The organism is Janthinobacterium sp. SUN137 (genome assembly GCF_030587265.1).
GTDB lineage: Bacteria > Pseudomonadota > Gammaproteobacteria > Burkholderiales > Burkholderiaceae_D > Janthinobacterium > Janthinobacterium kumbetense.
Genome location: NZ_JAPWHZ010000002.1, coordinates 912,009 through 1,373,381, shown reverse-complemented (window position 1 = coordinate 1,373,381; position 461,373 = coordinate 912,009). Strand labels below are relative to the sequence as shown.

The window sequence follows — 461,373 nt, the reverse complement described above, 5'->3', positions numbered from 1 at the left end:
TACGCCACTGTGCCGGGCGCCGATGGGCAGCCCGTGCCAGACCTTGCGGCCAGCGGCCGTCCCTATCAGGTGATCAACCAGGCGTATCTTGACAGCAAGCACGGCGACAGCACGGCCTTCATCGACGCGGCGCTGGCGAATACGGCCTTGCGCAACGGCAAACTGGCGGGCCTGGCCACGGCCGCGTATGCCGATGCGCTGCATGTGCGTCCCGGCGTCGATATCGTCAGCAAGACGGCGGACGGCGACCTGGTGGTGCAGGGCGACCTGGATTTGTCGGGCATGCGCTACGCCAGCCTCAATCCCCGCTTCCAGCAGACGACCGTGCGCGGTTCGGGCGAGGTGGGCAGCCTGCTGCTGCGCGCCGGCGGCGATTTGAGCATCTACGGCAGTATCAATGACGGCTTCGCGCCGCCGCCTGCCACCAAGGACGACAGCGGCTGGAAACTGCTGCCGGGGCGCGACTTCAACGGCAGCGACGTCATCGTGCCGGGCAAGGGCGTGACCCTGGCCGACGGCACCATCTTCCCGGGCGGCGTCACGCTCAATTACGACGTGCCCGTCAAGGCCTTCAATGTCCGCGCCAACACGCGTCTGCCCGTGGACGTGGTCCTGAACCAGGTGCTCACCTTGCCGGCCGGCACGGTGCTGGCGGCCGCTGTGCGCGACAGCACCGGCAAGGTCCTCCACGCTGCGGGCACCTTGCTGGCCACGGCACAAACCTTGCCATCCGGCACGCGCCTCGACGCGGGCAGCGTGATTGGGCAGCTGATCAAGGTGCGCGCCATGACCTGGCCGAAAGGCGTCGCCTTGCCCGGCTTGCTGGGCGAGCTCAACGTCGTCACCCTCAGCGGCAAGGTGGTGCTGCCCGTCGGCGCGCTGATCCCGAATGGCACGAACGTCAAGCTGCTGCCGGGCGTGGACGCCATCGAACTGCGCCCGGAAGTGGCGGGCCGCCAGGGCCGGTTGTGGGCCATCGCGCCCATGCTGGCCGACGGCTCGCAGGCGTGGGGCATGCGCCTGGTAGCCGGCGCCGACCTGGACGGGGCCGACACGCGCGCCGTGCAGGCGCATCCCGCGCACGGCACCCTGCGCCTGGCCGACAGCCATTACGGCATGTATGGCGTGTTGATACCGCCGAAGGGCGTGCAGTACTGGACCAAGGAAGCGCAGGAACTGGGCGAGCGCGAAGGCATTCCCGGAATCGTGGCGGGCGAGCCCATCACCGAGGAATTCACCAGCCAGTTCGGCCAGACTGTCGAGGTATTTTGCGCCAACGACCCGAGCCTGTGCGTGCTGAAGGTGGCATACGTGTGGACCAGGGCGGGCGCGGAAGAGTTCGCTGACCCCAGCGTGAAGGCGGGCGACGTGGTCGACCTCGACGGTCTGGGCTGGCCCACCATGTGCGAGGAGAATCCCACCTGGTGCGGCACGTCGCAGCCCACGTTCGACTACAAGGCGTCCAGCCTGCGCTACAGCGTGCTGCGCACGGGCACGGGCGACCTGGACCTGGTCAGCGGCGGCAACTTGCGCATGGACAGCCTGTATGGCGTGTACACGGCCGGCACGTCGTCGGTGGCGACGGCGGCCGGCGACCCGTACAACCTGCCGCGCGCGCGGGGGCTGGACGGCACGGTGCTGTCCAACCCCGACGGCGCGCATGAGCGCCTCGTCGACGGCGGCAGCGACAGCCTCTACCGCGCCTGGTATCCGGACCAGGGCGGCAATCTGCTGCTGCAGGTGGCTGGCGACCTGAGCGGTTCGCTGGTGGGCGCGGCGGCGGCCAGCAACGGGCGTCCCGTCAACAAGGATGGCCTGGGCGGTTCGGTGGCGGTGGGCAACTGGCTGTGGCGCCAGGGCAGCGGTGGCGTGGCCACGGGCGGCCCGGCCCAGCCGACGGCGTGGTGGATCAATTTCGGCACCTATGCTGCCCGCAGCGGCCTGGCCGACACCGTGCTGGGCTTTACGGGCTTCGGCACCCTGGGCGGCGGCAATGTGCGCGCCGACGTGGCGGGCGACGCCGGCATGCTGGCGCGGCAGGTCGGCGCTATCTACGACAGCAACATCAATGTGCGCTCGCAAGGCTTGCTGCTGGCCGTAGGCAGCACCGGCCGCGTGCTCGCCGATGGCAGCCTGCAACTGACGGGCGGCGGCGACCTGGACCTGCGCGTGGGCGGCGCCCTCAATCCCGCCAGCAAGCCCGGTGACGGACACTTGAATGGCGCGCTGGCCGACCTGCGCGGCCATGCCGACGTGGCGGCGGGCCAGCTGGGCACCGTTGCGCTGCAGTACGGCACCTGGGGGACCGACCACGTGCCGCTGGAAACGCGCGCCTTCGACGCCTTCCGCGCCACGCGCGCGACGCCACGGGGCGGCATGACCCTGGTACCGGGCGACGCCACCTTCAGCGTGGCAACCCTGGGCGACCAGGTGCTGCAGGAAGTGGCCGATCCCGGCCGCGTCCTGCAGCTCAATACCTCGTCCTATACCAGCGCGTCGGGCGAGCAGGGCGCCGGCTACAGCTGGTTCAGCCTGTGGACGCCGCGCACGGCGCTCGACCTGCTCTCCGCCGGCGGCAACATGACGCCGCTGACGGCGGGCATCGACACGGCCACCGACCTGGCCATCGTCTACCCGTCCATCGTGCGGGTCGCGGCGCCGCATGGCAGCCTGTACTATGGCAAGGCCATCACGGACTGGAGCTCCGCATCGCTGTATGCCGCGCCTTTGCTGCTGGCGCCGTCGCCCAACGCCCAGCTGCAATGGCTGGCCGGCGACTCCATCTATGCGGGCGGCTATGCCATCAGCCAGTCCGGCGCTGCCGCCGACAGCATGGCGACGCCGTTCAAGCCCGCCTTCGCGGCGTGGAACCTCAGGCCTGGCAGCCTGACGCCCTTGGCCGACAATGTCGCGAGCACGGGCGTGCCATCGTCGACAGTGAACTATCCCCTGTTCGCCTTCGGCCCCGATTCCGCCGCCGGCCCGGCCAACAGCGGCACGCAGGCGGCGCGCATCTATGCCGTCACGGGCGACCTGATGGGCGTGAACAGCGGCCGCATGGTCGCGTTTTACGATGCCCCGCGGGCGGGCGTCACCTGGTACGAGGGGGCGCAGCCGGTGTGGATGAAGGCGGGCCGCGATATCGTCGGCAGCGGCACGGCCCAGCTGGAAGCCGTGGGTGCCAGGGGCGACGGCGACATGATGTTCCGCAATTACAGCAACCTGTTCGTGCACAATAATGCATTTGACGTATCGGTGGTGTCGGCCGGGCGCGACATCCTGAACAGTTCCTTCAACGTGGCCGGTCCCGGCACGCTGGACATCAGCGCCGGGCGCAACATATTGATGCAGGACAAGGGCAGCGTCGTCAGCCTCGGTCCCGTGGTGGCGGGCGACAAGCGTCCGGGCGCCGGCATCGCCATGCAGGCGGGCGTGGGCGCGGCCGGACTCGACTACCTGCGCTTCGTCAAGCCGTATCTCGACCCGGCGAACGTGGCGCAGAAGGGCGTGCCGCTGGCCGACCAGGCCGGCAAGGTAGTGAAAGCGTACGACAGCGAACTGGCGGCGTGGCTGGGCGAACGCTACGGTTTCAAGGGCACGGCCGCCGAGGTTCTGGCCTTTTACCTGGCCCTGCCCGAGCCGCAGCAGCGCGTGTTTGCCCGCAATGTGTATTTCGCGGAACTGAAGGCGGGCGGGCGCGAATACAACGACTGGGACAGCTCGCGCTATGGCAGTTTCCTGCGCAGCCGCAACGCCATCGCGGCCCTGGCGCCGGCCACGGACGCCAATGGCAAGGCGCTTGCCTATGCGGGCGACATCGTCATGTACCGCGGCCTGTACGCGGTGCGCAATGACGGCGAGCAGCGCTGGGATTACTTTCCCCGCAGCGGCTATGTGCACACGAACTTCGGCGGCGACATCCAGCTGCTGACGCCAGGCGGCAAGCAGGTGTTCGGCATCGAAGGCGAGGCGCCGCCGGCGACCTCGGGCGTCATCACCAAGGGCGGCGGCAATATCGAGCTGTTTTCGCACGGCAGCATCCTGCTGGGCCAGAGCCGCATCATGACGACGTTTGGCGGCGATATCCTCGGCTGGTCGTCGGAAGGCGACATCAACGCGGGGCGCGGTTCGAAGTCGACCATCGTCTACACGCCGCCCAAGCGCGTGTATGACAACTGGGGCAACGTGACCCTGTCGTCCGACGTGCCGAGCACGGGCGCCGGCATCGCCACCCTGGCGCCGATCGCGGAAGTGCCGGCCGGCGACGTGGACTTGCTGGCCCCGCTGGGCACCATCGACGCGGGCGAGGCGGGCATCCGCGTCTCGGGCAACGTCAACCTGGCCGCGCTGAAGGTGATGAATGCGGCGAATATCCAGGTCAAGGGCGAAGCGAAGGGCATGCCGACGGCGGCGTCCGTCAACGTGGCGGCCATGACGAACGCCAGCGCGGCCGCTTCCCAGGCCACGGCGGCGGCGCAGGACGTGGTGCAGCGCGAGCGCGCAGCCACCCGTTCCGCGCAGCCATCCGTGTTCACGGTGCGCGTGCTGGGCTTTGGCAGCGAGGCGCCGCCCGACAGCGCGCAAGCGACGCCGCAGGAGGGCGCGCGCATCGAGGCGGCCGACTACAACCCGCGCAGCGCCGTGCGCGTGCTGGGCCTGGGCACCTTGCCGGAATCGGCCACGCGCCAGCTGACGGCGCAAGAGCGCAGCAGGTTGTCGCCATGATGGCCGGCATGGCGAAGGCGGCCGATGCCTTGCCCTTGCGCATGCCGGGCGCTGGCGGGCATGCGGGCATGGCCTGGTACCGGCCAGCCATCCGGCCCCGCCTGCGGGCGGCCAACGATGTAGCCCCGCCGCCATCGTTTCCCGCTCAGGGCGCCCGGCTGCAGGCGGTGCTGGAAGGCAATTACGCGGGACTGCACCGGCGCCTGGCGCGCCACCTGGGCTGCACCGAGCTGGCCAGCGACAGCCTGCACGACGCCTGGCTGCGGCTGGGCGCGCTGGCGGCCGGCGACGGCGCGGCGCTGGCGCACAGCCCCGTCGCCTATGTCTTCCGCGTGGCGTGCAATGCGGCCATGGACAGCCTGCGCCGCAACCGCGCCTGGCTGTATGCGGACGAGGGCGGTGACGATGGCGCCGCCGGCCTGGTCGATTTCCTGGCCGATACGGCGGCCGGGCCGGAACGCCTGGCCGAGCTGCAGGCGGACGTGCGGCGCCTGGCGCAGGCCGTCGACTTGCTGCCGCGGCGCCACCGGCAAGTGCTCGAAGCGCTGCGCGTGGATGAACTGACCCGCCAGGAAGTGGCCGAGCGGCACGACATGTCGCTGCGCAACGTCGATACGGCCCTGCGCCAGGCGCTCGACCATTGCGCGCGCCACACGGGTTACGCGGCGCAGGGGGGCGTCGGCACGACCCGGCGCGGCCTGCGCTTGCGCCAAGGATAGGCGCTCCCCCATGTTTTACGTTCGTTCGCGTACAGACGCGCAGAAATTCCGCTGACAGAGTGGAACTCCGGGCCTGCATGCGCCCACCCAGCCCACTGCCAGGAGGAAGCGCGACATGACCGAGTGTAATCACATCAATGCTGGCAGGCGCGGCGTGCTGATCGCCGGCGCGCTGTCGGCCACGGCGGTGGCCGTGCCCGGCGTGGCGGGAGCGGCGCAAGCGGTGAGCACGTCCGGCCAGGCGCCGCCCGTCCTGATGCAAGTCAGCCTGGACGTCAACGGCCAGCGCCGCAGCCTGGAACTCGACACGCGCACCACCTTGCTCGACGCCTTGCGCGAACACCTGCACCTGACGGGCACCAAGAAGGGCTGCGACCACGGGCAATGCGGCGCCTGCACCGTCCTGCTCGACGGCCAGCGCATCAATGCCTGCCTGACCCTGGCCGTGATGCATGACGGCGCGAAGGTCACCACCATCGAGGGGATGGGCACGCCCGACAAACTGCACCCCATGCAGGCGGCTTTCATCGCGCATGACGGCTATCAATGCGGCTATTGCACTCCGGGGCAGATCTGTTCGGCCGTCGCCGCGCTGGGCGAGATCCGCCAGGGCATCCCCAGCCACGTCAGCACCGACTTGAATGCGGCGCCGCAGGCGACGCCGGAAGAATTGCGCGAACGCATGAGCGGCAATCTCTGCCGCTGCGGCGCGTATTCCAACATCATCGAAGCCATCACGGAAGTGGCGGGGAGGCCGGCATGAGAGTGTTCAGCTACCAGAAGCCCGCCACGCCGGCCGAAGCGGCGGCCGCCGCCGTGAACACGCCGGGCGCCAGGTTCATCGCCGGCGGCACGAATCTGCTCGATCTGATGAAACTCGACATCGAAACGCCCGCGCATTTGATCGACGTCAATGGCCTCGCCCTGGACAAGGTGGAAACTACAAAGGACGGCGGCTTGCGCATCGGCGCCCTCGTGCGCAACACGGCGCTGGCGGCGCACGCCACGGTGCGGCGCGATTATGCCGTGCTGTCACGCGCCTTGCTGGCCGGCGCTTCGGCGCAATTGCGCAACAAGGCAACGACGGCCGGCAATTTGCTGCAGCGTACGCGCTGCCCGTACTTCTATGACACGAACCAGGCCTGCAACAAGCGCGTGCCGGGCAGCGGTTGTTCGGCCATCGCCGGCTTCAGCCGGCCGCTGGCGATTTTGGGCGGCAGCGAAGCCTGCATCGCCACGCATCCCAGCGACATGGCCGTGGCCATGCGCGTGCTCGACGCTTCCATCGACACGGTGCGGGCCGACGGCAGCACGCGCAGCATCCCCATTGCGGACTTTTACCGCTTGCCGGGCAGCACGCCGCAGCTGGAAACCGTGCTGCAGCCGGGCGAGCTGATCACCAGCGTGACCTTGCCCCGGCCCGTCGGCGGCATGCACGTCTACCGCAAGGTGCGCGACCGCGCCTCGTATGCGTTCGCGCTGGTGTCCGTGGCGGCGATTATCTTGCCGGACGGCACGGGCAGGCTGGCCCTGGGCGGCGTCGCGCCGCAGCCGTGGAGAATTGCCGCGGCGGAGCAATCGATGCCCCAAGGCGCCGCCGCCGTGAGCGAACGCCTGCTGGCCGGCGCCCTGCCGACGGCCGACAACGCCTTCAAGGTGACCCTGGCGCAGCGCACGATCGCCGCCGTGATGGCGCACGCATCCGCACAGAAAGGCTAGGGCCATGAAATTTACGACACCGGCGACCACCAATCCCATCGACCAGCTGAAAGTCGTGGGCCGCCCCACGGACCGCATCGACGGCCCCCTGAAAACCACGGGCACGGCGCCGTACGCCTATGAACAAAACAAGGCCGCGCCGCACGCCGCCTACGGCCAGGTCGTAGGCGCGGCCATCGCCAGGGGCCGCATCGCCTCCATCGACAGCAGCGCGGCGCGGCGCGCGCCCGGCGTGCTGGCCGTGGTGACGGCGGAATCGGCTGGGAAATTGGGCAAAGGCAAGATGAACACGGCCAGGCTGCTGGGCGGCCCCGAGGTCGAGCATTACCACCAGGCCATCGCCCTGGTGGTGGCGGAAACCTTCGAACAAGCCCGCTCGGCCGCGCAGTTGCTTGACGTTAAATATGTCGAACAGCCGGGTGTTTTCGACCTGGCCAAGGCGAAGAATACGGCCACCAAGCCGAAGGATGGCCAGCCCGACAGCAAGACGGGCAACTTCGCCGGCGCCTATGCCCAGGCCCCCGTGCGCCTGGACGCCACTTATACGACGCCCGACCAGTCGCACGCCATGATGGAGCCGCACGCTTCGATTGCCGCCTGGGAAGGGGATAAATTGACGGTGTGGACGGCGAACCAGATGGTGGACTGGGGCCGTGGCGACCTGGCCCGCACCCTGGGCGTGCCGAAAGACAAGGTGCGCATCGTCTCGCCCTACATCGGCGGCGGTTTCGGCGGCAAGCTGTTCGTGCGCGCGGAGGCCTTGCTGGCAGCCCTGGGGGCGCGCGCGGCGCAGCGTCCCGTCAAGGTGGCCCTGACGCGGCCCTTGATGTTCAACAACACGACGCACCGGCCCGCCACCATCCAGCGCCTGCGCCTCGGCGCCACGCGCGATGGCAAGATCACGGCCATCGGCCATGAATCGTGGTCGGGCGACTTGAAAGGGGGCCAGCCGGAAACGGCCGTGATGCAGACGCGGCTGCTGTACGCGGGGCCGAACCGCATGACGGCCATGCGCCTGGCCGTGCTCGATTTGCCGGAAGGCAACGCCATGCGCGCGCCAGGCGAGGCGCCGGGGCTGATGGCGCTGGAGGTCGCCATGGACGAAATGGCCGATAAATTGAAAATGGACCCCATCGTCTTTCGCATCCTGAACGACACGAAAGTGGACCCGGAAAAACCAGGCAGGCCGTTTTCTCAGCGCCGCCTGATCGATTGCCTGCGCACGGGCGCCGTGGAATTCGGCTGGAAGGAGAGGTCGACGCAGCCGGGCATGCGGCGCGACGGCCGCTGGCTGGTGGGCATGGGCGTGGCGTCCGCCTTCCGCAACAACCTCGTCATGCCGTCCGCCGCCCGCGTGCGCCTCGACGCCAACGGCATCGTGACCGTGGAAACGGACATGACGGACATCGGCACGGGCAGTTACACCATCATCGCGCAGACGGCGGCGGAAATGCTGGGTGTGACCTTGACGCGGGTCGTCGTGCGCCTGGGCGACTCGGATTTCCCCGTTTCGGCCGGTTCGGGCGGGCAGTGGGGCGGCAACAGTTCCACGGCCGGCGTGTACGCTGCCTGCGTGCGCCTGCGCCAGGCCATCGCCGCCAAGCTGGGTTTCGACGAGAAGGAGGCGCGCTTTTCCGACGGCCAGGTGAGCCAGGGCGAGCGCAGCGTACCGCTCGCAGCCGCCGCCTACCATGGCGACATCGTCGCGGAAGACCGCATGGAATATGGCGACCTCGATAAAAAATTCCAGCAATCGACGTTCGGCGCGCATTTCGTCGAAGTGGGCGTGGACAGCGACACGGGCGAAGTGCGCGTGCGCCGCATGCTGGCCGTGTGCGCGGCCGGCCGCATTTTGAACCCGAAAGCGGCGCGCAGCCAGGTGATCGGCGCCATGACCATGGGCGTGGGCGCGGCCCTGATGGAGGAACTGGTGGTCGACCAGCGGCGCGGCTTTTTCGTCAACCACGACCTGGCCGGCTACGAAGTGCCCGTGCACGCCGACATCCCGCACCAGGACGTCATCTTCCTCGATGAAACGGACCCCATGTCCTCGCCCATGAAAGCCAAGGGCGTGGGCGAACTGGGCATCTGCGGCGTGGCGGCCGCGATCGCGAATGCCGTCTATAACGCGACGGGGGTACGTGTGCGCGACTATCCGCTGACCCTCGACAAGCTGCTGCGGGGGCTGCCCGCCATGACCTAGCCTCTGCCTGGCGTCGCCGCGCGCGTGACAAAGCGTGTATTTTTGGTAATTTTCAAGTGCTATGCTCGGAACGCATCTTGCGGGGCAGGTTTCAGGTCCGCAAGGCCATGCCGCCAGGAGAATGCATGAACAGCTCACCAATGCCGCCGCGGATACTGATCGTCGATGACGAGCTGGCGCATGTGCGCGCGCTGTGCGACACCTTGCGCGGCCAGGCTTACGACACGACGGGGCTCGCCTCGGGCGAGGCGGCGCTGTCCCTGCTGGCCGTCGAATCGTTCGACCTGCTGTTGGTCGACCTGATGATGCCGGGCATGAACGGCATCGCCGTGGTGGAAGCGGCGCGGCAGATCGATCCCGACCTGGCCTGCATCATCATGACGGGCGAAGGCACGATTGCCTCGGCCGTGCAGGCCATGCAGGCGGGTGCGCTCGATTACGTCGTCAAGCCGTTCAAGGTGTCGGGCATCCTGCTGATACTGGCGCGGGCGCTGGAAACGCGCCAGTTGCGCATCGCCAATGCGCGCCTGGAACTGCTGCTGCGCCAGCACACGGCCGAACTCGACGCCATGAACAAGGATTTGCAGCTGGCCCGCGAAGTGGCCGAGCGGGCGAATCAGGAAAAGACCAATTTCCTGTCCAGTATGAGCCACGAGCTGCGCACGCCGCTCAACGCCATCCTGGGCTTTTCGCAGATGCTCACGTCCGATTCGATTCCCTCGACGGCGCAGGAAAGGAAAACCTTTGCCTCGCACATCTTCGGCGCCGGCCGGCATTTGTTGACCTTGATCAACGATATCCTCGACATCGCCAGGATCGAGTCGGGCAATATGTCGCTGTCGATGGAGCCCGTGGACCTGGCCGGCATCTACCACGAATGCTGGCAAATGATGGAACCGCTGGCGCACAAGCGCGGCATCACCCTGACGTTCGTGGAAGCGGTCGGCCTGCATGTGCTGGCCGACCGCACGCGCCTCAAGCAGGTGCTGATCAACCTGCTGTCGAACGCCGTCAAGTACAACCGCGAACAGGGCGAGATCCACGTCGATTGCCAGCCCGTCGATGCGCAGCGGCTGCGCCTGTCCGTGCGCGACACGGGTGCCGGGCTGAGTGCCGCGCAGCTGGAGGCGCTGTTCCAGCCCTTCAACCGCCTGGGACGCGATGCGCGCGACGAGGAGGGCACGGGCCTGGGACTGGTAGTCAGCAAGCGCCTGGCCGAAGCCATGCAGGGCAGGCTCGGCGTGGCCAGCACGCCCGGGCGCGGCAGCACTTTCTGGCTCGATATCGCCAGTTGCCCGGCGCGCCAGCCGCTGCAGGAAAGCCCGCGCCTGCCCGCCATTGCCCGGCCCGCCGAGCCGATAGCGTTGCCGGAGCGCAAGACGCTGCTGTATGTGGAAGACAATCCCCTGAACGTGACCCTGGTGGCGGGCCTGATCCATTTTCGCCCCGATCTCGACCTGCTGTCGGCCGGCGACGGGCAAACGGGCCTGGAGATGGCGCGCCGCCACCTGCCGCAGCTGATACTGATGGATATCGACCTGCCCGACATCAGCGGCACGCAAGTCATGCAGCTGCTGCGCGCCGATGCCCGCACGGCGCATATTCCCGTCATCGCCCTGACGGCCGTGGCGGGGCCCGGCGATGTTCGCCAGGGGCTGGCGGCCGGCTTTTACCGGTATCTCACCAAGCCGGTCGACGTGGTGGCGTTTTCCGAGGCCGTCAACAGCGCGCTGGAGTTGGCCACGGCGCAGTGCAGCGCATGAGCGGCCCGACGCCAGCGCGGCGGACGGTCTGGCTGGCGGCCGCACTGCTGCTGGCGGTGCTGGCCGCCATCGCCCTGTGGCGGCTGTATTTCCGTGCCGCGCCGCCGTCCGGCCCCGTGGAAGAGCTGCGCCTGGCCGTGAACGCGGAATACGTGGGCAGCTGCCCCGTGCTGGCCGCGCACGGGCAGGGCTATTTCGCGCGCGAAGGCATCCACGCGCGGCTGCAATCCTACTCGTCGGGCAAGGCGTCGCTGGAAGCCGTGTTGCAGGGCCAGGCCGACCTGGGCACCGTGTCCGATATTCCCGTGGTGCTGGCGAGCCTGAAGAACCAGTCCGTCGTCATCATCGCCAGCATCTTCGAGGCCGAACGCGACCACGGCATCGTGGGGCGCCTGGACCGCGGCGTGTCCACGCCCGCCAGCCTGAAGGGCAAGCGCATCGGCGTGACCCTGGGCACCTCCGGCCAGTTCGCGCTGGACGCCTTCCTGAACCGCCAGAAGCTGCTGCCAGGCGAAGTCACCCTGCACAACTACGCGCCGGACCAGCTGGCCGCTGCGCTGGCGCGGGGCGAGGTCGATGCGGCGGCCGGCTGGGAACCGTTCCTGACGGCCATGACGCACGCCATCGCGGGCAAGGCGGCCATCTTCTATGGCGAGGACGTGTATGCGGGCCTGTTCAACGTGGCCGGCGCGGGCGATTACGTGCGTGCGCATCCGGCGACGATGCGCAAGGTACTGCGCGCGCTGATCGCCGGCGCGCGCTTTTGCCAGGACGAGCCCGACGCCGCGCGCGCCCTGTTTGCCAGGGCGTCGCCCGGCGAGGCGGCGCGCCTGCAGGCGGCCTGGCACGGTTATCAGTTTGGCGTCGTGCTCGACCAGGGCTTGCTGCTGGCGCTGGAAGACGAGGCGCGCTGGGCCATCAAGAACCGCCTGGGCGAGCGCGGCGACATGCCGAACTTCCTCGACGCCGTCTATCTGGATGGCCTGGAAGCCGTGGCGCCATCGGCCGTGACGGTCATTCATTGAGAGGGCCACCGTGAAAATCGTCACGCGCTTCAAGCTGGCCCAATTGTTTTGCGTGGTGCTGGTGGCCATCATCGTCGCCGTGCTGTTCTCCACCACCATGGCGATGCAGCGCGAACTGGCGAAGAACAAGGCGGCGGCCGATATCCTGCAAGCCGTCACGTCGCTGCGCTACCTGTCGATCGAGTATGCGCTGCACCATGGCGCGCGCACGCGCGCCCAGTGGCAGCTGCGCAGCGAGTCGCTGTCCACGGGGCTGCTGGCCACGCCCGCCTTCAACGGCGACGAAGAGCGCAAGCTGCTGCGCGAATTGCAGGGCGACCTGGCCGGCGTGGGCGGCCTGTTCGAGCTGTTTGTCGCGAATCACCGCGAGCTGGGGCAGGACCCGCAGCGGCGCGAGGTGCTGGGCGAGCTGGAAGCGCGCCTGTCGGGCCAGATCATGGGCAAGGTGCAGGGCATGATTTCGGATGCGATGCGGCTGTCCGAATTGAGCCGGCAAGGCGTGCTGGAGGCGCAGCAGCACGCCAACGTGGCCGTGATGCTGTTTGGCGGCATGATCATCGCGCTGGTGGCCGGCTTGATCTACTTCACCATGACCAGCGTCACGGGACCGCTGGAAAAGTTGCGCCAGGGCACCCTGATCGTCGGCGCCGGCAAACTCGATTTTGCGCTCGGCGTGCACACCAAGAATGAAATCGGCGACCTGGCGCGCGCCTTCGACGGCATGACGGAAAAGCTGCGCCGCACCACCGTCTCGCGCGACGAGCTGGCGCACACGAATGCCGCCCTGGAAACGCAGATCGCCGAACGCCAGCTGGCCGAGCGCAAGGTGCATGAACAGCTCGAGCGCCTGAACCTGCTGCAGCAGATCACGCGCTCGATCGGCGAGCGGCAGGACTTGCGCAGCATCTTCCAGGTGGTGGTGCGCAGCCTGGAAGAGCAGCTGCCCATCGATTTCAGCTGCATCTGCCTGTATGAGCCGTCGCAGCACGCGCTGCAGGTGACGTGCGTGGGCGTGCGCAGCGAGGCGCTGGCGCAGTCCTTCATGATGAGCGAACACGCGCACATTCCCATCGATGAAAATGGCCTGTCGAGCTGCGTGCGCGGCAAGCTCGTGTATGAAGCCGACATCGCCGGGGTGGCGTTTCCGTTTCCGCAGCGGCTGGCGCAAGGGGGGCTGCGCGCCCTCGTCATGGCGCCGCTGCTGGCTGAAAACACGGTCTTCGGCATCCTGATCGTGGCGCGCCGTGCCGCGCACAGCTTCACCAGCGGCGAATGCGAATTCCTCAGCCAGCTGAGCGAGCATGTGGCGCTGGCCGCCAACCAGGCGCAGCTCTATGGCGCGCTGCAGCGCGCGTATGACGATTTGCGCCAGACCCAGCAGTCGGTGATGCAGCAGGAGCGCCTGCGTGCGCTGGGGCAGATGGCCAGCGGCATCGCGCACGATATCAATAACGCCATTTCCCCCGTGGCCCTGTACACCGAGTCCTTGCTGGAGACGGAAACCAATCTCAGTCCGCAGGGCCGGCATTGCCTGGAAGTGATCGAACGGGCCATCGACGACGTGGCCGCCACGGTGGCGCGCATGCGCGAATTCTACCGCCAGCGCGAACCGCAACTGGCGCTGTCGCCCATCAATGTCAACCTGGTGGTGCAGCAGGTGCTGGACTTGACGCGCGCGCGCTGGAGCGACATGCCGCAGCAGCGCGGCATCGTCATCGCCCTGCGCATGGAGCTGACGGACGGGTTGCCCATGCTGCCCGGCAGCGTGGGCGAAATCCGCGAAGCGCTGACGAACCTGGTCTTCAACGCCGTCGACGCCATGCCGGAAGGCGGCACCCTGACCGTGCGCACGGCCTGCATCGGCGCGCCGGGCCAGGCCGGGGTACGGCAGGTGCAGGTCGAAGTGGGCGATACGGGCATCGGCATGGACGAAAATACGCGCCGCCGCTGCCTGGAACCGTTTTTTACCACCAAGGGCGAGCGGGGCACGGGCCTGGGCCTGGCCATGGTGTACGGCATGATGGAGCGCCATGGGGCCGGCATCGACATCGTCACGGCGCCGGGGCAGGGCACGGCGGTGCGCCTGGCGTTTCCCGCCTGCGCGGAAGGCGAGGGGGTCGAAGTGCCCGACACGGCCCACGCTGTGCCGCCGCGCCTGCGCATCCTCGTGGTGGACGACGACCCGATGGTGCTCAAGTCCCTGCGCGACATCCTGGAAATCGACGGCCACGACGTGGTGTCCGCCGATGGCGGCCAGGCCGGCATCGACTGCTTCCTGGCCGCCTGCGACAGGGGCGAGCATTTCGCGGTGGTCATCACGGACCTGGGCATGCCCCACGTGGACGGGCGCAAGGTGGCCAGCGCCGTGCGCCAGCATTCGCCGGCCACGCCCATCATCATGCTCACGGGCTGGGGCCAGCGCCTGGCGGCCGACAGCGACTACCCGGAACACGTCAACTGCGTGCTGGGCAAGCCGCCGCGGCTGAAGGAATTGCGGCGCGCCTTGAACATGGTTATTTCGACGGGGTAGGTGGCGAGCTCGTTCGAGCCAGATCGTCCTTGTTTAATCTGTATCAAGCTTCGCTGCGATCGCCGCACAGCGGCGTGACGACTCACTAGACTTGTATAGATGGATCCGTCATTCCAGCCTTTGCCAAAGGAGTGATGAGTATGTCTGTTGTCTGTCCAAGCGAGTCAAACGTCTTGTCTTTCGTAAGGCGATACTGTGATCATACCGAGCCCCCCGCCAGAAGCAGCACCTGTCCCGACGTATAGCGGCGATTCGCTGAGCAAGAAAATAGCGATCCTCGATCTCGTGACGACCTTGACATATAAACTGGCCGTTGCAGTGGGCGCCATCGTCACGCTGACCTATCTGTTTGACATTCAGTTTTTTCCCAGCAGTTTGACGCCAGGCGAAGTGGTATTCTTTATCTTTGTGGCACTGATGTTCGGTTTTCTGTACTGTATCTTCCTGTTGTTCGGGGCCATGTCCGCAGTGTGGCTGCTCCAGCTGTGCTCCTGGCTGGAAAAGCGGGTTTCCAGGAGGTACGCTGGCTGTGGTCAGGCGACCCTGTTTGTCGTTCCAGCCGGGCTGCGTGGCGTTGGCTATTGCCTGGTATCGCTGTTCTTTTTTTTGCTGTCCTTGCTGTATGCATTCGCCGGTGCTAGACCTTCTTTGTTTTTACTGATATTGATCTTTTTCTGTGCCGGTTTTCTTACCCTCTTTCTAGGCACGGCTGGTACGCAAGCGGGTATCACGGTCGCAGGTGCGCAGCCGAAGCCGCAGCGCAGATTGGCGCAGCTTGCCGCAGTGTTCGTCGCACCGCTGGTACTCGTGCTGTTCTTCGGGCCGTTCATGAAGATGGTGCATATGGCTTTCCAGCTATTGGGTGTGCGTATTCCCGACGTCAGCATCGAAGTGCCCGAGACCGAGCTCGGTGAAATCGAGCGCGTCACGGAAGTCGTCGGCCGCCCCATCCTTGACTGCCGCAGGAGCGCCGGGGGGCGATTGCTGGTACATCATGCCGATGTATTGTGGACCGGCGTTGGCGGCGTGTCGCTTGTCACGTTCAGCGTACGCACGAAGCCGGAGGCCAGTATTTTCAGCCCTGAACCGGTCGTCCTCAAGGTTGCCACCTTGCGTCTGGATGCGGCAACGATGCGCATCATCAAGAGCCGGCCTGTCTTGAATCCCTGTTTCGACCTATCCAACGACTTGCTGTTCAAAACCGGCAGCGAGCAATTATTGCCAACGGTACAACCGCGTCTGCAGGCTCTTGCCTCAGCCATTCTGGCATCGGGTACGCCGCATGACATTATGGTGCGCGGCCACAGTGACGCCCGTCCTTTCGCGGGCAGTATTGCTGGAAAAGCCGTGGATAATCAACGTCTATCGGAGCTGCGCGCAGAGGCGATTGTCAATGTACTCAGAACTGCGCTGGATGGAAAGAATCTGACAATGCGATCGGAAGGGGCGGGTGCGCGGGAGCCGCGCGTGAAATGCCCTGTCGAGGCAAGCACTACCGCATATGAAACGGAACAGTGCAATGCCTTGAACCGCAGGGTGGAGGTGCGCGTGCTGTACGCGCAAACGCAGTAAGGCGAGCGGTGGCAGCGGCGTTTGCAGCCGTTTCCGCAACTCGCCTGGCGTGTTATGCCGTTGGATGCGATATCAGAACCGGTACGTCAACGTCCCCCGCACGCTGCGCGGGACGCCATACGTGCCTTGCGCGTAGGTGTTGATGTTGATGTACTTCTTGTCCAGCGCGTTTTCCACGTTCAGCTGGGCCGTCAGCTGGCGCGACAGCTGGTACGTGGCCATCAGGCTCACCGTGCTGTAGGCTTCCTGCGTCACTCTTTCCTTGCCGTTCGGGCCTTCGTCGTCAAAGTAGAACTTGCTTTGCCAGTTGATGCCGCCGCCCACGGTGAGGTCTGGCTTTACCTTCCAGGTGGTGAACAGGCGCGCCGTCGAGCGCGGAGACAGGGTGTTGATGTCCTGCTGTTCGCGGTCCCTGGCGCGGAAGTGGCTGGCGCTGGCCGTCACGTTCCAGCCCGGTGCCAGGCGGCCTGACAATTCCCCCTCGATGCCGCGGCTGGTGGCGCCGCGCGCCGCATAGTACGCTTGCGTGGTGGTGCCGGGAATCCTGTGTGCGCCGTCCGGCTGGGCCAGCTTATCCTGCTTGATCTCGAAGATGCCGATGGAACCGTTGGCCCGGCCCCCGGCCAGTTCTCCCTTCAAGCCCACTTCCATGCTTTGCCCCGTCAGCGGGTCCAGCCAGGCGCCCGTGCGGTCCTGGTTTTCCTGCGGGCGGAAGATGTCCGTGTAGCTGGCATACGCCGAATAGGTGTCGTTCAGGTCCACCACCACGCCCGCATACGGCACGAACTTGCTCTTGGCGAAGGCAAAGCGGGCGCTGCCGTCAAAGCCGATGCGGTCCTTGTCCCAGCGGCTCAAGCGACCGCCGAGTATCAATTTGGTGTTGTCGGCAAGGTTCAGGCGCGCCGCGCCATACGCGCCATATTGTTTGGTCGTGTATTTTTCCGACAGCACGAGTTCGCCCCAGGCCGGCTGCGGGTAGCTGCCATCCCAGGCGAGGAAATTGCCGATCGGTTCAGGGTCGAGCGCTTCCTTGACGCTGAACTCGGCGTGCTGCACCGTGTAATTGGCCCCGACGATGACTTCATGCTGGCGTCCGCCCAGGGAAAATGGCCCCGACAGCTTCACGTCGGCGCTGCTCTGGTCGCGCGCGCCGATGTAGCGGTTCGGATAGCCGAGCATGCCCAGGCCCGTGATTCTATCGGGCCGTTCGGCCAGGAATACCAGCGGCGTGTCTTCCGTGTGCTTGCTGTACATGGCTTGCGCCTGCGCTTTCCAGCCCTGGCCCAGCGCATGTTCCACGGTGGCGTGCACATTCGTCTGTTCCGTGGCCCAGGCGGCCCAGCGGGGCGCCGTCGTGACGGATCGGTCGAAATTGGTGCGCGTGCCGTCGCTGTACCACAGGGGGAAGCCGCCCCAGTTGCTGCCTTTCGGGTCGTTCTTCTGGTAGCTGGCGCCCAGCATGGCCACGGTGCCGGGCGCCAGGTCCGCCTCGACGGTGGCGTAGACGAGCTGGCGCTGGTTCGAATAGCCATTGGTAAACGACTTGCGGTCCTGCCAGGCGCCGGCCACGCGGCCGCGCACGGAGCCGTCGGCGTTCAACGGCGTGGCCAGGTCGAGCGTGCCCCGGTAATCGCTCCACGAGCCGGCCGCCAGCGACCATTGCCCTTCGAATTGCCTGGCGCTGGCCCGCTTGCGCACCAGGTTGATCGAGGCGGACGGGTAGCCGGCGCCCGTCAGCAAGCCCGTGGCGCCCCGCGTCACTTCCACGCGGTCGTAGATCAGCGAATCCATTTCCGATTCGCCGCCCGAATACTGCACTTTATAGGTGGTGGGCACGCCGTCGTACTGGAAGTTGTCGACGTCGAAGCCGCGCGCGGAAAAGGTGCTGCGTTCCGTGTCGAACTGGTTGACGGCGATGCCGGGCGTATTGCGAAGCACGTCGCGCACGGTCAGCAAGTCCTGGTCGTCCATGCGCTGGCGCGTGATGACGCTGACCGATTGCGGCGTCTCGCGCAAGGACAGCACCAGGCCCGTGGCGCTGGCCGTGGCCGGCGTCGTGTACGAGCCCGTGCCTTCCGTGCTCGTGCTGCGCTCGGCCGTGGCGCGCACGGCGATGCCGGGCAGCGTGGCCGCATCGGCCGCCGAGGGCAGCTTGCGCACGGCGTAGTGGCCACCGCCCTGGTCGACAGCGTATAAGCCGCTGCCATCGAGCAGGCGGGCGAAACCGTCGGCCACCTGGTAGTTGCCGTTCAAGCCGCGGCTGTTCAAGCCCGCATACAGGCTGGCGGCGCCGGAAATGCTGACTCCCGCGTCGGCCGCAAACGCGGACAGGACGGCACCGAGGGGGCCGGCGGCCACCTGGTAGTGGCGCGCGGGCGCCTGTTGCGGTTGCTGCTGGGCGGATGCGGGCGCGCTTAGGGCCAGGCTGCCCAGCAGGGCCAGGGTGATGCTGGTGTGGCGGTAGTGCTTCATTGCTTGTTTCCCTTCGTTCATGTGTTGGTCCTGTGTGGATTGACGGGGCACATGACGGAAAGGGACATTCTTCTCAAAAATTTTTATGCGGGCTCGACAGAAATCCACCAACGGCTGTGGCGCCGCACTCGGATGGGCAGCGACGCTTGCAGCAGGGCCAGCAGGGCGTCCGTGTCGCGCAGCTGGTACACGCCCGACACGCGCAGCCGCGCCACGGCCGGATCGCAGCGCACCACGCCGTGGCGGTAGCGGGCCAGCTGCGCCAGTACCTGCTCCAGCGGCGTGTCGTCCGCGTACAGCAAGCCCTTGAGCCAGGCGGACGCGTGCGGCGCCAGCGGCTGCGGCGCGCCGGCGGCCGTTTCATCGAAACTGGCTTGCCAGCCCGCCTTCACGGTGACGGGCCGGCCTTCGGCTGGCCGCACTTCCACGGCGCCCTGCGAGACGGCCACGTGGGTGCGCGCGCCCAGCAGGCTGTCGTCCTGGCGCACCGTGAAGCGCGTGCCGAGGGCGCGGATGTTGCCGTTGCTGGTGCGCACGATGAAGGGACGCCCGAGGGGATCGGGGCTGGTCGCCACGTGTATCTCTCCGCCGCGCAGCTGCACCAGGCGCAGGGATGCGCCGAAGGCGACATCGGCGGCGCTGGCCGTATTCAGGCTCAATCCGCTGCCGTCGGCCAGGGGGAAATGGCGGATGTCTCCCGTGGCCGTGCGCAGGTCGGCCGTCCAGGCCTGCCATGGCGCCACGCGCAGCATAGCCCAGCCGGCTGGGCCGGCGACGATCAGCACGGCCAGGGTCTTCAGGATGGCGCGGCGCTGCGCGCCGGACGGGCGGTCCAGCACTTGCCTGGACAAGGGCATGGCCAGCGGCGGGGGCAGCATGCCGAAGGTGCGGCACACTTGCTCGGCCCGCTGCCACGCCGTTTCATGGTCGGGGTGGGCGGCGCGCCAGCGGGCCAGCCCCTGTTGCGCGGCAGCGTCGAGTTCTCCGCCTTGCAGGCGCATCATCCAGTGCGCCGCTTCGCGCGCGGCGCGCGCATCGAGGGCCGCGCTCATGTCAGGCCAGCAGCAGGATGCATTGTTCGAACGCCTGCACCATGTAGCGCTTGACGGTGCGCTCGCTCACCTTCAGGCGCGCGGCGATGTCCGCATACGCCATGCCTTCCAGCTGCGACAGCAGGAAGGCCGTGCGCACCTTCGCCCCCAGGCCGTCGAGCATGGCGTCGATCTGGTGCAGGGTTTCCAGGATCAGCAAGCGGTCTTCCGCCGACGGCGTGACGGGGGCGGGCAGCTGCGCCAGGGTGGCCAGCCAGGCCTGCTCCAGCGACTGGCGGCGGTAATGGTCGATCAGCAGGCGGCGCGCCACGGTGGTCAGGTAGGCGCGCGGCTCGCGCAGGGTGACGGCGCGCTCGCCGGGCGTGGCCAGCAGCTTGATGAAGGTATCCTGCGCCAGGTCGGCCGCGTGATCCGTGCAGGACAATTTGCCGCGCAGCCAGCGCAACAGCCACGGATGGTGCTGGCCATACAGCTGACTCAATGACATGGGGCTTTGAGAATCGGCGGCAGGCGATACGGCATACGTCACGGCACACTCCAGGTTGGCGCGGAAGTCCCGTGCCGCTGGCGCATGCAGGCTCTTCTTAAATGCGAATGGTTCTCATTTTACATTGACGTGCCCGAATGTCAATGCGGTAGCCGGATTGGCATGGCAGTCATGCGCTTTCCGCTATACTGGCCCCCCAATATTGTTGCCCCTGGCCGAAAAACACCATGGACCTGAGTACCCACGCCGCCGTCGTCAATTGCGAAGCGTATCGCGACGGCAAGAAGATCGCGCACTTTGATATCGACAAGGTGGGCGACTTCCTCGGCGACCCCGATTGTTTCGTGTGGATCGGCCTGGCCAGCCCCGACGTCACGGCCATGCATGCGCTGCAAGCGGCCTTCGGCCTGCACGAACTGGCTGTCGAGGATGCGCAGGGCGCGCACGAGCGCCCCAAGCTGGAAGAGTACGGCGACACCCTGTTCATGGTGATGCACACGGCCACCCTGGATGGCGAGGCCATCGTCTACGGCGAAACCCACGTCTTTCTCGGTCCCCGCTTCATCATCACGGTGCGCCACGGCGCCTCGGCCGGTTATGCGAAGTTGCGCGAACGCAAGGAAAGCATGCCCGAGAAGCTGGCCAGCGGTCCCGGCTACGTGTTGTATTCCATCATCGATTTCATCGTCGACCAGTACCAGCCGTGCATCGACCATTTGCAGGCCCGCTTCCAGCACCATGAACTGCAGCTGTTCAAGCCCAGTTTGAGCGAGGACAAGCTGCAGGACTTCTACCAGCTCAAGACGGAACTGCTGAAGCTCGACGCGGCCGTCAATCCCCTGCATGACATCTGCACCCAGCTGATCCGTTTCCATGGCGATATCGTGCCCAAGGAAAACCGCATCTATTACCGCGACATTCTCGACCACGTGAAACGGGTCACGCATACGGCGGGGCAGATGCGCGAGCTGGTCAATTCGGCCATGCAGGTGGCGCTGGGACAGATTTCCATCCGCCAGAACGAGGTCGTCAAGCGCCTGGCCGCCTGGGCCGCCATCCTGGCCGTGCCCACCATGGTCTTCAGCCTGTACGGCATGAATTTCGAATTCATGCCGGAACTGAAGTGGCGCGGCAGCTATCCGGCCGTGATCGTCGTCATCATCGCCGGCTGCTGGTGGCTGCACCGGCGCCTGAAGCGCGAAGGCTGGCTGTAGCCGGCAAGCTTACGCTGCGGCCAGCGAGCCCGCCGCCTCCAGTATCAGCGCCGCCACTTCCACGGGGCGCGAGGCCAGCGAGGCGTGGCTGGCGTTCAGGGTGATGACCTTTCTCGCTTGCAGGCGCGCCGCCATGCGCTCCTGGTTGACGGGGGAAATCATGCGGTCGGCGCTGGACACCTGGTACCAGCTGGGCTTATGTTTCCAGGCCGGGTCGCTGACGGTGTCGCCGAAGGTGCTGGCCAGCGGCGCTTTCTGCACCACGCCCAGCACGGCGCCTTCTTCCGCGTCGAGGTCCTGGCAAAAGCTGTCATGGTATTGCTCGGGCTTGACCCACAGATAGCCGTCGCTGTCGCCTTCCAGGCTGGCCGCGCCCAGGGGCGGGTGTTCCTGCGTGATGCTGCCCGGGCTTTCGCCCGCGTCGGGGGCAAAGGCGGCGATGTACACGAGGCCCGCCACATTCGGCGCATTGCCGGCCACGCTGATGACGGCGCCGCCGTAGGAGTGTCCCACCAGCAACACCGGGCCATCGACCTGCGCCACCATCTTGCGTGTGCGCTCGGCGTCGTCGGCCAGCGACGTCAAGGGCAGTTCGACGGCGCGGATGGCCATGTGGCCGTGGCGCCGCAATTCGACGATGACGCGGCTCCAGTGGGCGGCGCCGCCCCAGAAACCGTGGACGAGGACGATGGTGGCTTGCTTGCTCATGCGGAACTCCTTGGGACAAGGGAAACGGAGAAGACCGCGCCGTGTGCGAGGCGGCACTGCGCGGCGGCTGGCTGCACGCCTATTGTAGACCTTCCCAGCGCATGGCCTCGATGGCGTCGACCACCGTGCTCTCGTATTCGATGAAGAAATCGCTGTGGAAGCCGTTGCGCATCACCAGGTGGCTGCTGCCGGGCAGGGCGGCGGCCAGGCGCTCGCCGTCGGCCAGGCGCAGGGGCCGGATAAAGTCGAGTACTTCCTGCGCGGCGGCCCGCGTGGCGGGATCGGCTTGCAGCAGCCATGGAAACAGGTTGCGCAAGGTGCCGGGATCGACGGTGACGACCAGCGCCGGCGCGTGCACGCGGCGGTAGTCGGGCGAAAAATTGTGCGCGGCCACGTCCATGGCCCTGGCGATGGCGGGCGGGGTATTGGGCCGCACCGAACCGTCGGGCAGCACTTCCAGCGCATCGCGCCAGTTCGCTTCCAGCGCGGGCCACCATTGCTTGTTGATGCGCCTGCCATAGGCGATCGAGGCGTCCAGCGATGCCAGGTCGGCCGGGCTGGGCGGCGGTTCATCGTAGGGCGTCGGTGCGGGTTCTTCATAGCCGCCGCTGGCCAGGTAATCGAAGGTCGTGTCCAGGTAGGCGAGGCCCCGCACGCGCCGCGGGTGGCTGCCCGCGAACAGGGTCAGCTCGTTGCCGGCGATGGAATGCCCGGCCAGGATGATGCGCGGCACCTTCAGTGCGTCCAGCACGGCCAGCAGGTCGGCCACCAGGGTGGCGGGAGAGTAGCTGGCGTCGCTGGCGGGCGTTGGCTTGCTCGACGAACCGTAGCCGCGCCGCGTGATGGCCAGCACGCGGTGGCGGCGCGCCAGCGCGGGCGCCAGGCTGTCGAACGCATGCGCATTGGCGCCCAGGCCGGCCAGCAGCACGATCACGTCGTGGCTGTCACCCCGTGCCGATGGCCAGTCGCGCACGTGCAGGCTGACGCCGGGGGCGACGCCGATCTGCCGGTCCGTCACGCCGGATGCGCGCGGCAGCGAACTGCCGCCGCATGCGGCGAGGCCGGCCAGCACCGTCATCCCCGACAGAAAGTGCCTGCGGGCGTGGAAATGCGCGGTGGCGCCGTGTGTCTTGCTCATGCTGTACTCCTGGTGTGGGTGAGGGCATGAGCAGTGTCGCCGCCGCGCATGAAGCGCGGATGAGGGGCGGGTGAAGGAAGGCTGAAGGCCCGCCGGCCGCGCTAGTGCGACACCAGCACCGGCAACGTCGTCTCTTGCAGCACCGTGCGCGTGACGCCGCCCAGCAGCGCTTCGCGCAGGCGCATGTGGCCGTAGCAGCCCATCACGACCAGGTCGCAGCGCCGCTGCGCGGCCATGGCCAGCAGCGCCGTGCCCACGTCCTGGCCCGGCGGCGTGTCGTGCTGCAGCACCTCGACGTTGACGCCATGGCGCGCCAGGTACAGGGCCAGGTCGGCGCCCGGCTGCTCGCCGTGCGCGGCCGGCTGGGCGTGCGAATTGACGACGGCCAGGGTGACTTGCCGCGCCCTTTGCAGCAGCGGCAGCGCATCGGTGATGGCGCGCAGCGCTTCGGCGCTGCCGTTCCAGGCCAGCAGCGGATGCTGCGCGGCGCCCGCCGGCGCGGCGGAGGGCGCGTGCGGCACCATCAGCACGGGCCGGCCGCAATGGAGCATCAGGTATTCGGCCGTGCCGGCGATGACGCGCGACGGCGTATCCTGCGCATCCGTCTGGCCCAGGATCAGCAAGTCGCAATAGCGCGCCTGCAGCAGCAGCGCGCCTTGCGCGTCGTCGTCGACGAAGCGCGTTTCGTAGGCGCCCAGGCCTTCCTCGCGCGCGATGCGCTCGAAGTCGTGCAAGGCTTCGCTGGCCTGGGTGCGCAGCGCCTGCATTTGCGCCGGCGCAAACTGCAGCGCGTTGACGCCGCCGCCATACGCGTAGCGCGAGATGCCGCTCATGGCCGAACCGATCAGGTGCGCCCCTTCGGCGATGGCCAGGCGCACGGCCAGGCGGATGCGCTGGGCGCAGTGGCGGGAATTGTCGACGTGGACCAGCAGGGTGGTGTAGGGCATGGCGTTTCCTCGGTTGTCAGTTGTCAGGTCTGCAGCACGTAGCTGCCCGGCGCGTCGCCCAGATCGGGGCCCATGGCCGGCGGCGCCACTTGCGCGCCCGCTTGCTGCGCCAGCCAGGATTGCCAGGCGGGCCACCAGGAACCGTCATGGTGCGGCACGTCGCGCTGCCAGCTGTCCGCGTCGACATAGGGCGCGTCGTGGCGGTGCGTGGCCAGCTGGTAGCTGCGGCGCGGCTGTCCCGGCGGCGAGACGACGCCCGCGTTGTGGCCGCCCGAGGTGAGCAGGAAGGTGACGTCCGTGTCGGTCAGCAGCTGCAGTTTGTAGACGGAGCGCCACGGCGCCACGTGATCCGTCAGGGTGCCGACGGCAAAGATCGGTGCATCGATGTCGGGCAGGGCGATGTGGCGGCCTGCCGTGCGGTAGCGGCCTTCGGCCAGGTCGTTGTGCAGGAACAGGCGGCGCAGGTATTCCGAATGCATGCGGCAGGGCATGCGCGTGGCGTCCCCGTTCCAGGCCATCAGGTCGCTGTCCTGTTCATCTTGTCCCAGCAGGTAGTGGTTCAAGCGGCGCGACCAGATCAGATCGTTTGAGCGCAGCAACTGGAAGGCGCCCGCCATCTGCTTCGTATCGAGGTAACCCTGCTTCCACATGGCCGCTTCCAGGAAGCTGACCTGGCTGTCGTCGATGAACAGCGACAGTTCGCCCGGCTCCTTGAAGTCCACCTGCGAGGCCAGCATGGTGAGGCTGGCCAGGCGCGCATCGCCGTCGCGCGCCATCGTCGCGGCGGCGATCGCCAGCAGGGTGCCGCCCAGGCAGTAGCCGGCCGCGTGCACCTGCGGCGCGCCCGTGATGCGGGCAACGGCGTCGAGCGCATCCATCACGCCCAGCTGGCGGTAGTCTTCCAGCGACAGCTCGCGGTCTTCTTCCTGCGGGTTTTTCCAGGAAATCATGAACACCGTGTGGCCCTGGCCCACCAAGTAGCGCACCAGCGAATTGTGCGGCGACAGGTCGAGAATATAGAACTTCATGATCCAGGCGGGCACGAACAGCAGCGGCGTGGCATGCACGCTCTCCGTCGCGGGCGCGTACTGTATCAATTCGATCAAGTCATTGCGGTAAACCACCTTGCCCGGCGTGACGGCCACGTTTCCGCCCACCTTGAACGTGGCTTCGCCGGCCGCGCCGGCGCCCATGGCGGCGCGCTGCCAGTCGTCGGCCGCGTGGACCATGCCGCGCGCCAGACTGGCGCCGCCGCTCGCGAGGGTGGCTTGCTGCACCACGGGATTGGTCAGCAGGAAGTTCGACGGCGCCAGCATGTCGAGCCACTGGCGCACGGTGAACGTGACGACATCCTCGTGGTGCGGCGAGACGCCGCGCACGCCCGTGGTGGCGCGGTGCCACCACTGCTGCTGCAGCAAGAAGCCCTGGTAGACGAGATTGTAGGGCCAGCGTTGCCAGGCCGGGTCGTCGAAGCGCCGGTCCTGCGGCAGCGGCGCGATGCACGGCGGCTCGGCGGCGCCGCCGGTCAGGGCCGATTGCCAGGCATATTGCTGCCAGCGGCCGATCTTCTTCCACGCTTCCTGCAGCAGCGTTTGCTGCTTCGACGGCGCCAGCGCCAGGTGGCTGAGCCAGTCGGCATATGCGTTGCCCAGCGCGGCCGGCGAAATGCCGCCCGTGAACTTGCCCAGCCAGGCGTTCAGCAGCAGGTCGAGCGTGGCGCCTTCCGGCGCGCTTTCCGGATAGCCGGGAACCGGCACGCCTTGCCAGGCGCTGCCCAGGCGCTCATGTGCAAACTTTTGCTCCGCATTGCTCGACTGCGTCTTGTTCATCCGGGGCTCCCGTCATTTTTTTACAGGATAGCAAGAGCTTGTTCAAAAAATTATGATCTACATCAAGTTTGGCCGGATGCCCGCGGCCAGCAGCCTGCCACCTGAATGATTGAGTCCGTTTGCCGCATAAACGAAATGCATTCCAACGAATTTACTGATTGCAATGATTAAAATTGAATTTTCCATGCGGCAATACCCGGACTCGATGGCGGCGCCAGTGTCCAGTTCCCCATTTTACACTCTGTCAAGGCGGATTTCTTTGCGCAATCATGCATTATGGCAAACTAAAAAATTGTTTCTTTTTGGATTTATTTATTGTATTTGGTAAATTTATGCAGCAAAATACCATTACAGCCTGACCAGCAGGCGTGCAGGCCGTTCAAGCAGGCGGGACAGGCCGGTAACCGGAATCGAGGAGAGGGACATGCTTACGAACTGGATGACAAGCGGCAGGGCAGATGCCTGCAGGGGCAATACGGCGTTCAGGCGCGGCATGGCGCGCGATACCGCGGGCGCTGTGCGACCGGCCCTGGGCCGCCTGCAGGTGCTCGCCTACCTGGCGCTGCTGTTGGCCGTGCTGCCCGCCGCAAGCTGCGTCGCCATGGGACGCGCCGGCGTGCCGGTGCTGTTCAGCACCGCGTGCGGCGTGGTGTCGTGTGCGGCCGGGGGCGATGTGTTCTAGCGCGTGGCCTGCGCTTCCTCGCAAATCCATGCCATGAATGCCTGCACGCCAGGGCGCGTGGCTGCGTCGGGCCGCGTCACCAGATAGTAGGCAAAGCGCGCGGGCCACGGCAAGTCCAGCACTTGCACCAGGCGCCCGGCGGCGATTTCTTCCTGCGCATACAGCTGCGGCACCAGGGCCAGGCCCTGGCCCGCCTCGGCCGCGCGTATCAACAGAAAATCATCTTCGAAGGCCGAGCCGCGCAGCGCCCGCGCCGCATCCTCGCTGCCGTCCGGCGCGCCATGCGCGGCCAGCCACAGGGGCCAGTCGGCGCGGTCCGTGTCGTGCAGCAGCGGGTAGCGCAGGCAATCGGCCGGCGTGGCGATGGGCGGCTGGCCCGCCATCAGGGCCGGGCTGGCGACGGGCACCAGCACGGGCGCCATCAAACGCGTCACCTGCAAGCCCGGATAGTCGCCCAGTCCGTGGCGCAAGGCCACGTCGACCCGGTCGCGACGCAGGTCGACCAGCGCGGATGTCGCTTCCACGCGCACCTCGATATGGGGATGGCGCTGGTTGAAGCGGCCCAGGCGCGGCACCAGCCAAGCGGCGGCAAAGGTGGCGACCGTGCTGACGGTGAGCGTCTGGCGCGCGCCCATGTCTTCCAGCGCCTGGCTGGCGCCGGCGATCTGCGCGAAGGCGCCCAGCAGGGCGGGGTGGACCCTGGCCCCCGCCTCGGTCAGGCGCAAGCCCTGGCGTTCGCGCGTAAACAGGGGCATGCCGACCCGTTCTTCCAGCAGGCGGATTTGCTGGCTGACGGCGCCGGACGTCACGTGCAGCGCTTCGGCGGCCGCCTTGATGCTGCCGCGCTGGCCCACTTCGACAAAGGCGCGCAGCGCCTGGAGCGGTAAAGGATGTGCCATCGATATAGTTTTTCTAAAGTTAATCGCGAAAAAACATCGTTTCTGTTTCGCTCTTGGAAAACGCATTATAGGGGAGTTCGGCGTTCTTTTGACGTCGAGTAAAACTATATCGATAGGATCTCCATGTTACTTTCACATCGGCAGCTTTGCCTGCTTTTGCTGTGCACCACGCAATTCGTTGCCTTGCTCGATTTTTCCATCACCATGATCCCCTTGCCGCAAATCCAGCACAGCCTGGGCTTCACTCCCGGCGGGCTGCAATGGGTGATCAATGCGTATGGCGTGGCCATCGCCGGCTTCCTGCTGCTGGGCGGGCGCGCGGCCGACCTGTTTGGCCGCCGCCGCGTCTTCATCGCGGGGCTGTTGCTGTTCACGGCCGCCTCCTTGCTGGGCGGCTTTTCGCACAGCCCGGCCATGCTGGTGGCCACGCGCGCGCTGCAGGGCTTCGGCGCCGCCATGTTTTCGCCTGCCGCGTTTTCCCTGCTGCTGGCCGTGTTTCCCGAGCCGGCGCAGCGCAACCGGGCGCTCGGCGCCTGGACGGCCGTGGCGGCCAGCGGCTTTGTCGCGGGACTGATACTGGGCGGCTTCATCACGGACCTGCTGGGCTGGCGCTGGGTGCTGTGGATCAATGTGCCTGTCGGCTTGCTGGTGCTGGCCCTGTCGCCGGCCTTGCCCCAGGGCCGGCCCGATGCCGCCGCGGCTGGCGGCTCGCTCGACGTGTGGGGCGCACTGCTGGTGGCGTCGGGCGCGGCGACGCTGGTGTTTGCCTTTGCCAATAGCGAGCATGTGGGATTGGCGCATCCGCTCACGTTTTCCCTGGTCGCGCTGGCACTGGCCTTGCTGGCGCTGTTCGTCTGGGTGGAGGGGCGCGTGGCCGCGCCGCTGATGCCGCTGGCCGTCTTCCTGCGTCGCTCGACGGGCGGCGCGAATATCGTCTCCCTGCTGGCCAATACGGCCCTCGGCCCCACCTTTGTCGTTGTGGCGCTGGCCATGCAGGAAGTGCTGGGCTTTTCCGCCACGCGCACGGGACTGGGCTTGCTGCCGATGGCCGTCGCCTTTACCCTGGCCAGCGCGTGGGCCGGGCCGGCATTGATCGCCCGCTGCGGCACCAAGCCCGTCATCGTTGGCGGCATGCTGCTGTTCATCGGCGGCCTGGCCATGCTGGGCGCGTCGCTGGCCACGCTGGCGTCGTGGGCCGCATCCATCCTGCCAGGCACCGTGCTGGCCGGCATCGGCTATGGCCTGGCGTTTCCCGCCTGGACCGTGGCCGGCATCGATGGCGTGCCGGAAGCGGACCATGGCCTGGCGGGCGGCATGCTGACGACCACGCAGGAAGTCGGCTCGGCCGTCGGCCTGGCCGTGGGCGTGGCGGTCAGTATCGCCGTGCTGGCCGGCGGCGGCACGGCCGCGCAAGGCTACAGCGGCGCCATCCTCGTTTCCGCTTGCCTGGTGGCGGCGGGCCTGGCCTGCGCCATCGTCATCCTGCCCGGCAAGGCCGCGCGCCAGGAGGCGGCGTCATGATGGAGCTCTATACCGACAGCTCGCCCAACGGTTTCAAGGCCACCATCGCGCTGGCCGAACTGGGCTTGCCCTATCGATTGCGCCATGTGCGCATCGAACAGGGCGAACACCGCTTGCCCGCCTTTCTGGCCCTCAATCCGCACGGGCGCATTCCTGTGCTGGTCGACCACGAGACGGGCATCACCGTGTTCGAGTCGGCCGCCATCCTGCTGTACCTGGCGGAAAAGACGGGGCGCCTGCTGCCGGCGCAGCCACGGCAGCGCTGGGCCGCCATCACCTGGCTGCAATTTCACGCGGCCAGCATGGGGCCGATGCTGGGCCAGCGCGTGCACTTTGAGATCGCGGACGCAGGCGCGAACGTGTCCGCCACGGTGCACTTCCGCCACTTGTGCGACGCCGCGCTGGCCACCATGGACGGCCGCCTGGCGGACCACGCCTACCTGGCCGGCGACGACTATTCCATCGCCGACATCGCCAGCTTCGGCTGGCTGCACATCGCCGACCTGGTCGGCTTCAAGCTCGATGACTGGCCGCACGTGGCCGCCTGGTACGCCCGCGTGGCGGCCCGCCCGGCCGTGCAGCTGGGCATCACGCTTCCCGCGCCCGCCACGGGCGCTTGACCTATATCAAGGAACAATATGACGATCGATACCAGCGGCGCGTCTTCGCACGCGTTTGCCCACCATGCCGGCTACCGCCGCATGTTCGCGCCCGGCGCGCTCACCCTCGGCATTTATCTGCCGCTGCGTTTTTACCAGGGCGACATGCAGGCGCTGGCCGGCCAGGCCGACCTGGTCGCCGCCATGGACCGGCAAGGCTTTGCCGCTGCCTGGGTGCGCGACATTCCCCTGTTCGACCCGCGCTTCGGCGATGCGGGCCAGTTGTTCGACCCGTGGACCTATCTGGCGTATCTGGCGGCGCGCACGGAGTCGCTGGCCCTGGCCACGGGCAGCGCCATTTTCACCCTGCGCCATCCGATCGACCTGGCCAAGGCGGCCGCCAGCATCGACCAGCTGTCGGGCGGACGCCTGGTGCTGGGCACGGCCTCGGGCGACCGGGCCAGCGAATTTCCAGCGTATGGCGTGCCATACGCCACGCGCGGTGCGCGTTATGCGCAGGCCGTGCACATGTTCCGCCAGCTGCTGCGGGCAGGCCCCGCCAGCATCGACGGCCCGCTGGGCAGCCTGGCTGGCCTCGAACTGCTGCCCAAGCCCGTGGCGGGCGCCATTCCCCTCGTCGTCACCAGTTCCTCGGGGCAGCCACTGGAATGGATAGGGCGCCACGCCGATGGCTGGCTGACGTATCCGGAAGCGACGGATACGCCGGAGGGGCCGAGCCGGCTGGCGGACAAGATCCGCGCCTGGCGCGCCTGCATACCGGATGGCGGCTTTCGTCCGCACATGTGCAACGAGTGGCTGGACCTGGTGGACGACCCCGATTATCCGCGCACGCCCGTGCGCAGCGGCTATGTGCTGCGCACGGGGCGCAAGGGCTTGATCGACTTGCTCGGTGAATGGCGCGAAGCGGGCGTCAACCATGCGGCGCTGGGCATCCAGCATGGCCAGCGCCCGGCCGCGGAGGTGCTGCAGGAACTGGCGCAGGAAGTGCTGCCGCATTTTCCCTCGCATGCGGCGCCGGCCGGCGCCGTGCCGCGCTGGTGAAGGCGGCCTAGAACAGCTGGGTAGCCGTATAAATCAGCAAACCGGCCAGGCCGCCCACGACGGTGCCGTTGATGCGGATGAATTGCAGGTCGCGCCCGATGGCCAGTTCGATGCGCTCGCTCATTTCGTCCTTGCTCCACAGGTCCAGGCGGGCGGCGATGAAGGCGCCTACCTCGCCCCGGTAACGGCGCACCAGCGCGCCGCTGCCGGCGACGATGGCGTCGTTCAGCCATGTCCGCGCAGCATGGTCCGCGCCCAGCACCTTGCCCGTGTTCTGCGCCAGGCCGGCAATGGCTTGCGCCAGTACGGGCTGGTCGGCGTGCAGGTCGGCCAGCAGGCGCGCGCGGAGGTGGTTCCAGACGTCGCCCAGCATGGCTTGCACCGTATCGCTGGCGATCAGCTGCAGCTGGTAGCGGCGCACCGTGGCTTGCCACTGCGGGTCGGCCTTCAGGTGCAGCGCGCTGTCGGCGATCCAGCCGGCGATGCGCTGGCGCAGCGGGTGGGCCGGATCGACGCGCACGGCGAGGGCGAATTTCTGCAGCGAGGCGATCATGCGCGGTTCATACGCTTTCACGGCTTTTTTCACCAGCGCGTTCTCGATCTGGAAGGCGCCCAGCACGAAGTCGCCGATGGCGGCATGGTGGTGCTCATCGTCCAGGTAGGCGGCGCTGCGGTCGAGCAGGAAATCCAGCAATTCCTGCGGCTTGCCGTCGGCGATCAGCGCATCGATGCAGTCGGCCGCCACGTCCGACACATTCAATTGGCCCAGGTAGCTGCTGGCCTGCTCGCGCAGCAGACGCCCCAGTTTGTCGTGGTCGGCCATCGCCAGCAGCTGTTTCGCCACGCCGGCGCCGGCCATGCCCAGCTGCCGCGCGTGGGTCTCGTTACCGAGCCAGGCGCCCAGGCGCGCAGCGGGGTCGGCTTGCACGATGCGCTCGGCGATGCCTTGCTCGGTAATGAAATGGTTTTCCACGAAGGCGCCCAGGCTGCGGCCGATGTCCGCCTTGCTGTTCGGGATGATGGCCGTATGCCACAAGGGGATGCCCAGCGGGTGGCGGAACAGGGCGACGACGGCGAACCAGTCGGCGATCGCGCCCACCATGGCCGCTTCGGCAAACGCTTCCACGTAGCCCCAGGCGGGGTGGCCGCCCCGCTGCGAACGGGCCACGGCGAAGACCAGCGCGGCCAGCAGCAGCAAGCCGACGGCCAGCCACTGCATGTTGCGCAGGCGCGCGCGTTTGAGCTGGTCCGTGCTCTGGTCCAGTTGTGCGATGAGGTCGGGGGAACGTTGCATGGATGGCGGCCTGCGGTGGTTGCGAGACCGCCATCTTAACTGGGGCAGCGACAGGATATGTCGCTGCAGGGGACTTTTTACTGCGGCGGGTGCAGCAGCGAACGGCGACGCGCGTAGCCGAAGTAGATGACCAGGCCGATCACCAGCCAGATGGTGAAGGCCACCCAGGTGACCCAGCTGAGGAAGCTCATCAGGCCCACGCACAGGATCACGGCCAGCGCCGGCACGTACGGCACGCCGGGGCAGCGGAAGGCGCGCGGCAGGTCGGGACGCTTCTTGCGCAGCACCACCACGGCAACCGACACCATGGTGAAGGCGGCCAAGGTGCCAATGTTGATCAGCTCAGCCAGGATGTTGAGCGGGATCACGGCGGCGATCAGGCCGAACACGATGCCGACCAGCCAGGTGGCGAAGAACGGCGTGTGGAAGCGCGGGTGCACGGTCGACAGGCGCTTGGGCAGCAAGCCGTCGCGCGACATGGCGAAGATGATGCGCGTCTGGCCAAACGCCATCACGAGGATCACGGTGGTCATGCCGAGGATGGCGCCCAGGTCGACGAAGCCGGCGATCCAGTTTTCGCCCGCATACTGCAGGGCCAGCGAGACGGGATGGTCGACGCCGAGGAATTTTTGATATGGCACGATGCCCGTCATGATGGCCGACACCACCACGTACAGCACGGCGCACACGGCCAGCGAGCCGATGATGCCGATCGGCAGGTCGCGCGACGGTTTCTTGACTTCCTCGGCGGCCGAGGTGACGGCGTCAAAGCCGATGAAGGCGAAGAAGACGAGGGCGGCGGCGCTCAGCATGCCGTGGTAGCCGAACGGCATGTAGGGCTGCCAGTTGGCCGGCTGCACGTGGCGCGCGCCGAAGATGATGAACAGCAGCACCACGCCCACCTTGATGGCGACCATGATGTTGTTCAGGCGCGCCGATTCGCGCACGCCCCAGCCCAGCATGGCCGTCAGGGCCAGCATGATGACGAGGGCCGGCAGGTTGATGAAGGTGGTCACGCCGGGCAGCGCGCCCGGCGCGGCGGTGAGCGCGACGGGCAGGGCGATGCCGAAGCCCGACAGCAGCGACTGGAAGTAGCCGGACCAGCCGACGGAGACGGCGGCGGCGGCCAGGCCGTATTCGAGCAGCAAGTCCCAGCCTATCATCCAGGCGGCCAGCTCGCCCAGGGTGGCGTAGCTGTAGGTGTAGATGGAGCCGGCCACCGGCACGGTGGAGGCGAATTCCGCGTAGCACAGGGCGGCGAAGCAGCAGGCCACGGCCGCCACGACAAACGACAGCGACAGGGCAGGGCCGGCCGTCAGCGCGCCCGTGCCGGTGAGCACGAAAATGCCCGTGCCGACGATGGCGCCGATGCCCATGAGGACAAGGTCGAAGGGCCCCAGCACCTTGGCCAGACCTCCTGGCTTCTTGCTGTGGGCAATCATGTCATCCAAATTCTTGGTTCTAAATAAGCTCACTGTGTCTCCTGGTGGTTTTTGTCATGGCGCCATTGCCGCCTCGTGAGTAGCACGACGCAGCCAGATTCTAGCCCAGGCGGCCAAGATTCCAGAAGGAAAACCGTACTTTGGCGTGCGCGCCAGCCCGGAAGCTTGTCTTGCGGGCAAAAAAACAGCCCCGGAAGCGGCTGGGGCTGGAAAGGAGACTGCTACAAATGGTTACTTTGGCTTACTTTGAAAAGTGCGCCTCGATCTCTTCCAGTGTCTTGCCTTTGGTCTCCGGCAGTAGGAAGGCCGCCGCCAGGAAGTACAGCACGGTGCAGCCGGCGCCGAAGAAGAACAGCGTCGAATAACCGTGCAAGCCCACGGTCGGCAGGAAGATGGCGGCGATCACCGTCGAGACGAACTGGTTGACCAGCAGGGCGATGCTCATGCCGTTCGAACGGATGCGGGTCGGCATCAGTTCGGACAGGGCCAGCCACACGCACACGCCCGGTCCCACGGCAAAGCTGGAAACGAACACGCAGATGGCGATCGCCACCAGCCAGCCGTGCGTGGACGAGGGCACGGGGCCCAGGCTGGCCTTCTCGATGCGCAGCGGCGCCTCGCGCCCGGCGGCCGGGTCGGCGAACGGGTTCAGGTGCAGCTTGCGGAAGAACACGCCGATCACGCTGTCGGCCTGCACGGCGTCCGCGCGGGCGATCGTCACCTGGCGCAGCACGGGATCGTCGCTGCGCAGGCTTTTCACGTTGGTGAACGGGCCGTAGGCGTAGGCGATGGTCAGCTGCTGCGGCGTGCCGTCGGTTGCCGCGCCCAGCGCCGCCAAGGTGGCCGCATCGAGGTGCAAGGCCAGGGCGTCGTCCCGCACCTGGGCCGCGATGGCGGGGCGCACGTCGGCCAGGTGCGCTTCGGCGCCGCGGAACAGCAGGCCGGCCGCCAGCAGCGAGACGACGATGCCGCCCGTGCCCAGCATCAGCAGGAACTTGCGGCCTTTGCGGTCCACCAGCAGCACGGCCACCACCGTCATCACGGCGTTCAGCACCTTCAACAACACGTCCGCCATGTTGGCCGAGGCGCCCGACAGGCCTGCCTGGTTCAAGATATTGACGACGTAGGCGAGGATGGAATTGATGCCCGTCGCCTGGGTGCAGGCGAGGATCAGGCAAGCGAGCAGGAAGGGCAGCACGTAGCGGCGGCTCAGCAGCGGATCCCTGGCCTTGCCGCCGGCCTTGGCCGTATTTTCCGGCGTATCCTGCATCTCGCGCAGTTCGATGTCGGCGTCGGCAGGCAGACGCGTGCGCAGCAGCGACTGGCGCGCCTGCTCTATGCGGCCCCGTTGTGCCAGCCAGCGCGGCGATTCGGCCAGCAGCAGGGCGCCGACGGTAAACACCAGGCCGGGTGTCAGACAGACCCAGAAGATGCTGCGCCAGGCGTGGTCCTTGGCCGCGAAGATGGCGGCGATGCGGCCCGCTTCCGGCAAGGCTTGCGCCGCCTGCGTGGCCGTTTCCACCGTCTGCGCTTGCAGCAGGCCGATCAGGGCGGCGGCCACCAGGCCGATGGTCAGCAGCAGCTGGAACAGGGCCGCGCCCCGTCCGCGCTGCTGCGCGGGCAGGCATTCGGCCAGGTACAGGGGCACGACGACGCCGATCAAGCCGCCGCTGATGCCTTGCAGCAGGCGGCCCAGCAGCAGCGGCATGTAGCCGTCGGCCAGCGCGATCAGCGGGATGCTGGCGCTGAACAGGGCGCCGGCCAGGAACATCACCCAGCGTCGGCCAAGCAGGTCGGCCAGGGCGCCGGCGAACAGCGAGGAGAGGACGGAGCCCAACAGCACGGCGGCGACGATAAAGCTCAGCTGCTGGGCCGTCAGCTTCCAGGCCACCGAGGCCGTCGATTCCAGGTAGGGCAGGGCGCCGGCGATGATGCCGATGTCTATGCCGTACAGCAATCCCCCCATGCCGGCAATAAATAGCAGGTAGCGCATGGCCCACACGGGGGCCTTGTGTGACGTGTCGTGCATGAAAACTCCGGGACGGGGTTGAGGTTGGGGGCTGGGTCTAGAGACTGAATCTAGCGGGTGGAAAGATCGATGGCCGCGCCTTCGACGAAGACGGACACTGGCTGTAATGTGGAATCGAGGACGACGATATCGGCCCAGGCGCCGGGCGCCAGGCGGCCCCGTTCGGATTCGCCCAGGTAGTCGGCCGGGTACAGCGACAAGCGGTTCGAGGCGTCGGCCAGGTCCAGGCCCAGGTCGACGAAATTGCGCAGGGCCTGGTCCATGGTCAGCACGCTGCCGGCCAGCGAACCCGTGGCCAGGCGCACGCAGCCCAGGCATTTGTAGACGCGCTGCGTGCCCAGGCCGTATTCGCCGTCCGGCATGCCGGTGGCCGAGGTGGCGTCCGTCACGCCGTACAGGCGCGGGATGGCGCGCAGGGCCGCGCGCAGGGCGCCCTTGGCCACGTGCTGCAGGTCGGGGATGATTTCCGCGTACTCGGCATGCGCCAGGGCCGCGCCCACCATGCCGGGGTCGTAATGCGTCATGCCCGTCATGCCGTTGTACAGGTGGGTAAAGCCGGAGACGCCGGCTTGCAGCGCCGCGACGCCTTCGTCATACGTGCCGGCGCTGTGGCCGATCTGCACGCGGATGCCCATGGCCGCCAGTTGCGGAATCAATTCCAGATGGCCGGGGATTTCCGGCGCCATGGTCAGCACCTTGATGGGGGCGATGGCGTGGAAGCGCTGCACCAGCGCCAGGCTGGCCTGCACCACGTCGGGCGGCTGCGCGCCCAGGCGGTGCAAATTCAGGAACGGGCCTTCCAGGTGCACGCCCAGCATGCGCGCGCCGTTGGCGGGGCGCTCGGCGATGACGCCGGCCAGGCCTTGCAGGGCGCGCAGGATCGACGGCTCCTTGGCTGTCAGGGTGGTGCCCAGCAGGGCCGTGGTGCCATGGCGCGCGTGTACCTGCGCCACGGTGGCGCCCGCGTCTCCGCCTTCCATGATGTCGACGCCGGCCGCGCCGTGCACGTGCAGGTCGATGAAGCCGGGCAGGATGGTCAGCGCGCTGTCGGCGGCAGGGTCTTCTTGTATCTGGACGATGCGCTGGTCAAAGGTGATGGTGCCCGTGATCCAGCCAGATGGGGTAAGGATTCTGCCGCTCAGCATGTGTTATTCCGCTATAAAAAGTTCGATGCCCAGCTTTTGCAGCCCTTCGCGGTACTCCTGGCTGATGCTGGCATCGGTGATGACGGTATCGACGCGGTCCAGCTGCACGATGCGGTGCAGGCTGACGCGGCCGAACTTGGAGGCGTCCGTGAGGACGATGATTTTCTTCGCCCGTTCCACCATCTTGTGGTTCAGGCTCGCTTCCGCTTCGTGGTGGGTGGTCACGCCGAACTGCAGGTCGAAGCCGTCCACGCCCAGGAACAGCTTGTCGAAGCTGTACGCCTGCAAACAGGTTTCGGCCTGGCTGCCCTGGATCGACAGCGATTGCTTGCGCAGCAAGCCGCCCGTGAGGATCAGGTCCACGCCGGGCGCATCGGCCAGTTCCCACGCGATGTTCAGGCCATTCGTGGCCACCGTCACGCCCGTCGCATCGCGCAGATGGCGCGCCAGCGAGATGGTGGTGGTGCCCGAGTCGATGATGATGTTGTCGCCCGGTTCCACCAGCCGCGCCGCGTAGGCGCCGATGCGCTCCTTCTGCTCGTGGTTGATGGCGTCCTTCTGGCGTATCGTGTGCTCGGGCGGCGGCGTGCGCGTCAGGGTCGCGCCGCCGTGGCTGCGCGTGGCCATGCCTTGCGCTTCCAGCGCATTCAAGTCGCTGCGGATGGTGACCGCGGACACGCCGAGCTTTTCCACCAGATCGGTCACCTGCACCGAGCCCTGCTGGGCAAGCATTTGGAGGATGGATTCACGGCGTTGGCTGGTATTTCGCATGGTGGCGGGCTCAGTAAAAAATGAAAATACCGAGCTTAACAGATTGCCGCTTCGGCAATGACGGCCACTGCCGCATTGCGGTTGCAGGCGCGCGCATATTGCGCCAGCAAGCTGCCGATCTTGTGCTCGATCAAGGCCGGCGCCTGTGCTGGCAAGCTGCCCTGCACCACGGCCAGGTACTGTTCCGGCAAATGCTGGCTCAGCAGCGGCAGCGGAATGGCCACGGCGTCCAGGTTGGCCAGCAGCTTGCCGACGGCGGCCGCCACTTCCGGCTCGCCCCAGTAATAGCGGCAACGGTCGCTCAAGCCGTAGCGGCGCATCAATCGCTGTTCTTCCGGCGTGCCCAGGTAATGCTTGATCCAGTTCTTCGGCTTGGCCACCATCACGTCGTCGAGTACTTGCATCAGTTGCGAGGTGGCGTGCGCCGGCAGCAGTTCTTCCTCGATCTGGCACAGGGCGAACAGCGCCTCGCGCAGGGCGAAGGTGGCGGCCGGGCCCACTTTCAGGATGGCGAAATGGTCGCGCACCATGGCGTGCAGCGCCGTTTCGCGCTGGTAGTCGGTGGAATGGGCTTCGAACACGAGGCCAGGCTGCTCGGCGACAAAGGCCGACAGCTCGGCGGCGGCGTCCGCGTCGTAATGCTGGATGCTGCTCTGGTCGAAATCGACGCCCGGCTGCACCACCATGGCGATCACCCGGCGCCAGGCGCCATGCAGGCCGTTGTCGAGAAACGCGCGGCGGTGCACGTCGAGGGTGCGGCGCGCCGCTTGCGGGCTGGTGACGGCGCCGGCCTGCGCCAGCGACGCTTCGCCGCCGGGAATCGGCACTTCCGTGCCGATCACATAGACGGGCGGCGCGAAGCCGGCGGCCGCCGCCGCTTCCTCGGCGACGATGCACAGGCGCGCGGAACGGGCAGCCACGGTTTCATCGTCGAGCTGCAAGGGGTCATCCACGCAGCGCATGCTGCAATCGAGGTGGATTTTATGGAAACCGGCCGACGCATACGCGGCGATCAGGGTTTCGGCATGGTCCATGGCGGTGGCCGCATCGAGGTGCTGCCAGGCGTTCGGACCCAGATGGTCGCCGCCCAGCACCAGGCGGCTGGCGGGGAAGCCCTGTTCGCGGGCCAGTGCCAGCATGGTGTCGCGGAAAACGGCCGGCGTCATGCCCGTGTAGCCGCCGAACTGGTCGACCTGGTTCGAGGTCGCTTCGACCAGCAGTACCGTGTCGTATTCGCTGGCCACGCGCATGGCGGCGCGCAGCACGCTCGGATGGCTGCAGCAGACGGCGTACAGCCCCACGCGCTCGCCGCGGCGGTGCGCCTTGATCACTTGCTGGATCGGGGACAGGGTAAAAGTCGGGTTTTCCGCTTGCTTCATCATGTTGACGCCTTTGTATGTTGTCGTATCAAAAGGGCCGCGCCGCGCGCGCCGCCGGCGTCGCCAAAGCGGGGCGGCAGGATAGGCGGCACGTGCACGCCGGGGAACAGGTGGCGCTTGACGGCGGCCGGCAGCTTGTCGTACAGGTGCGGCAGCTTGGACAAGCCGCCGCCGAGCACGATGACGTGCGGGTCGTAGGCCAGCACCAGGCCAGCCAGCGCGTGGCCCAGCACGTCGAGGTGCACGGCCACCGTGCGTTCGGCCACGGCGTCGCCCATGTTGGCGCGCGCCACGATGGCCAGCGGTTCGGCGCCGTCGCCGCCGAAATGCGCGTGGAGCTTGCGCATGGCGGGTCCGGAGACATAGCGTTCCAGGCAGCCCGCCTTGCCGCACGGGCAGGGGTATTCGGCCAGGCCATGCTGCGCCAGCAGGGTGGCGGGCAGGCTCCAGTGGCCCCATTCGCCGGCCACGCCGTTAAAGCCGCGCAGCAGCTGGCCGCCCACGCAATAGCCGCCGCCGGCGCCCGTGCCGAGGATGGCGCCGAACATGCTGGCGGCATTGTCGGCCGCGCCGCCCTGCGCTTCCGACAGGGCGAAGCACTGGCAATCGTTGCCGATGGCGACAGGGCGCTGCAAGGCTTGCTGCAGCGTTTGCGCCACCAGGCGGCCGTTCAGGGCCGGCACGTTGGAGCTCAGTTGCCGGCCGCTGGCGCTGTCGATCACGCCGGGCAAGCCGATGCCGACAGGCGCCGTCGTGCCCAGGGCGGCGTCGCCGCGCGCCACCAGGTCGACGATGGCTTGCACGAAGGCGGCAAAATTGTCGCCCGGCGTGGCCACCCGTTCGCGGAACACCTCGGCCAGCGCGCCGTCGCGGTCGGCAAAGGCGACCAGCTCGATCTTGCTGCCGCCGATGTCGATGCCGTGGTAGCCGGCGGTGCGATTAGAATTGGTCATGGCCATAGATGGTGACGCCCTGCACGACACGGTTGACGATGCCGCCGGCGAATGGATTGTCGGGGCGCAGCTGCAGCAGCGCGGACTGGTGCAGCGCATATTGCTGCGCCATCAGCAGCCACAGAGGGGCCAGCCAGGCGTCTGGCCAGGCCGGCGCATCGGCCGCTAAGTTGGCAGATAAGTCGCCGCCGATGCCCACCGTCAGGCAGCGCTGCGCCACGCTGTCGCGCTGCAGTTCTTTCAGCAGGTCGTCTTCATACTGGCGCGCCAGCGGCTTGCTGCTGCGCAGCAGGATCACCAGCGACTCCGTGGTGACGGCCGATTTCGGGCCGTGGCGGAAGCCCAGCGGCGTATTCGCCATCGCCATCACGCGCCCGCCCGTCAATTCCAGGATTTTCAGGGCCGCTTCCTTGGCCAGCGCTTCCAGCGGGCCGCTGCCCAGGTAGACGACGCGCTGTACGGCTTGCGAACCGAGGTCCGCCACGGGCGCCGACCAGTCGCGCAAGGCTTGCTCGCCCAGTTGCGCCAGGGTGTCCAGACGCTGCAAATCCGTGTCCTTGCCCAGCACCGACAGGGCCGCCAGCAGCATGCTGGTAAAGCTGCTGGTCATGGCGAAGCCGCGGTCGCAGCTGCCTTCCGGCATCAGCAGGTTATAGGTGTTGCCGTCGTTGGCGCCCTGGCGCGCCAGCTTGCCGTCGGCGTTGCAGGTGATGTTCAGGAAGCGCGCGCCGGGCACGACTTGGTGCAGCAGTTCCACGGCCGCCAGGCTTTCCGGGCTGTCGCCGCTGCGGGCAAACGAGACGAGCAGGGTGGGCGCATCCGCTTCCAGGTACAGCTCGTGATGCGTCAGCAAAGTTGTGGTGGCGATGGCGCGGATCTGCGCGGGCCAGGCCGCGTTCAGGGTATCGACGACGATCTCGCCCACATAGGCCGAGCTGCCGGCGCCCGTCAGGATGACGCGTTGCTGCGGATTGGACAGCGCGTCGCCCAGGAAGGCGGCCAGGCTTGCTTGCTCGTTGCGCAAAATGCCGGACAGCGCGCGCCAGATGGCTGGCTGGTGGGCGATTTCCTCGGCCGTGTGCAGGCCGCCGATGTCGCGCCAGGTTTGAATGTCACGCTGAAGAAGGGTAGTCATGGAGTGTCAGTAAAGTGTTTGTTGGAGAAAGCATAAATACTAAATTTCGAAAAGTCAAATACGAAAGCAAAACGAAAGTAAATAGTTGTGCAGCTTGCGAAATAACGTCGTCTCATTGGCGTTTTCCACCCCTCTAGTCATGCTGCGGTGCCGCATGAAACCCGGCGCTGCTGCGGTCTGTCGCTGAAATGCCACGATAACGAAAGTATGTTTTGTGACATTTTGGTGAAACGTAAGAATATTGCGCCAGTTTTGGGCATTTTATTAATAAATTGGCGTTAAAACTTTCTTTTTATTGACGATATTTATTTTTCTTCTTAAAGTATTTCCATCACTTCGATTTTCTGAAAGCTAGCCGATGAAACCTCTCCCGCTTCCCCGCCGCCTCCTTGCCGCCTGCGTACTCGCCGCTCTTGCCACCCTGTCTGCGCCTGGCTTGCAGGCCGCGCCTATCGGCAATCTTCAGTCGCTGTCCGCCGTGCACCCGGCCGACGTGGCCAAGGGCGAGGCGCTGGGCTGGGAGGTGCGCAGCGATACGGGCATGCAGCTGCGTATCAGCCTGCCGCAGGCGGACGTGCTGCGCATCCAGGCGGGCGGCAAGGGAGGCTTGACGGGGCCCGGCGACAAGGCCGCGCCCATCGTCGTCGGCCAGCCTGCCGCGCAGGTGGCGTATCAGCTCAGCGAGCAGGCCGACCATATCCTGATCGGCACCGAGGCCCTGAGCCTGCGCATCGACCGCAAACCGCTGCGCTTTACCCTGTTCCGCAAGGGCGATGCGGTGCCCCTGTGGCGCGAAGTGCAGCCGCTGTCGCTCGACGACAAGCAGGGCGTGCAGGTGCTTTCCAGCCTGCCCGGCGAACGATACTTTGGCGGCGGCCAGCAGAATGGCCGCTTCGAATTTAAGGGCAAGCAGGTGCCCGTGTCGTATTCGGGCGGCTGGGAAGAGGGCGACCGGCCGAATCCGGCGCCATTTCTCATGAGTTCACGGGGCTGGGGCATGCTGCGCAATACCTGGTCCGACGGGAACTACGACTTGCGCGACAAGGAGCAGATCTCGCTGCAGCACGCGGAAGGCCGCTATGACGCGTATTTCTTCGTCGGCAAGGACGTGCGCGACGTCGTCGCCCGCTACACTGACTTGACGGGCCGCGCCCGCATGCTGCCCCGCTGGGCGCTGGAATACGGCGACGCCGATTGCTACAACGATGGCGACAACGTGAAAAAGCCCGGTTCCGTGCCGAAGGGCTGGACCGATGGCCCGACCGGCAAGACGCCGGACGTGGTGGAAAGCGTGGCGCGCCAGTACCGCGAACACGACATGCCGGGCGGCTGGATTTTGCCCAACGACGGCTATGGCTGCGGCTACACGAATTTGCCGGAAACGGTGAAGGGACTGGCCGGGTATGGCTTCCGCACGGGCCTGTGGACGGAAAACGGCGTCGACAAGATCGCGTGGGAAGTGGGCCAGGCGGGCAGCCGCGTGCAAAAGCTGGACGTGGCGTGGACGGGCAAGGGCTACCAGTTCGCCATGGATGCGAACAAGTCGGCCTACGACGGCATCCTGAACAACTCCGACAGCCGTCCGTTCCTGTGGACGGTGATGGGCTGGGCCGGCATCCAGCGCTACGCCGTGGCGTGGACGGGCGACCAGAGCGCCAGCTGGGACTACATCCGCTGGCACATCCCGACCCTGGTCGGCTCGGGCCTGTCCGGCCAGGCGTATGCGTCCGGCGACGTGGACGCCATCTTTGGCGGCAGCCCGGAAACCTATCTGCGTGATTTGCAGTGGAAAAGCTTTACGCCCGTCCTGATGGGCATGTCCGGCTGGGCCGCGGCCGAGCGCAAGCATCCGTGGTGGTTTGACGCGCCGTACCGTGACATCAACCGCCGCTACTTGAAGCTCAAGATGCGTTTGACGCCGTATATGTATACGCTGGTGCGCGAAGCGGAGCAATCGGGCGCGCCGCTGGTGCGGGGCCTGATGTGGGACTATCCGCAAGACCCGGCCGCCTACACGGAAGCCTATAAATATCAGTTCCTCCTGGGCCGCGACGTGCTGGTGGCGCCCGTCTACCGCAGCCAGGCCGTCAGCGGCGGCTGGCGCAAGGGCATCCACCTGCCGCAGGGCACGTGGTACGACTACTGGGACGGCCGCCAGGCCACGGCGGACGCGAAAGGGCGCGACCTGGACATGCAGGTCACGCTGGACAAGCTTCCGGTTTTTGTCCGCGCCGGCGCCATCCTGCCCATGTATCCGGAAATGCTGTACGACGGCCAGAAGCCGAAGGATCAGCTCACGCTCGATATCTACCCGCATGGCGACTCCGAATACACCCTGTATGAAGACGACGGCAACACGCGCCAGTACCAGGGCGGCGCCTTCAGCCAGCAAGTGATCCGCATGCGCCAGACGGGCGGCGACGTGCGGGTCGACATCGGCGCTGTCGATGGCCAGTACCAGGGCCAGGAAGCGCGCCGCGGCTATGCGCTGCGCATGCTGGCGGGCCAGGCACCGGCCGCCGTGCGGGCCGGCGAACGGCTGATCGCGGCGTTCGTCGACCACGCTGCCTACGACAAGGCGGCAGAGGGCTGGTATTTCGACGCTGCCGACCGCCAGGGCACCCTGCATGTGAAGGTGGCGGCGCAGGATATCCGCCAGGCCTTGACCTTGCAGGTCGCTGGCGCGCTGGCCGTGGCGAGAGTCGACGCCGATTTCCCGGCCGCACCCGTGCCGGGCCGCGCCTTGCCGGCCGACGCCATGCAGGTGGTGGGACGTCCCTTTGAGGAAAATGGCTATCCGCTGGAAAACGCCTTCGATGGCAAGCCGGAAACCTGGTTCCGCACCGTGCGCAGTCCGTCCGTGAAGAGCGGTCCGCACGAATGGGTGATCGGCTTCACGGAACGGCGCCTGGTCGACGGCATCGAACTGGCGCCGCGCAACGACCAGCACTGGAAGCATGGCCAGGTGCGCGCCTATGAAATCTACATCGGCGACAACAATGGCGAGTGGGGCGCGCCCCTGCAGCGCGGCACCCTGAAACTGGAACAGGGCACGCAGACGATCAGTTTCCCTGCCACGGCGGGGCGCCTGCTGCGCTTCCGCGTGATGAGCACGCAAAATCCGGAAGGCGATGGCGCGGCGTCCACCGACCCGATGGTGACGGCGGCGCAAGGCGCACCGGTGGCGCGCGCGTTCGATGCGGCGCTGGCGACCGACGTGGCGCCCGTCACCCTGTCCGAATTCCGCGTGCTCGAGCACCGCGTGGCCGAAGGCGAGGAGGTGCAGCGCTATCTGTCGGACCTGGCGCTGCCGAAGCATATCGCGAAAGACAGGCCAGCCGGCAAGGCGGCCGAGATGCGCATGAACGGGCTGTGGTTCCGCAAGGGCCTCGGCGTGGGACCAGCCAGCCGCATCGACTTGCAACTGGCGGGCAACTGGAATCTGCTGCGCGCCGACCTGGGCGTGGACGATAGCTGCCGCAGCGCGGGCGGCTTGCAATTCCAGGTCTGGAGCGGTGAGCGGCTGCTGTATGACAGCGGCCTGGTCACGGCTCCCGGGGTGGTCAAACCCGAAATCGACGTGCGCGGCCTGAGCCAGCTCAGTTTGCGCACCCTGGGCGCGCGCGGCGCCCACCCGGCCCGGGTCTGCGGCAACTGGGCCAACGCCGTGTTGACCGGCACGGAAGGCGCGACAGTCAAGCCGCGCTAAGCAACTTCACTTCATCATTTCACCAAAAACGAGCCCCTCTTCGGACCGGGGAGGGGCTCTTGCAACCTGACGAAAACAAATCACTGATAAAAAGGGAGATGGGAATGCACTTGAAAAAACTGATGGCCGCCATGGTGGCGGTAGGATTGGCGTCAACGGCGCTGGCAGCGGAGGAAGAGAAACTGACGCGCGTCGAAGTGACGGGGTCCAGCCTGAAGCGCATCAACGCGGAAACGGCGTCGCCCGTACAGGTGATCAACGCCAAGCAGATCGAAAACATGGGCGCGCTCACCTTGCTGCAAGTGCTCGACAACCTGCCGGCCGCCCGTCCGGCGCAGCAGGATTTCCGCTCGATGTTCACGGGCTCGGATGGCGGTTCGCAGGCGAACCTGCGCGGCCTCGGCGCGCAGGGCACGCTGGTGCTGTTGAATGGCCGCCGCCTGTCGTTCTATGGCGCGCCGGCCGGCTTCCAGACCATGTTCGTCAATATCGACGCCATTCCCGCCGCCGCCATCGAGCGCATGGAAATTTTGACGGACGGCGCGTCGGCCGTGTATGGCTCCGATGCCGTGGCCGGCGTCATCAACGTGATCACCAAGAAGTCGTATCAGGGGCTGGAAGCGCGCGCCAATGGCGAGTTTTCGCCCAGCGTGAAATCCTATGGCGAGCGCCAGGCCAGCGTGCTGTATGGCCTGGGCGACCTGGCCAGCGACGGCTACAACATCTACGGTTCCGTGAACGTCTACCAGCGCGACCGTATCGCGCTGGCCGACACCTGGCGCAAGCGTCCCGCGTATTTTTATGCGAATAATCCCAACTTCATCCCGAACATGCGCGTAGGCGTCGGCAGCGAACCGGGCACGATGAACCCGGGGACCTTCTTTGTCTTCGACAAGGCCAACAACAATGCCCGCACCCAGCGCGCCGCGCCTGGCTGCAACACCAGCATCACGGAAGCGTCGGGCACGCGCTGCGTGTGGAATGCGCTGCCCAACCAGCTCGATATGGGCCCCACGTCGGAGCGGGCCACGGCTTATTTGAGCGGCAGGCTGAAACTGGGCGGCGACCTGGAAGCGTTCGCGGAAGGCGCTTTCACCCACATCAAGATGCGCGGCGAAAACGGTCCGTCCAGCTTCAACAGCGGCAGCACGAACAACTGGTTCGCCCGCAACACCGGCAATACCCTGAACACCTTCGCCACGCCTTTCCTGAGTCCCAACAACGTCTACCTGAAAGGCAAGCTCGATGCCGACATGGTGGCCAAGATGGGCGGTGCGGCCGGCTTGAACTACCTGCTGCAGGATGCGACGGGCCACTTCGGCCAGAAGAACGTCGATGAAAACTACCGCGCGCTCGTCGGCCTGCGCGGCAGCATCGGCGGCGGCTGGGATTTTGAAACGGCGCTCAGCGTGGCGGGCAGCCATTCCACCTTGTTCCAGACGGCGAACATCAACATCAAGGGTTTTGAACAGGCATTCGGCCCGTTCACGAAAGACCCCGTCAGCGGCCGCACGTTCATTTCGGACAATCCCGCCTACAAGTTCGGCGAAATCAGCGAGGCCAATGCGGCGCTGCTGCGCAGCGCCTACCCGACCTTCGCCATCGAATCCTGGACCAAGCTGATGACCTGGGATGCGAAGCTGGAAGGCACCTTGTTCAAGCTGGGCGAGCGCGAAGTGCGCGCCGCCGTGGGCACCAATGTCATGCGCGAGAGTTTTCTCACGCCCGGCAACACGGATGCGGCCAATGGCCTGATCACGCAGCAGGGCGGTTCCTGGTTCGATGGCCGGCGTACCATCGCCGCCGTGTTCGGCGAGGTGGTGGTGCCGCTTTCCGACACCCTGGAAGTGAATGCGGCCGCGCGCCTGGACAAATATCCGCACTTCGCCGCCAACCTGGCGCCCAAGCTGGGCGTGATCTGGCGCGCGCGGCCCGACCTGATGCTGCGCGGGACGTATTCCGAAGGCTTCCGCGCGCCCAACCTGGCCGAATCGGGCACGGGCGGCGTCTTTGCGCAGGTGGGCGGCATCCGCGACACGGTGCGCTGCGATGAAACGAATGCCATGGCGCGCGCGCTGATGAAGTCCAAGGTGGCGACGGATGCGGATCTGGGCAAGAGCCTGCTCAATTCGAATTGCTCGACGACGGTGGGCGGCCTGACGCCGCCGAACCAGAACCTGCGTCCGGAGAAGGCCAAGATTTCCACCGTCGGCCTGGTGCTGCAGCCGGCCAAGGACGTGAGCATCTCCATCGATTACTGGTTCATCAACCGCCGCGATGAAATCGTGCGCCAGGACTTCAACGAGCTGTTTACGGAACTGGTGGACAAGTACGGTCCGACCCTGGCCGGCACGCCCAGCGCCATCCGCAATGACCTGACCGACGCTGACCGTGGCAATGTGGCGGCGGTGGCGGCCATGTGCGCCAATCCCGCCAACGCGGGCGTGTGCGCGGGCGGCGTGCCCGGCTACTCGGTGGGCAACCTGGGCGGCTTGATCAACTCGTATTCGAACCGTGGCCGCACCCTGATGGACGGCGTCGACATCGATGCGCGCACGCGCTTTTCGCTGGGAGACATGGGCAAGCTGAGCACGGGCATTGCGGCCACCATCCGCAAGCGCGACACCCACGACAGCGAAGACGGCAGCGACATCAAGGGCAACACCGTCGGCTACTACGATTCGCCGCGCTACCGCGCCACCGTCAACGCCGACTGGAGCTACCGCAACTTCGTCAGCAGCGTCTTCATCAATTACTCGGGCAAGACGCGCTGGGCGTATGGCCCCTGGGACAAGGACAACACGCCGGAAAACTGCACCGCCGCCTCCGTGGCGCTGCCGGCCGGCCAGTGCAAGGGCGCGCCCTCGTACACGACGGTGAACCTGGCGTTCAGCTGGAAGCCGATCAAGCACCTGGACGTGGGCCTGAACGTGAAAAACGCGTTCAACAAGCAGCCGTACTACGACCCGAACGGCTGGGAAGGCTACAACCATAGCCAGGACCTGTTCGGCCGCCAGTTTGCCTTGTCGGCCAGCTACAAGTTCTTTTAAGGCGTGACACTGCCCCGGTCCGCCAGCCTGCCTGTGGCGGGCCGGGGTTTTGTCACGGAAAAGAAAAGACAATGTTCCGAAATGCACAATACGAAAGATAAGCGTAAGCGAAAGACGTTTTCCCTTCCATCTTTCGTGTTTTCCTCCCCTGGTTCCCGCACGTATAGTCCTCTGTTTGCCACCTTCCTGCAGACGCGTGTATCTGTCACACCACGATAACGAAAGTTATTCGACGCGAAATTGATTAAAGCGAAAGATAAATCGCATTTATTTGCTCAATTTAGCGATAAATTACCGTTTTAACTTTCTTTTTGTTGACGGTGCTTATTTTTCTTTTTAAAGTAATCCCAAGAAAACGAAAATCAGCCGATACGGACTGATTTCCCGAAAGGTGCAGCTGCCTGGCTGCACCGGCCGACGACCACCATAAAAATTGCGCTCCCCCGACTCCGCCCTGGAGCGGGGAGGGCGCGCATAACCCTCGATATAGACGGAGAGACATCATGCATAGCACCCGCCTCAAATTGCGCGACATCAGCCGCGCCGCCGCGATCGTGATTGCACTGGCGGCCGGCGTGCCAGGCCAGGCCTGGGCGCAGTCGAACGCCACGAGTACCATTTTCGGCGAAGTGAGCGCACCGGCCGGCGCCACCGTGGTGCTGGAAAACCTGGCGACGGGCGTGCAGCGCAGCTTGACGCCGGATACGTCGGGCCGCTATGTGGCCAACTCCATGCCGCCAGGCCGCTATGCGGTGCGCGTGCTGCGTGCCGGTTCGGTGGAAGCGTCGCAGGAAGTCGAAGCCCTGATCGGCGCCGGCGCCGAAGCGAACTTCGGCCCGGCCAGCGCGGCTGGCCCCGTGGGCCAGGAGCAGACCGTCGTGGTGAAGGCGTCGCGCAATCCGATCGACGTGTCGAACACCAACAATGGCGTGATCTTCACGGCCAAGGAATTGAAAGCGCTGCCGGTCGGCAACGACGTCGCCTCCATCGTGCAGCTGACGCCGGGCGTGGCGCGCGGCACCAACAGCGTGTATGGCAATGCACCGTCGATCGGCGGCTCGGGCCAGTCCGAAAACGCGTTCTATGTCAACGGCTTCCCCATCACCAACCTCCTGACCCAGGTGGGCGCGTCGGAGCTGCCGTTTGGCGCGATCTCCAACCTGCAGGTGCTGTCGGGCGGCTACGGCTCGGAATTCGGCCGCTCGACGGGCGGCGTGATCAACATTACCACCAAGAGCGGCGGCAACAAGGTCGAATTCGGCGGCAAGGTCTCCATCATCCCCCGCTCGCTGAAGGGCACGACGGAAAACCGGTATTACCCGAACACGGGCGCCAATCCGGACACGGATGGCACCTTGAAGTACTGGAACCGCGATAACGGCAGCACCAGCAAGGTGGTCGGCTTGTACGGCAGCGGACCGCTGATCAAGAACAAGCTGTTCGCCTTCGTGGCGCTGGAACAGACGCGCACGGACGGCGGCGCCGTCGCCGGTGCGCGCGATGACTCGGACAAGGTGCTGCCGAACGGCTGGCGCGAGAGCAAGAGCAAGGTTGACCGCATGATGGCCAAGCTGGACTACAACCTGACGGACGACCATCATTTTGAATATACCAAGCTGTATGACCGCACCACTACGGACAGCCAGAGCTATGGTTTCGATTATGCCACCTTGAAACGCAACAACGTGCCTGGCGGCGGGGGCGAGACCACCATCAACTGCTGCGGCTCATCGGCTGCACCGGGTGCGAATGTCGACATCTTCAAGTACACGGGCTACCTGACGGACAACCTGACGGTGACGGCGATGATGGGACAATCGCGCACCAGCCACCGTCGCACTCCCGAAGGCTATGACCCCAGCCTGGCGCAAACCAAGTCCATCCAATCGACGCAAGTCCCAGGCCTGGTCTACATGAACCCGCAATCGGTCACGGGCACCTTGACCGACCCTTCCTCGGAGGACCGCCAGAAGGCCAAGCGCCTGGACCTGGAATACAAACTGGGCAAGCATTCGCTGCGTGGCGGCATCGACCGCATCGACGTGGAATCGAAAGTGGGCCTGAGCCTGGCCGGCGGCTATCGCTGGAACTACCTGCGGGCGACAGATCCGAATCTGCCGATCAACGGCGCCTTTGAAACGCCGGCCCAGGGCGGCGGCTACGGCAAGGATGGCTATTATGTCAGCAAGGACCTGAACGCCAACCTGGCCCGTCCTACCAGCGTGCAATCGGCGCAGTACATCCAGGATCACTACCAGGTCACGGAACGGGTGCTGCTGGACCTGGGCCTGCGCCGAGAACAGTTCACCAACTACAGCACCGACGGCGTGGCCTTCATTTCGCAGCGCAACATGATCGCCCCCCGCGTGGGCGCCACCTGGGATTATCTGGGCGACGGCACCCTGAAATTCTTCGCCAACGGCGGCCGCTACCACTTGCCCGTGCCATCGAATTTGTCGAGCAACATGGCCAGCCCCTTCCTGGCCACCAGCGAAATGTACACCTACACGGGCGTCGATCCCGTCACGGGCGCGCCGACGGGCCTGCACGCCATCAGCAAGCCGTATTCGGCCAACAACGCGTATGGCCAGAGCCGCGATGCGCGCGAGGTGACGGCCGTGGGCCTGAAGCCGCTGTCGCAGGATGAATTCTCGCTGGGCTTCGAACGCGCCCTGAGCAAGAAGCTGGTGGTGGGCGCCAGCTTCCTGTACCGCAAGCTGAACGACACCAACGACGACGTCTGCGACGAGCGTCCGCTGCAAGCCTGGGCCACGCGCAACGGCGTCGACACGGGCAAATGGAGCGGCTTCCAGTGCGCCATCATCAACCCGGGCCGCGACAACAGCCTGATGGTGGACTTTGACGATGGCAAGGGCCTGCGCCGCGTGGATATTTCGGCGGCGGAGTGGGGCAACCCGCTGCCATCGCGCACCTACCGCGCCTTGAACATGTTCATCGAGCACCCGTACACGAATGGCTGGTACGGCAAGCTGACCTACACTTTGTCCGGCCTGAAGGGCAATATGGAAGGCCAGACGGACAGCATCGGCGGCGGCGACGTGGGCCTGACGGTCAGCGACGACCACAAGGAACTGATGTACAACGCGTATGGCTACCTGCCGGGCGACCATCGCCACGCCTTCAAGGCCTACGGTTTCATGCAGGTCATCCCGGACGTGATGGTGGGCGCCAACCTGTCGCTGACCTCGGGCGCACCGCGCAACTGCATCGGCGCGCTGCCCGATAACCTGAGGTTCGAGAAAGATTACGATGATTCCTACTTCTATTGCAACGGCAAGCCGGCGCCGCGCGGCAGCCAGGGCCGCCTGCCGTGGCAAGCCCAGCTGGACATGAATGTGGCCTATACTCCCAGCGCCGTCAAGGGCCTGAGCCTGAAAGTGGACGTCTTCAATGTGTTCAACAGCCAGACCGTGACCCGCTACACCGAAACGCGCGAAGACCATGGCGCCATCTCCCGCAATTACCTGCAGGTCGATGGACGCACGGCGCCGCGTTCGGTGCGCTTCACGGCTGAATACACCTATTAAACTGCAGCCGGCCCGCTGTATGGCGGGCCGGCGACGAACATTACCAATGGAAGCGAGAAGAGACCAATGACAACACAAATCAATCGACGCAATTTCCTCTCCGCCAGCGCCGCGCTGGCCGGTGGCGCCATGGCCGGCAGCGCACTGCTGCCCGGCGACACGAACGCCGCCCCCGTGGCCGGCCGTGAGAAGGTCCGCCTGGGCGTGATCGGCACGGGCATGCGCGGCCAGGTGCTGCTGGCTGAACTGGTGCGCCGCGACGACGTGGAAGTGGTCGCCCTGTGCGATATCGAGCCGATCATGCTGAAACACGCGCTGGGCCAAGTGGCCAAAGCCGGCAAGCCCCGTCCGCGCACGTATGGCGAAGATCGCGACCAGAAAGCCTACAAGCGCATGCTGGACGCTGGCGGCCTCGATGGCGTGATCATCGCCACGCCGTGGGAATTCCACGCGCCCATGGCGATCGCCGCCATGCAGGCGAAGATACCCGTCGGTTGCGAAGTGGTGGCCGGCATCACCCTGCAAGACCACTGGGATGTCCTGAACACCCAGCTGAAAACGGGTACGCCGTATATGTTGCTGGAAAACGTGTGCTACCGCCGCGACGTGATGGCTGCGCTGCAGATGGTGCGCGCGGGGCTGTTCGGCGAACTGCTGCACCTGCAGGGCGGCTACCAGCACGATTTGCGCGCCGTCAAATTCAACAGCGGCAATCCGGCCAAGCCGTATGGCGGCGGCGTGGAATTCGGCGAAAAAGGCTGGTCGGAAGCCCATTGGCGCACGCAGCACTCGGTCGAGCGCAATGGCGAACTGTATCCGAGCCACGGCATCGGCCCGTGCGCCATGTACACCAACATCAACCGCGGCAACCGTTTTACGCGCATCAACGCCTTCGCCACCAAGGCGCGCGGCTTGCACGACTATATCGTCAAGCAGCCGGGCGGCGCGCAGCATGCGAACGCCAAGGTGAAATTCAAGCTGGGCGACGTGGTCACCACCACCCTGGCGTGCGAAAACGGCGAAACCATCATCCTGCAGCACGATACGAGCCTGCCGCGCCCGTATTCGCTGGGCTTCCGCGTGCAAGGCACGGATGGCCTGTGGATGGACTTGAACAATTCCATCCATATCGAGGGCGTCAGCAAGCCGCACCAGTGGGATGACTTCAAGGCTTACCAGGACAAGTATGAGCACCCGGTATGGCGCAAGTATGCCGCGCAAGCGGAAGGCGCGGGCCACGGCGGCATGGACTTCTTCGTCATCCACGCCTTTGTCGAAGCCCTGAAGGCCAATGCGCCGATGCCGATCGATATCTACGACGCCGTGACGTGGAGCGCCATCACGCCCCTGTCCGAGCAATCGATCGCCGCCAACTTCCAGACCCTGGACTTCCCGGACTTCACGGGCGGGCAGTGGAAATCGCGCAAGCCGATCTTCGCCCTCGACGGCAAGTACTAAGCCCCATTCGCCCGCTACCGCGCCTGCCGCCGTAGCGGGTTTTTTCTGTCCCGATCCGTTTTTCAACCGCGGCGTACGCCGCAGGACTTCTTGCGCCTGTTGCACGCCGTACCACCAGGAGACGTTGATGAAACACAGAAGTTCATTACTCTGCGCAGTTCTTCCCGCCATGCCATTGCTGCTGGCAGCCTGCGGCGGCGCCACTGCCACCGCTACCCCGGACATGGGCGGCACTGCCTTGCTGGCTACGGGCGTGGCCGCAGCGGTCACGCCCGCCACCGTGGAACTCGCCGGCAATGCCTTCATCACCAGCGGAGACAAGGGCGCCGTCATCGACGAGCATGGCCTGGCCGGCTGGAGCAATCCCGATGCCGTCGCCAGCACGTATTTCCGCGTGGACGGGGCGGGCCCCGTCCAGGTGGCGCTCGATGCCAGCCTGGCCGATGGCGGCAACAGCACCATCCGCGTGAAGATCAATGGCGCGCCGTTCGACGTCAAGCTGGCCGGCAAGGCCCGCAAGACCTATGCCGTCGGCACGGTCAATGTGACGGCGGCCGGCTATGTGAAGGTGGACATGCAGGGGTTGACGCGTGCAAAAGCCACGTTCGGCGACGTGGCCGCGCTGAAGGTGACTGCGAACGCGGCGCTTAATTACGCCAGCGACCCGGCCAAACACTACTGGTCGCGGCGCGGGCCGTCCGTGCACATGGGCTACACGGTGCCGGCCAATACCGAGTATTTTTATAACGAGATGACGATACCCGTGGGCCAGGACGCCATCGGTTCCTACTTCATGGCCAACGGCTTCGGCCAGGGCTACATGGGCATCCAGGTGAAGTCGCCCAGCGAGCGCTGGATATTGTTTTCCGTGTGGGACGCCGACAATGGCGCGAAGACCACCCTGGTCAGCAAGGGCGCCGGCGTGGTCGACAACGCGTTCGGCGGCGAAGGCACGGGCGGCCAGACCTATTTGTCGTACAACTGGGCGGCCGGCACCACGTACCGCTTCATCACGCGCGCGCGGCCGGACGGCAAGGGCGGCAGCGATTACTCGGCCTGGTTCTACGCGCCCGAGACGGGCAAATGGCGCTATATCGCCACCTGGAAGCGCCCGGCGATTTCCACGTATTTGACGGGCGTGCATTCCTTCCTCGAGAACTTCATCGATACCCTGGGCTACACGGAGCGCCGCGTCCAGTTCGGCAACCAGTGGGCGAGGAACGTTTCAGGCGCCTGGTCCGAAGTGACGGCAGGGAGGTTCACGGGCGACGCCACGGCCACCAATGGGCAGCGCATGGATTATGCGGGCGGCCTGGAAAACGGCAAGTTCTACCTGCGTAACGGCGGCTTCTTTGCCGACTACGTGAAAACCGGCCAGAATTTCACGCGCCCGGCCACGGGGCAGGCGCCAGCCGTCGATGTAGCGGCCTTGCCGATGCAATAGGCGTTGATCCTTACCCCGGCCGCTTGCCCGCCATCGCTTCGATGCCGCGATAGTAGGTGAGCGGGCGGCCTATCGTCACTCCCATCAATGCCGCCGCCTGGATGATGTCGTTTGTATCGCGCCGGTACACGACCAGCGCATCCATCTGGTCGGTGCCGTTGCCGTCGATCTGGATCAGGTCATAGCCGCCTTCGTCCACGGCGCGCTGCGTCAGTTCCGCGTCCAGCCACTCGAAATAGGGCAGCGCGCTACCGTCGCCTCCCTCGAGCATTGCGTACGGAAAGTCGGGGAATTCGTCGAACATGTCCTGTATCTGTTCGTGCAGCTCATCGAGCTTGTCGCCCGACGCCGTATAGCCAGCCAGGTGCCAGAGGATCGCCACCGCGTAGGCATGCGCATCGCTGTCGATCCACTCGTCGCGTGGCGCGGACGGCGCGTTGGTGATGGCGGTGACGGCCGCGTCGAGTTCCTCGCCTTCCAGGTCACCGCAGGTCAGCTTGGTCAGCAGTTCAGATAACAGCATGTTTGCCTTTCAATGGAGGGACGCCAGGCCAGGATGGCCGGCTGGGTGATGTTGTCAATACTATCATTGCCGCGTGCCGAGGCGCGCCCGGTAGAACTTGCACTGTGCATTGCGCCGGCGGACGTGGTCAGCCTGGCAATTTTGGAAAGAATCGCGTCAAACTGGCATTTGCAGGCCGCTTGCGCCGCAGCACCGCCTAGATATAGAATGCGAATCATTATTATTTGCGACCCAGGGAGCATGCGACGTGTCGGCAGCCCAACCCGGCGTTCACCAGGAGGTGGGCAGCCTGTACCACGATCACCACCGCTGGCTGCAAGGCTGGCTGCGGCACAAGCTGGGCAACGCGTTTGACGCGGCCGACGTGGCGCACGACACCTTCATGCGCCTGCTGAACCGCGACGAGGCCATCGCCGCCCGCGAGCCGCGCGCCTTTTTGACGACGGTGGCGAAGGGCGTGCTGGGCAATCTGTACCGCCGTCGCGACCTGGAAGCGGCCTACCTGGAAACCCTGGCCAACCTGCCCGCGCAGTGCGCGCCCGATCCCGAGGCGCAAGCGATCCTGCTCGAAGCCCTGTTCGACATCGACCGCCGCCTCGATGGCCTGGCGCCCGCCGTGCGCCGCGCTTTTCTGCTGTCGCAGCTCGACGGCATGCCGCAGGCGGCCATCGCGCTGGAACTGAACATCTCGCTGGCCACCGTGCAGCGCCACCTGGTCAAAGCCATGCACCAGTGCTTCTTTTCGCCGTCGGCGCCGTGATGGGCGCCTTGACGCCGGAAGCGGCCAGCCTGCAGGCTGTCGAATGGCTGGTGCGCCTGCAGGCCGGAGACGCCACGCCCGAAGTGGAGCAAGCCTGGCGCGCCTGGCGCGACAGCGACCCGGAAAACGAGCAAGCCTGGCAGCACGTGGAAGGCTGCATGGCGCGCATGCGTGCCTTGCCCGCTCCGCTGGCGCACGGCACGCTGGCCCGCAAGCCGCTGCACGCTCAAGCGAATGCGGCGCGGCGCCAGTCGCTCAAGCTGCTGGCGCTGCTGGCCGTGGGCGGCGGCGCCTGGCTGGCGGGCGGCGACGAACAGGCGGCCTTCTGGCTGGCCGATTACCGCACCGGCACGGGCGAGCTGCGCCACCTCGTGCTGGCAGACGGCACGCGCATCGCGCTCAACACGGCGTCCAGCATCGACGTGCGCTACGATGCGGGCCAGCGCCTGGTGACCTTGTTAAAAGGCGAGATCATGGTCAGTACGGCGCGCGATGCGGCTGGCCGTCCCTTTTTCGTGCGCACGGCGCAAGGCCGCTTGCAGCCTGTGGGCACGCGTTTTGCCGTGCGCGCGGAAGGGGGGCACACACACCTGGGCGTGTTCGCGGGCGCCGTCGATATTCTGCCGGAACAGGCGCCCGCCGCCGTGCGCAGGCTGCAGGCCGGCCAGCAAGTCAGCTTCACGGCGGCGCAGATCGGTAGCGTGCAAACCTTGCCTGCCGGTGCGGATGCGTGGACGGCCGGCATGCTGGTGGCGCACGACATGCCGCTGGCCGATTTTATCGGCGAGCTGGCCCGCTATCGCCAAGGGCGCCTGGCCTGCGATCCGGCCATCGCCCACCTGCGCGTGTCGGGCATCTATCCGCTGGCCGACACGACGCAAGTGCTCGACATGCTGACGCGAACCTTGCCCGTCGACGTGCGCCAGAGCACGCGCTTCTGGGTGAGCGTGGTGCCGCATCGGAAGCACCCGTGATTATTTTCCGAAAAAGTGAGGGGTTTTCGATTTTCGCGTGACATAGCGAGTGAACCCTTCATTCACTTTCAGGAAAACAGTCCGCATGCCCAGCACAACGCCTATTTACGCCTCTTCCATTTCCAGCACATGCCGCCGCAGCGTGGCGGCGCTGGCCGTCAGCCACGCCCTGTGGCTGCTCGCCGCCGGCGGCGCCTCGGCAGCCGCACCCCTTGCGCAGGCAGCCAATGCGGCGCGCATCGAGCTGGCGATACCCGCCGGTACCCTGGAACAGGTGCTGGTGCGCTTCGGCCAGGAGACGGGCACCATGATTTCCTACCAGGCCGCCGCCGTGGCGGGCAAGCGCAGCGCGGGTCTGGCGGGCAGCTACAGCGTGCCGCAAGCGCTGGGCGCCATCGTCGCCGGCTCGGGCTTGCGCGCCGTGCCGCAGGCGAACGGCGGTTATGTGCTCGACGTGGCGGCGGCCGATGGCGGCCAGACCATGCCCGAGATGAAGGTCAGCGCCAGCTTTGATGCGAACGGTGCGACGGAAGGCAGCGGTTCCTATACGACGCAGACCATGCGCTCGGCCACGCGCCTGGGCCTGTCCGTGCGCGAGACGCCGCAAGCCGTCAGCGTGGTCACGCGTCAGCAGATGGATGACCAGAACCTGCAAACGGTGGAAGAGGTGCTGCAAAACGCGGCCGGCGTGGCCATCAACCGCTACGACAGCGACCGCACCTCGTTCTTCGCGCGCGGCTTTTCCATCGCCAGCTATCAATACGATGGCATCCCCACCACGGTCGACAATGCGTTCAGCGTGGGCGACAGCACCCTGGACATGACGGCCTACGACCGGGTCGAGATTGTGCGCGGCGCCACGGGCCTGCTGACGGGCGCGGGTGAACCGTCGGCCACCATCAACCTGGTGCGCAAGCGCGCGTCATCCCGGCAACTGGCCGGGAATGCAGCCCTGAGCCTGGGTTCCTGGAGCAATGCGCGCGCCAGCGCGGACGTCTCCACGCCACTCACCACGGATGGCAAGGTGCGCGGGCGTGTCGTGGCCAGCTACCAGGATAGCGAATCGTATGTGAGTCTGTATCACGCCAAGAAAGCCATGGCGTATGCCACCGTGGAAGCGGACCTGGCGCCCGGCAGCGTGCTGATTGCCGGCTATGAGTACCAGGATAATCGCCCGCGCGGCGGCATGTATGGCGGCTTGCCGCTGTGGTATGCGGATGGCGAACGGGCCACCTTGCCCCGTTCCGCCACCACGGCAACCACCTGGAGCCGCTGGTTCAGCACCAGCCAGACGGCCTTTTTGCGCCTGGAGCAGGACCTGGGCAAGGGCTGGAACCTGACGGCCATGCTGAATCACGGCTGGGGAAATTATTCGGCAGCCGAGCTTTTCGCCAATACCTGGCCGGACAAGGCCACGGGTCAGGGCGTGACGGGCTACACAGGGTTTTACTCGGGCACGCGGCGCCAGGACAGCGTCGACGCCTATGTGCAAGGACCGGTGCAGCTGCTGGGGCGCACGCACGACCTGGCGTTCGGCGTCTCCGGCAGCAACCAGTTCTCCAGCAACCCGGGCATCTCGGGTGGCAGTGTCGATTATGGCAATTTCCATCAATGGGAGGGCGTGACGCCGGAGCCGGACTGGAACGACGCGAATTTCTCGCGCTGGCAGCTGCTCGACACGGTGCAGCAGCGCGGCATCTACGGTACGGCGCGCTTTTCGCTGGCCGACCCCTTGAAACTGATCGTCGGCGCGCGCTACAGCCGCTACAAGGCGGACCACGTCGACGACTGGGGCGGCAGCTATGCGTATGCCAAGCACGCCGTCACGCCGTACGCGGGCCTGGTGTGGGATATCGATGCGCAGCATGCGCTGTACACCAGCTACAGCAAGATCTTCAAGCCGCAGGGTAACCAGGACCGCTTCGGCCGCTATCTCGATCCCGTGCAGGGCAAGAATGTGGAAGCGGGCGTGAAGGGCGAGTATTTCGGCGGCCGATTGAACGCGGCGCTGGCCGTGTTTCGCATCGCGCAAGACGGCCTGGCGCAGGAGGACACGGGGCATTTCGTCGGCAATTCGCTGACGCAGGCGTATTACGCGGCTGCCGGCACCACCAGCAAGGGCGTGGAACTGGACGTCTCGGGCGAGCTGACAAAGGGTTGGAATGTGTCGGCCAGCGTGTCGCACGCGGCGGCCGAGGACAACACGGGCGCGCGCCTGAACAGCTATGTGCCGCAGACGCTGGCGCGCGTGTTTTCCACGTATCAGCTGCCTGGCGACTGGCGCGCGTTATCGGTGGGCGGCGGCGTGAACTGGCAGAGCGGCGCCTACCGCGACGCCACCGGGCCAAAGGGCACGGAGCGCGTGGAGCAGGGTGGTTACGCCGTGGCCAGCCTGATGGCGAAGTACGCGCTGTCGCGCCAGTTGTCCCTGCAGGCGAACGTCAACAACCTGTTCGACAAGCATTACTACAGCCAGCTTGGCATGTATAACCAGGGTTACTGGGGCGCGCCGCGCAACGCCAGCGTCACGTTGCGCTACATGTTCTGATGCATCAGAGCGGCCAGGCCTGCTTGGTGACGGCCACCGCGACGATGTAGGCGAATACCAGCACGGCGAGCGCGAAGGCGGCGCCGCGCACGGCCGGCGTCTTGCCGCGTTTTAGCGCGATGGTGCCCAGCACGATGTAAGCCACCAGCGCGCACAGCTTGGCGGCCAGCCACGGCTGGCTGCCCGGCGACTGGCCGCTCCACACGGCCAGGGTGATGGCGCTGGCCAGCAGGGCCGTGTCGACCAGGTGCGGCAATATCTTCACCCAGCGCTGCTGCAAGGCGGGCGAGGCGCGCAGCATCCACGCGCCGCGCAGGAGGAAAAGAAAGCCGCTGGCGGCGGCGCAACCCATGTGGAAATGCTTGAGGCTCAGATAATCCATGTGTGTGGTGGTGGGCGATGATTGACGATGGCGCCAGCATAGCCGCCTTTGGCGCGCCGCGCCATACGCCGTCGGGATAAGGCCGCCCTAGCGCAGGAATTTGACAAACACGAGTTCAGGATCGTTTTCGTCGAGATGCTCGATCTGGCCGCTGCGCACGAAGCCGGCGCTGGCGAACAGCCGTTGCGCAGCCAGGTTGCTCTCGTTCGTCGAGGTGAACAGCTTGGCCGTATGGCAGGCACTTTCGGCCGTCGTCAGCAGGCACCGCCCCACGCCGTGCCGCTGCTGCCCGGGGGCGACCACCACCAGCGAGACGAAGCCGTAGCCGAAGAAGTCGCCGTGCGTGAGGGCATAGCCGGCCACCTGGCCCGCCCGCATGGCCACCAGACAGTGTCCCTGGCAGACGGCGGCGCGCACGGCATCGCCCCGGCTGGCGTGCGCCTGCGCGTACGCATCGCAGGCCAGCATGGCTGCCACATCGCCAGCCTGGGCCACGCGGGTGATGATGGGGTCTGTTTCGTGCCTGTTCTGCATGCCGCTCCTTTTTCTCCAGGCGCCGAGTGTGCCAAAAATCCCTCCGCTTGTAAAACACCCGCCATCCAGGCTAGGTCCGCGCCGCGCCATCTAGTCACTTTTGCCGATACGGCTATCCAGATTGCCTTTCCAGAATCACCCTGTGACCGATAGTGCCTTTCCCCTCTGCCACGTAAGCTGGTCGGGACGGCTGGCCAGACGGCCAGTGCATTCATGGAGAAACATCGTGGCTACCCTAGATGGCACTAAGAACAACAGTAGTAACAAGGCAGTCGCACCCGGCATGCGGCGCAAGCAGTTTTCCGTGTTGGTCAGCAGCACCTTCGCATTTACCATCTGCTTTGCAGTCTGGATGATGTTTGCCGTACTGGGCATCCCCATCAAGACCAGCCTGGGATTGACTGAAACACAATTCGGCCTGCTGGCCGCCATGCCCGTGCTGACGGGCTCCCTCGTGCGCGTGCCCCTGGGCATCTGGACGGACAAATACGGCGGACGTCGCGTCTTCTTCTGGCTGATGCTGGCCAGCGTGGTGCCGATCTACCTGATCTCCTACGCCACCGCCTACTGGCATTTCCTCGTGCTGGGCATGTTCGTCGGCCTGGCGGGCGGCTCGTTTTCCGTCGGTACGCCCTACGTGGCGCGCTGGTATGAAAAGGAGCGCCGCGGCCTGGCGATGGGCATCTTCGGCGCCGGCAACTCCGGTTCCGCGCTGACCAAGTTCGTCGCGCCCGGCATCGTCGCCGCTTTCGGCTGGCAAATGCTGCCCAAGGTGTATGCGGTCGCCATGCTGGCCACTGCCATCATCTTCTGGTTGTTTTCGTACTCGGACAAATCGCATCTGGCGCCGTCGGGCGAAAGTTTTACCGAGCAGATGAAGGTGCTGAAGGATCCCCGCGTGTGGCGCTACTGCCAGTACTACTCGGTGGTGTTCGGCGGCTACGTGGCGCTGGCGCTGTGGATGACGAAGTACTACGTGGCTGAATACGGCTTCGACCTGAAGCACGCGGCGCTGCTGGCCGCCTGCTTCTCGCTGCCGGGCGGCGTGCTGCGCGCGTTTGGCGGCTGGATCTCCGACAAATACGGTGCGGCGAAAGTCACCTGGGCCGTGATGTGGGTGTGCTGGGTGTGCTTCTTCCTGCTGTCGTATCCGCAAACCCAGATGGTGGTGGAAACCGTCACCGGGCCGCTGGCCTTCCATATCGGCCTGTCGCCGCTGTGGTTCACCGTGCTGCTGTTCATCGTCGGCATCGCCATGGCCGTGGGCAAGGCATCCGTCTTCAAGTTCATCGGCGATGATTTTTCCGACAATATCGGCGCCGTCTCGGGCGTGGTCGGCCTGGCCGGCGGCTTGGGCGGCTTCATCCTGCCCGTGATGTTCGGCGCCCTGGTGGACTTCACCGGCGTGCGTTCGAGCTCCTTCATGCTCTTGTACGGCACCGTCTGCGTTTCCCTCGTCTGGATGTATTTCTCGTTCAAGCCGCTGCGCGCGGCACCTATCCCTCAACCTGCAGGAGCAAAAGCATGAGCCGCTACATGATCAATACGTGGGAGCCGGAAACCCCGAGCTTCTGGCAAAACACGGGCAAGGCCACGGCCGCGCGCAATCTGTGGATCTCGATTCCCGCGCTGCTGCTGGCGTTCGCCGTGTGGATGGTGTGGAGCGTAGTGGTGGTCAACCTGCCCAACATCGGCTTCACCTACAGTAACAACCAGCTGTTCTGGCTGACGGCCTTGCCGGGCCTGTCCGGCGCCACCTTGCGCATCTTTTATTCGTTCATGGTGCCGATCTTCGGCGGGCGCCGCTGGACGGCCATTTCCACCGGGTCCCTGCTGATTCCCGCCATCGGCATCGGCCTGGCCGTGCAGGATGTGAACACGGGCTATCCGACCATGCTGATCCTGGCGCTGCTGTGCGGCTTCGGCGGCGGCAATTTCGCCTCGTCGATGGCCAACATCAGCTTTTTCTATCCGAAGGCGAGCAAGGGCTTCGCGCTGGGCATGAATGCTGGCCTGGGCAACCTGGGTGTGTCGGTGGTGCAGTTCGTCGTGCCGCTGGTGATCACCTTCGCCGTCTTCGGCGCCTGGGGCGGCGATTCGCTCACCTGGGTCAAGAATGGCGTGAGCAAGGACATGTGGCTGCAAAACGCGGGCTTTATCTGGGTGCCGTTCATCGCCTTGAGCACCTTGCTGGCCTGGTTCGGCATGAATGACCTGGCGTCGGCGAAGGCTTCGTTTTCCGAACAGGCGGTGATCTTCAAGCGCAAGCACAATTGGCTCATGTGCTGGCTGTACACGGGTACCTTCGGCTCCTTCATCGGTTATTCGGCCGCCTTTCCGTTGCTGATTAAGATCCAGTTCCCCGACGTGAATCCGCTCGATTACGCCTTCCTCGGTCCCCTGGTCGGTGCGCTGGCGCGCGTGGCCGGTGGCGTGATTTCCGATAAATTGGGCGGCGCCCGCGTCACGTTATGGTCGTTCCTGCTGATGATCGGCGCCGTGCTGGGCGTGCTGTACTTCATGCCGCAAGCCGGCGTGGGTGGAAGTTTCACCGGTTTCTTCTGGATGTTCATGCTGCTGTTCGCCGGCACCGGTATCGGCAATGCGTCGACCTTCCGCATGATCCCCGTGATCTTCTTGACGGAACACCAGCGCGCGGCCGCCGGCAAGGGCAAGGCGGAGCAGGAGCAAGCCATCGTCGACGCCAACAAGGAAGGCGCTGCCGTCCTGGGTTTTACGTCGGCCGTGGCCGCGTATGGCGCCTTCTTCATCCCGAAGAGCTATGGCACCTCGATTTCGCTGACGGGCAGCCCCGACGCGGCCCTGTGGTGCTTCATCGGCTTTTATGTCAGCTGCATCGCCATCACCTGGTGGTGCTACGCCCGTAAAAACGCGCCGATGCCTTGCTAGTTAGCGTCAGAATGCCTGGCAAGTCCTTCTTGCCGGGCGTTGTATTCAGTAAGAGGTAGTCATGGAAGAACTGGAAAAATTCGTCAACGGCTTCAGCCTGTTTCAGCAGCAGTATTTCAGCGAGCCGCAGACTTTGTACGACAGCCTGCGCGACGGGCAGCGGCCCTCGACCTTGCTGATCGGCTGCTGCGATTCGCGGGTCGATCCCATGCTGCTGACGGGCAGCGATCCGGGCGACATGTTCGTCGTGCGCAATATCGCCAACCTGGTGCCGCCGTGCACGCCCGACGCGCCGCCCGGCGTCAGCTCGGCCATCGAGTTCGCCGTCTGCAAGCTGGAAGTGGCCAGGGTCATCGTGCTCGGACATGCGCGCTGCGGCGGCATCCGCGCGCTGCTCGAACCGCAGCCGCGCGCGGAAGGCCAGGAAACGGACTTCGTGGGACAGTGGATGCGCATTGCCGAACCGGTGGCGCAGCGGGTGCGGCGCGAGCTGGCGCACCGCTCGTCGGCGGAACAGCACCATGCGTGCGAACTGGCCAGCATCCTGCAGTCGCTGGACAACCTGCTCACCTACCCATGGCTGAAACGGCGGGTGGAGCAGGGATTATTGAAATTGCATGGATGGTATTTCGACATCGACAGCGGGGCGCTGATGGCGTATTCGGCGCGCCAGCAGCAGTTTTTGCCGCTGGTCTGTCCCATCGAAAGGGCGCGCCACCTTCATGAGCGCCCTTGGCCGGATTCAGCTAAAACGTAACAAATCCCCGCTGCGGTCAAACGCCAGCAGGCTGTCGATGCGGCCTTGCTCGATGGCCGTCACCATGGCGCGCAGGGGCGCTTCGCATTCCTGCGCCGCCGGCGGCTGGCCGTCCTGGCCCGCCAGTCCCGCCACGAAGACCACGTCCCAGTGCGTCTGCATCTGTTTCGACTCCTCCTTCAATGTTTCGAAGCTGTCCAGTTCCTCGGGCAGCTTGTCGGCGCACATCACGGGCGTGAGTGACTTGCCCTGGCCGCCAGGCTGGGCCTGCGCCTGCGTAAAGGTGAACAGCAGGCGTTGCGGCTGTTCCTGGTTGCGGGCGCTGCGCAGCAGGCTGGCGTAATCGGTAATCGACATGGTGCTCTTTCTCTGTGTTGAACGATGACGACAGGTATACCGCAGCGCCGCCTTGCCGCCCATAGGCAATAGTGACTATCCGGGTGACTACGCGCCTATGCATTCCTGGTGCCGGAAACCGACTTCTTGCCAATACCGCCGAGCATGGCGCATCGCTAGACTGTTTGTATCGACGCTTGAGCCATCCTGCTTGCAGCGTTTTTTAAGACCTGGCGCCGCTGCCTGCGGCGCACTGTGGAGGTAGCATGAGTCACTTTCTGGACCGCCTGAAATTTTTTAGCAAGCCCGCCGAGCCGTTTTCAAACGGCCATGGCACCGTGGTCGATGAAGACCGTACCTGGGAAAACGCCTACCGCCAGCGCTGGCAGCACGACAAGATCGTGCGCTCCACGCATGGCGTGAACTGTACCGGCTCGTGCAGCTGGAAGGTGTATGTCAAGAATGGCCTGATCACCTGGGAAACCCAGCAAACCGATTACCCGCGCACGCGGCCCGACCTGCCCAACCACGAACCGCGCGGCTGCCCGCGCGGCGCCAGCTATTCCTGGTACGTGTATTCGGCGCAGCGCGTGAAATATCCGATGGTGCGCGGCCGCCTGATGGAAATGTGGCGCGAAGCGCGCAAGACCATGGACCCCGTCACGGCCTGGGACTGGATCAGCCAGGACCCTGTGCGCTCGCAGCAGTACAAATCCATCCGCGGCCTGGGCGGTTTCGTGCGCGCCACGTGGGACGAATCGAATGAAATCATCGCCGCCGCGAATGCGCTGACGATCAAGAAATACGGCCCGGATCGCGTCGTCGGTTTTTCGCCGATTCCCGCCATGTCCATGGTCAGCTATGCCTCCGGCACGCGCTACCTGTCGCTGATCGGCGGCGTGGCCCTGAGTTTCTACGACTGGTACTGCGACTTGCCGCCGGCCAGCCCGCAAGTGTGGGGCGAGCAGACGGACGTGCCGGAATCGGCCGACTGGTACAACTCGACCTATCTGATGGTATGGGGCTCGAACGTGCCGATGACGCGCACGCCGGACGCCCACTTCTACACGGAAGTGCGCTACAAGGGCACGAAAACCGTGGCCATCTCGCCCGACTACGGCGAAATGGTGAAGTTCGGCGATATCTGGCTGGCGCCGAAGCAGGGCACGGACGCCGCGCTGGCGCTGGCCATGGGCCACGTCATCCTCAAGGAATTCCACTCGGAAGGGCAGAGCGCCTACTTCCGCGACTATGCGCGCCAGTACACGGACTTCCCGATGCTGGTGCTGCTCAAGGAGCATAACGGCACCCTGGTGCCCGACTACTTCCTGCGCGCTTCGCACCTGGACAACAACCTCGACGAAACCAACAATCCGGAATGGAAAACCCTCGTCATCGATGAAACCACGGGTGCGATCACCGCGCCGGCCGGCTCCATCGGCTTCCGCTGGGGCGAATCGGGCAAGTGGAACCTGGAGCAGAAGGCGGGCGGCAGCGGCGCGCCCATCGTGCCAATGCTCTCCATGATCAATGACAGCGACGCCGTCACGGAAGTGGGTTTCGCCTACTTCGGCGGCAAGGATGCGTCCGACATGCTGCTGCGCAAGGTGCCGGTGAAAACCATCCGCCTGGCCGACGGCAGCACGGGTCTGGTGACCACCGTGTTCGACCTGACTCTGGCCAACTACGGCATCGATCGTGGCCTCGGCGGCGAAAACGTGGCCGAAAGCTATGACGACGACGTGCCGTACACCCCCGCATGGCAGGAAAAGCACACTGGCGTGAAGCGCGCCGACGTCATCACCGTGGCGCGCCAGTTCGCGGAAAACGCGGACCAGACGCGCGGCAAGAGCATGGTCATCGTGGGCGCCGGCCTGAATCACTGGTACCACATGGACATGACCTATCGCGGCATCATCAACATGCTGATGATGTGCGGCTGTATCGGCCAGTCGGGCGGCGGCTGGGCCCATTACGTGGGCCAGGAAAAGCTGCGTCCGCAAACGGGCTGGACGCCTTTGGCCTTCGCCCAGGACTGGGTGCGCCCGATGCGCCAGATGAACGGCACCTCGTTCTTCTATGCCCACACGAGCCAATGGCGCCATGAAAAGCTGGAAACGGGCGACATCGCCTCGCCATCGGCAGCCGGCGGCACGGGCGACCTGACCCTGCTCGACTACAACGCCAAGGCCGAGCGCATGGGCTGGCTGCCATCGGCGCCGCAGCTGCAAACCAATCCGCTGGAAGTGGCCAAGGCCGCGAAGGCGGCAGGGCAGGCGCCGGCCGCGTATGCGCTCGACCAGATCAAGGCGGGCCAGCTGCAGTTTTCGTGCGATGACCCGGACAACCCGGCCAACTTCCCGCGCAATATGTTCGTCTGGCGCTCGAATATCCTCGGCAGCTCGGGCAAGGGTCACGAGTACTTCCTGAAATACCTGCTTGGCACGCAGAATGGCTTGCTCAGCGACGAGGACGACTGCCTCACGCCGAAGCAGGTGAAAGTGCGCCCGGCCGCCGAAGGCAAGCTCGATCTGCTGGTGGTGCTGGACTTCCGCATGTCGACCACGTGCCTGTACGGCGACGTGGTGCTGCCGACGGCCACCTGGTATGAAAAGGACGACTTGAACACGTCGGACATGCATCCGTTCATCCACCCCTTGTCGGAAGCCGTGCAGCCCTTGTGGCAATCGAAGTCGGACTGGGAAATCTACAAGGGCATCGCCGAGAAATTTTCGGAAATCGGCGGCGAGCTGCTGGGCACCCAGCAAGACATCATTTTGACGCCGCTGATGCACGACACCCCAGGTGAACTGGGGCAGCCATTCGATCCCAAGGATTGGCGCGCGGGCGAATGCGACGCCATTCCCGGCAAGACCATGCCGAACATGACGGTGGTCGAGCGCAATTACCGCGACGTCTACAAGAAATTCACCTCGATCGGCCCGCTGCTGGAAACCATCGGCAACGGCGGCAAGGGCATTTCCTGGAAAACGGGGCATGAAGTAGAGGTATTGCGCGGCGTGAACCGCACGGTGCTCGACGAGGGCGTGTCGAAGGGCCAGCCGCGCCTCGATACGGCCATCGATGCGGCCGAGATGATTCTGTCGCTGGCGCCGGAAACGAATGGCCACGTGGCCGTGAAAGCCTGGGCCGCGCTGTCCACCATCACGGGACGCGAGCACACCCACCTGGCGCTGCCGCGCGAGCATGACAGCATCCGCTTCCGCGATGTGCAGGCGCAGCCGCGCAAGATCATTTCCTCGCCCACCTGGTCGGGCCTGGAAAGCGAAGAAGTCAGCTACACGGCCGGCTATACCAACGTGCATGAACTGATCCCATGGCGTACCCTGACGGGCCGCCAGCAGTTCTACCAGGATCACCTGTGGATGCGCGATTTTGGCGAGGGGCTGTGCGTGTACAAGCCGGCCATCAACACGAAGACGACGGAAGCGCTGCTGGGCACCAAGCCGAACGGCAACAAGGAACTGGCGCTGAACTTCCTGACGCCGCACCAGAAGTGGGGCATCCACTCCACGTATTCGGACAACTTGCGCATGCTGACCCTGTCGCGCGGCGGTCCCCACGTGTGGCTGTCGGAAACCGACGCGCAGACGGCCGGCATCGTCGACAACGACTGGATCGAAGTCTTCAACGTGAATGGCAGCCTGACGGCGCGCGCCATCGTCAGCCAGCGCATCCCGGCCGGCATGACGATGATGTACCACGCCCAGGAAAAGATCATCAATGTGCCTGGCGCGGAGATGACGGGCAAGCGGGGCGGCATCCATAACTCGGTGACGCGCGCCGTACCCAAACCGACGCACATGATCGGCGGCTACGCACAACTGGCGTACGGTTTCAATTACTACGGCACGGTGGGCTCCAACCGCGATGAATTCGTATTGGTGCGCAAGATGAACAAGGTCGACTGGCTCGAAGGCCCGTTGCAGGAAGAAGGAGCATAGTATGAAAATCAGAGCGCAAATCGGCATGGTGCTGAACCTGGACAAGTGCATTGGCTGCCACACCTGTTCCGTCACCTGCAAGAACGTGTGGACCAGCCGTGACGGCGTCGAGTACGCATGGTTCAACAACGTGGAAACCAAGCCAGGCATCGGCTATCCGAAGCAGTGGGAAAACCAGGACAAGTGGAATGGCGGCTGGCGCCGCACGGACGCGGGCAAGATCGAGCCGCGCCAGGGCAGCCGTCTGAAAATCCTGGCGAATATCTTCGCCAACCCAAACCTGCCCGCCATCGACGAGTATTACGAGCCGTTCACCTACGACTACGAGCACCTGCAAAGCGCGCCGCTGTCGCAGACGCCGCCGACGGCCCGTCCCATCTCCGTGCTGACGGGGAAAAAGATGGAGAAGATCGAGTGGGGCCCGAATTGGGAAGATGACCTGGGCGGGGAATTCGCTCAGCGCAGCAAAGATAAACTGTTCGACAACATGCAGAAGGAGATGTACGGCACGTTCGAAAACACCTTCATGATGTACTTGCCGCGCCTGTGCGAGCATTGCCTCAATCCGACGTGCGTGGCGTCTTGCCCGTCCGGCTCCGTGTACAAGCGCGAAGACGACGGCATCGTGCTGATCGACCAGGACAAGTGCCGCGGCTGGCGCATGTGCATCTCCGGTTGCCCGTACAAGAAGATTTACTACAATTGGTCCTCCGGCAAGGCGGAGAAGTGCACCTTCTGCTTCCCCCGCATCGAAGCGGGCCAGCCGACCGTGTGCTCGGAAACGTGCGTGGGCCGCATCCGCTACCTGGGCGTGCTGCTGTATGACGCCGACAAGATCGAGGCTGCCGCCTCCGTGCCGCAGGAGCAGGACCTGTACCAGGCGCAGCTCGACCTGTTCCTCGATCCGCACGACCCTGCCATCATCGCCGAGGCGCGCCGCCAGGGCATCCCCGACCTGTGGCTGGAAGCTGCCGTCAAGTCGCCCGTCTACAAGATGGCCGTCGAGTGGAAGGTGGCGTTCCCGCTGCATCCGGAATACCGCACCTTGCCGATGGTGTGGTACGTGCCGCCCCTGTCGCCGATCCAGGCGGCCGCCGAATCGGGCAAGCTGGGCGTGAACGGCATGCTGCCGGATACGCAAAGCCTGCGCATTCCCGTGCAGTACCTGGCCAATTTGCTGACGGCCGGCGACCAGCCGCCCATCGTCTCGGCGCTGGACCGCATGCTGGCCATGCGTGCCTACATGCGCAGCAAGACCGTCGAGAAGGTGGAAAACCTCACGGTATTGAAGCAGGTGGGCTTGACCAAGGCGCAGGTGGAGGACATGTACCACATCATGGCCATCGCCAATTACGAAGACCGCTTCGTCATCCCCAGCAGCCATAAGGAAATGGCGGAGGACAGCTTCAACGAGAAGGGTTCGTGCGGTTTCAGCTTCGGCAACGGCTGCTCGGACGGCACCAGCGAACCGACCTTGTTCGGCAAGAAAAAACACGGTTCGGCCATCTTCATGCAGATGCCGAAGTCGCGCAAAACGGCGCCCGGCGCTTAAGGAGCTCATATGGAACACGCTATGCATCACTACCAAGTCCTTTCTCGTCTGCTGCTGTATCCCGAGCCCGAGCTGATCGAACACCTGCCGCAGCTCGATGCCGCGCTGGCGGCCGTGCCGGAGCAGCACGCGCTGCTGCAGCCCTTGCTGGCGCACCTGGAAAGCAGCAGCCTGATCGACCTGCAGCAGCAGTACGTGGCTACGTTCGACCGCAACCCGTCGCACTCGCTGCACCTGTTCGAGCATATCCACGGCGAATCGCGCGACCGGGGCCAGGCCATGGTCGACCTGATGGAGGAATACAAGCGCCACGGCCTGCAAATGGTGGGCGACGACTTGCCCGACTTCGTGCCCCTGTTCCTGGAGTTCCTGGCACAGCTCGACGAGGCGGCTTCGGCGCCGCTGCTGGGCGACGCCGTCCACGTGCTGGCGCACATCGGCCGCAAGCTGACGGCCAACGGCAGCCCGTATGCGCCCATCTTCACCTTGCTAGAACGCCTGAGCCCCGTGGCGGCCGAAATGCTGGCCGAACCGCCGGTGCGCGACATGGATGAAGCGCTGGAAACCTTCGGTCCCGGTGCGGACGGCGTCGAGCCGTTGCTGCGCCAAGGTCAGGGCCAGGTCGCGGGCGGCGTCCATCCCGTGCATTTTCACCCGCAGCCGCGGCGCGCCGCTTGAATCGCGTCCGCATGAGGAGAGTACATCATGAGTAATTACTTGCATCAATTTGTGTATGGCATTTATCCATACATCGCGCTGGCCATCTTTTTCCTGGGTAGCCTGATCCGTTTCGACCGCGAGCAATATACGTGGAAGTCCGATTCCAGCCAGCTGCTGCACCGCGGCAGCCTGCGCCTGGGCAATATTCTGTTCCACATCGGCATCATCGGCCTGCTGTTCGGCCATGCGGCCGGCTTGCTCACCCCCGTCTGGGTGTGGGATACGCTGGGCGTGTCGCACAGCCTGAAGCAGGGCGTGGCCATGGCGGCAGGCGGCGTGATGGGCAGCCTGTGCCTGGCCGGCATCCTGATCCTGCTGGTGCGCCGCTTTTCCAATGAGCGCTTGCGCGCCGTCACCACGGCCGGCGACAAGCTGGTGATGGTGTGGATCCTGCTGACCTTGCTGCTGGGACTGTCGTCGATCTTCGTCTCCGCTTCGCACATGGATGGCCACATGATGGTCTTGCTGATGAACTGGGCGCAGCACATCGTGACTTTCCGCGGCGACGCGGCCAGCTTCATCGTTGATGCGCCGCTGGTGTTCAAGCTGCACCTGTTCATGGGCATGTCGCTGTTCGTCATCTTCCCGTTCACCCGCCTGGTGCACGTGTGGAGCGGCTTCGGCGCCATCGGATACCTGGGCCGCGCCTATCAGTTGGTGCGCCGCCGCTAAGAAAGGAGCTACATCATGGGAATTTCCGTCAATGGCATCGATATCGACGATGCCGACATCGCGCAGGAATTGCCGCATCACGACGGCGCCGGCAATCCGCTGAAACAGGCCGTGCATGAACTGGTGCTGCGCCGGCTGCTGCAAGACGAGGTCGAACGCCTCGGCGTGCAGGGCGGCAGTCTTGACGACCGCATCGAAGCGCTGTTCGCGCAGGAAGTGCGCGTGCCGCCCGCCGACGATGCGGCTTGCCGCACCTTTTATGCGCAGCGCCCGCAGCTGTTTAGCAGCGGGGCGCTGGTCGAGGCGCGCCACATCCTGTTCCAAGTGACGCCGGAGGCGCCTTTGGAACTGCTGCGGGCCACGGCGCAAGCCGTGCTCGACGCCCTGAAGCTGGCACCCGAGCGCTTCGGCGAACTGGCGGCGCAGTATTCGAACTGCCCCTCGGGCGCCCTGGGGGGCAACCTGGGCCAGCTGTCGCCGGGCCAGAGCGTGCCGGAGTTCGACGCGCTGCTGTTCCGCCTGGAAGAGGGTGCGCTGGCCGGCCATTTGCTGGAAACGCGCTTCGGCTACCACATCGTGCAGGTGCTGCGCCGGGTCGAAGGCCAGGTCATCGCCTACGAGGCGGTGCAGGCGCAGATCGCCGACCGCCTGTCGCGGGCCGCGTGGCAGCGCGCCGTGCACCAGTATCTGCACTTGCTGGTGGGGCGCGCGGAGATCGCCGGCGTCGAACTGGAAGGCACAGCCAGTCCGTTAGTGCAATAGACCGGAAGGCGTAGGCCGCTAGGCCTTCTGGGGCACAGCCAGATCGTGCCCCAGCCTTTACAATCAAGGAAGAAACAGGAGTAGCGTCATGGGTAGCGTCAAGTTGCAGGACCGTTTTGGCCGTTCGATCGATTATGTGCGGCTGTCCGTCACCGACCGCTGCGATTTGCGCTGCGGTTATTGCATGCCCAAGGGCTTTCGCGGTTTCGAAGAGCCGAAGGACTGGCTGACGTTCGACGAGATCGAGCGCCTGCTGGGTATTTTCGTTCGCCTCGGCACGCGCCGCGTGCGCCTGACGGGCGGCGAGCCCCTGTTGCGGCGCAACCTGCCGGAGCTGGCGCAGCGGCTGTCCGCACTGCCCGGCTTGCAGGATTTGTCGCTGTCGACCAATGCCACGCAGCTGGGCAAGCATGCCGTGGCCCTGCGTGCGGCCGGCGTGGACCGCATCAATGTCAGCCTGGACTCCCTGGACCGCGCCTGCATGCAGCAGATCACGGGGCGCGACAGCCTGCAGCCGATTCTCGATGGCCTGATGGCGGGCAAGGGGGCCGGTTTCGACCCGATCAAGATCAACATGGTGGCCATGCGCGGCGTCAATGACAGCCAGATCGAGGCCATGGCGGCCTTCTGCATCGAGCAGCAGTTCATCCTGCGCCTGATCGAAGCCATGCCGATGGGCAGCACGGGCCGCAATGCCCGCTACATGCCGCTCGGTCCCGTGCGCGAGCGCCTGGCGGCCCGCTTTGGCCTGGTGCCGCAGGCGATGGAGCTCGGTGGCGGGCCGGCGCGCTACATGGCGACACCCGATGGACGCTCGAGCATCGGCTTCATCACGCCCATGTCGCAGCATTTTTGCGCCACCTGCAACCGCGTGCGCCTGTCCGTCGATGGTACCCTGTACCTGTGCCTGGGCCAGGAAGAGAAATTCGCCTTTGGCCCCATGCTGCGCGACGGGGCCACGGATGCGGAGATCGAAGCGGCGATCCGCGCCGCCATCGAGCTCAAGCCGCAGCAGCACGATTTCAATACGCAGCCGGACAAGATTATCCGTTTTATGGCCCAAACCGGAGGCTGAACGGGGCGGTGCCAAGTAAAGGGTGTATGAAATTTAAAGCGATGTTTTCCTCCTGGCAGAAGCTGTCGACCAAGATCGTCGGCGCGCTGCTGCTCATGCTGGTGCTGGCCCTGAGTGCCATCGGCTGCACTCTGTTCCTGTCGTGGCAGCTCGAAGGCAGTTCGGCCGCCATCAACGAGACAGGCCGGCTGCGCATGCAGACCTACCGCCTGACCCTTTTGCTTGCCAGCGACGCGGGCGAGCAGGCGCGCCAGCAAGTGCTGCTGATCGACGAGACCCTGGCCAAGATCGGCCATGGCGACCCGCAGCGCCCCTTGTTCCTGCCGCCCAGCAGCGCCATCAAATCCGAATTCGAGCGCATCGGCACCGCCTGGCGCGGCGCCTTGCGTCCGGCCGCCCTGGCCGCCGACTCCAGCGCGCGCGCGCGCCAGTTCGAGCATGACGCCGACACCTTCGTGGGCCAGGTCGACCAGCTGGTGCGCCTGATCGAGCACGATAGCGAACAGCGCACCTTCTGGCTGCGCGCCTCGCAACTGATCCTGGTCGGCATGGCCGTCATCGGCACGGTCAGCATGATTTACCTGATGTTCATGCTGATCATCGAACCGGTTACGCGCCTGCGGCTGGGTATGCAGCGCATGAAGGAACGCGATTTCAGCGTGCGCCTGGCCGTCGAGAGCAATGACGAATTCGGCCAGCTGGCCAGTGGCTTCAACCAGATGGCCGACCGCCTGCAGGCGCTGTACGGCAACCTGGAAGAGGGCGTGCGCAGCAAGACGGCCACGCTGGAATACCGCAACCGCGAACTGGCGCTGCTGTACGAAAGCGCCGCCTTCCTGCAGCGCCCGCAGCCGCTGGAAGACATCTGCGGCGGTTTCATGCAGCGCATCGTCGACTATTTCGAGGCCGACGGCTCCACCGTGCGCGTGCTCGACGCCGAGCGGGGCAACCTGCACATGGTGGTGCACCACGGCCTGTCCGAGGAACTGGTGGCGTCCGAGCATTGCCTGAAGGTGGGCGACTGCCTGTGCGGCACGGCCGTCGAGATGAAGGTGGCGAAGGTGCACGACATGCGCCGCATCGACAAGGCGCACGAGCTGCGCTGCCACCGCGAGGGCTTTGCCACCGTCTCCGTCTTCCATATCCACGCGCACGAGCAGCACCTGGGCTTCTTCAACCTGCATTTCCGCCATGCGCGCGTGTTTTCCGCGCGCGAGCTGGCCTTGCTGGAAACGCTGGGCCAGTTGCTGGGCATCGCGCTGGAAAACCTGCGCCTGGCTGCGCGCGAACGCGAAATGGCCATTTCCGAAGAGCGCAACCTGGTGGCGCAGGGGCTGCACGACAGCATCGCGCAAAGCCTCAATTTCCTCAACCTGCAAGTGCAGATGCTCGACGACTCCGTGCGCAACGCCCGCTTCGACGAGGTGGCGGGCATCGTACCGGCCCTGCATGCGGGCGTGAAGGAAAGCTACGAGGACGTGCGCGAACTGCTGGCCAATTTCCGCAGCCGCCTGATGGAAGATGACCTGATCGGCTCCCTGCGCGCCGCGGTGGACAAATTCCGCCGCCAGACGGGTATCGACGCCGAACTGCTGGCCGATGTCGACGGCGCGCCATTCCCCCGCGAGCAGCAATTGCAGTTATTATTCATCGTGCAGGAAGCGCTGTCGAACATCCGCAAGCACGCCCAGGCCAGCCACGTCGAGGTGCGCCTCGCCGACCACCAGGACTTTACCTTGACGATCAGCGACAATGGCGTCGGCTTCGACGCTTGCGCCGTGCTGGAAAAGGGCGACAGCCATGTCGGCATCCACATCATGCGCGAGCGCGCGCAGCGCATCGAGGCCACGTTCGACGTGCACGCCTGTCCTGGCGGCGGCACCACCGTCGAACTGCATTTGTCGCGCGAACAGCGCCGCGCCGCCTAAGTAACCACCTGAAAGTACAAAAAAATGGAGACACCCGATAAACCGATCACCGTCATGCTGGTGGACGACCACGCGCTGTTCCGCAGCGGCATACGCTCGCTGCTGCAGCGGCATACGGACTTTTCCGTCGTGGGCGAGGCGGCCGATGGCGTGGAAGGCATCAAGCGCGCCATCCAGTTGCAGCCCGACGTGGTGCTGCTGGACCTGAACATGGCCGGCATGTCCGGCGTGGAAGCGCTGCAGCTGATGCAGCACGATTGCCCGGACACGGCCATCGTCATGCTGACCGTGTCCGAAGATGCGGAAGACCTGGCGACGGCCCTGCGCGCGGGCGCCTGCGGCTACCTGATCAAGAATATCGACGCCGATTACCTGGTGCGCGCCATCCGCCGCGCCGCTGCCGGGGAAGTCGTCATCGCCGAAGCCATGACGGGCAAGCTGGTGGCGCAGCTGCAGGCGGGCACGCGGCGCGAGGAGCCCGTGTCGGAACTCGACAAGCTCACGCCGCGCGAAAAGGAAATCATCGACTGCCTGTCGCGCGGCGAGAGCAACAAGGGCATCGCCCGCACGCTGGACCTGGCCGAAAGCACGGTCAAGATCCACGTGCAGAACGTGCTGAAAAAACTCAACCTCACCAGCCGCGTGCAGGCGGCCGTGTACGCGGTCGAACACCGCCAGGGCAAGTAGCCTGCGCCGGCGGCTAGTCCTTGCGGGCTAGCCGTCTAATCCTTTTGCCGATGGCGGCAGCTGCGCTTTTAAAGTAGTATATTGAATATATCTTTAAATGCGAGCCCATCATGGCCATCACCCCGATCAGCGAACCATCTCCTTCTCCCTCCGCCCCCGGCGCGGCGCCCTGGCATGCCGGCCACGCCGTCTGGCAACTGGGTTTCCGCCCGTTTTACCTGCTGGCGGCCGTGTTTGCGGCCATTAGCATTCCCCTGTGGCTGGCCAGCTACTTCGGCGTGCTGGCGGGCGGCTTGCACGTGGGGCTGGGCTGGCATATGCATGAAATGGTGTTCGGCTTCGCGCTGGCCGTCGTCGTGGGTTTCCTGTACACGGCGGGGCGCAACTGGACGGGCTTGCCCACGCCGCATGGCGCGCCGCTGATGGCGCTGGCGGCGCTGTGGCTGGCGGGGCGCGTGGCCATGCTGTGCGGGCCCAGCTTGCTGGCGGCGCTGGTCGACTGGCTGTTCCTGCCGCTGGCCGCCTGGCCCCTGTATCGGGTACTGCGCCGCTCGGGCAATACGCGCAACCTGTTCCTCGTCGGCTTGCTGGCCTTGCTGGCGCTGGCCAACGGCCTGTTCCATGCGGCCGTGCTGGGCTGGCTGCCGTTGTCGCTGTTCCTGCCCGTGCAGGTGGCCATCTTCATCATCGTGCTGATCGAATCGGTGATCGGCGCGCGCGTGATCCCCATGTTTACCCGCAATGGCGCGCCTGGCAGCACGCCCGTGGCCAGTCCGCAGCGGGCCTTGATCGCCGTGGCCTGCATGGCTGCGGCCGCGATCGCGTGGCTGGCCGGCGCGCCGGCCTGGCTGACGGCGCCGCTGGCCTTCTGCGCTGCCGGCGTCTCGCTGGCCAACCTGCTGGCCTGGCAGCCGCAGCGCACCCTGGGCGTGCCGCTGCTGTGGATACTGCACCTGTCGTATGCGTGGATAGGCATCGGCTTTGCGCTGCTGGCGGCCGCCAGCCTGGGTCTGCTGCCGGCAAGCGCCGCGTTTCACGCGCTGACGGTGGGCTCGATGGCGGGCCTGATCATCGGCATGATGACGCGCACCACTCTGGGCCACACGGGGCGGCCGTTGAAAGGCGGCAGGGCGGAAGCGGCGATGTACTGGCTGATCCAGCTGGGCGCGCTGGCGCGCCTGCTGGCTGCCGCCGGTCCCGCAACGCTGGCCATGCCGCTGCTGCTGGCAGCGGGCGCGTGCTGGTCGCTGGCCTTTGGCCTGTATGCGTGCGTGTATGCGCCGTACCTGTGGCGCGCCAGGGTGGATGGCCGCGAAGGCTAAGCGTCAGAAAGGGCGCCAGGCCAGCAGTTTCCTGATTTCCGGCGTCCAGTAGGACAGCGATTCGCCCACGACGAATAGCAGCAGGCCCAGCATCAAGGCTCTCAGCAGTAAATCCCTGCACCAGATCATGGCGTCTCCCAAAATTTCATATTGGCAAGTTTATCATTGGCATGCCCGGCCATGTTGCGTTTTTGGTACGGCAGCCTGGTCGGGCGGCGGCGTCCGTGCCGTAAAGGTCGCGACGGCCGCGATGGCGTGCGCCAGCGCCTGCTCCAGTGTGTCGAGCGCGGCGTCCGCATCGTCGCCGGCGTGCAGCAGCTGTTCGGCATGCCGGGCCGCATGCAGGGTGGCGGGCAGGGCCAGGCTGCCCGCCTCGCCGGCCAGCTTGTGCGCCAGCGCGGCCGCGTCGCCGCGCGCATTGGTCGCCAGCAGCGCCCGCATGGCGCCGACCGTGTCGCCGCAGGTGTTGCTAAAACGCAACAGATGCTTGCGGTAGGGCGCTTCATCGAGCCACTGCGCCATCCCTTGCGCCAGGTCGATCGCAGGCGCCGCGCCGGCCGGCGGCTCGGTCATTGCCATTTCGGCCGTGACAGGCTGCAGGGCAGGCAGCCCTTGCGCATGACGCCGGTGCGCGCGCGCCACCAGGGCGATGGTCTGCGGCACGTCAAACGGTTTGCTGATGAAATGGTTCACGCCCGCTTCCAGTGCCGCCGTGCGCTGCGTCTGGAAGGCGCCGGCCGTCAGCGCCACCACGGGCAAGTCCTGGAACTGCGGCAACTGGCGCAGCGCGCGCGTAGCCTGCAAGCCATCCATGACGGGCATCTGCACATCCATCAGCACGATGTCGACGTCGGCGGGGTGGGCCAGCAGCCAGTCCAGCGCCTGCTGGCCGTCGCAGGCGAACGAGGGCACGGCGCCCTGGTCGCACAGGATATGCCTGACCACGTCGCGGTTGATTTCGCTGTCGTCGACCACCAGCACGCGCACGCCGGCCAGCTGGCGCTCTTCCAGCGGAGCCAGACTGGCGTCCAGGCCGGCGTCCCTGGCGCGCTGCTGGCGCGCAGCCATCACCGCGTTGTACAGGCTGGAAGCGGTCACCGGCTCGTTGAGGATGGCATCGGCGGCATAGACCGGGTCGGTGCGCCGCCGTGCCGGCGCCATTGCCGGCGCGCCGCTGGCGGCCAGGATGACGACGGGGCAGTCCTGCGGCGGCAGGTATTCGCGCAGCGCGCGCGCCGTCGCTTCGCCGTCCAGGTCCGGCATGCGCGCGGCCAGCACCACGACGCCGGGCCGCTCGTCCTCGGCGCAGGCCAGCGCATAATCGAGTGCCGCCTGGCCGCCGGACACGGCATGCACGCTCCAGCCCAGGCCGCGCGCCACGGCGTCCACCGCCTCGCGCGTGCCGGCGTTGTCGTCGGCCAGCAAGACATGCAGGCCCTGCATGTCGGGCGAGGACAGGGCGCCGGCGGGCATTAATTGCACCGGCACCGTGAAACTGAATTCGCTGCCCTGGCCCAGGCCGCTTTTCAGCTGCAGGGTGCCGCCCATCAGGTGGACCAGCTGGCGGCAGATGGTCAAGCCCAGTCCCGTGCCGCCGAAGCGGCGCGTGGTGGAACTGTCGGCCTGGGCGAAGGCGGAAAAGATCGCTTCCTGCACCTCGGGGGCGATGCCGATGCCCGTGTCGCGCACGCAAAAGCGCAGCACCGCGGCGTCGCCGTCGCGGCTGTCCAGCGTAGTCAGCAGCTCGACCTTGCCTTGCGGCGTGAACTTGATGGCATTGCTGCCCAGGTTGACCAGCACCTGCTCCAGCCGCAGCGCGTCGCCCAGCATGTGGTCGATACCGTCGGGCAACGGCCCGATCCGCACCTCAATCGGCTTGTCGTGCGCGGCAACGCCCATGCTGGCGGCAATCTTTTCGATCACCTCGGCCAGGCGGAACGGCGCCTGTTCGATGCGCATGTGGCCCGCCTCGATTTTCGAGACGTCCAGCACGTCGTTGATGATGCCCAGCAGGGACTGGCCGGCGGCGCGGATCTTGCGCGTCATCAACAGTCCATCTTCATCCAGGCGGCCCCTTTCCAGCAGCCAGGCCATGCCGAGGATGGCGTTCAGCGGCGAACGGATTTCATGGCTCATGTTGGCGAGGAATTCCGCCTTGCTGCGGTTGGCCGCTTCGGCCCCGTCGCGCGCCAGCAGCATGGCCGCCTCGGCCTGCTTTTGCGCGGAAATATCCTGGGCAAAGATCAAGGTGGCCGGCCCATCCTTGAGCATCACGCGCGTGCTGGTCTTGAGGGTGGGCACGGGCCGGCCCTGCTTGTCGAGGCCGATGGCTTCAAACACCTGTTCGCTGGCCGAATCGGCCTCGATCAGCGCCTCGTTGCTTGCCAGCGCCACTTGCGAGTCGGCCGTGAGCATGGTGCGCCAGGCCAGGCCGCTCAGGTCATCCTCGGGTGCATAGCCATGCAGGTGGCGGTAGCGCGGGTTGGAATACACGAAGCGCCCATGGCGCAGGATGGCGATCGCCACGGGCGCATCTTCGATCAGGGTGCGAAAGCGCGTTTCGCTGTCGGACACGGCTTGCATGGCCTGGCGTTCCCTTTCCTGTTCCACCTGCCAGGCCGCCTGCTGCCGGCGCCGCCGCTGGCTCCAGAACAGCAGGCTGGCCGCGGCCAGCGCCAGCATGGTAAAACCGAGCACGTAGCCCAGCGCCTGGCGCCGCAGGGGAGCCGCGATGGCCGCTTCTTCGCGGCTCAGGCCGATGATCAGGGCGCGGTCCATGTGCAGCGCGGCGGGGGCGATGGTTGCCATCGCCATGACGCGGGGGGAGGCGGACCCGCCGGCGCCGGCAATCTCGACGCCGCTCAGCACGCCCGCCTGAAAGCCGCTGTCGCGAAAGCGCCGCAGGAAGCTGCCGGGCGCGTCCACATTGCCGCCATTGGCGTTCCTTGGGGGATAGTTCAGGAATTGCCGGCCGTCGCCATGCACGACCACGGCCCAGACGTCGGGCGCATACATGGCGGTGCGGAACTTGGCCGTGAAATAGTCGGGGTCGAAGGTGGCCACGACGCCGCCGGCAAAGCGGCCTTGCCGGTCCTGCACCATGCGCGCCGCCGTGATGACCAGGTCCCGCTTGAAGGACAGGAAAGGCGCCGAGATGTACAGCATGCGCGCATCGGGGGCGTCGCGCGCCGTCTGGAAGTAGCCGCGGCGCGAAAAATCCTGGCCGGCCAGTTCCGGGATGTTGGTGGCGACCGGCTTGCCGCCGACATCGATGACCAACATGGTGCGCACGCCCGGCATGGCGTCAACCAGCGCGGCCAAGCGCCGGGGCAGCGCTTGCCCGGCGTCGGGCGCGGCGCCGGCGGCAAGATAGTCGCGGATCACGCCGTCGAGCACCAGGTTGGTCGACGCCAGGTCGACTTCGATATTTTTTGCCAGCAGCGCAGTCAGCACGCTGAGCCTTTCGCGCTCGGCCGCATCGTGCCGCGACGCTTCGGCCAGGTGCGCGTAGGCGAGGGCGGCAGCCACGATCAGCAGCCCGAGGAGCAAAAACAGCCATTCGATCAATCGCCTGTGCACTGCCGCCGCGTCTGAGTGGTAGGTCATGTGGCGATGCTATACCCGATATGCACGGAGAACAACTTTTGCGCATGACTACGCAGGTGATAGTGTGGCCAATTTGCCGCCAGGCGGCAGGCGCCAGCCGCAGGCTAGTGCGCCAGCCAGCGTTCCACCATGGCGCGCAGCTGGGCGGCCGTGAAGGGCTTGGACAGGTAATCGTCCATGCCGGCCGCCGCGCAGCGCTGCCGGTCGTCGTCGGTGACGCCGGCCGTGAGGGCGATGACGGGCAGGCGCCGTGCGCCGCTGGCCGCTTCGCGGGCGCGCAGGGCCTGGCACGCCTGATAGCCGTCCATGACGGGCATCATGCAATCCATCAGGACCAGGTCATACTGCTGTTCGGCCAGCGCTTGCAGGCCCAGCGCGCCGTTCTCCGCCGTGTCGATGGCGTAGCCGCAGGTGCCCAGCTGCAGGCACACCAACTGGCGGTTCAGCGCCGTATCCTCGACCAGCAGGATGCGCGCGCCCGACGCTATCTTCTGCTCCGGCGGCTTGGCGGCATCCGCTGGTGCCGCGCGCTCCTGCAGCGCCAGCACCGTGGCCGCGTCGCGCTCCTGGCGCCGCAGCAGGGCCAGGATCAGCGCGACGGCCGCGGCCAGCACGAGCAGGCTGACGACGGCCGCGCCGCCCATGGTGAGCAGCATGCGTCGCCAGCCCGCCAGGTAGACGTCGTCCGTCACGGTCACGTTGATGGCCAGCGGATAGTCGCGCACCAGCCGTATGGCGGCCAGGCGGTCCACCGCGCGCCCCTGATCGGCCGCGCGCGGCGAGTCCACCTGCAGCACACCATCGGTCTTGCCCTGTTCCAGCAGGCGGTAGGTGCTGCCCGTCAGGTTGCGCTTGCCCATCATGGCGGGTACGGCCGGCCAGCGGGCCAGCAGCGTGTAGTCGCTGCGGTACAGGGAAAAGGCCGTGTGTTCGCCGATGCTGGTGTTCTGGAAGAATTTGCTGAAGAAGTCGCACGACAGGCCCACCAGCACCACACCCAGAAAGCGGCCGTCCGTGCCGCTGATGCGCCGGCTGATATAAAAGGTCCAGGCGCCATCGCCCTTGTTTTGCACGGGCGCGCTGACATGCATGCCGCCGTCCGGGTGGCGCCGGTGATACTCGAAGTAATCGCGTTCGTCGAGGCGGAAGGGCGGCGCGGGAAAGGCGCGGCTGAAGGCCAGCACCTTGGCATCGCCGCCGACGATGGATACCCCGTCCACTTGCGGCACGCCGCCGATCTTGTGTCGCAGCATCTGCTGCATGGCCGGGGTGCCGACGGCGGCGGCCAGCGCTTGCGCGTCCGCGGGGGCGGCGGCATCGATGTCGCGGCTGACGCCGTCGAGCACCAGCCTGGCCGCCGTCATGCTCTGCGCCGTGTTTTCCGCCAGTAGCAGCGACAGGTTGGACAAGTCCTGTTTCCAGTCATCGACGGCTTCGCGGTGCAGCAGCACGCCGGAGACGACGATGCGCAGCGCCAGCAGGCCCACCAGCACCAGGCCCACGACGGCTGCCGTGGTGCGCGGCCGATAGCGGTGCACCAGGCGCAGGGCGGCCTGGCGCGCGTTCATGCCTGCGCGCCCGTGTAGTCGAGCATGCTGCGGCGTACCTCCTGCTCCACCGCGCCGACGAGCGCCGCCGTCTCATCGAGCCAGCCCGTTGCCGGCACGCCCTGGTGGCGCACCAGCTGCTCGAATTCCGCCAGGCGCGCCACCAGGGCGCTGGCGCCCAGCAGGGCGACGGTGCCGCGCAAGGTATGGCAGCTGTGCACGATGGCTTGCGCCGCACCGCCGCGCACGGCCTGTTCGACGCGGGCAAACATGGCCGGCGCCGTATCGAGGTAGGTCTGCGACAGGGCGCGGAACATCTCCAGGTCGCGCCCGGTGGCCTGGAACAGCACGGCAGGATCGATGTGGCGATAGGCTGGCATGGCGGCTCCGTGGCGGGGGGAAGGCGGTGGCGGGTCAGGCGGCCAGGCTGTTGCGCCGCGCATGGCCGGCGCAGCAGGCGCGCAGATAGCCGCGCAGTTCGTCGTAATTGACGGGTTTGGCAAAGAACACCACGCCGGGCGGCACGCCGCCCCGTTCTTGCAGTTCCTCCGGCGTCAGGCTCGACAGCATGGCGATGTGCATGTCCGCCAGCAGCGGGTCGGCCAGGATGGTGCGGATCACCTCATAGCCGTCGATGCCTTCCATGATGATGTCGGCCAACAGGATGTCGGGCTGGTCGCGGGCGATTTCCATCAGCGCTTGGTAGCCGTTTTCGCAAAAGCGCAAGTCCGCCTGCAAGCCCCAGGAACCGATCTGCTTTTCATACAGCGCCCGTTCGATCGGATTGTCTTCGATGACGAGGATGGACGGCGGGCGGCCCGACGGGACGGGGCGGTTGGCGCGTGCGGCGCGCTGCTCCTGGCCCGGCTGGCCGGGATTGCCCTTGTAGGCTTCGACGGCCGCAAGGGGAATGCGCCGGTGGCCGCCCTTGGTCTTCCAGGCTTCGATCACGCCGGCCTCGACCAGTTGCTGCACGGATGTGACCGAGATGCCGAGGATTTCGGCGGCCTTTTGGGTAGTGCAAACGTCTGCAGTGTGCATGATGGGCTGTCTGGTCGCGGATGAAGTTGAAGGAGATGATACGCAATCGCGCTCAAAAAATCAATTTTAACGAATTAGATGAATTCAATAAAAACCTGGCTGGTTCTGGGCCGGGCAGGCGCGCCACGCCGACGCCCGCGCTCATGGCCGGCTGCCTGCGCCGCTGCGCTCCTCTGCCAGCACCGCGCCCGTTTGCAGGGCCGTGACGGCTTGCGACAGTGTGTCGAGCGCCATCAGCAGTTCCGCATGCAGGCGGCGCAGCGCGCCGATATCGTTGGCAAAGCCCGCATGCACGGCCTGGCGCGCCAGCGCCTGCAAGGGGAGCAGGCCCATGGCCAGGCTGCCGTCGAGAATTTCCTGCGCCAGCACGCGCGCCGGGGCGGTCCGCTCGCAGCGCAGCGCATGGGCGATGCCGGCGAGGCGGTCGCGCGTCTCGGCCACGAACAGGGCCAGAATCTCGCCCTGCAGGCGCCGGTCGTGGCCGAACATGGCGTCCAGGCGGGCCAGTTCGAATGGCGGCGTGCCCGGCGCCCTGGGCGCTTGCGGCGGCGGTGCGCTGTCAGCCCCCCTGGCCGGCGGGGCCGCTTTGCGCATCTGCAGCAGTTGATGCAGGTCGGACGGCGTGCTGCTGCCGGCCGCTGGCGCGCGGCCGGCCTGGCGCCAGCGGGTGCGGCGCCAGAGCAGGGCAGCCAGCAGCAACAGCAGTCCTGCCAGCGCCAGCGCCGGGCGCATCAGCGACAGCTCTTCGCAGCGCAGGAAGGGGTGGATGGAGAGAAAGGCGTTCATGGCGGTGCTCCAATGCGGACGATGCGCGTGATCCTGCGTGAGGGCGGACCTAAAATACTTCCCAGTCGCCGGCATCGGCGGCGGCCGGCGCCGTGTTCCCGGCCTGGCCCGCGTGGCGCGTGGCGACCAGCCTGAGCGTGGCCTTGTGCTGTGCGGGCCGCCGGGCGGCAGGTGCGCGGGGCGCCGCGCCGGCTTGCCCTTGCGCCAGCTTGAAGGTGCCCACCACGTCGGCCAGCCTGGCCGCCTGCTCCTGCAGCGATTGCGATGCCGCCGCCGCTTCTTCGACCAGGGCCGCATTCTGCTGCGTGACTTCATCCATCTGCGCGATGGCGCGGTTGATTTCCTCGATGCCCGTGCTTTGCTCCACGCTGGCGGCCGAGATTTCGCTGACGATGCCGGTGACGCTGCGTACCGTGTCGACCACTTCCGTCATGGTCGCGCCGGCCTGCCGGACCAGCTTGCCGCCTTGTTGCACCTGTTGCACGGAGTCGCCGATGAGTGCCTTGATTTCCTTGGCGGCGGCCGCCGAGCGGTGCGCCAGGTTGCGCACTTCCGTTGCCACGACGGCAAAGCCGCGTCCCTGTTCCCCGGCGCGCGCCGCTTCCACCGCCGCGTTCAGGGCCAGGATATTGGTCTGGAAGGCGATGCCGTCGATGACGCCGATGATGTCGGCGATCTTGGCGGACGAGCTGTCGATCGCTTGCATGGTGCGGATCACGTCGCCCATCACTTGCCCGCCCCGCTGCGCCTGGTCCGAGGCGCTGACGGCCATTTGCCGGGCCTGGCGGGCGTTGTCCGCATTTTGCCGCACGGTGGCCGTCAATTCTTCCATGGCCGACGCGGTTTCTTCCAGCGAGCCGGCCTGCTGCTCCGTGCGCGCCGACAGGTCCAGGTTGCCCGCCGCGATCTGGCTTGACGCCGTGCCGATGGTGTCCGTGCCGGCACGCACTTCGGCCACGATGCGCACCAGGCTGCCGCTCATCTCCGCCAGGGCCGTCATCAGCTGGCCCACCTCGTCGTGCGAGGCGGCGCTGACCTGCACGCTGAGGTCGCCGCTTGCGATGGTGCGGGCCACGCCGATGGCGTCGGCCAGCGAGGCGGCGATGCGGCGCGCCAGCAGCAGGCCCATGCCGGCCACCAGGGCCGTCACGGCCAGGGCCAGGCCGCAGGAAATCCAGCGCGCGCTGGCCGCGGCCGCGGCGCCGTCGGCAGCCCCCCTGGCGGCCAGGGTTTCGTTGTAGCGATGATGGGCGGCGAGGGCGTCGACCAGTTCCTTGATCAGGGGCTGGCTTGCCATCAGCAAGTCGCGTGCGGCGTCGAGTTCGCCCGCCTTCGACAGCGCCAGCACCTTGTCGCGCACGGCGTCATAGCGCAGCAGCACGGCGCGGTCCGTGGCCAGCAGCGCCTTGTCTTGCTCATCTGAAATGTTTTCCTTTTCATACTGGTCGAGTGCCTTGCCGACCGCCGCGCGCGCCTCGTTGATGCCCGCTTCCAGCTTGTCGCGCCTGGCGGCGTCCTTGCTGGCCATGTGCTGCCAGACGGCCGTGCGCATCTGCGTGAACGGCACGAATGCCCGGTTCAGGGTCAGCAGGCTGGGAACGGTGTTGACGGTGGCATAGCTGGCCGCCGTGTACACGCGATCCATCTGGTAGATGCCAAAGCCCGCCAGGGCGGCCAGTCCCAGGACGACGGAAAGGATCAAGACGTACAGCCGTTTAGCGATGGTCATGATGGGCGCCGCTCCAATGAAGTGAAATTCAAGAAAAATACTTTGCCTGGATGAGTTTTTTCATTTTACGCCAAAAATTTGTTTTATTCGAGAAATTTGTTGTTTATCTATTTTAATTTATGTTTTTCATCAAAATCGCATCGTGGAAGCTGGCTAAACGCGCATGTCGTGTATAAAAAGCCACACGGCACGCGGCGGGCGTTCTGGCGTGTGGCACGCTTTGTCAATTAGTGAAAAAATGCAATTTCATTGATTGCCATCAAATACGGTGCGCAGGCGCGTGCCGCCGACTGACTCTTGTAAAGGAGCATCATGACTGCCTCTGCCCGGCCTGGACCCTTGCTTGTCATCACCGCAGTCATCTTTATCTTGCTGGGCCTGGCGCTCGTTGGCGGCGGCGCCTGGCTCGTCAGCCTCGGCGGTTCCTGGTATTACGTCGTGGCGGGTATCGGCATGATAGTTGCCGGTGCGCTCGTGTGGAAAAGGCGGCGCAGCGCCCAGCTCTTCCTTGCGCTGCTGCTGTTCGGCACCCTGATCTGGTCCGTGATCGAAGTGAAGTTCGACTGGTGGCAATTGCTGCCGCGCCTCGATATCTGGTTCGCCGCCGCCGTCTGGCTGCTGCTGCCGTTCATCGACCGCCGCCTCGATCCGCCGCTGATCGCGGGCGCAAAGCCGCGCGACGCCGGCAAGAGCGCGCTGCTGGCGGCCGTCGTGGTGACGGCTGCCGTGGGCGTGTTTTCGCTGTTTCAGGATTACTACACCTTGCACGGCGAAGTGCCGGCCGAGAACATGGCCGCCGTGCCCGCAGGCGATTTCGCGCCCGGCGTGGCGCCCAACGACTGGGCCGCCTATGGCCGCTCCGGCTATGGCGACCGCTATGCGCCGGCCGCGCAGATCACGCCGGCCAACGCGGCGCAGCTGAAACAGGCGTGGGTCTACAACACGGGCGACTTCAAGGGGCCGACGGATCCGGGCGAGATCGCCAACGAAGTCACGCCGCTGAAAGTGAACGGCATGCTGTACCTGTGCACACCGCATAACATCGTCATCGCGCTGGACCCGGATACGGGCAAGGAGCTCTGGCGCCACGATCCGAAGATCAACCGCGACGCGTCCAGCTACCAGCACATGATTTGCCGCGGCGTTGCCTACTGGGACGTCAATGCGGGCCGCGCCAAGGACAGTCCGGCGCTGGAAGCGGCCAGCATGGAATGCCCGCGCCGCATCTTCGCGCCCACCATGGATGCGACCTTGATCGCCGTCAATGCCGATACGGGCGAAGCGTGCAAGAGCTTTGGCGAAAATGGCGTCATCGGCCTGTACCACGGCATGGGCATGAAGAAGCGGGGCTTCCTGATGCCGACGTCGCCGCCGGCCGTGGCGCAAAACGTGGTGGTGATGGCCGCCAGCGTGACCGACAATTTTTCCACCGAGGAGCCGTCTGGCGTGATCCGCGGCTACGACCCCGTCACGGGCAAGCTGATGTGGAACTGGGATGCCTCGAACCCGGACGACACGGCGCCGATTGCCGAGGGGAAAACCTACACCAACAATTCGCCGAATTCCTGGGGCGTGTCCAGCGTGGATGAAAAGCTGGGCATGGTCTACATTCCGATGGGCAACGAAACGCCCGACACGTGGGGCGGCAACCGCAACCCCCATGGCGAGAAATACAACAGCGCCATCGTCGCGCTGGACCTGGCGACGGGCAAGGTGCGCTGGGTGTACCAGACCGTGCACCACGATATCTGGGACATGGATATCGGCGGCCAGCCGACCCTGGTCGACATCGACACGCCGAAAGGCAAGGTACCGTCCGTGGTGGCCACGACGAAACGGGGCGATATCTATGTGATCGACCGGCGCGACGGCAGCCTGGTCGTGCCGGCGCCGGAAAAACCCGTGCCGACGGCCAACGCGGCCCCCGGCGACAAGCTGTCGCCCACGCAGCCATTCTCGGCCCTCACGTTTTTGCCCGAGAAAAACATCAGCGAAACGGATATGTGGGGCACGACGCCGTTCGACCAGCTGGCGTGCCGCATCATCTTCCGCCAGCACCGCTATGAAGGGCCGTTCACGCCGCAAACGGTGGCCGAAGGCAAGATCAAGGGCGCCATCATTTCGCCCGGTCCGCTCGGCATCTTCGAGTGGGGCGGGGCGGCCGTCGATCCCGTGCGTCAGTTGCTGCTGGTCAACCCCGACTACATGGGCTTCCTGGAACGCCTGGTGCCGCGCGCGCAAGCCAATGCGCCGGGCGGCACGGGCACGGAAATGGGCTTGCAGCCGCAGACGGGCGTGCCGTTTGCCGTGGAAATCAAGCCCTTCCTGTCGCCGCTGGGCTTCCCATGCCAGGCGCCGCCCTGGGGCTATATCGCCGCCGTTGACTTGCGCACCATGAAAAAAGTGTGGATGCACAAGAACGGCACCACGCGCGACAGCGCCCCCGTGCCCATCGCCTTGCCGCTGGGCGTGCCCAGCCTGGGCGGCATCAGCACCACGGGCGGCGGCGTAGCCTTCCTCAGCAGCACGCTCGACTACTACATCCGCGGCTACGACGTGCGCAACGGCAAGACCGTATGGAAAGCCCGCCTGCCGGCCGGCGGCCAGGCCACGCCGATGAGTTATGTCTCCGACAAGACGGGCAAGCAATATGTGGTGGTGATGGCCGGCGGCCACGGTTCGCTGGGCACGAAGATGGGCGACAGCCTGGTGGCGTTTGCCTTGCCGGACGAGGCGGTGAAGGAGGCGGGGAAAGGGAAGTAAGCGCTACGCATCCGCGGCATGGACCGGCCATGCCGCGGATGTGCTGCCATTGAAGCGTTCGACCTTATTGCAAGCGGCGATTCAAGACGATCAGTTCGGCATTGCCCGCGTTATCGTCTGCCATCGGGTAGAGCACTACCGCATAAGCACGATCGCTCGTCTTGTTGATGCTTGAAATGATCAAGTTGTCACGGGGTATGGACAAAAGCTCCTTGGTCAGCAAGTTCCTGTAGCCTTGCTCATCTTTGCTATAGAAGATTTCCAATAACTCATCATTTTTCGTGGTCAGCCAGCCATTTCCAAACTCGCTATTGAAGCGGGTGATGAAAGTGTCGTCGGCGATGTTGACTGGTTGCCATGTATTGAACAATGGGTCAGCAAAATCCACCAATTCAATGACGGCACTTGCACCATTCTCATCTATTTTCTGGATAACGAGCTTGTCTTTTTCCTGCGCCAGCAGATAAGAATTCCCATCGAAGGAAGCGCTTAATATCTGCAAGACATAGACGCCATCCGAGTCGATTTCGCGATGGCGAGTCACATTGCCTTTTTCATCAAGCTCCCGGTGCAGCAGCAGGCTGTCTTCATTGGCCAGCAAATGAATCGCCTTGTTGGCAATGCTGATTCTGTTATTTGCGGGCAATGGGATCTTGATATTGTTTTTCTTTTTTAGTTTTCCATTGATAAATTCGATGGCCAGGATCTTATCGGGTTTGCTGTCATAGAAATCCACATCGTGAAATATCGAACAGGTTTCCGTTGTTCCAATGAAGGTTCCTGTAAATGGACGGCTGCCCTTCGGTATTTCCACGTTTTCACGATCAAAGATGGGAATGCTGATTTCCAGTTCCTTGTCAGGATGATAGGGGATGACGGAGACATAGTTGTCCTGATCCGGACTCAGGAACAGTGTCGGCAAGATGCCGTCATCCTCGATGTAGTTGTCGATATTGCCATCAATCCCGACCACCGTATAAATCAGCTTGTACGTGCCATTTTTCCCGTATACATAGTTCGCCAGCAGCGTCTTTTCAGCAAATGCAATGCTGTCTTTTGCCGATACCTGTGTCTCAGCGACGAGCGTTGTCATGGTGCACAAGTCGCCCTGTGTAACAGACGATGCATAGGGCGCTACCTTGTCGAGGTTTTTCATGCGTCAGATTCTCTCCGTGTCTTATTGCGTGGCCAGTCCCAGCTTCAATCCCACCAGCTTGCCCGGTGCGGCGTCCGTTTTTTCCGGCGCGCCCGCGCTGACCCTGGCCGCCGGCGTGCCGTCCTGCTGCAGGGCCGCCAGGATGGCCGCGCTGCGCTGGGCGCCCAGCTTGCTCAAGGCGTCGGCAGGCAGGGGCTGTTTGGCTTCCAGCTGCTCGCGCAAGCCGTTATAGAAGGCGCCCGTGTCGGCTACTTGCGGCTCGCCCTCGATCAGCTTGCCCAGGCGTTGCAAGACGGGGATCTTGGCTGCCGCTGGAGCGGAGGCGCTGGTCGCCGCCGCTGTGGCTGGTACGGCCGATTCCGCCGCCTTTTTCTGCTTGTCCAGCTCGGCCTTGCCGAAGCGTTCGCCGTACAGGTCGCGCAGGGCGCCCCGTATCTTGCGTTCGCCCAGGTTCAACGGTCCCGGTTCCTCGCCCGCTTCCAGTTTGATGCCGGCCTTGGCGGCGACGGCGCGGCGCACGGCTTGGGCGCGCAGGGCGGCCGCATCCGTGTCGCTGTACTGGCCCGGCACGGCCAGCTTCAGCTGTTCGCGCTTGGCGAGGATTTGCGCCACCTGCTTGAGCTTTTCCCGTTCCGGCGGCAGCAGCACGGCGCTGCCCGCATCGAAATCGATGGCTTCGAGCTTGTCGGCGCTGATGCCCAGCAAGTTGCCCAGCGCGCGGAACGGCGCCGTGACGATTTTCGTCAGCACATTGCCCACGGCTTTCCAGATCAGGGCGCCATAGCTGAATTGCGGGTCGTTCATGTCGCCCGACACGGGCAAGCCCAGGTCGATGCGCCCGTCGCTATCCTTGAGGATGGCCAGCGCCAGTTCCAACGGCAGTTTCAAGGCGTCCGGGCTGTCGATGCGCTCGCCCAGGGTCAGCTTGTCGAGCACGATCTGGTTGGTGCCGTCCAGCTGGCGGTTGCGCACCTTGTATTGCAAGTCCAGCGAAATCTTGCCTTCAGCCACCTTGTAGCCGGCAAACTTCATCGTGTACGGCGAGGCGGACACCATGTCGACGTTCTTGAACACCACGTTCAAGTCCGTATTGTCGGTCGGGGCGAACGGATTTAATTGACCACGCACGCGGGCCAGGCCGAATTCGTCGATGCGGCCGTCGAGTTCGATCTGGCTGCGCGCATCGCGCTTCGTCGACAGGCCCGTGACGACGCCATTCAATTCATATATCTTCGCGGCGAACTGGGGCCGCAAGCTCAGGTCGGCAAAGTCCAGCTTGGCATTCTGCAGGCGCACGCGGCGCACGCGCACGGGGAAGGCGGCGTCGGCAGCCGGCGTGGCGGCGGCCGACGCCGCGGGCGCTGGCGCGGCTGGTTCCGGCGCTTTCACCAGCAAGCGCTGGGCGTTCAGGCTGCGGTCGTTTTCGATGATCAGCTGGGCGTTCGGTTCGACCACGCGCAGTTCGGGGATGTCGACAAAATCGGGGCCCACGCTGGCTGTCAGCTTGTCGGCGCGCACGCTTTTCCACGAGGCAAAACGCTTGCCATCCGTTTCATTGAGCACGAGGCCGGCGATGTCCACGCCCCCCACATAGCGTACTTTCGGCGCCTTCGGCGCGCCGCCGCCCGTCGTCAAGCGGCCGCTGCCGGAGAGCGAGCCTCCCGCCAGCTTCAGTTTCAGATGCTGCGCCAGCAAGGGTTGCACGGGGGCCAGGGTCAGCTGTTTCAAATTCAATTGCGCATCGACGGCGCCCGTGCCCGGCACGAACTTGCCGTTGGCAGTGAGCAAGCCGCCTTCGCGCAGGCCCACGCCCAGCTCGAACGGCAGCGCCTGCTGCATATCGTTGCTGACGTTCTGCAGGGACAATCTGGCATCCTGCAGATCGCCCTTGATGCCAGTGCCCGCATCGTCGAAGCGGGCGCCGAACTTGCTCAGTTCGACCTTGTCTACCTTGGTGGACCACGGTGCGGATGGCGCATCCTTGGCCGGGTCGGTTTTGCCGGAGGCAAACACGGGCAGCTTTTGCGTAATCGCAAATTCGCCCTGGCGGTTGCGCGCCAGGTCGATCTGCGCGCCGCTGGCCGTCACGGAACCCAGGTGCACGGCATGCGCCGCCAGGTCGATCTTGCCTTCTGTAAAGCCCAACTGGGCCAGCTTGAACGGCGTTTGCGCGCCCCGCTGCATGGCGAGGTCGGCCAGGCTGAAGCTCGCGCCGTCGATCACGGTAGCCATGCCCGCTGGACCTTGCTGCAAGCCCAGTTGCAGCTGCAGTTGCAATTGTTTCGCGCTCAGCTGCAAGGCTGGCGAGACGGTTTCATCGATGGCGGACACGTCCACATTGGCCAGCGCCAGCTGTTTCAAGTCCACCTTCCATTTGCCAGGCTTGGCTGGTGCGGCAGGCGCGGTGGCGGCAGGCGCGGGATTGCCCGGCAGCATCAGGTTCGCCACGTCGATCTCGCCCTTGCTGTCGCGGCGCACGGCCACTTTGCCGCCATACAAGTTGATTTTATCCACGGTCACGCTCTGGCGCGCCAGATCCACGTTCACGCCGGCGACGCCCAAAGTATTGAGCGAAGTAAATGCCTCGCCTTTTCCGTCGCGTACCAGCGCCAGGTCGCGCAGGGCCAGGCCCGCGCCTTTGACGCTCGCTTCCAGCTTGCCGTCCGCATAGGAAAAGGCGTAGGGCAGGCGCGCCGACAATTGTCCGCTCGTCACCGTGGCGCGCGTATAGGCTTTCAGATACGCGGCCAGGCCGGGCAGGGAAGCGTCGTTCAATATCAGTTCGCCTTCCCCCCGGATCGGGCTGAGCGAGGCCGTGCCGCGCCAGTGCAGCTTGCCGCCGCGCGCCGCATCGGCGCTGAGGCTGTAGCTGCCGTTGGCGTCGGGCAGGGTTGAGATATTGTCGAGCGTAAAGTTGATGGGCGTGAAGTTGTCCGCATAGCCCGCCTTCTGGTCGTGCCAATCCACTTTGCCTTGTTCCAGCGCAAAGTGGGCGATGACGAGGCGCGGCATGCCGCCTTCGCTTTTTTCCGGATGGTTGCGTTGCCAGGTGGCCAGCACTTCGGCCAGGTTGAACTTGCCATCCGGCGTGATCGTCAGCTGGGCTTGCGGCGCCGTGATGCGGATTTCCGCCAGGCTCCAGGCGCGGCGCACGATGGATTTCCATTCTAATTGCACGGCCAGGGCGCCGATGGACAGCAGCGGCGCGCCGCTCTTGCCATCCGCGCCGGCCGCTTCCTTGAAGGCGATCTGGTCCGCTTCCAGGCGCAGGGTGAACGGGTTGAAGCGCACGTCGGCGATGCTGGCCTGGCGCGCGAGTTCTTTCTCGGCAAATTTGGGTAGCTGGTGCTTGATGACGTAGGGCACCAGCCAGAAGCCGGCCGCGCTGTAGGCGGCCAGGGCGCAGCCTGTGCCAACGGCCCAGCGCTGCCAGCGTTTCCAGCGAAATGTTTTCGTCTGCACGCTTTTGTTGTCGATTGTATTCACGAACTTACCTTTTGATCTTGTTGGGCGGCACATCTTGCACGCCGTGACTGTCAGTATGCCTCTTTGCGGCTGTGTCTGCAAAATCCAAACGTGTTCAAGTGATAACAGGCGGCCTGGCGGACTGTTTATCTTATGAAATTCTCTGATTCTCACGAATTGTCACTTATTTATTGCGAATGATTCTCGTTACGGATATTATGCGCGGTAACTTGAAGTTTCCTTCTATCACTGTTCTCTGTTGAAAGACCCGTTTATATGCGCGCAGCTTTTCCTTCCTTGCAACTACTTCCAGTGGCCGCAGCCCTGTCGCTGGCTTTCGCTTCCCACACGGCCTGCGCCGCCAATGGCGCCAACGGCCAGGACGACTTGACGGCTGGCGATGAGAAAGTCATGCAGGCGGTGCAGGTGACGGGTGCGCGCGCGCAAGGCCTGGTGCCGACCACCACCGAGGCGGGCAGCTTCCGTGGCGCCAACATCATGGACGTGCCATCGACCGTCAACGTGATCACGCGCGAATTGCTGGAACAGCAAGCCGTGTCCGGCCTGTATGACGCCGTGCGCAATACGGCTGGCGTGACGCGCCAGCAAAACGGCGGCGATACCTGGGATCAGCTGGTGGTGCGCGGCATCGCCGTGGAAAACCGCACGAATTACCGCCTCAATGGCTCGTTGCCCATCATGAACTTTTCGCAAGTACCCATGGAAAACAAGGAGCGCGTGGAAGTGCTGAAGGGTGCCTCGGCCCTGTATTACGGCTTCACCTCGCCGGCTGGCGTGGTCAACTTCGTCACCAAGCGCGCCGGCAGCAAGCCCGTCACGAGCATGGGCTTGAGTCTCGACGACCGGGGTAGTGCCGTGGCGAATATCGACATTGGCCGCCGTTTTGGCGCGGAGCAGGAATTCGGCGTGCGCATCAACGCCGCTGGCGGCACCCTGGGTTCTTATCTGGATAATGTGGGCAACGGCAACCGCAGCTTCGTGTCCGCCGCGCTGGACTGGCGCGTGACGAACAAGCTGCTGCTGAAAGCGGACCTGGAATACGACCGCCGCCGGGTGACGGAGCAGGCGGGCGTGGCCTTGCCGGCCGCCGTGAAAGGCGTGATCACCTTGCCGCGCGCCGTCGACCCGCGCAAGCTGATCGGCCCCGACTGGTCGAATTTCGAGGCGCAAACGAAAAACGCGCAATTGCGCGCCGACTACGCCATCACGGATGGCTGGGCCCTGACGGTCGAGGCGGGTCACTCGGAAACGGCGCGCGACCGCCGCCTGGCCATTTTCCGCCTGAACAATGCGGCGGCGCTGGCCACGGGAGCGGGCCGCATCACGGGCAATATGCAGCATCACGTGACGGCGTCGGACTTGCTGCGCGCGGAACTGGCCGGCACTTTCAATACGGGTTTCATTGCCCATGAACTGACCCTGGGCGCCTCGCGCACGGACAAGTCGCAAGACCCTATCTACCAGAGCAATTACACGATCGCCTCGCAAAACCTGTACAACCCCGTGCCCGTGACGAATGTCGTGTTCGGCCCCAAGCCGACTTCGCCGACGACGGCCGCGCTGGACACGCGCGACACGGGCCTGTATGCGCTCGACCGCATGGTCTTCAGCCCGCAGTGGCAAAGCGTCATCGGCGTGCGCCGCACCAGCTATCAAAGCGACCAGGGCGCCAGCCACTATGACGTCAGCAAGACGACGCCCATGGTGTCGCTGGTCTACAAGCTGACGCCGGCCATCTCGTTCTACGCCTCGTCGGCGCGGGGCCTGGAAGAGGGCGAGACGGGGCCGACGGGCACCGTCAACCAGAATGTCAAGATGGCGCCCGGCGTGAGCAAACAGAAGGAATTGGGCGCGCGCTGGATGACGCCGGGCGGTACCCTGGTGTCGGCCGCGCTGTTCGACATCACGCGTCCCGGCTACTACACCAACAGCAGCAACGTGTTCACTTCGGATGGCGAACAGCGCTACCGCGGCCTGGAACTGTCGACCCAGGGCAAGCTGACGCGCCAGCTGTCGTGGCAAACGTCGGCCCAGTTCCTCGACCCGAAATTCGAGCACATCAACGCCGACTACAACGGCAAGGCGCCGGAAAACGCGTCGAAACGCACGGCCAGCGCCTTCCTCGCCTACGCGTTCGACGCCGTGCCGGGCCTGTCTGTCAATGGCGGCGCGTATTACTACAGCGCCCGTCCCGTCAACGACCTGAACCAGGCATTCCTCGGTGGCGTGACCTTGTTCAGTGCCGGCGCCCGCTATGCCAGCACGGTCATGCACAAATCCGTCGTCTGGCAGCTGAACGTGGAAAATGCGGCCGACAAGCGCTACTGGGCTGGCGCCGGCACGCGTCTGGCGTCCGGCGCGCCGCGCGCCATCAAGCTGAGCATGAAGGTGGACCTGTGATGCGTCTCGTCAAAGCCGCGCTGGTGGCGGCACTGCTGGCAGGCACCTTGCATGTGCAGGCGGCGCAGACTGCACCTGGCAAGCAGGTGCTGCTGGTGGTGCGCCTGGAAGGCAAGAGCCTGCCTTTCGACCAGAAAATCAAGGAACACCTGGAGGCGCGCGGCTATGCCGTCACGCTGCACAGCCAGTACGCGCCCGTATCCGGCGCGCAAGGCAAGGACCTGGTGATCCTGTCGTCGACCATCCGGGGCCGCGACCTGCTGGGCGCTTACCGCAACGTCACGGTGCCCGTGCTGACGTGGGAAAACGATTTGTATGACGACATGTCGATGACGGGCAAGCGGGCCGGCGTGGACTATGGCACGGTGGAAAAGTCGCGCTATGTGTGGCTGGTCAACGCGCCGCACGCGCTGGCGGGCGGCTTGCCGGCCGGCACGGTAGATATTTATCAAAAGCAGGCGACCATGAGCTGGGGCAAGCCTGGCCTGGGCGCCACCACCATCGCCACCATTTATGGCGAGCCGGAAAAAGCCGCCATCTTCGGCTATGAAAAGGGCGCCACCATGGATTACGACAGCCTGGCGCCCGCCCGCCGGGTCAGCTTCTTCCTCGACAATGAAACGTTCACGAATCTGTCGCCGGCCGGCCTGCGCCTGTTCGACGCGGCCGTGGACTGGGCCAGCGATGGCAAATAGCCCATCCTTGCCGCTGGCGGCGCTCATGCTGGCCATGTCCGCATCGGCAGCGGGCGCAGCCGCACTCGACCCCGCCTTGCCCGCCTACGTGCCGCAGCCCGTCAAGGTGCCGGCCACGGCCGGTTACCTGGACCGCAAGACGGGCGCGGCCATGATAGGCGGCGCCGAACACGTGGCTACCGTCGTTGGCCAGTGGAATGCCCTGTTTGCGGCCAGCCATCCGGGCATCGTGCTGGGGTTTGACGGCAAGGGCACCAGCAGCGCCGTGCCGCTATTGATGCACGACAAGCTGTTGTTCGGCGCCATGGGCCGCGCCATCAATGCCATCGAGCTGGTGCCATACCGCAAGATCGTGGGGCGCGACGCGCTGGAAATCCGCATCGCGCACACGGCATCCACGCCGGGCGAGCACCTGGCCACGTCCCTGGCCGTGTACGTGAACCGCGCCAATCCCTTGACGCGGCTGACGGCGGCGCAAGTATCGCAAATTTTATCTATCGGCAATCCAGGCGGCGACTTCAGCCGCTGGGGACAGCTGGGCTTGAGCGGCGAATGGCGCGAGCGCGCGATCCACCCGTACGGCACGGCCGCGTACACGGGCTTTGGCGACTACTTGCAGCGCGAACATTTTCAGGGCAGGGCGCTGGCAGCCAGCCACGAAGAGCTGGGCAACACGGCCGCCATCACGGGCCGCATCGCGCAAGACCCGGCCGGCATCGGCGTGGCCGCGCTCGGCGTGCAGCACCCGCAGCTGCGCCAACTGGGCATCGTGGGCGCGGATGGCCGGGCGACGACGGGCACGGACGAGGAAGTGGTCGCGCAACGCTACCCGTACGGCCGCTACGTGTATCTGTACGTGCGCCGCTTGCCGGGCCAGGCCGTCGATCCGCTGGCAAAGGAATACCTGCGCCTGGTGTTGTCGCGCGAAGGACAGGCCGTCATCGCCGCGCAGCCCGGCGGCTACCTGCCCCTGACGGCCGCGCAAGCCAGGGCTGAACTGGAGAAACTCGAATGACGCCGTTGAACAAGACCGCACTGGCCGCTTGCTGCGTGCTGGCGGCCGCCGTGCAGGCCGCGCCCCTGGCCGTCGATCCCGCGCAAACCTATGTGAACCGTGACGGTACGGTGGCCATCGTCGGCAATGATGGCCTGGAAGAAGTGATTACGCAGTTGAACGCGCTGTTTACGCGTCAGCATCCGCAGGTACGCTTCAGCTTGCGCATGGAAGGCTCGTCGGCCGGCATGCCCGCACTGACGGCGGGCGCCACGGCGTTTGCGCCCCTGACGCGCGACATGTGGCCGGGCGACCAGGCGGCATTCCGGCAAGTCTTCGGTTACGACGCCACTCCCGTGCGCATCGGCTACAACGGCCACGGTCCCCGTCCGCCGGCCAAGACGCCGCCCGCCGTGTACGTGCACCGCGACAACCCGCTGGCGGGCTTGACGATGGAGCAGCTGGGCCAGGTATTCACGGCAGGCGCACCGGGAGGCGACGCCAACCTGTGGTCGCAGATGGGCGCGACAGGGGACTGGGCGCCGCGCCGCATCCACGCCTATGGCTTGCGCGACGATGGCGGCTTCGCCACGGGCTTGCGCCATGCGCGTTTCGGCAAGCGTCCGTTTGCCGCCAGGTACGAGGCGCTGGCCTCGCGCGAAGCCGTGATCCGCGCCGTGGCCGCCGACCGCTATGGCATCGCCGTGCTGGGCTGGGTCAATGCGGCGCCCATCTCGGACCAGGTGCGCGTGCTGCCGCTGGCGGCGGCCCGGGGCGCGCCATACTACGGTCCCGACAAGGCCAGCGTGCGCGCCGGCAAGTATCCATTGACCATGCCGGTGCAGCTGTACGTGAACCGCGCGCCGGGGAAGGGGCTCGATCCGCTGGTGAAAGCGTACTTGCAGCTGGCCCTGTCGCCGCAGGGACAAGCCATCATTCTGGCCCAGCAAGATAGCGAAGAGGGTTACTTGCCGCTCAGCGAACAGGACTTGCAGGCCGAGATCAAGAAACTGGACGCTTTGTAAAGTTTCTTTGACCACATGGCTGGCTGCAGGGCAGGGCGGCCGCTATAATGCCGCCATGTTTATTCGCCAAGGCCGCGCCGTCGTCGTCCTGTGGATCGCGTGCCTCGCCATCCTCATGGCGGCGCTCGCCCCCACCTTGTCGCGCGCGTTCACGGTCGCCAGCGGCCAGGCCGTGCCCAGCTTCGAGATTTGCTCGGTGGCGGGCGGCATGAACATGCTGCCCGTGAAATTGTCCACGGACACGCCCGATCCCGCCAAGGGCGGCATGCGCATGGGCGATTGCCCGTGCTGCAGCATGCATGCCGACACCCTGGCGATACCGCCCACCTCCCTCGTGCTCGCTTCCGGCGAGCTGATCACGGGCTTGCTGCCCGAGTTGTTCTACCAATCCGCCACGCCATTGTTCGCCTGGACGCCCGTCCAGCCCCGTGGCCCGCCCGCCGCTTTCTGATCTGTCCTTTCCCTGAACGGCCTTGCCTCGCACCCGTCGTGCGCTGGCGCCTGTTCGTCTTGCCCATACAGAAACTGAAAGCAGCACCATGAAACATTTACCGTTATTGATTTCCCTCGCCATCGCCATCGCCATGCCTGCCGTGGCGCAAACGCGTACCGAAGCCGGCACCACCGTGTTACCAGAAATGAAAGTCATCGTCACGGCCATAGGCGACGGCTACCGTCCTGCCGCCGACACGGCGCTGATGCTGTCTAGCACCCCCGGCTACAGCGTGGCGGCCGGTGGCGGCGTGTCCGGCTTGCCCGTAGTCAATGGTTTCGCGGATGACCGCATCAAGATCCGCATCGACGGCATGGAACTGACGTCCGCCTGCGCCAATCATATGAATGCGCCGCTGTCCTACATTGATCCACAACAAGTGCAGCGCATCCGCCTGATCGCGGGCGTGACGCCCGTCAGCGCGGGCGGCGACAGCATCGCCGGCACCATCGAGGTGCAGTCGAACGCGCCCGTGTTCGCCCGGCCCGGCGCAGGCTTGCTGACGCAAGGCAGCTTTGCCGTCTCGGGACGCAGCGTCAACAACAGCGTGGCGACCAGCGTGAATGCGTCGGCCGCCAGCGACACCTTGAGCGTCGGCTACAGCGGCGCTTACACGCGCGGCCACAGCTATGAAGACGGCCATGGCAACACGGTGCTGGCCAGCATGTATGAAAGCATCAACCAGTCCATCGTGCTGGCGGCGAAAGGCCAGGGCCAGCAGCTGACCCTGCGCGCCGGCGTGCAGCACATCCCGTACCAAGGTTTTCCCAACCAGTACATGGATATGACGGACAACCATGGCCAGTTCGCCAATCTCGCTTACAAGGGCGAATTCGGCTGGGGCGTGCTGGACGCGCGCGCCTACTGGCAGCAGACGGACCACGAGATGGGCTTTTTTAGCAGCGAGCGCAAGGGTTCGATGCCGATGCTCACGCATGGACGCAACACGGGCTATGCGCTGATGGCCAGCTTGCCGACGGCGGCGGGCGAGTTGCGCCTGGGCCAGGAGTGGCACGGCTTCCGCCTCGACGACTACTGGCCGGCCGTGCCCGGCTCCATGATGATGGGGCCGCGCACCTACCTGAACATCAATGACGGCAAGCGCGACCGCACCGTGCTGTTTGGCGAACTGGAAACGCGCCACGATGCGCGCTGGACCAGCGTGCTGGGCGTGCGCGGCGAATCCGTGCGCATGGACACGGGCGACGTGCAATCGTACGGCACCAACATGATGAACATGCCGGACCTGATGGCCGCGAATGCCTTCAATGCGCGCAGCCGCAGCCAGCGCGACACGAATATCGATGCCTCGGCGCAAGCCACTTTCACGCCCGATGCGGCCAGCAGCTATGAATTCGCGCTGGCGCGCAAGGTGCGCTCGCCCAATCTGTACGAGCGTTATTCCTGGGGCCGCGGTTCGATGGCCATGACCATGACCAACTGGTTTGGCGATGGCAACGGCTATGTGGGCAATATCGACCTCAAGCCGGAGACGGCTTACACGGCGGCATTGACGGCCGACTGGCATGGCGGCGGCGAGGAGGGCTGGTTCGTGCGCGTCAATCCCTATTACAGCAAGGTCGACAATTACATCGATGTCGACGTGCTGGCGTCTTTCCACCCGTACATGAAAATGGGCGCGAATGGCAACTTGCTGCGCTTTGCCAACCACGACGCCAGGCTGTACGGCGTGAACCTGGCGTGGCAGCTGCCGCTGGCGCGCAGCAGCCAATGGGGCAGCTTGACCGCCAGCGGCAATGCGGCCTACACGCAGGGCAAGCGCAGCGATGGCGGCGACCTGTACCGTATGATGCCGTTCAACGCCTTGCTGGCCGTCGAGCACAAGCTGGGCGCCTGGAGCAACCGCATCGAAACGAAGATCGTGGCCCGCAAGGACAAGGTCGATGCGCGCCGCTTCGAACCGGAAACGGGCGGCTATGCCCTCGTCAACCTGCGCAGCAGCGTGGCATTGAACAAGATGGCCAGCCTGAGCGCGGGCGTGAGCAACCTGTTCAACCGCGCCTATGCGGACCCGCTGGGCGGCGTGTACCTGTCGGGCTTGAAGGCGAACGGCGGGGCGCTGCAAGCCTTGCCGGCCGAGGGCCGGTCGATTGATCTGGGGCTGCAGCTGAAGTTCTAAGCCCGGCAGTCAGGCATGGCGCCTTCCCGCTGCCGACGCGGGAGGGGAAGGCGCCTGCCGTATGCACCGTATCGGCGCTGGCCAGGTGCTTGTGACAATGTGCGCATGTTTCTTCTTGGCAATTTGTTATGTTGCATGGCGTCCAGTTTTCGGCGTTTGCCGCACAGGCGGGCGATGGCGAGGTTTGCGGGTGTGGTCTGAAGCGGGCGCCGTGCCGCTAAAGCCGTAAGGGGATTACTTTTCCTGGTTAATTCATCGTCATCCTGTTTCACCAATTAGTGCCATCGGAAACCTGTGAAATATCAAAAAATACTCGGCGAAGATGCCGCCGCCATCGTGCTGTCCCTGAGCGTTGTTGCATATGTGGCATCCCTGTTTTTAACGGCAATCGTGGACTCCCACGAAGTCTTGCTGGGTGGGGGCGTGTTATTGCTCGGCTGGCTAGGGCCGCTGGCCGGCAGTTTTGCCTGGTTTGCCAATCCGCTGCTTATTTTTGCCATGTATTTTTCGAAAGAGAAGCCCGGTGCCGCGATGCTGGCCGTTTTTTTTGGCTTTGTGCTGGCACTGACCACCTTTGGCATTAAAGAAATTCCTAGTGATAATGGTTCTTACGCGGTGCTGGGATTCGGCGCCGGATGCTATCTGTGGCTGGCCTGTTTTCCAGCCGTGTTTATCGCATCGTTCTTGAGCAGCAGAAAATCCAGGGCGCTTGCTCCTGGCAAATAGCCTTGTTTTTTCTGTTGCGGCATCACAGGTGATCTCCCGTCTCCTGTTGGCTGATCAACCATCCTTTGCCAGCAGCGCCCGGATGCGGTCTAATCATGGCTTGTTCCTTCACGAGGTTGTCATGCTGCCCACTTCCGCCATCGCCGCGCTGTGCGAAAAATTTCCCCTGATTACAGAACTGATGGCCTTGCAGCCCTTGAGCTGGTTCAATCCCCGCATCGCGCCGGCGGCCGAGGCCTTGCACGACGTGGGCTTGACGGCGGACGATGTGGCGGACGCCAGCGCGCGCCTGGCGCGCTTTGCGCCATATCTGGCCAAGGCGTTTCCGGAAACGCAGGCCAGCGGCGGCGTCATCGAGTCGCCCGTCGTGCCGCTGCCCGTCATGCAGGCGGCGCTTCGCATGACGAGCGGTCAGCTATGGCTCAAGCAGGATAGCCATCTGCCCATTTCCGGTTCCATCAAGGCGCGCGGCGGCATCTATGAAGTGCTGAAGCACGCGGAAACGCTGGCGCTCGACGCCGGCTTGCTGAAGGAGGGCGACGATTACAGCGTGCTGGCCAGCGACGCCGTGCGCGCCTTCTTTGGCCAGTATGCGATCGCCGTCGGCTCCACGGGCAATCTGGGCTTGTCGATTGGCATCATGAGCGCGCGACTGGGCTTTCGCGCCACCGTGCACATGTCGGCCGACGCGCGGCAATGGAAAAAGGACAAGCTGCGCAGCCACGGCGTCACCGTCGTCGAATACGCGACCGACTACAGCGTGGCCGTGGAAGCGGGGCGCAGGCAGGCGGAGAACGACCCGACCTGCCACTTCGTCGACGATGAAAACTCGCATGACCTGTTTCTCGGCTATGCGGTGGCGGGCCAGCGCCTGAAAGCCCAGTTCGCCGCAAGCGGCGTCGCGGTCGATGCGCAGCACCCCCTGTTCGTGTACTTGCCGTGCGGCGTGGGCGGCGGCCCCGGCGGCGTGGCCTTCGGCTTGAAGCTGGCCTTTGGCGACGCCGTTCACTGCATCTTCGTCGAGCCGACCCACTCGCCGTGCATGCTGCTGGGCGTGCACACGGGCTTGCACGAGGGAATCAGCGTGCAGGAAATCGGCATCGACAATGTCACGGCCGCCGATGGCCTGGCCGTGGGACGCCCGTCCGGTTTCGTCGGACGCGCCATGCAGCGGCTGATCGACGGCTACGCCACCGTCACGGATGAAGAACTGTACCGCCTGCTGGCGACGCTTGAGCAAACGCAAGGCTTGCGTTTGGAACCGTCCGCCGTGGCCGGTTTCGCCGGCATTCCGCCCGTGCTGGCCGCGCCGCAATACCAGCAGCACCTGGAAACGGCCACGCATCTGGTGTGGGGCACGGGCGGCAGCATGGTGCCGGAGCAGGAGATGACCGCCTACGTGGCGCGCGGCCGCGCCTTGCTGGCGGCCGGAGCCGCTTGATGCCGGCCGGCGCGCCGATCAGGGCCACGCTTGGGGCCACGCTCACGGCCAGCCAGTTCGCCAACCTGTACACCTTTCTCGTGGCGGCGCGCCATGCCAGTTTCGCGCTGGCGGCGCAGGAACTGGCGCTCACGCCCAGCGCTGTCAGCCACCGCATCGCGCGGCTGGAAGCGGGGCTGGGTCTGCGCTTGTTCGAACGCCTGACGCGCCAGGTCAGACTGACGCAGGACGGCGAGCGCATCTTCGCGGCCCTGCAAACGGGCTGGGACAGCCTGCATGCGGCCCTTTCCGGCAGCGATGCGCTGGCGGGCAGCGTCACCGTGCATGCGCGCCCGTCTGTCGCGCAATGCTGGCTGGTGCCGCGCCTGGCGGGCTTCGCTGCGCAGTATCCGGACGTGTCGATTGACTTGCGTGTGGGCAATGACGCCGTCGACTTTCGCGCCGGCCAGGTCGACCTGGCCTTGCAATATGGCGACGGCCACTTTCCCGGCCTCGTATCGCGCAAGCTGATGGATGAATGGCTGGCGCCCGTCTGCAGCCCGCAGTATGCGCGCGACCACGGCTTGCTCGATGCGCCACACAACTTGCCCGGCGCGACGGTGCTGCACGACACCCTGGCCTGGCCCGCCTGCGCGCCCGATGCCGAGTGGCGGTTGTGGCTGGACGAGCAGGCGCCGGAGGTGAGTCTGCCCGCGCGCAGCCTGCGCTTCGACCGCGCCGACCTGTGCGCCCAGGCGGCCATCCACCACGCGGGCGTGGCCATGGGCCGGCGCCAGCTGGTGCAGCCGTGGCTGGCCAGCGGTCAGCTGGTCTTGCCGTTCGGCGGATTCAACTTGGCCAGCCCGCAGGCGTATTACCTCGTGCACGCCGCGCGCACAGCGCTGCCGGCCAGAGTGCAGGCGCTGTCCGACTGGCTCGTGGGGCAGGCAATTTGATACACTGCGCCCCTTGTTGAAGAACCTGCCCGGAAGAACCGCCATGCCACTGCCCCCATCGATCTCCACCGCGCCAGCGGAATTGCGCACGACCGCGCTCGCTTGCCTGCTCGAACCCGACCCGGCGACGAAGGTGGCGATGGTGGCGGCCATGGCCGCAGCCGGGCTGGCGCTGGACGTCAAGGCGCCGCTGGCGCCATCCGGCGCCGTGCCGGGCCGGCCCGCGTGTCCGGAACTGGTGCCGCCGCGCCTGGTGGGGCGGCGCTCGATGATCACGCCGGAAGGACGCGCCATGCTCGTCCACGCGCTGGCGCACATCGAATTCAATGCGATGAACCTGGCGCTCGACGCCCTGTGGCGCTTCCCGGACCTGCCCGCTGAATACTACACGGACTGGCTGCGCGTGGCGAAGGAGGAAGCGACGCATTTCGCCATGCTGCAGGCGCACCTGCAGGTGCTGGGCCACACGTATGGCGACTTTCCCGGCCACGACAGCCTGTGGGAAATGGTCGACAAGACGCGCGGCGACGTGCTGGCGCGCATGGCGCTGGTGCCGCGCACCCTGGAAGCGCGGGGCCTGGACGCGATTCCGCCGCTGCGCACCAAGCTGGCGCAGGCGGGCGACATGGCCGCCGCCGCCATCCTCGACATCATCCTGCGCGATGAAGTGGGGCACGTCGAGATCGGCAACCGCTGGTACGGCTACCTGTGCGATCAGCGGGGGCTGGAATTGCGCGCCACCTATGCCGAGCTGGCGCTGCGCTACGAAGCGCCCACCCTGCGCGGCCCGTTCAATCTGGAAGCGCGGCGCCGGGCGGGGTTTTCGGAGCTGGAACTGTCCGACTTGCCTGCCTGAATACGTCCGGGGCGCCGCCCGGCTGTTCAAGGATGGGCCGTCATGCTCAGATGCCAGTGGTGCAAGTGGGACGGGTCGATGCTCACCTTGAGGGGTTTGGTCCACACCGGCACGCCCGGTATCCGCGCGTGCGGCGGGCTGGCGAAACAGCCGTCGATGAGGGCCAGCTTGATGAAGCGGTGGCCGATGTAGACGACGCGCGTGCTGGCCGCGCCCGCTTCCAGGGTCAGCATGGCCCGGTTGGCCGTGATCCACGCGCCCAGCCGGGCCAGTTTCGGCTTTTTCGGCAAGCCGGCCGCCACTTCCGCTTGCGCATCGTTGATCAGCTGCAAAATGGCGGCGCCATTGCCCAGGCCGCCCAGCTCGTCCGAGTAGCCGCCCGCGCCATCCGCGTAGCGCATGTCGATCTGCTGGCCATCGCTGTGGCCGTCGTGGTCGAGGATGGAGCGGCCTGACGCCTCCTGTGTCACGTGCTGGCCGCTGATATCGTTGAAACGGTAGGGTTTTCCCGCCAGCCAGGCGATGGTCAGGCGCGTGGCCCACGAGTCGCCGCCGTCATCGCGCGGCCCATAGCGCCGCTTCGCCAGCGCCGCTTCGTTGTGGGCAAGATACAGCGGGATAAACGCCGTGTTTCCCTTGAGCGCCACTTGCCCCCCTTCCGCGGGGTCGGACACGGCGTTGGCATTGCCGACGCGTCCCTTCAGGCGGACGGTGAGCACGGCTTTCCTGTCGATTTTCGGCCCCGGGAAGTCGGGCAGCTTCAGGCGCGGGAAGGTGATCCTGTCCTTGCCGCGGATGTTGGCCTGGTCGAGCAGATTGACCGTGCTGAAGGCCGGGTTGGCGCCGTCGGCCGACATGCCGATATTCACCTCGGTCAAATTGACCCGCTCCGGCGAATAGCGCACTTCCAGTGAGATGGTGTGCCGGTCGGGCGTGTTCTGCGGCACGGACACGTAGGGGCCGGGGAGGTTGTGCGTGAGATTGCGCGGCTGCAGCACGGGATGCAGTTCCGCATTGATGGGGAAGAAGCGCGCCCGCGTGATCTTCAAGCCCTTGCAGGCCAGGCTCAGTTCCACCGTGGTGAGCGTGGCCAGCAGGCTGTCGCCGATATTCGTGGCGCTGACGGCGCCCGTGATGAGGAGCGGCCCCGTCATGGTTGCCTGGCTGACATCCACGCATTCCGTCCTGACGGTAGTACCCTGCGTGAAGTGCGACTGGTTGACGGCGCCCATGCTTGCCAGGTCGACGCCCGGCAAGCCGACCACGACGTAGGACCAGGTATCGTTGTACTGGCTTTGCTGGGTCGTGTAGGTGGGATATTCCGCCGTCCTGACGGTGATTTTCACGCCCACGTCCTGCGTGCCTTTCGGTACCGTGTAGCTGAAGGGACGCACGACGGTCTGGTTTTGCGGGCCGGCCGTGGCGGTGAAGGACTGCGTGTCGTCCTCGTCCTCAGCCTGCGGCGTGGCCGGCGCCGGCGCGGCCATGGCCTGCGCCGCTTGCCGCGCCGGCGGCGCGGCGCCATCCTGCGTCACGGGTGCGGCGATCCATGGCGCCGTCGTCGCCTGCAAGCCGGGGCCGGCGGCATACGGGTAGGTGATGCTGACGTTGACGATGGTGCTGGTGGGGAAGATGGCCGTGCTGATGCCGACGACATTCGGATGGTCGAGGTCGTTCAGGGTCAGCTGGTAGGTGTCGGGAATGACGCCGTCGAAATGGAAGGTGCCCGCCGCGTCGATCACGGCCACGCGGCGCAGGTGGAAGTTATAGCCTGTGAGCAAGATTTTCTTGCCGGCCAAGCCACTGGCGTTGCCGCCTGCCGGCGTGCGCATCTGGCCCTGCAGCACGGTGGCGGTCTTGATGACGGTGAGCGCGTACGACACGGCAAATTCGCCATCCTGCGTGACAAAATTCAGGTGCAGCTGCAGCGCGCCGGCCGGCAGCACGTTCAGCAGTTGCTGCATGGCCGTGGCGCTGATGCTGAAGCTGCCCGTGTCCGCATGAAAGACCCAGTAGGAATGGATGGCCACGGTGGCGCCGCCTTGCGCCGCCAGGAAGCCGCCGCTGTCATTTTTCAGGTCCATCGGCGCCACGCCCTCGAGGCGGAAGGAGAGGCCGCCGGGCTGCAGCGTATTGTTCGGCCCCAGGCCGCCGATGGCCAGCTTCGGCGGCGCGGGCGGCAGCGAACCGTTCTCGAGCGGCTCGACATACACGTGCAGGGCGGTCGGCAGCTCGCTCTGGATCAGCAGGTCGAGGGTGGTGACGATCTTGCCCTTGGTGACAAAAAACTGCGCGTGCTGGTCTTCGCCCGTGTCGCCCGGGGTGGAAAAGCGCAGGCTGCCATCTTTCAGCAGCACGTCCGTCACGGCGCCGCTGGCCGCGACCTTGTCGGCGCCGGCGGGAAAGCCCAGTTCGGCCAGCGGCAGGCTGACCACCTGCGCCGGGCGCACGGGGTCGAGCGCCACGCTGGCGCCGGACGTGATGTTCCACGCCAGGCCGCCAAGCTCGAATGGACGCGTGCGGTCGATGCGCAGGGTGATGGTGTCGTCGGGAGTGACCGTCGCGCCCGCGTCCATGCCGCCGGCCAGCACGCTGTCGTCCACGATGCCGGCGCCGGCGGGCACGCTGGCCAGGACGGCGCGCACGTTGCTTGCCGCTTCGCTGCCATTGTTGCGGATGCTGATGCGGAACGTGTATTCGTAGATGCGGCGGTTGATGCGCTGCTCGCTCACCTTGCGCAGTGCCGTGACCGTGAAGGGGCCGGCAGCCTGGCCGGCGTCCCCGCTGGCCGCCAGGGGCGCGGCCGTGTCCGGCCCCAGCGTATCCGCATCCGCCGCCAGCATGACTTTCGGCGTGGGCGGCTGCGTCGGATCGTTCGAACCGCCGCAGGCGCACAGGCTCAGGGTCAGCAATGGGGCCAGCACGGCGGCGGCCAGCTGCCGGCGCCGCAGGCACAGCATGGCCAGCACGCCGGCCAGCAGCAGCCAATATGTAGAGGGCAGGGCGATGGCGGCCGGCTGCGTGCTGCCGGAGTCGAGTTCGATGAAGGAAACGGGGTCGAGGATGGAAAACGGCTGGGCGCCGGGGCTGCCCGCGCCCAGGTAGTCGAAGGTGACGGAAAAGCCCGTGGCCGTGGCGCCGGGATTGATGCCGCCGGCCAGCGCCAGCGCGTCGAGGTAGCCGCTGGCGGGGATGGCGGGATCGGGCTGTACCAGCAGCACGTCCCAGCCGGGCGCCGTGGAAACGTTGTGCAGGCTGGCGTACCGGCCCACGCTGAAGAACAAGGTGAATTCCCCGATGGGCACGCCCAGGGTGGTATTGCTGACGGTATAGTCGTAGCGCCACTGCGTGCCGCCCAGCGCCGTTGCCGTGTAGCCGATGCGGGTGGCGTGCGCGGCGGACATGGCGCACAGCAGCAGCGCCAGCAGCACCTGTTTGATAAAACCCATGATCGTCCCCCCGTTGACTGGCGCCAAGCGTGCCCAGGCAAGAGGTCAAGCAGGAAGCGTTCCCGTACAAAATATGGTGTAAAAACAAGGGCTTGGCTGAGGCGGGCTGGCGCCGGTGTCAAATCCGCCGACACGGGTCTTTATGGCTGAGCCTGTCAGCGCTGTCCTACTTATCTTGTCGAAACTGTCTGATTGTATGCCTTGCGGAAACACGCGATGATGATGTTCATGCTGCAACAGCCAACCAGTCCGACGGAGTATGCGATGCAAAAGCCAGTCCAGTCCATCTACGTGAACAAGCCGTTCCTGCTGATCTGCCTGTTTACTTTCTCGACCCTGGCGGCCACCTTGATGAATACGGACGAGGCGCAGGCGGACGATGCGGCCCCGGCGCCCGTGGCGCGCGACGTTGGCCACGGCGCCTTGCCCGTCTGCCGCAGCGACGCCCTCACACTGTCGGCCCAGTGCCAGCCCCAGCCGGCCCGCCAGGCTTGATGGGGTCAAGCCTGCAGGCGCTGCTGCAGCAAGGCCAGCACGGCCGCTTCTTCCGGCGCCAGCGCCGGCAAGTCTTCCTGTAATTGCTGCCGCGCCCGCGCGCGCATGCCTTCCCATAAGCTACCATCCAGATACGATTCCAGCACGGCCGGGTGCACATAGCACTTGCGGCAGATCGTCGGCGTGTTGCCCAGTTTTTTTGCCACCGACTCGATCGCTTGCACGATGTTTTTCTTGGCTTGCGCCTCGGAATCAACCTGTTCGAACGCCTGCAGGGCCAGCGCGGCCAGGAGGGTGCCGGACCAGGTGCGGAAATCCTTGGCCGTGTAGTCTTCGCCCGTCACTTCGCGCAGGTAATCGTTGACGTCGCCCGAATCGACGCCATGGCGCGCGCCATCCTCATCGATATATTGAAACAGTTCCTGCCCCGGCAGCTCGCGCATGCGCTGCAGCACCCTGGCCAGGCGCCGGTCGCTCAGGCGGATATCGTGGCGCACGCCGCTCTTGCCCTTGAAGCGGAAGGCCACGGCGCTGCCGTCGAGCTGCACGTGGCGCGTGCGCAGGGTCGTCAGGCCAAATGATTTATTGGTGCGCGCATATTCTTCGTTGCCGATGCGCATCATCGTCAATTCCAGCAAGTGCACGATGGTGGCCAGCACTTTTTCACGGGGCAGGCCGGGCAGCTGCATGCCGCGCGCGACGGCGGCGCGGATGGCGGGCAGGGCGCGGCCAAAACTGAGCATGCGCTCATATTTCACTTCATCGCGCACCTGGCGCCAGCGCGCATGGTAGCGGTACTGCTTGCGGCCCCGCGCATCGCGCCCCGTCGCCTGCAGGTGTCCCGTCGCGTGCGGGCAGATCCACACGTCCGTCCAGGCGGGCGGTATGGCCAGTGCCTTGATGCGCGTCAAGGCTGCGGCATCGCGCAGGAACTGGCCGTCCCCGTCGCGGTAGCGGAATTTTCCGGGCTTGCCCAGGCGGGCGATGCCGCGCTGGTGGTCGCCCGTGTAGCGCAGGCCGGCGGCGCGGGCCGTGGTGGTGGCGGATATTTCCATGACGATAGCTTACCTTGCTCGCCGCGCGCCCGGCGCGCCGTTATGCTAAGGTGCGCATTCGTAACGCCGTGCGCGGCAGACAGGAGCAGCAGATGTTTGGCAGAAAAAAGAATCTGGAAGAAGACCACGCCCCCCAGGCCGACAAGCAGTATGAAAAGAAATACACGGATGACAGCTTCTGGGACAAGGTCGTCAAGTTCGCCAAGACGGCGGGGCGCGAAGTCATCGAGAAAGCCCTGTGGCTGTACTACGCGGCGCAGCAGCCGAACACCCCGCTGTGGGCCAAGACGGCCATCTATGGCGCGCTCGGCTATTTCATTTCGCCCATCGATGCGATTCCCGACATCACGCCCGTCGTCGGCTATGCGGATGACCTGGCCGTGCTGGCGGCGGCCGTCGCCACGGTCGCCACCTACATCACGGCCGACGTCAAGGAACGGGCCGCCGAGAAACTGCGCGGCTGGTTCGGCGCCTAGGCTTTCTTTGCCGCCGGCGCGCCGCTGCCCCCATGGGCCAGCAGGCGCAGCACGACTTCTTTCTGGAATGAACGAAACTCCTTGTCCGCGCTGACGTTGGCGAAGGCCAGCACGGCCGTCTTGCTGGCGCGGTCGACGCAGACGACGGACGCGGCGCCCGGGTCGCCGCCGCTGTGCGTGGCCAGCGGCTTGCCGTCGACGTCGCGCAGCAGCCATACCAGCGCCTGGCGCACGGATGAATCGGCGGGCACGACGGGGGCCGCTTGCGGGGCGAAAAACAGTTGCAGGGTGGCGTCCTGCAGGTAGCGGTGGCCATCGACCCGGCCGCCATTGCTGAAAATGGCCAGGAAACGGGCGAAGTCATGCGCCGAGCTGCGCAGCAGGCCGGCCGGCCAGTCCGGATAGCCGACGGGCGGCAGCATTTGCAGGCCCGGCTCCTTGTGCACATACGGCTGGGCGACGACGGCGCGCCGCGGCAAGCCGGCCAGGCTCCACGCCGTATGGTCCATGCCCAGCGGTTCGAACAGGTGCTCGTGCGTAAAGGCGTCGAGGCCATCGGGGTTCACGCGGCCCACCAGATAGCCGAGCAGGGCGATGCCGACATTGCTGTAGCGCCATTCCGTGCCGGGCCGTGCCGCAAACGACACATCCGCGTCGTACCAGGCGCCGCCGCGCGACAGATAGCCTTTGACGAAGTCGCGCAGCGGTAATCGCGGGTCGCCCTGCACGGCAAACGCCGTCGTCTTTTCGTACACGGCGTCGGAAATGCCCGAGGTGTGGTTGAGCAGATGGCGAAAGGTGATGGGCACGTCGGGAAACTTCGGATGCATGAGCGGGAAGTCCAGGTAGGCCGCCACCTTGTCGTCCAGCTGGAAGGCGCCCTGTTCCAGCAGCATCATGACGGCCGCGGCCGTGACGAGCTTGCTGACGGACGCGACATGGAACACCGTGTTGGCATCGACCTTCTTGCCGGCCTGGATGTCGGCCCAGCCATAGCCGCGCGCGAAAATGGTCTGTTCGCCGCGCACCACGGCCACGCCCATGCCCGGCGTTTCCGTGCGGGCCAGTCCATCACGCATGAAGCCGTCAAATTCCGTTTCCCACGCCAGCCTGGCCGGATCGGTGGCGCAGCCCGTTTGCAGCAGGGCCAGTGAGACGCCCAGTCCCAGCACGCTTCGTCGTTTCATTGATTCTCTCTTTTGCCATTTTTAATTATCTTAACAACATTTCCGCCCGACATAGGGGCGATTGACAAAACATTGCTTTGAACCAATGACAAAGTGGGCCGACTGGTGCCTATTTGCGCCAATAGCGTTCCAGCAGGGGCTTGACCGTCAAGCCGTGCGCGACGATGGAGAGGATGACGACGACCAGGGTGATGTCGGCCAGTTCGCGCGCCAGGCCCTGCGGCAAGCCATGCGCGATGGCATAGCTGAGGTAATACAGCGAGCCGATGCCGCGCACGCCGAACCAGGCGGCCAGCCCGCGCAGGCGCACGCTGGTGCCCGAAGCGAGCAAGCCGAGCATCACGCTGGCCGGGCGCGCCACCAGCAGCAGGAACAGCGCCACGCTCCACGCCTGCCAGCGCCAGGCGGCGGCCGTGACGGCGCCGCCCAGCAACAGCACCAGGGTCAGTTCGGACAGGCGTTCCAGGTGTTCCTTGAAGACGAGCGATTCGCCGCTGACGGTCAGCGTCACCTCGCCGTCGTGCGCCCTGGCGGCGGACGCGGCGTGGGTTTCCCCCGCTTGCAGCAAGCCTTGCCGGTCTTTCGGCGCACCGGCCAGCCGCAGTTCCGTCTGGCGCAGGGCCACGCCGGCAAAGAACACGGCCAAAAAGCCCCACGCGTGCAGCCACGTGGCCACGCCGTACACGCAGGCGATCAAGCCCAGGGCCGCCAGGTCGTCCAGCATCGCGTGTTTCGGTTCCTTGGCGCGCACCTGCCAGGCCAGCCAGGCCAGCAGCGCGCCGCCGGCCGCGCCCAGGGCAATGGCTGCCCCGCTGGCCCAGACCAGATCGCGCCACAGCCAGGTGGCGCCATGGGGACCCAGTTCATGCAGGCCCAGCAATCCCAGGCCCAGCATGACGAAAGGAAAGCCGCTGCCATCGTTCATGCCCGCTTCGCTGGTCAGGATGAAGCGCAATTGCTCGCTGTCGCCCGCATGGCGCAGCTGCACGTCCGTGGCCAGCACGGGGTCGGTGGGCGCGAGGATGGCGCCCAGCAGCACGCCCGCGCCCAGGGGCAGGTCCAGCACCACGCATGCAAAGGCCGCCACCAGGGCCACGGACAGGGCCATCGACAGCCACGCCAGGCGCAGCGACGGCAGCCAGCGCGCCAGGCTGAACGGCACGGGCATCTTGACGCCGGCGGAAAACAGGGAGATGAGGACGGCGATTTCCGTCAGGGTTTCCAGCAGGGGCGCCTGCCGCACCAGGTCGAAGGCAAACAGGCCGAGGAACATGGGGCCCAGCAGCAGACCCACGCCCAGGTAAGCCATGGCCGAGGTCAAGGGCAGGCGCGCGATGCCGTCGGCGCCCAGGCCGCGCGCCAGCATCAGGCAGCCGATCAGGATGAACCAGGCGGTGGTGCTCATGCGCCTTATTCTAGCGGCGCGCGGGCGAGGGCAGCGCGCCGCAGGTTTGGTCAAGCCTTGTGCTGCGCCTTGTACAGCGACACGCTGTCGTTCTGCGCCTGCATGGCGTGCAGCTCGATGGGATCGTGCGTGGAGCGCAGGCGGGGCAAACCGTGCGGATAATTAGCCGTGATAAAGGCCAGCATCTGCTCGCGCACGATGCAGCGCAGCTCGAAAGCGAGGCCCGAATCTGCCGCACTGACGAGGAAGCGCACGCGCACGGCCCGTTCGTTCGAATCCGTCGCCTGCACCGTGCAGACGCGGCCATCCCATTGTGCGGCGGACTCGCAGATGCGCGTCAGTTCCGCGCGCAGCGGGTCGAGCGGGATGCTGAAATCGAGCCACAGGAACACCGTGCCCAGCAGGGTGGACGAGCTGTGCGTCCAGTTCTCGAACGGATTTTCAATGAACCATTGCAGCGGCACGATCAGGCGGCGCTCGTCCCACACGCGCACGACGACGTACGTGCCCTTGATTTCCTCGACCTTGCCCCATTCGCCATTGACGATCAGCACGTCGTCGATGCGGATGGGTTGCGAAAACGCAATTTGCAACCCAGCAATGAAATTGCCCAGCACGGGACGGGCGGCGATACCGGCCACCAGGCCCGCCACGCCGGCCGATGCAAGCAGGCTGGCGCCGATCTGCCGCGCGCCGGGCAAGGTCAGCAGCACGAAGGCCAGGCCCAGGATGACGACGATGGCGTGCGCGCTGCGCGTGAGCACGCGGGCTTGCGTGATCAGGCGGCGCGCGCGCAGGTTGTCGGCCACGTCGACGGGGTTGACTTCGGAAATCGTGATGGACAGGGCCTGGATGCATTGCATGGCCAGCCAGGTCAGCGCGATGATCAGCGCCACGCTGGCGAGATGCGACATGGCCAGCAAGCCCGGCGTGTCGTCGGGCGCGCCGGCCAGCACCATGCGCAGGCCGAAGACGATCACGCACAGCTGGCTGGCGCGGAAGGCCACGTGCGTGGCGTTGGTGGTGAACGGGCGGCCATTGGCCAGCCTTTTCAGCAAGCTGATGCCGGCCCGGTGCACGCCGATGGCGACCACGGTGACGAGCAGGGCGGAAACGAGCACGGTCAGCGCCGAGCGCAGCGGGCCTCCCATCAGCGAGTGGAACGTGCTGAGATCCATAGGCGAAAACTCCTTGTTCTTAGTGAAATGGATGTCGGAAGCGGTATTTTACGGGCAGATGGCGTAACGGGGGCGTGCGTTGCCGTACGGATAAGACCTGCGTCAAGGTGGATACTGGAAGAAATTGCTGCGCTGCGCCATGCCACGTTGACGTTTCGCTACGGAAAGCAAACGGGCGTCGCCGCAGTGGAAACATAGTCATACTTGCCATGCTTTTTGTTTTTGCAAAGGAAAACGATGATAGTACGATCACTCCGAATGTCCTTGCGCTTCATCCTGCCACTGGCTCTGGTGCTGGGATTGTTTGCTTATATCGTGGTACCCCTGCTCGACAACATCACCCTGCGCTGGTATGTGCGCGACCTCGACAGCCGGGCAGAATTGCTCGCTGGAACCCTCCGGCCCTCGCTCACCGAATACCTGCCCGCGCAGGACGCCACGCGCGTCAAAGAACTGTTCCAGGGCGCCACGCGCGACGAACGCCTGATCGCCATCGGCTTTTGCGACAATGCAGGCCACTTGCTGTACCAGTCCGCGCAATACCCAAGCTCCATCGGCTGCTGGAGCACGCCTCCCACGGGCGGCCTGTACAAATCCCTGGCGCAATTGCCGCAGGGCCAGGTCCACCTCAGCGAAACCCCCGTCATGCAGGACGCCTCCCAGCTGGGACGGCTGGTGCTGGTGCAGGACATGAGCTTTGTCGAGCGCCGCAATACGGATACCAAGCGTTTCATCTTTGCCTTCCTGGCCGTGCTGGCCGTGCTGATTTCCCTGATGACCGTGTTCGTGGCCCATTTGAGCTGGCGCGGCTGGCTGTCGGCCGTGAAAGATATTCTGCGGGGCGAATTGTTGCTGAAAAGTAATGGGGCCGTGGCCGCCGCCGCACCCGCCGCCGCGCCCGCGCCGCCGCCGGAAATGCAGCCGCTGATCGGCGATTTGCGCGAATTGCTGCAGGAATACCACCTGGAACGCCAGGGCGATAACGGCTGGTCGTCCGACTGGACGCCGGACAAGCTGCGCGGCTTGCTGGAAGCGGATCTTGCGGGAGATCAAGTGCTGGTGGTGTCGAACCGCGAACCGTACATCCACACCAAAACGGACGATGGCAGCGGCGACATACGCGTGCAGCGCCCGGCCAGCGGCCTGGTGACGGCCGTGGAAGCCGTGATGCGCGCCTGTTCCGGCACGTGGATCGCGCATGGCGCCGGTTCCGCCGACCGCGAGACGGTGGACAAGTTCGACCACGTGCCCGTGCCGCCCGACAATCCCAGCTATACCTTGCGCCGCGTATGGCTGACGGAAGAGGAAGAGCAGGGCTATTATTATGGTTTCGCCAATGAGGGCATGTGGCCGCTGTGCCATATCGCCCATGTGCGCCCCGTGTTCCGCTCGTCCGACTGGGAGCAGTATGTGAAGGTCAACCGCCGCTTCGCCGACGCCGTGATCGCCGAAGCGAAGACGGACAACCCCGTCGTGCTGGTGCAGGATTACCACTTCGCCTTGCTGCCGCGCATGGTGCGCGAAGCCTTGCCGAAGGCGACGATCATCACCTTCTGGCATATCCCCTGGCCGAATTCGGAATCGTTCGGCATTTGCCCATGGCGCGAAGAAATCCTCGACGGCTTGCTGGGCAGCACCATCCTCGGCTTCCATACGCCATTCCACCGCAAGAATTTCCTCGAAACGGTGGACCGCTACCTGGAAACCCGCATCGAGCCGGAAGCGTCGACCATTTCCTACGGCGGCGAAATGACGCAGGTCGAGGATTACCCGATTTCCATCGCCTGGCCCGAGGACGACCCGGCGCAGCCCGACGTGGCCACCTGCCGCGCGCAGATCCGCAGCGAGCTGGGCGTGGCCCAAGACCACTTGCTGGGCATCGGCGTGGACCGCCTCGATTACACGAAAGGCATCGTCGAGCGCTTCCAGGCCGTCGAGCGCATGCTGGAGCAGCAGCCTGGCATGGTGGGCAATTTTACATTTGTGCAAATCGCCGCTCCCAGCCGCGCTTCGCTTGATGAATATCAAAGTTTTGACGCCAGGGTGCGCAAGATGGTCGAGCGCATCAACCGCCGTTTCGGCAGCGGAGATTACGTGCCCATCCTGCTGAAAGCCGAGCACCACGGCCAGGACGATTTGCAGCGCTATTTCCGCGCCTCGGAAGTGTGCATGGTGACAAGCTTGCATGACGGAATGAATCTGGTGGCCAAGGAATTCATCGCCGCGCGCGACGACGAGCTGGGCGTACTTGTTTTAAGTCAATTCACGGGCGCCGCGCGCGAGCTGCACGAAGCGCTGATCATCAATCCGTATCACATCGAGCAGGGCGCCGACGCCCTGTACCGCGCCCTCGTGATGCCGCCCGTGGAACAGCGCGAGCGCATGAAGAGCATGCGGGCCCGCGTGAAACATTTCAATGTGTACCGCTGGGCCGGGCGCATGCTGCTGGACGCGGCCCGTTTGCGCCAGCGCGACAAGGTCATGACCAAGATCGACGCCCACAGCCGCATCAAGCGGCGCAAGGGGATGATCTGATGGCCGATACCCCTGACGACAGCGCAGCCTTGCTGCAACTGCTGGGTACGCCCGGCACAGGCGTTTTCCTCGACTTCGACGGCACCCTGGTCGACCTGGCGCCCACGCCCGACGGCGTGCGCCTGGAAGCGGGCGTCATTGAGGCGCTGGCGCTGCTGGCCGAACGCCACGGCGGCGCGCTGGCCGTCATTTCCGGGCGTCCCGTGGCGCAGATCGACGCCATGCTGGCGCCCCTGATGTTGCCGGTGGCCGGCGTGCATGGCGTGGAGCGGCGCGGCGCCGATGGCACGTTCAGCGTGGCGGCCACGCCCGACGTGTCGCCCGTGCTGGCGCGCGCGCAGGCGCTGGCGGCGACGTACCCCGGCTTGCTGGTGGAACGGAAGCGGGGCGCCGTGGCCCTGCATTACCGGCTGGCGCCCGAACTCGAGCAATTGTGCTTGCAGGAAATGACGGCGGCCGTGCAAGCGTGCCCGGGGGTATTGCTATTGCATGGCAAAATGGTCCTGGAAGCCAAGCCGTCCGCCACGGACAAGGGCGGCGCCATCGCCGCCTTCATGCAGGAAACCCCGTTCGCCGGCCGCCGGCCCGTGTTCGCGGGCGACGACACCACCGACGAGGCGGGCTTTGTCTTTGTTCAACAAGCAGGCGGGCAGGGCGTGAAAGTGGGCAGCGGCCCCAGCGCCGCCACCCTGCGCCTGGCCAGCCCGCGCGCCTTGCGCGTCGCGCTGCTGGCCGCGTCCGTATCCCCTTTCAAGGAGTAGCCGATGACCATATCCAATGAGCAAGCTGATGACACCCCCGGCGGCGCGTCCGCGCAAGCATCCCTCAACTGCGGCGTGGTGGGCAATTGCGCCTTCAGCGCCCTGATCGACCAGGCGGGGCAGGTCGTCTGGTCGTGCCTGCCCCGTTTCGACGGCGATCCCGTCTTCAACCGCTTGCTGGACGACACTGAAAACGGCAGCGTGTGGGCCATCGACATCGAAAACTTCGCGCGCAGCGAACAAGTCTACGAGCCGAATACGGCCGTGCTGCGCACGCGGCTGTACGATACGCAGGGGCGCGGCGTGGAAATCACGGATTTCGCGCCCCGATTCCTCAGCCGCGACCGCATGTTCCGCCCGCTGATGCTGATACGCCGGGTCCGTCCGCTCGACCACGCCGTGCGCATCCGCGTGCGCCTGCGCCCCCGCTACGACTGGGGCAAACTGGCGCCGCAGATCACGCAGGGCAGCCACCACATCCGCTACGTGGGACCGGAACAGACCTTGCGCCTGAACACCGATGTATCGCTCAACTATGTACTGAGCGAAACGTATTTCGTGCTGGGCGGCACTGCCAACTTCCTTCTCGGTCCCGATGAAACCCTGGCCGGCGGCATCGACGAGACGGCGCGCATCTTCGAAAAGGAAACCATCAATTATTGGCGCACCTACACGCGGCGCCTGGCCGTGCCCCTGGAATGGCAGGACGTGGTGATCCGCGCCGCCATCACATTAAAACTGTCTTTATATGAAGACACGGGCGCCATCATCGCCGCCATGACCACCAGCATCCCGGAAGCGCCCGGCAGCAGCCGCAACTGGGATTACCGCTATTGCTGGCTGCGCGACGCCTTCTTTGTCGTGCGGGCATTGAACAGCCTGTCGGAAGTGGGCACCATGGAGGAATACCTGCGCTGGCTGACGAATATCGTCGCCCGCTCGAAAGGCGGCCACATCCAGCCCCTGTACGGCATCGGCCTGGAAGAGCAGTTGCCCGAATCCATGCTCGACCACTTGCCCGGCTACAGGGGCAACGGCCCCGTGCGCGTGGGTAACCAGGCGCAGGAACACTTCCAGCACGACGTCTACGGCAACATCGTGCTGGGCGCCGCGCAAGCCTTCCTCGACCACCGATTGTTCCACCGGGCGGGAAAAGCCGAGTTTGCCGCACTGGAAGCCGTGGGCGACCAGGCGTTCCGCCTGCACGCGGAGCCGGACGCGGGCATGTGGGAACTGCGCACGCGGGCGAGGGTCCACACCTCGTCGATGCTGATGAGCTGGGCGGCCTGCGACCGCCTGGCCAAGGTCGCGCACAAGCTGGGGCTGGACGACCGGGCCGACCACTGGAACAGCCGCGCCGTGCTGATACGCGAGAGATTACTGCGCGAAGCGTGGAGCGAAGAGCGCCTAGCCTTCGCGGAAAGCCTGGGCGGGCGCGACCTGGACGCCTCCGTCCTGCTGATGGCGGAAGTCAACTTCATCGACCCCATGGACCCCCGCTTTATCGCCACCGTCGATGCGCTGGAAGCGTCGCTGTGCGACGGCCCCTACATGCGCCGCTACGAAGCGCCCGACGACTTCGGCAAACCGGAAACGGCCTTCAACATCTGCACCTTCTGGCGCATCGACGCCCTGGCGCGCATCGGCAGGAAAGACGAGGCCCGCAAAATCTTCGAAACAATGTTGATGGCGCGCAATCACCTGGGCTTGCTGTCGGAAGACACGCACCCCGTGACGGGGGAGATGTGGGGAAATTTCCCGCAGACTTACTCGATGGTGGGCTTGATTAACTGCGCGGTGAGGTTGTCGGCGCCTTGGGATAGCGCGATTTGATCGTACCATGCTCCAGTCCCGTGAGCAGTCCATGCCAGTCCCTATAATGGGCGCGTTGACCTGCTTGCGGGCGTTTTGGCGTCAGGTCATAACAATCGTTGGCGCGCAGGCTCACGAAACGCCGAATGGCATCCACACAGATGAATACGAAATATCGAGATGACGACCGTAAGCGAAATTTTAACGACAATAAATAAGAGTATTTTCTTTGAGACTATTTTTCAGAAAGATACTGACTGGGATGCTGCATTGTGCGCCAGGGACTCTTTTGAGTTTGATGGCGCATGGTGTGCCAGCTACGAAAAAGTGAGCTCATCTTGTCCACCCGAAGGCGCCCTGGTGAGGGAGATCAGGGAAATCGCATTCAAGAAAGTGTATCAAGTCACTGAAAATTCCGACCTTGCTGGATATGTGTCGGACGACATGGGCTTGATTGCGCAGGCATGTCACGATAAAGTCGAGATCGACTTTATCGACAATCTCTGGAAAACCTATATGCACGGAGAATTTCCAACTTGAGCTGATACTGCCCAGTTGAAGATTACAAGTGGCCCCGTTTTCCATGCGTCCCAGCATCGCAGCGCGGCGCTCCTGTGCCACCGTTTCGACGTGCGACTCCATTTCAGCTACCAGTTGCGCGCTCGCCACGCCCATACAACCTGCATTCCGCCGCCAGCGCCAGCAGATTGGGGTCGCGCTCGCGGCTGCTCAGCATCAGCAGGGTGATTTGCTGGTGCGAGCCGTAGCGGGCGTCCAGGGGCAGCAGTTCGATGCGCGAGCTGAAGGCGCGCACTCTGCCGGGCAGCAGGCTGTAGCCGATGCCGCCGCTCACCAGGTTGATCAGGGAGAAGATGTCGCCCACGCGCATGGCCGTGTCGGGCACAAATCCCGCCAGCTCGAATGCATGGTTGAAGCTTTGCGAGGTGACGAAACCCTCGTTGAGCGTGACGAATTTGTCGTCGCGCAGCGCCTGCAAGTCCACGGAAGCGGCCCCCGCATAGGGCGAAGCCAGCGGCGCGGCCAGGAAGATGTCGTCCTGGAACAGGGGCACGGCCACCAGGCCCGCATGGTGTTCGTCTTCCTGCACGCCGACGATGATGGCGTCCAGCCTGCCGTCGGCCAGGCTTTGCAGCAGTTCGCGGTTCGACCCCAGGGTCAGGTCGATGTCCAGGCCCGGCCGGCGCAGTTTCAGGGCGATCACCAGTTGCGGGATGCAGTGCAGGGTCAAGGAATACAGCGAGCCGATCTTCAGGCGCACGGGGTTGATGCCCGACATTTCGCGCACCTTGCGCACGCCTTCCTCGCACTCGGCCAGCGCGCGCCGCGCCGATTCGGCAAAGGTGTAGGCCGCATGCAGGGGGATCAGGCTGCGGCCCTCGCGCTTGAACAGGGGGCAGCGCAAGCCGTCTTCCAGCGAATGCAGGGCGCGGTGCACGCTGACGGTGCTCTGGCCCAGCGCATCGGCCACCCGCGCCAGGTTGTTCAATTCCATAAAGCTGAGAAACACCTCCAGCTTCTTCAAGGTAATTTCTTCATTGATGGCCATGGCTAGCCTCTTTTATGTCAGTTCATTAACTTCAAGGTAATGAACATGGTAGCAGGTTGATTGTCGCGGTGACGCTTTCGTTCTATCGTCGGGGTTCGATAGCTCATTCCGGAGGCATGATGTCAACCGCCACAGCAGCGCCAGCGCAGCGGCAAAAACAATGGGACACGCGGCGCACCGAGAAGCGCCGCCGCCTGGAAGCCGTGCGCCAGTACGCGAGCGGCCCCGTGCTGCAACAGGGCGACATGGTCGCCGTGCTCGAAGCGCTGCTTGCGCCGGGCGACCGCGTCGTACTCGAAGGCAACAACCAGAAGCAGGCCGATTTCCTCGCCCGCATGTTGACCAAGGTCAACCCCGACAAGATCAACCATCTGCACCTGATCATGCCCAGCGTCAGCCTGCCCGAGCACCTGGACCTGTTCGAACGGGGCATCGCCCGCAAGCTCGATTTTTCCTTTGCCGGCACGCAAAGCCTGCGCATCGCGCAATTCCTGCAGGATGGCTTGCTGGAAGTGGGCGCCATCCACACGTATATCGAGCTGTATGCGCGCCTGTTCGTCGACCTCACGCCCAACGTCGTCATGGTGGCCGGCTACATGGCCGACCGCCAGGGCAATCTGTACACGGGCCCCAGTACCGAGGACACGCCCACCCTGGTCGAATCGGCCGCCTTCCGCGACGGCATCGTCATCGCCCAGGTGAACCAGATCGTCGACGACGTCAGCGACTTGCCGCGCGTCGACGTGCCCGGCTCATGGATCGATTTCGTCGTGCAGTCCGACAAGCCATTCTTCATCGAGCCCTTGTTTACCCGCGACCCGCGCGTCATCAAGCCCGTGCACGTGCTGATGGCCATGATGGCGATCCGCGGCGTGTATGAAAAACACCAGGTGCAGTCGCTCAATCACGGCATCGGCTTCAATACGGCCGCCATCGAACTGATCTTGCCCACCTACGGCGAGCAGCTGGGCTTGAAGGGCAAGATTTGCCGCAACTGGGTGCTCAACCCGCATCCGACCCTGATTCCGGCCATCGAGACGGGCTGGGTCGAGAGCGTGCACTGCTTCGGCGCGGAGCTGGGCATGGAAGGCTATGCGGCCGCCCGGCCCGACGTGTTCTTCACGGGCCGCGACGGTTCCATGCGCTCGAACCGCGCCCTGTGCCAGCTGGCGGGCCAGTATGCGGTCGACCTGTTCATCGGCGCCACCCTGCAGATGGATGGCCTGGGCAATTCGTCCACCGTCACCAACGGCCGCCTGGCCGGTTTCGGCGGCGCGCCCAACATGGGCCACGATCCGCACGGCCGGCGCCACCCGACGCCCGCCTGGCTGGACCTGATCGAGACGGACGACCCGCTCGCGCGCGGCAAGAAGCTGGTGGTGCAGATGGTCGAAACGTTCCAGGACGGCGGCCAGCCGACCATCGTCGAATCGCTCGACGCCGTGGCCGTGGGCCAGGCCAGCGGCATGCCGCTGGCGCCCGTGATGATCTACGGCGACGACGTCACCCACGTGCTGACGGAAGAGGGCATCGCCTACCTGTACAAGGCCCGTTCGCTCGACGAACGCAAGGCCATGCTGGCGGCGGTGGCTGGCGTGACGCCCATCGGCCTGCGCCACGACCCGAAGACGACGGCGAAACTGCGCGCCGACGGCTTGATCGCGCTGCCCGAGGATATCGGCGTGCAGCGCGGTGCAGCGAACCGCTCGCTGCTGGCCGCGAAAAGCATCGCCGACCTCGTCGAATGGTCCGACGGACTGTATCAACCACCCGCCAAATTCAGGAGCTGGTAATGATGACAATGATGACCACAATGACGACGACAGTGCCGGTGCGGGAACGCGCCGCCGCGCTGGCGCGCCAAGTGCTGCAGGCGCTGCTCGATGAAGTGACCCTGACGCCGAAACCGGGTCTCGTCGATTTGCGCAGCCGTGGCGCCCATGCGGACTTGAACTGGGCCCTGATGTGCCAGTCGGCTTGCGTGCTGCAGCCCGTGTTTGCCGCCATGGCACAGGCAGGCTGGGATTGTGACGATGACGACGAGCTGCGCCAGCGCATCGGCGCCATCGGCCGCGATGGCGAAGCGCTGATGCTGGCAGCGACGGGCGGCGTGAACACGCACCGGGGCGCCATCTGGGCGCTGGGCCTGCTGGTGACGGCGGCGGCGCAGCAGGGCGCGCGCGGCGCGTCGCTGGCGCCGCAAGCCGTGGCGGCGCGGGCCGGCGCGCTGGCCCGCTTGCACGACCGCGGCGCGCCTGGCGCCACCGGCAACAAGGGCGAACTGGCATGCCGCCAGTATCGGGTCGATGGCGCGCGGGGCCAGGCCCGTGCCGGCTTTCCCCTGGTGACGGGCGCGGGACTGCCCGCTTTGCACGCGTCGCGCTTGCGCGGCGACAGCGAGACGACGGCGCGCCTGAACGCCTTGCTGGCCATTCTCAGCTGCCTGGACGACACCTGCGTGCTGTCGCGCGGCGGCGAGGCGGCCTTGCTGGCACTGCAGTCGGGAGCGGCGCGGGTGCTGGCGGCCGGCGGCGCGGCCACGGCTGCCGGCACCGAGGCGCTGCTGGCGCTGGAAGCGGTGTCGCTGGCGCGCGGCGTGTCGCCGGGCGGCGCGGCCGACTTGCTGGCGGCCACCCTGTTTCTCGATCGATTGACGGAAGGAGAAGCGCATGGAAACGCGTGACTATACATTCCCGGCCGGGCCAGCGGCGGCGGGGCGCGCCCTGGCCGGCGTCGTCGGCTCGGGCGACCTGGAAGTGCTGCTGCAGCCGGGCGACGATGGCGTGACCCGCATCGTCGTCAACACCTCCGTCGATGGCAAGGGCGCCGTGTGGGATGCGCTGTTGCAGCGCGTCTTCGGCGGCGAGCCGCTGCCGGCGGCGAGCATCGTCATCAACGATTGCGGCGCCACGCCGGGCGTGGTGCGCATGCGCATCGAGCAGGCTTACGAAGAATTGCAAGCGGGGAGGGCGGCATGAGCACATTGCAACAACTGCTGGAGCGCGACAGCTTCATCGAACGGGGCGCGCGCAGCCGGGCGCGGGCCTTGCTGGACGCGGGCAGCATGCGCGAACTGCTCGATCCGTTCTGCGGCATCGCTTCGCCCTGGCTGCCGAAACAAGGCGTGACGGCGCAGGCGGATGACGGCGTGGTGGTGGCCAAGGGCTTGTTCGACGGCCAGCCGGCCGTGGTGCTGGCCATCGAAGGCGCCTACCAAGGGGGCAGCATGGGCGAAGTGGGCGGCGCGAAGATCGCCGGCGCGCTGGAACTGGCGGCGCGCGACAACCGCAACGGCGTGCCGACGCGGGCCGTGATCCTGTTCGAAACGGGCGGCGTGCGCCTGCAGGAAGCCAACCTGGGTCTGGCAGCGATTGCCGACATCCATGCGGCCATCGTCGACTTGCGCCGCTACCAGCCCGTGATCGGCATCACGGCCGGCACCGTGGGCTGCTACGGCGGCATGTCGATCGCGGCGGGTTTGTGCAGTTATCTGGTCGTCACGCGCGAAGCGCGCCTGGGACTCAACGGCCCGGCCGTGATCGAGCAGGAGGCGGGCGTGGACGAATTCGACTCGCGCAACAAGCCCTTCATCTGGAGCTTGACGGGCGGCGAGCAGCGCTTCCACAGCGGCCTGGCCGACGCCTATGTGGAAGACGACACGGCGCAGATGCGCGCCACCGTGGCCGCATTGTTCGCGCGCGGCGTGCCGGCGCAGCACCGTAGCGACCAGGCGGAAGGCTACCTGGCCCGCCTGGCGCAGGTCGACGCCGGCCCGCAAGCCACGCCGGAAGCCGTACGTTTGATCTACAGCAAAGGAGCAGCAGCATGAACGCTATCACTGATACGAGCCGCGGCGCCGTCTGGCTGGCGGCACTCACGAATACCGCTGCGCCGCTGGACGGCTATCCGCCCTCGGTGCGCGTGGTGGACGCGCCGCTGGCGGGCGAAGCGGCGCGCTACCTCGCCGTGCTGCCCGACCCCGGCAACCGTTTTACGCGCGCCCGCACGGGGGAAATCGGCCTGGCCGAGGCGTGGCAGCTGGCGCGCGCCGTGCAGCAGGTGCTTGCCGAGGACCGCGACCTGGCCGTGAAGCGGCCCATCGTCGCCGTCATCGACGTGGCCAGCCAGGCGTATGGCCGGCGCGAAGAAGCGTACGGCATCCACCAGGCGCTGGCCGGCGCGGCGGGCGCGTATGCCGAGGCGCGCCTGGCGGGCCATCCCGTGATCGGCCTGATCGTCGGCAAGGCCATGTCGGGCGCCTTCCTCGCCCATGGCTACCAGGCCAACCGGCTGATCGCGCTCGACGATCCGCAAGTGATGGTGCACGCGATGGGCAAGGCGTCGGCCGCGCGCATCACCCTGCGCACCGTGGAAGCGCTCGAAACGCTGGCCGCGAGCATCGCGCCCATGGCCTACGACATCAGGAACTACGCCACCCTGGGCCTGCTGTGGCAAACCTTGCAGGTGGCGCAGCCGGACGCGCCGTCGGAGTTTGATCTGGCGCAAGTGCGCGCCAGCCTGCAGGCGGCGCTGGCCGATATCCGCGCCGATCCGGAGCGGGGACTGGCCAGCCGCCTGGGCGCGCCGCACCGCCAGGCATCGGCAAGAGTCAGGGAGGTGCTGGGGCAGCAGTGGTAGGTGCAACAACAGAGAAGACATCAAGTCATTCCTATTCCTATAACGGAGACAATCATGATCATTTACGGAACCGCATTGCTGGCACTGTGCCATTTGCTCGGCATCTTCCTGGGCGACCTGCTCGGGCAGCTGATGGGCGTCAAGACCAACGTGGGCGGCGTGGGCATCGCCATGCTGCTCTTGATCTGCGCCCGGCTCTACATGCAGCGCCGCGCGTGGCTGCCGCAGATGACGGAGCGGGGCGTCGAATACTGGGGCGCCATGTATATTCCCGTGGTGGTGGCCATGGCGGCCCAGCAGGACGTGGTGGCGGCCCTGCGCGGCGGCCCGGTGGCCGTGCTGGCCGCCATCGGTTCCGTGCTCGTTTGCGGCGCCGTGATTTCGCTGATTAACCGGTCGGAAAGCCCTGCCGCCATCGCTGCCGCTGAAGCCGACCGCGTGCAAGCCGACTCGATGCTGATGAAGGAGCACCGTCATGCTTGAAATCTTTGAAAAAGCCGCCATCCACAATGGCCTGGTGACGGCCTTTGCCTTCGTCGGCCTGATCATGCTTGTCTCGGTGACGCTGTCGAAATATCTGACCCTGGGCCGCGTGCACGGCTCGGCCATCGCCATCGTCATCGGCCTGGGCCTCGCGTACTGGGGCGGCGTGCATAGCGGCGGCCACAAGGGCCTGGCCGATTTGTCGCTGTTCGGCGGCATCGGCCTGATGGGCGGCGCCATGCTGCGCGACTTCGCCATCGTCGCCACGGCCTTCGAGGTGCAGGCGACGGAAGCGCGCAAGGCGGGCCTGATCGGCGTCGTGGCGCTGATGCTGGGCGTGGTGCTGCCGTTCCTCGTCGGCGCCGGCGTCGCCTACGCGTTTGGCTATTCGGACGCCGTCAGCATGACCACCATCGGCGCCGGCGCCGTCACGTACATCGTCGGTCCCGTCACGGGCGCGGCCATCGGCGCCAGCTCGGACGTCATGGCCCTGAGCATCGCGGCAGGCCTCATCAAGGCCATCCTGGTGATGGTGGGCACGCCCGCCGCGGCGCGCTTTTTGCGCCTGAAGACGCCCCGTTCGGCGATGGTCTTCGGCGGCCTGGCCGGCACCGTCAGCGGCGTGTCGGCCGGCCTGGCCGCCACCGACCGCAAGCTGGTGCCGTATGGCGCGCTGGTGGCCACGTTTCATACGGGCCTGGGCTGCTTGCTGGGACCATCGCTGCTGTTCTTCGCCGTCAAGGCGGTGGTGGCTTGATGGACGCCTGGCGCGCGCATGACTTGCTGTGGGTGTCCGGCTTGCCGGACGACGCATGCTTGCCCGCCTGGGCCGACGCGGCCTGGCTGCAGGCGGCGCCGCTGGTGGTGCGGCGCGCCAGCAGCGCGCCCGGACGCATCCCCGTGGGTTTGCGCGGCCGGCTGCGCAGCGAACGGCATGCGTGCGAAGTGGAGTCTTCCGCCGTGCTGCGCCGCGTGACGCCGGAAATGCTGGCGCGGCTGGCGCACACCCCGCCGTCCGGTTTTGACTGTACTGCGCTCGATGCGCTGCGGCTGGTGGCGCCCCTGCTCGACGCCACGGGCTGGGCCTGGGGCCCGACGGGCGGCGTGGGCTTCGCCCTGGCCAGCGGCTTGCCCGTGCTGCGCGCCGACAGCGACCTCGATCTCGTGCTGCGCATCGCCGCGCCGCCGGACGCCGCGCAGGCCGACGCCCTGCGCGCCATCGCCGCGACTGTCACGTCGAGTATCACGGCGTGCCGGCTGGATCTGCAGATCGACACGGGCCATGGCGGCTTTGCGTATGCGGAATGGGCGGCGGGCCGGGGCAGGGTCTTGCTGAAAACGGACCACGGTCCCGTGCTGATGGCCACGCCCTGGGAGCTGGCATGAGCGTATTGTTTACCTTTCCGGGCCAGGGCGCCCAATACCCCGGCATGCTGCATGCGCTGCCCGACGATGCGGCCGTGGCGGCGGCCCTGGCCGAAGCGGCCGAAGTGCTGGGCTGCGATCCCTTGGCGCTGGACACGGCCGAAGCGCTGGCGTCGACGCGGGCCGTGCAACTGTGCCTGCTGATCGCAGGCGTGGCGATGGCGCGTTCGCTGGCGGCGCGCGGCGCGCTGCCCGACATGGTGGCCGGCTTTTCCATCGGCGAGTATGCGGCGGCCGTGGTGGCCTGCGCGCTCGATTATGCGGATGCCGTGCGCCTGGTGGCGCGGCGCGGTGAGTTGATGGAACGGGCGTATCCGGCTGGCTACGGCATGGCGGCCATCATCGGACTTGATCTGGCGCAACTCGAATCGTTGCTGGCGCAAGTGCATGGCGCCGCGAATCCCGTGTATGTCGCCAACCTGAATGCGCCGCGCCAGATCGCCATTGCCGGCAGCGAGCCCGCCTTGCAAGCCGTGATGGCGCTGGCCCTGGCGCAGGGCGCCAGCAAGGCCAAGCGCCTGGCCGTCAGCGTGCCGTCGCATTGCCCGCTGCTGGAAGGCGCGGCGCTCGACATGGCCGCCGTTTTTGAGGGCGTGGCCATGCGCCGCCCCTCGCTCGTCTACCTGAGCAGCAGCGCGGCGCGCGCGCTGTTCGACCCGGCCCGCATCCGCGACAGCCTGGCCGCCAACATGGCGCGGCGCGTGCAGTGGACCAGTACCGTACGCCTGGCGTGGGAGCGGGGCGCCAGGCTGGCGCTGGAAATGCCGCCGGGCAGCGTCCTGACGCGGCTGACGGCGCCCGATTTCACGGACGGCGTGGCCGTCTGCTGCGACGGCAACCAGGGCGACAGCGTGCTGGCGCTGGTGCGGCGGGAGCGAAACGGCAGCGTGCCTTAAAGTCTGGCGCTCAAGCCAACTTGAAAGCCGCGGCCCGGCAGGGGCGCGATGTATTTCAGTGGAGAATTGTGCGGCCTGGCATCCGCATCGAGCAGGTTGCTGCCGTTGATGAACACGTCGATGCCTGCAAACGGCGAATTGGCTACCTGCAGGGCGCGGCTGACCTGGAAGTTCACCATGGTGTAGCCGTCGAGCGGCACTTCCTCGCTGACACTCTTGCCCAGGTACTTTTGCTTGTCGTAGCGGGTGCCGGACAGTCTGGCCTTCCACCCCTTGTTTTCCCACTGTACATTCGCGCCATAGCGGTTGGTGGGCATATTGGGCAGGTAGGCGCCGTCGTTGTGCGCGCGCAGCTTGTCCGGGTTGTCTGCCTTGTTCTTGACGAGGTCGGCAAATGCGGACAGGTTCAGTTTTCCGTAGCTGCCAAGCTGCACGGCCTGGGAGGCGTCGATCTCGAAGCCCCTCACCGTCGTATCCGTCTGCTTCCAGTACTTCAAGGGCAGGCGATTGGCCATCTGGGCGCCCGAGTGGCCAAGGTAGAGGTAGTTCTCGTACTTCATGACGTAGCCGGTGGCCGACAGCTGGAAGCCGCGGTTGGCGAACAGGCCGGTGAGTTCGGTATTTCGAGCGCGCTCCGCCTTCAGGTTCTGGTTGCCTTCTTCCTGGGTCATGATCGAATAGTGGCGGTTGCTCGCATACAACTCATTGACGTCGGGCGCTCTTTCCGACGATGCGTAGCGCAGCTTCGCGCCGAACAGCTGGCCCAGCTTGGCCGAGGCGCCCAGGCTATAGCTGTTCAGGCTGAACGACCTGTCCTCGAGTCGGGAGTTGCTCGCATTCCTCGACGTCTTGAAGCCGCTCTTGCGGATCTCGTGCTCGACTTTTTCATGGCGCAAGCCCGCATCGAAGGTGGCCCAGTCGACGTCGAGGCTTTCCTTGAGGAACAGCGCGCGGCTGACCGTGCTCGCGTCGGGAAGGTATAGCTGCGGCCCGCTGCCGGCGATATCCCGGGATTTGTGGCTCAAGCCCAGCATGCCGCTCAAGGGGCCTGCGCGCCGGTGCGCCAGCAGGAGCTCGGCTTGATTCGTGTCGAATTGGTAGTCATTTGCCTTGGTGGAACCCAGGCGCTCTCCCGATGCATTGTTCAGGCGTGACATGCGCAATTGCACGCTTTCAAGATACGCAACGGGGCTGGACAGCCGGGCTTCCAGCGCATATTTATCCTGCTTGATTACGACGCCGACGGGCAACCCCTCGTCATAATTCGCCCCGAACGACTTGTTTTCCATGGAAAAGCCCGGCACGCCATACTCGCTTTCCTTGGAGTCGAGGCTGACGGCCACGTAGCCCTGGTCGAAAAAGTAGGTGGTGCCGACGGCAAAGTGGGCATTGCTGGCATGGCTGTTGCCCAAGGTGCCGTGGTAGTCGGGGGTGACGTCCTTGTTGATCTTGTTCTGGGTCATCGCTGGCGTACCCGGTACGTAGGCGGGATTGGCCGGGTTGACGTAGGTCTTGCGTTGCCAGACGGAGGTGGGATTATTGGTGTAGAAGGAAAAATCACCGTCCGCCCAGTCCGGATTTTCCTTCATGAACTGGTCGATAAACGGTTGCGACGCCTTGTTGTAGATTTGCTGGATGCGCGCTTCCTTCTGGCAACTGTCGGCCAGGAAGGTGTTGACACCGCCGGTTGCAGGGAACAGCTGGCTGTTGCACACGCCGGCCTTGCTGTTGCCGGGAATATCGTAATGCCCGATCTTCTGGAAGGACAGTTGCAGATTCGTCGAGAAGCGCTTGCCATCGTTGAAGTTTGCGCGCAAGCCTTGCGCGTCGGCATCATTGAAGCCCTTGCGCAGGATCAATTCCACGTCCTTTTGCTTGTCCTCCATCTTCCTGGAAACGATGCCGGAATCGACGTCGACGCTGCCGCCGATGGCATTGCCGCCGAAACGCACGCTATCGGACGATTTGTTCACCGTCACGCTGCGCGCAAACAGCGGGTCGAAAGGGATGTTGATGTCGCCGCTGAGCGCATTCATGCCGAGGATGGACTGGCCATCTTCGAGGATCTGCACGCGGCTGCCGCTCAGGCTGCGGATCACCGGTGCGCCCGCATTCGGCCCGAAGGCGCTGCTTTGCACGCCCGAGACATGTTCGAGCATGCCGCCCAGGGTCCGGTTCTGGGCTTGCGTATTCTCGACGAGGACGACGCTGTCGATGCTGGAAGGCCGGTCAGCCCGGACCTTGATGGTTTGCAGGGTGACGTCGTCCGCCGCGTAAGCGAGCGGGGCAGTGGACAGCATGGCAGCTGCGAATACGTGATGGCGCATAGGACTTTCTAAAAAGGCGGAAGGTGGTGCTGGACGCGGGCCCGGCGTGAAGGTGTAAATGCAATTTAGTTGCAATAATAGCTTGCGCCCAATGCTATTGCAAGTAAACTGCATTTGATGGCGTCGGCGGACTGGCGCACGAAAGCAGCGCAGCGCAGGCAGCCGGCATGTGCCGGCTACTGGGTTGGAAAGGGGGGAGGTGTGCTGGCCTTGCGCGTTGCGCGTGATCAGGCCGCTGGCAAGGTGTGCGGCGCAGACTGCATTGGTCGGCCTGCGCCGTGATGGAGTCGCTGCTTCAGGTGAAGTTCGCTGGCTTTTTCGCCTGCAGCCGGCGCGCGCGCCGTTTTCTTTCCCATATGACGATGCCCGTCACGGACAGCATGGCCACCATCAGGCCCATGCAGGACATCAGTATGCGCCCCGGCAAGCCGAGGATGCGGCCCGAGTGCAGGGGGAATTGCAGTTGCACGAAGACGTCGGCGGCCGTGCCTTCCCACGGCTTGTGCTGGCCGATGATGCTGCCGTCCATGCCGTCGACATACAGGTTCGACAGGCCCATGCCGGCCGCGCCGAATTCGTCGGCCGGGTCGAAGAACGAGACGTTGTAGAACGAATAATTGCCGCCATAATAAATGCCGCCGATGGGCGCTGTGATGCCGCGCTGCGCGGCTTGCTTTTTGGCAATCTCCACGGCCTGCTCGAAGCCGATCGCGGGCGTGATATACGTGCCGTAGGGCGCCGGCACCTGCGTTTCGTACGGTCCCGGCGTGGTGGTGGAGACCAGCGACATGACGGGATAAAACACTTCGCGGTACAGGTTCAGCGAGAACGAGGTAAACGCGACGACGATGATGACGGGCCATACCCACAGTCCGCCCGCGCGGTGCAGATCGAAATTGAGCTTGTAGCCGCCGGCCGCCCAGCGCAGCACCCACGACGGTTTCCAGCGCTGCCACCAGCTGGCGGCGTCGCGGTGGCGCGGCGCCTCGTCCTGCGCGCGCGGGCGCAGGCGGCGCGGCGTGGTCAGATAAAACGCCACCATGCTGTCGAGCAGCCACACCAGGGCTACCGTGCCCATCAGCCAGTAACCCCAGCGGTCCGTGCCCCAGAAGGCGGGCACGTGCAGGCTGTAATGCAGGTGGCGCAGGAACGGCATCAGGCTGCGGCGCGACAGGGAAATGGCCGTCGAATCGCGCGTGCCCGTGATCTGCGCCGTGACGGGGTCGATGTAGACGGTGTTGTAGTCGAGCACGAACGGCTTGTTTGTGGCCGGGTCCGTCAATGGGCGCACCATGAAGGCGGCCGCATGGCCTTCTTCCAGGCCCAGGGTCATGTAATTGACTTCCACGCGCGGGTCGGCGGCGGCGACTTTTTGCGCCAGCGCAAACGGCGGCTGCAGGGGACCGCGGCCCGGCGTGTCCATGATGTCGGCGTTGAGCCATTCGTCCAGTTCGTGGTCCCACGACGTGACGGCGCCCGTGAGGCCCGCGACGATGAGGAAGAGGGCGATGGTCAGGCCGGCCCAGCGGTGTATGACAGTCCAGAAAGCGCGCATGCGGTACAAACCTTTAACATAAAACCGGCTTGTTGCCGCCAGCAGGCGCCACGGGGGCGCACAGGGAAAAGCCAGGCACACGCCTGCTATTTTGATAATGGGAATCGTTCTCATTATCCGCCGTGGCGTGGCGTTTGTCCAGCGCCAATGGTGTTGCCCAGGGTCAAATGGCGCATGCTAAGATGCTAGCAAGAAGTTAATTTACATTCCACATGGAAATATTCAAGGCTGAGGCGGCATGCGCATAGAAGACCGGAACAATGTCCGCATTCGCGAATGCAGCAGTGCGCCGCAGGCGGGCGCCGCTGCCACCATGGTGTTCATGCATGGCTTTGGCTGCGACCAGACCATGTGGCGTTACCTGGAGCCGCTGTTTCGTGCGCGCTACCGCACCGTGCTGTTCGACCTGGTCGGCAGCGGCGCTTCCGACCTCAGTGCCTATGATTTCGATAGCTACGCGCGGCTCGACGCGCATGGCGCCGATTTGCGCCAGGTCATCCATGCCGTCGGCGGCGCTCCCGTGATTTGCATCGGCCATTCCGTCAGCGCCATGAGCGCCTTGCTGGCCAGCATCGCCGAGCCGGAGCTGTTCGCCGCGCAAGTCATGCTGGCGCCGTCGCCGTGCTATGTCGACGATGCGGCGGCCGGCTACCGGGGCGGCTTCAGCCGTGCCGATATCGACGACTTGCTCGATGCCATGGACAGCAATTACCTGGGCTGGTCCGCCGGCATGGCGCCTGCCATCATGGGCGCGCCAGGGCAGCCGGCGCTGGGGCAAGACCTGGCGAACAGCTTTTGCCGCACCGACCCCGTCATTGCCCGGCATTTCGCGCAAGCCACGTTCTTGTCCGACCACCGCGCCGTCTTGCCGCAAAACAGCACGCCGGCCCTGATCGTGCAATGTAGCGACGACTTCATCGCGCCACCTTGCGTGGGTGTGTACTTGCGTGAAATGTTGCCGCACAGCAGCCTGCACGTGCTCGAAAATGTGGGCCATTGTCCGCACATGAGCGTGCCCGACGCCAGCTACCGCGCCATCCGCCACTTTCTCGACGGCCAACACCTGTAATGCGCGACACGATGCCTTCCTTGCCTGACGCCGCTACCCTGTTCCAGCACGCAGCTTGCGGCTTGCTGCTGTGCACGGCCGACGGCACCATCGTGCAGGCGAACGCCACCTTTTGCGGCTGGCTCGGCTATGGCGCCGGGGAGTTGCTCGGGAAAAAGAAACTGCAGGACTTGCTGACCATCGGCGGGCGCGTATTCCACCAGACGCACTGGCTGCCGCTGATGCAGGTGCAGGGCAGCGTGTCGGAAATCCTGCTCGACATGCGCCAGCGCCAGGGGCAGTCCATCCCCATGCTGTTCAACGCCGTGCGCCGCGAACATGATGGCGTGCGTTATGACGAGATCGCCGTCTTTGTCGCCAGCGACCGGCGCAAGTATGAACAGCAGTTGCAGCTGGCGCGCAAGGAGGCTGGCGAGCTCAACGAGCAGCTGGCGGCCGCCGACCGGCGCAAGGACGAGTTCCTGGCGACCCTGGCGCACGAGCTGCGCAATCCGCTGGCGCCCATGCGCAATGTGCTGGAAGTGTTGCGCCTGGCGCAACTGGACGACCCGCAGCTGCGCTGGGCCCGTGACGTGCTGGGCCGGCAAGTGGGGCACATGACGCACCTGGTCGACGATTTGATGGAAGTGTCGCGTATCACGCAGGGGCGTTTGGAACTGCGCCGCGCCAGCGTGGAACTGGCGCCCGTGGTGGAGGCGGCCCTGCACAGCGTGGCGGAGCTGGCGGTGCAATCCGGCCACAAGGTGCTCGTGGAGCAATGGCCGCAAGCCATCTGGCTCGACGCCGACGCCACGCGCCTGGGGCAGATGATCGCCAACCTGCTGACGAACGCCATCAAGTATACGCCCGCCAACGGCGTCATCGGACTGGAAGTGGCATGCACGGACAACGACGTGCACATCAGCGTGCGCGATTCGGGCATCGGCATCGCGCCCGAGCACCTGGACACGGTATTCGACCTGTTTTCGCAGCTGGAACCGGCCCTGTCGCGGGCCCAGGGCGGCCTGGGCATCGGCCTGTCTCTCGTGCGCGGCCTGGCCGAGTTGCATGGCGGCAGCATCAGCGCGCACAGCGATGGCGTGGGGCAGGGCAGCACCTTCGCCTTGCGCCTGCCGCTGCCTGCCGTACCCTTGCAGGCGCCGCCCGAACCCAACCGCCGCTTGCTGGCCGGCACGCGCGAAGGCACGGTACTGGTGATCGACGACAGCGCCGACGCGGCCGAAAGCCTGGCGCTGGCGCTCGACATCCTCGGCTATGACGTGCGCACGGCCTACGACGGCGCGGCCGGCATGGCGGCGGCGCAAGGTTTCATGCCGCAAGTGATCTTGCTCGACATTGGCTTGCCGCACATGAATGGCTACGACGTGGCGCGGCTGTTGCGCAGCCAGCCCTGCGGCAAGGACGCCATCCTCGTGGCCGTCACGGGCTGGGGCCAGGACAAGGACCGCCAGATGGCGTCCGACGCGGGCTTTGATTTGCACCTGACCAAGCCCGTGGATTTTTATGAGCTCGATGCGGTGCTGCAAAAGATGTTGCAGGCGGGTGCAGAATAGTAAGAATGAATTGAAGGTAATGGAACAACTGACAGTACTTGAAATCGCCGTTTTCCAGCTGCGCATGGGATTTGGCCATGCCGACCGCTGCGTGGACTGGGCTGTGGATCGCTTGCGCCTCGACCAGGAAGGCGACGACCTGGAAGTCGTGCTGCTGGCCAGCGCCCGGGGCCGCAATGAGGTACTGCCGCTGGCCGAGGTGATCATCGCACGCTACCGGGGAGCGCAGCGGCTCAGTGAACAATTCCTGGCCGGCAAATACATCGTCGAACTGCGCGCCGCCTATCTGGCGGGCCGGGAAAGCGTGTCGTCGCTCGATGCCATCTTTACCCGCCTGTATCCGGCGCTTGGCTATCCCGACTGGCTGGTGATGCTGAGCCGCAATTGCGAGTATGCGATGGACGTAGCCGATTTCGAGCTGCCGTTCGAGGATGAATTCCGTTATATTGCCAGCCTGTGGGCGCAGGTGGAGAGCATGGCCGCGTTCGAGCGCGAATACCGCCGACAGACCTCCAATACCCATGATATCAAGTAGGTGCAGATGACTGACAATAATGTGCTGCGCGCGCTGGGACTCAGCGAAGCTTTGCTGGCTCATCTGGATGGTGATAGCGTTGCATCGCCATTGGATTACCGTTGCCAGGCGGCGCGTGCATGGCGTTCCTCGCCCATGGCAGGGAGCGGTATCGTGGCCTTGTGGGAATGCGGCATGGTGCTCGATTACTTCAATCCTGCCAATGGCTGTTTCGAGCGCTGCAGCCTGGAAAATATTGACGAGGTGTGGCGCAGCTATGCATCGCTGCAAGGCTTACTGGCAGAACTATTTCTTAATGCATACGAGGATGAAGTGGATGACGCCGCGCTGTGCGCCTGCGCCAGCCTGTTTGGCTTCCATGCGATACAGCGTTTGCTGGCGGAGGCCGCTAACGCGGGAACGGGCTACAGGCAATGGCGTACGGGCTTTGGCGCGAGTTGTACGGACCGTTAAGTGGTCTGTCGCACCATCGTTGACATGCTTCACTTCTGACAGTCCTGTCCGCTTGCATCGCTGAGATAAATTGATATATCTCACCGTATAATTTGCGCAATTCTTTTCGCTGGGAATAATGTGCAAAACAAGACTATAGGTTTACTTGGCGGCATCGGCTGGGCTTCGACCCTGGAATACTACCGGCTCATCAATGAAATGCTCGTGGCGCGCATCGGACCCGCGCACAGCGCGCGCATCATGCTGGTCAGCATGGACCAGGCCGATTTCGTCGCGCACGCAGCGCAGCCCGATTCCCATGCCATCGAGCAATTCCTCGTCGGGGAAGGGCAGCGCCTGCGAGACATGGGCGCGGACTTCTTCCTGTTGTGCGCGAATGGCGCGCACCGCTTCGCGCCGGCCGTCGTGCCGCGCATCGGCTTGCCTTTTATCAGTATCGTCGAGGAAACGGCAAAGCGGGTGCAGCAGTCGGGCATACGCAAGGTGGGTTTGTTGGGCGTCAAGCAGACGATGGCAGGGAGTTTTTACCACCAGGCGCTGGCGCAGCTGGACATTGCCACGGTGACGCCCGAGGCGGCCGACCAGGACATCCTCCACGACATCATCTATACGGAACTGGTGCAGAATATCTTTACCGATGCCAGCCGGAAATTTTTTCTCGCCATCATCGAGAAACTGCGGCGGCAAGGCGTGCAGGGCGTGATTTTGGGATGTACGGAGATACCGCTGCTGATTCAGCAGGGCGATGTGGACTTGCCGCTATTTAATACCACGGCCATTCATTGCGAGGCGGCGGTGGCGTTTGCCATCGAAGATTGAGCGCTGGCAACAGAGCGGCTGCCTGGGCAGGCTGCCGCTCTCGTCATCATCAAGCCGGCTGCGCGCCGCTCACATTCCGGCTGCGGTTTTCCACCAGCACGGAAATACCGAGCACGACGATGCCGCCGCAGGCCAGCATGGCGCCCACCCAGCCCGTCGAGCGCAAACCCATGCCCATGGCGATGGCGATGCCGCCGGCCCAGGCGCCCAGGGCGTTGGCGATGTTGAAGGCGGAGTGGTTGAGGGCGGCCGCCACGGTTTGCGCGTCGCCGGCCACGTCCATCAAGCGCGTCTGCACGGCCGGGGCGACGGCGATGCCGGCGCCGATGGCGAACAGGTTGATCGCCGTCAACCAGACATTGCTGCTGGTATAAGTAAAGGCTGCCAGCGCGGCCACGTTCCACAGCAGCACGCCGAAGATGGTCCACAGGCGCGAGCGGTCGGCCAGCCAGCCGCCGATCAGATTACCCACCGTCATGCCGATACCGATGATGGCCAGCAAGATGGAAATGACGAGCGGCGACACTTTCGTCACTTCCAGCAGGGTTGGCGTAATAAACGTGTAGACGGCGAACATGCCGCCGAAGCCGATCGCCACCATCAGCAGGGTCAGCCACACTTGCAGGCGGCGGAACACGCCCAGTTCGCGGCGCGGGCTGGAATCGCCGGCGGCCACCATGGGCACGAAGATGCGCACCATCAGCATGGTCAGCAGGCCCAGCGCGGCGACCAGCAAGAAGGCCGAGCGCCAGCCCAGGGTCTGGCCGATGTAGGTTGCCAGCGGCACGCCGAAGATATTCGCCACGGTCAAGCCCATCAGGACACGGGCCACGGCCTGGCCGCGCCGGTCCGGTTCGGCCAGCGCGGCCGCCACCAGCGCCGCCACGCCAAAGTAGGCGCCGTGCGGGATGCCGGCCACGAAGCGGGCCACCACCAGCAAGCCATAATTTGGGGCGATGGCGCTGAGCAAGTTGCCGCCAGCGAACATCAGCATCAGACAGATCAGCATCAATCGGCGCGGCATGCGCGCCAGGAAGATGGTGATCAGGGGCGCGCCGATGACCACGCCCAGCGCGTAGGCGCTGATCATGTGGCTCATCTGCGGCAAGGTCGTGCCCAGGTCGTCGGCCACCACGGGCAGGATGCTCATGGAGGCGAACTCGCCCGTGCCGATGGCGAGGCCGCCGATGGCCAGGGCCAGGTCGGCGTATCCAGCGCCAAAAGGCGCGGTGACGCGCGGAATCAGGGGATCTACGGAGGCGTGCATGTTCTTGTTAGTTGGGTAAAGAATGACAGGGCGGAGGGGCGCGCAGTGGCCCAGCCGGAGGTGGCAATGCGCCACCAGAGTCGACGGATGGCCGGTATTTTCGGGCTAGAAGAGCTGCCCAAAGACAACATTGTAAGAGATTCGGGCAAGCTCTGCAGGGCGCCGGCTAAAATCTGCTGCACTGCACACAACAGCGATTGCTCTTGTTGTTAACGATAACACGGAATCTGCGCGATTCCGCCACAGGGTGAGCGAAGAAAGCCTGGCTGTGGCGGAAATGGTCTTCCTTGCGTATTACTTCGCTAACGATTGCTGCAGCGCTTCCAGTCCCGCCACATAAATGCCGTGGAACAGGTCCGTCACTTCCTGCTCGCTCACGCCCACGGGCGTGAAGCGGCCCGACCAGGTGACCCGCGCGCCGTCGCTGCCGGCAAGTGGTTCCACTTTCAGGGTCGACAGGTAATCGGTGGCGGGAAACGGCGCCTGCAGGATGGAATAGCTGTAGCTGCGCGCCGTGTTGTCGTACGCTTCCAGCTGCTCGACGATGACGTCGCCGGCCGGGTTGGCCAGGTGGCGGATGCGGCCCCCTGCGCTCAAGGTGCTGCTGGGAATGTAGGGCAGCCAGTCGGGCAGGGCATTGAAGCCGCCGATCAGTTGCCATACTTGCGCCGGCGTGGCGGCGATGTCGATCGAGGTGGTGGTGTGTGCCATCTGTACTCCTTATCTATTAGTTGGCGCCCGTTGGCAGCGGGGCGAATGGCGACACGAGTTGCTCGGCGCGCATGTCGTGCCAGAAGGCGGCGGGGATGACGGCGTGTAACGCTTGCTGGTCTTCGGCCAGGCGTTCCGGACGGCTGGCGCCGGGGATCACGGCAGCCACGGCCGGATTGGCCAAGGAAAATTGCAGGGCGGCAGCCTTGACGCTGACGCCGTGGCGCGCGGCAATCGCCTTGATACGTTCTACTTTGGCAATGATTTCGGGCGAAGCCTTCTGGTATTCGAAGTGCGCACCGCCGGCCAGGATGCCTGAGCTGTAGGGGCCGCCCACGACGATGTCGACGTTCTGTTTTGCCGCGGCCGGCATCAGGCGCTGCAGCGCCCGTTCATGGTCGAGCAGGGTGTAGCGGCCGGCCAGCAAGAAGGCGTCCGGCTGGGCTTCGGCCAGGTCCAGGGTCAGTTCCAGCGGTTCCACCTTGTTTACGCCCACGCCCCAGGCCTTGATGACGCCTTCTTCGCGCAAGCGGGTCAGCACGCGGAAGGCGCCCGTGCGGGCAATCTCGAATTGCGCCAGCCAGTTGTCGCCGTGGAAATCCTGGGCGATGTCGTGCACCCAGACGATATCGAGGCGGTCCGTATCCAGGCGTTTCAGACTGCCTTCGATCGAACGCAGGGTGGCGTCGGCCGAGTAGTCATCGACGATCTTGTTCTTGCGGCCAAATTCGAACAAGCCCCCTTTTTCGCCCAGTTCGCGGGCGGCCGGGTCTTCCAGTTCGTCGAGGATGAGCCGGCCGACCTTGGTGCTGAGCACGTAATCGTCGCGGCGGCGCTGCTTCAGGGCGGCGCCCAGGCGCAGCTCGGCCAGGCCGGCGCCGTAGAACGGGGCCGTGTCGAAGTAGCGGATGCCCGATTCCCAGGCCGCGTCGACGGTCGCCAGCGCTTCCTGTTCCGGAATGTTGCGGAACATATTGCCCAGCGGCGCCGTGCCGAAACCCAGTTTGCCTGTCAGTAAGTGTTTGATTGTCATGGTGTTTTCCTTCAATGAGTGAGTCAGTGCAGACAGAATAGCTGGACAAGTTAAGCCTGTCCAAGACATAATTGGCGCAACTTGAGTCCTGAAAGGTCTGATATGCTGGACATACGCCAATTGCAATACTTCATCGCCGTCGCCGAGGAAGAACACGTGGGGCGGGCCGCCGAGCGCCTGCATATTTCTCAGTCGCCGCTGAGCCGGCAAATCGCCCAGCTCGAAGACCGGCTGGGCTTGACCCTGTTCGAGCGCAGCGCCCAGCGCATCCGCCTGACGCGCGACGGCCACACCTTCCTGGCCGAAGTGCGCGCGTTCATTACCCACGGGAACCGCCTGGAAGCGCTGGCGAAACGCCTGGGGCGCGGCGACGAGGGGGGCCTGTGCATAGGCTACATCGAAAACGCCATGCATGCGGGCGTCTTGCCGGAGGGGCTGCGCGCCTTGCGCGCCACGCGGCCGCAAGTGCACGTGGCCCTGTACAACCTGCATTCGGCCGAGCAGATCGAGGGCTTGCGCCAGCGCAGCCTCGATATCGCGCTGCTGTGCGAGCCGCCGCTGCCGAATGACGCGGACCTCGATTGCGCGCAAGTGCTGAGCGACCCCATGCTGCTGGCCTTGCCCGCGACGCATCCGCTGGCGGACAAGACCCAGCTGACCCCGGACGATCTGGCGGGCCAGGAGTGGATTGCCGTGCTGCACAAGGAAAGCGTGCTGAAACACGATAACTTCATCGCCGCCTGCGCGCGCGCCGGTTTTACGCCCGACATCCGCATGGAAGCAACAGAGCCGCTGACGGCGCTGGGCCTGGTGGCGGCCGGACTGGGCATGGCCATGATCCAGCACAGCCTGCGCCAGCACGCACCGGCCGGCGTCGTCGTGAGGGAATTGCCGTGGTTCAGCTACCGCACGCCCCTGTGGCTGGCCTGGCACAAGGTCAATTTGCGCCCGCTGGTGGGGATTTTCCGGGCAACCTTGCTGCAGCAGGCGGGCGTGGCCGCTTAGCAACACCTAACAAAACCGTAGCGAGCGGGATGAGTTGTGGCTGAGAAGCGGAGCTGTGCTTGAGCACAGTGAGCATCGGAGGCCGCAAATCGCGACGCGCAGCAGGTTTGGTTAGGTGTTCTAGATTTTCCTGGCGTGCTTCAAGTGCAAGGGCAGCCACCACCACATGCAAATGATGAGCGAGCCCATCAGCACGCAGGCGACGATGCCGGCGACGTGGCCGAACACTTCCGACATCACCAGATTGGTGCCGAGGATGAACGCCAGCGCCAGCGAAAAGGCGCCGCACATCATGATGCGGTCGGCCACGCGCTTGAAGCGTTCGCGGTCTTGCAGGGGGCGCATCACGCGGTGCTGGATGGCTGGCGCGCTGAGCAGCACCAGGCTGGTCATGGACAGGAAAAACGTCAGCAGGAAGACGATTTTTTCCGCCTGCACGATCTTCGCGAAGCCGCCGTTGAAGGGCAGGATGATGAGGAAGGCCGTCAGCATCTGCGCGCCCGGCAAGAGGATGCGCAATTCGCTGAGCAGGTCGGACAAGTCGCCTTCCTCGCCTGCTTGATTATTGTCGTCAGGTGGCGGGGTGTGCGGCATGGCGCTATTCCTGTTGGTGGCGATGGGGCCAGTCTACGCACAGGCGGCCAGGCCGACTGTGGGCGGGCGCACCTTCGGAAGCATTGCGTCAGAACCAGTGCGGGTAGCGTTGGCGCAGCCGCCACAAGGGCGTCGAGACGATGGCCGTGGGACTGTGCGAGGCGTCGTGGCCGCAATGGCCGCAACTGTGGCGCCGGTGCGGCGCCAGGGCGAAGTCGCCCAGGTCCAGGTGCGGGTGGCCGCAGCGGGCGCAGTCGCTGCAGCCCAGCGGCGCGCCAGCCTGCAAGGCGGCGGCGAACGCCTGCGCGGCGGGCGGCGTGATATTCAGTTGCACTATGTCGGGAGGAAACAGGCCGGGCAGGGCGCGGCAGTCGATGGTCAGGGCTGGCAGGTCGCGGCTGAACATGGCGCCGCCGTCATTGGCCCGGGCGCGCAGTTGCATCAGGCCATCATTGCCCAGGCGCAGGGTGCTGGCGTGGAATTGCGTGGGGTCGAACAATTCCGGATACAGCACATAGCCCATGGGGCTGGCGTGCTGGCGGCACTGCATGGGTTGCGCGGACGGGCAGGCGGCCAGGTCGGCTTGCGTGCCCCAGTAGCACTGGTGCGTGCGGCACCAGTGGCGCGCCGCGCCATTGCGAAATTTTCCAGCGGGCAGCAGATCGCACACGATGACGGCGTCCAGTCCCGCGCCGGCGCGAAAGTGGCCCGTGACGTGGGACGTGGTGACGGCAAGACGGCCCGTGCTCGCATGCAGGGGCCAGCAAATGCCGGGCAGGGTCAGCGGCGTGGCCAATGGCGCCTCCCCGCGGCTATCGGCTTGCCAGCCGCCCGCTGGCCTGAAGCAAAAAACCCGCCGATTGGGGCGGGCTGTGCTGACGGGGATGCCTGAGGCATGGCCCGGTCTATTCTTCCGTATCGGCCAGGGTGACGATGGCGCGCGCCCACTTCGAGTATTTCAGGTTTGCCAGGTCGCGCACGGTCTTGATATTGAATGCCTGCTTGAGCAGCTCCGCATCCTTCTCGCTCACGCCTTGCAACGCATCGACGGGTGCATCAGCGATTTCCTTGAACGTCTTTTTTTCGTAAGCCTTGTCTACCGCTTTATTGATGTTCATGTGTTGATACTCCTCAGTAAGTGGGAAAATTAATTCTACACGTTTTTGCGAACCGTCAATTTACGCTTGCAAGTTGTGCCGAACTAAATATGATGGAGGTGGGCGCCTCGACAGTGAGGCCGTCTGTGCGTTCGCCTTGAGATTGTAATTATATCACTGTTATTATTCATAGTATAATGATTTCCATGGCGGAGAATGGTCTGCGCCATGCCGGACACCGCGGTCACGCGGCACCAATCGATAGCGTTCAGGAGAATACGATGAGTTTGCTAGATCAACTTGCAGGACAGGCGATGAGCGCTTTGGGCAATAAAAGTGCTGACGGGGAAGCCCCATCGGGATTGATGGCCAGCGTGATGGACCTGGTCAACCAGCATGGCGGCTTGCCCGGCCTGCTGCAGAAATTCCAGGAAAGCGGCCTGGGCGACCAGGTGGCCAGCTGGATCGGCACGGGCGCCAATGCGCCCGTCTCCGGCGAACAGATCAAGGATGCGCTGGGCAGCGACACGATCACCCAGATCGCTGAAAAAGCGGGCGTCGCCCCGGACGCGGCCTCGGGCGGCCTGGCCGCCTTGCTGCCCCAGCTGATCGACAAGCTGACCCCGGATGGTCAGGTGCCGGAAGGCAACGACCTCGTCAGCCAGGGCTTGAATATGCTCAAGGGCAAGATCTTCGGTTGATTCCCTGGTCTTGCAAGTGAAAAACCTCGCAGCGATGCGAGGTTTTTTTGTTTTCAGGCGGCGGCCATTATTCCCAGGCGCTGCGCCATATACGCCGGTTCGCTGGTCAGTCTGGCCGTACTCCCTTCCACCAGATACGAGCAATACCGTCTCCGCTCGGCGCTGCCGCCGCGCCGTTCCATCAGTTCGCCCAGCATGGCGACGGCATCGGCGGCCATCTTTTGCACGGGCTGGCGCAGGGTGGTGATGTCGTAGCTGAGCCAGCCGGACGCTTCCAGCGCGTCGAAGCCGGCCACCGACATTTGCAGCGGCACCTGGATGCCCATCTGGTGGCGCGCCGTGTCCAGGCAGCCGATGGCCATGATGTCGTTGCCGCAGATGACGGCGTCCGGCACGCGGCCCAGGCGGTCGATGACCTTGCGCAAGCCCCGTCCGCCGCTGGCGTAGTCGTAGTTGCCGCTGACGACGATGGGCGCGGGCAAGCCCAGGGTCAGCAGCCGGTCCAGCATGCCGGCCTTGCGTTCCTGCGCGACGGCCGAATCGCCGGGGCCGTCGATGATGGCGAACTGGCGGTGGCCCGCTTCGGCCAGGCGCGAGACGAGCAGGCGCGCCGCTTCGCCCTGGTCGCACAGCACGGCATGCACGGCGTGTTCGCGCGGGCTGCGGTTGAACAGCACCAGGGGCACGTCGCGCCGGCCGAATTCGGCCATCTGCTCGTCCGACAGGCAGGCGGCCACGACGGCGCCGTCGACCTGGTATTGCCACACATCGCTGAGGGCCTTGCCGATGTCCGCTTCGCGCTCCAGGGTAAACAACAAGAGGCGCTTGCCTTGGCGGGCGATGTGCTGGCTCAGGTCGGACAATACTTGCGGATAGTACAGATTGGCCAGGTTGGAAATGATGACGGCCACCAGGTTCGAGCGGCGCGTGATCAGGCTGCGCGCGGCCGCGTTGGGGATGTAGTCGAGGCTGATGGCCGCCTGCATGACCTTGGCGTGGGTGGCTTGCGAGATGCTGGCGCCCGGCTTGAAGCAGCGCGACACGGCCGATTGCGACACGCCGGCCAGCAAGGCCACGTCATACGAGGTCACGCGCCGTCCGGCGCCGGGTATGGCGCGGCTGGCGGTGCTGGGTGTCCGGGCTACAGTATTCTTTTTTCGCATATTGGTCTGGCAAGCAACCTGTCTCAAAGTATTCCTGCAGGCCCGGCCGCTTGTGGCGGCCTGGGCGGGCAGAATGAGCATAGCGTAAAAGATTGCCGCATGGCAAGACTGTTTTCTTGTTCATGTTGCAAAAAATATGACTGAATGGCAAGTGGTATGCTTGCTCCTCAATCGGCGCTGTCGCAGGGCCCGCTGCCATAGGGGCTGAGGCGTCCCGGCGGGTCCACGCGGCGCGCGCTGAAATCGCTGGCCAGCGTGGGTAATGGCCATTCCGCCGTGGCGCTCGCTTCCGTGCCGCTGACGGTGCCGCGCACGGTGAGGGCCACGTGCACCCAGGAACCATAGTTGCGCGGATAGCTGACGGTGACGGTGGCCATGCCCAGCGCGTCGCTCAGGCCGCTGGCGCTGACGGTCAGGGGGATGCCCGGGTCGAGCACGCCATTGCCGTTGCGGTCGTAGGCGGCGTCAAAGATGCCGTTGCGCAAGACGTCCTCATTGGTGCAGCTGTAGAGGGGCAGGGCCAGGCGCCAGACGCCCGTGTCGGGGAACTCCGGCTTGTCCGCCTGCCATACGTAAGATCCCTTGGCATAGCGGCTGGGCCAGGCGGCGGCCGTGATGGCGACGCCCTGCACGGCATTGCCGGCGCTGTCGGACACGAACACGGCAAAGTCCTTCTGCAGCACGCTGGGTGAATATTCGCGCAGCAGGCTGCCCGTGCCCAGCTTGATCGACAGCGCTTGCCGCGCCACCGTCAGGCGCACGAGGGCCGTGGCCGCCGCTTGCGGCGCGCCTTCGATGCGGGCCTGGATCAGCACGCCGTCGCGGCCGCTGTCGGCTGGCCCCGCCACATACACGGCGCGCGCCAGGCCATCGCTGCCCGTCAGCACCCGGCCCGCCTGCCGCAGGTAGCCGCCGCTGGGGTCGCTCAAGATGGAAAACAGCACGGGCGCGTTCTTGACCAGGTTGTTGGCCGCGCCATCGCGCACCACGGCGCCGATGGTGCTGATACTTGTGCTGACGTTGTCGGCCGATGCCGCCGAAGTGGTCGTATTCGCGCGCAACACTGCCGGGTCCGCTTGCACGGCCAGCTTGCTGGCGCCGCTCAGGGGCGCGACGAATTCCAGCCGCGTCTGCGCCGTGGGGCCGCCCGCCACGGCAGCCGTGAGGGTGGCCACGCCCGCGTTTGCCGATTGCACGTAGCTGCGCGGCAAGTTGCCGTTGCTAAAAATCAAACTGGCTGGCAAGGCCTGGCTGCAGGCGCTGTCGCTGAACAGGCTGCCGCGCGAGGTCGACAGGCTGGCGCTGCCCGCTTGCGGCACGCCCGCCTTGTCATAGCGCACGTCGATGGGCTGGCACGCCAGGGTCGCCACTTCCGGCAGCACGTCCGCGCCGCTGGCGTCCTGGCCCACGGCCGGACTCAGGCGCAGGTCGCTGCCGGCCACGGCATACGCTTGCGTGGCGGCGGCGCCCAGCGCGCTGACGGACACGGCATCCTTGCCCAGGCTGCCAGCGGTCAGGCGCAGCACCAGCTGGCCTTGCGCATTGCTGAGCGCCGCGCCCCCATCCTTGACGCGCACGCCGTTGCCGGCGCCCGTGCTGTAGGCGATGGCGGCACCGGCCACGGGTTTGCGCGCCGAGTCGCGCACGGTGACGGTGAGGTCGGCGCCCTGGCCCAGCATCAGGGCGGCCGGCCCCAGCACTTCCACGCTGCTGCCCGTCACGGCCACCGTGCCCTTGCCGCTGCGCGCGCCGACAGTCGCTGTCACGGTGATGCTGCGGTTGCTGTTGGCGCCGCCCGTGCCCAGCAGGGCGCGCGCCTGGCCGTTCTTGTCCGTCACGGCGTCGATGCTGCCGAGGATGCCGGAATCGGCGGCAAAGGAAATCTTTGCGTTTGGCAAGGCGAGATTGGCGCCATCCTTGACGAGGGCCGTGACGGCCACTTCGCTGCCGGCCAATCCCGCCGAGGCCAGTTCCGTGCTGGAAAAGACCAGGTTGACGGCGCTGGCCAGGCTGGCCGGCTCGGGCGGCGTGACCGGCGGAATCACGGGGGGCGTCACGGGCGGGGTGACCGGCGGCTTCACGGGCGGCACGGTGGGCGGCGGGCTGCCGCCGCAGCCTGTCGTGCTGTGCAGCGAGCAGCCGGCGCCGGCCTGGGCATCGGCGGAACCGCCGCCGCAGCCGGCCAGGGAAACGAGGAAGGTCGCCAGCACGGTAGCAGGCAGCAAAGCAGCGGGCAGGTGGCGCGGGTGGCGCAGGCGGGCGAGGGGCACGATGGGTCTCCGGGAGCTGGCCGAGTTGCTCGGCATTCATTTCCCAAGAGTAGCTTTTGCGCGCGGCCGCTACTTGATGCAAAGCAAGTTTATGCTGTTGACCCCGTCGAATGGGTTTTGCTGGTGCAATAGCCTGCCTTCTGATAACATAACGCCCCTTTATTCAGGGAAGGGTCGACATGGCCAATGCTTGCGGCGTCGATTTCGGCACGTCAAATTCCACGGTAGGCTGGGCACGTCCCGGGCAGAGCACCATGCTCGGCCTGGAAGATGGCAAGACGACCTTACCGTCCGTCGTCTTCTTCAATGCGGAAGACGAGGAAGTCAGTTTTGGCCGCGCGGCGCTGGCCGGCTATCTGGCCGGCTACGAGGGGCGCTTGATGCGCTCGCTGAAAAGCTTGCTGGGCACTAGCCTCATCGATGGCCAGACGGAAGTGGGTGGCCGCGCCTTGCCATTTCGCATGTTGCTGGCACAATTCATTGGCGAAGTGAAACGCCGCGCCGAGCAGTCCGCCGGCCGCGAATTCTCGTCCGCCGTGTTCGGCCGTCCCGTCTTCTTTATCGATGACAATGCACAAGCCGACCAGCTGGCGCAGGACACGCTGGCCGAAGTGGCGCGCTCCGTCGGTTTCAAGGACGTCGCGTTCCAGTTCGAGCCGATCGCCGCCGCGTTCGACTACGAGTCGCAGATCGACAAGGAAGAACTGGTGCTGATCGCCGACATCGGCGGCGGTACGTCCGACTTTTCGCTGGTGCGCCTGTCGCCGGAACGGGCGAAGAAAACCGAGCGGCGCGACGACATCCTCGCCACCGGCGGCGTGCACATCGGCGGCACGGATTTCGATAAATACCTGAGCCTGTCATCCGTCATGCCCTTGCTGGGCTACGGTAGCCGCCTGCATAACAATAGCGAAGTGCCGTCCAGCTATTATTTCAACCTGGCGACCTGGCACACGATCAACCTGGCCTACACCAAGAAGATCTGGGTGCAGCTGGCCGACGTGTGCCGCGATGCACGTGAGCAAGACAAGATGGGGCGCCTGCAAAAGCTGATCGACGAGCGCGCCGGCCACTGGCTGGCCATGAAAGTCGAAGAGGGCAAGATTGCCCTGTCCGACGCGGCCGAAGTGCAGCTGGAACTGGACCGTCTGTCGCCCGCGCAAAGTCTGTTGCTCAAACGCACGCAGTTCGACGAGGCCATCGGCCACCTGTGCGGTTCCGTGGAAGAAACCGTGCTGCGTCTGCTGCGCGACGCGGGCGTGGCGCCGGAAGCCGTCGACACCGTGTTCTTCACGGGCGGTTCGAGCGGCGTGCGCTTGCTGCGCGAAAAGATCGCAGCCCTGGTGCCGGCCGCGCGCAAGGTCGAGGGTGATCTGTTCGGCAGTATCGGTGCGGGACTCGCGCTGGACGCCGTGCGTAAATTTGGTTGATAATCATCACCCACTGTTGCACCCACGAAAGAGCGCCCCATGAATGTGTTTGACAAACCGATCGTCATGATCGACTTCGAGACGACCGGTTTATCTCCCGACATGGGCGACCGCATCACGGAAGTGGCGGCGCTGCGCATCGAGGGCGGGCGGATCACGGACCGCTATGTGACCCTGATCAACTGCAATGCGCGCATCCCCTCGTTCATCACGGGCTTGACGGGCATCACGCAAGCGATGGTGGACAAGGCGCCGCCCGTGGCCGAGGTGGTGCCGCAGCTGCTCGACTTCATCGGCAGCGATGCCTTGTCGGCGCACAATGCCAGCTTCGATGAAAAATTCCTGCGCGCGGAAAGCGCCAGGCTGAACCTGACACCGGCGCACCAGTCGCTCGTGTGTTCATTGAAACTGTCGCGCCGCGTGTTTCCCGGCATGGCCAGCTACAAGCTGGGCTTGCTGTCCAGCCAGCTGGGCATCGCCTTCAAGAGCGCCGCCCACAGGGCCGAATCCGATGCGGAAGTGGCGGCGCAAGTGCTGATCCACATCGGCCGCCATTTGCGCAGCAGCTATGGCATCGCCGACGTCGACGCGGACTTGCTCGTGTCGCTGAACAAGCTGGCCGCCGCCAAGGTGCCGCAATTCCTGCAAAAACACCCATCACGCCGCTGAGCGCCATGCCTGCCTAAGCGGGCTCATCAAAACGATATAATTTTGTTATTTCGTTTGAGCCTGCTCAAGTCCTTCCCCTGCATCGAATTTAAAATTTAAGCAACACATGATTTCGCCGCCCTGGGCCGCCGTTTTGCGCGTGCTGCCAGCAAGCGCAATGTGGATGGGGGCGCACATGGACAAGCACCATACTGCCAGAGATAGCCACGAGGCGTATATCTGGTTCCGCACGGCTGCCGAGCAGGGCAATGCCTACGCCCAGTTCAATCTGGGATTGATGTACAAGAAGGGCGAAGGCGTGGCGCAAGACGATGCGCGCGCCTTTGTCTGGCTACGCCTGGCCGCGCTGCAAGGGCTGGCGTTCGCGCAAAACCACCTGGGCGCCCTGTATTACCACGGCCGCGGCGTGGCGCAGAGCGACGAGGACGCCGTGCTGTGGTTTCGCCGCGCGGCCGCGCAGGGCGATGCCTCGGCCCAGCAAAACCTGGGACAGATGTACCGCAAGGGACGGGGCGTGCTGCAGAGCGACGAACTGGCCCTGGCTTGGTTTTACCGCGCCTCCGAACAGGGCGTGGCCAGCGCGCAATCCTTGCTGGGCGAAGCCTATGCGCAAGGCCTGGGCGCGAAAAAGAACGATGCGCTGGCCCTGGCCTGGTTCCGCAAGGCCGCCTTGCAGGGCGATGCGCAGGCACAGCTGAACCTGGGGCTCGTCTACAAGCGGGGCCAGGGGGTGACGCAAAGCGATACGCAGGCGCTGGCCTGGTTCCGCCAGGCCGCCGCCCAGGGCCTGGCCGTGGCGCAGCGGCAACTTGGCGTGGCGTATGCGGAAGGCCTGGGCGTGGCGCCCGACCAGCTGCGTGCCTACGCCTGGCTGCAGCGGGCGGCCGAGCAGGATGACGCCGACGCCCAGTTCAACCTGGGCCTGATGCTGGCGCGGGGGCAGGGCGTGGACAAGGACGAGGCGCGCGCCGTCGTCTGGTACCGGCGTGCCGCCCTGCAAGGTCACTGCATGGCGCAATACAATCTGGGCGGCATGTTTGCAGGCGGGCGCGGCGTCGCGCGCGACCTGCGCCAGGCGCTGGACTGGTATGCCAGGGCGGCGGCCCAGGGCGCGTCGAATGCGCAGTTCAACCTGGGCGTGATGTATGCCAATGGCCAGGGCGTGGAGCGCGACGAGGTGTGCGCCGTGCGCTGGTACCGCACGGCGGCCGAGCAGGGCGATGCCAGCGCGCAAAACAACCTGGGCGTCATGTATGCGAGCGGCCACGGCGTGCCGCAAGACGATGGCCTGGCCGTGCAATGGTATGCGCGCGCGGCCGGCCAGGGTCATGCGCTGGCGCAGTACAACCTGGGCGGCATGTACAACAGCGGGCGCGGCGTGGAGAAGGATCCCGTTTGCGGCTATATGTGGCTGGCGCTGGCGGCCGAGGGCGGCGATAGCGGGGCGGCCCGGGCGAGGGAAGCGGCTGCCGCCAGGCTGGAGCCGGCACAGCTGCAAGAGGCGCAGCAACGCATGCGGCAATGGCATCAGGTGCGTTCCCCGCCACGGCCGCCACGGCCAGCGCGCGACTGAAGCGTGGGCGCGGACGCGGGCTGCGTGCGATAATTGCCGGCAGGAATGTCGCGAAGGCGGCGTGGTTTTTGGCACAGTGAAAGGCGGAACATGGTAAGGCAGGCAGGCGAGGATGCATCCGAACAAAAAGTCATCGACGACATCGCCACGCATGGCTGGCATGGCGTGCATATCAGTGCCGATGAAGATGGCCCCGGCTACGCCTTCACGATAGGCGCTTGCCACAGCTTTGGCCAGCCTGAATTTCTCATCATGGGCTTGCCGCGGGCCGTGGCCCACCAGATACTCGACGTGGCGCTGGACGCCGCGCGCAGCGGCGCCATCACGGATTTCACGGCCACCACGGACGTCTTGCTGAAGGGCCATCAGTGCGCCTTCGTGCGCGTGCCCGTCGAGCAATACCGCAACTATGTCGGCTATGCGCGCTGGTATTACCAGGGTGACGAGTTTACCGTGTACCAGATCGTCTGGCCGTCGCGCGATGGCCATTTTCCATGGCAGGCGCAAGCCAGTGCGCAGTACGTGGAAAGTCAGCCTCTGCTGGGGCCGGCGCCGCTGGCGGCATGACGAGAATCGTGACCGGCACGGCCACCCTGTGCGTGTTCGATCCGGCCCTCTTGCGCCACAAGCTGGAAGATGACTGCGATTGGTGGAGTATTCCCAGTGCGGAACTGGCGGCCGTGAACGCGGGGCAGGTAGCGTTTTTCAACGTCGGCGGCGACGGCGCGTATGACATCGCCTTGCACGCCGAACTTGCCGAGCCGCATGTGGTCGTGCATCTGGCTGTGCTCTCAGGCCGGGTCTTCATCGGCGCCGGGGAAGACGTCACCGGCGGCGGCCTGGAACCGGACACGGCATATGGCGGCCTGTTCGTCGACGTGCCCGCAGGCAGTTACCACTTGCAGGCGCGTCGCGATGAGGCACGCATCAACCTGGCATTCGTGCCCGATGCCCGCAGCAGCAATGCGTTTGTCGACCTCGTGCGTATTTGAGCGTGCCTGGCCTGTCCCTGTCCAGCTTTTGACTATTGCCCCTGGTTACGCATCCATGCGCGCCGCGCCCGCGCCTTGCCGCCGGTCCAGGAACAGACTGTTGCCGTGGATTTTCTTCGCCTGTTTCTTCGCTTCCGCCGCCTGCGTGGCAATCTGGTGGTGCGTGTAATACTGGTGCGCTTCCACCTTGATCACGCCCAGGGATAGGCTGATCAGGGAATAAAACACTTTCTTGCCTTGCCGGTCTTCGCTGATGTAGCCGCCCCGTTCGCAATCGCTGGTGCTGTAATAGGCGAGGATGGCGGCCGCGAAGTCGTCCAGCATGGCCTGGCAGCGCGCTTCCCAGTCTTCGCTCTGGAACAAAATCATGAAATCGTCGCCGCCGATGTGGCCGATGAAGTCGCGGTTCGGGTCGCAATGGCTGCTGAGGATTTCTCCCGTCAGCTGGATCACGTCGTCGCCCTTGCGGTAGCCGTACACGTCGTTGAAGGGCTTGAAGTGGTCGAGGTCGCAATAGCAGACCCAGAAGCGGCTGCCGCTGTGCAGCAGGCGGTCGATATGCTCGTTGATGGGTACGTTGCCGGGCAGTTGCGTCAGCGGGTTGGCATAGCGGGCCGCGTTGATCTGCATCTGCGTGATTTCGCGCATCAGGTCGTGTCCCGTGCCCATGCCCAGGTAGCGGCCGTGTTCGGTAATGATGAAACCGTTGAACAGATGGTGGGCGCTCGATTGCACCATGGTGTAGCTGAGTTCCTGCAAGCTCGTCTCGTGGTCGGCGATCAGCGGCGTGGCATCCATGAACAGGCTGCATGATTTCTTGCCATACAGTTCGCGCTGGTAGGGCCGGGCGAAGTGGTCGATCATCTCGAAGCGGCTGATCAGGCCCAGCGGCACGCCGTCGTCGACGACGGGAATGATCATCAGTTTCGGGTCTTTCAGGAAAATATCGTACACCTCGTTATTGTTTTTCTCGGGCGAAACGGCCGCCACGCGGTGCAGCAGCTTGCGGATGCTGGCGCCGTTCTTTTCCAGGCTGCTGCGCTGCGGATACACGGCCACGCCGTTGCGTCCCAGCGCCTGCACCACTTCGGCCGGCAGGGCGCGCGCCGGCACCGCGTTGGGCCGGCCCAGGTGATAGCCTTGTCCGAACGCCACGCCCAGGTCGCGCAAGACCAGCAATTCCGTCTGCGCTTCGATGCCTTCGGCGATCACCAGGGTGCCCGATTTCTCCGCGATTTCCTGGATCGAGCGCACGAACTGCAGTTTCACGGGGTCATTATTGATGCCCTGGATGAAATGCATGTCGATTTTCACGTATTCCGGGCGCAGTTCCGACCACAGGCGCAGGCTGGAAAATCCCTCGCCCAGGTCGTCGATGGCGATCTGGAAACCCATATTGCGGTAATGCAGCACCGCTTCGCGCATCAGCTCGTAGTCGTACGTGGGCTGGTTTTCCGTCAGCTCGATGATGACGCGGTCCGGATTGATGCCGATGTGCTCGATGTATTCCAGGGTTTCGCCATGGCGGGCATTGCGCAGCAGCAGGCATTCGGGGCTGACATTGAGAAACAGCTTGCCCGGCAGCTGCAGTTCGGCGAAGCGTTCGAGCACCACTTGCCGGCACAGGTGCTCCACTTCCAGGGTCAGGTCATGCGCGCGCGCCACCTTGAACAGATTCATCGGCGCGTGCAGGGGGCTGTCGGACGGCCCCCGTATCAAGCCTTCGTAGCCGATGATGTCGCCGCTGTGCATGTGGATGATGGGCTGGAACAGCGCGCTGAGCTTGCGGCCCGCAATGATCTCATGCAAGGCATCCGTCCCTTCGATGCTCATGGATATCGATGGCGGCTTCAGGTAAGCCACATTCGATGGCACCGCGCCGGGCGGCGCGGCGGTGGCGGTGGGGAGGGCGAGAGTGTGCATAGGCGGATGTGGCGGCACGGCCTCTGGACGGGCCATGAACATGTTGCCGATAGTAAAGAAGATTTATGACGGCTTGATGAAACGACTTTGTTTTTGATAATGTTTCTTGCATGAACGTCAGTTTGCCGATTCCGGCGAAAGCGAGATTTATCATGGTCATTCATGTAAATTCCCCAAACAAAAGACGGTAAATCCACTGGATAACTGTGCTTTAAAAGTGGCAATCCGCGCTATGATTTCTCTTGGCGAAAGTCAACATGGGCAGCCGCCGCGTATGCAGGCGGCCTGCTTTCCTCGACATCCAACAATGAGACAACAACCCATGCAATTACGTAGTGCAACCCTCATATTCAGCTTGATGGCCGCCTTCGGTGGCAATGCCCTGGCGCAAAGCGCCGCGATGCCATCGTGCCCGGCCGGCGATGGCGCACCCGTGACGTATCCGGTCAGCAAAAAAGTCGACCAGCAAGACAGCTATTTCGGCACCACCATCGCCGACCCGTACCGCTGGCTGGAAGATGCCAACAGCGCCGAGACCGGCGAATGGGTTGCGGCGCAAAACAAGCTGACGCAATCGTACCTGGGCACCATCCCGGAGCGCGCCGCGATCAAGCAGCGCCTGACCAAGCTGTGGAACTATGAGCGTTTCTCTACGCCAACGAAGCAGGGCGGCCGTTACTTCTACAGCCGCAATGACGGCTTGCAGAACCAGGCCGTGCTGTACACGGTGAAAAAACTGACGGACGAGCCGCGCCTGCTGCTGGACCCGAACACCCTGTCCACGGATGGCACGGTGGCGCTGGCCGGCACTTCGATCAGCCCGAACGGCAAGTACCTGGCGTATGCCACCTCCGCTTCCGGTTCCGACTGGAACGAGTGGAAGGTGCGCGACATCGAATCGGGCAAGGATTTGACGGACCACATCAAGTGGGCCAAGTTCTCCGGCGCTTCGTGGACCAAGGACAACACCGGTTTCTTCTACAGCCGCTATGATGCGCCGAACGAAGCGACCAAGCTGGCCGATATCAATTACTTCCAGAAATTGTATTTCCATAAGATCGGCACGCCGCAAAGCGACGACGTGCTCGTCTTCGACCGTCCCGACCAGAAGGAATGGGCGTTTGGCGGCAGCACCGTCAGCGACGACGGCAATTACCTGATCATCACGGCCACGCAAGGCACGGAACGCAAGAACCGCATTTTCTACAAGGACTTGCGCCAAAAGAACGCCAAGGTGGTGGGCTTGCTGGAAGCGTTCGATGCATCGTACTCGTTCATCGACAATGACGGCCCCGTATTCTTCTTCAAGACGGATAACAAGGCGCCGAAATCGCGCGTGATCGCCATCGACACGCGCAAGCCTGCGCCTGCCGATTGGAAAGAGATCGTGCCGCAAAGCGCGGAAACCCTCGTCGCCGTCAACCTGATCAACAACCAGCTGGTGCTCGATTACTTGAAAGATGCGCAAACGCAAATCAAGATCGTCGACCTGAACGGCAAGCTGGTGCGCGAAGTGGCCTTGCCGGGCATCGGTTCGGCCGGCGGCTTTGCCGGCAAGCGTGGCGACACGGAAACGTTCTACTCGTTTACCAGTTTCACGACGCCGGCGACCATCTACCGCTACGACATGAAATCGGGCAAGAGCAGCGTGTACCGCCAGCCGAAGGTCGATTTCGACCCGAACGCCTTTGAAACGCGCCAGCAATTCTTCACCAGCCGCGACGGTACCAAGGTGCCGATGTTCATCGTCTCGAAAAAAGGCATGAAGCTCGACGGTTCCAACCCGACCTATCTGTACGGCTATGGCGGCTTCAATATTTCGCTGACACCGAGCTTCTCCGTGGCAAATCTTGCCTGGGTGGAAATGGGCGGCGTCTACGTGATGGCCAACCTGCGCGGCGGCGGCGAATACGGCGAAGCCTGGCACCAGGCCGGCACCAAGCTGAACAAGCAAAACGTGTTCGACGACTTTATTGGCGCGGCGCAATGGCTGGTGGACAACAAGGTCACTTCGCCATCGAAGCTGGCCATCGGCGGCGGCAGCAATGGCGGCCTGCTGGTGGGCGCGGCCATGACGCAGCGTCCCGACCTGTTTGCCGCGGCGATTCCTCAGGTGGGCGTGCTCGACATGTTGCGCTTCCACAAGTTCACCGTGGGCTGGGGCTGGGTGCCTGACTACGGTTCGTCGGACGATGCCGAGCAGTTCAAGGCGCTGGTGAAGTACTCGCCGCTGCACAACCTGAAGGCGGGCGGCTGCTATCCAGCCACCATGATCACGACGGCCGACCACGACGACCGCGTCGTGCCTGCCCACAGCTTCAAGTTCGCCGCCGCGGCCCAGGCAGCGCAAGGCGGTGCGGCGCCCGTGCTGATCCGCATCGACAGCAAGGCCGGCCATGGCGCCGGCAAGCCGACGACCAAGCAGATCGAAGAAGTGGCCGACCGCTGGGGCTTCCTCAGCCGTTCGCTGAAGATGACGCCAGTAGTGGCGGAGCCGGCCAAGGTGGCGGCGCAGTAATCGGGTAGTGTTCAGGTAAACAGCGCGGGTGCCGTTGGCCCGCGCTTTTTTACGTCCGGTGCAAAGGCGCGATGCGCGCCAGCACGCCGTTGCCAAACGTGGACTGGAACGGCAAATCCTTGCGCTGCGCATAGCCGATATAGCAATCGCACTTGAAGCGGGGGCAGGATTTCTCTTGCAGCATGTCCGCCAGGTCGTCCGTGTACAGGTTGCCCAGGCGCTCGGGCACGAAATGGCAGCGCGCCAGTTCGCCGTCGCCATCGACGGACAGCGACGCCTCGCCCGCCAGGCACGGTTTATTGCGCGACGGCGAAGGGCGCCGGTTTTGCGCGAACCACGGGTCGACGGCGTCCAGCCAGGCCAGGTCTTCCACCGCGTAGTAGCCGGGACCACGCCGGTCGTACGCGTTCAGCCACAGGTAGACATGCGCGGGCAGGGCCGCGCGCAGGGCGCGGATGGCGTCCAGGTGCTCGTTCATCGCCACGACGCCGACGGAATAGCGCACGCCCATGGCGTCCAGGCGCGCGCAGCGTTCGAGAAAGCGGGCCAGTGTCGTCTGGTCCGGGTGGTAGGTGCACCACAGGCCGATCTTTTCCAGCCCATCCATCCCCTGCAGCCAGTTCAGGGGGCCGGACAGATTCGTTTGCAGCGCCACCTGGCGCACGTGCGGCAGTGCGGCCAGGGTTTGCATGGCCGCGCGGTAGTGGCGCCGTACCAGCGCTTCGCCCCAGGGGGTGAACAGCACGCCGATGGGGCGCGTTTGCCGCGCAATCCAATCCGTAAAACGCGCTACTTCGCGCGCGTCGCGGGCCAGCGCGGCGCGGCTGTCGCGCTTCTTGGCAAACGGGCAGTAGCCGCAGGCGTAATTGCAGCTCGCCAGCGTGCCCCGGTACAGCAGGGACAGAGTGCCGGGCGGCGTTGTCAGCACGCCTGGCCCTCTTGCGCCATCAGCGCGCGCACCGTCTCGGAGGCCAGCCACGGGCCGATGGTGTCGGCATAGCTGTAGCCGCGGTCATTGAGGCGCAGCAGCGGACCATCCTCCTGCACCAGCTCCAGCGCGTGCAGTTCGGCCAGCTGCGGCAGATCCATCTCGCAGCGCGTGCCGAAGCGCGCCGTGTAGGCGTCGCGGTCCAGGCCCGGTTCCGTCAGCAGCGACTGGATCACGTAGCGCCGGCGCTGTTCTTCCTCGCCCAGCACGTAGCCGTGTTCGGCCTGCGCGAAGCGTTCCTCGTCCAGCGCCAGGTAGTTGTCGATGATGCCGATGGTTTCAGTTCTCGCCACCGCGTATTCGCTCGAATAATGCAGGCTGGCCGTGTAGGAGCGCGCGCCCGCGCCCAGGCCCACCATGCCGTCATTCTGGCAGCAGTACGAGGGACCGTTTTGTTCCGGCGCATGGGGAGCGCGGAACATGCGCATCGATACCTGCTCGTAGCCTTGCGCGCGCAAATGGTCGCGCGCGGCCGCGTACAGGGCCAGCCGGCTGTCGCCGTCCTGCGCCAGCATGATGGGGTTCAGTGTATCGGCGCCTTTGCGCCGCGCGATCTTGCCAAGGCCCGTCTGCTCGCGCACGTACAGCGGATACAGATAGATTTCCTCGGGCCGGAAGGCCAGCGCGCTGTCGATGGACGCCAGCAGGCTGGCGACGGTCTGCCCCGCGATGCCGTAGATCAAGTCCAGGTTCAGGGTGGGAAAGCCGGCCGCGCGTATCAGGCCGATGGCGTGATGGACGGTGGCGTTTTGCTGGGGACGCGCCAGCGCGCGCATCTCGCCGGCGGCAAAGCTCTGGATGCCCAGGCTGACGCGGTCGATGCCGTGCGCGCGGCAGACGGCCAGGCGCTCGGCCGTGATGGTTTCGGGCGACGCTTCGATGCCGGCCGGCGTGGCCTGCAAATCGATGCCGAGGATGTCGCGCGCGCCGCACAGCAGGGTGTCCAGCTGCGCCGGCGACAGATAGGTGGGCGTGCCGCCGCCCAGCGCGAAGCGTGCGAAGCGCCGTTCGCCCAGCGCGCCGGCCAGTGCGCGCATCTGCACCAGCACTTGCCGCACGTAGCGTTCGACCATGTCGGCGCCGGGGCGGGCCATGGCGAACAGGTTGCAAAAGCCGCAGCGCATCTCGCAAAATGGAATATGGATGTACGCGAACAGGGCGGAGCGGTCTTGCCGCGCCCACAGGGGCGCCAGCGGCGCCGCCTGCGGCAAGGCGCGGTAGGCCGCCTTGTGCGGATACGAATACGAATACGCCTGATAGGGCGTGTGGCGCATGCGCTGCGCCAGGGTGCCAGGTTGTTCGGCTGGGTTCACGGTGGGGACTCCTTGGGAGGTGTATCGGGGGCGATGAAGAAGTGCGCATATGGCACGTTCCACACGCTGTCGTGGGCGATGCGGTGGCCGCGGTAGCCATCTTCGCCATAGGCGCTGCCGTGATCCGAGCAGACGATGGCGAACGTGGGCGCGCGCGCGGCGCAGGCGGCAAACAGGGGCGCCAGCGCGCCATCCACATAGCGCAGCGCTGCCGCGTGGCTGTCCAGGCAATCGGCGCGGCAGCCGGGCAGGTAGGCGCGGTTCGGTGTGTGCAGGGCGGCCACGTTGATGAACAAAAAAGTGCGCTGATCGCCATCCGCCAGGCGGGCTATGGCCAGCGCCACCTGCTTTTGCGTCGAATGGCGGCTGGCCACGCCCATGCCCGCGCTCCAGTGGCTTTCCTGGAACAGCGACGGCAGTACCGTGCCCAGCGCCGTTTGCTTGTTGAAGAAGCCCACGCCGCCGATGCAGATGGTGCGGTAGCCGCGCGCGGCCAGCGCGGCGGGAAGGTCTGCTTCCGCGAAGGCGAACGTGTGCTTCGACGTCGTTTCGCTGCCCGCAAACGCGCTGGCGAACAGGCGCGGATGGCGGCCCGGCGCGGCCGGCGTGGGCAAAAAGCCCGCGAAGAAGGCCTGGTGCGCGGCATAGGTGAACGTAGCGGGCGAGTGGCGCCGTTCCCAGCCGCCCGGCGGTAAAAAACGTCCCAGCACGGGCAATTCGCCTGCATCGTACAGGGCTTGCGCCACGTCAAAGCGCAGGGTGTCGAGCGTGAGGAAGACGATATCGTGGCTGCCGACGATGGCGTGCATGTCGGGGATGGCCGGTGTGTCCGGTGTATCTTTAAGCATGTGTCAGTTGCGTCAATTGCGCCGCATAGGTGTCCGCGCCTTGCCACAGCAGGCCTGGCAGCAGGTCGCCGAAGGCGTTCGCTTCCAGCACGTGGGCCTGACCCTGGCGCACGACGAGGTCGTAGCCCGTCACGTGGCTGGCGGGGAAGGCGCGCGCGGCCTGGGCGGCGGCCGCTTCCAGTGCCGCCAGGTCGGCTGCGTTCAAGAGGCCGGATGCCTCGCCGCGCCGGTTGTCGAGGTGCAGATTCGTCATCATGTGCCGTCCGATGCGCGCCACCCGGTGCGCGGGCTGGCCCGCCAGGGTCACGACGCGCAGGTCGTAGTGGCTGTCGCCGCAGCGCGGCTTGTTCAGCCACGTTTCCGCATACAGTTCCTGGGCGGCCAGCGCGTCGACGAGGGCGGCGATGTCGTGCTGCGTGTCATAGCGCGCCATGCGCTTGACATTGAACAGGCGCGCCGCGCCATCCCCATGCTGCAAGGCGGCCGAGGTGGTGGCTTGCTGGCGTCCTGCCCTGTTCCTGCGGTAGGCGACGACGCCGGACGCGGACGAGCCGTAGCGCGGCTTCAGATACACGCGGTCGAGGTCATGCTGGCGCAGCAGCGCTTGCAGGTGCTCGTAGCCATGCACGGGGCCGAGCAGGGGGGGAATGGCGACGCCGTGCGCGGCCAGGTGGCGCTGGCAGGCCAGCTTGTCCGTCATGCGGACAATTTCGGCCGGCGCATTGAAGACGCGTATGTGCGGCAAGGCCGCCAGTTGCCCCGCCAAGTCTTGCATGGCGCTGGCAAAGCCCGCAAACCACGCATCCATGGCCAGCAGCTCGCCATGTTCGGGCGCACGCGCGGGGGCGCGGTCCAGCCGCCGCCAGCCCGCCTGCAGCAAGAGAAAATGGGCGGCGGGATCGTCGCCAGGCGGCTCGATCTTCAACAGGCCGGGCTGGCGCAGGGCGTTTGCCAGCAGCGCCGGCTGCGCCAGCCAGTGGCGCCATTCCAGCACCTGCGCGGGCGGCAGGCGCAGTTGCGCGCGCGCCGCCTGCATCAGGCGCACGCGCTTGCTGCCGGCGCCGGCCAGCAGGGTGAGGGGTGTAGCCAAAGGAAAAGACTCCGCTTATTCGCCCACGGCCACGTAGCGGTAGCTTTCGCCGTCGTCTTCGTCCGCTTCCTGCGGGTCGTCCAGCACCACCTCGAAGGGCAACGCTTTCAGTTTCGCCTGGTTTTCCTCGGAAATGTAGTGGTGCGACAGGTCCAGGCGTTTCAGCTTGCCCAGCTGCGTGTGATTGAGCACGGCCACGGCGCCCAGGTCGCCGATGGTGCCCAGCGACAGGTCGAGCGTGTCGAGCTGCGCCACCAGCGGCTCTTCCGCCAGCCAGACGGCCAGGTTGTCGGCGATTTCCGCGTCGCGCAAGCCCAGGTAGCGCAGGGTCGGCACGGTCAGCTGCGCCAGCACCTTGCGGTACAGGTCGACGTCGCCCGAGAAGCCGTATTCCTCGGTGCCCGGCCACAGTTCCAGGTGTTCCAGCTGCGGCATGCTCGATTGCGCCAGCGCTTCGGCGATCTTTTGATCGAGGCCGCCCGTTTCGATGGTGAAGCGGCGCAGGTGCTGATGCGCGAACGGTTCGATGACGAGCTCATTGCCGCCGCGGATGCGCAATTCTTCCAGCTGCGGGAAGGCGTCCAGCAGGGGCTTGTAGCTGCCTTGCACGATCCACGAGATTTCGCATTCCTCGTACGTCATGTCGCCGATGAACAGGGCGCGCACATTGGGCAGTTGCGGCGCGTGGGCGATCAGCGCGGCGATCACTTCGTCGGCGCCCGATTCGTACGGGTCGCCCCACATGCCGATGATCAGCGCTGCGAGCGCGTTCTGGTCCGCCTTGGCGAGGAAGCCGGCGATCAGCTCGTCCATCTTGCGCTTGTCGTCGTACTCGAGCGACAGGCGGTAGACGATGTCGGGCGAGGCGTCGAAGGGCAGGTCAGGGTCGTACTGGACGACTTTCTTGTTGTGGAAGGTGGTGGTGCTGTCGGAAATCGTCATCGGTAAGGCTCCATGAAGGGCAGTGGAAATCTTGTCTAGTCCGAAATCTTAGCATGGGCATAAGGGCTTATTGCACACTGCTGGCCCCTGCAATGGGAGCCATCGATGCTTATCTTGCATCAAAGTTGTCAAAAAGGTTTACCTTTTTTATATTATCGATTATCTTGTTAATTTTATTGGAAAATTGACAATGAAACCGATACATAAAACCCTGTGTTTCTTGCTGTTGAGCGCTGCGACAACGACGGCGTTTGCACAAATCCTGCCTGCACCTGCACCGATTTTCTCTTCGACAACATTTGCGCTCCCCTCGACTGGCCGTTTGCAGTGGGGCGGCATCACGGCGCTGGGCGAACTGTATGGCTATGTTCAGCTGAATGGCGTGGACATGTGGTACGGCACCTCAGGCTCGGCAGTGACGGCCGTGCCTGCGGCTCAGGCAACGAATATGCTGCGTGGCGGCAATATTGCAGGAGACTTGCTGCTGCGCTCCACCGCCGCCGATGGCACCTTGCACATGCAACTGCAGTCGGGCAACACCCTGACGTCGCTGGATATTCCCGGCCAGGTGTCGTGGGGCGGTCAAGTTAATGCGTCGGGGAAAGTCGCGTTTGGCGCCACCGTGGTCGACAGCCAGACCAAGGCCAGCAGCACCAACGCCTATCTGTACGATTCCGCATCGGGCATTACTCCCCTCGGTACGCTGGGCGGCGCCTGGAGTGGTGTTTCAGCAATCAATGATCATGGGGTCATCGTCGGCAACTCCTTGACGGCCGGCGGCAAGCAGCACGGTTATCTCTATGAGAATGGTGTGATGAGAGACATCACGCCCACGATCAGAGACGCCGAGGTGAATATGCGAGGGATTAACAATGCTGGAGAAATCGTGTTCAACCAGTACTTCCGCAATGCCCCCTGGCCGGTTCCCTACCGCGCCTTCAAGATGGTGGACGGCAGCTGGAGCGGGATCAACTCCATGTCGGAAGCGCTCGGGATCGATGGCAAAGGGAACGTGGTGGGCATCAGCCTTTCAGGTGCGGAATCCATTATCAATATGAATGGCAACACCTATATGCTGGCCGACTTGGTCGATGGCATGGAAGGCTGGCGCAATCTGCAAGTCAATGGCATCAACGAGGCTGGCCAGATCGCCGCCAGCCGCTGCAACGACCGCTTTTGTGAAGTGATCCGCCTCGACCCGCTCAGCGCCGTGCCGGAGCCTGAAACCTATGGCATGTTGCTGGGCGGCCTGGCATTGCTCGGCTTTGTCAGCAGGAAGCGCCGGCAGCGCCAGGTCTGACGCCGGAGCCGTACGCCGCGTTGCTGGTGGCCACTAGCGGTGGATCACCACCAGCAGCGCTTTTCCTTCCGTCTTGCTCAGGTTGCGTATCGTATGCGGCAAGTCCGCCGGATACCTGGCCGTGCCGCCATTCTTGACCTTTTTCTTCGCCGTCCCCACTTCCAGTTCCAGGTTGCCATGGATCACCGTCAAATGTTCGGTGGTACCCGGATCGTGCGGCTGCGACGCCAGCTCGCCGCCCGGCGCCAGGGTCACCTCATACCATTCATATTTGCCGGCCAGTTCCATCGGTCCGAGGATGCGCAGCACGTAGCCCGCGTGGTCGCCGGGCAGGGTGGGGGTTTCGTGGGCGTCCGTGATGCGGATGGTTTCCACGGCTTTTTCCGCGCTGGACAGCAATTCGCCGATCTGCACGCCCAGGGCGTTGGCCAGGCGCCACGTGATGGCGATGGTGGGATTGGCCTTTTCGCGCTCGATCTGCGACAGCATGGACTTCGAGACGCCCGCGATGCGCGACAAATCCTCCAGTGTCAGGCCGCGCGCAAGGCGCAGCCGTTGCAGGGTGGCGCCCACTTCGGGCGGAGAATTGGTCGAAACGCTGGTTTTCATCGGCAGGTGGCTTGCAAAGTTCAAAAGGCTTGGGTAATATCCACTATATTGAATTTCAGTTCGAAATAGTGGATTTTGAGGAAAAACACGGAAACGTGTAGACTTCAAACAGCGCTTCACGGTACAGCATTGTGCGCGCACCGGTCAAGCGGGCGCCTTTCCCTATGGCAACTGAGCTCACCCGGATAGCACACATACAACAGGGACACACAAGGATCATCATGAGCGAGCAAGCGAAGAACACCTTTTTCAGCGGTCTGCAACAGAATCTCGATCAACTGCGCCAACAGGGCTTGTACAAGCCCGAGCGCGTGATCGCCTCGCGCCAGGGCGCTGAAGTGGTGTGCGACGATGGCCGTACCCAGATCAATATGTGTGCGAACAACTACCTGGGCCTGTCCGGCGACCTGCAGACGCAGGAAGCGTCTATTGCCGCCACGCAAAAGTATGGCTACGGCCTGTCGTCCGTGCGCTTCATCTGCGGCACGCAAACCGTGCATAAAGAACTGGAACAGGCGATTTCCGCTTTTCTCGGCACGGAAGACACGATTTTGTACGCGGCCGCATTCGACGCCAACGGCGGCGTGTTCGAGCCCCTGTTCGATGAAAATGACGCCATCATCTCGGATGCGCTGAATCACGCTTCCATCATCGACGGCATCCGCCTGTGCAAGGCTGGCCGCTACCGCTACGCCCACAACGACATGGCCGACCTGGAAGTGCAGCTGAAAGCGGCGATTGCCGCCGGCAAGCGCCATAAAGTCATCGTCACGGACGGCGTATTCTCGATGGATGGCACGATCGCGCAACTCGACAAGATCTGCGACCTGGCCGACCAGTACGGTGCGCTGGTGATGATCGACGAATGCCACGCTTCCGGCTTCATGGGCGCGACGGGCCGCGGTACGCACGAACACCACAATGTGATGGGCCGCATCGACATCATCACGGGCACCCTGGGCAAGGCCCTGGGCGGCGCCATGGGCGGTTTCACGTCGGCACGCAAGGAAGTCATCGACACCCTGCGCCAGAAATCGCGCCCTTATCTGTTCTCGAACACCCTGGCGCCATCGATCGCCGGCGCCTCGCTGTCGGTACTGGAGCGCCTGGCCAAGTCGACGGAACTGCGCGACCGCCTGCATGAAAACACGGCTTTCTTCCGCAGCGAAATCGAGCGCATCGGCTTCACCATCAAGCCGGGCACCCATCCCGTCGTTCCCGTGATGCTGTTCGACGCTCCCGTGGCGCAGAAATTCGCCGCCCGCCTGTATGAACTGGGCGTGCTGGTGACGGGCTTCTTCTACCCGGTCGTGCCGATGGGCCAGGCCAGGGTGCGCGTGCAGCTGTCGGCCGCCCACACCCGCGAACAGCTGGTGCAAGTGCTGGCCGCCTTCGAGCAGGCTGGCAAGGAACTCGGTTTGCTGACTACCACTACCAACTAACAGGAATTCAGGAAAATAGCATGGAACGCATCTTAGTCATTGGCGCAAACGGCCAAATCGGTAGTGAACTGGTGGGCGCACTGGCGCAGCAGCACGGCGCGGACAACGTCATCGCCAGCGACATCGGCACGAATAATCTGTACCAGGCCAAGCGCTATGCGCAATTGAATGTGCTGGACAAGGACGGCCTGGCGAAGATCATCGCCGACGAAGGCATCACCCAGGTGTACCAGCTGGCGGCCATGCTGTCGGCCACGGGCGAAGCGGCGCCGTTGAAGGCGTGGAGCCTGAACATGGACGGCTTGCTCAATATCCTGGAACTGGCGCGCGAGCGGGGCGAAGCGGGCAAGCCGCTGCGCATCTTCTGGCCGTCGTCGATCGCCGCCTTCGGCCCGAACACGCCGCAGGTGAACACGCCGCAAATGACGGTGATGGACCCGACCTCGATGTACGGCATCAGCAAGCTGGCCGGCGAGCGCCTGTGCGAGTACTACTTCAACAAGTACGGCGTCGACGTGCGCAGCATCCGCTACCCGGGCATCATCAGCTACAAATCGCCTCCGGGCGGCGGCACCACCGATTACGCCATCGCCATCTTCCATGCGGCCTTGCGCGGCGAGCGCTATGACTGCTTCCTCGATGCGAACACCACCTTGCCGATGATTTACATGCCCGACGCCATCCGCGCCACCATCGAACTGATGGATGCGCCTGTGGCCCAAATCAAGATCCGCTCCTCGTACAACGTGGCCGGCGTATCGTTCAACCCCGAGCAGCTGGCCAAGGCCATCGTGCGCATGGTTCCGGACTTCAAGATCAGCTACAAGCCGGACAGCCGCCAAGCCATCGCCGACAGCTGGCCGCAAAGCCTGGACGACAGCAAGGCCAGCGCCGACTGGGGCTGGAAGGCGCAGATCGGCGTCGAGCAGATGGTCACGGACATGCTGGCCAATGTCGACGTGGGGCATGCCGCCAAGGCAGCCTGAATCCAGCACCGGCATTCATAAAAACATACTAATATAAAGAGACACTACATGGACATGAGCGTATTTGACCTGTTTAAGATCGGCATCGGGCCGTCGAGTTCCCACACGGTGGGGCCGATGGTGGCGGCGCGGCGTTTTCTGGTCGAATACGGTCCGCTGGACCAGGTGGTGGGCGTCGAGGCGGCCCTGTATGGCTCGCTGGCGCTGACGGGCGTGGGCCATGCCACGGACAAGGCCGTGATTCTGGGCCTGATGGGCGAGACGCCGCAAGACGTGGCGCCCGATGCCGTCGACAGCAAGCTGGCCGCCATCGAGGCGGCCGGTGAAATCGCCTTGCTGGGCACGCACGTGGTGCCGTTTACGGCCGCCACGGGCTTGATCTGGCACAAGAGCGAATCCCTGCCCGAACATCCGAACGGCATGCGCTTTACCCTGAAACTGGCGGACGGCAGCCGCGTCGACAAAGTGTATTACTCGATCGGCGGCGGCTTTATCCGCGAAGCGGGCGAGGCCCAGGCCGAGGCGGCCGTGGAGTCGGCCGCCAGCGCGCGGGTCGTCTTCCCCTTCGATACCATGGAGCAGTTGCTGGCGCACGGCGTGGAAAGCGGCCTGTCGATCCCGGAAATGCTGCGCGCGAACGAATGCGTCAAGCGCAGCGACGATGAATTGAACGAGGGCCTGGACCGTATCTGGCACGTCATGCGCGACTGCATCGCGCACGGCCTGGAAACGACGGGCAACCTGCCGGGCGGCTTGAACGTGAAGCGCCGCGCCGCAAAATTGTGGCGCCTGGCGCAGGAAGCGAAAGCATCCGATAACCGCGCCAACGACTTGCCGCACGACGCCGTGCACCTGGTCAGCCTGTACGCGATGGCCGTCAACGAGGAAAACGCGGCGGGCGGCCGCGTGGTGACGGCGCCGACCAACGGCGCCGCCGGCATCATCCCGGCCGTGCTGCGCTACTACGCGCAGGATTGCCGCCCCAGCGACCCGGTCGGCGGCGTGCGCCGCTTCATGCTGACGGCAGCCGCCATCGGCATGTTGTGCAAACGCAATGCCTCGATCTCGGGCGCCGAAGTGGGTTGCCAGGGCGAAGTGGGCGTGGCGTGCGCCATGGCGGCGGCCGGCCTGGTGGCGGCCCTGGGCGGCACCAATGAGCAAATCGAGAATGCGGCCGAAATCGGCATCGAGCACCACCTGGGCATGACGTGCGACCCGATCGGCGGCCTGGTGCAGATTCCCTGCATCGAGCGCAACGGCATGGGCGCCGTGAAAGCCATCACGGCCGCTTCGCTGGCGCTGAAGGGCGACGGCACGCACTTCGTCAGCCTCGACGAAGTCATCGAGACCATGCGCCAGACGGGCGCGGACATGCAGGACAAGTACAAGGAAACGTCCTTGGGCGGGCTGGCAGTTCATGTCATTACCGTGAACCACGCCGCATGCTGAGGGCGACGTCCCGTACGATTCCCTAACATCGTGCATGTCGGCTTGCCGCAGTGCGCAAGCCGGCAGCTTTACTCCTCCTCAAACAACTGCTCCAGCCTTCTCGGGTAGTTATTCAAAAAATCGCGCGTCACGGCGTAGTGTTCCGTGTCTTCATACGCCACTTCGTGGATGCCGCCGCCCGTAAAACTGAGGATTTTCGCATTCGGGTAGGCCAGCAGGATGGGCGAATGGGTGGCGATGATCAATTGCGAGTCGTCCTGCACCAGCTGGTGGATCACGGACAATGCTGCCATCTGGCGGCTGGGCGACAGGGCCGCCTCGGGTTCGTCCAGCAGGTACAAGCCTTTTCCCTGCAGCTTGTTGATCAGGGTGGCCATGAACGCTTCGCCGTGCGATTGCGCGTGCAGCGACTTGCCGCCGTAGCTGGCCAGGTATTCCGGCATGTCGTCCATGTAGGTGGCGACGTTGAAAAAGCTTTCGGCGCGCAGGAAATAGCTGTCCTCGGGTTTTTTATAACTCTTGCTCAGGCGCAAGTGCGCGTGCAAGCCCGATTCCTCGTCCGACGGCAGGGCGATGCGCACGTTGCGCGTGCCGCCATCCTTGCCGAAACCGAGGGCCACGGCCAGCGCTTCGAGCATGGTCGACTTGCCGCTGCCATTCTCGCCCACGAAAAACGTCACGTCGCGGTGGAAGTCCATGTGCACGAAATCGCGGATGGCGGGAATGGTGAACGGATAGTGGTCCAGGTCGACGACGGCGTCAGGGCGCAGCGCGGCGCTTTGCAAATACGGTTTTTTACTCAGCGACATGGCCGGTTCCATGAATGACCCGGAGGCGGGCCGACGGGTACCAGTGTGGCGCAAATCCGGCGCACGCGCCAGCACGCGCGCCGGATTTTTTGATATTACAGGTCGTTCAGGCAGTTGCCGAAGTAGTCGTTATAAAATGCTGTGGGTGCACCATTCTTGTCGAGCAAGCCAAAATGTCTACCGACATTGAGGCCTACACGATACAAAGTGTCGGCCGAGTTTTCTGTTCCGGCATAGCCTCGCTCCATCAATAATGCTTCGCGGGCATTATCCGTTAGGTGGGCAACTCGTCCTGCAAGCAGTGCGTCAAAAAGACAAATGTGTTCGCGTTCGTCACTTTCCTTGTACGCATCTTTACTGCCGACAGCCATGTATAGGCCAGCTTCGCCACCAGCGCTGATGCACTCCAGGTCAGCAACTGATCGTTCATGGAGGCCGAATTCGCCCTTTGCCAAAGGAAAACAATAGCTGTTTGCACTACTTTCCTTCAGCGTCTTTGTTTTATAGTTGTTCGTAAGCCATTTGGAAAACGCGGAAGAGCTTGGCTGGCCGCCCTGGCGACGATAGGCGGTATAGTAAGTGAGTACGGTCGAAAAAGGGTGGCCGCTAGGTACGGCTCCGAATGTTCCTGATTTGGCTACCGCCGGCATCGTGGCTGCAACCGTATCTGCTGGACCAAAACACCGCAAGTCATACCCCAGCATGAACAAACTCGCTTCGAAGGCATGGCAGCGGGCGGCCATGTCGGCGCTGTCCGCCTTGAACCAGTCGCACTTTTCCAGCACGGCGCGCAGGATCCAGCCCAGCTTGACCTGCCACTGCGCCCAGTCCTGGCACGACACGGCCTTGCCAAAGAATTGCGGTGCGCCGGCAAAGCCGCTGTCGATACCCTTGGGATTGCGGATCTGCTTGCCGCGCGCGGCGCCCGAGGGGAAGGCCAGCCAGTGTTTCTTTGCCAGTTTGGCGCCTGCCTGGCTGCGGTACTGCGCATACAGCATGGCCATGGCCGCGCCCACGCGGCTGTCGTAGATGGGCGAGCCGCTGTCATCAAACAGGGCGTGGATCTTGGTCAGACCCGCGTCGAAGCGCTCCACGCTGTCCGTATCGAGCGCATCGAGCGGCGCATCCGAGTCGAGCGACATGAATGGCGCCAGGCGCGTGAAGTAGGCGGCCAGGCGGCCTTGCGCATGCAGGCGCTTCAGGAAGACGATGGCGCCGCGCACGCCGCCCCATTCGAGGATGGCCAGGCAGGCGGCCAGCACCTGGTCTTCATCCTGCCGCGCGATGGCGTCCTTCAGCCAGCCGCGCAGCAGGCCCAGCGAGGCGGTCGTCTCGCGCCAGTTGCCCGAGACGACCGCCTTGCCGCGCGCATCGGTCCAGCGGGTGTTCCACACATAGTGCCCCAGCACCGCTTCCAGGCCCGTCGCCTGCACGTCCAGGCCGCCCGGCACGAAGCGGCTGCGCGCCATCTTCAGCTGAAAGCGTTTGACCGGCAGTTCGGCCGCCAGCCAGTCGATAAAACCGCGTACATCGTCCTGCTTGAGAAAATCGTCACGCTTCGTGTGGGATGGCTGTGGCATGGTCGTCATGGGCAGGGTTGGCGCCCGCTTGGTCTGGAAAGCGGCCATGATACAGTTGCCGTGCGACAAGGTGTGTCGTTTGGCAACAGTCGCCGCTCGTATCAGGACGGCGGTGCCCGGGCAAATGCCACGCGATTCGCCTTGGACGGCGGCTGGCACTATAATATCCGCTGCCATTCATGATCAACCGCACTCAGCTCAACTGGACTCTTCAAATCTATGCACTACGTGTCTACCCGCGCTGATAAAGCGCCAATGAATCCGCAGCAATTCTCCGACATCCTCCTGGGCGGCCTGGCCCCCGATGGCGGACTGTATCTCCCTGAACACTACCCGCAAGTCACTGGTGCCGAGCTGAACGCCTGGCGCACATTGTCGTATGCCGACCTGGCCTACGAAATCCTGAAGAAGTTCGCCACCGATATCCCGGCCGCGGACCTGAAGGCGCTGACGGCGAAAACCTATACCAAGGCAGTCTACAAGAACGCCCGCGCCGGCGAAAACGCGGCCGACATCACGCCGCTGCGCGTGCTCGAAGAAAACGTCGTCAAGGGCGGCCAGACCACCCTGATCCTGCAGGCGCTGTCGAACGGCCCGACCCTGGCCTTCAAGGACATGGCCATGCAGCTGCTGGGCAACCTGTTCGAATACACGCTGGCCAAGCACGACGCCGAACTCAATATCTTCGGCGCCACGTCGGGCGACACGGGCAGCGCGGCCGAGTACGCGATGCGCGGCAAGAAGGGCATCCGCGTCTTCATGTTGTCGCCGCACAAGAAAATGAGCGCGTTCCAGACGGCGCAGATGTTCAGCCTGCAAGACCCGAACATCTACAATATCGCCGTCGAAGGCGTGTTCGACGATTGCCAGGACATGGTCAAGGCAGTGTCGAACGACTTGCCGTTCAAGGCGAAGCAAAAGATCGGCACCGTCAATTCCATCAACTGGGCAAGAGTCGTGGCGCAGGTCGTGTATTACTTCCGCGGCTACCTGGCGGCCACCACCAGCAACGAGCAGAAAGTGTCGTTCACGGTGCCGTCTGGCAACTTCGGCAATATCTGCGCCGGCCACATCGCCCGCATGATGGGGCTGCCCATCTCGAAACTGGTGGCCGCGACGAATGAAAACGACGTGCTCGACGAATTCTTCCGCACGGGCGTCTACCGCGTGCGCAAGTCCGCCGAAACGTACCATACGAGCAGCCCGTCGATGGATATCTCGAAAGCGTCGAATTTCGAGCGCTTCGTCTACGACCTGGTGGGCCGCGATAGCGGGCGCGTGCGCGCGCTGTTTACGAAAGTGGAAACGCACGGCGGCTTCGACTTGTCCGGCAAGCCGGGCAGCGATGGCGACGAGTTCAAGCTGGTGGCCAAATATGGCTTCAAGTCGGGCAAGTCCACGCACCAGGACCGCCTCGACACCATCCGCGACGTGGCCGACGACTACGGTATCACCATCGACACGCACACGGCCGACGGCATCAAGGTGGCGCGCGAGCACCTGGAGCCGAACGTGCCGATGATCGTGCTGGAAACGGCGCTGGCGGCCAAGTTCAACGAAACCATCCTCGAAGCGCTGGGCGTGGATGCGGAACGCCCGGCCGGCTTCGAGAACATCGAAGACTTGCCGCAAAAGTTCGTCGTGATGGATGCGGACGTGGAAAAAATGAAGGCGTACATCGCCTCGAACACGGGACTGTGATGACAGACGCGAGCACTGTACGTAAACCCATGCTGTCGGTGGCCGAGGCGCAAGCCTTCATGCTGGGCGCGGCGCGCCCGGTGGCCGACGTGGAGCTGGTCGACACCATGCGCGCCAACGGCCGCGTGCTGGCGGCCGCGCAAACGTCGACCCTGAACGTGCCCGAGCGCGACAACACGCAGATGGATGGCTACGCCGTGCGCGCGCAGGATTGCGCCAGCGGCGCGGCCAGCCTGCCCGTGTCGCAGCGCATCGCGGCCGGCCACGTGGGCCAGCCTTTGCAGCCGGGGACGGCGGCGCGCATCTTCACGGGCGCCCTGATCCCGGACGGCGCCGATTGCGTCGTGATGCAGGAGCAGTGCACCTTGCTTGATGGCGTGGTGACGGTCAATCACGTGCCGCACGCGGGCGAATGGGTGCGCCGCCAGGGCGAGGATATCCGCGCCGGCGGCGAGATCCTCGGCGCCGGCCGGCGCCTGCGCAGCCAGGAAATGGGCCTGGCCGCCTCGGTGGGCCTGGCGCAAGTGCCGGTGCTGCGCAAGCTGCGCGTGGCCGTGTTCTTCACGGGCGACGAGCTGGCCATGCCGGGCGAGCCTTTGGCGCCGGGCGCCGTCTACAACTCCAACCGTTTTACCTTGCGCGGCTTGCTGGAAAATCTGGGCTGCGAGATCACGGACCTGGGCATCGTGCCCGATAGCCTGGACGCGACGCGCGCCGTGCTACGCCAGGCGGCCCAGGGCAATGATTTGATCATCACTTCGGGCGGCGTGTCCGTGGGCGAGGAAGACCATATCAAGCCGGCCGTGGAAGCGGAAGGGCGCCTGAACATGTGGCAGATCGCCGTCAAGCCGGGCAAGCCGCTGGCGTTTGGCGAAGTGCAGGACGCGTTCTTTGTCGGCTTGCCCGGCAATCCCGTCTCCAGCTTCGTCACCTTTTTGCTGTTCGTGCGTCCGTTCATCCTGCGCCTGCAGGGCGTGGCGGGGAGCCTGGCGCCGCGCAGCTACAAGCTGCCGGCCGCGCTTGAACGCCTGAAGGCGGACAAGCGCAACGAATTCCTGCGCGCCAAGGTCAATGACGAGGGCGAGCTGGAACTGTTCGCCAACCAGAGTTCGGGCGTGCTGACGTCCACCGTGTGGGGCGACGGCTTGATCGATTGCCCGCCGGGGCTGTCGATCGCGCGCGGCGACATGCTGCGGTTTATCCCGTTTAACGAATTGCTGTACTAAGGAAGTCTTGATGAAGATCAATCTGCGATTTTTTGCCAGCGTGCGCGAGCTGGTGGGCACGGGCCAAGAAGCACTGGAAGTGGCCGGGCCGCTGACGGTGGGCGAGGTGCGAACCCTGCTGATCGCCCGCGGCGGCAACTGGGAATATGCGCTGGCGCAGGGACGCGCGCTGCGCATGGCGCATAATCAGGTGATGTGCGATGCCGATACCGTGACAGGCGACGGCGACGAAGTGGCGTTCTTCCCGCCCGTGACGGGCGGCTGATCCCGCGCGCCAAATGAAACGGCCACTTCATCGAAGTGGCCGTTTTTTCATGGCGTCTTGGTTTTCGGCTTGCTGGCCGTGGTATCGCCGCAGGTGGCGCAGGCGATGGCTTTCTTGTAGCGCCAGTATTTCGAGCCGATGAAGATGGCTGACGCCACCAGCGACCAGGCCAGCGCGCTGAGGATGTCGGCGCGGCTGGTGGTGCCCTTGCTGTACTCGACCACCGTCAGGATGATGAATAAAATCGAACTGGCCAGCAAATAACGGGAAATCCAGAATCCTGCGCCCATGTGTTTCTCCTCTTGTCGTCGCGTTGTCTCGTGAAGTCGAAGTGCCGATCGCTGCAGCATGTCCGCGCAGTATGCATCATTTTTCGGCCTTCTTGCCATCCGCCGGCCTTATCTCGACTAAAATGCCGGGGTTTTCACCGTCTTTCCAGCTCGCCATGACCCAAACCAGTTCCCCTCCGTTTCACATCGCCGTCATCGGCGGCGGCCCCGCCGGCCTGATGGCCGCCCAGGCGGCCACCGACCAGGGAGCCAGGGTGGAGCTGTTCGACGCCATGCCGTCCGTCGGCCGCAAATTCCTGCTGGCGGGGCGGGGCGGCATGAATATCACGCATGCGGAAGGCTACCAGGCCTTTGTCTCGCGCTACGCCAGGCAAGCGCACCGGGTGAAACCGGCGCTGGACCAGTTCGGCCCGCAAAAGGTGCGCGACTGGGTGCACGGTCTGGGCGTGGAAACCTTCGTCGGCTCCTCGAACCGCGTCTTCCCGACCGACATGAAGGCGGCGCCCTTGCTGCGCGCCTGGCTGCACCGCCTGCGCGAAGCAGGCGTGCAATTTCACATGCGCCACCGCTGGACGGGCTGGCAAGACGGCCGGCTGGCCTTCGCCACGCCGGACGGCGAACGGCTATTCGCTTTCGACGCCGTGATCCTGGCGCTGGGCGGCGGCAGCTGGGCGCGGCTGGGATCGGATGGCGCCTGGGTGCCGCTGCTGCAAGGGCGCGGCGTGGCCGTGACGCCCCTGGCGCCGGCCAATTGCGGCTTCGACGTGGACTGGAGCGAGTATTTCCGCAGCCGTCATGCGGGCGAGCCGCTGACCACCGTGGCCATCACGGCGCGCGACATCGATGGCTTGACGATCAAGCGCCAGGGCCAGTTCGTCATCACGGCGGGCGGCGTCGAGGGTAGCCTGATCTACGCGCTGTCGGCCGCGCTGCGCGAGCAGATCGCCGCCGAGGGCAGCACCACCATCTGGCTCGACCTGGCGCCCGACCACAGTCATGAACGCGTGTTCGAAGAAGTGACGCGCCCGCGCGGCGCCCGCTCCATGTCCAGCCACCTGAACAGCCGCCTGGGCATCAAGGGCGTGAAATCGGGCTTGCTGCGCGAATGCCTGAGCGCGGCCGACTTTGCCGACGAAGCCAAGCTGGCCGCCGCCATCAAGCTGCTGCCAGTCACCTTGCAGCGTCCGCGCCCCATCGATGAAGCCATCAGCAGCGCCGGCGGCGTGGACTTCGAAGGCATCGATGGCAGCATGCTGTGTGCCATGCCGGGCGTGTTCCTGGCGGGGGAAATGCTGGACTGGGAAGCGCCGACGGGCGGCTACCTGCTGACGGCCTGCCTGGCGCAAGGCAAGGCGGCCGGCGAGCAGGCCGTGGCATGGCTGGAAGAGAATTCTTGAAATCACAACGGCATTGAATCGTTGGCGCCACGACGCCGCTCACCATCGTAGCGAGCAGCGCCAGCTGCAAATCGCGCCGCGCAGTCGATTGTGAGCGGTTGTCCTCATCAGTGCCAGATGATGTCGCCCGAGCCGCTCTTCTGCGTCTCGCGCTGGCGCGGGTTGCCGTGGACGTGGATGTCGCCACTGCCGCGCACGGTCAGGTTGGCGGCGTCGCGCACGAAGACGGTGCTCGTGCCCGAGCCTTGCAGGCTGACGCTGGCCTTGTCGGCGGCCAGGTGCTCGGCATCGATGTCGCCTGAACCGCTGAGGTCGGCGCGCAGGAATTTCGTGTTGCCGCTGGCGGCGATGCGCCCGGAGCCTACCATTTCCAGCACCACGCTGTCGCTGTTGCCGGCATTGATGTCGAGGTCGCCACTGCCGTTGACGGTGGCTTGTACCTGCTTGTAGCGTCCCGTGAAACTGACGTCGCCGGAACCCGTCAATTCCAGGATGAAACTGTCGCCGGAAAAGCCCGTGATCTTGCTGTCGCCATTGCCGTGCACTTCAACGCGCACGAGGGCCGGCAGCACCAGTTCCACCTGCAGCGGCTGGCGATGGTGGAACAGCATGCCTTTCGGGCCGATATGCACGGTCGTGCCATCCTGCGTGGTGTCGACGTTCGACAGCAAACGCTGTTCGCCGCTGACCTTCAGCGATGGCGTGGCGCCGCGGCGCAGCACCAGGTCGATGGGGCCGGCCAGGTCGATGCTGGTGATATCGGCGGAAATCGGGCGCGTTTCGCTGCGCACGGCGCGGCCGGCAGCGCTGCTGGGATTGCTGATTCCCTTGGCGCGCAGCGCCGCATACGACATGGCGATCAGGACCAGTGCCAGCAAGAGCATGGACAGGCCAACTTTGAGCAAGCGTTTCATGGCAGCCTTTCTAGTGACCTTTGAGCAGGGAAACATTCATGGCAACGTAGCGCTTGATGCCGATCAAGGTATAGCGCGTTACGACCAGACTGAGCAGGAAGATGGCGATGCCGCCGAGCAGCATGCCCACGCCAAACACGGTTTGCGTGGTGCGCGCATCGCGGTCCATGTCGGTGGAGATGCGGATGCCGCCGCCGGCCAGCGCTTCGGCCCGCTCCATCATGCGCGATGAGGCGCCCGGTGCCTCGGGTGTGGACTCGGCCTTGACGGGACCGGGCACGTGGTCGACTTCGATGCCCGTGTCGCCGATGGTGATGCGCGTTTCGCGCCGTTCGCCGCCTTCGCCGCCGTCATCGTCATGGATGAAGACGTGGCGCAGGGGGCCGTCGAGCACCAGTTCGTTGGCGCCGGACAAGCCGCTGGCCGTGATGGCGATGCCGGCCAGGTAAAAGCTCAGGCCGACGGCGTACAGGGTGGCCAGCAGGGCCGCGTAGACGGCGGCTGGCACGACCATGAACAGGTTGAAGATGGCCAGTCCCACCAGCGAGACGAGCAGGCGCAGCAGGTTGACGGGCGTTTTCTTTTGCTCGAAAGCCTGGCGATGGGTGCTGCTGCGCAAGGTGAGGGCGATTTTTTTCGGGTCGCCCAGGTCGTCGGCGATTTCGTGCTCGCTGCGGCCGGCCGCAGCGCCTTCGATGAAGGTCTGTTCGTAATAATCGAGGGTCTTGGCCACCAGATCCGGTGGCAAGCCCGCCAGTGCGCGCCGCAGCGCGTCGAGATAATCTTGCTTGTTCATCATATTCTTCCTGTCCGCCGCTTCAGCCCACTGCCGGCAGCAACATGCTTGCCTGGCTCAGCAGCAACGGTGCCTGTGGCCCCTGCTGTACCTGCATGACGATCAAGGTGGCCAGCGCCACACCCGCCAGCAGCGCCAGGGCTTTCAAGCTGTTTTTCAAGTGCAAGGTGGTGTGCATGGTATTCCCCGTGGCATGGCCGTTGTCGATGATCAGACTGTACCCAAGCGCACGCGAGCACACCAGCGCGGTGCGACAGAATGCAATTTCGCGGGGGCGAGCGACGCCAGGGGAGGATGCACCGTCAAGTCTACTTTGCCGCTTTGCCCGTGGTGACGACCTTGGCGGCCGCCACGCCGCTGCGCACGGCCGCCTCGATGGTGGCCGGATAGTCTTGCGTGCGGTCGTCATTCGCCGTGTAGTCGCCGGCCAGCAGCAGGCCCGGCACGCCGCTGGCGTTGCCGGGACGCGCCAGGTCCGGCGTGCAGGCAAACGTGGCGCGCTTTTCCGTGATCAGCTGGGTCCACAGGGGCTGGGCCAGGGCAGGGCGCTGCAAGACCTGCGCCAGCTGGGCCGCGATGGCTTGCGCCAGCGGCCCGTGGCCTTGCTCGGCGGCAGGGCCGGAAGCGCTGATGACGACGGCCAGCAAGCCGGCCTGTTTGCTGTCGAGTTGGCCCCGGTCGAAGACGAACTGGCCCCAGTGCCGGTTCGCCGGCGTATCGACGAGGGCGTAGAACGGCAAGTCCAGGCGCACCGAGGCGTCGTATTGCAGGTAGCAGGTGCTGATCGCTTCCGGCGTGAAGGCTTGCATTTTGGTAATAACGTCATCGAGGCGCGCGTCCTGCAAGCCTTGCAGCAGGCCGGCCGCTTGCACGGACGAGGTGGCGACGATGATGCCGTCAAAGATTTCTCCATCGTCGACGCCGTCATCGAGTCGCCAGCGACCGTCGGGCAGCGCCTGCAGGGCGGCCACCTTGGCGCCCGTGCGCACTGCGCCGCCATGTTGTTTCACATAGCGGGCGGCCGCATCGGGCAAGACGCTGCTCAGGTCCGCCTTCGGGACCAGCATGTCCGAGGCGCGGCGGCGGCTGGCACCCAGGCTGTCGCGCAGCACGTTGAGGAAGACGCGGGCCGAGGCGCGCTCGGGCGGGGTATTTAATGCAGCCAGGCACAGCGGGTGCCACATCAGCCGGTTCAGGCGGTCCGTCTGGTCGAAGCGCTGCAGCAATTCGTTGACCGTGCAATCGTTGTACAGTTGCCAACCCATCGTCCGCATGGCGGTGGAAAAGCGCATCAGGGTCAGTTTGTCGGTACGCAATAATCCCGTGGCGCGCAGCAGGGCCCAGACCAGGTGCAGCGGCGCGGGCAGGCGGGGGGCGATGAAATCCATGCCCCCGGAGCCGGCCGGATAGCGCATCTGCAGGGGCAGCGTGAGGATCAGTTCGTCCGGGTCTTGCCCCGCCAGCTTGATCAGGCGCAAGGTTTCCGTGTAGGCGCCCAGCAAGATATGCTGGCCGTTGTCGAGCACCGTATTCTCTCTCTCGACGCGGCGCGCGCGTCCGCCCAAGGTGCGCGCCGCCTCGAATACGGTCACCGGGTGACCGGCACGCGCCAGTTCCATGGCCGCCGCGCAACCGGCCCAGCCGGCGCCGATGACGGCGTAGCGTTGCTTCACGATAGGCTTAGCCACGAACCCAGGTCTTCCAGGCCAGCCACAGTTTGCGGATCGGGGTGAGCGAGATGCGCTGTTTCAGCACGTGGTAGCCGTCGCGCTCGACTTCGTTGAGCAGGGTGCGGTAGATGGCAGCCATGATCAGGCCCGGACGCTGGGCGCGGCGATCCTCGGCTGGCAACAGCGCGAAAGCTTCGTCATACGCCTTTTGCGCGCGCGCCACCTGGAAACGCATGAGGTTTTCAAAGTTTTCGCTGTGGCGCGCGTTCAGCAAGTCGGCCGCCGTCACATTGAATTGCTGCAATTCGCTGATCGGCAGATAGATGCGCCCCTTGCGCGCATCTTCGCCCACGTCGCGGATGATGTTGGTCAGCTGGAAGGCGTGGCCCAGTTTTTCCGCGTACAGCAGGGTTTCCGGGCGGGTCGCGCCAAAGATGCTGGCTGACAAGATACCCACCACGCTGGCCACATGCCAGCAATAGCGGCTCATGGCCTGGTAATCGAGGTAGCGGGTCTGGTTCAAGTCCATTTCCATGCCGTCGATGATGGCCTGCAAATGCTTTTCTTCCAGTTGATACACGGCCAGATGCGGTTCCAGCGCGCGCATCACGGGATGCGTGGGGATGCCCTCGTACATGGCCTTGACTTCCTTGCGCCACCAGACCAGCTTGGTGCGTGCCACGGCTTCGTCCGTGCATTCATCGACCGTGTCATCGACTTCGCGGCAGAAGGCGTACAGGGCCGTGATGGCCTTGCGGCGCTCGGCGGGCAGGAACAGGAAGCTGTAGTAGAAGCTGGAGCCGCTCTGGGCGGCCTTTTGTTGGCAGTATTCGTCGGGAGACATAGTCAAAAGAGCAAGGGTTGCAGATCGAAGCCGCTATTCTATCGTCTTACAGAGTGGGCGACGGGGGAAAAGCCGTTTTTACTTGTGTCTCTTGATGCAAGCTTTTGCGCGACATGCGCAGGGCGCGCCAGAAAATGATCAGCCAGTCGCGTTTCTCCAGCTTGGGACGGCGCCGGAACACGTCGTAATTGACGGCTTCGATGCATTCGAGGATGCGCAAGCCGCCTTGCACCACCAGGCGCAATTCCCAGCCGATGCGCCCGCGCAAGCGCAGGGCCAGCGGCGCGCCGGACAGCATCAGGGCGCGCGTGCGGGCCACTTCGAAGCGCATCAGGGCGCTCCACTTGCCGTGCGCCTCGGGCCGCTCGAAGGCGGCGGCGGAGACGGCAAAGCGGCTCAAGTCTTCCATCGGCAGGTAGATGCGCTCTTTTTGCTGGTCGATGGCGACGTCTTGCAAGAAATTAATTAGTTGCAAAGCTGAACATATCGCATCGGAATCGCGTACATTCTGTTCATCGGCCGCGCCATACAGGTGCAGCATCAGCAGCCCCACGGGGTTGGCCGAGCGGGCGCAGTAATCGAGCACATCGTCATAGCTGGCGTAGCGCGTCGTTTCCACATCCTGTTTAAATGCCGACAACAGATCGTAGAACGGCTTCAGCGGCAGCTGGTGTTTGGCGATGACGGCGGCCAGGCGCTCGAACATGGCGGCGTTCTCGCCGGCATGGCCTTCGTGGCGGTCCATGCGGCCCAGCGCTTCTTCATAGGCGTGCAGGGCGGCCAGGCGCTCGGCCGGCGTGGCGTCGCCCTCATCGGCCAGGTCGTCGGCGCTGCGGGCGAAGGCATAGATGGCTTCGACGGCGGGCACCAGGCGGCGCGGCAGTAAAAATGATGCAACAGGAAAATTTTCGTAATGGTCTACAGGCATGAACACACTTCTCTAGTCTTGCGTTTGTCCGGCACCCTCACACGCTGGAATGGGGCCGGACGTTGTACGTCTCAAGATTAATGACGCAAAAGTCACTAAAAACTTTTACGCACGATTATAATTAATAACCAGAAAGTCATTAGGGGAAAATCGCTCCCCGCGATGACCAAGCTGATATTGTCACAAATTTAAGGATATCGCGTGCGAAAAAGTTTGGCTTGGCCCACAGGACAAGCAAAAAGTTTCTCCGCATAAAAATATTGCAGCCCGCATAGTAAAGGAAAATACCTTGTTTGCCCTGAAAACCCTGCGCCGCGAGACCGGCGCTCCCGCACTTCCCGCCCTGCGGCTGATTGCCGCCGCCGCCCTGGCGCTGACCCTGGCGGCTTGTTCCAAGCCTGCCGTCAAAGTGGAAGACGTGCGCCCCGTGCGCGCGATCGTGTTGTCTAGCAGTAATGTTGACGTGAGTGCCGAGCTGTCGGGCGAGGTCGTGCCCCGTGTCGTATCGCAGCTGGGCTTCCGCGTGGGCGGCAAGATCGTCGCGCGCAAGGTGGACGTGGGCGCCAGCGTCAGGAAGGGGCAAGTGCTGATGCAGCTCGACCCTGCCGACTTGCAGCTGTCGCAGGCGCAGGCCAAGGCTTCGCTCGTCAGCGCGGAAACGAGCCGCGACCTGGCGCGCGCGGAATTGAAGCGCTACCAGGATTTGCGCGAGAAAAATTTCGTCAGCCAGGCCGTGCTTGACGGCAAGGACGCCGCCTACAAGGCGGCGCAGGCGAACGTGGAAGCGGCCCAGGCCCTGTACCGTGGTCAGGCAAACCAGTCCGGCTATGCCAGCTTGCTGGCCGACGTCGATGGCGTCGTCACGCGCATCGAGGCCGAAGTGGGGCAGGTGGTGGCGCCCGGCGCGCCCGTCGTGCAAGTGGCGAAGAGCGGCGAGAAGGAAGTCGTGATCGGCATTCCTGAAGACAAGGTCGAGACCTTGCGTGGCGTCAAGGATGTGGTGGTGCGCCTGTGGGCCGACCCGAAGCAGGGCTTGCCGGGCAAGATACGCGAAGTGTCGCCCGTGGCCGATGCCGCCACGCGCACCTATATCGCCAAGGTCAGCATCCCGGACGCGCCGCAGGCACGCCTGGGCATGACGGCCGTGGTGCAGTTCGCCTCGCAGACGGCCACGCCGCAGATCAAGGTGCCGCTGACGGCCCTGTTCAATGAGAAATCGCAAAGTTCCGTGTGGGTGGTGGAAAACGGCGCCGTGAAGCTGGTGCCGGTGACGGTGGGCGGCGTGGCGGGCAATGAGCTGCTGCTGACTTCGGGCGTGAAGGCGGGCCAGACCGTGGTCACGGCCGGCGTCAACCTGCTCAAGCCGGGCCAGAAAGTGACCATCCTCGGCGCCGAACTGGCCAGCAAGCCAGCCGCCGGTGCCGCCGCCGTCAGCGTGGGTGCGGTCAAATGAAGGGCGGCTTCAATCTGTCGCGCTGGGCGCTCGAACACATCCCGCTGACGCGTTACTTGATGGCTGTGCTGCTGATCGGCGGCATGCTCAGCTACGCCAGCCTGGGCCAGGATGAAGATCCTCCGTTTACTTTCCGTGCCATGGTGCTGCAAGCGTACTGGCCCGGCGCCACGGCCTTGCAGATGGCCGAGCAGGTGACGGACAAGCTGGAAAAGAAGCTGCAGGAAACGCCGTACATCGACGAAATCACCAGCTATTCGAAGCCGGGCGAAACCCTGATCCTGCTGGAACTGCGCGAATCGGCGCCGCCCAAGGAAACGGCCGCCGCCTGGTACCAGGTGCGCAAGAAGATCGGCGACATCCAGGGCACCTTGCCGGCCGGCGTCGTGGGCCCGTTCTTCAATGACGAGTTCGGCGACACGTATGGCTCCATCTTCGCCCTGTCCGGCGACGGTTTTACGTACGCGGAAATGAAGGATTACGCGGACAAGGTACGCCAGGAATTGCTGGCCGTGGGACAGGTATCGAAGGTGGAACTGTTCGGCGTGCAGGATGAAAAGATCAATATCGTCTTTTCTCACAAGAAATTTGCCCAGCTGGGCATTCCTTTCGACGCCATCGTGCAGCAACTGTCCGCGCAAAACAGCATCAACGCCACGGGCGTGCTGGTGACGCCGACGGACAATCTGCAAGTGCGCGTGACGGGCGCCATGCTGACCGTCAAGGACCTGGAAAACCTGGAATTGCGCGCCAACGGCACCACCTTCCGCCTCGGTGATTTTGCTACCGTGAAACGTGAACTCATCGATCCGCCGAAGGACAAGATGCGTTTCAACGGCAAGGAAGTGATCGGCCTGGGCGTGTCGATGGAAAAGGGCGGCAATATCATCGACATGGGCAAGGCCTTGCAGGCAACGGTCACGCGCATGAAGAGCGAGTTGCCGGTTGGCATAGAGCTGCAGCGCGTGTCGAACCAGCCGGAAGCCGTGTCCGCCTCCGTGGGCGAGTTCGTGCACACCCTGGTCGAAGCCATTCTGATCGTGCTGGCCGTCAGCTTTGTCGCGCTGGGCTTGCACACGAAACCGCTGCGCATCGACGTGCGTCCGGGCCTGGTGGTGGCGCTGACCATCCCCCTGGTGCTGGCCGTTACCTTCCTGTTCATGCGCCTGCTCGACATCGACTTGCACAAGATTTCGCTGGGCGCCCTGATCATCGCGCTGGGCTTGCTGGTCGATGACGCCATCATCGCCGTCGAGATGATGGTGCGCAAGATGGAAGAGGGTATGTCGCGCTTCGACGCGGCCACCTTCGCCTACACGTCGACGGCCATGCCCATGCTGACGGGTACCCTGATCACGGTGGCGGGCTTCTTGCCCATCGGCCTGGCCAAGTCCGCCGCCGGCGAATACACGTTCTCCTTGTTCTCTGTCAATGCGCTGGCCCTGATCATTTCGTGGGTGGTGGCCGTCGTCTTCACGCCCTACATCGGCTATGTCTTGCTGAAAGTCAAACCGCACGCGCATAACGACCATGAATTGTTCGATACGCCGAACTTCCGCCGCTTCCGCCGCGCCGTCACCTGGTGCGTGGAATGGCGCAAGACGACGATCACCGCCACCCTGGCCATCTTTGCGCTGGGCATTTACGGCTTTAACTTTATTGAAAAGCAATTCTTCCCCGATTCCAGCCGTCCCGAACTGATGGTGGAGCTGTGGTCGCCGGAAGGCACGACATTTGCCGCGAATGAAAAGCAGGTGAAGAAATTCGAAGCCTTCGTGGGCAAGCTCGACGGCGTGGAAAGCGTTACCAGCTATGTCGGCACGGGCAGCCCCCGTTTCTACTTGCCGCTGGACCAGATCTTCCCGCAGACCAACGTGTCGCAAGTGGTGGTCTTGCCGAAGAGCCTGGCCGACCGCGAACGCTTGCGCCAGCAAATCGTCGATGTCTTCAAGAAAGATTTCCCGGAAGTGCGGGGCCGCGTAAAACTGTTGCCGAACGGACCGCCGGTACCGTATCCCGTGCAATTTCGCGTCACGGGACCGGAAGTGGCCGGTGTGCGCGCCATCGCCGACCAGGTCAAGGACATCATGCGCGCCAATCCGAACACCCTGGGCGTGAACGACAACTGGAATGAATCGGTGAAAGTATTGCGCCTGGACCTGGACCAGGACAAGATGCGCGCGCTGGGCGTCACGTCGAAAACGGTGATGCAGGCGGCCAATACGATCCTGTCGGGCACGGTCATCGGCCAGTTCCGCGAAGACAATAAGCTGATCGATATCCAGGTGCGCCAGCCACTGGAAGAGCGGGCGACGATTTCCGTGTTGAATGACACGAATATTCCTACGGCGACGGGCAAGTCCGTGCCCATCTCGCAACTGGCCCGCGCGCATTTCGTGTGGGAACCGGGTGTCGTCTGGCGCGACAAGCGCGAATGGGCTATTACGGTGCAGTCGGATGTGATCGACGGCATCCAGGGCGCCACCGTATCGACGCAGCTGGCGCCGCAGCTGGACGCCTTGCGGGCCAAGTTGCCGGCCGGCTACCGCATCAATGTGAAGGGCGTGGCGGCCGACAGCGGCGAAGCGGAAGCGTCGATTTCGGCGAACTTGCCGTTGGCCATCTTCATCATCTTCACCTTGCTGATGCTGCAGTTGCACAGTTTCTCGCGTTCCCTGCTGGTCTTCCTGACGGGGCCGCTGGGCGTGGCGGGCGCCGCGTTTGCCTTGCTGCTGCTGCACCGTCCGCTGGGCTTCGTGGCCAATCTGGGCGTCATCGCGCTGTTCGGCATGATCATCCGCAACTCGGTGATCCTTGTCGACCAGATCGAGCAAGACATCCGCGATGGCTCGGCCCCATGGGATGCCATCATCGACTCGGCCGTGCGCCGCTGCCGTCCCATCGTGCTGACGGCCGCCGCCGCCGCGCTGGCCATGATTCCGTTGTCGCGCTCCGTGTTCTGGGGGCCGATGGCGGTCGCCATCATGGGCGGCCTGATCCTGGCGACGGCCTTGACCCTGCTGTTCCTGCCGGCCCTGTATGCGGCCTGGTTCCGGGTCAAGAAGCCGGCGCCGGCGACCGCAAAAGAAGGCTAGCAGCCAGCGCCAGGGCATAGGCAAAAAAAGGCGGCATTCCTCTGGGAAATCCAGTAGAATGCCGCCTTTGCTTTACCGAGGGCTTGCTCGTTGAGTCTGCGGTAGCCAGATCGCTCCCGAGTTGTTAAAATCAGGGAGGCGCAGACGACAGTCTGCGCGGCGGCAGTCTGTTGCTGGTAGTGAAAAAATGCGGATGTGGTGGAATTGGTAGACACGCTGGTCTTAGAAGCCAGTGCTTCGGCTTGGGAGTTCGAGTCTCCCCATCCGCACCAATCCGGGTTGTTCCAGCCCGGACGTGCAGCACCATCAAGTTGTTCTTCAGCCTCGTTCAGGCATCTTCCGGTTTTTCTTCCCGTTCTTCCCGTGTTTTCGTCATGGGATGCGTCTTCCATCGCGCTATTTTTCGTCCGGCACGGCAGGATAGGACGGGGTATGGGCGGCGATTTGCCTGAAAAATGGCCAAATTGAGATAAATCAAAGGTTTTTTGCCCGAAATCTTCGCTATGAGCGCATTTCTTTGTTTCGGACGGGGCGCCAGTTCGCATATACTAATGAACGAAGCAGGCTGGAAAGCCTGTCTCTGGCGAAACAAAGAATGCCGGGGCAAGAGTAAAGACAGGGCACCCCCAGGCTGTGGCGACTCGTTCGCCGCCGCTGGTATCCTCTGTGGCCGCGCTGCAAAGCCAGCCACTTTCCCGAAGTCCTTTGTTATAATGCCACGCTTTACCGAATGATGGCCGGCCCTGCATTTACTTAGAAGCAAGGCTGGACGCTCGGAGCCCTGTCGCAGTACTGGAAGCGGCGGATTGTTTGGTGCCTGGTGCGGGTTTTCCCACTGCCGGGTAGACCAGGTCCATTGTCCTGTTTGCAGTACTTTTACAGATGATATATGCGAGCGAGTGAAGCTGGACCCATGTCTTGCCGCCAGTGATGGCGCAAGGGGTCGGGTCTTCTTTTCTCGCACCAACAGTGTTTATTTTTTGGACGATTTTTTACATGGCAACTGCAGTCGAAACCTTGGGCAAACTCGAACGTCGTATCACGATCTCCTTCCCGCTGACGGACGTCCGCACGGAAGTTGAGAAGCGCCTGAAAGTGCAAGCCCGTACGGCTAAGGCACCGGGCTTCCGTCCGGGCAAAGTGCCGTTGAAAATGGTCGCAGCACAATACGGCTACCAAATTGAATCCGAAGTGCTGAATGACAAAGTCGGCCGCGCGTTCAACGACGCCGCCAACGAAAACAATCTGCGCGTGGCCGGTTTCCCGAACATCGTGCCGAAAGAAGAAGCAGCCGAAGGCCAGCTGGCTTTCGACGCAACGTTCGAAGTGTATCCGGAAGTCGCCATCGGCGACCTGACGGCCGTTGAAATCGAAACCGTGCAAGCCGACGTGTCGGAAGCCGAAATCGACAAGACCATCGACATCCTGCGCAAGCAGCGCGTGCACTTCCACACCAAGGGCGAAGCTGGCGAACACGGCGACGGCGGTGAGCCGATCGCTGCCAACGGCGACCGCGTGACCGTCGACTTCGTCGGCTCGATCGACGGCGTTGAATTCCCAGGCGGCAAAGCTGAAGGCTACGCTTTCGTGCTGGGCGAAGGCCGCATGCTGCCAGAATTCGAAGCAGCAACCCTGGGCCTGAAAGTGGGCGAGTCGAAGACTTTCCCATTGTCGTTCCCTGAGGACTACCACGGTAAAGACGTAGCCGGCAAAACCGCTTCGTTCACCATCACCCTGCAAAAGCTGGAATGGGCGCACCTGCCGGAAGTCGATGCTGAATTCGCCAAATCGCTGGGCGTTGCCGATGGCGACCTGGCCAAAATGCGCGAAGACATCAAAGTCAACCTGCAGCGCGAAGTCGCTGGCCGCGTGAAAGCACGCAACAAGGAAGCCGTCATGGACGCGCTGATCAAAGTTGCTGAGCTGGAAGTGCCAAAAACGCTGATCGCTCAGGATTCCGAGCGCCTGGCTGAAATGACCCGCCAGGACATGGCGCAGCGCGGCATGAACGTCAAGGACGTGCCTTTCCCAGCAGAACTGTTCGCAGACAAAGCCGAGCGTCGCGTACGCCTGGGCCTGATCCTGTCGCAACTGGTGGGCGACAACAAGCTGCAGGCTACGCCTGAGCAAGTCAAGGCGCAAATCGAAGATTTCGCTCAAAGCTACGAAGATCCACGCGAAGTGCTGAAGTACTACTACAGCGACCGTCGTCGTCTGGGTGAGATCGAAGCCCTTGTATTGGAAGAAAACGTCGTCACTTACGTGTTGGGCCTGTCGAAAGTCACGACGAAAGCAGTTGCTTTCGACGAACTGATGGGAAGCAACGCACAAGCGTAAACCAGTTGGTATTGGGATGCCGCCTCTTGCTGCAAGGGAAGCGGCGTCTCCCCTAACTGCTTCACAAGGAAATGAAATGACAGGTATGAACCGTAACCCAGCGCTGGACACAGAGATGCTCGGCCTGGTGCCGATGGTGGTGGAACAAAGCGGTCGCGGCGAGCGCTCGTATGATATTTACTCGCGCCTGCTGAAGGAACGCTTGATTTTCATGGTCGGCCCGGTCAATGACCAGATGGCCAACCTGGTTGTCGCCCAGCTGCTGTTCCTGGAAAGCGAAAATCCGGAAAAGGAAATCTCGCTCTACATCAACTCGCCAGGTGGTTCGGTCTCGGCCGGCATGGCCATCTACGACACCATGCAGTTCATCAAGCCGGACGTATCGACCCTGTGTACGGGCATGGCTGCTTCGATGGGCGCTTTCCTGCTGGCCGCTGGCGCCAAGGGCAAGCGTTTCTCGCTGCCGAACTCGCGCATCATGATTCACCAGCCGTCCGGTGGTTCGCAAGGCATGGCGTCCGACATCGAGATCCAGGCAAAGGAAATCCTTTACCTGCGCACCCGCTTGAACGGCATCATGGCCGAGCGCACGGGCCAGACGATCGAACAGATCGCCAAGGACACCGACCGCGACCGTTTCATGTCCGCCGACGAGGCCGTTGAGTATGGTTTGATCGACAAAGTGTTGACCAGCCGCGCTTGATGAGCCCCTACCGGTATTGCTAAGTACGTAAGTAAACGCCCGGGCGCTCAAACGTTCGGGCGTTTCGCTTTTATTTCGGGTAGCATGGAGCTTGTGCACGTTGTTGACTTGCGCCATGGGGAGTTGCCTTAACGGGCGGCAACCATCATCCGGCTTGCGATTTTGCAATATTGTTAATGCAGTTCCAACCAAAATGCCTTATGTCAGACAAAAAATCCTCTAGCGGCGAAAAATTACTGTATTGCTCGTTCTGCGGCAAAAGCCAGCACGAGGTGAAGAAACTCATCGCCGGCCCGTCCGTATTCATTTGCGACGAGTGCATCGACCTGTGCAACGACATCATCCGTGATGAAACGTCGAGCATCGAGACGGTGACCGGTACCAAATCCGACCTGCCGACGCCGCAAGAAATTGCTGCCTTGCTCGATCAGTACGTGATCGGCCAGCAGACTGCCAAGCGCATCCTGTCGGTGGCGGTGTACAACCATTACAAGCGCCTCAAGCACCTGGGCAAGAAAGACGACATCGAACTGGCCAAGAGCAACATCTTGCTGGTCGGTCCTACCGGCTCGGGCAAGACCCTGCTGGCACAGACCCTGGCGCGCATGCTCAACGTGCCGTTCGTGATCGCCGACGCCACCACCCTGACCGAAGCCGGTTACGTGGGTGAAGACGTGGAAAACATCATCCAGAAGCTGCTGCAAAGCTGCAACTATGACGTCGAGAAAGCCCAGCGCGGCATCGTCTATATCGATGAAATCGACAAGATTTCGCGCAAGTCCGACAATCCGTCCATCACGCGCGACGTGTCGGGCGAGGGCGTGCAGCAAGCCTTGCTGAAACTCATCGAAGGCACGATGGCTTCCGTACCGCCACAAGGCGGCCGCAAGCATCCGAACCAGGATTTCGTGCAGATCGACACGACCAACATCATGTTCATCTGCGGCGGGGCCTTCGACGGCCTGTCGAAAGTGATCGCCAACCGTTCCGAAAAGAGCGGCATCGGCTTCTCGGCTACGGTGCGCAGCAAGTCGCAAAGCTCGGCCAGCGAACTGATGCTGCAAGCGGAGCCGGAAGACCTGGTCAAGTTCGGCCTGATCCCGGAACTGGTGGGCCGTCTGCCCGTCATCGCCACCCTGGCGGAATTGACGGAAGAGGCGCTGATCCAGATCCTCGTCGAGCCGAAGAATGCGCTGATCAAGCAGTATTCGAAGCTGCTCGAGATGGAAGGCGCGGAACTGGAGATTCGTCCGGCCGCCCTGCATGCAATCGCCAAGAAAGCGCTGGCGCGCAAGACCGGTGCCCGTGGCCTGCGTTCCATCCTGGAACATGCTTTGCTGGACGTCATGTACGAACTGCCGAGCGAACAAAATGTGGTGAAAGTCGTCATCGACGAAAATACCATCACCAGCGGCGCCAAACCTTTGTTGATTTATCAAGAGACTGCCAAAGCCTCCGGAGAAAATTGAAAACTGCCGAGACAAATGCATAAAAAGGGTTTTGATTCCTTAATGCATGGCAGTACAATTTAAATCAATGAGTGCAGGCTTCAATCGGAAAGCCACTCGCGGCGCTTAGCTGCGCGTGGCTTTTTTACTGTGAAAACTGCATTTATTACCGTCATGCGGGTGTGTTTTGCGAAATAAACAGAAAAATGTTTGTTTCACAGAATTATTTATTCTCGCCGGTCTTGTGTTTTGGCAGCGAGCGCCAACATCGTAAACACGCTTTCTATAAGGTACGCCATGACAACTTCCAAATTAACTGAGCAAACTCAACTGCCGTTATTGCCGTTGCGGGATGTCGTCGTTTTCCCGCATATGGTGATACCGCTGTTCGTTGGCCGTCCAAAGTCGATCAAGGCGCTGGAAGCTGCGATGGAGCAGGGCAAGAGCATCATGCTTGCCGCTCAAAAAGCAGCCGCGAAGGACGAGCCGTCTCCTTCGGATATCTATGAAATTGGCTGCGTTGCCAATATTCTGCAAATGCTGAAGCTGCCCGATGGCACCGTCAAGGTGCTGGTCGAAGGCGCGCAGCGTGCCCGTATCAACCACATCAGCGATGCCCCGACGCACTTCATCGCCGACCTGACGCCGCTCGAGTCCGAGCCGGGCGACGAGTCGGAAGTCGAAGCCATGCGCCGCGCGATCGTGCAGCAGTTCGACCAGTACGTCAAACTCAACAAAAAAATCCCGCCGGAAATCCTCGCTTCCCTGTCGGGCATCGACGATGCCGGCCGCCTGGCCGACACGGTGGCCGCGCACCTGCCGCTGAAACTTGAGCAAAAACAAGTCATCCTGGAAATTTTCAGCGTGGCCAAGCGCCTCGAGCACCTGCTGGGCCAGCTCGAAGGCGAACTCGACATCCTGCAGGTGGAAAAGCGCATCCGCGGCCGCGTGAAGCGCCAGATGGAAAAGTCGCAGCGCGAGTACTACCTGAACGAGCAAGTCAAGGCGATCCAGAAAGAACTGGGCGAGGGCGAAGATGGTGCCGACCTCGACGAGCTGGAGAAAAAAGTCGCTTCGGCCAAAATGCCGAAGGAAGCGCTCGACAAGGCTACCAACGAGTTGAAAAAACTCAAGCTGATGTCGCCGATGTCGGCCGAAGCCACCGTCGTGCGCAATTACATCGACACCCTGGTCAACTTGCCTTGGAAAAAGAAATCCAAGGTCAATAACGACCTGGCGAACGCTGAAAAAGTGCTCGAGGGCGACCACTACGGCCTCGACAAGGTCAAGGAACGCATCCTGGAATACCTCGCGGTGCAACAGCGCGTCGACAAGCTCAAGGCGCCTATCCTGTGCTTCGTCGGTCCTCCGGGCGTGGGCAAGACCTCGCTGGGCCAGTCCATCGCCCGCGCGACGAACCGCAAGTTCGTGCGCATGGCCCTGGGCGGCGTGCGCGACGAAGCGGAAATCCGCGGTCACCGCCGCACCTACATCGGCTCGATGCCGGGCAAGATCTTGCAATCGCTGTCGAAAGTCGGCGTGCGCAATCCCTTGTTCCTGCTCGATGAAGTCGACAAGATGGGTGCCGATTTCCGTGGCGACCCGTCGTCGGCCCTGCTGGAAGTGCTCGACCCGGAACAGAACCACACGTTCTCCGATCATTACATCGAAGTCGATTTCGACTTGTCCGACGTGATGTTTGTGGCCACGTCGAACTCGTACAACATTCCGCCAGCCTTGCTCGACCGCATGGAAGTGATCCGTCTGTCCGGTTACACGGAAGATGAAAAGACCAGCATCGCGCAGCGTTACCTGCTGCCGAAGCAGATCAAGAACAATGGCTTGAAGGAAGAGGAAATCTCGGTGGCCGAGTCGGCCTTGCGCGACATCATCCGCTACTACACGCGGGAAGCCGGTGTGCGTTCGCTTGAGCGGGAAGTGTCGAAGATCTGCCGCAAGGTGGTCAAGATGCTGCTGCTGAAGAAATCCGACAAGAAAGTCATCGTCAACTCGAAGAACCTGGATAAATTCCTCGGCGTGCGCCGCTATGATTTCGGTGTCGCAGAGAAAGAAAACCAGGTAGGCCAGGTGGTCGGTCTGGCATGGACGGAAGTGGGCGGCGATCTGCTGACCATCGAAGCCGTGTCGATGCCGGGCAAGGGCGGCATCATCCGCACGGGTACCCTGGGCGACGTCATGAAAGAGTCGATCGAGGCAGCCCGCACGGTGGTGCGCAGCCGGGCACAGCGCCTGGGCATCAAGGCGGACGTGTTCGAGAAGAGCGACATCCACATCCACGTGCCGGAAGGCGCGACACCGAAGGACGGTCCTTCGGCTGGCGCGGCCATGACGGTGGCGATGGTGTCGGTCTTCACGGGTATTCCCGTGCGCGCCGACGTGGCGATGACGGGCGAGATCACCTTGCGCGGCGAAGTATTGCCGATCGGCGGCTTGAAGGAAAAGCTGCTGGCGGCCCATCGCGGCGGCATCAAGACGGTCCTGATTCCAGAGCAAAACGTGAAAGACCTGGCCGATATTCCGGACAACGTCAAGAACAAACTGGAGATCGTGCCGGTGCGCTGGATCGACAAAGTGCTGGAAATCGCCCTCGAACGCATGCCTGAAGCGTTGGCGGACGTCGCTGCGGTGGAGGCTGTCACGGCTGCCGCGGCCAAGCCTGACGCGGCCGGTGAGGTAGTAAAACACTAACGTTTTACCCCTGTTTTCCCCAAACAAGCGCTTTTAGAGCGCTTGTTTTATATTGAAACGTGAATTGCGCCCCCAAAGCGCTTGACACATATACAGTGTGGCTTGTTTAATACGCCTGCACATTTTTTTCGCCGGACAGCTGTGGTGCCAAAAGTGCCGCAACGATACGGTAAACGTTTTATACCTTTGTAATTGGGGATGCTAGTGAACAAGACTGAATTGATCGACCACATTGCTGAAAAAGCTGACATTTCCAAAGCCGCCGCTGCGCGCGCACTCGACGCTGTTATCGGCGGCGTGACGGAAACTTTGAAAAACAACGACAGCGTGACGCTGGTTGGTTTTGGCACTTTCTCGGTCAGCGAACGCGCTGAGCGTACCGGCCGCAATCCGCGTACCAAAGAAGCGATCACGATCGAAGCAGCAAAAGTTCCAAAATTTAAAGCTGGTAAAGCTTTGAAGGATGCTGTAAACTAACGGACTTCGGTGAGGTGACAATCACCGGAAACATTTGGCGGCGCCTCCGGGTGCCGCGATTTCAGGATCGACGTTCTTGAATGGCGATCCTGGATGCAAATGCAAGTAGTACTGTGTATTTTTCGGAGTGGTAGTTCAGTTGGTTAGAATGCCGGCCTGTCACGTCGGAGGTCGCGGGTTCGAGTCCCGTCCGCTCCGCCAAAAAATACGCTCTTAAGGAGTGGTAGTTCAGTTGGTTAGAATACCGGCCTGTCACGTCGGGGGTCGCGGGTTCGAGTCCCGTCCGCTCCGCCAGAATATAGAAGCCCGCGCTGCTGAATAAGTAGCGCGGGTTTTTCTTTTTCAGCGCCAGATTATCTCGGCGCGCCTGCTTTTTAAAATTCCCGCCTGCCGTGTTGAATAAAAACGCCGGCGTTTAAATCCCCTTTAAGCTGCATCGGGTTAAATGCCCGAGTCCGGCGCCTTGCCATCCAGGCGGCGCCAGGGCAGGGCGCGCGCCCTGATTTACTCTTGCTATAGCGCTATGGGCATTGTAGAATCAGGAGATAATGGCTTGGGCGTCAGAATCCTGCTTTAGTTCCAGCGCCAAGTTGTTGAATCTAAAGGGGAAGTGGACATCTGTCCCGTCCATTCCGCCGAAGAAATCAAGGCGAACGCATGTTCGCCTTTTTTTATAGTGATCCACTCATCCCGAATTGGCTGACCATGTTTGAATTTATTCGTACCCATCGACGCTTGATGCAGTTTCTCCTGATGCTGGTCATCGTCCCGTCTTTTGCACTGGTCGGTATCAGCGGCTACCAAAGCTTCGGCGATGGCGCGAACACCATCGCCAAGGTCGGCGACCAGGTCGTTACGCAGCAGCAATATGAAGAAGCGCAACGCCAGCAGATCGACCGCTACCGCCAGATGATGGGCGAGCAGTTCGACCAAAAAATGTTTGACACGCCGGAAGCGCGCCAGAGCATCCTCGACAACCTGATCGCCGAGCGCGCCGTGGCCGCCGAAGTGGGCCGTAGCCATCTCGTCATCAGCGATGCCGTGCTGCAAAAGGAAGTGCTGGAAATCCCAGGCTTGACCTTGCCGGACGGTAAATTCGACCTGGAACGCTACAAGGCCATGCTGGCTGCCCAGGGCATGACGCCGCAGATGTACGATGCGCGCCGCCGCAGCGACCTGGCCCTGCAGCAACTGGCCGGCGCCGTGCAAGGCACCGCCTTCGCGCCGAACACCGTGTCCAAGCGCCTGTCCGACATCACCTCGGAAGAGCGTGAAGTGCAGGAACTGCTGTTGCCGATCGCCCAGTACGTGTCGGAAGTCAAAGTGACGGACGCCATGATCAAGGCGTTCTATGACAAGAACAGCAAGTTCTTTGAAATCCCGGAACAAGCCAAGATCGAATACGTCGTGCTGGACGACAGCGCCGCCGGCGAGCAAGTCGACGTCAGCGACGCGGACGTGACCGGCTACTACGCGAAGAACCAGAAAGCCTACACGACGGAAGAAGCGCGTCAGGCCAGCCACATCCTCGTAGCCGTCAAGAAAGACGCCTCGGCCGCCGACAAGGCAGCCGCCAAGGCCAAGGCTGAAGCGATCCTGGCTGACGTGCGCAAGGCGCCTGCCAGCTTTGCCGCCGTGGCGAAAGCCAAGTCGGAAGACCCGGCCTCCGCGGAACAGGGCGGCGACCTGGGCGTGATCGGCAAGGATGGCTTGCCGGCACCGCTGCTGAGCGCTGTTTCGAAACTCAAGCAAGGCGAAATCAGCGATGTCGTCGCTTCCGATTTCGGTTTCCACATCCTGACCGTCACCTCGCTCAAACCGCAGCACGTGCGTGCGCTCGATGAAGTGCGCGGCGAAATCACGGCCGACCTGCGCAAGCAATTTGCTGCCAAGAAATACTCGGAAATGGCGGAAACGTTCACCAACACGGTCTACGAGCAATCGGACAGCCTGAAGCCGGTGGCCGACAAGCTGAAACTGAAAGTGGAATCCGTTGCCAACCTGTCGCGCACGCCGTCGCCGGCACTGGGCAAGGCGCCGTTCAACAACGCCAAGTTCCTGGCCGCCATCTTCTCGAACGATTCGCTGAAAGACAAGCGCAACACGGAAGCCGTGACCGTCGCACCTAACGTGCTGATCGCTGGCCGCGTGGTGGAATTCAAGCCGGCAACGAAGCGTCCGCTGGCCGAAGTCGAAGCGATGATCCGTCAGCGCGTGACCCTGGAAGAAGCGGAAAAGCTGGCCAAGAAGGCGGGCGAGACCAAGCTGGCCGCCTTGAAGGCGTCGGGCGATGCGACGGGCTTCGGCGCGGCGCAATGGGTATCGCGCAGCAAGCTGGACGGCATCAACCGTGCCGCCATCGCGCAAGTCATGAAGGCCGACACGAGCAAGCTGCCAGCCTATGTGGGCGTGGAGCTGCCAGCCCTGGGCTACGGCATCTACCGCATCGGCAAGGTGCAGCAGCCGGCGCAAGTGGACGCGGCACGCCGCCAGCAAGAGAAAGACCAGATCAGCGGTATCCTGGCGCAACAGGAAATGTTCGATTACGTCGAGTACCTGAAAGCCAAGGCCAAGGTGAAGATCGTCAAACCGCTCACCGCCCCAGCCGTAGCAGCGCCGGAAGCGCCGTAAGATTTAGTTTCCACGCATAAAAATAGCCGCTTTCGAGCGGCTATTTTTTTGTCTGCAGAATGTGTGGACTACTTGGCTTTCAGCAAAGGCGCCAGTTGCGGCCAGATGTTTTTCAGAATCGTCGGATGCGCCTTGGCATTCGGGTGCATGCGGTCGGCCTGGAACAGCTGCGGCTGGTCGGCGATGCCTTCGAACATGAAGGGGACCAAAGGCGCCTTCCATTCCTTTGCCAGCTTGCCGTACACGCCATAGAACTGCTCGCCGTAGGCACGGCCATAGTTGGGCGGCATGCGCATGCCCACGAGCACCACCTGCGCGCCCGATTTTTTGGCCGCCTCGCCCATGGCGCGCAGATTCGCTTCGGCGGCCGCCACGGGCAAGCCGCGCAAGCCGTCGTTGGCGCCCAGTTCGATCAGCACGACGTCGGGCTGGTGCTTGGCCAGCAGGGCGGGCAGGCGGGCGCGGCCGCCGCTGGTGGTCTCGCCGCTGATGCTGGCGTTGACGATGCGCGTGTCGTTCTTTTGCGCTTGCAGCCGCTGTTCCAGCAGCGCCACCCAGCCCGTGCCCCGCGCCAGCCCGTACTCGGCCGACAGGCTATCGCCGAGCACCAGCAGCGTTTTTGGTGCAGAATAGGCGTTCGTCATGCCTGACACCAGGAGCAGGGCTGCCGCAGGAAGCAAGGACAGGGTGCGCCGCCGCATGCGGTTGCCGCCCTCGACACTTATTTGTTCACGAAATTTTTTAAGATAGATCAGCATGCCCGAATTCCCTAAAGCGACTTCCACCAGTTTTCTCCCGTCCGACGCGGCCGCCCAGCGGCCTGCCGCACCTAACAGTCAAAACAGCCAAAATGCCCGGCCGGCCATCGAAGTGGTCCAGCTGGCCAAGCGCGTACCCGATGCCGATGGTGAACTGACCATCCTGCATCAAGTCGATTTTACCGTGCAAACGGCTGAGACGCTGGCCATCGTCGGCGCCTCCGGTTCCGGCAAGTCTACCTTGCTGGGCTTGCTGGCCGGCCTGGACACGCCCAGCGAGGGCAAGGTCATGCTCGACGGCACCGATATCTTCGCCCTCGACGAAGACGGCCGCGCCGGTTTTCGCAAGGAAAAGCTCGGCTTCGTGTTCCAGTCCTTCCAGCTGCTGGCCCATCTGACGGCGCTGGAAAACGTCATGCTGCCGCTGGAATTGCGCGGCGACCCGGACGCGAAAGAGAAGGCGCAAGCCATGCTGGGAAGGGTGAACCTGGGCAGCCGCCTGAAACACTATCCGAAATACCTGTCCGGCGGCGAGCAGCAGCGCGTGGCGCTGGCCCGCGCCTTCGTCACGGAACCGCCGCTGCTGTTCGCCGACGAGCCGACGGGCAGCCTGGATGCCGCCACGGGCGAAGCCGTGATCCAGCTGATGTTCGAGCTGAACCGCGAGCGGGGCTCGACCCTCGTGCTCGTCACGCACGACAGCTCGATCGCGGCGCGCTGCGGGCGCACGATTACGATTGCGGCGGGCAGGCTGGTGTGATTGGTGCTGCTGATTGTCGGATTACGCGCTGACGCGCTAATCCGACCTACTTGCTGTCAGATGTCGTGACATTCCTTGTAATACGTCGTTATTACACCGACAAGGCATTGATCAACCGGCGGATGGCCGGTATCAATTCCCCCGCCGTCAACCCGATGGGGCCGCTGCCTGCCGCCACCAGCGCATCGGCCGCCGCGCCGTGCAGCCACACGGCGCCCAGCGCCGCTTCCCATTCCGGCCAGCCTTGCGCCAGCAGGCTGCCGCACAGGCCCGCCAGGACGTCGCCCGTGCCGGCCGTCGCCAGCGCGGGGCCGCCCGTGTTGTTGACGATGACCTGGCCGTCGGGCGCGGCGATCACCGTGCCCGACCCTTTCAAGACGACGATGACGCCCAGCTGGGTGGCCAGCTGGCGCGCCGCGCCCAGGCGGTCGGCTTGCACTTCGGTCACCGTCATGTCGAGCAGGCGCGCCGCTTCCAGCGGATGCGGGGTCAATATCGTCGCCCCCGCACCCGTGCGCACGGCCAGCGCCGATTGCAGTTCCGGTTCGGCCGCCATCAGGTTCAGCGCATCGGCGTCCAGCAGCAGGGGGCTGTCGCTGTCGAACGCCCGCAGCAGCAGCTCCACCGTGCCGGCCTTGTCGCCGAGGCCGGGGCCCGCCACCAGCGCCGCGAAGTGCAGGCCGGAGAAATCCACGTCCCGGGCGTGCCGGCACATGAGTTCCGGCTGGCCGCTGTCGAAGGCGGGCGGTGCGTCGGGAAACGCGATATACACTCTTCCCGCGCCCGCATGCAGGGCCGTGCGGGCCGCCAGGATGGGCGCGCCGGCCATGCCTTGCGCGCCGCCGATGATGGCCACGCTGCCGTAGCTGCCCTTGTGCGTGTTTTGCCGGCGCGGCTGCAGCTGGCGGGCGAACAGGTGCAGGCCGCCCAGCTGCGCCTTCGCCGGCAGCAGCAGGGCGGGATCGATGGCCAGCGCGGCCACTTCCACTTCGCCCGCATGGTCGCGGCCATTTGCCGTGTGCAGGCCAGGCTTGTCGCCGATGAAGGTGAGCGTATGCGTGGCGCGGATGGCGACGCCGTCGATGGCGCCCGTGTCCGCGTGCAGGCCGCTGGGCACGTCGAGCGCCAGCACGGGGCAGTCCAGCTGGTTCACCAGCTGGACCACGTCGCGGCATTCGCCGTCCAGGGGACGCGACGCGCCGATGCCGAACAGGCCATCGATGACGAGGTGCCAGGGCGCGGCACCCACGGCGGCCGACGCCGTGCTGGTTGCCGCATCCATGCAGCGCGCGGCGCTGTTGCGCGCGCGGCTCAGCGCCTGTTCGCGTTCGGGCGACGTGGCTTGCGCCGCGGGCGCCAGCCAGACGAGCACCTCGGTGCCGCTGCCGGCCAGGTGCGCGGCCGCTTCCAGCGCGTCGCCGCCGTTGTCGCCGGGGCCGGCCAGCACCAGTACGCGCCGGTGGCCCGCATCGCTGCCTTCTTCCTGGGCGTGCAGCAGCTTCAGGGCGGCACTGGCGGCCGCCTGGCCCGCGCGCTGCATCAGCAGCCCTTGCGGCAAGTCGCGCATGGCCGCCTGTTCGATGGCGCGCAGTTCGGCGATGGAGTACAGCGGTGTTGCAGAGTCGATCAGGGGCATGGAGCGTGTTCCGTTAGTCAGCATGTCTTCAACATAAGGCCGATGCGGGCGAAAGGCAAGGCGCGCACGCCTGAAATGCGCGCCTGTTTGACGGCTACAATAGCCATCTCACATAAGCGCGGGGGCAAGGCGATGGACTGGCAATTCTGGATCGACCGTGGCGGCACCTTTACGGACATCGTGGCGCGCCGTCCCGATGGCAGCCTGGCCACCTGCAAGCTGCTGTCGGAAAATCCGGGCCAGTACCGCGACGCGGCGCTGGCCGGCATGCGCCGGCTGATGGGCCTTGCGCCCGGTGCGCCGCTGCCCGTGGAGCAGGTGGGCGCCATCAAGATGGGCACGACGGTCGCCACCAATGCGCTGCTCGAACGCAAGGGCGAGCCCACCGTGCTGGCCATCACGCGGGGTTTTCGCGACGCCTTGCGCATCGCCTACCAGAACCGTCCGCAATTGTTCGCGCGCAAGATCATCCTGCCCGAACTGCTGTATGGTGACGTGATCGAGATCGACGAAAGGGTGGGCGCCCACGGCGACGTCGTCACGCCGCTCGACGAGGCGGCCGCGCAGGCCGCGCTGGCGCAAGCCCATGCGCGCGGCGTGCGCGCCATCGCCATCGTGCTGATGCACGGCTACCGCCATCACGCGCACGAGGCGCGGGTGGCGCAGCTGGCGCGCGAAGCCGGCTTTGCGCAGGTGTCCGTGTCGCATGAGGTCAGCCCCATGATGAAACTGGTGGCGCGCGGCGACACCACCGTGGTCGACGCCTATCTGTCGCCGATCCTGCGCCGCTATGTCGACCAGCTGGCGATGGAGCTGCCCGGCGTGCACCTGCAATTCATGCAGTCGAACGGCGGCTTGACGGATGCGCGCGCCTTCCAGGGCAAGGACAGCATCTTGTCCGGCCCCGCCGGCGGCATCGTCGGCATGGTGCGCGCCAGCGCGCTGGCCGGTTTCGACAAGGTCATCGGCTTCGACATGGGCGGCACTTCGACGGACGTGTCGCATTACGCGGGCGAGTTCGAACGCGTGTTCGAGACGCAGATCGCCGGCGTGCGCATGCGCGCGCCCATGATGAGCATCCACACGGTGGCCGCAGGCGGCGGCTCCCTGCTGCATTTCGACGGCGCCCGCTACAAGGTGGGGCCGGACAGCGCGGGCGCCAACCCGGGCCCCGCCAGCTACCGGCGCGGCGGCCCGCTGGCCGTCACCGACTGCAACGTCATGCTGGGCAAGCTGCAGCCCGCGTTCTTCCCCCGCGTCTTCGGCCCCGACGCCGATGAAGCGCTGGACGCGGCCACGGTGCGCGCCCAGTTCGAAGCGCTGGCGCGCACGGTCAATGCCACGCCGGAAGAAGTGGCCGAAGGCTATGTCGCCATCGCCGTGGGCAATATGGCCAACGCCATCAAGCAGATTTCCGTGCAGCGGGGCCACGACGTCACGGAATATACGCTCACCAGCTTTGGCGGCGCGGGCGGCCAGCATGCCTGCCTGGTGGCCGACGCGCTGGGCATGCGCACGGTGTTCATCCACAGTCTGGCCGGCGTGATGTCGGCCTACGGCATGGGCCTGGCCGACCAGAGCGCCATGTGCGAGCGGGCCATCGAAGCGACACTGGGGGCCGACCTGGCGCGCGATTTCGCCGCACTGGGAGAGCAGGCGCGGGGCGACTTGCTGCGCCAGGGCGTGGCAGGCGAGCGCATCGCGCTCGTGCACCGCGTGCACCTGCGCTACGAAGGCACGGATTCGGCCCTCGTCGTGCTGTTCGATACGGTGGCCAGCATGCAGGCGCAGTTCGAAGCGGCGTACAAAAAACGCTTTTCCTTCCTGATGCCGGCGCGTGCCTTGATCGTGGAAGCCATCTCCGTGGAAGCCCTCGGCGCATCCGATGCGCCGCAGCCGGCCACGCCGGCGTATGCGGCCCGCGCTGGCGCGCTGGCGCCCGTGCAGACGGTGCAGATCTACTGCGCCGGTGCATGGCGCGACAGCGGCCTGTATGCGGCGGACAGCCTGCGCCCCGGTGATGCCATCGACGGCCCGGCCATCGTCAGCGACGCCAACGCCACCACCGTGATCGAACCGGGCTGGCGCGCGCAAGTGACGGCGCACGGCCATTTGATCTTGCGCAGGGTCGCCGCCTTGCCGGAGCGGCGCGCCATCGGGACTGATGCCGACCCCGTGATGCTGGAAATTTTCAACAACCTGTTCATGTCGATCGCCGAGCAGATGGGCCTGCGCCTGCAAAATACGGCCCATTCCGTCAACATCAAGGAGCGGCTCGATTTCAGCTGCGCCATCTTCGATGCGCAAGGCCACTTGATCGCCAATGCGCCGCACATGCCCGTGCACCTCGGTTCCATGGGCGAGAGCATCCGCACCGTCATGACGCGCAATGCGGGCGCCATGCGGCCGGGCGACGTCTTCATGCTGAACGACCCGTACCACGGCGGCACGCATCTGCCCGATGTGACGGTGATTTCGCCCGTCTTCGATGAAAAGGGCGGTGCCATCCTGTTCTACGTGGGCTCGCGCGGCCACCATGCGGACATCGGCGGCACCACGCCCGGATCCATGCCGCCGGACTCCACGCGCATCGAGGAGGAGGGCGTGTTGATCGACAATTTCAAGCTGGTCGACGGCGCCACGGGCGTGATGCGCGAGGCGGAAACACTGTCCCTGCTGGCGGGCGCCAGCTGGCCGGCCCGCAATCCGCGGCAAAACCTGGCCGACCTGCGCGCCCAGGTGGCGGCCAACCAGAAGGGGGCCGAAGAACTGCATAACATGGTCGCGCATTTCGGCTTGCCTGTCGTGCAAGCCTACATGGGCCACGTGCAGGACAATGCCGAGGAAGCCGTGCGCCGGGTCATCACGACCCTGAAGGATGGCAGCTATGCGCTGGACCTGGACAACGGCGCGCGCATCCAGGTGGCGATCAAGGTCGACGTGGCGCGGCGCAGCGCCGTCATCGATTTCACGGGCACCTCAAGCCAGCTGCCGAACAACTTCAATGCGCCGTCCGCCGTCTGCATGGCGGCCGTGCTGTACGTGTTCCGTACCCTCGTCGACGACGAGATTCCCCTGAATGCCGGCTGTCTGAAACCCTTGACCGTGATCATCCCGCCCGGCTCCATGCTCAACCCGCGGTATCCGGCTTCCGTCGTTTCGGGCAACGTGGAAACCTCGACCTGCATCACGAATGCCCTGTATGGCGCGCTGGGGGCCATGGCCGCCTCGCAGGGGACGATGAACAATTTCACGTTCGGCAGCGAGAAATACCAGTATTACGAGACGATATCGGGCGGCTCGGGCGCCGGCCCCGGCTTCGACGGCACGGACGTGGTGCAGACGAACATGACCAATTCGCGCCTGACGGACCCGGAAATCCTCGAGTGGCGCTTCCCCGTGCGCCTGGACAGCTACAGCATCCGCGCCGGATCGGGCGGGGCGGGGCGCTGGCACGGCGGCAATGGCGGCGTGCGCCGGGTGCGCTTCCTGGAAGCGATGACGGCGGCGATCCTGTCGAACAACCGGATTATTCCGCCGTTCGGCATGGCGGGTGGCGAGGCGGGCGCGCTGGGGCGCAATTACGTGGAGCGGGCCGATGGCACGGTGGAGCACCTGGCGCATATCGGCAAGACGGCCATGCGGGCGGGCGACGTGTTCGTCATCGAAACGCCGGGCGGCGGCGGCTACGGCAAGACGGAATAGGCCAGGTCAGCACTGGCACTGGCGGCACCGGCGCCGCTGAGCTGCGCGCGCACCTGGCCCACGTCGCGCATGGGCGCGCGGCCGAACTGGCGGCTGTATTCGCGGCTGAACTGCGATTCGCTGGCGTAGCCGACCCGGTAGCCGGCCGTGCCCGCGTCGATCTGCTCGACCAGCATCAATCGCCGCGCTTCCTGCAGCCGCAGCAGCTTCTGGTACTGCATCGGCGTCATGGCGGTAATCGCCTTGAAGTGGTGGTGCAGCGACGACATGCTCATGTTCGCCATGCCGGCCAGGTGCTCGATGCGCAGCGGCTGCGCGTAATGGTGCTTGATCCAGTCGATGGCTTGCCCCACCTGGTGCGACTGGCTGCTGGCCAGCGCCATGTGGCGCAAACGCGCGCCCACGGGGCCATTGAGCAGGCGGTAGGTCAGCTCGCGGCGGATCAGGGGCGCCAGCGCGGCGATCTCCCCCGGCTTGTCGAGCAGGCGCACGAGGCGCAGCATGGCGTCGAGCAGCTCGGGCGACACGTCGCTGACGGAAATGCCGCGCGCGGCGGGCAGGATTTTCTGCTGCGCGGCGCTGTCGCCGCCGCTTTCGCTATCGAGCAGCGCGGCCACGTCGGCGATGTCGATGCCCAGCACCACGCACAGGTGCGGCTTGTCCACGCTTGCTTCCACCACGCGCACCTGCACCGGCAGGTCGACGGACGTCAGCAGATATTGCATGCGGCTGTAATGGAAGGTTTCCGTGCCCAGGGTGACGTCCTTCGCTCCTTGCGCGATGATGGCCACGCTGGGGCGCGCCGCATGGAACAGCGACTCCGTGACGGACGACTGGCGGTGGAAGGTGAGGTTGCCGATGGCCGTCGCGTAGTCGCCCGTGCGCGGCGCGTGGCGGCTGATCAGGGCGGCGATTTCATCTTGGGGCAGGATTAAGGTAGGCATGGGTGGCAGTATGCGTCAGGCGAGGGAGGGCAGGGGTTGATCTTACGCAGATTTGGAGGATCGTGCAAAGGTCTTGCAGGATCGCGGTAACGGCGGGGCAGCTTCTCGGGCACACTTGTGCAATCGCATGCATGGCACGCGTCCCCCCTCGTTACACACATATAGATACAGGAGTTTTCATGACCACCATCGCCAAAGGCTACGCCGCACTGGGCCCGACCTCCGCACTGCAACCGTTCACGTTCGAGCGCCGCGCCCCGCGCGAAGACGACGTGGCCATCTCGATCAAATACTGCGGCGTGTGCCATTCCGACATCCACCAGGCGCGCGATGAATGGGGCGGCGCCGCCTTCCCGATGGTGCCCGGCCATGAAATCGCCGGCGTCGTCACGGCCGTCGGCGCCAACGTCAGCAAGTTCAAGGTGGGCGACCACGTGGGCGTGGGCTGCTTCGTCGACTCCTGCACCACTTGCAAGACCCGCAACGTGGACCTGGAACAGTATATGCCCGGCCTGATCCAGACCTACAACGGCGTCGAAGCGGACGGCAAGACGGCCACGCAGGGCGGCTACTCGGACAGCATCGTCGTCAAGGAAGGCTATGTGCTGTCGATTCCCGACAACCTGCCGCTGGACGCGGCCGCGCCGCTGCTGTGCGCCGGCATCACCCTGTACTCGCCGCTGAACCACTGGAAGGCCGGTCCTGGCAAGCAGGTCGCCATCCTGGGCATGGGCGGCCTGGGCCACATGGGCGTCAAGATCGCCCACGCCATGGGCGCCGAAGTGACGGTGCTGAGCCAGACCCTGTCGAAGCGCGAAGACGGCCTGCGCCTGGGCGCCGATCACTACTACGCCACCAACGACGCGGAAACGTTCAGCAAACTGGCCGGCACCTTCGACCTGATCATCTGCACGGTGGGCGCGTCGATCGACTGGAACCAGTACATCAACCTGCTGAAGGTCGATGGCAGCATGGTCATCGTCGGCATTCCCGACGGCGCCGTGCCGCCGATCAGCGCCTTCGGCCTGGTGGGCGCGCGCCGCAGCCTGTCCGGTTCCATGATCGGCTCGATCAAGGAAACCCAGGAAATGCTGGATTTCTGCGGCAAGCACAATATCGTCTCCGACATCGAGATTATCCGCATCCAGGATATCAATGAGGCGTTCGAGCGCGTCGTCAAGAGCGATGTACGATACCGCTTCGTCATCGACATGGCCTCTTTGTAACACCCGAGAAAACGCCCAGGGCGTTGTTGCTCCGCCTCGCCGTACTATTCGTACTGTCTTCGGCGGGGCGCCTAGCCCTGGGCGTTTTTCGGGCGTTCCAACGGCATTTGTTTAAACGTCAAAAGCGGCAGCACCACCTCCCATCCCCGCCAAGAATCAAGCTCCCACATCAATTTTTCTTTCCTTGCGTCAAAAATCGGCATAAAATGAAACCGTACAGTACAGTTTCACTACGTAGATTTAAAAAATCAGCCATCCCCGCATGTTGGCCTGGGCAGGGGAGGCGTCATGGATAAAAAATGGACACTTCAACAAAGAATGGAGCGGCGGCGATCCCGGCGGTCTCCAGGGGCAAGCGCATTGCCCTGGCGGTTTTTGGCGTTTTTCTCGGACTTTCCGGCCTGGCCCTGGCGGCGGGCGGCATCGAACTGATTAGCCTCGGCGGTTCCTGGTATTACCTGCTGGCCGGTCTCGGTTTAATATTGGCAGGCGTGCTGTATGGGCGCCGCAAGCCGCTGGCCAGTGGCGTTGTCGCCGCGCTGGTGCTGGCTACCTTGCTGTGGGCCGTGTGGGAAATCGGCTTCGCCTTCTGGCCCATGGTGCCGCGCCTGGCGCCATTCCTCGTCATCGGCCTCGTGGCCGCCTTGCTGCATCCGTGGCTGGCAGGCCGTGGCCATGGTGGCCAGTCGCGCGGCTTCGTGGCCCTGTTTGCCGTCGTGCTGGTGGCCGGCTTTACCTCCATGTTCCAGCCGCACGGCGTGCTGGAGGCCACCGCGCAGCCGCAGCACGATACCGTGACGCCCGTCAATGACGGCAGCGCCAAATGGGCGCATTATGGCCATGGGCCGAAAGGCACGCGCTTCGCGCCGTACACGCAGATCGACCAGCAGAATGTCGGCCAGCTGCAAGTGGCGTGGAGTTACCGCACGGGCGAGCTGGCCGAGGGCGCGTCCGAGTCGCAAAACACGCCGCTGCAGATCGGCGACACCATCTATACGTGCACGCCGACCAGCAAGGTCATTGCGCTGGACGCGGACACGGGCAAGGAGCGCTGGACCTTCGATCCGAAGCCGGCCAACACGAAGACGTGGAACCGCTGCCGCGGCGTCGGCTACTACGAGCCGGCCAAAGTGACAAAGCCGTTCCGTGTCGAGGGCATGCAGGCGGCCGGCGCGCCGGCGGCGGGCGCGTGCGCCAGGCGTATCGTGCAAGTGACCATGGATGCGCGCCTGATCGAGATCGACGCGCAGACGGGCAAGCAGTGCGAGGGCTTCGGCGACAAGGGTTCCGTCGATCTCACCGTCGGCCTGGGCAAGGTGAAAATGAACGTGCCGTACTACGCCTACACGTCCGCGCCCACGGTGGCGCGCAATCTGATCATCCTCGGCGGCTGGGTCTTCGACGGCCGCTCCACCGATGAACCGTCGGGCGTCGTGCGCGCGTACAGCGCCGACACGGGGGAACTGGTGTGGGCCTGGGACCTGGGCAATCCGGCCATCACCAAGCTGCCGCCGGAAGGACAGACCTACACGCGCAGCACGCCGAACATGTGGTCGACCCCGGCCTTCGACGACGAATTGGGCCTCGTCTACCTGCCGACGGGGAACGAGCAGCCGGACTTCTGGGGCGGCAAGCGCCCGCCGCTGACGGAAAAATACGCGTCGGCCATCGTCGCCCTCGACATGGCCACGGGCCGCGAACGCTGGACGTATCAAACCGTCCACCACGACATCTGGGATTACGACGTGGCGGCGCAGCCGGCCCTGTACGACGTCCCGGACGGCAAGGGCGGCAAGATTCCCGCACTGGTGCAGCTGACCAAGCGTGGCCAGATCTTCATGCTGGACCGCCGCACGGGCAAGCCGATTGCCGAAGTCATCGAAAAAGCCGTGCCGCAGGAGCACGCGGCCGGCGACTGGGTGGCAAAGACGCAGCCATACTCCACCGGCATGCCGGCCCTCGGCGCGGAAACCCTCACGGAGCGCGACATGTGGGGTGCCACCTTCTTCGACCAGCTGGCCTGCCGCATCAGCTTCCGCAAGCTCAATTACAAAGGGGAGTTCACGGCGCCAAGCACGCAAGAGACCTTGATTTATCCGGGCTACTACGGCGGCTTCAATTGGGGCGGCGCGGCCGTCGATGAAAGCAATGGCTATATGTTCGTCAACGATATCCGCATGCCGCAAGTGGTCAAGCTGGTGCCGCGCGAAACGGTGGACGTGGCCAAGCTGACGTCGGGCCACGGCGTGGGCAGCACCTATCCGATGGATGGCACGCCCTTCGTCATCGACCACAAAGCCTTCAATTCGCCGCTGGGCATACCTTGCCAAAGCCCGCCGTGGGGCGTGTTTGCCGCCATCGATTTGAAGACGCGCACGAAAGTGTGGGAACGTCCGGCCGGCACGGTGCAGGACGCCGTCATCAACGGCGTGCGCGCGCGGCTGCCCATCCCGCTGGGCATGCCCACCCTGGGCGGCGGCGTGAGCACGGCGTCGGGCCTCGTGTTTTATGCGGGCACGCAGGATTACTATCTGCGCGCCATGGACATCGCCACGGGACGCGAAGTGTGGAAGGCGCGCATGCCCGTCGGTTCGCAAGGCACGCCGATGACCTATGTGTCGCCCAAGTCGGGCCGCCAGTACGTCGTGGTGGTGGCGGGCGGCGCCCGCCAGAGCCCGGACCGGGGAGATTACGTGATAGCATACGCGCTTCCCAAGACACAGTAAGAGTTTGCTTCATGCCCCAGTTGCGCACCGTTCCAGCTTCCCCGAGTACCCGAAGCGAGGAGCGGCGGCGCAAGCTGCTGGTGGCGGCGGCGGACCTCTTCCTCGCCTCCGGCTACGACGGCGTCAGCATGGACGCCATCGTGGCCGAGGCGGGCGGCTCGAAGGCCACGGCCTACCGCTACTTCGGCAGCAAGCAGGAATTGCTGGTGGCGGTGGTCGAATACCTGTGCGCCGATTTCATCATCGACCTGCGCCGACTCGATACCTCGCAAGCGGGCCTGGAACAGGGCTTGCAGCTGATCCTCGATGAACTGGTGGCCGTCGTCACCAGCCCCCGCCACGTGGATTTCTACCGCCTCGTCGTCACGGGCGCGGCCGCCGTGCCGGCCGTGGGCCTGACCTGGTACGAACACGGTCCGCAAGTGTGGCATGCGCTGATCTTGCGCCTGCTGGAACAGCAGCGCGCCCAGGGCCGCATCGCGGCCGATACCTCGTTTTCCAACCTGCCGCAGATCCTGTTCGACGCCGTCTTTTCGCACCTGACCACGCGCACCGTCATGTTGGGGCAGGGCGGCAATGCGGCTACGTTCCGGCCCTTGATCGCGGAGCTGATCGAGCTGGTGGTGGCAAGGGTGGCGCGCAAGGCGGAGTCGGCCCGATAGGACCGTAATCCGAGAAGAGTCTGTTGGCCGCTGGTATTCGGATGACGCGCTTGCGTGCTTCGGCGGCCCTGTTAATCCGATCTGCGCGACCGGGATGCGGTTGGCCGGCTTTCGGCGATGTTGATGAGCAATTCTGCGGTGTCGTGTGAACCCGTTGCAATCCAAAAAAATATTTTTGCATAATGATGCAAAATAAATGCGGTTTCCATCTCCGAGAAACGTCTGGCTTATGTAAGTCACTATTTACATAAGGTTGCATCATCAATGGCTCAAAATTTAGTAGTCCCTCCCGGATTCGTGCCCTATCCTGATCCAGACGACGTCTTTATGGAAGACGTCGGGCTCCATCTGAAAGTGTTCCATCCTATTCTAACCATACCCGCAGCACAGGTCGACCCTACGTGGACGGGGCAGTTCCACTTCGTCTTGCCCATAGAGCCGTATGATGGTGCTTTGGGCGAAGGCAGCACGGATTACTACGGTCCTCACTGTGGCGAAGCATGGATTAAGTTCGTTCGGATAGGATCAAAGTATCGATTCGCCGGGGATTGGCGCTATTTTGCGATTAATCGGGAGCATGATGTGGAGGCTGATTTTTGGTACGGGGAGGCCAACAAAAGCTATGCCGAGCGTAGGCGCGCATGGCATGAGCAGGGTCTCATGAATAGGCAATCTGACAGCTTTGGTTGGGGCACCGCTTTTGGAGGAAATGCCCTGGCCGGCAACTGGACCAACGATCTCTCCTTGCCTGATGAGGTGGCTAAATGGGGATTCAGGCCATCTCGGATGATGCGCGAGGACGAGACGGTTAATGGCGTCAACTTCACTCATCCGCTAAACGAACAGGGGCAGCGATATCGATTAATTGGGATATTGGTTGGATATCGCTATCGGGACCATGGAGCAGATAAACTTTTGATGTTCTACGACACTCCATCGAGTACTATTTTAATCATGTTGGACTTTAGCTAAGCCGGCCTGTTGCACCTGCCTCGGAAAGAAATAAGAGTCACCTGCCTGCGAGTTCCGCCGGAGCGCACCATCAGCAGAGCTTAAGCGGCCAGGGCTGGCGTCTATGTTGGCGTGATGCCGCCAGGGGGCGGATGATATAGTGGCGGGAATGTATACACTGAAAGAAACTGCCATGAAAAACGACGCAACCGCGCGCCCGCAAGCCAGCCAGACGCCTGCCAGGCTCAGCAAAGGGGATTTCGTCACCGCATTGCGCAAACTGCTGGAAGAAGAGGGAAAGGCCGGCAAGACCAGCGTGGACGTGCGCGCTGCAACCCTGCACACCGACGTCGGCATCTATCCGGCGCGCGGCCACTCGATGCCGACCTGTTGCACGGTGATGTATGAAGAGATGCTGCCCGGTGACGAGATACTGCTGACGCCATCCGGCGGCAAGGGACCTACGCTGCTGATACGGTACAAATTGCCGCGCTGACAATCGCGGTCCTGGAAACAGTCTATAACCTGGCGTAAATGCAGGCGATGACTTGTAGCGCGCAGTAGCTGGCGCGCTGCTGATGCCAGCCCGGTCGGGCAGGGCATCCTAAGCCATCCGTCAGGGCGGGGATGCCCCGTTGGCCCCAGACGCCATCCATCCGTTTTCCACCTCATCTCGTCTCTCACCTTCCTGGGTTCCACGCGGCAGCCTCCGGCGGCGGCTGCCGCTAGCGTTTTCAAATATGTAAAATATTTATATAAGCTCTTATGTAAATGGTGCTACCATGGTTCCATGAAACCTGGACTCGGCACACAATTACGACATCTCATCGAACTGCTGGACGGCGCGGTCGAGCAAGCCTACGTGGACGCGGGGCTGGACTACCGGCCGCGCTATACGCCGGTGATGCGGGTGCTGGCCGAGCAGGCTAGCGCGACCATCGGCGAGCTGGCGGCCCTGGCCGGCCTCACGCAGCCGGCCGCGACGCAGACGGTGGCCCTGATGGTGAAAAAAGGCCTGTTGACGGTGGCCGCCGGCGGCGCAGACGGCAGGCAGCGCGTGGTGCGCCTCAGCGCCGCTGGCGAAACGCTGCTGCCGCGCCTGCGCGTGTGCTGGCAGGCGACCAAATCGGCGGCCGACAGCCTCGATGCGGAACTGGCGTTTCCCTTGTCCGCCTGCCTCGGACAGGCGATCGCCGTACTCGAGACACGTTCCTTCGGCGCGCGCATCCGCGACGCCAACTTGCAGCGCCTGCGCGACGGCGGGCCGCAGCTCGATACCGCTCCGGCGCAGGCACGGCCACACCTGGACGATCAACCCGAATGATGCAGGCTTGCCTGCCCAGGCGCCGCTTCGATGACGCGCCCGGGGGGCATCACGCGTATTTTTCACATAACGATCAATCGCTTCGCAGTCCAACTTGGAGGAATGTATGTCAGGTAGCAAGAAATTTGTCGCAGCTGTCGTATTGGGTACGCTGGTGTCGTTTCAGGCTTTTGCGGCGGCGGACACCGCGTTGAACGCGTCCGGCCGCGCTGCGATCGTGCAGACACTGGTTGCGAAAATGAACGCGAATTACATCGAGCCGGCCGTGGCCGAACGGGTCGGCACTGCGATCGCCAGGAAAAATGCCGAAGGAGGCTATGCGAGCGCCACCAACACCCAGGCGTTCAGTACGGCGCTGGCGAAGGACTTGCGGGAATTGAGCGGCGACTTGCATTTCGGCACTGCGGTGTACGAAGGCCTTCGCGAGCGCAGCGCCAACCCCGAGCTGCCTAGCCGCGCCAAGACGGACGAGTGGCGCGACCAGACCGCGCGGCGCGGCTATGACATCGAGAAGATCGAACGCCTTCCCGGCAACGTCGGCTATATCGAGCTGCGCGGCTTCGGCGGCCCGGAATACGTCAGCGCGGCGTACACGGCGGCGATGTCGCTCATGGCGGGGACGGATGCGCTGATCCTCGACCTGCGCCGCAATGGCGGCGGCAGCCCGGCCAGCGTGGCTTACCTGATGAGTCATTTCTTCCCGCTCGGCGACGAGCGTCACCTGATCGACATGTACGATCGCCCGACAGGTCTGACGCGGCAGTTCTGGACCGTGAAGACGGTCGCACAGCGTTACGACAAGCCCGTGTACGTGCTGACCTCGGCCCGCACGTTTTCCGCCGGAGAGGACTTCTCCTATGGCATCCAGGCGCAAAAGCGCGGCACGGTGGTCGGGGAAACCACCGGCGGCGGCTCCAATCCCGTGAGCTGGTACAACCTGGGGCAGGACATCATCGTCTCGATCCCGACCGCGCGCACGACCAATGTCGTCACCAAAACCAACTGGGAGCACGTCGGCGTGAAACCGGACATCGCCGTGCCTGCGGCGCAGGCGCTGCAGGCGGCGCATGTCGCCATCCTGCGCAACCTGGCGTCATCGGCCAAGGAGGGCAGCGAGCGCAAGGAACTGCAGCGCGTGCTTGCGATGGCGGAAAAGGGCGAATCCGAGAAGCCGGTCTACACGCTCAGGGGAGAGCCTTGATACAAGCCGCCGGACATGCCCGCGAAGAAGCGCGCGGCTCGCTAATCCGACCTGCGCGTTTTTGACGCCAACGCACGTCACGACGCCTCTGGAAACCGTCGCGAGCAAGCCCAATGTCGGGTTGAGTAGCGCAGCCGTACTTTAGTACGGTGAGCAACGCCAACCCGAGAGTGGGCTGCGCAGAAGGTTTGCAGTGCGTCCCTCAGATCAGGTCGCAATACCATATTTGTGCTGCGTGGCCGCATACTGCTGCTTGAGCGATTCCAGCTTCGGATGCTTGGGGTCGATCTTGCGGATCACCTGCATCTGGTGCTGCGCCTGTTCGGCCAGCGGGGCTTCCCAGCCCAGCATATTGAGCTGGCGCAAGATGGCGTCGACGGAGGCGAACAGCACGGGCAGGTTGCCCGGTGTCTTGCGCAGGGCCTGGCGCAGCACGAAGACGGCGCCCTTGAGCTCTCCGCTTTCCGACTTGCTGGCCGCATCCTGCATCAGTTCCTGCACCTGGTTCGTGATCTGCTGGCCCATGCCTTGCGCCAGATCATGGCGGCCCGCCTTTTCAAACACGTCCACGGCCGCTTCCATCGTCACCTCGCTGTCCGCTTCGTTGACGAGTTTCATCATGACGTCGGACGCCGCCTGTTCCAGGTTGTTCTTCAGGCAGCTTTGCACGAGGCCCACCTTCAGCTGCGTCGACAGGCCCCGCGCCGTGTCCAGGGCGGCGGCGGCCAGTTGCAGTTCGCTGGCGGCGGCGATGTCGTTGCCCGACAATTCATGCAGCATGGCGGCCGAGATGGCGCGGCACGCTTCCACGTTGGCGCCGCCGCGCAGCGAGCGCTCCATGTCGCGCAGCACGCCGCTCGCCTGCGGCGCATCGCCTTTCTTTACCAGCGTTTTCACCAGGTTGACGTGGTCTTCCGGATCGCGGAATTCGGAGTACTTCGCTTTCGTCACGACCTGCTTATACGCCCGTTCGGCCGCGCCGATGTCGCCCGTGTCATACGCGATGCCGCCCAGGTGGCGCAGGCGGCGCACCATGTGCGGCGAGATGGCCACCGCGTCTTCGAGGATTTTCTTGGCCTGCAGCTGCTGGCCCATGGCTTCGTGGTTCTTCGCCAGCAAGTCGTAGGCGGCCATGAAGCGGGGATAGATTTCCACCAGTTCCAGCAGCGCATCCTGCGCCTCTTCGTGGCGCTGCTGCTCGAACAGGGTGCGCGCCAGTCCCAGGTGGGCCCAGGCCATGGGGCGCGTGGCCAGCATGTCGGCGTACAGCTGTTCCGCTTCCTTCCATTCGCCCAGGGTGAGGTGCAGCTCGGCGCGCAGGCGGGTGAAATCGGCCGCCAGGCGTGGATGCTGCAGCTCGGCCGCGCGGCAGCTTTTTACGGCTTCGCGCAAGTCGCCCTTGTCGATCAGCTGGTACGTGGGCAGGAACATGGCGCGCCGCTCGATGGCGCGCGCGATGCGTCCGCTCAGCACGTCGACGGTGAACGGCTTTAATATGTAGTCGGACGGGGTCAGTTCGGCCGCGCTGATCACCTTGCTGTGGATGGCTTCGGAAGTCAGCATGATGAAGATCGTCCACAGGCCGATCAGCTTGTGGTGGCGCAAGTCTTCCAGCAATTGCTGGCCATCCTGGCCATCCGTGCCACTACCAAGATCGTATTCGCACAGGATGATGTCGAACGGTTTCTTCGTCAGCAAGCGGATGGCCGTGCCGGAATTGACGGCATATTCGACCTTGGTGATGGCCGCCTGGTTCAGCATATTGTGCAGATTGCCCCGCATGCTGGGGTTCGGGTCGACGATCAGGACAGATAAGTCGCTAGTTTCTGGCATTGTTCAGCTCTCGTTCATCTGTGTATGGCTCTGCGGCTCGATGGTACGACGGTCTAATAATATTACTATTTGTCAGCATACTGCAAAGCCAGTGCAAATCGCTAACAAAATGCAGGCGAGTGCGCGCGGCGCGACACGGCAGGCGCGCGCGCTTGCGGGCAGGGCAGGCGCGGCGTATCCTAAAAGCAACCTTTTGCGTTCGCTCATGCCTGACACCACGCCTGGAAAGCCGCCATGTACTTGAACGACACTCGCAGGCAAACCCTGCACCACCTGCTTTTCGGCGGAGGACGGGCGCATGCCGAGAAGTATTTTCCCGAATTGCGCCGCATGGCCGTCGTCAGCGAGTCCTTTGGCCTGGCCAGTATCTTGTTCGTGTGGGCTTTTATTCCGCATGTCAATACGCTCGACAGGGGCGCGCTGCTGTATGCGCTGGCCGGCATCGTGCTGGCGATCGGCATCAATGTGGCCGCGCGCGCTATCTGGGTGCTGAAACTGGGGGGCGCCGTGGGCATGTGCGCCATTGCCTTTTGCTTCCGCCTGCTGGCGGAGGCGGCGGGGCAGGCCGAATTCTGGATGCAGCCCGTGGGCGTGTTCATGGTGCTGCTGGCGGCGCCCATCTTCAATGGCTGCGTGGTGTATCTCATCGTTGCCGCGGCAGTCTGGCTGATACTGGGTTACGGCCATTTCCCGATCGATCCCGCCATGGCGCATGCTGCCTGGGCGAACTTGCTGATCGTCTACAGCATGCTGTTCGGCCTGGTCCTCAGCATCAGCTTTAATCTGTTGCGCCTGCGCGACTTCCGCGCCAGGGAGGCGCTGACCCGCCTGGCCTACCAGGATGGCTTGACGGGCTTGAATAACCGCCGTCGCTTTACGGAATTGACGCAGCAATTGCAGCAGCGACCGCAACCGATGTACTTCCTGATGATCGATATCGATAATTTCAAGAAAATCAACGATACCCTGGGCCATGACGCGGGTGACGTGGTGCTGGTCAAGACGGCGGGCATCATCGCCGATGCCTGCGGCGGCCACCTGTGCGGACGCCTGGGCGGCGAGGAGTTCGGCATCGTCTACGCGGGGGACCGGCGCGCCGTCTGCCAGTTCGCCGCCAGCCTCGTCGATGCCGTCTACCTGGCCTTCAATCCGGGGCAGGCCGTGTCGATCAGCGTGGGCATTGCCGAGCTGGCCTGCGACACGGAGCTGGCGCACAGCTACCGCCTGGCCGATGCCTCGCTGTACCAGGCCAAGCACCAGGGCAAGAACCGCTATGTCATTGCCTGACGGCATGCACATGAGTCTTGCGGAGGCGCCAGGGAGCGGGTATTCTGTTTGTATTAATATATCAGCCGCAGGCAGGCGCGATGTGGCGCAGACGCAGAGTTTCACCGTGACGTGACCGCTGGCGTTTTACCTTTACCAGAGAAAATCCAGCCTTCGTGATGCGCCTTCCTTCCATGAGTACCCTGCGGCGCATTGCCGTCCCCCTCGCTTTTGGCGGCAACAGCGAGCAGCAGCACACGTATTTCGCGGAATTGCACCGGGTCGGCATGGTGACGCAGCTGCTGGGCATCATCGCCTACAGCCTGACCTGGCTGCTGATGCCCGATCCCTACCATCCTAATTTCTCGCATGCCGTGCTGGCGCTGCTGGGCATGTTGACGAGCCTGATCGTGCGCTACCGCTGCACCACCTTGCCCGTGCTGACCATTACGGGCGCCTGCGCCGTGCTGACCCTGACCTTCGGCTTGCGCACCATGGCCGACGCCGTCCATCACGCCAGCTTCTGGGTCTTGCCCGTGGGCGTCTTCATGACCCTGGCCATCGCCTCCATCTTCAATGGCGGCCTCAGTTACCTTGCCGTCGTGGCCGGCGTGTGGTGGAACGTGGGGCACGGCCTGTACCCGGTGAACGCGGGCTTGCCCGACGAATCCTGGGCGCCGCTGATGATCGCCGTCAGCGTGCTGTTCGGGCTGGCGCTGAATGTCAGCTTTAGTTTATTGCGCTTGCGCAACTATCACTCCAAGGTGGAATTGACGCGGCTGGCCTTCCAGGACGGCTTGACGGGCCTCAATAACCGCCGCATGTTCACGCAGCGCGCCCAGCAGATGCATGGCGCGCCGCACGGCGGCATGCTGTACTTCCTGATGATCGATATCGACGATTTCAAGATCATCAATGACCAGCAGGGCCACGATGCGGGCGACGAGGTGCTGGTGCGCACGGCCGCCATCATCGCCGACAAGGCGCAAGGCCATCTGTGCGGGCGCCTGGGCGGCGAGGAGTTCGGCATCGTCTACGCGGGCGACCGCGACGCTGCGCGCGCCTTTGCCGGCGCCTTGGTCGAGGCCGTCAGTCAGGCTTTCCATGCGGCACAGTTTGTGTCGATCAGCGTGGGCGTGGCCGAGCTGGACCGGGGCAAGGAGCTGGGCCACAGCTACCGGCTGGCCGACGAGGCGCTGTACCTGGCCAAGCGGCAGGGCAAGAACCGCTACGTGATCGCCTGATCGTCGGCTGACGGTGTTGTTGTCGCGTCATAAATGGCCGCTGTGCGGGGCAAAAGGGTGGCAAAGGCCCAAGTTCCGGTCATAAGGCAGGGGTAAAACGGGTATAATGCGCGCAAAGGAAATTTGCCGTACGAAAGATATTGTCATACCTACCTTTAACCCGCAGCCACGCTGCATCAACCACCTTCCAATCATGTTGATACTGCCGGGTTCCAATGCCCTGTCCCATTTCCGTAGCCACCGTCTGTTAAGCCAACTGCAAGCCGTTTCGCCTGCGATTGTTGCCGTGCAAGCACGCTATGTCCATTTCATCGATGCCAGCGCGCCTCTCACCAACGACGACAGCACGCGCCTTGGCGCCTTGCTGACGTACGGCGAGCCGGCCCACGCTGACAATACGGAAGGCGCTGCCGAAGAATTCTTCGTCATCCCCCGTTTCGGCACGATTTCGCCGTGGGCTTCGAAAGCCACCGACATCGCGCACAACTGCGGCATGGCGCACATCAAGCGCGTCGAACGCGGCATCGCTTTCCGCATCAACCTGAAATCGGGCATCCTGGGCAGCGCCATCGGTGCCGGCAAACTGACGGACGAGCAAGTGCAAGCCGTGGCCGACCTGCTGCACGACCGCATGACGGAATCCGTGCTGCGCAGCGCGGACGACGCCAAGGACCTGTTCCGCACCCTGGAAGCACGTCCATTGGAATCGATCGACTTGCTGGGGCAGGGCAAGCGCGCACTGGAAACGGCGAACACGGAACTGGGCCTGGCGATGTCGGAAGACGAGATCGACTACCTGGACGCCGCCTTCACCAAGGCCGGCCGCAACCCGACGGACGTGGAACTGATGATGTTCGCGCAGGCGAACAGCGAGCATTGCCGCCACAAGATCTTCAACGCCGACTGGACCATCGACGGCGTGGCGCAGCCCAAGTCCCTGTTCGGCATGATCAAGAACACGCATGAACTGCAGCCGAAAGGCACCGTCGTCGCCTACAGCGACAACTCGTCCATCATGGAAGGCGCCACGGTGTCGCGCTTCTACCCGCGCGGCGCCAGCCACGAATACGCGGCGTCAAACGAACTGACGCACACCCTGATGAAGGTGGAAACGCATAACCACCCGACGGCCATCTCTCCATTCCCCGGCGCCTCCACGGGCGCGGGCGGCGAGATCCGCGACGAAGGCGCAACGGGCCGCGGCGCCAAGCCGAAAGCCGGTTTGACGGGTTTCACCGTATCGAATTTGTCGTTGCCGGATGCTGTGCGCAGCTGGGAAACGGCCGCTTCCGTGACGGCGCCATTGGCCGCGCGTACTGATGCAGATCAATACGGCAAACCGGAACGCATCGCTTCTCCCCTGCAAATCATGATCGAAGGCCCATTGGGCGGCGCCGCGTTCTCGAACGAATTCGGCCGTCCTGTCCTGGGCGGCTACTTCCGCACGTATGAACAGAACGTCGGCACGGACAAAGACGCCGTCTTCGGCTACCACAAGCCGATCATGATCGCTGGCGGCATCGGCAATATCTCGGCGCAGCACACGCACAAGAACGACATCCCCGTCGGCAGCCTGCTGGTGCAGCTGGGTGGCCCGGGCATGCGCATCGGCATGGGCGGCAGCGCCGCCTCGTCGATGACCACCGGCAGCAACACGGCCGACCTGGACTTCGACTCCGTCCAGCGCGGCAATCCGGAAATGGAACGCCGCGCCCAGGAAGTCATCAACGCCTGCTGGCAAATGGGCGCGGACAACCCGATCATCTCCATCCACGACGTGGGTGCGGGCGGCTTGTCGAACGCGTTCCCGGAAATCACCAACGACGCCAAGCGCGGCGCGATTTTCGATCTGCGCAAAGTGCCGCTGGAAGAATCGGGCATGGCGCCGAAGGAAATCTGGAGCAATGAATCGCAGGAACGCTACGTTCTGGCCATCGCGCCGGAAAGCCTGCCGCTGTTCAAAGCCATGTGCGAACGCGAACGCTGCCTGTTCGCCGCCGTGGGCGTGGCCACCGAAGAGCGTCAATTGAAGCTGATCGACCCGGAACTGGGCAACGAGCCCGTCGACATGCCGATGGACGTCTTGCTGGGCAAGCCGCCCAAGATGCAGCGCGACGTGGTCCACGTGGCCAACGATTTCCCGGCCATCGACTTGACGGGCATGGACCTGGTTGATGTAGCGCAAAAAGTGCTGCTGCTGCCGACCGTGGCCGACAAATCCTTCCTGATCACCATCGGCGACCGCAGCGTGGGCGGCATGACCGTGCGCGACCAGATGGTGGGACCATGGCAAGTGCCGGTGGCCGATTGCGCCGTCACCACTATGAGCTTTGAAGGCTACCTGGGCGAAGCGATGGCCATGGGCGAACGCACGCCGCTGGCCGTCATCGACGCAGCCGCCTCGGGCCGCATGGCCGTGGGCGAAGCCGTCACCAACATCGCCGCCGCGGCGATTGCCGACATTTCCGACATCAAGTTGTCCGCCAACTGGATGGCCGCCTGCGGCCAGCCTGGCCAGGACGCGGCCCTGTACGACACGGTAAAAGCCGTCGGCATGGACCTGTGCCCGGCGCTGGGCATCAGCATCCCCGTCGGCAAGGATTCGCTGTCGATGCGCACGACGTGGAAAGACGAGGGCACGGGCGCGGCGAAATCCGTCACCTCGCCCGTGTCGCTGATCGTCTCCTCGTTCGCGCCGGTGACGGACGTGCGCAAGTCGCTCACGCCGCAGCTGAAGACGGACAAGGGCGACACGTCGCTGATTCTGATCGACCTGGGCCGCGGCAAGAACCGCCTGGGTGCATCTGCGCTGGCGCAAGTCATGGGCCAGTTGGGCAATGAAACGCCGGACGTGGACAGCGCGGAAGACTTGAAAGGCTTCTTCGCCGCCATTCAAAAGCTCAACAGCGACGACAAGCTGCTGGCCTACCATGACCGTTCGGACGGCGGCCTGTACGCCACCCTGACGGAAATGGCCTTCGCCGGCCACACGGGCATGTCCGTCAACCTGGACATGCTGACCATGGAAGGCGAGCACTCGAGCGACTGGGGCGACGCCAAGAACTGGACGGGCCAGGTAGCGGAACGCCGCAACGAACTGACCCTGCGCGCCCTGTTCAGCGAAGAGCTGGGCGCCGTGATCCAGGTGCGCGCCGAAGAAAAGTCGCTCGTCATGGACGTGCTGCGCACCTTCAACCTGGGCGCCTGCAGCCATATCATCGGCAAATTGAACGACCGCGACGTGATCGAATTCACGCGCGACGCCAAGCTGATCTACACCCAGCCGCGCGCCGACCTGCACCGCCTGTGGAGCGAAACGAGCTGGCGCATCGCCCGCCTGCGCGACAATCCGGCCTGCGCGGACGCCGAATACGACCGCCTGCTGGACGTGCAAGATCCGGGCATGTCGCCGATCGTCACCTTCGACCAGAACGAGAACATCGCCGCGCCATTCATCGCCACGGGCGTGCGTCCCCGTGTCGCCATCCTGCGCGAGCAGGGCGTCAACTCGCACATCGAGACGGCCTACGTGATGCACCAGGCAGGCTTCACGGCTGTCGACGTGCACATGAGCGACCTGATTGCCGGCCGCGTCAAGCTGGACGACTTCCAGGGCGTCATCGCCGTGGGCGGCTTCTCGTACGGCGACGTGCTGGGCGCGGGCGAAGGCTGGGCGAAGACGATTCTGTTCAACGCCAGCCTGGCGGAACAGTTCGCGCGCTTCTTCAACCGCACGGACAGCTTCGGCCTCGGTATCTGCAACGGCTGCCAGATGATGAGCAATCTGAAATCCATCATCCCCGGCGCCCACGCCTGGCCTAAATTCACGCGCAACAAGTCGGAGAAATTCGAAGGCCGCTTTGCCATGGTCGAAGTGATGGATTCCCCATCGATCTTCTTCAACGGCATGGCCGGCACCCAGGCAGGCATCGCCATCGCCCACGGCGAAGGCTACGCCGACTTCTCGCAAACGGGCGACATCACCCAGGTCACCAAAGCCATGCGCTTCGTCGACAACAAGGGCTTTGCTACCGAAGCGTATCCGTACAACCCGAACGGCTCGCCGGAAGGCATCACCTCCGTCACCACGCCAGACGGCCGCTTCACCGTGCTGATGCCACACGCGGAGCGCGTGTTCCGCAGCGTGCAGCAGTCCTACCACCCTGAAGCATGGGGCGAGGATTCGCCGTGGATGCGCATGTTCAGGAATGCGCGGAAGTTTGTGGGGTAATTAGTTCGCTTGCAGTGCAGCGCTGGAGTTCAAGGCGCTGCTGCTGGGGTAGAAATGAGAAAGCCGCTGTCGGGAGACAGCGGCTTTTTTTGATCTTATCGATGTATAAACGGTGAAATTGTATTCTTAGTTATACACGAATCTTCTTTTGTATTTTGTCGAAACTATTTTTAGTTAATGGCCAGCCTGCCGAAGTTAATATTTCATTAAGGTCTTGACTCGTTTCTATGTAAATGGAATTAATAATTTCTAAATGTTTCTTGTTTATTAGTGATAGACGCATTTGTAATGCAAAAATAATTATTGGGTGGTTAATTTCTCTCGATAAAGTTAATAACCTATAGATTGGTGATTCTTTCTCGTCCTTGTACCCATCTGTCAGCCATATCCATACGTCGAAAAGAATAAGCCAGGCTGAAAAATAAATATCTTTTATATCTTCAGATTTTTCTTCTAGTCTTTTTATCACTGCGTCCCACTCAGTATGATTGAAAAAATAACTTATGGTTTCCGGTATGGATTTGGTTAGGGTTTCCGACAATGCTTCATTCCAGTGTGAGATATTTATAATGTCAAATGAATTTTGAATGCCACTAATGAATAAAGAGGAGAAAATTTTTGAGGATTGTAACATTTGCCAATACATAGCAGGATTCGTGTTGATTTTCTGTAAAAATATTTCTCTAATACTTTCAAGTTCTGCAATTTCGTCTTTATCATGAGAGATGCGTGCCATATGAGCTATTTCATATGGAATTTCAATTTCGTTAGTCCTGCGTTCTAATTCTTCAGAAATAATATCTGATAAATTGTAATTATTGTTTTCATTTCCTATTAAGCATTCCGGATGATTTAGTGTAATGAAATTCTCAAACAATTTTGATAATTCTTTGTTTGTGGATCTCCTTTTTGTTTTTCTTTTATTCGATAATGAGTTCTTTAGGGATTTTTTTAATGCGGAATGGATTTCAGTGTCTGCATATGCAATAGAGGCTAAGTTTAATCCGTTGTCATAGTGGGGGCCATGTGCTGCTATGCATAGTAGCGCAATCTCACGAGTTAATAATTTTTTTGCCACATCTATGTCGTCAAGTAGATTTGATGAGCAAAATATAATAGCCGAAGCTGCATTTGATTCCGGACGTATGAGCGCCCAATTAAGACTTAATAAGTTAACTTTTTCATTTTGCTTCTTACGTTTTGTTTTTTCTGCCGGGGAAAAAACAAAAGAACGTAATAAATTAACTTCATTTGTATGTCCTTTGATTTTTGATATTGTTATTTTCTGTTCGTTTGAAAATTGTCCTATTCCAATAGTAGGGCGTATTAAGGCGAGGGTAATTTTTTTTTCTGAGTTTGCCTTACTAAATATCTCATCAAACACAGATGTTGTAGTATTTAGGTTTTCTTGTGTTTTTGAAGTCCAATTTAGCAATGCTCTCTCTATAACGCGAATGTCATTTTCTTCATTTAGTAATTGTAGTGTTTCAATAGACTGTTGAATTATTTCTCGAGATTTATCTTCAGCAGGCTCTATCGCATCTCTGAGTAGGCCGATTAGTAGTAGGGTGGAATCCTTACTAGCCAGTTCTTTTTGTTTTATAAGTATTTTTTCAATGAAAAAATTTTGAGCGCTAGTTGATTTTAAACTTGCTACCAATAATCTTACGACTTCTCTCCATCTCGGATTTTGAAGGTCGCCTTCTAACTCATCCCAAATTGTTTGCGTTCCACCAATCTCACCAAAAGTTGAAAGGTATGTCGCGCAGAGATATTCTTGAAATGTTAAATGTATAAAGCTGTATAGCTCATCTCCAACTTCGATTAATAGCCCAGCAGAGTTTTTTATAAAATCAAGGAAAATTTCAGCCTGATCCTCAGCTGGAACTTCATTTTCTCTTATTTTCTCATTTGTCAATATGTAATTTTTTAAGAAGTTAAGTATTTCTTCCTTTGGTGCAACAGAGCGACCTTCATTTCCTAGACTCTCTTTATGCATCCAATAAGCTATAGCCTCCACTCTTAGCCTATTTCTTCTTTCGATACGACCTTTTACTATCTCCTCATCACGTCGTTTTGCCTTATACCAAGTATTTAATAATGTTTCCGTGCATTTTTGATAAAGCACAACTCGTTGATCTGGAAGTACTGCATCAATTCGATGAACCAATGCCACTATGGTCAATAATAGCGGATTTGTTGCCAAGGCTCGAATTGACTCATTATCTTGGTGTTTTATGACTCGAATAAGATCTGATGAATTTCTATTTCTCTCATCGGTGTCATTTGTTCTTATGGTGTACCAATCTAAAATAAATTTCTCAATTTCACTTTCTTTTAGTTTTGCCATTCTGAAATGATCGTATTGAGCATCAAATCTCATTTCTCCATCATAACCAATCAATCTAGATGTTATGATGATTGTATTTTCCGGGTAGTTCTTTGCAAATGAATCAATTCTTTGCTTGATGGTAATTTTAAAATCGCCACTTGGAAGTTCGTCTAGGCCATCAAATAAAACTATAGCTTGGCCACTTTCTATATAATATTCATAAAAAGATTTTTCTAGCGAATTCATCGTAAAATCAGCTATGGCGACTTCTAGTATATAGTCTAATAGTGGGAGGTTTTTTCTTGACTTTAACTCATCAGCATATCTACGTAATGTAATGAATATAGGTAGTCGTATATCTTCTGCGAAATTGCAACGTGATTGTAGTGCCTTATTTTTTCCGACCAATGCTAAGAAAGCCATCATTGTGGATTTCCCCGATCCTGGGTCGCCTAAAATTACCGTTTTTGATCCGGGTATCAGAAATTTCGTTGGGCTAATTCTTGGAGTATCTTCGTTTTCGTCAGTTTCTCGTTCGGATACAACAGAAAGAGGAATATAGATATTTTCTAGTGGTATTCTTTGCGATGCTTCCTCTTTGTAGATTGACATTCCTACAAATTCAATTTTCCCGTATTTACGACTCATGTTTTCATCATACTGAATTCTCAGTTCATTAATGCTTTTTCTTCGAGAAATGCCAGACGGTATTAATTCTGGATAGTAAAATAAACACAAATACTGCGTTTGCATAAAAAGTGACTGTAATTTACTATGCCCCAAGTGTTCTATTTCGAAAATGTCCTTATATTTCTCTCTTAAGTTGTCAAACCAAACCACATCTCCTCCCTCCTTTCGAAGAGCAGCATTTTTTAGATCATCTGGCGTAACAAGTACCCATTTTTTTAATGTGAGGTTTTTTGATCGTGCAATTGAATTTTCAATAGATAATTTTATTTGTTGTCGATGAGAATCTGTAAATGGTGAACTGAAAAATTTATATTGATAACCAATTACCTCTTTGGATTTTGATTTACTTGAATAGCTATCAAGGCCTTCATAGTCGCCAGACGAATCATCGAAAAGATTAAAATGTATGTCATTTATTCGTTCATCATTAAAAAGTAAAAGGCCAATTATTCGACTAAATTCTTTCCCGCCTTCGGTTCCTGATGGAAGAATTTTACTAAGAGGTTGAACTGCAGGAAGTCGATGTAGTCTTGTCATGAAGTGGATCCTTAAATATTTTGCGGTTGAAAAAATATTTCGTGCATCTTAATAAATAATAATTGTAAAGAAACCTTATAATATTAATTTCTTGGTATGTTTTATTGTTTTATCTGAATTTCAACTTCATAATTTTATGATATTAAGATATCTTTAATTTTTTGTGTTTTTAACTGATTGAGTGAAAATTTTATGTGATCTGGATTCGGTTTTTTAAGGAGTTTTAAAATTGAAATCTTTTTCAATGAAAAAAGTTGTTGTCTTGCGCTGGTGAAATTTATTAATTTTATTAATATTTCTTAATGCACCTTACTAGTAACTAATTGATGTTTGCAGGAAGATGTATTGTCTATCAAAAAATCATTAATTATGGTATGCAGTGTGGGCGAATGCCAGCAGCGCTTAGAAGTAAGTAACTGCTGATTATATGGATAATAATCGTCAAGCTAAGAATCGAAAGTAACTGCATGCCCATGAATACCTTGCTATATGAAAAAATGTTATACCATGCTGCCACGAAGTTACTTATTTTTCAACTGAAAATTATTTAACGTTGCTTGTGGCTCAATTGGTGTTGGATTGCAGTTGTTTTTGAGGGCAAGGCATGGCGATCGGCAAACGCGGCGCGCTCAGTGGCGTGCTTGTTGCTCGTCCCTTGCTTGTATTTCAAGCTTGCACCCTCAACTATCCCAGGTGGCGGCAAGACTTGCCGCTCGATATGCACCAACCAACCCGGAGGTACACCATGAGTTTCGATTCCTTTCTGTCCAAACTGAAGAGCAAAGCCAGCGAACTGAAAACCGAGGCACTGAAGTACAAGAACAAGGATTTCCTGAATGCCGCGATGGCGGGATCGGCCCTGATCGCCATGGCCGACGGCAGCGTCAGTGCGGAAGAGAAGCAGAAGATGGTGAAGTTTATTGAAAGCAATGACGCGCTGTCCGTGTTTACCACCACGGACGTGATCAAGGCTTTCCAGGAATATGTCGGCCAGCTGGAGTTCGACAAGGATATCGGCGAAGCCAAGGCGTATCAGGCGCTGGGCAAGATGAAGTCGAATGTGGAGGCGTCGCGCTTGCTGGTGCGCATGATTATCGCCGTCGCTTCGTCGGACGGCAATTTCGATGCTAACGAGCAACGCGTGGCCAGCAAGATCGCGCGCGAGCTGGGCTTGACTCCGGCGGAGTTCGAGCTGCAGTAAGCGCCAGGCTAGCTTAATCCTTGTCCCACCACGGCGGTGCGCTCTCCGACCTCGGGCATGCCATCTTCAATGGACTTATCTTGTAGCGGATCTCGATCACCTGCCCTTGGTGAAACGGACCGCGTATCCAGTCGCCGGAATTAAAGAGGTAGGACTTGCCATTGATGCAGCGTTCGGTCGGCAGGTCGCCGATGGGGCCGGTCGAACGCAGGGTGACGCGCACTTCGCCAGTGGCATCGAGCGGCGCGTCGGCGCTTGCATACAGTATATCGATGCCGACATCGCAGACAGTGGTGCTGCCTATCTTGCTGCAGTACTTGGTATACGTTTCCTGGCGCGCCATGACCATGTGATCTTCATGCCGCATCGGCTTGCCATCGTCAAAGGTAAAGCGCAGGATGACTTGCGTGGGCTCGCTGGCAGGATGGCGCGTGGTGCTGGTGCAGGCGGCGCTGACCAGGGCCAGCAAGGGCCAGGCCAGCAGGCGCAGGACGCGGCGCAGCAGCGCCGGGATCGGGTTGTTGCCGGATGGATGCTGCATGTAGCGTTACCATTTGTCTCATGAACGGGGCGCCGATCATAGCATGCACCGGCGGCGGTTCCGCTAGCACGCACCGCGATTCAATTCCTGCAACACCTTCTTGCACAGCACGCCATAGCCCACGCCCGTGCCCCGTTTGTGAGCGGCCAGGTCGTAGCCGGCGCTGATGTCGTCCCACGCCACGCTGCCGGGCAGGGGGCGCAAGTCGTCGTCCAGGTCCATCTCGAAATGAATGAAGTGGCCATCGGCGCTCAGCAGCTTGCCGTACACGGCGGGCATGCCGGGGCAGGCCAGTTTCAGGTCGAGCATGAGGGCCGTGCCCAGCGCCACGCCATGGCTGGCCGCGCACTGGCGCAAGGCGTCGGGCAGGGGGCGGGCGCGCCACCAAGCCGCCGTCTGCTTGATGGCGGCCTGGGTCAGCGCGTTTTGCTGTTGCACAGAATACTGTTTGCTCATGGCTGTCACCCATGCGGCATGCGGCTTGCCGCCCTAACGCGATGCCAGGCTCATGCTTTGCACATGGGCGGGCACAATTTCGCCGCTGGCCAGTTTTTCGGCCGGTACCCGCATCAGCACTTCGCCGCCCACGCTGCCGTCGTCGCGCAAGTCGATGCGCATGGCCAGCTGCTGGTCGAGCGCCACGAAGCTGTCGCTGCCGGTGGCGACGATGCGGTGTTCTTCCTGGTCATTGATGCGCGCGTACATGATGGCGCCGATGTTGCCCGCATTGCGCAGGTAGAGCACTTGCCCATTCGACAGCTCATAGCCGCCGCGGAACGGGGCAAAACTTTCCGCACTCATGAAATGTCTGTGTGCCGGCAATTCGATCGTTTGCAGGCGTCCGCCGGGAACGACGACGGTCTGGTTGTCGGGGAGCGTTTGCGCATTTGCCAGCAGGGCGCAGACGCCCAGGGTGCCGGCCAATATCCATGTTTTCATTTCTTTACCCATCCTTGAACTGTGGTGCCGTCCGCTGCCGGCGCGGCGATGTTGATGTGGGTGACAGGGAAACCGAACCGGCTGGTCCGCAAGCGCTGCTGTCACACTGGCAAGGCGCGGGCTGCCGGTCTTGCCAGTGTAGGCAGGCAACATGCGCCGCGCATCATCCGATCAGATGACACGGCCTCATGCATCGAGTACGGCCAGGTGCGCCGTGGCGCCGTGGATCAGGGCGATCAGCTCGCCCTGGCGCCGCGTATCCGTCTTTAAATAGGTGTGGTGCAGATGCGTCTTGACGGTGTTGACGCTGATGCCGCCCTGTTCGGCGATTTCTTCGATGGTGGCTCCCTGCGCCAGCGCCTTGCCCACTTGCGCCTCGGCTTGCGTCAAATCAAACAGTTGGCGCAAGGCAGGGACAGACGTGCACGTTTTCGTGGGGTCGCGCGCGATCAGCAGGGCGCAGGTGGGCTGGCAATCGGCAAGCGGGGTGACAGTCAGGGCCAGCGGCGCTTGCTGCTTGCGCGGCAGGCGCAGCGACTGGCATTGCGTAGCGCCACCGGCGCTGGCGATCACCAGGCGCACGGCGCGCACCAAGGCGGGCGGGGCCGCGTGTTCCAGTTGCGCCGCATGCAGGGCATGTCCGGCGGGGGTGGCGAAGCGCAAGGCGAGGTTGCCATCGAGCACCAGCACGGCCGCGCCCATGGCGTCGAGCGCCGCCAGCGCGCAGTGGCTGGCCAGTTGCGCCTCGCGCAAGCGTTGCTGCAGGCACAGTGCGCGTTGCAGATGCGGCAAGAGTTCCTGCCATTGCTGGCCGTTCAGTCCAGCGTTGTCGAGCTGCGGCCAGTCGCCCGTGCCGCAGGCCGAGTCGTACATGGCGCCGATCAGTTTGCCCACATCCGCGGTGACTGTCCCTGTGTGCATGCTTGCCCCCAATCCTGATTACATCAGTGTGCCGCAGGCGTGCAGGTGCGGAACTGGGTAAGGGCGGTGTTGCGCAGCGATCAGCCCCACCTTTGTGAGGAGGGGCAGGTCGCTGCCTTCTGTCCTGGGCAACTATCAAGATAGTACATGCGCGGCGCCACCGCAATGCGGCGCCGCCGATGCAATCGTGCTCCTGGATAAAAAATTCCCCGATATAATAAAAAATTATCAAAAATATAAATTCCAAGTATGGGGCGGGAGTCGCATGCCATTCACCTAGCGAAAGTTCTTATGCAACCAAGCCAGCCTTACCCGACGACCCTCCCGGCGCTGGCCCTGTGCGCGGCGCTGGCGTTTATTGGTGGCAACCCCATGGCGCAGGCTGCCGACAAGGCGGCGCCGCCCGCCTCCAGCGGTGCGCGGCAGGTCAAGGTCAAGCCTGCCGATACCGCCAACCTGGTCAGCCATCTGCGGCGCGTGATCACGGATGAAACGAATGACACGCCGCCGCGCGTGCTCAATGCTTTTGTTGCCAAATACCAGCAGCGCGCGCTCGATGCGGGAATCGATGACCTCGACCGGCAGACGCAAATAGGCAACCGTCGAGGCGTGACAACAATGCAGAATTGACAGCGTCATTCATACGCGATTGCCGAGGGCATCCCATGGTCAAGAATCTTTTTTCGATGAAAGCGGTGCTGATCGGCTTCCTGTGGCTGTTCACGGCCTTGCCGCACGCCGCACAGGGCAAGGAAAGCCGGGAGCTGACGGTGAATCTGAGCGGCTACAACCATACCGATCACGGGGTGGGAAGCTATGAGGTGACCTTGCAGAACGGCGCCACTGCGGGGGCGGGCTATCTGGACGCGGGCCAGGGCGGCGGCGGATTGACGTGCTGCCTTTCCATTCCCCGCGTGTGGCAAGCGGGAATGACGGCAAATATCGTCATGCATACCATCAAGAATGGCAAGGATATCCGCGTGGAACAAACCGTGCCGGTGCCGAAGTATGCTCCCGCCGATGCTGGCCGGTTCGTCGTGCATTTTCTGCGCAACGGCAAATACAAGGTGTTTGTCACCCGATACCTGCTCGGCCATCGGAAATACCCGCTTTCCGGAACAGAGGCACAATTGGAGCGCGGCGTTCCCATTGAAATTATCTGGGAGTGAAGACGCTGCGTGGCAGAGGTTGCATGCACATGAAATTCCCTGTCATAACTGGCTGGATTGAGGGCTAAATGATATTTTTCTCGAAAAGTAAATATGCCGCCTGCTTCGTGTGCATGGTCTTGTCGCTTTTGAATGCCGGCTGTGCGAGGAGTGAACGACAAATCGCCGTGAGCCTGACGGCCTACAACCATGGCGAGCATGGCGTCGGCAGTTATATGGTGACACTGGCCGATGGTTCGTCGGCGGAGGCCGGTTATCTTGCTCCTGGCGAGGGTGGCGGAGGAGACACTTGCTGCCTTTCGATACCGGCGGCATGGAAGCCGGGGATGCAGGCGGCCGTCGTCATGTATACGGTAAAAAACGGCAAGGATATCCGCGTGGAACAAACCGTGCCGGTGCCGAAGTATGCTCCCGCCGATGCGGGCCGGTTCGTCGTGCATTTTCTTCACGATGGCAGCTATAAAGTCTTCGTGACCAAATACTCGCTGGGGCATCGAAAATATCCGCTTTCCGGCAAGGAGGCGGAGCTGGAGCCGGGCGTGCCCTTGGAAATCATCTGGGAATAGTGCTGTTAACCTGCGGCTGTACGTCGCACACCGTCGGCTATCAGGCTTTGCAGCAGCATGCGCGATTTCGCGTCCGTGACGCGGACATCCTCTATCCTCGCGAGCAACTCGCCTGGATCAAATTTTTTAATTAATTTGCAATAATCTTCTGTTTCTCGCGGACAGAATTCGAGTTCCAGCAACGCAACGGTTTTTGCTGTCAAGACACGTCGCTGCCTCTCGGACAGCAGCTCGGCACGTTGCTTTAACGCCCTGGCGAAACCGCTCTTGATGAGTTTGCCGAAAGGCATGCCAGGATCTTTTGTCAGTATCTGGACGGCGACGCGCACGGCAGTGGCGTTGCCGTTGCGGATTTCCAGCGCCACCTGCCTGCACACCTGCGACAGCCGCAGCCCTGGATGCGCGATTGGCGGCCCAGCATCGTACGGGTCCAGTTTTTCTCCCAGGAATTCTTCCAGCGCTTCCAGGTTGGCGATCGGTGTCATCATCAAGTTTGCTTGTTTGGCCGTTGCCGGGCGACCTGAATGGCGCAGTGTACGAGGTTGTTGCTTTCAGAGCAAGTTTGCCTGGCGCGCGTTGGGGGAGGGGTGAAAAAATCCCTGAAAATTAGTACTTTGATAGCGCATGGCGCAATCCCAAGCAATCGGACGCATGGAAAACATATCCATAGGGTAAGCTTCGGGGCTAGGCTATTTCGCAACTCTATCAAAATTACATGACTTCCATAATGATCCCCGACGTCGCCCTGGTCGACAATACCGAACAACGCACGCCGCTGGTGCTCGTGCTGGACTGCTCCGGCAGCATGGATGGCGAACCCGTCTCGCTGCTGAACGAAGGCCTGGCCTTGCTGGAACAGGAATTGAAATCCGACGTGATCGCCGCCAAGCGCGTGCGCATCCTGGTGATTCAGTATGGCGCCCACGATGAGGCGGTCGTCGCCAGCAACTGGTGCGACGCCATGGATTTCACGGCGCCTCGTCTGGAAGCGAACGGCACGACGCCGACCGGCGCGGCCGTGGAACTGGCGCTGGCGGAAATCGAGCAGGAAAAGCAGCGTTTCCGCCAGGCAGGCGTGGCGTACACGCGGCCGTGGCTGTTTTTGATGTCGGACGGCGAACCGACGGACCGCTGGCAGCATGGTGCCGAACAGGCGCGCGCGGCCGAGCAGGCGAATAAAGTGGCGATCTTCCCCATCGCCGTGGGCGACCATGCAAATATCGATTCCTTGGGCGAATTCTCCAGCCGTGGCGAACGGGGCGTGAAGCAGCTGAAGGGCTTGCAGTTCCGCGAACTGTTCCTGTGGCTGAGCGCCAGCATGCAAGTGGTGTCGCAATCGCGTCCCGGTGCGCAGGCCCAGCTGGCCTCGACGGACGGCTGGTCGGTCGTGAATACGTGAAAGCCCGCTGATCCATGACTGCAGTACAGAATATCTGGCGCGTGTTCGGCGCCTCCGTCACGGGCAAGGCGCACCTGGATAAAGACATCGCTTGCCAGGATGCGCACGCGCACGCCGTCGTGAACGACGTGCTGGTCGCCATCGTCTGCGATGGCGCCGGTTCGGCCAAGCTCAGCGAGCAGGGCGCGCAGTTTGTTGCAACGCAAACCGTGCAGGCGCTGGCCGGACGGCTGGAGCAGGGCGCCACCGTGCAGGATTTGCATGACGGCGCGCTCGCGGGCACCCTGGCGCAGATCCGCGCCGCGCTGGACGACATCGCCCGCGCCGCCAACGCCACCCTCGACGACTACGCTGCCACCGTCGTCGGCGTGGTCATGGGGCAAGATACAGGCTTTTTCTTCCACCTGGGCGACGGCCTGGGCGTGGCGCAACTGGGCGATGGCGGCGAACTCATCTCGTTGCCCGCCAACGGCGAATACGCCAACGAAACATATTTCATCAGCGGCGAGCGCTGGCGTGAACAGCTGCGCCTGTTGCCGATTCCCCAGTCCGCGCGCGGCGTGGTGCTGATGTCGGATGGCTGCATGCCCTTTGCCATGAGCAAGAACAATGGGGGCTTGTACGCGCCGTTCATGGATGCCGTGCAAGGCTATCTGCGCACGGTCGAAAGTATCGAGCTGGGCAATACGGCGCTGGCGTCCACCCTGGCCGACCCGCGCACGCACCAGATCACGGGCGACGACAAGACCCTGCTGCTGGCCTTGCGCGCATGAGCCGGAAGCAAGGCGTGACACCCGGCCTGAGTCCGGGTGGAAAAATATGGCTGGATAAAGTGCGCAGTTTGATCCTGGGCAAACTCGTCAAGAGCGGCGGCGCGGGCAGCGTGTACCTGTTGCCGGGCGCGCCCGCGCAGGTTGCCAAGCTATACCACCCGCACCTGGACCGGGCCGCCAACCGGCGCAAGCTCGAAGCGATGCTGGAATTGTCGCCCGAGCTGCCCGATCAAGTGGAAAACGGCAAGCGCTACGTCCAGATCGCCTGGCCGCAAGCGGCCGTGTTCGATGGCCAGGGCGGCTTTGCCGGTTTCGTCATGCCCTTGCTGGACATGGCGCAGACGGCCGAGCTGGAACAGATCATGCAGGAGCGCCAGGCGCGCGCGGCAGGATTGCCCACGGGACTCGGTCCCAAGCTGACCCTGGCCGCCAACCTGGCCGCCGTCATCGATGCGCTGCACCAGCAGCAGCATTACGTGGTCGATCTGAAACCCGTGAACCTGCGCTTTTACCGCGATTCGCTGTACATCGCCATGCTCGATTGCGACGGCTTCAGCATCCAGGGCCATGCGGAGCGATTTCCTGCCGAGCAATTCACGGCCGACTACCTGGCGCCGGAATTCCAGCGCAAGGGCATGTCGGCGGGCACGGAAATGGCGCAAGACCGCTTCGCCCTGGCCGTCATCATCTTCCAGTTGCTCAACTTCGGCATCCACCCGTACAGCGGGCGGCCCGGCAATGCGCAAGTGGCGACCGACATTCCCGGCCGCATCCGCGACGGCTGCTACGCGTACGGCGTGAAGCGCCACAAGCAGCTGGCGCCGAACGCCACCAGCGGCCATGCGCTGATGCCGCCCGAATTGCGCGCCATGTTCGACCGCGCGTTTTCCCAGTCGCCGAAAACCCAGCGGCCCGCGGCGGCCGACTGGGCGCAGTTGCTGCGCGGCTATGCGCAGCGCAGCGGGGGCAAGCTCGTCGTGTGTGCCGCGCATCCCGAACACCAGCATTTTGCGGGCCTGGGCTGTGCGGCCTGCGCGCGCGACAAGGTCATCGGTGCGGCCGCGCAAGCGTCCGTGCAGGCGCAGCAGATGCAACTGCAACAGCCGCCGCAGCGCAGCGCGCGCCGCACGGCGCCGGGGCAGGCGCCCGTCGCCATTCCCGCTGCGAACTGGGCCGGCAATGTGGCCGGCAATGTGGCGGGCAACGCGGGCGGCGGCATCACGGGCAAGGGCTGGGCCGTGGTGGTGCTCTTGATCGTGCTGTTCCTGATCGGCTTTACGGCCTGGACCTCGTCGTCCGATGAAGTCAAGGACAAGGCCAACTTGCAGGCGCAAGCCGACCAGGCGGCTGGCCTGGAAGTATTTCGCTGGCGCCCGCGCAAGGCGACAGGTTTCCAGCCGTCCGATGCGCGCAAGGCCGTGCGCAGCCTGTCGCAAGCCGTCACCAAGGGCGACGATGACGCCGTCACGCGCGGCTTGCAACTGCTGTACCGGGCCGGCGAAGAAAAGCAGTCCGGCTACGGCGGCGACCGCACGCAGGCGCAGCTGCGCGCCTCGTTGCTGGAAGGCCTGGGCTGGGTGCCCGGCTATCAGCCGGCGCTGGTCGCCAACTATCTTGATCTGCTGCAAGCGAACCCGCGCGACCATCTGGTGGCGGCGGCCATGGGCCGCATGCACCTGAGCGTGAACGAACCGCAGGCGGCGCGCCAGTACTTCGAGCAAGCCGTGTGGGCGCGCCCGACCGATGGCACGGCCTGGCTGGGCATCGCGGCTGCTGCACAGCTGCGCGGCGGCGACGAGCGCGACGCCGTCAATCTGGTGGCGCTGGCGCGGTTGACGGCTTACCGTTATGCCGTGCAGAACGCCTTGCCGGCCGACCCGGGCGAGCCGGCCGACAATGGCGTCGCGCGCACGATGCAGCGCATGGACCTGACCGCCAGGGTGTTGCGCCTGGCCCAACCGGGCGCCTACCAGAAACGCTGGGACAAGACGCTGGCCGATGGCGTGCTGCTGGCGCAAAAACTCCAGGCCATGCCGCCGCTGCGTGACCAGGTCGGCGGCGTGCAGCGCGAGACGATGACGACGGTCGATTACGGCGTGCTCGATGCAAAGCACGCGACGGGCGAAAACCGCTTGATCCTGTCGATTGCCGCCGATGGCAGCCTGACGCTTGCGACAGCGGAATTGCCGATGGAACCCATGCTCAACAAGGCGCTGCTCGATAGCGTGCAGCGCTGGACCTATCTGCCGGCCGTGCAGCACGGTCAATTGATGGATGCCAAGGTGGTGGTGCTGGTGCGTTACCGCGATGGCCGGGTCAGCTTCGTGCCGGGCGGTATAGCCGTCACGGCGGAAAATTAAAGGAATAGCATGAAAATCAAGACGATATGCGCCGTGCTGGGCGCTTCCTTGCTGTATTCAGCCATGGCGCAGGCGGAAATCGTGCAGCGCCTGGTGGTGACAGCGATGGCCAGCGAGCCGGATAGCGAAGGCGGCGATGTGTTCACTATTGCCGGCTCGACGGCCTGCGGCGGCAAGCAGATACGCATGGATGCGCGCTCGGTGAACCTCGACGAGGCGCCGTACGAGGCGCTGAAAGTCCGGCTGGCTGAACGCATGCGCGCCAGGACGCCCATGCTCGTCACCGTGAAAAAATGCCCGGAGGATGCGAGCGTGCCCATCGTGCGCCAGATCGCCGCCTGCACGCCGGCCGCCTGCGCCGATGGCCGGGCGCGACTGTACCTGCACGAGCGTTTCTACCCCGTCGAGCGGGAAAACGCGCCGAACGTGCTGCTGTTGCCCTTGCCGAAAGGCAAGCTGCCGGGCACGTGGAAGGTGGAGATTGTCAGCGTGGCAGGCGGCAAGCTGCGCCTGTCGGGCCAGGTCAACCGCGCCGATTATGCGCAGGGCGAGCTGGTGGGCGGCTATGTCACGTATTACCCGGATGGAAAAATCGAGAAACAGGTGGCGCAGGATGGACAGGGACGGCAGGATGGCGTCACCAGCCTGTATCGCGCGGATGGCAGCCTGGAATCGCGTGGCAACTGGCGCCATGGTTTGCCGGAAGGCACGCACCAGCAATATCACGCCACGGGCCACCTGCGCGAGGCCAGCGTGTACCGTAACGGACAGCGCGTGGACGGCCCCGTGCAGACGTTTGACGCGAATGGCAAGCTGAGTACCAGTTACGTGCTGCGCGATGGCCGCATGGAAGGCGAACTGCTCTCGTATTTCCCGGATGGAAAAGTAGCCGGCCGCACGCAAGTGAGCAAGGGCAAGTTCAATGGCCGCAGCGCGGAATACTATCCCGATGGCGCCGTGCGCGCCACCATGAGGCAGGTCAACGATTTGCCGGTCGGGGAAGCGCTGGAGTTCTATCCCGACGGCAAGGTGCAATCCCGCCAGCAATATGGCGACGAAGGCGGGCTGCTCAGCGTCCGGCGCTACAGCCCCCAGGGCGTGCTGGTGCTGGAAAGACGGTGGGATGCGCAATTGCGCGAGCAGGGCACGTCGCGCTCGTGGTATGAAAATGGCAAGCCCGAGCAAGCCATCGAGTACGTAAACGACCGGCGCGACGGCTGGAGCCGCAGCTGGCACGAGGATGGCAGCTTGAAGGGCGAGTGCGAGTATCTGGCCGGCAAGGCCCAGGGTGACTGCGGCGAAGCGCCGCCGGCGCCGGAACTGCAGCGCAAGGAGCAAGCATGGCGCGCACTTTGAAACATTTGTTTGGCGCCATGCTGCTGTTGCCGGCGCTGGTCCACGCCGAGATCGTGCAGCGGCAAGTGGTCACGGCGATCACGGCCGCGCCCGGCGGCGGCGATATCCTGACCGTGGACGAGGACACGGGGTGTGGCGGCAGGCAGCTGCGCATGGAGGAAGGGGAGCTGGCAAAGGGGGATGCGTATGCAGCGTTGAGGGCCACGCTGGCCAGGCGTATCCGCGACAAGACGCCGATGCTCGTCACATTGGCCCGGTGTCCGGTGGGCGCGACAGGCGATGCGGCCCTTCCGCTGGTGCGCAAGCTGGCGGCTTGCCAGCCCGGTGCTTGCGCCGATGGCAAGGCGCGCCTGTACCTGGATGAACATCTGGTCCCGCAAGAAAAACGGCTGGCACCTTATATGCTGGTGTTGCCCTTGCAGCCAGGAAAATTACCCGGTGCGTGGCAGGTGGAGATTGTTCACGCAGTGGATGAGCAGAAACCGCGTATGTCGGCCCAGTTCGATGCCGCCGATTTTGTGTCGGGCAAGCCGGTGGGCGGCTATACCGCCTATTACGACGATGGCAAGATCGAAAAGCAGGTGGGACTGGATGCGCAGGGCCGCAAGGATGGCTTGAGCAGCAGCTTCTATCCCGATGGTCTCCCGGAAACACGCGGTGCATGGCGTCACGGTCTGCAAGAGGGCGTGCATGAAACGTTTCATGCTACGGGGAAGCTTTTGGAAGCGTTCACCTACCGCGACGGCATGCAGGTCGACGGGCCGTTCGAGGCGTTTGACGAGGATGGCAATCTGGTTGCGCGCCAAACCTTGCGGAACGGCAAGCTGGACGGTGAAATCATTACCTTTTTCCCTGATGGCAAGGTTGCCAGCCGTGCGCAAGCCGGCGATGGCATGCTCAACGGCCTGTGCACCGAATACTATCCCGATGGCAGCGTACGCAGCACGGTCACGCGAGTCAATGATAAGGCCACCGGCGATGCTCTCGAATATCACCCGAATGGAAAACTGGCCAGCAAGCTCACATACGGCGATGACGGCAAGCGGCGCAGCGCCCGCAGCTTCAATGAGCAGGGCGTGCTGATCCTTGAAGAAGCGTGGGATCCACAGGAGCGCCTGCAGGGGACGATCCGCGCATGGCATGACGATGGCAGCGTGAAAAGCGAATGCCTGTACGTGGCCGGCAAGGCCCAGGGCGAATGCGGAGTGGCGCAGCCATCTCCGGAAACATTATGAAAGGAGCAAGCATGGCGCGCACTGAATTGAAACGCCTGCTTGGCGCCATGCTGCTGTTGCCGGCGCTGGCCCATGCCGAGATCGTGCAGCGGCAAGTGGTCACGGCGATCACGGCCGCGCCCGGCGGCGGCGATATCCTGACCGTGGACGAGGACACGGGCTGCGGCGGCAGGCAGCTGCGCATGGATGCGGCGTCGGTCGGACTGAACGAGGAACAGTATGGCGTCATGAAGGCAGAACTGGCCAACATGATACGCGACAGGAATCCCTTGCTCGTGCGCCTGCGCGCCTGCCCGGTACCAGATCAGGCCAAGGCCGAGGCCATTCCCGTCATCCACATGCTGCGCGGTTGCGATGCGCACTGTGCCGACGGCAAGGCGCGGCTCTACCTGAACCACAACCTGTCGCGCGGCGAGGTGATGGAAGAGGCGCGCTATGCGCTGGTCCTGCCGCTGCCGCCCGGCAAGACGCCCGGCACCTGGCAAGTCGCGATCTATCATGTGCGCGAAGGCGAACCGAAGCGGCTGATTGGCCATGTCAACGCTCCCGATTACCTGCGCGGCAAGCTGGTGGGCAACTACAGCATGTATTACCCGCATGGACAAGTCGAGATGCAGATGGAGCGGGATGGGCGCGGCGTGCAGGAGGGTGTGCAGACTCTGTATTACCCGGAAGGCAAGGTTTCCATGCGTATCACGTGGCGCAATGGCGTGCAGGACGGGGAGGAGCAGACTTATCACCAGAATGGCAAGCAGATCGCGTCGCGCACCTACCGCAACGGCGCCCGCGCCGATGGTGTGATGGAAACGTTCGACGAGGACGGCAAGCTGAAAACGCGCACGACCCAGGTCAAGGGCCGGACGGATGGCGAATTGTTGCGGTTCTATCCGGACGGCGCCGTGGAAAGCCGCAGCCAGCATGACAACGGCGTCATGACGGGACCGAGCATCGGATATTTTCCGGATGGCAAGGTGCAGCGCACTGCCAACTACGTTGACGGCAAGCCTGTCGGCGAGAGCGTCGAATATTACCCGGACGGCAAAGTCGCCAGCAAGCGCACGCACATCGATCACTTTGTGTTGCGTAGCGAACAACGCTTCAGCCGGGCCGGCGTATTGATCGTGCACAAACTATGGAACGCGGGCGGCCGCGAGGAGGGCGCCTTGCGTTCCTGGTATGCCGACGGCAAGCCGAGGCAGCTGATCGAATACGTGGATGGCGAGCGCCAGGGCTGGACCCGGCACTGGCGGGAAGATGGCAGCGTGGAAAGCGAATGCCGCTATGTGGCGGACGAGCCGCAGGGCGCATGCACGGGCGAGTCGGCCAAGATGTCGTACACGGAGGATGGGATCGAGTTTGAGATGCCGGAAGAATAATGCGCGCCGGTACCAGTCCGGCGCGCATTCCAGCCGCGGTTAGCGGTGCGGCGGCGTCAACACACTCGCTATCGCCTTCGGTAACGTTTCCGGATAATCGCGGCTGAAGTGCAGGCCGCGGCTTTCGCGGCGGGACAGGGCGCTGTTGACGATCATCGAGGCCACGTCGACGAGGTTGCGCAGTTCCAGCAAATCGTGGGTGATGCGGAAGTTGCGGTAGTACTCGTCGATTTCTTCCTTCAGCAGGGCGATGCGGTGCTGGGCCCGCTCCAGGCGCTTGGTCGTGCGCACGATGCCTACGTAATTCCACATGAAGCGGCGCAGCTCGTCCCAGTTGTGGGAAATCACCACTTCCTCATCCGCATCCGTGACCCGGCTTTCATCCCAGTCGGGCAGGTATGGCGTGCCCAGCTTTTCCTTGCTTTCGATGTCTTGCGCGCAGGCGCGGCCGATGACGATGCATTCCAGCAAGGAATTCGACGCGAGGCGGTTCGCGCCATGCAAGCCCGTGCACGCCGTCTCGCCCACGGCGTACAGGCCCGGCAGGTCGGCGCGGCCGGACAGGTCCGTCACGACGCCGCCGCACGTGTAGTGGGCGGCGGGCACGATGGGAATCGGCTGCTTGGTGATGTCGATGCCTAGTTCCAGGCAGCGCGCGTAGATGGTGGGGAAGTGTTCGATGAGGAATTCGGCCGGCTTGTGGCTGATGTCCAGGTGCACGTAATCGAGGCCCCGTTTCTTGATCTCGAAGTCGATGGCGCGCGCCACCACGTCGCGCGGCGCCAATTCGGCCCGCTCGTCGTGGGCCAGCATGAAGCGCGTGCCAGCCGCCGCGCCCGCTTCGGGCGGCAGCTTCAGCAAGCCCCCTTCGCCACGGATGGCTTCGGTGATCAGGAAGGATTTTGCGTACGGGTGGTACAGGCAGGTGGGGTGGAACTGGATGAATTCCATGTTCGACACGCGGCAGCCGGCGCGCCAGGCCATGGCGATGCCGTCGCCGCTGGCCGTGTCCGGGTTGGTGGTATATAAATACACCTTGCCGGCGCCGCCCGTCGCCAGCACGGTGTGCTCGGCGGCAAAGGTGAGGACTTTCCCCGTTTGCTCATCCTGCACATACAGGCCGTGGCAATGCGGTTGCGCGTTGCGCTGGGCCGGCTTCATGCCCAGCTTGTCGGAAGTGATCAGGTCGATCGCGCAATGGTGTTCGAACAGGCTGATGTTCGGGTGGGCGCGCACCTTTTCTTCCAGCGTGACTTGCACGGCGTGCCCGGTGGCATCGGCCGCGTGGATGATGCGGCGCTGGCTGTGGCCGCCTTCGCGGGTCAGGTGGAAACCCAGTTCGGCCGTGGCGTCGCGCGTAAACGGCACGCCTTGCTCGATCAGCCATTCGATGGCTTCGCGGCCGTGCTCGACGATGTAGCGCGTGGCGCTCTCGTCGCACAGGCCGCCGCCCGCGATCAGGGTGTCTTCGATGTGCTGCTGGTGGCTGTCGCCCGAGTCCAGCACGGCCGCGATCCCGCCTTGCGCCCAGTTGCTGGCGCCATCGAGCAGCGCGCGTTTGGAAATGATCGCGACGGTGCGCGTCTCAGCTAAATGCAGTGCAACCGATAAACCCGCCAGGCCACTGCCGACAATCGCTACATCAAATTTCATGACATTTATCTTTTTTCAGGGGAAGCATACTATAGTCCATTTCACATCAATCGGTAATGTGTTGAGATAAATTCTGCCGGTGAAAGATAGCTGGGGCCGTAGCTTGTGGCGTATCAATGTCCTCGTGGAACAGTTCGCCATGATGGCAGGAGAGCAGCAGGCCGCCATGAGCGCGGCGTGTCGCCTTTGCCGCAGGAGGCCCCCATGATCCGCATCTTCAGCCATTACGTCTCGAAAACAGCGTTTATCTTGCTGTTGCTGGAAATCCTGATCCTGCTGCTGTCGGCCACCCTGACGTCGCTGCTGTGGCTGGCGGATGGCAGCCGCCTCGTGCGGGCGAGCGAGGTGTATTTGTCGTCCTCGATCTTTGCCCTGGTCATCGTTTTCAGCATGAGCGCGCTGGGCATGTACCAGCACCGCTCGCGCGAAGACATCCGCAACACCTTGCTGCGCATCCTGCCGTCGTTCGCGCTGGGTTTTGCCGTGCTCAGCGTCTTGATCCGCTTTATTCCTTCCTTGCATTTCGGGCGCGGCAGCGTGCTGATCTTCGGCCTGGGCGCCATCGGCGTGCTGCTGGCGCGCCTGGTGGTGTTCAAATCCTCGCAATCGGCGCTGATGGAAGGACGGCTGATCCTGGTGGGCGGCGGGGCGCTGGCGCGCGAATGCATGGACTTGGCGGCGAGCAAGATCGGTTTCCACCAGTTTACCGTCGTCGGCTGCATCGATGTGGCTGGCGAGCAATGCTGCGTACCGGCTTCGGCCTTGCTGCCGGCGGAACCGTCGCTGCTGGCCATGGCCCAGCGCCATGCGGCGCATGAAATCGTCGTTTCCGTCAGCGACCGGCGCAATGGTGCGTTTCCTGCCAAGCAACTACTGGAATGCGCGCTGGGCGGCGTGAAAGTGATCGACGCGGCCACGTTTTTCGAGCGCGAAGCGTGCCAGATCCGCATCGATTCCTTGCAACCGAGCTATCTGATCTATGGCGGCGGCTTCGACCAGAGTTTTTTCCGCGCCGCCTCGAAGCGGCTGTTCGACCTGGCCGCCAGCGGCGTCATCTGCCTGGCGGCGCTGCCCGTGATGCTGGCGACGGCCGTGTGCATCCGCCTGGAAGACGGCGGCCCCGTGTTTTACCAGCAAGAGCGGGTGGGACGCGACGGCTTGCCCTTCAATGTGCTGAAATTTCGCAGCATGCGCTGCGATGCGGAGCGCGATGGCAAGCCCATCTGGGCGCTGGACAACGATGCGCGCATCACGCGCGTGGGCAAGCTGATCCGCAAGCTTCGTATCGACGAGCTGCCGCAGATGCTCAATGTGTTTCGCGGCGAGATGAGTTTCGTGGGGCCGCGCCCCGAGCGCGCCTACTTTGTCGAGCAATTGAAGCAGCAGGTACCGTACTACAACATTCGTCACAGCATCAAACCGGGTATCACGGGCCTGGCGCAGGTGCGCTATCAATATGGCGCCTCCGTCGACGATGCCGTCAAAAAACTGCAATACGATCTGTATTATGTGAAAAACAATAGCCTGTTCCTCGACTTGCTGATCTTGCTCGACACGGTGCAGGTGGTGCTGTTTGGCAAGGGCAGCCGATGATGCGGGCGCAGTCGGACTGGCTGGCGGCGGCCGATGCGGCGGCCCTCAGCCATGGCCTGGCGTCGCTGGCCTTCTTCGTGCTGGCGCTGCTGCTCATCAGCAACTGGCGCGCGCGGCAAAACGTGCGCGCCTTGCTGGTCGCCTGCCTGGCGACAGGTGGCTGGGCGACGGGTACGGTCGTGCTGGTGCTGCTGGGGCAGCGCGCGGCGCTGGCCGGTGATGCGCTGGAACTGCTGCGCACCCTGGCCTGGCTGGTGTTCTTGCTGCTGCTGATCGAACCGGCGCGGCCCCGTTTGCGCCTGGTGCTGGCCGGCATCGCCCTCACGGCGCTGGCGCCCTGGCTGCTCTCCATGGCCTCGTCCTGGCTGGCGCTGCCTTTGCCGGCGCGATTCATCGCCAGTGTCTGCCGTTTGCTGCTGGCCGTGCTGGGCATGTTGCTGGTGGAACAGTGGTACCGCAATACGCCGCCCTTGAAACGCTGGGGCATCAAGTTTGCGTGCCTCGGTGTCGGCGGCCTGTTCGCCTATGATTTCTATCTGTACAGCGACGCCTTGCTGTTTCGCGCGGTCAACGATGACATCTGGGCTGCGCGCGGCATCGTCGACGCCCTGTGCGCGCCGCTGCTGGCTGTCTCGGCCGCGCGCAATCCGGGCTGGGCGCTGGGCTTGTCCGTGTCGCGCCAGATGCTGTACCGCTCGGCCGCCTTGCTGGGCTCGGCCATCTATTTGCTGGCCATGGCGGCCAGCGCCTACTATTTGCGCTACTTCGGCGGCACCTGGGGTTCCTTGATGCAAATGGCTTACCTGGGCGGCGCGGCCTTGCTGCTGGCGGGCGTGCTGTTTTCGGGCAGCTTGCGCGCCAAGCTGAAGGTGACGATCAACAAGCATTTCTACAATGCCATCTTCGATTACCGCGAGGAGTGGCTGCGATTTACGCGCGCGCTGTCCGAAGACGGGCCGGACCTGGGCGAACGCACGATACAGGCCATGGCACAGCTGGTGGAAAGCCGCGCCGGCGCGCTGTGGATCTTGCGCGAGCAGGGCCAGTTCGCGCCGGCCGCCAGCTGGAACTGGCCGCCGGGCACGTGGAGCGAGCCGGCGTCCGGCCCCCTGTGCCAGTTCCTGGAAGCAAGACAATGGGTGATCGACGTGCCCGACTGGGTGCAGAATCCGGACCAGTACGGCGGCTTGCCTCTGCCGCCCGCGCTGCTGGCGCTGCCCGACGTGTGGCTGCTGGTGCCCTTGATGCTGCATGGCCAGCTGTTCGCCTTTGTCGCGCTGGCGCGGCCCCGTACGCGCATCGGCTTGAACTGGGAAATCCGCGACGTGCTGAAAATTGCCGGCAGCCAAGCCGCCAGCTACCTGGCGCACCGCGAATCGCTCGCCACCCTGACAGTGGCGCGCCAGTTCGATTCGTTCAACCGCATGTCCACCTTCATCGTGCACGATCTCAAGAATTTGGTGTTCCAGCTGTCGCTGCTACTGAGCAATGCGGAAAAGCACCGCGCCAATCCCGCCTTCCAGGAAGACATGCTGGGCACTTTGGACCATTCCGTGCAGAAAATGAAGACCTTGCTGCAGAAACTGGCGCGCGGCGAAGCGCCGGAAGCACCGGCGCCGCTGCTGCTGGACGGCTTGCTGCGCCAGGCCGTGGCGGCCAAGGCCAGCCTGGCGCCGGCCCCGTGCCTGGAAATCGTCGATGGCGAACTGACGGTGCTGGCCAACCGCGCGCGGCTGGAGCGGGTGCTGGGCCATTTGATCCAGAACGCCATCGAGGCCACGGCCAGCGACGGCAAGGTGGCCGTGCGCTTGCGGCGCGTGCAGCATACGGCCGTCGTCGAGCTCGACGATACGGGGCAGGGCATGAGCGAACAGTTCATCCGCGAACGTTTATTCACACCGTTCGACACGACCAAGACGGCGGGCATGGGCATCGGCGTGTTCGAAAGCCGCGAATACCTGCGCGAAGTGGGCGGCAGCCTGGAAGTGCGCAGCGAGCCGCAAGTGGGCACGACGTTTCGCGTGATCTTGCCGCTGCATGCGGCATAGCAAAGGAGTGCCATGGGCAAACAAAAACTGCTGGTCATCGAAGACGATCCCGGCCTGCAAAAGCAGTTGCACTGGAGCTTTGACGGTTACGACGTCTTGCTGGCGGGCGAGCGCGAGGCGGCGCTGGCGCTCGTGCGGCGCCACCAGCCGGCCGTGGTGACGATGGACCTGGGCTTGCCGCCCGACCCGGACGGTGCCACGGAAGGCCTGGCCACCCTGCAGCAAATCCTCGCGCTGGCGCCGGACACGAAAGTCATCATCCTCTCGGGCAACCAGGAGCGCGCACATGCCTTGAAGGCCATCGCGCTGGGCGCCTACGATTTCCACCAGAAACCGTTCGAGGCCGACATGCTGGGCCTGGTCATCGCGCGCGCGTTTTACTTGCACGCGATGCAGCAGGAAAACCGCCGCATGCTGCAGACGCAGGCCGATTCTCCCCTGGCCGGCATCGTCAGCCGCGATCCAGGCATGCTGAAACTGTGCCGCAACGTGGAAAAAGTGGCTCCCTCGTCGGCCAGCGTGATGCTGCTGGGCGATTCGGGCAGCGGCAAGGAGTTGATCGCGCGGGGATTGCATGCGCTGTCGAGCCGCCATGCGCAGCGTTTCGTTGCCATCAATTGCGCGGCCATCCCGGAAAACCTGCTGGAAAGCGAGCTGTTCGGCTATGAGCGGGGCGCGTTCACGGGCGCGGCGCGGCAAACCCTGGGCAAGATCGAACTGGCCCACGGCGGCACTTTCTTTCTCGATGAAATCGGCGACATGCCGATGCCGCTGCAGGCGAAATTGCTGCGCTTCCTGCAGGAGCGGGTCATCGAAAGGGTAGGCGGGCGCGCCGAGATCGCCGTCGACGTGCGCATCGTCTACGCCACGCACCAGGACCTGAAGGTGCTGGCGGAACAGGGACGTTTCCGCGAAGACTTGTTTTACCGCCTCAGCGAAATCGTCTTGCGCATTCCGCCCTTGCGCGAGCGGGCCGGCGATTGCACCTTGCTGGCGCAGCATTTCAAGAACAAATTCTGCGCCAGCGAGGGCCGCAGCAACCTGCATTTCAGCGCGGGCGCGCTGCAGCTGATCGAAAGCTATGGCTGGCCCGGCAATGTGCGCGAAGTGGAAAACTGCATCAAGCGGGCCGTCATCATGTGCGACGGGCCGCAGATCGCCGCCGACGACCTGGGCTTGCCCGCCAGCGCCCGGGCGGCGCCCCCGGACGAGCCGCTGAACCTGCGCCAGGCCCGCGAAGGGGCCGAATACAAGGTGATGGTGCGCGCGCTGGCGCGGGCCGACGGCAATATCGCCAAGGCGGCCGAGCTGCTGGGCGTGAGCCGGCCCACCCTGTACGACCTGATGGGCCACCACGGCATCAAGTAGGCGAATGTATTAAAAATCAAGATTGTGTAAGGCGTCGCACATACGCTGGCGCCGCCGTGGCGCATCCTTGCCTCATCCACAACGAGGAGGCGCCATGAACGCGATCAGTTTATTGATGCAGGACCATAAGGCCGTGAAGGCTTTGTTTGCACAATATGAAGGCTTGAGCGACCGCTCATTTGCCACCAAGAAAAAGCTGGCCGATCAGATCTGTCAGGAATTGACCGTGCACACGCAGCTGGAAGAAGAAATCTTTTACCCGGCCGTGCGCCGCCCCATCCACGATGGCGATCTGATGGATGAAGCCGTCGTCGAGCACGCGAGCGCCAAGGAACTCATCGCGCAGATCGAAGCGATGGACCCTGCCGACGACCTGTACGACGCCAAGGTCAAGGTGCTGTCCGAACAGATCGAGCACCACGTCAAGGAAGAAGAGGGCGACATGTTTCCCAAGGTGCGCCACACGGCCGTCGACCTCGATGCGCTGGGCAAGGAAATGGCCGCGCGCAAGGAACAGCTGACGGGCGTCGCCGCCTGAACGGCTTAAACAATCAACAACCAAGGGAGTATTCCATGCAAGCTACACAACTGTCCGTCTCGGACTTGAACAATCCGGGCGTCTCCTGGGGCGCCGTGCTGGCGGGCGCTGCTGCGGCGGCCGCCTTGTCCTTCATCCTGCTGATCCTCGGCGTGGGCCTGGGCCTGTCGTCCGTGTCGCCGTGGTCGTTCAATGCGACGGCCATCGGCGTGTCGACCATCGCCTGGCTGGCCTTCATGCAACTGGCCGCGTCCGGCATCGGCGGCTACATGGCGGGCCGTCTGCGCGTGAAATGGAGCTCCATCCATACCGATGAAGTGCATTTCCGCGATACGGCGCACGGTTTGCTGGCCTGGGCCGTGGCCACCCTGATCACCGTGGCCGTGCTGGCCGGCGGCACGCGGGCCGTGCTGAGCGGCGCTATCGATGCGGGCAGCGGCGTGGCGGCTGCCATTGCCCCCGCAGCGGCAGCGGGCGCAGGTGCTGCTGGCGCTGCAAGCGCCAAGCAAGGCGAGGGCAGCGGCGCCAATCCGCTCGACTATTTTTCCGACATGCTGCTGCGCGCCGCCCCGGCACCGGCCGCGACTGCTGCGCCAGCGGTAACGAACCCAGGCGTGACGGTCGCCGACCAGCGTTTTGAAATCGGCAAGATCTTCGCCACCGGCCTGTCCACGGGCAGCCTGGCCGCCGATGACCGCGCCTACCTGGGCCAGGTCGTGGCCAGCCGCACGGGCTTGACGCAGGCTGAAGCGGAAGCGCGCGTCGACGCCGTCTACGCCCGCGCCGCCAAGGCTGCCGCAGACGCCAAGGCGCAGGCACAGCAAGCGGCCGAAGCGGCCCGCAAGGCCGGCGCCCACACGGCGCTGTGGATGTTCGTCGCCTTGCTGCTGGGTGCTTTCGTGGCCAGCCTGGCCGCAACGTTTGGCGGCCGCCAGCGCGACCATGAGCGCGTGCTGCGCCATGTGACCATTTAATTCACCGATTTAATCCACCAATTCAATCCAGGAGACTGCCATGCGTTCCATCCTCTTGCTGTTGCTGGGCATTCCATTGCCCATCGTTATACTGATCGCCCTGTTCGTGCGCTGACACGGCAAACATAGGAACCGGCGCCCGCTGCAAGGTGGGCGCCGGTTTTTGCGTGAAAGCGGGCGCATGTGTAATATGGCGCCATCTTTCCACCGAGACTATCCATGAACGTGACCGCCTTTCGTCCCTTGCTGAAAACCGCCGCCATCGCCGCCTTGGCTTGCAGCGTGCTGGCCGCGTGCTCCACCCTGATCGGCCCGCGCGACGTGAATGTGTCGCTGAGCAAGATGCAGCAAGGCCTGGAGCGCCGCTTTCCCATCGATAAACGGGTGCTGTCCGTGCTGGACGTCAAGCTGACGCATCCGCAATTGTCGCTGCAGCCCGAGCGCGAAAGAGTCGCCCTCAGCGTGGACGCCAGCGTCTTGCCGCCATTCATACGCCAAAGCTGGCGCGGCAGCCTGGCCATGTCGGGCCGCCTCGTGCTCGACGCCCAGCGCAACGCCGTCTACCTGAGCGAAGCGAGCGTGGACAAGGTGACCATCGACGGCATGGACGAGTCGCAGCAGCGCCAGTTCGCCAAGGTGGCCAGCCTGGTGGCCGACCAGCTCATGCATGAAACGCCGATCTATACGTTCAAACCCGACGAATTGCGCTATGCGGGCGTGCAATTCGTGCCCACGCAGATCCGGACTACGGGCAACGGGTTGACGGTGACGTTCGAGCCGGTGAAATAAAAGGCTAGGCCTGGAACGCGGGCGTGGTGATTTGCGTGGCCGTGTTGTTGCGCGGTGTCGCCTCTTCATGGAACAGGTCCGCCAGGTATTCGCACAACGCATCGCCTTGAATATCGTCGGGAATGATGAAATCGGCGGGCCTGCGCTTGCCTTCCGCGCCGAGATAGAAGGCGCGCCATGCTCCTTGTTGGCCCCGGACGGCAATCAGCGTGCCGAAAATATTGAATCTGCATTCCTGCATCAAACTTCTCCAGTCCAAGAGCCAGGCAAAAAAGGTGGTGAGCGACAGGTATGGCTATTGCTAGATGGTAACATTTGCTGATCATCGGCGCGGGCGCGAGGCGTGCTGCAGCGAACATCGGATCACCGGGATTGTTCAACCGACATTGTTTCCCCACAAGCATGCCGACTATAATCCGGCCTCTCATGCCTGGATACAGCATGTTCCCCAACATGAAGTCAAAACAATTAAAGGAATCTTCGTGAAACGTTCGCTTATCAGCGCCGCCTGCTGCGCCTTGTTCGCCTTGTCTTCGCCGTCGCTGCACGCCCAGCAAGGCGCTACCGCCGCCGCACCCGTCTCCGGCATCGACCTGAAAACCCTGGACCCTGCCGTCAGCCCCCGTGACGACTTCTACGGCTACGTCAACGGCGTGTGGACCCGCAATACGGACATCCCGGCCGACAAATCCGTCTGGGGCACGTACATTGAATTGCGCGAAATCGCGCAGGGCCAGTTGCGCGGCCTGATCGACGCCACCGTCAAGAACCCCGGCAAGCCCGGCAGCGAGGCGCACAAGATCGCCGACCTGTACACGAGTTTCATGAACGACAAGGCGCGCAATGCGGCCGGCTTCAAGCCGCTGCGCGCCGAGCTGGCCCGCGTGGCTGGCGTGAAAGACAAGAAAGACTTGCCGGCGCTGTTCGCTTACCTGCAGGGCAATGGCGTTGCCACGCCATTTTCCGCCTACGTGGCGCCCGATGCGCAAGACCCCGAGCGCTACACGGTCAACATCAGCCAGTCCGGCCTGGGCTTGCCTGACCGCGATTACTACCTGAAGGATGACGACGCCAAGCTGCAAGCCGTGCGCGCCAAATACCTCAAGCACGTCGAAACCATGCTGGCCATGAGCGGCGACAAGGCCGCTGCCGCGCACGCGGCGCAAATCCTCGACCTCGAAACGCGCCTGGCGGCGGTGCAGTGGACGCGCGTGCAGATGCGCGACCCCGTCAAATCGTACAACCGCGTCGATTTCGACAAATTCGCGGCGCTGGCGCCGGCCTTCGACTGGAACGCCTACTTTACGGCTGCCGGCCTGGCGCCGAAAGCCGCCTCGGCCGTGGTGCGCCAGCCCAGCTTCATGACAGGTTTTGCCGAGACCGTGGCCACCGTGCCGCTGGAAGCGTGGAAAAGCTACCTGAACTGGCGCATCATCGAAAGCTATGCCTCCTACCTGGACAGCGCCGCCGTCAAGGAACGCTTTGCCTTCGACGGCACGGTGCTGCGCGGCGTGCCGCAAAGCGAACCGCAGTGGCAGCTGGCGCTGCGCTTCACGGATAACGCCATCAGCGACGCCGTCGGCAAGCGCTACGTGGAAATGTATTTGCCGCCGGAAACGCGGCCCCGCGTGATGGCCATGTTCGACAATTTCGTCGCCTCGTTCAAGGATGGCATCGAGCAGCTGGACTGGATGGGCCCGGAAACCAAGAAGGAAGCCCAGCTCAAGCTGGCCGCCCTGAAGCCGAAGATCGCGTATCCCGCTACCTGGCGCGACTACGGCAGCATGAAGACGCAGCCGAACGACTTGATCGCCAACGTGCGCGCTGCGCGCGCGTGGAGCCGCCAGCAAAACCTGGCCAAGCTGGGCAAGCCGGTGGACCGCGACGAATGGTCGATGACGCCGCAAACCGTCAACGCCAGCTACAGCCCGGCCCTCAACGCCATCACGATCCCGGCCGCCATTTTGCAGCCGCCGTTCTTCAACGTGAAAGCGGAAGACGCCGTCAATTACGGCTTGCTCGGCATCACCTTCGGCCATGAAATCAGCCATGCCTTCGACGATTCGGGCAGCCAATATGACGCCAAGGGCCGTCTGCGCAACTGGTGGACGGCGGAGGACCGCGCGGCCTTCAAGGCGCTGGCGGCCGGGCTCGTCAAGCAATACGGCGCCTACAGCCCCGTGCCTGGCTACCACATCAATGGCGAGCTGACCCTGGGCGAAAACATCGGCGACAATTCCGGCCTGTCGATCACCTACAAGGCGTATCAGCGTTCGCTCGGCGGCAAGCCGTCGCCCGTCATCGATGGCTTGACGGGCGAACAGCGCCTGTACATCGGCTTTGCGCAGAAATGGCGCGCGAAATTGCGTCCGGAAGCGGCCATCGCGCAGATCAAGAGCGACCCCCATTCGCCGGGCGAATTCCGCGCCAAGGGCACGGTCAAGAATCAGCCCGGCTTTTACGAAGCGTTCGGCATCAAGCCGGGCGACCCGATGTATCTGCCGCCCGAGCAGCGCGTGATCATGTGGTAATCAGCTAGGGTAGCCGGGCAGCCGCGCCGGGGATTATTCCTTGGCGTGGTTGAGCGTGTACCTGGGCAGTTCAAGCGTCAGGTCTTCCTGCGCCATGCGCGCCTGGCAAGACAGGCGCGAGTGGGGCTGCAAGCCCCAGGCCTGGTCGAGCATGTCTTCTTCATTGTCGCCAAGTTCGTTGAGCGAGTCGAAACCCTGCACCACGACCACGTGGCAGGTGGAACAGGCGCCCACCTGGCCGCAAGCGTGTTCCATGTCGATCTTGTTGAGCAGCAAGGCGTCGCAAATGCTCATGTTTTGCGGCGCGTCAAACACGGCGCCTTCGGGGGCCAGCTCGGGATGGGGTAATACGGTGATGGTTGGCATACGATAATCTCCTTGAGTACCGCTACCTTGCACCTTCCCGTCTGGACAAGGTCAAGCGCAATGTTGCGCCTGACGGGGATGGCTTGCGCCTACAGCTTCGAGGCCGGATGTTCCGCGAGCGGGACAAACTGGCCGGTAGACTCGTCGAGCGCATCGAGCGAGCCATTTTCGATGTCATACACCCAGCCATGCAGGGTCAGGCGCTTTTGCGTGATGCCCAGCGCCACCGAGGGGTGGGTGCGGATGTTGTTGAGTTGCGCCACGACATTGGCCCGCACCATGCCGTCGATGCGGTCCTGTTCCGTCGCATGCTCGATCGATTCATTGATCATGCGCGCCGCGTCAGAGTGCCGCAGCCAGTTCTTGACTGCCGGCATGTGGTCGAGGCAGGTGCAGGTGGCGATGGCTTTCATCGCGCCGCAATCGGAATGGCCGCAAATGACGATGTCCGTCACATTCAGGGCCGCCACGGCAAATTCGACGGACGCGCTCACGCCGCCCGGTTCCGGGCCGAACGAGGGCACGATATTGCCCGCGTTGCGGATCACAAACAGTTCGCCAGGTTCGCGCTGCGTCACCAGTTCCGGCACCATCCGGCTGTCGGAGCAGGAAATGAACAAGGCCTTGGGCGTCTGTCCCGTGGCTAGTGTCTTGAACAGCTCTCGGCGTTCAGGAAAGACTTCCTTCTGGAAACGTAGAAACCCGGCAATGATGTCGCGCATAAATAAGAGAAGAGAGTGGTGTGAACCCGTATTATCGCCTATGTCAGCGCGGCTGGCTTGCCGGCCGGCCCGTTTCAGGGGCCGCCGTGCAGCGCTCGACATGCTCGAGCAATTGCAGGAACACGCGTTTGTCGGCCATGTGGTTCAGCGTGTTGCTCGTGAAGACGTCGCTGGCGGCCGCTGCCACGGCGTTGCGGGCTTGCGCGCAGGCGGCGTGCAGTTGCGCGCGGTCAAGGTCTACCAGCGCCGCAGCGATGCTTTCGGGCGTGAAATCGAAGGCATCCATGCCGCAACAGCCGGCCACGCAATAGGTTTCCAGGCGGCAGATCAGCGGCCACAGTTCGTCCAGCAGGGCATCGATGTCGATGGCCTGGTCATAGCGGCCGTCAAGGCTGATGAACTCGATCCATGCATCGTCGCCGATCTGGATATCGTACTGGCGGTCGCGTTCGGTCATTTGCAGATTCTCCTGGTGAGTGGCATCGCATTATAAAAAAAACCGCCCGAAGGCGGTTTTTGTCAAAGAAGCGATGCCGGCATCTAGATAAAGTAGATCAGCGCGATCACGCCCACGACGAGGGCCACGCGGGTGACCTGGTACGCCGTCTTGTTCCACGCCTTGAAGCGGCGACGATACTGGCCCATGGTCCAGGAAATCTGGAACAGCTTGCTCACGCCGCCCACCTGGTCGCCCAGCTCGTTCGGCGAGGCGGCGGCCGTCATCAGGGTGCGGCCCAGCCAGCGGTTCAGCGCTTGCGCCCAGCGGTAGCGCATCGGGCGTTCGATATCGCAGAACAGGATGATGCGGTCGCTGTCGGCGTCGTTGCGGGCCCAGTGGATATACGTTTCATCGAACATCACGGCCTGGCCGTCGCGCCAGCTGTGGCGCTCGCCATCGACGTCGATGAAGCAGCGGTCGTCGTTCGGCGTCTGCAAGCCCAGGTGGTAGCGCAGGGAGCCGGCGAACGGGTCGCGGTGCGGGTTGAGCTTGCCGCCCTGCGGCAGTTCCGCGAACATGGCGGCCTTGATCGACGGAATCGATTGCAGCAGCGCATAGGTTTGCGGGCACATCTGCTGCGCCGACGGGTGGTTCGCGTCATACCATTTCAGGTAGAAACGCTTCCAGCCATACTTGAAGAAGGAATTGAAACCCACGTCATTGTTCTTTTCGGCCGCCTTGATCTTTTTCATTTCCTGCATGCGCAGCGCTTCATCGCGGATGATTTGCCAGTTCTGCTGCAGCGGCGCCAGTTCCGGGAATTGCTCGACGGCTAAATAGGGCGTGGCCGGCACCTTGGAAAAGGTGTGCATGAACAGGTTCAGCGGCGCCATGAACGAGGAGTGATCGAAGATCTGGCGGCGGAACGGCAGGCGCACCTTGCCACGAAAATGAATATGTAAAACAGAAAACACAAAAATGCCCAGCAAGGCCCACTTCATACACAACCTCGTTTTTAAAGAATGGGGCAATTATAACCAGTTAATGCCGGCGCCACCCCGTGCCACGGTGAAGGAAAGATGAAGCGGCGCGCGGCAGCGCTCTGTCCTACAATGGCTGTTCTCTCCACTGATATGAGGTAACGATGGAAATCTGGCACGCACCGCTCGACCTGGCCACCCTCAACGCCGCTAGTGTAGGCACGGCCATGCGCCACCTGGGCATCGAATTTAGCGCCTTCGGCCCCGACTGGATCGAAGCGACCATGCCCGTCGACCACCGCACCATGCAGCCTTTTAAACTGCTGCATGGCGGCGCTTCCGTGCTGCTGGCCGAAACCCTGGGCAGCATGGCCGCGAATGCCTGCCTCGATTCCAGCCGGCAAGTGAGCGTGGGCCAGGAAATCAATGCCAACCACGTGCGCGGCGTGCGCGGCGGCCAGGTGACGGGGCGCGCCACGCCGATCCACCGGGGCCGCACCAGCCAGGTCTGGGAAATCCGCATCACCGACGACGACGGCAAGCTGTGCTGCATCTCGCGCATCACCATGGCCGTCATCGATACGCCAGGCCAGCGTTAATTGTCTTTTTTGATATGCGTCAAGGCATTAAAAGTGAGCGCGTGGAATCATCCGTAACGCTGTTCGCTTATAATTCAGTGTGCTGTTGTATGGCGCAGGGTATGTCCCGCGCGCCTGCATTGCCCGAAATTAGAAGCTGACTGCCCAAAAAACGCCAGTTAGAGACCCATCCTGCGCCATGCAGGAAAGGCAACACGACGGCGAGCAGATCGCTGGTTTTTAAATAACCAGCAACAATCAACTTTATTTACAGGGCAATAACAACAATGATGTCATTCAATCGTTTGACGATAGGCGCGCGCCTGAGCGCAGGCTTCGGGCTGCTGGTGGTATTCATGCTGGTGCTGGCGGCTTTCGCGCTGCTGCGCATCGGCGCCATCTCCGGCGCCATGGACGCGCAAGACAAAGTCCAGCTGGAAAAACTCGAACCGCTGTACGTGGCGCGCGAAGCGCTCGACCAGACGGGCCTGGCCGCCCGCAACGCGTATATCTTCCATGACCAGGCCGCCGCCGAAAAAGAGCTGGCCATCCTCGACAGCCAGAAGGCGCTGTACCTGGAAGCTCTGGCCAAGCTGGCGCCGCGGTTCGCCGGCGATCCGCAATTCGAGAAAGTCAGCGCGGGCTTGAACACCATGGCGCAGCAATTGCAGCGTCCGCGCCAGTTCCGCGCCACGGGGCAGATGGAACAGTACGGCACCTTCCTCGTCGAGGAGTGCAGCCCCCTGCGGCGCCAGATCGTCGCCGACATCGATACCGTGCTGAAAAACGTGCAGCGCGAATCGGAGCAGGCCAGCGTGGCCGCGCGCGCCATCTATGGCCAGTCGCTGCGCTGGATCGGCGTGCTGGCCGCCCTCAGCGTGCTCATTTGCATTTTTGTTGCCACCGTCATCACGCGGGGATTGCTGCGCCAGTTGGGCGGCGAACCGGGGTATGCGGCCTCGATCGCGGGGCGCATCGCGCTCGGCGAACTGGCCATCGACGTGCACACGCGCCACGGCGACGACAGCAGCCTGCTGTTTGCGATCAAGACCATGCGCGACAACCTGGCCGCCATCGTCGGCAAGGTGCGCCACGGTACGGAAAGCATCGCCACGGCTTCGACCGAGATCGCCTCGGGCAACCGCGACCTGTCGCAGCGCACGGAGCAGCAGGCCGGCTCGCTGGAAGAGGTCGCCTCATCGATGGAAGAACTGATTTCCACCGTGCGCCAGAATGCGGACAATGCTCAGCAGGCCAACCACCTGGCGCGCGAAGCGTCGAAGGTGTCGGAGCAGGGCGGCAAGGCGGTGGCCGAAGTGGTGCACACCATGAGCCTGATCAATGCCTCGTCGAACAAGATCGTCGACATCATCGGCGTGATCGACAGCATCGCCTTCCAGACGAATATCCTCGCCTTGAACGCGGCCGTGGAAGCGGCGCGCGCGGGCGAGCAGGGACGCGGCTTTGCCGTCGTCGCCACGGAAGTGCGCAACCTGGCGCAGAGGTCAAGCGCCGCCGCGCGCGAAATCAAGCTGCTGATCGACGATTCCGTCAGCAAGGTGGGCACGGGAACCTTGCTCGTCGAGCAGGCCGGCGTCACCATGCATGACGTGGTGGCCGGCATCGGCCGGGTGACGGGCATCATGGCCGAGATCAGTCACGCCACGCAGGAGCAGGGCGCCGGCATCGAGCAAGTCAACCGCGCCATCGTCGACATGGACCGCGTGACCCAGCAAAACGCGGCCCTGGTCGAGCAGGCGGCGGCCGCCGCGCATGAATTGCAGCAGCAGGCGGCGCAGCTGGAACAGGAAGTGGGCATCTTCAAACTGGCCAAGCCGGCCAACGGCCCGCTGCGCCTGGCGGCCTGACGCCGATAGCGCGGCAGCGCGGCGCGCCATGCGCCGCGCTCCACAGCCATGCGCGAACAGTCCTATTCCGCGCTACAATGAGCGCTGGATCACCGCCAGGACTACTCATGCAAGTGCGCAGCAGCCATGATCTCTCCAGCCCGGACGACGACGGCCCGGCGCCTCCCGTGCTGCAGCTGGCCCTTGCCGGCCTCGGCTGGGGGTTACTCACTTGCATGCTGTGCTTTGCCATCCTGTTCCTCACCAAATGGCTGTTGCCGCCCGAATACTGGGGCGCGCACACGGGCTTGTCCAAGTTCAAGCGCGAAATGTCGCTGCCGCTGCTGGTGTTCTGGGTCGTCATCTATTCCCCCATCCTGGAAACCTTCCTCGGCCAGCTGCTGCCGCTGGAAATCCTCCGGCGCCTGGGCGCCAGCCGCCAGCTGAGCATTTTTATCGGCGCCATCCTGTGGGCCATCGTGCATTTCATCAGCGGCGGCTTGCTGCACGCCATCGTCGCGCTGGGTTCGGGCGCTATGTTCAGCTTTGTCTACCTGCGCTACCGCGGCCCGAGTGTGGCCGTGGCCTACGCCACAACGACATTCTCGCGCGCCTGCAATAACATCGCCATCCTCGTCGCCGTGTTTTACGGCCTGGACGCCTAGGACGCCTGCCCAAACCTGCTGCGCGTCGGTATAGATGGCCTGCGATGCTCACCGTACCTGAGTACGGTTGCGCTTCTCGACCACCTCTACCTTCCGCTCGCGACGGTTTTGTCAAGCGTCGTGAAGTTCTCTTTTCTTGAGTAAATACGGCACCAGCGCCGCCAGCCCCACGGCCAGCACGGCCAGGCCATTGAGCAAATGGCGGAAGGCGGCGTCATAGCTGGCGCGCAGCAGCGCTTCGTGGCCTCCCAGCAGTTGTGTTGCCTGTTGGATATCACCGAGCGCGGCGCGGCTGGCGGCGGCCAGCACGGGCAGGCCGGCGGGCAGCTGGTGCTGCAGCGCGGCGCCGATCAGGCTGGCCAGCACGGCGCCCGCCAGGGCCAGCGCCACGCCATCGGCGCTGATGCGCACGGTATTGAAGATGCCCGTCGCCATGCCGGCCCGCGGCGTGTCCACCACGTTCAGGGCCATGCCGTCCATCAAGCCCCACGGCAAGCCGATGCCGGCGCCCACCAGCAGCAGCGGTCCCGCCAGCGCGGCGGTGCCGCCGTTGCCCAGCACTTGCGCCAGCCAGGCCAGTCCGGCGGCCGCCAGCAGCAATCCCGCCGCGCACACGGTGCCGGCCTTGAACCAGCGCAATAGCAGCGCCGCCAGCATGGGCACGACCAGCAGGGGCGCGGCCAGGGCGATCATCAGGCGGCCCGCCGCCAGCGGCGACACGCCGTCGATGCCGATGAAGCGCCCCGGCAGCATGACGATCAGCACGATGAACAAAAAGGCGGGCGAGGCGGCCAGCACTTGCACGGCGACGAAGCGGCGCTGGCGGAACAGGGTCAAGTCCAGCATGGGCCGCGCCGTCCTGCGTTCGACCGCGACAAACACGCAAAACAGCAGCGCGGACGAGGCGATGGACAGTTGCACGGCCCCGCTGCGCCAGCCTTGTTCGGGCGCCAGCAGCATGCCCAGGGTCAACAGGGACAGCGCGCCGCTGAAGCTGAGGGCGCCGGGCCAGTCCAGCCGCCCTTGGGCACGGGGCGCATCGGCCGGCACGCTGGCCAGCACCAGCAGCGCGCCGATGGCGCCCAGCGCGGCCGTGGCGTAAAAGATGGCGGGCCAGCGGGCCAGTTCCAGCATGGCGCCGGCCGCCAGCGGGCCGAAGGCCAGGCCCAGGCCGAACGTCGTGCCCAGCACGCTCATCACCCGGCTGCGCGCCGCGCCGTGGAACAGGGACGCCAGCGACGACATGGCGGCGGCGAACGCGGCCGCGCCGCCCAGGCCCTGCACGAAGCGCAGCGCGGCGACCAGCGCGACGGACGGGGCCATGGCGATGGCCAGGGTGGCCGCGCAAAACAGGGCCAGGCCCGCCAGCCAGACGCGGCGCCGGCCCAGCACGTCCGTCAGGCTGCCGGCCACCATCATGGCGCTGCCATAGCTGAGGATGTATGCATTGATGACCCAGTTCAGGGCGGCGGCGCTGCCGCGCAATTCGGCGCCGAGGGCGGGCAGCGCCACGGCCGGGCCCGTGAAGCACAAAGGAATCAGCAAGCCCGTCAGGCAGGCGGCCAGCACTTGCAGGGCAAGCGTCAAACGTGGGGAAGAGGGCATGGAAGTGGGCTCGGAGAGAAGGAGCGGCAAGTATGGCGCACCCGTCATTGAAGAAAAATAGGCTAAACTGATCAACATATCGGACACATTTGTCTTTAATGGGGAGCGCATGGATAGTCTCGGCGGCATCGCCATGTTCGTACAGGTGGCCGGCAGCGGCAGTTTTTCGGCCACGGGCCGGCTGCTGGGCCTGTCTTCGTCGGCCGTGGGCAAGAGCGTGGCGCGCATGGAAGCGCGGTTGGGCGCGCGCCTGTTCCAGCGCAGCACGCGGCACCTGGCGCTGACGGCGGAAGGGGAAAAATTCCTGCAGCGCTGCAAGCGCATCCTGGCCGAGGTGGACGCGGCCGAACGGGAATTGAGCGAGGCCAGCAGCGGCCCCAGCGGCCGCCTGCGTATCAGCCTGCCACGCTACAGCGGCTTGTTCGAGCCGGCCATCGGCGCTTTCATGCAAGCCTATCCCGCCATCGAACTCGATCTCGATTTTTCCGACGCCATGGTCAACCTCGTCAGCGACGGCTTTGACGCGGCCGTGCGCACGGGCGAGCTGGCCGATTCAAGCCTGATGCGGCGCAAACTATGCACGTTCCGCCGCTTGCTGGTGGCGTCGCCCGCCTACCTGGCGCGCCATGGCCAGCCCGCCGATGGCGCTGCGCTGCTGCGGCACGCCCGCCTGGACTACCGTTTTCCCGCCACGGGCCGCCTGGAGCCGTGGCCGCTGATGGACGCGCTGGCCCAGCCGGCGTCCGGCATGGTCTGCAACAGCGTGGAAATGCGCGTCTTCCTGGCCTTGCAAGGGCAGGGCATCGCCTACCTGCCCGCGTTCGCCGTGCAGCGCGAGTTGGCGGCGGGGCAACTGGTTTCGCTGCTGGACGCGCATACGCAGGCGCGCACGGCATTCTGGCTGCTGTGGCCAGCCAGCAGCCATCTGCCGCCGCGCTTGCGCGTGTTCATCGATTTCCTGGTGGCGCAGCTGCAGGATCAGACGTTCGGCGCCCGGCCGTCAAGCGAGAGTTCTGTCCCTGCCGCCTGAAACCATACGCCATCGCAGCGGGCGCGCCCGCGCGCTTCCTTCCCCGCCTCCCTTCCACCATGCAGTGTGACATTTGCATGACAAATAACAGTGCTACACCCGCTTGAACGTCAATACGGCGTGCATGCGAGGCGGCGTTCAATCGCGCGCCGTCCCTGCGCCGAAAGTGCCGGACCGTTGAAGGTGCACGCTGAACTGCAAGTGGAGGCGGCCGGAACTTTTGCCTTGCATGTCAGCTTGCGCCGACATATTCACTCTTGGTTTTGACGTTTAATGACAGGAAACTGCAACATGACTGAAAAATTTGCATCGCAAACTTCCACCGCTGCCGACGGCATGTCCGCCATCGAGGCATACCTGAACAGTGTCGCGGCCGCCCCGCAGCGCTTCATCGGCACGGCGAACGCGGATGTGCTGACCGGCACCACGGGCGCGGACGTGCTCGAAGGCCTGGCCGGCGACGACACGTATTACGTCAACGACAGCGGCGACGTGATCGTCGAACTGGCCAACGGCGGCAACGACAGCGTGTACACCAGCGTCAATTACACGGTGGCCGAGAACGTGGAGAAAGTCTACCTGACCGCCGCCGGGCTGACCGTCACGGGCAGCGCCAATACCAATAATATCTTTTACGTCGACACGGCCGGCGGCAACAGGATCGATGGCGGCGGCACGGGCAACTCGGTCGTGTATATCGGTTCCCGCACGGGCGTGACGGCAACGCTGCTGGGCGCGAATGACCCTCTGACGGCGCCAGGGGGCAGCGACGTGCTGCTCAACTTCGCCAACCTCATCGGCAGCAAATTCGATGATGTGCTGACCGGCAATGAACTTAAAAACAGTCTCCTGGGCGGTATTGGCAACGATACCTTGCGCGGTGGCCAGGGCGATGATCACCTGATTGGCTTGGGCGGTGACGACACCTATATTTTTGCCCGTGGCGATGGTGCAGATTTCATCACCGAAATGGCCGAAGCGGGGGCGCACAACGTCGTTTCCTTCCTGGCCGGCGTCAGCGCCGACCAGCTGTGGTTCCGCAAGGTCGGTTCGAACCTGGAAGTGAGCACCATCGGCACCGGCGACAAGATCACCATCGGCGGCTGGTACAGCGAGGGCATCGTGCCCCGCATCCAGGAATTCCGCACGGCCGACGGCCGCGTGCTGCTGGGCAGCGACGTGCAAAACCTGGTGCAGGCGATGGCGGGACTGACGCCGCCGCCGGCTGGCCAGCTGACTTTGCCTGTCTACGAAGCCACCGTCCTGGCGCCCGTGCTGGCGCAGAACTGGCGCATCGAGGGACCAAACCAGCCCGGCAATGGCGTTTTCACCGGCACGGCGAACCCCGACATCATCAAGGGCACGGCGGGCGCCGACGTGATGGCGGGCCTGGCCGGCGACGACATTTATTACGTCAACCATGGCAACGACGTGGTAACTGAACAGCCTGGTGGCGGCCGCGACACTGTCTACACGACCGTCAGCTACACCATGGCCGCCAACATCGAGGAACTGCACCTGGCCGCAGCGGGCCTGGGTGTGACAGGCAACGGCAGTGGTAACGTCTTTCACGTCGACGTAGCCGGCGGAAACTTGTTGTATGGCATCGGCAGCAATAATTCCGCCACCTATGCCGGTTCCAGGGCGGGCGCCACGGCGACCATCGCTCCCGCCGGCGGCAGTACCGCATTCCTGCCTGGCAGCGATGTGCTGGTCAATATTTCCAGCGTGACAGGCAGCGCCTATGACGATGTGCTGATCGGCAACGAACTGGCCAACAGCCTGTCCGGCGGCCTCGGCAACGACACCTTGCAAGGCGGCCAGGGTGCCGACACGCTGGCCGGCGGCCTGGGCGACGATACCTACGTGTTTGCCCGCGGCGACGGCGCCGACGTCATCACCGAGCTTTCCGCCGACGCCGGCTACGACGCCATCGCCTTCCTGGCCGGCGTGAACATCGAGCAGCTGTGGTTCCGCCAGGTGGGCGCGGACCTGGAAGTGAGCACCATCGGCACGACGGACAAGATCACCATCCGCGCCTGGAACGCGGCCGCGCCGAACATCGAGGAATTCCGCACGGCGGCTGGCCACGTCCTGCGCGGCGCCGACGTGCAAACGCTGGTGCAGGCGATGGCGTACCTGGCGCCGCCTGCGCTGGGCCAGCTGACCTTGCCTGCCGCCACGGCCGCCGCCCTGGCGCCCGCGCTGGCCCAGGCCTGGCACTTCAACGGCCCCACGCAGCCGACGGGGCAAACCTTCACGGGCACGGCAAATGCCGACGTCATGTATGGCACGGCCGGCGCCGACCTGCTGCAGGGCCTGGGCGGCGACGACACGTATTACGTCAACCACGGCGGCGATTTCATCGACGAACGGGACAACGGCGGCAACGATACCGTGTTTACCACGGTCAACTACACGGTGGCCGACAACGTCGAGAATGTGCGCCTCGGGGGCCCTGGCCTGACCGTGACGGGCAGCTCCTTCACCAACAACATCTTTTTCGTCACTACCCCCGGCGGCAACGTGCTCGACGGCGGCGGTGCGGGCAACGCGCTCAATTACGTCAACGCAAGCGCCGGCGCGACGGTTGCCTTCGCAGCCGTAGGCACGGCACTGGCGGCGCGTCCGGGCGTGGATGTGGTGGCCAATTTCAACGCGGTCGTCGGCAGCAAGTTCGATGACGTGCTGATCGGCAATGAACTGAAGAACACCCTGCTGGGCGCCCTGGGCAACGATATCTTGCAGGGCGGCAAGGGCGACGATGTCCTGGCCGGCACGCTGGGCAACGATACCTATATCTTCGCCCGCGGCGACGGCGCCGACATGATCAACGAGGCCAACGAGGCGGGCAGCCGCGACGTGGTGTCCTTCCTGGCCGGCGTCAGCGCCGAGCAGCTGTGGTTCCGCCAGGTGGGCACGGCTCTGGAAGTGAGCACCATCGGCACCAGCGACAAGATCACCGTCACCGGCTGGTACGAGAGCGCGGAGCGGCGCATCGAGGAATTCCGCATGGCCGATGGCCGCGTCTTGCTGGGCAGCGACGTGCAAAAACTCGTGCAGGCGATGGCGGGCCTGACGCCGCCGCCGGCTGGCCAGCTCACCTTGCCTGCCGGCACGGCCGCGACCCTGGCGCCCGTACTGGCGCAGAACTGGCGCGCTGCGCAACAAACCCAGGCCGCCAGCTCGGGCGGCTTTGCCGGCTGGCAAGCGGATGCCGCGCAGCTGGTGCAAGCGATGGCCGGCTTTGCCGTGCCGGCGGCCGCATCGGCGCCGTGGTCGGCCCATGGCGGCCCGGCGTCGCAGATCCAGCTGGCGGCGGCCCACTAACGGCTAGCTAGCCGTAGTGCCACTTACGCAGCCAGGCCGGCTTTGCACGCGCCGGCCTGGCTGCGCCATTGAATTTCTGACATGATCCGATGACCGCATTTTCCTATCGCCACGATACGTCCCCCCTGGAACCTGCCGCGCCCGACACGGGCTTGCTGTCGCTGCTGCTGATGGCCAGCCTGCATGGCATCGCTGCCGACGGCGCCCAGCTCAAGCACGCATTCGGCCAGTCCGTGTTCACGCGGCAAACCGTCTTGCTGGCCGCAAAACAGCTGGGCTTGACGGCCAAGCTGGTGCAGCAAGCGCCTGAACGGCTGGCGCAGGCGCCGCTGCCGGCCATCGCCATCGGCCACGACGGCCGTTTCTTTATCCTCGGCAAGGTCGACACGGGCGACGGCGGCGTGAGCAAGGTGCTCGTCCAGCATCCGGGCCAGCCGCCGCAAATCCTGGGCCGCGACGATTTCCTCGCCATCTGGTCGGGCGAACTGATCTTTTTCACCAGCAAGGCCAGCTACGCGGGCGAGACGGCCCGCTTCGACTTCAGCTGGTTCATCCCCGCCATCGTCAAATACCGCCGGCTGCTGGGCGAAGTATTGCTGATTTCCTTCGTGCTGCAGCTGATCGGCCTGGCCACGCCCCTGTTTTTCCAGGTGGTGATGGACAAGGTGCTGGTCAACCACGCCATGCAGACCCTGAACGTGGTGGCCATCGGCCTTGTGTGCGCCATCGTCTTCGAGGCCGTGCTGGGCCAGATACGCACCTATGTCTTTGCGCGCACCAGCAGCAAGATCGACGTGGAACTGGGCGCGCGCCTGTTCCGCCACCTGCTGGCCTTGCCGATCGCGTATTTCCAGGCGCGCCGCGTGGGCGATTCCGTGGCCCGCATCCATGAACTGGAAAGCATACGCTCCTTTCTTACCGGCAACGCCATGACCCTGGTGCTCGACGTGCTGTTTTCCTTCATCTTCATCGCCGCCATGCTGTGGTACAGCGCCGCGCTGAGCGTGATCGTGCTGGCTTCGATTCCCGTGTATGCGGCCCTGTCGATGCTGCTCACGCCCGTGCTGCGGGGGCGCTTGAACGACAAATTCAACCGCAGCGCGGAAAACCAGTCTTTTCTTGTCGAAACGATCAGCGGCGTCGACACGGTCAAGGCCATGGCCGTCGAGCCGCGCTGGCAGCTGCAGTGGGAAAAGCAGCTGGCCGGCTACGTGTCGGCGGGCTTGTCGGCGAACAACATCGGCATGCTGGCCAGCGGCGGCGTCACCCTCGTCAGCAAGCTGGTGACGGCCGCCATCATGTGGTGGGGCGCCACCCTCGTCATCGACGGGAAAATGACGGTGGGCGAGCTGGTGGCCTTCAATATGCTGGCCGGGCAGGTGGCTTCGCCCATCCTGCGCCTGGCGCAGCTGTGGAACGATTTCCAGCAAGTGGGCATTTCCATGAGCCGGCTGGGCGATATCCTGAATGCCCGCACGGAATCCGGCGGCCTGGGCGGCAGCCAGAAGGCGCGCATGCCGCGCATCGCGGGCGCCATCGAATTCCAGCAGGTGGGTTTCCGCTACCGGCCCGACGCGGCCGAGGTGCTGCGCGACGTGTCGATCGCCATCGCGCCCGGCGAAGTGATCGGCATCGTCGGGCGTTCCGGCTCCGGCAAGAGCACCCTGACGCGGCTGGCGCAGCGCCTGTACATCCCCGAACGGGGCAGGGTGCTGATCGACGGGCAGGATATCGCCGTCATCGACACGGCCTCGCTGCGGCGCCAGATCGGCGTGGTGCTGCAGGAAAATATCCTCTTCAACCGTTCCGTGCGCGACAATATCGCGCTGAGCGACCCGGCGCTGCCCATCGACGCCGTCATTGCCGTGGCGAAACTGGCGGGCGCCCACGACTTTATCTGCGAGTTGCCAGAAGGCTACGACACCATGGTGGGCGAGCACGGCACGGGCCTGTCGGGCGGCCAGCGCCAGCGCATCGCCATCGCCCGCGCCCTCGTCGGCAATCCCCGCATCCTGATTTTCGACGAAGCGACGAGCGCGCTCGACTACGAGTCGGAAAAAATCATCCAGGACAATATGCGCGGCATTTGCGCGGGGCGCACCGTGCTGATCATCGCCCACCGCCTGTCGGCCGTGCGCGAGGCGCACCGCATCGTCGTCATGGAGCGGGGCCAGGTGGCCGAACTGGGCACGCATAAGGCGCTGCTGGCCAGGCCGAACGGCATCTATGCCCATTTGTACGGCTTGCAGCAGGGAACGACCGGGAGCGCCGCATGAGCGCCGGCCACCGCCTGGCCGCGTATGGCGAACTGCTGGCCCGCTATGGCCAGGTGCTGCGGCACAGCTGGCGCAGCCGCGCCACCCTGGGCGGTCCCGTGCTGAGCGAGGATGAGGCGGCCTTCCTGCCGGCCGCGCTGGCGCTGCAGGAGCGGCCCGTGTCGCCGTCGCTGCGCTTTACGGCGTGCGTGCTGATGCTGCTCGTCGGCTGCGTGGTGCTGTGGGCCGTCTTCGGCAAGGTCGACATCATCGTCAATGCGGCGGGCAAGATCATTCCGTCCGGCAATACCAAGACCATTGCTTCCGTCGACGTGGCCGCCGTGCGCGCCCTGCACGTGCGCGAAGGACAAGCCGTCACAGCGGGCGAGCTGCTGGTGGAGCTCGACAGCCGCGGCCCCGACGCGGAGCGCGACAAGGCTGCCGGCGACGCCGTGGCGGCCGCGCTGCAGATGGCCCGCTCGCGCGCGCTGATCGCCGCCGTCGACGCCGTGCGCGCGCCGAAGTTGGCGCCGCCCGCGGAGGCTTCCGCCGCCGACGTCGCCGCCGCGCAGGCGCATGTGGACGGCCAGTACGCGAGTTTCCGCGCCAGGCTGGCCCATTTCGACGGCGAAATCGCCCGCTATGCGCAGGCGCTGCCGCTGGCGGTGCAGCGCGCCGGCGATTACCAGGCGCTGGCAGCCACGCGCGACGTGGCCGAACACGCGTGGCTGGAAAAGGAGCAGGCGCGCATCGACCTGGCCGGCCAGCTGGCGTCGGCCCGCAGCGAACGGGCGGCCCTGGTCGCGCAGACGCGCAAGGATGCGTACGACGCGCTGGCGGAAGGCGCCAGGGTGGCGGCCGCCAGCGGCCAGGATGCGCGCCGCGCCGGCGCCCGCGGCAGCCTGCTGCGCTTGACGGCCCCCGTCGACGGTACGGTGCAGCAGCTCAAGCTGCACACGGTGGGCGGCGTGGTGCCGGCCGCGCAGGCGCTGATGCAGATCGTGCCGCGCCAGGGCAGGCTGGAAATCGACGCCATGCTGGAAAACCGCGACGCCGGCTTCGTGCAGGCAGGGCAGGCGGTCGCCATCAAGGTCGATGCCTTCGACTACACAAAGTATGGCACCGTGCCCGCCGTCGTCAGCAGCGTGTCGCGCGACGCCATCGAGGACGAGAAAAAGGGTCTCGTCTACGCCGTTCGGATCACGCTGCAGCAGCCGGCCATCGCCGTCGACGGCAGATTGGTGCCGCTGTCGGCCGGCATGGCCGTGCGCGCGGAAATCCGCACGGGCACGCGGCGCGTGATCGAATACGTGCTCTCGCCGCTGGTGCAGCACCAGAAGGAGGCGCTGCATGAACGCTAGATGCCGCGCCGCCTTGCTGGCTGCCGCCTTGCTGGGGACCTTGCCCGTGCGGGCGCAACCGCTGCAGGAGCTCGCCGCCGCGCCATGTCCGCCCAGCTGGGAGGCCGAGGTGCCATTGAGCGTGCCACTGAGCTTGCCGGCGGCCGTCGACCTGGCCCTGTGCCGCAACGCGCAGGTGCACGGCGCCTGGGCCGGCATCCGGCTGCAGGCAGCCGGCGTGGGCGAGGCCAGGGCCGCCTATCTGCCCACCCTGAACGGCAGCCTGAGCCGCGTGCATGACCGCACGGCCTATCCCGGCGCCAGAACGGCTTCCAGCAGCCTGGACAGCAATACGGGTTCGCTCAGCCTGTCCTGGCGTCTGTTCGACTTTGGCGGGCGGGCGGCGGGCCAGCGTTCGGCGCAGGCCTTGCTCGATGCGGCCCTGGCCAACCGCGACGCCGTGCTGCAAAAGACCCTGGCGGCGACGGTCAGCGCGTATTTCGATGCGCAGACGGCGCGCGCCAGCGTGCAGATGCGGCAGGCGTACGAGGCGCTGGCCCGGGAAACGGTGCAGGCGACGCAGCGGCGCGCGCAGCGGGGCCTGGGCTCGCACAGCGACACCTTGCAAGCGACGAGCGCCCTGGCCAAGGCGGCCCTGGGCGCCAGCCGCGCGGACGGCGACGAGCGCAAGGCCCGCGCCGTGCTGGTGTACACCCTGGGCTTGCCGGCCGGCACGGCGGTGCTCGTGGACGACGACGGGGATGGCGCCGGGGCGGGCTTGAACGCGGGCTTGCGCGACGACTTGAGCGCCTGGCTGGCGCTGGCCAGGGAACGGCATCCGGCCATCGTGGCGGCGCAGGCGCAGCTGGCGGCCGCGCGCGAGCGGGTGGCCGTGGCCCGCTCGGAAGGCCGGCCCAGCATCGACCTGACGGCGAATCTGTACCAGAACGGCCGCCCCAACCAGGGCCTGTCGCCCGCTTCCACGCGCGAAACCTTGGTGGGCATCTCGCTCAACATCCCCCTGTTCGACGGTTTTGCGCGCCATTACAAGGTGCGCGGCGCGCAGGCGCAGGCCGAGCAAAGGGAAGCGGAGGCGCAGGAAGTGCAGCAGCAGACCCTGATGGATCTGGTCAGGACGCATGCGGAGGCGAGCACGGCCCTGGCCAACCTGTCCGCGGCGCAGACGTGGCTGGACGCGGCGCAGGACGCGCTGGCCAGCGTGCAGCGCAAGTTCGGCCTGGGCGCGGCGGACATCCTGGAAATGCTCAATACGCAGTCGGCGCTGCTGGAAGCGCAGCAGGAGCGAATCCGTTGCCAGGCGGAATGGCGCTCGGCCCGGCTGCGGCTGCTGGCCAGCGCCGGCATGCTGGGACGCGCCGATATCGCGCAAGAGGGTGGCGCAAGCGGCGGCACAGGCGGCGGCAAATTGCGCGCCTCGACGGCGCGATAGTGACTATGATGGAGCACTGGCCTTCCCGCACAGGGAAGGTGTTTCTACTTCGGCCAAGGGAGACATCATGCACAGCGTACAGAAGATTACCCCATGTTTATGGTTCAACGGCAACGCCGAGGCGGCGGCCCGGTTTTACACTGAAATATTTCCCAATTCAAAGATCGGCCAGATCCTGCGCTACGGCGAAGAGGGCAGGGAAATCCACGGCCAGGAGCCGGGCAGCGTGCTGACGGTGGCCTTCGAGCTGGACGGCCAGACGTTCACGGGCTTGAACGGCGGCCCCCTGTTCCAGTTTTCCGAGGCGATCTCGTTCCAGGTCAATTGCGAAACCCAGGACGAGGTCGACCATTACTGGCGCCTGCTGTCCGAAGGGGGGCCGCCGGAAGCGCAGCAATGCAGCTGGCTCAAGGACCAGTTCGGCGTGTCCTGGCAAATCGTGCCCACCCTCATGATCAAGCTGCTGACCGATCCCGATCCCGTCAAGGCCGGACGGGTGATGAAGGCCATGATGGGCATGAAAAAGATCGACATTGACGAGATCAAGCGGGCGTACGCCGGTTAGAAGCTGGCCCGCAAGGTCAGCTGCGCGTTGCGCGGATCGCCATAGTAGCCGCTGCCATACAGGCCGTAGCCACTGTAATAACGCTTGTCGAAGACATTATTGAGATTGAGCACGGCACTGAGCCCCTTGCCGAACTCGTAGCGCGCCATCAGTCCCGCCACGCCAAAGCTGCCTTCGTCGGCGCGCGCCGGCACGTCCCCCGTCAGGACGGTGTGGTAATAGGTCCGGCCTTGCCAGTTGATATTGCCGCCCACGCTCAAGCGGCGCCAGTCGCCGCCCAGGCGGTAGCTGGTCGCCAGCTTGACGCTGCGTTCGGGGCGCGTCGTATCGATGCGCTGGCCATCCTTGTCGCGCGGGCGGCTGAACGTCGCGCCCGCCTGCACTTGCCAGCCCGGCAACAACTGGCCCGCCACTTCCAGCTCCACGCCGCGCGTGGTGGTGCCGTCGATGGGGCGGTAGACTTCCCGCTCGTTGGCGTCCGTGCCCACGTAATCGGCCAGGTTGTCTTGCTGGATGTGAAAGATGGCCACGCTGGCGTTCAGCTTGCGCTCGAAAAACTCGCCCTTGATGCCGCTTTCCCAGGATTTGCCCGTGGTGGGCGGCAGCGCCCTGGCATTCGCGTCGCTGACCGATTGCGGCTCGAAGATGCTTGCATAGCTGAGATACGCGGAATACGTGCCGTTCAAGTCGTAGACGGCGCCCGCATACGGCACCAGCCGGTGTTTTTCCTTCGCGTCGTCGCGGCCCGTGCCGCCCCATCCGTAGATCAGGTCGCCCGTGCGCTCGTAGCTGTTCAGGCGGCTGCCGACGATCAGCGACAGACCATCGGCCGGCTTGAAGCGGGCCGCGCCGTACGCCGCATACTCCTTGAAACTGTATTTTTGCGTCAGGCTGACGGCCATGCTCGCCGGCAACGGCACGTTGTTGTTCCAGTGGCGGTAATCGATTTCCACATTGCCGCCGCCATACGCCAGGTAGTCGGACGTGCGGTGACTGGCGTTGACGCCCAGCACCAGTTCATGCTGGCGGCCCAGCCACTGGAATGGTCCCGTCGCGTACGCATCGAGCGAATTGCTGTCGATGACATAGGTTTTCGCTCCCCGCTGCACGGTGGCCAGGCCCGTGGCCGGGTTTGGATACGGCCCCCAGCTGATGATGTTCGCCTGCAACTGGTCCGTATCGCCTTTCCAGTGGCTCGCTTCCGCCTTCACTTGCCAGCCGTTGTCGAACAGGTGCTCGGCGGCGGCAAACACGCGCGTGCTGGTGCTGCCCGCGTCCGTCCAGCGCGCGGCGGGGTTGAAGGCGCGCGCGAACCGCGTGCGGCTGCCATCGGCGTAAAACAGGGGATTCTGGCCGAACGACGACCCCTTCGAATCGATTTTCTGGTAATCGATGCCGGCCAGCACGCGCGTGCGCGGCGTCACATCGGCCTCGATGACGCCGTACACCACGCTCTTGTCCTGCTGGTAATAGTCGATGTAGGAGCCGTGCTCCTGGTGCGCGGCCACCAGGCGCGCGCGCACGGAACCGTCCGCATTCAAGGGGCCGGAGACATCGGCTTCCGCGCGGTAGCGGTCCCAGCTGCCGATGCCCGCCTGCGCATACGCCTGGAACTGGCGCGTGGGTTTCTTGCGCACCAGGTTGACGGCGCCGGCCGGGCTGCCGGCGCCGCTCATCAGTCCATTCGCGCCGCGCACCACTTCCACCCGGTCGTAGATGGCCATGTCGCGGATGCCCAGGCCGTTCGAATTGGTGCTGAAATCGAAGGTGGGCACGCCGTCATACTGGAAACTGTTCAGGCTGAAGCCGCGCGCATAGTAGTTGTAGCGCTCCGTATCGTCGTGCGAGACGGTCACGCCCGGCGTCTGCTGCAGCACGTCGGCCAGGCTCAGCACGCCCTGATCATCCATCTGCTGGCGCGTGATGACGGTCAGCGATTGCGGCGTTTCGCGCGGCGACAGGGTAAAACGCGTGGCCGTGCCGGCCAGCGCCGCCGCATAGGCGCCGCTGCCTTCCGTTTCCAGCGCCGGCTCGCCGCCGGCCGTGACCGTGATTTCGGCCAGTTGCTGCGCGCCATCGGCCGCCGCGTTCGCCGACCTGGGCAGCGGGCGCAGGACGAAATCGTTGGGCGCCAGCCGCAGCGCCGCCAGGCCGCTGCCGGCCAGCAGCGCATCGAGGCCGGCCGCCGCGCTGTAGTTGCCGGCCAGGCCGGCCGTGCGCAAGCCGCGCACCTCGGCCGCCTGGTAGGTGAGCGTCAGGCCCGCCTTGCGCGCCAGCTGTTCCAGCGCCGCATCGAGCGGGCCGGCGGCGATCTGCAGGGTGTACGTGGCGCTGGCGCTGCTGGCCTGCGGCGGCTTGTGCTGGGCCAGGACGGGCGCCGCGCCGAGCAGCAGCAGGGCGCCGGCGACGGCGCCGGCCAGGCGGGAGCGGGCGGGAGACCGGGCAGGAAAGCGGGCGGGAAGTGGGGGAAATGGCTGGGGGCAGGGCAGGAAAGAGTGGTTCATAATCGCTATCAAGTTGGGGGGGTATCAAGCTGTATGCCGTGCGGCCAGCCCGATCCCCTCATCTTTTTTACGCTTTTTTCAGCGTGACCCAGAAGCGCGTGCGGTACACGGCCACGATGGGCTGCGTCTGCAGCAGCACGCGCAGGGCACGCTCGGGGTCGTCCAGCTGGAAGACGCCGGAGACGGGCAAGCTGGCGATATCGGCGTCGCACAGCAGCAAGCCGTGCCGGTGGCGCGCCAGTTCTGCCACCAGCTGGCCCAGGGGCATGTCGCGCGCGGCAATCACGCCGTCGAGCCAGGCGGCCGGATCGTCATGCGCCGGTTCGCGCCAGGTGCGCGCGCCATCCGTCACGACGCTGTCGCCGGCCCGTACCAGCACGGGACTGGCCACGCCTGTGCTTGCGCCGGCCTGCAGCTGCACCGCGTGTTCCTGCACGGCAAGGCGCGTCAGCATGCCGTCGGCGCCGGCGAGACGGCGCACCGTGAAGCGCGTGCCCAGCGCCAGCATGCGCGCTTCGCCCGTGTCGACGAGAAACGGCCGGCGCTGCGGGTCGGCTTGCGTGGTGACGGCCAGCTCGCCATGCAGCAAGGTCAGCAGCCGTTGCTTGCCGTCAAAGCGCAGCCTGACGGCCGTTCCCGCATTCAGGTGCAGCAAGCTGCCGTCCGGCAGGCGCGCGGCCAGGCGCTGCCCCGTGCCCGTGCGGTAGTCGGCCTGCGTATCGATGGCGAACCAGGCGGCCGTGCCGGCAAAGCCGATGCCGGCCAGCACTTTCAAGGCTTGGCGGCGCTGGCGGCGGCGCGCCAGGCTGGCGTCGAGGGTGGCGCGGCTCGCTTCCGGCGGCAAGCCCGAGAATTGATTGCCGATGGCGGCCAGGCGCTGCCACGCCTGTTCGTGGCCGGGATCGGCATCGCGCCAGCGCTGCAGCGACTGCAGGGCGTCCGGCGTGGCGCCGTGCATCTGCAGGCGCACGGCCCAGGCGATCGCTTGCTCGACGGGGTCATCCTGCAAGGCGGCCGTCACTGGAAATACACGCGGTAGCAGGCGCGCCAGGCGCTGGCCAGGTCGCGCTCGACGGTGGCCAGCGAGACGTCGAGCCTGGCGGCGATGGCGGGCCCCGTCAAGCCGTCCAGCTGGGCCAGCAAAAAGGCCTGCCTGGCGCGCGGCTTGAGGGCGTCGAGCGCCGTATCGAGGCGCACCAGGGTGTCGATGATCAGCAGCCGCGTTTCGGGCGACGGCGCCGTCTGTTCGGGCAGGGCGGCCAGCGCCTGCAGGTAGGCGTATTCCACGTCGCGGCGCCGGTAATGGTCGATCACCAGGCCTTGCGCGATGCGCGTCAGGTAGGCGCGCGGTTCGCGCAGGGCCGGCTGCGGCCGTTCGCGCCGCTGCAGCAGGCGCAGGAAAGTGTCGTGCGCCACGTCGGCCGCATCGGCGCCGCAGCCCAGCTTATGCCGCAGCCAGCCCTGCAGCCAGCCGTGGTGGGCGCGGTACAGGGTGGCAAGGTCGGGCGGTGCGGCAGGGTTCATGGCGGCAAGGACGATGGTCGGCGATGGTTAATTGAGAATCATTCTCAATTATTGCATTGACTGCGGGCGCTGGCAAGTGCCGCCGCCAGCGCCTGCACGGTTGGCGCACCCTGTCCAAGCGGGCCGGCATTTGTTATAGTCCCAGCCATCTTTCCATCTGCCTACAGACCCTGCCATGACCACTAGCAACACCAGCAGCACCATCGCGCCCCGCACCTTCGGCACACCGCTGTCGTCCACCGCCATCAAAGTCATGCTGCTCGGTTCCGGCGAGCTGGGCAAGGAAGTGATCATCTCGCTGCAGCGCCTGGGCGTGGAAGTGATCGCCGTCGACCGCTATCCGAACGCGCCGGGCCATCCGGTGGCGCACCGCTCGCACGTGATCGACATGAGCGACGGCGTGGCGCTGGCCGCCTTGATAGCCCTGGAAAAGCCGGATCTGATCGTACCGGAAATCGAAGCCATCGCCACCGATACCCTGGCTGCGCTGGAAGCGGCCGGGCAAATCACGTGCATCCCGAACGCGCGCGCGGCCGTGCTGACGATGAACCGCGAAGGCATCCGCACGCTGGCCGCCGAAACCCTGGGCGTGGCGACGTCGCCGTACCGCTTCGCCAGCAGCCTGCAGGAGTTGCAGGATGCCTGCCGGGAAATCGGCTTCCCGTGCGTGGTGAAACCCGTGATGTCGTCGTCGGGCAAGGGCCAGTCCAAGCTCGATAGCGCCGCCGAGGTGGACGCGGCGTGGGCGTATGCGGCCAGCGGCAGCCGGGTCGATACGGGCCGCGTCATCGTCGAGGGTTTCATCGACTTCGATTATGAAATCACCCTGCTGACGGTGCGCGCCGTGGGCGCTTCGGGGCAGGTCGAGACGCAGTTTTGCGAGCCGATCGGCCACCTGCAGGTGCACGGCGACTACGTGGAATCGTGGCAGCCGGCCCGCATGGCGCCGCTGGCGCTCGAACGCGCCCGCGAGATCGCGCGCAAGGTGACGGACAACCTGGGCGGCTTGGGCCTGTTCGGCGTAGAGCTGTTCGTCAAGGACGACATGGTGTGGTTCTCGGAAGTGAGCCCCCGTCCGCACGACACAGGCATGGTCACCATGGCCAGCCAGGTACAGAGCGAATTCGAGCTGCACGCGAAAGCCATCCTCGGCTTGCCCGTCAACGTGGCGCTGCGTTCGCCCGGCGCCTCGGCCGTCATCTATGGCCAACTGGAAGCGAAAGGCATCGCCTTCGAAGGCGTGGCCGACGCCTTGAGCGTGCCGGGCGCGGACTTGCGCCTGTTCGGCAAGCCGGAATCGTTCGCCCGCCGCCGCATGGGCGTGGCGCTGGCCACGGCCGACGATATCGACACGGCCCGCGCGCGCGCCGTGCTGGCCGCGTCCAAGGTCAAGCCGGTCGCGCCGTAAGCGTGTTGGCCGATACAACAGTCATCAACATGGAAGCCGGCGCATGACGGAACTCGATCATTATCTCGCGCAGCACTATCTGGACGAGACGCAGCTGGCGGCCGCCGCCGCCATGACCATGGAAGAAATCGACGCCCTGATCCAGGCTTGCCTGGTTCCCGCGCCGGCATACGTGGTCGATGCCAGCGGCAATCTGTGCTCGTTCGTCTTTGGCTCCATGGCGGCGCCTGGGTCCAGGGCCGGCCGCTATTTTCCGCCGTCCCAGCTGGCCTGGATCGCCGTGGCGCTGCACGCACTCGCCGAGGGGCCGGAAACGGCGCAAGCGCGCCTGCAGGCGCAATTTGCTTCCCGCTACGCGGCCGCGCTGGCGACCCTGAACCTGACGACCTGGCGCCTGCGCGACAGTTTCGACGACAGGGGCGCGCCGATCGCGGAGGGCTTGCGCGCCCGCACCGACAGCGCCTGGACGTATTTTTTGAACGGCACGTTTTCCCTGTGCGTGGCCAATCCCATGTCCGAGGCGCACATCGCCTGGAAGGAAGTGCTGCAGGAAAAGCTCGCGCAGCAAAGCGGGAATGGCAGCAAGACGCTGTTGGCGCAAGCGCAGGCGCAGCAGATGCATGCGCTGATCGATGCCTATGCCACGGCCGCCATGCCTTTTTCGCCCATCGAATACGCCTTGAGCAGCCGCAAGCGCCTGGTCGAGGATCTGCGGGCGAACCTCCGCGTGAGCGACGCGCAGGAGACGCCCGCATGACGGCATCAGCGACGCACAGCCTGCCGCAGGCCGATGCGGGCGGCGACGATGTCAAGCGCAAGCTGCGCGGCCACATCGCGCGGCGCAACCTGGCCGGCGGCGCCAACGACTGCAAGTGGAACGCGTTGCTGGCCTTCATGCGCGGGCAGCCCGACTGGGCGCCGTCCTACCGCTACGGCTCCGTCACCGGCTATGTCTCGCGCTGGGATACGGAATGGGATTACCACCCGCCGTTTCCGTTCCTGGGCGTGGAATGGTTCGACATCAGCCTGTACTCGGAAGAACACGTGGGCATGCTGCTGCCCAAGAAAATCATCGACCACGGCGTGTGGATCGTGCCGGAACTGGCCCGCATCGGCTTCGATTTCGAGGTGCGCGACCGGGTGGCGCGCATCTGGGGCTATCTGCCCCGTTCCTATCATGACTTTCCACCTGCCGACTAATTCAAGAGTATTCCCATGTCTCAAAACGAACACGATATTCCCCAGGTAGCGCAACCGGACGACGCCGTCGTCGGCAAGGAAGCGGGCGCGCGGATGCTGGCTGCGGCCTGCGCCGCGCGCGACGCCTTCTACGCCACCCTGGGCACTGTAGATGCCGACGTGCTGGCGCCCCTCGTCAATCCCGCTTTCATGGGAGGCCCGCGCTGGCCATCGTTGCGCCAGGCGTGGCGCGTGATCCGCCGCGCCGAGTCGATCATTCTCGCCAGCGATGGCTTGAGCGATCCGTTCGAGGATGACGACGACGTGTTCGTCCCGCGCGGCCACCTGCTGGAAGTGTGCATCGAAGCGCCGCTGTCCGCCTTCGACGACCAGGAAGTGGCGCAATCGTGGCTGTTCGACGTGATTTACCAGGTCAGCCAGAACGTGGCCGACCACGGTTCCATCGATTTGCTGGTGCAGCGCCACGGCAGCGTGTCGATGGTGCTGGACGTGCAGGATGCTCCGGCAGGACTGGAAGACGAAAACGAACAGGTGGGCGTGCTGCTGGCCCAGGGCGTGGCCACCATTCCCCCATCCTTCGACACGCCGTACGGCGAAGTGATGCTGCTCACCGCCACCGTGCTGCAGCCGGCGGAACTGGCGCACATCGGCAATGCCGCCGACAAGGCGCAGTCGCGCCGCGACCTGGCCGCCGCGCTGGCCGCGTCGCCGACCGGGCATGCGAGCGTGGCCGGGCGGCCGGCCGTCATTCCCCGCTAGGCTGTTCGACCGGCGGCACGGCCGGTTCTGTTGATGCCTTCGGTGCTTCCTGGGCTTTCACGGCGGCCGGCGCCGGCTCTTTCCACTTGCCCGCCGCCTTCAGCTTGTTCTTCAGGCCCGGCAAGGGAAAGCCCAGTGCGTAGGCTTTTTGCGCGTGCGCGCTGGCCTTGTCGTATTCCTTCTTTTTCACATACATCAAGCCCAGGTTGTACTGGATGGTGGCCTGGTCGGGCGCCAGGCGGCTGGCGGAGTCCAGCTGTTCCAGCGCCGCCGCGTCCTGGCCCGTGGCCAGCAGGTAGCTGCCGTACACCATGCGCGCCGTCACGTCGTGCGGCGCGAAGGCGATCGCCCGTTCGAAGTAGCAGTTGACCGTGTAGCGGGCGCCGACGGGTTGCGCGCTTTTCAGCCGCAAGCCGAGTTTTGCCATCGACGCCAGCGCCCGGTGGTGATTCGGGAAGTGTTCGAGCGTGTAGAGGAATTCCCGCTTGACCTTGAGGATTTCGATCATTTCCAGCATGCCGCGGCTGGCCGCGTACACGGCGCCGGACCACGACCAGGCGCGCGGATCTCCTTCGTCGCCGTATTGCGCCACTTTCGACAGGTCGACGGAACCGACCAGGTCGGCCAGGTCGGCCGTCGTGGGATCGTGCGGCGCATACGTGCCGATGCCGCAGCGGCCCGCCTCGGACAAATGGATGCGCTCGACGGGCATGCGCAGGAAGTCGCCCGCATACTGCTCTTCCAGGCGGGCGCGGCAATGTGGACACAGTTCGCCCTGCAGCTCGGCATCATAGCTGGCGCGAAAGTCGGCGCGCATGCTGTGCGGCACCAGGTGCAGCGGCGATTCGTGCACGGGACAGCCTGCGATGCCGTACAGCGCGCCTTCGCTGCTGTGGCTGTATTCTTCCAGGCCCCGCTTGAGCAGGATCACCATGGTCGACTTGCCGCCCGATGGCGGGCCCAGCAACAGCAACATGCGCCGGCCCACTTCGGAGCCGGCGGCGGCCGCCTTGAAGTAGGCGGCGACCCGGTCGATCGCCTCGTCGATGCCGAACAGCTCGTCGTCGAACAGGCGGCAGCGGAAGCGTCCGTTGCCGTCGGTCTGGCCATTCCAGCGCATCATGTCCCACAGGTACTGGTGCGCGCTGCGCGTCAGCAGGGCGGCGCGGCCGGGCAGGATTTGCTCGAGGAAGTCGGCAAAACTGCCGCGCCAGGGAGTGATGCGGTGTTTTTCCGCCCAGGCCGCCATGCCGTGCACGAAACCCGCATGCTGGGCCGCGCCACCGGCGTCCGTCGTATTGTCACCGGCTGTATTGGCGCCGGCTGAGGCCGCTACCGCAGGGGCGTCGTCGGATTGGCGTGTCATACCAGGGCTCGTTATTGCAGGGCTCGTCATTGTTTCCCCATCCTTGCTGTTGCTGGCGTTGCTGCCGTGGAGCAGGCCCGGTTCCAGCCTGTCGGCCAAGTATACGGCGGCGCCTCTGCCCGCACGCCTGATCCCGCTCAACATTGGCGAGGGAACTATTTTTGTACTCGCTGGCCCCCATTGGGGCAGGGTAGCCTGGCATCCGCGCGGTTCAATCCAGATCAATACCGGCCCGCGCAGCCCGTCCACACTGGAAGCTTGCGGCGACCCACGAGGAGAACACGATGATAGGCAACGAGAATGGTTTCAGCGCCCCGCCCGGCAGCAGCGGCAGGGGACAGAGCGCGGACGATGAAGAGGCCGTCGGCCAATTTTCCGTCCCCGGCGAAGACGACAATACGATCGAGAGCGCGTCCGTCGCGGATGTGCCCGACGCCCTGAGCGGCGTCAGCATGGAATTGCTGGAAATCAAGCGCAGCATCGAGGACGGCATGCGGCAAAGCATCGCGCAAGCGGGCGGCGCGCGCGCGGCCGACGCCTTCAGCGACAGCGGCAATATCCAGGGCGTGTCCATCGGCCTGGGCGAGGGCGCCAGCGACAGCTCGTCCGGCGAGCCGGGCTTGCCGGCCCTGACCCTGTACGTGGCCGAGCCCACTTCCGTCGACCGCGCCAAGGCTGCCATCGTGGGGGCCATGGGCGTGCGCGCCGTGGCCAGCGACAAGGTACCCGTCAACATCGTCGTCACGGGCGTGATCGATGCGCAGCCCCACCGTTTCCGCCTGCGCCCGGCGCCGGGCGGCGTGTCGGTCGGGCATTTCCGCATCACGGCCGGCACCATCGGCTGCCTGGCCGTGGGGCGCAGCGCGCCGCGCAACAGCCGCCTGATGATTCTTAGCAATAATCACGTGCTGGCCAATTCCAACGGCGGCGTGTTCAACGACTGTATCGTGCAGCCTGGCCCCATCGACGGCGGCCGCTGCCCGCAAGACCAGGTGGCCGTGCTCGAGCGCTTCGTGCCCATCAATTTCAGCGGCGGCGTCAATTTTGTCGATTGCGCCACCGGCTGGGCCTGGCCAGACAGGGTGCGTCCCGAACTGGTCTACCTGAGCGGCGGCGTGCCCGCGTACTTCCGCATCAGCAATGCGCTCGTGGCGCCCGCACTGGGCATGATGGTCGGCAAGTCCGGCCGCACGACGCAATTGACGCAGGGCCGCATCACGGGCCTGGGCGCCACCATCAACGTCAATTACGGCGGCGGCCGGATCGCCCTGTTCCAGGACCAGATCGCCATCACGGGCGTCAGCGGAGCGTTCAGCGCGGGCGGCGATTCCGGCTCGTCCATCTGGACCTGGAACCAGCAGCGCAATCCCGTCGGCCTGCTGTTTGCCGGCGGCGGCAACATCACGTTTGCCAACCAGATGCGGCGCGTGGTGGTGGCGCTCGACATCAATTTGTATACCTGAGCACGCTTTAGGAGCCGGCCGGGCGGCCCCGCGCCGTCCTGCCCGGCGCTGTTTTTTGCACGATGACGATTTTGCTCAAGTCTTGCTCAAGTCTTGCGCAAGGCCGGCGGTCGCGCATGGTCTTGGCCGGCGAAGCGTGCTGCAGCGCCGGATGGCCGGGTGTATCATGCAAGGCATCGGGAGGGTTTGTCATATCAGGAGGGTGTGTCATGTCAAACAGTAAGTTCGCACAATCGCCATATGCCGTCTTCGAGGACGCCGCCATGCCGTATTTGCCGGATGCCCCCCCTGGACAGGGCCCGGGGCAGCATGCCCAGGCCGCACCTCAGGGCCGCCTGGAAGCGGCCCGGCGACGCAACGAGCGGGCGCTGATGGCCATCGACGGCGTGGAAGGCGTCAGCCTGGGGCAGACGGCCGTGGGCAAGGAAGCGCTCGTCGTGTACCTGCGCGACTCGTCCGTCAAGCGGCGCGTGCCGTTGCAGGTCGAGGGTTATCCGGTAGAAACGAGCATCACGGGCCAGATCGATATCCAGCAGCGCTAGGCCAGCGGGCCTGGCAGTGGGGGCATCAGGCCGCGGATGGCGGCGGAAGGCCTGTCGCCAGGCCTTCCGTGTTTACTGTCAGCCTGGGCTCAGGCGGCCGATCGCTGCGGCCACGCCCGCGCCATAGGCGGGGTCGCACAGGGTGCAGTTGCCGATGTGGCGTTGCTTGACTTGCTCCGAGGCGCCCGAGATGGCGCGCGCCGTATTGTCGAACAAGGCTTGCTGCTGCGCCGCGGTCATCAAGCGGAACAGGGCGCGCGGCTGCGAATAGTAATCTTCGTCGACGCGGTGGTTCCAGTGGTCGGCCGCGCCTTCGATGCTGAGCGGCGGCTCGCGGAAATCGGGCTGCTCGGCCCATTCCTGCTCGCTGTTCGGTTCATAGCCCAAGGTCCCGCCCTGGTTGCCGTCGACCCGCATCTGGCCGTCGCGGTGGTAGCTGTGGAACGGGCATTTCGGCGCGTTGACGGGGATATGGCTGTGGTTGACGCCGAGGCGGTAGCGCTGTGCGTCGCCATACGAGAACAGCCGGCCTTGCAACATCTTGTCCGGCGAAAAGCTGATGCCGGGCACCACGTTGGCCGGATTGAAGGCCGCCTGTTCCACTTCCGCGAAATGGTTGTCGGCATTGCGGTTCAGTTCCAGCACGCCCACCTCGATCAGCGGATAGTCGCCGTGCGGCCACACTTTCGACAGGTCGAACGGGTTGAGGTGATACGTGCCTGCCTCTTTTTCCGGCATGATCTGCACGTACAGGGTCCAGCGGGGGAAATCCTTGTTTTCGATGCTTTCATACAGGTCGCGGTGCGAGCTTTCGCGGTCCTTGCCCACCAGCGCCTCCGCTTCGGCATCCGTCAGGTTCTGGATGCCTTGCTGGGTTTTGAAGGTGAACTTGACCCAGAAACGCTCGTTTTGCGCATTCAGGAAGCTGAAGGTATGGCTGCCGAAGCCGTGCATGTGGCGGAAGCTGCGCGGCAAGCCCCGGTCGCTCATCACCACCGTCACCTGGTGCAGGGCTTCCGGCAGCGAGGTCCAGAAGTCCCAGTTGCTGTTGGCGCTGCGCAAGCCCGTGCGCGGGTCGCGCTTGATGGCGTGATTCAAATCGGGGAATTTCAAGGGGTCGCGCATGAAGAAGACGGGCGTATTGTTGCCGACCAGGTCCCAGTTGCCTTCTTCCGTATAAAACTTCAGGGCGAAGCCGCGGATATCGCGTTCCGCGTCCGCCGCCCCCCGTTCGCCCGCCACCGTGGAAAAGCGCGCGAACATCGGCGTTTGCTTGCCCACTTCGCCAAAGATTTTCGCCCGCGTGTAGCGCGTGATGTCGTGCGTGACGGTAAACGTGCCGTGCGCGCCGGAACCCTTGGCATGCATGCGGCGCTCGGGAATGACTTCGCGGTCGAAGTGGGCCAGCTTTTCCAGGAACCACACATCTTGCAGCAGGGCGGGGCCGCGCGGGCCGGCCGTCTGGATGTTCTGGTTGTCGACTACGGGCGCGCCAAAGGCGGTGGTCAGCTTTTTCATTGGACTCTTTCTTTATAGGGGAGGTCAACGGACGAGCCAGGGCCTACCCAAACACTGGCTGGGCTGAGCGTGTACGACGTGCTCACCGAGGCTGGTCCAGAGTAACAAATTTCTAAAAAGCAAATTCAGTGTAATCCATTTCGGAGCCGGCAACAGCCCCGCCGCGTCCGGGGAAGCGGCTTGCCCATCATAGCCTCTCGGCCTTGTCCAGCCCAACACGATTGACCTGGCGCAAAGCGCAGCGTGATTTCCGACGTATTGGCGATATGTATTGGCCGTATCAGCGATATTGGGCCCAGTTCGCCCGCAGCCACGTCAGCACGGCGGCATGGCCGCGTATGTCGGCGGGCAAGTGGCGCTGGATCAGGCGTTCGCATTTGAGCGCCGTCGCCAAGCTGCCGCCGGACCAGCTGTTGCAGCTGTATAGCACTTCATACCATTCGTGGCGGTTCAGCAAGGTGCTGTCGGGGATGCCGCGCTGCGCCGGGTCGTCGCCCGCCGCCGGGCCATCCGGATAGCTGAACTGCAAGTCGCTCTTGGTCATGGGGCCCAACCGGTGATCTGCCATGCCTGCCTCGCGATGAAGTTGTGCGCGAACAGCCGTCCGTGCCAGGCAAGCTTATGCCACCGGCAAGCATTCCATTTGGCAATATGGGCCGGCCTTGACCTGGCTTAAAACTTGTTCCAGTTATTGTGCCGGTGCTCCGTCGCCTCCTTCATCAGGTGGCCGGCGCGCAGGGCGTCGTCCGCTTGCACCGTCATGGCCAGTTCCTGGATGGCGGGCGGGTATTCGTGGTGGGCCGCTTCTTCCAGCAATTCGCGGCCTTTCGCCAGGTCGCGCGGCACGCCGCGGCCTTCGCGGTAGGCGTTGTACAGCAGGAACATGGCGTGTGGATTGCCCAGCTCGCTGGACTTGTCCAGCCAGTGCGCGGCGGTCACGGCGTCTTTCGGCACGCCTTCGCCATTCGCGGCAAGCAAGCCCAGCATCAGGGCCGCCTTCGCGTGGCCTTGCTGCGCCGCCTGGCGGTACCACAGCCAGGCCTGGGCCGGCGTGGCCGCGCGCAGCATCTGGCCCAGCTCGAAGGCCGCTTCCGTGTCGCCCGCGCGGGCCGCCTGTTCGAACAGGCTCAAGGCCTCGGCACGGCGTTCGGCGCGGGGCTGGTAAATCAGCGCCAGTTCGCGTTCGGCGACGGGCATGTCCTTGCCGGCCCAGCTGCGCACCTTGCGCTCGGCCTGGTGGTCGCCCGCCTGGCGCGCATGCATGGCAACGGCTTCGATTTCCGCCGCCGTGGGCGGTGGCGACGCCTGGCAAGCGGCCAGGACGGAGGCCAGCACGACGGCGGGCAGGGAGAGTGCGTGTTTCATTGTGATCAACTTTCATCAAAACGGGCCGGAACTGCGCTTGTTCCGGCCCTCGGACCTTATTTGCTCAGGTCGATGCGGTACTTGGCAAAGCCGCTGGCGTCGAGTCCGCCTTCGGCCGCCACGTTGGTGATGCCGCTGCCTTGCGCCAGCGCCAGATGGCCGGGCGCCGAGCGCAGGATCACGGGACCGGCCGTGGCCGTCTTGACGAAGCTCCAGCTGCGCGCGCTGCCATTGTTGGCCAGAGTCACCTTGCCGCCCTTGGTGCTCAGCGACGCCAGGTAATTGCTGACCACGGCCTGGTTCGCATCGGGCGACTTGATGATGGTCTTGCTGCCATCGATGCCCGGCACGGCGCCGCCGCCGCCGGCGCGGTAGTCGTTGGTGGCGACGATGAAGTCATCGCCATCGGCGACCGGTGCGCCCTTGTACGTGAGGTTGACGATGCGGCTGCCCGGTTTTTTCGTCACGTCGATCTGGTACGTCAGCGCATTGTTTTCCGCGTAGAACACGTCATAGTTATAGATCGTGCCATACGACGGCACCAGGTCTTGCTCGGCGCTGCTGGCCGGGTCGATCTGGTTGAATTGTTTGGCCGACGTTTCCAGCCACGCTTTCAAGTCCGCACCCTTGATCTTCACGGCTTGCAGGTTGTTGTTGCTATATAAATACAGGTCGCCCGGATTGCGCACTTGCAAGCCGACCGGTGCTGCAGGGGAAGCGCCAGCGGCCACGTCCGTGAAGTCCGATGGTCCGTTGCGGCCCGCCTTGAATGGCGCGCTGCAGGAAATGACGGGGATGTTCTTGTAGCTGGACAAGGTGGCATCCGTGCTGGTGGCGATGAAATTTTTCACGTAATCGAGTTGCGCCTGGTTCACCAGCTGGATGGCGCTGACGTCGCCCACCAGCGCGAAATAGGCGGACATCTCGAAATCCGTGCTGATGCCCAGCGGTTGCTTGGCGTAGGCGATGGTGGCCGCGTGCTCCGTGGCGACCAGCGGCGCGATGGCCGGGTCGGCGTTCACGAGGGTCTTGCCATCGGTGTATTTGAAGCCGCGCGATTCCACCGTCGTCTTGGCCGGCTGCACCACCCACTTGCCGTCCTGGTAGGCCATCGTCAGCTTGATGATGCCCAGGCGGCGGCCCCAGCTTTGCGCCATGACGGTGGGCACGCCATTGACGAAGCCTTTCTCGGCATCGATCTTGGCGCTGGCGGGGAAGGCGGCAAACGAGGCATCCAGGGCGGCCGCGCCCGTTTCCTTGCCTTTCGGGAAGATCAAGTGCGAGTGGCCGATCATCAAGGCATCGATGCCCGTGCTGGTCAAATGATAGCTGCCGTTTTCCATCTTCGGGCTGTAGGGACTGGTATCCAGGCCGCCATGCGACAGGGCCACGACGAGGTCGGCGCCCTTGCTGCGCAATTCCGGCACGTATTGTTTCGCCGCTTCCTGCACGCCCGTCACGCTGACTTTGCCAGCGAGTACTTTCTGATCCCATTCGAGGATTTGCGGCGGTACAAAGCTCAGCACGCCCACATTGATCTTCACGGTCAGCTTGCTGCCATCGGGCGCCGTGGCGGCGAAATCGCGGGGCAGCAGGGTGTAGGGCTGGAAAATCGGCTTGCCGCTGGACACGCCGACGACATTGCTCAGCACGGAAGGGAAGGCGGGCGCGCCGCACGTGCCCGTCGGCTTGGCCACGCCGGGAATGCCGAAATCCGTGTTGGTGATCTGGCTCAGGTAAGGCAAGCCGTAGTTGAATTCGTGGTTGCCCATGCCGCCCGCATCGTATTTCAGCGCGTTCATGGCCTTGTGCACGGCCAAGGTGCCGCTGCAAGGCACGGGCGCGGCCACGGCTTGCAGGTCGGCCAGCAAGGTGCCCTGGATGACGTCGCCATCGTCGAGCAAGACGTTGTTCGGATTTTCCGCGCGCGCCGCCTGGATCAGGGTCGACGTGCGTTCCAGGCCCAGGCTCGTGTCTTCGGCCAGCGCGTAATAGTTATAGCTGAGGACATTCGAGTGGATGTCCGTGGTTTCCAGCAAGGCGACGGTGACCGTCGTGCCTTCGGGAATGGCCGGCGCCGTGTTTGAACTGCCGTTGCAACCGACGAGACCTGCACTTGCCAGCGCCGCCAGCATGATCCAATTTGTTTTCATTGCCGCCCTTAGAATGATTCAAAAGACGCGACTGTAACGCCGGCATATGACGCCACCATGACAGTGTGGCAGGGCGCATGGCGTCGTGCCGGCGCATCAATGCGCCGGCAGCTTTATCAACACCTCATTGCTGAAGTATGGTTCATCCTCCACCCAGAAAATATAGTCCAGGCCCAGGTAGTTGCGGGCAAAGTCGAGGACATCCTCGACCGAGTTTTTTTTCCCGGTGCGGGGATTGATCTGGCGCAGATTGCCGTCTTGCACGGCCATGCCTTTGACCAGATCGGCCGGGTAGTCCTTGATGAAGCCGTAGCTTTGGCCCATATGGCTTTTTCGATACGGCATCAGGTCGGGGCCGCCCACGCCCATTTGCAGCGTTTGCGCTTGCGCAAACACGCTGCGCATATAACCCTTGTCGCTCCACGGAAGCCATTCACCTGGCAAAAAATTCAAATACACCATGGTATTGGTGTGAGGAAAGGCGCCGGCCAGCACCCGCATGTTTTCCTTGATGGCATCGACATACTGTTGCGGCTTGAAATCATCGGGAAAAATCGTATTTCCTTTACCGTCTTCGACGCCGATGTCGATCGAGCTTTCGCTGAAATTAATGCCCTCGATTTTTCCGTCGAATTCCTGGCCCAGCGCCCGGATCAAGCGCTGGTAACGGTCGCGCACCGGTTGTTCCCACATCTTTGGCGACCAGCCGTATTCATCATCCGTCACCGGTTTGTGCGGGTCGCGCTCCGGCGCCGAGAGCATGCTTTGCTTGATGATGCCGCCCTGGTAGCGAGGATCGCTGAGCAGATAGGCCGGCACATTATGGCGCGGCGTGAAGGATTTTTCCTGCAGTTGTATCCACAGTTTTTTGCCGATTGAATCGAGATAGGCGATGTCGTGGCGGATCGCCGAAAAATCATACCGGTCCTGTTGCGGCTCCAGGCTGCGCCAGGTGTAGACGATTTGCGCGCCACGGAAGCGGGCATCGTTTAACGCTTTATCCGAGCGGATGTTTTCCCCGTTCAGTTCACGGTGACTAAAGTAAAGATAGTGCTGGATCGGCTTTTTTATGTCTGCGGCAATGGCGCTGCCCATCATCAAAACAAGTACGGCAAGAAGCCTTATGGAGTTGCGCAAGAACATCGATTCCTTGGTGATTGTGAAAATTGAACTGTGGCAAGATGGAGTATCTTCACGCGCCATGCAAGCACAATTGATCAAGCGCGACAAAATCTAATTTTGTATCAAATCTATATCTTCTGCTGATCTTTTGGCCAATTCAGGATTATTGCTATTATTTAAAACCCAGAGAGCAAGCTTGCCATTTTCAATAATTTCTTTTTTGGAATAGATTGTACTAAAATAATCCTGTAGTTTGTTATTGTCTGTCGGTAACGGCAAATTTTTCATCTCTTCAGGGATATCTTCGAAGTAATACCTTGATTTTTCCAATGAAGGATACTTCTTTAGCAAATAATCATTCACGGTATATGGCTCATAATTTCCCACGAATAAGTCTTTTGTCAAAATTCCTGTAATTGTAATTTTATTGATATGTTTTTTTAAATATTCAAAATTCTCTTTTGTGGTCGAGAAGTCGGATTGTAAAATTGTGTTATTTTTCGACAATTGCCTGACCACAGAAAGCCGAACATGATCGCCATTGATCTCTATTACTTTGAAAATGTAATAATCCGTTTGAATGCTTTGGCTTCCACCATTAATCCCTGTTGTTTTGTTGAAAATAAAACTTCCAATTTGCAATTTATGCTCAGGGCTGTTAATGGTTTGTTTCCATATATACGGGTTGTAAATCATTTTCTTAAAAGAATATATGGAGATGAGAGCGAACAGGCTTATTATCAGTATTTTTTTCATTGGCTAGGCGAGAATAAAATATTTAAGAGCGGCTTGCTAAGGGCTAATAAAATCGAAGCCAGCCGATGTGATGCTCGCGCGGCCGCACGGCTGAGAAGCACGGCTGTATGTCTGCACGGGGGGCAGAATCAGTCTTCATCGCATCATCCAGGGGCTGTCGACAACAGTTCAGCCGCCACGCGCTTACTTCGATGGCATCGCCGACGAGTTCGCACTCTAGCACGTCGAGGGCCGGGATACTGATCCTGCTGGTAGCGCATGGATTCCTCTTTTTCACGGTGGCAGGCAAAGATCGCCAGACAAATGCAAGTTGGTTGCATTATAATTCGAAAACGCAATTCATTTGCATTAGTGCGACCTTCGCCAACTCAGCCAGCCTAAGGAATCCCCATGCCACAGCGCAAACTCCCTGTCACCGTCCTGTCCGGCTTTCTCGGCGCCGGCAAGACCACCTTGCTCAACCACATACTGCGCAACCGCGAAGGCAAGCGCGTGGCCGTCATCGTCAACGACATGAGCGAAGTCAATATCGACGCCTCGCTCGTCAAGGACAGTGCCGAGGCGGCCGGCGCGGCCCTGTCGCGCACGGAAGAAAAACTCGTGGAAATGTCGAACGGCTGCATCTGCTGCACCCTGCGCGACGATCTGTTGCTGGAAGTGCGGCGCCTGGCCGCGGAAGACCGCTTCGATTACCTGCTGATCGAATCGACGGGCGTGGGCGAACCGATGCCCGTGGCCGCCACCTTCGACTTCGAGGATGAGCACGGCGACAGCCTGAACGACGTGGCGCGCATCGACTGCATGGTCACCGTCGTCGACTGCGCCAACCTGCTCAACGATTTCCACAGCGAAGACAGCCTGGAGCAGCGGGGCGAAATCGCGGGCGAGGGCGACGACCGCCAGCTGGCCAATTTACTCACGGAACAGATCGAGTTTGCCAATGTCATCGTCCTCAACAAGGTCGACATGGTGGCGGCGGACGAGCGCCTGCACGTGCTGGCCATTTTAAAAGCCTTGAATCCCGGCGCGCGCATCATCGAAACGAACCAGTCCGTCGTGCCGCTGGACGCCATCCTGGGCACGAACATGTTCGACCTGGAGCAGGCGGCCGGCATGCCGGGCTGGGCCCAGGAGCTGGCCGGCGTGCATGCGCCGGAAACGGAAACGTATGGCATCAGCAGCTTCGTCTACCGCGCCAAGGAGCCGTTCCACGCGCAGCGCCTGCACGATTACATTGCCCAGCCGATCAAGGGCGTGGTGCGCAGCAAGGGCTATTTCTGGCTGGCCAGCCGGCCCGAATGGGTGGCCAGCCTGTCCGGCGCGGGCAAGCTGATGAATATCGAACCCGTGGGCCTGTGGTGGGCGTCCGTGCCGAAGGAGCGCTGGCCCACGGATGCGGCCTCGCTGGCGGAAGTCAAGGCGGGCTGGAGCGAGCCATATGGCGACCGCTACCAGGAGCTCGTCTTCATCGGCCAGGACATGGACCAGGCCGCCATCGAGGCCGACTTGAAGAAATGCCAACTCAACACCACGGAAACGCGCCAGGGCATGGCCGCCTGGCGCAAGCTGCCGGACCCGTTTCCCCAATGGCAGCGCATGGAAGAACTGGAAGATTAACCATCGATAGGAAAGACATATGACAGAATTGATCCCCGTCACCATCATCACGGGTTTTCTCGGCAGCGGGAAAACCACCTTGCTCAAGCGCATATTGCAGGGCGATCACGGCGTACGCATCGCCGTGATCGAAAACGAATTCGCCGCCGAAAGCATCGACCATGGCTTGCTGGTGCAGGACAGCGACGAGCAGATCGTGGAAATGAACAATGGCTGCATCTGCTGCAGCGTGCGCGGCGACTTGATCCGCATCCTGGGCGAGCTGCACGCCAAACGCGAATCCGGCACCATCGTTTTCGACCACGTGATCATCGAAACGACAGGCCTGGCCGCGCCCGGCCCCGTGGCGCAAACCTTTTTTGCGGAGCCATCCGTCAGCGAGTACTACATGCTCGACGCCATCCTGACGGTGGTCGATGCTCGTCATGCGCAGCAGCAATTGACGGCGCACAAGGAAGCGCAGGAGCAAGTGGGCTTTGCCGACCGCATCCTGCTGTCGAAGACGGACCTGGTCGGCAAGGACGAGCTGGCCGCGCTGCGCCAGCGCCTGGTCGCCATCAATGGCCGCGCCAGCATCCAGAAAGTGCGCTTTGGCAATGTGCCCTTGCGCGACATCCTGAACATCCGCGGTTTCAATTTGAACGCCATCGTCGAGCTGGAGCCGGATTTCCTGGGAGAACTGGGCCACCGCCATGGCGACGGCGTGCAATCGTTCGTCTATCACCAGTCCCGGCCTCTCGATTTGCTGCAGGTGGAGAATTTTCTCGACGCCGTGGTGCAGCTGTTTGGCAGCCAGCTGATGCGCTACAAGGGCATCCTGTACGTGGCCGACGTGCCGTGCCGCGCCGTCTTCCAGGGCGTGCACATGCTGATGGGCTCGGAACTGGGCGCGCCGTGGAACGACGGGGAAACGCGCGCCAGCAAGATGATCTTCATCGGCCGCGACTTGCCGCAGGATATGCTGACCCGTGGCCTGGACCGCTGCGTGGCCAAGGCGGACAGCCCCGCCGAGGTGGCGGCGTGAGCGTGGAAGCGGGCTTGCCCGCCCTGGCGCTGATCTTTTTGCTGGGCATGCGGCACGGGCTGGAACCGGACCACCTGGCCGCCGTCGATGGCCTGACCCTGCGCAGCCAGGCCGCGGCGCCCCGCTGGACGCCGTGGATGGGCGCGCTGTTTGCGCTGGGCCATGGCGTCACCGTGTTGGCCATCGTGGCCGTGGCCGCCGTGGCGTCACAGCAATTTTCACCGTCGGAAACCGTGTTCGGCTGGCTGGAATGGCTGCCCATCGGCTTGCTGCTGCTGATTGCGGCCCTGAATGCGCGCAGCTTGCTGGCCGGCGCGCAACTGGCCGAGGTGCGCGGCCGGCTGCTGCCGCGCTGGCTGCGGGGCGCATCCGGGCCGCTCGCCGCCATTCTCGTCGGCATGCTGTTCGCGCTGGTCGTCGACACGGCCTTGCAGGCGGCCGCCTGGGGCTATGCGGCCGTCGCGCTGGGCGGCATGCAGCCGGCCTTGCTCACGGGCCTGGTGTTTGCCGTCGGCATGGGCGTAACGGATACCTTCGATGGCTGGGTTACGGCAAAAGTCATGCGCACTGGCCAGATTGACCTCGTGCGCGCCTTCCGGCGCCGCCTGGGCTGGCCCATCGTCGCCATCTGCGTGGCCATGGCCGCCTGCATGGCGGCCGGCAAGCTCGACCCGGCCTGGTCGTTGCCGGAAAGCTGGACGGCGGCCCTCGGCGCGGCCATGGTGCTGCTGATGGCGGCCCTGTACGGCTGGACCTTGCTGGGTTTGCGCCGCGTGCGTGCCTGAGGCGGGGGCGTGGGTATAATGGGAAAAAACTGCCGGATTCCACCATGCCCGCACCTGAAATCGTCATCCGCCTGCTGACGCCGGCCGACACCGCCGCCTTTTGCGCGCTGCGCCTGCGCGCCATACTCGATTCGCCCAGCTCGTTTTCCTCGTCGCGCGAGGATGAGCTGGCGCGCGCGCCCGAAGAACACGTGCAGCGCATCGCCGACGGCCCGCTGCACCGGGCGTTCGGCGCCTTCGATGGCGAACGCCTGGTCGGCTTTGCCGGCTTGCGGCGCGAATCCATGCGGCAACTGTCGCACAAGGCCTTGCTGTGGGGCGTGTTTGTCGATGTGGCGCAGCGGGGCAAGGGCGTGGCGCGGCGTCTCGTGAACGCCTGCATCGCCCAGGCCGAAGCGGACCCCGCCGTCATGCAAGTGCATTTGAGCGTGAATGCGGAAAACAATGCCGCCCTGGGCCTGTATGAATCGCTGGGATTTATCGCGTATGGTACGGAACCGCGCTCGATGCGCGTGGGCGAGCTATTCTATGACGAGCATCACCTGGCTTTATTGATCAGGTAATGCTGCCGCCGATTACTTGCAGCGCGGGCACAGGCCCTTGATCAGGTAATCGACTTCGCCGCCGCTGAAACCTTCCGGCAAGAGCACGGGCGGGGGCAGCTTGACTTCATTGAAGCAGGTGACGTTCGCGCATTTCGTGCACTGGAAATGCGCGTGTTCGTGCGCCTGGTGGCCGGCGCCCGCGCTGAAGCGCCACACCTGGTCGGCGCCCGCGATGCGGTGCACCAGTTCATTTTCCGTCAGCCACTCCAGCACCCGGTACAGGGTGACGGAATCGATGTCGCTGTCCTGCGACAGCGCTTGCTGGATTTCATGGTGGGTCAGCGAACGGCTTTGCGCCATTAAAAAGTCGAGCACCTTCACGCGCGTCTTGGTGACGCGGGCATTGGTGTTGCGGATCAGCGATTCGGCTTGCGGTGTAGAAGATGATGTCAACATGATAGGCCTGCTTGCGGGGGATCGGCTGGCGGCGTCATCGCCGTGCCCGTTGCCACCCTCTGGGCCGTATCTTAGCATGCGTGCCGTACTCGATGGAACGGCGTCACGGTTTGAACGTCCAATAGCGCCCGGCCACCGTATCGACGGGGTCGAGAAAGCGCTGGTCGGCGCGCGCCTGGTTGCGTATCAGATAAAACATGTCGGACAGGGCCGAGCGCTTTTCCGCAAAGTAAGAGTGCTTCATGAAACTCGTGTCGACCCCCGTGGCGTCGATGGTTTCCACGCCCGCCACGATCAGCATGCCGGCGCCGCTGTCGCCCGCGCGCGGGTAGCCGTGCACGGCTTTCGAGGCGGCCAGGGCCAGATCTTGCGACGAGGCATACAGGGTGACGGGGTTGCGCGCGGCGGCCAGTTTCGGCGCGATATCGTGCTTGAAGATGGCGGCGTCGATATCGGGCGCGGACAGGATGATTTCCGTGATCTTTTGCGCCAGATGCGGCTGCGCGGCCAGTAAGTCGGCCACGGCCCGCGCCAGGCCGCGGCTGCCCATGCTGTGGCCCACCAGATAGACTTGCGCCGCCTCCGTGCTGGCGAGAAAGTCGCTCAGGAAGCTGGCGAGGTGGGGCGTGCTCCACTCGATATTGTTTTCATCGATGGTATAGCCGGCCACCTCGCCGCGCGACGGCCAGCTGTAGAACACGGGCGCGCCGTCAAAGCCCAGGTCGTAGGCCATCTGTCCCGTGCGCCGCGCCGCATCCTCGAAACTCACGTTATAGCCATGCACGAAGATAAAGGCGCTCCTGCCGGCCGAGGCGCGGATCTGGGTCTTCAAGGCGGCAAAGAAGTTGCCGTGGTCTTGCACGTCGGCCGACAGCACCACCACGTGCTTGGCCGGGTCGTCGCGAAATTCCAGGCGCCACAGCGACGGCGATTCCAGCTGCCCCATGCGATGGTCGCGGGGGATGCTGATGTCGCAGCTGCCATAGCTGAGGGGGCCATTGCCGCCCATGATGTTGCGTTCGCCGCTGAAGCGCTGGGCCGGCGGCTTGCCCACGTCGCGCTGGCGGTCCGTGGCGAAATACACTTTCACCACCGCATAGTTCGACACGACGGCGCCCTGGTCGGCAGGGGCGGGCGACGGGGGAAATGGACGCAGCGGGGGCTGCACCGCATCGAGCAGGCCTTGCGCGGCAAACAGGGTTTCCATGTCGTCCGGCACTTTCGCGGCCGACAGGGCGGCCGACAGGGCCAGTTGCAGCCGGGTATCGGCAGGTTCGGTTTCCAGCGCGGCGATGGCGGCCAGGATGGCGGCGGCGCTGTCGAACTTGGCGATGGCTTGCTTGAGCCGTTCATAGTGGCTGGCGACGGCTTCGGGAGCATGGCCGGGCGCGCCATGCCCGATGGCTGCCACGACGGCGGAAGTGATCAAGTCCATGCGCCACCTGCCTTTCAGGTCAATCTGGATTGAATGTCAACCCATATTGCCATAAAAGCACGCGGAAAGCGACTTGTCCAGCGTCCCGCGCAGCGGGCCTGTCAACGGTCAATGCTGCTTGTCGTCGCTGAACTGCTGCGCCAGGGATTGCAGGGGCGCCACGGTCAGGCCGCCGCGGCTCACGTGCTCGGGGATGGCCACGCGCACGGGCTTGCTTTGCATGTTGGACGACGATAATACGTTGGTCGTCGTTTCCGGCGCCGCATTCCACACGGGATCGACGATGCCTTCGAACACATGCTTCAATTGTTCGCCCCACGTATCGCGGATCATGCGGAAATACTGGTTCTTTTCATCGATGGTGACGAAGCGCGTGACGGCCAGGCTGCCCGTCTCGTAGACGAGCAGGTCCAGCGGCAAGCCGACGGAAATGTTCGAGCGCAGGGTCGAATCCATGGAAATGAGCGCGCACTTGGCAGCCTCGTCCAGGCGCGTGAACGGATTGATGACCCGGTCGATGATGGGCTTGCCGTATTTCGCTTCGCCGATCTGGAAATACGTGTTTTCATCGTGCGATTCGATGAAATTGCCGGCCGAATACACCTGGAACAAGCGGCAGCGCTCGGCGCCTATCTGACCCCCGAGAATGATGCTGACATTGAAATCGATGCCGCAGTCGGCCAGCGCCTTCGCTTCGCGCAGGTGCACGGTGCGCACGGCTTCGCCCACGATGCGGGCCGCGTCGTACATGCTGGCCACGTTCCAGATGCTGCGTCCGTCCGCATCCACGTGCTCGGACACGATCTGGCGGATCGCCTGCGAGATCGACAAATTGCCGGCCGTCATCAAGACCAGCATGCGGTCGCCCGGGTTTTCGAACACGCTCATCTTGCGGAAGGTGCCCACCTGGTCCACGCCGGCGTTGGTGCGGGAGTCGGACAGGAAGACCAGGCCTTCGTTCAGGCGCATGCCTATGCAATAAGTCATCGTCGTAAATCAAATCAAAAGGGGAAGCATTTTACACCAGCCGGGCCCGGCCTACCGCCTGCAAGCCCCGGCCAGCCTCATTCCTGCCCGTTTACACGGGCACGATCTGCACATCGACTCGTAATGTTTCCGTGCCGCCACCCTGGCGCACGCCCCGCACGGGCGCGGCCGAATCGTAGTCGCGTCCGATGGCCAGGCGGCAATACGCATCCGTCATCAGCCGCGCATGCGTGACGTCGATGCTGACCCAGCCCGCGAAATCCGTGTCTTCCGCCCAGGCGTCGACCCAGGCATGGCTGGCCGCGTGGCCCGTCGTGCCCGGATCGATATAGCCGGACACATAACGGGCAGGGATGCCCCAGGCGTGGCAGCACGCGAGGAACAAATGGGCGTGGTCCTGGCACACGCCGCGCCCCAGGGCCAGGGCGTCGCCGGCCGTGGTGGTGACCATGGTGGCGCCGCTTTCATACGCGACCTTGCCGACGATGTGCTCGGCCAGGCGCAGCAAATGGCCCGTGCCGGCCGTCACGCGGCGGTCCGGCAGGCTGGCGGCCGTCAGTTCGAGGATGGCCGGATTGGCCTGGGTCAGCGGTGTCGGCATGGTAAACAACAGCGGCGACAGGGTATCGACCAGGTTCAGCCGTCCCTTGTGCGGGTAGATGGTTTCCACCACGCCGTGCGCCACCAGGCTCAGCGACTGATGGCTGCCGTTAATCGTCAGCATGTGCGACAGATTGCCGTAGGCATCCGTGTAGGCGTGGCACTGGCCCGGCGTGGAAATATGCCAGGACAGGGCGCGCTGCTGCGGCTCGATACGCGGCGTCAGGTGCAACTGCTGGATGGTGTAGGCCAGCGGCGCACTATAGGCGTAATGGGTTTCGTGGCGGATGGTGAGCTGCATCAGGCCGCCAAGGGAACGAGGAAGTCGCGGCTGACCCGGTTGCCCAGGTCATAGATGTTTTCCAGAAATTCCGTCAATGTATGGTGCAGGCCCGCCTTCATGATGTCGTCGATATGGCCGAATTTCAGTTCCGCATGCAGTTTGCCGGCGAAACGCTCCGTATCGGCCGACACGTCGTTGCGGATATGTTTCAGGTTTTCCACCACGTCATCCATGCAGGCCAAGAGCGACCTGGGCATGTCGCCGCGCAGCATCAGCAATTCCGCCACCCGTGCCGGGGTGATCACGTCGCGGTAGACCTTGCGGTAGATTTCGAAGCCGGAAACGGAGCGCAGCAGGGCCGCCCAGTAGTAGAAATCGCGCTGGGTGATGTCTTTCGACGTGTCGCGCGCGCCGTGGAACTTCACGTCGAGGATGCGCGCCGTGTTGTCGGCCCGCTCCAGGAAGGTGCCCAGGCGGATGAAGTGGATGGCTTCATCCTTGAGCATGGTGCCCAGGGTCACGCCGCGCGACAAATGCGAGCGGTATTTCACCCATTCGAAGAACTGGCTGGGGTCCGTTTCCAGCAGATTGCTCTTCAGGCGCTTTTGCATGTCGAGCCAGGTGGCGTTCTGGATTTCCCACACTTCCGTCGTCAGGGTGCCCCGTACGGCGCGGGCGTTTTCGCGCGCGCCCGTCAGGCAGGCGAGGATGGAAGACGGGTTGTTCGGGTCGCGCACCATGAAGTCGAGCACGTCGCGCGTGTGGAAGCGGCCATATTTATGGTCATACGCGCTTTGCAGCTCGGAAATACCCAGGGTGGCGCGCCAGCCCTGTTCCGCGTCCTGCTCCGATTGCGGCAGCATCGACGTCTGCATGTTGACGTCCAGCATGCGCGCCGTGTTTTCCGCCCGCTCCGTGTAGCGGGCCATCCAGAATAAATGATCGGCGGTGCGGCTCAGCATGTTTTTTCTCCTGCAAAAGCGGATGTGGCTTCCAATACCCAGGTATCCTTGGTGCCGCCCCCTTGCGAGGAATTGACCACCAGCGAGCCTTCGCCGAGGGCCACGCGGGTCAGGCCGCCCGGCACCATGGAAATTGTCTTGCCGGACAGCACGAACGGCCGCAAATCGATGTGGCGCGGCGCAATGCCGGCCTCGACATACGTGGGGCAGGCGGACAGGGCAAGTGTCGGCTGGGCAATGTAGCCGCCCGGATTGGCCAGCAGTCGCTGGCGGAAATCCTCGATCTGCGCCAGGCTGGACGCCGGCCCCACCAGCATGCCGTAGCCGCCCGCGCCATGCACTTCCTTCACCACGAGTTTGGGCAAATTCGCCAGCACGTAGGACAAATCGGCCGGTTTGCGGCATTGGTACGTGGGCACGTTGTTGAGGATCGGCTCCTGCGACAAGTAAAACTTGATCATGTCGGGCACAAAAGGATAGATCGACTTGTCGTCGGCCACGCCCGTGCCGATGGCGTTCGCCAGCGTGACTCTTCCTGCGCGATACACGGACAGCAAGCCCGGCACGCCCAGCGACGAATCGGAACGGAAGGCCAGCGGGTCGAGGAAGTCGTCGTCCACGCGGCGGTAGATGACGTCCACGCGCTTCGGACCGCGCGTGGTGCGCATGTAGACGGAGTTGTCGTTGACAAACAAATCCTTGCCTTCCACCAGTTCCACGCCCATCTGCTGGGCCAAAAACGCGTGCTCGAAGTAGGCGGAGTTGTACATGCCGGGCGTCATGACGACGACGGTCGGGTCGTCCACGCCCATGGGCGCCACGGAACGCAGGTTGTCGAGCAGCATGTCCGGATAGTGGTCGACGGGGGCGATGCGGTTGCGCGCGAACAGTTCCGGGAACAGCCGCATCATCATCTTGCGGTCTTCCAGCATGTAGGACACGCCGGAGGGCACGCGCAAATTGTCTTCCAGTACATAGAATTCGCCCTGGCCGGCGCGCACGATGTCGACGCCCGCGATGTGGGCGTAGATGTCGGAAGCGACGGAAATACCCTGCATTTCCGGTCGGTACTGGGCATTCTTGTAGATTTGCTCGGCGGGAATGATGCCCGCCTTGATGATGTTTTGCTCATGATAAATATCATGGATGAACATGTTCAAGGCTTGCACGCGCTGCACCAGGCCCGTCTGCATCTGCGCCCATTCGGCGGCGGGGATGATGCGGGGGATGGTGTCGAAGGGAATCAGGCGTTCCGTGCCGGCATCGTCGCCGTAGACGGCGAACGTGATGCCGACCCGGCGGAACGTGAGGTCGGCTTCGGCCCGCTTGCGGGCGATGGTCTCGGGCGATTGCTGTTCCAGCCAATTGCTGAATTCACGATAGTGTTCACGTACCTTGCTGTCCGTACCCACTTCATTTGCAGTCATTTCATTGAAAAAATTTGCCATGTTGTGATTTCCCTTGAGCCGTGTCTGGGTATAGCTCAGCAGGAAGCGTGCCAACGGGGCGGGCGTGAACAGGTGTAAAGATGACCACTTTTGTGGCGTCGCGCCATTCCTTGCACCAATTCGGTGCGCTAGGCGCCACTCTTGGGGACGTCGGCGGACGGGACGAAGGGGCGGCAATCGACGGGCACGTCGAAGATGAAGCTGGTGCCCGTTTCGGACGCGCTGTCGACGGCGATGCTGCCGCCGTGGCTTTCCGCCACGCTTTGCACGAAGGGCAGGCCGATGCCCCAGCCTGGCGCGGGGTTGTCGTTTTCGCGGCGCAAGTAGTCGAAGATGCGGGCAGCCTGTTCCGGCGCGATGGCCTGGCCGCCATTGTGGACGGTGACGATCAGGCGTTCGTGGACCGCTTCCACGTGCACGCTGATGGGCGTGTCGTCGCCATACTTGAGTGCATTGCCGAGCAGGTTTTCCAGCGCGCGCCGCAGCGAGTTCTCGCACCACCAGCCGGTGACGGCTTGCCCGCTGACCCGGCATTTGTCCGGCCGCTGCAAGTTGACCTGGCCGGCCACGGCGTGTACCAGCGGCAGCACGTCGAATTGGCTCAGCACCAGCGGCAGCTGCTGGCCCTGGTGGTAGCTGAGGCCATCGAGCAATTCCTCGATCATGCTGTCGAGCCGCTTGCTGTGCTCGACAATCTTGTGCGCCAGCAATACTACCCGTTCCGGGTCGGCTGGCCTGAACAGCAGCTGGGCGCTGGTGCTGATGACGGCCAGGGGATTGCGCATGTCGTGCGACAGGCCGGCCGCGACGCGGCGCCGGAAGCTTTCGTGCATGCTGGTAAATTCGCGTATCGATTCGCGGATGCCCACGTCGATCGACTTGTTGATCACTTGCCAATCCTTGCTGCGCAGGGTGATGCCGGACTCATGCGCAGTGGCGGCGAAGCAGTCGCGGAAGATCTGGTATTCCTGGATCACCTGTTCCGGGCCGTAATTGGTCATGCGCGCCCGTTCGTTGCCATGCACGGCGGGCACGTTGCTGTTGCTGGCGGCGTTGTCGCGCGGGTGGCCGGGGGTGAGGGCTTCGGCCAGATTGTCGAAAAAGGCCGGCAAGGTATTGATGAGTATGGGCGTGAGCAGCTGGTCCGCGCCGCGCACGCTGGCGCGCACACGCTGTTCCCAGGCCTCGAGGACGGCGTCGCGCATGGCGAAGATGCGCTGCGCGCGCTGCAATGGCTGGTGCGCGCCGGCCTGGCGACCCGCATGCTGATCCGTGCTGATGCTCACCTGGCCTCCCTGACCGCAGTGACTATGCTTGCAATAGTATGCACCTAATCAGCCGGCGGGGAAACGCTTTATTGTCCAGTCTCGGCCTGGCGCAAGGCCGCATACAGGCGGGAAAGCGAGGCTGACCACTCGGTCAGCGAAAAGTTCTGTGGGTCATCATGACCATTCGCAAACCCTGTATCGAGCACGGCGTGGAAGGCGGGAATCAGCCACGTTCCCTTGCGCACGCTGGCGGCGATATACAGCAGGGCCAGGCGGTCGTATTGGGCCGGCGTAAAGCCGGGATCGGGCGCCAGGCCATCGTTGCCCTTGCCGCCGCCGGGCACGGAGTTGCGCGGTTGCACCAGTTCCACGTGCAGGAACAGGCCCGTCAGCGAAGGCTTGTCCTTTTCCAGCTTGCTGGCATAGCTGGCCATGCCGAAATCGCGCACCTGCAAGGAACCGCCCAGGCGGTTCACGTAGACATGGCCTTTCGGACCGCCGCCCAGCGCCGGATTGCGCAAGCTGAAGTCGTTGAAATCCCAGCTGGCGTCGTTGATGTGGCCGGGAATGGCGTCAAGCAGGAAATTCGGGTAGCTGGTGTCGTGGATGACGAAATAGCGCGCCATCGGCGCGGCCAGCCGGCCCACGGCGCGCGACAGGGGCGCATCGACGGCGCCGCCCACGTCCGCCTCGGCGATGCCCTGTTCCGCCAGCCAGGCGCGCAGGCGGGCCGGGGCGATGCCCGCGCGCTGGCCGATGCGGGCGGCCAGAAAGTCCGGCAGCGGCGCGCTGTCGCCCAGGCGCGCATACAGCTTGACGGGACGCAGCAAACACGTGGCTTGCGCCAGCGCATCGCCCTTGAAGCCGCTTTTCCAGGCGGCGTACGGGCAGGCGGCTTGTTTTTGGGCAAGGGCCGGCAGGGACAGGCAAAGCAACAGCAGCAGGGCAGGGAGTCGTTTCATGTCGGCATTGTCGCCGAAGCGGGCCTTGCGGCACAGGCGCACACACATAAAAAAAGCTGCCCGAAGGCAGCTTTTCATCGTGCGGCAGGCGCGCGGTCGTTAAAACGCCACGCTGGCCGACACGACCACGGTGCGCGGCGCGGCCAGCACCAGCGAGCCGATATTGAAGGACGACACGGCTGACGACCAGTAATTGCGGTCCGTCGCGTTGTCCACGCGGGCGCGCAAGGTCACGTCACGGCCCGCCACTTGCGTCAGGTAGCGCGCGCCGATGTCGAGGCGGGTCCACGATGGCAGTTGCCGGGTGTTGGCCAGGTCCGCGTATTGCGTCGAGGTGTAGATGGTGCGGGCGTTCAGGGTCAGGCCTGGCGCGCCGGGCACGTCCCATTCGCCGCCCACGCTCATCTGCGTTTCCGGTGCGCCGATGGGTTTCTTGCCATTGTTGGCGGCCACGCCGGTATTGCTGAGCTTTGCATCGAGCCAGGTCAAGCCGCCCAGCAGGCGCACGCCCTGCATCGGCGTGCCGAAAATCGACAATTCCAGGCCGCGGTTGCGTTGCTCTCCATCAAGTTCGGCCCGCTTGCCGAGCACAGCCAGCAAAGGCTTGCTTGTCGTGAACAGGGCCGCGCTCATGCCCAGCTTGCCGCCGTCATACTTGACGCCGATTTCCTTCTGCTTCGATTTATACGGCGCAAACACCTCGCCCATGTTGTCGACATTGACATGTTGGCCGTTTTCCAGATACGTTCCCGTGGCCGTCGGCCCCTTGACCAGCGCTTCGATGTAGTTGGCGTACAGCGACACGTCCTTGCGGGCCTTGAAGACGATGCCGGCCACGGGCGTCGTGGCGCTCTCGTCATAGGCCTTGCCTTGCGGCGCCGAGGTGTTGTAGTCGTAAGCGGCATCCTTGATCTGCTGGCGGCGCAAGCCTACGGTCAGCAGCAGCTTGTCGTCGAGGAAGGCCATGGTGTCGGCCAGGGCGTAGCTGTTGAGGATGGTTTTCTGGGTGATGCGCGGGTCGCTCATGATGCCGCCCGTGTAGGGCGCCGGCGGCGCCGTCACGTTGACCGGTGCGTAAATGTTGGTGGCAAACTTGTCGCCGATCGCATACGCATTCTTCGCTTCATTCCAGTGCCCGGACCAGCTGGCCACCAGGGTGTGCTTGACGGCGCCCGTAACGAGCTTGCCGCGAATGCCCAGTTCGCCCGTGCGGATTTCTTGCTTGCGCGCATTGTCGAAGCGCGACACCGTGGCGTCGCCATTGATCGAAGTCAACGTCGGCTCGGCCAGGCTGTTGGCTTCCTTGGTCGAGCGGGAGCCAAATGCGGCCCAGGCCACGACATCCTTGGCCAGGTCCACTTCGGCGCGCGCCGTGCCGAACACATCGTGTTCCTTGGAATAGCTCCACGGCTGGGCAAAGTTCTTCGACGCATCGGGTGCGGAGGGCAGCACGGCCACGCTGCCAATGCCGACGGACGGGCGCGGCGATGTCAGGTCGAAATTCTGGTAGCCGGCGTCGGCCGACAGGCGGTAGCCGCTGCCGCGGTAGTCGAGGCCGACCGAGAACATGCCCACGTCGTGGTCTTCGCGCTTGATGCCGGTCTCGCCCTGGCGCTTGGCGGCGTTGACGCGCACGCCGAATTCCTGGCGCTCGCCAAAGCGGCGCGCCACGTCGATGGCTGCATAGGCGTGGCCGCCCGATTCCACGCCCACCGTCAATTCCGTCAGCGGCGCATTGCCGGCGCGCTTGGGCATCAGATTGATGGCGCCGCCGATGCCGCTGCCGCCCGGTGCCGCGCCATTCAGGAAGGCGCTGGCGCCACGGAACACTTCCACGCGCTCGATCAATTCCGGCGATACATATTGACGGGGCAGCACGCCGTACAGGCCGTTGTACGCCACGTCGTCGGAATCGAGGGCGAAGCCGCGGATCACATACACTTCCTGGAAATTGCCATAGCCGCGCGACATGCGCACGGCCGGATCGCTCTGCAGCAAGTCGCCCACGCTGCGCGCTTGCTGGTCGGCAATGAATTGCTGCGTGTAACTGGTGCTGCCGAATGGCGAATCCATCATGTCCACGGCACCGAGGATGCCCATGCGCCCGCCGCGCGCCACCTGGCCACCCGCATACGCCTTCGACAACCCTTCCGCCGACGCATCGGCCGAGGCATTGACGACTACCGTGGGCATGGTTTGCGCGTCGCCGGCCGGCGCGGTGGTGGTGGCTTGGGCGTGGGCGGCGCTGGCCAGCAGGAAGGCGGCCAGGGCGAACGGGGTAGGGACGAGGTGGGAGGTGCGCATGGTATTGTTTGGATATTAATGAGAATGATTATCATTATATTCCAGCGTGGCGCAGCGCGTGGGAAAGTGTGAGAAAGCGGTCAAGAAAGTCGCCATTCGTACAACACCGGGCAAGCCAGGGTGCTGGAATCTGGCGGAAAAAGGCGCGCCAGGCGATACCTTATGGATTTATTAATGCACATATTCAAGTTTCGCTAGAATAGGCCATCGCGCCCCGCGCCCACAGGACACCGCATGCCATTGCTTCGCCATATACCGTCCGCTTCCATGCGCATGCGCATACGGGACGGCTTGAGCCTGAAAGGCGCGGCCGTCGCGCTGATTCTGGCCATGCACGTGCTGGGCCTGTATTTCCTGCTCTTGCCGGCGCGGCAACTCAAGCAATACACGGAAGTGGCATTCATGACCTTGCTGCCGCCCCGCGCGTTGCCGCAGACGCCGCCGATGGCCTTGCCGATGCCCATGCCGGCTCCTGCGCCGCGCGCGCGGGCTGTCGCGCCGCCCGCTGCGCCGCCCGTCTTCTTCGCGCCGCCGCCCGTGGCGGCCGAAGCGATCACCGTACCGGCCGAGGAATTTCCCGCCGCGCCGGCCACGGCGCCTGCCACGGCCGACTTGCGCACGCGCGCCCGGCTGGCGGCTGGCGCCGCCGACAAGGCCCTGCGCGGCGAACGCAGGCAAGACCAGCCGTGGCTGGCCGCTGCCGACCTCAAAAGCGAAAGCACCTTCCAGAAACTGGTCGCCTCCGCCTGGCGCGGCGGCCCCGTCACCCGCGTGGAGGACTACCTGACGGCAGACGGCCGGCCCGCCACGCGCGTCGTCAGCGCCGGCGGCGCCACGTGCTTTGGCATGGCCGAGAATCCGGGCTCGGGCGCCGATCCGGCCAGGACGGGCGGCAAGGTCAAACGCGTGCCTTGCCCGGGCTAAAGTTTCCAAGCGGCACACGGTTTCCACGGCATACGGGGCGCTCAGTCCCGGCCGGTTCCCAAATATGCTAAGTTGCGTCTGCTAATCCTGTCGACACCAACCTGGACGCCCATGCTCCCCGAACTCCTCATCCTCGCTCCCAGCCCTTCGGCCGCCGTCAACGCGCAACTGGAGCAGCACTACACCTGCCACCACGCCTGGCAAGTGCCGGCGAACGAGCGCCACGCCTGGCTGGCAGAACGGGCGCCGGCCATCCGCGGGGTCGTCACGACGGGCGCGCTGGGCTTGAACGCCGCCGACATGGCCTTGCTGCCGAAGCTGGAAATCGTCGCCGTCAATGGCGTCGGCCTCGACGGCGTGGCGCTGGACATGGCGCGCGAGCGGGGTATCGCCGTCACCACCACGCCGAACGTGCTGACCGATGACGTGGCCGACGTGGCGCTGGCCTTGCTGCTGGCCAGCGCGCGGCACATCGTGGCGCTCGACCGTTTCGTGCGCGACGGCGGCTGGGAACGCCGCGAGGCCATCGTCCCCGCGTCCAGCCTGCGCGGCAAGACGGCCGGCATCTTCGGTTTCGGCCAGATCGGGCAAGCCATCGCCCAGCGCCTGGCCGCGTTTGGCGTCAAGGTGCGCTACTTCCAGCCGCGCGCCATTGCCGGCGCGAGCGCGCCACGCGCCGCATCGCTGCTGGCCCTGGCGCAGGAAAGCGACTATCTGATCGTCTGCGCGCCGGGCACGCCGGCCACGCGCCAGATCGTCGAGCGCAGCGTGCTCGACGCGCTCGGCCCGCAAGGCACGCTGATCAATATCGCCCGCGGCGCCCTGATCGACGAAGACGCGCTGATCGCCGCCTTGCAGGATGGCCGCCTGGGCGCGGCCGGCCTCGACGTGTTCGCGGACGAACCGCGCGTACCAGCCGCCTTGCGCGCCTTGCCGAACGTGGTGCTCACGCCGCACGTGGGCAGCCTGACCGTGGAAACGCGGCACGCCATGGGCCAGCTGGTGCTGGACAATCTGCAAGCCCACTTTGCCGGCTTGCCGCTGCTCACGCCCGTGCCTTGACGCTGCGCCGCCGCGTCAAGGCCGCACCACCCAGCGCACGTCTTCGAGCGACAGCAGCAGTTGCTCGGGCGCGCCGTCCGTAAAGAAGTTCAGGCGGAAATCCATGGCGGCGCCGCCATCCGTGGTCGGCTGCTGCGCGTCATACCATTGCTGCACCTGGGCCACCAGCGCCATGGGCGCGGCGGGAGGCTGGGCCGCATCGATGGGCGCGAGCACGGCCGGCAGCAGGCTGACCGGCAGCGAAGTGCGGGGAAAGCCCGCCACGGCCGGCATCACGCTGTAGGAATAGCTGCCATCCATGGCGATGCGCACGCTGCCCGAGGCGCCCGTGAAGAGGGCGTTGAAGAAGCCTCGCATATAGGCCGCCACGTCGCTGCCGCCCACCGGTGCGACTTGCCGCAAATCATAACCTTGCCAGCTCAGGCGTGGCAGGATGGGGTCGCTGAACTTGACGACCGGCGTCTGGTACAGGAAGGCGTGCATGGTCGACACCTGCGTCTGGCTGGGCGGGCACAGGTAGCGGTTGCGCTGCACGTACAGTGAAGCCTGGGCGTTCTTGTACACCATCACGTTCAGCCCCGGCATGCGCACCTCGCGGCCGGTATTGGCCAGCGCGGCGGCAAACGACAGGTCGGGCGCGTCGGCGGCGATGGCCGCGTAGCGGTAGGCCAGCAGCGCATCGGGCGGCGTGGGCGTGGCCGGCGTGGCCCGGTACTGCTGCGCATCGATGTCGAGCACGGGCACGGGCACGCTGACGGCGCCGTTGCTCAGGGTGCCGGACAGCGGGTTGTAGGTGGCGGGCACGCCGCCGACGGTGACATTGAGCAGCGCATACCAGGCGTCGCCGCCATGGTCTTCCAGGCGCGCGTCGAATTCCACGGCCACGCTGGTCTCGCCTTGCGCCGCCGCCAGCCGCGCCGTGCCGAAATGCTGGCCATAGCTGGCCGCCACCTGGGTCACCAGCTGCTGGAAGGCGGTGGTGGCCAGTGTTGCCTTGGCGACACTATCGGGCGTATCCTGCTTGCCGTCGAGGGGCGCGAGGAAGGCGTCGAGGTCAGCCGAGATCAGCGGATAGTTGCTGACGAAGGCGGCCAGCGCCGTGAACAGGTCGGGACCGGTCGCCGCGGACAGCCTGGCAACCTGCGACGGCACGTTGAGTACCACGCTGACGTGCACGGCATCCTGCGCCGCCTGGCGATAGGTGTAGCTGAAACCGTAATCCCACTGGGCCAGCTGGGCCGGCTGCAAGCCACCGGCGGCCAGGCGCATGCGGCCGCCCTGCGGCGCGGCGGACGCGGTGGCGGTCTGCCGGTTGACCGTGGGCGGCACGGGCAGGGCGCGGTTCAGCACGGGGATATATTGCGTGCCATTGCCCAGCGGTACCTCGAACGGACCGGTGATGAACAGCAGCCACTGGCTTTGCAGGTATTTTTCGATGCCGGGCACGGGGCGCTGGTCGAATTCCATGTGCGTGATCTGGTAGCGCAAGTCCAGCGGCACATAGGCCTGGCCTTCGACATTCTTCGAGATGAAGTTGAATGACAGCCGGCTCTGGTCCAGCGCGGCCGTGCCTAGCAAAGGCAGCCGGGTCGGGAACAAGGTGTAGTTCTGGTTGCCGTCGCCGGCCGCGCCGTCGGCTGTGCCTGCGGCGGCGGGCTGGCCGTACAGCGCTGGCGGCGCGCCCTCGTCTTCGTCGTCCGCGCCCGTGACCTGGTCGACGCCGTACACCACCACGGCGCCGGCGGCAAAGGCCGGCCCCAGGGTGGTCAGCAGCTGCTGCCGCATGGTGGCGGCCGCGCTGACGCGCGTGGCTTCGTCCCCGGCGCTGCTGCTGAGCACGGGGCTGACCGTGGCGCTGATGACGTCGGCCAGCGTCTGTTTCGCCTTGAGTACGAGGCCCAGCTGGCCGCTTTGCAGCGGATCGGCGACGCCGTTGAGGCGATCGAGGATGTAGGCGGGCGGCGCATAGGTGGCCGAGAGGAACTTGTCGATCGCGTCGAGACAGCTTTGCAGCCACAGGTTCAGGTCGACGCTATTGAGCGTCAGCGCATGCGGCGTATTGGTCGGATAGGCGTCGATACTGACCGTGCGGCTTTCCAGCGAATTGGCGACGGGCAACGGCGCGTAGTAGCTGGCTTGCTGGCCCAGGCGGAAATGGATGCCCTGGCCGGGCGTGTCGCTGAAACGCACGGCGAACAACTGCTGCGTCTGCTGTCCGGCGCTGCCCACGCGCGTCAACCCCGCGCCTGTGCGCATCGACCATTGCGGCGTCTTCAGGCACGCTTCGAGCGCCTTGGCAAACGTGGTGAAGCTGGACGCGCCGCCGTTCGTGTCGGCCTGCGGCAGCACGGCGCTGATCACGCTGGCGCCGTCCGGCAGGGCCGCCAGCGCGGGATCGAGCAGGATGGCCTGGCGCGTCAGCACCAGCGCCACGTCGAGCGCGATGCGGTTGGCGCTGGCCAGTTGCGCCAGCGGTACCGGCACCGACAGCGTGGCGGCGGGCGCCGTGGCGCTGCCGCCATTGGCCAGGGCTTGCAAGTAGATGGCGCAGGCGGCGGCGAAGTCGCGCACCTGCCGCGACCGGGCCTCGTCCAGCGGCTGCAGCGGCGTGGCCAGCAGCGAGTTGCTGAGGGAAATGCTCACCGCATTGCCGCTCAGTCCGGGCACGCCCAGGCCCGTATAGTCCTGGTGCAGCTGGAAGTACAAACGTTGATAGAAAGGCAGGTCTTGTGCCGCATCGGCTGGCGTGGTGTAGGCCAGGCCATCCATGCGCAAGGTCAGCAGCAGCGCGGGCGCGCCGCCCCCATCCGTGCCATACAGGTAGCTGGCCTGGACTTTCGGCCAGGCGGACAGGCCCAGCAGGCGATCCGTGTAGCGCAGCGGGGTGGGGGCCTGGTCCAGCGCTCCCGTGTAGCCGGCCGGCGGCGCTTCGAACGGCGTGACGGTGGTGTTGCCGAACAGGTCTTGCCAGCGCAGGGCCAGCGACGCATGGCCGCCCACGCCCAGGTAGGGATTGTCGGCGGCGGGCGGCAGGCCGGCCGGCGGATTGGCCAGCGCCGCATTGAGCGTGGCGAACGGCCGTCCCTGGCTGTTGTTGCCCAGGTAGCCCAGCGCCTGGCGGTAGTCGTAATCGGCCAGCGCCGCGGCCGCATAGCGCCGGCGGTGGGTTTCGCCATCGTCGCCGCCGTCGCTGTCATTCGCATGGTCCTGCGGTCCGAAGGGCAGGCTGTAGGGACTGGGCAGGAAAAACGGGTTGTGGCCCAGGCCGGCCGACAGCGTGTTGTACAGCGCGGACAGGGTCGCTTGCGCATATTGCTGCTGTTGCTGCGGCGTAGGGTTGGGCGGCAGCACGGGCACGCCGTCGTTGGTGCGCTTGAGCTGGAACGACAGGTTGCCTGGCGCCAAGGTCGCTTGCGCATCGAGGGCCAGGCTGTCGACGTCGAGCACGGCGCCATCGGCGTACAGGCCTTCGGTGTCGGCCGCGCCCAGGGCCAGGGCGTCCACCGACAAGCCGTAGTAGGCGGCCAGGGCGGCGAAGGTATTGCCGGGACCGCCAGAGTTGGCGGGCACGCGGTAGACGAGCGGCGGAATGCGCATGGTCGCGCCCAGCGCCACCGTCACGCCGGGATTGTAGGCGGCAATCTGCGCCGCGCTCAGCGGGGTGGCGCCGGCTGAGTAGTACGCCGCCAGCTGCTCCAGCGCTTGCGCGGGCGCGGCCATGTCTTGCTGGTTCAGCTGGTGCAGGATGCCGGCCACGGGCACGCTGGCGCCGGCGCGCAGCGGCCGCGCGGCGTTTTGCCGCGCCAGCTGTCCCACGCCCATGCCGTATGTGGCGGCCACGGCGCTCAAGGTGGTCTTGGCGGCCAGGGCCAAAGGCTGGCTCTTGGCCGGCTTGCTCAGCGATTCGAACACCAGCACGTCTTGCTGCGGATCGATCGCTTGCGTCGTCAACAGGGCGTTGACGAAGTTCGGCACGGTGTCGGCGGCGCCCGCCGCCTGGCGCGCCAGCGGCACCACCAGGGTCAGCGTGGCCGTGCCCGTGGCGTCGAAGACGGATGGGGGCAAGCCGGCGCCCGACACCATGTCCTCGAAATACAGATAGTAGCCGCCGCCGCGCACCACCGATTGCTCCCACAGCAGCTTGATGAATTGCGAGGGGCTGTTGGCTATGCCGCGCGGCAAGACCGTCCCCTCCGCGTCCAGCAGCATGCGGCTGGCCGGCGGATGGCTTTCCGTGGACAGATTGGTTTGCGTCAGGAAGCACAGGTAGTCGGCATCGGCCTGGCCCGTCAGCGCCACCTGGTCGCTTCCGCCTTCGCTGTACAGCAGGAACAGGCCGGCCACCAGGGTTTCGCCCACGGCGGCCATGCCGCTCAGCAAGTATTCCAGGCGCTGGGCATCGGCGGCCGACGGTCCCACCAGCTCGTATACGTGGGCCAGGGTGGCGGCGCTGGCCAGCGCGGTGCCGCTGGCGTCGTTGGTGGCCACGGTGGCGGCCGGCATGCGCGTGATCTGGAAGTCCACGCGCGTGGCATAGGCATAGCCGCTCAAGTCCTGGAACACCGTGCTGCTGCTGTTGGGCGGCGTGTTGCCGATGCGGGGACGATAGGCGGGCATCAGGGCCAGTATGTCCGCGTATGGCGCCTGGGGGTACAGCGTCTGCAGCGTATCCTGGCGCTGGGTGATGCTGGCCAGCATGGCGTCGGGCAATTGCCACAGATACGGCGCGGGCGTGGCCTGGCTGGCGGCGGCGCGCGCCCCTGGCGCGGCGCCGGACGTCACGGCCGTCAGGCGCGCCAGGTCGGCGGTGATCCAGGCGGCGTAGCCTGCCGCAGGGAACTGGCGCGGCTGCAAGGACGCCAGCGGCAGGATGTGCAGCGCAGGCGACGGCACGAAGTTGCCTGCCTGCGCATACGCCAGCACGCCCGACAGCAAGCCGTATGCGGCGCCCAGGTCGATGGGCAGGCTGGTGCCGGGCGCGCCGGCGAAGGTGATGAAATCGAGGGCGACGCCATGCGAAACGGCATTGCGTCCCAGGCCGATGCGGTAGCCTCCGGCGGCGCTGGCGGGCGTGGGGAATTGCTGGCCCGTCAGCTGGTACAGCGCGTAGTCGGTCTGCGTCTTGCTATACAGGAAGGATGGCGACAGGCTCAGGCCCGCCGCCACCGGCAGGCGCAAGCCATAGGTGATGAAGCGCGCGACCTGGCCGGCGGCCTGGGCCACGGCGCCGCTCGCCTGCACGCCGCTCCACAGCTGCTCCAGCGGCAAGGCGTCGAGGTGGGCGATGGCCAGCCGGCCCGGGGCCGCGGCGAACAGATCGGCGACGCCGGCATTGTCGCGCCCCAGCGCGGCCGTCGTGGCGGCGAAGCGGCTGGCGATGCCGGACAGGGTGTCGCCGGCGACGGATGCATAGGCCAGCGGCGGCACGGCGAGGATGGCCGTCGGCAGCAGCAGGTCGGCGCGCGCATACAGCGATGCCTGCTGCGCCAGGGTGGCCAGCGGCACGCCCAGCGCGGCGGCGATGGCGCCGAAGCTGTCGCCGGGCGCGGTGACGTGGCTGACGGCACCGGCGCCGAAGTCGAAGACCAGCGTCACGCCCGTGCGCAGTGCGCGCGGCTCGGCATTCGCGCCGATGAGCTGGGCGGCGGTGGTGTGCCAGCGCCCGCCGGCGCCGGCCGGATCCGTGTAACGGGCGGCGATGGCCGCCAGCGTATCGCCGGCCTGGATCACGGCGGACAGGCCGCCGACCTGCAGCGGCAGCGCGCCGTTCAGCGGATACGCGGCATTCGGCAGCGACACGTCGTCCGCGTCGATGGCGTTGCCGGCCCGGTTGAAGGCGGCGACGATGCCGGCGATGCTGTCGCCCGGCTGCAGCGCATAGCTGTAATTGTCGAAGGCATCGATGGCCGATTGCAGCAGCGCGCGGCCGATCAGGCTGAAGACGTCGACGAAGATGAAGGCCGCCATCGATTCGGGCTCGGCGTCGTCCTGCGCCAGCAGCGCGGGCTTGGCGGGCGCCTTGCCCACCTTGGCGGCCACCTGGCGCAGCACGCCGGCCACCGTGCTGCGGTACTGTTCCGTCGCCGTCGCGTAGGTCTCGAGGTCGATCGCTTGCGTGCCGGCGCCGCCTTGCGGGTCGGGGACGTCCAGCCGCAGCCCGTCGAACAGCGGGAAGAGCGTGGCGCCGTCCATATTGGCTCCCGGCGCGCTGATGTTCACGATGAAGCTGTCGGCGAGGAAATGCAGCAGGTCGCCCATGCCGAATGGCTGCATGGCGGGGTCGGCCAGCACCTGGATGCCCGCCACCAGCTGCGCCAGCGTGACGCTGGCGGTCGCGGCGGCAGCCAGGTCCAGCGCCTCGGCGTCGGCCCGCACCGCCGGCTGCAGGGCGTCGAGCAGCCACGGGAAATACGCCTTGCACAGCAGGTCGAACGAGGTCGTGCCGGTGCCCGCGCCGCCGGCGGCCGGGTCCGGCGCATCCATGGCGAACAGGCAGACGAACGCGCCTTGCTGCGCGCTGCTGGCCGTGGCGCCCTGCGGCGCCAGCACCGTGAATTGCGGCGCCGTCACCAGTTGCAGCACCGGCTTGGCGTCGGTGCGCAGCACGCGTCGCGGCTGGCGGCGCGGCGCGGCGCGCAGCATGGCGGCCTGCAATTCCATCGGCAGGGTGCGCGCGCGGCCGCGCGCCAGGCTGTCCAGGCGCAGCGCGCCGCCGCCATCCCACGGCGCCCGGCTGTCGTCGCCGATGCGGAATTGCGCGCTGACGGTGGCGGAAAAGCCCACGGAAATGGTGAAGCTGAAGATGCCCAGGTCGATCTTGACGCGCAGGCTGATGCGCACCGAAGCCGTCACGGACAGGGGGATGGCGCGGTAGGATTCGTAGCCGATCTGCACCGACACGGTGATATTGACGAGCAGCGAAGCGCTGATGATCTTCAAGTCCACTTCGCCGTACAGCATGCCGATCACGCCGAACGTGCCCGTCAGCTTGAAATAGCTGCTTTCCTGGACGCTGCCGGAGGCGCCGGCGTTGGCCAGCGCGACGGCGTTGCTGCGGTCGTACGGATGGTAGGTGGCGATCACGCCTTCGATGATGCCGAACACGGTCAGCGCGAAGCCGGCTTTCAGCGGCCCCTTGACGAAGTTGTAGCCCAGGCCCAGCTGCAGGCCCAGGCCGAAGACGATGACGGGATTGAAATACCCGAGATCCGTTTTCGGCACCTGCGTCGCCGTCGCGCCCGACAGCTTGCCGAAATACACGCCGCCCGAGCCCAGCACCGGCACGCCGTAGACGATGGCGCTGAAGCTGAACGAGCGCGTAAAGTCCATATTGTAGGGAAAGCCGATGTCGATCAGGAAGTCGCCATTCGTGTAGATCTTGATGCCTATCATCGGCAGCACCACGCTGACGGCGCCGAAGTTCAGGTTGCGGATGCTGTCGGGGAAGGTGAAGTCGATCTGGAACAGGCCCACGTCGTCGCTGATTTTCTTGTACAGGATGTCGACCACCAGGCCAGCCAGACCGCCCATCTTGGGGCTGCCCAGGGTCAGGCGCAAGCCGTACAGGTTGGGATCGTTGAAGACGATCTGGACGTCGACGGCCCACACGCCAGCCGTCTGCAGCACGCCGAAATGCGCGGCGATCAGCCAGTTGCTGTCCGGCTGGTAATACGGCTGGCCGTGCACGCCGCTGCCCGGGTTGACGGGATTGTTCTTGCCCGTGGTGGGCGGCACGCCGGCCAGCGCGTCGATGACGGCCTTGGTCGAGCTGAAGTCGGACGCGCCGTTGATGGCCACGCGCTGGCCCAGCATCAGCAGGAAGACCTTGAAATAGCTGGAACCGGCGCCCGGCACGCTGGGCATCTCTTCCACGTCCTGTCCCTTGTCCGGGTCCAGCAAGTCGCCCATGCTGCCTTTGAGCAATGGCGGCACGGTGGCGTCCAGCGCCAGGGTCACCTTGCCGTCCGTATTGCGCTTGAAGACGATGCTGCGGATGACGATGAAGCCCAGGTTGAGGGGGGAACTGAGCGTGTAGGTGGCGCTGAGGCGGTTCTTTTCGCCGGTTTTCAGCGACACGTTGACGGACAGGCCGTCCAGCGTGACCTGGTTCAGCAAGTCCCACGGCGACGGCAGCACGAAATACGGATCGCCCAGCGTGCGCACGAGCGCCTGGATCAGGCTGCCCAGGGACCAGCCCGCCAGGGTGAAGCTGAGCATCTCGTTGCCGCTGGTATAGGTTGCCGTGAAGCCTTCCCAGCTCACGTACAGCGTGTGGTTCGGCCCCTTGTCCGTCGGCTGGAATGCATAGCCGAAGCCCAGCTTCAGATTGATGGCGGTATAGATCCATACGGCGTCTGCCTTGCCCGAGAATTGCTGCGCGGCCGGCTTGGCGCCGTCATATTGCACCGAGAGCGTGGCTTTCTGCAAACCGATCTGTTGCTGGCCAAGCAAGAACAGCCAGGTAAAGGTGGTGTCGACCGTGTAGCTGGTGGCCAGGTCCGTGCTGGGCTTGCCGCTGGGAATGACCGCGTCGATGGCGAACGCGGAAATCTTCAGGTTGCCTGGCAAGAAGACCGGGAAATCATAGATGCCGCCGGCGGCAAAGAATTGCTTGATCATCTCGCCCACGTCGAGTTCCTGCGCGAGCGAGGCGGAGAGGGTCCAGCGGGGCGGCGTTTCCTGGCTGCTGTAGGCCACGCTGACGGCCGCCTGCAGGCTGGCGCCCACGCCCAGCAAGCCGGAAATGGAACCGGCCCAGGCCGTGCCGGCGCCCGCCTTGCCGGCCTCGACAAGGGCCAGCGCGCCTTCCTGCTTGTCCGCGGCCACCGTGGCGCTGATGCCCGACAGGCTGATCTGGCCATCCGAAATGCTCAGGATGGGCGCGCCGCCCACCGTCAGGAAGGACAGGCTGATGGCGTAGTCGCTGGAAAACGCGAAGGACTGGGCCGCGCCGTCTATGCTCAGCGCGATATTCGACACCTCGGCCTGGATGGTGTCGGGCAGGCTGACGAGGCCGTTCGAGACGACGGACAGGAAGTCCGACAGCGTGGCCTTGCCGGGAAAGCTGGCCTGGAACAGTTGCGCCGAGTTGAACTGCACGTCGAATTCGCCGCCCGGCGTGCCGTCGAGGTTGCGAAATACCGTGGGCAACAGGGTGAAGGTGGTGCCGAACAGGTATTCATAGCGCGACTTGCCGCTGGCCTTGCTCGCCAGCGGCTGGTAAGCCGTCCAGTCGAGGAAGAACGAGGTGATGGTAAAGCTCAGCGCGGGCGTGGGCGCCGGGATGGGCTGCCAGCTGAGATCGCGCACGCTGCGCAGCTGCAGCGTGACCTGGTCCACCGTGGGCGCCGCCTTGGGCGGGATGCTGCCGCTGATGGTCATGCCGCCGAGGCCGAACGACGTCAGGAACTCCTGCAGCACGGCCGGGGTGGCGCGGAAATAGCTGGCGCCCCCGCCGATCAGGCCGATGGCGGCGGCGGGACTGAGGGGCGGCCCGTCGCTGCCCGCTTCCAGGCTGACCGCGTAGTTGCCGTCGCCGTCGGCGTTCGATGGCTGCAGCAGCAGCGACAGCGTGTAGTCGGCGGCGCCGGCGCCTTCCACGCTGAGCGTGGCCGTCAGGGCCAGCGTGGCGGCCTGGTCGCCGTCGGCCGCTTCCTCGTCGTCCGCTTCGCCGGCGCCGCGCAGCAGCAGCTGCATGCCGCCGTCGAGCAGTAGGGCGTCGGGCGGCGGCGCGTCGACGGGCGGCGGGATCGTCACGGTCAGGCTGGGCGCCGCCACGCGCAGGTAGCCGGCGAACGTGCAGTCGAGCTCGCTAAGCGTGGCCGACAGCACGCCGCTGGGCATCAGGCCGCCCAATTCGAACGTCTTGCCGTCGTACAGCGCCATGTCCAGGTAGCCGCCGATCTGCAGCTTGCCCGGCGGCGCCGCCAGGTCGGAAAACAGTTCCAGAAACGGCGTCACGAAGGCGGGCAGGGCCACACTGGCGCTGAGGTTCTGCTTGGCGCCGCCCGTGACGGACAGCGCGCTGTCGCCGCCCCATGGATAGACGCCGTCGGCGCTGGAAAACACCAGCAGCGCGCCCGACAGCGGCAACTCGCTGAACGGCCAGCCGCCCATGAAGGGAAAGCTGCTGTCCCAGTTCCAGTCCGCGGGACTGGCGGCCACCTGCACCACCAGCACGGCCGCGTCATCCCCTTCGTCGTCCCCGTCGTCGCCCGGCGTGCGTGCGGCGGCAGGCTGCGTGGAAAACACCAGCGTGGCCGGGGTTTGCAGCAGGCCGCCGATGAAGGGCAGGCTGGCCTTGCTGACCGTAAACACACCGTCGCTCACGGCGCCCACGTCGGCTGCCGCGCAGCTGATCAGGAACTGCGCCGCGTCGATCTGGAATGCCTGGCCGATGATGGCGTCGAATTTTTCGGGCGGCGCGACGTCCGGGTCGGCCAGGCCCGCTTCCAGGAAGGCGGCATCGAGGGCGAACGGGCCACTACTGGCGGCGTTGACGATGGCTTGCTGCAGGTTTTCCAGCGCGGTATCGGTGGTGGCCATACGAACTTGCTCCTTGAATCAGTCATGATGTCCAGGGCGGACGCTCGCACCCGCCCGGACGCTCTGTCTACAGCACGGCAAACAGCGCCAGGTGGTCGCTGGTGCTGCGCAGGTAGCCGTAATTGGCCCAGCCGTTCAGGGTGCGCGCCTGGCCTACGGCATACACGGCCGCCGGCGATTGCGGCCAGGCCATGCCGGCAGGCACGTTCGGAAATTGCGCGGGCAGCGGGCGCGTGCCGATGGGTACGCCCGGAGGCATGCCGCCCGCCACCGTGAACGGCGTGCCCGACACGGGGTTCATCACCGTGAACTGGTAGCTATTCGCCGGCACCAGCGGGTTGACGAGCATGTTGTCGATCGAGAAAAAGTTGCTCACCATATCGCTGCCGATATAGTTATAGCCGGGATACGGCGCCGCCACCAACGCGCCGCCGGCCGTATTGTCGGACCACAGGAAGCGCGATTGCTGCGTCAGCTGCTGCTTGGTGCGCTTGGGGCGGATATGCGTGGCCAGGTAGCCCTGATACGCATCCAGCGTCAGGTTCGGCGCCACCGGCATGGCGGGCGGCGGGTCCAGCAGCGGTATGTAGTTGATCGCGCGCAACTGGTCGTAGGCCGTCGTCCGCCCGCCCGCGCCGGGCGGCTGCGCGTAGATGGCGTTCAGGTTGAAGTCGCCGCAGATCAGCTTGACTTCATTGTGCGGCGCGCCGGCGGGCGGCGCCGCCACGTCGAGCACGCCGCGCAGCAGGATGTTGATGAAATTGGTGGCGCCGCCGTGGTTGGGCGGCGCATGCACGGCAAACAGGGTCAGGTTGCGCGTGATGACGTCGGTCCGGTTGGTTTCCACGAAAGTGACCATGAAGGGCTGGCGCAAGCCGTTGAAATTGACCAGGCCGCCAACGACGGGCGGCACGGCCGGCGCCGGCGCGGGGGCGAAGGCGATGCGCGCCGCCGCCATGCCCTCGGCCAGGCCGCCGTTGTACTGCGCGCCGGCGGGGATGGTGCGCGCCGGCTGGCCTTGCGGGTTGAGCAAATCCTGGATGTCGGGCGCGCCGGCGCCCCCGGCCGGGTAGGCGGCGGGCACGGCGCCGGCCGCCACGGCCGACACGCCGCCGCCCGTCCATACGTTCGGCCCCGTGAAATAGCGCCGCACTTCCGTGGGCGTGCCAACCGTGCCCGATATGCCGCGGTACAGCACGGCGACCGATTCCGTGCGCCCGCCCGTGCCCACTTTCAGCGGCGGCACCATGCGCCAGGCAGCGCGGTTGGGGTCGGCGGGGTCGGTGCGCAGCTGTTGCAGCAGGAAGATCGCGCCCTGCAGGCCGCCCGTGTCGGGCGCCAGGTCGCCGGCGCCGGCCGCGCTGGCCGACACCTCGATCAGGACGAAGATATCGGGCTGCGTGGCGCGCAGGATGGTCAGGATGTGGTTGCGGCGCTGCAGCGCGGCCACGGCCGGCAGGTTGCCGCCGCAGCGGCCGCCTTCGCCATAGCGGGGCCGCTTGCGGCTGGGGTTGTTGACCTTGTTGATGCCGAAGTTCTCGATATTCCAGTACACGACGTTGGTCATGCTGCGCTCCCCAGTGAAATAGCCGGCAATGGCAGCGCGGCCAGTGCCTGCTCCTGGCGGGCGGCCGCATCGGCGATATACGCGGCATACCAGCCCAGGCTGCCCGTATTCTTCGGGTCGCCAAACAGGAAGAACTGGATGTTCGCGTCGGGCGGCAGCTTGGCAATGCCGAGGAACTTGATGGCGATATTGTCGAGCCGCAAGCAGTAATAGTAGGAGTCGCCGTCGGGCACTTTTTGCCGCATCAGCCCGATATTGTCGATGGCCAGCTTGAAGATGCCTTGCAGGCTGATCAGCCTGGCGCCCGGCGCCGCGCCGGGCAGCGACAGGCCGACGAAGACGGCTTGCTCGTCGTCGTCGGCCGTGCTGGCGGGCGACCAGGCCAGCAGCAGGGTCGAATGGAAGCCGGCGGCCGAGACGAGCGCGCCCGGCCCGCCCATGGTGACGTCGTACACGATGCCGTGCCATGGCCCGTCGAGCGTGCCCAGGTTCAGCGCCGTGCTGACGGGCAGGAAGCCGAAATCGGCCGGCTTTTGCCCGTCGGCGGCGGCGATAAAGCCCGACAGTTCCTGGCCGAAGCCCTTGAACAGGCTGTCCGGCCTGGCCTGGCTGGCGTCGAGGTCGTAGGCCAGGTTGGCCGTCACCTCGTCGAAGCGCACGGCCGACGGCGTCGTCTGCGGATAGCGCATGTCGATCACCAGGTTGGAAAACGCCAGGCCTGCGCCGTCCGGCGGCAGGTCCGGCGCCAGCGCGCCGAACGACAGCAGGTCCAGCACGGCGCCCGTGCGGTCGTCCAGGCTGGCGAAGTCCAGCGTGCCCCAGACGGAAAAACGGTTCAGCACGGTCGCGCCCGCGTCGGTGGTGCCCAGGCAGTTGAACTGGATGCGCTGGAAAGCCACGTGGCGCAGCAGGTTGCTGTCGAGGCTGAATATCGACGGCGTGGCTTGCTCGAAGATGTAGATGCCGGTGCCGTTCTGGTCGATATAGCTGCCGTCGAGCACCACGCCGTTGTTCGGCATCGCATTGCCGCCGAAGGTGGTGGCCGTCACGCGCGAGCCGAGCAGGCCGTTGACGGCCAGCTGCACGTAGCTCTTGAAGGTCTTGATGACGGCATTGTCGAACAGCACCTGCAATTGCAGCACGCGGAATGCATAGTTGTCGGTGTCGGGCAGGGCGATGGGGGTATCGGGCGGCAAGCCGTTGCGCTGGCCGGCGGCGAAGGCCGGATCCTGGTAGTCGACCAGGCCGAAGGTGCTGGAATTGCCGTTGAGGGTGATGCTGCCGTCGCCGTGCACCGTCACGCGGCTGGCCGTGAAGCCGAAATGGTGGGCGACGAAGCGCGTCAGGTCGAGGCCGGCCGCGATGCCTTGCAGGCCGGGCGGCAGGCTGGACGGATCCAGGTCCGCCTGCAGCACCAGCACGCCCGTCCAGGTGGGATCGCTGACCAGTTCCAGGAAATGCCGGTACGGCGATTCGGGCTTGTCCGCCGCCAGCACCTCGGCCGCTTCGATGACATCCTGCAGCCACTGCGACAACCCCGTGTAGGCGATGCCCTGGACGTCGGGGCCGGCGTCGGCGGCCAGCGAAAAATCGGGTGCGCCCGACCAGGCGTTCGGATTGGCGACGCGTTCCCTGACGCTGCCGCTGCAATACTTGAGCAGCATCACGTTGCGGTAGGACGTGGGCGTCACGCCGACGCCCACCTGCGCTTGCATGGTCCAGCCCGCGATGCCCACGGTATTGTCGAAGTGCGCGGCGCCGTCCGACAGGTGGGCCGCGTTGACGGCCACGAGGAACAGCTGGTTGGTCTGCAAGGCATCCTGCAAGGTCGCGTCCGGGAAGCGGAAGCCGAACGGCAAGACCTGGCCGCCGCCGCCCAGGGTCTGACCCAGGGTCACTGACAGGAAGGCGTCCTGGTCCTGCGCCTGGCTGGACACGGTGGCGACCGCGCCCTGCGGCGTGGTGCGGTAGTGCGGCGCTTCCGCCACCGCGTCGCCGGCGGCCAGTCCGCGCACGCGGCGGCTGGCGGCCGCGCGCGCCTGCCAGGTGGCGCTGGCGCCGCTGGAAATGACGGCCTTGCGGGTGGCGGCCACAATGCTGCTTTCAAAGCTCGACAGCAGGGCGGCGCTGACATCCAGCGGGCCGCCGCTGACGGCGCCGCCATACGGCAGCAGGGGAAAGGCGTGCGCGGCGCCCTGCGGCACGGGCAGCGAGGGCGGGGTCGAGGCGAGCACGGTATCGGCGGCCACGGCGCGCAGCAAGGCGGCGGCCCGGGCGGCCGGCGGCAGGCCGTACATGGGACTGCCCGCCGGCTCCGCATGGTATTGCGGCATGGCCGCGCCGCCCTTGAGCACGCTGGCCCAGCAACCGAGGTAATCGGCCGTCAGCGGCGTGGCCACGTTACCGGAATCGGGCAAGTCCAGGGTCGCGGTCTGGAACGGAAAGACGGACGCGTAGGCGGGCGAGGCGGGCACGAACAGCAGGCTGTCATTCTCCGGCGCGGCGCCATCATAGGTGGTCATGCTCAGCTGTTCAGAGCCGAAGATGCCGCATAACAAGTTTGTCTGCGCCCCGTCAGCCTGGCCGATGGCGCTCAGGCCAAAGCGCCCGGCCGGCGTCAGCAGCGCCTTGCTGGTGGCGGGCTGGGAAGGCGACTGCGCGGCGCAGCCGAAGGCCAGGGCGCCCGACTGCAGGCCGATCACGGGCGGCTGCCCGCTGGCGGCGCCCAGCGGCCGCAAGGTCGTCGCATGGCCCAGCGCAGTGCGGTATGTGGACGGCAAGGCGGGCCGGTCGGCCGGCAGCAAGCCGCAGCGCAATACGCCTTCCAGCCGCGCCTTGGCGGACAGCTTCTGATTGTAGGGATCGAGCGGGTCGACCGTGCCGACCCAGGCCAGGCTGGCCGACAGCTTGGCGGGCGCGGTAAGCGCCGGGTAGAACAGCTGCTGCAGCTGGCCGCTGGCCGTGTCGCGCGCGGTCATGGGGAAGCCGACGGCCAGGCCGCTTGGGCCGAAGGTGACGGGAGGGTTGACGGTGGCCGTAAACGTCAGGCAGCCCGCATTCGCGCCCGCCAAAGGCACGAACGTGCGGATCGTGCTGCCGCTGCCCGTGACGCGTATGCCGATATCGCTGGCATTGCGCTGGAAGGCCAGCGCCGGCGGCGTAGCCAGCGGCGCGGCCAGCCGCAGACTGCCGCTGGCGGCGTCGATGGACAGGCCGACACCGGACAGCACGTTGAACAGCAGGTCCTGTCCCAGCCGGAAATTGACGTTGGTGCTGGTGGCAAAGCCCTTGGTCAGCTGGTTATAGGTGTAGCTGCAGCCATAGTTCTTGAAGGAATCAGTCGGCGCAGCATCGGTGTCGCGCAGCCACAGCAGCGCGTTCAGGTTCAGTCCCGGCGCCGATGACTGCCGGTCGATATACGCGACGAGGGCGGCGATGAAGGGGCCGGGCGCCGCGTCTAGCGCCGCCGGACGGGCGCTGGCAAACACGTAGCTGCCCATGCGCTGCGGCGACAGGCTGTCGGCATAGCTGATGCTGTCCGGGGGCGTGGCCGGCGGCGCGACGGGCGGCAGCAGGTAGCCGGCCCACGCATGCTCCGCCTGCGGCGGCGATTCATACAGGCTGACCTTGCTGGCGGGATCGGTGGCGACGAAACTGAAACCCATGACAACCTCCACTCAAGACGCGACTCGGGCTGCGATGCGGCGGCATGGCTGCCGCGCGGCAACGCAATCGTTTACAACGGGTGGGCCCGGAAGGGCGTCGGATGGCCAGGCGGCTTGCCTGGACGCGGTGGCGGGCGGCCATCCGGAGCGCCCGCCCGCAGGCGGGCGCGGAACCGTCGCTTACTGCGAGTTGGAGGTAAAGGTGGCCAGCACGAAGCCCGTGTAGCTATACAAGGTGCCGCTGTCGACGATGTCGCCGGAGAGCAGCACGTTATACAGGCCCGTGCTTTGCGGCGAGTAGGTGACCGTCAGGCCGGCTTTCCACGTGACGACGCCGTTGCCCGTGTCGCTGGCCAGCTTGGCCGTGGTAAAACCCGTGGTGACGCTGGGATTCCAGTACGTGGTGCGGCCCTGGAACTGGAAGGCGATGCCGGTCTGGTTGTTGCTGTCGCCGCTGGCGATGGACAGCGCGATGCTGTTCGGCGTGGTGTTGGTGGTGACGCTTTGGCCGGAAGCCAGCGTATGGTTGGTGACTTCGACGCGAGGTAAGTTAGACATGACATTCTCCATGAGGTGATATCGGCCTGCACTTGCGGTGGGCGCCCCGTGGCCGACAGGTTCGGGGCAGTTGGGTAAGTCGGTAGAAATGGTATTGCGACGGCTTTGCGACCATGCCATAAAAATATGGCAGGACAATACACAATTTCAAATAAAGACAAGACATTTGATATTAATCAATCCGGAATTGATTAATATATTTCGTATTTGCTTATTCAAAAAAGTAGTTTCCGGCTATTCGTAATATAACCATGCCGGCTCTTGCGCATGACGAGTAGCGATTCTATGCCTATTTTTTTGCGCGATTCTCTCGAATTGTCGCGAAGGCAAGAATAATGCGGCTTCCGGACGCGGCGCGGGAATGTGCTGCCGGCCATTTTGCGCGGCGGCAGGCAAGCGGAATAGGAAATGCAATTGAATATAAACGGTTTATTGATTTAAATAGATGGCCTGCGCGGCTTTATTGCGCGGCCGGCGCGGGCGGGGCCGGACAGCGTTCAAAAACGGCTACCACCTTGCCAGTCAGCGTGTATTGCGTGCCGTCATCGAGGATGGGGCCATCGATGAGGATTTGATATTGCTGCGGACCGAGCGCCTGGAAACGCAGGGTCAGTCCTTTCTGGAACGTCACGATGGTATCGCCGCGGTCGGCGCCCAGCTGCAGCAGGATATTCGCTGTCGACAATAAAACCGTCCAGTAGGCGGTGCCGTTGGCGCGCAGCGCCACCAGGGTATTGTCATTGATATCGTTGCTGGCCGTGGCGATGGCGTCGCTGTTGACCGTCAGCGCCATGGTTTGCGGCGCCCGGCACGCGGGGGCCGGTTCGGCCAGCTGGCGCGCCAGCGCCGGGGCGTCGCCGCCGAGCGATAGCAGCAGCACGGCAGCCAGCCAGGGGCCGCGCCAGTTCAGCTGATACATGGTGGAGGTGGTGTCCCGCGCATGCGACCCATCGTAACGAAATTCGGCCGGAAGAGCAAACGCATGCCGACCGCAGGGCGTCGCCATGGCCGCCATCCCCATCTGCTATCATCGTGCCGTTTTGGCCAGCGCCGCGGGCGCCGGTCCGGTATTTATGCAAGGAAAAAAATGAATAATCGCATTTCCCTGCTGCGCCAGCGCGGCGTGCAGGACAGCGGCAAGGTGGGCATGATCGAGCTGTTCTTCGACCTCGTGTTCGTATTTGCCGTCACGCAACTGTCGCACGGCTTGCTGGCGCACCTGAGCGCCATGGGCTGGCTGCAGACGGGCCTGCTGTTGATGGCCGTCTGGTGGGTGTGGATCTTTACCTCGTGGATCACCAACTGGCTCGATCCCGAACGCATCCCCGTGCGCATCAGCCTGTTCGCCATGATGCTGGGCGGCTTGCTCATGTCCGCCTCGATTCCCGAAGCGTTCGGCACGCGGGGCCTCGGTTTTGCCGGCGCCTACGTCGCCATGCAGGTGGGCCGGCCCCTGTTCGCCTGGTGGGCCGTGCGCCATGAGGAACTGTCGCGCCGCCGCAATTTCCAGCGCATCGCCCTGTGGGCCGTGCTGTCCGGCATCTTCTGGATCGCCGGCGGCATCGCGTCGCCCGAGCAGCGCATCTTCTGGTGGGGCGCGGCCCTGCTGATCGACCTGGCCGGTCCCTGGATGCAGTTCGGCATGCCGGGGCTGGGCCGTTCCTCGACGGCCGACTGGGATGTCGACGGCGGCCACATGGCCGAGCGCTGCGCGCTGTTCGTCATCATCGCCCTGGGCGAATCGCTGCTGGTGACGGGCGCCACCTTCGCCGGCCTGGAATGGACGGCCGCCAACTGGCTGGGGTTCCTGTCGGCCCTGGTCGGCAGCATCGCCATGTGGTGGATCTATTTCGACACGGGTGCCGAGGCGGGCCACCACCGCATCGCCCACTCGAAGGATCCGGGCCGCATCGCCCGCAAGGCTTACACGTATATCCACGTGCTGATCGTGGGCGGCGTGATCGTTTCCGCCGTGGCCGACGAGCTGGCCCTTGTGCATCCGGACGAAGCGAGCTTCGCCGGCATCAGCGCCTTGCTGGGCGGCCCGATCCTGTATCTGCTGGGCAATGCCTTGTTTAAATGGGTCAGCAACGACCGCGCCACGCCGCCGCTGTCGCACCTGCTGGGCATCTTGATCATCCTGGCGCTGATCCCGATGGCGTATGGCCGGCTGTATTCGCCCCTGACCCTGGCCTGCATCACCAGCTGCGTGCTGGTATTGGTGGCCGTGTGGGAACATATGGCGCTGCGCCGTCCGCCACCGGAGATCGACCCTTGATATTTGTTTGACCTCAACCGGGCGGCGCAATGCCGTCCGGATCGCTGCGCGTATCGAGCTGCAGCTGCAGGAACGCCAGGTCCAGCCAGGCGCCGAACTTGGTGCCCACCTGGCGCATCAATCCCACCTCTTCGAAACCCAGCTGCTTGTGCAGGGCGATCGAGCCGGCATTGCCCGCTTCGATGCCCGCCACCATCACGTGTTTGCCCAGGCCGCGCGCCCGCGCGATCAATTCCCCCATCAAGGCCTTGCCGACCCCGGCGCCGCGCCGATCGGCGCGCACGTACACGGAATGCTCGACCGTATGCCGAAAACCTTCGAACGGGCGCCAGTCGCCGAACGAGGCGTAGCCGGCCACATTTTCTTCCGCATCGATGGCGACGAGCACGGGGTAGCCGGCCTTTTCGCGGTCGGCCAGCCAGGCGGCGCGGTTGGTCGCATCGACCGTCCGTTCATTCCAGATGGCCAGGGTATTGCTGACGGCATCGTTGTAGATGGCCGTGATGGCCTCGATGTCGCCCGCGTGGGCATCGCGTATCTGCATGTTGCTCTCCTTGCTAGGCGTCTACTATAATGGACAAATCATAGATTGCCGCCCACGCTTTTGTCCAATAAATCCTGATTATGTCCACTAAACCAGACGAATTGAACCAACGCATCGGTGCCAGGGTGCGCCTCGAGCGGGAAAGCCTGGGCTGGTCGCTGACGCAGCTGGCGGCCCGCTCGGGCGTGTCGCGCGCGATGGTGCACAAGGTGGAGCGGGGCGATTGCAGCCCCACGGCCACCTTGCTGGCGCGCCTGTCTGGCGCCTTCGACCTGAGCATGTCCGAATTGATCGCCCGCGCCGAGATGCGCGCGGGGCGCTTGCTGCGCCAGGCTGACCAGCCCGTGTGGATCGACCCGCAGAGCGGCTATGTGCGGCGCCACGTGTCGCCCGCGTCCGACATGCCGCTCGACCTCGTGCATATTACCTTGCCGCCCGGCGCCGTGGTGGCCATGCCGGCTGCCGCCTATGCGTCGCGGCGGCAACTCATCTGGTCGCTCAGCGGCAGCCTCGTCTTCCTCGAAGGGGAGACCCGCCACGTGCTGGACGAGGGCGACTGCCTGGAACTGGGCCCGCCGGCCGACTGCGTGTTCAGGAATGAAACGGCCACGGCCTGCACCTATGCCGTGGCCGTATTGAAAGGCGTTTGACCTTAAGTCAGCGCCGCCGCGCGCAGTTGGGCGATGAAGGCGCGCGCGGCGGGCGCCTGTTCGTGGCGGCGGAAGGCCACGGCGATTTCCGAGCTGATCTTCGGCCCTTCCAGCTCGCGGAAACACACGCCGGGCAATTGCACGCTGGCCATCACCGAGTGGGGCACGATGGCGCAGCCCACGCCCAGCGACACTTCCGTCAGCACGGCCACCAGGCTGCCCGGGCGCGACACCACCTGGGCCGCAAAGCCGCCGCGCCGGCTCGCTTCCAGTGTCCCCAATTCCTGTTCCGGCACGATGAACGCCTGCTGCGCCAGTGCGGCCGGCCCCGCCACGCCGAGGCGGGCCAGCGTGCTGTCCGCTTGCACGGCCAGTACGAAGCGGTCGCGCAGCAAGACCACGCTGTCGAGTCCATCCGGCAAGTGCAGGGGCGGGCGCACGAACGCCAGGTCCACCCGGCCCTGGTCCAGCAAGCCGGGCAGGGCATCCATCGCGTATTCGCGCGCACCGATGTGGATGCCGGGGTGGCTGGCGCGAAAGCGGGCGAACTGGTCCTGCAGCACGCCTGAGTAGGCGGCCGAGGCCACATAGCCGACTTCCAGCCGTCCCAGCTCGCCCCGTCCCGCCCGCCGCGCCACTTCCTGCGCCTGCGCCAGCTGCCCCAGCGCGCGGGTGGCTTCGATGACGAACAATTCGCCGGCCGCCGTCAGGGCCACGGCGCGCTTGCTGCGCTGGAACAGGCGCGTGCCGAGCAAGCTTTCCGTTTCCTGCACCTGCTTGGTCAGCGCGGGCGGCGAAATGCCGAGTTCCGCGGCGGCACGCGCGAAGTGCAGGCTGTGCGCGACGGCCAGCACGCAGCGGAAATGCCGCAATTCCATGTCTTTTTCTGTATTCACCATGGGTGAATTATAAGGCGATCATCTTATAACAGGAAATAATACAAGCGTGCTTACAATCGGGGCATGAAGAATACCAACTGGACCTTATATACGTGCTCGGGCGTGTGCGCGCTGATCATGCTCGACACCAACGTGGTGGCCGTTTCCCTGCCGTCGATCGCCCGCTCGCTCAACGCCAGCTTCGTCGACGTGGAATGGGTGGTCAGCGCCTACATGCTGGCGTTCGCCTCGTTCCTGTTGCCAGCCGGCAGCATCGCCGACCGTCTGGGACGGCGCAGGGTGATGCTGTTTGGCCTGGCTGTGTTCGCGCTGGCGTCCCTGCTGTGCGGCCTGGCGTGGACGCCGTTCGTGCTCAACGTGGCGCGCGCCGTCAAGGGACTCGGCGCCGCGCTGCTGCTCACCTCCGCGCTGGCCGTCATCGGCCACACGTTTCATGCGGAAAAGGAGCGGGCGCGCGCCTGGTCCGTGTGGGGCGCAGCCATGGGCGTGGCCATGACGGTGGCGCCGCTGCTGGGCGGCCTGATCACGAGCGCCATCAACTGGCGCTGGATTTTCTACCTGAACCTGCCCGTCGTCGCCATCTTGATGTGGCTGGTTAGCAGGCACGTGGATGAATCGAAGGATGCATCCAACGCCAGCTTCGACCCGGCTGGCGCGCTGCTGTTTTCCGCCGGCCTGTTCTGCATCATCTGGGGCTTGATCGACGCCAGCGTGGCGGGCTGGTCCAGCCGCGCCACCCTGCTGCGCTTCCTGGCGGGCGCGGCGCTGCTGCTGGTGTTCGTGCTGGCGGAGCGGCGCCAGCGCGCGCCCATGGTCGATTTATCCCTGTTTGGCCGGCGCGTGTTCGTCGGCGCCGTGCTGGGCATGTTCGGCTACGCCATCGCCGCGCAAGTGATGATGACCTTTTTACCGCTGTATCTGCAGAACGCCTTCGGCTTTTCCGCCGTGCTGGCCGGCTGCGCCATGCTGCCGTTTGCCGTCGCCATGGTCGTGCTGTCGCGCCTGGCGCCGCGCGCCATGCATTACCTGGACGACCGCGGCATCCTCGTGACGGGGCTGCTGATCGTCGCCGCGGGCAACGTGGCCACGGCCCTGGCCGCCGCCAGCCTGCAGTATGGCTGGGTGGCTGCCGGCATGGTCGTCACGGGGGCGGGCGCGGGATTGCTCAACGGCACCACGCAAAAGGCCATCCTCGCCTGCATCCCCAGGGAACGCACGGGCATGGGCTCCGGCATCAGCACCACCACGCGCTTCGTCGGCATCGTGCTGGCCGTGGGCGCGCTGGGCGCCGTGCTGGCCATGCGCACGGCCGCCTCGTTCGAGCAACTGGCGTGGCTGCACGGCTTGAAGGCTTCGCCGGAAATGATCGGGCGCATCGTCGCCGGCAACGCGTCCGACGCCTTCGGCCAGCTGCCGCCCGCCCTGCAAGCCGTGGCGCAGGAAGCGGCGCGGCACGCCTTCATCGACGGCTTTGCCAGCGTGCTGTACCTGGCTGGCGGCTTGGCAGCCGTGGTGGCGGCGCTGGTGTTCGTGCTGGCAAGGCCGCTGGAAAAAGTGTAACTGTTCAGCAAGTTCTGCGTGCGCGGCCTCTGCTTGTAATATGATGCCATCAGGAAATACATGGCATTCATATAACTACCGCAGGTAATCACATGCGCAGAAAACGCATCATCATCACCAGCGTGCTGGTGGCCGTCATCGGCGTGGCCGCTCCCCTGAGCCTGGCCTTTTACCTGTCGTCCGTGCGGGCCGAGCAGGGCGAGCAGGAACGCCTGCGTCTGCTGGCCGGTTACGCGCTCGAGCGCGCCCACCGTTCGATCGCCTCGGCCAGCATGGCCCTGCGCAGCGCCGATGCGCTGGAGCTGGCGCCGTGTTCGGAAGCCCATGTCCAGCAATTGCGCCGCATCACCATCACCACGCGCAGCATCGACGATATCGGCTATGTGGAAAACGGCTTGCTCAAATGCACATCCACGGGCATCGAGGAAGAGCGCATCGCCGTCACGCCCGCCGACTTTACCCTGGACAATGGCATGGGCCTCGATTTCGACCTGCGCCCCGTCGTCAGCGGCGGCAAGCGCATGGTGGGGCTGTCGTATCGCGCGTACAAGGTGCTGATCGATCCCGTGCGCTTTTCCGACGTCATCGTCGACAGCGACATCCAGATGGCCGTGGCCATCGGCAAGCGGGGCGTGCTCGACACCTTGCACCATCCGGACCCGGCGCTGGTGCAAGCCTTGCTGGCCGGCCAGCCGGCGGCGGCCGGCGCCGTGCCGGACGGCAGCATCCATGCCATGCTGTACCGCGATGGCTTGACGGCCGTCATGATCGAACCGCGCAGCAAGCTGAACGACAGGCTGCGGCGCGAACAGCTGCTGCTCTTGCCGCTGGGCCTGCTGATGGCTGCCTTCCTCGTCGGCATCGTCGTGTGGCTGTCGCGCCGCCGTTTGTCGCTGATGGGAGAGTTGCGTATCGCCATCGACCGGCGCGAATTCTTTGTCCATTATCAACCGATCATCGCCCTCGACACGGGCGTGTGCGTGGGCGCCGAGGCGCTGATACGCTGGCGCCGTCCCGATGGCAGCATGATACGGCCCGACCTGTTCATTCCCGTGGCCGAGGAAGGCGACCTGATTCTACCCATCACCGACCAGGTGATCGATTGCGTCATCGCCGACATGCGCGCCGCGCTGCTGGCCGACCGCGACCTGCACATAGCCATCAACCTGTGCGCCAGCGATATCGAAACGGGCCGCGTGCTCGACGTACTGGAGCGGGCCCTGGCCGGCACGGGCATCGAGGCGCAGCAGATCTGGCTGGAAGCGACGGAGCGGGGCTTCATCAACGTGGAAGCGGCGCGCGCCACCATCGAAAAGGCCAGGGCGCGCGGCCACGCCGTGGCCATCGACGACTTCGGCACCGGCTATTCCAGCCTATCGAGCCTGCAAAACCTGCCGCTCGACGCCTTGAAGATCGACAAATCCTTCGTCGACACCATCGGCACGGACGCCGCCACCAGCAGCGTCACGCCGCATATCATCGCCATGGCCCGCACCCTGAACATGCTGATCGTGGCCGAAGGCATCGAAACGCAGCAGCAAGCCGATTATTTGCTGGAACGCAAAGTCGAATTCGGCCAGGGCTGGCTGTTCGCCAAAGCGCTGCCGGCCGCGCAATTCCTTGCCTTTTATCAAACGCGCCGCGTGCCGCCGTCCCCATGAAACCGCCACGTTTTCCCTACCCATTACAGCCGCTGCGCGTACCGGGCGGCTGGCACATCACCGTCAACACCCTGTTCGAGTTGGAACCGGGCCCGGACACCATGGAATGGTTCAGCAGCGCATTGCTGCTGTGGGGCAGCTGCCGCGACAGCGGTTACTGCTTCAATTCGCATTTCGAGCCGGAAGACGACCCGCAGGGCGAATTCGTGCTGGAGATGGGCAAGGTGGCATACGACCGCGACGGCAAGATCGTGCAGGGCAGCGACGCCTTCCTGGGCGAGTTTCGCACGCGCAGCAAGGCGGCGTTTGTCGCGCGGGTCGAGCAATTCATGCAAGACCCGGCAGCTTGATCGCTACGGTTTGCGCGGCAAGACCGTGTCCTGCCCGCTTTGCTTGAGCACGGCGCTGGCGATCTTGCCCGCCGCATCGCGCGTAAACGCCAGTTCCGCGTCGATGGCGCGGAAGAAGAATTGGTCTTTCGCGCTGGCAAACAAGGGGGCGGATCCCATGCCGGTGCCGGCCGCTTCCAGACCTTGCTTGCCCAGGCTCACCGTCAAGGTGAAATCCTTGTCCAATGGATACTCGCCAACGTACTCGGCGAGCGCGGCGCGCGGCACGTCGATGGCCGCTTGCGGCTTTTTCAGCGGCGGCAGGGGCGTGCCGGGCAGCAAGGTGGACAAGCCCAGCGCATCGACGTCGCGCGCCGTATTCGTCAGCACCACCACGCCGCGCTTGCCGTCCGTCGTGAACGCCGCATAGCTGCTGTAACCGCCCGTCTGGCCGCTGTGCCAGGCGTAGGCCTGGCCCTGCCGCTGTTCCAGCAGCCAGGACAGGCCGATTTTCGTGTCGTCGCCGGACGCCACCGGACGCTGCGGCTGGATCGCCAGCGCATACGGACGCAGCGGCTTGAACATATATGCCTGCAGGTAGGCGACCATGTCGCGCGCGCTGGAATACACGCCGCCGGCCGGCGCCACCACATTCAAATCCCAGGCGGGCGTGGCTTCGCCCGACAGCAGATGGCCGGGCGCCAGGCGCGCCAGCATGCCGTGCGTGGGCTTGTTCGAGGTGGAGCGCATGCCGAGCGGCACGGCGATGCGCTTTTGCAGCAGCGCTTCATAGCTGGTGCCGGCCTGGGCCGCCAGGGCCGTGCCCAGCACGGCATAGCCGATGTTCGAGTAGTCAAAGGCCGTGCCTGGCGCGCGCGGCAGGTGGTAGGCGGCAAGAAACTGCCGCTGCTTCGCTTCCGTGTAATCGGCATACGGGTTGGCCGGGTCCTTGGGCGCGAAGTTGTCGGGCAAGCGCGGCAGCGAGGAATAATGCGTGGCCAGGTCGAGCAGGCTGATCGTTTTTCCATCGAAGGCAGGCACGGTATAGCCCGGCAACAAGGCCGCCACGGGCTCGTCGAGCTTGACCTTGCCATCGACGACGGCGTTGGCCAGCAGCAAGGCCGTCATGGTCTTGGTGACGGAACCGATCTGGTAGACGGTGTCGGCGCCAGGCTTGGCGCTCTTGCCTGCATGGCTGCTGCCGAAACCATACACGGCGCTGTCCTTGCCTTCGATCACGGCGATGACGATGCTGGCGTGCAAGCCCGTGCGCGTGAGTTCTTCCGCGCGCTGGCGCACGGCGTCGTCCAGCGCGGGCGCGGCCAGTGCAGCGCTGCCGGCGAGGCAAAGGGGGAGGAGGGCGAAAGTGGGTGTCATGGGTAACCTTGTCCAGAGTGGATCGAAGGCACGCCGGCGCATGGGGAAGGTGGCTGGCATGCCTGGTGAAGGATACGGGCCCAACATGAAGGTTGCCTGAGTTTTATGTTTGCCGGTATGGCAAGGCTTGCGTTTGCTCAATGTTCAGCCATCGGCGCTTCCAGCAGGCACGCCAGCTGCGCGCGCATGTCGGCAGACATGCATTGCAGCAATTCACCGCGCCGGCGCGCATCGGCCCGTTTCTTCGATGGCACGTCAGCCAGGTCGGGCGCCCGGTAGGGGGCGCAGGGCAGGTGATAATTGCCGTCGCGCATGCGCAAGGCATGCAATTCCTGCCACGCCAGGTCGTAATCGGCGGCGATATGGCGCCGGCGCCGCGCATTCAGGGCGATGCGGTTGTCATTGCTGATCAAAAACAGGTTATTGCAGGCAAAAAAATCGCCGAAATCGCGCAGGGCCGTCACCATCAGGTTTTTCGGGCGGCAACCGTGCAGCGCCCGCGTGGCCGCCTTCACGGCTTGCGCGCCCGCTTCCGAGCGCAAGCCTTGCAGCGCGCCCAGTTGCAGGGACACGCCATCGGCGCGCGGCAGGAACAGGAAGCTGGCCAGGTAGAACGGCTGGCCGTCGCGCGTCAGGCGCAGGCACAGTTCGCCTTCGCGGTAGCTGTCGTGGATGGCCGTCAGCTGCAAGCGGTACAGCGCCCCATCCTTGCCTTCGAACGCGGCCAGCACCACGGGCTGGCGCGCGGCCCGCTCGACCAGGGCGCGCGCCCCGGCTTGCCACAGGAAACGGTAATGGCCTTCCAGCAAGGCCAGTCTGTCCGCGCAACCGAGCCGGCGCGAGGCGTAAGGGCGGTAAATCTTGAAGCGCAAGCAAGGATGCAGCTGCGCCAGCGAATTCAGGCCGGGCATGCTGCCCAGGAAAGCTTGCCAGCGCGTGCGCTGGCGGGGAAAGAAGAGGGCGCCCAGCGCCGCTTTCAAGCGGTGGCCGCTGGCAGGGTGCGGCACGGCGGCGCCGTGGTGCAGGGGTAAAGCGATGTCATTCATGATTCAGCCGGAAAAGGGCAGGCGCTGCACAATGAGAGCCTTGCCAATCTGAATGCTACGCGGGCCAGGTGAATTTCCTATTAAGAAGCCACGCACGCGGGCTTTAGAGGATGGCAACTAAACATTTGCCTTCTGGCAATATGGACGGTTATGCTCGCGGCACCTTCACTCCTCGACTGATGCTGCTCATGAATCACCGCCCATTGCTTGCCATTCCCCTGCTCGTTGCCGCCCTGGCCGCCCAGGCGCAAGACCGCACGGCCGATCCCCTGGGGCCGTTGGCGCAATGCATCAACCGCAGCGAGTTCCAGTTCCGGCAGCAGGACCGCCTGCCCGCGCACGTGACGACGCGCAGCGTCAAGCTGGCGACGGGAGAGGGGCAGGTATCGACGGCCGATGGCTATCGGCTGATGCTGTTCCACAAGGGCAGCTTGCCCCTGGTGAACCTGAAAATCGAACGCAGCGCCGCAGGCAGGTTTGCCGCCGACCGCGACACCATCGTGGCGCAGATGCAGCAGATGGCCGCCAACAGCAAGGCGCCCCAATTGGTGTCGCTGGAAACGGACGCGCGCCAGGGCGTGGAAGTGCTAGGATTGAACAATCCCAATGTTACGCAATCGGCGGGCATCATCAGTCTATACACCTTGCTGCATGCCGCCAGCGGGACGGTCGCCACCGCCTATCTGCTCAACCAGCCGGCGGACAAACGGGAATTCGCGACGGATGCGCAGTACCAGGCCTTGCGCGACCAGTTCATCAGCTCGCTGGCCGCTTGCATGGCCGATCCCGCGCCGTAAGGCAGGCGCACACAGGCACAGGCAGGCCAGGAAAGGAGATCACCGCCATGAAAAAAGCAGAGCCAACTACGCAGTCCCAGGATGGCGCGGTGAGCGCCGAGTCCGCTACTCGCCAGATCGACGCGAAAATCGCCGCGCTGGCCGACTGGCGCGGCAAGACGCTGGCCACGGTGCGCGCACTGATACGCCAGGCGGACCCGGACGTGGTCGAGGAAGTCAAATGGCGCGGCGTGCCTGTCTGGTCGCACGCGGGCATGATTTGCACGGGCGAAACCTATAAACTGGCCGTGAAACTCACCTTCGCCAAGGGCGCCGCCTTGCCCGATCCGGCCGGCCTGTTCAATGCCAGCCTGGACGGCAGCACGCGCCGGGCCATCGACCTGCACGAAGGCGCGCACTTCGATACGGCAGCATTAAAGGCGCTGATACGCGCCGCTGTGGCGCTGAATACGACACCGAAACCCAAACGGACTCCGACTTGAGACATTATCTGTATCTGTGGCACGACCCGGCCGAGCGCATGCTGGTCGCTTCCGGCATCGAATTCAAGGATTTTCTCCCCGCCCTCGGCGAGTCCGGCGGCATCGTGCTGCGCAAGGGCAGCGCCGGGACGGCCAGGAAGCCGGCCGGCTACCAGACCCTGGCGCGGCAACAGTTGCCGGCCCTGGCCCAGGAAGACCTGCACGCCTGCGGCAGCCATGCCTGGGCCGACTGGCAGGGCGCGGCGCCGCCGCCCCAGGATGGGGACGTGGCCGCGGCGCTGGCATACCACGATGCCGCGTCGCGGCGCACGGGGCTGGCCGCCCTGCAAAACCGCTTCCTCGCCTTTGCCCACGACGACGGCTGGTACCTGAAACTGTTGTATGCGGCCTGGGACGATGCAGCCGCTGTTCTCGCCGGCGCCATCCCTCCAGCGCTGGGCACGCTCGATCTGGCTGCGCTACGCCAGGGGGACGACGGTTACTGGCTGCAAGACGGCAGGCTCGAAGTGGAATTGAAAACCCACGATATCGACAGCGTGCTGAACCGCCGTTTGTGACCGTATAATGGCATTCCGATAACTGATACGCGCCCGCCATGCTTCGTCCTCATTTCGCCACAGCATCGCCTCGCTTGCGCGCCGCCGCATGATGCCAGCCACGCTTCGGCCATTCGCGCTGGCGGACACGCCTTCCTGCGCCGCCATCCTGGCGCTGGCGGGGCGCGACACCTTCGGCCCTGTCGCCAGCGCCGCCGCTTTCACGGCAGCGACGCAGGGCGAAGAAATCCTCGTTGCCGAGCGTGACGGCATCGTCGCCGGCTTTGCGGCCGTGCACACAGGCGACGCGCCCGAGCATTTCCTGCACCATTTATATGTGCACCCGGCGCACAGCGGACTGGGCATCGGTACACAGCTGCTGGCCGCCGTGGCGGCGCGCTTCGGTCCCCGGCTGAGCCTCAAGACGCAGCTGGCCAACACGGGCGCGCGGCGCTTGTATGCGCGCGCGGGCTGGGTCGAAGACGCCGGCGACGGCGGCGTGGACATCCTCGGCGCGTGGATACGGGTGCGCTACCGCGCCGCACCGCCCGTACAATGAAAGACCCTGGCGCCATCGATCCCGCCCTGGCGAGAATGATGGGCTGGTTCCTGATCCTGCTCGCCCTTCCCACCGCGTATTTTTCCTTCTGGCGCGCGTATGACAAGCTCGCCTCGCCAGCCTGGCCCGTGACCAGCGCCGAGATCGTGCGCAGCAGCATGTATCAGCGCACGGGCAAATCGCAGGACTGGTGCGTCAAGCTCAGCTACCGCTACAGCGTGGATGGCAAGGCCTACCGCAGCTCGCGCATCGGCGTCTCGCGGATCGGCAACGCCGGCTGCCACCGCGACCAGGCCGTCACAGCCTGGCGCCTGGCCAGCATGGCGCCAGGCGCGCACATCCGCGTGCATTACCGGCCGCGCGACCCGAACGATACCGCCGTGTTCCTCGCCAGCCTCGACTTCCTCGATTATTTTGGCGTCGTGCTGTGGGTCGTCCTGTTCGTGCTGGGCGTGTCGGAAGCGCGCAAGCAAGCGCCGCCAGCCGGGTCCGCTTTGCCAAACGTGACATCCATGGCAGCACGGTCATAGTTTTGCTCGAGCGGCGCGCCTTTCGGCGTCAACGTGAAATGCGGCGCATATTCGCCCCGTCGGCCGTCATGGGACAGGCGAAATAAAGGGACAAACCCCGATAGCGGGCGATGCCCGTCCTGGGACAGTCGTAGCTATCCCAGGCCACACGTGGAGGGGGTCAAACCCGGCGTTGCTCCTTGTTGTCGGTTAGCAGGGCCAGCCTGGCCGCCATGCCGGCATTGTCGCGCAGCAAGCCGTCGCGCTCCTGCGCCAAGGCTTCCATTTTCTGTTGCGATAGTTGCCCGTTTTCCGCCAGCATGTCGAGTTGCCGGTCTTGCGCGGCCAGCGCCACCTTGGCGTCGTTCAGCGCCAGCAGGGCCGTGTCGAGCTTGGCCAGCAGGGCGTCGGCGGACGCCGCCGCCTGCAAGTATTGAAATTCGAACTGGTCGCGCTCGGGACGCACGGTAGCGAGGGCTTCGCGGTCTGCCGCGGCCTGGGCCGCCAGCGTCGTTTGCTCCGCCTGCAGCTGGGCCAGGCGCATGTCCTGCTGCACCAGCGTCGCTTGCTGGCCTTGCAGGCGCTGCTGCAGCTGGGTGTTGTCCTGTTCCAGGCGACTGATCCGTTGCTGCGCCTGGGCCCGTTCCTCGCTGCGCTGCGTGGCGGCCGCTTCCTGGTAATGGTCGAACTGCGAACGCACCTGCGCCAGCTGGCGGTTCAGGGCGGCGATTTCCTCGCCCCGGTCGGCCAGGCGCTGCGTCAAGCCTGCGTTATCGCTGTGCAAGGTGGCCAGGGTGACGGCGCGGAAATGGTGCTCTTCCTTCAATTGCGCCAGCGCGTGCTGCGTGGCGCGCAATTCCTGGGTGAGGGCGGCGCGCGCCTCCGTCAGTTTCAAGCGCTCCGTTTCCGTCTTCTTCAGTTGTGCCAAAGCCGCGTCGAGTTCGGCGCGGTTTTCCCGCATGCCCGTTTCCAGCTGCTGCGCCACGTCGCGCTGCTGCTTGTCGTACACGCCGCGCATCGCTTCCATCAGTTCGGCCGGCAAGCCTGATTCCGTTTTCACGGCGCCCACGCCCTGGAACTCTTCCTTCCAGCGTTTCAGCAGGGGAGCGATGGTGCTCTTGCTGCCAGTGCTGCCCAGCGCTTCGCGCACGCTGTCGACCGTGGGATTGCGCCCATCGGCAGCGACGATTTGGGCTGCTTTCATAACATCAGAGTACAGAATGCCGGTGCGGGCCATGAAATCACCTATGAGCGAAATTTAGTAACGTATTACATGATACGTAATATCTCATAATATTACGATATAAATTTTGATCGTTTTTAGAAAATATATATCGCGATAAGATCGCTTATCGCGGGTTATGGGGGTGGTTTGCATGGTATTCTGCGTATTTCCCAGTACACCAGCCCGATTTCAGCGATTCCATGCCCGATTTGCCCCTTTCCAAACGCCGCGCCGCCGCACCCAAAAGCGCCGCCATCGCCGTGGCGCCGTTACACGGCGCCCTGATCGATGCCGAGCTGGCTGCGCGCCACCAGGCGTTTCTTGCCGCCGCCACGTCCGACAACACGCGCCGCACCTACCGTTCCGCCATCCGCCACTTCCAGGTCTGGGGCGGGGCGTTGCCCGCCGACGAGTCCACCGTCATCCGCTATCTGCTGGCGTATGCGGACAGCCTGAACGCCCGCACCCTGGCCCTGCGCCTGACGGCCCTGTCGCAATGGCATGTGTACCAGGGCTTTGCCGACCCCGCATCCACGCCCACCGTGCGCAAGACCCTGGCCGGCATCGCCCGCCTGCACGGCAAGCCGAAAAAGAAGGCCAAGGCCCTGCCTTTGGAAGATTTGGAAACGATCGTCGCCAGGCTGGCCACGCTGGGCAGCGTCAAGGCCTTGCGCGACAGCGCCTTGCTGCAGCTGGGTTTTTTTGGCGGTTTCCGGCGCAGCGAACTGGCGGGGTTGATGCTGGAAGACGTGAGCTGGGAGCCGCAGGGCATGGTGATCACCTTGCCCCGCTCGAAAACGGATCAACTGGGGGAGGGCATCGTCAAGGCGATCCCGTTTGGCGATGGCGTCTGCTGCCCGGCCACAGCCTTGCGCGCCTGGCTCGCCGCGGCGCACATCCGCACGGGGCCGCTATTGCGCCCCGTCAATCAATGGGGCCATGTCAGCGCGAAAGCGCTGCACGCGAGCAGCATCAATACCATACTGGAAAGCTGCGCCAGGCTGGCCGAACTCGATTACGTGCCGGAATTGTCCAGCCACAGCCTGCGCCGGGGGATGGCCACCAGCGCGCACCGGGCAGGCGCCGATTTCCAGGCCATCAAACGCCAGGGCGGCTGGCGCCACGACGGTACCGTGCATGGCTATATAGAGGAGGCAGGGCGTTTTGAAGAGAATGCGGCGGGAAGTTTATTGAAGGCGAAGAAGAAGCAGGCGGGCTGAGGGTGCCCGGCAAGACCTTGCAGCGTACATGTTCATTTCACATTCAACTGATGACATACCCTAGTAAATACAGGAGGACGGTAAGGACTGTCAGTATCAAGAGTCTGCCCAGTTTTTTAGATGTAGTAACGCCGGGTCGTGCGCTAACCCATCCCGTCACCGTAAAAATTAACGATGGGCCAAGAATATAGGCTACAAGCGCGGCAGTGACCCACCAAGATACCGAACACGGTCCTATTTCATAGCAAGCTCTGGAGTCGTGGTGTAACAGCTTGATATGAAACCTGAACGACATGTGACTGCCGGCGAACATCGCAGCCCAGGTTGTTAGCAGCCCAATAATGAGAAACCCCACCGACAGGCCAATACGTTTCACTTGACCTCCCAAAACAGGATGAGTGTCGCGTTGCTCAAGTCCGAGTAACCAATCGAGGTGCCGGGAATATGGACACTTGATACGCCAATTCTTCGGCCCACCACCGCGATAAAACCTTCAGCGCCGGAAACCGTCATTCGCTTGCCATTCCAAAGGTCAATATGGCCTCCGCTTGCGCTAGCAGGCGCTTCCCCGCCGCGCGTCCAGTATGCATGAAACATGATGATACCGGTACGCTCCTTGACCTTCGATTCCCAATCCTTGCCAGTGATGTCCTCGGGCTTCTTTGGCAAGCCGCAAAACGGCTGGAGCTTGAGCCATTCGCCCAGTTCGTAGGCCCGTGCGGCAGCAGGAGAACCGTTCAACATGACGCGTCCCAATACCTGTGTGCCTGGCATCGGCTTGACGGTTTTTTGCGAGAAGGAAAGCATTTTGATCCCTGTCTTGTGAAAAGTCGCGCTCATGCGTAAGGCGCACTGATTACTATAGTCCCCCTTGTCTCCTTCCCCTGGCTTGTATGGAGCGCCAGTAACATAGTTTTCCCAAAGGTCGGCGAATTTGACGACGGGCACGTCAATCTTGCACACAGACTCCTTCGTGGTGTTGGTCCTGATCTTCGCGTGTTGCTTGAGCGCCGCCGCCATCAGCCGATCTCTTCCATTTTAGCCAAGGCAACATCGCCCCAGTAGACGGTGTATTCCTCTTCGTTATACGTTTCCACGCGCGGCAGTATACCTTCCATCGTCGCGCGGCCAGAAAGGTGACGTCCGTCCTTTATTTCGACAAAATACGGAACGCCATCGATTCCGTCGGCGTTAAGCTGCGGCTGTTCGTCATAGCTCTCGGATGCATCCAAGGTTGTAGCGCGCGCGTTTTCAGGCAAAGCACCGGGCGCTAATTGCGCTGCGGCTCCTGCAATCGCGACGCTAGCAGAGCGCTCTGCTACACGCCCGGCGCCGGTGCTCCATTCCACTGTGTCGGAGAATTGGGAGGCGATAAGAACGGCGCCACACGAGGTTTTCATTCCAGCGACCGCTACACCTCGGCCATAGAGCGACGTTGTCGTCACACCTTCGGCGATCGGAAATACACCTTTGGACAGTGCACCTTGTGACCCAAGTAGGAGATCGGCTTGCCCATGCACAGGTCGAGCGGGGATCCTTCCAATACGGTGCCGCCATGGGATGTGGTGTCGCCCTGTCTGATTATCTCTGGCATGTCGTGCTTTCTGGAGAGGATGAAGTCTAATGCATTGCATTAATTGCAATACCAGATCACATCTCATCAAAAATGCGATGTCGAGGGCCGGAATGGCTCAGTGTATAGCGACATTGCTTATTTCACAAGTAATGGACAAACAAGCGGCTTTACGCAGCGTTCCAGGACAAAGACTTGATGAAGTAGATGCGCTCCCTGGCCTGACTGCCAAAGTACGCCACGGCGTGTATCCAATAGGCATTGCGAATCAGAAAGCGCAGCATGGCAGGTGCCGATTTCCAGGGAGGCTGGCGCCACGACGGCACCGTGCATGGCTATATAGAAGAGGCGGGCCGCTTCGAGGAAAATGCGGCGGGAAGTTTATTGAAGGCGAAGAAGAAGCCGGCGGGGTGAGGCGGCCGACAAGACCTTGCGGCGCGCCTTCAGCAGGTGACGGAACGCTTGATAATAATCATGAGTGCTGCTGCTTGTAGAGAAACCAGGTGAATACTGCCATGATCAGCAGAGAGAATAGGGTGCTGATGAACAGTATTCGTTGTGCGCGGGGCTTTCCAATCACGATTCCCAAGAGTCCAGCCCATGCGATTGGCAAGATCGCATAGATGACGACTGACACGATTTTTAGCGAGTTGGAGCATGATTCGCGACAAACGTTGCTCTTTGCAACGACCTCAACCGCATGAGGCACCATATCGAATGCGATGCCAACCAGGAACCCGAGGACAATAAAGGCGATCTTTTTAGCCATCATTTGACTTCAAAGAAAAGGATGCATTTCAAGTTCCGAAGGCGAGACCTGGCCGGCTGAAGCCACCTCAGATGCCATACTTGTTGTGAACAGCGGCCTTAAGCTCAGCCTGCGGCAAGCCTCCTCGCCGCCAAAACTCAAAAAAATACTCCAATGTTTCGGCAGAAGCGCCAATATCCATAGGATGCAAGGCGCAGATGGCAGTTCTTATTTTCAAAACGTCGGGCTCGTCCGATTGATCGCGCCCTTCAATTGCCCGCCAGAGGCGTACACGCTCAGCAATGACTTCCTCAGCCGTCGCCGCGCCGGTGATAAATCGATTCGCCACAGCTGCGGCTGATTTAGCAGCTACAGGCAATTGTGAAGTTACTCTTCCTATCGCCTCAATCATGAATCGCTGAGCTAAAAATTGTTCCGCAGGGTCATCCAAGTCCACCGCAGATGCAATAGCATCAAAAAGTCTCTTATTCAACATTTGCATTAAGTTTCAGTGATTGCTCGGGGCCCACACCGGGGCCGCTTCTGGTCGGTTGCGGTCAGCGGCGACTATCGCCCCACAGCGACCATTCGCATCATCGTGACAATATGTGAATTTTCTTCGTGAAAAATATGCTACCGTTGATCGGCTTACATTGAAAAGTAAGCAGAAACTGTAATTTTTGAACCACAAAGGAGAGCATTCATGGCACTTAAACCAGGACCAAAACCGATAGCAAAATCAACAGGGGAGCCGGATCAGCGCCGCCGTGATAACAAAACCACACCAGGGAATACACCGTCCCTCAAACCTAGCAAATCTAGCAATCCCCCAAAAAGTAAATGATAGGGGGCGTTACTTTACACTGCTAACCCGAAAGTCGGCGCGTCGATAACAACGGCGGCTTCACCACCGTGTGGGCGTTCATGGCCTCGGATGCCGCCTAAAAGATCGTCATGCTGCCAGCGCCAAACAAACGCGATGCGCTGAACTATAAGTGCCCGCGTAAGCTGCGGCGCGTACCTGACCGTCCGCTCCTGGTAGCCGATAGCGGACAGCCAAAATGGCGCAGTGTATAGCATTGTTGCTCTTTTAAGAAGTAGAAGACAGGAAAGTGATTTTACGAAGCGTTCTTGGACAATGCTTTGATGAAATGAATGCGCTCGCTGACGGGATCGCCAAAGTGCTCCACCAGTCGGATCTGATAGCCATTGCGGATCAGCAAGCGCAGCATGGCGGGATAGCGGTTCATCGATTTTACGGTGACGGCCGCAAAGCCGTGCTCGCGTGCCCAGGCTTCCTGGGCTTCCAGCAGCCACTGCGCCAGGCCCGTCTTGCGGTGCGCGGGCAGCACGCCGCCGAGCCAGCTATACAAGGAGCCATCCTCGGCGGCATACCCCAGCTTGAATCCGACGGGCTGGCCGTCAGCTTCTGCGATCAGCACCAGCGCGCCGGCGGGCAGGCGCTCCTGCAACTGCGCCAGGCTGCGCTCTCGGTCGAACTCTGGGATGGCCTGCAGCACCTGCCAGGCTTCCTCGATGTTGCCAATACGGATCATGCGGCCGCTTGCTCCCGGGGACGGATGATCATGCAGGTGGCCGTCGCGTGTGCATACACCTTACCGGCTTCGTCGCGGATCGTGCCTTCGGAAATGACCAGGTTGCGTCCCGCATTGATGACCTTGCCTTCCGCGTAGACCGTCACGTTGAAGGGCAGGGGGCGGCACATCTTGATGTTCAGGTCCGTCGTGCCGTAGCTTTCGCCGGCCGGCAAGACCGTGTGCGTGGCGCAACCCGTGACCGTATCGAGCACGGTGGCGGCAAAACCGCCGTGCACGCCGCCCATGGGATTGGTGTGGTTTTCATTCGCCGTCGCCGTGAAAATGACCCTGCCATGCTCGATCGTGTGGGCGTCCATCGGCATGGTCTTGGAAATGCCGGGCCGGGGAAACAGGCCTTGCGCGAAAGCTTGCATCAGTTGCAAGCCGGTCATGTCGTTGGGGTGCATGGTAACTCCTGTGGGGTGAGGGTTGGGTTAAACGTCTTGCCGATTAAATGTCTTGCTGGAAACGCAGGCGCGAGGCATGCAGCAGGAAGCGGGCGACGACGGCCAGTTCTTCTTCGCTGAAACCTTGCTTCAGTTGTTCATTCAGGCTGTCGAGCAGGGGCAGGGCGGCGGCCAGCACCTCGCCGCCCTTGGGCGACATGTGCAGGGTGCCGGCGCGCGCGTCGAGCGCCGACTGGCCGCGCACGATGAGGCCATTTTCTTCCATGCGCGTCACGAGGCCCGTGACGGCCGAGTTTTTCAGCTGCAGCGCCCGCCCCAGATCCTTCAATTGGCAGCCTTCCTCGCCTTTCAGGGCAAACAAGGCGACCACTTGCGTGCCGGAAAACCCCAGTTCGCTGGTAAACACGGCATCGGCCGAGCGAAACAGGTTCTGGCGCGCCAGATTGAGCAGATTGAACAGGCGCGGCGAACGCTCGCCCAGCGGGCAGGCGGCGGCATCGGGTACGTCTGGGGTGGGGGAGGTATTGGTACGCATGCGAAGTATACTACTACGTATGCGTAATAAATCAAGCGTGAATTTTCAGTCGCGCTGGTGGCGCCCGATATAGCGGGCGCGCGGGCGTATCAGGGCCGCGCTGTCTGCGTGCTCGGCCGCATGGGCGATCCAGCCGGCCGAGCGGGCCAGCGCAAACACGCTCATGCCCGTGCCCTCGGGCCAGCCGAACGCCAGTTCCATGGCGGCCAGCGCCAGGTCGGCGTTCGGTTTTACTTCGAGCAACTCGCCCGCCGTGGCGCAGGCGGCCAGGATGGCGTGCAGCTGCGGGGACCCGCGCGACATCGCGGACAGGCTTCCCAGCAGATACGCGGCGCGCGGGTCGCCGTGCGGGTACAGCGGGTGGCCGAAACCGGCGAATTCCGGCGCGATGGCTGTGTAAAAGGTAGCGATGGCAGCCCTGGCATCGGGCGCGGCCAGCGCCTGCGTCAACATGCACCTGGCTGCCGCGCTGCCGCCGCCATGCTTGTTTCCGGACAAGGCCGCCAAGCCCGCACCCAGCGCCGCCGGCAAGCTGGCGCCCGTCGAGGCGACGCAACGCACGGCAAACGTCGACGCATTCAATTCATGGTCGGCCAGCAGCACGAGGACGGCGCGCAGCAATTCAGACTGCTGCGCATCGGCTTGCCACGCCTGGGCCAGTTGCTGGTGCAGCGGCAAGGCGGACGGCGCCGTTTGCAGCAGGGCGGCGGCCAGGATGCGCATCACGGCGGGGCCGGATTGCAGCGAGTGCGGCATGTCCGCTGTCGTCAGCATGGCCATGGCAAGCATGGCGCGTGCCAGCGGCGGCGCGTCCGGCGCGCGGGTCAATCCTGGCGGCTGGGCAGGCGCGTCTTGCTGAAAATAGTCACTCGCACCATCGTCCCACAGCAGGCTGGCTGTCATTTCCAGCGTCGCGTGCCGCGCCAGCGCCGCCGCATCGCAGCCGCGGTACAGCAAGCGGCCATCGAGGATGTGGGAAATGCGCGTCTCCAGCACGGGCAAGCCCCAGTGCATGGCGGCCACGGCCGTCTGGCCACCGCGCTTGGCGTCATTTTTACGGGCCGCCAGGCGCAGCACGTCTTCCTGCGGATAGCGCTTGCGCCGCGATTCTCCATCGCTGACGGAAGCGAGCAAGCCCCGGCTCACATAGGAATACAGGGTGGGCAGGCTGACGCCCAGCAGGCGCGCCGCGTCAAGGGCGGACAGATCGTTGTTCATGACGGCCATTGTAGCGTTTGTCACTTTATATTGATTCATGGAATCAAGATTGACGGGCCGGGCCACGCGTCACTAGACTCATGCCTTTCCAGGAGTTTCCATGAGCACCTTTGCCATACGCACCCTGCGCCCGGACGACGCCGCGCCCTTGCTGGTCTTCGAGCAAGCCAACCGGGCATGGTTCGAGCGCCATATCGACCGGCGTCCGGACGCTTTTTACAGCATCGACGGCATCCACGCGCACGTCGCGCAATTCCTGGACGAGCACGCACAGGGACGCATGCACCCCTGCGTCATCGTGGACGAACACGGACAGTTGATCGGGCGCGCCAACCTCAAGGACATTGACCGGGAGCAAGGCGTAGCCGAAGTCGGCTACCGCATCGGGGAACAGCAGGCGGGCAAGGGCCTGGCCACGGCCGCGCTGCAGTACCTGATTGCCCTGGCGCAAGACGAATGGCGGCTGGCCAGCCTGTGCGCTTACGCCATCGACGGCAATGCGGCGTCGATCCGCGTGCTGGAACGCTGCGGTTTCGCGCAGGGAATGGCTGTGCCCGATATTGCCATCGTGGAAGGCAACGTCGTCGATGGCCACCGGTTTGCGCTGGAATTGCGGGCGGCTGGGGTAGACTCTGCCCTATGATAAATATGCAAAGTTGCCAGATATGAATCAAGAAACCTCAAAACGCATCGTCGTCGTCGGCGCCGGCATCGTCGGCGCATCGCTCGCCTACCACCTGGCCAGCAAGGGGGCGAAAGTCACCGTCGTCGAGGGGGGCGGCATCGCTTCCGGCGTGACGGGCACCTCGTTTGCCTGGCTTAACGCGTCCTGCGCGGGGGAGGATCCCATCTCGGCCCTGCGCGGCGGCGCCATCGCCGCCTGGCGCCGGCTGGAAACGCAGGTGCCAGGCTTGGCGGTGCGCTGGCATGGCGCCTTGTCGTACGGCACGCAGGATGGGCGCGTTTCTCCGTCGTGCATGGTGATTGACCGCACCCGCATCGCCCAGCTGGAACCGCAGTTGCGGCAACCGCCGGAACAGGCGCTGTACGAGCCGGAGCAGGGCGCCCTCGACGCCGTCGCCGCGACGCACGCTTTGCTGGCAGCGGCCCGGGCGCTCGGTGCGACGGTCCGCACGCACACGCCCGTGCTGGACTTTGCCGTCCAGGACGGGAAGGTGAGGGGCGTGGAAACGGCCGCTGGCCTCATCGATGCGGACGTGATCGTGTTGGCGGCAGGCACCGCCACTGCCGCGCTGGCGGAGCAGCTGGGCACCAGCCTGCCCATCCACGCCTCACCCGCCATCTTCCTGCGCTACCAGGCGCCGCCCGGCGTGGTGCGCGGCATTATTTCCAGCCATGCCATGGAAGTGCGGCAAGACGAAGACGGCGCCATGCTGGCGGCGGAAGATTACGTGGACGACGCGCCGGAAAACCAGCCGGCCGCCATGGCGCAGCGCGTGGCCGGCGCGATCCGCAGTGAACTTGAGGGCGCCGAGGCCATCGCGCCGGAATTTGCCTGCATCGGCCTGCGCCCCATGCCCGTCGATGGCGTGCCCATCATCGGCTATTTGCCGCAGGTCGAAGGCGCGTACGTGTGCGCCATGCATCCGGGCGTCGTGCTGGCAGGCATCGTGGGTCAGCTTGCCAGCGGGGAAATTGTTGACGGCCAGCCAGCGTCAGCCCTGGAAGCTTGCCGGCCCGCACGTTTTCAGGCGTAAATGGAGTGAAGACCCGGCGCCGCGCCGATTCCTACGGCACGGGCACGACAAATACGGGCAGGATGAACGGCGGCGCCTCTTGCGCATCGCCTTCCTCCGACGGCGCCTGCATAACATCCTCGTTGCGCCAGTCCCCGTTCACCACGCGGTCGGCGATCAGAGATAAATCCTGCGTTTCGCGCACCTCGCGGCGAAACGGCAGCCGGCCATGCGAGCGCGACACCAGGCTGAAGCGCAACTGGCGGCACTGCACATCGTGCCAGCAATAGAACAACATTTCCTCGCCAGCGAGCGCGTCGCTGCGTGCCGCGATCAATTCCTCGATGAATGCAACGATATCGGCTGCATGAATCTGCGGCGTTTCCTCATCCGTGGGCGAAAAGCTCCACATGTTCTCCATCGCTTCGCGGTTGATGTCGTCGGCATCAATGAACACTTCATCGTCTTGCGCCATTTCCAACCATGCATTGACTGTCCTGCAATTCATCATGTCGTCATGCATCCCATGTTTTAAAAGCCGTCCATACCGAGCGCCATGCGCCATGCGGAAGTTTGGCCTGCATGGAAAGTGACAGTCCGCCGTCGCCCATACGATCGCCTGGCTTCCATTGTTTATTCTTCAGATTAAGTGCCCGTGCTCTTCCCATGTCGACAGTTTTCATGTCTTTGATGTCATAGCCGACTTCCAATACGGGATGCAGCACTTCTCCATTAGCTGTCAAATATAAAGTATCGACATGGACCTTGGGTTTGTCAAAACGTTCGTAAAGCCTTGTTGCAGCGGATTTAAAACCCTGGCCAATGGCGATGCTGATGGTCGTTGGACCATTGCAGCCCAGAAGCGCGGCAAGCGCCCAATAATCATGATCAGCAGTGACAAGCCTGGCCAAACAGCGTTCTATCCATGCCAATTCATCAGTTCTGAATTCTTTCCAGTATGGAGCAAACGAATTCTGCAGGTAGCCGACTTCGTGCAGCGCGCCGACCAGGTTAATCTGCTTGTCCACGCAGCCAATATCGTGCAACAGATGGGCTGCAGCTGCGGCGACTGCATACTCGCCTTTGGCCATGGCCTTATCTTCGAGTTTTTTCAGTTTGGTGTTAATACTCATTATTTTCCTGGTGCGGACAATACCGCGCTCGTTGTGATTGCTGGCGTCTCTCGGAAGCGGGGACTGCGTTGATCGTCGTCGCGTGGCCCGCATTGGCGCAAGCTTGAGCGAACGCGACTAAAGATACGCCGGTCGCCAACGCTCCATGCCTTCCTCTTCATCATGCCATTCTTTTTTATCAATAAACCATTGCTGGTTTTTAAGACCAAATGTATATCTGTATCTATTCTTGAATCCCGAAGTCTGCTGCGTGGAAATGACAGCTTTACTTCCTGAGATGCATGAATTTAAAAATATTTCGGTGGGTGAGTATTCAGGAGGATCGCTGCAGAGCAATGACATCTGGCGACCTTGTTTTCTTTCTTTTTTGGTGCAAAAGCAATCAAAAATAGCATCAAGATCCTGCTTCATTTTTTCTTTGAGAGTAATCAGCCCTTTCTCTCGCACCTCGGGGTAGTAATGAAGTTCCCAACCATTCATGGCCAGAATAAAATCCTTCAATACATTTTCCACATCAACTATTTCAATACTCATCATTTCCCTTGGCTAGCAAATGTCGCTAGTGTCAATAAAGATGCCAGCGCCCGTCATTTTATGCTGCCATCTTTGATCATTCAAGTTCAGACCATTCAGGATTGTGCCACACCTCGGCATTTAACTCTGCTTCCTTGTCGCACCGGATCAGCACCCAGGAACTCGCCATTAAAAACATCCACATTTCTACATGGACTTGCATGCACTCACCCCCGCGGCCCATCCAGCAACAACTCCGCCAATCTGGTCGTCAGCCAGAAACTCGTCTCGCTGAGTTTCTTTCCATGTATCGATAGCCGCCGCACGGGCAGGCGCGACAAGGCCAGGGGACTTCCTGAGTTGTGGCTTCCCGCTGATTCACAGCAAAATTCTCGGCTGAATCGGGCTTGCGATGACTGCGACTGCAAAGCGTACTCCGTCGAAAAGTAATTCTTGAATTCAGGCCTGGGAAGTACATCAATGCTCAGCTCAGCTTCACCCGACTGCGGATTGCGGATAGACCATTCTAAAACCATGATGCTGAGATTGCATTTTAATGCATAATCCTTGATGGAAATTCTCCTGAGTCAGATCATCCACAATGCAGTGCAAGTTAACACCAGGTGGTTGAACGATCAATGTCAGTTGATAACTTAGGATTTCCTCATTCTCCGCGGAGTAATACGTTTTCATTGCCTTGTTTTTTACATATGCTCCGGCTTTTCTCAATGCTTCATTAATCAGGTATGTTATATTATCGTCCAGCGTCACATCCAAATTGTCAGGGCCATTATATTTGCATAGTATTGAAATTGGAAATTCCACCGCTATTTCAACTTTTCTTGCATGGTCGCAGTCTATTTTCATTATTGCATGTCCTGCTAGAAATTTAATTTTAAATAACTTTGTCTAATATCAATGGTTTGAATAAAATGCTACAACTCAAAGGCTGGCGCCGACTCAAGATGCTGCGCGGCAGGGAATGCCTGTACCCGGTAGCGCACTGGATAGCAATCGACTTCCTGCATCAGCTCACCGCAGATGGCCAATGCATCATTCCATGCCAGCATCTTGGTGGTGCTTTCGCCGCCGGCATCGTCAAGCTCCACCATGGCCACTATATCAGTGCGCGGCAGCAGCGTGTTGACACCGCGGGTCCAGCTTGCCGCAGATGTAACGCGCTGGCCATCTTTTGACTTTATCAACATGCAAGTGGCCACGAAAATATCCTCTCCAATGCTGTCGTTGACCCGATCCCACTGCTCTTTCTGCAGCTCGTAGTGATGTGCGCGCATTAACTGTTGAAAGTGCGCCAAGGCTCCGGCCACGGCCGCGTCCGATGGCTGGAACACGACGATTTTTCCCTGTTCAATGCGATACATGGTGGCCGAGACCAGGCGTCCCTCGTCCTGCACCAGCTGGTCGGCCAGGGAGATCATGCGCAATTGCCCCGCTACATTATGTGACGATGCCAGCAGGAAACGTCCACGCGAAGGAATCATCGCCAGCGGTTCGGCGTCTTTGCAGACGCGACTCAGCAAGTCAGGCAGCAGCAGGCGCGATGAATCATAGTCGTCCTGCCATTCGCCCATCAGCAGTCCATCGCCCAGATCCGTAAAGCTGTACGGCGTGCATTCGCGCAGATTGTCCATGGCCGCCGTCAGCGCTGCATCGAACGTCACGCCCCATTGCGCCAAGACGGCCTGGCCGACGATGGCCATGTGCGAGTCTGTGTTGTAGGCCAGCATGATGATCGTATCGTCGTCCAGTGAGCGGTAGGCATCGTTCACTTGCTGGCGCTCTGGCTGGGCCAGCGCCACCAGGCGCAAGTAGTCGCCTTGTGCCCGGCTGCGTACCACCGGCATCAGGCAGGGTTTGGCTTCGGCAAAGCTGGCAGGCAGGCCGGGCACGACCATGCTGGCCAGATAGTTTTGCAGCACTTGCGCACGCATCTTGCGCGGCGCGGCGCAATAATCGTGATAGGCATTATCCAGATTGAAGATATGCTGACTGTTTTCACCCATTAGAATACGAAACTGCTCCGCATCGTAAATCAATTTCTGTACCTGGCCGTCGGCGCGCGCTTGGCGCATGACTAGGGAGGCAAAAGAATCTGGTGAGGGACGCGTTCGGAAAAAATCGAGTAGATTCATGGAATTTTTAATTGAAAGATAAAAAGATCATGGCGGATTATAATCGTGATTAACAATGATTGTAATGCGCACTGTTCTTTCAATAAACGGGATAAATTCAAATTATATTGTCATGACCAAGGCCAGTGAATTTGTCGATCAATAGTGACTTTGTTGCACAAATAAACTCAGTGACTGCTTAAAAACTTCGTAGCAACTTTCCAGCCAAAGCATCTTTGATGTTTTGGGGCGAGTGGCGATGTGGACGCAAGTCTATCGGGTGCTTGCGCTTCCAATGTTCTGTATTAACTACATGACCTCACCCCCGCGGCCCATCCAATAGCAACTCTGCCAACCTGGTCGTCAGCCACAAACTCGTCTCGCTGAGCCTCTTGCCGTGGATCGATAAGCGCCGCACGGGCAAGCGCGACAGGGCCAGCGCAGGGCAGGGCACTTCCTGCAGATATCCCTTGTAGTTGTCGTAATTGGCGATGTTCAGGGGCAGAATTGCCCAGCCCAGCTCGTCCGCGACCATTTCCGCGATGCTGTAGAAACTGTCGGAAAACCAGACGGCGGGGCTGAACGCGTGTTCGCGGTTGAGCTCTGAATCCATGATCAGCTGGCGGTAGCGGGTCAGCTCGTTGCGGCTCACTTCCTGGCCGTGGGCCATCGCGTGGCCTTTGGCCACGAACACGCCTTGCGCCACGCTGCCGATGTGCTGCTGTTCCAGCACGGGCGAGATGGGGCCGCGGTCGAAGTGAAACGCCACGTCCGCTTGCTGCTGCTCCACGTATTGCGCCACTTCCGACGCCGTGGCGTTGAGCATCACCAGTTCCAGCGCCGGGTAGCGCGCCGCCAATTCCTTCACCAGGGTGCTGATGGCCAGGTAGGGCAGGGCTTCGTCCAGGGCCAGGGTCAGCTGCGCTTCCGGCGCCTCGCTCAGCAACTGGGCGCGCAGCTGCAGGCGCTCGGCCTGGCGCAGCAGTTCGCACGCTTCCAGGTGCATCACCTTGCCCGCTTCCGTCAGCACGGCGCTGCGGCGCGAACGGTCGAACAGTTCCACGCCGAATTCCGCTTCCAGCAGACCGATCGAGGTGCTGACCACCGATTGCGCGCGGCCCAGCCGGCGCGCCGCGCCCGAAAAAGAGCCGGCCGCGACGGCCGCCTCGAAGTAGCGCATTTGTTCCAAAGTCCATTGCATGACATCCACCTATCTGTTTTACAGATGGATTTTAACTTGAATGCCATTCAGGGGCGACATAAAATGCATTTACATTTTCAACAACACGAGATCCGCCATGAAAAACGCTCAAGCCCATACCCCCGTCATCAGCTTCAGCTGGTGTCACGACGCCACCGCCGAAGATGCGCTGTGCAAGCTCTACCTCGACAACGTCAGCGCCGACTACATCTCCCATTCGGAGCTGCAGGGCGAACGTGCCGATGCGCCGGGCAACTGGCGCGCGGACTTGCCTGAGGTCATACGCGGCGAAATCCGTGCCGCCCTGTCGCATGACTGGGCCCATGGCGATTCGACCCTGCTGGCCGTCGCCACTGCCGGCGACGCCGTCGTCGGCATGGCCTTGGTTTCCATCGACACGCGCCAGCGCGCCTCGAAATCGTTCGCCGCGCTGGACGACCTGGTCCTGCTGCCTTCCGTGCGCGGCAGCGGCATCGGCAGCCAGCTGGTGGAGTGGGTAGCGAGCGAATTGCGCAGCCACGGCATCGCCCGCCTGTTCCTCGAATGCGGCGCGCACAACCTGACGGCGCAGACTTTCTTCCAGGGACGCGGCTTCAAGCAAGTGTCCGTCGTCATGCTGCGCGAACTCGACGCGCCGGAAGTGACGGCCGCCGTGGATGACAAGGATGGCGACCGTGGCTGACGCCCGCCGCCTCCGACCAGCCCAGGCCCGTGGCAGCCTGGAACGTAAATATTTGCGCAGCACCAAATTCATCCATACCGATAGTTGTTAAAAGTTACACTAAAATCCATGAGTTGTTTATGCATCCAATGAAAAAATGGCTGACGCTGGCCATCGTCTCCAGCGCCTTGTTCCTCATCGTGGTCGACATGACCGTGCTCTACACCGCCTTGCCCGCGCTGACGCGCGACTTGCAGGCCACTTCCTCGCAAAAACTGTGGATCATCAACGTGTACGCGCTGGTCGTTTCCGGTCTGCTGCCCGGCCTCGGCACCCTCGGTGACCGCTTGAGCCACAAACCCGTTTTCCTCGCCGGCCTGGCCGTGTTCGGCATCGCCTCGCTGTGCGCCGCGTTTTCGCCCGCGCCGGAGTGGCTGATCTTTGCCCGCGTGCTGCTGGCCATCGGCGCCGCCTTGATGATGCCGGCCACCTTGTCCATCATCCGCCTGACCTTTACGGACAACCGCGAGCGTTCGTTCGCCATCGGCGTGTGGGCGGCCATCGCCTCGGGCGGCGCCGCATTCGGCCCCGTGCTGGGCGGTTTCCTGATGGAACACTACTGGTGGGGTTCCGTCTTCCTGATCAACGTACCCATCGTCCTGCTGACCCTGGTGCTGGCTGCCGTCGTCCTGCCGAAGCGGGCCGGTAACCGCGACAAGCCGTGGGACTTGAAGGGTTCGCTGCAAGTCATGATGGGCCTGCTTGGTGGCGTGTATGCGATCAAGGAACTGGGCAAGTCGCAGCCGTCGTACGCGCTGGCCGCCGCCTCGTTCGCCGTGGGCGCCTTCTTCATGCTGAAGTTCGTGCGCCGCCAGAAGCGGCAAGCCCGGCCGCTGATCGACTTCGCCCTGTTCCGCGAACTGCCGTTTTCCAGCGCCGTGGCCGCCGCCATGGTGGCGTCCGCCGCCCTGATCGGCATGGAACTGGCGCTGAGCCAGCACATGCAGCTGGTGCGCGAATTGTCGCCGCTGGAGGCGGGCTTGCTGTTGTTGCCGCTGCCGCTGGCGTCCGTGTTTGCCGGCCCGCTGACGGGTTTCATGCTGCCGCGCGCCGACAAGGCCAAGGTCTTGTGGGGTTCGTTGTTGCTGTCCGGCATAGGCATGGCATCGTATCTGCTGCTGCATGACGCCGCCGTCTCGGCCCAAGTAGCCAGCCTGGTGATCCTGGGCCTGGGCCTGGGTGCCGTCATGACGGCCGCGTCCAGCGCCGTGATGCTGAACGTGGCGCCGCAACAGGCCGGCATGGCCGCCTCGATCGAGGAAGTGTCGTATGAACTGGGCGCCGTGATCGGCGTGACCGTGCTGGGCACCATCTTGTCGGCCGTCTACAGCGCCACGCTGGTGATCCCGGAAAGCGCGGGCCTGCTGCCGAATGCCCATGACACGCTCGACGCGGCGCTGCTGGCCGCCGAGCAATTGCCGGCCGAACTGGGCTTGCAAGTGTCGGAACTGGCCCGCTCGGCCTTCGACAAGGCGTTCATTGTCGTGCTGGCCACGGCTTCCGCCATCCTGATGGCGGCCGCTGCCACCATCCGCCACCTGCATCTGCGGGCGCGCCGCGCCGCCTGATCGACCGCCCCTTGGGGTGCTGGCGCCGCCATGAGTGGCGGCGCCAGCAGGATTCGGTTTTGGACGAATGGTCGGATGCAAAACAATAGTTTTAGACAAAAATTAATAAATTTGATACAAGTGAGCCTGGCGGCCAGGCTTCGGGAACGGCCGCTATCGGCCAGGAGCGGACGTCTAACCTTAGCGTTTGTCGAGTGCGCAGGAAGCAAAATACGTGAATCGGTTAATGAAGAGCTTTGTGAGAGATAGGGAAATCACAACTTCCGATTCTTACATTTCATAGACTTTTGTGCCTACAACCTGACAAAGTGAATAAAATTGCGAAGGTCGGCTAGTACACGAAGATGTTATAGCTGAGTTGAGCTAACAATGTGCGCTTCATCGCGCATGAAAAAAATGAGGTTGAAAATGGCAGAAAAACTTGTATTAAACAAACATCAAGGTCAAAAAATTACTAGCTTTTGTCGTGACTGCCATCGTGAAACGAAACATGAAATCGTCAATGAAGCGATTCTGAGCGGTACCGAATATTCTAGCGGGGGGTATTCCACATATTGGTCGACTGAGCATCAAATCATAAGATGCCTTGGCTGTGAAACGTTCTCGTTTCGAAAAGTTGCGGGTACAGAGCACGACTTTGTGCAAGTTGGCGAGGACGAATATGAATATCAACCGATCGTAAATGTATATCCTAACCCTCGCGAGGGACGTCAACCACTTGCTGATGTAGGACTGCTACCTGATAAGATTCAACGGATCTATGAAGAAACGCTCCAATCTTTGAACGATACCCAGCCAGTGCTCTGTGGAATAGGAACGCGTGCAATCATCGAGACTGTCTGCAAAGACAAGAATGCGACTGGAGGCGATTTATACTCGAAGATCAATTCGCTTGTCGGACTTGGCGTACTGACACAGGATGGCGCCGACATTCTACATAAGCTGCGTACTCTTGGAAATGACGCAGCTCACGAGGTGAAGCCTCACTCGCTTCAAGAACTTGGTCTTGCATTCGACGTAGTTGACCACCTATTGCTGGGTGTTTTCATTTTGCCAGAACACGCAAAAAAGACTTTCAAATAAGGCCTACCTGGTTCCTGAGACGTTCCCGCAAAGACTTTCTCGTTTTAAACGCATCGCTCATATGTCTTCTTCAGGGCGTAACCTGCCAACGACGGCAACAGGCCTGGAGCGGACGGTCAGGTACGCGCCGCAGCTTACGCGGGCACTCATAGTTCAGCGCATCGCGTTTGTTTGGCGCTGGCAGCATGACGATCTTTTAGGCGGCATCCGAGGCCATGAACGCCCGCACGGTGGTGAAGCCGCCGTTGTTATCGACGCGCCGACTACCGGGTTAGCAGTGTAAATTAACGCCCCCTATCATTTATTTTTTGGGGGATTGCTAGATTTGCTAGGTTTGAGGGACGGTGTATTCCCTGGTGTGGTTTTGTTATCACGGCGGCGCTGATCCGGCTCCCCTGTTGATTTTGCTATCGGCTTTGGTCCAGGTTTAAGTGCCATGAATGCTCTCCTTTGTGGTTCAAAAATTACAGTTTGTGCTTACTTTTCAATGTAAGTCGGTCAACGGTAGCATATTTTTCACAAAGAAAATTCACACATTATCACGATGGTGCGAATGGTCGCTATGGGCCGAAAGCAGCCGCTCGTATAAGCTCAGGAAACAGCAGCTTGCGTCAAATGCTGCAACCATGGCCGCGGCAAGCTTCGACGCGCAATAGTGTCTAACATTCTTGCACGCGCGGCGCGTCGAAGTCGCTTGCCTCATGGCGGGCTTGCGTCGAACTTTATGGTTCGTCCACCTTACTCCGTGACAATGATCTTCCCATTCATCTCCTCGTGGCCGCTGCCGCAAAAGTTGTCGCATAAAAAGGCGTATTCACCGGCCTTGCCGGGCGTCAGCCTCACTTCGGTGACCTGGCCCGGCAGCAAGTCGGCGCGGATTTTCATGTCCGGGATGAAAAAACCATGGATGAAATCGATGGCCGTGAACGCCAGCACGACCGGCTCGCCTTTCTTCAAGGTGATCTCGTTCGGCGTGTAGACGAATTTCTTCGCCTGGATGGCGATGATTCTTTCCTTTGCAGCAACTTTCTTCACGCCCTGGGCGTCGATGGCGGCTACCGTCAGCAGCGCGCCGATACCGCAGGCCAACCTTGCGCATAGCTGTCTTCTTGCGCGGTCCATGGTTCAGCTCCTTGTCACGGGAAATTCCGTGAGCTTGTACTCCTTGTTTGCTTCCACCTCCACCTCGCGCAAGCCGAGGCCCTTGTTCGGCGCGGCCGGGTCCCAGGGCAGGGGCGTGCGCTTTTCCTGCGATCCTGGCGCCGGCAAGGGAAAAATCAGGGACTTGGCGGCGTGGTGCGCGATCTGGCCCGTCATGTGATGATGTTCCTGGTGGATATGGCCATAGAACACGGTCACATTGCTGTACGGCATCAATAGCGCCATCGCCTTGTCGCCGTCGCGCGTGGCCCAGTCCCATTTGGGCACGAGGTCGAACAGGGGCCGGTGGGTGAAGACGACGATGCGCGCATCCTTGGCCTGCTTGTCCAGGTCGTCCTTCAGCCATGCCAGCTGCGTGTCGCCGATGCGCGCGCCGGGGTCGGAGACGTTATCGAGGGCAATGAAATGCACGCCCTTGTGCTCGAACGCGTAGTTGGACGGGCCGAAGTTTTCCTTGTAGGCGGCGCCGTTGTCGAGCGAAGCGTCGTGCTCGCCGGGGATGAAGCGCACGTTTTTCACCGTCAGACCGGCCGCGATGTCCTTGAATTCGGCCATGCGCTGGCGGCGCTCCTTCGGGTCGTCCGTCGTATGCGTGAGGTCGCCCGTAAAGATGATGAAATCGGGCTGCACTTCCAGCGCATTCACGGTGGCGACGGCCTTCCTGAAGGTGTGGAGAGCGTCGGGGTTGGCGGCGCCCGTGAAACCCCAGTGCACGTCGGACAACTGGACGAAATAGAAATCCTCGTAGGGAGCGGCTGCCGTTTTTCCGGCCGCCGCCGGCGCATGCCCGTAGAGTCCGGACATGAACACGGCGCCGCCGCCGACGGCGGCCAGTTTCATGAAGCTTCTGCGGTCCATCATGATGTTTCTCCTTGAAATGCCTGGCAATGGCTGGCAGGCGGTGGCACAACTGTCTCTATTTGGTGGCCTGGGCAGGGCTGGCCCGTGCGGATTCCTGCTTCAGATAAGCGATCAGGTCGGCGCGGTCCTGCGCGGACGGCACCAGGTAGCCCATTTTTTGGCCGGGAATCAGTTTTTCCGGACCCGACAGCCATTGGTCCAGCGTTTTCTCGCCCCACACAATGGCGGACGCCTTCACGGCGGGCGAATAGCTGTAGTCGGCGACACTGCCGGCTTTCCTGCCGAACACGCCCTTGTGCGCGGGTCCCACGCCGTTGTAGTCGATCGAGTGGCAGGATATGCACATGCTCTTGTACAGTACCTGGCCGTGCATGGCGTCGCCGGCGGTGGCGGCGCCGCTGAACGCCATCAGCGTGGCCGCGGCCAGGCCAGGGAGGAAGCAGGGGTATTGCATGTCGAACTCCTTTCGCTTTGCGGTTGCCAGGCCCCGATGCAATCGGGGCCTGCACATGCTATAACTGCGAAGGCGCGGCAAATATTCCCGCCTGTGCCGGTTTATTTTCTGCTGTAAAAAAACCGCCATATCGGGAATAAACGGCAGGCAAAGCGAGTCTTGGGAGTTGAGACGCCAGACAGGCGGATGGGTGTTGATTTGAACGACATCGATAAAACCCGGTTCTTTGAAAAAATGGCCTTGCCTCACCTGGACGCCGCCTACAAGCTGGCACGCTGGCTCACGCGCAATGACCAGGATGCCCAGGACCTGGTGCAGACGGCTTTCCTGCGCGCTTACCGCTACATGGACGGCTACCATGGCGACGGCGCGCGCGCCTGGCTGCTGACGATCGTGCGCAACACGTATTACACGTCGCTGCGCGATGGTCGCGCAGAACACGCTGACATCGGCTTTGACGAGGAACTCCATGGCCACGATGAGGATGGATGCGGCAACCCGGAAGACATCCTGGCCCGCGCCGATGCGAAGGAGGCGGTCAACCATGCCCTGGATACGCTGCCGCAGCCATTCAGGGAAGTGCTGGTGCTGAAGGAGATCGACGATTTATCCTACAAGGAGATTGCGGACATCGTCGGCATCCCGATCGGCACGGTGATGTCGCGCCTGGCGCGCGGACGCAAGCTGCTGCTGGCGCGCCTGAAACAATCTGATGGTGAGAGCTGACATGGAGTGCAAGGAATCACAAGACAAGCTGTCCGCCTATGCCGATGGCGAGCTCGATGCCTCGGTCGTGGCGCAACTGGCGCAGCATCTGGCCCAGTGCCCGGACTGCGCCAAAGCCTGCGAACAGCTGTTTGCCCTGCGCGCGGCGGTGAAACAGCATGCCGCCGGCCATGCCGCGCCCGCTTTCCTGCAGCAGCGCCTGCGCCAGGCGCTGCAGGAAGAGGGCAAGCAGGCAAGGAAAACCCTGCGCGGCCGCAAATGGGCGCAATTGCCGTGGGCCTGGATCAATTTTGGCGTGGCCAGCGTCAGCACGGCGGCCCTGGCCGTCACCCTGGCGCTGTATCTGTCCGTACCCTCGGACGCGGAACGGCTCGACCAGGAGATCGTCGCCAGCCATTTCCGTTCGCTGATGCCCGATCATCTGGCCGACGTGGCGTCCTCCGACCAGCACACGGTCAAGCCATGGTTCAGCGGCAAACTCGATTTTTCTCCGCCCGTGGTTGATCTGGCGCAAGAAGGTTTTCCCTTGATCGGCGGGCGCCTCGACTACATCAAAGAGCGTCCCGTCGCCGCTCTCGCGTACCGCCGGCATCAACACGTGCTGAACCTGTATGTCTGGCCCGACGGGGCACAGCGCGATGCGCCGCCGCGTCTGACTGTCAGGCAAGGCTACCATTTGATACGCTGGAGCCGCTCCGGCATGGACTATCGGCTCATCTCGGACCTGAATGTGGCGGAACTGATGGACTTCGAGCGGCGCTTCACGGCACAGATCGACAAGGAAAGTGTGCCGTGAATGCGCCGCGCCGCGCGCTTTACTTCAGCAGCGGCTCCACCTTGTCGCGCAAGACCGTCCATTGGGCGTCGTGCACGGCCTGGTTGGGGTCGTGTCCGGCCCGTTTCACCACGGTAAAATCCTTGGCCGGCGCCGTGATGCTGTCGAAGTAGCTGCGCGCGATGACGGGCGAGGTCAGCAAGTCCGCTTCGCCCATGATGAAAAATACGGGCAAGTCGAAGCGCGTGCCCAGCGCGGGCAGGTCGACCTTGGCAAACATGCCGTCGCCGCGCAGGCCGATGAACTGGATGTACGAGTAGTCATCGGCCGCCTCGGCATCGGCCAGCGCTTGCGGCGTGGCATAGAACGGCGCCGGCTGCCACCAGTGCTTGGGCGGCGCATCCGTTGCCAATCCCTCATATTTGCGGTCGAAGCGGCGCAGGATGCCGAAGTTGCGCGGATCGCGCCAGGGCGGTGCGCCGAGCGCCGTCAGCTTCTCCACCGTGGCGGTATCGCCGGCCGCTTGCGCCAGCGCAAGCACTTCCCGGTACATGCCGGTTTCGTTGGCCCGCGCATTGACCACCTGCGCCGTGCCGATATACGCGTGGAACAGCTCTGGCTGCGCCTTGGCCATGTGCACACCGAGGATCGAGCCCCAGGAACTGCCCATCAAAATGACTTTCCGCTGGCCCAGATGCTGCCCGATATAGCGGGCCACGGCGATGCCGTCGTCGCGCATCTGTTCCAGCGTCAAGGGCAGCTCTTCCGATGGGCGCTGTTTGCCATACGTCATGCCCGCGCCGCGCTGGTCCCACTGCACCAGCGTGTAGTGGCGTTCCCAGCCCGCATAGATGGCGTCCGCGTAGGGACTCAGCGCATTGCCGGGGCCGCCGTGGATGAACAGGATCACGGGATTGCCGCAGGCGGCGCCCTTGATCGTGATCCATTGCTCGATGCCGTTGATGGGCACATAGCCTTGTTCGCGGACGGACTGTGCGGGCGAAGCGCAGATGGACGGCGAAGCGGGCGGCGCCGCTTGTGCCGCGCCGAAACAAGATAACAGCAGCAATGCCAGGCCTGTGATGCGCATATCGTCCTCTTAGTTAGTTGGTGGGAATTGCAGCGTGCAATCCTGCGCCGGCTTGCCGGCGATAAAGCGGCTGCTGGCCTGTTCAAAACAGGCGGGCGCCGTCCACAGGAGGAAATGCGGGGCGTTGTGCACGGTGGACATGGCCACCGTGCCGGCCTTGTTCTGCGTCAAAGCCTGCACTTGCGCCTGCGCACCCGCGTAGGGCGTCTTCGGGTCCAGGGTACCCTGCAGTACCAGAGTGGGCGGCACTTTCGCCGGCAAGGCGCCGAAATAGGCGTCGCGCGGGTAGGTGGGCAAGCCGCCGCCCAGCAGGATGCGGGGCAGGGGACTGGTAAACAGCAGCTCCGCCTCGTCGCGGTCGATGTCGGTAGCGGCCCAGCCGGGGCGCAGCGACGCTTGCAGATTGTTTTCCGAATTGCTGATGATATTGACCAGCGGTATCGACAGCGGCGACTGGGGATAGCTGCCCAGGCCGGCCGCCGCCTGCGTCAACGTGGCGCGCACGGCCGCCAGTTCCCCATCCTTGCCCTGGTCCAGCTCCTGCAGCAGGTAGGGAATGCGGGCGCGGGCGGCGGGAACGTCGAGCATGCCGCCCAGGAAGTGCTTTAGGTTCTTGCTGGGGATCTTCGCCAGCAAGGCAGGGTCCGCTTGCGCCTTGTCCAGCACGCGGCGGTACAGGGTCACAGCCGGCTCGCCCAGTGCCGCGTGGCAAGCGGCATCCGCATCGCACCAGGCGAGCACTTGCATGCCGACCGTGTTGACCACGTGCGAGCGCTGGCTCAAGTCCCAGCGCGCATCCGTCTGCGGCGGCACCAGCGAGTCGAAGATGACGCCCTTGACGGGCAGCGGTCCCAGCTGCAAGGTGCGCAAGACCAATTGCGTGCCGTACGACACACTGTATACATACATCGGTGGTTTGTTCTTGCCCTGTTCGCCTGCGATCAAGGCTTGCAAGTCGCGCGCCGCCATGGTGATGGAAAACTGGCCCGCGTATTCCGGCATCAAGTTGATGCCGGCAAAGCAGCTGCCCCATTCGGCACCCGCCAGGGCGCGGCCGCCGGGACTGTGTTCCGACTCTTCCACCTTGCACAGGCGCGACGAATGCCCCGTGCCGCGGTGGTCGGGGATGAGGAATTCAAATCCGGGAAAGCTGCGGCGCAAGGTGGGCAGCAAGCTGTAGAACGAAGCGCCCGATTCGCCGGGGCCGCCCGCCACCAGCCACAGGGTGCCTTTGGCGGGCTTGCCGGCAGGCACGTCGGCGGCAATCTTGCGCACGAAAACGTGCATGGCGTCCGGATCACCGATGCCGCGGCCCTGGGCGTCGTAGCTGCCGGGCACGTTCAAACCCGAGCACAGACTGCCGGGCACGGCCGTATCGGAGCAGGGGGTGAAGTACATCGGTTCGGCATGCAGGGAGGCGGCAGCCAGCAAGGTGGCCAGCAGGGGGAGGCGGGGCAGAACGGTCATCGGCTACTTTGGCGAAGGTGGAGATCAAGTGCCAAAGTAGCGTTTTTTACAGCAATTGTCCAGATGGAAATATTTCTATAGAAACTTAATTAGGCTTGCTGCCACGCAGCAACCTGAGTCCATTGGCCACCACCAGCAGGCTGGCGCCCACGTCGGCGAAAACGGCCATCCACAGGGTCGCCATGCCGGCCAGCGCCAGGCCGAAGAACACGGCCTTGATGCCGATGGCAAAGCTGATGTTTTGCACGAGGATGCTGCGCGTGCGCTGGCTCAGGCTGATGAATTCGGGCAATTTACCCAGTTCATCGTCCATCAGGGCCACGTCCGCCGTCTCGATGGCCGTGTCGCTGCCGGCCGCGCCCATGGCAAAGCCGATGTCGGCCTGCGCCAGGGCGGGGGCGTCGTTGACGCCGTCGCCCAGCATGGCGACCACGCCGAACTGCTGCTGCAAGGCCTTGATTTCATCCAGTTTATTCTCTGGCAGCAATTCCGCCTTGACCAGGCTGACACCCACTTCATTGCCGATGCGCTGGGCCGTCAGCAAGTTGTCGCCCGTCAGCATCACGGTGGTCACGCCCAGCCCATTCAGGCGGGCAATGGCAGACGCCGCCGTCGGGCGCAGCACGTCGGCCACGGCGATCACGCCCAGCGCGCCGGCCGAGGTGGCCAGCACCATGGCCGTGTAGGCTTGCTGTTCCAGCCGCGCCAGGATGGCTTGCAGCTCCGGCGTCAGGGCGTTCAATTCCGTCATCAGGCGCGCATTGCCCAGGTAATACGTTTGTCCATCGATGCTGCCGCGCACGCCGCGTCCATGCAGGGCGGCAAACTGGGTGACGGGCAAGTGGCTGCTCGCGGGCGGACCCGCCTTGACGATGGCGGCGGCCAGCGGGTGGGCGGAATTGGCGTCCAGGCTGGCGGCCAGCAGCAGGATGGCATCGCGGTCGCTGCCTTCCAGGGCCACCACGTCCGTGACGGTCGGTTTGCCCATGGTCAAGGTACCCGTCTTGTCGACGGCGATGGCCTTGATGCGGTAACCCGTTTCCAGGAATTGTCCGCCTTTCACCAGTATGCCGCGCCGCGCGGCCGCCGTCAGGCCGCTGACCACGGTGACGGGCGTGGAAATGACGAGCGCGCACGGGCAGGCGATCACCAGCATCACCAGTGCCTTGTAGATCCAGGCCATGAAGGGCGCGCCGAAGAGCAGGGGCGGCAGCACGGCCACGAGGATGGCGAACACGACGACAGCCGGCGTGTAGTAGCGGGCGAAGTTATCGACAAAGCGCTGCGTGGGCGCCTGTTTTCCCTGAGTTTCCTCGATCACCTTGACGATCTTGGCCAGGGTGCTGTTGCCGCTGTTGGCCGTCACGGTGACATCGAGCAAGCCCCGTTCATTGATGGTACCCGCATACACGACATCGCCCACGGCCTTGTCCACCGGCATGCTTTCACCCGTGATCGGCGCCTGGTTGACGGACGATTCGCCGCTTTGCACGATGCCGTCCAGCGCGATGCGCTCGCCCGGCTTGACGCGCATCAGCGTGCCGATGGCCACCGTGGCAACGTTCACCTGGCTCCAGGCGCCGCTGGCGTCGGCCACTGTCGCCGTGTCGGGCGCCAGCTGCATCAGGCTTTGCACGGCGTTGCGCGCGCGGTTCAAGGACAAGCCTTCGATCAGCTCGGCAATGGCGAACAGGAAGATGACCATGGCCGCTTCCGGCCACTGGCCGATGGCGATGGCGCCGAAAACCGCTAGGCTCATCAGGAAATTGATGTTCAGGGTGAACGTTTTCAGGGCGATCCAACCCTTTTTCAGGGTCGGCCAGCCGCCCGTGGCGATCGACAGCAGGGCCAGGGCGATGACGAGGGGGGAACTGTCCGCATGCGTGGCCCACGCCAGCGCTTCGGCGCCCGCCGCCGCCAGGCCGGAGACGACCAGCAAGCCCTTTTGCATGCCGCTGAGACTGCCTTCGTCCGGGTTACGGGAAACGGCGGCGTCCGCCTCCAGGGGAATGGCTTGCATGCCGATGCCGTGCAGGGCCGCTTCCACCGTGGCCAGTGTAGGCAGGGTGTGGTGCACGTCGAGCACGCGGTTCATCAGGTTGAAATCGAGGCCCACGACGCCGGCCATGGTGGCCAGCTTGTTGCGGATCAAGCGCTCTTCCGTGGGGCAATCCATATTGGCGATGCGGTATTTGGCCGTATTGGCGCCGGCGATGGCGGCGCTGGGCAGCGCTGGGCCGGACGCGGCGGCAGGCGTGGACGTGCACGCATGCTGGCTGGAGCAGAAGCTGGCCGCCTTGGGCGCAGGGCTGGGTTCGTGCGCATGCTTGTGGTCGTGCGCATGGGTATGGTTATGGCTATCGTGCGGCATCGCATCGTCCTTCCGGTTTCGTGTATGCTTCCATTAGAAACCCTGTAGCGGCTACAGGGTCAAGCGGAATTTGCATGTTGGAATGAAAAAAGGGGATGCCATGCGTATCGGAGAATTGGCCAAACGGACAGATTGTGACGTGGAAACCGTGCGTTACTATGAAAAGGCGGGCTTGCTGCAGGAACCGGGGCGCAACAGCGCCGGCTACCGCGAGTACCGGGAAGAACACCAGGAACGGCTGCAATTCATCCGCCATTGCCGTTCGCTGCAGATCGGCTTGACGGATATCCGCGCCTTGCTGGAATTTAAGAACAACCCGGCAGAAGGTTGCCAAAGCGTCAATGAATTGCTCGACCACCACATCCTGCGCATTGCCGAACAAATGGCGAACCTGCAAACCTTGCAGCAGCAACTGGTGACCCTGCGCCACCAGTGCGACCAGCCGCAGCCGTCGCAAGACTGCGCCATCCTGCAAAACCTGTCCGAGGCGGCCAGCGGCCACGACTGCGCCTGCCACACCGAACTTCATTGACGATTGCTGCATGCTGAAACTGTTACCTAAAAGAACTTTACTGACCTTATCCCTGCTGTCGCCGCTGAGCCATGCCGCCGATGCGCCGCCCGCAGCCGGACACTACCTGACCCTGTACGCCGTGCCCGGCGTGCCGCAAGACGATGACCCGTACACCTGGAGCACGGCCGGCGGCAAGCAAGTGACGAAAGGCGTGACGAAGGCCGATGGCCGCGCCTATCTCAAGGGCGAGGAGGGCGAGGAAAACTATGTGCTGAAAACCGTCAGCATGCGCTGGCAGCTGAAGGTGCCGGCCAAGTGCTGGCAGGGGGCGCCGGAGGCTTTCCTGGACTGCGTGCAACTGGCCAAGACAACGAGCCGCTATGACGAGGAGCAGGAGGCGCTCAAGCTGGCGGAGCAGCAGAAGGAAACCAGGATGCAGGCCAGGATCGCCGCCTATGCGGTGGAGGCCCGTGCCAACGACGATGCGCTGGCCTGGCTGGGGCGTTTGCCTGCGAGCTGGACCCTGGAAGGGTATGGCAATCGTCTGCTGGGCATCGGCGACAAGATCGCCAGATACATCGCCGACGAAGTCCCGCAGGACGGGCCCGATGCGCGCCAGTTCGTCTGCCGCGCGCCCGCCGACTACGGCCCCGTGCCGGACCAGGCCTTTGTGGAAGCGTGGATGGCATTGCCGGATGAGGCACGCAAGGTGCGTGCCGGCCCTGCCTGGGATGCGCTGGCGGCGGCAGGCGGGAAGGGCAACTGGATGGCCCGCCTGGAACTGTATTACGCCTTGTCCAGCGTCAATGTCAGCGAATTGAGCTTGCTGGAACAGTACCGCATCGTGCAATTGATGGAATGGCTGCACAAGAAGAAGGTGGGCGGCCTGTACAGTTACTTCAGCGCCGCCATCCCGGCAACGCCTGGCAGCAATTACCACGCCGCCTGGCGTAGGCAAGACCAGGTTTTCCTGTATTCAGCCCTGCTGGGTGATTACCATCAGCAATACCGCATGGGCAATGTCTTGCTGCGGGACGCGGACCCCGCGCTGGTCGGGGCAGGCAAGGCCATGCAAGCCTGCGCCCGGACCGCCATGCCGCACCGGCGCTAAGGCGCCAGCAACGGCGCGCCGCCTTCCCCCAGGCGGAAGGCGTCGACCACGCGCAATAGATCATGCGCCTGGTCCTGCATGCTTTGCGCGGCGGCGGCCGACTGTTCGACGAGGGCGGCATTGCGCTGGGTCAATTCGTCCATTTCCGTGATGGCATTGTTGACTTCCTCGATGCCCTTGCTCTGGCGCTGGCTGGCCGCCGTGATGTCGTTCATGATTTCCGTCACTTGCTGGACGGAAGCGACGATATCGCCCATGGTGCGCCCGGCGCTGTCGGCCAGCTCGCTGCCCGTTTCTATCCTGGCCACGGAATCCTCGATCAATTGCTTGATTTCGCGCGCCGCCGTGGCCGAGCGCTGCGCCAGGCCCCGCACTTCCGTGGCGACGACGGCAAAGCCGCGTCCCTGTTCGCCCGCGCGCGCCGCTTCCACGGCCGCGTTCAAGGCGAGGATATTGGTCTGGAAGGCAATGCCGTCGATGACGGCGATGATGTCGACGATGCGCCCGGAACTGGCCTTGATCGAGCCCATCGTCTCGACCACCTGGCCCACGACGCGGCCGCCTTCCAGCGCCACGTTCGATGTCGACAGCACCATCTGGTTGGCCTGGTGCGCATGGCTGGCGTTTTCGCGCACGGTATCCGTCAAGGCATGCATCGATGACGCCGTTTCCTGCAAGGAATGGGCTTGCGATTCCGTGCGGGCCGACAAGTCCGCATTGCCCAGCGCGATTTCACTCGCTTCCACCGTGATGGTGGAGCCTGCCTGGCGGATGTCGCCCAATAAAGTGTTCCAGTTTTTCAGCACCGTGGCCAGGGCCCGCGCCAGCTTGCCCACCTCGTCGTCGCCCCGGGCGTCGATGCGCGTGGTCAAGTCGCCGGCGGCCAGCGATTCGGCGGCGCGGCAAGCTTCGTCGATGGGGCCCACCACGGAGCGCGCCACCCAGGTGGCGATCAGGGCCAGCAGGGCAAAGCCGATGGCCATGGTGCCCAGCGACAGCCAGCCGGCGCGCTGGCCCGCATTCTTGGTATCCTGCAAGGCATCGACAGTGCGGTGGTCGAGATTGAGCAACACCTGGCGCAACTGCCCGCGCACTTGCTGGTAATGCGTGGCGGCATTTTGCATCGCCGCCACGCCCGTATTCGGGTCCATGGACGCCAGGTCCAGCGCCTGCGCCACACTGGCACGGTAACGTTCGACACCCGGCAGCGCCTGGCCCGCTTCCGTGGCGGCGCCCGAGAATGTCTGCAATTGCTGCAAGCCTTGCGCGATGGCGTTCAACTGGCCATCCGTTTGCGCGCCGAATTGCTTGAACTGCTCATCCGACAGGCTGGCCGCGATGGCGATCTTCGCATACACGTCGGCGTGCACCTGGCCCAGGGCAATAGCTTGCTGGTTCGCAAGCCGCTCGGCCGTCAGGGTGACGTCTTTCAGTTCGCGCATGCGCTGCTCGTTCTGCTGCATGGCGAAGTAGGACAAGGCCCCCATGGCCAGCAGGCAAGCCAGCGCGACCACCGGGACGATCAACATCTTCTGTGCGATTTTCACATGCAGCCCCTATCGTCAAGAGAGCGGACAACCATCCCGGCGGCGCGGCGGCTGGCTACAGGTAGATGCCGCCGCAGACGACGGTCTCGGCCAGCTTTTCGCAGTACATCACCTTCGGCTCGATCTTCTTGGTTTCCGGATTCGTGAATTTGTATTCCTGCCAGAACGTGCCCTTGCTCTTGGCCAGGTCGACTCTTTCCTTGACGAAGGCCTTGCCGTCGATATCTTTCAAGTCGATCAAGTTCTTGCCCACCATTTTCGGGTTGGCGCCATGCGCGGCGACCGTGCCGTCGAGCTTATACACGACCAGGTACAGGTCATGCAGGATGAATTGCGGGGACTTGGCCGTGATCTCGCCATATGCCTTGGCGTCGCCGGCGCTCTTGATGTAGGCCACGCCTTTCTTGACCATGGCTTCGGCGTCGGCGCGCGTGGCGCCGCCCTCGGCAGCGCTGGCGACACCGGGCAAGGTAGCGGCGGCAAGCATGAGCGACAAGCACATGGCAGGGGCGAACTTGGGCATGAGAATCTCCTTCACATTGCGGCTGGGGGAAGCCGGCGGGGGAACCGGCGCGGTAAGCGGCGCCTATCGAAGTGCCGACGGCTCATGGTAGCGCGATGCCAGTGGGCATGCGCTGGTGCAACAGATATTTTTTCAGACGGGCGTTTTTGCAACGGCGCGTGCACATTGCCGCAATGGATATTTCATAGGGGAAAGGAGGGCGCAGCCTATCGTGTCGATAGTGTGGCGCGTGCGCCGCGCTACCAGCTGGCCGGGTCTTCCGCCGCCGCGCGCGCCAGGTCGTCGCGCCAGTCCTGCATCACCAGGCGGTAGATATCGGCAAAGAAGGCGCGCGGGTCGTGCATTTCGTCCCACAGGGCCGGCAGCGCGTGCGTGCTTTCCGGGTCATGTTCGAGGATGGCCTGGAAATCGTAATCAGGATCTTGCAAGGCCTGCGCCAGCACGGCCACCAGCGCATGGCGGTGGCGGTGGCTGAGTTCCTTGTATTGCGACGTGATGTCGCGCCGTATCAGCGCCGCGCGCTGGGCAGGATCGTTCATGTTCCAGGCATCCAGTTCCACGCCCAGGGTTTCTTCGCGGTCATACACGTCGAAGGGACCGAGGAAATGGTAAAGCGTGGGCTCGTACGGCAAATCGACCCATGGGCTGCGTAATCCCGCTGGCTTGGTTTTTTTCTGCATCATGGCTCCGGGATCACGCGCACTCGGGCAAGGTCCAGCCTTCATACCCCAGGTCGGTCGGGTAGATGGCGCGATTCTGGCCCCAGTGGGCATGGTCGAGGATGCCGTCTTCATGCATGTCCAGCACCCATTCCGTGCTTTCCAGCATGGTGCCATCCTTGTGGTACACGCGGAAGAAGGTGGACGTGCTGAACGCGCGCACGATGTTGTTCGGCACGCCGTTGCCGTAGTGCGGCACATAGGTCTTGATCACGCACGTGCCCTGGTCGTTCCACTGCTGGGCATACACGGTGGCATTGCGCGCCGCGCTCACCTTGATGAAGAGCCAGCCTGCCAGCAGGATGAGGAGCAGGAAGGCGGCGGCGATCAAGCCGGTTTTCTTGAGTAGCTGCATGAGGTCATGGCATGGCCGAAAACGAAGTTGCCGCATTGTATGTCAAGAGCAGAAATACTTGCTGTACAGCACGTACTGCAAGTATTTCCCCGCGTATGGCGCTCTATTTCGCCAATGCCGCGTGCAGCGCATGCGCCATTTCCAGGTGATGTTGCAACGCTGGCAAGGTCTTGGCCGCAAAGGCCTTGATGTCGGGATCGCTCGCCTTCTGGCTGGCATCCGTGAACAGCTTCACGGCTTCCTTGTGCGCCGCCACGCCGATGGTGGCCGCATATTCCCTGTCGAAGGCCTGGCCTTCCAGGCGGCCCAGCCGGTCGATCTGCGCCTTGTGTTTCGCGCCGGGCTGGTCGCTGACCTCGATCTGCTTGCTGCTGGCCAACTGTTTCAGCGCGTCGGCCACTGTCGTGTGGGCGGCGACCATGGCGTCGGCAAATTGCTTCACTTCCCCATTGCTGCTCTTGCTTTGCGCCACCTTGCTGGCGGCGATTTCCGTGCTGCCCGCATCGGCGGCCTTGCTTAGGAATTGCTTGTCGTACGCGCCCGGCGCGGCGGCGGCAATGCTGTTGATGGCGATGCCGCTCAACAGCGCCACGGCCGCGCCGATGACCACGCTTTTCAGGGAAGGGGTACGGGAACTGGTGGTGGAGATAGGCATGGGAAATCCTTTCAAATATGGCGTTTTATGCAAGCTGATGACAATGTTAAGTCATCAGCCTGCGCACACCCATAGGACAGGCACGGCCATGCCCGTAGGACTAGTCCTGTTCGTTAGCGCACAATTCGACTTGTTTAATAGCAAATAAAGCGGCGATGCCCGCATCGCGGCGCCAGGCGGGCATGCCGATATCGAGCCACTGCGCCATCGCTTCCAGGTGCGAGGGTTCCGAAACGCTGTGTTCGAGTTCCTCCAGCACCGTGTCGCGGTCGATATACAGGCTGTCCAGCCAGGCGTCGAACGAGGGCGCCAGTTCCATCAGGCCGTGGGCGCGCTTGCCCGTCCACTCCGGCAATTCCTGCACATAGGCCAGTACCCGGCCGCCGCCTTCTTCCGTCAAGTCCAGGTAGAGCATGGAATTGCCCCCATCGCGGGCGAACGGCAGGATGCGTACCGGCATGTCCGCATGCTTGCGTGCGGCGCGGATTTCGCCGACCAGGGTTTCATCGCAGAAATCGCCTTCGTCGGCGCTGAAAAAGGTATTGAAGCCCATTTTTTCCACGCCGCCATTACCGTCCGGCACATCGCACGTGTAATCGAACCAGGCGCCGTTGGCGACGCGCAAGAACGCCAGGAAGGCGGGCGGCAAGGACGCTTCCAGCAAGGTTTCGATGGCGGCAATCTGTTGCGCCGTGGGGGCAGGCTTGGCGCCCTCGAGCGCCAGGTGGCGGTATTGCGTGTAATGGTTGCTCATTGATACTCCTTGTCGTTATCCTTGTTCATATGCACTGGCGCCGCATCGTTGCAACCCGTCTCCACCTTGGCCAATGCATCGACGAGGCCGGCGCGCAGCACGGCCATCGAACGGGCCTTGTCATCGATCTGGGCAATTTTCTTTTCCAGCATGGTCCGTTTGGTCTGCGCATCGAGCGCGTTTTCTTGCCATACGGCAATGACTTCGGCGATTTCCTTCAAGGTAAAGCCCAGCGCCTTGGCATGGCCGATCAGCTCGATGCGCCGCAACGCTTGCGCCGAGTATTCCTTGTAGTTATTCGTCACGCCCGGCTGCGGCGCTTCCTCCAGCAAGCCCTGGCGCTCGTAGAAGCGCACCGTATCCTTGCTGACGCCCGTCAGGCGGGTGATTTCACCGATGCGCATAGTTTTTTGACTTTCTACTCATTTGTGGAACGTGAAAAATGTGCAGGGCAAGGCGTATAGGCGCAGACAGTACGGTAGTACGGCAAGGCTATGCAACGCGGCCATGCGCACTTTTTTGCGTTCTACGCTTGACCGTGGACTAAAGTCTACAGTTTACAGTGAAAACCTCATCTACTCCACACCGCTGCCATGACTGCTTTCAATTACACCAACCAAACCGTGCTGATCACGGGCGCTTCGTCCGGAATCGGCCGCGTCTTTGCGCAAACCCTGGCCGCGCGCGGCGCGCACTTGCTGTTGCTGGCCCGTTCCGGCGCAGTGCTCGACAGCCTGGCCAGGGAACTTTCCCAACGCCACGGCATCCGCGCGCACGCGCTGGTGGCCGACCTGGGCTTGCCCGGCGCCGCGCAAGACGCCCATGCACAGGCGTGCGCCTTGGGCATGCCGCCCGACGTGCTGATCAATAACGCGGGCTTCGCCACGCATGGCAGGTTCGAGAGCATCGACCTGGCGCGCCAGGCGGCCGAAGTCACCGTCAATTGCACGGCCCTCATGGAATTGACGCACTGCGCCTTGCCCCACATGCTGGCTCAGGGGCGGGGTGCCGTCATCAACGTGGCGTCCACGGCGGCCCTGCAGCCCGATCCCTACATGGCGATTTACGGCGCCAGCAAGGCGTTCGTGCTATCGTTCTCGGAAGCGCTGTGGGCGGAAAACCGCAGCCGCGGCGTGCGCGTGCTGGCCCTGTGCCCTGGCGCCACGGACACGGCCTTCTTCGACGTGGTGGCCGCGCCCGAAGCGGCCGTGGGCAAGCGCATGGCGCCGCAAGCCGTCGTCGATGAAGCGCTGCGCGCGCTGGACCGGGGCCGCAGCAGCCATGTGGCGGGCCGGCCGAATCGGCTGCTGGCCTGGTTGCCGCGTTTGCTGCCCCGCCAGACCGTGCTGGGCATCGTGGAAGGCATGCTCAAGCCGAAGACGGCCTAGGCTTCAAAACGCCATGGTGGCAAACATGGCCAGCACGGCCATTGCCATGACGATGGTCGACAGCCAGCCCAGCGCCCGCAGGCGTCTTGAAATGGTGAGCGTGCCCATGATGGCGGGGCGCGAGGCCATCACCATCATCAGGGCCATGATGGGCACGGAAATGACGCCATTGATGACGGCGCTCCAGTACAGGGCCTTGATGGGGTCGAGCGGCGTGAAGCACAGGGCCGCTCCGATCACGGTGGCCGTGACGATGATGCCGTAGAACTTCTTCGCGGCCCGGGGCGCCAGTTCCAGGCTGTTTTTCCAGTGAAAGGCGCCGGCCATGGCGTAGGCGGCCGACCCGGCCAGCACGGGAATGGCCAGCAAGCCCGTGCCGATGATGCCCAGGCTGAACAGGGCAAACGCGAACTCGCCGGCGATGGGGCGCAGGGCGGAGGCCGCTTGCGCCGACGTATCGATATGCGTGATGCCTTGCGCGCCCAGGGTCACGGCCGTCGTCAGCATGATGAAGAAGGCCACCAGGTTGGAAAAGCCCATGCCGATGGCCGTGTCCATCTTGATGCGCTGGAATTGCCGCGGCGCCTGTTCCGGCGCCCGGCGCAGGGCTTGCGCGCCGGCATCAGCCTGCAAGTCTTCCACTTCCTGCGACGCCTGCCAAAAGAACAAGTACGGGCTGATCGTCGTGCCGAACACGGCCACGATCATGGTCACCGAGGCGGCCGACCAGGCGAACTGGGGCCAGACGGTGCGCAGCGCCACTTCGCCCCACGGAATGTGCACGGTCAGCACGGTGGCCACATAGGCCAGCAAGCCCAGGGTCAGCCATTTCAGGATGCGCACATATTGTTGGTAGGGAATAAACACTTGCAGCAGCAGGGACAGCAGCCCGAAGCCCATGGCATACAGGTGGGTGGGACCGCCGATGATCAGGGTCAAGGCATCGCCCATGGCGGCCACGTCGGCGGCGATATTGATGACATTGGCCAGCAGCAGCAAGCCGACGATGGCGTACAGCAAGGATTTTGGATAATGGCGGCGGATATTCGTCGCCAGCCCATGCCCGCTGACCCGGCCGATCTTGGCGCTGATCACCTGGATGCCCAGCATCAGGGGGAAGGTCAGGCAGACGGTCCACAGCATGCCGAAGCCGAACTGCGCGCCCGCCTGCGAATACGTGGCGATGCCGCTGGGGTCGTCGTCGGCCGCGCCCGTGATCAGGCCGGGGCCCAGCTTGCCCAGCCAGGTGTCGGATGGGGCCGCCGCCTGGCGGGCGGCCTGCCGCGGTTCTGTGTCTTGTTCACTAGACATCTATACGGCCTGTTTTTGTGCCACGAAGGCGGCCGTCCGGTAGGGCACGCTGATGCTGTCCCGCCCGCGCAAGGCCGGCTCCGACGCGACCAGCTGGCCAATCTCGTCATCGATGCGCTGGCGCGCCTGCGGCGGCAAGGCGGCGATAAAACTGGTGGAGCGTACGCGGTTGAACAGCACGTCTTCGGGCGATCCCGTGTGTTCCTGGGAAAATTGTGTTTCCTGCAAAGGTGAAAAACCCGCATGGGGGAAGGCCCGGCGCCAGGCGCCCGTGTAGTAGCGGGGCGTATCGCCTTCCGCCTGGTTGACGATGGCGTCCAGTCTTGCCACCCAGGGCACGCTGGCGTCGCGCAGATTCCACACCAGGCCCAGCCTGCCGCCCGGCTTGAGCACGCGCCAGATTTCATCGAGCGCCTCCGGGGTGGCGAACCAGTGAAACGCTTGCGCGCAGACCACGGCGTTGACCGAGCCGTCGGGCAGGGGAATGGCCGTTGCCGTGCCCGCCAGCGCCTGGACTTGCGGCAAGGCCGCCGCCAGTCTTGCCAGCATGGCAGGCACGGGTTCCACGGCAATCACCGTGGCGCCCGTGTCCAGCAGGCGCGGCGTGAACTTGCCCGTCCCGGCGCCCAGGTCCAGCACGGTGGCGCCCGGCCCCAGGCCCAGGCTATCCTGCAGCCAGGCCGACACTGCGGGGGGATAATCGGGCCTACCTTTGACGTAGCTGGCGGCCGCCGTGGCATAACCGCCGGCTGCCGCGTGGTGGATATTGCTGCTCATGCAAGACTCCTTGGCGTGGTCGTGGCATGAGCGTAGCAGATTACGAACGCGATGGGGCGTCAGTAGCGCGCATCCTTGGGCTTGCCGCCCTTCGGCCAATCCTTGACCTTGTCGGGGAAGTCCGGGCGCGGCATGTGCGTAAAATATTCGGCCACGTCGACGGCGTCCTGATCGGACAGGTTGCCTTGCCCCAACGGGAATTTCTGGCCGTGGCCCATCACCATGTTCGCCTTGACGAAGCCGGCCGCCGTGTAGGTGCGGGCCATGCCGGCGCCGATATTGAACGAGCGCTCGCCCCACAGCGGGGGGAAGGCCACCACGCCGTTGGCGCCCCGGATGCCTTCGCCATTCGCGCCATGGCAGACGGCGCATTGCTCGGCGTACACTTTTTTGCCATGCACGGGGTCAGGCAGCAGGTTGCGGTCGATCTTCGCCACGCCCCGTCCCGGCACCTTGTCGTTTGCCTGCGTGGCGCCCTTCATCCAGTCGATGTAGGCGACCATCGCCTGCAGGTCGGGGCCATCCACGGGCAGGGGCTTGCCATGCATGGAGCGGCGGAAGCAGCCATTGATGCGCTCGCCCAGGCTGATGATCTTGCCGGCGCGCGGCGCTTCCGCCGGGAAGAAGGCGGAAATGCCGAGGAAGGGCGAACCGTTGGCCACGGTGCCGCCATTCAGGTGGCAACTGCTGCAATTGAGGTCGTTGCCCACGTTTTGCGGCAGGCGGGCGCGGGTTTCCGTCATCAGCTGCATGCCGTGGATTAATTGATTGGCGTTCGGATCGGCCGTCAGGGCGGCAAAGCGGGGCGTGACGAAGCCGCCCGCATCCGGCGCCTTGAGCTTGAGCTCCTTGCGCACCTTGGCGATGTGGCCGGGCGTGACGGGCGCGCCTTGATTCCCCCACTTGCCGCGCACAAAGGTGAGGATTTCCGCCAGTTCCGTATCCGACAGGCGGTCATACGCGGGCATGCCGAAGGAACGGGGCGACTGCTGCGTGACGGCCGACTGCCAGCCGGTCAATGCGATATGGATGACGGAGGTGGCATCCTTCGACTGCACCGAATCGTTCTGCGCCAGCGGCGGGAAGATGTTTTCCACGCCGCGGCCGTCGCGGCGGTGGCAGGTGGCGCAAAACTGCAGGTAGCCGAGACCGCCGCGCGTGTTGTACAGCGCGTCGTTGCCGGCCGCGACAGCAGGCGCCGGTTTTGCCTGCGGTGCTGGCGCGCCCGGCTTGGCCGGCAAGCCGTGCAGGTAATGCGCCAGCGCATCGAGGTCGCCGTCCGTGAAGTATTGCGTGCTGTGCGTGATGACTTCCGTCATGCTGCCGGCCGCCGTGCCGAAGCTGTTGCGGCCCGTTTTCAGCAATTGCACGATGTCGGCCGGCGTCCACAGATTGCGCAAATTGACGGCATGCCAGCCGTCGAAGGTGAAGCCGGACAGATAATGCTTGCCGCTGCCGCCATCCTGGCCCATGGTTTTTTCCTGGAAAGCCACGCCGCGCGGCGTGTGGCACGAGCCGCAATGACCGAGCCCCTGGGCCAGATAGCTGCCCCGGTTCCACATGGCCGACTTGGCGCTGTCGGGCTTGAATGGCGCATCGTCGAGGAAGACGGCGTTCCACAGCGACAAGCCCCAGCGCATGCTGAACGGCCATTTCATGTCCGTTTCGCGGTTTTGCTGCGCCACGGGCGCCACGCCCCGCTGCAAATACGCGTACAGGGCCTGCATGTCGTCGGGCGTGATCTTCGCGTAGGAAGGGTAGGGCATGGCCGGATACAGGTTGTGCCCGTCCGCCGCCACGCCCTTGCGCATGGCGCGGTCGAATTGCGCGAAGGTGTACGTGCCCAGGCCCGTCTTCGCATCCGGCGTGATATTCGTGCTGTAGATGGTGCCGAACGGCGTTTTCAGTTCCAGGCCGCCGGCCATGGCGGCGCCGTTCGGGCTCGTGTGGCAGGCCACGCAGTCGCCCAGGCGGGCGACATACTCGCCGCGCTTGATCAGCTCGGCCGAGGCCGTGGGCGCAGGTGCGGCCCAGGCGCTGGCGCAGAAGGCCAGCATGCCCAGGAGCATGACGGCAAGCCGGCCAAACAGCGAGGGGGAGGAAGCAGGAGGGCGGCGCGAGCCGCGATGCAGGATGGAAATGACGTTCATGGTGACCCTTTATTATTCGGGCCAAGCTTACGCATTCCTTCCCAAGGCGAAAATTGGGAGTTTCTTTCGGTCGACTAGGTAATTTTGCCTAGTGCATCGCGGCAACAATTCGTGTATGCCAACGCCCGCCGCCCGCCTGCCTCAGGCCATGTTCGCATACTCGGGCAGCGCGATGGCATCCGCCTTGGGCGTCAGGAACCTGGCCAGTATCGTCTTGATAATTGGCACGTTTGACATGCGCAACATCGCATGGCCGATGGCGATCCCGGCGCGCGAGTGCGGCGAGGCCAGGCGCGGCGCGAAGGTGGGCACGCTTTGCGCCTGGTCAACATACGGGCGCATGATCGCTTCATATGCGGCAAACGCTTGCGCGTGATCGTCATGGCGTCCCAGTTCCCCCGCCAGCACGTAGGCGCCGCACATGCCCAGGCTCGTGCCCATGCCGCTGATGGGCGAGGCGCAATAGGCGGCGTCGCCGACGAGGGCAATCCGTCCCTTTGACCAGCGCGGCATTTTGACCTGGGAAATCTGGTCGAAATACAGGTCGGTGGCGCCATCCAGGGCCGCCAGGATGCGCGGCGTCTCCCACTTCAGGGCGCCGAACTTCTGCTTCAGCAGGGCTTTTTGCTCGGCAATCTGCAGTTCTTCATAGGCGCTGGGCGCTTCCTGGAACGACAGCAGGGCACGCGTGGTGCCCAGGTTATCGGGACGCAGGCACACGCTCAAGCCGCCAGGGGCGTTGAACCAGCGCATCTGGCGCTCGTCGCCCGGCGCGCGCGGGATGGTGAAATAGGCCGTGTAGAGCTTGAACGAGCGGCGTTGGACTTCATCCCCGAACACGAGTTTGCGCGTATGCGAACCGACGCCTTCGGCGCCGATGACGAGATCGAACACTGCTTCGCCGCCCTGTTCGAAGCGCACCTTGACGCCATGCGGCAATTCTTCCAGCGCGGCGATGCTGTCGCCAAAGCGGTAGTCAACCGCGTCGCGGCCATGCTCGATCAGCAGCTTGGCCAGTTCCCCCCGCAGGATTTCCAGCTCGGCCACGGGGCCGTTGCCGCCAAAGGCCCCGATGCCGAATTCCGCCTGCGTGCGGTCTTGCGCGTCGACAAACCGGAGTCCATCCTCATGCGTGGTCTTGGCGCGGATGGCGCTCTCGAGCCCCATGCGCTGCGCCACCAGCTTGCCTGCGCCGCGCACGTCGATCGTTTGTCCGCCATCGCGAAACTCGGGCGCCCGCTCGACAACGGTGACGTCCATGCCCAGGCGCGACAGCCAGTAAGCCAGGGTCGGGCCGGCAACGCTGGCCCCCGTGATCAGGATTTTTCGTTTGATCGTCATTTGATTTTCTTTTCTGCTGTGGTTGGCAAAGTGGTCTGGTAAACCGTAATCACTTGCTGGAGAAAGTGTTCTATCGTCGTCCGTTCGCCGGCGGACAAGCCGCTCAGCACCGCGTCCAGTCCGTTGAGCATCGGCGCGATATGCGTGTAGGTTTGCGTCACCGAGGCTGGCACGGGATGGACGAGCACGCGGCGCTTGTCGTCTTGCTGGCGCACGCGCGTCACGTGGCCGGCCCGTTCCAGGCGGTCGATGACGAGCGTCACGCCTGCGGTGGTGACGGCAAGGCGCGCGGCCAGCTCATTCGGAGACAAAGGACCGTGCGTGATCAACTGCTCCATCAGGGCCAAATCGGTCTGGTTGATGCCCATCGCGTTGCTCAGGTGCAACGCCGTTTCACGGGTCAGGATCGCGATATCCTGCAACTGGCGGCCGATGACATCGCCGGCGATGTGCATGCCGCGGGGATCGTCGGCTGCGAATGCTTGATTGTGTGTTGGCTGGTCATGCATGATTTACCTCAAGTTCAGATTTTGCAGCAGTGGGAAAGAAGAACGTCACGCCCATGAAGGCGATGAGTATGCCGGTCTGGATCGTCAATGCGGCGCTGAGCGCCCGGTCCGGCGTCAGGGAGGGATGCGCGGCAAAAAATGCGCCGCTGAACAGGGCCACGCCGATCGATGCGGCGATCGATTGCACGGCAGACAACACGCCGGAACCGGAGCCGATCTGCTTGTTGTCCAGCGACGCCAGAATGATGCTGAACAAGGCTGCGATCACGAGGCCGGCCCCGATGCCGCAGACCAGCATGCCGGGCACGACATGCCATGCAGAAAATACCGCCGTATTGCCCAGTTCAAATTGCAGCAGCGCCACGCCGGCAAGCTGGACACCGGCTCCCAGTTGCAGCACCTTGCGCCCGAAACGGGCCGCCAGGACGGCGCCGCTCAGGGTGGCGCCGCACGCCGTGCCCACAGCGAATGGCAGATTGGCAATACTTGCTTCTCCCGCCGTCAATCCATGTCCAATTTGCAAGAAAAGCGTCAGCACCAGCTGCATGCCGACGAGCGAACAAAAGAACAGGGCAATGCCTGCCAGCCCGGCCGTGTAGGCGGAGCGCTGGAAGATCGACGTCATGATGAGCGGCGTCTGCCCGGCGCGCACCATCGCGGACTGGCGCAGGCCGAACAGGCCGAAACCCAGCACGGCCATCGCCAGCATCGGCCATCCCCACGCCGGCCACGCTCCCGCCTCGCCCAGCGGCAAGACGAGGAACACGGACGACAGCACCAGCAGGCTGGCGCCGGGGACGTCGATGTGGACGGAGCGGTCTCCCGGACGGTGGGGCAGGTAACGCCGCGCCACCAGGAAGCAGGCAATGCCGATCGGAATATTGATCAGGAACATGGCTCTCCAGCCCAGGCCGAACACGTTCGCTTCGAGCAGCATCCCGCCCAGCACGGGACCGAGTATGCCCGCCAGACCCAGGATGGGGCCGAAGATGCCAAACACCTTGGCCAGGGCAGCTCCCTGGTAGTTTTCACGCAGCAAGCCCAAGCCTTGCGGCAACAGCATCGCGCCGGCCAGCCCTTGCAGCAGGCGAAAGACGATCAACAATGCGACGGTCGGCGCCACGGCGCACAACAGCGAGGCGATGGTAAAGGCCGCCAAGCCGTATAGAAACATGGCGCGCCGCCCGTAGCGGTCGCCCAGCCTGCCGCCGAGCACCAGGCCGGCGCCCAGTGCCAGCGCATAGCCGCCGATGACCCATTGCATCTGGGCGGAACTGGCGCCCAGCGACTCGATCAGGGCAGGTCCGCCGACGTTGACGATGGTGGATGCGGCAAGGTCCATGATCTCGGAAACGATCATGACCAGTAAAATGGGCCAGCGAGGCAGTGCAGCAGTCTTCATTCTGATTAATAGCTAACTTAGTTAGTAATAAACCGAGACAGTATACGGCCTGGCCCTCTTTGTCAATGGCTCAAGCGGACTTTTCGTTCCACGCCATGATGCGTTCGCGCAGCCAGCGGTGCGCCGGGTCCAGGTGCATGCGCTCGTGCCACACCATCGCCATCTCGTAATCGGGCAGGGTGACGGGCGGCTCCCACGTGCGCAGGGCGCCCAAGGCGTTTTTCAGCAGGCGCGACGGCAGCAGGGCCACCATGTCGGACGCGGCCAGCAGGGGAGGAACGATGAGGAAATGCGGCACGGACAGCACCACCTTGCGCGTCCGGCCCAGCGTTTCCAGTGCCGTATCGACGTTGCTGCGGAAACCGCCGCCGTTGGGCGAGACGACGATGAATTCCAGCGTGCAAAACCGCTCGAGGTCGGGCGGCGCCTGCAGCAGCGGGTGGTCGCGGCGGCCCGCCAGCACATAGTGTTCGGTGAACAGGGTGCGGTGGCGCAAGCCGGGCGGCGCTTCTTCCTGCGCCAGGAAGCCCAGGTCGACCTGGCCGTTTTCCAGCGCGTGCGCCATGCGCGCCGGCACGGCTTCGAAGACGGCCATGCGCGACAGGGGCGCCTGCGCGCGCAGGGACGGCAGCATGGGCAGCAGAATCGCATACTCGGTGGCGTCGGCCGCCGCCAGATTCCAGCGCACCTCGGCCGTGGCCGGGTCGAACGCCTGTTCCGGCTGCAAGACTTGCTCCAGCTGGGCCAGCACGGCTTGCAGCGGCGCGAACAGGGCCAGCGCGCGCGCCGTGGGCAGCATGCCGCGCGGGCCGGGCAACAGCAGCGGATCGTCGAAGGCGGCGCGCAGCTTGCCCAGCTGCACACTGACGGACGGCTGGCTCAGGTGCAGCCGCGCCGCCGCCCGCGTGACGTTGCGTTCAATCAACAGGGCGTTCAGGGTCAGCAGCAGGTTCAAGTCCAGCTTGTGCAAATTGTTCATGGCTATACCTTGTATATCAACTATTCATTTCCACTATGATAGCGCAAGCCCTAGAGTAGTTCCTGTGATATCCACTCTTCATCCATTACAGGAATAAACTGATGCAACTCCATGAATATACAAGCTTTGATGGTCTTGGACTGGCCCAGCTGCTGCGCGACGGCGACGTCTCGGCTGCCGAATTGCACGACGCGGCCGCGCGCGCCTGCGCCGCCGTCAACCCGCTGATCAATGCCGTGGTCGAGCTGTGGCCGGCGGATTTGACTGCCATCGACAGCACACTCAGCACTGCGCCGTTCGCCGGCGTGCCCTTCCTGATCAAGGACGTGGCCGTCACGATGGCGGGCCGCCGCAGCGAAGCGGGCAGCCGCCTGGGCGCCGGCCATGTCGCCGCATTTGACTCCCACCTGATGACGCAGTTCCGCGCAGCCGGCCTGGCGACGTTCGGCCGCACGAGCACGCCGGAAATGGCGTTTGCCACCACCACGGAACCCGTGCTCTACGGCGCCACGCGCAATCCCTGGAACCTGTCCTTGAGCGCGGGCGGCTCCAGCGGCGGCGCGGCGGCGGCCGTGGCGGCCGGCATCGTGCCGCTGGCCCATGCGACGGATGCGGCCGGTTCCATCCGCGTACCGGCCGCCTCGACGGGCCTGTTCGGCCTGAAACCAAGCCGTGGCCGGGTCTCGAACGGCCCCGCCATGGACGAGATCTTCAGCGGCCTGGGCGTGCAGCTGGGCGTGAGCCGCACCGTGCGCGACAGCGCCGCCTTGCTCGATGCCGTGCAGGGCGTGATGGCAGGCGAACCGTATGTGACGAATCCACCCGGCCACAGCTGGCTGTCGCAGGTAGGCGTGGCGCCGGGCAAGCTGCGCATCGGCGTGCAGCGCGCCGCCAGCAATGGCGCCCGGCCCGTGCCCGCCATCGAAGCCGCGCTGGACGCCACCGTGCGCCTGCTGGAAAGCCTGGGCCACCACGTGGAAGAAGTGGCGCCCGCGCTGGGCGTGTCGTGGGAAGCGTTCGTGCACGCGAATGCCGGCATCTGGTGCGCCAACCTGGTGCCGTGGATCGATGGTCTGGCGCAGGAGAGCGGGCGCGGCGTGTCGCTGGAGACCCTGGAAGCGGCGACCCTGGCCTGTTACCGCCATGGCAAAACGGTCTCGGCGGTCGATTTCGTGGCGGCCCTCGACGTGCGCAACACGGTCACGCGCCACGCGGGCGCCTTGTTCGGCCAGTACGACGTGCTGCTGACGCCCACCTTGCCGGATATGCCGTGGCAACTGGGCCGCTATGGCGAAAAGGAGGAACAGCTCGACGGTGTTGGCTGGACGGCGCGCCTGTTCGAGCATTCGCCGTACACGCCGCTGGCGAACGTGGCGGGCTTGCCGGCCATGTCCGTGCCGCTGGGCATGTCAAATGAGGGCGTGCCGATCGGCATGCAGTTCATGGCCGGCTACGCCAAGGATGGCGTGCTGCTGCGCCTGGCTGGGCAGCTGGAGCGGGCGGCGCCGTGGCGGCAGCGTCGCCCATCCGTGTGGGCAGGGAATTAAGAAGGACGATTACAGGGCGGCGAGGCGGGCCGCGCCGCGGCTTTCCAGGCGAAAGCGGGCTTTTTCCCACAGCCGGTCGTGGAAGGGCAGGACGATCACGTTGCAGATCGGCTCGACCACGGCCAGCAAGCCGCCGAAGGCCATGGACCCCGTGGCCCAGTACATGACGCCGAAGGCCACGCCCATGTGCAGGGTGGTCTGGCTGAGCTTTTCGCCGGCCAGGGCGGCAAAGCCCAGGCCGCTGGCGGCGTAGCGGCGGCGGATCGCGTGCCAGGCTTTTTCATGCCACGGCAACAGGGCAACGTTGATGATCGGTTCGATGATCGCGGCCAAGCCACCGAGCGCCAGGGACCCCGTCAGCAAGTAGGCGAGGCCGAAGGCGATCGACATGTGCGTGCAGACCTGGCTGAATGTTTTGATGGCTGTGAACAAGGGATGCTCCTTTCTGTTGAATTCGCTTATCCTTGATTTAGATAGTAACGATTCTCATTTACAAAAGGAAGTAAAATATTTCAACCGAACCCATAGATTGAGGCTATGGTTTGAGAAATATCAATTGCCCCTGCTGCGCGCACCTCCCGCAGCCGCCATGGCCGTCAGCGTATCGCCGTCGCCTGCGACCACACGGCTTGCCAGCGCCCAGCGCGCCGCTCATAGCTATCGATATGCCAGTAGCGCGCGCGGGGCACGGCCTGGCCGGCGAAATGGATTTCAAGCTGGGCCTGGTAGCGCAAGACGGCCGCATCGCCATGCACGCGCACGGCGATCTCGCCCGGTTCCCAGCTCAGATAGCGCATGTGGCCCGCCGCGATGGCGCCCAGGTATTCCTCCCGCGACAGCAGGCTGCCGATGGGCGTGACCAGCTGAAAATCGTCGGCGTGCAGGGTGCGCGCCAGCGCCACGTCGCCGTCGACCAGCGCGCGCAGGCGGCCGCGTTCGATGTCGCGCAATTGGTCCTGCATGGCCGCCTCGGAGCCAGGGTGCTGTTCTTGCATGATTCCATCCTTCGCTGTGGGGATTGACACTTTGACGTAATTTGTCCAAAAACCATGTTGACACTATATATATAAAATGTCAATATGCCAGCATGTTACCCCAGACCCTCAAGACCCAGCGCATACTCGACGCGGCCCTGGCCGTGTTTTGCCGCTATGGCTACCGCAAGACATCCATGCTCGACATTGCGCAGGCGGCCGATATGTCGCGCGCCGCGCTGTACCTGCACTTCAAGAACAAGGAAGACGTGTTCCGCGCCGGGTCCGAACGGGCCCATGCTACCGTCATGGCGCAAGTGGCAGCGGCGCTGGCCGAACCCGGCCCCGTCTTCACGCGCATCGAAACGGCGCTGCTGGCATTCCAGCAAGGCTTGATGGCGGAAATTTCCGCCAGCGCCCATGGGCAGGAATTGTTCGACGCCAATATGACCCTGGCCGCCGACATCACCTTGACGGCGCGGGCAACACTGGTGGCGTCGCTGGCCGGCGCGCTGGAACAGGCCGAAGCGGCGGGCGATATTGCGCTGCGCCGGGTGGACGCGACCGCCGCGCAGGTGGCCGGTTTGCTGGTGGCCACCATGGATGGCATCAAGCATGCGCAAGGAGGAGGGGAGGCGTTGCGCCAGGGCGTGGCGCTGCACATGCGCTTGCTGGGCGCGGCGCTGCTGCGCATGTGAGCGGCCAAGCTCGCATGCGCAGTCGGGCCTGGGCCGTTACGGCAGGGTTTTCAGCACATTCTTCGTCGGCACGGAGAAATTATAGTTGTCGTGGCGGTCCCAGTTGATCGACCACGTCATCACGCCGCGGAAGTCCGGATACGCCTGCAGCGGCTTGATGGTGCCGCAATTGAGCAGGCGCGTCAGGCAATTCAAGGCATTGCTGACGTCGGCATTCGTCGTAAAGCCCGAACCGGCCGAGCTGCGGCCCGACGGCACGCCGAAGCCCACCTGGTCCGGACGCAGGCCGGCGAAGGTATTGCCGCCATAATTGAATCCCTCGATCAGCATGCGCGCCGTGGCCACCAGCTGGTCGGCCGAACCCGCCTTGATGGCGCCCGTCGCGTACGGCGTGTAGATGTCGCCATTGTTGTAGTACTGCGGGTGCAGCACCGTCAGCTCGCTGCGCAAGGCGTTGATGATGGGAATGTAGGCGCCCCAGATGCTGCCATAGCTCGTATATCCCCCTTCCACATACACCCACTCAGGCGCCATCGACAGGTAAAAGCTGCTGCCGACCTTGGTTTTCAGGTTTTTCACGGCGATCGGCAGATAGGTCTGGATGGCCGCGCCTTGCGCAACGCCGTTTTCCAGGTCCAGGTCGATGCCATCGAAACCATATTTCGTGATGATGGCGTACAGGCTGTTGGTGAAATTCGTCGCTTCGGCCGTGTTGCCGACGGAAACGGAACCGTTTTGCCCGCCCAGCGACAGGATGACTTTCTTGCCCTTGGCCCGCTTGGCCGCCACGTCAGCGATGAATTGCGCTTCCGTGCCCGCACCCGGATCGATGGTCAGGCTGACATTGCCGCCGCCTGCGTTGTCGCCGAACGAGACGACGATCACGTCCCAGTCATCGCTGACCTGGCTGATTGGATACGTGGCGCCGCTGGGGTTGGTGAAGTTGTGCCAGTAGCCGATCAGCGCGTGCTTGGCCAGGCCGGTGGGCGTCGGTGTTGGAGTCGGAGTCGGGGTAGGCGTCGGCGTCGGTGTCGGCGTTGGTGTTGGTGTTGGGGTGGGAGTCGGCGTAGGTGTTGGGGTAGGCGTGGGTGTCGGCGTTGGGGTAGGAGTCGGCGTGCCGCAGTCTCCCACCGCCGTCCAGGGCTGGCCGCTGCCGGCGCCGCCGCTGCTGGTCGATGGGTTATTGCCTTGCGTCCACCAGTTGGCCGTGTAATTGACGTTGTTGTAACTGGCCTGGCCGCCGCCGTTGTAGGCAGTCCCGCTATTCCACGGCGTGTAGCAGGCCACTGCTGCGGGCGCGCCGGCCAGCAGCTGGCTCGCGCCCCCGCTGGATCCGTCGCCGCTGCCGCCGCCGCAGGCCGCCAGGGTGCCGCCGAAGAGGGTAAGGATGAGGGTATTCATGACTGTCCGGTTCACTTGCATCTCCTTGTGTATTTTTTAGCATGGCCGGGCGGCTGGACACCGTCCGATTTTTCAGAGTGCAAGCATTGCAGGTGGTAGTCAACTGGTTTTATTCTTTGCGCAAGATCACAATACCAGTTGCGGCATTGCCCCAGGAGATGGGCAATGCGGGCCATACCAGTGCCTGTTTTCCAGTGCGCTGGTATGGTGTCCGGAATGGCGCCGGAAGCAGGGCGGGGAAGGGAGGTGGACGCCAGGCAAGGTCTATGGCACCGTTTCCTTGCGCAAATCGGCATACGGCACGCGCGACAGGTCCAGCAGCATTTGCGTCAAGGCCACGGTCTGGCGCTGCATCAGCCGGTAATCCAGCCGGGTCACGCTGTCGATGCCATAGTAGAGCAAATAGGTCGGTTGCGTGATGTAATGCACCGTGGGAATGCGCTGCGCCTCCCATAAATACTGGCCTGCGCCAGGCCAGGCGGCATTCTTCGGATTGCCATCGCCCGCAGGACTGGAGGCTGGCAGCACGAACGCGGGCGCCGCATCGGCCTGCTTCAGCATGGCGTAGGAGGCGTCCATCAGGGCTGGCGTGCGCGGTGAAAACACGGCGGCCGGCTCGAACCTGCCCGTGAGGCGCATGTAACCATTGCTGTCAGGCAGCACTTCCAGCGCGCCCAGGTTCCCGATGGTGAGCATTGTGGCGATACCTTGCATCAAGCCATCGTCCTGGTGGCGATCCATAAACTGCTTCATGCCCACGCCGCCCGCGAAATGGCCGCTCGTCAACAGCAGCATGACGCTTCGCGGCAAGCTGTCCTGCGGCAGGCGCGTCAGGTACTGGGCCATGTCGACGATGGCGTTCGGTCCATTGTCTTCCAGCGCGTTCGTGCCATCCGTGTGACTGCCCAGCACCATCAATTCCGCGGACTTGCCGGGGATGATGCCAACCAGGTTGCGCGTCTGCACCTGGCGCACGGTGGCAGCCATGGTCAGCCGCAAGACAGGCGCCGTGCCCGCCAGCACGCTCTCGCGCAGGCGCCGACCCCGGTCACGGTCGATAAACATGCCGGGCAGTTGGCGCACTTTGCCGTCGTAAGGCGCATACAAGCCGTTCATCGACATGGGCGGCGTATCGAGAATGACGATCACGCCCGCCGCACCGGCTGCCTGCAGGCTGTCCAGCAAGGTGATGAACGGCCCCAGCATCTGGAACTGGCGCGCATACGGCGTGTCCGGCCCCATGGCGTGGTCAGGATCGTGAATGTGAAGGGCAGATTGCTGGAAAACCTTGCCCGTCCACGCCACGGCGGGCATGTCGACGAGCACCAGCTTGCCGGCCAGGCTGGCATCGGGACTGGCCCCCGGCGCCAGATAGGCGATGCGCCCCGTAATGCCGGACGGCGGCGTCACGCCCGAATACGGAATGTAGCCAGCCGTGGGCAGCACGCCAGACCTGTCGTCGTGGACCACTTCCAGGCCCCAGTCTTCCGGCTGCACCGACCATTGCCGGAAGCTGACAGGCTCGAAGCGCAGTTGTTTGACACCGGCGCGCGCCAGGCGTTCATGCAGGACGTCGATATACGCTTCATGCCGGGGCGAACCCGTGGCGCGCAGGCGGCGTTCGTCCAGGTCGACTTGCCAGTCCACCAGTTGTTTTCTGGACAGGAATTGCGTGGCATCGACCGTCACGGCAGCCGACGCCGGCAGGGCGCGCGCAGGCCAGGGCCCAGGCTTGCTGGCACAGCCGCACAAGGCGGCCGCGATGGCCAGCGCGCCGGCAAGGGACAGGAAACGCTGGCAAGGCGGTAAAAGCAACGCCGTGCGTGCAGGCTGCTGGGTCATGCGGATCTTGAGACTTCTCATGCAAAATAGTCGGCAAACGCCTGATTTCATTGATATTGTAGGTATTGGAGATACTTCTCACGGACTGCAATTTACCACGAGACAAGGCGCCGGGCCGGCACGCCTCACCGGATTCCATGTCCTGGTTCACGCCAATCTGCTGGGCGACGACATGGAAGACCAGGCCAACAGCATCATTGCCCCCATGTGGGCCTCCGGTGTCGAACGACAGGTTTTCATCCTGTCGATGGGCATCTACGGTGAAGTTCCCGGCACATTCGGCGAATGGACCAACGCCAGGCTGGCACAACACCTGAAACCATTCCGCCGCTCCGCCGACGCCATCGAAGCACCGGGCTTCGCATACATGATCGTGCGCCCAGCCTGGATGACGAACGAAGACGAAGTCGGCGACGAACGGACGACGCACGCGCCATTCAACGGCACCGTGGTCTCGCGCAGGAGCGTGCCAGACCTGATCGCCAACATCATCGCAATGCCAGATTTGCACCTGCACGAGAATCTGGGCGTGAGCAAACCGCACATGGACGGGGACAAGCCGTGTATTTCATGCAGCTCGTTCAAGCGCGGCGGCGCAGCATCAGCGACAGCGGCGCGCAGAGGGGGAAAATCGCATTTGCAATTGGGGAACTGGCAAAATGGAGGTTTTCTCAAATCCATCCATAACTTCGCATAATTTATATTATGTAAAATTGATGGTGAGGAGTGGGAGGTACTTTTGGTACTTAGTAATACGCCGACAGTTTGGTCTCAAAAAGATCAACTTGCTGTCGAAATGTCGATATTTTGATTGCCAAGAATGCTGTCGGCATACTCGACAGCATCTCAACGTCCACCGCCTACCTCAGCCCCCTCAAAGATTTTGCCGTTCCGCCCGCTTGTGCCGCTGGTCTTTTCGAGACGCCTTACTATCGGCCTAAATGTGCAGACTTGGCTTCAGGATATCCGACGCTCGACCATCCGCCGTACGCAATCTTCAACTGCTTCAAGGCCAACCTGAAAACCGTTAAACGATGCAAATAGTGGCGCAACTGCGGCAGCGACGTGGGGAGCCAATGCAGAATGTGGGGTATCAAGAGGGATTTCCACGAACGAATTGGCATGCAAAGTATTCGAGACTCCAGAAGCACCAAAGAAGAATTGATTTGGATTAGCCCAAGCGTGAAGGCTACGTCCTTCCAACCCCGACCATTTAAAAGCAAATCCTGCCTTTTCACTTTGATCCCATCCAGTCGCTCTAGCTATGCTAATCCCCACTGCCAATACCTCCGCCACTCGATAAACCATAAGCAATACATCTAGCGCTGTACCTGGCGTTATTCTGCTTGGCATTAAATCATCTTGCATTACTCTTCGCAAAAATAATTCACCAACTGGGTCAATTCGCATAAATTCAAAATTCGCAGACCAATCATTTATGTCGTTAATGAATGTTTGCCAAGCCCCATCAACTACCATCGGGCGGTCGCTAGTCCTCTGGAAACCTCGAGTATCCATCCAAACTGGCCAACCTGTGTATTGCGGATTGGCCGAGGCGACGGTATTCATGAATTCTTGAGTCGGTAAGCTATCTGCTTTTTTGGGATGTAAGACAAGTCCAACACTCATGGTTAGAAACGTTAATGCGATGCTATCTTCTTCGCTTAATGGAGCTTTGCTGAGAACTTTCTCAAATGATTCATCGCCTTTTCTGATTACGGACAACGCTCGATTTTTAAGGTTATCTTCGTTAAAATTCCGTCCCATCAGAAAATTAGCAAGGTTAGAAGCATCTGCTGATGCCAACTGTCTTCGGAAGAATCTTCCAATGTCTGCTTCGCGGTTGTCGAAACAGATATCTAGGATGGAGGATAAATCTCGAGGCGACATTTTTGCACTGCTGGGTACGCCATTAGCATTTAGTGTGCGGAAATAGATATCACCAACTGCTAGAAGATATTTTCCTTCGCCCCCTTTAAGGTCGCTTTTCACCGACGATGGGACCTTGACGCCCTCTGGAATAACGATAATTGGATGTATCTGATTGAAAAAAGCTCTCAGCTCAACCAAAATCTCAAAAGGTTCATTTGCATACCTTGATACTAGTTCTTGGATTTTATCGAGATGAAATAGTTGCGCTGCCGGTACTTCGTATGGGTAGTTGTCTGGCCGAAGCGTATCATTATCTAAGCCAATAACCAAAAACCCCCCGTTACGATTCCTAATCGCGAAAACCCCTTTAACTATCTTTGCGATGCCCTCAGGAGCACGCGGATCGATCCAAGTTTTCACTTCGACATTTAGGCTTTCTGATGGATGCTCTAACAGACGATCAATTTGATCTTTTCGCACAGTCACGTTGCACTCTCCATTCGTATGATTTGCTGTATGAAGTAATTACTTAGGATAACAGGTTACAACAGGACTTTGGCCAATCAGCACCGACTAATAACTGCTGGCGTAGACGCCGCTCTATCCACTTCATACTTGCTCCAGTCCTTGAACTGGGCAAGCGGCACCCTCCCCCTGATCTGTCTGCGAATACGCAGCGCTCGCAACTGCCCATCGGCAAACGCGGGCAATTCCCGCGAAACCGGCCTGCTTGCTAATTCTTACCGACGATGCCCATGCTTTCCATGACCCTGGCAGCATTGTCCTTGCAGTCCACATCCTCCGGTTTTGCATCGATCAATTGAATCAACGACAAAAGATGGGCCTTGTTTTGCGCCAGGCGTACTTCCAGCGATTCGATATCGGCGATCTTCTTCTTGAGCGCGGCCATCAATTCATCATGCTTCCATGATGAACTGTCCTCTGGCAAGACTTGCTTGATTTCGTCGAGAGAAAAGCCCGCCTGCTGCGCGTCGCTGATGATGGACAGTACCGCCACGGCTTCCAGCGGATAGTCGCGGTAGCCGTTCGACTGGCGGCTCACGGCTTTCAACAAGCCCTTGGATTCGTAGAACCGGATCGTGGACGCCGCCAAGCCGCTGCGCTTGGCCAATTCGCCAATTTTCATTATTTTTCCCGCTGAAGTTGTAGTTTGTTATTCTCTAAAGCCTTGAGCAGAGCTTGCGCCACTTCCTTGCTGGAACCAGGGTTCTGGCCGGTGACGAGGCGGCCGTCCGTCAGCACGAAGCTGCCAAACGGGAAAAATCCTTTGGCATACAGCGCCCCTTTGCTCTCGACCTCGCTTTGCAAAAGGTAGGGAACCTGGTCCTTAATGCCGGCAAGCGATTCTTCCAAGTTGGAAAATCCTGTCACGCTGCGCCCTTTTATCAGTGGCTCGCCCTTCTCGTCCTCCAGATCCAGCAAGCCAGCGGCGCCATGGCACACGGAGGAAACGACGCCGCCGTTGCGGTAGATGGCCTCGGCAATGCGCTTGAGGTCCTTGTTGCCCTTGAAATCCCACATCGTTCCATGGCCGCCCGTGTAGAAAACAGCCCCATAGGCAGCGGGATCGATGTCGGCCGCAGCTTTTGTCGATTGCAGCAATGCCATGAAAGCAGGATCACTCAGGTGACTTTTTGCTGCCTCATCCATGTACAGCCATCCCTGGCTGCGTTCATCCAGCGGCACCACACCGCCGCTGGGACTGACGAAGTCGATGCCATACCCGGCTTCCTGCAGCACATCATACACATGCGTCAATTCCGTGAGCCACAGCCCCGTATGGTCGTTTCTGCTCGGATATCGGGAATGATTGGTCATGACTATCAGCACTTTTTCCATGGCCGGATCGCGCATGGGGGACACCGGTTCAGCAGCAACCATCTGCAGGAACAGCAAGGGCATGACAGCCAGGAGCAGTTTCTTGAAAACAGACATGGGATCGTCCTCCGAATAGTTGAGTAGTCTGGGCCATGTCCGCCGAACACAGCGTGATCAACTATAAGCTTAAAGCCAACTTGAATGTCAAGCGGCAGATCGGCTGCCACGGGATTTTTGTGGTTCGAGGGGAGCGACCCTTCTTCCAACCAGTGTCCCGAACGCGACAGTGCGATTTTTTTTCATTTCAGGGCTTGACCTTCAAGTTAGCTTAAAGCTTATCGTGAGGCTATCGCAACCTTGGAGATCAGCATGAAACCCTTTACCGCACTGACATTGCCCAATGGGACAGTCATTCCGAACCGCCTTGCCAAAGCCGCCATGGAAGAAAACATGGCCGACAAGGACCACGCGCCGTCAAAGGAACTGATCCGCCTGTACCAGTCGTGGGCGGACGGCGGCGTTGGCCTGATGATCACCGGAAACGTGATGATCGACCGCCGCGCCATGACGGGACCCGGAGGGGTGGTGCTTGAGTCCGAGCAATTTGGCGCCCGCTTCGAGCAATGGTCCCGCACCGCACGGTCACGCGGGGCGCAGATCTGGATGCAGATCAACCATCCAGGGCGCCAGATGCCCGCCGCCCTGGGGCAGGAAACCATCGCGCCGTCTCCTGTGCCTATGGATATGGGCAACTTTTCCAGGCAATTTTCGGCGCCACGCGAGATGACGGAGGCCGATATTGCCGACGTGAAGCAGCGCTTTGTCAACAGCGCCCGGCTGGCCGAGCGGTTTGGCTTTACGGGCGTGCAAATCCATGCCGCGCACGGTTACCTGATCAGCCAATTCCTCTCCCCGCTGACCAATCAACGCACGGACCGCTGGGGCGGATCGCTGGAAAACCGGGCGCGCTTGCTGGTCGACGTCGTCAACGGGGTGCGGCAAGCCGTCGGCAAGGGCTTCGCCGTCGCGGTGAAGCTCAACTCGGCGGATTTCCAGAAAGGCGGCTTCAGTTCGGAAGATGCGAAGGAAGTCGTTTCCATGCTCAACACCCTGGGCGTGGACTTGATTGAGTTGTCCGGCGGCAGTTATGAAGCGCCTGCCATGCATGGCCAGACCCGCGATGGCCGCACGCTGGCCCGCGAAGCCTATTTCCTGGAGTTCGCCAAGGAGATCGCCACGGTGGCCAGCATGCCCCTCATGGTGACGGGCGGCATACGCCGCTACCAGGTGGTGGAGCAAGTGCTCGACAGCGGCATCGCCATGGCCGGCATGGGAACGGCGCTGGCGATCGATCCGCAATTGCCCAAGGCATGGCGCGCCGATCCGTCGGCGAGCCCCCTGCTCAGGGCCATCACGTGGAAAAACAAGGTGCTGTCGTCCATCGCCTACATGGCGATGGTCAAGTACCAGCTGCGGCGCCTGAGCCAGGGCAAGCATACCAGGCCCCAGGTTGCGCCCGCCCTGGCGCTGCTGATGCAGCAATGGGAAACCGCCATCAGGAACCGCCAGTATCGCCGCAGGATGAATAGCGGGATTTGAACTGAATTTTTCCACATCCAACATTGAAGGTGCAAGCCATGAACATGAAAAATGCCGCGGCAGTCGCCGCCTCAGTATCGACGTTGATGCTGAGTCTAGCCGCAAACCCGGCGCGGGCCGAAACTCCTGCCGAAAACACGCCCGTCATCATCGATATCGCCGGCCATGCCGTCCCCGTGGCGGCTGGCGGCCTGTACGAGCGCTTCCGCTCGAATCCGCCCTTATCGGTCATCGCGTCGGAAGCGCCGGACCTTGACCTGAGCTGGTTCAAGGGCATGCAGAAAGAAAAGGTCGACATCGGCTTTGCCTCGTATTCGCCGAATTTCTATTATAAGAACCGCAAGATCACGGCGGTATTTACGGCCGATCTTGCCCGCTTGAAGGAATTGATGCCGGAAGACATATTGAAGGCAGTCCAGCCGCTGCAAGTGTGGCCAGGCCGTGGAGCCGTGGCGTTGACGGCTTACGCCTACGAATACTGCGACAACGACAGCTACAATGAAATTTCATTGGCGATTGTCACCAACAAGCCCGGCGCCACCAGTTTTGGCCCCTTGACCTTGCTGGGCCAATCGCTGTCCCATGATTTCTGGGGCTATGTGCTCAAGCTTCCCGTCAATACGGAACTGGCCAGGGTGCGGGGCGTGGTCGGCTACAACTTGCCCAAGTGGCTGACCGGTATCGACATACAGGAAACTGATGCAAGCGTTTCCTTTGCCGTCACGGACAGCGCAACGGGCAAGCTGGATTTTGTTTTCGAAGGTAAAAAGCTGGGCGACCTGTCGCACGAGGCCGAGGTGGTGAGCAACAGCTTCACCAACAAGGATGGCGCCGGCAAGCTGACGTATGGCTATGCCGTTTCCCGCCTGCTGAGCCATGCATCGAGCATGCGCGCGGAATCGGTCGACCTGAAACTGGGCGACGGCAGTTTTTCCACGTATATGAAATCATTGAAATTGGGGAAGATGATGAGCTATGAATACGTGCCGGCCTTCCAGAATGCGCTGTATGCCCCGCAGCCGCTGGCAACCCTCGGAGCCGGCAAGTGATTGGCTAAACAGCCGCCAGCGAAAAAGCACCGTTCCAGGTGCTTTTTTTATCGCCTTCCCTCTCGGTATATGTTGATGTAGATCAATCAATTTTCCTATTGTGTGCAGCAGAATATGATCATTCGCAAGCCTCTGTTGAACAGACCATGGCAGAGCGCCTGCGTCCTGCATTTGCCACTACATAAGGAATAACATGATCCCCACCACCATGAAAGCCGCCGTTGTCGAACAGCTGGGTCAACCGCTGGTGCTGCGCGACGTCGCCGTGCCGGTGCCCGGCCCCGGCCAGATCCTCGTCAAGACGGAAGCGTGCGGCGTGTGCCACACGGACTTGCATGCGGCGCGCGGCGACTGGCCCGTCAAGCCGACGCCGCCGTTCATTCCCGGCCACGAAGGCATCGGCCTCGTGGTGGCCGTGGGCACGGGCGTGACGGAAGTGCAGCTGGGCGACCGGGTCGGCGTGCCCTGGCTGTATTCGGCTTGCGGCCATTGCGAACATTGCCTGGCAGCCTGGGAAACCGTGTGCGCCGAGGCGCAGTTCGGCGGCTACACCAAGAATGGCGGCTTTGCCGAATACATCCTGGCCGACCCGCGCTACGTCGCGCACATTCCGGCCGGCTTGTCCGCCGTGCAGGCGGCGCCCATCATCTGCGCCGGCGTGACCAGTTACAAGGGCATCAAGGAAACGGGCGCGCGGCCGGGCCAGTGGCTGGCCGTGTCCGGCATCGGCGGACTGGGCCACCTGGCCATCGAATATGCGGTGGCCATGGGCTTGCGCGTGGCGGCCGTCGACATCGATGAAGGCAAGCTGGAGCACGCGCGCGCCCTGGGCGCCGAAGTGACCATCAATGCGCGCCAGGGCGACCCGGTTGCGGCCTTGCGCGAAGCGACCGGGGGCGGCGCCCACGGCGTGCTGATCACGGCGCCGTCGATCGATGCCTTCCAGCAAGGCGTGGCGATGACGCGCAAGCGCGGCACCTGCGTATTGGTCGGCTTGCCGCCGGGTGACTTCCCGACGCCGCTGTTCGACGTGGTCGCCAATTGCGTGACGATACGCGGCTCTTTTGTGGGCACGCGCCAGGACATGGCCGAGGCGCTCGCCTTCGCCGCCACCGGCAAGGTCAAGGCCGGCGTGGAATTGCAGCCGCTGTCGGCCATCAACGAGATCTTCAGCCGGCTGGAACATGGCCAGGTTGCCTCGCGCGTGGTGCTCGATTTCAGCGGCAGCTGAGCGGCACGCCACCGGCAGGCTGCGCGGTGTGTCGTGCGACGGCAATGCGATTGATGTTGCTATGATGGCATTTCCTAAAAGACACACCGAGGATACACCGATGAAGAAATCCCTCTCCCGCCTGCTGGCCTGCGCTGCCCTCGCCTGGTCGTTTTCGGCCAGCGCGGCAGACTCGGCCCCGGCTTCGCTGCCCGGACACTATTACCTGCAAGGCGTCATGGAAACGGGTTCCGAACTGCTGCTGAAAAAGGACGGCACCTTCGAATGGATGCTCAGTTATGGCAATACCGACGAGCAAGCCAGCGGCGAGTGGCGCGTTGCCGACGACCTGGTGACCCTGGAGACGGGCAACGGCGGCAAGGAGCCGCAGTTTCGCGTCTTCGAGGAAGCGGAAATGCGCATCCAGAAACCCGCCGAAGCGGGCATGTGGGTGGCCATCGTCGGCTACCCCCAAGTGGGGCCGATGCCCGGCGTGGAAGTGAAGTTCGAAGCGCAAAGCGGCAAGACGGTCACGGCCGTCAGCGTGGCGAACGGCGACGCCATCGTCCGCATGCCGGCATCGGAACACTGGGTGCGCGCCGGATTGCGCCGCCAGGACTCGAAGGCCGACTATCAATGGCTGGCCGTGCCGGCCGAGCGCGCGCAGGAACGCATCGCCGCGTTCGCCGTCACCGATCCCCAGTGGTTGCGGGGCCAGGCGTTCCAGAAGCTGGCCTTGCGCGTCGTCAAGGGCGGCCTGAAGGTCGACGATGCGGACAACGGACTGGCCAGGGGCCTGTACGCGAAAGCGGCATCGAAGCAATAACCTTCCCCCCTCGTTTCATTCTCCATGCACACCGTCCTGGTCAAGCATATTGACCAGGATAGCGCTGTTTGCGCCCGCGCACGCCCGTGCGCCGTTGACACCCCGCACTGTCTGTCCTATAGTCGCCGGGTTAACGACAAATGAGAATGAGAATCATGTTCAGTTCTATCAAGAAATGGCTCGTGTGCTATCCGCTCGTGGCGGTCAGCCTGTTGCTGGCAGGAAGCGCGCAAGCGCAAGTGGCCGACCAGGGCGCCGGCGCCAAGCAGTTGTGGCAATTGATTGATTATGTTGCCGTCGATTACAGCGGCGCCGTCGAGCACGGCAAAGTGGTCAGCGAAGCGGAATACGCGGAAATGCTCGATTTCACGGACAACGCGACGACGCAGATCGCCGCCCTGCCCGCCCACGCCTCGCAGGCGGCCATTGCCGCCGCCATCGCCGACCTGCGCGCGGCCGTCGTCGCCAAGGCGGACGGCGTGGAAGTCAAGCGCCTGGCGCGCCACGCGAACGGCTTGCTGATTGCCGCCTACCCGATTCCCGTGGCGCCCAAAGTGCTGCCCAACCTGGCGCGCGGCGCGGCCCTGTACGCGGCCCAGTGCGCGTCTTGCCACGGCGTGGCCGGCGGCGGCGACGGCCCGCTGGCGGCCAGCCTGGAACCGAAACCGATCGCCTTCACGGATGCCGAGCGGGCGCAGTCGCGCAGCCTGATGGCGCTGTACCAGGTCATTTCGCAAGGCGTGTCCGGCACCTCGATGGCCAGTTTCGGCCAGCTGTCCGACAACGAACGCTGGGACCTGGCGTTCTATATCGGCGGCATGTCGCACGACGCGGCGGCAAGCGCGCGCGGCGAAAAGCTGTGGCAGGACGATCCGCGCAGCAAAAAACTGTACGCGGACCTGGCTGCCGTGACGACGCTGACACAGGAAGCCGTGGCCGCCAAGCTGGGCGCGGACGAAGCGCAGGCGCTGACGGCCTACCTGCGCAGCCACCCGGACAAGGCCGAGGCGCACAAGCCGGCCGGCCTGGCCCTGTCCCGCTTGCGCCTGGCGGAAAGCCTGGCCGCCATGCATGCGGGCGACCGCGCGGGCGCCACGCGCCTGGGCCTGTCCGCCTACCTGGACGGCTTCGAGCCGATCGAGCCGATGGTCGGCGCGCGCAACAAGTCCTTGCTGCTGGCCGTGGAAAACGCCATGCTGGCGTACCGTTCCGCCGTGGCCAAGGGCACGGTGGCCGAGGCCGAGGCTGCGGGAGAAAAGCTGCAGCAACTGTTTACCCACGTGGAAGCGGAGTTGGGCGACGCCAAGGCCGAGCCGATGACGACCTTTATCGGCGCCCTGACGATCCTGCTGCGCGAAGGCGTGGAAGCGCTGCTGATCGTGATCGGCATCATCGCCTTCCTGCGCAAGGCCAAGCGCAACGATGTGCTGCCCTACGTGCATGCGGGCTGGGCCAGCGCGCTGGTGGCAGGCGGCCTGACATGGGTGGCGGCAACGTATCTGGTGACCATCAGCGGCGCCAGCCGTGAAGTGAGCGAAGGACTCGGTTCCGTGTTTGCGGCCCTGGTCTTGCTCAGCGTGGGCTTGTGGATGCACCAGAAGAGCAGCGCCGGGCGCTGGCAGGAATACCTGCACGAAAAACTCACGGCGGCGATGTCGCGGCGCTCCGCCTGGGGCCTGTTCGCCCTGGCCTTCATCGCCGTCTACCGCGAAGTCTTTGAAACCGTGCTGTTCTATTCCGCCCTGGCGGCGGACGGCAATGGCGGTGCCTTGCTGGGCGGCTTCCTCGTGGCCATCGTGCTGCTGGTGGTGATCGCCTGGGCCTTGCTGCGCACGAGCGCCCGCATGCCGATCGGCAAATTCTTCTCGTGGACGTCCGCCTTCGTGGCCGTGCTGGCCGTGATTTTGATGGGCAAAGGCGTTGCCGCGCTGCAGGAAGCGGGCTGGGTCGGCGTCACCCCCGTCGATTTCATGCGTATCGACTTGCTGGGCATCCTGCCGACCCTGGAAACCTTGCTGGCGCAAGCGGCCATCCTGGCCATCATCGTCGCCGGCTATGGCTGGAACCGTTTCTCGGCAGGCAAGCACAAGCTGGCCTGACCCTGTGACGCCCCGCAGTAACTGAAAGCCCCCGATAGCTGCCTGCAGCTATCGGGGGCTGTTACGTTTACAGCCGCTTATCGCGTCACTGCCCCTGCGGATGTGGCGGCGTTGTGCACTTTCACCCCTGCCAGCCAGGTTTCCTCCACCACGATGTCGCGCAGCTTGCGCACGTTCTCGTCCAGCGGGTCTTGCGCCAGGATCACCAGGTCGGCCCGCTTGCCGGCTTCCAGCGAGCCCACCAGATGATCCATGTGGCAATGCCAGGCGGCATCAAGCGTGACGGCGCGCAATCCCGCCATGCGGCTGATGCGCTCATCCGGATTCAGCACCTCTTTCCCTGGCGCACCTTCCATGGTGCGGAACACCGCCTGCTCCATCATGCGCAAGGGGCCCAGCGGCGAGACGAAATGGTCAGAGTGCAAGCTGATGTGCATGCCCGCATTCAATGCCGAGTGGCAACGGTCCAGCAACTGGGCCCGCTCCTGTCCAAAAATGGTCTGCTGGAACGTGTGTCCCCAATAGCCGACGTGGCCGATGAGGAAACTGGGGTTCAGCTGCAGTGTCGCCATTTTCGTGATGGCCTCGTCATTCAGCAGCGATGCGTGCTCGACGCGCAGGCGCAGCTGGCGCCGCTTTTGCGCTTCCTCTTCGCTGATGCCGCCTGGCCGTGGCGTCAGTACCTTGTCGTAGCTGTGCAGCACATATTCCACCGCTTTGTCGCCGTTGGCGTGGACCAGCACGGGCCAGCCGCGCCCCACCGCCTTGTCCAGCATGCGGGAAAACACGGACGTGTCGGGGTAATTGCTCAAGCCGGTGGGCGGCACCTCAGGTATCGAATGTTCATCCGAGCAGGCATAGGGCTGGCTCTGATAACCGGTCAAGCCCTGGTTGGAGCCGTCCGCGATCAGCTTGATCGCCTTGATGCTGAAACGCTGGTCGCCGTGATTGTCCAGGTCCGGCTTGTAATGATCGAGCCAATTGTCCAGTGCTTTTTCGTCGGGTTTGGTGAACAGCGCCGCACCGATGCGCACGGGACCGAGATGGGCCGCCAGCTTGAGCAAACCGATTTCCACCAGCGGCGCATCGGTGGCGCCCAGGCCCGCGTCGAAGACGCTGGTAAAGCCCATGGCCGAGGCGTTGTCCAGCACCTGCTTCAGGCACGCGATAAATTCCGGCAGCTTGGGCAGCGGCGCAACCAGCAGCGCCTTGGCGATCCTGATTTCGGTCAGCACGCCGGAAGGACTGTCCTCGATGTTCGCCGCCTTCAGTGCCGCGGTATTGAGATAGGCCAGGTGGCCGGACGAGTTCATCAGCAGGATGGGCACCGTGCTGCTCAGCTTATCGAGCTCGCTGGCGGTGATGTCTTCCCACGACTGCATCAGCGAGGGATCGACGCCGAAGCCCAGCACCCAAGGGTTGCCTTTCTTGTCTTTCGGCAGCTGGTCCGTCTGCCCCAGCGCCGCGCCGATTCGCCAACTGATGCTCTTGAAACTGTATTCCGGATCCAGTTCCTGCTGCCGGGGTGCGCTCAGGAACGGCGTGAGCGACAGCCAGCTCTTGTACAGCGCGCTGGGCAGGATGTGCATATGAGGTTCGACGAAGCCCGGCAGCAAGGTACGGCCGTCCAGGTCCACCTCGCTTGCCTGATGCGGCTGCATGGCCTGGCGCACCTCGTCCAGCGTGCCGGTGGCAATGATGGTGCCGCCGGCGATACCCAGCGCCGCCACCTGGTCGCTGCCATCCGCAGCCATGGTATGAATGTTACCGTTATGGAAAATCGTCGCTTGCGGCGTCAGTTTCTGGGCGTGCTGGGGATATGCCTGCTGGAACGCCGTGTCCAGTTCGCCGCTGAGTGCGGTTCCAGTCAACAGGCCGCTTGTCAGCGTAGGCAGGTGAGGCAGGTTGCAGCAGGCGCAACCGAGGTGGTCATGGCTCATGCAGATTCCTATCAGAGGTTAATGATTTAAATCAATGAAGTCATCCTTTATTCCGGCTCGAATATACCCAACAACAGAATATCGGGAAAACGCGACGCCTGGACTGGCTTGCTTGTTGCCAGTAACTTCTTCGAAGCATAACGAATTGCCGGTCAAAAAAACTCAAACATTGTCACGTTAATGCAAATGGCGGCGCGGCTGCTTTCCATTCCTTGTCCTGAATTTATTTTCCGCAATGTCTTTCATATAGTTTCCCTGCGGAAAATACATGGCTATTTATCGGTGCGTGACAATTGAATAGTAATTTTTAAAAAAATCCAACTATATTCAGCATTGCAGTGATGACACCGGCCGCCCGGATTCCGGCCGCATCCGCAATAGCCCATCCATTGAACGCAGCACCAACGAAAGCTTACCGATGAAAATTCAACGCGCAACAACCTGGTCGCTTGGTCTTATCGTGGCAGGCGCCCTGTTCTCTTCCCAAGCCTATGCGGCAAAAATCCCCGATTGCGGCAAAAGGGAACCCAGCAAAACCCTGCCCACCCCGCAAAATAGCGAATACGACGCATACCGCAACGCGAAAACGAGCGCGGTGGCGGGCGGTCCGGGCAATACCGTCTTCAATAATAATGAAAAGCGTCTCCCTGCCGCCGGCAAGGACGAGATTTATTATGAATATTATCTGGGTATCGGCGGCGATGGCGGAGCAGGTTCGCATCGCGCGGTATTGCTCGTGCAGACTCCGGCGGGCAAACGCAAGCTGGTGGAACGCTATTACACGCAAGACCACTATGCTTCCTTTTGCAGCCTGAAGAATTAATCGTTCTTTATTAATTTCCAGCGTGATTCAAGCGGCTCAGGTAAATACCTGGTGCCGCTTGAAATACCCGCATATCAGGCTCGATATTCAACTGTGCTGACTGCGCCCATTTAATGGATATTAACGTAGGTCCGCAAAACAGGCTTTGATCTACAACAACTCATCAAGCGTGCATGCGGGAACCGCCCACTTGCGTATATGATGCCGCCTGGACAAGATGAAATGGAAAGGCTGGCGGCGGGAATGACAACGATCACCGGGCGATTGCAGGAATGCGGCATCGATGCGGCGCAGGCAGACGCCCTCGCGCAAGATATTCAACACAAGAAATATGGTCCCTTGCTGCAGCAGTTGCTGCTGCGCGGCCTGTGGTCCAACGTCGTCGACGAGTCCATGCCGCAGCCGCTGTGGCTGGAACGCTGGCGCGAACTGGGAGAATCAGGCTTTCCCTTCATCAACTCCCCTGCCCTGCAGCGCCTGCTGGACGCGGGCGTCGACGTGCACGACCTGACGGACGTCGTGCGTTCCGCGCAGGTATTGACGATCTATAACATCGCCCAGTTGGTCGACGAGCCTTGCGGCGACCTCGGTTACGACGTCGCCGATACCCCCGACGTGCAACTGGCGTATGTGGATGAGGCCGGCACGCCGCACCAGCCCGGCAGCCTGCATGATGCGCTGGAAGAAAACGACCCGGCGGGCCGCCACGGCCAGCCCCGTACACTGGAACTGCGCCAGTTCGGCGGCTTGCCGGGCGAATTGCAGAGAGAAATCAAGGACTTGCTGGCGCAAAAAGCGTGGTCGCAGGCGGCCGCCCTGTGGAAGCGCGCCGCGGGCGGCGAGCTCAAGCACTGCCTGGCGACGGTGCAGAGTCTGGCGCGCCAGCTGTAGCGGCGGTGACAGCCTGCGTTACCAGTAGCCGAGCACTTTCCACCAGGTGGTGCCCACGACGGCAAAGATCAGCAGTTCCACCACGCACATGATGAAACCGACGCGCCACCAGTTGCCCATGGTCACGAAGCCGCTGCCGAAGATGATGGGCGACGTGCCCGTCGCATAGTGGGTCAGTGTCATCATGATGGCCGAGCCGGCCGTCATCATCAGCATGAACGGCACGTGGTATTCGGCCGGGATCAGGTGCAGACCCACCGTCAGGAAGGCCAGCAGCATGGCGCTGATGTGGGCCGTCGTGCTGGCAAAGAAGTAATGCGAGAAGACAAAGACCAGCACGAGGACGCCGGCGATCGGCAGCCAGTCCATGCCGCTGGCGATAATCGCCGCCTTCATGCCGGCCGAGAACCAGGCGATCACGCCCGTCTTGTTCAATTGCTCGGCCATCATGACGAGCGCGCCGAACCACACGAGGGTATCCCAGGCGCTCTTTTCCGACAGCACGTCATCCCAGTCGATGGTGCCGGTAATGATCAGCACGAACAAGCCGACAAAGGCGACGACCGTCGCATCGAGCGAAAACGCGGGACCGAACAGCATGGCTGGGACGTTGGCCCACAGCAAGAGCAGCAAGGCGAAGGTGCCCAGCATGACTTTTTCCGACGGTGACAGCGGGCCCATGCTTTTCAGTTCCGCCTTGGCATAGGTGACGGCGTCGGGCGTGGCTTTCAGTTCCGGCGGCGACAGCCAGTAGATGATCAACGGCATCGCCAGCAGGCAGACCAGGCCCGGCAGCAGCATGCACAGGGCCCAGGTCGTCCATGTCAGGTGGAAAGCCTGGCCGCTGGCCTTGGCCACGAAGTCGACCACCAGCGGGTTCGGCGCCGTGGCCGTCAGGAACATGGCCGACGTGATCGGGTTGGCGTGATAGTTGACGAGAGCCAGATAGGTGCCCACCTTCTTTTCCGTGCCCTTGGCCGGGTCCGAATCGAAGGCGTTGGCGATCGATTTCATGACGGGGTGGACGATGCCGCCGCCGCGCGCCGTGTTACTTGGCGTAAACGGTGCCAGCACCAGTTCGCAAATCGCCAGGCCATAGCCGATGCCCATGGTGCGCTTGCCCAGCAGCGAGATGAACAGCAAGCCGATGCGGCTGCCCAATCCCGTCTTTTTCAAGCCGCGCGAAATCAGGATCGCCACGACGATCAGCCAGATCAGGGGATTCGAAAAACTGCTGAGCGCATCCGTGATGGCGCCCTTGGACGAGGTCGACGTCACTTGCGACAAGGACACGATGACGATGGCCATCATCGCCATCACGCCGATCGGCATGACTTTCAGGATGATCGCCAAAATCGTGGTGAGGAAGATCGCCACCAGGCCCCAGGCCTTGGGCGTCAAGCCATCCGGCGCCGGCAGCAATAGCATGCTCACCAGCAAGGCCGTGCAAATCAGGGCGGGGACGAGGCGGAATGGGACGGCTTCCTTGAAATGCAGGAACATGTCGCGCACTGTTTTATACATCTTTATTACCTTTCGCTGTGGGTCAGGCATCCTCGCGGTCGGAATCGTGCACGCAGATTCATGGGCTGGAAGGCGCACAAACCACGCGCCCGCAAGATGGCAGATGCCCAACAATTCTGTTCGGCAATATCATACACGCAAGGTTGGTGCGGCCCCTGCCCTGCAACGCCGCCCGCCTCAACTAACTTTCAAATCGTTGATCTGGGCGCGGCATGCCACATCAAAACCACTGGCGGGGCACCCGCCTGACGAATCAGAACCGCGGGAATTTATTTCAGACTGCAAGCCTTCTCCGCATCTGCTGTTCCTGCGCGCACGACCGCCCCCGCTCCTTCAACGATCTGAAGTTCGACACGGCGGCCTTGCTCGAAACAGGCGTTCTGCTTGACCGCCTCCTTGATCTCGCCACAGCCACTGATGTTATCGCGATCCAGGCGAACATCGATCAACGCCTCCGTCTTCTCAATCAATTTATCTTTAACCATTTGATGATATATGGTGCATGCTCTTTTATGCGCCAATACAAAATTTCCGTCTTTTTCGCGTGGCATGGGATCGGCGAATCCGACAATAATTATCTTCTTTTTTCTTTTTTTATTTTCCGTGCGCATAAATTCTTCAATTAACGGTCGGGCAACTTTCAGCTGATTCTCTTTAAGGGAATCCTTCCCCGAATCAAAGTAGATCCCGTTCTTTAGTTCCCCGCACATTTTCACCTGGCCGCCCCTTGCAACCCTAATGCCGGCACTATCGAGTTCAATTTTTATATTATTCTCATCAACCTTCTTTTTCTTTCCTACTTCAGGCTTATCTGTAGCTTGCTTCGCCTCTTCTTTCTTATACTCCCCCTTCAATTCAATATAGCTGCGAAGGCCAATTCCATGCCACAGCACCCGCACATTGCTGATCGAGTAGCTATCGCTATCAAACTTGCAACCATGTAGCAAGATACCTTTAGCATCAGCTACAGCTTGCATTGTCGAAAAGTTCGTTTTATTGACGACCAGTACGGCATCGGATCGAAAACCTAATCCACTCATTACATAATTAAAACCATGTGGGACCACCATCAATGGGATATAGGCAAACAGGAACCCCAACGCGATAAAAGAATAAGCTTCCCGTGCATGAACGCTAAGATTGGCAGTGGCGGGGCTGGCTGTAGCTGGAGGTACGGGCGGTATGACTATGGAGAAGTTGGAAATTCCAAGGCTTAAGAGCATTCCTGACATTATAATAATGCCTGGGAAATGAAAATTTTTAAAAATAACTTTTTCATCGCCAGAGCCAAAAAGAATAGCGATGTATGCCAATGCAACTGTGGAAATAAGCCAAGGAACAATACAAAAGCTGGCTATCGAACTGTCTTCCGTCAACTCGTGAGCTACTAGCCAATATAAAACAACAAGAGAAACAAAAAACAATATCAATAAAATTAGTTTGCACCCGGCATCAGTTGTATCTCCAGTGTATCTTAAAATTTGAAAGAAAAATTCAGACATCAACACGGAAAGAAGTAACATCACAAACAACAACCACTTTCCCTTCAAAGACCCGCTTGACAGAACTTTTTGTGTAGACCATGGGATAAAAAGAAAAAATCCCATGACAACCAATAGCGCTCCGACACAAGAAAAAGCTAGCGTCACAAAAATAAAAAGTAATGTATCCCCCACGCTCAATCCTGAAGGAAAGAAACCAATCACGAAGAAACAATAAACAAATACCACAATCATCCCGAAAGCGGAGCTGAATCCGGCAAATAAAGTGCTCATTGTTTTAAATCGGTCCGCCCTGAGGTTTTCAATCTCGGCTATTTGCTTCTCTTCAGCCAGTGTCATAATATCAAGCGATTGGTTAACGTTTTAATATTATAGTGCAACTTTCTTTCCTGGCGCCAATAAATTTGCAAAATTGGCATGTATGGTGAAATTGAAAGCACGGACCGTCTTATCTGGAACTCCCTGTCCGGTATGTACCCCAGGCATTGAACGATGTTTGTCCTGCCTGGGCGTCAAAAACTGAGCCAGGTCAAGAGTCCGCATGCCGCCTGCGTCTTTCACGGTGGTTTTCAGCCCAAACTTGCCAGCCGCACTATAATGTTGGCACCGTGTGCGGCAGCATTGGCGGCGATAGACGGTAACAATTTCGTGTGGAGGCCGGTACAATAGCGTCTGGGCCTACACAGGGTTTCACTTTTGCCAGCAGTTGCCAGCAACTAACCATTTTTTTGACCAGCCAACAAATACTATGAGTTCGATGAATGAAGAGCGCGTTTTAAGCGTGCACCACTGGACGGATACCCTGTTCTCCTTTACCACCACGCGCGACCCGTCGCTGCGTTTCTCGAATGGCCACTTCACCATGATCGGCCTGCGCGTCGACGGCAAGCCATTGCTGCGCGCCTACAGTATCGCCAGCGCCAATTACGAAGACCACCTGGAATTTTTCAGCATCAAGGTACCGGGCGGTCCATTGACGTCGCGTCTGCAACACTTGCAAGTGGGCGACACCGTCATCGTCGGCCGCAAGCCGACGGGCACCCTGGTGTCCGACTACCTGCTGCCAGGCAAGCGCCTGTACATGCTGTCGACGGGCACCGGCCTGGCGCCTTTCCTCAGCATCGTGCGCGATCCGGACATCTACGAACGCTTCGACGAATTGATCCTCGTGCACGGCGTGCGCCAGGTCGATGAACTGGCTTACCACGATTTGCTGGAAGAGCACCTGCCGAAGCATGAGTTCCTGGGTGAAATGGTCAGCGACAAGCTGCGCTACTACCCGACCGTGACGCGTGAAGACTTCCGCAACATGGGCCGCATCACCGAACTGATCGAAAACGGCAAGCTGGCCGAAGATCTGGGCGTGCCGGCACTCAATCCTGCCGAAGACCGCGTCATGATCTGCGGCAGCTCGGACATGCTGCGCGACCTGAAAGAAATGCTGGAAGCCCGTGGCTTCAAGGAAGGCAATACCTCGACGCCTGGCGACTTCGTTGTCGAGCGCGCGTTCGCCGAGAAGTAATCCGCAAGGTATCCGCAAGACCCGAGGCCCGGTCCCGCCGCACACTGCGGCGGCGCCGGGCCTTTTTTATTGCCGCGTCAGCGGGCCAGCCGCGCGCTGGTAGCGCAAGCCATTCATGAAGCGCTGTACGGGCAAGAAGGCGCTGCTGAGGATATCGTCCTGCGCCGCGTAATAGCGCGTCTCGATCCTCAGCAAGCCCAGCACGGTCGCATCGAGCTTGTCCGTCTGGTAGGGCCGGTTTTCTAGCGCGACGCGCGCGGCCGCCGATTGCGGCGCCTGCCGGTTATTCCAGATCAACATGGGAATTTCATAGCCGCTCTTGTCCGAGGCGGAATGGCCCGCGTGATTGCGGTTGTAACCCACTTCCTGCCCGTGGTCGGAAACAAACAGCAGCGACGCGGCGCGGTCCGTCTTGGCCTTTTCCGTCATGCCGATCAGCGTACCGAGCACATAATCGCCATAGCGGATGGCGTTGTCGTACTCATCGCGCTGACTGCGTATCCAGCTTGACCTGCCCTGGTGTTCCATCTGTACGCTGACGGCGTCGTGCGCCCGGTCGAAATGCGCAAAGCGGCTGGGGTAGCGCATGTCATAGCTGGGATGCGCACCCAGCAAATGCACGACGATGAGCTTTTTCGGTGCCTCGTCGCGCAGTGCATGGGCGAATGGCTGGAACAGGTTGCCATCAAAATTGTTTTCGCCACGGCCGGTGCCGTAGTTGATGAAGTCGCTTTCATCGGCCTCGCCCGCCAGCAGCCCGATCCAGCCATCGTTGCGCGTCTGGTTCGACACCCAGAAAGTCTTGTAGCCGGCCGCCTCGGCCAGCATCAGCAAGTTCGGCTTGGCCATCCACGCATCGGGATTGCCGATATCGGCCGGCGTGAGCATCGTCATCATCGACTCCACCGTGCTGGCGGCCGGCGAGATCACATCGTTAAATACCAGCAGCTTCGACCGCAGGGCGTCGAGCTGGGGCGTGGTGGCGCGCGGATAGCCATACAGCGACATCGAGGCGCGGTTGGTGCTCTCGCCGATCACCAGGATGACGGTGCGGGCATCCTCGCCCGCATAGCGCACGTTCCAGTCGCGCGGCGCGGCCATGGCCGCCGTCAGCGCGTGCTGCATGGACTTCATCGCCTCCAGTTGCGCGCTGTATTGCTGGTAGCGCAGCGGCCAGAACAGGGCCGGATTTTCGCGCCGCATGGTGGTATTGACGTGCAAGGACACGAGCAATGCGGCCATGAAGACGGCAAAGCCTTTTTGCGGCAAGCCCGGCGGCGTACTGTCGCGCCCGGCCTGCCGGCGCTGCAGCTGGCAGTCGGCCAGCAGCACGGCCGCCGTCACGAGCACGAACCAGCCGGCCGCTTGCGCCAGGGCGACGCTGTTGTGCAGGAAAAACTCTCCCGTTTCGGCTTGATCTGTCGCAAACATCGCCTGTAAAACCGCATTGGGATTCGGCCGCATGCCAAAATAGCCACGCAAGAAGCCCTTGATGGCGGCATCGAGGTAAAACACGGGCACGACGACGCGCACCAGCACGGTAATCGCGCTGGCGCTGGCATTGCCGCGCCACGCATACAGCACGCCGCCCACGCCCAGCAGGCTGGCCGCCAGCAAGACGCTCAATTTCAGGCATTCGTTCGCGCTTAACTGATCGAAGAGGAAGAACAGCAGCAGGCCAGCAATGCTGAACAGGACACGGCAAAACAGAATCAGCATGGAGGCGACAAGTAGGAGGTAATCAACAAGCGTACATGGAACAGGGTCATGCCCGCGGTAACGGGCCTGCGATTGTAGCGCAGGCTGTTGCAACTCGTGCCATCATTTTGCGTGGGCTCCTGACAGAAATTGTCAGTGCTTTTTATTATGCTTTCGGCACCGACAGGCCAGCCAGCCTGTATTCATATTGATATCTCCACCTGCGACAGGACTTTTCATGACACGTGCCATTACCATTCTGACCGAGAACTTTGCCGATTGGGAAACCGCCCTGATCAATTCCACGGCGCGCCTGTACTACGGCTTCTACACGCAGTTCGCCACGCCGGGCGGCTTGCCCGTCACCTCCTCCGGCGGCATGCTCGTCACGCCGCAACTGGCGCTGGAAGAAATCAATCTCGAGGAACTCGATTTGCTGATGGTGTGTGGCGGCAGCCACTGGCAAAGCGGCAAGGCGCCCGACCTGGGCCCGCTGCTGCGCGCCGCCCGCGACAAGAATGTCGTGCTGGCAGGCATTTGCGACGGCACGCGCGTGCTGGCGCAAGCCGGCGTGCTCGACACCGTGCGCCACACTTCCAATTCCGCCGACAACCTGGCCGGTACCGGCTATGCGGGCGCGGCCCTGTACCAGGACGTGCCGTGGGCCGTGGCCGACCAGCGCATCATCACGGCGCCCGGCACGGCGCCCGTCACCTTCACGCGGGAAGTCTTGCGCGCCCTGGACATCGCCGATGACAACCTGGCCGCCTACCTGGCCATGCACGGCGCCGAGCACGGCAAGACGGCACCTTAGTTGGCGCCCAGCACGCGCAGGCGCTCGGTGGCGTGCGTATTGCCCGGGTCCAGTTCCAGCGAACGGCGGTAATGCGTGATGGCTTGCGCCTTCGCGCCGTCCGCCTCGTACGCTTCGGCCAGGCTGTCGTGGCCATTCGCCCCTTGCGGGTACAGTTGCACGCCCAGCTCGAAGACGGCGGCCGCCTGTTTCGGCTGCTGCCGACCCAGCAGGCGGTAGCCCCAGGCATTCAAGTCGTCTTCGCTGGGGGCGGACAAGCCGTGCTGGCGCCGGATAGCCGCCAGTTTCTTGTCCAGCCCGTCGAAACCGGCGCTGGCCGCCTGCTGGCGCAACAGGTGCGCCGCATACGCGCCACCGCGCTGCTGGCGCAGGGCGGGAAGGTAAAAACCGGCGACGGTATCGATCAGCTGTTCCGGCTGGCCGCCGGCCAGGTTGCTCAGGATAACGACGGCCAGGCCATCGTCCGGATACACATAGAAAGCCGAGCGGGCGCCGCCGATGCCGGCCACGGCGCGGTGCGCATCGCGGCCGATGGCGGGCCAGCCCAGCGCCCACGCCCCCGGCTTGCCATCCTTCAGGCTGGTCGGCTGCCACAGCCGTTTCACGCTGGCGGGCGCCAGCAAGCGCCCCGACTGCAGCGCGACAAGCCAGTTGGCCAGTTCGCCCGCATTGCTGTTGATGCCGGCCCCGGCCCGCATGAACACGGGGAAATCCTCGATCACGTTGCGGTAGCCCTTGCCTCCCCGGTCCAGCACGTAGGAACTGGCCTTGTTGGCGACCACGTCCTTCGCATCGCCAAAGCCGCTGTGCGGCATGCCGGCCACGTCGAATTGCCGGCGCTGGATGAAAGCGGTAAAGGGCTGGCCGCCTTGCAACTCGATCAATTGCGCCAGCAACACGTAATTGGTCTGGTTATAGCGATAGCGCTCGCCTGGCTGGGCTTCCACCGGCAGCGCCTGCACGGCAGTCCACGCCGCAGCGGCATCGTCCGGCTGCGGCCCCACCAGTTTGCCGCTGCGCTGGTCCAGCACGTCGGGCAAGCCTGAAGTATGGTTGAGCAATTGGGTCACCGTCACGGCTTGCCAGGCTGGCGGCAAGCCCGTCAGGTACTGGCCGATGGGTGCCGCCAGGTCGATCTTGCCCTCTTGCACCAGTTGCATCACGGCCACGCCCGCAAACGCTTTCGTTGCCGAATTGATGGAAAACAGGCTGGCATCCGTCACCGGCACCTGGTATTGCAGGCTGGCCACGCCGAAATTGCGCGACAACACGACCTTGCCATGCTGAATCACTGCCAGTTGCAAGCCAGGAATCTGACGCTCCTGCATTTCGCTGCGCACAAAGGCGGCGATATCCTGTTCCGCGCGCAAGGCTTGCGGCTGGCTGGTGGCAGCGGCAGCCGCGGTGACAGGAGCAGCCACGGCAGCGAGCGCCATGACGAGCAGGAAAGACGGGAGGCGTGGGTTCAAGATAAGGCTTTCGACAGTTGAAAACGGAACAGCAGCATCCCATACCTATTTATCAACGTCAACGACAATCTTGCCGGTCGGAAAGTTACTCTTCCAGCCACACATCCTCATACCCTTCCCGGTCGAGGATGAACTTGGCGCCGCTGGGCAAGGCCAGGTAATCGACCACCTGCGGCAGCATCTCGCGCAGGTGGTCCGCATGCAGGGGTTGGTAAAAGCCGCTGGCATCGTCGTGCTCGCCGCAGTGGATGAACCAGCTGATGGTGCCGTTTTCCGGCAGCACGATGCGCGTGCCGTAGATGGGCGACTGGTCCAGGCTGCCGATGGCGAGGGCCACCATGGGTTCGGGCGCTTGCGCGGGCAAGCCGAATTTGTCGCAGATGCGCTGCTGTGTGTCGCTGATCGGTGCGGTCATGGTGTTCTCAGGATCCGATGTAGTGGTAATGGAGGCGCAGCGCGCCGTCGTGGCTGGACATTTCCAGGTGCAAGGTTGCCTCGCCCGGCTGGCCATCGGCCAGCAACAGGCATTCCAGGCCCAGCGGTCCGGCATCGGTGGCATACACATCGACGGCCACGCGGCCACCCTTGCCCGGCACGAAGGCTTGCGCCAGCGGCGCCAGGGACAGCGCCTGGTTTGCCGCAAAATAACTGTCGAGCATCTCGATGATCTCGTCGGCCACGCCGGGCGACAGGCCCCAGTCGCGTTGCAGCGCAACAGGATCGCGCGTGTCGAGCGTCTGCACGAACGCGGCGGCCTGCGCATATGCCAGCTGCCGCAAGCTGTCTGTGATGGCCATGTCCATAGAGCGATTCCTGCCTTATCCATTCAACAGGCGCCATTATAGTGCGTGCCCGCGCACATGGTCGATCCGTTTTCCATCGATAATCAGGCATATTGCCGCCCATTTAAAATGGGCAGATATTATTTATCGCACTGCCATAATACAAATGGCCTGCGTGATATTTGGTGAGTATTTCAGAAAGATAATCGCGAATACGATTCAATTCAAGTTGACGCTTATTTATTCCAGCGCTAAGATCGAATGGCCATATACCATGGCATACAACGCAAGCAGTACTTAACCATCACAAGAGGATAGTACAATGCAAAATCAAACCAAATTGTTCGCATTCAAACTGGCAGAGAAACAGGAACAAAAACCGGCGGTGCCCGCCACCGCCTGGAAAGTGCGCGACGGCGTCGCCGTGGCCGGCTGCACCGCGGTGCAAGCTGAGCAATACCGCGACTCTTCGCGCTTCCAGCCGAACGACCGCGGCCAGTATTGCTGATCCCCGGCACGCCATAACCCCCGCCAGGCGTGGGGGTTTTATTCAATCTTCCATATTCAAACTGGCGCCGGTGCCAATTCCGGCGCGGCTTTTCTGCGCGCAATGCATAGCGCCATATGATCGCCTTTCAATTGGCGATTCCATTTTTTAAATATGTATTCATCGGTAAACATCGGAACATAACCATTCACAGAGGATATTCCCATGCATAAAGAAACCAAACTATTCGCATTCAAACTGGCGGAAAAGAAGGAACAGGAAAAACCGGCCCTTCCCGCGCCCTGGAAGGTGCGCGACGGCGTCGCCGTGGCCGGCTGCACGGCGGTCGACAGCGAAGAGCAATACCGCTATTCGCGCATCGGTTCCAGCGATGGCGGCGAGTTCTGCTGATACGTTCCAGCTGAAAGCCTTGCCGCGGCAAGGCTTTTTCACCTTCCCTTACGCAGGCCCCCTCCATGCACAAAAAGGTCTTGATCATCAGCCATAGCGGCGATCTGCACGCCGACCTGGTCGGATCGCTCCTCGCCGCCCGCGGCCATGCCCCTTTCCGTATCGACCTCGACGCCTTTCCCCGCGATTACCAGCTGTGCCAGCGCGTGCAGGACGGCCGCGCCAGCGCGCGCCTGCGCCGCCTACCCGACGGCGACTGGCTCGACTTGCAGGACGTGGGCGCCGTCTGGCTGCGCAAGGCAGCCAACTATGCCTATGCCAGCGCCGACCTGACGCCGCAGGAACGCGCTTATGCCGAGCTGGAAACGGAGCAAGCCGTCTTCAGCGTGCTGTACGGTCTCGATTGCTACTGGCTCAGCCATCCGCTGGCCCTGCGCGGCGCCCAATGGAAAGGCGAACAGCTTGCGCGCGCCGCGCGCATGGGCTTTCGCGTGCCCGCCACCGTGATCACCAACGTGCCCGACGACGTGCGCGCCTTCCGCGCGGCCGTCAAGGGACCCATCATTTTCAAGTCCATGTCCACGCCCAGCCTGGCCGCCGAAACGGTCGAAGAGGTTGACAGGGTCAGCGCCGGCATCGGCACCACCATCGTCGACGACGCCATGCTCGACAGCCTGGACGCCGTCGGCGAGCTGAGCTGCCAGTTCCAGGAATATATCGCCAAGCAATACGAACTGCGAATCACCGTGATCGGCAAGCAATTGTTTGCCGCGCGCCTGTATTCCCAGGACGATGCCCGCACGGCCATCGATTCGCGCGACATGTCGGCCCCCATCCGCTATGAGGCGTGCACCTTGCCGGCGGAAATACAGCAGCGCTGTCTCGCTTTCGTGCACAGCTACGGCCTCGAATATGGCGCCCTGGACCTGATCGTCACGCCGGAGGGCGAGTATGTTTTCCTGGAAAACAATCCTGTTGGTCAATTCTTGTACGTACAACAACTGGTGCCCGCCCTGCCCCTGCTGGAAAGCGTGGCCGATACCCTGATCGAAGGAGCCGTATGCCGCAGCCCGACCTGAACCGGATCCCCGTCCAGCTGCGCGAGCTGGAACAAGTGCGCGACAGCCGGGCCATCGTCCTGGCCGCCTCGCACCTGGACATGGAACTGCTGCCCGCCTTGTACGAGCTGTGCCAGGGCATCGGCCCCGTGGCGCGCCTCGACGTCGTGCTGCACGGACGCGGCGGCATCGTCAACGCGGCGCGCCGCATCGCCCTTTTGCTGCGCCAGCATGCGCGCCACCTGAGCTTTATCGTGCCCTTCCACTGCCAGTCGGCCGCCACCCTGCTGGCCCTGGGCGCGGATGAGATCATCGCCGGCGACCTGGCCCTGTTCTCGCCCATCGACCCGCAGCTCGAAGGCGCGGATGGCGGTGCCTTTTCCAGCCTCGACATCAAGGTCTTCGGCGATATGGCGCAGCAATGGTTCGGCGTGGATGCGGCCGAAGCGCGCCAGCAATCGCTGTCTTTGCTGTGCGGCAGCATCTTTCCCCCTTCCCTGACGGCGTTTTACCGCACCACGCTGGAACTGACGCAGATCGGCGAGGAATTGCTGGCGTGGCAATTGCCCGATGCCACACCCGAGGCGCGGCGCGCCATTGTCGCGCAACTGGTGACGGGTTATCACTCGCACAACTATTCGTTGACGCGCGAAGAGCTGGCCCGGCTGGGCTTGCGCATGGAGCGCGATGCGCATGCGGAACGGCTGGGCTGGGCCATTTCCACGCAATTGCAGGCCAGCATAGGCGGCGCCCTGCGCAGCGCGCCGGACGAGCCGTGGAACGACGCCCTGCTGGCCACGCGCGACGGCGTGCAGCTGCGGCGCCAGCGTCCGGGCGGCTTTGCGCCCGTGTGGAGCACACAATGCTGACGTCCGTGCTGGCCACATTACTGGCCGACACCGCGCGCTATTGCATCGCCTTGCTGCTGCTGGCGGCCAGCGTGGGCAAGCTGCGCAGCTACGGCGACTTTCGCGGCAACCTGGCCACCTCGTTCGGCGTGCCGCCGGCCGCCGCCAGCCTGGCCGCGCCGGCCCTCGTGATGGCGGAATTGTCGCTCGCCGGCTGGCTGCTGGCGGGCGGTACCCACATACCGATGCTGCTGTCGCTCTTGCTGTTGACTACCCTCACGGCCGTCCTGGCCTGGCGCTACTTCACGCACAGCGTGGTGCGCTGCAGTTGCTTTGGCGAAGCGGCGCGGCCCGTGTCGCGGTACGACTTGCTGCGCAACGTGTTGGCGGTGGGCATCAACGGCGCCTACTTTGCGCTGGCACAAGAAACTGCCTTGCCCGTCGCCACCACGGCATTGGCAGCCGGACTGGCTGCCATCGTCTGCGTGGCCACGATTTCCCTGCACGACATCGCCACCCTGGCAAAGGCCGACTGATGGATGCCACGACCTTGCAATGGGTGCTGGCGGCCCTGGCGTTTGCCGTTGCGGGCAATATCTGGCTGAGCCTGGCCGTGCTGCGCGCCGGCCGCCGCGAACGCCTCGCGCCCATGGCCCTGGAGCCGGGTCAGCCCCTGCCCGCCGTGCAAGCCCGTCCGCTGGCTGGCGGCCCGCGCTTCCAGCCGGGCGCGGCCGGCCAGGCGGCCGTGCTGCTGTTCCTGGCCAGCCGCTGCCCGAAATGCGGGGAAAAGCTGGCCGGCATCGAGCGGCTGCTGCCGCTGGCGCGGGAAGCGGGCCTGGCCCTGTGGCTGCTCAGCGAAGAGCCGGCCCGCCGGCTGCGCGCCTTCTTGCCCGGCGACAGCCTGCGCTCGGCCACGGCGCGGCTTGCCCTGCGCGACTACCGGCGCGTGAATCCCCTGATGAGCTCGCCATCTTATGTCTTTGTCAATTACCAGGGACAAGTGGAAGCGGCCGGCCTGATCGGCGACGAAGACTGGCTGGCCCTCGTCGGGCAATTGCACGCCGAACCGTCGCAGGAGCGCGCCGCATGAGCCATCTGAATGTCGGCCCCCATCTCGAACGGCTGCGCCTGCTGTATCCCGTGCGCTGGCGCATCGCCGCCGGCTTGCTGTGCATGGCCCTCACCGTGGGCGCGCAGCTGGCCTTTCCGCAAGCCATCGCGTATTTCATCGACAACGTGACGGAACTGACCCGGCGCGGCGTCACGCCGGGCATGGTCGCCGCCATGCTGGCCTTCAGCCTGCTGTATGCGCTGATCACGACCGCGCGCTTCTATCTGCTGCAGTCGGGCGGCCACATGATCGTCATGGGCGTGCGCCGGCGCCTGTTCGACGTGGTGATCAACCAGCCCATCGCCTTCTTCGACAAGCACCATGGCGGCGAACTGAACAGCCGGCTCACGTCCGACGTGTCGGCCCTGCATGAAAGCCTGACCATCGGCGCGGCCAACGCCTTGCGCTCGCTGTGCGTCTTCGTGGGCGGCATCGCCATGCTGCTGCATCTGTCACCGATGCTGAGCTTGCCGCTGGCCCTGTTCATTCCCATCAGCCTGTATCTGGGCAAGTTGTCTGGCAGTAACTACCGACTGCGCGCGCGGGCCATTTCCGCCAGCCTGGCCGCCAGCGGCAAGGTGGCGCAGGAATACTTTGCCCATGCGCGCCTGGTGCAGGCGTTCAACCAGCAAGGCGGCGCCATGGCCCGCTACGCGCAAGCCATGCGGCAACTGCTGGAAGTCTCCCTGGCCGGCACGCGGCTGCTGGCCGTGTTCCAGGGCGCGCAGGGCTTGCTGGCCTTCGTTGCCCTGCTGACCACCCTGTGCTTCGGCGCCCACCTGATCGGCCAGGGCCGCTTGAGCGTGGGCGAGCTGACGGCCTTTGTCATCTATGCCAGCATGGTGACGGACACGGCCGGCTCCATCAGCGAATTCTGGAACACGTGGATGCGCACCATGGGCTCGACCGACCGCATCTTCGACATCCTGCGCAGCCACCGCGCCGTGCCCGAGGCGGAGCCGCAGCCGCCGCTGGCCGGTCGTATCGCGCTGCGCGACGTGCGTTTTTCGTATCCCGAACGCGCGCAAGTCACGGCGCTCGACGGCGTCACCCTCTCCATCCACGCGGGCGAAAAGATCGCCCTGGTGGGGGCCTCGGGCGCGGGCAAGTCCACCATCGCCAGCCTGGTGCTCGGCCATTACCGGCTTGACGGGGGCAGCCTGCAATTCGACGGCATCGATGCGCATGTGCTGGGCGTGACGCAGCTGCGCCGCCAGATGGCCGTGGTGGAGCAGGAACCGGCCCTGTTTTCCGGCAGCATCGCCGACAATATCGGCTTTGCCGTGCCGGACCGCCAGGTGACGCGCGACGAGATGCTGGCGGCGGCGCGCCTGGCGCACGCCCACGATTTTATTGCGGCCTTTCCGGACGGCTACGAAACCCTGGTGGGCGAACGGGGCGTGCAATTGTCCGGCGGACAGAAGCAGCGCATCGCGATCGCCCGCGCCATCTTGCGCGCGCCGAAAATCCTCATCCTCGACGAAGCCACCAGCGCGCTCGACGCCGCCAGCGAACAGCAGGTGCAGCTCGCCCTCGATACCCTGATGCAAGGGCGCACCACCATCATCATCGCCCACCGCTTTTCCACCATCGTGAAAGCGGACCGCATCATCGTCATGGACAAGGGCCGGATTTGCCAGCAAGGCACGCACGCCGAGCTGCTGCGCGCTGGCGGCCAGTATGCGCGGCTGATGCAGCAGCAACTGTCGCAATTCCAGCAATTGCATGACAGCACGGCAACGCTGTAAAGTAAGACACGATGAAAAAAACCTGTCATGGCAGTTGCCACTGCGGCGCCGTGCGCTTCGCGGCCGAGATCGACCTGGCGGCGCCCAGCCTGCGCTGCAACTGTTCCTATTGCCTGAAAATCCGCTGCTGGGCCAGCCAAGTGCCGCCCACGGCCTTCCGCCTGCTGGCCGGCGAGGCGGACTTGAGCGAATACCGCTTCGGCGCCGGCCGCGAACGCCACTACTTTTGCCGCCACTGCGGCGTGCGCCTGTTCGGCCGTGGCGATTCCGCCCGCAGCGGTCCGTTTGTCGGCATCGGCGTCAACTGCCTCGACGATGTCTCGGCGGCCGAACTGGCCCGGGTGCCCGTCACCTTTGTCGATGGCTTGCATGACGAGTGGAATGTGCCGCCGCAGGAAACACGGCATCTGTAGGGCGTAGGCATCGCTGGGAAGGGAAATGCGGGAGCGCCGCGCCGCGGCCGGCCAGATAAGCATGCGCACCCCGTTGTCTGGATCGGCATTCTGGGCGATAATTACGCCCATGAACGATACCACCACCTTACCCCCATTGCCCGATCGCCTGTCGATCGACCCCAGCAGCCCTTACCACGTTGCAGCCGTGTTCGAGAACGACGTCGGCATCCGCTTCAACGACAAGGAACGTCTTGACGTGGAAGAATATTGCATCAGCGAACGCTGGATCAAGGTCGCTTCCACCAAGTCGCTGGACCGCCGCGGCCGTCCGCTGCAGATCAAACTGAAGGGCAAAGTCGAAGCGTTTTACCGCTAAGCAACGCATTCAGCTGTCATCGAGGCCGATTTTCATCGGCCTTTTTTGCGTCCGCCGCTTGTTTTTCAGGCATCGCAGGCGACCAGACCGGCCGCGGCCGCCGTAGGCAGCCACAGCATGGCATCGGCCAGCACCTCGTCCGCCGCCCTGCCGCTGGACTGCGCCGCCTGCCGCGCGCACTGCGCCAGCGGCGCGCCGCCGGCCAGCGCTTGCAGCCAGTAAAATTGCCAGGGCTGCAACTCTTGCATGACAAGCCGGTAATGCATGCGCGTAATGGCGACAAAGGCGGGACTTGCCTCCGGCTGGGCCGGCACGGCGTCGCCGGGTGCGGCCTGCGCCCGTTGCCAGTAGTCGCACAGGGGGAAGGACAGGGCCAGCAACCGGGTGCACGGCGCCAGGCGCCAGGCAGGTGTATTTCCTAATAGCAAGTCCAATCCGGAAGGCAGCATGGGCGGCGCCAGCTTTTCCAGGCCCGGCGCCCTGCCCGCCTCGCTGCGCGCCCGCTCCAGCTGCGCCAGTTCCACGGGAAAGCGCAAGGCTGCCCCTTGCGCGCCGGCGGCACGCTGGCTGGCGGCGAGAAAATCAGCAAAACCGCCGCCCAGGTCATACAAGGTCGCGGAGGCGGACGGGTGGCGCCAGACATAGGCGCGGGCAAAGAAGGCGAACAGCTCGTCGCCCATGACCTTGCGCAAGACGGGATAGTCGGCTTGCAGACATTCGAGCAGGCGCAGCACATAGCCGTCCGCATGGATGTGCAGCGGCGCCGGCCCGCCCCTGGCCCGTTTCAATACTTGCTCCTGCGTCAAGCCATGGCGCTCGCTGGCCAGCTGGACGCCGCGCGCCGCGCCGCCCGGCGCCGTCATCGCCGTCAGGAACCACGCTTGCAATTGCGCCAGCGGTGCGCGGGCGTCGCCTGCCCCCTCTTCGTCCCCGGACACGCTATGGGGCATGGGCCGCCTCCAGGTGAAAGCCCAGCGGCGCAGACACGGCGGCGGCAGCCGTGGCGGGCGCTGCATCCGCGAATTCTCCCCGTTCGGCCGCGCGCGCCTTGTCGAGTTCGGCCAGCAGTTGCGGGTACGGGGGAATGCCGGCATCCCATTCCAGCAGGGCCGACACGCCGCCCGTCAGCCGCTGCGCCAGCGCGTACAGGCGCCAGACGGCGGCCGGCACGGGCGCGTCGTGGGTGTCGATCAGCACGGCGCCGCAGACGGTCGGCCCGGCCAGGTGGATCTGCACGATGTGCGCGTGCGGCAACTGGCGGATGTAGGCGGCCGCGTCATAGCCGTGGTTATGCGCGCTGACGTGGACATTGTTAACGTCAAGCAATAGCCCGCAGCCCGTGTCCTCGGCCAGGCGGCCCAGGAATTCCCATTCCGGCATGCTGGACTGGGCAAACTCCACATAGGTGCTGGGGTTTTCCAGGACCAGGGGACGGCCCAGGAATTCCTGCACCTGCCGCACGCGTCCCGCCACGTGGCGCAGGCTGGCCTCGTCCAGCGGCAACGGCAGCAAGTCGTGGCTGTTGAGCGAGGCGGCGCCCGTCCAGCACAGGTGGTCGGAAATCCACGCGGGCCGGATCTCGCCGGCCAGCTGGCGCAGCTTGCGCAGGTAGCCGAGATTGAGCGGATCGCTGCTGCCGATCGACAGCGAGACGCCATGCATGACGATGGGCACCTGCGCCGCCACCTGCTCCAGCACATGGCGCGCATAGCCGTGGTTGTCGATGAAGTTCTCGCTGATGATCTCGAACCAGTCCACCTGCGGCCCGTGGCGCAGGATGTGTTCATAATGCGGCGGGCGCAGCCCCACGCCCAGGCCCAGGTTCGGCAAGCCCAGGCGTGGCGGCACCCCGTGCGTGGCCCGCATCAGGTCGACGGCGGCAAGGCCAGGCGCAGGTCGGTGGGCGGCGGCGGCGCTCCCACCGGCGTGCCGCGCGCCGCCATCACCTTGCCATAGGCTTCCCAGGCCTTGTCGTAGACATTGTCGCCCAGCGCAAAGCTCATGGTCTGGCCCAGCGGAATGCTGCGGTGGTCGGGCGCGGGACCGAAATCGTACAGGGTCATGGTGGCGGGCTCGGGCGGTTCCTTGCCCGAGGTGTTCGGATACAGTTGCGAGGCCGAAATCGGCACGGCGCAGCCGCCGAAGCCGCCGCATTTGTTGTCGCTGGGCGCGCTGTAGACCTTGTCGGGCTGCGGCGGAGGCGGCGGCACGTAGCACGGCGTGCCCGGCGACGCGGCCAGCTTGACCGAATGGCCGCAGGACGAGCCCCCCGTGTCGGCCTGGGCAAAGCCGCAGCCGCCCTGGGCATGGCAGCCGTTGGAACCGCGGCAGGTGTGGTAGACGGCCAGTGCGGCGCAGGTGGACGACGCTTCGCCCTCCAGGTGCATGCCCTGGCAGGCGTGGTACAGCACGCTTTTCTCGGCCAGTGGCACGCCCGTCGCCAGGTTCGGCGCCTGGCCCAGCACGGCCCAGCAGATGGCCATGCGGTCGCCCGCGCCCACCATCGACGGATACGGGAAGTCCAGGTCCTGGTTCAGCCAGTACTTGTCCAGCACGGAAGTGATGCCATAGATGGCGCCCGTGGCGACCGTGCTCAGCATCCCCAAGGTGCCGCTGCTATCCTTCAGGCGGTTCAGGGCGCCCGCCACGGCCGCCGGCGCCGGGATATTCTTTGGCGCGGTGGCCGGGTTGTAGCGCTCGTTGGTCAGCATGGCCTCGCTCCAGCGCCCCCCGTCCTGGTGCCAGCCGGCCCAGGTTTTTACGGGCAGCATGGCCTTCACCTGGCCGAAACGCTCGTAGTGGTCGAACGGGGCGCTGTCGTGGCGCGCCTGCGCGTCGCGCGATTCCGCATCCTTGCCATTGTTCGCGTAGGACGGATAATCGCACTTCAGGGCGGCCAGGTCTTCGCGGTAATCGGGCTGCACGGCCATCAGGCGCTGCGCCGCGTCGCGGCGGTAGCGCTGGATGGCCGTTGCGCTGCCTTCGCCCTGGTCCGTGATGGCCGCCATCATGTCGATGGCCTTGTTGAACGAGCCCGTCTGGCCGCCATCCTGGTCTTGCGGGCCGAAGCAGGTGTCGAACTTGGGAAATTCCGCCCGCGCATGGCCCTGCACCTGGCTGTTGAACATGTCTTGCTGCACCGAACCGTTGACGAACAGCTTTTGCCACAGGGTCTGGCCATCCGCGTATTCGATGCCGATGTAGCGCGCATAGCATTCGTACATGTAGCCGATGGTGCCGAACAGGGGCAGATCATGCACGTGCTTGCCCGGCGTCCAGCCCACGAACGGCACCTCGGGGAAATATTTGGTGTGGTTGTGCTTGTCGAACTCGGCCAGCTGGGCGCGGGCCTGCTCCTCCGGCTGCTCGATGGCGAGGAACAGGTCGCACTGGTTGGCGTTCAGCTCTTCCAGGTTGACGCGCACGTGGCGGTAGCCGGACGTGTCCTGCAAGTCGACGATGTGCGGGATCACCGTGCAGCTCTTGCCATAGCAGGTCCAGCCGTGGTCCTGCGATTGCAGCTCCGAACCCGTGAAGCATGGCGCCGTGCCGATGGCCGTGGCCAGGTTGGCCGCCATCTGCAGGTGCAGCATTTCCTGGATGAAAACGCTGAAGATGATATTGAAGGCCTTTTGCTCCGCCAGTTCGGGCCGGGCCGTGGTGCCCATGCCCGGCCACTGGCGGCCTTCGTAATACGTGATGCCTTTCGAGTTGATCTGGTGCGTACCCTGGATCGAATACATGGTGGCCATGTACAGGGGAATGGTGAACAGCTCGACGCTGACGGCCGCCTGGGCGATGGCGCGCACGGCGGCCTTGTCGGTGTCCAGCATGTCGAGCGGACGCCTGGTGATGGCGGGCTGGGTGCTTCCTAAAACGGGCATTTTCATTCTGTATCTCCACAGGAAGGATGCGTTTCGGATATCGGGCCGCGCCGCGCCATCTGCGTGCGCCGATCACGGCACAGAAATCATACGCCTGAGAAAGATACTTTTGCGGCAAGATTTATGCGCCGATCCAGACATTGACCTGCGTCAATATCGCCACCCTTACGCCGTGAAAATAGGCGTTTTAGGCGGTCATTCGATGACAATTGAATAGAATCGGCAAAACGCGCGCGTGTATAAGCGGCGCGCCGGCAAACGCCGGCGCGTGGCTTGCATGGTGATAGTCAGGCGCCGGGCGGCGGCTGGAAGGCGCAAAAGCCGGGCCACTGGTCGCGGCTGTCGCACACTTTCAGGCAGCCTTTGTCATCCTTGAACGTGGCGACCACCTTGATGTGGAAACCATATTTTGGCGTGGTGGCCAGGAAGGCGGACGGGCAGCTTTGCTCGTTGCTGAAACGGAAAGTGATTTCTTCGCGGCGGCCCTTGCGCTCAAAGCCCAGCATGAAGGTTTCATTGCTGTTCCACTGCGCCTTGCCCGGCACGCGGAAGCGGTAGCGCGGGCTGCCCTGCTGCTGGCCGTCGAGTTTCTGGCCGAAGACGCGGCTGCTGGCCGTGGCCGTTTCGACCTTGGCGATCGGATAGGGTACGGCAAACATGTAGGTGCCGGCAAAACCCTGGTCGAAGCCGAGGCCCTTCTGGTAAAACGGTACGACGATATGCGGCGCGCCCGTGTATTCCACGGTATTGCGGGCCGTTACGCGCGACGTCAGCTTGTCATCGGGTGCTTGCCCGAAGACCACGTCCAGTTCCAGCAAGGCTTGTTGCTTGTCGATGTCTTGCGCCAGATAATCCTGGGCGAATATTTCCCCGTGCACGCAGCCTGCCAGCAAGGTGGCGGCGAAGCAGCCGGCGATCAGTCCAGGTATGCTCATGGCTGTTCCCCCTCGGGCGGCGCGGAAATGAGGCCCAGCCCCGTCACCTGCAAGCCGTTCTTGCCCTGTTTCCATTGAAATTGCTGGCCGAACCAGGCCAGTTCCAGCTCGCGCCGGATGCGGTTCGAATCCGTGCGGCCCTGGCGCGCCTTGATGGCGGCGCCCGCCTGTTCGGCAGCGGCCTGCGACAAGGGCTTCAGCCACCGTTGATAGGTGTCGGCCGGCAAGGCCAGGACGCCTGCCACGCCGTCGTCGCGCGTGGCGACGACGACCTCCACGCTGGTCGCCCTGCGGGCCAGATAGGCGCCGCGCCGGCTGTCGGGCGAGACGGAGACCAGCATGGCGGGCGCGTAATCGCCCGTGACGATGCCCGGCATGTCAAACCACAGCAGTTCGCCCGTGTCCGTATCGAGCGCGCGGCCGTCGCGGGCAAACAGCAGTATTTCGCTGCGGCCCGGCTGCGGCACGCCCCATTCGGGGTCGCGCTCCGTGCGCACCATGTCGTCGCGCCGCAAAGGACTGACGGGGCGCATCAGCGGTACGCCGTTCTGCACGCCGATCAATATCGTGCCCTGGCCCGTATAGCCCTTGGTAAAGGCCAGCAGCATGGGCTGGCCTTCGCGCCTGGCCTTGAGGGACCGCACTTCCACCACTTCGCGCGCGCCGCCGGGCCAATAGCCGTGCTTGCGGAAAGACAAGTTGACGAGCGGGTCGTGGCGGTCGCGCGTGACGACAAAGTCGCCGTATTGCTGCATCACCGGCACGTATGGCGTTTGCGCCTGCGCGGCAGGCAAGACGGCGGCCAGCAAGCTGGCGGCGGCCGCCAGGCGGCATAAAGGAAGGAACGGCATGGCATCCTGCAAGAGTCGCACGGGGCGAAGGAACAGCATCATAGACGATTCTTCGCTAGCAACACTGTCCGATAGGAAACATCAGTGGCGCTGGATTTCGATCAGCTCGATCTCGAACAGCTTGGGCCACAGTTTCCCCGTGACAAACAAACGCTTGCCGCGCGCATCCCAGGCGATGCCGTTGAGCACGGCGTCGGGATTGGCCGTGCCCCGCTGCTCGGGCGGCAGCAAGCCCGTCAGGTCGATCCAGCCCACGACTTTACCGCTGGCCGGGTCGATGCGCGCGATCACGTCCGCGCCCCACACATTGGCAAACAATTGCCCGTCGACCATTTCCAGTTCGTTCAGGCGCTCGATGGGACGGCCCTCGGCCTTCACTTCGAAGCGGCGCACCTCGGCCAGGGTTTTCGGATTGAGCACGCGGATGGCGGCCGTGCCGTCGCTCATGTAGACGAACTTTCCATCGCTGGCCAGGCCCCAGCCTTCGCCCTGGTAGCTGAATTTGCGTTTCAGCTTGAACGTTTTCTGGTCGAACACATAACCGGTCTGCGAAATCCACGTCAGTCCCAGGATTTCATCGCCCACGTCCGTGATGCCTTCGCCAAACACATTCTTGTCCAGCATGCTTTTCTGCAGCACCTTGCCCGTCGTCAATTCCACCTTGCGCAAGGACGACTGGCCATTCTGGCCCGTGCTTTCATACAGATGGCCATCCTTGAACAGCAAGCCCTGGGTAAACGCCTGGGGGTCGTGCGGATAGGCATTCTTGACAAAGTATCCATACACGGGAATGGCGGCCTGGGCGTAGCCCATTTCGCTCATCAGGCCCACGGTGCATAACAATCCCAGCAGCAGCGAGCCGGCCGTGCGTTTGATTTTGGCTGTAACCTTGGCGTTGATGTTCATCTGGTCAGACGGAAGTTGGCGAGCGCCTATTGTAAACGTGCCGCGTCCGTCATGCGCGCCCTGACGAGCTCCAGCCAGGCACGGGCGGCAAACGACAGCCGCCCGCCGCGGCGCCAGGCCAGCATCAGATTCCATTCCACGGGCGGGCCGGCCAGGGGAATGACGGCAAACTGCGACGGTTCCAGGGTGTCGCAATACATCTTCGGCAACAGGCAGATGCCCACGCCCAGCCTGACCAGCGAAGCAATAAAGTCCCACTGGCCGCTGCGGCCCGTGATGCGCGGGGCAAAACCGGCACGCTGGCAGGCGTCCAGCACGATGTCGTTCAGGGCAAACGCGGCGCCATAGAAAATGAAGGGGCTGTCGGCCAGTTCGGCCAGGGCGACGGAAGCACGTCCCTGCCACGGCGAGCCGGGCGCGGCCAGCAGGCACAGCGGCGAGCGCACGAGGGGCAAGGCTTCAAAATCCTGCCAGGTGGCCGCATTGCCCGGATAGTCGAGCATGGTGCCCAGCTCCACCGTGCCCGTGCGCAAGTCGCGCTCGATCGCTTGCGTGCCGCTTTCGTACATTTTCAGCTCGATGCCCGGATAGCGCTGGTGGTACTCGGCCAGCCACGGCGCCAGGGTGGAATGGGTTTGCGGCGACACGCCGACCCGTAGCTCTCCCCGTTCCAGATGTTGCAGGTCGCGCAACTCCACCTTCAGTTCCGCGTGCAGGGCCAGCAATGTATGCGCGCGCGACAGCACCACCTTGCCCGCGTCCGTCAGGGTAAAACGCTTGCCGGCGCGGTCCAGCAAGGCCAGGTCCAGCGACTGTTCCAGCTGGGCAATCATCTTGCTCACTGTCGGTTGCGTCACGTGCAGCCTGGCGGCCGCGCGCGTAAAACTGTTCTGTTCCACCACTTCGACGAAGTAGCGCAGCGAGCGGATATCCATGATGCATTCCAATATCGAATGATTTTCATGAGTTTAAGTCATTTTATCTTTTGATGTGGGGTCTCTACAATGAAAACTTCCCCCTGCCGTTTGAAAGCCTGCCGTGAAAGCCTTGCACTGTTCCACCGCCGCCCTGCCCGCCATCCCTGCCTGGCGCCAGCCCGCACAAACCGTGTGGCAAGTGGGTGTGCTGATCGCCGCCTGGTGGCTGGCTGATGAGGCCGCCTCCGCCCTGCACCTGCCATTTTCCGGCGGCGTCGTGGGTCTGTTCGTGCTGGTGGCCCTGCTGCTGGCGGGCTGGGTGCGGCCAGCCGCCATCGAACTGGGCGCGAACTGGCTGCTGGCCAACATGCTGCTGTTCTTCATTCCGCTGGTCGTGTCCGTGGTGCAATTTACACAGCTGCTGAAGTCGCAAGGTCTGATGCTGTTCGTGAATATCGGCCTGGGCTTTGCCAGCGTGATGCTGGCCACGGCGTTGACGGTGGAATGGGTGTGCCGCTATGAGCGCAAGTTGCGCCTGCAGAAACTGCTGCGCCAGCGCGCGGCGAGGACGGCGGCATGAATACCCTGCTGTTGTCCCTGTTGTTTTTGCTGCTGACCCTGGTGCTGTTCTACGTCAACCAGGCGCTGCACCGCCGCCATCCGCACTTCCTGCTCACGCCCGCCATCTGCACCTCGGCAATATTGATCGTCATCGTGCAGGCGACGTCGACGCCGTTCGCCACGTATTTCGGCGAAACGCGCTGGCTGCCGTGGCTGCTGGGCCCGGCCACCATTGCGTTTGCCCTGCCCATCTTCCAGGAGCGCAAGCTGATCCGCAAACACTGGCTGGCCCTATCGCTGGGCAGCTGCGCCGGCATCGTTGCCTCGGTGGCCGCCACCCTGCTGCTGGACCGTCTGCTGGGCGTGCATGGCGACATGGCGCGCAGCCTGCTGGCCCGTTCCGTGTCGACGCCGTTCGCGCTGGAAGCGTCGCGCCACATGGGCGGCTCGGCCCAGCTGACGGGCATCTTCGTCGTGATGACGGGCTTGTTCGGCTTGATGCTGGGCAAACCGCTCTTGAAATTGCTGCCCTTGCGCATGCGCATCGCCCGTGGCGCCCCGTATGGCGCGGCCGCGCACGGTTTTGGATTATCCGTGGCGCGCCGGGTCGGCACGGAAGAAGGCGCCGTGGCCAGCCTGACGATGATTTTCTCGGGCGTCGTCACGGTATTGCTGGCGCCATTGCTGGGCAGATTGTTGGGCTAACGGTCCACGGGGAAGGCGTTTATCGGGGATAATACGTCTTTCCCCATTCCAAGCATCCGCGCCACGATGAAATACCCTGCAGTGCTTCCCTTCAGCGACATCCTGCCGCGCCTGAATGAATTCGATGCCATCATCGACGTGCGCAGCCCGTCCGAGTTCGCGGAAGACCACTTGCCGGGCGCCATCAACCTGCCCGTGCTGGACGACGAGCAGCGCGTGCGCGTCGGTACCCTATATAAACAGACCAGCGCCTTCGAAGCGAAGAAGCTGGGCGCGGCGCTGATCGCCAGGAATATCGCGCAACATATCGAAGACGGTTTCCTCGGCCACCCGCAGCACTGGAAACCCCTCGTGTACTGCTGGCGCGGCGGCAACCGCAGCGGCGCCATGGCGCACATCCTCGCGCGCATCGGCTGGCCCGTCACGCAGCTCGAAGGCGGCTACAAGGATTACCGCCGCCACGTGAATGCCGAGCTGGCCACGCTGCCCGAACGCTTCGACTTCATCAACGTGCTGTGCGGCCCCACGGGCAGCGGCAAGAGCCGTTTGCTGCAAGTGCTGGACAGGCAAGGCGCGCAAGTGATCGACCTGGAAGACCTGGCGGCGCACCGCGGCTCCGTGCTGGGCGGCTTGCCCGAGGCGGACCAGCCGGCGCAAAAAGCGTTTGAAAGCGCGCTGTGGCAGCAACTGCGCCATTTCGACCCGCAACTCCCCGTCTTCATCGAATCGGAAAGCAAGAAAGTGGGCCGTTTGCGCGTGCCCGATGCGCTGATGGACAAGATGCGCGCGGCTGCCTGCACGGACGTGCGGCTGGCCACGGAGCAGCGCGTGCAATTGCTGATGCAGGACTACGAGCATTTCGTCGGCGATGCGGCGCGCCTGAACGTGCAGCTGGCCCTTTTGACGCAGCTGCATGGCAAGGAAAAAATTGCCCACTGGCAGCAGCTGGCCACTTCCGGCCGCATGGCCGAGCTCGTGGAAGAGTTGCTGGTGCAGCATTACGACCCCGTCTACCGGCAATCGATCGCCCGCAACTTCAGCCGCTACGCCCAGGCGACGCCGCTGGTCTTGCCCGACATTTCAGAACATGCCTTTGAGCAAGCCGCGCGCGCATTATGTGCTATCGTCGGCGAACACCGTGCCGCCAGCGCCGCGTAAGCGCCGGCGCAGCTTTTGATGACCTTTTTGAGCAGGATGACGACCATGTCCGATAGCGCAGCAACACCCGATACCCCCATCCGATTGACCGAATTTGCCCATGGCGGCGGCTGCGGCTGCAAAATCGCGCCGGGCGTGCTGGCCGACATTTTAAAGGGCAGCGGCGGCTTTCCCTTGCCGAAGGAATTGCTGGTTGGCATAGAAACCTCGGATGACGCGGCCGTCTACCAGCTCAACGACGAACAGGCGCTGATCGCCACGACGGATTTCTTCATGCCCATCGTCGACGATCCGTTCGACTTCGGCCGCATCGCCGCCACCAACGCCATTTCCGACGTGTACGCCATGGGCGGCACGCCCATCATGGCGCTGGCCCTGGTCGGCATGCCGATCAACAAGCTGCCCGTGGAAACCATCGGCCTCATCTTGAAAGGCGGCGAAACCATCTGCGCCCAGGCCGGCATCCCCATCGCGGGCGGCCACACCATCGATTCCGTCGAACCGATCTATGGCCTGGTCGTGCTGGGCCTGGTCCATCCCTCGCAAGTAAAACGCAACGCGGGCGCGCGCGCCGGCGACAAGCTGGTATTGGGTAAACCCATCGGCGTGGGCATCTTGTCGGCCGCGCTAAAAAAGAACGCGCTGGACGCGGATGGCTACGCTTCTTTAATCGACAACACCACCAAATTGAATACCCCGGGCAAGAAACTGGCCCTGCTGGACGGCGTGCATGCGCTGACGGATGTGACGGGCTTCGGCTTGCTGGGCCACACCCTGGAACTGGCGCGCGGCGCCAAGTTGCAGGCGCGCATCGCCATGGACGACGTGCCGCTGCTGCCGCAAGTACAGCAACTGGCGCAGAACGGCAATATCACGGGCGCCTCGAACCGCAACTGGCAGGGCTATGGCGCGCAAGTGGCGCTCGGCGACAGCCTGAGCGCCATCGACAAGGCGATTTTGACGGACCCGCAAACGGCCGGCCCCCTGCTGGTGGCCTGCGCGCCGGAAGCCGTCGAGCAAGTGCTGGCGATTTTCCGCGCCGAAGGCTTTGGCGACGCCGTCGTCATCGGCGAGATGCAGGAAGGCAGTACCGGGGTTTCCGTAATCTAATGAATATTTTTTGCAAAGGCAGTCCCATGACCACATTCTCGAACTCATTTAGCAAGTTCCCCGCCATCCTGGCCACCGTCGCCGCCACCCTGGCCATCCACAGCGGCCTGGCGCAAGCGCAGCAAGTGCTGCGCGTCTCCGCCATCCCCGACGAAGCGCCGACGGAATTGCAGCGCAAGTTCAAGCCGCTGGGCAGCTACCTGGAGAAAAAGCTGGGCATGAAGGTGGAATTTACGCCCGTCACCGATTACGCGGCCTCCGTCGAAGGTTTGATCAATAACAAGCTGGACATGGTCTGGTTCGGCGGTTTTACCTTCGTGCAAGCGAACGTGCGCAGCGGCGGCAAGATCGTGCCCCTGGTGCAGCGCGAGGAAGACACGAAGTTCCGCTCCGTGTTTGTGACCACCAGCAAGGACATCAATCAATTGTCCGACCTGAAGGGCAAGAATTTCACGTTCGGCTCGGAATCGTCGACCTCGGGTCACTTGATGCCACGCTACTACTTGCTGGCCGCCAAGATCAACCCGGACACGGACATGAAGCGCATCGCATTTTCCGGCGCGCATGACGCCACCGTGGCGGCTGTGGCCGGCGGCAAGGTCGATGCGGGCACCTTGAACATTTCCGTGTGGGAAAAGCTCGTCGAAGCGAAAAAGGTCGATCCAAGCAAGGTGCGCGTGTTCTACACGACGCCAGGCTACTACGATTACAACTGGAGCGTGCGCGCCGACATGAACCCCGTCGTGCGCAAGAAGCTGACGGACGCCTTCCTGGCGCTGGACCCATCGACGGCCGAAGGCAAGGAAATCCTCGAACTGCAGCGCGCCACCAAGTTCATCCCGACCAAGGCCGAGAACTACAAGGATATCGAAGCGGCTGCGCGCGATGCGAAGTTGTTGAAGTAACTGCTGAAACTTGCCGGATGGCGTCCTGCGGACGCATCCGGCACACTCCCCCACACCGAAATCTCGCATGACATTCCAACTTCACAAGGTCAGCGTCCACCACGCGGGCGCCCCCGGCAATGCGCTGGCCCTGCGCGACCTGGACCTGGACGTGGCCCAGGGTGAGCAGATCGCCCTGATCGGCCCGTCCGGCGCCGGCAAGACCAGCCTGCTGCACACCTTGGCGTGCGCGCTGCGTCCCGAATCCGGCACCTTGGACATCCTGGGCATTTCTCCCTGGCAAATCGGCAGCGCCGAGCGCCACGCCTTGCGCGCGCGCCTGTTCCTGGCGCCGCAAACGCCACCCTTGCCGCCGCGCCAGCGCGTCGTCAACGCCGTGCTGGCGGGCCGCTTGCCCCAATGGAGCTTGTGGACGGCCATCCGTTCGCTGCTGGCGCCCGTCGACCCGCGCGCCGCGTGGGAAGCTTTAGGTAAATTCAACCTGCAGGATAAGCTGTATGCGCGCGTCGACCGCCTGTCCGGCGGCGAACGCCAGCGCTGCGGCATGGCCCGCGCGCTCGTGTCAGATGCGCAAGTCTTCCTCGTCGACGAACCGCTGTCCGCGCTCGACCCCACGCTGGCCTTGCAGACGATCCACGTGCTGCAAGCGGAAGCGACGGCGCGCAACGCCACCCTGATCTGCAGCCTGCACCAGGTGGAAATCGCCCGCGCCTGCTTTACGCGCATCGTCGCCTTGCGCGACGGCAAGATCGTCTTCGACTTGCCTGGCGCCCAGGTCAGCGACGCCATGATCGCCGAGCTGTACCGCAACAAGGCGGATACGGCGCCGCAGTTCGAGGCCGTGGAAACGCAGCTGGACGCCGCGAGGCCCCTTTGCTGACGAGCACCGCCATGCCGCGCGACCCCGCCTGGCGCGGCCGCCTGACCGGCGCCGCCATCGTGCTGCTCGTGCTGTGGCCGATGCTGGTGCAGGCGGAATTCAAGCCGTGGATTTTATGGGATGCGCAAAGCTTGGCGGCCACCTGGCAATTCCTTGCCAGCTTCGTGCCGCCCGCCCATTCGCTGGAATTCCTGCAACTGGTGGCCATTTCCAGCTGGGAAACCATCGCCATGGCCACGGCCGGCATGGCGCTGGCCATGCTGGGCGCCATCCCCCTGACCTTGCTGGTGACGGAGCGCCTGTCGATTTCGCGCCTCGGCTCCGGCCGGGTGGCGCCCCTGGCCGCCGCCCTGCGCCACGCGGTCCGCGCCTTGCTGGTGCTGCTGCGCAGCGTGCCGGAACTCGTGTGGGCCTTGTTATTGGTGCGTATCGTGGGACTGGGGCCGACGGCGGGCGTGATCGCCATCGCCCTCACCTATTGCGGCATGCTGGGCAAGGTGTACGCGGAAATCCTCGAATCGTCGGATGCGTCCGCCTGCAACGCGCTATTGCACAACGGCAGCGGCCGCCTGAAAGCCTTGCTGTACGGCGCCCTGCCAGAATCGGCCGCCGAACTGGTGTCGTACACGATTTACCGCTGGGAATGCGCGATCCGCGGCTCCGTCGTCATGGGCTTTGTCGGCGCGGGCGGCCTGGGCCAGCGCATGGATGAATCGATGAAGATGATGGCGGGCAGCGAACTGGCCACCATGCTGATGGTCTTCGTGCTGCTGGTGGCAGGCGCCGACGCCGTCTCCGCCATGCTGCGCCGGAGGCTGGCATGAAGAACGACACGTTCATGCTGCCTGTTTCCGAGCCTGTCCGTTGGTCCACCTGGGCCTTGCTGGCCGGTTTGTTGCTGCTGGTCATCGCCAGCTTCGCCACCCTGCCCCTGAAATGGGGCGAGTTCTTCAGCGCGGACGCCGTGCGCACGAGCGCCGACTTCCTGCACGGCTTCGCCCCGCCCGAGCTGGCCAGCCCCTTCCTGATGAAGGTCGGCGTGGCCACGTTCGAAACCCTGGCCATGTCGGCTATCGGCACGGTGATCGCGGCCGTCCTGGGTGCGCTGCTGGCCCTGCCCGCCAGCGGGCGCTTCGGCAACGTGGCGCGCAACGCGACGCGCGGCGTCTTGAATGTGCTGCGCTCGATCCCGGAACTGGTCTGGGCGTCGATCTTGCTGATCGCCGCCGGCCTGGGCCCGTTCGCGGGCACCCTGGCGCTGGCGCTGCACACGGTGGGCGTGCTGGGCCGCTTGTTTGCCGACGCCTTCGAGAATTGCCCGCCCTTGCCGGCGGCGACCTTGCGCATCAACGGCGCGCGGCCCGCCGTGGCCTTCCTGTACGCGACCTTGCCGCAATGCAGCCCGCAAATGATGTCCTACACCCTGTACCGCTGGGAAAACAATATCCGCGCCGCCGCCATCCTTGGCGTCGTCGGTGCGGGCGGCCTGGGGCAGATGCTGAAATACCATCTGTCGCTGTTCCAGATGCAGAACGCCGCCACCGTCATCGTCGCCATGCTGCTGATGGTGGCCGCCGTCGATGGCCTCAGCTACCTGCTGCGCCGCGCCATGACCCGTTAATTTTCACTTTTCGCAAGGATAGCCCATGTCAGGCTGGTGGACCATTATCTCGACAGAAACGCCGGAACAGCTGGCCGACATGACGAAAATCAACAAGGACGCGTTTCTCGCCACTTGGGAAGCGGGCCTGTTCGGCGCCGACTGGATCGCGCAGCTATGCACACAAGGCAAGGCGACCCAGCTGTCGTCGAACGGTTTTCCCAACCGCTACACGGCTTCGGCGGACGTCATCGCGCCCCTGCTGCAGGCGGGCATTGCCGAGGCGCAGCATGGGGAATTTCCGCAAGATACGCTAACTGGCTGGCCCGGCAGCATTACCGTGCACCGGGAACGCGTCGCCGCCTGCCAGGCCGGGCAACTGCTGACGATCGAAGTGTGGGACCAGTCATGACGCAAGCGTTGATCATTCGCAAGGAAACCCCGGCCGACGTCGACGCCATCGACCGCATCACGCGCGACGCCTTTCTGTATGCGGAACACACGGACCATACGGAACAGTTCATCGTCAAGGCCTTGCGCGACGCGGGCGCCCTGAGCGTGTCGCTGGTGGCCGAACTGGAAGGCGCCATCATCGGCCATGTGGCCGCTTCCCCCGTCAGTATCAGCGACGGCACGCCGCGCTGGTATGGGCTGGGTCCCGTTTCCGTTGCTCCTGGCCATCAGCAACAGGGCGTGGGCAGCCAGCTCATCGGGCAATTGCTGGACGACTTGCGCCAGCTGGGCGCAGCCGGCTGCGTGGTGCTGGGCGAGCCACGGTATTACGGGCGTTTCGGCTTCCGCGCGGACGCTGCCTTGACCCTGCCGGGCGTGCCGGCCGAGTATTTCCAGACACTGCATCTGGCGGGGCCCTTACCAACAGGAAACGTGACCTACCACCGCGCGTTTGAGGCCAACAGCTAGGCAAAGTCTTACGCGCATACAACACTGCAGCATGCACGGGCACCGGCAAGGCATTGATGCTGTTAATATTGCCAAATACTTAAATGACTGGCGCCATCCATGGACGCGCGCCACGCCATTCAAGCATGATGAACGTCTTTCCCGCCTATGCGGGCCACCCTTGCATGGAATTGCCGGCACCATGAAAAAATTGTTTTTTGGTATTACCACCGCCTGCTGCGGGCTGCTCACCAACGCCAGCGCCGCCCCTGTCGAAGACTTTATCGGCACCTGGAAACTGGAACGCACCACCGTCCCGAACTATGTTGTCATCAAGCACGATGGCGACCGGCTCGTGGCCCTGCGCTACTCGCGCAATGTCCTCACCAACAAGATCGTCGAACGGCGCTTTCCCGCCAGCTATGCGGACGGCGACATCACCATCGCTGCGGGCGAGACAGTCATCGAAGCGCGCAGCGTGAACGACGTGGCGACCGTCACGATGCTGGCGGAAGCGTACAGAAAGATTTCCTCGTCCACGGACGCGCCCACCAATTAAGGAATGTCGCAGACTTGAATCACATCCTCATCCGCCCCACCGGCGCCGCCGACTGGCCGGCGCTGAAATCCACGCGCCTGGCCGCCCTGCTTGACGCCCCCACGGCCTTTGGCGCCAGCCACGCCAGCGCGGCCGCTTTTTCGGACGCCGACTGGCAGCAGCGCGCCGTCAGCACGCCGCAGCGCACGTTTTTCCTCGCCTTTGACGCAGAACAACCCATCGGCCTGGCCGCGCAAGTGGTGGCCGGCAATGGCGAATGCAACCTGATCGCCATGTGGGTGGCGCAGCCATACCGGGGCCAGGCCGTGGCACAAGAGCTGGTCGAGGCCGTGAAACGATGCGCCGTCGGCAATGGCCACGCGCGGCTGGTGCTCGACGTCGCACCGGAAAATGCGCGCGCGGCCGCGTTTTACCAGAAACAGGGCTTTGTCTTTTTACCGGAATGGGAAGCGCTGGAAAGCCATCCCCATATCCGCGTGCAGAAAATGGAATGGCTGGCGGTGGCATGAGTTCGATCACTGCGCGTAGCGGCCATTCTTGCGCCCCCCCGAGGATGAATCGTGTTTGACTGGATTTTTGACGCCATCGTCTGGATCGTTCGTCTGCTGATCTATAACCTGTTAGGAACGGTCATTGAAAAGCTGTTCTATTGGCCGGGCTGGGCAATACTACGACTACTCACGCTGGGCCACTACCCGCCGGCGAGAGCGTTGCCGCATAATCGCTTTGCCGTCGCCCTGTTTGCTGCGATAGTCATCGCTTCCGGCCTGTTGATGGCATTGACGTAATACAGTGTTTTAGCGAGTAAATCATTCATGGCAGATACGCGCATCGACGCGGCATCGGCACAACGTTGCTTTCTTTCCCCAGTGCCGCTAAAAAAACAGCTGATTCAAGCATTCCATTGCTCCAGATTGACACTCTGTCCTAAAAATCCCCATTCATCGCCATTCTTTTCTACACTCATGTTTCCTTGAATGGGCAGGAAAAACAGACTGCTCTGACTTGATAAACAATGACATGAGAGGCAAATGAACAGGATGAATATGCGTGCAATCGCCGGACTTCTGCTGTGTGCGTGCGGCGCCGCCGTTCACGCCCAGGCTGATGTAGAACAAGCCGTGGCGACGGCCGTGGAACAGGCTGAACCGGATACGGCGGCGTCCGTCAATGTCAAAGGCATCCGGGATCCGGATTGGAAACCCTACAGTGCCATGCTCAAGGGGGTGAAACGCTTCGAGGAAAAACACGGTCTGGCGCCTGGCGCCGAATTGCGCTTCATCCTGGAGCCGCGCCGTGCCGATGTCGACATGCATGCCATCGCGCTGCGGCTGGAAAGCGACGAGGCGGGTATGGCGATACCGCTGGGAGAGCGCAATATCTTCAGCTTGCCTGTGGAACAGGGTGCGCTGTATGAGAAGGCCGAGCTGACCGTCAACCGCAAGGCGGGGTCGGTCAGGTGGATACCCTACGTCAGGAGCGCGGCCACCAGCGACACGCTGCGCCGCCTGGGCGACCTGCGGCTGGCGTGCGAAGTGCATTGGGCCATCGACAAGGAAACCTTGCCGTTTGCGATGCGTACCACGATGAGCGCATTGGGCGGGCCCTGCAATTTCGTGTCGCAAAAGGGAACCTACAGCTTTTCCGAACCACGGCGCATCGCGGCGGCAACGATCAGTTTTAATGGCAAGAGCGCACCCGTGCCCTTCAGCGGAACGTCGTTCACGCCGCCGCTGCGGGAACAGGACTGGGGCGACGACAGCGTGCTCGCACTGACGTTTGAAGACGAGAAATAAGGTTTTGTTCCTGCCGGCATGGGCGCAACGGGAGAGCCGCCCGCATATTCAGGCGCAGAATGTGCACTGAAACATGGTTCCGTACGTTGCGCAGGACTTGCATAAAACATCATCAACAGGAGCTTGAAAATGGTTTTATCAATATTCAGGGAATTACATCATGCAAAGTAAAAAATCCAAAGGCCACAAAATTGGATTTTTTGGTTTCCTGACTGGGATGATTGGGTATTTGACGATCAAATATTTATCCGAATCTTTCGGATTTTTCCTGATATATCTGGGATTCGTTCTGTCACTCTGCGGTATCGTCATGGTGTGGATCAATATCCTTGCCAAGAATGACTCCAATTGATGCGCCATGCCGTGGCGGGCCAAAGCTGCGGGATGCCTGTCTATTTCACCCGCTGCTTTTCCAATTTGCGCGCCAGCGTGCGCCGGTGCATGCCCAGGCGACGTGCCGTTTCCGAGATATTGAAATCCGTCTCGGCCAGCATTTCGTGGATGCGTTCCCATTCCAGGGTCTTGATGTTGGTGGCGCGGTTCGTCAGTTCGATGTCCGCGTTGCCGGCCACGTGGCCGAAGGCCGCTTCGATGTCGTCCGTGTTCGACGGTTTCGCCAGGTACTGGCAGGCGCCCAGCTTGATGGCTTCGACGGCCGTGCCGATGCTGGCGTAACCGGTGAGCACGACGATCAGCATCTCCGGGTCGTGCTGGTGCAGCATCTGCACGCAAGCCAGGCCGGAGGTATTGCCGTTGAGTTTTAAATCGACGACGGCGTAGTCGGGGCAATGCTGTTCCAGCAAGGCGCTCGCTTCATCGAAATTGGTGGCCAGGATGACCTGGTAGCCGCGCCGTTCGAACGAGCGGCCCAGGGTGCGGGCAAACGCGGCGTCGTCTTCCACGATCAGTAACAGACGGTCATCCTGCATGGTGGTCGCTTTCTCTTTCCAGTTTGATGGCCGCCAGCGGCAAGGCCAGGTGCACCACCGCCCCGCCCTGCACCCTGTTGCGCGCCGTCACCGTACCGCCCAAGGTACGCGCGACATTCACCACCAGGAACAGGCCGAGGCCACCGCCGGGCTTGCCCTTGCTGCTTTGGTACGGTTTGCCCAGGTGCGTCAGCATCGACGGCTCGAAGCCGGGGCCCGCATCGGTAATGACCAGGTGCAAGGCATCCGCTTCGCGCGTCGCTTCGAAGCGCAGCCAGTCGGGCGACGCTTCCAGTGCATTGTCGAGCACATTGCAGATGGTTTGTTTCAGGGTCGAATCGAAGACGACGGGTACGTCGTGCTCGATGCGGTTATCGTACTCGAAATCCTGGATGGGGCGGCTGCTGCGCCACTCGTCGACCAGGTCGTTGAGGAAGGTGTTGATCGTCGTTTTCACGGACGATTCGCCGCGCGCTTCACCCGCCGACAGCAAGATGCCGCTGACGATGCTCTTGCAGCGCTGCAATTGCGCCTGCATTTCCGTGATTTCTTCCAGCAATTCGCTGTTCTTGCTCAATTCCGGCATGCGGCGCCAGTCGCCGAGGATGACGGACAGGGTCGCCAGCGGCGTGCCCAGCTCGTGCGCGGCGCCCGAAGCCAGCAAGCCCATGCGGATGATGTGCTCCTCTTCCGCCGCGCGCTGGCGCAAGTCGGCCACCTTGGCGTCGCCGGCGCGCTGGTTGCGGTTGATGCGCGTAATAAACACCACCAGCAAGGCGGCATTCAGGATAAAACAGATCAGCAAGCCTTGCACATACAGGCTGGAAAAGCCCCGCTCCGGGTCGATCGGCAGGATCAAGGGGCCGGGCAGCAAGGCCAGGCCCGCCAGGCACAAGCTGGTGATGGCCACCATGATCCAGGTCGACCACACTTCCAGCAGGACGGCGCTGAGGATGACTTGCAACAAGTACAGGAAGGCAAACGGGTTGCTGATGCCGCCGCTCAGGTAAAGCTGGGCCGTCAGCACGGTGACGTCGACCAGCAGAGCGAGGAACAGGGCCGTGTTGGACACGGGCTGGCGTTCGTGCCAGCGCAGCAGGCTGGCTAAATTAAAAGCGATGAGGCAGGACAGCACTTCGAGCATGTAGGGCACGGGCAAGGCGATGCCCAGTCCCACGCCCACGCCGAAGATCGTGCTGATCTGGCCGATCACGGCCAGCCAGCGCAGCTGGATCAGCAGCTTCATGTTCTGGTGGCCGGCCGGATGTTCCATCTCGGCCGCCACCGCACCGCGTTCTAATACCTCGCGGTTGGGCAGGATCTCAATCCTGCCCGGCATGGTCGCTTTCTTGCGATGGATCAAGGTGCTGTTGGGACAAGCTGGCCTTGCGCGCGCGGCGGCGTTTGTCTTCGCGCACGATCCACCAGCTGATACCGGCTACCATCAAGGCCAGGGTGAACCACGTCAAGGCGTACACGAGGTGGCTGTTGTGGAAGGAAATCACGGTCAGTCCGCCGACGGGGGCGTCCGCAGCCGTTTCCGACTTTGCCTTCGCATCGACGAAGTATGGCGCCACGTTGCTCAGCATGTGCGAGGCGCCGATGGCGGCCACGTCGCGCGAATACCAGTGCTGCGTGGCAGGACTATTTTCGCGCAGGAAACCGCCGCCCGTCTCGCTGACGCGCAGCAAGCCGTCCACGTGGACGATGCCGGCCGGCGTGCTGGCGGCGATGCCTTCGCGTTTGGGCACGAAGCCGCGGTTGATCAGCACGGTGCTGCCATCGGCCAGGCGCAAGGGCGTCACCAGCCAATAACCGCTGCCCAGTGCCGTCGTTGCTTGCACCAGGGTATTGAAAATGGGGAGATACGTACCGGAGAGTCGCACATGGCGGTATTCATCCGTTTGCTGCGTGACACTGGCCCAGGCTGCGGGTCCAGGCGCGTCCGTTGCGGGCGCATGTACGCGTTGTTCGACGCGCTCGATCAGGTCAAGCTTCCAGAACAGGCGCTTGACTTGCCAGGTGCCCAGAGCACAGAAACCGGCAAATAAGATCCCCGCCAGCAAGGCCAGTGCAATTTTTGAATAATGCACAGCCATGCCGCGTGGGCCTGGCGCGGCATCTTGCGATGCGGCGCCAGGGGCGCGCCCGGTGTTGCTTGGGCGCGTATTACTCATCATGGAGCCGTTTTCGTATGCATGTACTCAGGCATCAGATCCGGCATCATGTTGTGGTTCATGTGGTACATGACCCACAGGGAACCGGCCATGGCAATACCCACGATCATGATCGTGAAGATCAGCGCCATCATGTTCCAGCCGCCTTCGGACTTGGTGTTCATGTGCAGGAAGTACACCATGTGTACCACGACTTGAACGGCCGCGAACGCCAGCAGGACCAGGCCCATGGTGCCCGAGTTGGTGATGGCTTTCGTCATCACCAGCCAGAACGGAATGGCCGTCAGGATCACCGACAGGATGAAGCCGATGGTATAGCTTTTCAGGCTGCCATGATCGTGATCGTCATGGTGGTGGCTATCGCCGTGTGTGTGGTGGTCGCTCATGGCAGCACTCCCATCAGGTAGACAAAGGTGAAGACGCCGATCCAGATGACGTCCAGGAAATGCCAGAACAGCGACAGGCACATCATGCGACGGCCGTTTTCCGGGGTCAGACCATGCTTGTTCAACTGGAACATCAAGGTCACGAGCCAGATCACGCCGAACGTCACGTGCAAGCCGTGGGTACCGACCAGGGCGAAGAACGACGACAGGAACGCGCTGCGCTGCGGACCGGCGCCTTCGTGGATCAGATGAATGAATTCATACATTTCCAGCGACAGGAAGGCCAGGCCGAACAGACCCGTGATGCCCAGCCAGACCAGGGTGCTGCGCAATTGCTTGCGCTGCATGGTCAGCATGGCGAAGCCGTAGGTGATCGACGACAACAGCAGCATGGCCGTGTTGACGGCCACCAGCGGCAGGTCGAACAGCGCGGCGCCCGTCGGGCCGTCCGCGTAGCTGCGGCCGACCACGGCGTACGTGGCGAACAGACAGGCGAAGATCAGGCAATCGCTCATCAGGTAGAGCCAGAAACCCAGCAGGCTGCCGTTTTCCGGATGGTGCTCGCGCACAAAGTAGCTGCGCGGGCTTGGTGCGGCGCCAGCGGCGCCGGTGTTATGGGCGATGGTATCAGACATGGCTGCTCAGCAATTTAGTATAAGCGTCTTCGGTACGGACCACTTCTTCCGCAGGAATGTAGTAATCGCGCTTGTAGTTAAAGGTATGGACGATGATGGTGACCATCATGATCACGAAGCCAACGCTGGCGACGAGCCACATTTGCCAGATCAGGCCAAAACCGACCAGTGCGGACAGTGCGGCGATCACGAAACCAGCCCAGGTGTTCTTCGGCATGTGGATCTTCGTGAAACCGGACGTCGGACGCTGGTAACCGTGTTTCTTCATGTCGGTCCATGCATCGAGTTCGTGCACTTGCGGCGTGAAGGCGAAATTATAGTCTGGCGGTGGCGACGACGTCGACCATTCCAGCGTACGGCCGCCCCATGGGTCGCCGGTCACGTCGCGCAGGGCGTGACGGTTGCGGTAGCTGACGAAGAACTGGATCAGCATGGAAGCGATGCCCAGTGCGATCGAAACGGCGCCAAACCAGGCGATGATGGTCCAGATTTGCAGCGATGGATCTTCAAAGTGGTTGACACGACGGGTCACGCCCATCAGGCCCAGCACGTACAGCGGCATGAAGGCCAGGTAGAAGCCGACGAACCAGAACCAGAACGAGCACTTGCCCCAGAACGCGTCGAGCTTGTAACCGAAGGCTTTCGGGTACCAGTAGTTAATCGCAGCGAATACACCGAAGACCACGCCGCCGATAATCACGTTATGGAAGTGGGCGATCAGGAACAGGCTGTTGTGCAGCACGAAGTCCGCTGGTGGTACGGCCAGCAATACGCCGGTCATGCCGCCAATGGTGAAGGTGACCATGAAGCCGATCGTCCACAGCATCGGCAGTTCGAAGCGGATACGGCCGCGGTACATGGTAAACAGCCAGTTGAAGATCTTCGCGCCCGTCGGGATCGAGATGATCATCGTCGTGATGCCGAAGAAGGAGTTGACGCTGGCGCCTGAACCCATGGTGAAGAAGTGATGCAGCCATACCAGGTACGACAGGATCATGATGACGCAGGTGGCGTACACCATCGAAGCGTAGCCGAACAGGCGCTTGCTGCTGAAGGTGGCAACGACTTCCGAGAACACGCCGAACAGCGGCAGGATCAGGATGTAGACCTCTGGGTGACCCCAGATCCAGATCAGGTTGACGTACATCATGGCGTTGCCGCCCTGTTCCGTCGTGAAGAAGTTAAAGCCTGCAACGCGGTCCAGCGACAGCATGGCCAGCACGGCCGTCAGCACCGGGAAGGCGGCGACGATCAGGATGTTGGTGCACAGTGCGGTCCAGGTGAAGACCGGCATTTTCATCCAGGTCATGCCTGGCGCGCGCATCTTGACGATGGTGGCGATCAGGTTGACACCGGACAATAGCGTCCCGACCCCGGCAATCTGCAAGGACCATATGTAATAGTCTACCCCCACGTCCGGACTGCCGACGATGCCCGACAGCGGTGGATATGCCAGCCAGCCCGTGCGGGCGAATTCGCCGACGAACAGCGAAGCCATGACCAGGGCGGCGCCCATGGTGGTCATCCAGAAGCTGAAGTTGTTAAGGAAAGGGAAAGCCACGTCGCGCGCGCCGATTTGCAGCGGCACCACGTAGTTCATCAGACCCGTCACGAAAGGCATCGCGACGAAGAAGATCATGATCACGCCGTGGGCGGTGAAGATCTGGTCGTAGTGATGCGGTGGCAGGAAGCCGGCATTGTCGCCAAAGGCGATTGCCTGCTGGGTGCGCATCATGAGCGCGTCGGCAAAGCCGCGCAGCAGCATGACCAGGCCCAGGATCATGTACATGATACCGATTTTTTTATGGTCGATACTGGTAATCCAGTCGCGCCACAGGGTACCCCAGACGCGGAAATACGTCAGTGCCGCAACGAGTGCGATACCGCCCAGGGCGACCATTGCAAAGGTCGCCAGCAGGATAGGTTCGTGAAATGGAATTGCATCCCAAGTCAGACGGCCGAATATAAGCTTCGTCAGATCAATATGGTCTAGCATTGTTACTCTCAGAGAAAAAAGGGAGGCGCCAGGCAAGCGGCGCCAGTATCTGCAGCGCAATGCGCTGCGGGATTCATGCAGTCGTTACTTGGCTTGAACGCCCTTTTCAACTACTGCATCGCTAGCGACTACTGCCGTTACGGCCGCTACCGGGCTATTTGCCATCGTCAATTTGTATGGCTCGACCGGCGTCACGCACAGAGCGTCGGAAACGATGGTGCGGTTCAGAATTGCCTTGTACAGATCGCTAGGTACGGCGCTGTAGCGGCGGACCGGGTCGCGTTCGCTAGGCTGGGCCAGCGACAGGTAGTCGTCGCGGTTCAGCGCGCCGCCACCGGCACGTGCCGATTCCACCCATTTGTCGAAGTCCGCATCATTCACGCCGTGGAACTTGAAGCGCATGCCCGAGAAACCGGCACCGCTGTAGTTGGCGGAAAAGCCCTTGTAGACGCCAGGCTTGTTGATGACGGCATTCAACTGCGTTTCCATGCCAGGCATGGCGTAGATCTGACCTGCCAGTGCGGGGATGAAGAACGAGTTCATGACGGACGACGCGGTGATCTTGAAGCGGATCGGACGATCGACTGGCGCGTACAGTTCATTCACGGAAGCGATGCCTTGCTCCGGGTAGATGAACAGCCATTTCCAGTCCAGCGCCACGACTTCGACGATCATCGGCTTGTGGCTGGCAGGAATCGGACGGTTGGCGTCGATACGGCTCAGCGGACGATAAGGATCGAGGGTGTGGGTGCTGATCCAGGTCAGCAGGCCCAGCACGATGATGATCAGCAGGGGCGCGCCCCAGATGATCAGCTCGAGGCGAGTCGAGTGGTCCCAGTCCGGCTCGTATTTGGCCGCGGTGTTGTTTTTTCTATAGCGCCATGCGAAAAGCAGGGTTAGGGCGATTACCGGAACGATAATCAACAGCATCAGCAATGTCGAGATGACAATCAGATTGCCTTGCTGAACTGCGATGTCTCCGGACGGATTCAGTACCACCGTATTGCAACCAGCCAACAATGCGAGAGGTAAAAGAAGCAGTCCGCGACGAACTTTTAATGAAAACATACAGGAAAGTCCAGTACAGGGGATGAAGATATGGTACTGTATTCTCACTGGAGCGCGTTGGCAATTGGACGTTTTGTCCTACCCCTTGCTCGGATTTTCACTCGGTAGTTGCGGAGTTTTCCTACAGCTATCTATTGAATAGTCCTACTCCGGGCGTGAGACACCCGGGGTATGTTACGCGTTGGCCGAACTCGAAACTATATTGGAGACGATCATCATGTCCAGCACGCGCATACACAGCGGGGATGTACCCGCCGACTTTTCCCCTCACTCCCTGCGCGACGCAAGCGGGGCCGGCACGGTCGAATCGCATATCGACCCCGGTGAGATCGCCGTCGGCGTGATCATCGGCCGCGCTTCCGAATACTTTGACTTCTTTGTCTACGCCATCGCTTCGGTGCTGGTGTTTCCGCGCGTCTTCTTCCCATTCGAAGAACGCCTGGAAGGGACTTTATATGCGTTCCTGATTTTCTCGTTCGCCTTCATCGCCCGTCCGTTCGGCACCGTGATCTTCATGGAGATCCAGCGCCGCATGGGGCGCAGCGCCAAGCTGACCTTCGCCCTCTTCCTGCTGGGCGTGTCGACGGCCGGCATCGCCTTCCTGCCCACGTATTCCCACCTGGGTTTTGCCGCCATCATCTGGCTGTCCGTGCTGCGCATCGGCCAGGGCGTGGCCCTGGGCGGTTCGTGGGATGGCTTGCCGTCGCTGCTGGCCCTGAACGCGCCGGAAAACAAGCGGGGATGGTACGCCATGCTGGGCCAGCTGGGCGCGCCCGCCGGCTTCCTGATCGCCGCCGGCCTGTTCTGGTTCATGCTGACCACCCTGACGGATGAAGACTTCCTCGATTGGGGCTGGCGTTATCCTTTCTATGTCGCCTTCGCCATCAACGTGGTCGCCCTGTTTGCCCGTCTGCGCCTGGTGTCGACGAATGAATATGCGCGCCTGCTCGACGAACGCGAACTGCAGCCCGTGAGCGTGTTTGAAATGAGCCGCGGCCAGGGCCGCAACGTGCTGATCGGCGCCCTCGCCGCGCTGGCCAGCTATGCGCTGTTCCACCTGGTGACCGTGTTCCCGCTGTCGTGGATTTCCGTCTACCAGACCCGTTCCGCGCCGGACTTCCTGCAAATCCAGATGCTGGGCGCCGTGCTGGCCGCCGTCGGCGTGGTGATTTCCGGCTTGCTGGCCGATAAAGTGGGCCGTCGCACCACCCTGGGCGTGCTGGCCGTGCTGATCGCCATCTTCAGCGCCTTCGTGCCGACCCTGATGGGTGGCGGCAATACGGGCCAGGACGTGTTCATCCTCGTGGGCTTCAGCCTGCTGGGCTTGTCCTACGGCCAGGCAGCCGGCGCCGTGACGGCCAACTTCCCTGCCCGCTTCCGCTATACGGGCGCGGCCCTGACGTCCGACCTGGCCTGGCTGGTCGGCGCCGGCTTCGCTCCGCTGGTGGCGCTGGGCCTGTCAGCCAACTTCGGCCTCGCCTACGTCAGCTTCTACCTGCTGTCGGGCGCCGTCGCCTCGCTGGCCGCCCTGAGCCTGAACCGGGCACTGGAAATCCGCGACTGACATATATATAATGTGCAGTACGCACAGCACTGAAAAACGCCGGCTCCGTCCGGCGTTTTTTCATCTTCGCGCCAGCTTGACGCCACGCTTCCTGGCCACGCTTACTGTATCGCCAGTTGCCGCCCGCCCGTGCCTTCCTTCTTCGGCAAGTCCAGCAGCAGCACGCCATTTTCATAGCGGGCCTGTGCGCCGGCTTCGTCCACCTCATGCTGCAGCACGAAGCTGCGGTATTGCTGGCCGTACTCGCGTTCGCTGCGCACGACCTTGCCGCCGCCGTCGCGCGTCACCCTTTCATTCTTGAGTTCGGCGCTGATAGAGACGCGGTTGCCATCGATGGACACCTGGATATCGTCTTTATTCACGCCTGGAATGTCCGCCTGCAACAGATAGGCTTGTTCGGTTTCGGCAATGTCGACGCGCATGCGTCCATTGCCCACGTCGCGCACATGCAAGGCGGGCGCGAAAAAGTCGCGCATGAATTCTTCCATGTCGCTGAAGGGGTCGAAACGTCCCAGCGGGTGCTGCGGATCGCGGTGGATCAAATGATTGGCCATGATGTCCTCCTGCATGGGCTGGCTTGCACACGGCGGCCGCCCGCAAGGACGCCGCCACCTCCTGCATCTTAGGATGACAACAGCCAATCTCTTTGATCTGCCTCAATCGTGGCCAGCTTGATTTTCCCGCCACTTTGATCTGTGCGTTGCCTCGCCTTGCACAGGCGTGCGAGTCGGCAATTGGGCGCAAGACTGTTATGCTAGCGCACGCCATACTTGACCACCAGAAAACTTGCATTTCAATTAAAATTGATTCTTTCGCGACAGCCTTACACGGACATGATGAATACCAAGACACCGATCGATTCCTTCAGCTTTCGCCGCATCCTCGCCCGCAACGTCACCTTGCCGTTGGTCATCGGGGTCATCACGGCTCTCGTGTTCGTCGCCCTGATCGCCTACCTGCTGTCGGCCCTGCGCTCGGTCGAGCATTCCGAACGGGTGATCGGCAATGCGAACGAAGTCATGAAATTGTCCGTCGACCTGGAAACGGGCATGCGCGGCTACTTGCTGACAGGCGACGAAACGTTTTTGGCGCCATATAAATCAGGCAAGGCAAAGATCGCCGTCGAAATGAACACGCTGCTGGAACTGGTGTCCGACAGTCCCATCCAGGTCGACCGGCTGCGCCGCATCCGTGCGCTGCAAGGCCAATGGCTCGATTATGCCGAAGGCGTGATCGCCCAGCGCCGCAGCAACCAGGAATTCCTCGCGCGCGTGCGCCAGGGCGAAGGCAAGCTGGAATTTGACGAAATCCGCCGCGAATTCCTCGCCTTCCTGTCCATGGAGCAGCGGCTGCGCCAGGAACGGGCCGACACGGCCGAAAGCCGCACCATGCTGGCCGTGATGGTCTTCCTCATCCTCAGCCTGGGATTGTCGGGCTTGCTCGCCTACCTGGGACGGCGCGAACTGCTGCGCCTGTCCGACATCTACAACGATGCGCTCGAGCAGCGCGGCAAGGACAACGACGTGCTGCAGGAGCAGGCGTGGCTGCGCACTGGGCAGACGGAACTGGCGGCCCACACGAGCGGCCAGCTGGGCTTGCCGCAGCTGGGACGGCACGTGCTGGACTTCCTGGCTCACCGCCTCGACGTGGCCGTCGCCACCCTGTACGTCGTCGACGAGGATGGCAGCCTGCGCCGCACGGCCGTGTACGGCTTCAGCGACCAGGGCGTCAAGGACAAGCCCGTCTTCAAGCTGGGCGAAGGCCTGGTGGGCGAGACGGCGCGCGAAAAGCGCCTCAAGCATGTGCAGCAAGTGCCCGAGAATTACCTGACCGTGACGTCGAGCCTGGGCCACGGCACGCCGCTGGAACTGGTCTTGACGCCCGTCAACAACGAAGGCGTCGTCAACGGCGTCATCGAACTGGGCTTCACGCATCCCGTCAGTGCCCGCGCCAAGGAATGGCTGAACCTGATTGCCGCGAATGTCGGCACGTCGCTGGAAGCGGCCCTGTACCGCCAGCGCCTGCAAAATGTGCTGGAAGAAACCCAGCAATTGAATGAAGAACTGGAAGTGCAGCAGGAAGAATTGCGCACGGCCAATGAAGAACTGGGCGAGCAGTCGCGCGTGCTGGAACAGTCGCAAGCCCACCTGGAAGAGCAAAAGGCGGCACTGGAACAGTCGAACGAGCAGCTGGCCGTGCAGGCGCTGTCGCTGGACCAGAAAAACATGGCCATCGGCGAAGCCCATGCACAGCTGGAAGCGCGCGCCGAAGAGCTGCAGCGGGCCAGCCGCTATAAATCCGAATTCCTGGCGAACATGTCGCACGAACTGCGCACGCCGTTGAACAGTTCGCTCATCCTGTCGAAGCTGCTGTCGGACAATACCAGCGGCAACCTGACGCCGGAGCAAGTGACGTTTGCGCAAACCATATATTCGGCCGGCAACGACTTATTGACCCTCATCAACGATATCCTCGACATTTCCAAGGTCGAGGCGGGCAAGCTGGAATTGACGCCGGAAGCCGTGCCCTTCGACGAGCTGCTCAGCAGCATGAAGATGCTGTTTGGCGCCCAGGCGCAGCAAAAGAAACTCGTTTTAGACGTCAAGGTGGCGCCGGACGCCCCGCCCTCGTTCGTCAGCGACCGCCAGCGCCTCGAGCAAATCCTGAAAAACCTGCTGTCGAACGCCATCAAGTTTACCGACACGGGCAGCGTGTCCCTGCACGTGAGCACCGCTGCGGCCGGCCAGGTGCGCTTCCAGGTGCAGGATACGGGCATCGGCATCGCCGGCGACCAGCAGCACAAGATTTTCGACGCCTTCCACCAGGCCGACGGCACCACCAGCCGCCGCTACGGCGGCACGGGCCTGGGCCTGTCGATTTCGCGCGACCTGGCAGCCTTGCTCGGTGGCAGCATCGAGCTGGCCAGCACGCCCGGCCAGGGCAGCACGTTCACCCTCGTGTTGCCGGCGGTCATGCCGGAACGCGCGGCGGAAGCGGCCACCGTGCCCGCCGCCGCGCCGCAGGCGCCCGCCAGAATCGCGGCCGCCGCACCCAAGGCGGCGCCTGCCGCCAAGCCCGTGCCGCTGCCCACCTTCGAGGATGACAGGAATAGCGTGCCCGCAGCCAAGACGGGCCAGCGTTCCGTGCTGGTGATCGAGGATGAGCCGTCGTTTGCCGGCATCCTGTTCGACCTCGCGCATGAAATGCAATACCGCTGCCTGGTGGCGCACGGCGCCGACGAAGGCTTGCGCCTGGCGCAAGAATTCCTGCCCGACGCCATCCTGCTCGACATGGGCTTGCCGGACCGCCCCGGCTTGCTGGTCTTGCAGCAGCTCAAGGAAAACCCGCTGACGCGCCACATTCCCGTGCACATCGTCTCCGGCAACGACCAGATGCAGGAAGCCATGCAATTGGGCGCCATCGGCTACGCCACCAAGCCGCGCACACGCGAGCAGCTGAAGGAAGTGTTCCGCAAGCTCGAATCGAAGTTCACGCAAAAGATGAAGCGCATCCTGCTGGTCGAGGACGACGAACGCCAGCGCGAAAGCGTGGTGCACCTGATCAGCGACGACGACGTGGAAATCACGGCCGTGGCGCTGGGCGAACAGGCGCTGGAATTGCTGAAAACACAGATTTTCGACTGCATGATCATCGACCTCAAGTTGCCCGATATCCAGGGCAACGAATTGCTCGAACGCATGGAACATGAAGAGCTGTGCTCGTTCCCGCCCGTCATCGTCTACACGGGCCGCAACCTGAGCCGCGAGGAAGAAGCGGATCTGATGAAGTATTCGCGCTCCATCATCATCAAGGGCGCCCGCTCGCCCGAACGCCTGCTCGACGAAGTCACCCTCTTCCTGCACAAGGTGGAGTCGGAACTGTCGAGCGAGCGCCAGGGCATGCTGCAACAGGTGCGCAGCCGCGAGCGCGTGTTTGAAGGGCGCAAGATTTTGCTGGTGGACGACGACGTGCGCAATATCTTTGCCCTGACGAATGCGCTGGAACAAAAAGGCGTAGTGGTGGAAATCGGCCGCAACGGCTTCGAAGCCATCAGCAAGCTCAACAGCGTGGACGATATCGACCTCGTGTTGATGGATGTCATGATGCCGGGCATGGATGGCCTGGAAGCGACGCGCTTGATCCGCGCCGATGGCCGCTACAACAAGCTGCCCATCATCGCCATCACGGCCAAGGCCATGAAAAATGACCAGGAAGAATGCCTGCAGGCGGGCGCGTCCGACTACCTGGCCAAGCCGATAGACCTGGACCGTTTGTATTCGCTGCTGCGCGTGTGGATGCCGAAGATGGAACGCATGTGATGACACGCCATGCCCGGGAGCGGCGCTGATGTCCCAGCGCACCACGGACGCACAACTGCAGGCGCTGATGGAGGCAATCTATCAGCGCTACAGCTATGACTTCCGCGACTACTCTTTACCCTCGCAGCGGCGGCGCCTGCATCAGGCGCTCGAACGCCTGCATTGCGCCGACTTGCCCGCCTTGCAGCAGCTGGTACTGGACGATGCCGCCGCCTTTGGCAAGCTGCTGCAGATTTTGACCGTGCCCGTCACGCAAATGTTCCGCGACCCGGCGTTTTTCCGCGCCTTGCGCGAACAGGTGGTGCCCGTGCTGAAAACCTACCCGTCGCCGACCATCTGGGTGGCCGGCTGCTGCACAGGCGAAGAAGCGCTGTCGCTGGCCATCCTGCTGCACGAGGAAGGCTTGCTCGAACGCAGCACGATTTACGCCACGGACATCAATCCGCAAGCGCTGGCCACGGCCGCGCGCGGCGTGTATCCGCTGCACCGGCTCGATGAGTACGGCGCCAACTACCTGGCCGCGGGCGGCCTGGGCCAGCTGGCCGACTACTACACGGCCGAGCACGCCACGGCGCGTTTCCAGCAGCGCCTGCTCGACAGCATCAACTTTGCCGACCACAGCCTGTCCACGGACAGTGTTTTTATTGAAACGCAATTGATTTGCTGCCGTAACGTGCTGATTTACTTCAACAAAACCTTGCAGGAGCGGGCCCTGGGCCTGTTCCACAACTCGCTGTGCCACCGGGGTTTCCTGGGCCTGGGCAGCAAGGAAAGCACGCATTTCACCCGCTTTGCCGCCGAATTCGAGCCATTGCCGGGTCCCGAAAAGCTCTACCGCAAGCGTGCGCCATCGCACGCCGCTTCCCACTACGCTGGACGGCAAAGCCATGCCAGGAATGAAACATGATGAATGAAACAAGCACCAAACTGCTGATCGTCGACGACTTGCCGGAAAACTTGCGCGCGCTCAATGCGTTGATACGCGAGAGCGACCGCAGCGTCTACCAGGCATCCTCGGGCGAAGAAGCGCTGGCCCTGCTGCTGGAACACGATTTCGCGCTGGCCATCCTCGACGTGCAAATGCCGGAAATGGATGGCTTTGAGCTGGCACAATTGATGCGCGGCACGGAAAAAACGCGCCACATCCCCATCGTCTTCGTCACGGCGGCCGGCAAGGAAATGAATTTCGCCTTCCAGGGCTATGAGAGCGGCGCCGTCGATTTCCTGCACAAGCCGCTCGACATCAACGCCGTGCAAAGCAAGGTCAATGTCTTCGTTGCCCTGCACCAGCAGCGCAGCGAAACGCGGCGCCAGGTGCAGGCGCTCGAGCACAGCCGCCAGCAGCAGGAAGCGCTGCTGAAGGAATTGCGCGCCACCCAGGCGGAACTGCAGCGTTCGCTGCGCTTGCGCGACGAATTCATGTCCATGGTGGCGCACGAGCTGCGCACGCCGCTGAACACGCTGTTCCTGGAAACGCAGATGCGCACCGTCAACCTGGAACGGGGCAACCTGGCCGCCTTCGAACCGGAAAAGCTGGGCAAGATGGTGGCGCGCGACGGGCGGCAAATCCGCAGCATGGTGCGCCTGATCGACGACATGCTCGACGTGTCGCGCATCACCAGCGGCAAGCTGTCGATCCGCCGCGAAGCCGTCGACCTGACCAGCCTGGTACGCCGCGTGGCGGACGACCTGGTACCGTATGCGGCCGCCGCCGGCAGCGTGCTGGAAGTGCTGGCCTTCGAACCCATCCAGGGTTACTGGGATGCCTTCCGCGTCGAGCAGATCGTTGTCAACCTGATCAGCAATGCCGTGCGCTACGGCCAGGGCCAGCCCGTGGAAATCAGCCTGGCGCACACGCAGAACAGCGCCGTCATCGAAGTGCGCGACCATGGCATCGGCATCAACGCGCGCGACCAGGAACGCATCTTCGACGCCTTCGAGCGCGTCATCCACCAGGACCGCACGGGCGGCCTGGGCCTGGGCCTGTTCATCACCAAGCAGCTGGTCGATGCGCACGGCGGCGCCATCACCCTGCAAAGCCAGCCCGGCAATGGCGCCCTGTTCAGCGTCACCCTGCCGCTGGCCGGCAGCTGAGGCCCGCATGAGCAGCACTCCTGCCACCAGCAGCCAGGCCGGCGCCAGCGGCGTGGCGTTCCTGCTGCAACTGGAACGCCGGCTGCGCCTGCTGCAAGACACGGGCGAGATCCTCGCCCTGTCGGCCCAGCTGCTGGGCCAGCGCCTGGGCGCCCAGCAAGTGGCGTGTTTCGATATTGACCAGGTCCTGCAGTGCCCCACCCTGCAGCATGCGTGGAGCGATGGCCTGGCGCCGGGCGCCGCCGGCGAATATTTCCTCGGCGATTGCGCGACAGGCCTGTCCGAGGCGCTTGCCGCGGGCCAGGCGCTGGCCGTCAGCGACGTGATGAATGACCCGCGCACGGCCCAGCCCGCCGCGCAAGCCACGTTTGCGCGCCTGGGCATCCGTGCCTTCCTGAACATTCCCATTGCCAAGGATGGCAAGCTGGCGGCCCTGTTCGTCGTGCACAGCCGCGCGGCCCGCCTGTGGCATGCGGACGAGATCGAACTGGCCGTGCAAGTGTCGGAGCGGGTCTGGTCGACCATTTTGCGGGCCCAGGCGGAATCGCGCCTGCGCGCCCTCAGTGCCAGCATGGAAACGCAGGTGGCCGAGCGCACGCGCGAATTCGGCCGCACCTGGAACGTCAGCCCCGACTTGCTGGGCGTGCTCAACCTCGACGGCTATTTCGAACACTCGAACCCCGCCTGGCAAGCCACCCTGGGCTGGTCGGCAGAGGAAATCCGCACGACGAAATTCCTCGAACTGATCCATCCGGACGACTTGCCGCGCACCCATGCGGCCTGGGATGCAGCCAACCAGGGCCAGCCCGCCTTGCGCTTCGAAAACCGCTACCGCCACAAGCTGGGCGGCTGGCACTGGCTGTCGTGGGTGGCCGTGCCCGAAGGCGACAAGGTGTATTGCAGCGCGCGCGATATCACCGTGGAAAAGAAGCTGGAAGCGGACCTGGCCGCGCGCAACAGCGAGCGCGAGCGGCTATGGCGCAGCGCGCAAGACTTGATGGTGGCCATCGATGCCGAAGGCTGCTTTGCCGCCGTCAACCCGGCCGCCGGCGCCATCCTGGGCTGGCTGCCCGAGGAAATGCTGGGCCGCAGCATCTTCGACTTCGTGCTGCCCGAGGATGCCGCCGCCACTCGCCAGGCTTTGCTGCAAGTGGGCAAGGAGTCCATGCCCAGCTTTGAAAACCGCTACCGGCACCGCGATGGCGGCCACCGCTGGCTGTCGTGGGTGGCGGCAATCGAAGGCGACCTGGTGTTTGCCACCGGACGCCACGTCACCCTGGAAAAGGAAGCGCAAAACACCTTGCGCCGCATGCAGGAATCGTTGCGCCACAGCGAGATGGCCCTGCTGCAATCGCAAAAGCTCGAAGCGCTGGGCAAGCTGACGGGCGGCGTAGCCCACGACTTCAATAACGTGCTGCAAATTATCTCGGGCAATTTGCAATTGCTGCAGCTGGGCCTGGACAACGACCCGCTGGCCGCCAAGCGCATCGCCAGCGCCTCGGCCGCCGTGGAACGGGGCGCCAAGCTGTCGGCCCAGTTGCTGGCCTTTGCGCGGCGTCAACCGCTAAAACCGCTGGTGACGGACCTGGCGCAGCTGCTGCGCGCAACGGAAGAGCTGCTGCGGCGCGCCACCGGCGAAACCATCGAGACGCGCTTGCTGCTGGCCGACGACTGCTGGCGCGCCCTGGTCGATCCGCACCAGCTGGAAAACGTCATCCTCAACCTGGCCATCAACGCGCGCGACGCCATGGAGGGCGAGGGCCAGCTGACCATCGAACTCAGCAACAGCGTGCTGGGCAGCGACTACGCGGCGCGCCATGCGGACGTGGCGCCCGGCGACTACGTGCAGCTGGCCGTGTCGGACACGGGCACGGGCATTCCCGCGGAACTGCTGGACAAGATTTTCGAGCCGTTCTTCACGACCAAGAAAGAAGGCGAAGGCACGGGACTGGGTTTGAGCATGGCATACGGCTTCCTGCGCCAGAGCGGCGGCCACCTGACGGTGGACAGTCTGCCGGGCCATGGCAGCACCTTCCGCATCTATCTGCCGCGCTCGCTCGAAGCGGAAACGGAACTGCCGCTGCAGCTGGGCGGCCCCGTGCTGGGCGGCAAGGAAACCATCCTCGTCGTGGAAGACGACGTGCAGGTGCAGACGACGGTGGTGGACATGTTGCGCGGCCTCGGCTATGCCGTGCTGCGCGCCAGCGATGGCGAAAGCGCGCTGGCCATCATCGGCAGCGGCGTGCCCATCGACCTGCTGTTTACGGACGTGGTGATGCCAGGCAAGGTCGCCAGCACGGCGCTGGCGCGCCAGGCACGCGTGCTGCTGCCGCAGCTGGCCGTGCTGTTTACCTCGGGCTATACGCAGGACGCCATCATGCAGGGCGGGCGGCTGGAACCGGGCGTGGAATTGTTGAGCAAGCCATACCGGCGCGAAGACCTGGCGCGGCGCATCCGCCACTTGCTGGCGAATGGCCGCCACGTGACGGCCCTGCACCAGTACCGCGCGCAGCTGGCGCCGCAGCCGGCGCCGGCGCTGCCGGCAGGCCGCCATATCCTTCTGGTGGAAGACAATGCGGACGCGCGCGCCATGACGGGCGACCTGCTGTCCATGCTGGGGCACACGGTACTGGCCGTGGGCACGGCCGAGGAAGCCTTGCCCCTGCTGGACACGCCGGGGCTGGATCTGCTGCTGACCGATATCAGCCTGCCGCGGATGTCGGGCGCCGAGCTGGCCGAACTGGCGGCGCGCGACCATCCGCGGCTGGAAGTGGTGTTTTCCACGGGCCACGCGCCGGCCAATTCCGGCGTGCTGGACCCGCAAGCGCGCTTCCTGGTGAAACCATTTACCGTCGAGCAATTGCAGCAAGCCTTGCTGCCGACAGGCTAGTAAACGTCGAGCCGGCGCGCCTTCAGTGCGCCGGCCAGCTCTTCCAGGCCAAACGGCTTGCGCAGGAAGCGCGCGCTGGCGTCCTGCATCAGGCTGGCGCCCCAATCATGCCCGGAAGCAAATACCACGTCCAGCTGCGGCCAGTGCGCGCGCGCATGGCGCGCCAGTTCCAGGCCGGACATGGTGGGCAGGCTGATGTCCGTCACCAGCACGTCCAGGCCCGGCAAGGCCAGCAGGGGCAAGGCTTCCTCGGCGCTGGACACGCCGTGCACGGTGTGGCCCAGCATATTGAGCATTTCCGTCGTCATTTCGCGCGCATCGTCATTGTCTTCCACCAGCAGGATGCGCCGCCCGGACGGGTCGGGCGCGCCCACCAGGCGGCGGTCGGCCAGCACGTGGCGGATGCGCCGCGCCAGGTCTTCGCGCTGATAGGGTTTGCTCAACAATTCGACGCCCGGATCCAGCCGCCCGCCCTGCATGATGGCGTTGTGCGTGTAGCCCGACGTAAACAGGACGGCCAGTTCCGGCAGCAGCAGCCTGGCCTGCTGCGCCAGCTCCTTGCTGCTGACGGGGCCCGGCATGACGACGTCCGTAAACAGCAGGTCGATGGCCACGCCCGTGCCCAGCAGGGCCAGGGCCGAGGCGCCGTCATCCGCATGCAGCACGTCGTAGCCGAGGCCGCGCAGCATGTCGACCACCGTATGTTGCACTGGGGCATCGTCTTCCACCACGAGGATGGTCTCGCTGCCGCCCAGCACGGGGCCCGTCAGGCCCGGCGGCGGCTCGGCCAGCGTTTCCAGCGAACGGGGCAGATAAATCTTGAACGTCGTGCCGGCGCCCGGCGCGCTGTGCACCTTGATGTGGCCCGCGCTCTGGCGGATGAAGCCGTAGGCCATGGACAGGCCCAGGCCCGTGCCCTCGCCTTCGCGCTTGGTGGTGAAGAAGGGCTCGAAGATCTGGTCGATCACGTCGCGCGTCATGCCGTGGCCCGTGTCGGTGATGGTCAGCAGCACATATTGCCCTTCCAGCACGTCCGCATGCCGGCTGGCGTAGTCCGCATCGAGCGTGACATTGCTCAAGGTAAAAGTGAGGCGCCCGCCCTTGTCCATCGCGTCGCGCGCGTTGATGGCCATGTTCAGCAACACGTTTTCCATCTGGTTCGGGTCGACCAGGGTATGCCACAAGCCTTCGCTGATGAAGGTTTCCTCGGCAATCGCTTCGCCCAGGGCGCGGCGGATCAGCTCATGCATGCGGCGCAGCAGGCGCCCCAGGTCCGTCACCAGCGGCCGCAAAGGTTGACGCCGCGCAAAGGCCAGCAGCTGCGACGACAGCTTGGCGCCCCGCTCCACGGCCGAAGCGGCCGAAGCGAGGCGCCTGGCCGCCTGCGGATTGTCGGCCACGGTGAGTTTCAGCAACTGCAGATTGCCCGAGATAATCTGCAGCACGTTATTGAAATCGTGGGCCACGCCGCCCGTCAGCTTGCCGATCGATTCCAGCTTCTGTGCCTGCAATAAAGCTTGCTCGCTGCGCACCAGTGCCAGCCGCGCCTCCTTCTCGTCCGTGACGTCGCGGCCGATGGCATGGATCAGCTTTTGCGCCGGCACGGCCGTCCAGGAAATCCAGCGGTAGCCGCCATCGCGGCGCCGGTAGCGGTTTTCCATGCGCAAGGTGGGCGCGCCGTGGGCCAGGCGCGACAAGTCCTTCAAGGCCGCCATGCGGTCGTCGGGATGCACGAGGCTGATGAAATCCATGCCCAGCGACTCGATTTCCGGCCGGTCGAGGATCTTGCTCCAGGCGGGATTGACGGCGATGATCATGCCGGCCAGGTCCGCCACCAGCATGATATCGGTCGACAGCCGCCACATGCGGTCGCGGTCGGCCGTGCGGTTGGCCATTTCCACTTCCAGCGAGGAATTCAGGTAGGCCATCTTTTCCAGCACGTTCTTCTGTTCCTGCACGTCCGTATTCGTGCCCACCCAGCGCAGCACCGTGCCCGCCTCGTCGAACAGGGGCAAGGCGCGCGCCAGGAACCAGCGGTAGGCGCCGTCGCTGGCGCGGCGCATGCGGAATTCGTGTTCGTAGGCGCTGGCGGTGGCGACGGCCCGTTCCCAGCTCTTTTGCGTGGCCTGCACGTCGTCCGGATGCACGCAGTGGCGAAAACCGCTGGTGACCAGCGACTTCAGCGATTGTCCCGTGTATTCGCAGACCTGCTCGTTGACCCAGTAGGTGGCGCCGCTGCCATGCGCCAGCCAGGCCTGGTTGGGCATGGTGGAAGCGAGCGAACGGAACTGCGCTTCGCTGTCGAGCAAGGCGTTGCGCGCCTGCCAGTGTTCATCGATATCCTCGCACGAGCCATACCATTTCGCGGGCTGGCCGCGCTCGTCTTGCCGGCAGTAAGCGCGCGAGTGCATCCAGCGGTAGCGGCCGTCTTGCCGGCGCACGCGCATTTCCTGGTCGAAAGGCTGGCCGCTGCCCACGGCTTCGCTCCAGGCCGCCAGGGAATGGGGCACGTCCTCGGGGTGGATGGCGTCCAGCCAGCTGGTGCCCAGGCCGCTGCCGCCCGTCCATTCGCGCCAGCGCTGCGCCACATAATCGAGCTTGCCGTCGACGTCGGCCGTCCACAGCACTTGCGTGTTCAATTCTATGGCGTAATGAAAATGTTCGCGGCTGTCGTGCAGCGATTGTTCCAGCTGGCTCCGTTCGATGACATGCGCGGCTACGCGCGCGGCCAGCGCCAGCAATTCGGTCTCGGGTTGCGTGGGATGGCATGGCGCCTGGAAAAAAAGACCCAGCACGCCCAGGATATGTCCCTTGGCGCCAAAGACGGGGGCGACCCAGCAGGCGCGGTAGCCGTGCAGCATGGCTTCCTTGCGTCCGGCACTCCAGTTCACGTCACGCGTGATGTCGCCGCAATACACGGGCGCGCCGGAAAAGGCCGCCGTGCCGAACGGGGATGGCTGGTCGCCGCCGTGGCGCAGGGCCAGGCACAGGTCTTGCGGCAGGCTGGGCGCGGACAGGCCGCAAAAGCGGTCGGCTTCGTCGATGAGCACGAGGCAGGCATGCGCGCCGCCCTCGGCCAGGTCTTGCAGCGCCAGCAACAAATGCTCCAATGCATGAGCCAGGTCGGCACCGGCCGCGATGCTGCCCAGCGCAATATGCTCGGCGTCCAGCAAGGAAAGAATGTTGTTTGCGTGCACCGTGTCGATAAGGGGAAAACTGATGCCCGAAATATACCATGGGGCACCCCTCTTGCAGGAGGAAAACAGCTCAGCGCTTGATCTCTGCGTCCACGCGGGCCTATGCTAAAGTGTTGCTCTCTTCTCAAGCGAATTCCAGCATGCCTACCTCCTTGCCATCCTCCCTGATCGCCACCGCCCTGCTCGCCTCCGCCCACGGCGCCGTCGCCGCCCCCATGAGCCTGGACGACTACCTGGCCCTGAACGGCCCCCCGCCCACGGCGCAGATTGCGTATGGCCCCGCGCCGTCGCAATACGCGCAGCTGTTCCGGCCCGACGGCAACGGACCGTTCCCCGTCGTCGTGCTCGTGCACGGCGGCTGCTGGACGGTGGCCTTCGGCGGCATCCAGCAGATGCGCAACGTGGCCGGCGCCCTCGTCGCGCAAGGCATCGCCGTGTGGAATGTCGAGTACCGGCGCGTGGACGAGCCGGGCGGCGGCTATCCGGGCACCTACGAAGACATGCACTCGGCGCTGGACAGCCTGCAGCAGCACGCGCCCCAGTACCAGCTGGACGTGAACCGCATCGCCGCCATGGGCCACTCGGCCGGCGGCCAGCTGGTGCAGTGGATCGCAGGCAGGGAAAAGCTGCCCAAGACCAGCCCCCTGTATCGCGATAAGTTCCTGCCAGTGAAAAATATTCTCAGCCTGGGCGGCCTGGCCGACCTGCGCCATGAAAAGCACTTGATCAAGACCAGTTGCGAGCGCGACATCGCCCAGCTGGCAGGCAGCGCCAGCACCGAGCGCCCCGACATCTACAGCGACACCAACGCCGCCGACCTGACCCCCAACGGCAGCCGCACCGTCTTGATCACAGGCGAGCTCGACACCATCTCCCCGCCCCGCGTCGCGCACGATTACGCGGCCAAGGCAATCAAGGCCGGCGACCATGCGGAAGTGCTGATCTTGCCGGGCGCCAGCCATTATGACGAGATTGCAGCGACGTCGAATGCTTGGACGATGATTTTGCCGGTGGTGCGGGGGATGCTGGGGATGGAGAGCGACAAGAGCCAATAAGGCAAGCGATCAATGGATGCGAATACACAGTTTTCAGACCGGGTAATGAAGGTGAACCATGCGGGAGAGCAAGGTGCCATCGGCATTTATACGGGCCAGATCTTCATGGCACGTTGGACGGCAAGCCATATCGTGCAGGAACTGCGCGCCTTCAGGGCGCATGAGCGGGAGCACAGGACAATATTTCACGACGTTCTCAAGCGCCGTGGCTTGCCGCGCTGCCGCAGCTATTACCTGTGTGCGGCCGGAGGCTATGCGCTGGGCATCATCACGGGACTGTGCGGAGCGCGCGCGATCTCGCTGACCACCGTGGCCGTCGAACGGGTGGTCCTCCAACATCTGCGGCACCAACTCACCATGTTGAGCGAGGACGATGACGCGGTACACGCCATTGCAGCGATACTCAGGGACGAGCAGGAACATCACGACCAGGCATCGATCTACACGCAAGGCAGCGGGATGTTCGGACGCATGCTGAGCGCTGTGGTGTCCGGCGCCACGGAATCGGTGATCTGGCTGGGGATGCGCCTTTAAGCATCACGAAACACGACGATCTGCACCAGTACCAGTATCAATACTTATGATATCGAGGGCCACAAGATCGCGTTGTATTTACAGGTCTGCGTGCCTGGTGGATTGGCGAGGGAACGCATGCTCAATGAAGGCCGCGAATCTGCCGGCTGAGATTATCCGTTTCTCATTTCAACTGATACTATTGGCCCGGGCGGCAAGCGGCCAGAAGCGGTCATGCGAGTTGTATTCTAAAACCAAAGCCTTGCAAGGAAACACTTGGATTTCACAGAACTTGCTTTTAAGAGGATCGATGGATCCTGGATAAGGACACTCGACTACGTCGATTGGGCAAATGAGTTGCTGGAAAGCGGTTGTGATGCGCCTAGCATTTGGGAACTCGCTGTGTGCCGCTGGGACGACTACGTCGATTCGGATCAAGTTGAACGATTATTTCAGTCATGCATAAACGAACTAAGATTGGAACTCCCGAGTGACTGGTACAGCGCTCTACGTACTTATTCGAGTAGCATTTGTCAAAAGATGCTTCAAGGCTTACTTTTGCCTTGGGTATGCGTGCAAGAAATGCTAACAATTTCTGATGATTACAATGAGCCTTATATCCACTGGATCTGGCTGGATCTCGTAGACGACCTCGATCCAGCAAAAGCTCAAACCGGCTGCATAAAATTTAACGGAGCGCTTGACCTAAATAAACCCGAAGAGTGCATCCAGACAGTCGCTCAGCAATTCGTTTTCCTCTGTTCTGTATCTCTACCTGAAAGATTTCCGTGGATATGGCGCTGCGAAATGTGCCAGGCACTTAGCGAGGAAAACACATTTACGCAAACCAAGACATGCACCTGTACTCGCTGTGGGGGCATCGCCACAATGAAAAATATGCGATTTTTCGAAAATCGAGACGCATTGGTGAAAAGTCTCGACAGCGGCGAAAAGGCCGACGCAAAATGTTGAGCTGTGTCCGCTGTGGGGCGGAACTTGGCAACGACGGCAACCGGCCAGAAGCGGACGGTCGTGCAAACATGCGAGATGTAGCGCATTACAGTCATTCATCAGCTGAGTAGGGTTAGCAATGCAAGAAGAATCAAAAGAAGAAGTTCGCAGGATTTTGCAGGGAGCCTTTGGCAGCCTAAATCTCCATAGTGAGCTTCCATCAAGGGAGTTTTACGCGAGACTAAGCGTTGTTGGGCGTCCTGACGTATGGATACTGATCTATGGCGACTACATGGATTTCTCTTATACGGAAAATTCTTCACCAGCCCCACTCATCACCGAAGTTTTTGTAGTACTTCAGCCTGCACAGATCATCGATTGGTCGCCCGGCCGGCTGGCATGTGTTCAGTACAGGTCAGCTGACGCTAACATGCTATTTCAAGCGATCGATGCATTACTAAAGAAACTATATGGACTTACCGAATACAAACTCGCTGGCTCCCTAGAAAAGTTTGGACGCGCGTAAGTTTGTGGGAAAGATCCATTATGGGGCGGTAACAATCGGCCAAGAGCTGCGTTACGTTTCCTGCCCCCTGAAGCAGGGGGGGACCGGCGCAGAGAATTTGCCGTGCAAAAGTTGGGCAGATAATATGGAGCAATAATGTGCGGTACTTTTACAGTAATGGGGCATCGATACCGCTGGATGTTGGTCCGCGAGACAGCCGCGTATCCGGCTTTGACCCGTGCACTAATGCTCCCTCAGGTGGTCGATGTTCTTAGAATCGCAAGTGAAGATTCAGATTTTAATATCGTTATGCGAATAGACGGCACGGCCTATGTTGGGGACGGGAGCATTCATCTGGGTCCCATTCTCTGCATTGGAGATGTAGCCGTTTTAGCTCGGCCATCGAGATGGCCAACTGATGCTCTGCTGCGATTGCGGCCGAGGATCGCTCGGGTGCGCGAAGGCACGCCCTTTAAGGTTGCCGCTGAGCGAGTCGTTCAGTGGGTCACCAGTTGCGCCTTTAAAGCCGTCAGGGTCAAACCGACTGAGTGTCTCTGGGTAGATTACGAATAGTTCGGGAGTGTCTGCTTCGGGGCGTAAGCAGACCTTCCTCAACCGCAAACTGCCAACGATAGCAAGAACCCGCCCGCGCCTCAATCAAAGGCTCTCCGGGCCCAGCGGGCCTGAAAAATGGCCAGGGCAAAGCGCGCGGGCGAAGACAGTACGCATGTACGGCGAGCCCAAGCAACGCAGCCATGGGCATTTTCTCAGGCCCGCGGCTCTGGCCCGCCGTTCTTAAATATTACTGAACACGCGCCAGGTACTGTGCCAGCTGGCCGAACGTCGCCTTGAATCCCTCCTTCATCGACTCAAACCCCTGCTTGAAAGTCTCATGCTGCTCATCCGTCGCCTTGTGCGGCGTCGACCGCAAGGTCATCGTCGTCTTGCCGTTTTCCTCCGTAAGGGTCATCACATTGAACGATTCCAGCGGCCAGGTGGCGCTGACCGGATGCTGCACCGCATTGCCCTGCTTGTCAGCGAATGACAAAATCGACACGATCTTTTCCGGCGCTTCAATCGCCTGGTAGGTGAACTTGCCCCACATCTCATAGCCATTGTCGGCGCGCATGCCGTAATGGAAAATGCCGCCCGGCTGCAAATCCAGCGCCAGCACGCTCAATTCGAAGCCGACGGGGCCCCACCATTGGGCCAGGCGCTCCGGCTCCACCCACGACTGGAATACCAGTTCGCGTGGCGCGTCGAAAGTTTGCGTGATGACAAAGTCGCTGCTGTCGCGGTGCTGTCCGTCCTGCTTCTGTTCTGCGGTGGTCATGGCGCTCTCCTCAGGGTGATGGTCTGGCACTAATGTACCAGCGGCGCAGATAAACGGGAAGGCCTGTACGCCTGTCAAACCAGCATGCTAAAATATTAGTTAGAGACCTAACCATTAGACGACTCACCTTATGACTTCTATCGAAGAGCGCTTTTCCGCCGCCCTCCACAAGACGGCGCGCGGCTGGCGCCATGCCATCGACCGGCGCCTGAAAGACCTGGACCTGGGGCAAGCAAGCTGGATGTGCATCGCCATGATCGCCAAGTCGCCCCAGCCGCCTTCGCAAAGCGAACTGGCCCATCAATTGGGCGTGGAAAACCCCACCATGGTGTCGATGCTGGACCGGCTCGTGAAATCGGGCTTCGTGCAGCGCCAGCCATCGGAAACGGACCGCCGTGTCAAGCTGGTGGTGCTGACCGAGGCGGGCATGCAGGTCTATGACACCGTGCGCAAGGAAGCGGACGGTTTCCGCAAGGAACTGCTGCATGGAATTGATCCCGATCAATTGCGGGCCGCCACCGAACTGCTGGAAGCCTTGCAGGCGGCCACGGAGAAATCCGCATGAGTTCGGCCACAGCCGGCGCCGCACCGGCGCTGCCCGCTTCACTAGACCCCAGCCTGAACCGGCGCATGATCACGATTTCGATCATGCTCGCCACCATCATCCAGGCGCTCGACGGCACCATCGCCAACGTCGCCCTGCCCCACATGCAAGGCAGCCTGTCCGCCTCGCAAGACCAGATCACCTGGGTACTCACCTCCTTCATCGTTGCCGCCGCCATCGCCACGCCCCTGACGGGCTGGCTGTGCGACCGCTACGGCCAGAAAAACACCTTCCTCGTTTCCGTGGCCGGTTTTACGCTCGCTTCCGTGCTGTGCGGCCTGTCCGGCACCCTGTCCGAGATCGTCGCCGCCCGTCTGCTGCAGGGCGTGTTCGGCGCGGCCCTCGTGCCCCTGTCGCAGGCAGTGCTGCTCGACATCAATCCGCGCGAAAAGCACGGCTCGGCCATGGCCATCTGGGGCATGGGCGTGATGATCGGCCCCATCCTGGGACCGACCTTGGGCGGCTGGCTGACGGACAGCTACAGCTGGCGCTGGGTCTTCTTCATCAACATCCCCATCGGCGCCATGGCCTTCTATGGCATCTGGCGCTACATCCGCAAGGACCCGCCGAACCGCCGCATGAACTTCGACATGTTCGGCTTTGCCACCCTGAGCCTGTCCATTGGCGCGCTGCAGATGCTGCTGGACCGGGGCGAGCAGAACGATTGGTTTTCTTCCACGGAAACGTGGATCGAAGCCATCGTGCTGGCCATGAGCTTGTGCTACTTCATCGCCCACACGGCCTTGCGTCCGGCCGGCAAGTCCTTCCTCGACTATCGATTGCTGAAGAACTCGAACTATGTGAGCGGCTTGCTGTTCATCTTCATCGTCGGCATGGTGCTGTTCGCTACCCGCGCGCTGACGCCGTCGATGCTGCAAGGCTTGATGAACTATCCGGCGGCCATCGCCGGCCTCGTGACGGCGCCCAGCGGCCTGGGCACGATGCTGGCCATGCTGATCGTCGGCAGGCTGACGGGCAAGATCGATACGCGCATCCTGCTGGGCGTAGGCTTTTCGATTACCGCGTTCTCGCTGTGGCAGATGGCCAATTTCACCCTGGACCTGGTGCCGAAGACGGTCGTGTGGAACGGTATCATCCAGGGCATCGGCCTGGGCCTCGTCTTCGTGCCCCTGAGCGCGGCCACGTTTGCGACCCTGTCGCCGCAGATGCGGGCGGAAGGCACGGCCATCTACAGCCTGGTGCGCAATATCGGCAGCAGCATCGGCATCGCCCTCGTGCAAACCTTGTTGGTGCGCAATACGCAGATCGCCCATGCATCCCTGACGGAACACATCACTATCGCCAACCCGGCCATGCATGACCCCGCTATTGCCAGCGTCTACAACTTGGGTACGGCTTCCGGCATGGCGGCCCTGAATGGCGAAATCACGCGGCAGGCATCGATGATCGCCTACCTCGACGACTTCTGGCTGATGATGTGGCTGACCATCCTCGTGCTGCCGCTCTTGCTCCTGATCAAACCACCGAAGAAGAATGCGCCCGTCGTGGTCGACCACGCGGCCATGGAATAACCCTCATGCACACACCTATGAAACTCTCCCTGAGCGTCCTGGCGCTAAGTTTGGCCCTGGCCGGCTGCGCCAGCATCCCGCCCGACACGCAACCGTTGCCGCAGCAAGACCTGGCCACGATGCATCTGGCGGCCGACATCCACCTGGCCAGCGAAGGCTGGCCCGCCGCTCAATGGTGGCGCCAGTTCCAGGACGATCAGCTGGACCAGCTGATTGAACACGCCCTGGCCAGCAGCCCCGGCCTGGACGTGGCAAATGCCCGCATCGGCTCGGCCCTGTCCGCGTTCGATGCCCAGCATGCGCAGCGCGGCCCCAGGATCGACCTGGGCGCGAATGCCAGCCGCCAGCGCTATTCGGGCAATGGCTTGATGCCCGCCCCCATCGGCGGCAATTACTACAATGAAACCACCGTGGGCGTGCAAGCCCATTACGACCTCGACTGGTGGGGCAAGCACAAGGCGCAGATCGCGGCCAGCCTGGGCGAAGTCAACGCGCGCCGCGCCGAATATGCGATGGCGGAGCAGATGCTGGCCGCCGAGATCGCCCGCCACTACTTCAGCATGCAAAATGGCTGGGCACGCATGGATAACCTGCATGCGCTCGTCAAGCTGCAACAGCAACTGGTGGTCGACAAGGAAAAGCGCATCGCCAACGGCCTGGGCGTCAGCGACGACCATTTGTCCGCGCAAACGCGTTTGAGCTTGCTGCAGCAGCAGATCGCCTTGCTGGAAACGCAAGTCGTCACGGAGCGGGAAGCCTTGCGCGCGCTGTTGGGTGCGGATGCATCGGCCCTGGCCAATCTGCAGCCGAGGCAGGCCCAGACGCTGCCGCACGCCCTGCCCGGCAAGCTGGGCATGGAATTGCTGGCGCGCCGGCCCGACTTGCAGGCGGCCCGCTGGCGAGTCCAGGCAGCCATGAGCACGATCGAGGCGGCGCAAGCCTCGTTCTACCCCGATATCGACCTGGGTGCCTCGTTCGGCCTCGATGCGATAAAACTGGGCAAGCTGCTGCAGTCGGGCAGCCGCACCCTGTTCATCGGCCCGGCCCTGTCGCTGCCCCTGTTCGACAGCGGCCGCCTGCAGGCGCAACTGGCTGGCGCCCGCAGCGAACGCAATGAATTGATCGCCGACTACAACCAGAACGTCTTCAATGTCGTGCGCGACGTGGCGCAGGCGGGCGCCAGGGTGCAGGGCGTGGAAAACCAGCTGCGCCTGCAGCAGGAAAACCTGCGCGCCAGCGAAGCGCAGTTGCGCAATGCGAATGCCCGACTCAAGCAAGGTCTGGCCGACCGCGCCACGCAACTGAATGCGGAAATGACCGTGCGCGGCCAGGTGGACCTGGGCATGCAGCTGCAAAACCAGCGCCAGGACGCGGAAATCAACCTGACCGTGGCCCTGGGCGGCGGCTACCGTGGCAGCAGCGATTTCGCCGCCAGCGCCGACACCGTCACCACGAAACAATAACCAACGATTACGGAACACATCATGAGCAGCGATACCACCTCCACCTCCGCACCTACCGACAACCCGGGCAAGCGCAAGACCGTCCTCATCGCCATCACGGCCGCCTTCCTCGTGGCTGGCGCGGCCTGGGCCGCGTATTACCAGCTGGTGCTGGCCAAGGAAGAAGTCACGGACAATGCCTACGTGGGCGGCAACCTGGTCACCCTGTCCGCGCAAGTGACGGGCAATGTCGACGCCATCCGCGCCGACGAGACGCAAATGGTGAAAGCGGGCGCCCCGCTGATCACCCTCAACGCCATCGATGCGGAGCTGGCCCTGAGCCAGGCCGAGGCACGATTGGGCAACGTCGTGCGCCAGGAGCGCGAACGCTATGCGAACGTGGCGCAGTACGACGCCGTCATCGAGCAGCGCCGCCTGGCCCTGGCCACGGCCCAGGGCAACCTGGCGCGCCGCGCGCCGCTGGCGGCGGACCAGACGATCTCGGGCGAAGACCTGGCCCATGCGAAACAGGCCGTCGACGATGCGAAAGCGGCCTTGACGGTGGCCCAGCGCCAGGCCGAGTCGGCCAAATCGGGCGTGGCCGGCGTCAGCCTGGCCAGCCATCCGGCCGTGCTGTCGGCCAGGGGCGACGTGCTGCAGGCGTGGCTGGCCGTGCGCCGCAATGCCGTGGTCGCGCCCGTTTCGGGCTATGTGGCCAAGCGCAGCGTGCAGCTGGGCACGCACGTGACGCCGGGCACGCCCTTGATGTCCATCGTGCCGCTGGATCAATTATGGGTCGATGCGAACTTCAAGGAGTCCGAATTGCGCAATATCCGTGTGGGCCAGGCGGCCACCATCGAAACGGACTTGTATGGCAGTAAGGTGGTCTACCACGGCAAGGTGCTGGGCATGTCGGCCGGCACGGGCAGCGCGTTTTCCCTGCTGCCGGCGCAAAACGCCACGGGCAACTGGATCAAGGTGGTGCAGCGCGTGCCCGTGCGCATCACGCTCGATCCGAAGGAACTGGCCGCCCACCCGCTGCGCATCGGCCTGTCGACCACGGTGACGGTCGATACCAGCCATGGCGAAGGGGCCACCCTGGACCAGCCGATGGTGACCAGCACGGTCTACACGACCCAGGCGCTGAGCCAGCCCGTGGATGAAGCGGAGAAGATGGCGGACGCCATCATTGCGCAGAACTCAAGCCACTGACGCCTACTTCGCCTTCCCCGCCGCCGCCACCTGGTCCAGTATATGCTTGGGCACAGCCGCATAGTGTTTGAATTCCATCGTGTAGGTGGCGCGGCCCTGGGTCAGCGAACGCAAGGTTGTCGAGTAACCGAACATTTCCGCCAGCGGCACCAGGGCCTTGACGATGCGTCCCCCGCCGCCGGGAATGTCGTCGACGCCCTGCACCATGCCGCGCCGGGCCGTCAAGTCGCCCATGACGTTGCCCATGAACTCTTCCGGCGTTTCCGCCTCCACCTGCATCATCGGTTCCAGCAGCACAGGATGGGCCTTGCGCATGCCATCCTTGAAGGCGATGGAGCCGGCCATGCGGAACGCGTTTTCGTTCGAATCGACGTCGTGGTAGGAACCGAAGGTCAGCGTCGCCTTGACGTCGACGACCGGATAGCCGGCCAGCACGCCCGACTTTAAGGTTTCGACGATGCCCTTGTCGACGGCCGGAATGAATTCGCGCGGCACCACGCCGCCCTTGATGGCGTCGACGAATTGATAACCGGTGCCTGGCGGCAAGGGTTCCAGCTTGAGCACCACGTGGCCGTACTGGCCCCGTCCGCCCGATTGCTTGACGAACTTGCCCTCGATATCGTCCACCGCGCGCGTGATGGTTTCGCGGTACGCCACCTGCGGCTTGCCGACATTGGCTTCCACGCCGAATTCGCGGCGCATGCGGTCTACTAAAATTTCCAGGTGCAACTCGCCCATACCCGACATGATGGTCTGGCCCGATTCCTCGTCCGTATGCACCCGGAACGACGGGTCTTCCTGCGCCAGGCGGTTCAGGGCGATGCCCATCTTTTCCTGGTCCGGCTTGGTCTTGGGTTCGACCGCCTGGGAAATCACGGGTTCCGGGAAAATCATCTTTTCCAGCACGATGATGTGGTCGATGGCGCACAGGGTGTCGCCCGTGGTGACGGCTTTCAGGCCCACGGCGGCGGCGATGTCGCCCGCATACACTTCCTTGATTTCCTTGCGCTCGTTCGCATGCATCTGCAGGATGCGCCCCAGCCGCTCGCGCGCGCTCTTGGTGGGGTTGTAGACCATGTCGCCCGAGTTCACCACGCCCGAATACACGCGGAAGAAGGTCAGCTGCCCCACGAACGGGTCCGTCATGATCTTGAAGGCGAGGGCCGAGAAATGCTCGTCGTCCGTCGGGTGGCGCTCCACCTCGTTGTCGTGCTCGTCGTGGCCCATGATGGGCGGCACTTCCATCGGCGACGGCAGGTATTCGATGACGGCGTCGAGCATGGCCTGCACGCCCTTGTTTTTAAAAGCGCTGCCGCACAGCATGGGCACGATCTCGTTGCGGATGGTGCGCGCGCGCAAGGCTTGCTTGAGCTCGGCTTCCGTAAACGTGTCGCCATTCAGGTAGCGTTCCGTCATCTCAAGCGTGGCTTCGGCCGCGTTCTCGACCATGTGGTCATGCCACTCCTGCGCCTGCGCCTGCAATTCGGCGGGAATCTCGCCATAGCTGAACTGCACGCCCTGGCTGGCGTCATCCCAGGTGATGGCGCGCATTTTCAGCAGATCGATGACGCCCGTGAAATGCTCTTCCGCGCCGATGGGCAGCTGGATGGGCACGGCCACGCCCTTCAGGCGCTCGGCGATCTGCTTGCGCACACGCAAGAAATCCGCCCCCACCCGGTCCATCTTGTTGATGAAGGCGATGCGCGGCACATGGTATTTGTTGGCTTGCCGCCAGACGGTTTCCGACTGCGGCTGCACGCCGCCGACGGCGTCGTAGACCATCACGGCGCCGTCGAGCACGCGCATCGAGCGTTCGACCTCGATCGTGAAATCCACGTGGCCCGGCGTATCGATAATGTTGATGCGGTGTTCGGGGAAGTTGCCGGCCATGCCTTTCCAGAAGGCCGTGGTGGCGGCCGAGGTGATGGTGATGCCCCGTTCCTGCTCCTGCTCCATCCAGTCCATGGTGGCGGCGCCATTGTGCACTTCGCCGATCTTGTGATTCACCCCCGTATAAAACAGGATGCGCTCGGTGGTGGTGGTCTTGCCGGCGTCGATATGGGCGCTGATGCCGATGTTGCGGTAGCGCTCGATAGGTGTTTTGCGGGTCATCACAATCTCCATGGCTAGCCCGGCGCGCCAGTGTCAGCACCGGTTTTCCAGTGTAGCAGACATCGATTTGGGCGGCACGGCGGCAAACCGTTTACCAAGCGCACAACACTGTCCGCCGCGCGCACGGTAGCCGCACGGGGTAAACAAGGTAATCCGCTATACTTTCATAAGTATTAATCTAATAAAGATTAATCAGGATCAAGACGCACGGTAATTTATCGTGTAAGGCGACGCCGCCGGCATGCAGCCCAGGTGCGCACCGAACGACATGCCCCACTCAGCCTATGACTATCCGACTAAGAAAAATAATTCTCTCTTCCCTGCTGGCGTCGCCGGCGCTGGCCATGGCCGGCGAACTGGAACAGCAAATGCAGCGTTGCGCCGTCCTCGGTGACGCCAGCGCCCGCCTCGGTTGCTTCGACACCCTGGCCAAGGCGGCGGAAAAGGCCACCATCGCCGCCGGCGGCGATCCCGCCACGGCGGCGGTCACCCTGGCGGCAGCCGCCGAAGTCGCCCCCCTCACGTTTGTCAGTCCGCCTGGCGTGGCCACGCCGGACGCCGTCAACGCCGCCATTCCCGCCATCGCGCAGGCTGGCGCGGCGCCGCCGGAAGCGCCAATTTCGCGCACGCAACAGTCCTGGGAGCTGAACGACGCCTCGAAGCGGGGCCTGTTCAACTTCCGCCCGCACCGCGACACCTATCTGCTGCTGGCCAATTACAGCGACGCATCCAATGACGAACCGTTCCAGGATTTCACGCCGGCCGGCATCAAGAGCCAGCACGTGGAATTGACGTTCCAGCTGAGTTTCAAGATGAAGCTGCTGGAAGATATCGCCGGCACGCCCATCGACATGTGGTTCGGCTACACGCAGCAAAGTTTCTGGCAGGCATATAACCGCAAGGCGTCGAGCCCCTTCCGCGAGACCAATTACCAGCCGGAACTGATGCTGGTCATGCCGATCAACAAGAATTTCGCGGGCATCGAATTCAATTACCTGAACTTCGGCCTCGTGCACCAGTCCAACGGCCAGACGTCGACCCTGTCGCGCAGCTGGAACCGCGTGTATGCCGAGCTGGGCATGGAGAAGGATAACCTGGCCGTCGCGGCGCGCGTCTGGCACCGCCTCGACAACAGCGCGGTCGACAATGACAATATCGACATCACCGATTACCTGGGACATGGCGACTTGCGCGTGAGCTACCGCAACAAGGGGCACGAGTATGCGGTGACGGCGCGCCGTAATTTCAGCAAGAAGCATGGCTCCATGCAGGCAAGCTGGGCTTTCCCTTTGAAGGCCAACCTGAAAGGCTATCTGCAGCTGTTCTCCGGCTATGGCCAGAGCTTGATCGACTACAACTATTCGCAGAAATCGATCGGTGCAGGTTTCATGGTTGACCTGTAAGCGGCACCTCAATGACAAATGGCGCCGAGGGCGCCATTTTTTATGGGGAAAACCAGTTTAGCGCCGCCCGCCGCCCAGCACGCGGGCCGGCAGCATGACGATGGCGCGCAGCAATTCGAACACGCCTTCCACGCCGATGCCGATCAAGCGGAATGGCAGCAACAGCAGCCAGGCCAGCGGATACAGCACGAGGGCCAGCAAGGCCAGGGGCCAGCACACCAGCAAGAGCAGCAGCCACAGCACGAATCCCAGCATTGCGTTCCCCCTAGAATGAAATGTGCGGAGCAAGCCGTGCTTGCCCCGCTACCGTGACAGCACTATAGTAAAGCGCCGCCACGGCGGCAACGGCCATGCGATGAACTGCGTACAGCGGGGATGAACGGTACGAAAACGGGAATGAACGGGGCTTATTGACCGACGCAAATCACTTTCGTGACGTATTCATGCGCATTCGGCTTCTTGCTGGTGGCCCATTTGATGGCCTGGTTGGCATCTTCGATGGTCATGACGGTGGCCTTGTCCTTCGACTTGATGAAGGACACGCCTTCAAACACGCCTTCCTTGCTGCGCATTACCTTGGCAAACACGGGCGGCCTGGTCTCGCCATCGCTGATTTTGTTCTGTTGCACGAGGTAACGCTGATCGATCTGTTCCATGATAGTAAAGCTGTCCAGTGGGTAAAAGACGAAATATACCCTGAATGGACAAACGCCGCAGGATGAAATCGCTGCGGCGTTGCCTTTACATTAATGATGCTTACGCATACACGGCGCTCTGCGTCACCGGCTGCAAGTTGACGTCATAGATGACCTGCGCGCGGATCGACGCTTCCAGCGAGGGAATCGAACCGCCCGCGCGGTACTGGAAAGTCACTTGCAGCACGTCGCCCGCCTTCACGGCGACCGGCGTGGCCAGCGGCAAGCACATGTAGTGGTTCAGCCAATCGATGGTGGTCGAACGCTCGGGCACGACGGCCAGGATGTTCTTGGTGACGAAACGCAAGGCGTTCAGGGTGCCGCTGCGCTCGACGACAAACTTGCCGTCGAAGCCGAACACGCTGTCCGTCGGCTGGCTGAAGTCGATGATGCTGTACACGGACGGCGGCGCCAGTTCCTGTACGCCAGGATGGATGGCCGTGGTTTCCTGGAATTGCACGATGGGCGCATAAAACCCTTCGAAATCGTATTCCTGCTGCATCGGCTGCACGGCCATGATGACGGCCTCGGGCAGGAAGATGGGCAGCGGGCCGCCGAAACGGGCTAGGTAGCGGCGCTTGAACGATTCGATCACTTCCACCTGTTTTTCGCGCAGCATGCCGACATGGATCATTTCGCAAATGACCACATCGACAGGCTCCGGCGGCAGGTATTCGAAGGCATCCGCGTGGACGACTTCGACTTTTTCACCGTTGGGGTTGAGCGCCAGCATCTTGCGCGCTTCCTTGACCATGTCCGGATTGAATTCCACGCACCACACCTTGTCGGCGCGCGCGGCCGCAAACCACGACAGCACGCCCGTGCCGCCGCCCAGTTCCAGCACCTTCATGCCAGGTTTTACCGCGTAATCGATCGCCGACTTGAACCCGTGCATGCGGTTCTGGTCCATCAACATATTGTGGTGGTAATGGACGGGGATAAATTGCCCCAGGTAACAACTCTCGATTTCTCGTTCATTCAGCATGTCTGTCCTCTTGGAGTCTGGCTCCGATGGCCGATCGGTTTTGTCATTCCAGAAAGCAGTGATATCGCACGGGCTGCGCGAGGGGCGGCGACAATACAGCCGGCGCCTGACGGTGATGTGATGACCCATGCGACGTATCTCCTGATTAATGCGACACAATCATTATCGTTAATCGGCAGGGAGAACAAAGGGCTGAGGTGAGAGGCAATTCCATGCCAGTTTCAGCGCTGGCATGGAAAGTATTGCAATTAAAGAATCATTTGCGGGCTGCACGCGCCTTCTGTGCCGCTTCGATGATGGCGACCACGCCGGGCTTGTCGCCCGCCTGGGCGAACTGCACGGCCGTCCAGCCATGGTCGCTTTTCAGGCTGGCGTCCGCGCCCCAGGACAGCAGCAGCTTGACGGCGCCCTCCTGGCCTTCGCGGGCGGCAAACATCAGCGGCGTGATATTCGCGGGGGCGCGCGCATCGACCATGGCGTCGCGGTCGAGCAATATCTTCAT

388 protein-coding genes, 3 tRNA genes and 1 pseudogene (2 of these 392 running past the window's edge) are annotated in these 461,373 nt (G+C 63.6%); 213 read left to right on the top strand and 179 right to left on the bottom strand.

From position 1 onward, the window contains the following. From O3298_RS14225 to O3298_RS14185, 9 genes are all read left to right on the top strand, one after another. Nucleotides 1-4,725 carry the final stretch of a filamentous haemagglutinin family protein gene (locus tag O3298_RS14225; protein WP_305059743.1) on the top strand. Its footprint begins 7,920 nt before the window's first position, so 4,725 of the gene's 12,645 nt are visible here — the last part of the coding sequence; its start codon lies beyond the left edge, outside the window; the stop codon is at nt 4,723-4,725. Then, the gene (locus O3298_RS14220; RefSeq protein ID WP_289915391.1) at nt 4,722-5,444 is read left to right on the top strand and encodes a sigma-70 family RNA polymerase sigma factor; all 723 of its coding nucleotides are present in this window, start codon (nt 4,722-4,724) and stop codon (nt 5,442-5,444) included. Before O3298_RS14225 ends, O3298_RS14220 begins: the two co-directional genes overlap by 4 nt. Nucleotides 5,445-5,559: 115 nt before the next feature. After that, complete coding sequence (gene paoA / locus O3298_RS14215) at nt 5,560-6,207, top strand: aldehyde dehydrogenase iron-sulfur subunit PaoA (RefSeq protein WP_289915389.1); 648 nt, start codon at nt 5,560-5,562, stop codon at nt 6,205-6,207. Beyond that, entirely contained in the window at nt 6,204-7,163 is a 960-nt protein-coding gene (locus O3298_RS14210) for a xanthine dehydrogenase family protein subunit M (protein ID WP_305059742.1), read from the top strand. The genes paoA and O3298_RS14210 overlap by 4 nt, the downstream gene beginning before the upstream one ends. Nucleotides 7,164-7,167: 4 nt before the next feature. Continuing rightward, entirely contained in the window at nt 7,168-9,366 is a 2,199-nt protein-coding gene (paoC, locus tag O3298_RS14205; protein ID WP_305059741.1) for an aldehyde oxidoreductase molybdenum-binding subunit PaoC, read from the top strand. Nucleotides 9,367-9,491: 125 nt separating this feature from the next. Beyond that, nucleotides 9,492-11,129, top strand: a complete 1,638-nt coding sequence (locus O3298_RS14200; protein ID WP_305059740.1) for a response regulator — start codon at nt 9,492-9,494, stop codon at nt 11,127-11,129. Further along, complete coding sequence (locus O3298_RS14195) at nt 11,126-12,154, top strand: ABC transporter substrate-binding protein (RefSeq protein ID WP_305059739.1); 1,029 nt, start codon at nt 11,126-11,128, stop codon at nt 12,152-12,154. Before O3298_RS14200 ends, O3298_RS14195 begins: the two co-directional genes overlap by 4 nt. A 10-nt stretch (nt 12,155-12,164) precedes the next feature. Beyond that, nucleotides 12,165-14,684: an ATP-binding protein gene (locus tag O3298_RS14190; RefSeq protein ID WP_305059738.1), complete on the top strand. Its 2,520-nt coding sequence runs from the start codon at nt 12,165-12,167 to the stop codon at nt 14,682-14,684. 195 nt (nt 14,685-14,879) lie between these two features. Next, nucleotides 14,880-16,256, top strand: a complete 1,377-nt coding sequence (locus O3298_RS14185; RefSeq protein ID WP_305059737.1) for an OmpA family protein — start codon at nt 14,880-14,882, stop codon at nt 16,254-16,256. Between the two features lie 72 nt (nt 16,257-16,328). Here O3298_RS14185 and O3298_RS14180 read toward each other — a convergent pair whose 3' ends face one another. The 3 genes from O3298_RS14180 to O3298_RS14170 form a co-directional block, all read right to left on the bottom strand. After that, nucleotides 16,329-18,749: a TonB-dependent receptor gene (locus O3298_RS14180; protein WP_305059736.1), complete on the bottom strand. Its 2,421-nt coding sequence runs from the start codon at nt 18,747-18,749 to the stop codon at nt 16,329-16,331. 62 nt (nt 18,750-18,811) lie between these two features. Further along, entirely contained in the window at nt 18,812-19,780 is a 969-nt protein-coding gene (locus O3298_RS14175; RefSeq protein ID WP_305059735.1) for a FecR domain-containing protein, read from the bottom strand. A 1-nt stretch (nt 19,781) separates the two neighbouring features. Continuing rightward, nucleotides 19,782-20,309, bottom strand: a complete 528-nt coding sequence (locus tag O3298_RS14170) for a sigma-70 family RNA polymerase sigma factor (protein ID WP_289898178.1) — start codon at nt 20,307-20,309, stop codon at nt 19,782-19,784. 185 nt (nt 20,310-20,494) lie between these two features. On the opposite strand from O3298_RS14170, the gene O3298_RS14165 reads away from it, so the two are divergent. Then, nucleotides 20,495-21,481 carry a magnesium and cobalt transport protein CorA gene (locus O3298_RS14165; protein ID WP_099664247.1) on the top strand — a complete coding sequence of 329 codons (987 nt, stop codon included), beginning with the start codon at nt 20,495-20,497 and terminating at the stop codon, nt 21,479-21,481. Between the two features lie 9 nt (nt 21,482-21,490). Here O3298_RS14165 and O3298_RS14160 read toward each other — a convergent pair whose 3' ends face one another. The 4 genes from O3298_RS14160 to O3298_RS14145 form a co-directional block, all read right to left on the bottom strand. After that, nucleotides 21,491-22,189 carry an alpha/beta hydrolase gene (locus O3298_RS14160; protein WP_305059734.1) on the bottom strand — a complete coding sequence of 233 codons (699 nt, stop codon included), beginning with the start codon at nt 22,187-22,189 and terminating at the stop codon, nt 21,491-21,493. 79 nt (nt 22,190-22,268) lie between these two features. Further along, complete coding sequence (locus tag O3298_RS14155) at nt 22,269-23,327, bottom strand: alpha/beta hydrolase (RefSeq protein WP_305059733.1); 1,059 nt, start codon at nt 23,325-23,327, stop codon at nt 22,269-22,271. A 101-nt stretch (nt 23,328-23,428) separates the two neighbouring features. Beyond that, complete coding sequence (locus O3298_RS14150) at nt 23,429-24,274, bottom strand: universal stress protein (RefSeq protein ID WP_305055257.1); 846 nt, start codon at nt 24,272-24,274, stop codon at nt 23,429-23,431. Between the two features lie 23 nt (nt 24,275-24,297). Next, a complete protein-coding gene (locus tag O3298_RS14145) occupies nt 24,298-26,103 on the bottom strand; it encodes an alpha/beta hydrolase (protein WP_305055258.1) in 1,806 nt (601 codons plus the stop codon). Between the two features lie 424 nt (nt 26,104-26,527). On the opposite strand from O3298_RS14145, the gene O3298_RS14140 reads away from it, so the two are divergent. Beyond that, nucleotides 26,528-26,785: a hypothetical protein gene (locus O3298_RS14140; protein WP_305059732.1), complete on the top strand. Its 258-nt coding sequence runs from the start codon at nt 26,528-26,530 to the stop codon at nt 26,783-26,785. Here the strand turns inward: O3298_RS14140 and gcvA are convergent. Next, nucleotides 26,782-27,684: a transcriptional regulator GcvA gene (gcvA, locus tag O3298_RS14135; RefSeq protein ID WP_305059731.1), complete on the bottom strand. Its 903-nt coding sequence runs from the start codon at nt 27,682-27,684 to the stop codon at nt 26,782-26,784. The two genes, O3298_RS14140 and gcvA, sit on opposite strands and share 4 nt — an antisense overlap. A gap of 123 nt (nt 27,685-27,807) precedes the next feature. Between gcvA and O3298_RS14130 the strand changes: the two genes are divergently transcribed. From O3298_RS14130 to O3298_RS14120, 3 genes are read left to right on the top strand one after another with little or no spacing between them, the layout of a single operon-like run. Beyond that, nucleotides 27,808-29,205 carry an MFS transporter gene (locus O3298_RS14130; RefSeq protein WP_305059730.1) on the top strand — a complete coding sequence of 466 codons (1,398 nt, stop codon included), beginning with the start codon at nt 27,808-27,810 and terminating at the stop codon, nt 29,203-29,205. After that, nucleotides 29,202-29,825 (top strand): glutathione S-transferase family protein, encoded by a 624-nt coding sequence (locus tag O3298_RS14125; RefSeq protein ID WP_305059729.1) that lies wholly within the window; start codon nt 29,202-29,204, stop codon nt 29,823-29,825. Before O3298_RS14130 ends, O3298_RS14125 begins: the two co-directional genes overlap by 4 nt. An 18-nt stretch (nt 29,826-29,843) precedes the next feature. Then, nucleotides 29,844-30,866, top strand: coding sequence for an LLM class oxidoreductase (locus O3298_RS14120; protein WP_305059728.1), 1,023 nt, complete (start codon nt 29,844-29,846; stop codon nt 30,864-30,866). 7 nt (nt 30,867-30,873) lie between these two features. Here O3298_RS14120 and O3298_RS14115 read toward each other — a convergent pair whose 3' ends face one another. The 8 genes from O3298_RS14115 to O3298_RS14080 form a co-directional block, all read right to left on the bottom strand. After that, on the bottom strand, nt 30,874-32,160 hold the full coding sequence (locus O3298_RS14115) for a DUF445 domain-containing protein (RefSeq protein ID WP_305059727.1): 1,287 nt from the start codon (nt 32,158-32,160) through the stop codon (nt 30,874-30,876). Nucleotides 32,161-32,237: 77 nt separating this feature from the next. Then, the gene (locus O3298_RS14110) at nt 32,238-33,635 is read right to left on the bottom strand and encodes an amino acid permease (protein ID WP_099664236.1); all 1,398 of its coding nucleotides are present in this window, start codon (nt 33,633-33,635) and stop codon (nt 32,238-32,240) included. Between the two features lie 208 nt (nt 33,636-33,843). Further along, complete coding sequence (locus O3298_RS14105; RefSeq protein ID WP_305059726.1) at nt 33,844-35,631, bottom strand: MFS transporter; 1,788 nt, start codon at nt 35,629-35,631, stop codon at nt 33,844-33,846. 50 nt (nt 35,632-35,681) lie between these two features. Beyond that, entirely contained in the window at nt 35,682-36,776 is a 1,095-nt protein-coding gene (locus O3298_RS14100; protein WP_305059725.1) for an N-acetylglucosamine-6-phosphate deacetylase, read from the bottom strand. A gap of 3 nt (nt 36,777-36,779) precedes the next feature. Beyond that, nucleotides 36,780-37,547 carry a DeoR family transcriptional regulator gene (locus O3298_RS14095; RefSeq protein WP_034781637.1) on the bottom strand — a complete coding sequence of 256 codons (768 nt, stop codon included), beginning with the start codon at nt 37,545-37,547 and terminating at the stop codon, nt 36,780-36,782. A gap of 35 nt (nt 37,548-37,582) precedes the next feature. Next, nucleotides 37,583-38,926 carry a D-tagatose-bisphosphate aldolase, class II, non-catalytic subunit gene (locus O3298_RS14090; RefSeq protein WP_305059877.1) on the bottom strand — a complete coding sequence of 448 codons (1,344 nt, stop codon included), beginning with the start codon at nt 38,924-38,926 and terminating at the stop codon, nt 37,583-37,585. Further along, complete coding sequence (locus O3298_RS14085; RefSeq protein ID WP_305059724.1) at nt 38,926-39,879, bottom strand: ROK family protein; 954 nt, start codon at nt 39,877-39,879, stop codon at nt 38,926-38,928. The genes O3298_RS14090 and O3298_RS14085 overlap by 1 nt, the downstream gene beginning before the upstream one ends. Next, complete coding sequence (locus O3298_RS14080) at nt 39,866-41,014, bottom strand: SIS domain-containing protein (RefSeq protein WP_305059723.1); 1,149 nt, start codon at nt 41,012-41,014, stop codon at nt 39,866-39,868. Before O3298_RS14080 ends, O3298_RS14085 begins: the two co-directional genes overlap by 14 nt. Nucleotides 41,015-41,372: 358 nt before the next feature. Between O3298_RS14080 and O3298_RS14075 the strand changes: the two genes are divergently transcribed. The 5 genes from O3298_RS14075 (at nt 41,373) to O3298_RS14055 (ending at nt 54,223) form a co-directional block, all read left to right on the top strand. Further along, nucleotides 41,373-44,723, top strand: coding sequence for a TIM-barrel domain-containing protein (locus O3298_RS14075; protein ID WP_305059722.1), 3,351 nt, complete (start codon nt 41,373-41,375; stop codon nt 44,721-44,723). Nucleotides 44,724-44,827: 104 nt separating this feature from the next. Further along, complete coding sequence (locus O3298_RS14070) at nt 44,828-47,773, top strand: TonB-dependent siderophore receptor (protein WP_305059721.1); 2,946 nt, start codon at nt 44,828-44,830, stop codon at nt 47,771-47,773. A 503-nt stretch (nt 47,774-48,276) separates the two neighbouring features. Beyond that, entirely contained in the window at nt 48,277-51,321 is a 3,045-nt protein-coding gene (locus O3298_RS14065) for a TonB-dependent receptor (RefSeq protein ID WP_289915339.1), read from the top strand. Between the two features lie 66 nt (nt 51,322-51,387). Beyond that, the gene (locus O3298_RS14060) at nt 51,388-52,779 is read left to right on the top strand and encodes a Gfo/Idh/MocA family protein (RefSeq protein WP_289915337.1); all 1,392 of its coding nucleotides are present in this window, start codon (nt 51,388-51,390) and stop codon (nt 52,777-52,779) included. Nucleotides 52,780-52,906: 127 nt separating this feature from the next. Further along, the gene (locus tag O3298_RS14055; protein ID WP_305059720.1) at nt 52,907-54,223 is read left to right on the top strand and encodes a DUF3472 domain-containing protein; all 1,317 of its coding nucleotides are present in this window, start codon (nt 52,907-52,909) and stop codon (nt 54,221-54,223) included. Nucleotides 54,224-54,233: 10 nt separating this feature from the next. Here the strand turns inward: O3298_RS14055 and O3298_RS14050 are convergent, their stop codons facing one another. Further along, nucleotides 54,234-54,746, bottom strand: coding sequence for a hypothetical protein (locus O3298_RS14050; RefSeq protein ID WP_289915333.1), 513 nt, complete (start codon nt 54,744-54,746; stop codon nt 54,234-54,236). 247 nt (nt 54,747-54,993) lie between these two features. On the opposite strand from O3298_RS14050, the gene O3298_RS14045 reads away from it, so the two are divergent. The 3 genes from O3298_RS14045 to O3298_RS14035 all read left to right on the top strand — a co-directional run bounded on the left by O3298_RS14045 (nt 54,994) and on the right by O3298_RS14035 (nt 59,028). Continuing rightward, on the top strand, nt 54,994-55,506 hold the full coding sequence (locus O3298_RS14045) for a sigma-70 family RNA polymerase sigma factor (RefSeq protein ID WP_305059719.1): 513 nt from the start codon (nt 54,994-54,996) through the stop codon (nt 55,504-55,506). Then, the gene (locus O3298_RS14040) at nt 55,479-56,480 is read left to right on the top strand and encodes a FecR domain-containing protein (RefSeq protein ID WP_305059718.1); all 1,002 of its coding nucleotides are present in this window, start codon (nt 55,479-55,481) and stop codon (nt 56,478-56,480) included. The genes O3298_RS14045 and O3298_RS14040 overlap by 28 nt, the downstream gene beginning before the upstream one ends. Before the next feature lie 85 nt (nt 56,481-56,565). Next, nucleotides 56,566-59,028: a TonB-dependent receptor gene (locus tag O3298_RS14035; RefSeq protein WP_305059717.1), complete on the top strand. Its 2,463-nt coding sequence runs from the start codon at nt 56,566-56,568 to the stop codon at nt 59,026-59,028. Nucleotides 59,029-59,032: 4 nt separating this feature from the next. Here O3298_RS14035 and O3298_RS14030 read toward each other — a convergent pair whose 3' ends face one another. Both O3298_RS14030 and O3298_RS14025 read right to left on the bottom strand, forming a co-directional pair. Then, nucleotides 59,033-59,410, bottom strand: a complete 378-nt coding sequence (locus O3298_RS14030) for a SirB2 family protein (protein ID WP_289909645.1) — start codon at nt 59,408-59,410, stop codon at nt 59,033-59,035. A gap of 87 nt (nt 59,411-59,497) precedes the next feature. Continuing rightward, the gene (locus O3298_RS14025) at nt 59,498-59,944 is read right to left on the bottom strand and encodes a GNAT family N-acetyltransferase (protein ID WP_289909646.1); all 447 of its coding nucleotides are present in this window, start codon (nt 59,942-59,944) and stop codon (nt 59,498-59,500) included. A 283-nt stretch (nt 59,945-60,227) separates the two neighbouring features. On the opposite strand from O3298_RS14025, the gene O3298_RS14020 reads away from it, so the two are divergent. The 3 genes from O3298_RS14020 (at nt 60,228) to O3298_RS14010 (ending at nt 63,611) form a co-directional block, all read left to right on the top strand. Continuing rightward, nucleotides 60,228-61,472 carry a nitrate/nitrite transporter gene (locus tag O3298_RS14020; protein WP_289911433.1) on the top strand — a complete coding sequence of 415 codons (1,245 nt, stop codon included), beginning with the start codon at nt 60,228-60,230 and terminating at the stop codon, nt 61,470-61,472. Continuing rightward, complete coding sequence (locus O3298_RS14015) at nt 61,469-62,854, top strand: NarK family nitrate/nitrite MFS transporter (RefSeq protein ID WP_251348993.1); 1,386 nt, start codon at nt 61,469-61,471, stop codon at nt 62,852-62,854. The genes O3298_RS14020 and O3298_RS14015 overlap by 4 nt, the downstream gene beginning before the upstream one ends. A 61-nt stretch (nt 62,855-62,915) precedes the next feature. Then, nucleotides 62,916-63,611, top strand: coding sequence for a carbonic anhydrase (locus tag O3298_RS14010; protein ID WP_077403725.1), 696 nt, complete (start codon nt 62,916-62,918; stop codon nt 63,609-63,611). Here O3298_RS14010 and O3298_RS14005 read toward each other — a convergent pair. Further along, nucleotides 63,597-63,968, bottom strand: a complete 372-nt coding sequence (locus O3298_RS14005) for a ribonucleotide reductase subunit alpha (RefSeq protein WP_099393481.1) — start codon at nt 63,966-63,968, stop codon at nt 63,597-63,599. The two genes, O3298_RS14010 and O3298_RS14005, sit on opposite strands and share 15 nt — an antisense overlap. 245 nt (nt 63,969-64,213) lie before the next feature. On the opposite strand from O3298_RS14005, the gene O3298_RS14000 reads away from it, so the two are divergent. The 9 genes from O3298_RS14000 to O3298_RS13960 all read left to right on the top strand — a co-directional run bounded on the left by O3298_RS14000 (nt 64,214) and on the right by O3298_RS13960 (nt 76,630). Next, nucleotides 64,214-67,912, top strand: a complete 3,699-nt coding sequence (locus tag O3298_RS14000) for a nitrate reductase subunit alpha (RefSeq protein WP_305059716.1) — start codon at nt 64,214-64,216, stop codon at nt 67,910-67,912. Between the two features lies 1 nt (nt 67,913). Beyond that, nucleotides 67,914-69,464, top strand: a complete 1,551-nt coding sequence (gene narH, locus O3298_RS13995; protein WP_251348990.1) for a nitrate reductase subunit beta — start codon at nt 67,914-67,916, stop codon at nt 69,462-69,464. Between the two features lie 9 nt (nt 69,465-69,473). After that, nucleotides 69,474-70,142 (top strand): nitrate reductase molybdenum cofactor assembly chaperone, encoded by a 669-nt coding sequence (narJ, locus tag O3298_RS13990; protein ID WP_289909648.1) that lies wholly within the window; start codon nt 69,474-69,476, stop codon nt 70,140-70,142. A gap of 27 nt (nt 70,143-70,169) precedes the next feature. Then, on the top strand, nt 70,170-70,856 hold the full coding sequence (gene narI / locus O3298_RS13985; protein ID WP_305059715.1) for a respiratory nitrate reductase subunit gamma: 687 nt from the start codon (nt 70,170-70,172) through the stop codon (nt 70,854-70,856). A 15-nt stretch (nt 70,857-70,871) separates the two neighbouring features. After that, nucleotides 70,872-71,618, top strand: coding sequence for a peptidylprolyl isomerase (locus tag O3298_RS13980; RefSeq protein ID WP_289898147.1), 747 nt, complete (start codon nt 70,872-70,874; stop codon nt 71,616-71,618). Nucleotides 71,619-71,706: 88 nt separating this feature from the next. Beyond that, nucleotides 71,707-72,693, top strand: a complete 987-nt coding sequence (gene moaA, locus O3298_RS13975; protein WP_305059714.1) for a GTP 3',8-cyclase MoaA — start codon at nt 71,707-71,709, stop codon at nt 72,691-72,693. 26 nt (nt 72,694-72,719) lie between these two features. After that, a complete protein-coding gene (locus tag O3298_RS13970; RefSeq protein WP_289905214.1) occupies nt 72,720-74,621 on the top strand; it encodes a type IV pili methyl-accepting chemotaxis transducer N-terminal domain-containing protein in 1,902 nt (633 codons plus the stop codon). Between the two features lie 24 nt (nt 74,622-74,645). After that, nucleotides 74,646-75,308, top strand: a complete 663-nt coding sequence (locus O3298_RS13965; protein ID WP_034781594.1) for a response regulator — start codon at nt 74,646-74,648, stop codon at nt 75,306-75,308. Nucleotides 75,309-75,418: 110 nt separating this feature from the next. Next, on the top strand, nt 75,419-76,630 hold the full coding sequence (locus O3298_RS13960; RefSeq protein WP_305059713.1) for an NnrS family protein: 1,212 nt from the start codon (nt 75,419-75,421) through the stop codon (nt 76,628-76,630). Between the two features lie 3 nt (nt 76,631-76,633). Here the strand turns inward: O3298_RS13960 and O3298_RS13955 are convergent, their stop codons facing one another. The 7 genes from O3298_RS13955 to O3298_RS13925 form a co-directional block, all read right to left on the bottom strand. Continuing rightward, nucleotides 76,634-76,759 carry a hypothetical protein gene (locus O3298_RS13955; RefSeq protein ID WP_257218626.1) on the bottom strand — a complete coding sequence of 42 codons (126 nt, stop codon included), beginning with the start codon at nt 76,757-76,759 and terminating at the stop codon, nt 76,634-76,636. Between the two features lie 33 nt (nt 76,760-76,792). Beyond that, nucleotides 76,793-80,236 (bottom strand): response regulator, encoded by a 3,444-nt coding sequence (locus O3298_RS13950; protein ID WP_305059712.1) that lies wholly within the window; start codon nt 80,234-80,236, stop codon nt 76,793-76,795. Nucleotides 80,237-80,340: 104 nt separating this feature from the next. Then, a complete protein-coding gene (locus O3298_RS13945; RefSeq protein WP_305059711.1) occupies nt 80,341-81,804 on the bottom strand; it encodes a response regulator in 1,464 nt (487 codons plus the stop codon). Next, nucleotides 81,801-82,163 carry an Hpt domain-containing protein gene (locus O3298_RS13940; protein ID WP_305059710.1) on the bottom strand — a complete coding sequence of 121 codons (363 nt, stop codon included), beginning with the start codon at nt 82,161-82,163 and terminating at the stop codon, nt 81,801-81,803. The genes O3298_RS13945 and O3298_RS13940 overlap by 4 nt, the downstream gene beginning before the upstream one ends. Before the next feature lie 34 nt (nt 82,164-82,197). After that, on the bottom strand, nt 82,198-82,824 hold the full coding sequence (locus O3298_RS13935) for a response regulator (protein ID WP_289905209.1): 627 nt from the start codon (nt 82,822-82,824) through the stop codon (nt 82,198-82,200). A 141-nt stretch (nt 82,825-82,965) separates the two neighbouring features. Beyond that, nucleotides 82,966-83,610: a hypothetical protein gene (locus tag O3298_RS13930; protein WP_305059708.1), complete on the bottom strand. Its 645-nt coding sequence runs from the start codon at nt 83,608-83,610 to the stop codon at nt 82,966-82,968. 49 nt (nt 83,611-83,659) lie between these two features. Beyond that, nucleotides 83,660-85,339: a methyl-accepting chemotaxis protein gene (locus tag O3298_RS13925; RefSeq protein ID WP_305059707.1), complete on the bottom strand. Its 1,680-nt coding sequence runs from the start codon at nt 85,337-85,339 to the stop codon at nt 83,660-83,662. 312 nt (nt 85,340-85,651) lie between these two features. Here O3298_RS13925 and O3298_RS13920 point away from each other — a divergent pair, with 312 nt between their 5' ends. Then, a complete protein-coding gene (locus tag O3298_RS13920; protein WP_305059706.1) occupies nt 85,652-88,102 on the top strand; it encodes a membrane-bound PQQ-dependent dehydrogenase, glucose/quinate/shikimate family in 2,451 nt (816 codons plus the stop codon). A 64-nt stretch (nt 88,103-88,166) separates the two neighbouring features. Here O3298_RS13920 and O3298_RS13915 read toward each other — a convergent pair whose 3' ends face one another. Further along, nucleotides 88,167-89,258, bottom strand: coding sequence for a hypothetical protein (locus O3298_RS13915; RefSeq protein ID WP_305059705.1), 1,092 nt, complete (start codon nt 89,256-89,258; stop codon nt 88,167-88,169). Nucleotides 89,259-89,279: 21 nt separating this feature from the next. Then, nucleotides 89,280-92,744, bottom strand: a complete 3,465-nt coding sequence (locus O3298_RS13910) for a DUF748 domain-containing protein (RefSeq protein WP_305059704.1) — start codon at nt 92,742-92,744, stop codon at nt 89,280-89,282. 255 nt (nt 92,745-92,999) lie between these two features. Between O3298_RS13910 and O3298_RS13905 the strand changes: the two genes are divergently transcribed. From O3298_RS13905 to O3298_RS13860, 10 genes are all read left to right on the top strand, one after another. Then, entirely contained in the window at nt 93,000-95,144 is a 2,145-nt protein-coding gene (locus tag O3298_RS13905; RefSeq protein WP_305059703.1) for a TonB-dependent siderophore receptor, read from the top strand. Next, entirely contained in the window at nt 95,144-95,839 is a 696-nt protein-coding gene (locus O3298_RS13900) for a hypothetical protein (RefSeq protein WP_305059702.1), read from the top strand. Before O3298_RS13905 ends, O3298_RS13900 begins: the two co-directional genes overlap by 1 nt. Further along, nucleotides 95,829-96,854, top strand: a complete 1,026-nt coding sequence (locus O3298_RS13895; RefSeq protein WP_305059701.1) for a PstS family phosphate ABC transporter substrate-binding protein — start codon at nt 95,829-95,831, stop codon at nt 96,852-96,854. Before O3298_RS13900 ends, O3298_RS13895 begins: the two co-directional genes overlap by 11 nt. Beyond that, nucleotides 96,851-97,858 (top strand): PstS family phosphate ABC transporter substrate-binding protein, encoded by a 1,008-nt coding sequence (locus tag O3298_RS13890; RefSeq protein WP_305059700.1) that lies wholly within the window; start codon nt 96,851-96,853, stop codon nt 97,856-97,858. The genes O3298_RS13895 and O3298_RS13890 overlap by 4 nt, the downstream gene beginning before the upstream one ends. Nucleotides 97,859-97,913: 55 nt before the next feature. Continuing rightward, nucleotides 97,914-98,309, top strand: a complete 396-nt coding sequence (locus tag O3298_RS13885; protein WP_143451320.1) for a DUF2946 domain-containing protein — start codon at nt 97,914-97,916, stop codon at nt 98,307-98,309. Nucleotides 98,310-98,397: 88 nt separating this feature from the next. Continuing rightward, a complete protein-coding gene (locus O3298_RS13880; protein WP_305059699.1) occupies nt 98,398-100,491 on the top strand; it encodes a TonB-dependent receptor in 2,094 nt (697 codons plus the stop codon). A 294-nt stretch (nt 100,492-100,785) separates the two neighbouring features. Beyond that, entirely contained in the window at nt 100,786-101,217 is a 432-nt protein-coding gene (locus O3298_RS13875) for a hypothetical protein (protein WP_305059698.1), read from the top strand. Nucleotides 101,218-101,338: 121 nt separating this feature from the next. After that, nucleotides 101,339-102,658: a D-serine ammonia-lyase gene (locus O3298_RS13870; protein WP_305059697.1), complete on the top strand. Its 1,320-nt coding sequence runs from the start codon at nt 101,339-101,341 to the stop codon at nt 102,656-102,658. Then, the gene (dsdC, locus tag O3298_RS13865) at nt 102,658-103,593 is read left to right on the top strand and encodes a DNA-binding transcriptional regulator DsdC (RefSeq protein WP_305059696.1); all 936 of its coding nucleotides are present in this window, start codon (nt 102,658-102,660) and stop codon (nt 103,591-103,593) included. Before O3298_RS13870 ends, dsdC begins: the two co-directional genes overlap by 1 nt. A 43-nt stretch (nt 103,594-103,636) precedes the next feature. After that, nucleotides 103,637-104,449, top strand: a complete 813-nt coding sequence (locus tag O3298_RS13860) for a ferritin-like domain-containing protein (RefSeq protein WP_305059695.1) — start codon at nt 103,637-103,639, stop codon at nt 104,447-104,449. 26 nt (nt 104,450-104,475) lie between these two features. Here O3298_RS13860 and O3298_RS13855 read toward each other — a convergent pair whose 3' ends face one another. Beyond that, entirely contained in the window at nt 104,476-107,898 is a 3,423-nt protein-coding gene (locus O3298_RS13855) for a hypothetical protein (RefSeq protein ID WP_305059694.1), read from the bottom strand. 264 nt (nt 107,899-108,162) lie between these two features. On the opposite strand from O3298_RS13855, the gene O3298_RS13850 reads away from it, so the two are divergent. Further along, nucleotides 108,163-108,393 (top strand): hypothetical protein, encoded by a 231-nt coding sequence (locus O3298_RS13850; protein ID WP_305059693.1) that lies wholly within the window; start codon nt 108,163-108,165, stop codon nt 108,391-108,393. A 5-nt stretch (nt 108,394-108,398) separates the two neighbouring features. Here the strand turns inward: O3298_RS13850 and O3298_RS13845 are convergent, their stop codons facing one another. Further along, nucleotides 108,399-109,448: a DNA topoisomerase IB gene (locus O3298_RS13845; RefSeq protein WP_305059692.1), complete on the bottom strand. Its 1,050-nt coding sequence runs from the start codon at nt 109,446-109,448 to the stop codon at nt 108,399-108,401. A gap of 92 nt (nt 109,449-109,540) precedes the next feature. Here O3298_RS13845 and O3298_RS13840 point away from each other — a divergent pair, with 92 nt between their 5' ends. Further along, nucleotides 109,541-109,924 carry a YkvA family protein gene (locus tag O3298_RS13840; RefSeq protein WP_099664192.1) on the top strand — a complete coding sequence of 128 codons (384 nt, stop codon included), beginning with the start codon at nt 109,541-109,543 and terminating at the stop codon, nt 109,922-109,924. Here the strand turns inward: O3298_RS13840 and O3298_RS13835 are convergent. The 3 genes from O3298_RS13835 to O3298_RS13825 form a co-directional block, all read right to left on the bottom strand. Next, nucleotides 109,921-111,111: a serine hydrolase gene (locus O3298_RS13835; protein ID WP_305059691.1), complete on the bottom strand. Its 1,191-nt coding sequence runs from the start codon at nt 111,109-111,111 to the stop codon at nt 109,921-109,923. The two genes, O3298_RS13840 and O3298_RS13835, sit on opposite strands and share 4 nt — an antisense overlap. Before the next feature lie 109 nt (nt 111,112-111,220). After that, on the bottom strand, nt 111,221-112,516 hold the full coding sequence (locus tag O3298_RS13830) for a sodium:proton antiporter (protein ID WP_305059690.1): 1,296 nt from the start codon (nt 112,514-112,516) through the stop codon (nt 111,221-111,223). 50 nt (nt 112,517-112,566) lie between these two features. After that, entirely contained in the window at nt 112,567-113,694 is a 1,128-nt protein-coding gene (locus tag O3298_RS13825) for a mechanosensitive ion channel family protein (RefSeq protein WP_305059689.1), read from the bottom strand. Nucleotides 113,695-113,952: 258 nt separating this feature from the next. On the opposite strand from O3298_RS13825, the gene O3298_RS13820 reads away from it, so the two are divergent. The 4 genes from O3298_RS13820 (at nt 113,953) to O3298_RS13805 (ending at nt 119,342) form a co-directional block, all read left to right on the top strand. After that, complete coding sequence (locus O3298_RS13820; protein WP_305059688.1) at nt 113,953-116,229, top strand: trehalose-6-phosphate synthase; 2,277 nt, start codon at nt 113,953-113,955, stop codon at nt 116,227-116,229. After that, entirely contained in the window at nt 116,229-116,990 is a 762-nt protein-coding gene (gene otsB, locus O3298_RS13815; protein ID WP_305059687.1) for a trehalose-phosphatase, read from the top strand. The genes O3298_RS13820 and otsB overlap by 1 nt, the downstream gene beginning before the upstream one ends. A gap of 3 nt (nt 116,991-116,993) precedes the next feature. Continuing rightward, nucleotides 116,994-118,823: a glycoside hydrolase family 15 protein gene (locus O3298_RS13810; protein ID WP_305059686.1), complete on the top strand. Its 1,830-nt coding sequence runs from the start codon at nt 116,994-116,996 to the stop codon at nt 118,821-118,823. Nucleotides 118,824-118,982: 159 nt separating this feature from the next. Continuing rightward, a complete protein-coding gene (locus O3298_RS13805) occupies nt 118,983-119,342 on the top strand; it encodes a hypothetical protein (protein WP_099664185.1) in 360 nt (119 codons plus the stop codon). A gap of 103 nt (nt 119,343-119,445) precedes the next feature. Here the strand turns inward: O3298_RS13805 and O3298_RS13800 are convergent, their stop codons facing one another. Continuing rightward, the gene (locus tag O3298_RS13800) at nt 119,446-120,369 is read right to left on the bottom strand and encodes a LysR family transcriptional regulator (RefSeq protein WP_305059685.1); all 924 of its coding nucleotides are present in this window, start codon (nt 120,367-120,369) and stop codon (nt 119,446-119,448) included. A 119-nt stretch (nt 120,370-120,488) separates the two neighbouring features. On the opposite strand from O3298_RS13800, the gene mdcA reads away from it, so the two are divergent. The 9 genes from mdcA to mdcH are packed head-to-tail and all read left to right on the top strand — an operon-like array spanning nt 120,489 to nt 127,811. Then, nucleotides 120,489-122,162, top strand: a complete 1,674-nt coding sequence (mdcA, locus tag O3298_RS13795) for a malonate decarboxylase subunit alpha (protein WP_305059684.1) — start codon at nt 120,489-120,491, stop codon at nt 122,160-122,162. After that, on the top strand, nt 122,162-123,052 hold the full coding sequence (locus tag O3298_RS13790) for a triphosphoribosyl-dephospho-CoA synthase (RefSeq protein WP_369811571.1): 891 nt from the start codon (nt 122,162-122,164) through the stop codon (nt 123,050-123,052). The genes mdcA and O3298_RS13790 overlap by 1 nt, the downstream gene beginning before the upstream one ends. After that, nucleotides 123,039-123,347 carry a malonate decarboxylase subunit delta gene (locus O3298_RS13785; RefSeq protein WP_305059683.1) on the top strand — a complete coding sequence of 103 codons (309 nt, stop codon included), beginning with the start codon at nt 123,039-123,041 and terminating at the stop codon, nt 123,345-123,347. The genes O3298_RS13790 and O3298_RS13785 overlap by 14 nt, the downstream gene beginning before the upstream one ends. Next, nucleotides 123,344-124,198: a biotin-independent malonate decarboxylase subunit beta gene (locus O3298_RS13780; protein WP_305059682.1), complete on the top strand. Its 855-nt coding sequence runs from the start codon at nt 123,344-123,346 to the stop codon at nt 124,196-124,198. Before O3298_RS13785 ends, O3298_RS13780 begins: the two co-directional genes overlap by 4 nt. Further along, entirely contained in the window at nt 124,195-125,007 is an 813-nt protein-coding gene (gene mdcE / locus O3298_RS13775; RefSeq protein WP_305059680.1) for a biotin-independent malonate decarboxylase subunit gamma, read from the top strand. Before O3298_RS13780 ends, mdcE begins: the two co-directional genes overlap by 4 nt. Before the next feature lie 54 nt (nt 125,008-125,061). Then, the gene (gene madL, locus O3298_RS13770; RefSeq protein WP_070288196.1) at nt 125,062-125,490 is read left to right on the top strand and encodes a malonate transporter subunit MadL; all 429 of its coding nucleotides are present in this window, start codon (nt 125,062-125,064) and stop codon (nt 125,488-125,490) included. Beyond that, nucleotides 125,483-126,247, top strand: a complete 765-nt coding sequence (gene madM, locus O3298_RS13765; protein WP_251348949.1) for a malonate transporter subunit MadM — start codon at nt 125,483-125,485, stop codon at nt 126,245-126,247. Before madL ends, madM begins: the two co-directional genes overlap by 8 nt. Then, on the top strand, nt 126,247-126,876 hold the full coding sequence (locus O3298_RS13760) for a malonate decarboxylase holo-ACP synthase (protein WP_305059679.1): 630 nt from the start codon (nt 126,247-126,249) through the stop codon (nt 126,874-126,876). The genes madM and O3298_RS13760 overlap by 1 nt, the downstream gene beginning before the upstream one ends. Continuing rightward, nucleotides 126,873-127,811 (top strand): malonate decarboxylase subunit epsilon, encoded by a 939-nt coding sequence (gene mdcH / locus O3298_RS13755; protein ID WP_305059678.1) that lies wholly within the window; start codon nt 126,873-126,875, stop codon nt 127,809-127,811. The genes O3298_RS13760 and mdcH overlap by 4 nt, the downstream gene beginning before the upstream one ends. On the opposite strand, the gene O3298_RS13750 is transcribed toward mdcH, so the two are convergent. Next, nucleotides 127,808-130,111 carry a TonB-dependent receptor gene (locus O3298_RS13750; RefSeq protein WP_305059677.1) on the bottom strand — a complete coding sequence of 768 codons (2,304 nt, stop codon included), beginning with the start codon at nt 130,109-130,111 and terminating at the stop codon, nt 127,808-127,810. The genes mdcH and O3298_RS13750 overlap by 4 nt on opposite strands. Before the next feature lie 322 nt (nt 130,112-130,433). Continuing rightward, complete coding sequence (locus O3298_RS13745; RefSeq protein WP_305059675.1) at nt 130,434-131,693, bottom strand: PepSY domain-containing protein; 1,260 nt, start codon at nt 131,691-131,693, stop codon at nt 130,434-130,436. A gap of 238 nt (nt 131,694-131,931) precedes the next feature. On the opposite strand from O3298_RS13745, the gene O3298_RS13740 reads away from it, so the two are divergent. The 5 genes from O3298_RS13740 (at nt 131,932) to O3298_RS13720 (ending at nt 136,122) form a co-directional block, all read left to right on the top strand. Then, nucleotides 131,932-132,762 carry an alpha/beta fold hydrolase gene (locus tag O3298_RS13740; protein ID WP_305059674.1) on the top strand — a complete coding sequence of 277 codons (831 nt, stop codon included), beginning with the start codon at nt 131,932-131,934 and terminating at the stop codon, nt 132,760-132,762. An 11-nt stretch (nt 132,763-132,773) separates the two neighbouring features. Next, a complete protein-coding gene (locus O3298_RS13735) occupies nt 132,774-134,315 on the top strand; it encodes an ATP-binding protein (RefSeq protein ID WP_305059673.1) in 1,542 nt (513 codons plus the stop codon). A gap of 19 nt (nt 134,316-134,334) precedes the next feature. After that, nucleotides 134,335-134,850 (top strand): hypothetical protein, encoded by a 516-nt coding sequence (locus tag O3298_RS13730; RefSeq protein WP_305059672.1) that lies wholly within the window; start codon nt 134,335-134,337, stop codon nt 134,848-134,850. 6 nt (nt 134,851-134,856) lie between these two features. After that, nucleotides 134,857-135,303 carry a hypothetical protein gene (locus O3298_RS13725; protein WP_289915219.1) on the top strand — a complete coding sequence of 149 codons (447 nt, stop codon included), beginning with the start codon at nt 134,857-134,859 and terminating at the stop codon, nt 135,301-135,303. A 120-nt stretch (nt 135,304-135,423) separates the two neighbouring features. Then, entirely contained in the window at nt 135,424-136,122 is a 699-nt protein-coding gene (locus O3298_RS13720; RefSeq protein ID WP_289915217.1) for an aspartate/glutamate racemase family protein, read from the top strand. 49 nt (nt 136,123-136,171) lie between these two features. Here the strand turns inward: O3298_RS13720 and O3298_RS13715 are convergent, their stop codons facing one another. From O3298_RS13715 to O3298_RS13705, 3 genes are all read right to left on the bottom strand, one after another. Then, nucleotides 136,172-137,389: an MFS transporter gene (locus O3298_RS13715; protein ID WP_083299622.1), complete on the bottom strand. Its 1,218-nt coding sequence runs from the start codon at nt 137,387-137,389 to the stop codon at nt 136,172-136,174. A 294-nt stretch (nt 137,390-137,683) separates the two neighbouring features. Then, a complete protein-coding gene (locus O3298_RS13710; protein ID WP_305059671.1) occupies nt 137,684-138,100 on the bottom strand; it encodes an SRPBCC family protein in 417 nt (138 codons plus the stop codon). A gap of 16 nt (nt 138,101-138,116) precedes the next feature. After that, nucleotides 138,117-139,133, bottom strand: a complete 1,017-nt coding sequence (locus tag O3298_RS13705) for an aldo/keto reductase (protein WP_305059670.1) — start codon at nt 139,131-139,133, stop codon at nt 138,117-138,119. Between the two features lie 102 nt (nt 139,134-139,235). On the opposite strand from O3298_RS13705, the gene O3298_RS13700 reads away from it, so the two are divergent. Further along, complete coding sequence (locus O3298_RS13700; protein ID WP_305059669.1) at nt 139,236-140,138, top strand: LysR family transcriptional regulator; 903 nt, start codon at nt 139,236-139,238, stop codon at nt 140,136-140,138. Between the two features lie 120 nt (nt 140,139-140,258). Here the strand turns inward: O3298_RS13700 and O3298_RS13695 are convergent, their stop codons facing one another. The 3 genes from O3298_RS13695 to O3298_RS13685 all read right to left on the bottom strand — a co-directional run bounded on the left by O3298_RS13695 (nt 140,259) and on the right by O3298_RS13685 (nt 141,850). Further along, nucleotides 140,259-140,732: a DUF6328 family protein gene (locus O3298_RS13695; RefSeq protein WP_305059668.1), complete on the bottom strand. Its 474-nt coding sequence runs from the start codon at nt 140,730-140,732 to the stop codon at nt 140,259-140,261. Between the two features lie 88 nt (nt 140,733-140,820). After that, on the bottom strand, nt 140,821-141,528 hold the full coding sequence (locus tag O3298_RS13690; protein WP_305059667.1) for a hypothetical protein: 708 nt from the start codon (nt 141,526-141,528) through the stop codon (nt 140,821-140,823). 109 nt (nt 141,529-141,637) lie between these two features. Then, complete coding sequence (locus tag O3298_RS13685) at nt 141,638-141,850, bottom strand: hypothetical protein (protein ID WP_034751103.1); 213 nt, start codon at nt 141,848-141,850, stop codon at nt 141,638-141,640. Between the two features lie 176 nt (nt 141,851-142,026). On the opposite strand from O3298_RS13685, the gene O3298_RS13680 reads away from it, so the two are divergent. Beyond that, nucleotides 142,027-142,530 carry a YidB family protein gene (locus O3298_RS13680; RefSeq protein ID WP_369811569.1) on the top strand — a complete coding sequence of 168 codons (504 nt, stop codon included), beginning with the start codon at nt 142,027-142,029 and terminating at the stop codon, nt 142,528-142,530. Nucleotides 142,531-142,583: 53 nt separating this feature from the next. On the opposite strand, the gene O3298_RS13675 is transcribed toward O3298_RS13680, so the two are convergent. Further along, nucleotides 142,584-143,621, bottom strand: coding sequence for a LacI family DNA-binding transcriptional regulator (locus O3298_RS13675; protein WP_257218619.1), 1,038 nt, complete (start codon nt 143,619-143,621; stop codon nt 142,584-142,586). Between the two features lie 239 nt (nt 143,622-143,860). Continuing rightward, a complete protein-coding gene (locus O3298_RS13670; RefSeq protein WP_305059666.1) occupies nt 143,861-145,963 on the bottom strand; it encodes an Ig-like domain-containing protein in 2,103 nt (700 codons plus the stop codon). Between the two features lie 179 nt (nt 145,964-146,142). On the opposite strand from O3298_RS13670, the gene O3298_RS13665 reads away from it, so the two are divergent. The 5 genes from O3298_RS13665 to O3298_RS13645 all read left to right on the top strand — a co-directional run bounded on the left by O3298_RS13665 (nt 146,143) and on the right by O3298_RS13645 (nt 150,627). Beyond that, entirely contained in the window at nt 146,143-147,393 is a 1,251-nt protein-coding gene (locus tag O3298_RS13665) for an Hsp70 family protein (RefSeq protein WP_034781446.1), read from the top strand. Nucleotides 147,394-147,432: 39 nt separating this feature from the next. Further along, on the top strand, nt 147,433-148,062 hold the full coding sequence (locus O3298_RS13660) for a PolC-type DNA polymerase III (protein WP_170846245.1): 630 nt from the start codon (nt 147,433-147,435) through the stop codon (nt 148,060-148,062). Between the two features lie 175 nt (nt 148,063-148,237). Next, nucleotides 148,238-149,635 (top strand): tetratricopeptide repeat protein, encoded by a 1,398-nt coding sequence (locus tag O3298_RS13655; RefSeq protein ID WP_305059665.1) that lies wholly within the window; start codon nt 148,238-148,240, stop codon nt 149,633-149,635. A gap of 90 nt (nt 149,636-149,725) precedes the next feature. Then, nucleotides 149,726-150,202, top strand: a complete 477-nt coding sequence (locus tag O3298_RS13650) for a DUF4262 domain-containing protein (protein WP_305059664.1) — start codon at nt 149,726-149,728, stop codon at nt 150,200-150,202. Continuing rightward, nucleotides 150,199-150,627 (top strand): DUF6386 family protein, encoded by a 429-nt coding sequence (locus O3298_RS13645; protein WP_305059663.1) that lies wholly within the window; start codon nt 150,199-150,201, stop codon nt 150,625-150,627. Before O3298_RS13650 ends, O3298_RS13645 begins: the two co-directional genes overlap by 4 nt. 45 nt (nt 150,628-150,672) lie before the next feature. Here O3298_RS13645 and O3298_RS13640 read toward each other — a convergent pair whose 3' ends face one another. Continuing rightward, nucleotides 150,673-152,460 (bottom strand): GGDEF domain-containing protein, encoded by a 1,788-nt coding sequence (locus O3298_RS13640; protein WP_289911435.1) that lies wholly within the window; start codon nt 152,458-152,460, stop codon nt 150,673-150,675. Between the two features lie 412 nt (nt 152,461-152,872). Between O3298_RS13640 and O3298_RS13635 the strand changes: the two genes are divergently transcribed. After that, nucleotides 152,873-155,068 (top strand): prolyl oligopeptidase family protein, encoded by a 2,196-nt coding sequence (locus tag O3298_RS13635; RefSeq protein ID WP_289898094.1) that lies wholly within the window; start codon nt 152,873-152,875, stop codon nt 155,066-155,068. A gap of 49 nt (nt 155,069-155,117) precedes the next feature. Here O3298_RS13635 and O3298_RS13630 read toward each other — a convergent pair whose 3' ends face one another. Genes O3298_RS13630 through O3298_RS13610 form a run of 5 tightly spaced genes read right to left on the bottom strand, consistent with a single transcriptional unit; the run spans nt 155,118 to nt 160,249 of the window. Further along, a complete protein-coding gene (locus tag O3298_RS13630; RefSeq protein ID WP_305059662.1) occupies nt 155,118-155,996 on the bottom strand; it encodes an STM4011 family radical SAM protein in 879 nt (292 codons plus the stop codon). Beyond that, nucleotides 155,990-157,369 carry an STM4012 family radical SAM protein gene (locus tag O3298_RS13625; protein ID WP_305059661.1) on the bottom strand — a complete coding sequence of 460 codons (1,380 nt, stop codon included), beginning with the start codon at nt 157,367-157,369 and terminating at the stop codon, nt 155,990-155,992. Before O3298_RS13625 ends, O3298_RS13630 begins: the two co-directional genes overlap by 7 nt. Then, a complete protein-coding gene (locus tag O3298_RS13620; protein ID WP_305059660.1) occupies nt 157,366-158,217 on the bottom strand; it encodes an STM4013/SEN3800 family hydrolase in 852 nt (283 codons plus the stop codon). The genes O3298_RS13625 and O3298_RS13620 overlap by 4 nt, the downstream gene beginning before the upstream one ends. Further along, nucleotides 158,210-159,307 carry an STM4014 family protein gene (locus tag O3298_RS13615; protein WP_305059659.1) on the bottom strand — a complete coding sequence of 366 codons (1,098 nt, stop codon included), beginning with the start codon at nt 159,305-159,307 and terminating at the stop codon, nt 158,210-158,212. Before O3298_RS13615 ends, O3298_RS13620 begins: the two co-directional genes overlap by 8 nt. A gap of 15 nt (nt 159,308-159,322) precedes the next feature. Continuing rightward, complete coding sequence (locus tag O3298_RS13610; RefSeq protein ID WP_305059658.1) at nt 159,323-160,249, bottom strand: STM4015 family protein; 927 nt, start codon at nt 160,247-160,249, stop codon at nt 159,323-159,325. Between the two features lie 190 nt (nt 160,250-160,439). Between O3298_RS13610 and O3298_RS13605 the strand changes: the two genes are divergently transcribed. Beyond that, entirely contained in the window at nt 160,440-161,549 is a 1,110-nt protein-coding gene (locus tag O3298_RS13605) for a PEP-CTERM sorting domain-containing protein (RefSeq protein WP_305059657.1), read from the top strand. Between the two features lie 33 nt (nt 161,550-161,582). Here the strand turns inward: O3298_RS13605 and O3298_RS13600 are convergent, their stop codons facing one another. Continuing rightward, complete coding sequence (locus tag O3298_RS13600; RefSeq protein ID WP_305059656.1) at nt 161,583-162,158, bottom strand: helix-turn-helix domain-containing protein; 576 nt, start codon at nt 162,156-162,158, stop codon at nt 161,583-161,585. A 221-nt stretch (nt 162,159-162,379) separates the two neighbouring features. Between O3298_RS13600 and kbl the strand changes: the two genes are divergently transcribed. Genes kbl through O3298_RS13585 form a run of 3 tightly spaced genes read left to right on the top strand, consistent with a single transcriptional unit; the run spans nt 162,380 to nt 166,035 of the window. Further along, nucleotides 162,380-163,600, top strand: a complete 1,221-nt coding sequence (gene kbl, locus O3298_RS13595) for a glycine C-acetyltransferase (RefSeq protein ID WP_305059655.1) — start codon at nt 162,380-162,382, stop codon at nt 163,598-163,600. A gap of 20 nt (nt 163,601-163,620) precedes the next feature. Continuing rightward, nucleotides 163,621-164,586, top strand: a complete 966-nt coding sequence (locus tag O3298_RS13590) for an NAD-dependent epimerase/dehydratase family protein (RefSeq protein ID WP_099664155.1) — start codon at nt 163,621-163,623, stop codon at nt 164,584-164,586. 48 nt (nt 164,587-164,634) lie between these two features. Then, nucleotides 164,635-166,035, top strand: coding sequence for an L-serine ammonia-lyase (locus O3298_RS13585; RefSeq protein WP_289905150.1), 1,401 nt, complete (start codon nt 164,635-164,637; stop codon nt 166,033-166,035). A 68-nt stretch (nt 166,036-166,103) separates the two neighbouring features. On the opposite strand, the gene O3298_RS13580 is transcribed toward O3298_RS13585, so the two are convergent. After that, nucleotides 166,104-166,844: an AAA family ATPase gene (locus tag O3298_RS13580; RefSeq protein WP_289915184.1), complete on the bottom strand. Its 741-nt coding sequence runs from the start codon at nt 166,842-166,844 to the stop codon at nt 166,104-166,106. Between the two features lie 95 nt (nt 166,845-166,939). Next, nucleotides 166,940-168,472 (bottom strand): hypothetical protein, encoded by a 1,533-nt coding sequence (locus O3298_RS13575; RefSeq protein ID WP_289909718.1) that lies wholly within the window; start codon nt 168,470-168,472, stop codon nt 166,940-166,942. Nucleotides 168,473-168,643: 171 nt separating this feature from the next. Between O3298_RS13575 and thrC the strand changes: the two genes are divergently transcribed. The 3 genes from thrC to moaD are packed head-to-tail and all read left to right on the top strand — an operon-like array spanning nt 168,644 to nt 171,616. Then, nucleotides 168,644-170,125 carry a threonine synthase gene (thrC, locus tag O3298_RS13570; protein WP_305059654.1) on the top strand — a complete coding sequence of 494 codons (1,482 nt, stop codon included), beginning with the start codon at nt 168,644-168,646 and terminating at the stop codon, nt 170,123-170,125. Next, the gene (gene glp, locus O3298_RS13565) at nt 170,125-171,351 is read left to right on the top strand and encodes a gephyrin-like molybdotransferase Glp (RefSeq protein ID WP_305059652.1); all 1,227 of its coding nucleotides are present in this window, start codon (nt 170,125-170,127) and stop codon (nt 171,349-171,351) included. The genes thrC and glp overlap by 1 nt, the downstream gene beginning before the upstream one ends. A 10-nt stretch (nt 171,352-171,361) precedes the next feature. Then, a complete protein-coding gene (moaD, locus tag O3298_RS13560) occupies nt 171,362-171,616 on the top strand; it encodes a molybdopterin converting factor subunit 1 (RefSeq protein ID WP_289909725.1) in 255 nt (84 codons plus the stop codon). 47 nt (nt 171,617-171,663) lie between these two features. Here the strand turns inward: moaD and O3298_RS13555 are convergent, their stop codons facing one another. Then, nucleotides 171,664-171,906, bottom strand: coding sequence for a hypothetical protein (locus tag O3298_RS13555; protein ID WP_289898082.1), 243 nt, complete (start codon nt 171,904-171,906; stop codon nt 171,664-171,666). 155 nt (nt 171,907-172,061) lie between these two features. Between O3298_RS13555 and O3298_RS13550 the strand changes: the two genes are divergently transcribed. Further along, complete coding sequence (locus O3298_RS13550) at nt 172,062-173,303, top strand: TIGR03862 family flavoprotein (RefSeq protein ID WP_289909727.1); 1,242 nt, start codon at nt 172,062-172,064, stop codon at nt 173,301-173,303. A 107-nt stretch (nt 173,304-173,410) separates the two neighbouring features. Here O3298_RS13550 and O3298_RS13545 read toward each other — a convergent pair whose 3' ends face one another. From O3298_RS13545 to hpnC, 6 genes are all read right to left on the bottom strand, one after another. Next, nucleotides 173,411-174,217 (bottom strand): head GIN domain-containing protein, encoded by an 807-nt coding sequence (locus tag O3298_RS13545; RefSeq protein WP_289905143.1) that lies wholly within the window; start codon nt 174,215-174,217, stop codon nt 173,411-173,413. Nucleotides 174,218-174,227: 10 nt separating this feature from the next. Next, nucleotides 174,228-175,016, bottom strand: a complete 789-nt coding sequence (locus O3298_RS13540) for a DUF1700 domain-containing protein (protein WP_289898080.1) — start codon at nt 175,014-175,016, stop codon at nt 174,228-174,230. 19 nt (nt 175,017-175,035) lie between these two features. Next, nucleotides 175,036-175,191, bottom strand: a complete 156-nt coding sequence (locus O3298_RS13535; RefSeq protein ID WP_289909730.1) for a hypothetical protein — start codon at nt 175,189-175,191, stop codon at nt 175,036-175,038. Nucleotides 175,192-175,321: 130 nt separating this feature from the next. Next, complete coding sequence (gene hpnE, locus O3298_RS13530; protein ID WP_305059650.1) at nt 175,322-176,701, bottom strand: hydroxysqualene dehydroxylase HpnE; 1,380 nt, start codon at nt 176,699-176,701, stop codon at nt 175,322-175,324. Then, on the bottom strand, nt 176,694-177,527 hold the full coding sequence (hpnD, locus tag O3298_RS13525; protein ID WP_077403957.1) for a presqualene diphosphate synthase HpnD: 834 nt from the start codon (nt 177,525-177,527) through the stop codon (nt 176,694-176,696). The genes hpnE and hpnD overlap by 8 nt, the downstream gene beginning before the upstream one ends. Nucleotides 177,528-177,573: 46 nt before the next feature. Then, the gene (hpnC, locus tag O3298_RS13520; RefSeq protein ID WP_099664145.1) at nt 177,574-178,455 is read right to left on the bottom strand and encodes a squalene synthase HpnC; all 882 of its coding nucleotides are present in this window, start codon (nt 178,453-178,455) and stop codon (nt 177,574-177,576) included. Between the two features lie 289 nt (nt 178,456-178,744). Here hpnC and O3298_RS13515 point away from each other — a divergent pair, with 289 nt between their 5' ends. The 11 genes from O3298_RS13515 (at nt 178,745) to O3298_RS13465 (ending at nt 193,308) form a co-directional block, all read left to right on the top strand. Continuing rightward, on the top strand, nt 178,745-179,908 hold the full coding sequence (locus O3298_RS13515; RefSeq protein WP_305051819.1) for an efflux RND transporter periplasmic adaptor subunit: 1,164 nt from the start codon (nt 178,745-178,747) through the stop codon (nt 179,906-179,908). Continuing rightward, nucleotides 179,905-183,003 carry an efflux RND transporter permease subunit gene (locus O3298_RS13510; protein ID WP_289915165.1) on the top strand — a complete coding sequence of 1,033 codons (3,099 nt, stop codon included), beginning with the start codon at nt 179,905-179,907 and terminating at the stop codon, nt 183,001-183,003. The genes O3298_RS13515 and O3298_RS13510 overlap by 4 nt, the downstream gene beginning before the upstream one ends. Before the next feature lie 189 nt (nt 183,004-183,192). Then, nucleotides 183,193-183,275, top strand: a tRNA-Leu gene (locus O3298_RS13505). 724 nt (nt 183,276-183,999) lie between these two features. Beyond that, a complete protein-coding gene (tig, locus tag O3298_RS13500; protein WP_077409110.1) occupies nt 184,000-185,340 on the top strand; it encodes a trigger factor in 1,341 nt (446 codons plus the stop codon). 85 nt (nt 185,341-185,425) lie between these two features. After that, entirely contained in the window at nt 185,426-186,043 is a 618-nt protein-coding gene (gene clpP, locus O3298_RS13495) for an ATP-dependent Clp endopeptidase proteolytic subunit ClpP (RefSeq protein WP_369811567.1), read from the top strand. Between the two features lie 200 nt (nt 186,044-186,243). Then, a complete protein-coding gene (gene clpX, locus O3298_RS13490) occupies nt 186,244-187,512 on the top strand; it encodes an ATP-dependent Clp protease ATP-binding subunit ClpX (protein WP_010398446.1) in 1,269 nt (422 codons plus the stop codon). A gap of 276 nt (nt 187,513-187,788) precedes the next feature. Next, nucleotides 187,789-190,200, top strand: a complete 2,412-nt coding sequence (gene lon, locus O3298_RS13485; protein WP_034787304.1) for an endopeptidase La — start codon at nt 187,789-187,791, stop codon at nt 190,198-190,200. Nucleotides 190,201-190,404: 204 nt separating this feature from the next. After that, on the top strand, nt 190,405-190,677 hold the full coding sequence (locus O3298_RS13480; RefSeq protein WP_010398442.1) for an HU family DNA-binding protein: 273 nt from the start codon (nt 190,405-190,407) through the stop codon (nt 190,675-190,677). Nucleotides 190,678-190,801: 124 nt separating this feature from the next. Beyond that, nucleotides 190,802-190,878, top strand: a tRNA-Asp gene (locus tag O3298_RS13475). Nucleotides 190,879-190,894: 16 nt separating this feature from the next. Continuing rightward, a tRNA-Asp gene (locus O3298_RS13470) sits at nt 190,895-190,971 on the top strand. Nucleotides 190,972-191,382: 411 nt separating this feature from the next. Beyond that, a complete protein-coding gene (locus tag O3298_RS13465; RefSeq protein WP_305059649.1) occupies nt 191,383-193,308 on the top strand; it encodes a SurA N-terminal domain-containing protein in 1,926 nt (641 codons plus the stop codon). Nucleotides 193,309-193,376: 68 nt separating this feature from the next. Here the strand turns inward: O3298_RS13465 and O3298_RS13460 are convergent, their stop codons facing one another. Continuing rightward, nucleotides 193,377-194,066 (bottom strand): arylesterase, encoded by a 690-nt coding sequence (locus tag O3298_RS13460; RefSeq protein WP_289909739.1) that lies wholly within the window; start codon nt 194,064-194,066, stop codon nt 193,377-193,379. Here O3298_RS13460 and O3298_RS13455 point away from each other — a divergent pair. Next, on the top strand, nt 194,065-194,826 hold the full coding sequence (locus O3298_RS13455; RefSeq protein ID WP_369811566.1) for an ABC transporter ATP-binding protein: 762 nt from the start codon (nt 194,065-194,067) through the stop codon (nt 194,824-194,826). The genes O3298_RS13460 and O3298_RS13455 overlap by 2 nt on opposite strands. A 91-nt stretch (nt 194,827-194,917) precedes the next feature. Here the strand turns inward: O3298_RS13455 and O3298_RS13450 are convergent, their stop codons facing one another. Then, the gene (locus O3298_RS13450; RefSeq protein WP_305059648.1) at nt 194,918-196,462 is read right to left on the bottom strand and encodes an NAD(P)H-hydrate dehydratase; all 1,545 of its coding nucleotides are present in this window, start codon (nt 196,460-196,462) and stop codon (nt 194,918-194,920) included. 132 nt (nt 196,463-196,594) lie between these two features. On the opposite strand from O3298_RS13450, the gene O3298_RS13445 reads away from it, so the two are divergent. Next, nucleotides 196,595-200,167 (top strand): hydantoinase B/oxoprolinase family protein, encoded by a 3,573-nt coding sequence (locus tag O3298_RS13445; protein WP_305059647.1) that lies wholly within the window; start codon nt 196,595-196,597, stop codon nt 200,165-200,167. Here O3298_RS13445 and O3298_RS13440 read toward each other — a convergent pair. Next, on the bottom strand, nt 200,149-201,111 hold the full coding sequence (locus O3298_RS13440) for an AraC family transcriptional regulator (protein WP_305059646.1): 963 nt from the start codon (nt 201,109-201,111) through the stop codon (nt 200,149-200,151). The two genes, O3298_RS13445 and O3298_RS13440, sit on opposite strands and share 19 nt — an antisense overlap. Before the next feature lie 179 nt (nt 201,112-201,290). Here O3298_RS13440 and O3298_RS13435 point away from each other — a divergent pair, with 179 nt between their 5' ends. From O3298_RS13435 to O3298_RS13405, 7 genes are all read left to right on the top strand, one after another. After that, the gene (locus O3298_RS13435) at nt 201,291-202,337 is read left to right on the top strand and encodes an NAD(P)-dependent alcohol dehydrogenase (RefSeq protein ID WP_289905130.1); all 1,047 of its coding nucleotides are present in this window, start codon (nt 201,291-201,293) and stop codon (nt 202,335-202,337) included. Nucleotides 202,338-202,636: 299 nt separating this feature from the next. Further along, nucleotides 202,637-205,063 (top strand): membrane-bound PQQ-dependent dehydrogenase, glucose/quinate/shikimate family, encoded by a 2,427-nt coding sequence (locus O3298_RS13430; protein ID WP_305059645.1) that lies wholly within the window; start codon nt 202,637-202,639, stop codon nt 205,061-205,063. Nucleotides 205,064-205,074: 11 nt separating this feature from the next. Continuing rightward, complete coding sequence (locus O3298_RS13425; protein WP_305059644.1) at nt 205,075-205,725, top strand: TetR/AcrR family transcriptional regulator; 651 nt, start codon at nt 205,075-205,077, stop codon at nt 205,723-205,725. Nucleotides 205,726-206,052: 327 nt separating this feature from the next. Beyond that, nucleotides 206,053-206,697: a hypothetical protein gene (locus O3298_RS13420; protein WP_305059643.1), complete on the top strand. Its 645-nt coding sequence runs from the start codon at nt 206,053-206,055 to the stop codon at nt 206,695-206,697. Nucleotides 206,698-206,869: 172 nt separating this feature from the next. Continuing rightward, the gene (locus O3298_RS13415) at nt 206,870-207,172 is read left to right on the top strand and encodes an HNH endonuclease (protein ID WP_305059642.1); all 303 of its coding nucleotides are present in this window, start codon (nt 206,870-206,872) and stop codon (nt 207,170-207,172) included. Nucleotides 207,173-207,466: 294 nt separating this feature from the next. Next, complete coding sequence (locus O3298_RS13410; protein WP_305059641.1) at nt 207,467-208,000, top strand: MarR family winged helix-turn-helix transcriptional regulator; 534 nt, start codon at nt 207,467-207,469, stop codon at nt 207,998-208,000. Between the two features lie 106 nt (nt 208,001-208,106). Continuing rightward, nucleotides 208,107-209,201 (top strand): S41 family peptidase, encoded by a 1,095-nt coding sequence (locus O3298_RS13405; protein ID WP_305059640.1) that lies wholly within the window; start codon nt 208,107-208,109, stop codon nt 209,199-209,201. A gap of 207 nt (nt 209,202-209,408) precedes the next feature. Here the strand turns inward: O3298_RS13405 and O3298_RS13400 are convergent, their stop codons facing one another. Further along, a complete protein-coding gene (locus O3298_RS13400; RefSeq protein ID WP_099664131.1) occupies nt 209,409-211,034 on the bottom strand; it encodes a response regulator in 1,626 nt (541 codons plus the stop codon). A 234-nt stretch (nt 211,035-211,268) separates the two neighbouring features. Between O3298_RS13400 and O3298_RS13395 the strand changes: the two genes are divergently transcribed. The 3 genes from O3298_RS13395 to purL all read left to right on the top strand — a co-directional run bounded on the left by O3298_RS13395 (nt 211,269) and on the right by purL (nt 217,775). Beyond that, nucleotides 211,269-212,321 (top strand): diguanylate cyclase, encoded by a 1,053-nt coding sequence (locus O3298_RS13395; RefSeq protein ID WP_305059639.1) that lies wholly within the window; start codon nt 211,269-211,271, stop codon nt 212,319-212,321. 158 nt (nt 212,322-212,479) lie between these two features. After that, nucleotides 212,480-213,544, top strand: coding sequence for a GGDEF domain-containing protein (locus tag O3298_RS13390; RefSeq protein WP_289909757.1), 1,065 nt, complete (start codon nt 212,480-212,482; stop codon nt 213,542-213,544). Between the two features lie 193 nt (nt 213,545-213,737). Next, entirely contained in the window at nt 213,738-217,775 is a 4,038-nt protein-coding gene (gene purL / locus O3298_RS13385) for a phosphoribosylformylglycinamidine synthase (RefSeq protein ID WP_305059638.1), read from the top strand. 130 nt (nt 217,776-217,905) lie between these two features. Here purL and O3298_RS13380 read toward each other — a convergent pair whose 3' ends face one another. Further along, nucleotides 217,906-221,334: an NACHT domain-containing NTPase gene (locus O3298_RS13380; protein WP_305059637.1), complete on the bottom strand. Its 3,429-nt coding sequence runs from the start codon at nt 221,332-221,334 to the stop codon at nt 217,906-217,908. Between the two features lie 745 nt (nt 221,335-222,079). Between O3298_RS13380 and O3298_RS13375 the strand changes: the two genes are divergently transcribed. After that, nucleotides 222,080-222,535, top strand: coding sequence for a tellurite resistance TerB family protein (locus tag O3298_RS13375; protein ID WP_211549426.1), 456 nt, complete (start codon nt 222,080-222,082; stop codon nt 222,533-222,535). Between the two features lie 13 nt (nt 222,536-222,548). Here the strand turns inward: O3298_RS13375 and O3298_RS13370 are convergent, their stop codons facing one another. The 4 genes from O3298_RS13370 to O3298_RS13355 form a co-directional block, all read right to left on the bottom strand. Then, a complete protein-coding gene (locus O3298_RS13370) occupies nt 222,549-223,076 on the bottom strand; it encodes a hypothetical protein (RefSeq protein ID WP_099664125.1) in 528 nt (175 codons plus the stop codon). 63 nt (nt 223,077-223,139) lie between these two features. Next, nucleotides 223,140-223,532 carry a hypothetical protein gene (locus tag O3298_RS13365; RefSeq protein ID WP_289898059.1) on the bottom strand — a complete coding sequence of 131 codons (393 nt, stop codon included), beginning with the start codon at nt 223,530-223,532 and terminating at the stop codon, nt 223,140-223,142. Between the two features lie 33 nt (nt 223,533-223,565). Beyond that, nucleotides 223,566-224,015 (bottom strand): hypothetical protein, encoded by a 450-nt coding sequence (locus O3298_RS13360; protein ID WP_305059636.1) that lies wholly within the window; start codon nt 224,013-224,015, stop codon nt 223,566-223,568. A gap of 186 nt (nt 224,016-224,201) precedes the next feature. After that, nucleotides 224,202-224,936, bottom strand: coding sequence for a helix-turn-helix transcriptional regulator (locus O3298_RS13355; protein ID WP_289915125.1), 735 nt, complete (start codon nt 224,934-224,936; stop codon nt 224,202-224,204). A 291-nt stretch (nt 224,937-225,227) separates the two neighbouring features. Here O3298_RS13355 and O3298_RS13350 point away from each other — a divergent pair, with 291 nt between their 5' ends. The 3 genes from O3298_RS13350 (at nt 225,228) to O3298_RS13340 (ending at nt 226,671) form a co-directional block, all read left to right on the top strand. Next, nucleotides 225,228-225,566, top strand: coding sequence for a hypothetical protein (locus O3298_RS13350; RefSeq protein WP_305059635.1), 339 nt, complete (start codon nt 225,228-225,230; stop codon nt 225,564-225,566). Between the two features lie 35 nt (nt 225,567-225,601). Next, on the top strand, nt 225,602-226,105 hold the full coding sequence (locus O3298_RS13345) for a DUF3304 domain-containing protein (RefSeq protein ID WP_305059634.1): 504 nt from the start codon (nt 225,602-225,604) through the stop codon (nt 226,103-226,105). A 68-nt stretch (nt 226,106-226,173) separates the two neighbouring features. Continuing rightward, nucleotides 226,174-226,671: a DUF3304 domain-containing protein gene (locus tag O3298_RS13340; protein WP_289915119.1), complete on the top strand. Its 498-nt coding sequence runs from the start codon at nt 226,174-226,176 to the stop codon at nt 226,669-226,671. A gap of 5 nt (nt 226,672-226,676) precedes the next feature. Here the strand turns inward: O3298_RS13340 and O3298_RS13335 are convergent, their stop codons facing one another. Next, entirely contained in the window at nt 226,677-227,159 is a 483-nt protein-coding gene (locus O3298_RS13335; protein WP_305059633.1) for a hypothetical protein, read from the bottom strand. A gap of 227 nt (nt 227,160-227,386) precedes the next feature. On the opposite strand from O3298_RS13335, the gene O3298_RS13330 reads away from it, so the two are divergent. From O3298_RS13330 to O3298_RS13305, 6 genes are read left to right on the top strand one after another with little or no spacing between them, the layout of a single operon-like run. Next, nucleotides 227,387-228,070, top strand: a complete 684-nt coding sequence (locus O3298_RS13330) for a VWA domain-containing protein (protein WP_077404035.1) — start codon at nt 227,387-227,389, stop codon at nt 228,068-228,070. A 14-nt stretch (nt 228,071-228,084) separates the two neighbouring features. Further along, entirely contained in the window at nt 228,085-228,843 is a 759-nt protein-coding gene (locus tag O3298_RS13325) for a PP2C family serine/threonine-protein phosphatase (protein ID WP_305059632.1), read from the top strand. After that, nucleotides 228,840-231,203 (top strand): hypothetical protein, encoded by a 2,364-nt coding sequence (locus tag O3298_RS13320; protein WP_305059631.1) that lies wholly within the window; start codon nt 228,840-228,842, stop codon nt 231,201-231,203. The genes O3298_RS13325 and O3298_RS13320 overlap by 4 nt, the downstream gene beginning before the upstream one ends. Nucleotides 231,204-231,212: 9 nt before the next feature. Continuing rightward, nucleotides 231,213-232,559 carry a toxin-antitoxin system YwqK family antitoxin gene (locus O3298_RS13315; protein ID WP_305059630.1) on the top strand — a complete coding sequence of 449 codons (1,347 nt, stop codon included), beginning with the start codon at nt 231,213-231,215 and terminating at the stop codon, nt 232,557-232,559. Next, nucleotides 232,544-233,794 carry a toxin-antitoxin system YwqK family antitoxin gene (locus O3298_RS13310; RefSeq protein ID WP_305059629.1) on the top strand — a complete coding sequence of 417 codons (1,251 nt, stop codon included), beginning with the start codon at nt 232,544-232,546 and terminating at the stop codon, nt 233,792-233,794. The genes O3298_RS13315 and O3298_RS13310 overlap by 16 nt, the downstream gene beginning before the upstream one ends. Nucleotides 233,795-233,805: 11 nt before the next feature. After that, nucleotides 233,806-235,170 (top strand): toxin-antitoxin system YwqK family antitoxin, encoded by a 1,365-nt coding sequence (locus O3298_RS13305; RefSeq protein ID WP_305059628.1) that lies wholly within the window; start codon nt 233,806-233,808, stop codon nt 235,168-235,170. 39 nt (nt 235,171-235,209) lie between these two features. Here the strand turns inward: O3298_RS13305 and nadB are convergent, their stop codons facing one another. Continuing rightward, nucleotides 235,210-236,823, bottom strand: coding sequence for an L-aspartate oxidase (gene nadB / locus O3298_RS13300; protein ID WP_099664111.1), 1,614 nt, complete (start codon nt 236,821-236,823; stop codon nt 235,210-235,212). Nucleotides 236,824-237,027: 204 nt separating this feature from the next. Here nadB and O3298_RS13295 point away from each other — a divergent pair, with 204 nt between their 5' ends. The 6 genes from O3298_RS13295 (at nt 237,028) to O3298_RS13270 (ending at nt 244,133) form a co-directional block, all read left to right on the top strand. Next, the gene (locus tag O3298_RS13295) at nt 237,028-238,416 is read left to right on the top strand and encodes a TIGR03013 family XrtA/PEP-CTERM system glycosyltransferase (protein WP_289909780.1); all 1,389 of its coding nucleotides are present in this window, start codon (nt 237,028-237,030) and stop codon (nt 238,414-238,416) included. Next, nucleotides 238,413-240,464: an XrtA/PEP-CTERM system histidine kinase PrsK gene (prsK, locus tag O3298_RS13290; RefSeq protein WP_305059627.1), complete on the top strand. Its 2,052-nt coding sequence runs from the start codon at nt 238,413-238,415 to the stop codon at nt 240,462-240,464. Before O3298_RS13295 ends, prsK begins: the two co-directional genes overlap by 4 nt. Nucleotides 240,465-240,476: 12 nt before the next feature. Then, complete coding sequence (gene prsR / locus O3298_RS13285) at nt 240,477-241,832, top strand: PEP-CTERM-box response regulator transcription factor (RefSeq protein WP_305059626.1); 1,356 nt, start codon at nt 240,477-240,479, stop codon at nt 241,830-241,832. A 94-nt stretch (nt 241,833-241,926) separates the two neighbouring features. After that, nucleotides 241,927-242,370, top strand: a complete 444-nt coding sequence (locus O3298_RS13280) for a hemerythrin domain-containing protein (protein ID WP_289898046.1) — start codon at nt 241,927-241,929, stop codon at nt 242,368-242,370. A 35-nt stretch (nt 242,371-242,405) separates the two neighbouring features. Continuing rightward, a complete protein-coding gene (locus O3298_RS13275) occupies nt 242,406-243,344 on the top strand; it encodes a hypothetical protein (RefSeq protein WP_305059625.1) in 939 nt (312 codons plus the stop codon). A gap of 219 nt (nt 243,345-243,563) precedes the next feature. Then, on the top strand, nt 243,564-244,133 hold the full coding sequence (locus tag O3298_RS13270) for a DUF1439 domain-containing protein (protein WP_289915100.1): 570 nt from the start codon (nt 243,564-243,566) through the stop codon (nt 244,131-244,133). Between the two features lie 4 nt (nt 244,134-244,137). Here O3298_RS13270 and O3298_RS13265 read toward each other — a convergent pair whose 3' ends face one another. Further along, the gene (locus tag O3298_RS13265; RefSeq protein ID WP_289905587.1) at nt 244,138-244,374 is read right to left on the bottom strand and encodes a hypothetical protein; all 237 of its coding nucleotides are present in this window, start codon (nt 244,372-244,374) and stop codon (nt 244,138-244,140) included. Between the two features lie 241 nt (nt 244,375-244,615). Between O3298_RS13265 and O3298_RS13260 the strand changes: the two genes are divergently transcribed. Continuing rightward, entirely contained in the window at nt 244,616-246,664 is a 2,049-nt protein-coding gene (locus tag O3298_RS13260) for a M13 family metallopeptidase (RefSeq protein ID WP_305059624.1), read from the top strand. Between the two features lie 33 nt (nt 246,665-246,697). Here the strand turns inward: O3298_RS13260 and fdx are convergent, their stop codons facing one another. The 4 genes from fdx to lpxO all read right to left on the bottom strand — a co-directional run bounded on the left by fdx (nt 246,698) and on the right by lpxO (nt 249,192). After that, nucleotides 246,698-247,030, bottom strand: a complete 333-nt coding sequence (gene fdx, locus O3298_RS13255; protein WP_289905099.1) for an ISC system 2Fe-2S type ferredoxin — start codon at nt 247,028-247,030, stop codon at nt 246,698-246,700. Between the two features lie 89 nt (nt 247,031-247,119). After that, the gene (locus tag O3298_RS13250; RefSeq protein WP_099664103.1) at nt 247,120-247,752 is read right to left on the bottom strand and encodes a carbonic anhydrase; all 633 of its coding nucleotides are present in this window, start codon (nt 247,750-247,752) and stop codon (nt 247,120-247,122) included. 43 nt (nt 247,753-247,795) lie between these two features. After that, nucleotides 247,796-248,209: a DUF6331 family protein gene (locus O3298_RS13245; RefSeq protein ID WP_305059623.1), complete on the bottom strand. Its 414-nt coding sequence runs from the start codon at nt 248,207-248,209 to the stop codon at nt 247,796-247,798. 83 nt (nt 248,210-248,292) lie between these two features. Then, nucleotides 248,293-249,192 carry a lipid A hydroxylase LpxO gene (gene lpxO, locus O3298_RS13240; protein WP_099664101.1) on the bottom strand — a complete coding sequence of 300 codons (900 nt, stop codon included), beginning with the start codon at nt 249,190-249,192 and terminating at the stop codon, nt 248,293-248,295. A 143-nt stretch (nt 249,193-249,335) separates the two neighbouring features. Here lpxO and O3298_RS13235 point away from each other — a divergent pair, with 143 nt between their 5' ends. The 3 genes from O3298_RS13235 to O3298_RS13225 all read left to right on the top strand — a co-directional run bounded on the left by O3298_RS13235 (nt 249,336) and on the right by O3298_RS13225 (nt 252,261). Then, on the top strand, nt 249,336-249,770 hold the full coding sequence (locus O3298_RS13235) for a hotdog fold thioesterase (protein ID WP_099664100.1): 435 nt from the start codon (nt 249,336-249,338) through the stop codon (nt 249,768-249,770). 266 nt (nt 249,771-250,036) lie between these two features. After that, nucleotides 250,037-251,617 carry a methyl-accepting chemotaxis protein gene (locus O3298_RS13230; RefSeq protein WP_289909791.1) on the top strand — a complete coding sequence of 527 codons (1,581 nt, stop codon included), beginning with the start codon at nt 250,037-250,039 and terminating at the stop codon, nt 251,615-251,617. A gap of 107 nt (nt 251,618-251,724) precedes the next feature. Then, complete coding sequence (locus O3298_RS13225; RefSeq protein WP_099664098.1) at nt 251,725-252,261, top strand: CPBP family glutamic-type intramembrane protease; 537 nt, start codon at nt 251,725-251,727, stop codon at nt 252,259-252,261. A gap of 111 nt (nt 252,262-252,372) precedes the next feature. On the opposite strand, the gene O3298_RS13220 is transcribed toward O3298_RS13225, so the two are convergent. Further along, nucleotides 252,373-253,866 (bottom strand): MFS transporter, encoded by a 1,494-nt coding sequence (locus O3298_RS13220; protein WP_305059622.1) that lies wholly within the window; start codon nt 253,864-253,866, stop codon nt 252,373-252,375. 109 nt (nt 253,867-253,975) lie between these two features. Between O3298_RS13220 and O3298_RS13215 the strand changes: the two genes are divergently transcribed. The 6 genes from O3298_RS13215 to O3298_RS13190 all read left to right on the top strand — a co-directional run bounded on the left by O3298_RS13215 (nt 253,976) and on the right by O3298_RS13190 (nt 263,836). After that, nucleotides 253,976-254,896 carry a LysR family transcriptional regulator gene (locus O3298_RS13215; protein WP_305059621.1) on the top strand — a complete coding sequence of 307 codons (921 nt, stop codon included), beginning with the start codon at nt 253,976-253,978 and terminating at the stop codon, nt 254,894-254,896. 291 nt (nt 254,897-255,187) lie between these two features. After that, entirely contained in the window at nt 255,188-258,226 is a 3,039-nt protein-coding gene (locus O3298_RS13210; protein WP_305059620.1) for a calcium-binding protein, read from the top strand. An 89-nt stretch (nt 258,227-258,315) separates the two neighbouring features. After that, a complete protein-coding gene (locus O3298_RS13205; RefSeq protein ID WP_305059618.1) occupies nt 258,316-260,502 on the top strand; it encodes a type I secretion system permease/ATPase in 2,187 nt (728 codons plus the stop codon). Further along, nucleotides 260,499-261,842 carry an HlyD family type I secretion periplasmic adaptor subunit gene (locus O3298_RS13200; RefSeq protein ID WP_305059617.1) on the top strand — a complete coding sequence of 448 codons (1,344 nt, stop codon included), beginning with the start codon at nt 260,499-260,501 and terminating at the stop codon, nt 261,840-261,842. Before O3298_RS13205 ends, O3298_RS13200 begins: the two co-directional genes overlap by 4 nt. Continuing rightward, nucleotides 261,832-263,271: a TolC family protein gene (locus tag O3298_RS13195; protein WP_305059616.1), complete on the top strand. Its 1,440-nt coding sequence runs from the start codon at nt 261,832-261,834 to the stop codon at nt 263,269-263,271. The genes O3298_RS13200 and O3298_RS13195 overlap by 11 nt, the downstream gene beginning before the upstream one ends. A 67-nt stretch (nt 263,272-263,338) precedes the next feature. Next, on the top strand, nt 263,339-263,836 hold the full coding sequence (locus O3298_RS13190) for a VOC family protein (protein ID WP_285817014.1): 498 nt from the start codon (nt 263,339-263,341) through the stop codon (nt 263,834-263,836). Here the strand turns inward: O3298_RS13190 and O3298_RS13185 are convergent. The 3 genes from O3298_RS13185 to O3298_RS13175 all read right to left on the bottom strand — a co-directional run bounded on the left by O3298_RS13185 (nt 263,833) and on the right by O3298_RS13175 (nt 267,864). Continuing rightward, entirely contained in the window at nt 263,833-266,340 is a 2,508-nt protein-coding gene (locus O3298_RS13185; RefSeq protein WP_305059615.1) for a TonB-dependent siderophore receptor, read from the bottom strand. The genes O3298_RS13190 and O3298_RS13185 overlap by 4 nt on opposite strands. A gap of 67 nt (nt 266,341-266,407) precedes the next feature. Next, entirely contained in the window at nt 266,408-267,361 is a 954-nt protein-coding gene (locus O3298_RS13180) for a FecR domain-containing protein (protein WP_305059614.1), read from the bottom strand. Further along, nucleotides 267,358-267,864: a sigma-70 family RNA polymerase sigma factor gene (locus tag O3298_RS13175; RefSeq protein WP_289905088.1), complete on the bottom strand. Its 507-nt coding sequence runs from the start codon at nt 267,862-267,864 to the stop codon at nt 267,358-267,360. Before O3298_RS13175 ends, O3298_RS13180 begins: the two co-directional genes overlap by 4 nt. Nucleotides 267,865-268,039: 175 nt before the next feature. On the opposite strand from O3298_RS13175, the gene purT reads away from it, so the two are divergent. The 4 genes from purT to O3298_RS13155 are packed head-to-tail and all read left to right on the top strand — an operon-like array spanning nt 268,040 to nt 271,231. Beyond that, entirely contained in the window at nt 268,040-269,272 is a 1,233-nt protein-coding gene (purT, locus tag O3298_RS13170; protein WP_305059613.1) for a formate-dependent phosphoribosylglycinamide formyltransferase, read from the top strand. 43 nt (nt 269,273-269,315) lie between these two features. Next, a complete protein-coding gene (locus O3298_RS13165) occupies nt 269,316-270,029 on the top strand; it encodes a DUF6058 family natural product biosynthesis protein (protein WP_305059612.1) in 714 nt (237 codons plus the stop codon). Further along, the gene (locus O3298_RS13160; RefSeq protein WP_305059611.1) at nt 270,026-270,472 is read left to right on the top strand and encodes a DUF6678 family protein; all 447 of its coding nucleotides are present in this window, start codon (nt 270,026-270,028) and stop codon (nt 270,470-270,472) included. Before O3298_RS13165 ends, O3298_RS13160 begins: the two co-directional genes overlap by 4 nt. A 15-nt stretch (nt 270,473-270,487) precedes the next feature. After that, nucleotides 270,488-271,231 carry a hypothetical protein gene (locus O3298_RS13155; protein ID WP_305059610.1) on the top strand — a complete coding sequence of 248 codons (744 nt, stop codon included), beginning with the start codon at nt 270,488-270,490 and terminating at the stop codon, nt 271,229-271,231. Here O3298_RS13155 and O3298_RS13150 read toward each other — a convergent pair. Then, entirely contained in the window at nt 271,218-272,597 is a 1,380-nt protein-coding gene (locus tag O3298_RS13150) for a hypothetical protein (protein WP_305059609.1), read from the bottom strand. The two genes, O3298_RS13155 and O3298_RS13150, sit on opposite strands and share 14 nt — an antisense overlap. Before the next feature lie 284 nt (nt 272,598-272,881). Between O3298_RS13150 and O3298_RS13145 the strand changes: the two genes are divergently transcribed. After that, a complete protein-coding gene (locus O3298_RS13145; protein WP_289905039.1) occupies nt 272,882-274,060 on the top strand; it encodes a hypothetical protein in 1,179 nt (392 codons plus the stop codon). A gap of 7 nt (nt 274,061-274,067) precedes the next feature. On the opposite strand, the gene O3298_RS13140 is transcribed toward O3298_RS13145, so the two are convergent. Continuing rightward, nucleotides 274,068-274,253: a hypothetical protein gene (locus O3298_RS13140; protein ID WP_305059608.1), complete on the bottom strand. Its 186-nt coding sequence runs from the start codon at nt 274,251-274,253 to the stop codon at nt 274,068-274,070. A gap of 16 nt (nt 274,254-274,269) precedes the next feature. Between O3298_RS13140 and O3298_RS13135 the strand changes: the two genes are divergently transcribed. Next, on the top strand, nt 274,270-274,602 hold the full coding sequence (locus O3298_RS13135) for a hypothetical protein (protein ID WP_305055429.1): 333 nt from the start codon (nt 274,270-274,272) through the stop codon (nt 274,600-274,602). 78 nt (nt 274,603-274,680) lie between these two features. Here O3298_RS13135 and O3298_RS13130 read toward each other — a convergent pair whose 3' ends face one another. The 6 genes from O3298_RS13130 to O3298_RS13105 form a co-directional block, all read right to left on the bottom strand. Beyond that, a complete protein-coding gene (locus O3298_RS13130; protein WP_289897978.1) occupies nt 274,681-276,120 on the bottom strand; it encodes a catalase in 1,440 nt (479 codons plus the stop codon). 280 nt (nt 276,121-276,400) lie between these two features. Next, nucleotides 276,401-276,664 carry a hypothetical protein gene (locus O3298_RS13125; RefSeq protein ID WP_289905037.1) on the bottom strand — a complete coding sequence of 88 codons (264 nt, stop codon included), beginning with the start codon at nt 276,662-276,664 and terminating at the stop codon, nt 276,401-276,403. A 128-nt stretch (nt 276,665-276,792) separates the two neighbouring features. Further along, nucleotides 276,793-277,485 (bottom strand): tetratricopeptide repeat protein, encoded by a 693-nt coding sequence (locus O3298_RS13120; protein ID WP_305059607.1) that lies wholly within the window; start codon nt 277,483-277,485, stop codon nt 276,793-276,795. A gap of 56 nt (nt 277,486-277,541) precedes the next feature. Next, the gene (locus tag O3298_RS13115) at nt 277,542-279,638 is read right to left on the bottom strand and encodes a bifunctional 2',3'-cyclic-nucleotide 2'-phosphodiesterase/3'-nucleotidase (protein ID WP_305059606.1); all 2,097 of its coding nucleotides are present in this window, start codon (nt 279,636-279,638) and stop codon (nt 277,542-277,544) included. Nucleotides 279,639-279,734: 96 nt separating this feature from the next. Beyond that, nucleotides 279,735-280,841 carry a hypothetical protein gene (locus O3298_RS13110; protein ID WP_305059604.1) on the bottom strand — a complete coding sequence of 369 codons (1,107 nt, stop codon included), beginning with the start codon at nt 280,839-280,841 and terminating at the stop codon, nt 279,735-279,737. A 30-nt stretch (nt 280,842-280,871) separates the two neighbouring features. Then, nucleotides 280,872-281,456 carry a hypothetical protein gene (locus tag O3298_RS13105; protein WP_305059603.1) on the bottom strand — a complete coding sequence of 195 codons (585 nt, stop codon included), beginning with the start codon at nt 281,454-281,456 and terminating at the stop codon, nt 280,872-280,874. 450 nt (nt 281,457-281,906) lie between these two features. Here O3298_RS13105 and zigA point away from each other — a divergent pair, with 450 nt between their 5' ends. From zigA to O3298_RS13085, 4 genes are read left to right on the top strand one after another with little or no spacing between them, the layout of a single operon-like run. Then, nucleotides 281,907-283,133, top strand: coding sequence for a zinc metallochaperone GTPase ZigA (gene zigA, locus O3298_RS13100; protein WP_305059602.1), 1,227 nt, complete (start codon nt 281,907-281,909; stop codon nt 283,131-283,133). Nucleotides 283,134-283,152: 19 nt separating this feature from the next. Beyond that, entirely contained in the window at nt 283,153-284,157 is a 1,005-nt protein-coding gene (locus O3298_RS13095; RefSeq protein WP_305059601.1) for a GTP-binding protein, read from the top strand. Next, the gene (locus O3298_RS13090; RefSeq protein WP_305059599.1) at nt 284,154-284,942 is read left to right on the top strand and encodes a hypothetical protein; all 789 of its coding nucleotides are present in this window, start codon (nt 284,154-284,156) and stop codon (nt 284,940-284,942) included. The genes O3298_RS13095 and O3298_RS13090 overlap by 4 nt, the downstream gene beginning before the upstream one ends. A gap of 44 nt (nt 284,943-284,986) precedes the next feature. Further along, complete coding sequence (locus O3298_RS13085; RefSeq protein WP_305059598.1) at nt 284,987-285,505, top strand: GNAT family N-acetyltransferase; 519 nt, start codon at nt 284,987-284,989, stop codon at nt 285,503-285,505. A gap of 12 nt (nt 285,506-285,517) precedes the next feature. On the opposite strand, the gene O3298_RS13080 is transcribed toward O3298_RS13085, so the two are convergent. From O3298_RS13080 to O3298_RS13040, 9 genes are all read right to left on the bottom strand, one after another. Continuing rightward, nucleotides 285,518-285,943 (bottom strand): Fur family transcriptional regulator, encoded by a 426-nt coding sequence (locus tag O3298_RS13080; protein WP_034787417.1) that lies wholly within the window; start codon nt 285,941-285,943, stop codon nt 285,518-285,520. 103 nt (nt 285,944-286,046) lie between these two features. Continuing rightward, nucleotides 286,047-287,378 carry an alpha/beta hydrolase gene (locus O3298_RS13075; RefSeq protein WP_305059597.1) on the bottom strand — a complete coding sequence of 444 codons (1,332 nt, stop codon included), beginning with the start codon at nt 287,376-287,378 and terminating at the stop codon, nt 286,047-286,049. Between the two features lie 108 nt (nt 287,379-287,486). Next, on the bottom strand, nt 287,487-288,365 hold the full coding sequence (locus O3298_RS13070) for a peptidase (RefSeq protein WP_077404313.1): 879 nt from the start codon (nt 288,363-288,365) through the stop codon (nt 287,487-287,489). A gap of 91 nt (nt 288,366-288,456) precedes the next feature. After that, complete coding sequence (locus O3298_RS13065) at nt 288,457-289,266, bottom strand: transglutaminase family protein (protein WP_077404315.1); 810 nt, start codon at nt 289,264-289,266, stop codon at nt 288,457-288,459. Further along, on the bottom strand, nt 289,266-290,210 hold the full coding sequence (locus tag O3298_RS13060; RefSeq protein ID WP_034787425.1) for an alpha-E domain-containing protein: 945 nt from the start codon (nt 290,208-290,210) through the stop codon (nt 289,266-289,268). The genes O3298_RS13065 and O3298_RS13060 overlap by 1 nt, the downstream gene beginning before the upstream one ends. After that, nucleotides 290,204-291,658 (bottom strand): circularly permuted type 2 ATP-grasp protein, encoded by a 1,455-nt coding sequence (locus O3298_RS13055; RefSeq protein ID WP_305059596.1) that lies wholly within the window; start codon nt 291,656-291,658, stop codon nt 290,204-290,206. Before O3298_RS13055 ends, O3298_RS13060 begins: the two co-directional genes overlap by 7 nt. A gap of 128 nt (nt 291,659-291,786) precedes the next feature. Next, the gene (locus tag O3298_RS13050; protein ID WP_251348800.1) at nt 291,787-292,944 is read right to left on the bottom strand and encodes a HAMP domain-containing sensor histidine kinase; all 1,158 of its coding nucleotides are present in this window, start codon (nt 292,942-292,944) and stop codon (nt 291,787-291,789) included. A gap of 68 nt (nt 292,945-293,012) precedes the next feature. Beyond that, on the bottom strand, nt 293,013-293,888 hold the full coding sequence (locus O3298_RS13045) for a hypothetical protein (RefSeq protein WP_305059595.1): 876 nt from the start codon (nt 293,886-293,888) through the stop codon (nt 293,013-293,015). A 99-nt stretch (nt 293,889-293,987) separates the two neighbouring features. Beyond that, on the bottom strand, nt 293,988-296,192 hold the full coding sequence (locus O3298_RS13040) for a TonB-dependent siderophore receptor (protein ID WP_305059594.1): 2,205 nt from the start codon (nt 296,190-296,192) through the stop codon (nt 293,988-293,990). A 234-nt stretch (nt 296,193-296,426) separates the two neighbouring features. Between O3298_RS13040 and O3298_RS13035 the strand changes: the two genes are divergently transcribed. Together O3298_RS13035 and O3298_RS13030 are read left to right on the top strand one after the other, a co-directional pair. Next, nucleotides 296,427-297,116 (top strand): hypothetical protein, encoded by a 690-nt coding sequence (locus O3298_RS13035; RefSeq protein ID WP_305059593.1) that lies wholly within the window; start codon nt 296,427-296,429, stop codon nt 297,114-297,116. A gap of 111 nt (nt 297,117-297,227) precedes the next feature. Next, nucleotides 297,228-298,178, top strand: coding sequence for a 2-hydroxyacid dehydrogenase (locus O3298_RS13030; protein WP_305059592.1), 951 nt, complete (start codon nt 297,228-297,230; stop codon nt 298,176-298,178). 15 nt (nt 298,179-298,193) lie between these two features. Here the strand turns inward: O3298_RS13030 and O3298_RS13025 are convergent, their stop codons facing one another. From O3298_RS13025 to O3298_RS13005, 5 genes are all read right to left on the bottom strand, one after another. Beyond that, complete coding sequence (locus tag O3298_RS13025; protein WP_305059591.1) at nt 298,194-308,723, bottom strand: LysM peptidoglycan-binding domain-containing protein; 10,530 nt, start codon at nt 308,721-308,723, stop codon at nt 298,194-298,196. A 67-nt stretch (nt 308,724-308,790) separates the two neighbouring features. After that, a complete protein-coding gene (locus tag O3298_RS13020) occupies nt 308,791-310,290 on the bottom strand; it encodes an endonuclease/exonuclease/phosphatase family protein (RefSeq protein ID WP_305059590.1) in 1,500 nt (499 codons plus the stop codon). Beyond that, entirely contained in the window at nt 310,287-313,955 is a 3,669-nt protein-coding gene (locus tag O3298_RS13015) for a hypothetical protein (protein ID WP_305059589.1), read from the bottom strand. Before O3298_RS13015 ends, O3298_RS13020 begins: the two co-directional genes overlap by 4 nt. Before the next feature lie 180 nt (nt 313,956-314,135). After that, nucleotides 314,136-314,513 (bottom strand): hypothetical protein, encoded by a 378-nt coding sequence (locus O3298_RS13010; protein WP_251348792.1) that lies wholly within the window; start codon nt 314,511-314,513, stop codon nt 314,136-314,138. A 460-nt stretch (nt 314,514-314,973) separates the two neighbouring features. Next, a complete protein-coding gene (locus tag O3298_RS13005) occupies nt 314,974-315,432 on the bottom strand; it encodes a hypothetical protein (RefSeq protein ID WP_289905018.1) in 459 nt (152 codons plus the stop codon). A gap of 168 nt (nt 315,433-315,600) precedes the next feature. On the opposite strand from O3298_RS13005, the gene O3298_RS13000 reads away from it, so the two are divergent. Continuing rightward, a complete protein-coding gene (locus O3298_RS13000) occupies nt 315,601-316,791 on the top strand; it encodes a low temperature requirement protein A (RefSeq protein ID WP_251348790.1) in 1,191 nt (396 codons plus the stop codon). A 13-nt stretch (nt 316,792-316,804) separates the two neighbouring features. Here the strand turns inward: O3298_RS13000 and O3298_RS12995 are convergent, their stop codons facing one another. Then, the gene (locus O3298_RS12995; RefSeq protein WP_305059587.1) at nt 316,805-317,335 is read right to left on the bottom strand and encodes a GNAT family N-acetyltransferase; all 531 of its coding nucleotides are present in this window, start codon (nt 317,333-317,335) and stop codon (nt 316,805-316,807) included. 80 nt (nt 317,336-317,415) lie between these two features. Between O3298_RS12995 and O3298_RS12990 the strand changes: the two genes are divergently transcribed. After that, nucleotides 317,416-317,985 carry an XRE family transcriptional regulator gene (locus O3298_RS12990; protein WP_305059586.1) on the top strand — a complete coding sequence of 190 codons (570 nt, stop codon included), beginning with the start codon at nt 317,416-317,418 and terminating at the stop codon, nt 317,983-317,985. A gap of 2 nt (nt 317,986-317,987) precedes the next feature. Here O3298_RS12990 and O3298_RS12985 read toward each other — a convergent pair whose 3' ends face one another. Then, a complete protein-coding gene (locus tag O3298_RS12985; protein ID WP_305059585.1) occupies nt 317,988-318,863 on the bottom strand; it encodes a LysR family transcriptional regulator in 876 nt (291 codons plus the stop codon). A gap of 81 nt (nt 318,864-318,944) precedes the next feature. Between O3298_RS12985 and O3298_RS12980 the strand changes: the two are divergent. The 3 genes and pseudogenes from O3298_RS12980 to O3298_RS12970 all read left to right on the top strand — a co-directional run. Beyond that, nucleotides 318,945-320,444, top strand: a pseudogene (locus O3298_RS12980) (MFS transporter); the annotation flags it as partial. Between the two features lie 92 nt (nt 320,445-320,536). Continuing rightward, on the top strand, nt 320,537-322,105 hold the full coding sequence (locus tag O3298_RS12975) for an EAL domain-containing protein (protein ID WP_305059584.1): 1,569 nt from the start codon (nt 320,537-320,539) through the stop codon (nt 322,103-322,105). Then, entirely contained in the window at nt 322,102-322,455 is a 354-nt protein-coding gene (locus O3298_RS12970) for a hypothetical protein (RefSeq protein ID WP_305059582.1), read from the top strand. The genes O3298_RS12975 and O3298_RS12970 overlap by 4 nt, the downstream gene beginning before the upstream one ends. A 3-nt stretch (nt 322,456-322,458) precedes the next feature. On the opposite strand, the gene O3298_RS12965 is transcribed toward O3298_RS12970, so the two are convergent. Together O3298_RS12965 and O3298_RS12960 are read right to left on the bottom strand one after the other, a co-directional pair. Continuing rightward, entirely contained in the window at nt 322,459-323,811 is a 1,353-nt protein-coding gene (locus O3298_RS12965) for a serine hydrolase (RefSeq protein WP_305059581.1), read from the bottom strand. Nucleotides 323,812-323,948: 137 nt separating this feature from the next. Continuing rightward, the gene (locus tag O3298_RS12960) at nt 323,949-324,857 is read right to left on the bottom strand and encodes a DUF535 family protein (RefSeq protein WP_289905011.1); all 909 of its coding nucleotides are present in this window, start codon (nt 324,855-324,857) and stop codon (nt 323,949-323,951) included. A 188-nt stretch (nt 324,858-325,045) separates the two neighbouring features. On the opposite strand from O3298_RS12960, the gene O3298_RS12955 reads away from it, so the two are divergent. The 5 genes from O3298_RS12955 (at nt 325,046) to O3298_RS12935 (ending at nt 327,761) form a co-directional block, all read left to right on the top strand. Then, on the top strand, nt 325,046-325,654 hold the full coding sequence (locus O3298_RS12955) for a hypothetical protein (RefSeq protein WP_305059579.1): 609 nt from the start codon (nt 325,046-325,048) through the stop codon (nt 325,652-325,654). A gap of 47 nt (nt 325,655-325,701) precedes the next feature. Next, complete coding sequence (locus O3298_RS12950; protein ID WP_305059578.1) at nt 325,702-326,136, top strand: DUF1801 domain-containing protein; 435 nt, start codon at nt 325,702-325,704, stop codon at nt 326,134-326,136. Next, nucleotides 326,133-326,693 carry a hypothetical protein gene (locus O3298_RS12945; RefSeq protein ID WP_305059577.1) on the top strand — a complete coding sequence of 187 codons (561 nt, stop codon included), beginning with the start codon at nt 326,133-326,135 and terminating at the stop codon, nt 326,691-326,693. Before O3298_RS12950 ends, O3298_RS12945 begins: the two co-directional genes overlap by 4 nt. A gap of 88 nt (nt 326,694-326,781) precedes the next feature. After that, a complete protein-coding gene (locus O3298_RS12940) occupies nt 326,782-327,231 on the top strand; it encodes a GNAT family N-acetyltransferase (protein ID WP_305059576.1) in 450 nt (149 codons plus the stop codon). Next, nucleotides 327,228-327,761 (top strand): DUF3592 domain-containing protein, encoded by a 534-nt coding sequence (locus tag O3298_RS12935; RefSeq protein WP_305059575.1) that lies wholly within the window; start codon nt 327,228-327,230, stop codon nt 327,759-327,761. The genes O3298_RS12940 and O3298_RS12935 overlap by 4 nt, the downstream gene beginning before the upstream one ends. Nucleotides 327,762-327,921: 160 nt before the next feature. On the opposite strand, the gene O3298_RS12930 is transcribed toward O3298_RS12935, so the two are convergent. Continuing rightward, nucleotides 327,922-328,944 carry a DNA-binding protein gene (locus tag O3298_RS12930; RefSeq protein ID WP_305059574.1) on the bottom strand — a complete coding sequence of 341 codons (1,023 nt, stop codon included), beginning with the start codon at nt 328,942-328,944 and terminating at the stop codon, nt 327,922-327,924. Nucleotides 328,945-329,165: 221 nt separating this feature from the next. Between O3298_RS12930 and O3298_RS12925 the strand changes: the two genes are divergently transcribed. Continuing rightward, nucleotides 329,166-330,185 (top strand): site-specific integrase, encoded by a 1,020-nt coding sequence (locus O3298_RS12925; protein WP_305059573.1) that lies wholly within the window; start codon nt 329,166-329,168, stop codon nt 330,183-330,185. Between the two features lie 372 nt (nt 330,186-330,557). On the opposite strand, the gene O3298_RS12920 is transcribed toward O3298_RS12925, so the two are convergent. The 3 genes from O3298_RS12920 to O3298_RS12910 are packed head-to-tail and all read right to left on the bottom strand — an operon-like array spanning nt 330,558 to nt 331,779. Then, entirely contained in the window at nt 330,558-331,205 is a 648-nt protein-coding gene (locus tag O3298_RS12920; protein WP_305059572.1) for a T6SS effector amidase Tae4 family protein, read from the bottom strand. Then, a complete protein-coding gene (locus O3298_RS12915) occupies nt 331,205-331,585 on the bottom strand; it encodes a hypothetical protein (RefSeq protein ID WP_305059571.1) in 381 nt (126 codons plus the stop codon). Before O3298_RS12915 ends, O3298_RS12920 begins: the two co-directional genes overlap by 1 nt. 41 nt (nt 331,586-331,626) lie before the next feature. After that, complete coding sequence (locus O3298_RS12910; protein ID WP_305059570.1) at nt 331,627-331,779, bottom strand: PAAR domain-containing protein; 153 nt, start codon at nt 331,777-331,779, stop codon at nt 331,627-331,629. 261 nt (nt 331,780-332,040) lie between these two features. On the opposite strand from O3298_RS12910, the gene O3298_RS12905 reads away from it, so the two are divergent. After that, the gene (locus O3298_RS12905; RefSeq protein WP_305059569.1) at nt 332,041-332,172 is read left to right on the top strand and encodes a hypothetical protein; all 132 of its coding nucleotides are present in this window, start codon (nt 332,041-332,043) and stop codon (nt 332,170-332,172) included. Nucleotides 332,173-332,230: 58 nt separating this feature from the next. Here O3298_RS12905 and O3298_RS12900 read toward each other — a convergent pair whose 3' ends face one another. The 6 genes from O3298_RS12900 to O3298_RS12875 form a co-directional block, all read right to left on the bottom strand. Beyond that, entirely contained in the window at nt 332,231-332,530 is a 300-nt protein-coding gene (locus O3298_RS12900) for a hypothetical protein (RefSeq protein ID WP_305059568.1), read from the bottom strand. 64 nt (nt 332,531-332,594) lie between these two features. Beyond that, nucleotides 332,595-333,008, bottom strand: coding sequence for a hypothetical protein (locus O3298_RS12895; protein WP_305059567.1), 414 nt, complete (start codon nt 333,006-333,008; stop codon nt 332,595-332,597). A 616-nt stretch (nt 333,009-333,624) separates the two neighbouring features. Continuing rightward, complete coding sequence (locus tag O3298_RS12890; protein ID WP_305059566.1) at nt 333,625-334,062, bottom strand: GNAT family N-acetyltransferase; 438 nt, start codon at nt 334,060-334,062, stop codon at nt 333,625-333,627. Further along, nucleotides 334,059-334,511: a PaaI family thioesterase gene (locus O3298_RS12885; RefSeq protein WP_152255738.1), complete on the bottom strand. Its 453-nt coding sequence runs from the start codon at nt 334,509-334,511 to the stop codon at nt 334,059-334,061. The genes O3298_RS12890 and O3298_RS12885 overlap by 4 nt, the downstream gene beginning before the upstream one ends. Nucleotides 334,512-334,554: 43 nt before the next feature. After that, nucleotides 334,555-335,046, bottom strand: a complete 492-nt coding sequence (locus tag O3298_RS12880) for a MarR family winged helix-turn-helix transcriptional regulator (RefSeq protein ID WP_305059564.1) — start codon at nt 335,044-335,046, stop codon at nt 334,555-334,557. 45 nt (nt 335,047-335,091) lie between these two features. Next, on the bottom strand, nt 335,092-336,288 hold the full coding sequence (locus tag O3298_RS12875; RefSeq protein ID WP_305059563.1) for a citrate synthase: 1,197 nt from the start codon (nt 336,286-336,288) through the stop codon (nt 335,092-335,094). 76 nt (nt 336,289-336,364) lie between these two features. Here O3298_RS12875 and O3298_RS12870 point away from each other — a divergent pair, with 76 nt between their 5' ends. Further along, complete coding sequence (locus O3298_RS12870; protein ID WP_305059562.1) at nt 336,365-336,907, top strand: GNAT family N-acetyltransferase; 543 nt, start codon at nt 336,365-336,367, stop codon at nt 336,905-336,907. A gap of 22 nt (nt 336,908-336,929) precedes the next feature. Continuing rightward, nucleotides 336,930-337,982 carry an FAD-binding oxidoreductase gene (locus tag O3298_RS12865; protein ID WP_305059561.1) on the top strand — a complete coding sequence of 351 codons (1,053 nt, stop codon included), beginning with the start codon at nt 336,930-336,932 and terminating at the stop codon, nt 337,980-337,982. Between the two features lie 31 nt (nt 337,983-338,013). Here the strand turns inward: O3298_RS12865 and O3298_RS12860 are convergent, their stop codons facing one another. The 6 genes from O3298_RS12860 to O3298_RS12835 form a co-directional block, all read right to left on the bottom strand. Then, nucleotides 338,014-338,436, bottom strand: a complete 423-nt coding sequence (locus O3298_RS12860) for a hypothetical protein (protein ID WP_305059560.1) — start codon at nt 338,434-338,436, stop codon at nt 338,014-338,016. 40 nt (nt 338,437-338,476) lie between these two features. Next, nucleotides 338,477-339,094, bottom strand: coding sequence for a hypothetical protein (locus O3298_RS12855; protein ID WP_305055466.1), 618 nt, complete (start codon nt 339,092-339,094; stop codon nt 338,477-338,479). Nucleotides 339,095-339,211: 117 nt separating this feature from the next. After that, nucleotides 339,212-339,631 (bottom strand): NTF2 fold immunity protein, encoded by a 420-nt coding sequence (locus O3298_RS12850; RefSeq protein WP_305055467.1) that lies wholly within the window; start codon nt 339,629-339,631, stop codon nt 339,212-339,214. A gap of 471 nt (nt 339,632-340,102) precedes the next feature. Further along, nucleotides 340,103-340,474, bottom strand: coding sequence for a hypothetical protein (locus tag O3298_RS12845; protein ID WP_289897929.1), 372 nt, complete (start codon nt 340,472-340,474; stop codon nt 340,103-340,105). Between the two features lie 68 nt (nt 340,475-340,542). Beyond that, a complete protein-coding gene (locus tag O3298_RS12840) occupies nt 340,543-341,760 on the bottom strand; it encodes a hypothetical protein (RefSeq protein ID WP_305059559.1) in 1,218 nt (405 codons plus the stop codon). 298 nt (nt 341,761-342,058) lie between these two features. After that, entirely contained in the window at nt 342,059-342,940 is an 882-nt protein-coding gene (locus O3298_RS12835; RefSeq protein WP_305059558.1) for a LysR family transcriptional regulator, read from the bottom strand. Between the two features lie 97 nt (nt 342,941-343,037). Here O3298_RS12835 and O3298_RS12830 point away from each other — a divergent pair, with 97 nt between their 5' ends. The 3 genes from O3298_RS12830 to O3298_RS12820 all read left to right on the top strand — a co-directional run bounded on the left by O3298_RS12830 (nt 343,038) and on the right by O3298_RS12820 (nt 346,312). Beyond that, nucleotides 343,038-343,622 carry a GNAT family N-acetyltransferase gene (locus O3298_RS12830; protein ID WP_289909914.1) on the top strand — a complete coding sequence of 195 codons (585 nt, stop codon included), beginning with the start codon at nt 343,038-343,040 and terminating at the stop codon, nt 343,620-343,622. 128 nt (nt 343,623-343,750) lie between these two features. After that, nucleotides 343,751-345,229 (top strand): MFS transporter, encoded by a 1,479-nt coding sequence (locus tag O3298_RS12825; protein WP_289911438.1) that lies wholly within the window; start codon nt 343,751-343,753, stop codon nt 345,227-345,229. 408 nt (nt 345,230-345,637) lie between these two features. Further along, entirely contained in the window at nt 345,638-346,312 is a 675-nt protein-coding gene (locus O3298_RS12820) for a DUF4145 domain-containing protein (protein WP_305059557.1), read from the top strand. 738 nt (nt 346,313-347,050) lie between these two features. On the opposite strand, the gene O3298_RS12815 is transcribed toward O3298_RS12820, so the two are convergent. From O3298_RS12815 to O3298_RS12805, 3 genes are read right to left on the bottom strand one after another with little or no spacing between them, the layout of a single operon-like run. Further along, nucleotides 347,051-347,434: a cupredoxin domain-containing protein gene (locus O3298_RS12815; RefSeq protein WP_305059556.1), complete on the bottom strand. Its 384-nt coding sequence runs from the start codon at nt 347,432-347,434 to the stop codon at nt 347,051-347,053. 3 nt (nt 347,435-347,437) lie between these two features. Next, on the bottom strand, nt 347,438-348,331 hold the full coding sequence (locus O3298_RS12810) for a metallophosphoesterase (protein ID WP_305059875.1): 894 nt from the start codon (nt 348,329-348,331) through the stop codon (nt 347,438-347,440). A 58-nt stretch (nt 348,332-348,389) separates the two neighbouring features. After that, a complete protein-coding gene (locus tag O3298_RS12805; protein ID WP_305059555.1) occupies nt 348,390-348,788 on the bottom strand; it encodes a cytochrome c family protein in 399 nt (132 codons plus the stop codon). A 234-nt stretch (nt 348,789-349,022) separates the two neighbouring features. Between O3298_RS12805 and O3298_RS12800 the strand changes: the two genes are divergently transcribed. Further along, the gene (locus tag O3298_RS12800) at nt 349,023-349,514 is read left to right on the top strand and encodes a sigma-70 family RNA polymerase sigma factor (RefSeq protein ID WP_305059554.1); all 492 of its coding nucleotides are present in this window, start codon (nt 349,023-349,025) and stop codon (nt 349,512-349,514) included. After that, a complete protein-coding gene (locus tag O3298_RS12795; RefSeq protein ID WP_305059553.1) occupies nt 349,501-350,310 on the top strand; it encodes an anti-sigma factor in 810 nt (269 codons plus the stop codon). The genes O3298_RS12800 and O3298_RS12795 overlap by 14 nt, the downstream gene beginning before the upstream one ends. Nucleotides 350,311-350,329: 19 nt before the next feature. Here O3298_RS12795 and O3298_RS12790 read toward each other — a convergent pair whose 3' ends face one another. The 3 genes from O3298_RS12790 to O3298_RS12780 all read right to left on the bottom strand — a co-directional run bounded on the left by O3298_RS12790 (nt 350,330) and on the right by O3298_RS12780 (nt 355,217). Then, nucleotides 350,330-351,379, bottom strand: coding sequence for an alpha/beta fold hydrolase (locus O3298_RS12790; RefSeq protein WP_305059552.1), 1,050 nt, complete (start codon nt 351,377-351,379; stop codon nt 350,330-350,332). Nucleotides 351,380-351,388: 9 nt separating this feature from the next. Then, on the bottom strand, nt 351,389-352,846 hold the full coding sequence (locus O3298_RS12785; RefSeq protein ID WP_305059551.1) for an alpha/beta fold hydrolase: 1,458 nt from the start codon (nt 352,844-352,846) through the stop codon (nt 351,389-351,391). Nucleotides 352,847-352,931: 85 nt separating this feature from the next. Further along, nucleotides 352,932-355,217: a heavy metal translocating P-type ATPase gene (locus tag O3298_RS12780; RefSeq protein WP_305059550.1), complete on the bottom strand. Its 2,286-nt coding sequence runs from the start codon at nt 355,215-355,217 to the stop codon at nt 352,932-352,934. A 100-nt stretch (nt 355,218-355,317) separates the two neighbouring features. Here O3298_RS12780 and cadR point away from each other — a divergent pair, with 100 nt between their 5' ends. Both cadR and O3298_RS12770 read left to right on the top strand, forming a co-directional pair. Further along, nucleotides 355,318-355,749 (top strand): Cd(II)/Pb(II)-responsive transcriptional regulator, encoded by a 432-nt coding sequence (cadR, locus tag O3298_RS12775; protein ID WP_034787498.1) that lies wholly within the window; start codon nt 355,318-355,320, stop codon nt 355,747-355,749. Between the two features lie 10 nt (nt 355,750-355,759). Beyond that, complete coding sequence (locus O3298_RS12770) at nt 355,760-356,842, top strand: hypothetical protein (protein WP_305059549.1); 1,083 nt, start codon at nt 355,760-355,762, stop codon at nt 356,840-356,842. Here O3298_RS12770 and O3298_RS12765 read toward each other — a convergent pair. The 7 genes from O3298_RS12765 to O3298_RS12735 form a co-directional block, all read right to left on the bottom strand. Continuing rightward, nucleotides 356,839-358,389, bottom strand: a complete 1,551-nt coding sequence (locus O3298_RS12765; RefSeq protein ID WP_289914880.1) for a methyl-accepting chemotaxis protein — start codon at nt 358,387-358,389, stop codon at nt 356,839-356,841. The genes O3298_RS12770 and O3298_RS12765 overlap by 4 nt on opposite strands. Before the next feature lie 55 nt (nt 358,390-358,444). Next, the gene (locus O3298_RS12760) at nt 358,445-358,912 is read right to left on the bottom strand and encodes a cache domain-containing protein (protein WP_328572601.1); all 468 of its coding nucleotides are present in this window, start codon (nt 358,910-358,912) and stop codon (nt 358,445-358,447) included. A gap of 239 nt (nt 358,913-359,151) precedes the next feature. Beyond that, nucleotides 359,152-359,595, bottom strand: a complete 444-nt coding sequence (locus O3298_RS12755; protein WP_305059548.1) for a hypothetical protein — start codon at nt 359,593-359,595, stop codon at nt 359,152-359,154. A 10-nt stretch (nt 359,596-359,605) separates the two neighbouring features. Next, nucleotides 359,606-359,986, bottom strand: a complete 381-nt coding sequence (locus tag O3298_RS12750) for a hypothetical protein (RefSeq protein ID WP_305051963.1) — start codon at nt 359,984-359,986, stop codon at nt 359,606-359,608. Between the two features lie 103 nt (nt 359,987-360,089). Next, nucleotides 360,090-360,641: a DUF4142 domain-containing protein gene (locus tag O3298_RS12745; RefSeq protein WP_305059547.1), complete on the bottom strand. Its 552-nt coding sequence runs from the start codon at nt 360,639-360,641 to the stop codon at nt 360,090-360,092. A gap of 100 nt (nt 360,642-360,741) precedes the next feature. Continuing rightward, nucleotides 360,742-361,395, bottom strand: a complete 654-nt coding sequence (locus tag O3298_RS12740; protein WP_305059546.1) for an SMI1/KNR4 family protein — start codon at nt 361,393-361,395, stop codon at nt 360,742-360,744. After that, nucleotides 361,392-361,799 carry a MerR family transcriptional regulator gene (locus tag O3298_RS12735; RefSeq protein ID WP_305059545.1) on the bottom strand — a complete coding sequence of 136 codons (408 nt, stop codon included), beginning with the start codon at nt 361,797-361,799 and terminating at the stop codon, nt 361,392-361,394. The genes O3298_RS12740 and O3298_RS12735 overlap by 4 nt, the downstream gene beginning before the upstream one ends. Before the next feature lie 189 nt (nt 361,800-361,988). Between O3298_RS12735 and O3298_RS12730 the strand changes: the two genes are divergently transcribed. After that, nucleotides 361,989-362,783 (top strand): SDR family oxidoreductase, encoded by a 795-nt coding sequence (locus O3298_RS12730; protein ID WP_305059544.1) that lies wholly within the window; start codon nt 361,989-361,991, stop codon nt 362,781-362,783. Nucleotides 362,784-362,786: 3 nt separating this feature from the next. On the opposite strand, the gene O3298_RS12725 is transcribed toward O3298_RS12730, so the two are convergent. From O3298_RS12725 to O3298_RS12695, 7 genes are all read right to left on the bottom strand, one after another. After that, the gene (locus tag O3298_RS12725; RefSeq protein WP_305059543.1) at nt 362,787-364,094 is read right to left on the bottom strand and encodes an NRAMP family divalent metal transporter; all 1,308 of its coding nucleotides are present in this window, start codon (nt 364,092-364,094) and stop codon (nt 362,787-362,789) included. Then, complete coding sequence (locus O3298_RS12720; protein ID WP_305059542.1) at nt 364,095-364,871, bottom strand: class I SAM-dependent methyltransferase; 777 nt, start codon at nt 364,869-364,871, stop codon at nt 364,095-364,097. Between the two features lie 59 nt (nt 364,872-364,930). Continuing rightward, nucleotides 364,931-367,021 carry a c-type cytochrome gene (locus O3298_RS12715; RefSeq protein WP_369811561.1) on the bottom strand — a complete coding sequence of 697 codons (2,091 nt, stop codon included), beginning with the start codon at nt 367,019-367,021 and terminating at the stop codon, nt 364,931-364,933. Between the two features lie 141 nt (nt 367,022-367,162). After that, nucleotides 367,163-368,362: an FAD-dependent monooxygenase gene (locus O3298_RS12710; protein WP_305059541.1), complete on the bottom strand. Its 1,200-nt coding sequence runs from the start codon at nt 368,360-368,362 to the stop codon at nt 367,163-367,165. Then, nucleotides 368,359-368,871 (bottom strand): MarR family winged helix-turn-helix transcriptional regulator, encoded by a 513-nt coding sequence (locus O3298_RS12705; protein ID WP_305059540.1) that lies wholly within the window; start codon nt 368,869-368,871, stop codon nt 368,359-368,361. Before O3298_RS12705 ends, O3298_RS12710 begins: the two co-directional genes overlap by 4 nt. Beyond that, on the bottom strand, nt 368,864-370,213 hold the full coding sequence (locus tag O3298_RS12700) for an MFS transporter (RefSeq protein WP_305059539.1): 1,350 nt from the start codon (nt 370,211-370,213) through the stop codon (nt 368,864-368,866). Before O3298_RS12700 ends, O3298_RS12705 begins: the two co-directional genes overlap by 8 nt. A 130-nt stretch (nt 370,214-370,343) precedes the next feature. Further along, nucleotides 370,344-371,252 (bottom strand): LysR family transcriptional regulator, encoded by a 909-nt coding sequence (locus tag O3298_RS12695; RefSeq protein ID WP_305059538.1) that lies wholly within the window; start codon nt 371,250-371,252, stop codon nt 370,344-370,346. Nucleotides 371,253-371,353: 101 nt separating this feature from the next. Here O3298_RS12695 and O3298_RS12690 point away from each other — a divergent pair, with 101 nt between their 5' ends. Next, nucleotides 371,354-372,799, top strand: a complete 1,446-nt coding sequence (locus tag O3298_RS12690; RefSeq protein ID WP_305059537.1) for an amidase — start codon at nt 371,354-371,356, stop codon at nt 372,797-372,799. 9 nt (nt 372,800-372,808) lie between these two features. Here the strand turns inward: O3298_RS12690 and O3298_RS12685 are convergent, their stop codons facing one another. Continuing rightward, nucleotides 372,809-373,231 carry a DUF2061 domain-containing protein gene (locus tag O3298_RS12685; RefSeq protein WP_305059536.1) on the bottom strand — a complete coding sequence of 141 codons (423 nt, stop codon included), beginning with the start codon at nt 373,229-373,231 and terminating at the stop codon, nt 372,809-372,811. A 164-nt stretch (nt 373,232-373,395) separates the two neighbouring features. Then, nucleotides 373,396-373,794, bottom strand: a complete 399-nt coding sequence (locus O3298_RS12680; RefSeq protein ID WP_289909939.1) for a nuclear transport factor 2 family protein — start codon at nt 373,792-373,794, stop codon at nt 373,396-373,398. Between the two features lie 92 nt (nt 373,795-373,886). On the opposite strand from O3298_RS12680, the gene O3298_RS12675 reads away from it, so the two are divergent. Then, nucleotides 373,887-374,471 carry a TetR family transcriptional regulator gene (locus O3298_RS12675; protein WP_305059535.1) on the top strand — a complete coding sequence of 195 codons (585 nt, stop codon included), beginning with the start codon at nt 373,887-373,889 and terminating at the stop codon, nt 374,469-374,471. 36 nt (nt 374,472-374,507) lie between these two features. On the opposite strand, the gene O3298_RS12670 is transcribed toward O3298_RS12675, so the two are convergent. Both O3298_RS12670 and O3298_RS12665 read right to left on the bottom strand, forming a co-directional pair. Further along, nucleotides 374,508-375,872 (bottom strand): chitinase, encoded by a 1,365-nt coding sequence (locus O3298_RS12670; protein ID WP_305059534.1) that lies wholly within the window; start codon nt 375,870-375,872, stop codon nt 374,508-374,510. A 264-nt stretch (nt 375,873-376,136) separates the two neighbouring features. After that, nucleotides 376,137-377,735, bottom strand: coding sequence for a PA domain protein (locus O3298_RS12665; RefSeq protein WP_305059533.1), 1,599 nt, complete (start codon nt 377,733-377,735; stop codon nt 376,137-376,139). Between O3298_RS12665 and O3298_RS12660 the strand changes: the two genes are divergently transcribed. Beyond that, a complete protein-coding gene (locus tag O3298_RS12660) occupies nt 377,734-378,411 on the top strand; it encodes an NAD(P)H-binding protein (protein ID WP_305059532.1) in 678 nt (225 codons plus the stop codon). The genes O3298_RS12665 and O3298_RS12660 overlap by 2 nt on opposite strands. A 260-nt stretch (nt 378,412-378,671) precedes the next feature. Here the strand turns inward: O3298_RS12660 and O3298_RS12655 are convergent, their stop codons facing one another. From O3298_RS12655 to O3298_RS12645, 3 genes are all read right to left on the bottom strand, one after another. Further along, nucleotides 378,672-380,072, bottom strand: coding sequence for a hypothetical protein (locus O3298_RS12655; protein ID WP_305059531.1), 1,401 nt, complete (start codon nt 380,070-380,072; stop codon nt 378,672-378,674). A gap of 247 nt (nt 380,073-380,319) precedes the next feature. After that, on the bottom strand, nt 380,320-380,733 hold the full coding sequence (locus O3298_RS12650) for a MerR family transcriptional regulator (protein WP_289914828.1): 414 nt from the start codon (nt 380,731-380,733) through the stop codon (nt 380,320-380,322). Continuing rightward, nucleotides 380,733-381,542 carry a type 1 glutamine amidotransferase domain-containing protein gene (locus O3298_RS12645; protein ID WP_305059530.1) on the bottom strand — a complete coding sequence of 270 codons (810 nt, stop codon included), beginning with the start codon at nt 381,540-381,542 and terminating at the stop codon, nt 380,733-380,735. The genes O3298_RS12650 and O3298_RS12645 overlap by 1 nt, the downstream gene beginning before the upstream one ends. Before the next feature lie 252 nt (nt 381,543-381,794). On the opposite strand from O3298_RS12645, the gene O3298_RS12640 reads away from it, so the two are divergent. The 5 genes from O3298_RS12640 to O3298_RS12620 all read left to right on the top strand — a co-directional run bounded on the left by O3298_RS12640 (nt 381,795) and on the right by O3298_RS12620 (nt 388,208). Then, entirely contained in the window at nt 381,795-383,024 is a 1,230-nt protein-coding gene (locus O3298_RS12640; RefSeq protein ID WP_251348704.1) for an NADH:flavin oxidoreductase/NADH oxidase family protein, read from the top strand. An 86-nt stretch (nt 383,025-383,110) separates the two neighbouring features. Continuing rightward, nucleotides 383,111-384,073 carry an acetoacetate decarboxylase (ADC) gene (locus O3298_RS12635; RefSeq protein WP_305059529.1) on the top strand — a complete coding sequence of 321 codons (963 nt, stop codon included), beginning with the start codon at nt 383,111-383,113 and terminating at the stop codon, nt 384,071-384,073. Between the two features lie 196 nt (nt 384,074-384,269). After that, a complete protein-coding gene (locus tag O3298_RS12630) occupies nt 384,270-385,304 on the top strand; it encodes a zinc-dependent alcohol dehydrogenase (protein ID WP_251349216.1) in 1,035 nt (344 codons plus the stop codon). 100 nt (nt 385,305-385,404) lie between these two features. Continuing rightward, the gene (locus tag O3298_RS12625; protein WP_305059528.1) at nt 385,405-386,109 is read left to right on the top strand and encodes a hypothetical protein; all 705 of its coding nucleotides are present in this window, start codon (nt 385,405-385,407) and stop codon (nt 386,107-386,109) included. 155 nt (nt 386,110-386,264) lie between these two features. Next, nucleotides 386,265-388,208 carry a cytochrome c/FTR1 family iron permease gene (locus O3298_RS12620; RefSeq protein WP_305059527.1) on the top strand — a complete coding sequence of 648 codons (1,944 nt, stop codon included), beginning with the start codon at nt 386,265-386,267 and terminating at the stop codon, nt 388,206-388,208. 77 nt (nt 388,209-388,285) lie between these two features. Here the strand turns inward: O3298_RS12620 and O3298_RS12615 are convergent, their stop codons facing one another. Continuing rightward, entirely contained in the window at nt 388,286-390,148 is a 1,863-nt protein-coding gene (locus O3298_RS12615; RefSeq protein WP_305059526.1) for an amidohydrolase, read from the bottom strand. Between the two features lie 418 nt (nt 390,149-390,566). On the opposite strand from O3298_RS12615, the gene O3298_RS12610 reads away from it, so the two are divergent. Next, entirely contained in the window at nt 390,567-390,971 is a 405-nt protein-coding gene (locus O3298_RS12610; protein WP_099667959.1) for a ribonuclease domain-containing protein, read from the top strand. Nucleotides 390,972-391,214: 243 nt separating this feature from the next. After that, entirely contained in the window at nt 391,215-391,862 is a 648-nt protein-coding gene (locus O3298_RS12605) for a hypothetical protein (RefSeq protein ID WP_305059525.1), read from the top strand. A gap of 18 nt (nt 391,863-391,880) precedes the next feature. Here the strand turns inward: O3298_RS12605 and O3298_RS12600 are convergent, their stop codons facing one another. Both O3298_RS12600 and O3298_RS12595 read right to left on the bottom strand, forming a co-directional pair. Further along, nucleotides 391,881-393,386, bottom strand: a complete 1,506-nt coding sequence (locus O3298_RS12600) for an anion permease (protein WP_289909979.1) — start codon at nt 393,384-393,386, stop codon at nt 391,881-391,883. 269 nt (nt 393,387-393,655) lie between these two features. Then, nucleotides 393,656-395,227 carry a hypothetical protein gene (locus tag O3298_RS12595; RefSeq protein ID WP_305055508.1) on the bottom strand — a complete coding sequence of 524 codons (1,572 nt, stop codon included), beginning with the start codon at nt 395,225-395,227 and terminating at the stop codon, nt 393,656-393,658. A 409-nt stretch (nt 395,228-395,636) separates the two neighbouring features. On the opposite strand from O3298_RS12595, the gene O3298_RS12590 reads away from it, so the two are divergent. Continuing rightward, nucleotides 395,637-396,410: a ferredoxin--NADP reductase gene (locus O3298_RS12590; RefSeq protein WP_035818959.1), complete on the top strand. Its 774-nt coding sequence runs from the start codon at nt 395,637-395,639 to the stop codon at nt 396,408-396,410. Between the two features lie 66 nt (nt 396,411-396,476). On the opposite strand, the gene O3298_RS12585 is transcribed toward O3298_RS12590, so the two are convergent. Next, nucleotides 396,477-398,129: a phosphoethanolamine transferase gene (locus O3298_RS12585; RefSeq protein WP_305059524.1), complete on the bottom strand. Its 1,653-nt coding sequence runs from the start codon at nt 398,127-398,129 to the stop codon at nt 396,477-396,479. A gap of 217 nt (nt 398,130-398,346) precedes the next feature. On the opposite strand from O3298_RS12585, the gene O3298_RS12580 reads away from it, so the two are divergent. After that, nucleotides 398,347-398,922 carry a type 1 glutamine amidotransferase family protein gene (locus tag O3298_RS12580; RefSeq protein WP_289904950.1) on the top strand — a complete coding sequence of 192 codons (576 nt, stop codon included), beginning with the start codon at nt 398,347-398,349 and terminating at the stop codon, nt 398,920-398,922. Here O3298_RS12580 and O3298_RS12575 read toward each other — a convergent pair. From O3298_RS12575 to O3298_RS12565, 3 genes are all read right to left on the bottom strand, one after another. Beyond that, entirely contained in the window at nt 398,919-400,391 is a 1,473-nt protein-coding gene (locus O3298_RS12575; RefSeq protein ID WP_289914807.1) for a serine hydrolase, read from the bottom strand. The two genes, O3298_RS12580 and O3298_RS12575, sit on opposite strands and share 4 nt — an antisense overlap. 85 nt (nt 400,392-400,476) lie before the next feature. Then, a complete protein-coding gene (locus O3298_RS12570; RefSeq protein ID WP_305055511.1) occupies nt 400,477-400,806 on the bottom strand; it encodes a hypothetical protein in 330 nt (109 codons plus the stop codon). A 7-nt stretch (nt 400,807-400,813) separates the two neighbouring features. After that, nucleotides 400,814-401,188, bottom strand: a complete 375-nt coding sequence (locus O3298_RS12565) for a hypothetical protein (RefSeq protein WP_305055512.1) — start codon at nt 401,186-401,188, stop codon at nt 400,814-400,816. A gap of 307 nt (nt 401,189-401,495) precedes the next feature. Between O3298_RS12565 and O3298_RS12560 the strand changes: the two genes are divergently transcribed. From O3298_RS12560 to O3298_RS12520, 9 genes are all read left to right on the top strand, one after another. Beyond that, nucleotides 401,496-401,681 (top strand): hypothetical protein, encoded by a 186-nt coding sequence (locus O3298_RS12560; protein ID WP_251348681.1) that lies wholly within the window; start codon nt 401,496-401,498, stop codon nt 401,679-401,681. Between the two features lie 204 nt (nt 401,682-401,885). Then, nucleotides 401,886-402,071, top strand: coding sequence for a hypothetical protein (locus O3298_RS12555; protein WP_099376727.1), 186 nt, complete (start codon nt 401,886-401,888; stop codon nt 402,069-402,071). A 65-nt stretch (nt 402,072-402,136) separates the two neighbouring features. Continuing rightward, nucleotides 402,137-403,150 carry a RimK family alpha-L-glutamate ligase gene (locus O3298_RS12550; protein WP_305059523.1) on the top strand — a complete coding sequence of 338 codons (1,014 nt, stop codon included), beginning with the start codon at nt 402,137-402,139 and terminating at the stop codon, nt 403,148-403,150. Continuing rightward, nucleotides 403,132-403,998, top strand: a complete 867-nt coding sequence (locus O3298_RS12545; protein WP_305059522.1) for a hypothetical protein — start codon at nt 403,132-403,134, stop codon at nt 403,996-403,998. Before O3298_RS12550 ends, O3298_RS12545 begins: the two co-directional genes overlap by 19 nt. Further along, nucleotides 403,992-404,513: a MauE/DoxX family redox-associated membrane protein gene (locus tag O3298_RS12540; RefSeq protein WP_305059521.1), complete on the top strand. Its 522-nt coding sequence runs from the start codon at nt 403,992-403,994 to the stop codon at nt 404,511-404,513. Before O3298_RS12545 ends, O3298_RS12540 begins: the two co-directional genes overlap by 7 nt. Further along, nucleotides 404,513-405,067 carry a hypothetical protein gene (locus tag O3298_RS12535; protein WP_305059520.1) on the top strand — a complete coding sequence of 185 codons (555 nt, stop codon included), beginning with the start codon at nt 404,513-404,515 and terminating at the stop codon, nt 405,065-405,067. Before O3298_RS12540 ends, O3298_RS12535 begins: the two co-directional genes overlap by 1 nt. Continuing rightward, a complete protein-coding gene (locus O3298_RS12530; RefSeq protein ID WP_305059519.1) occupies nt 405,064-406,836 on the top strand; it encodes an ABC transporter ATP-binding protein in 1,773 nt (590 codons plus the stop codon). The genes O3298_RS12535 and O3298_RS12530 overlap by 4 nt, the downstream gene beginning before the upstream one ends. Nucleotides 406,837-406,847: 11 nt before the next feature. Next, nucleotides 406,848-407,249: a GFA family protein gene (locus tag O3298_RS12525; RefSeq protein WP_289909993.1), complete on the top strand. Its 402-nt coding sequence runs from the start codon at nt 406,848-406,850 to the stop codon at nt 407,247-407,249. Nucleotides 407,250-407,358: 109 nt separating this feature from the next. After that, nucleotides 407,359-407,607 carry a DUF3297 family protein gene (locus tag O3298_RS12520; RefSeq protein WP_010398340.1) on the top strand — a complete coding sequence of 83 codons (249 nt, stop codon included), beginning with the start codon at nt 407,359-407,361 and terminating at the stop codon, nt 407,605-407,607. 65 nt (nt 407,608-407,672) lie between these two features. Here the strand turns inward: O3298_RS12520 and O3298_RS12515 are convergent, their stop codons facing one another. From O3298_RS12515 to O3298_RS12485, 7 genes are all read right to left on the bottom strand, one after another. After that, nucleotides 407,673-408,557: a DNA-binding domain-containing protein gene (locus tag O3298_RS12515; RefSeq protein WP_305059518.1), complete on the bottom strand. Its 885-nt coding sequence runs from the start codon at nt 408,555-408,557 to the stop codon at nt 407,673-407,675. Further along, nucleotides 408,547-409,473, bottom strand: a complete 927-nt coding sequence (locus O3298_RS12510) for a DUF692 domain-containing protein (RefSeq protein WP_305059517.1) — start codon at nt 409,471-409,473, stop codon at nt 408,547-408,549. Before O3298_RS12510 ends, O3298_RS12515 begins: the two co-directional genes overlap by 11 nt. Next, on the bottom strand, nt 409,473-411,497 hold the full coding sequence (locus O3298_RS12505) for a ferritin-like domain-containing protein (protein ID WP_305059516.1): 2,025 nt from the start codon (nt 411,495-411,497) through the stop codon (nt 409,473-409,475). The genes O3298_RS12510 and O3298_RS12505 overlap by 1 nt, the downstream gene beginning before the upstream one ends. Nucleotides 411,498-411,778: 281 nt before the next feature. Further along, nucleotides 411,779-412,426 carry a hypothetical protein gene (locus O3298_RS12500; RefSeq protein ID WP_289897870.1) on the bottom strand — a complete coding sequence of 216 codons (648 nt, stop codon included), beginning with the start codon at nt 412,424-412,426 and terminating at the stop codon, nt 411,779-411,781. Then, complete coding sequence (locus O3298_RS12495; protein ID WP_305059515.1) at nt 412,423-413,319, bottom strand: hypothetical protein; 897 nt, start codon at nt 413,317-413,319, stop codon at nt 412,423-412,425. The genes O3298_RS12500 and O3298_RS12495 overlap by 4 nt, the downstream gene beginning before the upstream one ends. Before the next feature lie 39 nt (nt 413,320-413,358). Then, nucleotides 413,359-414,183, bottom strand: coding sequence for a glutaminyl-peptide cyclotransferase (locus O3298_RS12490; protein WP_305059514.1), 825 nt, complete (start codon nt 414,181-414,183; stop codon nt 413,359-413,361). A gap of 26 nt (nt 414,184-414,209) precedes the next feature. Next, nucleotides 414,210-415,118, bottom strand: a complete 909-nt coding sequence (locus O3298_RS12485) for a LysR family transcriptional regulator (RefSeq protein ID WP_289914778.1) — start codon at nt 415,116-415,118, stop codon at nt 414,210-414,212. A 103-nt stretch (nt 415,119-415,221) separates the two neighbouring features. Here O3298_RS12485 and O3298_RS12480 point away from each other — a divergent pair, with 103 nt between their 5' ends. The 14 genes from O3298_RS12480 (at nt 415,222) to O3298_RS12415 (ending at nt 425,274) form a co-directional block, all read left to right on the top strand. Beyond that, nucleotides 415,222-415,680, top strand: coding sequence for a CidA/LrgA family protein (locus O3298_RS12480; protein ID WP_305059513.1), 459 nt, complete (start codon nt 415,222-415,224; stop codon nt 415,678-415,680). Beyond that, nucleotides 415,677-416,366, top strand: a complete 690-nt coding sequence (locus tag O3298_RS12475) for an LrgB family protein (protein ID WP_305059512.1) — start codon at nt 415,677-415,679, stop codon at nt 416,364-416,366. Before O3298_RS12480 ends, O3298_RS12475 begins: the two co-directional genes overlap by 4 nt. Before the next feature lie 66 nt (nt 416,367-416,432). Further along, nucleotides 416,433-417,524 carry a tRNA 2-selenouridine(34) synthase MnmH gene (gene mnmH / locus O3298_RS12470; protein ID WP_305059511.1) on the top strand — a complete coding sequence of 364 codons (1,092 nt, stop codon included), beginning with the start codon at nt 416,433-416,435 and terminating at the stop codon, nt 417,522-417,524. A gap of 45 nt (nt 417,525-417,569) precedes the next feature. Further along, nucleotides 417,570-418,634 carry a selenide, water dikinase SelD gene (gene selD, locus O3298_RS12465; protein ID WP_305059509.1) on the top strand — a complete coding sequence of 355 codons (1,065 nt, stop codon included), beginning with the start codon at nt 417,570-417,572 and terminating at the stop codon, nt 418,632-418,634. Nucleotides 418,635-418,660: 26 nt separating this feature from the next. Then, nucleotides 418,661-419,539, top strand: coding sequence for a putative selenate ABC transporter substrate-binding protein (locus O3298_RS12460; protein ID WP_180278788.1), 879 nt, complete (start codon nt 418,661-418,663; stop codon nt 419,537-419,539). A gap of 67 nt (nt 419,540-419,606) precedes the next feature. Beyond that, entirely contained in the window at nt 419,607-420,419 is an 813-nt protein-coding gene (locus tag O3298_RS12455; protein ID WP_305059508.1) for a phosphonate ABC transporter ATP-binding protein, read from the top strand. Between the two features lie 11 nt (nt 420,420-420,430). Next, a complete protein-coding gene (locus O3298_RS12450; protein ID WP_251349215.1) occupies nt 420,431-421,243 on the top strand; it encodes an ABC transporter permease in 813 nt (270 codons plus the stop codon). Continuing rightward, nucleotides 421,240-422,040, top strand: coding sequence for a phosphonate ABC transporter, permease protein PhnE (phnE, locus tag O3298_RS12445; protein WP_305059507.1), 801 nt, complete (start codon nt 421,240-421,242; stop codon nt 422,038-422,040). Before O3298_RS12450 ends, phnE begins: the two co-directional genes overlap by 4 nt. A 25-nt stretch (nt 422,041-422,065) precedes the next feature. Next, nucleotides 422,066-422,431 carry a hypothetical protein gene (locus O3298_RS12440; protein ID WP_305059506.1) on the top strand — a complete coding sequence of 122 codons (366 nt, stop codon included), beginning with the start codon at nt 422,066-422,068 and terminating at the stop codon, nt 422,429-422,431. After that, nucleotides 422,428-422,940, top strand: coding sequence for a GNAT family N-acetyltransferase (locus tag O3298_RS12435; protein WP_305059505.1), 513 nt, complete (start codon nt 422,428-422,430; stop codon nt 422,938-422,940). Before O3298_RS12440 ends, O3298_RS12435 begins: the two co-directional genes overlap by 4 nt. 181 nt (nt 422,941-423,121) lie before the next feature. Further along, the gene (locus O3298_RS12430) at nt 423,122-423,478 is read left to right on the top strand and encodes a hypothetical protein (protein WP_305059504.1); all 357 of its coding nucleotides are present in this window, start codon (nt 423,122-423,124) and stop codon (nt 423,476-423,478) included. 14 nt (nt 423,479-423,492) lie between these two features. Next, the gene (locus O3298_RS12425; RefSeq protein WP_305059503.1) at nt 423,493-423,987 is read left to right on the top strand and encodes an N-acetyltransferase; all 495 of its coding nucleotides are present in this window, start codon (nt 423,493-423,495) and stop codon (nt 423,985-423,987) included. A gap of 51 nt (nt 423,988-424,038) precedes the next feature. Next, nucleotides 424,039-424,266, top strand: coding sequence for a hypothetical protein (locus O3298_RS12420; RefSeq protein WP_305055532.1), 228 nt, complete (start codon nt 424,039-424,041; stop codon nt 424,264-424,266). Between the two features lie 258 nt (nt 424,267-424,524). Then, nucleotides 424,525-425,274 carry a hypothetical protein gene (locus tag O3298_RS12415; protein WP_305059502.1) on the top strand — a complete coding sequence of 250 codons (750 nt, stop codon included), beginning with the start codon at nt 424,525-424,527 and terminating at the stop codon, nt 425,272-425,274. Nucleotides 425,275-425,666: 392 nt separating this feature from the next. On the opposite strand, the gene O3298_RS12410 is transcribed toward O3298_RS12415, so the two are convergent. From O3298_RS12410 to cyoA, 7 genes are all read right to left on the bottom strand, one after another. Further along, entirely contained in the window at nt 425,667-426,203 is a 537-nt protein-coding gene (locus O3298_RS12410; RefSeq protein ID WP_034788474.1) for a response regulator transcription factor, read from the bottom strand. Continuing rightward, nucleotides 426,193-427,542 (bottom strand): ATP-binding protein, encoded by a 1,350-nt coding sequence (locus tag O3298_RS12405; RefSeq protein ID WP_289914753.1) that lies wholly within the window; start codon nt 427,540-427,542, stop codon nt 426,193-426,195. The genes O3298_RS12410 and O3298_RS12405 overlap by 11 nt, the downstream gene beginning before the upstream one ends. After that, complete coding sequence (locus tag O3298_RS12400; protein ID WP_369811560.1) at nt 427,526-428,383, bottom strand: SURF1 family protein; 858 nt, start codon at nt 428,381-428,383, stop codon at nt 427,526-427,528. The genes O3298_RS12405 and O3298_RS12400 overlap by 17 nt, the downstream gene beginning before the upstream one ends. Continuing rightward, complete coding sequence (gene cyoD, locus O3298_RS12395; protein WP_099667923.1) at nt 428,380-428,766, bottom strand: cytochrome o ubiquinol oxidase subunit IV; 387 nt, start codon at nt 428,764-428,766, stop codon at nt 428,380-428,382. Before cyoD ends, O3298_RS12400 begins: the two co-directional genes overlap by 4 nt. Further along, nucleotides 428,763-429,401 carry a cytochrome o ubiquinol oxidase subunit III gene (cyoC, locus tag O3298_RS12390; protein ID WP_289914745.1) on the bottom strand — a complete coding sequence of 213 codons (639 nt, stop codon included), beginning with the start codon at nt 429,399-429,401 and terminating at the stop codon, nt 428,763-428,765. Before cyoC ends, cyoD begins: the two co-directional genes overlap by 4 nt. After that, nucleotides 429,394-431,397, bottom strand: coding sequence for a cytochrome o ubiquinol oxidase subunit I (gene cyoB, locus O3298_RS12385; RefSeq protein WP_305059499.1), 2,004 nt, complete (start codon nt 431,395-431,397; stop codon nt 429,394-429,396). The genes cyoC and cyoB overlap by 8 nt, the downstream gene beginning before the upstream one ends. Before the next feature lie 84 nt (nt 431,398-431,481). Beyond that, the gene (gene cyoA / locus O3298_RS12380; RefSeq protein ID WP_251348654.1) at nt 431,482-432,465 is read right to left on the bottom strand and encodes a ubiquinol oxidase subunit II; all 984 of its coding nucleotides are present in this window, start codon (nt 432,463-432,465) and stop codon (nt 431,482-431,484) included. A 217-nt stretch (nt 432,466-432,682) separates the two neighbouring features. On the opposite strand from cyoA, the gene O3298_RS12375 reads away from it, so the two are divergent. Next, nucleotides 432,683-434,029, top strand: coding sequence for an MFS transporter (locus O3298_RS12375; protein WP_099667920.1), 1,347 nt, complete (start codon nt 432,683-432,685; stop codon nt 434,027-434,029). 101 nt (nt 434,030-434,130) lie between these two features. Here the strand turns inward: O3298_RS12375 and O3298_RS12370 are convergent, their stop codons facing one another. Continuing rightward, on the bottom strand, nt 434,131-434,583 hold the full coding sequence (locus O3298_RS12370; protein ID WP_289904919.1) for an Hsp20/alpha crystallin family protein: 453 nt from the start codon (nt 434,581-434,583) through the stop codon (nt 434,131-434,133). A 282-nt stretch (nt 434,584-434,865) separates the two neighbouring features. Between O3298_RS12370 and O3298_RS12365 the strand changes: the two genes are divergently transcribed. From O3298_RS12365 to O3298_RS12350, 4 genes are read left to right on the top strand one after another with little or no spacing between them, the layout of a single operon-like run. Then, nucleotides 434,866-438,348 carry a response regulator gene (locus O3298_RS12365; RefSeq protein WP_305059872.1) on the top strand — a complete coding sequence of 1,161 codons (3,483 nt, stop codon included), beginning with the start codon at nt 434,866-434,868 and terminating at the stop codon, nt 438,346-438,348. A 28-nt stretch (nt 438,349-438,376) separates the two neighbouring features. Next, nucleotides 438,377-439,255 carry a protein-glutamate O-methyltransferase CheR gene (locus O3298_RS12360; RefSeq protein ID WP_305059498.1) on the top strand — a complete coding sequence of 293 codons (879 nt, stop codon included), beginning with the start codon at nt 438,377-438,379 and terminating at the stop codon, nt 439,253-439,255. Then, nucleotides 439,252-440,442, top strand: a complete 1,191-nt coding sequence (locus O3298_RS12355) for a hybrid sensor histidine kinase/response regulator (RefSeq protein WP_251348651.1) — start codon at nt 439,252-439,254, stop codon at nt 440,440-440,442. The genes O3298_RS12360 and O3298_RS12355 overlap by 4 nt, the downstream gene beginning before the upstream one ends. Nucleotides 440,443-440,449: 7 nt before the next feature. Then, nucleotides 440,450-443,332: a PAS domain S-box protein gene (locus O3298_RS12350; protein WP_305059497.1), complete on the top strand. Its 2,883-nt coding sequence runs from the start codon at nt 440,450-440,452 to the stop codon at nt 443,330-443,332. On the opposite strand, the gene O3298_RS12345 is transcribed toward O3298_RS12350, so the two are convergent. Beyond that, on the bottom strand, nt 443,329-446,529 hold the full coding sequence (locus tag O3298_RS12345; RefSeq protein WP_305059496.1) for a PAS domain-containing protein: 3,201 nt from the start codon (nt 446,527-446,529) through the stop codon (nt 443,329-443,331). The genes O3298_RS12350 and O3298_RS12345 overlap by 4 nt on opposite strands. A 140-nt stretch (nt 446,530-446,669) precedes the next feature. On the opposite strand from O3298_RS12345, the gene O3298_RS12340 reads away from it, so the two are divergent. The 4 genes from O3298_RS12340 to O3298_RS12325 all read left to right on the top strand — a co-directional run bounded on the left by O3298_RS12340 (nt 446,670) and on the right by O3298_RS12325 (nt 449,574). Further along, entirely contained in the window at nt 446,670-447,584 is a 915-nt protein-coding gene (locus O3298_RS12340) for an alpha/beta hydrolase (protein ID WP_305059495.1), read from the top strand. A 12-nt stretch (nt 447,585-447,596) separates the two neighbouring features. Continuing rightward, a complete protein-coding gene (locus tag O3298_RS12335; RefSeq protein ID WP_305059494.1) occupies nt 447,597-448,118 on the top strand; it encodes a demethoxyubiquinone hydroxylase family protein in 522 nt (173 codons plus the stop codon). Between the two features lie 255 nt (nt 448,119-448,373). Beyond that, nucleotides 448,374-449,069: a hypothetical protein gene (locus O3298_RS12330; protein ID WP_289904911.1), complete on the top strand. Its 696-nt coding sequence runs from the start codon at nt 448,374-448,376 to the stop codon at nt 449,067-449,069. Nucleotides 449,070-449,187: 118 nt separating this feature from the next. Beyond that, nucleotides 449,188-449,574 (top strand): hypothetical protein, encoded by a 387-nt coding sequence (locus tag O3298_RS12325; protein WP_289904910.1) that lies wholly within the window; start codon nt 449,188-449,190, stop codon nt 449,572-449,574. 781 nt (nt 449,575-450,355) lie between these two features. On the opposite strand, the gene O3298_RS12320 is transcribed toward O3298_RS12325, so the two are convergent. Beyond that, nucleotides 450,356-450,886, bottom strand: a complete 531-nt coding sequence (locus tag O3298_RS12320; protein WP_289914731.1) for an SRPBCC domain-containing protein — start codon at nt 450,884-450,886, stop codon at nt 450,356-450,358. A 130-nt stretch (nt 450,887-451,016) separates the two neighbouring features. Between O3298_RS12320 and O3298_RS12315 the strand changes: the two genes are divergently transcribed. From O3298_RS12315 to O3298_RS12300, 4 genes are read left to right on the top strand one after another with little or no spacing between them, the layout of a single operon-like run. Then, on the top strand, nt 451,017-451,451 hold the full coding sequence (locus O3298_RS12315; protein ID WP_305059493.1) for a MarR family winged helix-turn-helix transcriptional regulator: 435 nt from the start codon (nt 451,017-451,019) through the stop codon (nt 451,449-451,451). Next, nucleotides 451,448-453,022 (top strand): DHA2 family efflux MFS transporter permease subunit, encoded by a 1,575-nt coding sequence (locus O3298_RS12310; protein WP_305059492.1) that lies wholly within the window; start codon nt 451,448-451,450, stop codon nt 453,020-453,022. The genes O3298_RS12315 and O3298_RS12310 overlap by 4 nt, the downstream gene beginning before the upstream one ends. Nucleotides 453,023-453,039: 17 nt before the next feature. Next, nucleotides 453,040-454,485 (top strand): efflux transporter outer membrane subunit, encoded by a 1,446-nt coding sequence (locus tag O3298_RS12305; RefSeq protein ID WP_305059491.1) that lies wholly within the window; start codon nt 453,040-453,042, stop codon nt 454,483-454,485. Between the two features lie 21 nt (nt 454,486-454,506). Then, nucleotides 454,507-455,676, top strand: a complete 1,170-nt coding sequence (locus tag O3298_RS12300) for an HlyD family efflux transporter periplasmic adaptor subunit (protein ID WP_305059490.1) — start codon at nt 454,507-454,509, stop codon at nt 455,674-455,676. Nucleotides 455,677-455,679: 3 nt separating this feature from the next. Here O3298_RS12300 and fusA read toward each other — a convergent pair whose 3' ends face one another. Beyond that, entirely contained in the window at nt 455,680-457,788 is a 2,109-nt protein-coding gene (gene fusA, locus O3298_RS12295) for an elongation factor G (RefSeq protein WP_305059489.1), read from the bottom strand. A 284-nt stretch (nt 457,789-458,072) separates the two neighbouring features. On the opposite strand from fusA, the gene O3298_RS12290 reads away from it, so the two are divergent. Next, nucleotides 458,073-459,191 (top strand): phospholipase A, encoded by a 1,119-nt coding sequence (locus tag O3298_RS12290; RefSeq protein ID WP_251348638.1) that lies wholly within the window; start codon nt 458,073-458,075, stop codon nt 459,189-459,191. Nucleotides 459,192-459,248: 57 nt separating this feature from the next. On the opposite strand, the gene O3298_RS12285 is transcribed toward O3298_RS12290, so the two are convergent. The 4 genes from O3298_RS12285 to O3298_RS12270 form a co-directional block, all read right to left on the bottom strand. Further along, nucleotides 459,249-459,446 (bottom strand): hypothetical protein, encoded by a 198-nt coding sequence (locus O3298_RS12285; RefSeq protein ID WP_034784591.1) that lies wholly within the window; start codon nt 459,444-459,446, stop codon nt 459,249-459,251. A gap of 152 nt (nt 459,447-459,598) precedes the next feature. Further along, nucleotides 459,599-459,847, bottom strand: coding sequence for a hypothetical protein (locus tag O3298_RS12280; protein ID WP_092708370.1), 249 nt, complete (start codon nt 459,845-459,847; stop codon nt 459,599-459,601). A gap of 100 nt (nt 459,848-459,947) precedes the next feature. Beyond that, the gene (locus O3298_RS12275) at nt 459,948-460,871 is read right to left on the bottom strand and encodes a methyltransferase domain-containing protein (RefSeq protein ID WP_099667907.1); all 924 of its coding nucleotides are present in this window, start codon (nt 460,869-460,871) and stop codon (nt 459,948-459,950) included. 256 nt (nt 460,872-461,127) lie between these two features. Beyond that, on the bottom strand, nt 461,128-461,373 hold the end of the coding sequence (locus O3298_RS12270) for an ankyrin repeat domain-containing protein (protein WP_305059488.1). It continues 405 nt past the right edge of the window; only the last 246 of its 651 coding nucleotides appear in the window; its start codon lies off the right edge, out of view; the stop codon is at nt 461,128-461,130.

Coding starts and splice junctions, on each gene's coding strand:
- O3298_RS13020 (WP_305059590.1), bottom strand. CDS start 310,290: ATGACCAACGTCGTGTACTGGAATATCGAGAACTTCGGCATCAACAAG.
- O3298_RS12365 (WP_305059872.1), top strand. CDS start 434,866: ATGAATACCAAGACACCGATCGATTCCTTCAGCTTTCGCCGCATCCTC.
- O3298_RS12605 (WP_305059525.1), top strand. CDS start 391,215: ATGACAACGATCACCGGGCGATTGCAGGAATGCGGCATCGATGCGGCG.
- O3298_RS13725 (WP_289915219.1), top strand. CDS start 134,857: ATGACTGACAATAATGTGCTGCGCGCGCTGGGACTCAGCGAAGCTTTG.
- lon (WP_034787304.1), top strand. CDS start 187,789: ATGACAACTTCCAAATTAACTGAGCAAACTCAACTGCCGTTATTGCCG.
- O3298_RS13355 (WP_289915125.1), bottom strand. CDS start 224,936: ATGCACACAGGGACAGTCACCGCGGATGTGGGCAAACTGATCGGCGCC.
- O3298_RS13330 (WP_077404035.1), top strand. CDS start 227,387: ATGACTTCCATAATGATCCCCGACGTCGCCCTGGTCGACAATACCGAA.
- O3298_RS12695 (WP_305059538.1), bottom strand. CDS start 371,252: ATGAACAATTTGCACAAGCTGGACTTGAACCTGCTGCTGACCCTGAAC.
- O3298_RS13265 (WP_289905587.1), bottom strand. CDS start 244,374: ATGCAGGAATGCAGATTCAATATTTTCGGCACGCTGATTGCCGTCCGG.
- O3298_RS13590 (WP_099664155.1), top strand. CDS start 163,621: ATGGAACGCATCTTAGTCATTGGCGCAAACGGCCAAATCGGTAGTGAA.
- O3298_RS12730 (WP_305059544.1), top strand. CDS start 361,989: ATGACTGCTTTCAATTACACCAACCAAACCGTGCTGATCACGGGCGCT.
- O3298_RS13830 (WP_305059690.1), bottom strand. CDS start 112,516: ATGAGCACCACCGCCTGGTTCATCCTGATCGGCTGCCTGATGCTGGCG.
- O3298_RS13455 (WP_369811566.1), top strand. CDS start 194,065: ATGCCCGAATTCCCTAAAGCGACTTCCACCAGTTTTCTCCCGTCCGAC.
- O3298_RS13035 (WP_305059593.1), top strand. CDS start 296,427: ATGCCATTGCTTCGCCATATACCGTCCGCTTCCATGCGCATGCGCATA.
- O3298_RS13065 (WP_077404315.1), bottom strand. CDS start 289,266: ATGCAGCTCACCATCCGCCACGAAACCCATTACGCCTATAGTGCGCCG.
- O3298_RS12595 (WP_305055508.1), bottom strand. CDS start 395,227: ATGACACTGGCTGAAGAGAAGCAAATAGCCGAGATTGAAAACCTCAGG.
- O3298_RS12645 (WP_305059530.1), bottom strand. CDS start 381,542: ATGTCTGTTTTCAAGAAACTGCTCCTGGCTGTCATGCCCTTGCTGTTC.
- zigA (WP_305059602.1), top strand. CDS start 281,907: ATGCCACAGCGCAAACTCCCTGTCACCGTCCTGTCCGGCTTTCTCGGC.
- O3298_RS12920 (WP_305059572.1), bottom strand. CDS start 331,205: ATGGCGGCGGCGCTCAAGCAACACGCGAAGATCAGGACCAACACCACG.
- O3298_RS13820 (WP_305059688.1), top strand. CDS start 113,953: ATGTCCTTGCGCTTCATCCTGCCACTGGCTCTGGTGCTGGGATTGTTT.
- O3298_RS13085 (WP_305059598.1), top strand. CDS start 284,987: ATGCCCGCACCTGAAATCGTCATCCGCCTGCTGACGCCGGCCGACACC.
- O3298_RS14180 (WP_305059736.1), bottom strand. CDS start 18,749: ATGAACGAAGGGAAACAAGCAATGAAGCACTACCGCCACACCAGCATC.
- tig (WP_077409110.1), top strand. CDS start 184,000: ATGGCAACTGCAGTCGAAACCTTGGGCAAACTCGAACGTCGTATCACG.
- O3298_RS12370 (WP_289904919.1), bottom strand. CDS start 434,583: ATGGCCAATCATTTGATCCACCGCGATCCGCAGCACCCGCTGGGACGT.
- O3298_RS13015 (WP_305059589.1), bottom strand. CDS start 313,955: ATGGGTTTCAGTTTCGTCGCCACCGATCCCGCCAGCAAGGTCAGCCTG.
- O3298_RS12880 (WP_305059564.1), bottom strand. CDS start 335,046: ATGCGTACCAATACCTCCCCCACCCCAGACGTACCCGATGCCGCCGCC.
- O3298_RS14065 (WP_289915339.1), top strand. CDS start 48,277: ATGCATAGCACCCGCCTCAAATTGCGCGACATCAGCCGCGCCGCCGCG.
- O3298_RS14125 (WP_305059729.1), top strand. CDS start 29,202: ATGATGGAGCTCTATACCGACAGCTCGCCCAACGGTTTCAAGGCCACC.
- O3298_RS13845 (WP_305059692.1), bottom strand. CDS start 109,448: ATGGAAATATCCGCCACCACCACGGCCCGCGCCGCCGGCCTGCGCTAC.
- O3298_RS13940 (WP_305059710.1), bottom strand. CDS start 82,163: ATGCCAGCCTATCGCCACATCGATCCTGCCGTGCTGTTCCAGGCCACC.
- O3298_RS13920 (WP_305059706.1), top strand. CDS start 85,652: ATGACTGCCTCTGCCCGGCCTGGACCCTTGCTTGTCATCACCGCAGTC.
- O3298_RS13750 (WP_305059677.1), bottom strand. CDS start 130,111: ATGCTGTCCACTGCCCCGCTCGCTTACGCGGCGGACGACGTCACCCTG.
- O3298_RS12615 (WP_305059526.1), bottom strand. CDS start 390,148: ATGAGCCATGACCACCTCGGTTGCGCCTGCTGCAACCTGCCTCACCTG.
- O3298_RS13650 (WP_305059664.1), top strand. CDS start 149,726: ATGGTAAGGCAGGCAGGCGAGGATGCATCCGAACAAAAAGTCATCGAC.
- O3298_RS13760 (WP_305059679.1), top strand. CDS start 126,247: ATGGACGCCTGGCGCGCGCATGACTTGCTGTGGGTGTCCGGCTTGCCG.
- O3298_RS12720 (WP_305059542.1), bottom strand. CDS start 364,871: ATGAGCAGCAATATCCACCACGCGGCAGCCGGCGGTTATGCCACGGCG.
- O3298_RS13235 (WP_099664100.1), top strand. CDS start 249,336: ATGGAAATCTGGCACGCACCGCTCGACCTGGCCACCCTCAACGCCGCT.
- O3298_RS12350 (WP_305059497.1), top strand. CDS start 440,450: ATGAGCAGCACTCCTGCCACCAGCAGCCAGGCCGGCGCCAGCGGCGTG.
- O3298_RS13900 (WP_305059702.1), top strand. CDS start 95,144: ATGCGTCTCGTCAAAGCCGCGCTGGTGGCGGCACTGCTGGCAGGCACC.
- O3298_RS13055 (WP_305059596.1), bottom strand. CDS start 291,658: ATGGCAAATTTTTTCAATGAAATGACTGCAAATGAAGTGGGTACGGAC.
- O3298_RS13210 (WP_305059620.1), top strand. CDS start 255,188: ATGACTGAAAAATTTGCATCGCAAACTTCCACCGCTGCCGACGGCATG.
- O3298_RS13070 (WP_077404313.1), bottom strand. CDS start 288,365: ATGACTTATTGCATAGGCATGCGCCTGAACGAAGGCCTGGTCTTCCTG.
- O3298_RS12760 (WP_328572601.1), bottom strand. CDS start 358,912: ATGCCCAAGTTCGCCCCTGCCATGTGCTTGTCGCTCATGCTTGCCGCC.
- O3298_RS13655 (WP_305059665.1), top strand. CDS start 148,238: ATGGACAAGCACCATACTGCCAGAGATAGCCACGAGGCGTATATCTGG.
- O3298_RS14175 (WP_305059735.1), bottom strand. CDS start 19,780: ATGAGCGCGGCCCTCGATGCGCGCGCCGCGCGCGAAGCGGCGCACTGG.
- cyoB (WP_305059499.1), bottom strand. CDS start 431,397: ATGCTAGACCATATTGATCTGACGAAGCTTATATTCGGCCGTCTGACT.
- O3298_RS12290 (WP_251348638.1), top strand. CDS start 458,073: ATGACTATCCGACTAAGAAAAATAATTCTCTCTTCCCTGCTGGCGTCG.
- dsdC (WP_305059696.1), top strand. CDS start 102,658: ATGCCGGCCGGCGCGCCGATCAGGGCCACGCTTGGGGCCACGCTCACG.
- O3298_RS12560 (WP_251348681.1), top strand. CDS start 401,496: ATGCAAAATCAAACCAAATTGTTCGCATTCAAACTGGCAGAGAAACAG.
- O3298_RS12820 (WP_305059557.1), top strand. CDS start 345,638: ATGGCAGAAAAACTTGTATTAAACAAACATCAAGGTCAAAAAATTACT.
- O3298_RS12660 (WP_305059532.1), top strand. CDS start 377,734: ATGCAAAATAGTCGGCAAACGCCTGATTTCATTGATATTGTAGGTATT.
- phnE (WP_305059507.1), top strand. CDS start 421,240: ATGAAGAACGACACGTTCATGCTGCCTGTTTCCGAGCCTGTCCGTTGG.
- O3298_RS12340 (WP_305059495.1), top strand. CDS start 446,670: ATGCCTACCTCCTTGCCATCCTCCCTGATCGCCACCGCCCTGCTCGCC.
- O3298_RS14160 (WP_305059734.1), bottom strand. CDS start 22,189: ATGAGCAAGCAAGCCACCATCGTCCTCGTCCACGGTTTCTGGGGCGGC.
- hpnC (WP_099664145.1), bottom strand. CDS start 178,455: ATGCCTGTAGACCATTACGAAAATTTTCCTGTTGCATCATTTTTACTG.
- clpX (WP_010398446.1), top strand. CDS start 186,244: ATGTCAGACAAAAAATCCTCTAGCGGCGAAAAATTACTGTATTGCTCG.
- O3298_RS12950 (WP_305059578.1), top strand. CDS start 325,702: ATGAAAAAAGCAGAGCCAACTACGCAGTCCCAGGATGGCGCGGTGAGC.
- O3298_RS14195 (WP_305059739.1), top strand. CDS start 11,126: ATGAGCGGCCCGACGCCAGCGCGGCGGACGGTCTGGCTGGCGGCCGCA.
- O3298_RS12890 (WP_305059566.1), bottom strand. CDS start 334,062: ATGATCCGTATTGGCAACATCGAGGAAGCCTGGCAGGTGCTGCAGGCC.
- selD (WP_305059509.1), top strand. CDS start 417,570: ATGTCCGATAGCGCAGCAACACCCGATACCCCCATCCGATTGACCGAA.
- O3298_RS13435 (WP_289905130.1), top strand. CDS start 201,291: ATGACCACCATCGCCAAAGGCTACGCCGCACTGGGCCCGACCTCCGCA.
- O3298_RS12865 (WP_305059561.1), top strand. CDS start 336,930: ATGAATCAAGAAACCTCAAAACGCATCGTCGTCGTCGGCGCCGGCATC.
- O3298_RS13535 (WP_289909730.1), bottom strand. CDS start 175,191: ATGCACACCACCTTGCACTTGAAAAACAGCTTGAAAGCCCTGGCGCTG.
- O3298_RS13700 (WP_305059669.1), top strand. CDS start 139,236: ATGCTGGACATACGCCAATTGCAATACTTCATCGCCGTCGCCGAGGAA.
- O3298_RS12415 (WP_305059502.1), top strand. CDS start 424,525: ATGCGTGCAATCGCCGGACTTCTGCTGTGTGCGTGCGGCGCCGCCGTT.
- O3298_RS12355 (WP_251348651.1), top strand. CDS start 439,252: ATGATGAATGAAACAAGCACCAAACTGCTGATCGTCGACGACTTGCCG.
- O3298_RS12285 (WP_034784591.1), bottom strand. CDS start 459,446: ATGCTGGGATTCGTGCTGTGGCTGCTGCTCTTGCTGGTGTGCTGGCCC.
- O3298_RS13645 (WP_305059663.1), top strand. CDS start 150,199: ATGACGAGAATCGTGACCGGCACGGCCACCCTGTGCGTGTTCGATCCG.
- O3298_RS12640 (WP_251348704.1), top strand. CDS start 381,795: ATGAAACCCTTTACCGCACTGACATTGCCCAATGGGACAGTCATTCCG.
- O3298_RS12925 (WP_305059573.1), top strand. CDS start 329,166: ATGCCCGATTTGCCCCTTTCCAAACGCCGCGCCGCCGCACCCAAAAGC.
- O3298_RS13185 (WP_305059615.1), bottom strand. CDS start 266,340: ATGAACCACTCTTTCCTGCCCTGCCCCCAGCCATTTCCCCCACTTCCC.
- prsK (WP_305059627.1), top strand. CDS start 238,413: ATGATGCGGGCGCAGTCGGACTGGCTGGCGGCGGCCGATGCGGCGGCC.
- O3298_RS12530 (WP_305059519.1), top strand. CDS start 405,064: ATGAGCCATCTGAATGTCGGCCCCCATCTCGAACGGCTGCGCCTGCTG.
- O3298_RS13585 (WP_289905150.1), top strand. CDS start 164,635: ATGGACATGAGCGTATTTGACCTGTTTAAGATCGGCATCGGGCCGTCG.
- O3298_RS12520 (WP_010398340.1), top strand. CDS start 407,359: ATGAACGATACCACCACCTTACCCCCATTGCCCGATCGCCTGTCGATC.
- narH (WP_251348990.1), top strand. CDS start 67,914: ATGAAAATCAGAGCGCAAATCGGCATGGTGCTGAACCTGGACAAGTGC.
- mnmH (WP_305059511.1), top strand. CDS start 416,433: ATGAAATACCCTGCAGTGCTTCCCTTCAGCGACATCCTGCCGCGCCTG.
- O3298_RS13420 (WP_305059643.1), top strand. CDS start 206,053: ATGGAAGACGTCGGGCTCCATCTGAAAGTGTTCCATCCTATTCTAACC.
- O3298_RS12620 (WP_305059527.1), top strand. CDS start 386,265: ATGTTCAGTTCTATCAAGAAATGGCTCGTGTGCTATCCGCTCGTGGCG.
- O3298_RS13340 (WP_289915119.1), top strand. CDS start 226,174: ATGATATTTTTCTCGAAAAGTAAATATGCCGCCTGCTTCGTGTGCATG.
- O3298_RS12360 (WP_305059498.1), top strand. CDS start 438,377: ATGTCCCAGCGCACCACGGACGCACAACTGCAGGCGCTGATGGAGGCA.
- O3298_RS13305 (WP_305059628.1), top strand. CDS start 233,806: ATGGCGCGCACTGAATTGAAACGCCTGCTTGGCGCCATGCTGCTGTTG.
- moaA (WP_305059714.1), top strand. CDS start 71,707: ATGGGTAGCGTCAAGTTGCAGGACCGTTTTGGCCGTTCGATCGATTAT.
- O3298_RS13905 (WP_305059703.1), top strand. CDS start 93,000: ATGCGCGCAGCTTTTCCTTCCTTGCAACTACTTCCAGTGGCCGCAGCC.
- O3298_RS13945 (WP_305059711.1), bottom strand. CDS start 81,804: ATGAACGCGCGCCAGGCCGCCCTGCGCCTGGTGCACCGCTATCGGCCG.
- O3298_RS12410 (WP_034788474.1), bottom strand. CDS start 426,203: ATGCAGGATGACCGTCTGTTACTGATCGTGGAAGACGACGCCGCGTTT.
- otsB (WP_305059687.1), top strand. CDS start 116,229: ATGGCCGATACCCCTGACGACAGCGCAGCCTTGCTGCAACTGCTGGGT.
- O3298_RS12725 (WP_305059543.1), bottom strand. CDS start 364,094: ATGTCTAGTGAACAAGACACAGAACCGCGGCAGGCCGCCCGCCAGGCG.
- moaD (WP_289909725.1), top strand. CDS start 171,362: ATGAAGATCAATCTGCGATTTTTTGCCAGCGTGCGCGAGCTGGTGGGC.
- O3298_RS12325 (WP_289904910.1), top strand. CDS start 449,188: ATGCAAGAAGAATCAAAAGAAGAAGTTCGCAGGATTTTGCAGGGAGCC.
- hpnD (WP_077403957.1), bottom strand. CDS start 177,527: ATGTCTCCCGACGAATACTGCCAACAAAAGGCCGCCCAGAGCGGCTCC.
- O3298_RS14220 (WP_289915391.1), top strand. CDS start 4,722: ATGATGGCCGGCATGGCGAAGGCGGCCGATGCCTTGCCCTTGCGCATG.
- O3298_RS13190 (WP_285817014.1), top strand. CDS start 263,339: ATGCACAGCGTACAGAAGATTACCCCATGTTTATGGTTCAACGGCAAC.
- O3298_RS12995 (WP_305059587.1), bottom strand. CDS start 317,335: ATGCAGATACGCGATGCCCACGCGGGCGACATCGAGGCCATCACGGCC.
- O3298_RS13320 (WP_305059631.1), top strand. CDS start 228,840: ATGAGCCGGAAGCAAGGCGTGACACCCGGCCTGAGTCCGGGTGGAAAA.
- thrC (WP_305059654.1), top strand. CDS start 168,644: ATGCACTACGTGTCTACCCGCGCTGATAAAGCGCCAATGAATCCGCAG.
- O3298_RS13660 (WP_170846245.1), top strand. CDS start 147,433: ATGAATGTGTTTGACAAACCGATCGTCATGATCGACTTCGAGACGACC.
- O3298_RS12440 (WP_305059506.1), top strand. CDS start 422,066: ATGTCAGGCTGGTGGACCATTATCTCGACAGAAACGCCGGAACAGCTG.
- O3298_RS14130 (WP_305059730.1), top strand. CDS start 27,808: ATGTTACTTTCACATCGGCAGCTTTGCCTGCTTTTGCTGTGCACCACG.
- O3298_RS12835 (WP_305059558.1), bottom strand. CDS start 342,940: ATGCAATGGACTTTGGAACAAATGCGCTACTTCGAGGCGGCCGTCGCG.
- cyoA (WP_251348654.1), bottom strand. CDS start 432,465: ATGTTTTCATTAAAAGTTCGTCGCGGACTGCTTCTTTTACCTCTCGCA.
- O3298_RS12985 (WP_305059585.1), bottom strand. CDS start 318,863: ATGGAATTGCGGCATTTCCGCTGCGTGCTGGCCGTCGCGCACAGCCTG.
- O3298_RS14115 (WP_305059727.1), bottom strand. CDS start 32,160: ATGCAACGTTCCCCCGACCTCATCGCACAACTGGACCAGAGCACGGAC.
- O3298_RS12745 (WP_305059547.1), bottom strand. CDS start 360,641: ATGCCTATCTCCACCACCAGTTCCCGTACCCCTTCCCTGAAAAGCGTG.
- O3298_RS12750 (WP_305051963.1), bottom strand. CDS start 359,986: ATGCAGCTACTCAAGAAAACCGGCTTGATCGCCGCCGCCTTCCTGCTC.
- O3298_RS14050 (WP_289915333.1), bottom strand. CDS start 54,746: ATGCTGTTATCTGAACTGCTGACCAAGCTGACCTGCGGTGACCTGGAA.
- O3298_RS12840 (WP_305059559.1), bottom strand. CDS start 341,760: ATGAATCTACTCGATTTTTTCCGAACGCGTCCCTCACCAGATTCTTTT.
- O3298_RS13970 (WP_289905214.1), top strand. CDS start 72,720: ATGAAATTTAAAGCGATGTTTTCCTCCTGGCAGAAGCTGTCGACCAAG.
- O3298_RS13600 (WP_305059656.1), bottom strand. CDS start 162,158: ATGAAAACCAGCGTTTCGACCAATTCTCCGCCCGAAGTGGGCGCCACC.
- O3298_RS12570 (WP_305055511.1), bottom strand. CDS start 400,806: ATGACCGCACCGATCAGCGACACACAGCAGCGCATCTGCGACAAATTC.
- O3298_RS12430 (WP_305059504.1), top strand. CDS start 423,122: ATGAAAAAATTGTTTTTTGGTATTACCACCGCCTGCTGCGGGCTGCTC.
- O3298_RS13810 (WP_305059686.1), top strand. CDS start 116,994: ATGACCATATCCAATGAGCAAGCTGATGACACCCCCGGCGGCGCGTCC.
- O3298_RS13680 (WP_369811569.1), top strand. CDS start 142,027: ATGATTTCCATGGCGGAGAATGGTCTGCGCCATGCCGGACACCGCGGT.
- O3298_RS14085 (WP_305059724.1), bottom strand. CDS start 39,879: ATGACCAATTCTAATCGCACCGCCGGCTACCACGGCATCGACATCGGC.
- O3298_RS12675 (WP_305059535.1), top strand. CDS start 373,887: ATGTTACCCCAGACCCTCAAGACCCAGCGCATACTCGACGCGGCCCTG.
- O3298_RS12680 (WP_289909939.1), bottom strand. CDS start 373,794: ATGCAAGAACAGCACCCTGGCTCCGAGGCGGCCATGCAGGACCAATTG.
- O3298_RS12450 (WP_251349215.1), top strand. CDS start 420,431: ATGCCGCGCGACCCCGCCTGGCGCGGCCGCCTGACCGGCGCCGCCATC.
- O3298_RS13805 (WP_099664185.1), top strand. CDS start 118,983: ATGACGACCGTAAGCGAAATTTTAACGACAATAAATAAGAGTATTTTC.
- O3298_RS13080 (WP_034787417.1), bottom strand. CDS start 285,943: ATGTTGACATCATCTTCTACACCGCAAGCCGAATCGCTGATCCGCAAC.
- O3298_RS12320 (WP_289914731.1), bottom strand. CDS start 450,886: ATGACCACCGCAGAACAGAAGCAGGACGGACAGCACCGCGACAGCAGC.
- O3298_RS13220 (WP_305059622.1), bottom strand. CDS start 253,866: ATGCCCTCTTCCCCACGTTTGACGCTTGCCCTGCAAGTGCTGGCCGCC.
- O3298_RS13030 (WP_305059592.1), top strand. CDS start 297,228: ATGCTCCCCGAACTCCTCATCCTCGCTCCCAGCCCTTCGGCCGCCGTC.
- O3298_RS13345 (WP_305059634.1), top strand. CDS start 225,602: ATGGTCAAGAATCTTTTTTCGATGAAAGCGGTGCTGATCGGCTTCCTG.
- O3298_RS13095 (WP_305059601.1), top strand. CDS start 283,153: ATGACAGAATTGATCCCCGTCACCATCATCACGGGTTTTCTCGGCAGC.
- O3298_RS12755 (WP_305059548.1), bottom strand. CDS start 359,595: ATGATGCAGAAAAAAACCAAGCCAGCGGGATTACGCAGCCCATGGGTC.
- O3298_RS13250 (WP_099664103.1), bottom strand. CDS start 247,752: ATGCGCGACATCATTGCCGGGTTTCTACGTTTCCAGAAGGAAGTCTTT.
- O3298_RS14155 (WP_305059733.1), bottom strand. CDS start 23,327: ATGAGCAAGACACACGGCGCCACCGCGCATTTCCACGCCCGCAGGCAC.
- O3298_RS12870 (WP_305059562.1), top strand. CDS start 336,365: ATGAGCACCTTTGCCATACGCACCCTGCGCCCGGACGACGCCGCGCCC.
- O3298_RS13545 (WP_289905143.1), bottom strand. CDS start 174,217: ATGAAACGCTTGCTCAAAGTTGGCCTGTCCATGCTCTTGCTGGCACTG.
- O3298_RS12905 (WP_305059569.1), top strand. CDS start 332,041: ATGGCAGGTGCCGATTTCCAGGGAGGCTGGCGCCACGACGGCACCGTG.
- O3298_RS12815 (WP_305059556.1), bottom strand. CDS start 347,434: ATGGACCGCGCAAGAAGACAGCTATGCGCAAGGTTGGCCTGCGGTATC.
- O3298_RS12405 (WP_289914753.1), bottom strand. CDS start 427,542: ATGCCGGGCAGGATTGAGATCCTGCCCAACCGCGAGGTATTAGAACGC.
- O3298_RS13230 (WP_289909791.1), top strand. CDS start 250,037: ATGATGTCATTCAATCGTTTGACGATAGGCGCGCGCCTGAGCGCAGGC.
- O3298_RS12690 (WP_305059537.1), top strand. CDS start 371,354: ATGCAACTCCATGAATATACAAGCTTTGATGGTCTTGGACTGGCCCAG.
- O3298_RS13715 (WP_083299622.1), bottom strand. CDS start 137,389: ATGCACGCCTCCGTAGATCCCCTGATTCCGCGCGTCACCGCGCCTTTT.
- O3298_RS12305 (WP_305059491.1), top strand. CDS start 453,040: ATGAAACTCTCCCTGAGCGTCCTGGCGCTAAGTTTGGCCCTGGCCGGC.
- lpxO (WP_099664101.1), bottom strand. CDS start 249,192: ATGAAGTGGGCCTTGCTGGGCATTTTTGTGTTTTCTGTTTTACATATT.
- O3298_RS14120 (WP_305059728.1), top strand. CDS start 29,844: ATGACGATCGATACCAGCGGCGCGTCTTCGCACGCGTTTGCCCACCAT.
- O3298_RS14020 (WP_289911433.1), top strand. CDS start 60,228: ATGCGGCGCAAGCAGTTTTCCGTGTTGGTCAGCAGCACCTTCGCATTT.
- O3298_RS13665 (WP_034781446.1), top strand. CDS start 146,143: ATGGCCAATGCTTGCGGCGTCGATTTCGGCACGTCAAATTCCACGGTA.
- O3298_RS12590 (WP_035818959.1), top strand. CDS start 395,637: ATGAGTTCGATGAATGAAGAGCGCGTTTTAAGCGTGCACCACTGGACG.
- fdx (WP_289905099.1), bottom strand. CDS start 247,030: ATGCCAACCATCACCGTATTACCCCATCCCGAGCTGGCCCCCGAAGGC.
- O3298_RS13215 (WP_305059621.1), top strand. CDS start 253,976: ATGGATAGTCTCGGCGGCATCGCCATGTTCGTACAGGTGGCCGGCAGC.
- O3298_RS14150 (WP_305055257.1), bottom strand. CDS start 24,274: ATGCCCTACACCACCCTGCTGGTCCACGTCGACAATTCCCGCCACTGC.
- O3298_RS12375 (WP_099667920.1), top strand. CDS start 432,683: ATGTCCAGCACGCGCATACACAGCGGGGATGTACCCGCCGACTTTTCC.
- O3298_RS13425 (WP_305059644.1), top strand. CDS start 205,075: ATGCCCCAGTTGCGCACCGTTCCAGCTTCCCCGAGTACCCGAAGCGAG.
- O3298_RS13935 (WP_289905209.1), bottom strand. CDS start 82,824: ATGCACACTGCAGACGTTTGCACTACCCAAAAGGCCGCCGAAATCCTC.
- O3298_RS13555 (WP_289898082.1), bottom strand. CDS start 171,906: ATGGGCGCAGGATTCTGGATTTCCCGTTATTTGCTGGCCAGTTCGATT.
- O3298_RS12435 (WP_305059505.1), top strand. CDS start 422,428: ATGACGCAAGCGTTGATCATTCGCAAGGAAACCCCGGCCGACGTCGAC.
- O3298_RS12635 (WP_305059529.1), top strand. CDS start 383,111: ATGCTGAGTCTAGCCGCAAACCCGGCGCGGGCCGAAACTCCTGCCGAA.
- O3298_RS12310 (WP_305059492.1), top strand. CDS start 451,448: ATGAGTTCGGCCACAGCCGGCGCCGCACCGGCGCTGCCCGCTTCACTA.
- O3298_RS12275 (WP_099667907.1), bottom strand. CDS start 460,871: ATGCTGAATGAACGAGAAATCGAGAGTTGTTACCTGGGGCAATTTATC.
- O3298_RS12935 (WP_305059575.1), top strand. CDS start 327,228: ATGAAAGACCCTGGCGCCATCGATCCCGCCCTGGCGAGAATGATGGGC.
- O3298_RS14210 (WP_305059742.1), top strand. CDS start 6,204: ATGAGAGTGTTCAGCTACCAGAAGCCCGCCACGCCGGCCGAAGCGGCG.
- O3298_RS13380 (WP_305059637.1), bottom strand. CDS start 221,334: ATGACAAGACTACATCGACTTCCTGCAGTTCAACCTCTTAGTAAAATT.
- O3298_RS14015 (WP_251348993.1), top strand. CDS start 61,469: ATGAGCCGCTACATGATCAATACGTGGGAGCCGGAAACCCCGAGCTTC.
- O3298_RS13135 (WP_305055429.1), top strand. CDS start 274,270: ATGTCAAACAGTAAGTTCGCACAATCGCCATATGCCGTCTTCGAGGAC.
- mdcE (WP_305059680.1), top strand. CDS start 124,195: ATGAACGCTATCACTGATACGAGCCGCGGCGCCGTCTGGCTGGCGGCA.
- O3298_RS12490 (WP_305059514.1), bottom strand. CDS start 414,183: ATGAACATCAACGCCAAGGTTACAGCCAAAATCAAACGCACGGCCGGC.
- O3298_RS13400 (WP_099664131.1), bottom strand. CDS start 211,034: ATGCCAGAAACTAGCGACTTATCTGTCCTGATCGTCGACCCGAACCCC.
- O3298_RS13885 (WP_143451320.1), top strand. CDS start 97,914: ATGTTTATTCGCCAAGGCCGCGCCGTCGTCGTCCTGTGGATCGCGTGC.
- O3298_RS13465 (WP_305059649.1), top strand. CDS start 191,383: ATGTTTGAATTTATTCGTACCCATCGACGCTTGATGCAGTTTCTCCTG.
- O3298_RS13730 (WP_305059672.1), top strand. CDS start 134,335: ATGGAACAACTGACAGTACTTGAAATCGCCGTTTTCCAGCTGCGCATG.
- O3298_RS12715 (WP_369811561.1), bottom strand. CDS start 367,021: ATGAACGTCATTTCCATCCTGCATCGCGGCTCGCGCCGCCCTCCTGCT.
- O3298_RS13045 (WP_305059595.1), bottom strand. CDS start 293,888: ATGAAACGACTCCCTGCCCTGCTGCTGTTGCTTTGCCTGTCCCTGCCG.
- O3298_RS13105 (WP_305059603.1), bottom strand. CDS start 281,456: ATGATTTACAACCCGTATATATGGAAACAAACCATTAACAGCCCTGAG.
- O3298_RS12805 (WP_305059555.1), bottom strand. CDS start 348,788: ATGCAATACCCCTGCTTCCTCCCTGGCCTGGCCGCGGCCACGCTGATG.
- O3298_RS12500 (WP_289897870.1), bottom strand. CDS start 412,426: ATGAGCATACCTGGACTGATCGCCGGCTGCTTCGCCGCCACCTTGCTG.
- O3298_RS14145 (WP_305055258.1), bottom strand. CDS start 26,103: ATGAACAAGACGCAGTCGAGCAATGCGGAGCAAAAGTTTGCACATGAG.
- O3298_RS14005 (WP_099393481.1), bottom strand. CDS start 63,968: ATGTCGATTACCGATTACGCCAGCCTGCTGCGCAGCGCCCGCAACCAG.
- O3298_RS12860 (WP_305059560.1), bottom strand. CDS start 338,436: ATGGCGCAAGACGATGAAGTGTTCATTGATGCCGACGACATCAACCGC.
- O3298_RS13780 (WP_305059682.1), top strand. CDS start 123,344: ATGAGCACATTGCAACAACTGCTGGAGCGCGACAGCTTCATCGAACGG.
- O3298_RS12895 (WP_305059567.1), bottom strand. CDS start 333,008: ATGCAAATGTTGAATAAGAGACTTTTTGATGCTATTGCATCTGCGGTG.
- O3298_RS12990 (WP_305059586.1), top strand. CDS start 317,416: ATGTCCACTAAACCAGACGAATTGAACCAACGCATCGGTGCCAGGGTG.
- O3298_RS13620 (WP_305059660.1), bottom strand. CDS start 158,217: ATGCTTAAAGATACACCGGACACACCGGCCATCCCCGACATGCACGCC.
- O3298_RS14000 (WP_305059716.1), top strand. CDS start 64,214: ATGAGTCACTTTCTGGACCGCCTGAAATTTTTTAGCAAGCCCGCCGAG.
- mdcH (WP_305059678.1), top strand. CDS start 126,873: ATGAGCGTATTGTTTACCTTTCCGGGCCAGGGCGCCCAATACCCCGGC.
- O3298_RS14025 (WP_289909646.1), bottom strand. CDS start 59,944: ATGCAGAACAGGCACGAAACAGACCCCATCATCACCCGCGTGGCCCAG.
- O3298_RS12460 (WP_180278788.1), top strand. CDS start 418,661: ATGACCACATTCTCGAACTCATTTAGCAAGTTCCCCGCCATCCTGGCC.
- narI (WP_305059715.1), top strand. CDS start 70,170: ATGAGTAATTACTTGCATCAATTTGTGTATGGCATTTATCCATACATC.
- O3298_RS13310 (WP_305059629.1), top strand. CDS start 232,544: ATGGCGCGCACTTTGAAACATTTGTTTGGCGCCATGCTGCTGTTGCCG.
- O3298_RS12940 (WP_305059576.1), top strand. CDS start 326,782: ATGATGCCAGCCACGCTTCGGCCATTCGCGCTGGCGGACACGCCTTCC.
- O3298_RS13040 (WP_305059594.1), bottom strand. CDS start 296,192: ATGCGCACCTCCCACCTCGTCCCTACCCCGTTCGCCCTGGCCGCCTTC.
- O3298_RS13010 (WP_251348792.1), bottom strand. CDS start 314,513: ATGTCTAACTTACCTCGCGTCGAAGTCACCAACCATACGCTGGCTTCC.
- O3298_RS13360 (WP_305059636.1), bottom strand. CDS start 224,015: ATGAAAACATGGATATTGGCCGGCACCCTGGGCGTCTGCGCCCTGCTG.
- O3298_RS12700 (WP_305059539.1), bottom strand. CDS start 370,213: ATGGACCTTGCCGCATCCACCATCGTCAACGTCGGCGGACCTGCCCTG.
- O3298_RS12485 (WP_289914778.1), bottom strand. CDS start 415,118: ATGGATATCCGCTCGCTGCGCTACTTCGTCGAAGTGGTGGAACAGAAC.
- paoA (WP_289915389.1), top strand. CDS start 5,560: ATGACCGAGTGTAATCACATCAATGCTGGCAGGCGCGGCGTGCTGATC.
- O3298_RS12540 (WP_305059521.1), top strand. CDS start 403,992: ATGCTGACGTCCGTGCTGGCCACATTACTGGCCGACACCGCGCGCTAT.
- O3298_RS12280 (WP_092708370.1), bottom strand. CDS start 459,847: ATGGAACAGATCGATCAGCGTTACCTCGTGCAACAGAACAAAATCAGC.
- O3298_RS14095 (WP_034781637.1), bottom strand. CDS start 37,547: ATGCGAAATACCAGCCAACGCCGTGAATCCATCCTCCAAATGCTTGCC.
- O3298_RS13955 (WP_257218626.1), bottom strand. CDS start 76,759: ATGATCTGGTGCAGGGATTTACTGCTGAGAGCCTTGATGCTGGGCCTG.
- O3298_RS12505 (WP_305059516.1), bottom strand. CDS start 411,497: ATGAAAATGCCCGTTTTAGGAAGCACCCAGCCCGCCATCACCAGGCGT.
- cyoC (WP_289914745.1), bottom strand. CDS start 429,401: ATGTCTGATACCATCGCCCATAACACCGGCGCCGCTGGCGCCGCACCA.
- O3298_RS12400 (WP_369811560.1), bottom strand. CDS start 428,383: ATGATGAGTAATACGCGCCCAAGCAACACCGGGCGCGCCCCTGGCGCC.
- O3298_RS13785 (WP_305059683.1), top strand. CDS start 123,039: ATGGAAACGCGTGACTATACATTCCCGGCCGGGCCAGCGGCGGCGGGG.
- O3298_RS12900 (WP_305059568.1), bottom strand. CDS start 332,530: ATGATGGCTAAAAAGATCGCCTTTATTGTCCTCGGGTTCCTGGTTGGC.
- O3298_RS12515 (WP_305059518.1), bottom strand. CDS start 408,557: ATGCCCCATAGCGTGTCCGGGGACGAAGAGGGGGCAGGCGACGCCCGC.
- O3298_RS14100 (WP_305059725.1), bottom strand. CDS start 36,776: ATGCTGAGCGGCAGAATCCTTACCCCATCTGGCTGGATCACGGGCACC.
- purT (WP_305059613.1), top strand. CDS start 268,040: ATGACCACTAGCAACACCAGCAGCACCATCGCGCCCCGCACCTTCGGC.
- O3298_RS12930 (WP_305059574.1), bottom strand. CDS start 328,944: ATGAAAGCAGCCCAAATCGTCGCTGCCGATGGGCGCAATCCCACGGTC.
- O3298_RS13575 (WP_289909718.1), bottom strand. CDS start 168,472: ATGGCCGCTTTCCAGACCAAGCGGGCGCCAACCCTGCCCATGACGACC.
- O3298_RS13965 (WP_034781594.1), top strand. CDS start 74,646: ATGGAGACACCCGATAAACCGATCACCGTCATGCTGGTGGACGACCAC.
- O3298_RS13880 (WP_305059699.1), top strand. CDS start 98,398: ATGAAACATTTACCGTTATTGATTTCCCTCGCCATCGCCATCGCCATG.
- O3298_RS12855 (WP_305055466.1), bottom strand. CDS start 339,094: ATGAGTATTAACACCAAACTGAAAAAACTCGAAGATAAGGCCATGGCC.
- O3298_RS13980 (WP_289898147.1), top strand. CDS start 70,872: ATGGGAATTTCCGTCAATGGCATCGATATCGACGATGCCGACATCGCG.
- O3298_RS13835 (WP_305059691.1), bottom strand. CDS start 111,111: ATGAAACGACGAAGCGTGCTGGGACTGGGCGTCTCACTGGCCCTGCTG.
- O3298_RS12565 (WP_305055512.1), bottom strand. CDS start 401,188: ATGGCCATCACAGACAGCTTGCGGCAGCTGGCATATGCGCAGGCCGCC.
- O3298_RS13375 (WP_211549426.1), top strand. CDS start 222,080: ATGAGTTTCGATTCCTTTCTGTCCAAACTGAAGAGCAAAGCCAGCGAA.
- O3298_RS12600 (WP_289909979.1), bottom strand. CDS start 393,386: ATGTATAAAACAGTGCGCGACATGTTCCTGCATTTCAAGGAAGCCGTC.
- O3298_RS12525 (WP_289909993.1), top strand. CDS start 406,848: ATGAAAAAAACCTGTCATGGCAGTTGCCACTGCGGCGCCGTGCGCTTC.
- O3298_RS12555 (WP_099376727.1), top strand. CDS start 401,886: ATGCATAAAGAAACCAAACTATTCGCATTCAAACTGGCGGAAAAGAAG.
- O3298_RS12455 (WP_305059508.1), top strand. CDS start 419,607: ATGACATTCCAACTTCACAAGGTCAGCGTCCACCACGCGGGCGCCCCC.
- cadR (WP_034787498.1), top strand. CDS start 355,318: ATGCGTATCGGAGAATTGGCCAAACGGACAGATTGTGACGTGGAAACC.
- O3298_RS13890 (WP_305059700.1), top strand. CDS start 96,851: ATGACGCCGTTGAACAAGACCGCACTGGCCGCTTGCTGCGTGCTGGCG.
- O3298_RS13735 (WP_305059673.1), top strand. CDS start 132,774: ATGCCTTCCTTGCCTGACGCCGCTACCCTGTTCCAGCACGCAGCTTGC.
- O3298_RS12915 (WP_305059571.1), bottom strand. CDS start 331,585: ATGAAAACCTCGTGTGGCGCCGTTCTTATCGCCTCCCAATTCTCCGAC.
- O3298_RS12960 (WP_289905011.1), bottom strand. CDS start 324,857: ATGAATGACATCGCTTTACCCCTGCACCACGGCGCCGCCGTGCCGCAC.
- O3298_RS13140 (WP_305059608.1), bottom strand. CDS start 274,253: ATGACAAACCCTCCCGATGCCTTGCATGATACACCCGGCCATCCGGCG.
- O3298_RS12770 (WP_305059549.1), top strand. CDS start 355,760: ATGCTGAAACTGTTACCTAAAAGAACTTTACTGACCTTATCCCTGCTG.
- mdcA (WP_305059684.1), top strand. CDS start 120,489: ATGTCAACCGCCACAGCAGCGCCAGCGCAGCGGCAAAAACAATGGGAC.
- O3298_RS13415 (WP_305059642.1), top strand. CDS start 206,870: ATGAAAAACGACGCAACCGCGCGCCCGCAAGCCAGCCAGACGCCTGCC.
- O3298_RS12810 (WP_305059875.1), bottom strand. CDS start 348,331: ATGGACCGCAGAAGCTTCATGAAACTGGCCGCCGTCGGCGGCGGCGCC.
- O3298_RS12795 (WP_305059553.1), top strand. CDS start 349,501: ATGGTGAGAGCTGACATGGAGTGCAAGGAATCACAAGACAAGCTGTCC.
- O3298_RS13325 (WP_305059632.1), top strand. CDS start 228,085: ATGACTGCAGTACAGAATATCTGGCGCGTGTTCGGCGCCTCCGTCACG.
- O3298_RS13745 (WP_305059675.1), bottom strand. CDS start 131,693: ATGCGCGCTTTCTGGACTGTCATACACCGCTGGGCCGGCCTGACCATC.
- O3298_RS12790 (WP_305059552.1), bottom strand. CDS start 351,379: ATGCGCATCACAGGCCTGGCATTGCTGCTGTTATCTTGTTTCGGCGCG.
- O3298_RS12975 (WP_305059584.1), top strand. CDS start 320,537: ATGCGCAGAAAACGCATCATCATCACCAGCGTGCTGGTGGCCGTCATC.
- O3298_RS13450 (WP_305059648.1), bottom strand. CDS start 196,462: ATGCCCCTGATCGACTCTGCAACACCGCTGTACTCCATCGCCGAACTG.
- O3298_RS13060 (WP_034787425.1), bottom strand. CDS start 290,210: ATGCTGAGCCGCACCGCCGATCATTTATTCTGGATGGCCCGCTACACG.
- O3298_RS13410 (WP_305059641.1), top strand. CDS start 207,467: ATGAAACCTGGACTCGGCACACAATTACGACATCTCATCGAACTGCTG.
- nadB (WP_099664111.1), bottom strand. CDS start 236,823: ATGAAATTTGATGTAGCGATTGTCGGCAGTGGCCTGGCGGGTTTATCG.
- O3298_RS12545 (WP_305059522.1), top strand. CDS start 403,132: ATGCCGCAGCCCGACCTGAACCGGATCCCCGTCCAGCTGCGCGAGCTG.
- O3298_RS13540 (WP_289898080.1), bottom strand. CDS start 175,016: ATGATGAACAAGCAAGATTATCTCGACGCGCTGCGGCGCGCACTGGCG.
- O3298_RS12315 (WP_305059493.1), top strand. CDS start 451,017: ATGACTTCTATCGAAGAGCGCTTTTCCGCCGCCCTCCACAAGACGGCG.
- O3298_RS12970 (WP_305059582.1), top strand. CDS start 322,102: ATGAAACCGCCACGTTTTCCCTACCCATTACAGCCGCTGCGCGTACCG.
- O3298_RS13930 (WP_305059708.1), bottom strand. CDS start 83,610: ATGAACGCCTTTCTCTCCATCCACCCCTTCCTGCGCTGCGAAGAGCTG.
- O3298_RS14200 (WP_305059740.1), top strand. CDS start 9,492: ATGAACAGCTCACCAATGCCGCCGCGGATACTGATCGTCGATGACGAG.
- O3298_RS12825 (WP_289911438.1), top strand. CDS start 343,751: ATGAAAAAATGGCTGACGCTGGCCATCGTCTCCAGCGCCTTGTTCCTC.
- O3298_RS12885 (WP_152255738.1), bottom strand. CDS start 334,511: ATGCACCCCAACGACATGACCGGCTTGCAACTGATGCAAGCTTTCGCG.
- O3298_RS12495 (WP_305059515.1), bottom strand. CDS start 413,319: ATGATGCTGTTCCTTCGCCCCGTGCGACTCTTGCAGGATGCCATGCCG.
- O3298_RS13295 (WP_289909780.1), top strand. CDS start 237,028: ATGATCCGCATCTTCAGCCATTACGTCTCGAAAACAGCGTTTATCTTG.
- O3298_RS13315 (WP_305059630.1), top strand. CDS start 231,213: ATGAAAATCAAGACGATATGCGCCGTGCTGGGCGCTTCCTTGCTGTAT.
- O3298_RS12610 (WP_099667959.1), top strand. CDS start 390,567: ATGAAAATTCAACGCGCAACAACCTGGTCGCTTGGTCTTATCGTGGCA.
- O3298_RS13175 (WP_289905088.1), bottom strand. CDS start 267,864: ATGAACCCTGCCGCACCGCCCGACCTTGCCACCCTGTACCGCGCCCAC.
- O3298_RS12705 (WP_305059540.1), bottom strand. CDS start 368,871: ATGCATGACCAGCCAACACACAATCAAGCATTCGCAGCCGACGATCCC.
- O3298_RS13390 (WP_289909757.1), top strand. CDS start 212,480: ATGCGCCTTCCTTCCATGAGTACCCTGCGGCGCATTGCCGTCCCCCTC.
- kbl (WP_305059655.1), top strand. CDS start 162,380: ATGAGCGAGCAAGCGAAGAACACCTTTTTCAGCGGTCTGCAACAGAAT.
- O3298_RS12300 (WP_305059490.1), top strand. CDS start 454,507: ATGAGCAGCGATACCACCTCCACCTCCGCACCTACCGACAACCCGGGC.
- O3298_RS12665 (WP_305059533.1), bottom strand. CDS start 377,735: ATGAGAAGTCTCAAGATCCGCATGACCCAGCAGCCTGCACGCACGGCG.
- O3298_RS13580 (WP_289915184.1), bottom strand. CDS start 166,844: ATGTCGCTGAGTAAAAAACCGTATTTGCAAAGCGCCGCGCTGCGCCCT.
- purL (WP_305059638.1), top strand. CDS start 213,738: ATGTTGATACTGCCGGGTTCCAATGCCCTGTCCCATTTCCGTAGCCAC.
- O3298_RS13610 (WP_305059658.1), bottom strand. CDS start 160,249: ATGACGATTTCCGACAGCACCACCACCTTCCACAACAAGAAAGTCGTC.
- O3298_RS13120 (WP_305059607.1), bottom strand. CDS start 277,485: ATGAAACACGCACTCTCCCTGCCCGCCGTCGTGCTGGCCTCCGTCCTG.
- O3298_RS12710 (WP_305059541.1), bottom strand. CDS start 368,362: ATGACGATCAAACGAAAAATCCTGATCACGGGGGCCAGCGTTGCCGGC.
- gcvA (WP_305059731.1), bottom strand. CDS start 27,684: ATGGCACATCCTTTACCGCTCCAGGCGCTGCGCGCCTTTGTCGAAGTG.
- O3298_RS13605 (WP_305059657.1), top strand. CDS start 160,440: ATGAAACCGATACATAAAACCCTGTGTTTCTTGCTGTTGAGCGCTGCG.
- cyoD (WP_099667923.1), bottom strand. CDS start 428,766: ATGAGCGACCACCACACACACGGCGATAGCCACCACCATGACGATCAC.
- O3298_RS13075 (WP_305059597.1), bottom strand. CDS start 287,378: ATGGACTTGATCACTTCCGCCGTCGTGGCAGCCATCGGGCATGGCGCG.
- O3298_RS14060 (WP_289915337.1), top strand. CDS start 51,388: ATGACAACACAAATCAATCGACGCAATTTCCTCTCCGCCAGCGCCGCG.
- O3298_RS13685 (WP_034751103.1), bottom strand. CDS start 141,850: ATGAACATCAATAAAGCGGTAGACAAGGCTTACGAAAAAAAGACGTTC.
- O3298_RS13395 (WP_305059639.1), top strand. CDS start 211,269: ATGTACTTGAACGACACTCGCAGGCAAACCCTGCACCACCTGCTTTTC.
- O3298_RS14070 (WP_305059721.1), top strand. CDS start 44,828: ATGCACTTGAAAAAACTGATGGCCGCCATGGTGGCGGTAGGATTGGCG.
- O3298_RS13840 (WP_099664192.1), top strand. CDS start 109,541: ATGTTTGGCAGAAAAAAGAATCTGGAAGAAGACCACGCCCCCCAGGCC.
- O3298_RS13145 (WP_289905039.1), top strand. CDS start 272,882: ATGATAGGCAACGAGAATGGTTTCAGCGCCCCGCCCGGCAGCAGCGGC.
- O3298_RS12800 (WP_305059554.1), top strand. CDS start 349,023: ATGGCCTTGCCTCACCTGGACGCCGCCTACAAGCTGGCACGCTGGCTC.
- O3298_RS13550 (WP_289909727.1), top strand. CDS start 172,062: ATGACCCAAACCAGTTCCCCTCCGTTTCACATCGCCGTCATCGGCGGC.
- O3298_RS13205 (WP_305059618.1), top strand. CDS start 258,316: ATGACCGCATTTTCCTATCGCCACGATACGTCCCCCCTGGAACCTGCC.
- O3298_RS13025 (WP_305059591.1), bottom strand. CDS start 308,723: ATGGCCACCACCGATACCGCGCTGGAAAACCTGCAGCAAGCCATCGTC.
- O3298_RS12850 (WP_305055467.1), bottom strand. CDS start 339,631: ATGATGAGTATTGAAATAGTTGATGTGGAAAATGTATTGAAGGATTTT.
- O3298_RS13925 (WP_305059707.1), bottom strand. CDS start 85,339: ATGACCATCGCTAAACGGCTGTACGTCTTGATCCTTTCCGTCGTCCTG.
- O3298_RS13005 (WP_289905018.1), bottom strand. CDS start 315,432: ATGTATCAGCTGAACTGGCGCGGCCCCTGGCTGGCTGCCGTGCTGCTG.
- O3298_RS14090 (WP_305059877.1), bottom strand. CDS start 38,926: ATGAAGCAAGCGGAAAACCCGACTTTTACCCTGTCCCCGATCCAGCAA.
- O3298_RS13280 (WP_289898046.1), top strand. CDS start 241,927: ATGAACGCGATCAGTTTATTGATGCAGGACCATAAGGCCGTGAAGGCT.
- O3298_RS13440 (WP_305059646.1), bottom strand. CDS start 201,111: ATGCCTACCTTAATCCTGCCCCAAGATGAAATCGCCGCCCTGATCAGC.
- O3298_RS13335 (WP_305059633.1), bottom strand. CDS start 227,159: ATGATGACACCGATCGCCAACCTGGAAGCGCTGGAAGAATTCCTGGGA.
- madM (WP_251348949.1), top strand. CDS start 125,483: ATGCTTGAAATCTTTGAAAAAGCCGCCATCCACAATGGCCTGGTGACG.
- O3298_RS14140 (WP_305059732.1), top strand. CDS start 26,528: ATGCTTACGAACTGGATGACAAGCGGCAGGGCAGATGCCTGCAGGGGC.
- O3298_RS13370 (WP_099664125.1), bottom strand. CDS start 223,076: ATGCAGCATCCATCCGGCAACAACCCGATCCCGGCGCTGCTGCGCCGC.
- O3298_RS12335 (WP_305059494.1), top strand. CDS start 447,597: ATGGATGCGAATACACAGTTTTCAGACCGGGTAATGAAGGTGAACCAT.
- glp (WP_305059652.1), top strand. CDS start 170,125: ATGACAGACGCGAGCACTGTACGTAAACCCATGCTGTCGGTGGCCGAG.
- O3298_RS12650 (WP_289914828.1), bottom strand. CDS start 380,733: ATGAAAATTGGCGAATTGGCCAAGCGCAGCGGCTTGGCGGCGTCCACG.
- O3298_RS12535 (WP_305059520.1), top strand. CDS start 404,513: ATGGATGCCACGACCTTGCAATGGGTGCTGGCGGCCCTGGCGTTTGCC.
- narJ (WP_289909648.1), top strand. CDS start 69,474: ATGGAACACGCTATGCATCACTACCAAGTCCTTTCTCGTCTGCTGCTG.
- O3298_RS13110 (WP_305059604.1), bottom strand. CDS start 280,841: ATGGCGCGTGAAGATACTCCATCTTGCCACAGTTCAATTTTCACAATC.
- O3298_RS13850 (WP_305059693.1), top strand. CDS start 108,163: ATGCAAAAGCCAGTCCAGTCCATCTACGTGAACAAGCCGTTCCTGCTG.
- O3298_RS14010 (WP_077403725.1), top strand. CDS start 62,916: ATGGAAGAACTGGAAAAATTCGTCAACGGCTTCAGCCTGTTTCAGCAG.
- O3298_RS14105 (WP_305059726.1), bottom strand. CDS start 35,631: ATGCACGACACGTCACACAAGGCCCCCGTGTGGGCCATGCGCTACCTG.
- O3298_RS13195 (WP_305059616.1), top strand. CDS start 261,832: ATGAACGCTAGATGCCGCGCCGCCTTGCTGGCTGCCGCCTTGCTGGGG.
- O3298_RS14165 (WP_099664247.1), top strand. CDS start 20,495: ATGGACCTGAGTACCCACGCCGCCGTCGTCAATTGCGAAGCGTATCGC.
- O3298_RS13165 (WP_305059612.1), top strand. CDS start 269,316: ATGACGGAACTCGATCATTATCTCGCGCAGCACTATCTGGACGAGACG.
- O3298_RS13825 (WP_305059689.1), bottom strand. CDS start 113,694: ATGGATCTCAGCACGTTCCACTCGCTGATGGGAGGCCCGCTGCGCTCG.
- O3298_RS13960 (WP_305059713.1), top strand. CDS start 75,419: ATGGCCATCACCCCGATCAGCGAACCATCTCCTTCTCCCTCCGCCCCC.
- O3298_RS13245 (WP_305059623.1), bottom strand. CDS start 248,209: ATGACCGAACGCGACCGCCAGTACGATATCCAGATCGGCGACGATGCA.
- O3298_RS13200 (WP_305059617.1), top strand. CDS start 260,499: ATGAGCGCCGGCCACCGCCTGGCCGCGTATGGCGAACTGCTGGCCCGC.
- O3298_RS13405 (WP_305059640.1), top strand. CDS start 208,107: ATGTCAGGTAGCAAGAAATTTGTCGCAGCTGTCGTATTGGGTACGCTG.
- O3298_RS13740 (WP_305059674.1), top strand. CDS start 131,932: ATGCGCATAGAAGACCGGAACAATGTCCGCATTCGCGAATGCAGCAGT.
- O3298_RS13445 (WP_305059647.1), top strand. CDS start 196,595: ATGGACTGGCAATTCTGGATCGACCGTGGCGGCACCTTTACGGACATC.
- O3298_RS13130 (WP_289897978.1), bottom strand. CDS start 276,120: ATGAAAAAGCTGACCACCGCCTTTGGCGCGCCCGTAGTCGACAACCAG.
- O3298_RS13915 (WP_305059705.1), bottom strand. CDS start 89,258: ATGAAAAACCTCGACAAGGTAGCGCCCTATGCATCGTCTGTTACACAG.
- O3298_RS12735 (WP_305059545.1), bottom strand. CDS start 361,799: ATGCGCATCGGTGAAATCACCCGCCTGACGGGCGTCAGCAAGGATACG.
- O3298_RS12830 (WP_289909914.1), top strand. CDS start 343,038: ATGAAAAACGCTCAAGCCCATACCCCCGTCATCAGCTTCAGCTGGTGT.
- O3298_RS14030 (WP_289909645.1), bottom strand. CDS start 59,410: ATGGATTATCTGAGCCTCAAGCATTTCCACATGGGTTGCGCCGCCGCC.
- O3298_RS13635 (WP_289898094.1), top strand. CDS start 152,873: ATGCAATTACGTAGTGCAACCCTCATATTCAGCTTGATGGCCGCCTTC.
- O3298_RS13150 (WP_305059609.1), bottom strand. CDS start 272,597: ATGACACGCCAATCCGACGACGCCCCTGCGGTAGCGGCCTCAGCCGGC.
- O3298_RS13125 (WP_289905037.1), bottom strand. CDS start 276,664: ATGACCAAGAGCGACTTGCAGTTCAGCTATCCGGATGGCCCGGCGGCG.
- O3298_RS13695 (WP_305059668.1), bottom strand. CDS start 140,732: ATGCCGCACACCCCGCCACCTGACGACAATAATCAAGCAGGCGAGGAA.
- O3298_RS13510 (WP_289915165.1), top strand. CDS start 179,905: ATGAAGGGCGGCTTCAATCTGTCGCGCTGGGCGCTCGAACACATCCCG.
- O3298_RS14080 (WP_305059723.1), bottom strand. CDS start 41,014: ATGACTACCCTTCTTCAGCGTGACATTCAAACCTGGCGCGACATCGGC.
- O3298_RS13365 (WP_289898059.1), bottom strand. CDS start 223,532: ATGAGCAAACAGTATTCTGTGCAACAGCAAAACGCGCTGACCCAGGCC.
- O3298_RS13710 (WP_305059671.1), bottom strand. CDS start 138,100: ATGGCACACACCACCACCTCGATCGACATCGCCGCCACGCCGGCGCAA.
- O3298_RS12580 (WP_289904950.1), top strand. CDS start 398,347: ATGACACGTGCCATTACCATTCTGACCGAGAACTTTGCCGATTGGGAA.
- O3298_RS14055 (WP_305059720.1), top strand. CDS start 52,907: ATGAAACACAGAAGTTCATTACTCTGCGCAGTTCTTCCCGCCATGCCA.
- O3298_RS13270 (WP_289915100.1), top strand. CDS start 243,564: ATGAACGTGACCGCCTTTCGTCCCTTGCTGAAAACCGCCGCCATCGCC.
- O3298_RS13870 (WP_305059697.1), top strand. CDS start 101,339: ATGCTGCCCACTTCCGCCATCGCCGCGCTGTGCGAAAAATTTCCCCTG.
- paoC (WP_305059741.1), top strand. CDS start 7,168: ATGAAATTTACGACACCGGCGACCACCAATCCCATCGACCAGCTGAAA.
- O3298_RS13225 (WP_099664098.1), top strand. CDS start 251,725: ATGCAAGTGCGCAGCAGCCATGATCTCTCCAGCCCGGACGACGACGGC.
- O3298_RS12475 (WP_305059512.1), top strand. CDS start 415,677: ATGAATACCCTGCTGTTGTCCCTGTTGTTTTTGCTGCTGACCCTGGTG.
- clpP (WP_369811567.1), top strand. CDS start 185,426: ATGAACCGTAACCCAGCGCTGGACACAGAGATGCTCGGCCTGGTGCCG.
- O3298_RS13855 (WP_305059694.1), bottom strand. CDS start 107,898: ATGGGTTTTATCAAACAGGTGCTGCTGGCGCTGCTGCTGTGCGCCATG.
- O3298_RS13705 (WP_305059670.1), bottom strand. CDS start 139,133: ATGACAATCAAACACTTACTGACAGGCAAACTGGGTTTCGGCACGGCG.
- O3298_RS13790 (WP_369811571.1), top strand. CDS start 122,162: ATGATGACAATGATGACCACAATGACGACGACAGTGCCGGTGCGGGAA.
- O3298_RS12845 (WP_289897929.1), bottom strand. CDS start 340,474: ATGAAAATAGACTGCGACCATGCAAGAAAAGTTGAAATAGCGGTGGAA.
- O3298_RS12740 (WP_305059546.1), bottom strand. CDS start 361,395: ATGAGCAACCATTACACGCAATACCGCCACCTGGCGCTCGAGGGCGCC.
- O3298_RS12780 (WP_305059550.1), bottom strand. CDS start 355,217: ATGCCGCACGATAGCCATAACCATACCCATGCGCACGACCACAAGCAT.
- O3298_RS12670 (WP_305059534.1), bottom strand. CDS start 375,872: ATGAATACCCTCATCCTTACCCTCTTCGGCGGCACCCTGGCGGCCTGC.
- O3298_RS12510 (WP_305059517.1), bottom strand. CDS start 409,473: ATGCGGGCCACGCACGGGGTGCCGCCACGCCTGGGCTTGCCGAACCTG.
- O3298_RS13000 (WP_251348790.1), top strand. CDS start 315,601: ATGAATAATCGCATTTCCCTGCTGCGCCAGCGCGGCGTGCAGGACAGC.
- O3298_RS13640 (WP_289911435.1), bottom strand. CDS start 152,460: ATGAGCATCGAAGGGACGGATGCCTTGCATGAGATCATTGCGGGCCGC.
- O3298_RS13155 (WP_305059610.1), top strand. CDS start 270,488: ATGTCTCAAAACGAACACGATATTCCCCAGGTAGCGCAACCGGACGAC.
- O3298_RS12585 (WP_305059524.1), bottom strand. CDS start 398,129: ATGCTGATTCTGTTTTGCCGTGTCCTGTTCAGCATTGCTGGCCTGCTG.
- fusA (WP_305059489.1), bottom strand. CDS start 457,788: ATGACCCGCAAAACACCTATCGAGCGCTACCGCAACATCGGCATCAGC.
- O3298_RS12910 (WP_305059570.1), bottom strand. CDS start 331,779: ATGCCAGAGATAATCAGACAGGGCGACACCACATCCCATGGCGGCACC.
- O3298_RS12625 (WP_305059528.1), top strand. CDS start 385,405: ATGAAGAAATCCCTCTCCCGCCTGCTGGCCTGCGCTGCCCTCGCCTGG.
- O3298_RS13160 (WP_305059611.1), top strand. CDS start 270,026: ATGACGGCATCAGCGACGCACAGCCTGCCGCAGGCCGATGCGGGCGGC.
- O3298_RS12785 (WP_305059551.1), bottom strand. CDS start 352,846: ATGACCGTTCTGCCCCGCCTCCCCCTGCTGGCCACCTTGCTGGCTGCC.
- O3298_RS13350 (WP_305059635.1), top strand. CDS start 225,228: ATGCAACCAAGCCAGCCTTACCCGACGACCCTCCCGGCGCTGGCCCTG.
- O3298_RS13950 (WP_305059712.1), bottom strand. CDS start 80,236: ATGACCTACCACTCAGACGCGGCGGCAGTGCACAGGCGATTGATCGAA.
- O3298_RS13860 (WP_305059695.1), top strand. CDS start 103,637: ATGCCACTGCCCCCATCGATCTCCACCGCGCCAGCGGAATTGCGCACG.
- O3298_RS12550 (WP_305059523.1), top strand. CDS start 402,137: ATGCACAAAAAGGTCTTGATCATCAGCCATAGCGGCGATCTGCACGCC.
- O3298_RS14075 (WP_305059722.1), top strand. CDS start 41,373: ATGAAACCTCTCCCGCTTCCCCGCCGCCTCCTTGCCGCCTGCGTACTC.
- O3298_RS14035 (WP_305059717.1), top strand. CDS start 56,566: ATGCCCAGCACAACGCCTATTTACGCCTCTTCCATTTCCAGCACATGC.
- O3298_RS13800 (WP_305059685.1), bottom strand. CDS start 120,369: ATGGCCATCAATGAAGAAATTACCTTGAAGAAGCTGGAGGTGTTTCTC.
- O3298_RS12955 (WP_305059579.1), top strand. CDS start 325,046: ATGAATCACCGCCCATTGCTTGCCATTCCCCTGCTCGTTGCCGCCCTG.
- O3298_RS13895 (WP_305059701.1), top strand. CDS start 95,829: ATGGCAAATAGCCCATCCTTGCCGCTGGCGGCGCTCATGCTGGCCATG.
- O3298_RS13115 (WP_305059606.1), bottom strand. CDS start 279,638: ATGAAAACAAATTGGATCATGCTGGCGGCGCTGGCAAGTGCAGGTCTC.
- O3298_RS13430 (WP_305059645.1), top strand. CDS start 202,637: ATGGACACTTCAACAAAGAATGGAGCGGCGGCGATCCCGGCGGTCTCC.
- O3298_RS12965 (WP_305059581.1), bottom strand. CDS start 323,811: ATGACACCCACTTTCGCCCTCCTCCCCCTTTGCCTCGCCGGCAGCGCT.
- prsR (WP_305059626.1), top strand. CDS start 240,477: ATGGGCAAACAAAAACTGCTGGTCATCGAAGACGATCCCGGCCTGCAA.
- O3298_RS13275 (WP_305059625.1), top strand. CDS start 242,406: ATGCAAGCTACACAACTGTCCGTCTCGGACTTGAACAATCCGGGCGTC.
- O3298_RS13460 (WP_289909739.1), bottom strand. CDS start 194,066: ATGCTGATCTATCTTAAAAAATTTCGTGAACAAATAAGTGTCGAGGGC.
- madL (WP_070288196.1), top strand. CDS start 125,062: ATGATCATTTACGGAACCGCATTGCTGGCACTGTGCCATTTGCTCGGC.